The sequence below is a fragment of the Bdellovibrio sp. HM001 genome, from assembly GCF_055397275.1.
The window spans coordinates 1,197,328-1,658,700 of sequence record NZ_AP029174.1 but is presented as its reverse complement, the minus strand read 5'-3'; the positions used below and the strand labels follow the sequence as shown (position 1 = coordinate 1,658,700).

General features: G+C 49.4%; 413 protein-coding genes, 7 tRNA genes, 3 rRNA genes and 1 riboswitch (2 of these 424 cut by a window edge). Of the genes, 188 read left to right on the top strand and 235 right to left on the bottom strand.

The annotated features are described in order from the left end of the window. Window positions 1–783, top strand: the 3' portion of a protein-coding gene (locus ACZ5ZZ_RS07935) for an SH3 domain-containing protein (protein ID WP_464142168.1). It extends 591 nt beyond the left edge of the window; the window shows 783 of its 1,374 coding nt (coding positions 592–1,374); the start codon falls outside the window, past its left edge; the stop codon is at window positions 781–783. 55 nt (window positions 784–838) lie between these two features. Here the strand turns inward: ACZ5ZZ_RS07935 and ACZ5ZZ_RS07930 are convergent, their stop codons facing one another. From ACZ5ZZ_RS07930 to ACZ5ZZ_RS07915, 4 genes are all read right to left on the bottom strand, one after another. Then, on the bottom strand, window positions 839–1,576 hold the full coding sequence (locus tag ACZ5ZZ_RS07930; RefSeq protein ID WP_464121041.1) for a lysophospholipid acyltransferase family protein: 738 nt from the start codon (window positions 1,574–1,576) through the stop codon (window positions 839–841). A 2-nt stretch (window positions 1,577–1,578) separates the two neighbouring features. Next, entirely contained in the window at window positions 1,579–2,676 is a 1,098-nt protein-coding gene (locus ACZ5ZZ_RS07925) for a TIGR04552 family protein (protein ID WP_464121040.1), read from the bottom strand. A gap of 44 nt (window positions 2,677–2,720) precedes the next feature. Next, a complete protein-coding gene (locus ACZ5ZZ_RS07920) occupies window positions 2,721–3,389 on the bottom strand; it encodes a hypothetical protein (RefSeq protein WP_464121039.1) in 669 nt (222 codons plus the stop codon). A 202-nt stretch (window positions 3,390–3,591) separates the two neighbouring features. Continuing rightward, window positions 3,592–6,261, bottom strand: a complete 2,670-nt coding sequence (locus ACZ5ZZ_RS07915) for a zinc-dependent metalloprotease (protein ID WP_464142166.1) — start codon at window positions 6,259–6,261, stop codon at window positions 3,592–3,594. 121 nt (window positions 6,262–6,382) lie between these two features. Between ACZ5ZZ_RS07915 and ACZ5ZZ_RS07910 the strand changes: the two genes are divergently transcribed. Continuing rightward, window positions 6,383–7,744: a peptide MFS transporter gene (locus tag ACZ5ZZ_RS07910; protein ID WP_464142164.1), complete on the top strand. Its 1,362-nt coding sequence runs from the start codon at window positions 6,383–6,385 to the stop codon at window positions 7,742–7,744. A gap of 75 nt (window positions 7,745–7,819) precedes the next feature. Further along, a complete protein-coding gene (locus ACZ5ZZ_RS07905) occupies window positions 7,820–8,023 on the top strand; it encodes a CPXCG motif-containing cysteine-rich protein (RefSeq protein WP_464134943.1) in 204 nt (67 codons plus the stop codon). Window positions 8,024–8,080: 57 nt separating this feature from the next. Here the strand turns inward: ACZ5ZZ_RS07905 and ACZ5ZZ_RS07900 are convergent, their stop codons facing one another. Together ACZ5ZZ_RS07900 and ACZ5ZZ_RS07895 are read right to left on the bottom strand one after the other, a co-directional pair. Next, entirely contained in the window at window positions 8,081–10,234 is a 2,154-nt protein-coding gene (locus ACZ5ZZ_RS07900; protein ID WP_464142162.1) for a 3-hydroxyacyl-CoA dehydrogenase NAD-binding domain-containing protein, read from the bottom strand. Window positions 10,235–10,473: 239 nt separating this feature from the next. Beyond that, window positions 10,474–11,817, bottom strand: a complete 1,344-nt coding sequence (locus ACZ5ZZ_RS07895) for a thiolase family protein (RefSeq protein WP_464121034.1) — start codon at window positions 11,815–11,817, stop codon at window positions 10,474–10,476. A 390-nt stretch (window positions 11,818–12,207) separates the two neighbouring features. Here ACZ5ZZ_RS07895 and ACZ5ZZ_RS07890 point away from each other — a divergent pair, with 390 nt between their 5' ends. From ACZ5ZZ_RS07890 to ACZ5ZZ_RS07870, 5 genes are all read left to right on the top strand, one after another. Then, window positions 12,208–14,538: an NADP-dependent malic enzyme gene (locus tag ACZ5ZZ_RS07890; RefSeq protein WP_464142160.1), complete on the top strand. Its 2,331-nt coding sequence runs from the start codon at window positions 12,208–12,210 to the stop codon at window positions 14,536–14,538. Further along, window positions 14,525–15,652, top strand: a complete 1,128-nt coding sequence (chrA, locus tag ACZ5ZZ_RS07885; RefSeq protein ID WP_464142158.1) for a chromate efflux transporter — start codon at window positions 14,525–14,527, stop codon at window positions 15,650–15,652. Before ACZ5ZZ_RS07890 ends, chrA begins: the two co-directional genes overlap by 14 nt. 47 nt (window positions 15,653–15,699) lie before the next feature. Next, window positions 15,700–16,965, top strand: a complete 1,266-nt coding sequence (hflX, locus tag ACZ5ZZ_RS07880; RefSeq protein ID WP_464121031.1) for a GTPase HflX — start codon at window positions 15,700–15,702, stop codon at window positions 16,963–16,965. 106 nt (window positions 16,966–17,071) lie between these two features. Continuing rightward, on the top strand, window positions 17,072–18,202 hold the full coding sequence (locus tag ACZ5ZZ_RS07875) for a hypothetical protein (protein ID WP_464142157.1): 1,131 nt from the start codon (window positions 17,072–17,074) through the stop codon (window positions 18,200–18,202). Beyond that, the gene (locus ACZ5ZZ_RS07870; protein WP_464142155.1) at window positions 18,190–18,612 is read left to right on the top strand and encodes a hypothetical protein; all 423 of its coding nucleotides are present in this window, start codon (window positions 18,190–18,192) and stop codon (window positions 18,610–18,612) included. The genes ACZ5ZZ_RS07875 and ACZ5ZZ_RS07870 overlap by 13 nt, the downstream gene beginning before the upstream one ends. Window positions 18,613–18,634: 22 nt before the next feature. Here ACZ5ZZ_RS07870 and ACZ5ZZ_RS07865 read toward each other — a convergent pair whose 3' ends face one another. The 3 genes from ACZ5ZZ_RS07865 to ACZ5ZZ_RS07855 all read right to left on the bottom strand — a co-directional run bounded on the left by ACZ5ZZ_RS07865 (window position 18,635) and on the right by ACZ5ZZ_RS07855 (window position 21,668). Beyond that, complete coding sequence (locus tag ACZ5ZZ_RS07865) at window positions 18,635–20,719, bottom strand: response regulator (RefSeq protein WP_464142153.1); 2,085 nt, start codon at window positions 20,717–20,719, stop codon at window positions 18,635–18,637. Between the two features lie 3 nt (window positions 20,720–20,722). Continuing rightward, window positions 20,723–21,154, bottom strand: a complete 432-nt coding sequence (locus ACZ5ZZ_RS07860; protein ID WP_464121404.1) for an acyl-CoA thioesterase — start codon at window positions 21,152–21,154, stop codon at window positions 20,723–20,725. Between the two features lie 121 nt (window positions 21,155–21,275). Then, window positions 21,276–21,668 carry a helix-turn-helix domain-containing protein gene (locus ACZ5ZZ_RS07855; protein ID WP_464121027.1) on the bottom strand — a complete coding sequence of 131 codons (393 nt, stop codon included), beginning with the start codon at window positions 21,666–21,668 and terminating at the stop codon, window positions 21,276–21,278. A 210-nt stretch (window positions 21,669–21,878) separates the two neighbouring features. Here ACZ5ZZ_RS07855 and ACZ5ZZ_RS07850 point away from each other — a divergent pair, with 210 nt between their 5' ends. From ACZ5ZZ_RS07850 to ACZ5ZZ_RS07840, 3 genes are read left to right on the top strand one after another with little or no spacing between them, the layout of a single operon-like run. Beyond that, window positions 21,879–22,304, top strand: coding sequence for a response regulator (locus ACZ5ZZ_RS07850; protein ID WP_464121026.1), 426 nt, complete (start codon window positions 21,879–21,881; stop codon window positions 22,302–22,304). 21 nt (window positions 22,305–22,325) lie between these two features. Continuing rightward, the gene (locus ACZ5ZZ_RS07845) at window positions 22,326–22,829 is read left to right on the top strand and encodes a chemotaxis protein CheX (RefSeq protein ID WP_464121025.1); all 504 of its coding nucleotides are present in this window, start codon (window positions 22,326–22,328) and stop codon (window positions 22,827–22,829) included. After that, window positions 22,826–24,214, top strand: a complete 1,389-nt coding sequence (locus tag ACZ5ZZ_RS07840; RefSeq protein ID WP_464134933.1) for an HD-GYP domain-containing protein — start codon at window positions 22,826–22,828, stop codon at window positions 24,212–24,214. The genes ACZ5ZZ_RS07845 and ACZ5ZZ_RS07840 overlap by 4 nt, the downstream gene beginning before the upstream one ends. A gap of 18 nt (window positions 24,215–24,232) precedes the next feature. Here ACZ5ZZ_RS07840 and ACZ5ZZ_RS07835 read toward each other — a convergent pair whose 3' ends face one another. Both ACZ5ZZ_RS07835 and ACZ5ZZ_RS07830 read right to left on the bottom strand, forming a co-directional pair. Beyond that, window positions 24,233–24,835, bottom strand: coding sequence for an RDD family protein (locus ACZ5ZZ_RS07835; protein ID WP_464134931.1), 603 nt, complete (start codon window positions 24,833–24,835; stop codon window positions 24,233–24,235). Beyond that, entirely contained in the window at window positions 24,832–26,031 is a 1,200-nt protein-coding gene (locus tag ACZ5ZZ_RS07830; RefSeq protein WP_464142151.1) for a CCA tRNA nucleotidyltransferase, read from the bottom strand. Before ACZ5ZZ_RS07830 ends, ACZ5ZZ_RS07835 begins: the two co-directional genes overlap by 4 nt. A 62-nt stretch (window positions 26,032–26,093) precedes the next feature. Between ACZ5ZZ_RS07830 and queG the strand changes: the two genes are divergently transcribed. Then, a complete protein-coding gene (queG, locus tag ACZ5ZZ_RS07825; RefSeq protein ID WP_464142149.1) occupies window positions 26,094–27,128 on the top strand; it encodes a tRNA epoxyqueuosine(34) reductase QueG in 1,035 nt (344 codons plus the stop codon). Here queG and ACZ5ZZ_RS07820 read toward each other — a convergent pair. Next, window positions 27,125–27,640 (bottom strand): hypothetical protein, encoded by a 516-nt coding sequence (locus tag ACZ5ZZ_RS07820; RefSeq protein WP_464142147.1) that lies wholly within the window; start codon window positions 27,638–27,640, stop codon window positions 27,125–27,127. The genes queG and ACZ5ZZ_RS07820 overlap by 4 nt on opposite strands. Before the next feature lie 35 nt (window positions 27,641–27,675). Here ACZ5ZZ_RS07820 and ACZ5ZZ_RS07815 point away from each other — a divergent pair, with 35 nt between their 5' ends. Together ACZ5ZZ_RS07815 and ACZ5ZZ_RS07810 are read left to right on the top strand one after the other, a co-directional pair. Further along, window positions 27,676–28,602 carry an HD-GYP domain-containing protein gene (locus ACZ5ZZ_RS07815; protein ID WP_464121019.1) on the top strand — a complete coding sequence of 309 codons (927 nt, stop codon included), beginning with the start codon at window positions 27,676–27,678 and terminating at the stop codon, window positions 28,600–28,602. Window positions 28,603–28,655: 53 nt separating this feature from the next. Then, window positions 28,656–29,987, top strand: coding sequence for a chloride channel protein (locus tag ACZ5ZZ_RS07810; RefSeq protein WP_464142145.1), 1,332 nt, complete (start codon window positions 28,656–28,658; stop codon window positions 29,985–29,987). A 37-nt stretch (window positions 29,988–30,024) separates the two neighbouring features. Here the strand turns inward: ACZ5ZZ_RS07810 and ACZ5ZZ_RS07805 are convergent, their stop codons facing one another. Then, window positions 30,025–30,558, bottom strand: coding sequence for a hypothetical protein (locus ACZ5ZZ_RS07805; RefSeq protein ID WP_464142143.1), 534 nt, complete (start codon window positions 30,556–30,558; stop codon window positions 30,025–30,027). 19 nt (window positions 30,559–30,577) lie between these two features. Next, on the bottom strand, window positions 30,578–31,426 hold the full coding sequence (locus ACZ5ZZ_RS07800) for a hypothetical protein (RefSeq protein WP_464142142.1): 849 nt from the start codon (window positions 31,424–31,426) through the stop codon (window positions 30,578–30,580). Window positions 31,427–31,593: 167 nt separating this feature from the next. On the opposite strand from ACZ5ZZ_RS07800, the gene ACZ5ZZ_RS07795 reads away from it, so the two are divergent. From ACZ5ZZ_RS07795 to ACZ5ZZ_RS07780, 4 genes are read left to right on the top strand one after another with little or no spacing between them, the layout of a single operon-like run. After that, on the top strand, window positions 31,594–32,178 hold the full coding sequence (locus ACZ5ZZ_RS07795; protein ID WP_464134920.1) for a hypothetical protein: 585 nt from the start codon (window positions 31,594–31,596) through the stop codon (window positions 32,176–32,178). After that, window positions 32,178–33,137, top strand: a complete 960-nt coding sequence (locus tag ACZ5ZZ_RS07790; RefSeq protein ID WP_464134917.1) for a formimidoylglutamase — start codon at window positions 32,178–32,180, stop codon at window positions 33,135–33,137. Before ACZ5ZZ_RS07795 ends, ACZ5ZZ_RS07790 begins: the two co-directional genes overlap by 1 nt. A 3-nt stretch (window positions 33,138–33,140) precedes the next feature. Beyond that, window positions 33,141–34,166 (top strand): threonine aldolase family protein, encoded by a 1,026-nt coding sequence (locus ACZ5ZZ_RS07785; RefSeq protein ID WP_464142140.1) that lies wholly within the window; start codon window positions 33,141–33,143, stop codon window positions 34,164–34,166. After that, window positions 34,163–35,242 carry a tryptophan 2,3-dioxygenase family protein gene (locus ACZ5ZZ_RS07780; RefSeq protein ID WP_464121012.1) on the top strand — a complete coding sequence of 360 codons (1,080 nt, stop codon included), beginning with the start codon at window positions 34,163–34,165 and terminating at the stop codon, window positions 35,240–35,242. Before ACZ5ZZ_RS07785 ends, ACZ5ZZ_RS07780 begins: the two co-directional genes overlap by 4 nt. 144 nt (window positions 35,243–35,386) lie before the next feature. On the opposite strand, the gene thrS (ACZ5ZZ_RS07775) is transcribed toward ACZ5ZZ_RS07780, so the two are convergent. Next, the gene (gene thrS, locus ACZ5ZZ_RS07775; protein WP_464142138.1) at window positions 35,387–36,634 is read right to left on the bottom strand and encodes a threonine--tRNA ligase; all 1,248 of its coding nucleotides are present in this window, start codon (window positions 36,632–36,634) and stop codon (window positions 35,387–35,389) included. Window positions 36,635–37,006: 372 nt separating this feature from the next. On the opposite strand from thrS (ACZ5ZZ_RS07775), the gene htpG reads away from it, so the two are divergent. Together htpG and ACZ5ZZ_RS07765 are read left to right on the top strand one after the other, a co-directional pair. Further along, on the top strand, window positions 37,007–38,884 hold the full coding sequence (gene htpG, locus ACZ5ZZ_RS07770; RefSeq protein WP_464142136.1) for a molecular chaperone HtpG: 1,878 nt from the start codon (window positions 37,007–37,009) through the stop codon (window positions 38,882–38,884). A 198-nt stretch (window positions 38,885–39,082) separates the two neighbouring features. After that, window positions 39,083–39,709 carry a hypothetical protein gene (locus ACZ5ZZ_RS07765; protein WP_464142134.1) on the top strand — a complete coding sequence of 209 codons (627 nt, stop codon included), beginning with the start codon at window positions 39,083–39,085 and terminating at the stop codon, window positions 39,707–39,709. Window positions 39,710–39,731: 22 nt separating this feature from the next. On the opposite strand, the gene ACZ5ZZ_RS07760 is transcribed toward ACZ5ZZ_RS07765, so the two are convergent. Both ACZ5ZZ_RS07760 and ACZ5ZZ_RS07755 read right to left on the bottom strand, forming a co-directional pair. Then, a complete protein-coding gene (locus tag ACZ5ZZ_RS07760) occupies window positions 39,732–40,202 on the bottom strand; it encodes a peroxiredoxin (RefSeq protein WP_464142132.1) in 471 nt (156 codons plus the stop codon). Then, window positions 40,192–41,376: a hypothetical protein gene (locus ACZ5ZZ_RS07755; protein ID WP_464142130.1), complete on the bottom strand. Its 1,185-nt coding sequence runs from the start codon at window positions 41,374–41,376 to the stop codon at window positions 40,192–40,194. The genes ACZ5ZZ_RS07760 and ACZ5ZZ_RS07755 overlap by 11 nt, the downstream gene beginning before the upstream one ends. Before the next feature lie 114 nt (window positions 41,377–41,490). Here ACZ5ZZ_RS07755 and ACZ5ZZ_RS07750 point away from each other — a divergent pair, with 114 nt between their 5' ends. Further along, on the top strand, window positions 41,491–43,155 hold the full coding sequence (locus tag ACZ5ZZ_RS07750) for an AMP-binding protein (protein WP_464142128.1): 1,665 nt from the start codon (window positions 41,491–41,493) through the stop codon (window positions 43,153–43,155). 74 nt (window positions 43,156–43,229) lie between these two features. Here ACZ5ZZ_RS07750 and ACZ5ZZ_RS07745 read toward each other — a convergent pair whose 3' ends face one another. Both ACZ5ZZ_RS07745 and ACZ5ZZ_RS07740 read right to left on the bottom strand, forming a co-directional pair. Beyond that, window positions 43,230–43,616 carry a high-potential iron-sulfur protein gene (locus ACZ5ZZ_RS07745; protein ID WP_464134901.1) on the bottom strand — a complete coding sequence of 129 codons (387 nt, stop codon included), beginning with the start codon at window positions 43,614–43,616 and terminating at the stop codon, window positions 43,230–43,232. 175 nt (window positions 43,617–43,791) lie between these two features. Continuing rightward, window positions 43,792–44,271, bottom strand: coding sequence for a MerC domain-containing protein (locus ACZ5ZZ_RS07740; protein ID WP_464121003.1), 480 nt, complete (start codon window positions 44,269–44,271; stop codon window positions 43,792–43,794). A 101-nt stretch (window positions 44,272–44,372) separates the two neighbouring features. Here ACZ5ZZ_RS07740 and ACZ5ZZ_RS07735 point away from each other — a divergent pair, with 101 nt between their 5' ends. Beyond that, complete coding sequence (locus ACZ5ZZ_RS07735) at window positions 44,373–45,782, top strand: protein adenylyltransferase SelO family protein (RefSeq protein ID WP_464142126.1); 1,410 nt, start codon at window positions 44,373–44,375, stop codon at window positions 45,780–45,782. Here the strand turns inward: ACZ5ZZ_RS07735 and ACZ5ZZ_RS07730 are convergent. From ACZ5ZZ_RS07730 to ACZ5ZZ_RS07720, 3 genes are all read right to left on the bottom strand, one after another. Further along, window positions 45,773–48,874, bottom strand: coding sequence for an efflux RND transporter permease subunit (locus ACZ5ZZ_RS07730; RefSeq protein WP_464134896.1), 3,102 nt, complete (start codon window positions 48,872–48,874; stop codon window positions 45,773–45,775). The two genes, ACZ5ZZ_RS07735 and ACZ5ZZ_RS07730, sit on opposite strands and share 10 nt — an antisense overlap. A gap of 3 nt (window positions 48,875–48,877) precedes the next feature. After that, window positions 48,878–50,326 (bottom strand): TolC family protein, encoded by a 1,449-nt coding sequence (locus tag ACZ5ZZ_RS07725; protein ID WP_464142124.1) that lies wholly within the window; start codon window positions 50,324–50,326, stop codon window positions 48,878–48,880. Window positions 50,327–50,486: 160 nt separating this feature from the next. Further along, window positions 50,487–50,672: a hypothetical protein gene (locus ACZ5ZZ_RS07720; RefSeq protein ID WP_464134893.1), complete on the bottom strand. Its 186-nt coding sequence runs from the start codon at window positions 50,670–50,672 to the stop codon at window positions 50,487–50,489. A gap of 316 nt (window positions 50,673–50,988) precedes the next feature. Between ACZ5ZZ_RS07720 and ACZ5ZZ_RS07715 the strand changes: the two genes are divergently transcribed. The 3 genes from ACZ5ZZ_RS07715 to ACZ5ZZ_RS07705 all read left to right on the top strand — a co-directional run bounded on the left by ACZ5ZZ_RS07715 (window position 50,989) and on the right by ACZ5ZZ_RS07705 (window position 52,668). Continuing rightward, the gene (locus ACZ5ZZ_RS07715) at window positions 50,989–51,867 is read left to right on the top strand and encodes an HNH endonuclease family protein (protein WP_464142122.1); all 879 of its coding nucleotides are present in this window, start codon (window positions 50,989–50,991) and stop codon (window positions 51,865–51,867) included. Continuing rightward, window positions 51,864–52,562, top strand: a complete 699-nt coding sequence (locus ACZ5ZZ_RS07710) for an RluA family pseudouridine synthase (protein ID WP_464134889.1) — start codon at window positions 51,864–51,866, stop codon at window positions 52,560–52,562. The genes ACZ5ZZ_RS07715 and ACZ5ZZ_RS07710 overlap by 4 nt, the downstream gene beginning before the upstream one ends. Window positions 52,563–52,576: 14 nt before the next feature. Beyond that, window positions 52,577–52,668 (top strand) — tRNA-Leu (locus ACZ5ZZ_RS07705). A gap of 189 nt (window positions 52,669–52,857) precedes the next feature. Here ACZ5ZZ_RS07705 and ACZ5ZZ_RS07700 read toward each other — a convergent pair. Further along, window positions 52,858–53,049 (bottom strand): hypothetical protein, encoded by a 192-nt coding sequence (locus ACZ5ZZ_RS07700; RefSeq protein WP_464142120.1) that lies wholly within the window; start codon window positions 53,047–53,049, stop codon window positions 52,858–52,860. A 288-nt stretch (window positions 53,050–53,337) separates the two neighbouring features. Here ACZ5ZZ_RS07700 and ACZ5ZZ_RS07695 point away from each other — a divergent pair, with 288 nt between their 5' ends. The 4 genes from ACZ5ZZ_RS07695 (at window position 53,338) to ACZ5ZZ_RS07680 (ending at window position 55,661) form a co-directional block, all read left to right on the top strand. After that, on the top strand, window positions 53,338–53,736 hold the full coding sequence (locus tag ACZ5ZZ_RS07695; protein ID WP_464142118.1) for a hypothetical protein: 399 nt from the start codon (window positions 53,338–53,340) through the stop codon (window positions 53,734–53,736). Window positions 53,737–53,912: 176 nt separating this feature from the next. Further along, window positions 53,913–54,875 carry a hypothetical protein gene (locus ACZ5ZZ_RS07690; protein ID WP_464142116.1) on the top strand — a complete coding sequence of 321 codons (963 nt, stop codon included), beginning with the start codon at window positions 53,913–53,915 and terminating at the stop codon, window positions 54,873–54,875. A gap of 8 nt (window positions 54,876–54,883) precedes the next feature. Continuing rightward, window positions 54,884–55,312 (top strand): SRPBCC family protein, encoded by a 429-nt coding sequence (locus ACZ5ZZ_RS07685; RefSeq protein ID WP_464142114.1) that lies wholly within the window; start codon window positions 54,884–54,886, stop codon window positions 55,310–55,312. 91 nt (window positions 55,313–55,403) lie between these two features. Then, window positions 55,404–55,661, top strand: a complete 258-nt coding sequence (locus ACZ5ZZ_RS07680) for a hypothetical protein (RefSeq protein WP_464120993.1) — start codon at window positions 55,404–55,406, stop codon at window positions 55,659–55,661. On the opposite strand, the gene ACZ5ZZ_RS07675 is transcribed toward ACZ5ZZ_RS07680, so the two are convergent. After that, window positions 55,653–56,534, bottom strand: a complete 882-nt coding sequence (locus ACZ5ZZ_RS07675) for an SDR family oxidoreductase (RefSeq protein WP_464134879.1) — start codon at window positions 56,532–56,534, stop codon at window positions 55,653–55,655. The two genes, ACZ5ZZ_RS07680 and ACZ5ZZ_RS07675, sit on opposite strands and share 9 nt — an antisense overlap. Before the next feature lie 104 nt (window positions 56,535–56,638). On the opposite strand from ACZ5ZZ_RS07675, the gene ACZ5ZZ_RS07670 reads away from it, so the two are divergent. From ACZ5ZZ_RS07670 to murI, 3 genes are read left to right on the top strand one after another with little or no spacing between them, the layout of a single operon-like run. Beyond that, a complete protein-coding gene (locus ACZ5ZZ_RS07670) occupies window positions 56,639–57,319 on the top strand; it encodes a hypothetical protein (protein WP_464120991.1) in 681 nt (226 codons plus the stop codon). Continuing rightward, entirely contained in the window at window positions 57,303–58,352 is a 1,050-nt protein-coding gene (locus tag ACZ5ZZ_RS07665) for a guanosine monophosphate reductase (RefSeq protein ID WP_464142112.1), read from the top strand. The genes ACZ5ZZ_RS07670 and ACZ5ZZ_RS07665 overlap by 17 nt, the downstream gene beginning before the upstream one ends. 4 nt (window positions 58,353–58,356) lie before the next feature. Continuing rightward, the gene (gene murI / locus ACZ5ZZ_RS07660) at window positions 58,357–59,163 is read left to right on the top strand and encodes a glutamate racemase (protein ID WP_464120989.1); all 807 of its coding nucleotides are present in this window, start codon (window positions 58,357–58,359) and stop codon (window positions 59,161–59,163) included. 37 nt (window positions 59,164–59,200) lie between these two features. Here murI and lysA read toward each other — a convergent pair whose 3' ends face one another. Then, a complete protein-coding gene (gene lysA / locus ACZ5ZZ_RS07655) occupies window positions 59,201–60,340 on the bottom strand; it encodes a diaminopimelate decarboxylase (RefSeq protein WP_464142109.1) in 1,140 nt (379 codons plus the stop codon). A gap of 180 nt (window positions 60,341–60,520) precedes the next feature. On the opposite strand from lysA, the gene ACZ5ZZ_RS07650 reads away from it, so the two are divergent. Further along, window positions 60,521–61,168 carry a M14 family zinc carboxypeptidase gene (locus ACZ5ZZ_RS07650; protein ID WP_464120987.1) on the top strand — a complete coding sequence of 216 codons (648 nt, stop codon included), beginning with the start codon at window positions 60,521–60,523 and terminating at the stop codon, window positions 61,166–61,168. A 24-nt stretch (window positions 61,169–61,192) separates the two neighbouring features. Further along, window positions 61,193–62,014: a 2,3,4,5-tetrahydropyridine-2,6-dicarboxylate N-succinyltransferase gene (locus ACZ5ZZ_RS07645; protein ID WP_464120986.1), complete on the top strand. Its 822-nt coding sequence runs from the start codon at window positions 61,193–61,195 to the stop codon at window positions 62,012–62,014. Window positions 62,015–62,025: 11 nt separating this feature from the next. Here the strand turns inward: ACZ5ZZ_RS07645 and ACZ5ZZ_RS07640 are convergent, their stop codons facing one another. From ACZ5ZZ_RS07640 to ACZ5ZZ_RS07605, 8 genes are all read right to left on the bottom strand, one after another. Further along, the gene (locus tag ACZ5ZZ_RS07640) at window positions 62,026–63,276 is read right to left on the bottom strand and encodes an FtsX-like permease family protein (protein WP_464142107.1); all 1,251 of its coding nucleotides are present in this window, start codon (window positions 63,274–63,276) and stop codon (window positions 62,026–62,028) included. A gap of 41 nt (window positions 63,277–63,317) precedes the next feature. Beyond that, window positions 63,318–64,130 carry a substrate-binding periplasmic protein gene (locus ACZ5ZZ_RS07635; protein ID WP_464142105.1) on the bottom strand — a complete coding sequence of 271 codons (813 nt, stop codon included), beginning with the start codon at window positions 64,128–64,130 and terminating at the stop codon, window positions 63,318–63,320. A 118-nt stretch (window positions 64,131–64,248) separates the two neighbouring features. Further along, window positions 64,249–65,199, bottom strand: a complete 951-nt coding sequence (locus ACZ5ZZ_RS07630) for an MlaD family protein (protein ID WP_464120983.1) — start codon at window positions 65,197–65,199, stop codon at window positions 64,249–64,251. Then, window positions 65,196–65,906 carry a cell division ATP-binding protein FtsE gene (locus ACZ5ZZ_RS07625; protein WP_464120982.1) on the bottom strand — a complete coding sequence of 237 codons (711 nt, stop codon included), beginning with the start codon at window positions 65,904–65,906 and terminating at the stop codon, window positions 65,196–65,198. The genes ACZ5ZZ_RS07630 and ACZ5ZZ_RS07625 overlap by 4 nt, the downstream gene beginning before the upstream one ends. Continuing rightward, window positions 65,906–66,730: an MlaE family ABC transporter permease gene (locus tag ACZ5ZZ_RS07620; RefSeq protein ID WP_464134868.1), complete on the bottom strand. Its 825-nt coding sequence runs from the start codon at window positions 66,728–66,730 to the stop codon at window positions 65,906–65,908. Before ACZ5ZZ_RS07620 ends, ACZ5ZZ_RS07625 begins: the two co-directional genes overlap by 1 nt. A 72-nt stretch (window positions 66,731–66,802) precedes the next feature. Further along, window positions 66,803–67,387 carry a YdcF family protein gene (locus ACZ5ZZ_RS07615; protein ID WP_464134866.1) on the bottom strand — a complete coding sequence of 195 codons (585 nt, stop codon included), beginning with the start codon at window positions 67,385–67,387 and terminating at the stop codon, window positions 66,803–66,805. After that, entirely contained in the window at window positions 67,365–67,742 is a 378-nt protein-coding gene (locus ACZ5ZZ_RS07610) for a RidA family protein (RefSeq protein WP_464120978.1), read from the bottom strand. Before ACZ5ZZ_RS07610 ends, ACZ5ZZ_RS07615 begins: the two co-directional genes overlap by 23 nt. Before the next feature lie 21 nt (window positions 67,743–67,763). After that, on the bottom strand, window positions 67,764–68,252 hold the full coding sequence (locus tag ACZ5ZZ_RS07605) for an organic solvent tolerance protein (protein WP_374001767.1): 489 nt from the start codon (window positions 68,250–68,252) through the stop codon (window positions 67,764–67,766). A 133-nt stretch (window positions 68,253–68,385) separates the two neighbouring features. On the opposite strand from ACZ5ZZ_RS07605, the gene ACZ5ZZ_RS07600 reads away from it, so the two are divergent. Next, window positions 68,386–69,018: a L,D-transpeptidase family protein gene (locus ACZ5ZZ_RS07600; RefSeq protein ID WP_464120977.1), complete on the top strand. Its 633-nt coding sequence runs from the start codon at window positions 68,386–68,388 to the stop codon at window positions 69,016–69,018. A gap of 10 nt (window positions 69,019–69,028) precedes the next feature. Here the strand turns inward: ACZ5ZZ_RS07600 and ACZ5ZZ_RS07595 are convergent, their stop codons facing one another. Next, window positions 69,029–70,384 (bottom strand): HD domain-containing phosphohydrolase, encoded by a 1,356-nt coding sequence (locus ACZ5ZZ_RS07595; RefSeq protein WP_464142104.1) that lies wholly within the window; start codon window positions 70,382–70,384, stop codon window positions 69,029–69,031. Window positions 70,385–70,525: 141 nt separating this feature from the next. On the opposite strand from ACZ5ZZ_RS07595, the gene ACZ5ZZ_RS07590 reads away from it, so the two are divergent. Next, window positions 70,526–71,167, top strand: a complete 642-nt coding sequence (locus ACZ5ZZ_RS07590; RefSeq protein ID WP_464120975.1) for a chalcone isomerase family protein — start codon at window positions 70,526–70,528, stop codon at window positions 71,165–71,167. Window positions 71,168–71,350: 183 nt separating this feature from the next. After that, on the top strand, window positions 71,351–71,959 hold the full coding sequence (locus tag ACZ5ZZ_RS07585) for an NADPH-dependent FMN reductase (RefSeq protein ID WP_464120974.1): 609 nt from the start codon (window positions 71,351–71,353) through the stop codon (window positions 71,957–71,959). A gap of 171 nt (window positions 71,960–72,130) precedes the next feature. On the opposite strand, the gene ACZ5ZZ_RS07580 is transcribed toward ACZ5ZZ_RS07585, so the two are convergent. From ACZ5ZZ_RS07580 to ACZ5ZZ_RS07560, 5 genes are all read right to left on the bottom strand, one after another. Next, window positions 72,131–72,553 (bottom strand): DMT family transporter, encoded by a 423-nt coding sequence (locus ACZ5ZZ_RS07580; protein WP_464120973.1) that lies wholly within the window; start codon window positions 72,551–72,553, stop codon window positions 72,131–72,133. A 613-nt stretch (window positions 72,554–73,166) separates the two neighbouring features. Beyond that, window positions 73,167–73,283 (bottom strand): 5S ribosomal RNA (rrf, locus tag ACZ5ZZ_RS07575). A gap of 252 nt (window positions 73,284–73,535) precedes the next feature. Continuing rightward, a 23S ribosomal RNA gene (locus ACZ5ZZ_RS07570) occupies window positions 73,536–76,476 on the bottom strand. 114 nt (window positions 76,477–76,590) lie between these two features. Beyond that, window positions 76,591–76,667 (bottom strand) — tRNA-Ile (locus ACZ5ZZ_RS07565). 142 nt (window positions 76,668–76,809) lie between these two features. After that, a 16S ribosomal RNA gene (locus tag ACZ5ZZ_RS07560) occupies window positions 76,810–78,314 on the bottom strand. The 16S, 23S and 5S rRNA genes sit together here with 1 tRNA gene alongside, the layout of an rRNA operon. Window positions 78,315–79,114: 800 nt before the next feature. Here ACZ5ZZ_RS07560 and ACZ5ZZ_RS07555 point away from each other — a divergent pair. Both ACZ5ZZ_RS07555 and ACZ5ZZ_RS07550 read left to right on the top strand, forming a co-directional pair. After that, window positions 79,115–79,789, top strand: coding sequence for an ArsR/SmtB family transcription factor (locus ACZ5ZZ_RS07555; RefSeq protein WP_464142102.1), 675 nt, complete (start codon window positions 79,115–79,117; stop codon window positions 79,787–79,789). Next, window positions 79,780–80,934 (top strand): cytochrome c biogenesis protein CcdA, encoded by a 1,155-nt coding sequence (locus tag ACZ5ZZ_RS07550; RefSeq protein WP_464134856.1) that lies wholly within the window; start codon window positions 79,780–79,782, stop codon window positions 80,932–80,934. Before ACZ5ZZ_RS07555 ends, ACZ5ZZ_RS07550 begins: the two co-directional genes overlap by 10 nt. Before the next feature lie 23 nt (window positions 80,935–80,957). On the opposite strand, the gene ACZ5ZZ_RS07545 is transcribed toward ACZ5ZZ_RS07550, so the two are convergent. After that, complete coding sequence (locus tag ACZ5ZZ_RS07545; RefSeq protein ID WP_464142100.1) at window positions 80,958–82,064, bottom strand: hypothetical protein; 1,107 nt, start codon at window positions 82,062–82,064, stop codon at window positions 80,958–80,960. A gap of 9 nt (window positions 82,065–82,073) precedes the next feature. Further along, window positions 82,074–82,682, bottom strand: coding sequence for a DUF4423 domain-containing protein (locus tag ACZ5ZZ_RS07540; protein ID WP_464134851.1), 609 nt, complete (start codon window positions 82,680–82,682; stop codon window positions 82,074–82,076). Window positions 82,683–83,068: 386 nt separating this feature from the next. Here ACZ5ZZ_RS07540 and ACZ5ZZ_RS07535 point away from each other — a divergent pair, with 386 nt between their 5' ends. Further along, on the top strand, window positions 83,069–83,686 hold the full coding sequence (locus tag ACZ5ZZ_RS07535) for a hypothetical protein (RefSeq protein WP_464142098.1): 618 nt from the start codon (window positions 83,069–83,071) through the stop codon (window positions 83,684–83,686). Here ACZ5ZZ_RS07535 and ACZ5ZZ_RS07530 read toward each other — a convergent pair. Further along, window positions 83,683–84,486 carry a transporter gene (locus tag ACZ5ZZ_RS07530; protein ID WP_464134848.1) on the bottom strand — a complete coding sequence of 268 codons (804 nt, stop codon included), beginning with the start codon at window positions 84,484–84,486 and terminating at the stop codon, window positions 83,683–83,685. The genes ACZ5ZZ_RS07535 and ACZ5ZZ_RS07530 overlap by 4 nt on opposite strands. 145 nt (window positions 84,487–84,631) lie before the next feature. Between ACZ5ZZ_RS07530 and ACZ5ZZ_RS07525 the strand changes: the two genes are divergently transcribed. Together ACZ5ZZ_RS07525 and ACZ5ZZ_RS07520 are read left to right on the top strand one after the other, a co-directional pair. Then, window positions 84,632–85,585, top strand: coding sequence for a cysteine synthase A (locus ACZ5ZZ_RS07525; protein ID WP_464142096.1), 954 nt, complete (start codon window positions 84,632–84,634; stop codon window positions 85,583–85,585). Window positions 85,586–85,698: 113 nt separating this feature from the next. Continuing rightward, window positions 85,699–86,082 carry a hypothetical protein gene (locus tag ACZ5ZZ_RS07520; protein ID WP_464134843.1) on the top strand — a complete coding sequence of 128 codons (384 nt, stop codon included), beginning with the start codon at window positions 85,699–85,701 and terminating at the stop codon, window positions 86,080–86,082. Between the two features lie 2 nt (window positions 86,083–86,084). Here ACZ5ZZ_RS07520 and ACZ5ZZ_RS07515 read toward each other — a convergent pair whose 3' ends face one another. After that, a complete protein-coding gene (locus ACZ5ZZ_RS07515) occupies window positions 86,085–86,576 on the bottom strand; it encodes an N-acetyltransferase family protein (RefSeq protein WP_464134842.1) in 492 nt (163 codons plus the stop codon). Between the two features lie 93 nt (window positions 86,577–86,669). On the opposite strand from ACZ5ZZ_RS07515, the gene ACZ5ZZ_RS07510 reads away from it, so the two are divergent. Continuing rightward, on the top strand, window positions 86,670–87,368 hold the full coding sequence (locus ACZ5ZZ_RS07510) for an RluA family pseudouridine synthase (RefSeq protein ID WP_464142094.1): 699 nt from the start codon (window positions 86,670–86,672) through the stop codon (window positions 87,366–87,368). 40 nt (window positions 87,369–87,408) lie between these two features. Here ACZ5ZZ_RS07510 and ACZ5ZZ_RS07505 read toward each other — a convergent pair whose 3' ends face one another. The 5 genes from ACZ5ZZ_RS07505 to cueR form a co-directional block, all read right to left on the bottom strand. Next, window positions 87,409–93,168 (bottom strand): hypothetical protein, encoded by a 5,760-nt coding sequence (locus ACZ5ZZ_RS07505; protein WP_464142091.1) that lies wholly within the window; start codon window positions 93,166–93,168, stop codon window positions 87,409–87,411. Window positions 93,169–93,551: 383 nt separating this feature from the next. Beyond that, window positions 93,552–93,983: an OsmC family protein gene (locus ACZ5ZZ_RS07500; RefSeq protein WP_464142088.1), complete on the bottom strand. Its 432-nt coding sequence runs from the start codon at window positions 93,981–93,983 to the stop codon at window positions 93,552–93,554. 169 nt (window positions 93,984–94,152) lie between these two features. Further along, window positions 94,153–96,657 (bottom strand): heavy metal translocating P-type ATPase, encoded by a 2,505-nt coding sequence (locus tag ACZ5ZZ_RS07495; protein ID WP_464142085.1) that lies wholly within the window; start codon window positions 96,655–96,657, stop codon window positions 94,153–94,155. A gap of 183 nt (window positions 96,658–96,840) precedes the next feature. Continuing rightward, window positions 96,841–99,075: a copper-transporting P-type ATPase gene (locus tag ACZ5ZZ_RS07490; protein WP_464142082.1), complete on the bottom strand. Its 2,235-nt coding sequence runs from the start codon at window positions 99,073–99,075 to the stop codon at window positions 96,841–96,843. Window positions 99,076–99,196: 121 nt separating this feature from the next. Then, the gene (gene cueR / locus ACZ5ZZ_RS07485) at window positions 99,197–99,592 is read right to left on the bottom strand and encodes a Cu(I)-responsive transcriptional regulator (protein ID WP_464134829.1); all 396 of its coding nucleotides are present in this window, start codon (window positions 99,590–99,592) and stop codon (window positions 99,197–99,199) included. 336 nt (window positions 99,593–99,928) lie between these two features. Between cueR and ACZ5ZZ_RS07480 the strand changes: the two genes are divergently transcribed. Beyond that, complete coding sequence (locus ACZ5ZZ_RS07480) at window positions 99,929–100,135, top strand: heavy-metal-associated domain-containing protein (protein WP_464134828.1); 207 nt, start codon at window positions 99,929–99,931, stop codon at window positions 100,133–100,135. 125 nt (window positions 100,136–100,260) lie between these two features. On the opposite strand, the gene ACZ5ZZ_RS07475 is transcribed toward ACZ5ZZ_RS07480, so the two are convergent. The 3 genes from ACZ5ZZ_RS07475 to ACZ5ZZ_RS07465 all read right to left on the bottom strand — a co-directional run bounded on the left by ACZ5ZZ_RS07475 (window position 100,261) and on the right by ACZ5ZZ_RS07465 (window position 102,132). Next, window positions 100,261–100,336, bottom strand: a tRNA-His gene (locus tag ACZ5ZZ_RS07475). Window positions 100,337–100,418: 82 nt separating this feature from the next. Further along, the gene (locus tag ACZ5ZZ_RS07470; protein WP_464134825.1) at window positions 100,419–101,399 is read right to left on the bottom strand and encodes a hypothetical protein; all 981 of its coding nucleotides are present in this window, start codon (window positions 101,397–101,399) and stop codon (window positions 100,419–100,421) included. Beyond that, the gene (locus tag ACZ5ZZ_RS07465) at window positions 101,374–102,132 is read right to left on the bottom strand and encodes a glycosyltransferase family 2 protein (RefSeq protein ID WP_464142080.1); all 759 of its coding nucleotides are present in this window, start codon (window positions 102,130–102,132) and stop codon (window positions 101,374–101,376) included. Before ACZ5ZZ_RS07465 ends, ACZ5ZZ_RS07470 begins: the two co-directional genes overlap by 26 nt. 91 nt (window positions 102,133–102,223) lie before the next feature. Between ACZ5ZZ_RS07465 and ACZ5ZZ_RS07460 the strand changes: the two genes are divergently transcribed. Next, window positions 102,224–102,838: a hypothetical protein gene (locus ACZ5ZZ_RS07460; RefSeq protein ID WP_464142078.1), complete on the top strand. Its 615-nt coding sequence runs from the start codon at window positions 102,224–102,226 to the stop codon at window positions 102,836–102,838. Window positions 102,839–102,840: 2 nt separating this feature from the next. Continuing rightward, window positions 102,841–103,884, top strand: a complete 1,044-nt coding sequence (mreB, locus tag ACZ5ZZ_RS07455; protein WP_464134820.1) for a rod shape-determining protein MreB — start codon at window positions 102,841–102,843, stop codon at window positions 103,882–103,884. On the opposite strand, the gene ACZ5ZZ_RS07450 is transcribed toward mreB, so the two are convergent. After that, the gene (locus ACZ5ZZ_RS07450) at window positions 103,881–104,855 is read right to left on the bottom strand and encodes an aminotransferase class IV (protein ID WP_464142075.1); all 975 of its coding nucleotides are present in this window, start codon (window positions 104,853–104,855) and stop codon (window positions 103,881–103,883) included. The genes mreB and ACZ5ZZ_RS07450 overlap by 4 nt on opposite strands. 126 nt (window positions 104,856–104,981) lie before the next feature. Between ACZ5ZZ_RS07450 and ACZ5ZZ_RS07445 the strand changes: the two genes are divergently transcribed. Genes ACZ5ZZ_RS07445 through tsaA form a run of 4 tightly spaced genes read left to right on the top strand, consistent with a single transcriptional unit; the run spans window position 104,982 to window position 109,344 of the window. Beyond that, window positions 104,982–105,731, top strand: coding sequence for a carbonic anhydrase (locus tag ACZ5ZZ_RS07445; RefSeq protein WP_464120866.1), 750 nt, complete (start codon window positions 104,982–104,984; stop codon window positions 105,729–105,731). Next, window positions 105,732–107,798: a methionine--tRNA ligase gene (gene metG, locus ACZ5ZZ_RS07440; protein ID WP_464142073.1), complete on the top strand. Its 2,067-nt coding sequence runs from the start codon at window positions 105,732–105,734 to the stop codon at window positions 107,796–107,798. Further along, window positions 107,798–108,577 (top strand): RNA methyltransferase, encoded by a 780-nt coding sequence (locus ACZ5ZZ_RS07435; protein ID WP_464142070.1) that lies wholly within the window; start codon window positions 107,798–107,800, stop codon window positions 108,575–108,577. Before metG ends, ACZ5ZZ_RS07435 begins: the two co-directional genes overlap by 1 nt. Beyond that, a complete protein-coding gene (gene tsaA, locus ACZ5ZZ_RS07430; RefSeq protein ID WP_464142068.1) occupies window positions 108,562–109,344 on the top strand; it encodes a tRNA (N6-threonylcarbamoyladenosine(37)-N6)-methyltransferase TrmO in 783 nt (260 codons plus the stop codon). Before ACZ5ZZ_RS07435 ends, tsaA begins: the two co-directional genes overlap by 16 nt. Here the strand turns inward: tsaA and crtY are convergent. After that, window positions 109,341–110,480, bottom strand: coding sequence for a lycopene beta-cyclase CrtY (gene crtY / locus ACZ5ZZ_RS07425; RefSeq protein WP_464142065.1), 1,140 nt, complete (start codon window positions 110,478–110,480; stop codon window positions 109,341–109,343). The two genes, tsaA and crtY, sit on opposite strands and share 4 nt — an antisense overlap. Before the next feature lie 37 nt (window positions 110,481–110,517). On the opposite strand from crtY, the gene ACZ5ZZ_RS07420 reads away from it, so the two are divergent. From ACZ5ZZ_RS07420 to ACZ5ZZ_RS07410, 3 genes are read left to right on the top strand one after another with little or no spacing between them, the layout of a single operon-like run. Beyond that, window positions 110,518–111,339 carry a sterol desaturase family protein gene (locus tag ACZ5ZZ_RS07420; RefSeq protein ID WP_464142063.1) on the top strand — a complete coding sequence of 274 codons (822 nt, stop codon included), beginning with the start codon at window positions 110,518–110,520 and terminating at the stop codon, window positions 111,337–111,339. After that, on the top strand, window positions 111,336–112,199 hold the full coding sequence (locus tag ACZ5ZZ_RS07415) for an ABC transporter ATP-binding protein (protein WP_464142060.1): 864 nt from the start codon (window positions 111,336–111,338) through the stop codon (window positions 112,197–112,199). The genes ACZ5ZZ_RS07420 and ACZ5ZZ_RS07415 overlap by 4 nt, the downstream gene beginning before the upstream one ends. Next, window positions 112,183–112,929: an ABC transporter permease gene (locus tag ACZ5ZZ_RS07410; protein WP_464142058.1), complete on the top strand. Its 747-nt coding sequence runs from the start codon at window positions 112,183–112,185 to the stop codon at window positions 112,927–112,929. Before ACZ5ZZ_RS07415 ends, ACZ5ZZ_RS07410 begins: the two co-directional genes overlap by 17 nt. On the opposite strand, the gene ACZ5ZZ_RS07405 is transcribed toward ACZ5ZZ_RS07410, so the two are convergent. From ACZ5ZZ_RS07405 to ACZ5ZZ_RS07365, 9 genes are all read right to left on the bottom strand, one after another. Beyond that, window positions 112,898–113,479 (bottom strand): hypothetical protein, encoded by a 582-nt coding sequence (locus ACZ5ZZ_RS07405; RefSeq protein WP_464134798.1) that lies wholly within the window; start codon window positions 113,477–113,479, stop codon window positions 112,898–112,900. The two genes, ACZ5ZZ_RS07410 and ACZ5ZZ_RS07405, sit on opposite strands and share 32 nt — an antisense overlap. After that, complete coding sequence (locus tag ACZ5ZZ_RS07400) at window positions 113,476–114,387, bottom strand: phytoene/squalene synthase family protein (protein WP_464142057.1); 912 nt, start codon at window positions 114,385–114,387, stop codon at window positions 113,476–113,478. Before ACZ5ZZ_RS07400 ends, ACZ5ZZ_RS07405 begins: the two co-directional genes overlap by 4 nt. Beyond that, on the bottom strand, window positions 114,387–115,874 hold the full coding sequence (locus tag ACZ5ZZ_RS07395) for a phytoene desaturase (RefSeq protein ID WP_464142054.1): 1,488 nt from the start codon (window positions 115,872–115,874) through the stop codon (window positions 114,387–114,389). Before ACZ5ZZ_RS07395 ends, ACZ5ZZ_RS07400 begins: the two co-directional genes overlap by 1 nt. Beyond that, the gene (locus ACZ5ZZ_RS07390) at window positions 115,861–116,853 is read right to left on the bottom strand and encodes a polyprenyl synthetase family protein (protein WP_464142052.1); all 993 of its coding nucleotides are present in this window, start codon (window positions 116,851–116,853) and stop codon (window positions 115,861–115,863) included. Before ACZ5ZZ_RS07390 ends, ACZ5ZZ_RS07395 begins: the two co-directional genes overlap by 14 nt. Before the next feature lie 113 nt (window positions 116,854–116,966). Then, window positions 116,967–117,878: a LysR substrate-binding domain-containing protein gene (locus ACZ5ZZ_RS07385; protein WP_464142050.1), complete on the bottom strand. Its 912-nt coding sequence runs from the start codon at window positions 117,876–117,878 to the stop codon at window positions 116,967–116,969. Window positions 117,879–117,882: 4 nt separating this feature from the next. Next, window positions 117,883–118,449 (bottom strand): lipocalin family protein, encoded by a 567-nt coding sequence (locus ACZ5ZZ_RS07380; protein ID WP_464142047.1) that lies wholly within the window; start codon window positions 118,447–118,449, stop codon window positions 117,883–117,885. Between the two features lie 133 nt (window positions 118,450–118,582). Further along, on the bottom strand, window positions 118,583–119,839 hold the full coding sequence (locus ACZ5ZZ_RS07375) for an MFS transporter (RefSeq protein WP_464134785.1): 1,257 nt from the start codon (window positions 119,837–119,839) through the stop codon (window positions 118,583–118,585). 8 nt (window positions 119,840–119,847) lie between these two features. Next, on the bottom strand, window positions 119,848–120,225 hold the full coding sequence (locus ACZ5ZZ_RS07370) for a cysteine rich repeat-containing protein (protein ID WP_464142045.1): 378 nt from the start codon (window positions 120,223–120,225) through the stop codon (window positions 119,848–119,850). A gap of 100 nt (window positions 120,226–120,325) precedes the next feature. Beyond that, window positions 120,326–120,922 (bottom strand): exopolysaccharide biosynthesis protein, encoded by a 597-nt coding sequence (locus tag ACZ5ZZ_RS07365; protein WP_464120858.1) that lies wholly within the window; start codon window positions 120,920–120,922, stop codon window positions 120,326–120,328. Between the two features lie 53 nt (window positions 120,923–120,975). Here ACZ5ZZ_RS07365 and ACZ5ZZ_RS07360 point away from each other — a divergent pair, with 53 nt between their 5' ends. After that, window positions 120,976–121,248 (top strand): TMEM165/GDT1 family protein, encoded by a 273-nt coding sequence (locus ACZ5ZZ_RS07360; protein ID WP_262552360.1) that lies wholly within the window; start codon window positions 120,976–120,978, stop codon window positions 121,246–121,248. Here the strand turns inward: ACZ5ZZ_RS07360 and ACZ5ZZ_RS07355 are convergent. After that, a complete protein-coding gene (locus tag ACZ5ZZ_RS07355) occupies window positions 121,245–121,775 on the bottom strand; it encodes a hypothetical protein (protein ID WP_464142044.1) in 531 nt (176 codons plus the stop codon). The two genes, ACZ5ZZ_RS07360 and ACZ5ZZ_RS07355, sit on opposite strands and share 4 nt — an antisense overlap. Before the next feature lie 230 nt (window positions 121,776–122,005). After that, the gene (locus ACZ5ZZ_RS07350) at window positions 122,006–124,072 is read right to left on the bottom strand and encodes a sodium-translocating pyrophosphatase (protein ID WP_464120856.1); all 2,067 of its coding nucleotides are present in this window, start codon (window positions 124,070–124,072) and stop codon (window positions 122,006–122,008) included. Between the two features lie 239 nt (window positions 124,073–124,311). Here ACZ5ZZ_RS07350 and ACZ5ZZ_RS07345 point away from each other — a divergent pair, with 239 nt between their 5' ends. Next, window positions 124,312–124,842 (top strand): RNA polymerase sigma factor, encoded by a 531-nt coding sequence (locus tag ACZ5ZZ_RS07345; protein ID WP_464142043.1) that lies wholly within the window; start codon window positions 124,312–124,314, stop codon window positions 124,840–124,842. Further along, the gene (locus ACZ5ZZ_RS07340; RefSeq protein ID WP_464142040.1) at window positions 124,839–125,360 is read left to right on the top strand and encodes a hypothetical protein; all 522 of its coding nucleotides are present in this window, start codon (window positions 124,839–124,841) and stop codon (window positions 125,358–125,360) included. Before ACZ5ZZ_RS07345 ends, ACZ5ZZ_RS07340 begins: the two co-directional genes overlap by 4 nt. On the opposite strand, the gene ACZ5ZZ_RS07335 is transcribed toward ACZ5ZZ_RS07340, so the two are convergent. Both ACZ5ZZ_RS07335 and cysK read right to left on the bottom strand, forming a co-directional pair. Next, complete coding sequence (locus ACZ5ZZ_RS07335; RefSeq protein ID WP_464142038.1) at window positions 125,357–126,115, bottom strand: endonuclease/exonuclease/phosphatase family protein; 759 nt, start codon at window positions 126,113–126,115, stop codon at window positions 125,357–125,359. The genes ACZ5ZZ_RS07340 and ACZ5ZZ_RS07335 overlap by 4 nt on opposite strands. Before the next feature lie 5 nt (window positions 126,116–126,120). Next, a complete protein-coding gene (gene cysK, locus ACZ5ZZ_RS07330; RefSeq protein WP_464120851.1) occupies window positions 126,121–127,110 on the bottom strand; it encodes a cysteine synthase A in 990 nt (329 codons plus the stop codon). Window positions 127,111–127,231: 121 nt separating this feature from the next. Between cysK and ACZ5ZZ_RS07325 the strand changes: the two genes are divergently transcribed. The 7 genes from ACZ5ZZ_RS07325 (at window position 127,232) to ACZ5ZZ_RS07295 (ending at window position 133,305) form a co-directional block, all read left to right on the top strand. Further along, window positions 127,232–127,657, top strand: coding sequence for a PPC domain-containing DNA-binding protein (locus ACZ5ZZ_RS07325; RefSeq protein WP_464134771.1), 426 nt, complete (start codon window positions 127,232–127,234; stop codon window positions 127,655–127,657). 84 nt (window positions 127,658–127,741) lie between these two features. Beyond that, window positions 127,742–128,215, top strand: coding sequence for a nucleotidyl transferase AbiEii/AbiGii toxin family protein (locus ACZ5ZZ_RS07320; protein WP_464134770.1), 474 nt, complete (start codon window positions 127,742–127,744; stop codon window positions 128,213–128,215). Next, window positions 128,202–128,441, top strand: coding sequence for a CopG family antitoxin (locus tag ACZ5ZZ_RS07315; RefSeq protein ID WP_464142036.1), 240 nt, complete (start codon window positions 128,202–128,204; stop codon window positions 128,439–128,441). Before ACZ5ZZ_RS07320 ends, ACZ5ZZ_RS07315 begins: the two co-directional genes overlap by 14 nt. 119 nt (window positions 128,442–128,560) lie before the next feature. Continuing rightward, window positions 128,561–129,016, top strand: a complete 456-nt coding sequence (locus ACZ5ZZ_RS07310; RefSeq protein ID WP_464120848.1) for a hypothetical protein — start codon at window positions 128,561–128,563, stop codon at window positions 129,014–129,016. A 125-nt stretch (window positions 129,017–129,141) separates the two neighbouring features. After that, on the top strand, window positions 129,142–130,047 hold the full coding sequence (locus ACZ5ZZ_RS07305; RefSeq protein ID WP_464142034.1) for a hypothetical protein: 906 nt from the start codon (window positions 129,142–129,144) through the stop codon (window positions 130,045–130,047). A 210-nt stretch (window positions 130,048–130,257) separates the two neighbouring features. Beyond that, window positions 130,258–131,733 carry a nitronate monooxygenase gene (locus ACZ5ZZ_RS07300; RefSeq protein ID WP_464142031.1) on the top strand — a complete coding sequence of 492 codons (1,476 nt, stop codon included), beginning with the start codon at window positions 130,258–130,260 and terminating at the stop codon, window positions 131,731–131,733. Between the two features lie 258 nt (window positions 131,734–131,991). After that, window positions 131,992–133,305, top strand: coding sequence for a hypothetical protein (locus tag ACZ5ZZ_RS07295; RefSeq protein WP_464142028.1), 1,314 nt, complete (start codon window positions 131,992–131,994; stop codon window positions 133,303–133,305). A gap of 57 nt (window positions 133,306–133,362) precedes the next feature. Here ACZ5ZZ_RS07295 and galE read toward each other — a convergent pair whose 3' ends face one another. The 3 genes from galE to ACZ5ZZ_RS07280 form a co-directional block, all read right to left on the bottom strand. After that, window positions 133,363–134,340, bottom strand: coding sequence for a UDP-glucose 4-epimerase GalE (gene galE / locus ACZ5ZZ_RS07290; protein ID WP_464142026.1), 978 nt, complete (start codon window positions 134,338–134,340; stop codon window positions 133,363–133,365). Window positions 134,341–134,413: 73 nt separating this feature from the next. Continuing rightward, entirely contained in the window at window positions 134,414–135,388 is a 975-nt protein-coding gene (locus tag ACZ5ZZ_RS07285; RefSeq protein WP_464142024.1) for a glycosyltransferase, read from the bottom strand. Continuing rightward, window positions 135,375–136,247 (bottom strand): aldose epimerase family protein, encoded by an 873-nt coding sequence (locus ACZ5ZZ_RS07280; RefSeq protein WP_464142022.1) that lies wholly within the window; start codon window positions 136,245–136,247, stop codon window positions 135,375–135,377. Before ACZ5ZZ_RS07280 ends, ACZ5ZZ_RS07285 begins: the two co-directional genes overlap by 14 nt. A gap of 69 nt (window positions 136,248–136,316) precedes the next feature. Between ACZ5ZZ_RS07280 and ACZ5ZZ_RS07275 the strand changes: the two genes are divergently transcribed. Genes ACZ5ZZ_RS07275 through ACZ5ZZ_RS07260 form a run of 4 tightly spaced genes read left to right on the top strand, consistent with a single transcriptional unit; the run spans window position 136,317 to window position 139,918 of the window. Then, window positions 136,317–137,702 (top strand): mannose-1-phosphate guanylyltransferase/mannose-6-phosphate isomerase, encoded by a 1,386-nt coding sequence (locus tag ACZ5ZZ_RS07275; protein ID WP_464142019.1) that lies wholly within the window; start codon window positions 136,317–136,319, stop codon window positions 137,700–137,702. A gap of 6 nt (window positions 137,703–137,708) precedes the next feature. Then, window positions 137,709–138,500: an ABC transporter permease gene (locus ACZ5ZZ_RS07270; protein WP_464142017.1), complete on the top strand. Its 792-nt coding sequence runs from the start codon at window positions 137,709–137,711 to the stop codon at window positions 138,498–138,500. A gap of 1 nt (window position 138,501) precedes the next feature. Beyond that, the gene (locus ACZ5ZZ_RS07265) at window positions 138,502–139,260 is read left to right on the top strand and encodes an ABC transporter ATP-binding protein (RefSeq protein ID WP_464142015.1); all 759 of its coding nucleotides are present in this window, start codon (window positions 138,502–138,504) and stop codon (window positions 139,258–139,260) included. Between the two features lie 4 nt (window positions 139,261–139,264). Beyond that, a complete protein-coding gene (locus ACZ5ZZ_RS07260) occupies window positions 139,265–139,918 on the top strand; it encodes an acetyltransferase (RefSeq protein ID WP_464142012.1) in 654 nt (217 codons plus the stop codon). Here the strand turns inward: ACZ5ZZ_RS07260 and ACZ5ZZ_RS07255 are convergent. The 13 genes from ACZ5ZZ_RS07255 to ACZ5ZZ_RS07195 all read right to left on the bottom strand — a co-directional run bounded on the left by ACZ5ZZ_RS07255 (window position 139,915) and on the right by ACZ5ZZ_RS07195 (window position 152,552). Then, window positions 139,915–140,556, bottom strand: a complete 642-nt coding sequence (locus tag ACZ5ZZ_RS07255; protein ID WP_464142010.1) for a phosphocholine cytidylyltransferase family protein — start codon at window positions 140,554–140,556, stop codon at window positions 139,915–139,917. The two genes, ACZ5ZZ_RS07260 and ACZ5ZZ_RS07255, sit on opposite strands and share 4 nt — an antisense overlap. Next, window positions 140,529–141,134: an HAD-IB family phosphatase gene (locus ACZ5ZZ_RS07250; protein WP_464142008.1), complete on the bottom strand. Its 606-nt coding sequence runs from the start codon at window positions 141,132–141,134 to the stop codon at window positions 140,529–140,531. Before ACZ5ZZ_RS07250 ends, ACZ5ZZ_RS07255 begins: the two co-directional genes overlap by 28 nt. 12 nt (window positions 141,135–141,146) lie before the next feature. After that, window positions 141,147–141,785, bottom strand: coding sequence for a class I SAM-dependent methyltransferase (locus tag ACZ5ZZ_RS07245; protein WP_464142006.1), 639 nt, complete (start codon window positions 141,783–141,785; stop codon window positions 141,147–141,149). A gap of 246 nt (window positions 141,786–142,031) precedes the next feature. Beyond that, window positions 142,032–142,766, bottom strand: a complete 735-nt coding sequence (locus tag ACZ5ZZ_RS07240) for a hypothetical protein (protein ID WP_464142004.1) — start codon at window positions 142,764–142,766, stop codon at window positions 142,032–142,034. A 70-nt stretch (window positions 142,767–142,836) separates the two neighbouring features. Then, window positions 142,837–143,820, bottom strand: a complete 984-nt coding sequence (locus tag ACZ5ZZ_RS07235) for a hypothetical protein (RefSeq protein WP_464142002.1) — start codon at window positions 143,818–143,820, stop codon at window positions 142,837–142,839. A 232-nt stretch (window positions 143,821–144,052) separates the two neighbouring features. Then, window positions 144,053–144,841, bottom strand: a complete 789-nt coding sequence (locus ACZ5ZZ_RS07230) for an IS3 family transposase (RefSeq protein WP_464141999.1) — start codon at window positions 144,839–144,841, stop codon at window positions 144,053–144,055. A 33-nt stretch (window positions 144,842–144,874) separates the two neighbouring features. Next, complete coding sequence (locus tag ACZ5ZZ_RS07225; RefSeq protein ID WP_464142375.1) at window positions 144,875–145,099, bottom strand: transposase; 225 nt, start codon at window positions 145,097–145,099, stop codon at window positions 144,875–144,877. 327 nt (window positions 145,100–145,426) lie between these two features. After that, complete coding sequence (locus ACZ5ZZ_RS07220) at window positions 145,427–146,932, bottom strand: glycosyltransferase (RefSeq protein ID WP_464141997.1); 1,506 nt, start codon at window positions 146,930–146,932, stop codon at window positions 145,427–145,429. After that, window positions 146,913–148,184, bottom strand: a complete 1,272-nt coding sequence (locus tag ACZ5ZZ_RS07215) for a glycosyltransferase family protein (RefSeq protein ID WP_464141994.1) — start codon at window positions 148,182–148,184, stop codon at window positions 146,913–146,915. The genes ACZ5ZZ_RS07220 and ACZ5ZZ_RS07215 overlap by 20 nt, the downstream gene beginning before the upstream one ends. Window positions 148,185–148,237: 53 nt before the next feature. Further along, a complete protein-coding gene (locus ACZ5ZZ_RS07210) occupies window positions 148,238–149,335 on the bottom strand; it encodes a DegT/DnrJ/EryC1/StrS family aminotransferase (RefSeq protein WP_464141992.1) in 1,098 nt (365 codons plus the stop codon). A gap of 9 nt (window positions 149,336–149,344) precedes the next feature. Next, on the bottom strand, window positions 149,345–150,247 hold the full coding sequence (locus ACZ5ZZ_RS07205; protein ID WP_464141989.1) for an NAD-dependent epimerase/dehydratase family protein: 903 nt from the start codon (window positions 150,245–150,247) through the stop codon (window positions 149,345–149,347). A 5-nt stretch (window positions 150,248–150,252) separates the two neighbouring features. Next, window positions 150,253–151,218 carry a GDP-mannose 4,6-dehydratase gene (gene gmd, locus ACZ5ZZ_RS07200; RefSeq protein WP_464141987.1) on the bottom strand — a complete coding sequence of 322 codons (966 nt, stop codon included), beginning with the start codon at window positions 151,216–151,218 and terminating at the stop codon, window positions 150,253–150,255. A gap of 95 nt (window positions 151,219–151,313) precedes the next feature. After that, on the bottom strand, window positions 151,314–152,552 hold the full coding sequence (locus ACZ5ZZ_RS07195; protein ID WP_464141985.1) for a glycosyltransferase family 4 protein: 1,239 nt from the start codon (window positions 152,550–152,552) through the stop codon (window positions 151,314–151,316). A 111-nt stretch (window positions 152,553–152,663) separates the two neighbouring features. On the opposite strand from ACZ5ZZ_RS07195, the gene ACZ5ZZ_RS07190 reads away from it, so the two are divergent. After that, the gene (locus ACZ5ZZ_RS07190) at window positions 152,664–154,112 is read left to right on the top strand and encodes a phosphohexomutase domain-containing protein (protein ID WP_464141982.1); all 1,449 of its coding nucleotides are present in this window, start codon (window positions 152,664–152,666) and stop codon (window positions 154,110–154,112) included. On the opposite strand, the gene ACZ5ZZ_RS07185 is transcribed toward ACZ5ZZ_RS07190, so the two are convergent. Next, window positions 154,104–155,675 carry a DUF6311 domain-containing protein gene (locus tag ACZ5ZZ_RS07185; protein ID WP_464141979.1) on the bottom strand — a complete coding sequence of 524 codons (1,572 nt, stop codon included), beginning with the start codon at window positions 155,673–155,675 and terminating at the stop codon, window positions 154,104–154,106. The genes ACZ5ZZ_RS07190 and ACZ5ZZ_RS07185 overlap by 9 nt on opposite strands. A gap of 106 nt (window positions 155,676–155,781) precedes the next feature. On the opposite strand from ACZ5ZZ_RS07185, the gene ACZ5ZZ_RS07180 reads away from it, so the two are divergent. Continuing rightward, a complete protein-coding gene (locus tag ACZ5ZZ_RS07180) occupies window positions 155,782–156,735 on the top strand; it encodes a glycosyltransferase family 2 protein (RefSeq protein ID WP_464141976.1) in 954 nt (317 codons plus the stop codon). On the opposite strand, the gene ACZ5ZZ_RS07175 is transcribed toward ACZ5ZZ_RS07180, so the two are convergent. From ACZ5ZZ_RS07175 to ACZ5ZZ_RS07145, 7 genes are read right to left on the bottom strand one after another with little or no spacing between them, the layout of a single operon-like run. Further along, window positions 156,692–157,843, bottom strand: a complete 1,152-nt coding sequence (locus ACZ5ZZ_RS07175; RefSeq protein WP_464141973.1) for a glycosyltransferase family 4 protein — start codon at window positions 157,841–157,843, stop codon at window positions 156,692–156,694. The two genes, ACZ5ZZ_RS07180 and ACZ5ZZ_RS07175, sit on opposite strands and share 44 nt — an antisense overlap. 31 nt (window positions 157,844–157,874) lie before the next feature. Further along, the gene (locus ACZ5ZZ_RS07170; RefSeq protein WP_464141970.1) at window positions 157,875–158,384 is read right to left on the bottom strand and encodes an acyltransferase; all 510 of its coding nucleotides are present in this window, start codon (window positions 158,382–158,384) and stop codon (window positions 157,875–157,877) included. Continuing rightward, on the bottom strand, window positions 158,374–159,609 hold the full coding sequence (locus ACZ5ZZ_RS07165) for an MATE family efflux transporter (protein ID WP_464141967.1): 1,236 nt from the start codon (window positions 159,607–159,609) through the stop codon (window positions 158,374–158,376). Before ACZ5ZZ_RS07165 ends, ACZ5ZZ_RS07170 begins: the two co-directional genes overlap by 11 nt. Window positions 159,610–159,623: 14 nt before the next feature. Next, window positions 159,624–161,198: a glycosyltransferase family 2 protein gene (locus ACZ5ZZ_RS07160; protein ID WP_464141965.1), complete on the bottom strand. Its 1,575-nt coding sequence runs from the start codon at window positions 161,196–161,198 to the stop codon at window positions 159,624–159,626. A 2-nt stretch (window positions 161,199–161,200) separates the two neighbouring features. Continuing rightward, window positions 161,201–162,547 (bottom strand): UDP-glucose dehydrogenase family protein, encoded by a 1,347-nt coding sequence (locus tag ACZ5ZZ_RS07155; protein WP_464141962.1) that lies wholly within the window; start codon window positions 162,545–162,547, stop codon window positions 161,201–161,203. A 19-nt stretch (window positions 162,548–162,566) separates the two neighbouring features. Next, a complete protein-coding gene (locus ACZ5ZZ_RS07150; RefSeq protein ID WP_464141959.1) occupies window positions 162,567–163,760 on the bottom strand; it encodes an O-antigen ligase family protein in 1,194 nt (397 codons plus the stop codon). Continuing rightward, window positions 163,760–165,106, bottom strand: a complete 1,347-nt coding sequence (locus ACZ5ZZ_RS07145) for an exopolysaccharide biosynthesis polyprenyl glycosylphosphotransferase (protein ID WP_464134706.1) — start codon at window positions 165,104–165,106, stop codon at window positions 163,760–163,762. The genes ACZ5ZZ_RS07150 and ACZ5ZZ_RS07145 overlap by 1 nt, the downstream gene beginning before the upstream one ends. Window positions 165,107–165,655: 549 nt before the next feature. Between ACZ5ZZ_RS07145 and ACZ5ZZ_RS07140 the strand changes: the two genes are divergently transcribed. The 4 genes from ACZ5ZZ_RS07140 (at window position 165,656) to hepT (ending at window position 170,374) form a co-directional block, all read left to right on the top strand. Continuing rightward, a complete protein-coding gene (locus ACZ5ZZ_RS07140) occupies window positions 165,656–167,500 on the top strand; it encodes a sulfatase-like hydrolase/transferase (protein ID WP_464141957.1) in 1,845 nt (614 codons plus the stop codon). A gap of 153 nt (window positions 167,501–167,653) precedes the next feature. Next, the gene (locus ACZ5ZZ_RS07135; protein ID WP_464141955.1) at window positions 167,654–169,486 is read left to right on the top strand and encodes an LTA synthase family protein; all 1,833 of its coding nucleotides are present in this window, start codon (window positions 167,654–167,656) and stop codon (window positions 169,484–169,486) included. A gap of 79 nt (window positions 169,487–169,565) precedes the next feature. Beyond that, the gene (mntA, locus tag ACZ5ZZ_RS07130; protein ID WP_464141952.1) at window positions 169,566–169,970 is read left to right on the top strand and encodes a type VII toxin-antitoxin system MntA family adenylyltransferase antitoxin; all 405 of its coding nucleotides are present in this window, start codon (window positions 169,566–169,568) and stop codon (window positions 169,968–169,970) included. After that, window positions 169,967–170,374, top strand: coding sequence for a type VII toxin-antitoxin system HepT family RNase toxin (gene hepT / locus ACZ5ZZ_RS07125; protein ID WP_464120792.1), 408 nt, complete (start codon window positions 169,967–169,969; stop codon window positions 170,372–170,374). Before mntA ends, hepT begins: the two co-directional genes overlap by 4 nt. A gap of 94 nt (window positions 170,375–170,468) precedes the next feature. On the opposite strand, the gene ACZ5ZZ_RS07120 is transcribed toward hepT, so the two are convergent. The 7 genes from ACZ5ZZ_RS07120 to ACZ5ZZ_RS07090 form a co-directional block, all read right to left on the bottom strand. Then, on the bottom strand, window positions 170,469–171,713 hold the full coding sequence (locus tag ACZ5ZZ_RS07120) for a hypothetical protein (RefSeq protein ID WP_464141949.1): 1,245 nt from the start codon (window positions 171,711–171,713) through the stop codon (window positions 170,469–170,471). Window positions 171,714–171,826: 113 nt separating this feature from the next. Further along, window positions 171,827–172,252 carry a type II toxin-antitoxin system VapC family toxin gene (locus ACZ5ZZ_RS07115; protein ID WP_464141946.1) on the bottom strand — a complete coding sequence of 142 codons (426 nt, stop codon included), beginning with the start codon at window positions 172,250–172,252 and terminating at the stop codon, window positions 171,827–171,829. Continuing rightward, window positions 172,242–172,490: a type II toxin-antitoxin system Phd/YefM family antitoxin gene (locus tag ACZ5ZZ_RS07110; protein WP_464120789.1), complete on the bottom strand. Its 249-nt coding sequence runs from the start codon at window positions 172,488–172,490 to the stop codon at window positions 172,242–172,244. The genes ACZ5ZZ_RS07115 and ACZ5ZZ_RS07110 overlap by 11 nt, the downstream gene beginning before the upstream one ends. Before the next feature lie 227 nt (window positions 172,491–172,717). After that, entirely contained in the window at window positions 172,718–176,710 is a 3,993-nt protein-coding gene (locus ACZ5ZZ_RS07105; RefSeq protein WP_464141943.1) for a DEAD/DEAH box helicase, read from the bottom strand. A gap of 2 nt (window positions 176,711–176,712) precedes the next feature. Beyond that, window positions 176,713–177,747, bottom strand: coding sequence for an NAD-dependent epimerase/dehydratase family protein (locus ACZ5ZZ_RS07100; protein ID WP_464141940.1), 1,035 nt, complete (start codon window positions 177,745–177,747; stop codon window positions 176,713–176,715). Window positions 177,748–177,753: 6 nt separating this feature from the next. Then, complete coding sequence (locus ACZ5ZZ_RS07095; RefSeq protein WP_464120785.1) at window positions 177,754–178,068, bottom strand: hypothetical protein; 315 nt, start codon at window positions 178,066–178,068, stop codon at window positions 177,754–177,756. 111 nt (window positions 178,069–178,179) lie between these two features. Beyond that, entirely contained in the window at window positions 178,180–178,929 is a 750-nt protein-coding gene (locus ACZ5ZZ_RS07090) for a hypothetical protein (protein WP_464141937.1), read from the bottom strand. Between the two features lie 153 nt (window positions 178,930–179,082). Here ACZ5ZZ_RS07090 and ACZ5ZZ_RS07085 point away from each other — a divergent pair, with 153 nt between their 5' ends. Continuing rightward, a complete protein-coding gene (locus tag ACZ5ZZ_RS07085; protein WP_464141934.1) occupies window positions 179,083–180,030 on the top strand; it encodes a hypothetical protein in 948 nt (315 codons plus the stop codon). Between the two features lie 248 nt (window positions 180,031–180,278). Here ACZ5ZZ_RS07085 and pstB read toward each other — a convergent pair whose 3' ends face one another. The 4 genes from pstB to ACZ5ZZ_RS07065 form a co-directional block, all read right to left on the bottom strand. Continuing rightward, window positions 180,279–181,049 carry a phosphate ABC transporter ATP-binding protein PstB gene (gene pstB, locus ACZ5ZZ_RS07080; protein WP_464120781.1) on the bottom strand — a complete coding sequence of 257 codons (771 nt, stop codon included), beginning with the start codon at window positions 181,047–181,049 and terminating at the stop codon, window positions 180,279–180,281. Window positions 181,050–181,052: 3 nt separating this feature from the next. After that, entirely contained in the window at window positions 181,053–181,970 is a 918-nt protein-coding gene (pstA, locus tag ACZ5ZZ_RS07075; RefSeq protein WP_464134686.1) for a phosphate ABC transporter permease PstA, read from the bottom strand. Further along, window positions 181,970–182,845, bottom strand: coding sequence for a phosphate ABC transporter permease subunit PstC (pstC, locus tag ACZ5ZZ_RS07070; RefSeq protein ID WP_464142373.1), 876 nt, complete (start codon window positions 182,843–182,845; stop codon window positions 181,970–181,972). The genes pstA and pstC overlap by 1 nt, the downstream gene beginning before the upstream one ends. Window positions 182,846–182,918: 73 nt before the next feature. Beyond that, on the bottom strand, window positions 182,919–183,920 hold the full coding sequence (locus tag ACZ5ZZ_RS07065) for a PstS family phosphate ABC transporter substrate-binding protein (protein WP_464120778.1): 1,002 nt from the start codon (window positions 183,918–183,920) through the stop codon (window positions 182,919–182,921). 125 nt (window positions 183,921–184,045) lie between these two features. Between ACZ5ZZ_RS07065 and ACZ5ZZ_RS07060 the strand changes: the two genes are divergently transcribed. Then, complete coding sequence (locus ACZ5ZZ_RS07060; protein WP_464141931.1) at window positions 184,046–185,578, top strand: sensor histidine kinase; 1,533 nt, start codon at window positions 184,046–184,048, stop codon at window positions 185,576–185,578. Here ACZ5ZZ_RS07060 and ACZ5ZZ_RS07055 read toward each other — a convergent pair. Beyond that, window positions 185,572–186,021, bottom strand: coding sequence for a Fur family transcriptional regulator (locus ACZ5ZZ_RS07055; protein WP_464141928.1), 450 nt, complete (start codon window positions 186,019–186,021; stop codon window positions 185,572–185,574). The genes ACZ5ZZ_RS07060 and ACZ5ZZ_RS07055 overlap by 7 nt on opposite strands. A 42-nt stretch (window positions 186,022–186,063) precedes the next feature. Then, window positions 186,064–186,780, bottom strand: coding sequence for an EI24 domain-containing protein (locus ACZ5ZZ_RS07050; protein ID WP_464141925.1), 717 nt, complete (start codon window positions 186,778–186,780; stop codon window positions 186,064–186,066). Window positions 186,781–186,834: 54 nt separating this feature from the next. Between ACZ5ZZ_RS07050 and ACZ5ZZ_RS07045 the strand changes: the two genes are divergently transcribed. Next, the gene (locus tag ACZ5ZZ_RS07045) at window positions 186,835–187,422 is read left to right on the top strand and encodes a histidine phosphatase family protein (RefSeq protein WP_464141922.1); all 588 of its coding nucleotides are present in this window, start codon (window positions 186,835–186,837) and stop codon (window positions 187,420–187,422) included. Here the strand turns inward: ACZ5ZZ_RS07045 and ACZ5ZZ_RS07040 are convergent. Beyond that, window positions 187,419–189,752, bottom strand: coding sequence for a fatty acid cis/trans isomerase (locus ACZ5ZZ_RS07040; protein WP_464141919.1), 2,334 nt, complete (start codon window positions 189,750–189,752; stop codon window positions 187,419–187,421). The genes ACZ5ZZ_RS07045 and ACZ5ZZ_RS07040 overlap by 4 nt on opposite strands. Before the next feature lie 76 nt (window positions 189,753–189,828). On the opposite strand from ACZ5ZZ_RS07040, the gene ACZ5ZZ_RS07035 reads away from it, so the two are divergent. Beyond that, window positions 189,829–190,347, top strand: a complete 519-nt coding sequence (locus ACZ5ZZ_RS07035; RefSeq protein ID WP_464141916.1) for a hypothetical protein — start codon at window positions 189,829–189,831, stop codon at window positions 190,345–190,347. A 38-nt stretch (window positions 190,348–190,385) separates the two neighbouring features. Here the strand turns inward: ACZ5ZZ_RS07035 and ACZ5ZZ_RS07030 are convergent, their stop codons facing one another. Both ACZ5ZZ_RS07030 and ACZ5ZZ_RS07025 read right to left on the bottom strand, forming a co-directional pair. Further along, entirely contained in the window at window positions 190,386–190,775 is a 390-nt protein-coding gene (locus ACZ5ZZ_RS07030; RefSeq protein ID WP_464141914.1) for a four-helix bundle copper-binding protein, read from the bottom strand. Between the two features lie 9 nt (window positions 190,776–190,784). Next, complete coding sequence (locus tag ACZ5ZZ_RS07025) at window positions 190,785–190,970, bottom strand: hypothetical protein (protein WP_464141911.1); 186 nt, start codon at window positions 190,968–190,970, stop codon at window positions 190,785–190,787. A 302-nt stretch (window positions 190,971–191,272) separates the two neighbouring features. Here ACZ5ZZ_RS07025 and ACZ5ZZ_RS07020 point away from each other — a divergent pair, with 302 nt between their 5' ends. The 6 genes from ACZ5ZZ_RS07020 to ACZ5ZZ_RS06995 all read left to right on the top strand — a co-directional run bounded on the left by ACZ5ZZ_RS07020 (window position 191,273) and on the right by ACZ5ZZ_RS06995 (window position 194,776). Further along, complete coding sequence (locus ACZ5ZZ_RS07020; RefSeq protein WP_464141908.1) at window positions 191,273–191,737, top strand: hypothetical protein; 465 nt, start codon at window positions 191,273–191,275, stop codon at window positions 191,735–191,737. Between the two features lie 123 nt (window positions 191,738–191,860). Then, window positions 191,861–192,622 (top strand): hypothetical protein, encoded by a 762-nt coding sequence (locus ACZ5ZZ_RS07015; RefSeq protein WP_464134672.1) that lies wholly within the window; start codon window positions 191,861–191,863, stop codon window positions 192,620–192,622. 3 nt (window positions 192,623–192,625) lie between these two features. Next, on the top strand, window positions 192,626–192,751 hold the full coding sequence (locus tag ACZ5ZZ_RS07010; protein WP_464134671.1) for a hypothetical protein: 126 nt from the start codon (window positions 192,626–192,628) through the stop codon (window positions 192,749–192,751). A gap of 117 nt (window positions 192,752–192,868) precedes the next feature. Beyond that, entirely contained in the window at window positions 192,869–193,645 is a 777-nt protein-coding gene (locus ACZ5ZZ_RS07005) for a M48 family metalloprotease (protein WP_464141904.1), read from the top strand. A 235-nt stretch (window positions 193,646–193,880) separates the two neighbouring features. Continuing rightward, window positions 193,881–193,957: transfer RNA gene (locus tag ACZ5ZZ_RS07000), tRNA-Pro, on the top strand. A 315-nt stretch (window positions 193,958–194,272) separates the two neighbouring features. Further along, complete coding sequence (locus tag ACZ5ZZ_RS06995; protein WP_464141901.1) at window positions 194,273–194,776, top strand: hypothetical protein; 504 nt, start codon at window positions 194,273–194,275, stop codon at window positions 194,774–194,776. Between the two features lie 104 nt (window positions 194,777–194,880). On the opposite strand, the gene ACZ5ZZ_RS06990 is transcribed toward ACZ5ZZ_RS06995, so the two are convergent. The 4 genes from ACZ5ZZ_RS06990 to pheS all read right to left on the bottom strand — a co-directional run bounded on the left by ACZ5ZZ_RS06990 (window position 194,881) and on the right by pheS (window position 199,314). Beyond that, entirely contained in the window at window positions 194,881–195,423 is a 543-nt protein-coding gene (locus tag ACZ5ZZ_RS06990) for a MerR family transcriptional regulator (protein ID WP_464134664.1), read from the bottom strand. Further along, window positions 195,395–195,727, bottom strand: coding sequence for an integration host factor subunit alpha (locus tag ACZ5ZZ_RS06985; RefSeq protein ID WP_347359097.1), 333 nt, complete (start codon window positions 195,725–195,727; stop codon window positions 195,395–195,397). The genes ACZ5ZZ_RS06990 and ACZ5ZZ_RS06985 overlap by 29 nt, the downstream gene beginning before the upstream one ends. A 123-nt stretch (window positions 195,728–195,850) precedes the next feature. Then, window positions 195,851–198,292, bottom strand: coding sequence for a phenylalanine--tRNA ligase subunit beta (gene pheT / locus ACZ5ZZ_RS06980; protein ID WP_464141898.1), 2,442 nt, complete (start codon window positions 198,290–198,292; stop codon window positions 195,851–195,853). Then, the gene (pheS, locus tag ACZ5ZZ_RS06975; RefSeq protein WP_464134660.1) at window positions 198,289–199,314 is read right to left on the bottom strand and encodes a phenylalanine--tRNA ligase subunit alpha; all 1,026 of its coding nucleotides are present in this window, start codon (window positions 199,312–199,314) and stop codon (window positions 198,289–198,291) included. The genes pheT and pheS overlap by 4 nt, the downstream gene beginning before the upstream one ends. Window positions 199,315–199,425: 111 nt before the next feature. Between pheS and rsmG the strand changes: the two genes are divergently transcribed. Genes rsmG through ACZ5ZZ_RS06955 form a run of 4 tightly spaced genes read left to right on the top strand, consistent with a single transcriptional unit; the run spans window position 199,426 to window position 202,605 of the window. Beyond that, window positions 199,426–200,301: a 16S rRNA (guanine(527)-N(7))-methyltransferase RsmG gene (gene rsmG, locus ACZ5ZZ_RS06970; RefSeq protein ID WP_464134657.1), complete on the top strand. Its 876-nt coding sequence runs from the start codon at window positions 199,426–199,428 to the stop codon at window positions 200,299–200,301. Further along, window positions 200,301–201,428 carry a winged helix-turn-helix domain-containing protein gene (locus tag ACZ5ZZ_RS06965; RefSeq protein WP_464141896.1) on the top strand — a complete coding sequence of 376 codons (1,128 nt, stop codon included), beginning with the start codon at window positions 200,301–200,303 and terminating at the stop codon, window positions 201,426–201,428. Before rsmG ends, ACZ5ZZ_RS06965 begins: the two co-directional genes overlap by 1 nt. Beyond that, on the top strand, window positions 201,425–201,835 hold the full coding sequence (locus ACZ5ZZ_RS06960; protein ID WP_464134652.1) for a hypothetical protein: 411 nt from the start codon (window positions 201,425–201,427) through the stop codon (window positions 201,833–201,835). The genes ACZ5ZZ_RS06965 and ACZ5ZZ_RS06960 overlap by 4 nt, the downstream gene beginning before the upstream one ends. Before the next feature lie 11 nt (window positions 201,836–201,846). Beyond that, a complete protein-coding gene (locus ACZ5ZZ_RS06955) occupies window positions 201,847–202,605 on the top strand; it encodes a TrmH family RNA methyltransferase (protein ID WP_464141893.1) in 759 nt (252 codons plus the stop codon). Between the two features lie 53 nt (window positions 202,606–202,658). Here the strand turns inward: ACZ5ZZ_RS06955 and ACZ5ZZ_RS06950 are convergent, their stop codons facing one another. From ACZ5ZZ_RS06950 to rpmI, 8 genes are all read right to left on the bottom strand, one after another. Then, window positions 202,659–203,387 carry a DNA alkylation repair protein gene (locus ACZ5ZZ_RS06950; protein WP_464141890.1) on the bottom strand — a complete coding sequence of 243 codons (729 nt, stop codon included), beginning with the start codon at window positions 203,385–203,387 and terminating at the stop codon, window positions 202,659–202,661. Between the two features lie 98 nt (window positions 203,388–203,485). Beyond that, window positions 203,486–204,367 (bottom strand): mevalonate kinase family protein, encoded by an 882-nt coding sequence (locus ACZ5ZZ_RS06945; protein WP_464141887.1) that lies wholly within the window; start codon window positions 204,365–204,367, stop codon window positions 203,486–203,488. Continuing rightward, window positions 204,357–205,337 (bottom strand): diphosphomevalonate decarboxylase, encoded by a 981-nt coding sequence (gene mvaD / locus ACZ5ZZ_RS06940; protein WP_464117211.1) that lies wholly within the window; start codon window positions 205,335–205,337, stop codon window positions 204,357–204,359. Before mvaD ends, ACZ5ZZ_RS06945 begins: the two co-directional genes overlap by 11 nt. After that, window positions 205,334–206,233 (bottom strand): hypothetical protein, encoded by a 900-nt coding sequence (locus ACZ5ZZ_RS06935; protein WP_464141885.1) that lies wholly within the window; start codon window positions 206,231–206,233, stop codon window positions 205,334–205,336. Before ACZ5ZZ_RS06935 ends, mvaD begins: the two co-directional genes overlap by 4 nt. Window positions 206,234–206,242: 9 nt before the next feature. Next, on the bottom strand, window positions 206,243–207,559 hold the full coding sequence (locus ACZ5ZZ_RS06930; RefSeq protein WP_464117213.1) for a hydroxymethylglutaryl-CoA reductase, degradative: 1,317 nt from the start codon (window positions 207,557–207,559) through the stop codon (window positions 206,243–206,245). Continuing rightward, window positions 207,556–208,599, bottom strand: a complete 1,044-nt coding sequence (gene fni, locus ACZ5ZZ_RS06925) for a type 2 isopentenyl-diphosphate Delta-isomerase (protein WP_464134639.1) — start codon at window positions 208,597–208,599, stop codon at window positions 207,556–207,558. The genes ACZ5ZZ_RS06930 and fni overlap by 4 nt, the downstream gene beginning before the upstream one ends. A gap of 58 nt (window positions 208,600–208,657) precedes the next feature. Further along, window positions 208,658–209,005, bottom strand: a complete 348-nt coding sequence (rplT, locus tag ACZ5ZZ_RS06920; protein ID WP_011164103.1) for a 50S ribosomal protein L20 — start codon at window positions 209,003–209,005, stop codon at window positions 208,658–208,660. A 62-nt stretch (window positions 209,006–209,067) separates the two neighbouring features. Next, on the bottom strand, window positions 209,068–209,259 hold the full coding sequence (gene rpmI, locus ACZ5ZZ_RS06915) for a 50S ribosomal protein L35 (protein WP_142695939.1): 192 nt from the start codon (window positions 209,257–209,259) through the stop codon (window positions 209,068–209,070). Window positions 209,260–209,587: 328 nt separating this feature from the next. Here rpmI and ACZ5ZZ_RS06910 point away from each other — a divergent pair, with 328 nt between their 5' ends. Together ACZ5ZZ_RS06910 and ACZ5ZZ_RS06905 are read left to right on the top strand one after the other, a co-directional pair. Then, window positions 209,588–218,074, top strand: a complete 8,487-nt coding sequence (locus ACZ5ZZ_RS06910) for an RCC1 domain-containing protein (RefSeq protein WP_464141882.1) — start codon at window positions 209,588–209,590, stop codon at window positions 218,072–218,074. Window positions 218,075–218,105: 31 nt separating this feature from the next. After that, window positions 218,106–219,131: an alpha/beta hydrolase-fold protein gene (locus ACZ5ZZ_RS06905; RefSeq protein ID WP_347359433.1), complete on the top strand. Its 1,026-nt coding sequence runs from the start codon at window positions 218,106–218,108 to the stop codon at window positions 219,129–219,131. 4 nt (window positions 219,132–219,135) lie between these two features. On the opposite strand, the gene dtd is transcribed toward ACZ5ZZ_RS06905, so the two are convergent. From dtd to ACZ5ZZ_RS06885, 4 genes are all read right to left on the bottom strand, one after another. Next, window positions 219,136–219,573 carry a D-aminoacyl-tRNA deacylase gene (dtd, locus tag ACZ5ZZ_RS06900; protein WP_464141880.1) on the bottom strand — a complete coding sequence of 146 codons (438 nt, stop codon included), beginning with the start codon at window positions 219,571–219,573 and terminating at the stop codon, window positions 219,136–219,138. A gap of 214 nt (window positions 219,574–219,787) precedes the next feature. Then, window positions 219,788–220,384 (bottom strand): translation initiation factor IF-3, encoded by a 597-nt coding sequence (gene infC, locus ACZ5ZZ_RS06895; RefSeq protein ID WP_464141878.1) that lies wholly within the window; start codon window positions 220,382–220,384, stop codon window positions 219,788–219,790. Window positions 220,385–220,473: 89 nt separating this feature from the next. Further along, on the bottom strand, window positions 220,474–222,438 hold the full coding sequence (thrS, locus tag ACZ5ZZ_RS06890) for a threonine--tRNA ligase (protein WP_464117219.1): 1,965 nt from the start codon (window positions 222,436–222,438) through the stop codon (window positions 220,474–220,476). A gap of 157 nt (window positions 222,439–222,595) precedes the next feature. Beyond that, the gene (locus tag ACZ5ZZ_RS06885; protein WP_464141876.1) at window positions 222,596–223,273 is read right to left on the bottom strand and encodes a PilZ domain-containing protein; all 678 of its coding nucleotides are present in this window, start codon (window positions 223,271–223,273) and stop codon (window positions 222,596–222,598) included. 207 nt (window positions 223,274–223,480) lie between these two features. Between ACZ5ZZ_RS06885 and ACZ5ZZ_RS06880 the strand changes: the two genes are divergently transcribed. Continuing rightward, window positions 223,481–223,813: a hypothetical protein gene (locus ACZ5ZZ_RS06880; RefSeq protein ID WP_464134626.1), complete on the top strand. Its 333-nt coding sequence runs from the start codon at window positions 223,481–223,483 to the stop codon at window positions 223,811–223,813. Window positions 223,814–223,854: 41 nt separating this feature from the next. On the opposite strand, the gene ACZ5ZZ_RS06875 is transcribed toward ACZ5ZZ_RS06880, so the two are convergent. From ACZ5ZZ_RS06875 to ACZ5ZZ_RS06830, 10 genes are all read right to left on the bottom strand, one after another. Further along, window positions 223,855–224,418, bottom strand: a complete 564-nt coding sequence (locus ACZ5ZZ_RS06875; protein WP_464134624.1) for a hypothetical protein — start codon at window positions 224,416–224,418, stop codon at window positions 223,855–223,857. A gap of 497 nt (window positions 224,419–224,915) precedes the next feature. After that, complete coding sequence (locus tag ACZ5ZZ_RS06870) at window positions 224,916–226,115, bottom strand: molybdopterin oxidoreductase (RefSeq protein ID WP_464141874.1); 1,200 nt, start codon at window positions 226,113–226,115, stop codon at window positions 224,916–224,918. 7 nt (window positions 226,116–226,122) lie between these two features. Continuing rightward, window positions 226,123–226,701: a c-type cytochrome gene (locus ACZ5ZZ_RS06865; protein ID WP_464141872.1), complete on the bottom strand. Its 579-nt coding sequence runs from the start codon at window positions 226,699–226,701 to the stop codon at window positions 226,123–226,125. A gap of 2 nt (window positions 226,702–226,703) precedes the next feature. Next, window positions 226,704–227,225: a DUF3341 domain-containing protein gene (locus ACZ5ZZ_RS06860; protein ID WP_464134618.1), complete on the bottom strand. Its 522-nt coding sequence runs from the start codon at window positions 227,223–227,225 to the stop codon at window positions 226,704–226,706. Then, the gene (nrfD, locus tag ACZ5ZZ_RS06855; protein ID WP_464134615.1) at window positions 227,225–228,586 is read right to left on the bottom strand and encodes an NrfD/PsrC family molybdoenzyme membrane anchor subunit; all 1,362 of its coding nucleotides are present in this window, start codon (window positions 228,584–228,586) and stop codon (window positions 227,225–227,227) included. Before nrfD ends, ACZ5ZZ_RS06860 begins: the two co-directional genes overlap by 1 nt. Further along, on the bottom strand, window positions 228,583–231,723 hold the full coding sequence (locus tag ACZ5ZZ_RS06850) for a TAT-variant-translocated molybdopterin oxidoreductase (RefSeq protein ID WP_464134612.1): 3,141 nt from the start codon (window positions 231,721–231,723) through the stop codon (window positions 228,583–228,585). Before ACZ5ZZ_RS06850 ends, nrfD begins: the two co-directional genes overlap by 4 nt. A gap of 12 nt (window positions 231,724–231,735) precedes the next feature. Beyond that, entirely contained in the window at window positions 231,736–232,218 is a 483-nt protein-coding gene (locus ACZ5ZZ_RS06845) for a cytochrome c3 family protein (protein WP_464117229.1), read from the bottom strand. A 237-nt stretch (window positions 232,219–232,455) separates the two neighbouring features. Next, a complete protein-coding gene (locus ACZ5ZZ_RS06840) occupies window positions 232,456–234,090 on the bottom strand; it encodes a cytochrome c biogenesis protein (RefSeq protein WP_464141869.1) in 1,635 nt (544 codons plus the stop codon). After that, window positions 234,087–235,484: a cytochrome c biogenesis ResB family protein gene (locus tag ACZ5ZZ_RS06835; protein ID WP_464134604.1), complete on the bottom strand. Its 1,398-nt coding sequence runs from the start codon at window positions 235,482–235,484 to the stop codon at window positions 234,087–234,089. Before ACZ5ZZ_RS06835 ends, ACZ5ZZ_RS06840 begins: the two co-directional genes overlap by 4 nt. Before the next feature lie 140 nt (window positions 235,485–235,624). Beyond that, a complete protein-coding gene (locus ACZ5ZZ_RS06830) occupies window positions 235,625–236,434 on the bottom strand; it encodes an N-formylglutamate amidohydrolase (protein ID WP_464134601.1) in 810 nt (269 codons plus the stop codon). 65 nt (window positions 236,435–236,499) lie between these two features. Between ACZ5ZZ_RS06830 and ACZ5ZZ_RS06825 the strand changes: the two genes are divergently transcribed. The 4 genes from ACZ5ZZ_RS06825 (at window position 236,500) to ACZ5ZZ_RS06810 (ending at window position 240,618) form a co-directional block, all read left to right on the top strand. Then, complete coding sequence (locus ACZ5ZZ_RS06825; protein WP_464117233.1) at window positions 236,500–237,075, top strand: cob(I)yrinic acid a,c-diamide adenosyltransferase; 576 nt, start codon at window positions 236,500–236,502, stop codon at window positions 237,073–237,075. Beyond that, window positions 237,076–238,206 (top strand): hypothetical protein, encoded by a 1,131-nt coding sequence (locus tag ACZ5ZZ_RS06820; protein WP_464134599.1) that lies wholly within the window; start codon window positions 237,076–237,078, stop codon window positions 238,204–238,206. Between the two features lie 151 nt (window positions 238,207–238,357). Then, the gene (locus tag ACZ5ZZ_RS06815) at window positions 238,358–239,032 is read left to right on the top strand and encodes a hypothetical protein (protein WP_464134596.1); all 675 of its coding nucleotides are present in this window, start codon (window positions 238,358–238,360) and stop codon (window positions 239,030–239,032) included. 98 nt (window positions 239,033–239,130) lie between these two features. Next, the gene (locus ACZ5ZZ_RS06810) at window positions 239,131–240,618 is read left to right on the top strand and encodes a hypothetical protein (RefSeq protein WP_464141867.1); all 1,488 of its coding nucleotides are present in this window, start codon (window positions 239,131–239,133) and stop codon (window positions 240,616–240,618) included. Between the two features lie 33 nt (window positions 240,619–240,651). Here ACZ5ZZ_RS06810 and ACZ5ZZ_RS06805 read toward each other — a convergent pair whose 3' ends face one another. Continuing rightward, window positions 240,652–241,218 carry a hypothetical protein gene (locus ACZ5ZZ_RS06805; RefSeq protein WP_464134589.1) on the bottom strand — a complete coding sequence of 189 codons (567 nt, stop codon included), beginning with the start codon at window positions 241,216–241,218 and terminating at the stop codon, window positions 240,652–240,654. Between the two features lie 175 nt (window positions 241,219–241,393). On the opposite strand from ACZ5ZZ_RS06805, the gene gspC reads away from it, so the two are divergent. The 15 genes from gspC (at window position 241,394) to ACZ5ZZ_RS06730 (ending at window position 257,350) form a co-directional block, all read left to right on the top strand. Then, window positions 241,394–242,308 (top strand): type II secretion system protein GspC, encoded by a 915-nt coding sequence (gene gspC / locus ACZ5ZZ_RS06800; RefSeq protein ID WP_464134586.1) that lies wholly within the window; start codon window positions 241,394–241,396, stop codon window positions 242,306–242,308. A gap of 129 nt (window positions 242,309–242,437) precedes the next feature. Further along, complete coding sequence (gene gspD / locus ACZ5ZZ_RS06795) at window positions 242,438–244,738, top strand: type II secretion system secretin GspD (RefSeq protein WP_464134583.1); 2,301 nt, start codon at window positions 242,438–242,440, stop codon at window positions 244,736–244,738. A 3-nt stretch (window positions 244,739–244,741) separates the two neighbouring features. Further along, window positions 244,742–246,436: a type II secretion system ATPase GspE gene (gspE, locus tag ACZ5ZZ_RS06790; protein ID WP_464134581.1), complete on the top strand. Its 1,695-nt coding sequence runs from the start codon at window positions 244,742–244,744 to the stop codon at window positions 246,434–246,436. 118 nt (window positions 246,437–246,554) lie between these two features. Further along, window positions 246,555–247,772 (top strand): type II secretion system inner membrane protein GspF, encoded by a 1,218-nt coding sequence (gene gspF, locus ACZ5ZZ_RS06785; protein WP_464134578.1) that lies wholly within the window; start codon window positions 246,555–246,557, stop codon window positions 247,770–247,772. A gap of 253 nt (window positions 247,773–248,025) precedes the next feature. Further along, window positions 248,026–248,436 carry a type II secretion system major pseudopilin GspG gene (gspG, locus tag ACZ5ZZ_RS06780; RefSeq protein WP_464117247.1) on the top strand — a complete coding sequence of 137 codons (411 nt, stop codon included), beginning with the start codon at window positions 248,026–248,028 and terminating at the stop codon, window positions 248,434–248,436. 5 nt (window positions 248,437–248,441) lie between these two features. After that, window positions 248,442–249,023 (top strand): pilus assembly FimT family protein, encoded by a 582-nt coding sequence (locus ACZ5ZZ_RS06775; RefSeq protein WP_464134575.1) that lies wholly within the window; start codon window positions 248,442–248,444, stop codon window positions 249,021–249,023. Further along, the gene (locus tag ACZ5ZZ_RS06770) at window positions 249,020–249,520 is read left to right on the top strand and encodes a type II secretion system protein (protein ID WP_464117249.1); all 501 of its coding nucleotides are present in this window, start codon (window positions 249,020–249,022) and stop codon (window positions 249,518–249,520) included. The genes ACZ5ZZ_RS06775 and ACZ5ZZ_RS06770 overlap by 4 nt, the downstream gene beginning before the upstream one ends. Further along, on the top strand, window positions 249,520–250,404 hold the full coding sequence (locus ACZ5ZZ_RS06765; RefSeq protein ID WP_464134572.1) for a type II secretion system protein GspJ: 885 nt from the start codon (window positions 249,520–249,522) through the stop codon (window positions 250,402–250,404). Before ACZ5ZZ_RS06770 ends, ACZ5ZZ_RS06765 begins: the two co-directional genes overlap by 1 nt. Then, window positions 250,352–251,614 carry a type II secretion system minor pseudopilin gene (locus tag ACZ5ZZ_RS06760; protein WP_464134570.1) on the top strand — a complete coding sequence of 421 codons (1,263 nt, stop codon included), beginning with the start codon at window positions 250,352–250,354 and terminating at the stop codon, window positions 251,612–251,614. The genes ACZ5ZZ_RS06765 and ACZ5ZZ_RS06760 overlap by 53 nt, the downstream gene beginning before the upstream one ends. A 298-nt stretch (window positions 251,615–251,912) precedes the next feature. Continuing rightward, on the top strand, window positions 251,913–253,580 hold the full coding sequence (gene pilM, locus ACZ5ZZ_RS06755; RefSeq protein ID WP_464134567.1) for a pilus assembly protein PilM: 1,668 nt from the start codon (window positions 251,913–251,915) through the stop codon (window positions 253,578–253,580). Continuing rightward, entirely contained in the window at window positions 253,577–254,254 is a 678-nt protein-coding gene (locus tag ACZ5ZZ_RS06750) for a hypothetical protein (protein WP_464134565.1), read from the top strand. The genes pilM and ACZ5ZZ_RS06750 overlap by 4 nt, the downstream gene beginning before the upstream one ends. A gap of 2 nt (window positions 254,255–254,256) precedes the next feature. Next, window positions 254,257–255,222 (top strand): type II secretion system protein GspN, encoded by a 966-nt coding sequence (gspN, locus tag ACZ5ZZ_RS06745; protein WP_464134563.1) that lies wholly within the window; start codon window positions 254,257–254,259, stop codon window positions 255,220–255,222. 161 nt (window positions 255,223–255,383) lie between these two features. Beyond that, entirely contained in the window at window positions 255,384–255,818 is a 435-nt protein-coding gene (locus tag ACZ5ZZ_RS06740) for a single-stranded DNA-binding protein (protein WP_464141865.1), read from the top strand. Window positions 255,819–256,037: 219 nt separating this feature from the next. Further along, on the top strand, window positions 256,038–256,427 hold the full coding sequence (locus tag ACZ5ZZ_RS06735) for a hypothetical protein (protein WP_464117255.1): 390 nt from the start codon (window positions 256,038–256,040) through the stop codon (window positions 256,425–256,427). An 11-nt stretch (window positions 256,428–256,438) separates the two neighbouring features. Beyond that, entirely contained in the window at window positions 256,439–257,350 is a 912-nt protein-coding gene (locus ACZ5ZZ_RS06730; protein ID WP_464141862.1) for an outer membrane beta-barrel protein, read from the top strand. Window position 257,351: 1 nt separating this feature from the next. Here the strand turns inward: ACZ5ZZ_RS06730 and ACZ5ZZ_RS06725 are convergent, their stop codons facing one another. The 11 genes from ACZ5ZZ_RS06725 to ACZ5ZZ_RS06675 form a co-directional block, all read right to left on the bottom strand. After that, window positions 257,352–259,949: an ATP-binding protein gene (locus tag ACZ5ZZ_RS06725; RefSeq protein ID WP_464141860.1), complete on the bottom strand. Its 2,598-nt coding sequence runs from the start codon at window positions 259,947–259,949 to the stop codon at window positions 257,352–257,354. Beyond that, complete coding sequence (locus ACZ5ZZ_RS06720; protein WP_464117258.1) at window positions 259,936–262,152, bottom strand: RelA/SpoT family protein; 2,217 nt, start codon at window positions 262,150–262,152, stop codon at window positions 259,936–259,938. The genes ACZ5ZZ_RS06725 and ACZ5ZZ_RS06720 overlap by 14 nt, the downstream gene beginning before the upstream one ends. A 166-nt stretch (window positions 262,153–262,318) precedes the next feature. Continuing rightward, a complete protein-coding gene (gene rpoZ / locus ACZ5ZZ_RS06715; RefSeq protein WP_464117259.1) occupies window positions 262,319–262,558 on the bottom strand; it encodes a DNA-directed RNA polymerase subunit omega in 240 nt (79 codons plus the stop codon). Window positions 262,559–262,594: 36 nt separating this feature from the next. After that, window positions 262,595–263,152, bottom strand: a complete 558-nt coding sequence (gene gmk, locus ACZ5ZZ_RS06710) for a guanylate kinase (protein WP_464117260.1) — start codon at window positions 263,150–263,152, stop codon at window positions 262,595–262,597. 2 nt (window positions 263,153–263,154) lie between these two features. Beyond that, complete coding sequence (locus ACZ5ZZ_RS06705; RefSeq protein WP_464117261.1) at window positions 263,155–264,033, bottom strand: YicC/YloC family endoribonuclease; 879 nt, start codon at window positions 264,031–264,033, stop codon at window positions 263,155–263,157. Between the two features lie 36 nt (window positions 264,034–264,069). After that, window positions 264,070–264,996 carry a tRNA (adenosine(37)-N6)-dimethylallyltransferase MiaA gene (gene miaA, locus ACZ5ZZ_RS06700; RefSeq protein WP_464141858.1) on the bottom strand — a complete coding sequence of 309 codons (927 nt, stop codon included), beginning with the start codon at window positions 264,994–264,996 and terminating at the stop codon, window positions 264,070–264,072. Next, window positions 264,997–266,835, bottom strand: coding sequence for a DNA mismatch repair endonuclease MutL (gene mutL / locus ACZ5ZZ_RS06695; RefSeq protein WP_464141856.1), 1,839 nt, complete (start codon window positions 266,833–266,835; stop codon window positions 264,997–264,999). Window positions 266,836–266,874: 39 nt separating this feature from the next. Beyond that, window positions 266,875–267,453: a hypothetical protein gene (locus ACZ5ZZ_RS06690; protein ID WP_464134551.1), complete on the bottom strand. Its 579-nt coding sequence runs from the start codon at window positions 267,451–267,453 to the stop codon at window positions 266,875–266,877. 83 nt (window positions 267,454–267,536) lie between these two features. Further along, window positions 267,537–268,394, bottom strand: coding sequence for an SH3 domain-containing protein (locus tag ACZ5ZZ_RS06685; protein ID WP_464141854.1), 858 nt, complete (start codon window positions 268,392–268,394; stop codon window positions 267,537–267,539). Next, window positions 268,354–269,049: a polyprenol monophosphomannose synthase gene (locus tag ACZ5ZZ_RS06680; protein ID WP_464117266.1), complete on the bottom strand. Its 696-nt coding sequence runs from the start codon at window positions 269,047–269,049 to the stop codon at window positions 268,354–268,356. Before ACZ5ZZ_RS06680 ends, ACZ5ZZ_RS06685 begins: the two co-directional genes overlap by 41 nt. A 43-nt stretch (window positions 269,050–269,092) precedes the next feature. Next, a complete protein-coding gene (locus ACZ5ZZ_RS06675) occupies window positions 269,093–269,533 on the bottom strand; it encodes a hypothetical protein (RefSeq protein ID WP_464117267.1) in 441 nt (146 codons plus the stop codon). Window positions 269,534–269,612: 79 nt separating this feature from the next. On the opposite strand from ACZ5ZZ_RS06675, the gene ACZ5ZZ_RS06670 reads away from it, so the two are divergent. From ACZ5ZZ_RS06670 to ACZ5ZZ_RS06650, 5 genes are read left to right on the top strand one after another with little or no spacing between them, the layout of a single operon-like run. Then, complete coding sequence (locus tag ACZ5ZZ_RS06670; protein ID WP_464117268.1) at window positions 269,613–270,269, top strand: hypothetical protein; 657 nt, start codon at window positions 269,613–269,615, stop codon at window positions 270,267–270,269. A gap of 43 nt (window positions 270,270–270,312) precedes the next feature. Further along, entirely contained in the window at window positions 270,313–272,040 is a 1,728-nt protein-coding gene (locus ACZ5ZZ_RS06665; RefSeq protein WP_464141852.1) for an autotransporter assembly complex protein TamA, read from the top strand. Then, window positions 272,040–274,397 (top strand): translocation/assembly module TamB domain-containing protein, encoded by a 2,358-nt coding sequence (locus ACZ5ZZ_RS06660; protein WP_464141850.1) that lies wholly within the window; start codon window positions 272,040–272,042, stop codon window positions 274,395–274,397. The genes ACZ5ZZ_RS06665 and ACZ5ZZ_RS06660 overlap by 1 nt, the downstream gene beginning before the upstream one ends. A 44-nt stretch (window positions 274,398–274,441) precedes the next feature. Further along, window positions 274,442–275,104, top strand: a complete 663-nt coding sequence (locus ACZ5ZZ_RS06655; RefSeq protein WP_464141848.1) for a hypothetical protein — start codon at window positions 274,442–274,444, stop codon at window positions 275,102–275,104. A 42-nt stretch (window positions 275,105–275,146) separates the two neighbouring features. After that, on the top strand, window positions 275,147–275,725 hold the full coding sequence (locus tag ACZ5ZZ_RS06650) for a Yip1 family protein (protein WP_464117272.1): 579 nt from the start codon (window positions 275,147–275,149) through the stop codon (window positions 275,723–275,725). A gap of 34 nt (window positions 275,726–275,759) precedes the next feature. On the opposite strand, the gene ACZ5ZZ_RS06645 is transcribed toward ACZ5ZZ_RS06650, so the two are convergent. The 14 genes from ACZ5ZZ_RS06645 to ACZ5ZZ_RS06580 all read right to left on the bottom strand — a co-directional run bounded on the left by ACZ5ZZ_RS06645 (window position 275,760) and on the right by ACZ5ZZ_RS06580 (window position 293,521). Beyond that, window positions 275,760–278,537 carry a hypothetical protein gene (locus ACZ5ZZ_RS06645; RefSeq protein WP_464141845.1) on the bottom strand — a complete coding sequence of 926 codons (2,778 nt, stop codon included), beginning with the start codon at window positions 278,535–278,537 and terminating at the stop codon, window positions 275,760–275,762. Window positions 278,538–278,549: 12 nt separating this feature from the next. Continuing rightward, on the bottom strand, window positions 278,550–279,854 hold the full coding sequence (locus ACZ5ZZ_RS06640) for a hypothetical protein (RefSeq protein ID WP_464141842.1): 1,305 nt from the start codon (window positions 279,852–279,854) through the stop codon (window positions 278,550–278,552). Window positions 279,855–280,071: 217 nt separating this feature from the next. After that, complete coding sequence (gene dut / locus ACZ5ZZ_RS06635) at window positions 280,072–280,521, bottom strand: dUTP diphosphatase (protein ID WP_464117275.1); 450 nt, start codon at window positions 280,519–280,521, stop codon at window positions 280,072–280,074. Between the two features lie 20 nt (window positions 280,522–280,541). Next, the gene (locus ACZ5ZZ_RS06630; RefSeq protein ID WP_464134534.1) at window positions 280,542–281,813 is read right to left on the bottom strand and encodes a M16 family metallopeptidase; all 1,272 of its coding nucleotides are present in this window, start codon (window positions 281,811–281,813) and stop codon (window positions 280,542–280,544) included. A 68-nt stretch (window positions 281,814–281,881) separates the two neighbouring features. After that, entirely contained in the window at window positions 281,882–283,975 is a 2,094-nt protein-coding gene (pnp, locus tag ACZ5ZZ_RS06625) for a polyribonucleotide nucleotidyltransferase (protein WP_464117277.1), read from the bottom strand. Between the two features lie 104 nt (window positions 283,976–284,079). Continuing rightward, window positions 284,080–284,349 carry a 30S ribosomal protein S15 gene (gene rpsO / locus ACZ5ZZ_RS06620; RefSeq protein WP_464117278.1) on the bottom strand — a complete coding sequence of 90 codons (270 nt, stop codon included), beginning with the start codon at window positions 284,347–284,349 and terminating at the stop codon, window positions 284,080–284,082. 129 nt (window positions 284,350–284,478) lie between these two features. Beyond that, window positions 284,479–285,462 carry a tRNA pseudouridine(55) synthase TruB gene (gene truB / locus ACZ5ZZ_RS06615; protein ID WP_464134532.1) on the bottom strand — a complete coding sequence of 328 codons (984 nt, stop codon included), beginning with the start codon at window positions 285,460–285,462 and terminating at the stop codon, window positions 284,479–284,481. Next, window positions 285,395–285,799 carry a 30S ribosome-binding factor RbfA gene (rbfA, locus tag ACZ5ZZ_RS06610; protein WP_464117280.1) on the bottom strand — a complete coding sequence of 135 codons (405 nt, stop codon included), beginning with the start codon at window positions 285,797–285,799 and terminating at the stop codon, window positions 285,395–285,397. Before rbfA ends, truB begins: the two co-directional genes overlap by 68 nt. Further along, entirely contained in the window at window positions 285,799–288,702 is a 2,904-nt protein-coding gene (infB, locus tag ACZ5ZZ_RS06605) for a translation initiation factor IF-2 (RefSeq protein ID WP_464141840.1), read from the bottom strand. Before infB ends, rbfA begins: the two co-directional genes overlap by 1 nt. A gap of 35 nt (window positions 288,703–288,737) precedes the next feature. Further along, on the bottom strand, window positions 288,738–290,135 hold the full coding sequence (gene nusA, locus ACZ5ZZ_RS06600; protein ID WP_464117282.1) for a transcription termination factor NusA: 1,398 nt from the start codon (window positions 290,133–290,135) through the stop codon (window positions 288,738–288,740). Window positions 290,136–290,150: 15 nt separating this feature from the next. After that, window positions 290,151–290,675, bottom strand: coding sequence for a ribosome maturation factor RimP (locus ACZ5ZZ_RS06595; protein ID WP_464117283.1), 525 nt, complete (start codon window positions 290,673–290,675; stop codon window positions 290,151–290,153). A gap of 243 nt (window positions 290,676–290,918) precedes the next feature. Next, a complete protein-coding gene (locus ACZ5ZZ_RS06590) occupies window positions 290,919–291,356 on the bottom strand; it encodes a GNAT family N-acetyltransferase (RefSeq protein ID WP_464117284.1) in 438 nt (145 codons plus the stop codon). A gap of 4 nt (window positions 291,357–291,360) precedes the next feature. After that, complete coding sequence (locus ACZ5ZZ_RS06585) at window positions 291,361–291,990, bottom strand: hypothetical protein (RefSeq protein ID WP_464141838.1); 630 nt, start codon at window positions 291,988–291,990, stop codon at window positions 291,361–291,363. 328 nt (window positions 291,991–292,318) lie between these two features. Continuing rightward, the gene (locus ACZ5ZZ_RS06580; protein WP_464117286.1) at window positions 292,319–293,521 is read right to left on the bottom strand and encodes a porin family protein; all 1,203 of its coding nucleotides are present in this window, start codon (window positions 293,519–293,521) and stop codon (window positions 292,319–292,321) included. Between the two features lie 275 nt (window positions 293,522–293,796). Here ACZ5ZZ_RS06580 and ACZ5ZZ_RS06575 point away from each other — a divergent pair, with 275 nt between their 5' ends. Then, complete coding sequence (locus ACZ5ZZ_RS06575; RefSeq protein ID WP_464134526.1) at window positions 293,797–294,705, top strand: S1 family peptidase; 909 nt, start codon at window positions 293,797–293,799, stop codon at window positions 294,703–294,705. A gap of 96 nt (window positions 294,706–294,801) precedes the next feature. On the opposite strand, the gene ACZ5ZZ_RS06570 is transcribed toward ACZ5ZZ_RS06575, so the two are convergent. Further along, window positions 294,802–294,883: transfer RNA gene (locus ACZ5ZZ_RS06570), tRNA-Leu, on the bottom strand. Window positions 294,884–295,068: 185 nt separating this feature from the next. On the opposite strand from ACZ5ZZ_RS06570, the gene ACZ5ZZ_RS06565 reads away from it, so the two are divergent. Beyond that, window positions 295,069–296,835: an ABC transporter ATP-binding protein gene (locus tag ACZ5ZZ_RS06565; RefSeq protein WP_464142371.1), complete on the top strand. Its 1,767-nt coding sequence runs from the start codon at window positions 295,069–295,071 to the stop codon at window positions 296,833–296,835. A gap of 26 nt (window positions 296,836–296,861) precedes the next feature. Here the strand turns inward: ACZ5ZZ_RS06565 and ACZ5ZZ_RS06560 are convergent, their stop codons facing one another. Next, a complete protein-coding gene (locus ACZ5ZZ_RS06560) occupies window positions 296,862–297,323 on the bottom strand; it encodes a host attachment protein (protein WP_464141835.1) in 462 nt (153 codons plus the stop codon). Window positions 297,324–297,477: 154 nt separating this feature from the next. Here ACZ5ZZ_RS06560 and ACZ5ZZ_RS06555 point away from each other — a divergent pair, with 154 nt between their 5' ends. Further along, complete coding sequence (locus tag ACZ5ZZ_RS06555; RefSeq protein ID WP_464141833.1) at window positions 297,478–298,605, top strand: baeRF3 domain-containing protein; 1,128 nt, start codon at window positions 297,478–297,480, stop codon at window positions 298,603–298,605. Here the strand turns inward: ACZ5ZZ_RS06555 and ACZ5ZZ_RS06550 are convergent. Then, on the bottom strand, window positions 298,589–299,578 hold the full coding sequence (locus ACZ5ZZ_RS06550; RefSeq protein ID WP_464134516.1) for a Ppx/GppA phosphatase family protein: 990 nt from the start codon (window positions 299,576–299,578) through the stop codon (window positions 298,589–298,591). The two genes, ACZ5ZZ_RS06555 and ACZ5ZZ_RS06550, sit on opposite strands and share 17 nt — an antisense overlap. Before the next feature lie 173 nt (window positions 299,579–299,751). Here ACZ5ZZ_RS06550 and ACZ5ZZ_RS06545 point away from each other — a divergent pair, with 173 nt between their 5' ends. Both ACZ5ZZ_RS06545 and ACZ5ZZ_RS06540 read left to right on the top strand, forming a co-directional pair. Beyond that, complete coding sequence (locus tag ACZ5ZZ_RS06545; RefSeq protein WP_464117291.1) at window positions 299,752–299,982, top strand: glycine zipper domain-containing protein; 231 nt, start codon at window positions 299,752–299,754, stop codon at window positions 299,980–299,982. Window positions 299,983–300,077: 95 nt separating this feature from the next. After that, window positions 300,078–300,641: a hypothetical protein gene (locus ACZ5ZZ_RS06540; RefSeq protein ID WP_464141831.1), complete on the top strand. Its 564-nt coding sequence runs from the start codon at window positions 300,078–300,080 to the stop codon at window positions 300,639–300,641. Here ACZ5ZZ_RS06540 and ACZ5ZZ_RS06535 read toward each other — a convergent pair. Both ACZ5ZZ_RS06535 and ACZ5ZZ_RS06530 read right to left on the bottom strand, forming a co-directional pair. Continuing rightward, window positions 300,635–301,591, bottom strand: coding sequence for a sigma-54 interaction domain-containing protein (locus ACZ5ZZ_RS06535; RefSeq protein WP_464134512.1), 957 nt, complete (start codon window positions 301,589–301,591; stop codon window positions 300,635–300,637). The two genes, ACZ5ZZ_RS06540 and ACZ5ZZ_RS06535, sit on opposite strands and share 7 nt — an antisense overlap. Beyond that, a complete protein-coding gene (locus ACZ5ZZ_RS06530) occupies window positions 301,588–302,343 on the bottom strand; it encodes a type 1 glutamine amidotransferase domain-containing protein (protein WP_464134509.1) in 756 nt (251 codons plus the stop codon). The genes ACZ5ZZ_RS06535 and ACZ5ZZ_RS06530 overlap by 4 nt, the downstream gene beginning before the upstream one ends. A gap of 261 nt (window positions 302,344–302,604) precedes the next feature. On the opposite strand from ACZ5ZZ_RS06530, the gene ACZ5ZZ_RS06525 reads away from it, so the two are divergent. The 3 genes from ACZ5ZZ_RS06525 to ACZ5ZZ_RS06515 are packed head-to-tail and all read left to right on the top strand — an operon-like array spanning window position 302,605 to window position 306,070. Beyond that, window positions 302,605–303,225, top strand: a complete 621-nt coding sequence (locus ACZ5ZZ_RS06525; protein ID WP_464134506.1) for a murein L,D-transpeptidase catalytic domain family protein — start codon at window positions 302,605–302,607, stop codon at window positions 303,223–303,225. Window positions 303,226–303,237: 12 nt separating this feature from the next. Then, window positions 303,238–303,960 carry a pseudouridine synthase gene (locus tag ACZ5ZZ_RS06520; protein ID WP_464134505.1) on the top strand — a complete coding sequence of 241 codons (723 nt, stop codon included), beginning with the start codon at window positions 303,238–303,240 and terminating at the stop codon, window positions 303,958–303,960. 49 nt (window positions 303,961–304,009) lie between these two features. Then, complete coding sequence (locus tag ACZ5ZZ_RS06515; RefSeq protein ID WP_464134502.1) at window positions 304,010–306,070, top strand: M1 family metallopeptidase; 2,061 nt, start codon at window positions 304,010–304,012, stop codon at window positions 306,068–306,070. Here ACZ5ZZ_RS06515 and ACZ5ZZ_RS06510 read toward each other — a convergent pair. After that, on the bottom strand, window positions 306,000–307,313 hold the full coding sequence (locus tag ACZ5ZZ_RS06510) for a hypothetical protein (protein WP_464134501.1): 1,314 nt from the start codon (window positions 307,311–307,313) through the stop codon (window positions 306,000–306,002). The two genes, ACZ5ZZ_RS06515 and ACZ5ZZ_RS06510, sit on opposite strands and share 71 nt — an antisense overlap. A 174-nt stretch (window positions 307,314–307,487) precedes the next feature. Between ACZ5ZZ_RS06510 and ACZ5ZZ_RS06505 the strand changes: the two genes are divergently transcribed. Together ACZ5ZZ_RS06505 and ACZ5ZZ_RS06500 are read left to right on the top strand one after the other, a co-directional pair. Next, window positions 307,488–309,689: a phospholipase D-like domain-containing protein gene (locus tag ACZ5ZZ_RS06505; RefSeq protein WP_464117306.1), complete on the top strand. Its 2,202-nt coding sequence runs from the start codon at window positions 307,488–307,490 to the stop codon at window positions 309,687–309,689. Between the two features lie 102 nt (window positions 309,690–309,791). Further along, window positions 309,792–310,184 carry a hypothetical protein gene (locus tag ACZ5ZZ_RS06500; RefSeq protein ID WP_464134498.1) on the top strand — a complete coding sequence of 131 codons (393 nt, stop codon included), beginning with the start codon at window positions 309,792–309,794 and terminating at the stop codon, window positions 310,182–310,184. Window positions 310,185–310,274: 90 nt separating this feature from the next. Here ACZ5ZZ_RS06500 and ACZ5ZZ_RS06495 read toward each other — a convergent pair whose 3' ends face one another. From ACZ5ZZ_RS06495 to ACZ5ZZ_RS06460, 8 genes are all read right to left on the bottom strand, one after another. Beyond that, complete coding sequence (locus ACZ5ZZ_RS06495; protein WP_464117310.1) at window positions 310,275–310,703, bottom strand: ferritin-like domain-containing protein; 429 nt, start codon at window positions 310,701–310,703, stop codon at window positions 310,275–310,277. A gap of 300 nt (window positions 310,704–311,003) precedes the next feature. Continuing rightward, window positions 311,004–312,410 carry a sigma-54-dependent transcriptional regulator gene (locus tag ACZ5ZZ_RS06490; RefSeq protein WP_464117312.1) on the bottom strand — a complete coding sequence of 469 codons (1,407 nt, stop codon included), beginning with the start codon at window positions 312,408–312,410 and terminating at the stop codon, window positions 311,004–311,006. Between the two features lie 39 nt (window positions 312,411–312,449). Next, on the bottom strand, window positions 312,450–314,027 hold the full coding sequence (locus tag ACZ5ZZ_RS06485) for a two-component system sensor histidine kinase NtrB (protein ID WP_464117314.1): 1,578 nt from the start codon (window positions 314,025–314,027) through the stop codon (window positions 312,450–312,452). After that, on the bottom strand, window positions 314,028–315,245 hold the full coding sequence (locus ACZ5ZZ_RS06480) for a type II secretion system F family protein (protein WP_464141829.1): 1,218 nt from the start codon (window positions 315,243–315,245) through the stop codon (window positions 314,028–314,030). A 1-nt stretch (window position 315,246) separates the two neighbouring features. Further along, window positions 315,247–316,290 (bottom strand): twitching motility protein PilT, encoded by a 1,044-nt coding sequence (locus tag ACZ5ZZ_RS06475; protein ID WP_464141827.1) that lies wholly within the window; start codon window positions 316,288–316,290, stop codon window positions 315,247–315,249. Then, window positions 316,290–317,990, bottom strand: a complete 1,701-nt coding sequence (pilB, locus tag ACZ5ZZ_RS06470) for a type IV-A pilus assembly ATPase PilB (protein ID WP_464134494.1) — start codon at window positions 317,988–317,990, stop codon at window positions 316,290–316,292. Before pilB ends, ACZ5ZZ_RS06475 begins: the two co-directional genes overlap by 1 nt. A gap of 47 nt (window positions 317,991–318,037) precedes the next feature. Continuing rightward, entirely contained in the window at window positions 318,038–318,874 is an 837-nt protein-coding gene (locus tag ACZ5ZZ_RS06465; protein ID WP_464134490.1) for a hypothetical protein, read from the bottom strand. Then, on the bottom strand, window positions 318,852–319,799 hold the full coding sequence (locus tag ACZ5ZZ_RS06460) for a bifunctional riboflavin kinase/FAD synthetase (protein WP_464135190.1): 948 nt from the start codon (window positions 319,797–319,799) through the stop codon (window positions 318,852–318,854). The genes ACZ5ZZ_RS06465 and ACZ5ZZ_RS06460 overlap by 23 nt, the downstream gene beginning before the upstream one ends. A gap of 127 nt (window positions 319,800–319,926) precedes the next feature. Between ACZ5ZZ_RS06460 and ACZ5ZZ_RS06455 the strand changes: the two genes are divergently transcribed. Beyond that, window positions 319,927–321,795 (top strand): ATP-binding protein, encoded by a 1,869-nt coding sequence (locus ACZ5ZZ_RS06455; RefSeq protein WP_464134488.1) that lies wholly within the window; start codon window positions 319,927–319,929, stop codon window positions 321,793–321,795. Further along, window positions 321,792–323,204, top strand: a complete 1,413-nt coding sequence (locus ACZ5ZZ_RS06450; protein ID WP_464134487.1) for a sigma-54-dependent transcriptional regulator — start codon at window positions 321,792–321,794, stop codon at window positions 323,202–323,204. Before ACZ5ZZ_RS06455 ends, ACZ5ZZ_RS06450 begins: the two co-directional genes overlap by 4 nt. Here ACZ5ZZ_RS06450 and ACZ5ZZ_RS06445 read toward each other — a convergent pair. Further along, entirely contained in the window at window positions 323,191–324,282 is a 1,092-nt protein-coding gene (locus ACZ5ZZ_RS06445; RefSeq protein ID WP_464141825.1) for a glycosyltransferase family 9 protein, read from the bottom strand. The genes ACZ5ZZ_RS06450 and ACZ5ZZ_RS06445 overlap by 14 nt on opposite strands. Then, a complete protein-coding gene (locus tag ACZ5ZZ_RS06440; protein WP_464141823.1) occupies window positions 324,215–325,366 on the bottom strand; it encodes a glycosyltransferase family 9 protein in 1,152 nt (383 codons plus the stop codon). Before ACZ5ZZ_RS06440 ends, ACZ5ZZ_RS06445 begins: the two co-directional genes overlap by 68 nt. A gap of 93 nt (window positions 325,367–325,459) precedes the next feature. Between ACZ5ZZ_RS06440 and ACZ5ZZ_RS06435 the strand changes: the two genes are divergently transcribed. After that, a complete protein-coding gene (locus ACZ5ZZ_RS06435; RefSeq protein ID WP_464141821.1) occupies window positions 325,460–326,584 on the top strand; it encodes a cyclic nucleotide-binding domain-containing protein in 1,125 nt (374 codons plus the stop codon). 83 nt (window positions 326,585–326,667) lie between these two features. Here the strand turns inward: ACZ5ZZ_RS06435 and ACZ5ZZ_RS06430 are convergent, their stop codons facing one another. The 13 genes from ACZ5ZZ_RS06430 to ACZ5ZZ_RS06370 form a co-directional block, all read right to left on the bottom strand. Next, window positions 326,668–327,774: a DUF3108 domain-containing protein gene (locus tag ACZ5ZZ_RS06430; RefSeq protein ID WP_464141819.1), complete on the bottom strand. Its 1,107-nt coding sequence runs from the start codon at window positions 327,772–327,774 to the stop codon at window positions 326,668–326,670. Next, window positions 327,771–328,655 carry a lysophospholipid acyltransferase family protein gene (locus tag ACZ5ZZ_RS06425; protein ID WP_464134475.1) on the bottom strand — a complete coding sequence of 295 codons (885 nt, stop codon included), beginning with the start codon at window positions 328,653–328,655 and terminating at the stop codon, window positions 327,771–327,773. The genes ACZ5ZZ_RS06430 and ACZ5ZZ_RS06425 overlap by 4 nt, the downstream gene beginning before the upstream one ends. Then, window positions 328,627–329,646, bottom strand: coding sequence for a tetraacyldisaccharide 4'-kinase (gene lpxK / locus ACZ5ZZ_RS06420; protein ID WP_464134472.1), 1,020 nt, complete (start codon window positions 329,644–329,646; stop codon window positions 328,627–328,629). The genes ACZ5ZZ_RS06425 and lpxK overlap by 29 nt, the downstream gene beginning before the upstream one ends. Then, a complete protein-coding gene (gene lpxB / locus ACZ5ZZ_RS06415) occupies window positions 329,646–330,794 on the bottom strand; it encodes a lipid-A-disaccharide synthase (RefSeq protein ID WP_464134470.1) in 1,149 nt (382 codons plus the stop codon). Before lpxB ends, lpxK begins: the two co-directional genes overlap by 1 nt. Next, on the bottom strand, window positions 330,794–331,723 hold the full coding sequence (locus tag ACZ5ZZ_RS06410) for a Gfo/Idh/MocA family protein (protein WP_464141817.1): 930 nt from the start codon (window positions 331,721–331,723) through the stop codon (window positions 330,794–330,796). The genes lpxB and ACZ5ZZ_RS06410 overlap by 1 nt, the downstream gene beginning before the upstream one ends. Further along, window positions 331,716–332,540, bottom strand: coding sequence for an acyl-ACP--UDP-N-acetylglucosamine O-acyltransferase (lpxA, locus tag ACZ5ZZ_RS06405; RefSeq protein WP_464134465.1), 825 nt, complete (start codon window positions 332,538–332,540; stop codon window positions 331,716–331,718). The genes ACZ5ZZ_RS06410 and lpxA overlap by 8 nt, the downstream gene beginning before the upstream one ends. A 58-nt stretch (window positions 332,541–332,598) precedes the next feature. Then, window positions 332,599–333,099: an OmpH/Skp family outer membrane protein gene (locus tag ACZ5ZZ_RS06400; RefSeq protein WP_464134463.1), complete on the bottom strand. Its 501-nt coding sequence runs from the start codon at window positions 333,097–333,099 to the stop codon at window positions 332,599–332,601. Window positions 333,100–333,330: 231 nt separating this feature from the next. Continuing rightward, window positions 333,331–335,715, bottom strand: a complete 2,385-nt coding sequence (gene bamA, locus ACZ5ZZ_RS06395; RefSeq protein ID WP_464141814.1) for an outer membrane protein assembly factor BamA — start codon at window positions 335,713–335,715, stop codon at window positions 333,331–333,333. A 390-nt stretch (window positions 335,716–336,105) separates the two neighbouring features. Beyond that, on the bottom strand, window positions 336,106–336,789 hold the full coding sequence (locus ACZ5ZZ_RS06390) for an ABC transporter ATP-binding protein (protein WP_464117345.1): 684 nt from the start codon (window positions 336,787–336,789) through the stop codon (window positions 336,106–336,108). Further along, a complete protein-coding gene (locus tag ACZ5ZZ_RS06385; protein ID WP_464141812.1) occupies window positions 336,782–338,011 on the bottom strand; it encodes an FtsX-like permease family protein in 1,230 nt (409 codons plus the stop codon). Before ACZ5ZZ_RS06385 ends, ACZ5ZZ_RS06390 begins: the two co-directional genes overlap by 8 nt. Next, window positions 338,008–339,139 (bottom strand): peptide chain release factor 2 gene (gene prfB / locus ACZ5ZZ_RS06380; protein ID WP_464117347.1). Its coding sequence is split into 2 segments (ribosomal slippage): window positions 338,008–339,057 and window positions 339,059–339,139, totalling 1,131 coding nucleotides; the frame shifts between segments, so codons are not numbered across the junction. Before prfB ends, ACZ5ZZ_RS06385 begins: the two co-directional genes overlap by 4 nt. Window positions 339,140–339,419: 280 nt before the next feature. After that, window positions 339,420–339,872, bottom strand: coding sequence for an rRNA maturation RNase YbeY (gene ybeY / locus ACZ5ZZ_RS06375; RefSeq protein WP_464117348.1), 453 nt, complete (start codon window positions 339,870–339,872; stop codon window positions 339,420–339,422). 2 nt (window positions 339,873–339,874) lie between these two features. Next, window positions 339,875–342,289 carry an HD family phosphohydrolase gene (locus tag ACZ5ZZ_RS06370; protein ID WP_464117349.1) on the bottom strand — a complete coding sequence of 805 codons (2,415 nt, stop codon included), beginning with the start codon at window positions 342,287–342,289 and terminating at the stop codon, window positions 339,875–339,877. Between the two features lie 101 nt (window positions 342,290–342,390). Between ACZ5ZZ_RS06370 and mazG the strand changes: the two genes are divergently transcribed. The 15 genes from mazG (at window position 342,391) to ACZ5ZZ_RS06295 (ending at window position 360,396) form a co-directional block, all read left to right on the top strand. Beyond that, window positions 342,391–343,209 carry a nucleoside triphosphate pyrophosphohydrolase gene (gene mazG, locus ACZ5ZZ_RS06365; RefSeq protein WP_464117350.1) on the top strand — a complete coding sequence of 273 codons (819 nt, stop codon included), beginning with the start codon at window positions 342,391–342,393 and terminating at the stop codon, window positions 343,207–343,209. Window positions 343,210–343,317: 108 nt separating this feature from the next. Continuing rightward, the gene (locus ACZ5ZZ_RS06360) at window positions 343,318–343,857 is read left to right on the top strand and encodes a transposase (RefSeq protein ID WP_464141809.1); all 540 of its coding nucleotides are present in this window, start codon (window positions 343,318–343,320) and stop codon (window positions 343,855–343,857) included. 333 nt (window positions 343,858–344,190) lie between these two features. Then, on the top strand, window positions 344,191–345,237 hold the full coding sequence (locus ACZ5ZZ_RS06355; RefSeq protein WP_464117352.1) for a hypothetical protein: 1,047 nt from the start codon (window positions 344,191–344,193) through the stop codon (window positions 345,235–345,237). A 12-nt stretch (window positions 345,238–345,249) separates the two neighbouring features. Then, the gene (locus ACZ5ZZ_RS06350; RefSeq protein WP_464141807.1) at window positions 345,250–345,867 is read left to right on the top strand and encodes a PilZ domain-containing protein; all 618 of its coding nucleotides are present in this window, start codon (window positions 345,250–345,252) and stop codon (window positions 345,865–345,867) included. Beyond that, entirely contained in the window at window positions 345,842–346,549 is a 708-nt protein-coding gene (locus tag ACZ5ZZ_RS06345; RefSeq protein ID WP_464117354.1) for a MotA/TolQ/ExbB proton channel family protein, read from the top strand. Before ACZ5ZZ_RS06350 ends, ACZ5ZZ_RS06345 begins: the two co-directional genes overlap by 26 nt. Window positions 346,550–346,602: 53 nt before the next feature. After that, the gene (locus ACZ5ZZ_RS06340; protein ID WP_464117356.1) at window positions 346,603–347,145 is read left to right on the top strand and encodes an ExbD/TolR family protein; all 543 of its coding nucleotides are present in this window, start codon (window positions 346,603–346,605) and stop codon (window positions 347,143–347,145) included. A 3-nt stretch (window positions 347,146–347,148) separates the two neighbouring features. Continuing rightward, on the top strand, window positions 347,149–347,652 hold the full coding sequence (locus ACZ5ZZ_RS06335) for an ExbD/TolR family protein (protein ID WP_464141805.1): 504 nt from the start codon (window positions 347,149–347,151) through the stop codon (window positions 347,650–347,652). Window positions 347,653–347,656: 4 nt separating this feature from the next. Next, entirely contained in the window at window positions 347,657–351,370 is a 3,714-nt protein-coding gene (locus tag ACZ5ZZ_RS06330) for a tetratricopeptide repeat protein (protein WP_464141803.1), read from the top strand. Window positions 351,371–351,384: 14 nt separating this feature from the next. Continuing rightward, entirely contained in the window at window positions 351,385–351,633 is a 249-nt protein-coding gene (locus ACZ5ZZ_RS06325) for a hypothetical protein (protein ID WP_464117359.1), read from the top strand. A 17-nt stretch (window positions 351,634–351,650) separates the two neighbouring features. Further along, the gene (locus ACZ5ZZ_RS06320) at window positions 351,651–353,120 is read left to right on the top strand and encodes an AgmX/PglI C-terminal domain-containing protein (RefSeq protein WP_464117360.1); all 1,470 of its coding nucleotides are present in this window, start codon (window positions 351,651–351,653) and stop codon (window positions 353,118–353,120) included. Window positions 353,121–353,137: 17 nt separating this feature from the next. After that, complete coding sequence (locus ACZ5ZZ_RS06315; RefSeq protein WP_464134442.1) at window positions 353,138–353,920, top strand: outer membrane beta-barrel domain-containing protein; 783 nt, start codon at window positions 353,138–353,140, stop codon at window positions 353,918–353,920. A 23-nt stretch (window positions 353,921–353,943) separates the two neighbouring features. Beyond that, entirely contained in the window at window positions 353,944–356,064 is a 2,121-nt protein-coding gene (locus ACZ5ZZ_RS06310; protein WP_464141801.1) for a tetratricopeptide repeat protein, read from the top strand. 16 nt (window positions 356,065–356,080) lie between these two features. Beyond that, entirely contained in the window at window positions 356,081–356,728 is a 648-nt protein-coding gene (locus tag ACZ5ZZ_RS06305; RefSeq protein WP_464134438.1) for a hypothetical protein, read from the top strand. Window positions 356,729–356,920: 192 nt separating this feature from the next. Then, complete coding sequence (locus ACZ5ZZ_RS06300) at window positions 356,921–358,570, top strand: methyl-accepting chemotaxis protein (protein ID WP_464141798.1); 1,650 nt, start codon at window positions 356,921–356,923, stop codon at window positions 358,568–358,570. Between the two features lie 167 nt (window positions 358,571–358,737). After that, complete coding sequence (locus ACZ5ZZ_RS06295; RefSeq protein WP_464141796.1) at window positions 358,738–360,396, top strand: methyl-accepting chemotaxis protein; 1,659 nt, start codon at window positions 358,738–358,740, stop codon at window positions 360,394–360,396. On the opposite strand, the gene murJ is transcribed toward ACZ5ZZ_RS06295, so the two are convergent. Continuing rightward, window positions 360,368–361,876: a murein biosynthesis integral membrane protein MurJ gene (gene murJ / locus ACZ5ZZ_RS06290; RefSeq protein WP_464141794.1), complete on the bottom strand. Its 1,509-nt coding sequence runs from the start codon at window positions 361,874–361,876 to the stop codon at window positions 360,368–360,370. The genes ACZ5ZZ_RS06295 and murJ overlap by 29 nt on opposite strands. 115 nt (window positions 361,877–361,991) lie before the next feature. Between murJ and rpsT the strand changes: the two genes are divergently transcribed. Further along, window positions 361,992–362,255, top strand: coding sequence for a 30S ribosomal protein S20 (rpsT, locus tag ACZ5ZZ_RS06285; protein ID WP_011163955.1), 264 nt, complete (start codon window positions 361,992–361,994; stop codon window positions 362,253–362,255). Window positions 362,256–362,360: 105 nt separating this feature from the next. On the opposite strand, the gene ACZ5ZZ_RS06280 is transcribed toward rpsT, so the two are convergent. The 3 genes from ACZ5ZZ_RS06280 to ACZ5ZZ_RS06270 are packed head-to-tail and all read right to left on the bottom strand — an operon-like array spanning window position 362,361 to window position 364,393. Beyond that, window positions 362,361–362,738, bottom strand: coding sequence for a PilZ domain-containing protein (locus ACZ5ZZ_RS06280; protein ID WP_464117370.1), 378 nt, complete (start codon window positions 362,736–362,738; stop codon window positions 362,361–362,363). A gap of 32 nt (window positions 362,739–362,770) precedes the next feature. Continuing rightward, window positions 362,771–363,784, bottom strand: coding sequence for a DNA polymerase III subunit delta (holA, locus tag ACZ5ZZ_RS06275; protein WP_464117372.1), 1,014 nt, complete (start codon window positions 363,782–363,784; stop codon window positions 362,771–362,773). Window positions 363,785–363,811: 27 nt separating this feature from the next. Beyond that, complete coding sequence (locus tag ACZ5ZZ_RS06270) at window positions 363,812–364,393, bottom strand: LptE family protein (RefSeq protein ID WP_464141792.1); 582 nt, start codon at window positions 364,391–364,393, stop codon at window positions 363,812–363,814. Between the two features lie 44 nt (window positions 364,394–364,437). Between ACZ5ZZ_RS06270 and ACZ5ZZ_RS06265 the strand changes: the two genes are divergently transcribed. From ACZ5ZZ_RS06265 to ACZ5ZZ_RS06240, 6 genes are all read left to right on the top strand, one after another. Then, window positions 364,438–365,604: a pyridoxal-phosphate-dependent aminotransferase family protein gene (locus tag ACZ5ZZ_RS06265; RefSeq protein ID WP_464141791.1), complete on the top strand. Its 1,167-nt coding sequence runs from the start codon at window positions 364,438–364,440 to the stop codon at window positions 365,602–365,604. After that, on the top strand, window positions 365,601–366,587 hold the full coding sequence (locus ACZ5ZZ_RS06260) for a D-2-hydroxyacid dehydrogenase (RefSeq protein WP_464134429.1): 987 nt from the start codon (window positions 365,601–365,603) through the stop codon (window positions 366,585–366,587). The genes ACZ5ZZ_RS06265 and ACZ5ZZ_RS06260 overlap by 4 nt, the downstream gene beginning before the upstream one ends. Window positions 366,588–366,648: 61 nt before the next feature. Next, window positions 366,649–367,947 (top strand): adenylosuccinate synthase, encoded by a 1,299-nt coding sequence (locus tag ACZ5ZZ_RS06255; protein ID WP_464141789.1) that lies wholly within the window; start codon window positions 366,649–366,651, stop codon window positions 367,945–367,947. A 153-nt stretch (window positions 367,948–368,100) separates the two neighbouring features. Then, a tRNA-Lys gene (locus tag ACZ5ZZ_RS06250) sits at window positions 368,101–368,176 on the top strand. 27 nt (window positions 368,177–368,203) lie between these two features. Further along, window positions 368,204–368,279: transfer RNA gene (locus ACZ5ZZ_RS06245), tRNA-Glu, on the top strand. A gap of 476 nt (window positions 368,280–368,755) precedes the next feature. Continuing rightward, window positions 368,756–369,946 carry a sensor histidine kinase gene (locus ACZ5ZZ_RS06240; RefSeq protein WP_464141787.1) on the top strand — a complete coding sequence of 397 codons (1,191 nt, stop codon included), beginning with the start codon at window positions 368,756–368,758 and terminating at the stop codon, window positions 369,944–369,946. A gap of 15 nt (window positions 369,947–369,961) precedes the next feature. On the opposite strand, the gene ACZ5ZZ_RS06235 is transcribed toward ACZ5ZZ_RS06240, so the two are convergent. Together ACZ5ZZ_RS06235 and ftsH are read right to left on the bottom strand one after the other, a co-directional pair. Next, a complete protein-coding gene (locus tag ACZ5ZZ_RS06235) occupies window positions 369,962–370,525 on the bottom strand; it encodes a hypothetical protein (protein ID WP_464117511.1) in 564 nt (187 codons plus the stop codon). Then, entirely contained in the window at window positions 370,522–372,366 is a 1,845-nt protein-coding gene (ftsH, locus tag ACZ5ZZ_RS06230) for an ATP-dependent zinc metalloprotease FtsH (RefSeq protein ID WP_464141785.1), read from the bottom strand. Before ftsH ends, ACZ5ZZ_RS06235 begins: the two co-directional genes overlap by 4 nt. A 223-nt stretch (window positions 372,367–372,589) precedes the next feature. On the opposite strand from ftsH, the gene ACZ5ZZ_RS06225 reads away from it, so the two are divergent. Then, window positions 372,590–380,326: a Calx-beta domain-containing protein gene (locus tag ACZ5ZZ_RS06225; protein WP_464141783.1), complete on the top strand. Its 7,737-nt coding sequence runs from the start codon at window positions 372,590–372,592 to the stop codon at window positions 380,324–380,326. A gap of 9 nt (window positions 380,327–380,335) precedes the next feature. On the opposite strand, the gene ACZ5ZZ_RS06220 is transcribed toward ACZ5ZZ_RS06225, so the two are convergent. Together ACZ5ZZ_RS06220 and ACZ5ZZ_RS06215 are read right to left on the bottom strand one after the other, a co-directional pair. Then, complete coding sequence (locus ACZ5ZZ_RS06220; protein ID WP_464141781.1) at window positions 380,336–381,004, bottom strand: hypothetical protein; 669 nt, start codon at window positions 381,002–381,004, stop codon at window positions 380,336–380,338. A 152-nt stretch (window positions 381,005–381,156) separates the two neighbouring features. Beyond that, window positions 381,157–381,609 carry a MarR family winged helix-turn-helix transcriptional regulator gene (locus ACZ5ZZ_RS06215; RefSeq protein ID WP_464141779.1) on the bottom strand — a complete coding sequence of 151 codons (453 nt, stop codon included), beginning with the start codon at window positions 381,607–381,609 and terminating at the stop codon, window positions 381,157–381,159. Between the two features lie 61 nt (window positions 381,610–381,670). Here ACZ5ZZ_RS06215 and ACZ5ZZ_RS06210 point away from each other — a divergent pair, with 61 nt between their 5' ends. The 7 genes from ACZ5ZZ_RS06210 (at window position 381,671) to ACZ5ZZ_RS06180 (ending at window position 388,471) form a co-directional block, all read left to right on the top strand. After that, entirely contained in the window at window positions 381,671–382,534 is an 864-nt protein-coding gene (locus ACZ5ZZ_RS06210; protein WP_464141777.1) for an alpha/beta fold hydrolase, read from the top strand. Window positions 382,535–382,704: 170 nt separating this feature from the next. Continuing rightward, window positions 382,705–385,863 (top strand): S8 family serine peptidase, encoded by a 3,159-nt coding sequence (locus ACZ5ZZ_RS06205; RefSeq protein ID WP_464141775.1) that lies wholly within the window; start codon window positions 382,705–382,707, stop codon window positions 385,861–385,863. A 147-nt stretch (window positions 385,864–386,010) separates the two neighbouring features. After that, window positions 386,011–386,325, top strand: a complete 315-nt coding sequence (locus tag ACZ5ZZ_RS06200) for a hypothetical protein (RefSeq protein WP_464134408.1) — start codon at window positions 386,011–386,013, stop codon at window positions 386,323–386,325. Between the two features lie 338 nt (window positions 386,326–386,663). Next, window positions 386,664–387,473 (top strand): hypothetical protein, encoded by an 810-nt coding sequence (locus ACZ5ZZ_RS06195; protein WP_464141773.1) that lies wholly within the window; start codon window positions 386,664–386,666, stop codon window positions 387,471–387,473. A gap of 141 nt (window positions 387,474–387,614) precedes the next feature. Beyond that, window positions 387,615–387,821 carry a hypothetical protein gene (locus tag ACZ5ZZ_RS06190; protein ID WP_464141771.1) on the top strand — a complete coding sequence of 69 codons (207 nt, stop codon included), beginning with the start codon at window positions 387,615–387,617 and terminating at the stop codon, window positions 387,819–387,821. Beyond that, window positions 387,814–387,990, top strand: coding sequence for a DUF1328 domain-containing protein (locus ACZ5ZZ_RS06185; protein WP_262552510.1), 177 nt, complete (start codon window positions 387,814–387,816; stop codon window positions 387,988–387,990). Before ACZ5ZZ_RS06190 ends, ACZ5ZZ_RS06185 begins: the two co-directional genes overlap by 8 nt. 28 nt (window positions 387,991–388,018) lie before the next feature. After that, window positions 388,019–388,471 (top strand): OsmC family protein, encoded by a 453-nt coding sequence (locus ACZ5ZZ_RS06180; RefSeq protein WP_464141769.1) that lies wholly within the window; start codon window positions 388,019–388,021, stop codon window positions 388,469–388,471. 21 nt (window positions 388,472–388,492) lie between these two features. Here ACZ5ZZ_RS06180 and ACZ5ZZ_RS06175 read toward each other — a convergent pair whose 3' ends face one another. Further along, window positions 388,493–390,061, bottom strand: coding sequence for an FAD-dependent oxidoreductase (locus ACZ5ZZ_RS06175; protein ID WP_464141766.1), 1,569 nt, complete (start codon window positions 390,059–390,061; stop codon window positions 388,493–388,495). A gap of 259 nt (window positions 390,062–390,320) precedes the next feature. Here ACZ5ZZ_RS06175 and ACZ5ZZ_RS06170 point away from each other — a divergent pair, with 259 nt between their 5' ends. From ACZ5ZZ_RS06170 to ACZ5ZZ_RS06140, 7 genes are all read left to right on the top strand, one after another. Beyond that, window positions 390,321–391,430 carry a GGDEF domain-containing protein gene (locus ACZ5ZZ_RS06170; RefSeq protein WP_464134397.1) on the top strand — a complete coding sequence of 370 codons (1,110 nt, stop codon included), beginning with the start codon at window positions 390,321–390,323 and terminating at the stop codon, window positions 391,428–391,430. Between the two features lie 220 nt (window positions 391,431–391,650). After that, entirely contained in the window at window positions 391,651–392,517 is an 867-nt protein-coding gene (locus ACZ5ZZ_RS06165) for a S8 family peptidase (RefSeq protein WP_464141763.1), read from the top strand. Between the two features lie 50 nt (window positions 392,518–392,567). Further along, window positions 392,568–393,089, top strand: a complete 522-nt coding sequence (locus ACZ5ZZ_RS06160; RefSeq protein WP_464141762.1) for a thermonuclease family protein — start codon at window positions 392,568–392,570, stop codon at window positions 393,087–393,089. Between the two features lie 68 nt (window positions 393,090–393,157). Then, window positions 393,158–393,490, top strand: coding sequence for a VOC family protein (locus tag ACZ5ZZ_RS06155; RefSeq protein WP_464141760.1), 333 nt, complete (start codon window positions 393,158–393,160; stop codon window positions 393,488–393,490). A 104-nt stretch (window positions 393,491–393,594) separates the two neighbouring features. Continuing rightward, on the top strand, window positions 393,595–394,092 hold the full coding sequence (locus ACZ5ZZ_RS06150) for a hypothetical protein (RefSeq protein WP_464141758.1): 498 nt from the start codon (window positions 393,595–393,597) through the stop codon (window positions 394,090–394,092). 25 nt (window positions 394,093–394,117) lie between these two features. Then, window positions 394,118–394,948 carry a C1 family peptidase gene (locus ACZ5ZZ_RS06145; RefSeq protein WP_464141756.1) on the top strand — a complete coding sequence of 277 codons (831 nt, stop codon included), beginning with the start codon at window positions 394,118–394,120 and terminating at the stop codon, window positions 394,946–394,948. Window positions 394,949–394,962: 14 nt separating this feature from the next. Beyond that, window positions 394,963–395,601 (top strand): HD domain-containing protein, encoded by a 639-nt coding sequence (locus tag ACZ5ZZ_RS06140; protein WP_464141754.1) that lies wholly within the window; start codon window positions 394,963–394,965, stop codon window positions 395,599–395,601. Window positions 395,602–395,605: 4 nt separating this feature from the next. Here the strand turns inward: ACZ5ZZ_RS06140 and ACZ5ZZ_RS06135 are convergent, their stop codons facing one another. The 7 genes from ACZ5ZZ_RS06135 to ACZ5ZZ_RS06105 all read right to left on the bottom strand — a co-directional run bounded on the left by ACZ5ZZ_RS06135 (window position 395,606) and on the right by ACZ5ZZ_RS06105 (window position 401,291). After that, window positions 395,606–396,097, bottom strand: coding sequence for a MarR family winged helix-turn-helix transcriptional regulator (locus ACZ5ZZ_RS06135; protein ID WP_464141752.1), 492 nt, complete (start codon window positions 396,095–396,097; stop codon window positions 395,606–395,608). 86 nt (window positions 396,098–396,183) lie between these two features. Beyond that, the gene (locus ACZ5ZZ_RS06130) at window positions 396,184–396,861 is read right to left on the bottom strand and encodes an RluA family pseudouridine synthase (RefSeq protein WP_464141751.1); all 678 of its coding nucleotides are present in this window, start codon (window positions 396,859–396,861) and stop codon (window positions 396,184–396,186) included. Next, a complete protein-coding gene (locus ACZ5ZZ_RS06125; RefSeq protein WP_464117533.1) occupies window positions 396,858–397,448 on the bottom strand; it encodes an RlmE family RNA methyltransferase in 591 nt (196 codons plus the stop codon). Before ACZ5ZZ_RS06125 ends, ACZ5ZZ_RS06130 begins: the two co-directional genes overlap by 4 nt. 80 nt (window positions 397,449–397,528) lie before the next feature. Then, window positions 397,529–398,785, bottom strand: coding sequence for an MFS transporter (locus ACZ5ZZ_RS06120; protein WP_464134385.1), 1,257 nt, complete (start codon window positions 398,783–398,785; stop codon window positions 397,529–397,531). After that, window positions 398,754–399,596 carry an ABC transporter permease gene (locus ACZ5ZZ_RS06115; RefSeq protein WP_464134382.1) on the bottom strand — a complete coding sequence of 281 codons (843 nt, stop codon included), beginning with the start codon at window positions 399,594–399,596 and terminating at the stop codon, window positions 398,754–398,756. The genes ACZ5ZZ_RS06120 and ACZ5ZZ_RS06115 overlap by 32 nt, the downstream gene beginning before the upstream one ends. Then, window positions 399,586–400,416 carry an ABC transporter permease gene (locus ACZ5ZZ_RS06110; protein WP_464134381.1) on the bottom strand — a complete coding sequence of 277 codons (831 nt, stop codon included), beginning with the start codon at window positions 400,414–400,416 and terminating at the stop codon, window positions 399,586–399,588. The genes ACZ5ZZ_RS06115 and ACZ5ZZ_RS06110 overlap by 11 nt, the downstream gene beginning before the upstream one ends. Continuing rightward, window positions 400,413–401,291 (bottom strand): ABC transporter ATP-binding protein, encoded by an 879-nt coding sequence (locus ACZ5ZZ_RS06105; protein WP_464117537.1) that lies wholly within the window; start codon window positions 401,289–401,291, stop codon window positions 400,413–400,415. The genes ACZ5ZZ_RS06110 and ACZ5ZZ_RS06105 overlap by 4 nt, the downstream gene beginning before the upstream one ends. 29 nt (window positions 401,292–401,320) lie before the next feature. Between ACZ5ZZ_RS06105 and ACZ5ZZ_RS06100 the strand changes: the two genes are divergently transcribed. Continuing rightward, complete coding sequence (locus ACZ5ZZ_RS06100) at window positions 401,321–402,367, top strand: polyamine ABC transporter substrate-binding protein (RefSeq protein WP_464141749.1); 1,047 nt, start codon at window positions 401,321–401,323, stop codon at window positions 402,365–402,367. Here ACZ5ZZ_RS06100 and ACZ5ZZ_RS06095 read toward each other — a convergent pair whose 3' ends face one another. The 3 genes from ACZ5ZZ_RS06095 to ACZ5ZZ_RS06085 form a co-directional block, all read right to left on the bottom strand. Beyond that, window positions 402,368–402,646, bottom strand: a complete 279-nt coding sequence (locus ACZ5ZZ_RS06095; RefSeq protein ID WP_464117539.1) for a hypothetical protein — start codon at window positions 402,644–402,646, stop codon at window positions 402,368–402,370. A 120-nt stretch (window positions 402,647–402,766) separates the two neighbouring features. After that, window positions 402,767–403,570 carry an alpha/beta hydrolase gene (locus ACZ5ZZ_RS06090; protein ID WP_464134375.1) on the bottom strand — a complete coding sequence of 268 codons (804 nt, stop codon included), beginning with the start codon at window positions 403,568–403,570 and terminating at the stop codon, window positions 402,767–402,769. Further along, window positions 403,570–405,201 (bottom strand): ABC-F family ATP-binding cassette domain-containing protein, encoded by a 1,632-nt coding sequence (locus ACZ5ZZ_RS06085; RefSeq protein ID WP_464134372.1) that lies wholly within the window; start codon window positions 405,199–405,201, stop codon window positions 403,570–403,572. Before ACZ5ZZ_RS06085 ends, ACZ5ZZ_RS06090 begins: the two co-directional genes overlap by 1 nt. A gap of 212 nt (window positions 405,202–405,413) precedes the next feature. Here ACZ5ZZ_RS06085 and ACZ5ZZ_RS06080 point away from each other — a divergent pair, with 212 nt between their 5' ends. The 3 genes from ACZ5ZZ_RS06080 (at window position 405,414) to ACZ5ZZ_RS06070 (ending at window position 409,063) form a co-directional block, all read left to right on the top strand. Beyond that, a complete protein-coding gene (locus ACZ5ZZ_RS06080; RefSeq protein ID WP_464141747.1) occupies window positions 405,414–406,226 on the top strand; it encodes a hypothetical protein in 813 nt (270 codons plus the stop codon). A 166-nt stretch (window positions 406,227–406,392) separates the two neighbouring features. Then, window positions 406,393–408,180, top strand: coding sequence for a DEAD/DEAH box helicase (locus ACZ5ZZ_RS06075; protein ID WP_464141745.1), 1,788 nt, complete (start codon window positions 406,393–406,395; stop codon window positions 408,178–408,180). 142 nt (window positions 408,181–408,322) lie between these two features. Continuing rightward, window positions 408,323–409,063 carry a hypothetical protein gene (locus ACZ5ZZ_RS06070; protein WP_464117544.1) on the top strand — a complete coding sequence of 247 codons (741 nt, stop codon included), beginning with the start codon at window positions 408,323–408,325 and terminating at the stop codon, window positions 409,061–409,063. 51 nt (window positions 409,064–409,114) lie between these two features. Here ACZ5ZZ_RS06070 and ACZ5ZZ_RS06065 read toward each other — a convergent pair whose 3' ends face one another. After that, window positions 409,115–409,759 carry a cytochrome b/b6 domain-containing protein gene (locus ACZ5ZZ_RS06065; RefSeq protein WP_464141743.1) on the bottom strand — a complete coding sequence of 215 codons (645 nt, stop codon included), beginning with the start codon at window positions 409,757–409,759 and terminating at the stop codon, window positions 409,115–409,117. 17 nt (window positions 409,760–409,776) lie between these two features. Next, on the bottom strand, window positions 409,777–410,142 hold the full coding sequence (locus tag ACZ5ZZ_RS06060) for an STAS domain-containing protein (RefSeq protein ID WP_464117546.1): 366 nt from the start codon (window positions 410,140–410,142) through the stop codon (window positions 409,777–409,779). 254 nt (window positions 410,143–410,396) lie between these two features. Between ACZ5ZZ_RS06060 and ACZ5ZZ_RS06055 the strand changes: the two genes are divergently transcribed. After that, window positions 410,397–411,737 (top strand): TolC family protein, encoded by a 1,341-nt coding sequence (locus ACZ5ZZ_RS06055; protein ID WP_464134368.1) that lies wholly within the window; start codon window positions 410,397–410,399, stop codon window positions 411,735–411,737. 50 nt (window positions 411,738–411,787) lie between these two features. Here the strand turns inward: ACZ5ZZ_RS06055 and ACZ5ZZ_RS06050 are convergent, their stop codons facing one another. Continuing rightward, window positions 411,788–412,153: a VOC family protein gene (locus tag ACZ5ZZ_RS06050; RefSeq protein ID WP_464141741.1), complete on the bottom strand. Its 366-nt coding sequence runs from the start codon at window positions 412,151–412,153 to the stop codon at window positions 411,788–411,790. Between the two features lie 542 nt (window positions 412,154–412,695). Here ACZ5ZZ_RS06050 and ACZ5ZZ_RS06045 point away from each other — a divergent pair. After that, a complete protein-coding gene (locus ACZ5ZZ_RS06045; protein ID WP_464141739.1) occupies window positions 412,696–413,448 on the top strand; it encodes a murein L,D-transpeptidase catalytic domain family protein in 753 nt (250 codons plus the stop codon). 180 nt (window positions 413,449–413,628) lie between these two features. Next, complete coding sequence (locus ACZ5ZZ_RS06040) at window positions 413,629–414,177, top strand: hypothetical protein (RefSeq protein ID WP_464117551.1); 549 nt, start codon at window positions 413,629–413,631, stop codon at window positions 414,175–414,177. Here ACZ5ZZ_RS06040 and ACZ5ZZ_RS06035 read toward each other — a convergent pair. The 3 genes from ACZ5ZZ_RS06035 to ACZ5ZZ_RS06025 all read right to left on the bottom strand — a co-directional run bounded on the left by ACZ5ZZ_RS06035 (window position 414,171) and on the right by ACZ5ZZ_RS06025 (window position 416,473). Then, entirely contained in the window at window positions 414,171–414,731 is a 561-nt protein-coding gene (locus ACZ5ZZ_RS06035; protein ID WP_464141737.1) for a hypothetical protein, read from the bottom strand. The two genes, ACZ5ZZ_RS06040 and ACZ5ZZ_RS06035, sit on opposite strands and share 7 nt — an antisense overlap. A gap of 259 nt (window positions 414,732–414,990) precedes the next feature. Then, complete coding sequence (locus ACZ5ZZ_RS06030) at window positions 414,991–415,335, bottom strand: RNA recognition motif domain-containing protein (RefSeq protein WP_262552546.1); 345 nt, start codon at window positions 415,333–415,335, stop codon at window positions 414,991–414,993. A gap of 298 nt (window positions 415,336–415,633) precedes the next feature. Beyond that, window positions 415,634–416,473 (bottom strand): CvfB family protein, encoded by an 840-nt coding sequence (locus ACZ5ZZ_RS06025; RefSeq protein WP_464134361.1) that lies wholly within the window; start codon window positions 416,471–416,473, stop codon window positions 415,634–415,636. Between the two features lie 121 nt (window positions 416,474–416,594). Between ACZ5ZZ_RS06025 and dbpA the strand changes: the two genes are divergently transcribed. Beyond that, window positions 416,595–417,983 (top strand): ATP-dependent RNA helicase DbpA, encoded by a 1,389-nt coding sequence (gene dbpA, locus ACZ5ZZ_RS06020; protein WP_464141735.1) that lies wholly within the window; start codon window positions 416,595–416,597, stop codon window positions 417,981–417,983. On the opposite strand, the gene ACZ5ZZ_RS06015 is transcribed toward dbpA, so the two are convergent. Continuing rightward, window positions 417,984–419,042 (bottom strand): class I SAM-dependent methyltransferase, encoded by a 1,059-nt coding sequence (locus tag ACZ5ZZ_RS06015; protein ID WP_464141733.1) that lies wholly within the window; start codon window positions 419,040–419,042, stop codon window positions 417,984–417,986. A gap of 123 nt (window positions 419,043–419,165) precedes the next feature. After that, a riboswitch (TPP riboswitch) is annotated at window positions 419,166–419,265 on the top strand. 39 nt (window positions 419,266–419,304) lie between these two features. On the opposite strand from ACZ5ZZ_RS06015, the gene ACZ5ZZ_RS06010 reads away from it, so the two are divergent. Beyond that, window positions 419,305–421,383, top strand: a complete 2,079-nt coding sequence (locus tag ACZ5ZZ_RS06010) for a TonB-dependent siderophore receptor (RefSeq protein ID WP_464141730.1) — start codon at window positions 419,305–419,307, stop codon at window positions 421,381–421,383. On the opposite strand, the gene ACZ5ZZ_RS06005 is transcribed toward ACZ5ZZ_RS06010, so the two are convergent. From ACZ5ZZ_RS06005 to ACZ5ZZ_RS05995, 3 genes are all read right to left on the bottom strand, one after another. Beyond that, entirely contained in the window at window positions 421,380–422,225 is an 846-nt protein-coding gene (locus ACZ5ZZ_RS06005; RefSeq protein ID WP_464141727.1) for a S1 family peptidase, read from the bottom strand. The two genes, ACZ5ZZ_RS06010 and ACZ5ZZ_RS06005, sit on opposite strands and share 4 nt — an antisense overlap. 116 nt (window positions 422,226–422,341) lie before the next feature. Beyond that, on the bottom strand, window positions 422,342–423,622 hold the full coding sequence (locus tag ACZ5ZZ_RS06000; protein WP_464141725.1) for a trans-sulfuration enzyme family protein: 1,281 nt from the start codon (window positions 423,620–423,622) through the stop codon (window positions 422,342–422,344). Between the two features lie 57 nt (window positions 423,623–423,679). Beyond that, the gene (locus ACZ5ZZ_RS05995; RefSeq protein WP_464141722.1) at window positions 423,680–424,357 is read right to left on the bottom strand and encodes a glycerophosphodiester phosphodiesterase; all 678 of its coding nucleotides are present in this window, start codon (window positions 424,355–424,357) and stop codon (window positions 423,680–423,682) included. An 80-nt stretch (window positions 424,358–424,437) separates the two neighbouring features. Here ACZ5ZZ_RS05995 and ACZ5ZZ_RS05990 point away from each other — a divergent pair, with 80 nt between their 5' ends. The 3 genes from ACZ5ZZ_RS05990 to ACZ5ZZ_RS05980 all read left to right on the top strand — a co-directional run bounded on the left by ACZ5ZZ_RS05990 (window position 424,438) and on the right by ACZ5ZZ_RS05980 (window position 428,242). Continuing rightward, a complete protein-coding gene (locus ACZ5ZZ_RS05990) occupies window positions 424,438–425,154 on the top strand; it encodes a pseudouridine synthase (RefSeq protein WP_464141720.1) in 717 nt (238 codons plus the stop codon). A gap of 33 nt (window positions 425,155–425,187) precedes the next feature. Then, on the top strand, window positions 425,188–427,314 hold the full coding sequence (locus ACZ5ZZ_RS05985; RefSeq protein WP_464141717.1) for a response regulator: 2,127 nt from the start codon (window positions 425,188–425,190) through the stop codon (window positions 427,312–427,314). 73 nt (window positions 427,315–427,387) lie between these two features. Then, on the top strand, window positions 427,388–428,242 hold the full coding sequence (locus ACZ5ZZ_RS05980; RefSeq protein ID WP_464141715.1) for a hypothetical protein: 855 nt from the start codon (window positions 427,388–427,390) through the stop codon (window positions 428,240–428,242). 38 nt (window positions 428,243–428,280) lie between these two features. On the opposite strand, the gene ACZ5ZZ_RS05975 is transcribed toward ACZ5ZZ_RS05980, so the two are convergent. From ACZ5ZZ_RS05975 to ACZ5ZZ_RS05930, 10 genes are all read right to left on the bottom strand, one after another. Beyond that, window positions 428,281–429,486 carry a DUF7453 family protein gene (locus tag ACZ5ZZ_RS05975; protein ID WP_464141712.1) on the bottom strand — a complete coding sequence of 402 codons (1,206 nt, stop codon included), beginning with the start codon at window positions 429,484–429,486 and terminating at the stop codon, window positions 428,281–428,283. A 163-nt stretch (window positions 429,487–429,649) separates the two neighbouring features. After that, window positions 429,650–430,465, bottom strand: a complete 816-nt coding sequence (locus tag ACZ5ZZ_RS05970; protein ID WP_464141710.1) for a hypothetical protein — start codon at window positions 430,463–430,465, stop codon at window positions 429,650–429,652. Between the two features lie 143 nt (window positions 430,466–430,608). After that, a complete protein-coding gene (locus tag ACZ5ZZ_RS05965) occupies window positions 430,609–431,280 on the bottom strand; it encodes a Fic family protein (protein ID WP_464117567.1) in 672 nt (223 codons plus the stop codon). Between the two features lie 2 nt (window positions 431,281–431,282). After that, a complete protein-coding gene (locus tag ACZ5ZZ_RS05960) occupies window positions 431,283–431,870 on the bottom strand; it encodes a hypothetical protein (protein WP_464117569.1) in 588 nt (195 codons plus the stop codon). Between the two features lie 181 nt (window positions 431,871–432,051). Beyond that, entirely contained in the window at window positions 432,052–433,329 is a 1,278-nt protein-coding gene (locus tag ACZ5ZZ_RS05955; protein ID WP_464134333.1) for a M24 family metallopeptidase, read from the bottom strand. A gap of 72 nt (window positions 433,330–433,401) precedes the next feature. Beyond that, complete coding sequence (locus tag ACZ5ZZ_RS05950; protein WP_464134330.1) at window positions 433,402–435,015, bottom strand: hypothetical protein; 1,614 nt, start codon at window positions 435,013–435,015, stop codon at window positions 433,402–433,404. A gap of 127 nt (window positions 435,016–435,142) precedes the next feature. Next, window positions 435,143–435,994: a CE1 family esterase gene (locus ACZ5ZZ_RS05945; protein ID WP_464134328.1), complete on the bottom strand. Its 852-nt coding sequence runs from the start codon at window positions 435,992–435,994 to the stop codon at window positions 435,143–435,145. Next, window positions 435,994–436,581: a hypothetical protein gene (locus ACZ5ZZ_RS05940; RefSeq protein WP_464117575.1), complete on the bottom strand. Its 588-nt coding sequence runs from the start codon at window positions 436,579–436,581 to the stop codon at window positions 435,994–435,996. The genes ACZ5ZZ_RS05945 and ACZ5ZZ_RS05940 overlap by 1 nt, the downstream gene beginning before the upstream one ends. A 159-nt stretch (window positions 436,582–436,740) precedes the next feature. Next, entirely contained in the window at window positions 436,741–437,361 is a 621-nt protein-coding gene (locus tag ACZ5ZZ_RS05935) for a hypothetical protein (protein WP_464134325.1), read from the bottom strand. A gap of 76 nt (window positions 437,362–437,437) precedes the next feature. Then, complete coding sequence (locus tag ACZ5ZZ_RS05930; protein ID WP_464134323.1) at window positions 437,438–437,737, bottom strand: hypothetical protein; 300 nt, start codon at window positions 437,735–437,737, stop codon at window positions 437,438–437,440. A 123-nt stretch (window positions 437,738–437,860) separates the two neighbouring features. Between ACZ5ZZ_RS05930 and ACZ5ZZ_RS05925 the strand changes: the two genes are divergently transcribed. The 3 genes from ACZ5ZZ_RS05925 (at window position 437,861) to ACZ5ZZ_RS05915 (ending at window position 440,053) form a co-directional block, all read left to right on the top strand. Next, complete coding sequence (locus tag ACZ5ZZ_RS05925; RefSeq protein WP_464134321.1) at window positions 437,861–438,355, top strand: hypothetical protein; 495 nt, start codon at window positions 437,861–437,863, stop codon at window positions 438,353–438,355. 87 nt (window positions 438,356–438,442) lie between these two features. Continuing rightward, window positions 438,443–439,741, top strand: coding sequence for a hypothetical protein (locus tag ACZ5ZZ_RS05920; RefSeq protein WP_464134318.1), 1,299 nt, complete (start codon window positions 438,443–438,445; stop codon window positions 439,739–439,741). Between the two features lie 81 nt (window positions 439,742–439,822). Further along, window positions 439,823–440,053 carry a ferredoxin gene (locus tag ACZ5ZZ_RS05915; RefSeq protein ID WP_464134317.1) on the top strand — a complete coding sequence of 77 codons (231 nt, stop codon included), beginning with the start codon at window positions 439,823–439,825 and terminating at the stop codon, window positions 440,051–440,053. A gap of 70 nt (window positions 440,054–440,123) precedes the next feature. Here the strand turns inward: ACZ5ZZ_RS05915 and ACZ5ZZ_RS05910 are convergent, their stop codons facing one another. Next, the gene (locus ACZ5ZZ_RS05910) at window positions 440,124–441,347 is read right to left on the bottom strand and encodes a hypothetical protein (protein ID WP_464141707.1); all 1,224 of its coding nucleotides are present in this window, start codon (window positions 441,345–441,347) and stop codon (window positions 440,124–440,126) included. Window positions 441,348–441,500: 153 nt separating this feature from the next. Further along, window positions 441,501–443,039 (bottom strand): sigma-54-dependent Fis family transcriptional regulator, encoded by a 1,539-nt coding sequence (locus ACZ5ZZ_RS05905; protein WP_464141704.1) that lies wholly within the window; start codon window positions 443,037–443,039, stop codon window positions 441,501–441,503. Between the two features lie 167 nt (window positions 443,040–443,206). Here ACZ5ZZ_RS05905 and ACZ5ZZ_RS05900 point away from each other — a divergent pair, with 167 nt between their 5' ends. Together ACZ5ZZ_RS05900 and ACZ5ZZ_RS05895 are read left to right on the top strand one after the other, a co-directional pair. Next, a complete protein-coding gene (locus ACZ5ZZ_RS05900; protein WP_464134310.1) occupies window positions 443,207–443,389 on the top strand; it encodes a hypothetical protein in 183 nt (60 codons plus the stop codon). An 83-nt stretch (window positions 443,390–443,472) separates the two neighbouring features. Next, window positions 443,473–444,552 (top strand): serine hydrolase domain-containing protein, encoded by a 1,080-nt coding sequence (locus ACZ5ZZ_RS05895; RefSeq protein WP_464134307.1) that lies wholly within the window; start codon window positions 443,473–443,475, stop codon window positions 444,550–444,552. A 4-nt stretch (window positions 444,553–444,556) separates the two neighbouring features. Here the strand turns inward: ACZ5ZZ_RS05895 and ACZ5ZZ_RS05890 are convergent, their stop codons facing one another. Continuing rightward, on the bottom strand, window positions 444,557–445,093 hold the full coding sequence (locus tag ACZ5ZZ_RS05890) for an SRPBCC family protein (RefSeq protein WP_464141701.1): 537 nt from the start codon (window positions 445,091–445,093) through the stop codon (window positions 444,557–444,559). 246 nt (window positions 445,094–445,339) lie between these two features. Here ACZ5ZZ_RS05890 and ACZ5ZZ_RS05885 point away from each other — a divergent pair, with 246 nt between their 5' ends. Continuing rightward, window positions 445,340–447,079, top strand: a complete 1,740-nt coding sequence (locus ACZ5ZZ_RS05885; protein ID WP_464141698.1) for a tetratricopeptide repeat protein — start codon at window positions 445,340–445,342, stop codon at window positions 447,077–447,079. A gap of 56 nt (window positions 447,080–447,135) precedes the next feature. Here ACZ5ZZ_RS05885 and ACZ5ZZ_RS05880 read toward each other — a convergent pair whose 3' ends face one another. Next, window positions 447,136–447,393 (bottom strand): hypothetical protein, encoded by a 258-nt coding sequence (locus ACZ5ZZ_RS05880; protein ID WP_464117586.1) that lies wholly within the window; start codon window positions 447,391–447,393, stop codon window positions 447,136–447,138. 142 nt (window positions 447,394–447,535) lie between these two features. Beyond that, entirely contained in the window at window positions 447,536–448,063 is a 528-nt protein-coding gene (gene msrB / locus ACZ5ZZ_RS05875) for a peptide-methionine (R)-S-oxide reductase MsrB (protein WP_464134298.1), read from the bottom strand. Between the two features lie 214 nt (window positions 448,064–448,277). Here msrB and ACZ5ZZ_RS05870 point away from each other — a divergent pair, with 214 nt between their 5' ends. The 3 genes from ACZ5ZZ_RS05870 to ACZ5ZZ_RS05860 are packed head-to-tail and all read left to right on the top strand — an operon-like array spanning window position 448,278 to window position 456,630. After that, window positions 448,278–448,541 (top strand): hypothetical protein, encoded by a 264-nt coding sequence (locus ACZ5ZZ_RS05870; protein WP_464141695.1) that lies wholly within the window; start codon window positions 448,278–448,280, stop codon window positions 448,539–448,541. Continuing rightward, complete coding sequence (locus ACZ5ZZ_RS05865) at window positions 448,534–452,487, top strand: tail fiber domain-containing protein (RefSeq protein ID WP_464141693.1); 3,954 nt, start codon at window positions 448,534–448,536, stop codon at window positions 452,485–452,487. The genes ACZ5ZZ_RS05870 and ACZ5ZZ_RS05865 overlap by 8 nt, the downstream gene beginning before the upstream one ends. Window positions 452,488–452,502: 15 nt before the next feature. Then, on the top strand, window positions 452,503–456,630 hold the full coding sequence (locus tag ACZ5ZZ_RS05860) for an LVIVD repeat-containing protein (RefSeq protein ID WP_464141691.1): 4,128 nt from the start codon (window positions 452,503–452,505) through the stop codon (window positions 456,628–456,630). Here the strand turns inward: ACZ5ZZ_RS05860 and ACZ5ZZ_RS05855 are convergent. The 4 genes from ACZ5ZZ_RS05855 to ACZ5ZZ_RS05840 form a co-directional block, all read right to left on the bottom strand. After that, complete coding sequence (locus ACZ5ZZ_RS05855; protein WP_464141689.1) at window positions 456,620–457,111, bottom strand: hypothetical protein; 492 nt, start codon at window positions 457,109–457,111, stop codon at window positions 456,620–456,622. The two genes, ACZ5ZZ_RS05860 and ACZ5ZZ_RS05855, sit on opposite strands and share 11 nt — an antisense overlap. Before the next feature lie 128 nt (window positions 457,112–457,239). Next, on the bottom strand, window positions 457,240–457,662 hold the full coding sequence (locus ACZ5ZZ_RS05850; protein WP_464134288.1) for a DUF4288 domain-containing protein: 423 nt from the start codon (window positions 457,660–457,662) through the stop codon (window positions 457,240–457,242). Between the two features lie 103 nt (window positions 457,663–457,765). Further along, window positions 457,766–458,236 (bottom strand): c-type cytochrome, encoded by a 471-nt coding sequence (locus tag ACZ5ZZ_RS05845; protein WP_464134285.1) that lies wholly within the window; start codon window positions 458,234–458,236, stop codon window positions 457,766–457,768. Window positions 458,237–458,250: 14 nt separating this feature from the next. Further along, complete coding sequence (locus ACZ5ZZ_RS05840) at window positions 458,251–459,096, bottom strand: SDR family oxidoreductase (protein WP_464141687.1); 846 nt, start codon at window positions 459,094–459,096, stop codon at window positions 458,251–458,253. Between the two features lie 101 nt (window positions 459,097–459,197). Between ACZ5ZZ_RS05840 and ACZ5ZZ_RS05835 the strand changes: the two genes are divergently transcribed. The 3 genes from ACZ5ZZ_RS05835 to ACZ5ZZ_RS05825 all read left to right on the top strand — a co-directional run. Further along, window positions 459,198–459,653 (top strand): pyridoxamine 5'-phosphate oxidase family protein, encoded by a 456-nt coding sequence (locus tag ACZ5ZZ_RS05835; protein ID WP_464134280.1) that lies wholly within the window; start codon window positions 459,198–459,200, stop codon window positions 459,651–459,653. Then, on the top strand, window positions 459,653–460,990 hold the full coding sequence (locus tag ACZ5ZZ_RS05830) for a GAF domain-containing protein (RefSeq protein WP_464141685.1): 1,338 nt from the start codon (window positions 459,653–459,655) through the stop codon (window positions 460,988–460,990). Before ACZ5ZZ_RS05835 ends, ACZ5ZZ_RS05830 begins: the two co-directional genes overlap by 1 nt. A 184-nt stretch (window positions 460,991–461,174) precedes the next feature. Next, window positions 461,175–461,373, top strand: the start of a protein-coding gene (locus ACZ5ZZ_RS05825) for a c-type cytochrome domain-containing protein (RefSeq protein WP_464141683.1). Its footprint extends 542 nt past the window's final position; 199 of the gene's 741 nt are visible here — the first part of the coding sequence; it begins with the start codon at window positions 461,175–461,177; the stop codon falls past the right edge of the window.

The following is a 461,373-nucleotide window of genomic DNA, read 5'->3' as shown; positions in this document are numbered from 1 at the left end:
AAAAATCACATCGGGTATGTCGATATCACCCATTTTGTGAACCGCGCGGATTTTGCCACTTTAGCTTACCATCCTAAGAAAAACTGGATCACGGTGGCCTTTCGCAATAACAACAAAATCCTGACCAAAAAAGGTGAAAACGTTCCCATGAGCGAAATCCTGGGCTACGTCACAAGCCCTGTGCGTGGAGTCGTTGTGCGCCCGGATTCTGCATCCTACGGCCCGCCTCTGCGCGCCCGTGTGGAGATTCAAAAACCGGAAGCTCATATCTGGGGAGTCAGTCGCATCGACGGTCACGGCGAAGTCTGGTGGAAAAAAACTGACCTGCTTTTGCCAGAGGTAAAACAAGAATCTGCCTCCAACATTCTGACCGAAACGCTTTTGAAAAGAGAAATCTATTCCATCGCCTTTGAAAGCAAAACCTCTGTTCGGGGACTGGTTTCTTCAGAAGGCGTCTACCGCACTGACGACGGCCTGACCTGGACCGCCATCCCGCAATTTGGAAAGCAAAATTATCCCGTCAGCATCCACCCTAGCGGCGTATGGTTCGTCGGGTCCTTCAAAAGCACCAATCAGGGAAAAAGCTTTGAACCCTTCATCCGCTGGGACAAACTGGCGCAAGCCATTGAGTCAGCGTATCACCGCAACCCCAAGATTCTGCGTCTGACCCAGATTGAGTCCTTGCCTAACTCACAAATTCAGATTCATGTGGATACCGGAAGTGCGCGCGTGAAACTGCGCAGCTCGTTGGAAGGCAACACCTGGAATGTCGTTCGCAACTAAGCTCTTCGGCAGAGCTTAGTTCCACGCCCCCGCACACCTGTTCTTCCCAGGCCTCTTAGAAATTATCCACGGCGAAGTACGGTTCCATGACTTTTCGAACCTTTTCCTGCAACAGCGGACGCTGGTCCAGAGTGTAACCTTCCGGACTGATGGGAGGCAAAACCTCCAAAGTGATTGTGCGACTCCATACGCCCCAGTTCGGCAGGAAAGAGCCTTTGGGCATAATCGCCGCCGCCCCTTTGACAATGACTGGAACGATGGGGGCTTTCGCGTTAATGGCAAAGATAAACGGACCCGATTTAAAGGAACCCAGCGTCTCGGTCTCTTGGCGTGTGCCTTCTGGTGCCAAAGCAAAGCGTTCGCCCGCACGAATGCGCGCTTCCGCCGCCTGATAAACTTTAAAGACCTCGTCCCGCCGATTGCGCGCAATAGGCAGGATGCCCGCTCGTCTCATCCCGGCACCAAAAACAGGAATCTTGAACAGCTCAATTTTAGCACCAAAACGGAAGCTTCCCAACCAGCCATTCATCGCAAAAATATCAAAAAAACTGGTGTGATTAAAGACGTACAAAAATCCACCTTCCGGGCGATTTTCTAGGCCTTTCACAACCACTTTCACACCAAACATGCGACAGCAGTTGCGAGTCCAGAACTCCACAATGTGATCTTCAATCTTGCGATTATTAAACAGGATATTGACGATCACCATGGCCCCTGCGCACAACACCGTGTGAATAGGCAACAACACCACGCCGATCAATGAACGAGGATAAGACAACAGCTTTAAAAACATAATCAGCTCGGGTCCGGGAAAAGACGTTTACGGGCCGCCGTACGCTGACGCTCTTTATAGGCCTGATGTTCTGAAGGCCCGGACAATATGCGCTCGTGAGCGGCGTGATCCATGATCTGCACCTCAAACGGATAGAAGAAGCTAAAGGCCTCTTTGCCACCCTGTGGTTTGATATGAATCAGTTTGCGGGAAATAAATTTAATAAAACGGTAGTCCTCGCCCGAGAAGAAATTTTCTTTGCGCAAGAACTTCACGTTGTCGCCCTCTTCCTGAAGTTTCTGATCAAAGGCCTCTTGAATGCTTTTTTCATCCAGAGTGTCCAATCGATGGGAAAGATCATCACAAACCTTCATGAAAAGACTGACGGGATACAGATTGTTGGAGCTCTGATCCGGCATGATGTGCGGGAAGCTGATCACATCTTCCTTCACCAGAAAACGCACGACCTGGAAGGTATCAAACAAATTACGGGTCACAAAACGGACCCCGAGCTTATCAAAGATCTTCATCGCCAAAGCATCCGGCTTGGCCAGAAGTTTGATCACCGTACTGGAAGAGGTTTTAAAAGGCTTTACTTCAAAACCCAAAAGCTCAATCGGATCCAGGTGGTCCCCCGGACTCTTCAGGAAAGTGCGATGCGTGTTGCCGTCATGCAGAATACAATCCTGAAACGGCGTCAGAATCTGGGACTGAATTTCCTCGGCAAAAGAACTGAACAGATCATTTTCAGCGTGCACAAAAACGTGCATGCAGCGAATGATCGCGCAGGCCCAGCGTTGCAGGGTTTGTTCTTCCGGGTTCTGAGAGCTGGCATAGATTAACAGTTGGCGAATATCACCCAGCTGTTTACGGTCGCGAAAGACTTCCGGAAGCTCGGCCTCCTGAAAACCCAACTTTTCCAACATCAACACCAGGGCGCGGCGATGGTAGTACCAAAGCTTTTCCTCATCGGTTTGTTGGTTCAAATCAAAGCCATAGCTTAACAAAAAGGAACTGGCAGCCTCGAGAGAATGAATATTCAGCCTTGGAATATCAATGGCTGAATGTCCTCCGACAACGGAGTCCAGTATAGATGAGTCGAAAATGAAACGTTGAGGCATCCCCCTATCTTAAACTCGACAGGGGGCGAGGCAAGACGCGCCGCTTATTGCGTAATCAAAGAGCAAGAGTACAGGCGGAAGGAACCCAGAGTCCCGCTGGCTGGAGAGTAACCGCTCACCGCCGTATAGTTCTGATAGTACACAGTACCCTGCGCGATGCTGTTGTCATAAGAACCTTGGAAAATGATCTCACCATAACCGTCTCTGAACTTGACCTGGAATTGACGCGTATTGCGATCAATCATGCCTTCAGAGGCTGCGTTGAACTGAACCACATAAGGTTCAATCACCTGACCGTTGTAAACCTGTTTGGCGTAAGAATCGAAGATCTTGATTGTCACATTCGAGCTGCCCGCCACAATGTTCCCTGTGCTGTCGAAGCGGAAGGTCGCAAAAAGATCTATTCCTGTTTTGTCGTAGATGTTACCGCTGATGGAACCCAGATTCTGCGGATCCAAAGTCGCGGAAACAAAGCTTTTCACTTGCTGTTCAAAAGTGGAAGCAGCGTAAGGGTCAAAGATCTTACCTGCGGTGCTGGTGTTGCAGGAGCCATTAGGCGCAGTCGTCGTACCACCTTGTGATACTCCGCCTGTGGCTGCTCCGCGACCTGCTACTCGGATGGCGCTTCCGTCTTTCTTGGCACAGGCACTGAGAGAAAGAACCGCCAAAAGCAGCACACCCAGCATTTTGTTTTTAAAGAAAGAGTTAGTCATAATCGCCTCCTGCCTATCACTAAGGCAAGAGCCGGGCCAGGCGTGCCCGGCTTAAATTTGAGATGGCGCCGCAGCTTCGTTTCACGCTGAAACGAATAACACCCCTGGGCCACTTCTGGGAATCAGTCGCCTAAACTTTAAACAACAAAGGCATGGTTCATGGAACCATGCCTTCAATGAATCTCAAATTGAAACAGTTCAACTACTGCACGGCTTTTAAAGCCGTCAGCACTGCGATTTCCGATTTCAACCACGCTGCCGCCCCGGAATCCACCAAGCCCGCCTGCAACAAGCGCAAAGCCAGCGTGGAGGGGTCCGCTTCCGTGACTATATTTAAGGATGGATCAATGTCCGCCAGAAGCTCATTGATCTTGTTTTCTTGCTCCGCCTTGGCCTGAGCCACCTTCAAAGTCATATTAAATCGCAGACCCTTTGAAGATAAGAGTTTGGCAAAGACCGCTTTTTCTTCTCCGTTGAGGTAATAATAAGGCAAGACCACCTGTTGAGCCAAACCGGCCCCCACGCGCACTGACACCGTCCCCGTTGTCGCAGAAACCAGATCCAGATAAAGCTGCGCCAAGGACTCCACATCGGACTCAGTCAGAACATTCTCTGCCAACAACGATGTCATCAGAACTTCTTTGCCGGATTCATCTTCCACTTTCTCATTCAAACGAGGCAAAATGGCAGCCGCCGCACTGAGCAGAACTTTTTCGTTAGGCATCTTTAACGATTCCATAAAGCGCACGATCTTGCGCTGTTGCTCCTGGGTCAAAGTATACTCACGCCCCGCCAGAGTCTTACCAGAGGCCAGATAAGAACTGTTCTTCAGCGCCGCAATCTGGCGATCCAACCAGTCTATATTGATCTGCCCCTCTTCGTTGCGCAGAAGACCGTTCAACAGGGCCGCATAACCACCGGCGGCCTGCAAGGACCGCTGACGATCCGCCTTGAAGGTCTGATCCATGCCAAAGCGCGCGTAAATAACCTGACCGTTTTTTACTCCCGTCAAGGAAGCAAAAGACGCTGCCGGCGCCCCATTTTTTGTGCTGTCGAACAAAGCCTGAGCAACAAACGACATGTCTATGTTCGCCTTGGACCATTTCACCGTATCTTTTAAAACCGCATCCAGATCATTGACAACATCAGGCTGATCACCCGGTAGCAGGCGTCCCATGATTGACGCAAACAGGACATTCACCAAACCATCCCGTTCATCAAGGCCATCAAGATACTTTCGCTGCAAAGGATTGCTCCCGGCATCAAATCGTTCACACCCGTAAATTTGCAATCCTTGAGAATTGGCAACTGCAATGTCGTCATCTGTACAATAGCGCGAGATCTTTTCATCCAAAGCCGCATCATCTTCAGCATAAGCCCAATCCATGGCCATCTTATCATAAGCCAAAGGGGCATGTTTCAAACGTGCTGACATCAGGACATCATCAATGCCACTGACATAGTCCATGATACTTGTCGTGGTCTCAAGCCCCTGGTGAGCCAGATCCTTCAGATAGGTTTTTGCTGCTTCATAGATCTCTGAAGTGGACACTTTCGCCGAAGAAGAACCCGCAAAGTTATGACGAAGACCCAAAGCATGACCCAGTTCGTGGGCTACGGTCGAACGCACACTGTCTTGGGCCAGACGCAGACGTTGAGAATCACTGGCTTCGCGAGCCAGCTTGTTGAGAGCCAGTAGGGATTGCGAAAGGTCACAGGCCACGGCCCCTGCCGCAACCACGGGAATATCACCATTCAGCTTCACCAGATCCGCAGACCCCACACGCGTGAAGACGGACGGCATAAAGACCTGAGCGCGCAGAAGCTCGCCGGTCAAAGGATCCGATTGACCGATGGCGTAGGCCGCACCGGAATCCAGCCAAGGGATCCAGCGCAGCATGATCGTGCGGTCTTTCGGTGCGGAATGGGCGGGCACTTTGGTTTCCACCTGGATCACATCCCGGCCAAACACTTTATTCCAGTACAGCGCCCCTTCAATCACCGCCTGCTCGTAATCAGCAGGAACGGCATCAGAAATACGCACAACAATGGGGCCCTTTTGTGAAGACAGGTCCCACTTGGTGATCAAGTTTGTCATCTCTTTGCTGTAACCAGGTTTTGCCACCTTCGTCACAAAGAAACCTACGCGACGGGATTTGTCGTATTCTTTCTTTTTAAAGTTGTCGCCCAGATCATAGGTGCGAATCTGAATATTCATGTTGATGGTTTCTTCGCGTGCTTCCCCATTTAAGCTCTTATCAGAGTTCATGCGCATCACATCGCTGCGCACCTTGGAAAGCTGGGTGAGTTCGATGTTCTTTTCATCGTACTTGATGCCCGTCACGAAGGAATCAATCACCGGCAAAGAGCTTAAAGAACTTTCAGTCAGGTCCACATTGCCACGAGGGGCATCCACATCATAAGAACGCTGAAGGACAAAGGTTTTTAATCCTTGCCCCCAATCAAAGGTCACAGAACTTTCGTCTTCCGTGATCACATCAAAGCTCTGGATCAAGTTCACAGTGCGGATTTCTTCATAGATGCTGTTATAGTTTTCACCAATCAGCGCAATTTTTTTGCCGGACTTCTCAAAACTGACAACCAGCGGCTTCAGGTCATACCACTGAGGTGTCGAGCCTGAAGTGATACCGGAGGCGATCAAAAGAAAGACCTTCCCCAAAGCGTCTTTTTGGATTTTGATGCAAGAGGCTTTATCGCAAAGATCCTGCACGGTCGGTTGACTGAAGGACTGCATCACATTCGTGGGAGCCTGCTTTTCACGGATGATCTCTTTTTCGGTTTTCGTACAAGCGGAAATCGCCAAAGTAGAAATCAAGGCGCTGACAACCATGATGTGCTTATTAAATGTCATGAAGGACCCTCCCGCGAACATACAATTTGAGTGCTTTTATGCCAAACTCTTGCCAAGATCAAAAGGCATCTGAAAAAAAGAAAATTTGCAATGTTCATAACTTAGACAACGAGGACCCATCATGAACGCCACTGCTGAAAAGAACTTCTTCGGTCATCCGCGAGGACTTTTTACACTGTTTTTCACAGAAATGTGGGAAAGATTCTCATACTACGGGATGCGCGTTCTTCTAGTGCTTTATATGACTCAATACCTTTTCATTCAGGCTCAGGAAGGCAAAACTATTTGGGGGTATGAAACAATCAAAGCCATCCATGAGTACTTCTTCGGCACACTATCCCATCAGGCTCTGTCCTCGCAGATCTATGGCCTTTACACAGGCTTTGTTTATTTTACACCCTTCTTTGGGGGAATTATCGCCGACCGCTTCATCGGCCAGCGCCGCTCTGTCTATATCGGCGGCTTTCTGATGGCCATTGGCCACTTCCTGATGGCGGTGGAAAGCCTGTTTTTCCCAGCCCTGCTGTTCCTGATTGTGGGTAACGGCTTCTTCAAACCCAACATCTCCACGCAAGTTGGTGGCTTATATGCCCAAGGTGATACCCGCCGCGATGGCGCCTACACGATCTTCTATATGGGGATCAATCTGGGAGCGATTCTTTCCCCTTTGATCTGCGGCACTTTGGGGCAAAAAGTGGGATGGCACTGGGGCTTTGGCGCTGCCGGGGTGGGAATGCTGCTGTCTCTGGCCATTTATCACCTGGGTGGAAAGCACCTGCCTGAGACAGAACACAAAGTCTCCATCAAAGAAGTAGAGGCCGCATCTCACGAACCCCTGACCAAAGAGGAATGGACTCGCACCTGGGCCCTGACCTTCCTGTGCATGGTGACGATCTTCTTCTGGGGAGTTTACGAGCAACAGGGTAACACATTGCAATTGTGGTCCGACCAAAATACGGACTGGGTGTTCTTCGGCTGGGAAATCCCGTCGACCTGGTATCAGTCCTTCAATCCGATCGTGATCGTCCTTTTTGCTCCACTGCTGGATCGTGTCTGGGCATGGCAAGCCCGCCACAAAAACGCCCCTTCCACAGTCACCAAGATGGCCCTGGGATGCGCCATTGGTGCTCTGGCCTTGGGAGTGATGTACATCGCGGCTCAAGTGGTGGGAACAGGACAAGGATCTGTGTTATGGCTGTTCGGTTCCACCTTCCTGCTGACGATGGCAGAACTGTATATTTCTCCAATTGGGCTTTCCTTGGTGACCAAGGTCTCCCCGGCTAAAATCGTGTCCATGATGATGGGAGTCTGGTTCCTGTCGTCGTTCTTCGGAAACTATGTCGCAGGCTACATCGGGATGTACTACGAACAGATGGGGAAAGATCACTTTTTCCTGCTTCTGGCGGGCTTGAGCCTGATTCCTGCGATCTTGTTCTTCCTCTGTCACAAATTCCTGACCCAAGCTTTGGGGAAAGAAGTCTAGATTTGTATTTACACAAAGTCGCTTGAAGTCCTCACCCGTCGTCGGAAAATGAAAGGGAGGACTTCAGGAGGTTTTATGGAATATAAAGTCATCTGCCCCTATTGCAGAGAGAAGTTCTGGATGACCATCTATCGCGAGGACGGCGAAGATCAGGAGTTCATTTACGACTGTGAGGTGTGCTGTCACCCCATCGCCCTGCACGCTCACTGGGACCAGTCTCAGTTTCGATTCAAACTCAATGTCGGTCGCGGCAGTGGGTATGACGAGATGCCCATATAAAAAAACCGGACTCCATTGTTGGAGCCCGGCCTTCGCAGATCTCTTCTTTTAAAAAATCTATTTATAGAACTTGCTGTTGGCTTTGGCCATGTTTGTCAGCGGTGTCGCCGGCTTCAAACGAGCCGCCTTGCGACTGGAAGCATACATTGCCAACTGATCAGCCACATATTGACTTCCGATGCTATCAGCGTATTTCAGCAGTCCCCCACGGAATGGTGGGAAGCCCGTACCCATGATCATCGCCAGGTCCACTTCATGTGGTGTTTCAACGATGCGATCCTCGATCAAAGCCAAAGAGCACTCGTTGACCATGGCAAACACACCACGCTCGATACACTCTTTAGAGTCATAAGGATTGGTCGGCTGAACCAGGCCCAGAGCTGCATAAACAGTCTGATCAACTGCACCACGCTTTCCGTCTTCAGTGTATGTATAGAAACCTTTGCCATTCTTGCGACCCAGGCGACCGGAATTACCCAAAGCCTCCATGCAAGGCGCCAGCTCAATGCGTTCACCAAAGGCTTTTTTGAAGATTTTCAGAACCTTCAAGCACACGTCCAAACCCACTTCGTCCATCAATTCAAACGGACCCATCGGCATACCGAATTCTTTCACATAAGCCTTATCCACGAATTCGATGTTCATGCCTTCCTGAAGCAAGAACGCCGCTTCCCCCATGTATGGCAAAAGCAGACGATTCACCAGGAAGCCAGGACCGTCTTTTACAACGACGGGCATTTTGCCCATTTTTTTGGACAACTCATAGATTGTCGCAATGGTTTCATCAGAAGTTTTTTCTCCACGAATGACTTCAATCAAAGGCATCTTATTCACCGGATTGAAGAAGTGCATCCCGGCGAAGTATTCAGGACGCGGATGACCTTTGGCCATCTCTGTCACAGACAAGGAGCTGGTGTTGGTCGCAATGATCGCGTCAGGGCGCATTTGACCGGCACACTCACCGATGACTTTTTGTTTGATACCCATATCTTCAACGATGGCTTCCACCACCACATCCAGATTCTTGAAGCCGGAATAATCCGTCGTCACTGATACCATGTCCATTTTTTGCTGGAACTGATACTTATCGATGGATTTTCTTTTCACCAGCTTCATCCAAAGATCGCTGGCGTGTTTAAGACCTTTCCCCAAAGCATCGGTGTTTAAGTCCTTCATGCGAACCTGAATGCCCTTGTCGGCCGCCACGTAGGCGATACCGCCCCCCATGGTGCCCGCCCCCAAAACACCCAAACCTTTCACTTCTCGAGGTTTCACATCGACACCCGGAACACCGTTTTGCTTTTTCACCATCTCGGTCAAATAGAAAACGTGGATCAGATTCTTAGAAATATCGGTCACGCCCAACTTACAGAAACCTTCACGCTCAATACGCAAAGCCGCTTCACGATCAGACATGCCGTAAGTTTTTTGAATCACTTCCAAGGCCTGAAGTGGCGCTGGGTAGTGGCCTTTGGTTGCCTTCAAAACACCTTCACGGGCTTTTTTAAAGACAATTCCACGCCCCAAGGCACTTTCAAGAATGCTGTTCACAGCTCCCTTGGGCTGGTACTTTTTACGACGCTTTTTCCCGCCATCGGCAATAATCTCTTTCGCCCATTTCAAAGAGAAGGACTCCAGCAAATTGGCGTGAACCATCTTGTCAACCAGGCCGATTTTCAAAGCCTTCTTGGCATTCACAGACTTCCCGGCCAGGATGATATCCAATGCCGCCTGCAAACCAATCACGCGAGGCATGCGCACGCAGCCACCGAAACCAGGCAAGATGCCCAATTGAATTTCCGGCAAGCCAATCTTCGTGGACGAATCCTCAGAAGCAATACGATAGTCACAAGCCAAAATGAACTCACAACCACCACCCATGCAGGCACCATTCACAGCCGCAATCGTCGGCATCGGCAGGTCTTCCACCATGCTGATAACTTCCTGCCCACCTTTTACCGCAGCCTCGAATTCCTCAGCCTTGGTCATGCTTTTGATTTCTTCGATATCCGCACCCGCAATAAAAATCTTAGGCTTATTGGATTTAAAAATAACCGCCTTGTATGAGGACTTCTTCAGTTCCTCAACAACTTCCTTAAGGCGCATCATCACGGGCGTGGAGAACTTATTAACTTTCTCCCCGACCAGATCAAACTCAACAACAGCAACCTCACCCTGAGGAACAATTTTAATACTTTCCTGAATCGACATTCTGAAAACTCCTAAGTTGCAAATCTAAAAACATTCTAAATCTAAAACACCAACCATCAGTCCTTGTGAACAGAGAAGAAATCTCTTCCGCGGCCTCTGGGGCTGGAGCCTGGGGCCGAGCTCAGAGGCAAGTTCCGCAGCAGCTCATCCAAACGGGATGGCGTCCGCGAGGACTGTTCGCAGCCACTGAGTTCGGAGCCGGGCTCCAGCCCCAGAGGCCGCGGGACCGAGAGCTTCTTTTAGCCCTCGTTCTCAAGGATCATGGATCCGCCTTGACCACCACCAATACACAAAGTCGCCAAACCAAACTGCGTATTTCGGCGTTTCATTTCTTTGGCCAAAGTCAGAACAATACGAGTTCCCGTCGCGCCCACGGGGTGACCAAGTGCAATCGCTCCACCGTTGACATTTAGAATCTCATCACGGATTTCCCCGACTTTGGAAGACAATCCCAGTTTTTCCTGAGCAAATTTGTCAGAATCAAATGCCTTTTGGCAGGACAGAACTTGTGCGGCGAAGGCTTCATTCAGCTCCACCAGGCCGATATCCTTCATCGTCAATCCCGCACGTTTCAACGCCACAGGTGAAGAGTACACCGGGCCCAAGCCCATGCGTTCTGGCTCCAGTCCGGCAAATCCATAAGAGCGGATGGTTGCCAGCGGCTTATAACCCAAAGCTTCGGCCTTTTCACGGGACATCAAAAGCACCATCGCCGCCCCGTCAGTGATCGGGCAGGAATTTCCGGCTGTGATGGAGCCTGTCGCCTTATCGAAGAATGGTTTCAATTTCGCCAAAGCCTCAAGCGTCTGACTTTCACGAGGCCCGATATCCTCAGAGATTACTTCTTTATATTCAGGAGCCAGATAAACCGGAGCAATCTCTTCACGCATGCGGCCCTCTTTCATGGCTTTGGACGCCAGCAAGTGAGAACGCAGAGCAAACTTGTCTTGAGTTTCTCTGGAAAGACCCCATTCTTTCGCCAGAATTTCGGCTGTCTGACCCATATTGATACCGACGAAAGGATCTGTCAGACCCATCATCACAGAGATCACCGGGAAGTATTCATCTTTCATGTTTCCAGAAAGCAAAGCCTTGATCTGTTTCATATCGGCTTTAAACAGGGACCACAAAAGAGGCAGGGCCTGCTTCGGGCCTTTTGCCGCAAACAACTTTTCAAAAATTTCCTGGAACTTCTTCGGAGGAAGCGTTGGCATCTGAGACATATTCTCCGTACCCCCGGCAACAATCACATCCATGGTACCAGATTTGATTTTTTCATAGCCGTTGGAAATGGATTCCAACGCGGAAGCACAGTTGCGGTGCACAGTGTAAGCGGACGTCTTCAAAGGGATGCCGGCATTCAACGCCACCACGCGAGAGATATTGACTGCATCGGCAGGATTACCCGTGTTGCCAATGATCACTTCATCCACAAGATTCACATCCAGATTTGTATTGGCGATCACTTGCTTCAGTGCAACTTTACCCAGCTCTGCTGGGTGGACTTTCTTAAGTTTTGTTCCCGCTTTTGCGAAAGGTGTACGCAGACCTTCTACAAGAACAACATCACGTGGTGATTTCATCAACTGACTCCTTAGTTGTATAACCCATTAAAATGATATGTCTTTTCGGCAGTTCCACCAAATAGTAAAAGGGGCCCATCTGGGTCGGAGCCCGAAGCAAAACTCTGCAGACTATTGGTCTAGGCACGGGAAAGGCGCGTCCCTGCGGGCTTTTCGGTCAGAACTAGAAATTCTGCTCTAAAAGCGAGCACTTTTCGCTCTGATAGATTTTTTTTTACGAACAAGGCTCGCTGCGCCAATCAGCCCATTCATTGACCCACCTAGCCCCCCTCGGTAGAGTAAAGGCACTTGTAACTGGACTCCCCCTAACCCATTGAAATGGGTCGCAAAATCCTTCTCTGTGGGAGCCTGGCAACTGTCCCGACAAACGGGCAAGAAAAAGGAGCATCCTTGGAAACGAAAAACGATATCAAAACCGGCACGACGAACTTCGATCAAGAAGCTTTGGCCTATCACCAGAAGGGCAAACCGGGGAAAATTGAGGTGATCTCATCCAAGCCCTGTGCGACGGAAAAAGATCTTTCTTTGGCGTATTCCCCGGGCGTGGCCGCTCCCTGCAAGGCTATCGCAAAAGATCCTTCCAAAGTTTATGATTACACCTCAAAAGGCAATCTGGTGGCGGTAATCTCCAACGGGACTGCTGTTCTGGGTCTTGGCAACATCGGCCCTGCTGCCGGAAAACCGGTGATGGAAGGCAAGGGCATCTTGTTCAAACAATTTGCCGGCATTGATGTTTTCGATATCGAAGTGGCAGCGACAGATGTGGATGTCTTCTGTAATGCCGTTCGTGTTTTGGAACCCACTTTCGGTGGTATCAATCTGGAAGATATCAAAGCTCCCGAGTGCTTTGAAATTGAAGAGCGCCTGAAAAAAGAAATGAACATCCCTGTCTTCCATGACGATCAGCACGGAACCGCGATTGTTTCCGGGGCAGCGCTGTTAAATGCCTGCGCGATTACAAATCGCAAAATGGAAGACATTCGTATCGTCGTCAATGGGGCCGGTGCTTCTGCGAATTCTTGCGCGCGCATTTTCATCGCCTTGGGCGCACGTCGTGAAAATATCATCATGTGCGACTCTCAAGGGGTGATCTACAAAGGCCGCACGGCGGGCATGAACAAGTACAAGGAGTTCTTCGCAGCGGAAACTGAAGTGCGCACACTTTCCGAGGCCTTGCGCGGTGCTGACGTGTTTGTCGGCCTTTCCGTGGCGGGTGCCCTAACTCCGGAAATGCTGAAGGATATGGCCAAAGATCCTATCATCTTTGCCATGGCCAACCCAGAGCCGGAAATCACTCCAGACAAAGCCCGCGCAGCCCGTCCGGATGCCATTATAGCCACGGGCCGTTCGGACTATCCGAACCAGGTGAACAATGTTCTTGGCTTCCCGTCCATTTTCCGTGGGGCCTTGGATACGCGTTCCACCCAGATCAATGAAGAGATGAAGCTCGCCGCAGTTCATGCTTTGGCAAAACTGGCGCGCGAAGATGTGCCGGACAAAGTTTCTGCCACTTACGGCGGCAAAAGCTTTAAGTTCGGTCGCGACTATCTGATCCCAAAACCGTTCGATACACGTGTGCTTTTGCGTGTGGCTCCGGAAGTGGCGAAAGCGGCGATGAAGTCCGGCGTGGCGACGCGTGCAATTGAAGACTGGGATTCTTACCTTGAAACCTTGGAGGCTTTGCAAGGTCCATCCAAAGTTTTCATCCGCTCTGCGATCAACCGCGTGCACCAGAACGCTGATGCCAACGGCGGCGAACTGCCACGCATCGTCTTCCCGGAAGGTACCAGCACCAAAGTTTTAAAGGCGCTGGCCACTTTGGTTGAAGAACGAATCTGCCAGCCGATTCTTTTGGGCTATCCAGACCGCGTGAAAGAAAAAATCAACGCTTTGGATGTTCCACTGCTGAAAGATGTGACGATCATCCACCCGTCTTCTTATCCGAAGTATTATTCCTACGTAGAGAAGCTTTATTCTTTGAGACAGCGTAAAGGTGTCAACCTGAGTGAAGCCGAACGACTGATGGCGGACCCTAATCACTTTGCTGCCATGATGGTTCGCATGGGCGATGCTGACGGCATGGTTAGTGGCGCTTCCATCAACTATGCAGATGCAGTTCGTCCCATCCTGCAATCCATTGGCACTTACAAAGACGGTGTTCCGGCGGGCTTGAACTTTGTTCTTTTGGAAGACAAGTTCCTGGTTCTGGCAGACACGACCGTGAACTTCAACCCGTCAGCTGAACAGTGTGCGCAGATTGCCTTGCAGGCTGCACGCATTGTGGAATACTTCGGCATCCAGCCGCGGGTTGCGATGTTGAGCTACTCTAACTTTAGCGGCGCTGACGGCACACCTAAGAAAATGAAACGTGCGGCGGAACTTGTGCGTGAAATCCGCCCGGACCTTATGGTTGAAGGTGATATGCAAGCCGACACAGCCGTGAATCCTGAGATCATGGAAAGACTGTTCCCGTTCTCAGGCCTGAAAGGTGGCGCGAACGTGCTGGTGTTCCCGAATCTGGAATCAGCCAACATTACTTACAAACTGATCCAGCAGGTTGGAAAAGTGGAAGTGATCGGACCTTTCCTGACGGGCATTCGCAGATCCGCCAACGTTCTGCAAAGAACGACGACCGTGGATGGCATCGTAAACTCCGTGGTCTTCACCGCATTGGAAGCGCAGTTCATCAAGGAAGTTCTGAAGAACCGTGAAAAGAAATAGTCAGACCGGCTCTGCATCAGAGCTTGCCGGACTTTTTCTGAAGTTGGGGGCCACCTCTTTTGGCGGCCCCGCAGCTCATATTTCTATGATGGAAGAAGAGTTTGTTCACCGCAGGCAGTGGATCTCGCGTGAGGACTTTTTAAAACTGCTGGCGCTGGCCAATCTGATCCCCGGTCCGAACTCTACCGAACTTGCCATTCATATCGGCTATCGCCGTGATGGCTGGAGGGGATTCTGGATTGCCGGTGTCTGTTTTATTCTGCCCGCCTTCTTGATTGTTCTGACCTTGGCGCACTTTTACAGTCTTTATGCAAAACTCCCTGAAACAGAATCCTTCCTACTGGGAGCCAAGGCGGTCATCCTGGCCATCATCCTTCAGGCTCTGGGACGATTTGCCCTGAACCTTTTTGACAAAAGAACCTACCGCGAACTTCTTCACTTTAAAGATTTAAAAACAAGAGCCTCCCTTTTTATGGCGTCCGCCGTGGGCTTGACCGTGGCAATGCACCAGCGCGGCACTTCTGAAATTCCGCTGCTTTTTGTCGGGGGCGCGCTGGCGTGGCTGATTCTTTCTCCGGAAAAACGGCTGTGGAATCTGGCTCCACTTTTTTGGGTGTTCTTTAAAATCGGATCCGTTCTTTTTGGCAGCGGCTATGTCCTGCTCAGCTTTTTGCAAACAGAACTTTTAGAAAAGCGCGGCTGGATCACACAAACCCAACTGCTGGATGCCGTGGCCGTCGGCCAATTCACGCCGGGTCCGGTCTTCACCACAGCCACCTTCATAGGCTACCTGGTGCAAGGCCTTTGGGGCGCCGTTGTTGCCACTTTGGGCATTTTCCTTCCGGCCTTTGGATTCGTGGCTCTTAGCATCGTTCTGCATCGTCGTCTGGAAAGTTCCGACTGGCTTCAACGTTTTTTAAAAGGCGTGGTGGCCGTGTCCGTGGGGCTTCTGATTTCGGTCTTTATTTCCCTGGCTGCGGGGACACTCACCGGATTTTTCAGCTGGACCTTATTCTTGCTAAGTCTGCTTTTGCTGGCTCGGCGCCTTCCCAGTGCGGCTCTGATTCTTGGGGGCGGCCTGCTTTCGTTGTTAGTACAAAATTTAACTTTGTGAGCCTGTGCGACCGTGCTAAAATTAAGACCAAGGGAGGGTTTTCCTGATTGAATAATCAAGCCCATGTAAAAGACCAGGATAGAGCCATCGTCATTGGTGTCGGTCTGAAGACCGAACCCCTTACTGAAATCAAAGAAAATCTGCTGGAACTTGAAGAGCTGGTTTCTGCCGCAGGCGGAGAAATCGTAGGATCTCTTATTCAAGTTCTGCCGCAGTGGAATCCCGCGACCCTGATCGGAACCGGCAAGGTCGAGGAAGTGGCCGAAATGGTTCGCGACAGTGGTGCCACCATTGTGGTGATGGACCATCAGCTTTCCGGGGTTCAACAGCGAAATCTTCAGCAGATCGTCAAAGCCCGCGTGATTGACCGCAATCAGCTGATCTTGGATATCTTTGCTCAGCGTGCGCAGACTTTTGAAGGAAAACTTCAAGTGGAACTTGCACAGCTGCTGGATCAAATGCCCCGCAACGTCGGCGCCTGGTTGGACTCCCTGTCTCGTCAAGGGGGCGGTATCGGAACTCGTGGGCCCGGGGAAACAGCCCTGGAAAACGACCGTCGTCGCATCCGGGAACGCGTGGCACTTATTAAGAAAAAACTTGAAAGTGTGCGCCAAAACCGCGCGCAACACAGGCAATCTCGTCGTCGTCACGAGATCCCGTCCTTTGCGCTGATCGGCTACACCAACTCCGGAAAAAGCTCTTTGCTCAACCGTTTGACCGGTGCCCAAGTGATGACCAAAAATCAGGTCTTCGCCACCCTGGACCCGACAACACGTAAGATCTTTTTGCCCGATGGCCCGCCCGCCGTCGTCACCGACACAGTGGGATTCATCCGCAAACTGCCGACACAGCTGATTGAAGCCTTTAAAGCAACACTTGAAGAGTCCTCTGAGGCCGATGTTTTACTGCATGTCGTGGATTTGTCTTCTCCCAATATGGAACGACAAATTGAAGTGGTTGAAGAGCTGATTAAGGAATTCAACTGGCAGGACAAAAAGATTATTCACGTCTTTAACAAAAGTGATATCGCACCTTTGGAAAGACAATTTAGAGTCAAAGCCTATCCCCGCGTGTTTGTCAGCGCGCTGACCGGACAAGGCATGGAACAGTTGAAAAAACTAATGGCGCAGATCGTGAGCGAGATGCAACAGGATGTTCAGCTTTATTTCCCAAGATCAGAAGAATACAAAATCTTCGATCTGGGACGCGAAGCCCAGATCCTGCGCAAGGAAACTGCCACCGAAGGAACGGTCTGCTACACGCAACTCACACCTTCACTGCTGAATCGCTGGAAAGAGTATCTGGTGAAGTAGCTCACCGACTCTTAAGGATCACTTCCTTTTAAATCCCAGGATGAAGGTCCTGGGATTTTTTTATTTTTAACTTATTTTTTCCACAATTGGTCCGATAAGCCCTGAAGTGAGACACTGGGCCCTTCTTATTATCTTCAGCATTTTTAGCGGAGCAGCGACGGGGCTGGCCAACACGCCCATTTGCGTGAATGACAAGGGTGATACACGCGGACTGACGAACCAGGACATCAACCGCGCCCTGCTCAGCTCTAAAGATGCCCTTTATGCGGCTTTTCAGGCCGAACGAAAAAATCCTGCATGTGAACCGACGGGCTCATCGGGAACAAAAGCGGTCAAAGGCACTCTCACCAGTCTGGCAAGCACCTTGTCCCGCACTTCAGTTCCCCAGATAAAGAAAACCTGCATCGAGGCTTCTCTGCAACGCGAACCCGGCAACAATGGCTATAGCTGCCTGAATGGTCAGCCCAAGAAGTTTTCCAACTCCGGAAGTTCCGCACCGTGCCTGAACCGCACCACAGTGGACTTCCTGCATTTTGCGATTAACAAAGCCACGGCCTGCATCTCGGACGGAAGAATGCCGATTGATCCGCGCATTATTCTGAAAAAGATCAACAATGAAACGGCCTTTAACTTTTACATCGCCTATCCTGGTGGCGTTGGCATCGGGCAACTGGTTTCAGATCCCGTCAAGGACATCGCCGGATACACCAAAAACGGTCAATTCATCAAAGGCAATGCCTCCTATATTTTAGAAGATCTGATGAATAGCTCTCATCCCGCCTGTGCTGCCTTCAAAAGCATTCTTCAGAAAGACCTGCAAACGCCTCCAGCTCACGGTGGCGCCACTAAAAACTACTGCACGTGGGTTTCTCCGGACAAGGGATTGGCGCGCAGCCTGATCTATGGCCTGGGCTATTATGTGCATGTGCGCGACAAAGTGATCAAACCAGCCCTGGAAAAACGCGCCAGCAAACTGGCCAACAACGCCGAGGTGCTGAACTACCTCACACTGCACGCCTACGGACCCGATGGACCTAGCGGCGCCAAGACCCTCATACGCCAGCTTCGCATCAACAACAACACTCCTCCCGGCGAGGCTCGCGCCAAGATCGAAGGGGCCAGCGACTATCTGAAGTCCACTGAAAAGAAAATGGAAGAACTTTTGGATGTTCTGCAACCTGAACAAAAAGAAAAACACAGCAAGAGTGCCATCAAGGGGGACACATGCGTGCAATAGCCCTGGCCTGCGCTCTGCTCTTTGTTCAACCCACTTGGGCCGGACTCAAAGTGCGGGCTGATTTCACCAGAGAATCCCAAATTTTGATCAGCAAGGCCGAAAAAGAGCCCGACAAAAACAAGCGTGCGCTTTTGTTGGGAAAACTAAAGGCGTCGCTTGAAAAGACTCTGGATCAATACGAAAAAGAAAGTCCTCTGGGCGGCGGCGAACACGAAAATGAAGTCTCCCGCTTCCTGTACACCCTGGACCCGGCATTTGATCTTGCGGCTGAAAAAAAGAAGGACGCAATTCGATGCGAACAGTCGGCCCAAGCCGTGCGCTCAAGTAACAGCCTGGGAAAAGAGGACGGCGCAGAGCTGACGACTGACGCCAAAGAAGCTCTTCGCTGGATCGAAGTTCTTTGCAAATAGACTGCCGCACCCCTCGCCCGCTTTACATCCTTTTAAGATGTGACTGAATGGCGCGCAGAAGAGTCTTCGAATCAATGGGCTTCGTCAAATGGTCAGCAAATCCCGCTGCAAAAGTGCGCTCTTTGTCTTCCTTCATCGCATGGGCGGTCAAGGCGATAATAGGCCCCTGAAAACCTGATCTGCGAAGTTCTGACAACGTGCCATACCCATCCAATCCTGGCATCTGAATATCCAGTAGAACAAGATCATAATGCTGTTTTAGTGACTGCTGAAGGGCTTCTTCGCCACTTTCAGCCTCATAGACTTCAAGCCCCGAATGACTCAGGATTCGTTTAATGAATTCCCGATTGTCCGACGAATCGTCGACGGCCAGCACCTTGATGCCCGCAAATGGGCTTTGCTTTATGACAGCCGAAGTCTCGACAATGCCCCTGGGGACGACAGCATTTGCATCTTCACCTTGAAAAGTAAATTCAAAGACACTGCCCTTTTGCGGTTCACAGCGAACGATCCTGACGTCACCCCCAAGGGCATGTGCCAGATTTCTGGATAGTGCAAGCCCCAGGCCTGTGCCACCAAAACGACGGGTCGAGGTGATATCCGCCTGCGTGAACGGCTGGAACAATCGATCCGCCTGTTCTTGCGTCATGCCAATACCAGTATCCTCTATGACAAAGACAACCTTCTTGCGTGTTGCATTCACGGATTCAACACGCCCCAAAATTTTTACAGAACCTTCCGAGGTGAATTTAATCGCATTGCCTATCAGGTTCACCAACACCTGACGGATTCGGACCGCGTCGGAAACAACAACCAAATCCGCAATCTCGGCCAGATCGAAATTCAGGTAAATATTTTTTCTGGAGGCATGATCCAAGAACATGGTCAGGACTTCCTGAACCAACTTCTTAAGCCTTACCGGAGCCATGTCGATTTCAAACTTACCAGCCTCAATCTTGGATAAATCCAGAATATCATCGATGATCCGAGTCAACGACAAACCATTACGATGAATGATCTCGCTATACTTTTCTCTTTCTTCCGGCTCCAGATCCTGAGTTCCGATGATTTCCGAGAACCCAAGGATCACGCCCAAAGGAGTGCGAATTTCGTGGGACATATTCGCCAGAAAGGCTGACTTTGCATGATTCGCATTTTCAGCAGCAACCTTGGCAGACTGCAGAGCACGTTCTGCCATCACCCGATCGGTGACATTATTAATAGCCAGGACAAGGCCCTCAATTTGATCGTTCACATCGTAAATGGGCTGAAAGACAAAATCGACAAAGATCGAAATCTCTTCACCGTCAACACGACGATCATGAATTTCAAAATTCTGTGCTTCAAAGATTTTTCCCGTCTGATAGGTTTCATCAAGTCGTGCCAGAACCTGGAGTTCTTCCATCTTGGGAAATAAATCCTTGATCCTTTGCCCTTGGACATCACGCCCGCCCAGGAACAGCTCGCGGTAAAGATGATTCGTCATCGTAAAACGATGCTCAGGCCCCTCCACAACAGCCATGGCAATCGGAGCTTTTTCCAAAATAGAACGCAACTTCCTGCGTTCTGCCCGAACCTCTTGATTGGAACGAGCTAAAATTTCGTCGGCTGCACGATTTCGCAGCACCGATGTTGTCGTATCCAGAATCGTGCAAAGCATTCCCGAAATTTTTCCTTCAGAATTAAACAGCGGGGAATTGCCGTAGGTATAATAGTTTCCCTGGGGTTTACCGTCGACTTCGATATCAAACTGCACATCGGATTCTAAGACATTCCCTCCGGCCTCGACCTGTCTGACGATGGCATGCACCTGATCCCAAACCTCGGGCCACACGTCATGAAGTGCCGCCCCCAAAGCGTGTGGATGGCGATGTTTTAAAATGGGGATATAGGCGTCATTGTAAAACACACGGCGCTGAGGTCCCCATGTGCAGTACATCCCAACAGGACAACTAAAAAGAATGCGCAAGGAATTGATAAGGCCGGCATCCCACTTTTCAATGGGCCCCAGCTCAGTCTGAGACCAGTTAAAGCCTAACGTCGCCTGCACCATTGGACTGGTGCTGGCAAGCTTCCCGAATGGATTGGCTTGATTCTCTGGCGTCACAGCCTATTTTGCTTTGTTTTGCAGTCGGACTTCGCGACGTTTTTTTGCCTGCTCAAAGCGACGTCTGTCGTCGTCAGTTTCCAGAATCAAAGCTGGAACCGCCGTGGGTTTTCCCATCGAACCTAAAGCCACAAAAGTCAGGTAGGCGGAAGCTGTGTGGAAAGTCTCTCCTGTCTTGGGGTTCTCTGCATCCACCCTGACCCCGACCTCCATGGAAGTGCGGGACGTGTAGTTCACACTGGCCTTCAAATTCACCACCCATCCCTTATAGACAGGCGCCACGAAGTCCAGTCGGTCAATACTGGCTGTGACAGTTTCCTTATTACAGTGTCTTTGCGAGCAGATAGCGGCACAGATGTCGATCCAGGACATGATCGTTCCGCCGAAGACGCTTCCCAGAGAGTTGGTATGGGAAGGAAGAACCAATTGGGTCATGACCACTTGAGATTGGGATACAGGTTTTGCGTCAGCCAAGGTGCAGCCCCTTTCTAAAAAAACAAAGCGCAGGTCTGTGTCTCCACATCCTGCGCCTTAGAGTCAATCTAATCAATAAAGATTAGATGCCGCCCATACCAATATCGGAATTACCGCCACGGTTCAAACCGCCACCTGGTAGAGTCGTAGTACCTGCAACTGTCGCAGATCCAGCTGGGATCGTTTGAGTTGCGTTGTTGTTGAATGCAGTCGCGGCAGCTGCACTTTGGTTGTTGTTTTCAGCGCGAATTTCGCTTTCAACAAAGCCAAGGTGAGGCAAGCACCATACGATCAACTGTGCACGAGACTTCACATTCATTTTTTTGTAGATGTTTGTGAGGTGAAATTTAACTGTTTTCTCAGTTACAAAAAGCTGGTTCGCAACTTCCTTGTTGGACAAGCCTTTAGACACAAGTTCAGCAACTTCTGCCTCTCTATTTGAAAGACCTTTTTGAATCAGGACATCTCTGAGCATCCTTGCTCCCTCCCGCTAATTGTTTTTAGTTTTTAAATCCGTCTAAACCTTCAACGCCACCCAGGACTCATGTCCAAAAGTAGCCTCGACCACCTGTAATAAAGTCTGACAACAAAAACTGAAAATCGCAATAGCTTTGGACTCTAGTTTTAAAAAACTAGACCGATAAGCATGAGGATTTTACATAGTTTACAACCTTCAGGAGATATTATGTTTCCCACAAATACAAAGTTTTTGGTCGTTGATGACTTCGCAACTATGCGAAAAATCATTAAAAAAGTGCTAAATGAGCTGGGCTACACCAATGTTGAGGAGGCTGACGACGGTAAAACCGCCCTGCCGATGATCCAGGCCGCTCATGATGCAGGACAGCCTTACGGCTTCATTATTTCGGACTGGAATATGCCAGGAATGCAGGGCATCGACCTTTTGAAAGCCTGCAAAGCCGACCCCCGCACTAAGTCTGTGCCTTTCATGCTGGTGACAGCAGAGTCTGAACAAAAGCACATTCTTGAGGCTGCCAAAGCCGGTGTGTCGGACTATGTCGTAAAGCCTTTCAACTCAGCGACTTTGAAAGCAAAGATGGAGCGCGTTTGGGCTAAACACAACCCTTCAACTCAGGCCAAAGCTTCCTAAGCCTTTGCCCAGGAGAATTCAATGTCTGCTGCACCAAAAGTAGAGGCTCTCAATCCCCTGTTCGATAAACGTCTGATCAACGCTTTTGTTGATGGCGTTATCAAAACCCTTAAGACCATGGCGCAGACAGACGCTTCGCCAGGCAAACCCTTCATTGAGCCTCAATTTGTGCTCAAAGGGGAAATTGCCGGCATGGTCGGTATGGTGGCACCCCCACTGAAAGGCACTTTGCTGATTTCCTATGGCAAAGACAGCATCTTCCACATTCTGGAAAATATGCTGGGTGAAAAGTACACCGCCATCAATGGCGATGTTTCCGATGCCGTGGGTGAGATGACCAATATGATCTATGGTTCCGCCAAAACAACGCTGAACCAACTAGGTTATAATTTTGAAATGGCCATTCCGACTGTCATCTCCGGTGATTTCAAAATCACCCACGCTGACAAAGGCGCGACCCTGGTGATCCCTTTTAACCTGACTAACGGCTCCACATTCTACGTCGAGATTTCGGTACAACAATGAGTTCCACTTCAGGCAAGACGGTTGATGTTCTCATCGGGAGTCCCCGTGACTCCTTCTGGGAAACCATCACCGCCACCCTGAAGGGCTACTATCCCTATCAGCTGAAGCATTTTCGCGCCATCGAAGAAGCCCTGGATCACGACAGTTCTGACGGCTTTTCTCCTATCCTGGCTCTGATTGACGGACAGGATGGAACCAACCTGACCAGCGAATGGATTCAATCCACCAAAATGAATTTTCCGGACTGCCCGGTGATCGTTTTGCATTCTTCGCTGGCTCCGCTGGATTTCGAGGTTCTGAAGAAAAACGGTGCGGATCAGATCATGCACATCAACTTCGATCGCGAATTCATTTCGGACATGGTTCTACAACTGGCCCCCATCAATATGGAAGGCGATCAAATCCCGATCACGGCCCTGATGCCCGTGGATTTGCGTGACATGGATGCCGACACTCAGATCAACTTTGATGTCTATGTCCATCTACCCGCCAACCATCGCTCGGTCCTGATGCGAAGAGCTGGGGATGTCGTGGATCAAAAGCATCTGGATAAGTTCAAAAACCTGCGCCAGCAGATGTACATCAAGAAAACCCAGATGAACCAGTTCTTTGAGTACGCACGCACAGTGATGAGCATGCGTAATGTACCGTTTCCAATTTCAATGACCGAAAAGTTCCATCGTTCGAAAAAGGTGATCTATCAGATCATGGCACAATTCCTGAGCGGATCTGCCACGGATTATTCAGAAGGCAAAGAAATTCTGGAGAAATGCAAATCCATCGTGGCAGACTTTGAGCTGACCAAGGACCTGAGCGTGCATGAAATTTTCGATGAAATCTCCCGCTTCTCAGGTAACAACCGCACACTCTATCACGATTGCATCTGCCTGTCCGCTTATGCGGCCTACTTTGCCCAGCTTCTGGGGTGGCCAGCGGAAAAACGTGAATCTGCCGCCATTGCAGGACTTCTGCACAACATTGGACTGTCCAAACTTCCTGCCAGCGTCGGCTGCAAGCCGCTGAGCCAATACAGCGACGAAGAAATGGCCGAATATCATCTATATCCCGAGCGCTCAGTCAACATGGTGAAAGCCAAGAAAGTACCTTTGCCTTTGGAAATTGCCGAAGCCATTGGCCAGCACCGTGAAAGCACCAACGGTCAGGGCTTCCCCAAAAAACTTCAGGGGGGCGACATTTCAGAATTGGGTAAACTTTTGGGCTTTGCCTATCGTTTCCATGAGATGACGGCCCTGCAGGAAAATCACAAAGCCAAAACGGCCAACCAAGCCATTGCCGACCTTCGCGATGCTGCCATGAGTGGCAGTGGCGAAGTGGATCTGCTACTGACAACATCTCTGTTCAAAAAGTGGAAACCCGCAGCCTGATCCTGCGTACTGCGAAGACTATTCAAAGCTGACGTCGACGTAGTCCTGCAGATCAAACACCTCACGCAGGTCCGCCTGACCTTCCGACCATTTGATGGATTTCAGAACCATTTCCGCAGACACCATCCCCTCATAGACATAGAGCAGAACCACCAAGGTGCCCAGGATCCAGCGGATCTGAGCTTTTCGGGGACGGGGCTTCCCCTGCACCACCCGCGTTTCCGCCACCCAGTCACACAGATGCGTGCGATCATAGCGGAAAAAAGCCACCGCATACACCGCCGCGGAAAAGAAGAAACTCAATCGCCCCACCAGGGGACGCAACAGACACTGGGACCAATGCAGTTTCTCGGTATAGTTTTGCGAAGGCACAACTTTCAATCCCATCAGCCACTTCCCCGGCGTGGCCTGCATCAGAATCAGAAAGACACATTCATAAACTGCAGGGATCAAATAAAGCACCAGCAACTGGTTCAGGCTGACCAGAACCTCATCATCCGAAAAAAAGAGCCTAAAAAACACACCAACAAACGGCAGATAAAATGGCAAGACCACCAGTTGATCTACACTGTAGGCAAAAAGCCTTCTCCAAGTGCTGGGAACATATGCCTCTGTCATCATACTTCTTTCTTTAAATACGTCTTTAACCACTGCAAGGCCTCATCACGGCTTTGCAGCGATCTTTCCAACTGCAGTTCAAAGGCCCGCTCCAGACAGTCGCCAATCGCCTTGCCGGTCAACAAACCCTTTACATCCTCACCGTTTAAAAACGGCCGAGGCAGCTGCCTTTGCCACAAGTCCCACTGAGCAAAAAGCTCTTGTATCTGAGCCACATGCTGGGACTCCAAGAGTAGAACTCGCAACGCAAACACCACTCCGTCGCGGGTCATCTTTTGCAGTTTTTTACCCATATTCAGGTTTAAAAGGGCGAGGGCATCCTGCCACACACCCCAAGAATCTTCGATACATCGTCTTTCGCGACTGGACAGTCTCAGTAGGTCCAGAGCCTGCTCCATTTCCACTGAATCAGCTTTGCGCACAAAGAGCGCCAGGGATTGCCAGGACTCTTGAACCAAAGAGCATGACCACCAGGAATTATCGCGCACCCGGAACGCAAACAGTTCCCGCATCAATCCGGTTTGCACCATGACTTCCAGCCCCCGTTGCGCGGCCTGGGTTTTCAAAAGTTTATTCATTTCGTCGCGGATCCGCTCGCCACTGACCTTCCGAACCAGGGCCGCCATGCGAGTCATCGCCTGAGTGGTTTTATCTTCGATTACAAAATTTAATTGCGCGGCAAAGCGCGCGGCCCGCAACAAGCGAAGGTGATCTTCTAAAAAACGCCCTTCAGCATCTCCCACGGTTCGCAAAATACCCGCCTTCAGGTCCGCCTGCCCGCCGACATAGTCCAAGACCTGATCCGTTGAAAGGTCATACATCAGGGCATTCACAGTAAAGTCCCGTCTTTGGGCATCGTCCATCGGTGTAGAGAAAACAACGGACTCGGGTCGTCGCCCATCCAGATAGGCACCGTCGTTGCGGAAGGTTGCCACCTCAATGTCGGCCCCCTCCACCAGAACCCGCATCACGCCAAAACTTTTTCCCACATTGACGGTCTTTTTGAACAAAGCTTCAATCTGCTCTGGTGTGGCATCCGTGGCCACATCCAAATCATTGGCCTGAATCCCCAGAAGCGCGTCGCGCACACAGCCCCCGGCCAAAAAGGCCTTGTAGCCATGGGCCTGCAGAGTGTGGTAGATTGACTCCACAGCGGACCAATGAGGGTGCGAATGAATTAGTTCCTGAACTGATTTCACCCTGACAGTGTAGAAAAAGACCGGCCCGAAAGAAAGAGTTTGTTCTTGTGACGCCACAGGAGATGAAAAGTCTGATAGATGGAACTTTAGCCGAATTGGGGTTTTCCCATTTCGGTCTGACGCCATTGAGCAGACCCCTGAGCTTTGAATTTTACAAAGAATGGCTGCAGGAAGGACTGCATGGGGACATGACCTATCTGGCAGAGCACGCCCCCATCAAAGAAAACCCCCAAAGCAAATGGCCCCGGGCGCAAAGCGCCCTGGTGTTTGCCATGAGTTACTTCCCCCACCCCGAGAAAAAAGCGGAATTCCCTTTAAAACAGGCCCGAGTCAGCCTGTACGCGCAGGGTATGGACTATCATTTCTGGTTCAAGGATCGCATGAGACAACTGTGTGCGAAACTGCAGGACCAGTTTCCCGAGGAAGAATTTCTGGCCTTCACCGACAGCAGTCCGGTGCTGGAAAGGGATCTTGCCAAACGCGCCGGACTGGGGTGGGTGGGAAAAAACACCTGCCTGATTCATCCCAAAAAAGGCAGCTTGTTTTTTATTGGCGAAATCTACACATCCCTGAAGTTGCAAACAGAGATCGAGCCATTACCGGACTTCTGTGGCACCTGTACACGCTGCCTGGATATCTGTCCCACCGGAGCCCTGCTTGAGCCGCGCAAGATGGATGCACGCAAATGCATCTCCTATCTGACTATTGAATCACGCCAGGTGCCACCGGAAGATCTGCGTGAAGCCATTGGCGACTGGTTCTTTGGGTGCGATCTGTGTCAGACCGTCTGCCCGTGGAACCAAAAAGTTTTCAAAGGCCAGCTGTCGATAGAAAAATCACTTCCCCTTTCACACAGCGAAGAACATCTTCTGATTGAAGATCTGCGCTATATTTTAAGCGCCTCAGGCAAGAAAATAGGCAAAGACTTTCTGGGAACTCCGCTGGCCCGGGCAGGTTCGTTCGGACTTAAGCGCAATGCCCTGCTGGTGTGTGCCAACCGCGGCCTGAAAGAGCTTCGACCCGAGGTGGAAGCTCTTCTGAAGCATGAAAAATTAGGTGAGCTGGCTCAATGGACCTTGAGCCGAATTTCAAACTAGAGACCGAGTTTTTTCAATAGATCATCGATTTCGGATTGATTCATTTTGGCCGGGGCTACTCCGGTCCCCACGCTGGCGCTGACAGATTCACCAAACTGACTGGAAACCCAGCGCAGACGTTCGATGAAGGCCTGAGGGATGGTTTCACGCAACAATCGACCTTCCTGATGAATACGCCCTAACAGGGTTTCCAAAGTCTCTGTGGCATCCAACAAAAGCGCCACGCAGATATCGAAAAATTGCTCATTTTCCTGAATCTGTGATGCCTTGTATCCCACCGCTTTGCAGATACCGGCGTAGTCCGCAATCATATGCAATGCATGATCTGGAGGCGCCATCAAGGCCAGACTCTTGGCCCCACCCATGATACGATCGACATTGTTGCCATAGTCCGCCAGCCTCTGTACCTGAGAAAAATCACCTTCAATACTTTCGAGAAGCTCGATAAGCTCTTCAATCAAGGACTTTGACTCGGACACAAAATCTTCTACAATTTCTTTATCAATCGCCATTCCATTAACGATAACAATCGAAGGATACCCAGGCAATGGATTATGTTTCTATTCGTGTGAGCACCCTGCGTGGTGATCAAAAAATCGACTTCAATGCCTACGTGAAGATCAACGACAAGATGATCCTGTACCTTCGTCGCGGAGACAGTTTTGAAGGGGAACGCTTAAAGCGCCTGAAAGATAAGAAACTGCGCAAGATGTACATCCTGACCGACGAGGAAAACAACTATCGCAGCTATCTGCAAAGAAATATTGAAACTGCCTATGACGGTACGGGCAACAAGGATATTCAAACCCGTGCGGATATCATTCAGGGGTCCCAACAAAGCAACGCCGAAGAGGTCTTTGAAAATCCGGACAACGTGGCCACCTACAATGACGCCAAAGACGCGGCTGGAAAATACGTCAACTTCCTGCTAACAAATGCTCAGGCCATGTCGGCAGTCATGAACATCGAGAACACGGACAAGACGATCTCTCACCACGGGGTCACCGTGGCAACCCTTTCGATTGCTCTGGCGCAAAAACTGGGTATCACAGATCCTAAGAAGACCCAGCTTTTAACCTTGGGAGCCTTGCTGCATGACTATGGCCACCACGCCTCCCCACTGAACTTAAATCAGCCTCTGACTCAGATGAGTGCTGCGGATACTGCTCTTTGGAAAAAACATCCGGAAGAGGGTGCACAAAAAGTTCAGGACAAAAAACACTTTGATCAGACCGTGATCAACATCATCGGCCAGCATGAGGAGACAATCAATGGTTCCGGCCCCAAGGGTCTGCGTGAAAAAGAGATGGATCCGCTGGCTGTGCTGGTGTCGTCCGCGAACGCCCTGGATCGTCTGATCACCTTTGAGGGGGTTGCCAAGAATGAAGCCGCTAAAAAGTTGATGATCGAGCACGTTGGAAAGCATCCTCTGAATCATTTGCAGCATCTGAATGACATTCTCAAAGGGCTGTGATTTTTTACCAGAAAAAGGTTTTCACCAGGGCTTAACAGGAGTAAGGGTTAAACATGACCTTTACTTCCCTGCGCCAGAACTGGCTAAATATCGTCAGCAAGTTTGAGTATCAGGACACCTTACGCCTGGTTCCATTTTTGATTGCAAGCTTAATCGCCGCCCTGACTTCTGTGCTTTATTCACAGGCCTTTTTCTGGAGCGAAGAGGTGGCCCTCAAGGCCGTTGAACACCTGCACTGGAGTGCTTCACTTGTCTTAACGGTCTCTCTGATTTATCTGAGCTGGTATTTGCCCTATCGATTTTCCAAACAAGCCGGTGGCAGTGGAATTCCACAAATGCTGATTGCCAATGAACTGGACCCGGCCTCTGACAAGACTTTGATTCGTTCTTTGATCGGCCTTCGCACAATTTTTATGAAAATCATCGCTTCCATCGCCTGTGTTCTGGGAGGAGGCGCCGTCGGACAGGAAGGCCCCACACTTCAGATTGCCTCGGGCCTTTTTTATCGCATTGGCGAAAAGTCAACCCGGTGGATCCAACAAGTTTCCATGCGCTCCTTCATCCTGGCAGGGGGCGCTTCGGGGCTTGCCGCCGCATTCAACACCCCCCTGGGCGGTATCGCCTACGCACTGGAAGAACTCAGTAAAGATTACTTCAATAACTTCAAAACTTACGTCATCTGGTCCGTCATAACGACGGGGCTTTTGGTTCAGACCTTCCAGGGAAGTTATCTGTATCTGGGATTCCCAAGTATTGAATCCATCAGTTGGGAAACTTACCTTTGGGTTATTATCACCTCGGCACTGACCGGAATTGCCGGTGCCAGCTTTGGTTCGGTTCTTTTTTCCATTCATAAGAAAAGAAAATCCCTGACTTCGTTTATCAAACTCAGCGTGCTAAATGTGAGTTGTGGCGTTACTTTCTGGCTTTGCATCGTTTTCATCAGTCACCATTCTATCGGTGGTGGTAAGACCTTGATTTTGGACCTGCTGTTCCGTGATTCTTCTGCAGAGGCAAAAGATGTCCTGGTACGATTGGCGGGGCCGCTCTTGATGGCTCTGGCAGGAGCTGCTGGTGGTCTGTTTGCCCCCTCACTATCGATTGGCGCCGTAATGGGCTCTTTCATGGCACAAGTGGCCTGGCCTCACAATCATCATCTCCTGATTCTGACCTGCATGATTTCATTCTTGTCCGGTTTTATGCAAACACCCTTCACTGCGTTTATTCTGATCTTTGAAATGACCGACCGCCACTCAGCCCTGTTCCCGATGATGCTCAGTGCAGCCATCGCAGTCGGTGCCTCTCGCATGTTCCACAAACACTCCTTCTATGAATTGGTCAAAGAAGACTTCCTTCATGATCGCCAAAAAAAAGAGCCTCAATAAGAGGCTCTTTGCTCTGTCCATCCATGCATCGCTTCCACTAAAACACAAATCCTACGGTTAGCATTGGGAACAACTCATCTTGCTTCAGCTTTTCCATTCCCGGAGCAGTTTCATTCTTCTTGTATTCGATTGAACGATAGGTCAATTCCACGCCGACAATCAGCGCACCAGTGACATTCGTCAGATAGCCAAGATCCCCCTGGATCCCAGTGCCCTCTTTGTTGTCGCCCAGTTCAGCACTGGCCAGATAATGTCCCTTCACGTAAAAGCCGCTGGATCCCACATAACCCAGGGAAGCCCCCATTGCATGCCCCTCTGTGGTGTCATTATCTTCCTGCAAATTTCGGATTGTATAAATGGCGCCCAGATAAACACCGTTACCACTTAGATATCCCAACTTGATGTCATAGATGCTCGACTTGGCTTCACTTTTGGTGCCCGGAGTGATCTCGGCTGTCGTGTTGTACATAAATGCATTTGCCGTCAACATCACACCACTGGAGGTCGCCGCCTGAGATATCCCTGAAAACAGACTGACTGCCACCAACAGTACTAAAATCAACTTACTCATTCAGACTCCTTCCTAGAGTTTAAGGAACGTCTTTGAGTATACCGTCAGCCACCAGAGATAAAAACTTTTTTTCCATTTCTTCAGATGATAGTGCGGGCGCGGCCTTCAGGCTTAAAGAGGCCATTTCAAGAAGTTGTTTTTTTGAATACTTCCTATCTTCTTGTAATAAGTCGATGAAAAGAGCATCCACCAGGTCCAGTGGTCTTTCTCCCACAGTGGCCGTCGCAGAATTATAGACGAAGGCGTACATACCTTTGTCTCGCTTCAGGATCGGATTTTTGCGGGACAAAGTCACTATCTGCAGGCTGGGGGTTAAGGCAACAATGCCGGGCTCTGAAAGACTTTCGCCATCAAAGGGCTGAATCTCGATCCACGCCTGCACCCACTCCCAGTGAGCGGTCTCCAGAATCTCTGCCTGCCCTGGAAACTTCTGACGAAGAAAGCCAACGAAGTAACGCCAGTGATCCTGAAGCAGCCAACTGCTCCAGCCCATGTTTTGCAGATACTCATCACGCAAGCGATCCGCCGCCAGCCCCAAGTGCCCCCGAGTTTTTGGAAAAAGCAAAGCAAACAGACGCCATTGCTCGGCCGTGAACTCAAACGCCTGCCCCGATTCCACCTTGAAGGGACGCAGCCATTCCAGCGTTCGCAAAAGTTCGGCATCATAGATGGCTCGCACCTGATCGGGAATCTGCGACTCATGGGTTTGCACCACCAGCTTTTTTGATTCTTTAAGGGTTTCCAGTTGATGACGGCGTAAAGCCCCGACTCCGACAATTTCCACATCGCGCAGGACAACCACCTCTTGCGAAGGCAGCTCCCCATTCCAGGGGAAAAACAAGTGACAGATTTGATTCTCATTGGTCATTTATATTTCAATCCTAGAAGCACACATGGCCAACGAGCAAGAAATGTTGAGTTTTACTCGGTTGTTTCCCTATAAATGCCACACATATAAGCAACTGACTCATTGAGTCAAAAAAGGTCGTCGAAATACTATTGACCGGGTTATTCTCCCATGAAAAAAGGTGGGGCATGAGAATTCTGCTTTTCGTCCTCATTCTGATTTCAGGATCTGTTGGCTTTTCTGCGCGCCCTCTTTCGGGCACGATTGAGCGCGATATTACAGGCACTTACCTGAGAGCCGATTCTGCTTGCGTTCGTTATCTTGTCGAATCCGAATCTCAAGATACGGAAGCCAACATTCGCCGCCTTTCCACGGGTGACACTGTGACAGCTTCCGGTGTTCTGGATCCAAACAGCTGCGTGGCGTACATCGAAAGCGTGGATTATGTTGGCTTGAAGAAGATGCTGGGCTACTGGCACAGCTCTGATGGTTTGCTGACTGTGCGTGACTTTAATTCTTTGAGCTTCTATCCGATCAGCGTAAAAGACTTCCAAAAAGGACAGGACTACGCAATCATCGACCCGATCACGTATCGTTACAGCGTCACTCCCTCCACGGGGAAAGACTGGGTTCTCTTCCTGTCTGACGCAACGTCCACCACCTTTGCCACTATCCGCTTTAATAAATCCCGTGCTACGATGAAAATCTATGATTCCGAAACGGGCAACGTGACTCGGACTCTTCACCTAAGTAAGTGGGGCGAATTGAAATAATGAGCTGGTTACATTCCATCGACAAACATCTTCTTTTCACCAAAAACGATAAAGAGGATCCGCGTCTCGGTGAATGCGTCCAGCTCCTTGCTAAAGGCGACCTAAGCAAACTTCCTGAATACAATTTTGATTTTGCTATCATCGGTTTTCCTGACGATGAAGGCATCGGCCTGAATGGTGGCCGCGTCGGCGCTCAGGTGGCTCCGCGTGAAATCCGCACATACCTTTATAAAATGACCCCGCATTTACAAAGCACCCGTCTGCCACAGATCCTGGATTTGGGGGACTTGATCGACAAAGAAAAACCTTTGGCCGAACGTCACGAACGGGCACGCGAAACCACGCGAACTCTGGCTCAAACTGGCAAGCGTTGGATTTCCCTGGGTGGGGGGCACGACTATGGCTATTGCGATGGCGCAGGCTTCTTGGATGTTTTTAAGGACGAGGCCGTTCTGATTAACTTTGATGCTCATATGGATGTGCGCCCAACAGATAAAGGTTTTAATTCCGGCACTCCTTTCCACCGCGTGCTTTCCGAGTTCCAAGGCCATGTGGACTTCGCAGAGGTCGGCATCCAAAATCAATGCAACAGCAAAGCTCATATCCAATGGGCCAAAAATCACGGCGCCGAGGTTTTTACTTTGGATGACGTGAACGAGCGCGGTTTGCTGGATGTTTTACAGGGTTATCTTAAAGGCAAAGAGAAAAAGAAAATCTTCCTGAGCATCGACATTGATGCCTTTACTTCCAGCGAAGCCCCGGGATGCAGCCAGTCCTGGACCACCGGGCTTTTCACAAAAGAGTTTTTAAAAAGCTATCTTTGGATGATTGAAAACTTTGATGTGCGCGGGATCGGTATTTACGAAGTTTCCCCTCCTCTGGATCAGGACAATCGCACCAGCAAGCTGGCGGCGTTACTTGCACACAATTTTATTTTTGCAAATCTAAAGAAGAGCTAGATCATGAAACGCGGTTTTGGCAGCGACAACCACGCAGGCATTCATCCTCGTATTCTGGAATCATTGCTTGCTGCCAACACTGAACACGCCCCGGCCTATGGCACTGACGAATGGACCGAAGCCGCTGTGGCAGAGTTCAAAAAACAATTCGGTCCGGATGCTCAGGTGTTCTTTGTCTTTAATGGCACGGCCGCCAACGTGACAGCACTGCGGGCCTTGGCGAAGCCTCATCAATCGGTTTTCTGCTCTGATGTCGCCCACATCCATGTGGACGAATGTGGTGCCCCGGAATACATGGTCGGCTGTAAATTACTGCCCTTGCCATCAGTGAAGGGAAAGCTTCAGGTGGAGACTTTGGAAAAAGCCTTCATTCGCCGCGGAGATCAGCACTACTCCCAGACCCAAGTGCTAAGTCTGACTCAACCGACTGAATTGGGCACCACCTATTCTGTGCAAGAACTCAAAGATCTGATTCAATGGGCGAAGGCTCGCAAGCTGTATGTGCATATTGATGGCGCCCGCCTTTCCAATGCCGCTTTTTTCCTGAAGAAGACTTTCAAGGAAATCACCACGGACCTCGGCGTGGACATTATATCTTTCGGGGGCACCAAGAACGGACTGATGATGGGCGAAGCTGTTGTGATCCTGAATAAGGATTTGGCAGCGGATTTTAAATACATTCGCAAACAGTCGGCGCAACTGCCTTCGAAGACTCGCTTCATCGCCTGTCAGTTCGAAGCCTACTTCAAAAACAATCTGTGGCAGGAGATCGCGGCACATTCTTATGAAATGGCTTTGTATCTTTACGAGTCCTGCAGGAACATTCCCGGCGTCAGCGTGCGGGAGTTCCCGCAAAGCAACGCTGTCTTTGCGACGATACCCAGCCACTGGGTGAAGAAGCTTCGTGAACATTATTTTTTCTATGTCTGGGATGAAAACACTTTTGAATGCCGCTGGATGACCTCATGGGACACCCAAAAGCAGGACATCGACGGTTTCGTCCAGTTACTTAAGGAGCTTTCCCAATGAAATACCCACCGGTGCACTATCATTCCTATCTTGGCCTGGATCCTTTGCTGAATTCCCAGCATCCCAAAAGTGTGGAGTACGGCAAGCCCGCCCACGACGAATTACTTTTCATCATCGTTCATCAGACATATGAGCTGTGGTTTAAACAGATTCTTTTTGAATTGAACTCGGTTCTTTCGACTTTCCAAAAGCCGGTGGTGGCGGAAGCTGAAATGGGTATGGCCAGTGCGCGCTTGGAACGTATTGTGAGCATTCTAAAACTGATCATCGGTCAGATTGATGTGCTGGAAACCATGACTCCACTGGATTTCCTGGATTTCCGTGACATGCTTTATCCGGCTTCCGGGTTCCAAAGCTACCAATGGCGTTTGATTGAAACAAAGCTGGGTCTGCGCATGACAGATCGCCTGGCTTACAACCAGTCCCCGTTCTATAAATCCTTAAGCGAATCCCAGCAGACCGAGATGTTGGAAGTCCTGAATCAGCCGTCCTTGCATGATTGCGTGGAAAAGTGGCTGGAACGAACACCGTTCCTGCAGGGTGAAAACTTCAACTTCTGGGAATCCTACAAAGAAGCTGTGAACAAAATGTTCCAGGATGACATCAATACCGTGAATAAGAATCCGCAGCTGACAGAGGACATCAAAAAGAAAACCGTGGAAGGTTTGGAACAAACCCTCAAAAGCTTCGACGCCCTGTTTGACGAAAAAGCTTTTGAAAAGCTGCGCGCCGAAGGACAGTTCCGCCTCAGTCACAAGGCCATGCATGCAGCCCTGTTAATTCAACTGCACCGCGATCAACCGATCTTGCAAACACCATTTAGAATCATCCGCGCGCTTCTGGATATCGATGAAACGATGACAACCTGGCGCTATCGCCACGCTTTGATGGCAATGCGAATGCTGGGTCAGAAGATCGGCACCGGTGGTTCCAGCGGTCACAAATACCTGGCCGATGCCACGGCCAAACACAAGATCTTCGGCGATTTCTTCAACCTGACCACGTTCCTGATCCCAAGATCGCAGGTCCCACCTCTGCCGAAATCCATCGCCGACCGCATGAGCTTCCATTATTAAAAGGTGCCTGGTTGTTTTTTCTGGCTACAGCGCAGCAGTAAAAGATAAAAACTAAAAAGCCCACAGGCACAAGCACTGTGGGCTTTTTTTATAACCAGAACGCCACCTGATGCGACGTAGCCAGAAAAAACAACCAGGCACCTTTTACTGCCGGGAGCTGACCTCTTTTAGTAAGAGATCCCGCAAATCTTCGGCTGCCATTTTCTGCCGAACCGGTTCTCCTCGGCGCTGCACGCTGATCTTTCCCTCTTCCACTTCGCGATCACCGATGACCACGACATAACAGGCCTTGCTTTGCCACGCTTCGGCCAACTTTCTTTGCAGCGATTCCACCCGGCCATCGACTCGCACCCGCAAGAAAGCATTATGTAACACGCTTCGCACGTCTTCGGCCGCGGCCACATGCCTGTCGGCCAAGGGGACAATCACCACTTGTTCAGGCGAAAGCCACAACGGAAGCGCTCCTTGATAGAGTTCCACCAGCAAGGCCACCATGCGTTCGTGCGAACCAAGTGGCGCCCGGTGCAAAATCAAGGGCCGCTCTTTTTCGCCGGACTCATTGATGAAGGATAAATCAAAGCGCTCAGCACTGATAAAATCCAATTGCACAGTGGAGGCACTTTCCTCTTTCCCGAGCACCGACTCAATTTGAATATCGATTTTCGGTCCATAGAAGGCCGCCTCGCCAGACTCCTCTTCAAACTCCAGTCCGCTTTCAAGCAGGACTTCACGCAAAACATTTTCCGCCCAGTCCCACTTTTCCGGCATCGAAACATATTTATCCCCGCTGCGATCCCATTTCGACAAACGCAGACGGTATTTTTTAATGCCTAAAATCTCATAAGCCTTTTGATACATTTGCAGGACTTTCAGGATTTCCTCCTTCACCTGGGACTCACGCACATACAGATGAGCATCGTTCTGACAAAGCCCGCGCACGCGCATCAGACCAGACAGTGCACCCGACCCCTCATAGCGATAGACCTGCCCATATTCAGCCAACCGCAGCGGCAAATCACGATAGCTGCGCAGTTTGGCCGAGAAAATTCTGTGATGATGGGGACAGCACATCGGGCGCAGTCGATATCTAACACTCTCAAGATCAATGGCGGGGTACATGGATTCTTCATAATAAGGCAGATGGCCCGACTGGAAATACAGATCCTCTTTGGCGATGTGGGGGCTGACGACGCGCTGGTAACCCGCCAGAAACTCCAGCTCTCGCATAAGTTTTTCAAGCTCATCACGAATCACCACCCCCGCAGGCAACCACAAGGGCAACCCCGCACCAATGGCCTCATCCACCTGGAAGTAATTCAGCTCATGGTTTAGCTCTCGATGATCTTTTTGGACAAGGCTCACTCCGGCCTGTCCATTTTTAACGGAAGACATAATAAAACAACTCCTCTGCCAGCACTTTGGGCAGACGTAAAAAATTTATGAAAATGACATTGGTTTTTTCGAAGCGCGCCCACACAGGGCCGCAAAATAGAGCTTGAACCCCTACGGGGTGGTGATGGTGAGAGCTAAAATAAGGTTCGCCGATTGGCTAAAATTCATAAAATCAGGCTAACACAAAGCATCTATATCCGACCAATTAGTAATTTTTAGAGCTGCCATAAATTTAAAAGGTGCCTGATGACTTTTTAAACCCACGCCGCGTTAGAAAAAGTCATCAGGCACCTTTTTTCTTTTCTCTGACCTTGCCAAATTCCGCCAAGGACTCACATTCAATAGGTATTTTGACCTTTTGAAGGAGTTAGTATGGCCAAGCAGGTGCAAAATTTTAACGCAGAAATTAAACAACTTCTGGATATCGTGATCCACTCTTTGTACTCCCACAAAGAGATCTTCCTCCGCGAACTTCTGTCCAACGCGTCTGATGCGATCGACAAGCTCAAGTTCAACTCCCTGACTCACCCCTCCCTTCTGCCTGAAAACTGGCAGCCACACATTCGTCTAGAGCCCAGCAGTGAAACCAAGACCTTGAAAATCATCGATAACGGCATCGGGATGACTCAGGAAGAAGTTGTCGAGTTTATCGGCACCATCGCTCGCTCTGGAGCCAAAGCCTTCATGCAAATGAATGCCGAGATGAAGACCAAGCCGGAACTGATCGGTCAGTTCGGTGTAGGCTTCTATTCCGCCTTCATGGTGGCTGACCGCGTGACCTTGCACACACAAAAGGCGGGCTCTAACGACGGCACCGTGTGGGAATCCCAAGGAGATGGCACCTACACTTTAGACAACGTTCCTCGTCCTGAAGGCACAGGCACGACCATCACCCTGCACATGAAAACTTTCAAGGAAGAAGACGAAGTTCAGGATTTCACAGACAAGTGGGTTCTAAAATCCCTGGTGAAGAAGTATTCCGACTTCATCGCTCATCCGATCAAAATGCAGGGTGAAAAGGAAGACGAGACACTCAACTCACAAAAAGCCATCTGGTTGAAGTCACCGTCTGAAGTGACCAAAGAGGAATACAAGGACTTCTACCAGCATCTGACTCAAGACTGGAACGAACCTCTGCGCACCGTTCACTACAAAGCTGAAGGCACGATGGAGTTTAATGCCTTGCTTTACATTCCGGGCAAAAAACCATGGAACTACAACATGCGTGACATGGAATACGGCTTGAGCCTTTACATCAAACGCGTGTTCATTATGGCTGATTGCAAAGATCTTCTGCCGCCATACCTGCGCTTTGTAAAAGGCCTTGTGGACAGCAGTGATTTATCACTGAACGTGTCCCGTGAGCTTTTGCAACAAGACCGCCAAGTCACACAGATTCGCAAAAATGTGACGACCAAGACACTGGCCACGTTGAAGGACCTTTTGACGAAAGAACGCAGTGCCTATGAAGACTTCTGGACGGAGTTCGGCGCCACATTGAAAGAAGGCATCCCTTCTGATCCGGCCAACAAAGAAAAGCTTCAGGATCTAGTGCTGTTCCACTCTACGTCCTCTGACAAGATGACAACGATGGATGAATATGTTGCGCGCATGAAGGAAAATCAGAAGGATATTTACTATATCACGGGTGATTCCCTGTCTCAGGTGTCCAACAGCCCTTACCTTGAAAAGCTGAAGGAAAAAGGTTTTGAGGTTCTTCTGCTGGTAGATCCTGTGGATGAATGGGTTGTTGATGCCATGAGCGAATTCAAAGGCAAAAAACTGCAATCCATTATGCGCGAAGGCCTGGACTTGGACACGGCGGAAGAAAAACAAAAGAAAGAAGAAGAAAAGAAACAGGCCGAGGTCACCTTGAAGCCAGTCTTGGAGTCCATGAAAAAGACTTTAGAGAACAACGTCAAGGACGTGGTTCTTTCTGAGCGCCTGACCAATACACCGGCCTGCCTTGTGGCATCTTCTTCTGACCCATCTGCACACATGCAAAAGCTGATGTCACAGATGGGTAAAGAGTATGCTGGTCAAAACATCAAACGCATTATGGAGATCAATCCGAATCACCCGGTCTTTGAAAAAATGTTGAAGGCCTCTCCTGATCAACAAACAAAGTGGGCCGAGATTTTGTATGCACAGGCTTTGCTAACAGAAGGCTCCAACCTTCCTGATCCGGTGAAGTTCTCGCAACAAATTGCCGAACTGATGGTTCAGGCCGCTGACAGCACCAAACACTAAACGCCCAAAAGCTCCCCAAAGAATCAGGGGAGCTTTTTTTTCGCCCAGCGAACCCGACTCAAGGGGATATCGATCTTCATTTCGGATCTGTAATTTCCACCAAAGAAAGATTAAGAGACGGCAAAGGAGGTGGGGCCTTTGTATAGAAGAAGCTTAAAGGCGATTAACTTTCCTTAACACCTTCCGATCTTTTTTCTAATGCTGAGATATTTTTATTACTTCACATTATTTTGCGCACTTTTCACAGCGTCGAAAGACTGTGAAGCGAATCAGGCCGGAATTTTTCCAAGCACAAGATTCAGCGCCTATCAAAGCAACTACTCTGGCGAACCGGGCAAGTCCTTTGCTGAAACAGCCACCGGCCTGGTGGCGGGCCTCACCGTGTTTATGGATGGAAAACGCCTGATTCCCTACTTTGGCTTCAAGGTTGGAAGTATGGCGGGAACCCAAACATTTCTCGATGGAACGACAGAAGTTTCCAGCTCCTTTAAGTACTACAACTCCACGGCGGAAGCCGGCCTTCAATTATTCGTGATTGAACGAAAAAAAAGAGGCTTCAATACTTATTTTTCTGCTGGCGGAGTGCTGGGATACAATTTTGTAGCCCTTGGAAAGACGGTGGAACTGGAGAACATTCACCGCAGCGATCAGTCATTCTCGGTCGGTTATGCTGCCGGAATCGGCTCTGAGTGGATTTTAACCAGCGCCCACAACAACAAATGGAACTTCAATGCCGAAGTTCTCTATAAAAGCGAGAGCGCAACTCTGTTTAAGTCCAAATACGATCTTAGCTGTATGGTTTTTTCGATCGGCCTTGGCTGGTAGCCCTGCTCGCTTTTTCTGATGTCTAGAGTTCTTTCAAAAACTGAAGAATCTCCGCCGCGTGCCCTGGGGCTTTGATCTTGCGGAACTCCCCGACAAGTTTTTGATCTTCATCAATCACAAAGGTGCTGCGCTCAATACCCATCACTTTTTTGCCGTACATGTTCTTTTCTTTGATCACATCAAAGAGCTTGCATAGCTCTTCGTCTTCGTCTGAGAGAAGTTCAAACTTAAAATCGTACTTGCAGATAAACTTATCATGCGACTTCAGGCTGTCGCGGGAAACACCAAAGACCACGGTGTTTTGCTTTTTAAACTGCGGCAGCAGTTCGTTAAACTCAATCCCTTCTGTTGTGCATCCCGGTGTGCTGTCCTTTGGGTAGAAGTAAAGAACAACCTTTTTCCCTTTCAGACTGGACAGACTTAAGGTCTCTCCGCTGGAGGATGGAATTTTAAAATTTGGAACTTTCTTACCCATTTCAACTTTAGCGGCCATGTGGAGCTCCTTCTACTGGTTCTATTTGCTGAGGTATTGGTTGCGGGATCGGCTCCGGAACAAGCATAGAGGGGTCACTTTCCCCCTCAGGCTGGGGCTCCTGCGGCAATCCCTCTTGCGGTGGTGCTTCACCTTCCGGCCACCCATCGGCGCCGGGCTCGTCAGGAGCGGCCTCTCCCCCCTGCCCTTGTTGTTGCTGTCCTCTTTGCAACATCACATCCGGATCAATCCCGCCTGGCAGGTCCAGTGGTGGAGGCATTCCCAAACTAGGAGTGCCGCTGACCGGTTCCAGAGGCTGATTCACTCCGGGAACGGCAACGGGGCCTGTCGGCGCAATCGCGCCCGGAGCCCCCGGTTTTGTCGGAGTCCCCGCTGGTGTCGGTGTCACCGCAACCGGTGGCGCTTCTGGCGCATACAGCTCTGTTTCCAGAACCGTGATCTTACCTTCCATCGGGACATCTGCTTCGATCTTGCGAATGTCCGTGAGATTTTCATACACTTTCCCGCGCAGCTTGATCAAATTCTTTCCGGACTTCTGATATTCATACACGTCCAGACGGATCATTTGTTCTTTGCTGCGATCCTGCGCCCAGTCTTTACAGTTTAAGCTTTCCAGTTTATCCCGACCGCGCAGTGAACAGTGAATCTGCTTATTCAGGATGCTCGCACCCAATCCAAGAACCTCCTGCAAATTTTCGGGATAGAAAATCAGATTCAATTCACCATCTTTGGGGACATCAAAGCTGGCAAGACGTTTGGCCTCAGTTTTTTCACTGCACTTTTCAAAAATCTCGCCTTTCTGCGGATAACCGGCCAGCCCCAGAACATCGCGCTTCACCAGGTACCGATCGCACCGGAACAAAGACTTGTTCGTCAGCTTGATATTTTGGGAGGCCAACAACGCTCTTTGGGCCTTTCCAAAGGGTGACTTTCCGATGGGAGGACGTGCTGCGGTCAAAACCCACCATGCTTCACGATGAATTCCGTCCGCTTCGGAAAGATAGCGCACCATCCATTCCTGACTTTTATCTTTATTTGCAGCCTCATCTGCCTTCGGAGTGAGCACTTTAACCACTTTCTGCGGTGTTACCACAGGCGTTTCCTCTTTCTTCCCGAAACAGGAAGTCAGCAGAGACAGAGCGATTCCGAAGATGATGAGGCGGCGAAGTTTCATACCACCAGTTTTGCAAATAGGCCCTGTGAAAACAAGAATTTACTTTACCTCATTCGAATCTTTACTCTAAACTTTCAGAGAATCAAATTGATGCAACTTTAGCAGGAGGTCTCCATGGAAAGAATTTGGCTCAAGAACTACCCCAAAGGTGTTGCGCACGAGGTGGATCTGACACGTTACAACTCCTTGGTGGATGTTTATGAAGAGGCCATCCGCAAGTTCAATTCCAAAAAAGCCTTTACCAGCATGGGAGTCAGTCTCACCTTCTCAGATCTGGACAAGAAAGTGGATCAGTTCGCTTCCTTCCTGCAAAACGAACTGAAACTTAAAAAAGGCGACCGCATCGCTATCCAGATGCCAAATCTACTGCAGTTCCCGATTGTTGCTTTCGCGGCTTTGCGCTCAGGCTTGACCATCGTGAACACCAATCCGCTCTACACAGCCAAAGAAATGCGCCACCAATTCAAGGACTCTGGCGCCAAGGCCATTGTGATTTTGGCCAACTACGCCCACCTTCTGCAAGAGATCATCAAGGAAACTGACATCGAAAGCGTTGTCATCACTGAGATCGCGGATCTGTTCCCGACTCCGAAAAGAATTTTGGTAAACTCGGTAGTTCGTTATATTAAAAAAATGGTTCCACCGTACCATATTCCACAAGCCTACTCTTTCCGTCAGGCCATGGAACTGGGTGCGATGAAACCTTCTTCCAAAATTCCGACCACTTTGGAAGACATCGCCTTCCTGCAGTACACAGGTGGCACGACAGGCGTGGCCAAAGGTGCCATGCTGACGCACAGAAATGTTGCGGCGAATATGTTGCAAATCTGTGACTGGATGACTCCGAAACTGCGCGAAGGAGAAGAGGTCGCGATTGCCGCCCTTCCGATGTATCACATCTTCGCCCTGACTCTGAACTGTCTGGGTCTTTTGCGCTACGGAAGCGAAAATGTTCTGATCACCAACCCCCGCGACATCCCTGGGTTCATCAAAGAGCTTAAGAAAACTCCGTTCACCGTGATGGCGGGCGTGAACACGTTGTTCAATGCTTTGATGAACAACCCTGAATTTACAACCATTGATTTCAGCCGCGTGAAAGTCAGCGTAGCTGGTGCAATGACTTTGCAAAAATCTGTTGCTGAAAAGTGGATGGAGCTGACCAAATCCGTGATCGTGGAAGGTTACGGCCTGACAGAGGCATCCCCCGTGGTGTGCTGCAACCCTATCGACGGGACAGACCGCGTAGGAACCATTGGCCTGCCGTTCCCAAGCACTGACATCATGCTGATTGACGACGACGGTAAAGAGGTTGCTTTGGGCGAGCCAGGTGAACTGGTATGCCGTGGACCTCAAGTGATGGCCGGTTACTGGAATCGTCCTGATGAAACAGCTCAAGTGCTGAACAACGGCTGGCTGAAAACCGGCGACATCGCCGTGGCAGACGCCGACGGCTTCTTCAAGATCGTGGATCGCAAAAAAGACATGATTCTAGTGTCAGGCTTCAACGTTTATCCAAACGAGGTGGAAGAAGCCATTGCTTCCCATCCAGGTGTTCTGGAAGTGGCGGCCATCGGTGTACTTGACGAACATTCCGGCGAAATCGTGAAGGCAGTGGTCGTGAAGAAAGATCAAAACCTGACGGCGGAAGATGTGATTGCTCACGCCCGTAAGAGCCTGACGAACTACAAAGTGCCACGCCTTGTGGAATTCCGCGCGGAATTGCCGAAAACAAATGTCGGTAAGATCTTGCGCCGTGCTTTGCGCGACACCCCCAAATAATCAAACACAGTGATATAAAAAAACCCTGATAAGAATTCTTATCAGGGTTTTTTATTTTCATAGAAATTGAAAGCTTACGCTTTTTTATTCCAGGAAGCACACCAGCCTTGGCCGTAAACAAGTTTACCAGCGAAGATTGTGCAAGTGCCGACTTCTTTACCGTTACGAACTTCTTTTTTAGCGTAGAAGCCACAACCCATGCAGTCGTTGCCTTTGGATTCTGGAGCTTTTTTAAAGTCCTCAACGTACTTTACCGCTTTTGCCACGGAATCATTAGGGTCCACCATCGGCATACCACCTGCCGCTGCACCGCCCGCTTCCGGAGCGCCACCACGTTTTTTCTGAGCTTCAGCCGTTGAAGAGAAAACAGCAGACAAAGCCGCTGGTGCAACCACAGCAACGCCAGTGATCTTTGCAAGAGTTGAGAAGAAACCGCGACGGTTCATTTTAGATTCGATCATAGATGCCTCCATCATTTAGTTTTCAACTAAACACTACTATCTTTCACTTGGTTTTCAATTGAAAAACGCGAAAAAGTATGCGATGGCGCATATTTCCTTTAGCTAACCTACTAAAATCGCAGCAGAATGAGGCACTGCCTGCCACAAAAAGCTGCATTGACTGAAGTTCAAAATACTACTTTAGGCGGGTCGCCTCGTGCTTATGACATAGGCACGCACGGCGATTAAGGACATGGGCTGTGATCAGTAAAAAGCTGCCGACGATGGTAACCACATCGTGCTCCATCACCTCCACCCATTCATGGGGAAGGACCGACGCTGCTGCCACCATCGAAAGCCCCAAGACACCCAAGGCAAAGACCCGCGCCTGCTTGTGGTGTTTATAACCCGACCAGAAGGCAAAAAGTCCCACCGGCAGAATCACCACCGCCATGGTCAAATGAACCCACTCAGAATGGAAAAACTCCCCGAATACGGGAAGCAACAGCACCAGCAGCGGCGTCGCCAGACAGTGAATGGCACACAAGGAAGACAGGAAGATGCCGATACGGTCCCAGTTCTCTGTTTTTTCTGCAAACTCCTCATGCTGAGTGTGATCCACCTCGCAGCAGGAATCTTGTTGAGCTGAGGGTTGGGTAAGAATTTGTTCGTCCACGCAAGACCGCCTTTGGTGTCACTGTTTTCCCCTAAATGCAAATCACTGTCAACTAGAATAGACCCCCTTGCGTTTGAACCGGGAAAAGAAGATAAGGGGTCATGACGTCCTTTGTACCTCCAATTTATGAGCTTGGCCCTGATTTTTACGACGAAGTGCCACCTGCCCAATTCCCGCAAGCTATTTTGCGCTATCGCAATCAAAGCGCCGCAGAATCCGTGGGTTTAGGCCACCTGACGGCTGAACAATGGCAAACACACTTCTGGAAGTTTGAAAGCCTGCCTCAGAACATCACGTCCCCTTTGGCTTTGCGCTATCATGGCCACCAATTTCGCAGTTACAACCCGGACCTAGGGGATGGGCGAGGTTTTCTGTTTGCACAATTTCAGGCCGGAAACCGTCTTTTGGATTTGGGCACCAAAGGCAGCGGGCGCACTCCCTATTCCCGAGGCGGAGATGGCCGATTGACTCTCAAGGGAGCCTTCCGGGAGATTCTGGCGACCGAACTTTTGGAATCCTATGGGGTCAACACCAGCAAAACTTTTTCAGTCTTTGAAACCGGCGAAAGCCTGCAACGACATGACGAACCTTCCCCGACCCGCGCCGGAGTTTTAGTTCGACTCAGCCACAGTCACGTCCGTTTTGGAACTTTTCAACGACTGGCTTTTTTAAATCAGGCCGAGAACATCAAAAAGTTACTGAACTATTGTGTGAAGCATTTTTATCCTTCACTGGGTGGATTTGCTGACACAGAACAAGCCGCAGCTTTTCTGCGCGAAGTATCCTATGCTTCAGCAAAGACCGTCGCCGCCTGGATGATGGCGGGATTCGTTCATGGAGTTCTCAACACCGACAACATGAACATCACCGGCGAAAGTTTTGACTACGGACCCTATCGCTTCCTGCCAGTTTATGATCCGGCGTTCACTGCCGCCTACTTTGATCAGACCGGGCTTTACTGTTTTGGACGTCAGCCCACAGCCGTTCTGTGGAACCTGCATCAACTTGGGGCCGCCCTCAAGGTGGCCTTCCCGGATCTGCCCGTCGAAGAAATTCTTGAGGATTATGGAGATGCCTTCAACTTCGAGGTTCAAAGAAGACTTTTACTGCGCCTAAATCTGCACAACCCTTTAGAAGAAGGTGCCGCAATTTACGATCTGAACGCAGAACTGGTCACTCATCTTTTCCAGTTCCTGGATCAGGAAAAAGGTCTGTTTGAACAAACACTGTATGATCTGCACTCGGGCGCAATCGCAGAACGCCTGGAACGCTCGCCGCAAAAAGAGCTTTACCAGAAAGAAACCTTCAAGAAGCTACAGGATTCCCTGTCCTACTTCGAAGTGGCCGATGCCACCAAAGCACAACACCCCTACCTGCAAACAGGCCATGCGTGCTCATTGATTATTGATGAATTGGAATCACTGTGGAAGCCCATCGCCGAACGCGACGACTGGGCTCCCTTTGAACGAAAGCTTCAACAGATCCGAAGCTTCCGGGGTCTTTACGGCTGATAACCGGTGACACGGGCCAGTTTCGCACGGAACCAGGCCTTGAAGTCTTCAACGAAACCAAACGCCGCTGGCACGATCAAAAGTGTCAGCAAAGTCGAACTGATCAAACCGCCGATGATGGCCACCCCCATGGAGGTTCTCATCGCAGAGGCTTCATTCAGACCAATCGCGATGGGGACCATCCCGGCAATCAACGCCAGGGACGTCATCAGAATCGGACGCAGACGCGTGCGGCAGGCTTTGATAATCGCCTCATTACGCTCCATCCCCTCGTGAATCAGATGATTCGTGTAATCCACTAACAAGATCGAGTTCTTCGCCACGACACCTAATAACAGCACAATCCCAATCAGCGAGAAGATATCAATGGTCTTACCGAAGATCAGTAATGCCAGGAATGCACCCGTCATCGCCAGTGGCAATGCCAGCAAGATCGTGAATGGAGTGATAAAGCTTTCATACAAGCTCGCCAGAACCAGATAGATAAAGATCACACCAAGGAAAATCGCCAAGAGCATATTTTCAATCAGCTCTTTAAAGTCATCAGCTTGCCCCTGGAAGCTGAAATCAACCCCTGGTGGCGGCTTGATTTCATTCTTGATGACTTTTTCAATTTCAGCCGAAATCGTGCCCAAGGCTCCACCTTTGGCAAGGTTCCCGGAAATCTGAATGTAACGGCCTTTGTTCTGACGGTTAATCTGTGAGAATCCAGAGGCGTTTTCACCTTGTGCCACTCGAGAAAGTGGAATCATGTTGTAGTTCGCATTAGGAACAAAGGTCGATGCAAACTGCGTGCGCAGATCACGGTACATTTCCTCAAAACGCACACGGATTTTATAGTCGATCCCGTTTTCACGATAAATCGCCTGTTCGTTCCCTTCCGTGCGATTACGAAGTTCCGCTCCGGCCGTCACCGTGGAAACACCCAGCTTTTCGGACTTGGCACGATCAAAGACAACATGAAACTCCGGCTTACCAGAACGGAAGTTGGTATCCACATCCACCAAACCCGGGATCTTTTTAAAACGCTCAACCAATTTGACCGCGTATTCGTTCAACTGATTCAGATCCTCCCCTTGAATATTCACATTCAAAGGTTTTTGCCCAGAGTTCACGGCATCAATGTCCCCCAGGGACACCGTCGCCTCTGCGGCAAACTGCGGAAGTTTCTTACGCAGGGACTCTTTGTAGTCCGTGGTGTTCATGCTTCTGTTTTTTCTTTCTACCAGACGGATGAAGATGGAACTTTTGTTGGATTCGTTATTCGTGTTCCCCACAATGGTCATAACCATGTCCACAGCCGGGTCTTTTTCAAATAGCGCTTCCACTTTCTCGGTGAAAGCACTGGTTGCCATCAAAGACGATCCCACCGGCAACTCGATGTTCACCATGAACTCCCCGTTATCCGGCGATGGCAGGAAGGTTGCTGGGATGAAGGCCAAAGTCCCCATGGACATCACAAAGACAACAGCTCCACCGGCAAGCACTTTCTTCGGGTTCCCCAAAGTGTACTTAAGCCCCTTTTCATACCAGTTTTCAAGCCACGTCTGGAAGCGGTCAAAGCCCGCCAGCATACGCCCAATGATACCATCTCCTTTGACGTGCTCATTCGGGTGAGCCATATAAGCAGACAGCATCGGTGCCACCGTGAAAGCATCAAACAACGAAATCAGCATCGTAAAGACAACCGTCAAGCCAAACTGCTTGAAGAATTGACCGACAATCCCCTGCAAGAAAGAGATCGGACCAAACACCGCAATAACAACCAGAGTCGTGGCAATGACGGCCATGGCCACCTCTTTGGTTCCCTCCAGTGCGGCATCCTTCGGTTTTTTACCCATTTCCAGATGACGGAAAATATTTTCCCGCACCACGATCGCATCATCGATCAAAAGACCCACAGCCAAAGACAACGCCAACAAAGTCATAAGATTGATGGTGAAACCCATCGCATACATGATGACAAAACCACCCAAAAGGGAGTTCGGCAGTGCCATCGCCGTGATAAAGGTCGAACGCGCAGACCCCAGGAAGAAGAACACCACGATCACACACAGGATAATACCGATGATGATGGATTCTTTCACGTCATAGACGTTCAGCTGGATCGGGCGAGACGTATCACGCACCATCGTCACCGCACCCTTCATGCCTTTTTCCTTCAGCATGGCATTGACCTTTTCGATGTTCTTCTTAACAGCCTCGGCAACGGCCACCGTATTGGCACCCCGCTGTTTATAAACATTCATCAACAGGGCCCGCTCTCCGCGGATGCGCCCCATGGTCTTCTGGTCTTCTAGACTTTTCACCACCCGGCCCACATCCTTGACCAGAATCGCCTTGTCAGATCCGACGAAGTTGACATTCACTTCTTCGATCTGCTTCAAAGATTCAAATTCACCATTTGTGCGCAAGGTTGTTTCATCCTTGTCGTTTTCAATCTTCCCAATTGGAATGTCCTTGGAGGTGTCAATCACACGCTGAGACACCTGCAGCATCGAAATTTTACGATCCTGCAGTTTGTTCTTATCCACAAGAACATGGATTTCCTGCTTGCGGCCCCCAAAGATGTCGACCTGCCCCACGTCCTTGATGCGCTCAAAGCGGGGTTTGATAACTTCGTTGGCCAGATCATAGGCTGCCCCCTCGGGAAGATCCGAAGTCACCGCCAGGGTTACAATGGGCTGATCGGCCGGGTCAAAACGACGAATCACCGGTTCATAAATATCCGCCGGCAAATCCCGGCGGATATTCCCAATACGATTACGGACCTCTTGTTCGACTTCTTTGATGTCTGTTCCCAGCTGGAACTCGACAACAATGATGGCCACGCCATCCAAGTTGTTTGAGGTCAAAGTTTTCAGACCGGATATACTGCCGACTTCATCTTCAATCAGTTTTGAAACCTGCTTTTCCAGATCCAATGGCGAAGCACCAGGATAGGTCACCTGCACAAACAAAACCGGGAAGGTCACATCCGGGAACATATCCACAGGCATCTTGCGCAAAGAAAATGCCCCCAGAATCAACATCAGGATCACGATACAGGAGATAAAAATCGGTCTTCGAATCGACAGACTCGGTAAATTCATAAATTAGTTCCCCTCGCCACTGCCAGATTCATCGACGGCGATGAACAAACGGGCCTGGGCCTCCATTTTTCTTTGTTCGGACTTCAGCTTGGTCAAATTCAATTCCGCATCGGCGGCATCTTCTTCGGCATTGATCACGTTGGCAGTGATAGAACGGCCTTTATTGAAAAGGTCCGTTTGCGCCTTGGCGGCATCTGTCTGCAGTCGCGCAATCTGTGTGGCCGCATCAATACGTTTATTCATCTCAGAATAGCGGCGATTGATTTCAACCCACGCACTTTCACTGTCCAGCATTTTTCTTTCGCTTTGCAACTTTGCAGCCAGCGCATCTTTACGTGCGGCAGATTGAGCCGCATTTTTCACGTCCGTATCAAACAGGTAAATCAGATTCAAACCGACCTTCCAGGTTGGCAGTTCCGTGTCTGTCCACTTGGAGGCTGCATCGCCGACAGTTTTTCCCACTTGGAAGTTGTTGGTGTTATAAGCCCCCGACAAAACCAGATCCGGACGATAGCCGTCTTCAGTTTCTTTGGCGACCAGGGACATGGCCTTGGAATTTAATGAAGCCAGATACGCATCCAGCGCCACCACACGAGCACCTTTGCCGTCTACCATGGAGCTCAAAGTCCGCGCCTGGGAAATATTCCCCGTGATCTCTGGGATGGGTTCAGAATCCCCCAGTTCCATAAAGTCGCGGATTCTTCTTTTTGCTGCCGCCATATCATCTTCTGCGGAAATCAGCTGCAACTGACGAGCTGACACCAGAGCCTGCGCCGAAAGCAGATCGGCCCGGTCGCTGATACCATCGTTCACACGACGACGTGTCCAGGACTCAATCCGGCGGGCTCTCTCCAAAGAGGCTCGTCCGATGCGCAGGTTTTCATTCTGATAAACATAGTCCCAGTACGCCGCTTCCGCGTCGATCAAAAGCAGTTTCTTCTGAAGATCGTACTTCCCGACCTCTGCGGCCGTCACAGCATCCTGACGCTCCCAACGAAGACTGGTGGCATTGCCAAAAGAGTCTTTCCACAACGACTGCTCCAGCCCCACACCCAGGCTGCCATAAGCAAAACGTGAAAAGGCGGGATTCAGCAAAGTCCCTTCATTTTCGACCTCACTGGCACTTGCCGTGACACTGACGTCGGTCCCGGTTGAAAAGCGCTTCATCAAGCCCAACTTAAGATCTTTTGCCGTGGTTTGAGTTCCCCCCAACTGTGCAAACTGCCCCAAGGGACTTTTGTCATTCAGATATCCCACCCCTGCTGTCAGCACGGGCACCAGTTCAATGTCTCCGGAAGTCTTGCGGTCTTCCGCCGCTTCCTTAGAGACATCCAGAGCCTGGACGGATTTGTTTTTTTCGATAACGACTTTCAGATATTCGTGAAGATCAATAGAAAAGACCTGCGGATGCCAAGCCAGCACCAAGAGGCCTAAAAGGGCGCACTTTTTCATGTCCAAAATCCCTTCCGAAATGGAAATATGACAATCAAAAAGTAATTTAGCGGATTATTCAAGGCAACGGATTATTCAAAGGCAACGGGGGTGCATAAATAAAGAAAGGCCCAAGGATTTCCCTTGAGCCTTGCGAACACTTCTTTCGTCGTTCGGGTGACTATTTGGATTCGGAGGATTCCTGACAATCAGCGCAGCCACCCTTTTTCATGCCACACTCTTTACCAGAGCACTCAGACTTCTCAGCCTTCGCACCACCACAGCCACAATTTTCATGCTTGTGCGCCTTGTGGGAACAAGCTGCCAAACCAAATACCAAAACAGATGTAAGTAAAAGCATTTTCATTCTATGCACTCCTCTTTATGCTGAGTCTTCAGCTTAGCGACACCCCCTGTATTTCCGCAAGAAAACCCCGGAACACCCCCCTTGAACTAGCCCCATCGGACCTGCGCAGAGTGCCAACCTGCGGCTTCATGCTATATTTTTTCTGCAGTGAGAAATCCAAAAACCATTAAAATTGCGCAAAGTTAGAGCATTTAAACGTCCCATTAGGAACTTAATGCGCAGCATGCAAGTCGAACCAAATCCTGACGAATTGTTTTGTTGAAACTACCTTCGATCTGGGGCTTAATGAGTCCAATTCGCGGAGGGGGAACCGAGAATGAAACGCTTTAAAGGGAACACAGTGAGCTTGCTTGCGGTCATTTTTTTGATCGCATTCGTCGCATCACCGACCTTAGCTGCCACCACCGCCCCGGCTCCGAGCAATGAGTTCTTCACTGTTGATGAAGACAACCTCGAAACAGACACCACCCGCCGCAACGAATACTCCTTTATGGAATACTCGCCAGAACTGGGCCCGTCTCAGTTTATTCAAGGGGTTAAAAAGCTGGTCGTGAATCTGCTGAAGTGGACTTTGCATGCCGAAGCGCCACCAACTCCAGAAGAAAAATACATGCGCAAGTTGCACTTCGGTCGCTGGATCAATGATCCAACGGACGACACGTGTATGAATACCCGAGCTAAAGTGCTGGTGCGTGACTCCAATACCGACGTCACTTACCGCGGCAACAAGCAGTGCGTAGTTGAGTCCGGCCTCTGGAACGACCCTTATGCTGGCAAAGAAGTTGTTTCAGCCCGCGAAATCCAGATTGACCACATGGTTCCTTTGAAAAATGCGTATATGTCTGGCGCTTGGCAGTGGGACTATAAGACCCGTTGCTTGTATGCAAACTACATGGGCTACAAGAATCACCTGATCTCTTCCGATGCCAGCCAGAATATGTCCAAGGGCGACCGTGCTCCAGACCGTTATTTGCCGGCCAATCTCTCTTACCGCTGTCAGTACGTGCGTGACTGGCTGGCTGTAAAGCTGATCTGGAAATTGAACATGACCATGGATGAAGTGCAGGCCATTCACGAGGTCGTGAATAACTATGGCTGCAAAGTTTCTGACTTCCGTTTCACGAAAGCTGAACTTGAGAAACAGCGTGAATACATCAACGCCAATCTTGATTTCTGCATGATCAACAAGAGATGACCTTCGACATCCTCTTTGAAGACGACTACTTTTTAGCCGCTGCCAAACCTGCGGGCCTTCCCTCACAACCCACTGTCGACAAAAGCCGTCCGGATTTTTTTACAGCTCTGAAGCAGCAGTTGCAACAGGAGCGAGGCAAAGACTTCTATTTAGCCCTTCATCACCGCTTGGATCGGGACACCTCGGGTGTAATGATCTTTGCCAAGACCAAGGAAGCCAACGAGCCCCTGGCGGACCTCTTCAAGTTTCACCGCATTCAAAAAACTTATCTGTGCCTGACCAAACGGACGCAAAAAGCGGCCGACGCCTGGGAAGTCGAAAACCATCTGGCTGAAATGCGCGATGCAAAGCTAAAAAAAATGAAGATGGTGCGCGTGAACTCCGGCGGCGACAAAGCCCACACCCTGTTCAAAAAATTGGAAGTCTTTCCGACGGCCCTTTTGGTGCAAGCTCAACCCCTGACCGGACGCATGCACCAGATCCGGGTGCATCTTGCCGACCGGGGCATGGGCATTTTCGGTGATGATATTTATCCAGCACCGAAAGAACCCAAAGCACCGCGACTGATGCTGCATGCTCACTCTTTGGAGTTCGTGCATCCGTTCACTCACGAACAAGTGCGTATAGAATGTGCAGTTCCTGAAGACATGCTTCAGTTCATGAAGACGTTGACGTTTGCTGCCAAAAATGATTGAGTTGATCTTCGCGTGCCCCGGTGGCGAAACTGGTAGACGCACAGGACTTAAAATCCTGGGCTTCGTTTAAACGGGCGTGCCGGTTCAATTCCGGCCCGGGGCACCACTTCCTCTTCTTTTGCTTCGGACAGTCCTCGCTCTTGTTGTTTTACGTTTCATTTTGTTGGTTTAGCGGTTCGATGGTTTTCTTTTGCCTTCGTCTTCACTACAAAGGCCTGCGGAACTCGCAAAAGAAGAGGAAGTGGTGACACGCATTGGGGAATCTCGCGCAAGAGAGAAGGAATGGTGCTCATGGTTAGTACTGGCAGGGCTTAGCGGATTCTTTAATCCAAATATCATCTTCGGCCACCATTTTGATTGTGTCGCCATCGCTATAAGGCCATCGTGAAACTTTGAATGTATCTTTAATAATAGCTCCCAGAATCAACTGATCCGTTTGAATCTCATTTACTGAGCATCCGCTGCAGATGCTTTTTGTATTGCCCAAGAAAGGAGTATATCGATTGATTTCTTAGGAAAGCGCTCCCATTCTTACTTTTGAGACCAAGTAATTCCCCTCTAATAACTCGTTCGGATCGAATTACTTCAATTTTAGAAATTGAGTCACTCTTAAGACAATAAGAAAATACTCCCTCCGATCACTAAAGGAATAACACGAGTCTTAAACCGAATAGGTTCGAATTGGATTCACGCTCCAATCGGACGAACCAACGAGTTTAGCGAATCCAACAGATTCTTCATTGCCATTGAAAAGCAGAATGCTAACCTAACAACAATGCCTCTGATAAAAAAACTTACTAGTAGAACAGTTTTCCTTTTTGATGGTTTGGGTGCCCTGTTAAGTTTGATCTTAACCGGGATTTTTCTTCCATTTTTTTCTGAGCAAATCGGGCTGCCTCGTCATGTTTTGTATATCCTGGCCTCCTTCCCTTTGGTTTATTCAATCTTTTCTTTGGGCTGCTACTATCTTGCCAAAGAAACAGCCCGTTGGATGTTGAAAACTATCATCTCGGCCAACAGTGGCTACTGTCTTCTTTCCGGAATTATTCTTCTTACCTATGCCGATATTACAATTTGGGGACAGGCCATCTTACTTGCCGAAATATTGGTGATTCTTGCGGTCGTCGGCATTGAATTGAAGGTTCTGGCGCGTGCCGGAGCCACAGAAATTTAGGACTGCACGACCAGGAACTGTGCGCATTAAAAAGCCCCTCGCTTAGCGCCCCCCCAAAGCTGCTGAATTTTTTTCAGAGACACCTTAATTCAACTCATTTCTCTCGCTCTGACTATGGACTTTTTGCCTCTGTCCTTGAGCGGTGTTAAGACCCTGCCTCAGGTCAAGGGGATCACATGAGGCTTTATATTTCTGCATTTTTGGTACTTTGGAGTCTCAACTCCGGGGCGATGCCGGAGCTTCCCTGGTGGGCAGCCAGCGCCGACGAGGTTCTACAGGCCCCCTGCAAATCCCAACGTGCACCGACAGTCGAATTTATGGAAACCTCTTTAAGGAAAATGCCTGGGCCCACCCAATCCAAAACTCTGCATGGCATTTCTTTTAAAAATGAAAACAGCTCCCTGCTGCAGCTTTTCTCCGACCTGCACACTTTTGACTTAAGCCTTCGCGGCAAGCCCGAACTGCGTTTTTCCAGTTCTTGCAATCAAGTTCTCTGCGCCATGAAAGAGATCTATGGGGAAAAAGAAGGCGTGCAGTTGCTGTTCTTGTTGAAGCAGTTTGGGTTCAACGGGTCTCATTTGCGCACTACAAAGGCTTCGGCGTGGTACGCCAGTGAGCTTGATGAGATTTTACAGGCACTGCAGGATTACCCCCTGCATCTTTACCCGGTGGCCTACAACAAGCGCCTGGTTCACTTCACGCGCGGCCAGCGCTATAGTTTTGGTGAAAATATCATTGCCAATGCCAGCATGGAAATTTTTGATCGCTGGAACGAGCTTCCCTTTGGTGAGCGCCAGCAGACCTTCCTCCATGAACTCGGACACACCCTGGCCTACCGCCAAAGACTGGATACTTCCGCAGACTGGCTCCGCATCGCGGGGTGGAAGGAAGTGCAAAAGAGCTATGAGGGACGCAGCTATAAAGACTATGTCCTGGAAAAGCCCGAAAAGGCCGTTTCTGAATATGGCACACTCAATCCGTCTGAGGACTTTGCCGAATCCGTGGTCGCCTATCGTTTTAAAGGCCGCGACCTTCTGAACCAGCAGCCGGAAAAGTATCAGTACTTAAAAACCAAGATCTTTGCCAATCAGGAATTTTTGTCGGAAGATCAATGCCAAGCCGCCGTGCAACTTCCCTAGGAGCTCCGATGAAAGACAGCATTGAAATGTCCGTGAAACTTAAAGCCAGCGCCGGGTGGATCTGGAATGCATTGACCGACCGGGGCGAGCTGGCAAACTGGTGGAGCGAGGACGTTGTCCTGGAACCCAAAGTCGGCGGTTCATTCAAAGAGCCTTGGGAGGATGACACCGGAAAACGCCAATTGGCTTCCGGCAAAGTGATCGCACTCAAAAAAGAGCAGTTCATCGTCTTTAGCTGGAAAGAGAAGACATGGCCCAAGGACGCCGTCACAGAGTGTTCCCTGAAGATTGAAGATACAGGGAAAGAAAGAATCCTCACTTTGACTCATACAGGCTGGGAAACGCTGCCAGAAGCGCTTAAAAAGAACGCCATGAAGGATTTTAAACTGGGTTGGAGCTACCACCTCAAGGAGCTGAAATCCTATCTGGACGACTAGCGCCCTTGAAAGGATTTCCAAACACAATCTTGACTGGCAAATACCCGAGCCGATCGGTATATCAGGCGCAGAACCTTAACAAGGATTTGATATGAAGACTTTGGTGTTTGCTCTTACAGCCCTTTTGTCCTCCACAAGCTTTGCCGGCCGCTCCTGCACTGGCAAAATCGAAGATTATTTCCGTGCACAAGGATATCAAACTCGCCAGGCCGAATTTCAAAAGGCACTGGAAAATGGCGACAAAGTTTACTACGTTCGTACAAACCTGCAAGGCGGCGATGCCGCTCACGAAGTTCTAGTGGATTTCCACTGCAATATTCTTGATGTCCGTGAGCTTTGGTCAGAGTAAGTTTTCCTGAGGCAGGGGTAACATCCACTCCTGCTTCATGTCCTCGCTAAAGGCTTCGAAGCTTCGGGGGTCCCGCCCCAGAAGCTTCGGCAGACCCGGCACCACTTCGGCAACCGCACCTTCGCGCGTGGCCCGGTGCAAACTCAAAAGGGCCTGCTTCACCCATTCGGCTTCCCCGCTCTTTTGCATAAGTCGCAGCCACGCCTCTTCGGTGACGGGCACGTAGGCCAGTCTTCTCTTGGAGTAGTGAGCTATCAAAGACACCGCTTCTGCATTGGAAAGCGCTCTTGCACCCGTTAAATTAATGATTTTTCTATTATAGCCCCAGGGATCACGCAGAATATTTGCGGCGGCTTCCGCCACATCCCGGGCATCGACAAAACTGGTGCGCCCCTCGCCTTGAGGCAGATAGAGAATTCCCTGCATCAGGGCCTCATGGTGCATCTTTAAAAAACACTGCATAAAGATGTTGGGTCGCAGAATAGCGTGGCGGAGGCCACTATCAAGCAACACCTCGTCAGCCTCCCCTTGAATCCGCTGATACAGGTACTTGGAAACCGAGGACGCTCCAAACCCTGACATCTTCAGAACGAACTGCACCCCCGATGCACGGGCTGCAGCCACGACATTCCGAGCCTGCTCAAGCATGTTGTCACAAAGCGGTTGGATAAAAACCAGAACATCCACATTTCTCAGCGCTTGCTCTAAAAGATAACGATTCTCAAGGGGAAACTGCATCCCCCGAAGCCCGGACGGCAGGCGCTCCAAGGACCGACTGACCGCCACGGCGTCCACACCCTGACGAGCAAGGACCCTTACCAACTCGCTTCCAATGGTACCCGTGGCCCCCGTGACCATTATTTGTAGTTCCATAAGCGCCTCCAATTTCTATTATGCCAAGTCCCAGAGCCCCTCAGATGTGTTTCTTGGCAAGAGTCCGCTTGACTCCCCCACCCTTTGAGGCTCTAAATACTTAAGTGAATTTTTTTGCCGAGAACCTGAAGGTCTTTAAAAAAGTTTTCTTGCCCCTGTTCGCCCTGGTTGCCCTGTCGAACAACATCGATCAATACCTAAATCTGAAGATGGAAAATGCCCTGCGCAATCCCTTGGGAGTCCAAACCGAGGTCATTTACTATGGTTTTCTTTCCATCCTCAGCAGCATTTTCTTTCCGGTTCTGCTGGTGAGTGTGGCGCTGTTTGCCTTTGCAAACCTTGAGAACCTGCAAAAGAGCCTGCATGACTTCTGGGGACGCTATCTAAATCAAATGTATATTGAAACCTTAAGATCCTGGGGCAAGACCCTCCTGTGGTCTTTGGCGCTGATCCTTCCGGGGGTCTGGAAGTACATTCAATACACGATGGTCCCGTTCGTGGTAACCTCTTCGAAGGAGTACGACGAAGGCCGCCTGGACGCCTTAAAAGGTTCTGCGACCATTGTACGCCGTCATTGGTTTAAAATAATCGCGATTCTGATTCTGTTTCACCTTTTGATTCCGGGCATGCTGACAACTTTGTTTGATGCCTATCGCCTGATCTGGAAAACTCCAGTACAAAGCCTGATTTTATCGGCGCTGGACACCTATCTGCTTTTGTTATCGACTCATATCTTGTTCAATATTTTTAGAAGTGAGGTAAAGCGACATGACGCTCATGTTTAACTGGAAAGACATCAAAAACAGAGGCAAGGGACTTACTTTCGATGACGTTCTGATCGTTCCGGCACGATCCGACGTCAGATCACGTCGTGATCCGCGTCTGACTTCAAAAATCACCAAGAACTTCTCGATTGAAACACCGATTGTCAGCGCCAACATGGACATGGTCACTGAATACGACATGGCCTTTGCCATGAACCAATTGGGAGGCCTGGGTATTCTTCACCGCTTCCTTTCCATCGAAGAACAAGCCGCACAAGCCCGCCGCCTGAAAGAAAATGGCGTCAAGGTCATTTCCGGAAGCGTCGGTGTAGGAGAGGAATTTAAAACCCGCGCCAAAGCCCTGGTCGATGCCGGCGTGAACATTATCACAATCGACATTGCTCACGGCCACTCGGTGCAGATGATGGAAACCATGAAGTGGTTGAAAGACCAATACCCGCAAGTGGATCTGATCGCGGGGAATATGGCGACTCCGGACGCGGCACGTGACCTGATCGAAGCCGGTGCGGATGCCATTAAGGTGGGCATTGGCCCGGGATCCATGTGCACCACTCGTATCATCACCGGCTGTGGCGTTCCTCAACTGACGGCCATTGCCTTGTGCGCCGAGGTCGGCGAATCCTACGGAGTTCCCGTGATCGCTGACGGCGGCATTCGAACCTCAGGTGATATGGTGAAAGCCTTTGCAGCAGGCGCCAGCACTGTGATGTTGGGAAGCATGCTTTCTGGCACCATTGAAACTCCGGGTGAAATCAAAAACGGCAAAAAGCAGTACCGTGGCATGGCGTCTCGTTCCGCTCAAGACTCCTGGCGCGGAGGTGTTCCAGAGGGTATGGCCCCGGAAGGAGAATCCACTCAAGTCAGTGTTAAGGGACACGTGAAAGATGTGATCCTGGAAGTCACCGGTGGGATTCGCAGCGGCATGAGCTACATCAACGCCACGAGTATTGCTGAAATTAAAGACAAAGCCCTCTTTATGGAAATGTCTTCCAATGGTATTTCTGAATCTCGTGCACATGGAGTGAAAAACTAAGAAGATGGCGGATCAGGATTCTCGACCCATAGGTGTCTTTGACTCAGGAATTGGCGGATTGACGGTTCTTAAAGAACTGGCACTGCAATTCCCGCATGAGAGCTTTCTCTACGTCGGAGACACGGCTCGCCTGCCCTATGGGTCTAAATCCCCTCAAACAATCCGCAAGTATTCAGAGCAGATCATCCAGTTCCTGGAAAAACAAAACGTCAAAGCCATCGTCATTGCCTGCAACACGGCCTCCAGCCAGGTTTCAGAAAAAGAGATCGATGGCATTCCCATTTACAATGTGATTGAACCCGGCTCTCAACGCGCACTGGAGCTTTCCAGTGGCAAACGCATCGGTGTTCTGGCCACCCGGGCCACCGTCAACAGTCAGGCCTACACAAACAAGATTCATGCTCTGGATCCTTCCGCACAGGTCTTTGACCAGGCCTGCCCGTTATTTGTTCCTCTGGCAGAAGAAGGCTGGGATTCCGATCCAGTGACGAACCTGATTGTCTTCCGTTATCTGACCCCGCTGATGCAGCAGCATATCGACACCCTGATCCTGGGCTGCACGCATTATCCGATTTTGAAAAACTCCATTGCTCGGGTGACTGGAAGTTCAATTGAACTGGTGGATTCTGGCGAAGCGATTGCCCGTTGGTTGTCCCGCGATATGCAAAGTGGACGCTTGGGTAAAAATCAAAGCAGCGAAACCCGCCAGATCAATATCATGACCACGGATTCCTCGGCGCACTTCACAGAAATGGCGCAAAGAATTTTGAAGCCCGCCAAAGCGGACTCATTTGCTGTTGTTGACGTCTAATTAGCTAGTACGCTGCAGAAGTTCATGCGACAGCGTACTAGATACAAACTTCCAGAGGAAGTTCCTGAAGATTATAAACGCTGGCCATGGAATATCCGTAAGCACCCGAATCCATCACCGCCAGGAAATCACCTTCTTTCACCGTGGTCAAAGAGCGATCTTTTGCAAAGAAATCCGAAGATTCGCAAATAGGGCCGACCACGTCCACAACCATCGCCGAAGTTCCTTTGCATAGGGGTTCAATACGATGGCTGGCTTCATACAACGACGGACGAATCAGATGATTCATCCCTGCGTCCACGATCACAAATGTCTTTGCTGAAGTTTCTTTAATATACTGAACCTGAGTGATCAGCACCCCACAATGCGCCACCAACCAGCGCCCCGGCTCTGACTGCAACTCACAGTTCAAGTCGCCCAAAGTCTCCAGCGTGATTTTAGCATATTGTTGCAGCAGGGATTCTTCCAACTCCAGATCCACGCGATCATAGAAAATACCCAAGCCCCCACCGAAATCAAATTTCTTGAGTTCCGGAAAATCCTTTTGCAGATCCAAATAGACTTTCTTAAGTTTTTGCAGAGCTTCCTCATAGCCGGAAAACTCGAGCATCTGAGAGCCCAGATGCAGACTGACACCCACCAAAGAAATAGAATCAGAATAACTTTTCAAACAGGAAGTCAGCGCCGGGATCAACGACAACTCCATCCCGAATTTATTATCCTTTAGGCCGGTGGCAATATAGGGGTGCGTCTTAATATCCACATCGGGATTTAAGCGCAACGCCACCTGCGCATTTTTACCCATCTCACGCGCCAGTGTCCCAATGCGCTCAAGCTCCGGCAGGCTTTCAACATTAATCTGATAAATGCCCAACTTCAGGGCCTCACTGATTTCAAACTTTGTCTTACCAACACCGCTATAAACAATATCCTGAGGCTGAAAACCGCATTCCAAAGCTCGCTTGATTTCACCCAAGGAAACCACATCCGCCCCCGCCCCCAGGGACTTTAGCTTACTCAGCACTCCGGGATTGGAGTTGGCTTTCATCGCATAGAACAGACGCACACCTTTTAGAGCCCTCGTCATGGCTTTAAATCTCTGAGCTATAAAATCCAGGTCATAGACATAGATAGGCCGCATATAATTTGCCACCAGAGGACTTAAGGGCTTTTTCATAGGGCCTAGGCAGAGTTCGTTATTGATATATTCCAAGTGAAACCTCGTTGGTTTCGTTATGATGACTGATTCACCAAAGTTTGTCATGAAAACTTGTGTTCTCTCGCGTAACAGAAGAATCGTTTTGACGTTACCAGCAATGAGGATGTTAAGATGGTGGGCCAAAAGGACAGGCTCGCTATGAAAACTTCCATTTTTACTTATACCTCCAAAGGCCTCCCCGTACCGGCTTATCACTTTGAAAACAACGGCCCTGAAGTTCTGATTTTGGGCGGAGTTCATGGTGACGAAGTTGAAGGGGTTATTGCCGCGCAAGAACTTTTGAAGCATTTTATGCAAGCCTTCCCGTATAAACTGAATATGACTCTGGTCCCGCAGTTCAATCTAGAAGGTGTCATCTTCAAAACCAGAGGCAATGGCAACGGCGTGGATCTGAACCGAAACCTGCCCACAAAAGACTGGTCCCCTGAAGTAAAGACTCCGCGCTATCATCCAGGGCCTTTTGCAGGAAGCGAAAATGAAAACCACGGTCTGATGACTTATCTGGACCAGAAAAAGCCAATCTATGTTCTATCCCTGCACTCCTGGCATCCGGTTTTAAATGTGAATGGCGACTGCCGCAAGGTGGCCGAAGTTTTGGCCAAACTCACGGGTTACAAAATTGATGACGATATCGGTTATCCCACACCAGGCTGCCTGGGAACTTATGCCGGTCTTGAAAGAAACTGCCCGACACTGACTTATGAAATTGAGCGAGGGCTGGCCGCTGAAAAAATTATCGAAATCCATGTTCCGGCCATCTTGGAATCCCTGAAAGTATTGGAATAGTTTATAAATAGAAAGAGAGATCTCATGCAACAAGAAGTCACCCAGATTTTTGCTGACGTTCAAGGCGGAAAAAGCGTTGATCAACTGAGCACTCAGGAGCTCAAGGCCGTCTTTGAAACAATTGAGGGCCTGGACGCCGGTCGCCTGCGCGTAAGTCAAAAACAAGATGGTCAATGGATCACCAACGAATGGATCAAAAAAGCCATCCTGCTTTATTTCCGCATCCAAAAGATGGAAGCCATGTCAGCCGGGGATCTTGCTTTCTTCGATAAAATTCCAACAAAACAATGGAGCGAAGAAGATGGCGTGCGTGTCGTTCCTCCGGCCGTGGCCCGCAAAGGATGTTTCATCGAAAAAGGGGCCATCTTGATGCCTTCTTACGTGAACATCGGTGCCTATGTCGGCTCCGGCACCATGGTGGACACTTGGGCCACCGTTGGCTCTTGCGCGCAGATCGGTAAAAATGTGCATCTTTCCGGCGGTGTGGGCATTGGCGGGGTTTTGGAACCCATCCAGGCCTCTCCAGTGATCGTTGAAGACAACGCCTTCATCGGCAGCCGCTGCATCGTGGTCGAAGGGGCCGTGATCGAAGAAGGGGCTGTATTGGGCGCCGGGGTCACCATCACTGCCAGCACAAAGATAATTGATGTCACGGGTTCCGCCCCGGTGGAATACAAAGGGCGCGTTCCTGCCAACTCGGTGGTCATTCCAGGGACACAGATGAAGGAATTTGCCGCCGGAAACTATGGTGTTCCTTGCGCACTGATCATCGGTAAGCGCAAAGCCAGCACCGATCTGAAGACATCCTTGACTGATGCTCTTCGCGATCATCAGGTCAGCGTTTAATTTTTTTCGAATTATCTCATTCGCAAAGCATCGGACGGCTGCACTTCTGCAGCCGTTCTTGCAGGAATATAAGATCCCCACCATGCAATCAGGGCACTGACGATCAAGACACCAAAGACCAGCCAGAAGTCCACCAACGCGGGAATCGACGAGTCATAATAAATATCTGAAGGCAAAAACTTGATGGGATTGTATTGGATATACAGACTGATACCTGTTCCCAAGACTGTACCGGTGACAACGCCAATCGAAGCCAGGAAAAAGCCGATTTGTGTAAAGGTCATCACCGTCTGACGTGCAGAGAATCCTATTGCACGCAAAATCGCAATATCGCGCTTTTTCTGCGACAGCAACAGGGCCAGGACGCTCATGATGGAACTTGCCGCGATCATTCCCGCCAGCCCCAGGAAGATGCCGATGGTCAGTTTTTCCAGTTTCAACGCATACAACAAGGCCGAATTGCGATCCATCCAGGTCTCAACACTGACACCCTCAAACTTCGCCAGATCATCGCGAACAGACAGGACATCTTTTTCATTCGCAAGCCAGACTTCAATACCGTTCTTGCGCATACCTTCGGTGGTCAGCGCATTCAAAGCCTCACCACGTTGATAATAAATATACTGACTGTCCAAGTCCGGCAGACTGGTAGTCACAATTCGTTTGATACGAACGCGCTCAAACTTGGGGGTTTCCCCTGGAGGCAACAACAACCCCGAAGGCGACACCACCGTCAGGAAATCCCCCTCAAAAACACCCAATGACTGCGCCAGATCCACCCCGACGACAACCTCACCTTTGCCAGGAACATCCTCGGGATCCCAGAAATAAGCCGGAGAACTACGGTCCTCATTTTTGCGATCTACCTTTTGCAGCTGTTCAATAAAGTGTTCAAGACTTTCGCGGGTCACCCCACGGGCGATTCCACCCCGGAACTGTCCATCCTGACTGCGAATGATGACGTCCATAGACTCATAGACGTAGGCTCGATTCGCAGGATTTTCCTTCAAACGCTGAAACACCGGATGACTTTCAAGTCCCTGTGAAGTCCCCACCCCGGCGACCTGAATATAGAGATGAGGCTCCAGCCCCAGAATGCGCTGGCGAATGCTGCCGTTCATACCATTCATGACAAACAGAACAACCAAAAACGCAGTCACGCTGATACAAATGCCTACCATGGAAAGCCAGGCAATTCGGCGCACCAGCGCCCCGGCTCTTTTGGAAAAAATAAAATGACGGAATAAGTGCCCAACCAGCATCCTAGAATCATAAGGCGGTCAGGAAGCTGCGCACAAGCTCGTTAGTGAGTTTTTCCGTTGGTTTTAAACATGGCGGCAAGCTTTTCGCCGACATAATTATTCACAATGCGCTCATAGACCCCGGAATCACGCATCTTCTGGAGTTCGCGATCAAAGTCATTGCGCATTTTTTGATCACGAAATACCACATAGGACTTATTCGGCTCTTCAAAGATTGGAAAGACCTCAATATCTTCCAACACCCCCACCTGGGGAACCATGGTTTTTCTGAACCAGGCAAAGATCGAACGATCCATGATCAACACATCAATCTTCTCGTTCCAAAAGGCTTTATACTGCTCGTCCTGCTTGGCAAACTCCACATACATATTTGGCAAAATGCCCGATGCCCGTGGAGAAAAATGCCGCGAAAAATCTTTCCCCAAATCCTTCCATGCATTGACCCAAGCCCCCACACGGAGCCCCTGCAGATCCTTCACTGACTTGACTGAAAGTTTTCTGGCTTTAAAACTCATCGCCACATTGTTATAGATCACAAACGCCTGGGAATAATAACGAGATCCATCACTACCTAAGGGAACACCGACAACAACATCGAAGCTGTTTCCGTGTTTCGCCTCCGCCTCGATGCGATAAGGGGAAATGGACTGAGGCTTCATTTGATAGCCCATGCGGCTTAAGACCTCCCGAGCCAGATCGACTTCGATCCCTCGCAACTGCTCGTTTTCTAAAAACGCATAGGGCGGTCGGGCTTTGCCAAAAGCCACTGCCAGCGTTTTTTCACTTTTGGCCCAAACCGAAGAGCCCACAAACAAAACTGCGATCATTTGAGCCAACAAACGCATCGTTTGCATGATTCACCATTCCCCTGCTCTGACGAGCACAGGTCTTATCGTGCAAACTTCTTTATTGCTGAAGAGTAATTAAATTAATTTGATAATTCATATTTGCGCCCCAGATCGGGACGCATGGCTATTTCTGACTCGCTGGAACGCGAGCATCTTCTTCTTCCCTAACTTCCTTCACACTACTGCGCATGAAGAAACTTTTTTGCATGGCTTTCAAAACCACCACTGTCTCATTTAAGGCCTGCACCAAACGCACACTGGCACCTGGCAATTCACCCTCAACCTCTTTCACGGCTGGTCCCAGGGCACGCGTCATGACTGCCAGGTTCTGGGTCATCACCGCAAGGTCTTTGGCCATGGCAGGATTAGCTTCGTTCAACTCCGGCAAAATTTTATTGATCTCCCGAGTCGTCACAGCAAGATTACCCACCAGCTTTTGCACCCCATCATCGTGAGTTGCCTGCTTGGAAAGCTTAATTACTTCCATGGACATCGTATTAAGATTCTTCACCAATGGATCCATACGGTCGATCACACGAACCAGGCTCTCGGCACGACTCTTGTCGGCAAAAGCATCCACCAGAACCTGCACGCTTTCCAGGATACCACCCAACTTGCTCAAGTAAGAATTCAGATGTTTTCCGCTCATCAACGTCATCAGATCCACTGTCTCCATGGACTTAATGGCACTCTGATCAGGGATCACGTCGTACTCTTCCCCGCCAACGGTCAGCTCCAAAACTCTCTCCCCGATGATGAAGGGACGGATCAACTGCACCGTGCTGTTCTCACGCACACGATTTTGGAATTTCCCCAGAACATAGAAGCTCACACGAATGCGGTTGTCACTTTCAAGCTCGACAGTTTCAACCTCACCGGCACGAAGACCGGCCATCTGCACCAGCGTTCCTTGGTGGATTCCGTCGGCATTTTCAAAAGTCGTCGTATAGCGCACCTTGGGTTCAAACCACCCCTGCTTGATCGCGGCACTCACCCCTGTCAGGATCACCCCGCAGATGGCCAGCATCACGAACAGCCCTGCCACTCTTTCAAACTTGTTGAATTTTACTTTCATAGATGAACAACTCTTTTCTCCGGATCCACCGCCTGGAAGTACAATTGTCCTTCATCCAGATGAATGATCTGATAGTTGAAAAGATTCATGAACTTTTCATCGTATGAACTGATGAAGACATGCTTCAGCAGGCCCTCCTTGCGCAAACGATGAACATGATCGGCAAAAATATAAACACTGTCCTGCCCCAGCCCGACACTGGGATCATCCAGCAACAACATTTCCGGTTGCATGACCACGGCCCGCATCAAGCATGTCAGTTTACGAATACGCCCCGGCACGTGCGCCGGTCTTTCGTGGGCAAATTTTTCGATTCCGAATTCCTTGATCATCGCTTCCACACGAGCTTTAGATTCTTCCGGCGTCAAAATCTTATGATACAACAGGGGAAGCATCAGATTATCATACAGGGTGCGGTTGTTAATCAGACCACCATAGTCAAAGGAGTAACCAATCTTCAGACGGTATGGCAGGAATTCTTCAAAAGACATGTCCACCACATTTTCACCGTTGATCAGATACTTCCCGGATTGTGGGATCTGCAGGCCTGCAAGAATCTGCAGCAGCGAACTTTTACCTGCCCCCTCTTCGGCCTTCACCCACAAAATTTCATTCATGGGAAAATCGAATTCCACATTCTGGACGATAGGTTCCTGTCCTTCATGAGTAAAAGACACGCCTTCAAATTTAAGACTTTCGATTTTCATCAGACCACCCCTAAACTGCGAAGTTGATTTAGATAAAACAATGCTGTGACCATAAGATTAAAGACGACCACAAAGATAATGCTGTTCACCACCGCCTGAGTCGTCACCTGCGGAACCTCATGGGGACTGCGCTTCACGGACAAGCCCTGATAGCAGCACACCACAAAGATAATCATTCCGCTGAATCCATTTTTTAAAAGGAAGATAAGCACGTCTTCCTTGGCAAAAGCACGCATCAAAGAATCGGTGTAAAACGCGAAAGGCAGATCCTGAATAAAGCGCGTCACCAGGAAACCGCCGATCAAGGCGATGAAATTGAAATAGAAAGCCAGCCCCAGAACGCTGATCACTCCACCCAAAACCCGCGGGAAAACAATGAAACTCAGCGGGTTTATGCCCATACTTTCCAAGGCTTCGATTTCGCGATTGGCACGCATGTTCCCGACTTCCGAGGCCACAGCTGTTCCCGAACGCGCAATCACCACCAGCGCCACCAACAGGGGCCCTGCCTCACGCACGATCATCACGATCAGGAAATTCCCGATCATCTGGGTCCCACCCAGCATGGAAAGATTGGAAACGGATTGCAAAAGAATGATGGATCCTGTTCCCAGCGCCAGGACTGAAACCAGCGGTAATGCCTGCCAGCCAGTGAAATAAATCTGCGCGGAAATGACCCCCACGATCTGCCGGAAGCCTTGAGCGCGGTCCATGATTGTGGCGCGAAGAGAAAGATAGACCATCAGGAGAACACGCGCCGTGTACTCCAGATTCTTTGTTACAGATCTTCCTAGCGAGTCAATATGCGCCAGTAAAGAAGTCATGATCCACCCTCGATTTCCTAGGGACTTTATCGGATCAAACCAGGAAAAGGATATTAAGTCGAAGGTCTGGTTTTAGTAGGCCCAGAGAGAGTAAAAGAAGGATTTCAGGGCCTCAAACCCCGACTCCCAGACAGAAGACTCAAAACGTCCCCCGATAATGGCGTGTTTTTCGATGTATATATTCTCCGGAAAGGTCGCCCGGAATGTCTGATAAGAACGATACATGTGCAGGCGTGAGGTCACCAGAAGAATATCCCGGCACTTCAAAGCCTCGACGATGGGAAGACTTTGTTGAGCATTGCCATAGGTGGTCTCTGAACGACGGTCCAGAACCACATCATTTTCGCTCAAACTTCCATAAAAGGGCCACACCGGCATGATCTCGCGCAAACGCGCATTGGAATACACACCCGAGATGACCAGCTTCTTGACATTCTGATTTGCCAGAAGGTCAAACCCCTCCCGCACCCTGCCTGCACCGCCAGTCAATACGACGGCGCAGTCTGCAGTGGGAGTCTTCGTCCATGACTGAATTTTCTCACCCTGCACTTTGTGATACTCATCCACAAAACGATAGAGCACCACTGCACTTAGCAGCAGCAGCGCCCAGAAAGAGCGGGATTTCAACAAGGACTTAGCGATGCGCAATGACTTCAATCTCCACGTTCACACCCTTAGGCAAAGCTGCCACAGCAACAGTGGAACGTGCTGGTGGAGCTTCTGTGAAAGCTTTAGCATAAGTCTCGTTCACAACCGCGAAGTCCGCCATGTTGGTCAGGAAGATGGTGCTCTTCACGATATTGCTGTACTTCATTCCAGCTGCAGCCAATACCGCCTCGATATTTTTTAGAACCATTTCAGTTTGGGTTTTGATATCGCCGGTGAAAACTTCACCCGTCTTTGGATCAATCGAGATTTGACCGGAACAGAACAAAAAATCACCCATCTGAACAGCCTGAGAATAAGGACCCACGGCCTTCGGTGCATTGTCTGTGTGAATTACTTTTTTCATGAATCTCTCCTTAAGAGTTTATTAGAAATAGAAAATGATTCCCGCGCTGAATGGACTGTCAGCGATAGTTCTGAAGCGTACGTTGTCCATTGAAACAACACCCACCCCCCCTTCGAAGGTGAAGGCCAAAGAATCCAAACCTGTAAAGAAGAACTCGCCGCCAAACAAGGCATTAAGTTCAAAGCCGGACTGCTTATCCCCGTTGGTTTCTTCATTCAATACACCAACTGAACCACCCATATAGAAGTTCATGTTATCTTCTTTGAAGACCACACGGCGAATACCCGCGTTGAAGGCAAATTTTGAGTAGTCCTTCTGCGTGTCAACACCAAGACCTCCCGCCAAAGCCATGTCCGGCGCGAAGTAATAAGTTGCCGCCAGCTGCGGCAGGTTCAAAGCCGAATGAGTTTTCACACCCACCCCCAAACGGTTGGTCAACTCTTTCGCCTGACCTTGAACGGTGAATCCTACTGTCATCAAGCACAAAGCCAACGCCATTTTTTTAAGCACTTTTCTCTCCTCTGTTTTGGGATATTTAGCCTTTTTATTAAAGGCAAAACTGGGAACCGGGGCAAAGGATTTTACTTCTTACAACGGGTGTCAATTCCTTGTGTCCTTGCGACTTTCGTGGGAAACGGAGCACATGAAACTCATTTTCTGCATTCTTATATCTTTCTTGGTTCTTTCTGAGGCTCATGCCGTCGTCTATGGCGATCATTGGGTGGCTTTAAGTCCGGAAGAAAAGGAAATGCTCGAAATCGCCATCGAAGAAGCCGCTCTTCCCAGCTACTGTCCCCGCCTTGGCGAATTTGCCGCCAAATCCCGCTGGGAACGTCCGGCTCTCGAGGCGGAGGCCGACTTGATTCTGGTTGATAAAAAACGTCGACTGATTCATCTCATGCAACAGGAACAGATTCTGGCCACTTACTCTACGGCTCTTGGCGGCAGCCCCGTGGGCCACAAAAAGAAAGAAGGCGACGAAAAGACGCCCGAAGGTCGCTATATCTTCGAAGTGAAAAATCTAAAAAGTGAGTATCATTTAAGCCTGGGCATCAACTATCCCAACCGTAAAGACAAGGCCGACGCTTTAAAGAATGGGATCAAAGATCCTGGTGACAGCATCATGATCCACGGCCTTCCCAATAGTTGGATTAAACGCAAACTGATCCGCCACCCCCGCGATTGGACGAAGGGGTGCATGGCCGTCACCAATTCTGAGATTGAAGAAATCTTTGCCCGCATGCCCTTGGGCGGAATGATTGAAATCTGTCCGTGAATAACGCCCGTCAGATGAGTGAATCCGCAATCGCCGCCAAAAAGTCAGAGGAAAAAGCATCCGTCTTTTGACTCTCCCGCTCCCAGACTTTTTCTTTCAGAAAGCGGAACCCCACACCGGTCTCTTGCATAGTCGTTAAAACAGCCTGATCAATTTTTTCGGCAAACATCACTATCTGCGCTTCCACCGGCACTTTGTCAGCAGGGACCTGGCTTGGGAACCCCTTGCCATCAAAGCGCTCATGTGTGCAGACCATCGCGGCCTTGATTGCCTCGCTGATCGGCACTCCTTTGCCAAGACATCGATTCAAAGAAAGCACTGGGTGATATCCAAAGGATTGTGGCAACTCGGAACTATCCCCCTGCTTGCCGCCATCTCCCAAGAGGTACCGACGCACAAGACTTTCCTCGACATCAAGCAGCCCGACATCCGTCAATAGACCCGACATCAGGGCCACCCGCGGATTCCCCTGTCCACTGCGCTTGGAAATAAGTGCGGCATACGCCGCAATCCACGGCGCCCGCCACAAACGATAGAAGTCACCACTCAGGGACTCCCGGAACAGATCCCAAAGATCCTCCTGACCTTCGAAGGTTTTCAGCAGCTCCTCACCAGCGGACTGCAGCGATTCATAGGCGGCAACAAAAGACTCCTGGGACGAGGATTTAAAATCAAAAAGCAAAATTTCATTCAGTTGCAAAGAGGCCTGATAAAGCGCCAAAAACTGAGCCCGGGCCCGCATTCTCATGCCTTTACCAGAAGTGTCATAGTAGCTTGCAATGTATTGAGAATACCGCTCACTGTCCTTCTGCAGGATGAAAACCCCGTCTGCAGCAGAGACTCTCTGATAACGGTCATCAGATAAGACAGAATTTGAATGAGTCACAGCCACATAGCGCTGATTCAAGGGCTGCCGGATGAATACCGGAAAACTCAGGGTTGTCATCGGGAATAGATCACTGATTTTTATATCGAAATACTGAGCCCGACAACGTTGCAGACACAGGTATTCGAACTTCATCGTTTGAAAATATTCCGCCTGCGACAGCGGTGTTATGCGGGTGTTCGCCGTGCCCTCCAGATTTTCCCGTGATAAGGACGGCGCCATCACCGTCACCAAACGAGAGCGCGGGAACGCATGCAAAACCTGATCAACCCGGACTGCAAAATCCTGCAAAGATTCCTGATCCTCCTGACTCAGAAGAATCAACTGCGCACGCATCAGGTCCAGCGTGGCCCCTTTGCTAAGGTCTGAAAAATCCATGTGCTGAAATGTCAGGAAGTAGCGCGACACAATGTGCTTGGCGCGATTCAGAATCCTTTCATTTCCAGAAAGAATCAGAAGCTCCAGCTTTTGTCTGAACATAGGAGGTGGCATTTTAGTGTCTAACATCGCGTCTTTAAAAGCTTAATGAGGAATCTTCCACCTGCCAACAAAACTTTTACGGGTTGACAATTTCACCCCTCCAACGAATCCTATCTGGACCATATCGAGAAAGGATCATTCATGAAGCACCTTATCGCAGGACTTGCCACCGTTCTTTTGTCCTTAAATGCCTCGGCCGCCCTTCTGACTTCCGAAGGCAGTGGTGAGAAAATCGAAAAAGTCACTCTTTCCAGTTCAGCAACGGCTCAGGTTGAAAACGAAGCCGTAAAATTAACTTCCGTCGGGGCCGGACTTCGCGCTAAGAAAGTTGTTTTCGTCAATGTGAAGGTGTACGTCGGTCAGTTGTTCGTGAGCACCCCGGAGAGTTTCAAAAAGACTGACTCAGAAGCCCTGACATCCCTGAAAGATCAAAAGGCTGTAGCCATCCAGCTTCACTTCTTGCGCGATGTGGATGCGGACAATGTGCAAAAATCCTTCAAGGAAGCCTTGAAAGCCAACAACGTCAGCCTTGACGATGCCGCAGTAAAACAATTCCTGGACTCTGTCTCCAAAGGTGGCGAGGCGAAAGACGGCAAAGCACTGACAATCTTGGGTGCAAAACTGAAAGACGGTTCTGAATCTGTGTTCTACGAAACCACTTCAGGAAATGTTTCTGAAATCAAAGGACCTGCTGGTTTCATCGAAAAGGTCTTTGCGATCTGGTTGGGGAAACCATCCGACGATGGCGTTGCGAGCTTGAAAAAATCCATCCTGAAAAAGTAGTCACACCGGGGGCAGGTTTCGGCCTGCCCTGCAGAATAAAGTACCCCGAATGACTTGGCCCCTCTGTCGCCATTCAATCTGAAGCTCTCTCCTGGATAATAGAAATTGTATTTTGAAATAGAGGGCCTAAACAGGTGCTCTTACCCCTGATGAATGTGAAAATAAGAAGAATTGGAGCGGAACATGAAAGTCTTCCTTTTTGCGGCCTCCCTGCGCAAGGGATCCTACAATAAAAAACTGATTCGAATCGCCGCCGAACATCTTCGCACATTACCCTTCTGCGAGGTGGACTTGTGCGAATTTAACGACTTCCCCATGCCGATGTACGATGGCGACCTTGAGTCCTCCCAGGGAATTCCTGAGGGCGTGCAAAAACTGGCGCAGAAAATCCAATCAGCCGACGCCATTGTCATCTCCAGCCCGGAATACAATGGTAGCATTCCCGGAACGCTTAAAAATGCATTGGACTGGGTTTCCCGTATCAAACCACTTCCGATCGCCAAAAAGCAGATCCTGCTGATTGGGGCCTCGCCAGGGTCTTTAGGGGGCATTCGCGGGAACATCCACGCAAGAACCCCCTTCCACATCCTTGGAACTTACCTGTACCCAGAATACTTTGGCTTGGCGAAGGCGGATTCCGCGTATGATGAGAAAGATCAACTCATTGATGCAAAACAAGATGAGCGCTTAAAAAACTTACTTCTGGATTTCATTCACTATGCTGCGCGCAAGGAAACCCCATTTGAAGCCTTAAGTGAATTTGTTGAAGAAAGACTGCAAAAGCCAAAATGAAGGCAGCACCTTCATTTTCGAGCAAATAATTTTTAGGGCACAACTCCCGAAAAGAACCGCAAGATGTGGCGTAGCCCTCGATGCGACACGAGGTGTTCCAAAAAAGAAAAGGAGAGGATCAACCTCTCCTTTGAACAACAGCCAGCAATAGTTTTAAATATTTTGAAATTCTCAGCCTGCATTGCGAGGTGGGTCGACGTGAACCGTCGGCACGACCGCTGCGGGTATGGCCTTCATACTCGGAGCTTCCACTTTTGCAACCTGCTCTTCTGCTTTTTTGCCATCACCCAGATTCAGCATAACAACTCCCAAAATAATCAGGGAGGTCGCCAATACTTTCTGAAGCGGAAGAGGCTCGTTGAAAATAACCAAGCCCAGGAACGCCATTAGCGCCGTTCCCACGCCTGCCCAGATGGCATAGACGTTACTTACTGGAAGATACTTTAAGGCTACAGTGAGGCTTATAAAGCAGATTCCATGACATGCTACTGTGAGCACGGATGGGAGCACCTTTGTAAACCCCTCTGAGTACTTCATCGTGATCGTTCCAAAAACCTCAAAGATAATTGCTGCTGCAAGATACACGTATGCCATAAGACACCCTGTCGCATCTCGACCCTTTCTTTTGTCTATTCAATTTTTGTTTCCCCGTGCTCGGGTGAATCCCCGAGAGATCTTTTTTTGAACCAGTCGACAAAAAAGACTTAAAAAGCGAACAGGAAAAGATTCCTGTATTTGATATAACTAGAATACCACAGCTCTTTAAAAAAAGCTCTCATGACTCGACCTCAATGAGATTAAACAGTCTTTTCGATAACTTAGACATGAGACACAGCGAATATTTTTAGCCCATATTTTGTTTAATTACACATATTTATGTTTATTTATTTTCCCATTTTGAAACAAAAATGGGCCTACAAAGGCCCAACTCAACGTCTCCGATTGAAGTGAAAATAAAAGAAAAGGCGCTGGCAGAGTCACCAGCGGTGTCAGTCATCATCCCAGCCGGAACTACTCAGAAATCCATTTTTGCGTCTGATTGAGGCGATAATGCTCAAATAGGCAGAATACTAAGCACGCAGCAGAGTCCTCAACCCGGGAGCTTTGAGGAATTCACCATATCGATAGGGTAGATTCTGAAATCGAGTTGAGTTTTAGACAAAAAAAAACCCGGCTTACTTTCGTAAGTCGGGTTCGAGTAAAAAAGAGCTGGCATCGTGCTACTCTCCCACATGGTCGCCCATGCAATACCATCGCCGCAAGAGGACTTAACTTCTGAGTTCGGAATGGGATCAGGTGTGGCCCCTCTGCTATAAACACCAGCAAAGCGTTTATTAAGTCAAAGTGGTTAGCTTCTTACACTAACCTTTCTGTTCTTTGCAACTTGCTTCCAACACAAATGGAGAAGTTACTTCTTTTAGTTACAATCGAATGATTGATTTAATTGATTTTTAGCGATTAACGGTTAGTCCCATCAATCACTCTCTTACTTATTCAGAGAGCTAGTCTCTCGTTCCTTTAAAAGGAAGTCTTTGAGACGAAATCTTCGTCAAGCCGAAGCCTGAGAAGAAAAATTTTAAAAAAGCCTCACGACCTATTAGTACTGATCAGCTCAATGTGTTACCACACTTACACCTTCAGCCTATCAACCTCGTAGTCTCCAAGGAGTCTTTAGGGGGCCGAAGCCCCAGTGAGATCTAATCTTGTAGTTTGCTTCCCGCTTAGATGCTTTCAGCGGTTATCAATTCCGAACATAGCTACTCTGCATTGCCGCTGGCGCGACAACAGAAACACCAGAGGTTCGTCCATCCCGGTCCTCTCGTACTAAGGACAGGTCTACTCAAATCTCATACGCCCACAGAAGATAAGGACCAAACTGTCTCACGACGTTCTGAACCCAGCTCGCGTACCACTTTAATTAGCGAACAGCTAAACCCTTGGGACCTGCTCCAGCCCCAGGATGTGATGAGCCGACATCGAGGTGCCAAACTCCATCGTCGATATGGACTCTTGGATGGAATAAGCCTGTTATCCCCGGAGTACCTTTTATCCGTTGAGCGATGGCCCTTCCACGCGGGACCACCGGATCACTTTGGCCTGCTTTCGCACCTGCTCGACTTGTAGGTCTCGCAGTCAAGCCCCCTTATGCCAATGCACTCGACGCCTGGTTTCCAATCAGGCTGAGGGGACCATCGCGCGCCTCCGTTACTTTTTGGGAGGCGACCGCCCCAGTCAAACTGCCCACCAGACAGTGTCCCTCTGCTCGTAAAGAGCAGCAGGTTAGATTTCAAAGGTGCCAAGGGTGGTATTTCAAGGTTGACTCCACAATGGCTAGCGCCACTGCTTCAAAGTCTCCCACCTATCCTACACATGCCAACTCTAAAATCACTGCCAAGCTACAGTAAAGGTTCACGGGGTCTTTCCGTCTTTCTGCGGGTACTCGGCATTTTCACCGAGAATTCAATTTCGCGAGGCATTTGGTCGAGACACCGGAGAAGTCGTTACGCCATTCGTGCAGGTCGGAACTTACCCGACAAGGAATTTCGCTACCTTAGGACCGTTATAGTTACGGCCGCCGTTTACTGGGGCTTCGATTCTCTGCTTCGCTTGCGCTAACAAATCCTCTTAACCTTCCAGCACCGGGCAGGCGTCAGTATGTATACTTCGTCTTGAGACTTTGCACATACCTGTGTTTTTGATAAACAGTCGCTACTCCCATTTCTCTGCGACCCGAAAAAGCTTGGGGAGTAAATCCTTACACTCTCGCGGGCACACCTTTTCCCGAAGTTACGGTGTTAAGTTGCCGAGTTCCTTGACCAAAATTCACCCCATCGCCTTAGGATATTCACCCCACTCACCTGAGTCGGTTTACGGTACGAGCTAATAAAACTAAACTTACGAAACTTTTCTTGGATGCATGGCTTTTCACACTTCCGGGACAAGTCCCTCGCATTCACACCTCAGAGTTACGACCAGCGGATTTGCCTACTGATCCTCCTACATGCTTACACCTCAATCCAATAAGAGGCTGTGATATCCTACACCGTCATTCCTTAAGCGCGATTTATTAGGTAACGGAATATTAACCGTTTTGCCATCGACTACGCCATTTGGCCTCGTCTTAGGGCTCGACTAACCCTGGGAAGATTATCTTTACCCAGGAATCCTTGAGTTTTCGGCGCCCGGGTTTTTCACCCGAGTTCAACGCTACTTATGTCAGCATGATCACTTCTAGTTCGTCCAACTGTCCTACCGGTCAATCTTCATCCTACACTAGAACGCTCCCCTACCACTAAAATATAAAATATCTTAATCCAAAGCTTCGGTAACACGCTTAGCCCCGTTGTATCTTCCGCGCAGAGTCACTAGACTAGTGAGCTATTACGCTTTCTTTAAAGGATTGCTGCTTCTAAGCCAACCTCCTAGTTGTCAAAGTAACTCCACAACGTTCTCCACTGAGCGTGCATTTAGGGACCTTAGCTGTTGGTCTGGGCTCTTTCCCTCTCGACTCATGACCTTATCACCCTGAGTCTGCCTGCCAGGGAACATATCTATGGCATTCGGAGTTTATTTGGGTTTGGTAATCCGGTAAAGACCCCTAGCCCATTCAGTGCTCTACCTCCATGATATTTTTTACCTGACGCTATACCTAAATATATTTCGGGGAGAACCAGCTATCACCCAGTTTGATTGGCCTTTCACCCCTAATCACAGATCATCAAAAGAGTTTTCAACCTCAACTTGTTCGGTCCTCCACGAGGTGTTACCCTCGCTTCAACCTGTCCATGATTAGATCACCGGGTTTCGGGTCTATGCCTGCATACTAAATCGCCCTATTCAGACTCGCTTTCGCTACGGCTCCACCTGCAACGGCTTAACCTCGCATGCAAACATAACTCGCTGACTCATTATGCAAAAGGTACGCTATCGCCCACTTAAGGGGCTCTAACTGCTTGTAGACTTACGGTTTCAGGTTCTATTTCACTCCCCTCTCGGGGTTCTTTTCACCTTTCCCTCACGGTACTTGTTCACTATCGGTCACTAAGGAATATTTAGCCTTATGAGGTGGTCCTCACAGATTCCCACAGGATTTCACGTGTCCTGTGGTACTCGGGATGCCGCTAGGGCCTTCGAAGTTTTCGAGTACGGGGCTATCACCCTATCTTGCCAGACTTTCCAGACTGTTACTCTAACTTCTCCGGTCCCACATCGCGGTCCCACGACCCCTCCTTCAAATTAATGAAGAAGGTTTAGGCTGTTCCCCGTTCGCTCGCCACTACTGGGGGAATCTCGGAATTGATTTCTCTTCCTGAGGGTACTGAGATGTTTCACTTCCCCTCGTTCGCTTCAAACAACTATGTATTCATTGAGTGATACCATAAATGGTGGGTTTCCCCATTCGGAAATCTCCGGATCAAAGTGTGTGTGCCACTCCCCGAAGCTTATCGCAGCTTACCACGTCCTTCATCGCTTCTTAGTGCCAAAGGCATCCACCGTAAGCCCTTTGTAGCTTAAAAAAATGGAACTAACCTCGCTAAAAATCAACTAAATCAATCTATTCAATTGTCAAAGAACAAAAACTTGTTCACGTAAAACTCTAACTTACACCGCATTCAACCGTCAGTAGAACTTGGTGGGCCTGGGAAGACTCGAACTTCCGACCCCACGCTTATCAAGCGTGTGCTCTAACCAACTGAGCTACAGGCCCGTTAGGCTTCACTCTCTCAAAACTAAACAGCTAGATAGATTTTTGGGACTCACTTACTCGGGAAGAGTAAGTTGACCTAAGATTGGGTCATTTTAACTTATCAAGAACAAGTCTTGATGAAGATTGACCGGATAATCCTTAGAAAGGAGGTGATCCAGCCGCAGGTTCCCCTACGGCTACCTTGTTACGACTTCACCCCAATCATCGACCATACCTTGGGCGCCTGCCTCCTTGCGGTTAGCGCAGCGACTTCTGGTACAGCCGACTTTCATGGTGTGACGGGCGGTGTGTACAAGGCCCGGGAACGTATTCACCGCGGCATTCTGATCCGCGATTACTAGCGATTCCAACTTCATGATCTCGAGTTGCAGAGATCAATCTGAACTTAGATAGCTTTTAAGCGATTTGCTCTACCTCGCGGCTTAGCTTCGCTCTGTGACTACCATTGTAGCACGTGTGTAGCCCTAGGCATAAGGGCCATGAGGACTTGACGTCATCCCCACCTTCCTCCGGTTTAACACCGGCAGTCCATCTAGAGTGCCCAACTGAATGCTGGCAACTAAATGCAGGGGTTGCGCTCGTTGCGGGACTTAACCCAACATCTCACGACACGAGCTGACGACAGCCATGCAGCACCTGTGTACCGACCCTTGCGGGCGACGACATTTCTGCCAATCTTCCAGTACATGTCAAGCCTAGGTAAGGTTCTTCGCGTTGCATCGAATTAAACCACATGCTCCACCGCTTGTGCGGGCCCCCGTCAATTTCTTTGAGTTTTAATCTTGCGACCGTACTCCCCAGGCGGGATACTTAACGCGTTAGCTTCGTCACTGAAGGGGTCAATACCTCCAACAACAAGTATCCATCGTTTACGGCGTGGACTACCAGGGTATCTAATCCTGTTTGATCCCCACGCTTTCGGATCTCAGTGTCAGTGTTCGGCCAGTTACCCGCCTTCGCCTCCGGTATTCCTGTTGATATCTACGTATTTCACCACTACACCAACAATTCTAGTAACCTCTCCGACACTCAAGCTTCGCAGTATCAAATGCACTTCTGGGGTTGAGCCCCAGGCTTTCACACCTGACTTACAAAGCCACCTACATCCGCTTTACGCCCAATGATTCCGAACAACGCTAGGATCCCTCGTCTTACCGCGGCTGCTGGCACGAAGTTAGCCGATCCTTTCTTACAGGGTACATTCATTGTGTTATTCCCCTGCGACAGAGCTTTACGACCCGAAGGCCTTCATCACTCACGCGGCGTCGCTGCATCAGAGTTTCCTCCATTGTGCAATATTCCCTACTGCTGCCTCCCGTAGGAGTCTGGACCGTGTCTCAGTTCCAGTGTGACTGATCATCCTCTCAGACCAGTTAAAGATCGTCGCCTTGGTGAGCCATTACCTCACCAACTAGCTAATCTTACGCGGACTCATCTTAGAGCGAAAAACCTTTGACCCCTTGAGCCGCAGCTCTTGTGGTCTTATGCGGTATTAGCTAATCTTTCGACTAGTTATCCCCCACTCTAAGGCAGATTATCCACGCGTTACTCACCCGTGCGCCACTAGGTATTGCTACCCCGTTCGACTTGCATGTATTAGGCACGCCGCCAGCGTTTGTTCTGAGCCAGAATCAAACTCTCCAGTTTAAATTCTGTTAGAAGCAAACAGCTAGCTTTTACGCTATTGTTTGTTCGAATATTTTTTGAAATTGTGAATACTAATTACTCAGTATTCAAAGAGCCCAAAAATCTATTTTATCTAGCTATTCAGTTTTCAAAGAGCGAATTTCTTACTCGTCGTTAATGTTTCGTAGCGACGAGGTGAGTGTTTTATCGAAGACCGAAGTCCTTGTCAACACCCTTTCAAACATTTTTTCGAAAATTTTCAAAAAGAACTTTTTCGAAAAAATATTTAAATCTCAAACCACCCAAACAAGCAAATCAGTTAATTGAATACAAATCAATTAATCGAGCGGCTGTATGTGTTTGCTTTCAAACAGAAGCGGCGATGAGGTCTCGATTTATAGGCCTATTCGGACCATCTTGCAAGAATTATTTGTGCAAATAATTACGGCAAAACGCACTATTTTTGCCCACTTACCGTGCAAAACAGCGTTTTTGCTCAAAAAAGCAGCGAAATCAATACCCATATAAAGAATCTTTCACATTTGATTTTCGACAGGCCCCCTCCTTTTTATATGAAAACCACCCCGCTAGGACCCATTTTTGACACTTTCGATAGAAACCCCCAGGTCACCCCCTCCGTTTTGCGCCAAAGGTTTCTATATATATGAGTTACACTCCACCCAAACTCGCAGAACAACCGCAAAAGACAGCTTCTGGCAGCAAAAGCCTGTGAACCCCTTCCGCCAGCGGTTTCCAGCCCTCTTACCTGTCAGGATAATAACAGTTGTTATATTCAAGTATTTTATTGAATACTTGAATCAATGAAGCAACAAAACGAAACTCAACACCTCATTCGTTCCCGCATTTATGACAGCCTAGGATTGATTTCCCAATCCATGGCCTCACCGATTCGTCTGCGTATTCTGCAGTCGCTGGCGAATAGCCCCTGCACGGTCGAGTCCATCAGTCAGAAATCGGGAGAATCCATAGCAAACACATCTCAGCATCTTCAAAAGATGTTGCGAGTGGGGCTGCTTAAGTGTGAAAAGCAAGGCGTGTCTCGCGTCTATAGCCTGGCCAACCAGAAAGTTTTGGATGTATGGCTGGCTTTGCAAAACCTGGCGTCCGAACTCCACCCGCAGGTTCAGTTGGACGAGAAGGCCCTGTGCCCAGAGGAGCTCTGCACGTCCCTCTCCACCGGAGAGGTCTTAAAAATGGTTCAGGCTGGCAAAGCCACCCTGGTGGATGCGCGCGATCTCGAGGACTCCCAGGGGTCTCCGATTCACGGGGCCCTTCATATACCGCAGGCTGATCTTAAAAAAAGCCTCCCCACCTTTTCAAAAAATAAAACCATCTTTGTATTCTGTCGCGGTCGCTACTGCACACTTGCCAATCCTTTGGTTGAAAAATTGAGAGGCAAGGGCTTTAAGGCCTTCCGTCTGCGCGAGATGGCTTATGAAATTCAAAAACAAGCACAGGAGATACAATGGAACTAAGCCTTATCGGCGTCTTCGGCGCAGGATTGCTCACCTTCTTTTCACCATGCGTACTTCCGATGGTTCCAATCATTGCTGCAAACTATTTGATGGCAGGAAGCTCGTCCCGCTTTGCTCGCCTGCAGTCGACAGGACTATTTGCGCTAGGCTTTATGGCGACCTTCACACTGATGGGACTAAGTCTTCCCTTTGTTTCCGACTTCCTGGGCGAGGCCAAAGGCCCTTTATTGATCGCCTCAGCGATTGTCATCTTCCTGTATGGACTTAAAATGTCGGGCATGGCTTTCCAAAACAGCGATAGCACCCGCCTGTTTGCATGGCTGGGCCGCTCAGCTTATCTGCCCAATATACAGAAATACCTTCCTAAGTCCCTGCATGGGTTCTTGTTCGGAGCCACCTTTGGATTGGCCTGGACACCTTGCGTGGGGCCGATTCTGGGTGGCGTTTTAAGTTATGTGGCCACCAAGGATCGCTCTTTATCCGAAAGCGTCGCCTTGATGACCAGCTTCGCCCTGGGGATTGTAATGCCCTTCTTGGCTTTGGCTGTCGGAGGCGATTTGGTGCAGGGACGCCTTAATAAGCTGCGCCCCCACCTGCCGAAAATCGAGCAGGCCACTGGCTATGGATTGATCCTGGTGGCATTTATCATCCTGACCCAGTCGAATCTGCCTTCGATCTTGTCAGAGGATGGAACCCACGAACAAATCAGCTTTGTGACACCTCAAGGTCGCACCAATCTTGAGTCCGTCGCTCCGAATGCAGCAAAACTTTTATTCTTCCATACAGAGACCTGCCCGATTTGCCATCAGATGGAAGCGTACCTTCCTCAGGTCGAAAAAGAGTGCAACTCCAGCTCCTTCAAAATCGTGCGGGTGAATGTCTCCCTGCCCGAGAACCAGGCTATTGCCGACAAATTCAAGATTCGCGCGGTACCAACCATGAGTCTGATCTCCCCGTCGGGAGAAGAGATTGCACACACGGTCGGCTATCAGAGTGAAATCAGTCTGCGGAAAGCGATTGACGCCCTTCCCAACACAACTTGTCTGAATACGGCTCAAAATAAACTACCCCATCCAGCCGAAGACGTGCGCGAAGGGCAAAGCTGTGATCCAACCAAACAAACTGGGAACGGTCTGACTTGTTAAAGGACTTACCGAAAAAGGGCTGTCTAAAAAAATCTGCGTATCAGCTGTCCTTTTGAATCCAGCTCGATAGCGCCAGTGACAGCCCGATTTTCCCTTGCGTAGTACCACGTGTCCAGAAGTGTTCCGGCTCGCAGGCTTCCGTCAGGCCAAAAGGAAATACTCCCTAGGACATTTGCCACCCGCACGATCTGCCCCTGGAGGCAGATCTCCATGAATCCCTTTACTGGCATTGATTCAACAGAACCGTCAGCAAAAAATGAAATTCGCGATAGTGACGCCGAAGCCCCCTCACCCAGCAGGGTGATTCTTTGACCGAACAACTGTACTGACACAGGCTCCAGGGAATTAATGGAAAAATGCGCCAAGGTGCCATCCTCATAGAAGCCCAGCCATTTGTTCTTTAAGTGAACCGACTGCCAATATCCCCCCAGCGCCAGCGCGCCTCGCAGTGCCCCACTTTCATAGTAAGTGGCGTGATCCAGATCCACGGCCCAGCCTCTATAGTCTGTGGTTTTAAATCCCACCTGTTTCACCAGATTCAACAATCTTGGACTGTCGTAGGTAAGTATCTTTGATGAGCTAAGAATCTGATTGAAATAACGAACTCGCGGCGATGACGACTGACCGTTTTCAATGCCCTCTCGATAAATCAGTTCATGCAGGATCAAACCGGCCTTGTCTGCTTCAGAAAGTCGACTCCATAAACGCAGATCAATCACGTAGCGCTTATCCCCCGGCATCATCAGGTCTTCAGGGCGTTGAATGGCGATCTGACGAATTTCGCACTCTGCAGGAATAATAACTGCACCCGAATCACGAATCGGCAAAAATTTTCCTTGTGAAAACCACTGCGTTTCTTCGGCAAAACTCTGAAACCATAGCCTATACTGGGCCGCCCTTGTGGGATTCACAACTCGGAGACGATCGAGCGCAAAAAGAACCTTTTCCTGATAGGTGGCACCAGTCCCCAAGTCGACAGTTATATGCCTGAGTTGCTCACCCTCAAAGTAGTCCAAAAGCTGAACTTTTTCTGTGGGGGCACACTCCAGAACATTACCCCCATTTCCCACCCAATCACCGCCGGCAAAACTGAGAGAGGAAGTAAGAACAAGATTTAAAACAGACAGCATATCAGGCTCCTATTCGTGCTTGTTTAAAATGGGAAAGCATTGCAAGGCCACTCGATAGAGATCACCACCCTGCGACTGCTCATCGAGCTCAAAGACATCATCGCGAAACTTCAGGACCAGTTTTTTTAATTTTTTAAACCGCTTTTCATCAAGGGCCACAGTCACAAAAGAATAGTCCCGCTCATCAACGGGAATCAGAGGCAGCTTTTCTTTGGCCATTTCCAGGGTGTTCAAATGGGCCCTCTGCAAAGACTGGGACGAAATGTCGTGCGATGAGTAAAGACTTTGATGATGGCGCTTCCATGCGCCCTTGCCGGGGCGTTCAATCAATCCCAGGACTTCAAGATTCCGCAAACAGATCTCCACACGTTCCTCAGGAATCCCGGTCTTCAACGCCATCCAGGACGCGGAACTTTCAAAATCAGGCAATCGAAAAACCGCCAACAGGACGAAGTACTCCCATTCATCAAAGAGAACCGCGTATTTGCTGGCATCAAGTTTATAGGCTGACGTGGCTGGCGGTTTATTCACGCCCAAACTTAGCAGAAACTCTTCCTGTTCTGCCGGAGCCAACCCAAGTTTCAACATCACATTGGCGGCATCCTGTAAGGGAACCATACGCTTCCCCTTCATGACGGCGGAAAGAGTGCCAGGATTCAGGGATAAAAAACTGGCAAAGGACCTAAGGGAATACCTTTTGTTCTTGGCTCTTTTGAGCTCAAACAGCTCATGGAGCTTTTTAGAAAAATAGGGACGTTCCTGAATTTCAGTCATAGTCAGGAGCGCAGAATTATAGATCCGCGGAAACAGGATCAAGTCAATTATGGTTTGTTGTACGCCGAGTGGAGTGTTTTATCTATTTTGTAACGAACCTCCCCTTGAGGATTGCAAAGCTATAATTTGCATAACTCACTTTTTTTCGGATGGACGGACTTTGTCAGACTTTTTTTGATGGACTATCATGCCGTGTCTCGACAACATATTAAGACTAAGGAGAAAGTGAGATGGCATTTTTTAAAAAAATTCTGATTTTAATTTCTACTTTAGCAAGTGTTGGTTGCGTCACCACACCGGCAAATGAAGAATCTACCTTTGGTTTTCTGGGAAATAATAAAGAGATCTCTTTGGGGGCTCAGACCATTTTGGGGCATGCCATCGGCATCGCCAATCTGCAAAGCGTTCAGACGTCTTTGGGACCAGCTTATGTTTTTCAGGAAGGCCAACCTGGCAAGCTTACGCGTGGGGTGTGCTATCGTGGCACTGATAAAACCCTACTGGCCTTTGAATCTGGCGCTGCGGGAGGCCCCGAGGGGATTATCACGGACATTCGCTTGATCCGGGCAGGAACACCCTACAAGTACAGCCGCCACTGCGCCCCTTCCAAAGAAGTTCTGCGCACAACGGCCTTTGCAGATCAAACCGGCCTGATGATGAGTCGCGATCGACTGGAGAAAAAACTGGGGTCTCCGGATAAGTCAAACAAGGATCTTCTTTCCTACAAATACGTCAGCACCCGAAAATACGGGACGCAAAAAGAAGACACTGTTTCATATGTAAATATCAAACTTACCAAGCAAGTGCCCCGGGAAATCAGCGTTTCCCGAGTCACAGAAATATACTAGAACAATTTGGATTCAATAGACAGATACAGGAAAACACCACGTTCGTGCTCTACGGCGGAAGGTCCTAACCCCAACAGAGCACCGATACCAGGAACCACTTCTGTATCTTCTGTCACCTGGAAGGCGGAACGAATACCCGGGACGACATAATAAGTTGTCTCAGAGCCCTTTTGATCCTGACCTGTCACAACCTCGTTGTTATTCACAACGAACTCGCAAAGCAGATTGGTCTTAGGGGTCATATTGTAGACCACACTGGTGGCAAAGTTATAGCCAAAGATAGAAGCCGTCTGACCCACATCGTTTTTGGCATCAGGAGTGAAAGTGAATCCCGCATTCCAGTGATTTGTCCAACGGTCATTAATAGCGATAGAAACAGATTGATTAAACTGCACTCCGACCACGCCGTTGCCAAAACCTTTTTTATAGTCTCCGGTTGGCACAATTAAAGACAATCTCGGAGCCATCGCGATTAAATCTGTATTCAAAAGCTGATAGCGGTAGTTTAGCAGCACATCCCCCACCTGAGTTTGGTCGTCTCCAGCTGCATCCCGGGTCTTCAGGACGGGAATCACATAGGAAAATTGATGAGTCTCATCTCCCATGGGAATTTCATTTGTGAACGAATAGCCCCACTCATGCGCCGGATCCAGATACTGATAGGTTTGAATGAACTGCACAACCCCAGGCTCTTGATTGTAGGCTTCTTCTACGAGGAAGGAATTATCTTTCACCGCTTCCGCTGCAAAACTGGAAGCACCCATCAATAACACACCGACTGCGAATACGACCGACTTCATCGATTTACCTCATTTCAGAATAAAAACTCTGACAGGCAATCATCCGGGATTCAACTGAATTTTACCAAACCTGTTTCCCATCAACACTTCCTGGCAAGACGTGATTTTCCTCCCATCTTGCCGATTAAATCGCTAATCTTAAAGCATGCTCTATTCAACACCACTTATTAAAATTCACTCTTTATCCGAAATCACCGGTTGCGATATTTATGGAAAGGCCGAATTCCTGAATGTCGGTGGCAGTGTGAAAGACCGGGCGGCCCATGGAATCATTGAACAAGCCGAGCGCGACGGATTGCTAAAGCCCGGAGGCACCATCGTTGAAGGCACCGCAGGAAATACCGGGATCGGTCTTGCGACACTAGCGGCACAACGCGGATATAAATGCGTGATTGTTATGCCGAACAATCAGGCAACCGAGAAGTACCAGACGCTGAACGCCCTGGGGGTTGAGTTGATCACAGTCGCCCCTTGTCCGTTTGCTGATCAAAATCACTTTTATCACACAGCCCGCCGCCTGGCTGAAGAGCGTGGGGCCTTCTGGGCCAATCAGTTTGAAAATACAGCAAATTATCAAAGCCACTATAAAACCACAGGCCCTGAGATTTGGGATCAGACCGACGGCCAAGTGAATGCCTTCATTGCAGCGGCTGGCACCGGCGGCACCATTGCCGGAGTTTCACGCTTCTTAAAAGAAAAAAATCTCCAAGTCCACATCCGACTGGTGGACCCGATGGGGTCTGGTTTGTATTCGTATCTGACGACTGGGGAAATCAAATCAACCGGCTCTTCAATCACGGAAGGCATCGGCATCATGCGCCTGACGGCGAACTTCAAAGAGGCCCTAATTGATGATGCAGTTCAGGTGAACGACAGCGAGATGATTTCGATGCTTTACCATCTGGCGCAACACGATGGCCTTCTGGTGGGGACCTCTGCCGCTTTGAACGTCTATGCTGCTTATAAGTATGCCCTGGAGAACAAAGGCAGGAAGCTCGTGATCACCACTGTCCTTTGTGATTCAGCGCTTCGCTACACTTCAAAGATTTTTAATGAGACCTTCCTGAGAGAAAAGAACCTGATCCCACAGAAAATATAAACTCTCGGACGGGTCTTGTTTCTCATTTTATGAGAAACAATTTTTCCCTCCGGGAGATGACATCTCTTTGCCTCTTTACTTACCCTGAAGGAGCCACCAAAGGAGTCACTCACATGAAACATCTTGCCGTCTTACTCGTACTTGCTGCTCTGTCTTTTCCTTCTTCCAGTTTTGCCACTGTCCAGGGCGATGAATACCTGGGCCAATGCAAAATGCAAGATGGTGATTTTTTGGTTTATCAGAATAAAGAACAAAATGTTTTTAGGTTTCAGCTGGTAACAACAACAGAGACCAAGGAAGTTGTCTTTGATCGCAAGTTAACCTGGCTATGGTATGAAGTCGATGCCTCTTACTGGAAGTTTAGAAATGGCCGACACAATGGCGTGTTTTCCTGGAACTTTTATTCCCGTATCGGCCACCTTAAATACGTCAAAGGCGAGTACTATTACTGGCACCTGACGGAATGTGATATCAATGAAAGGGCGATTGCCTACTAACCTTACCCCTCACCTGAGGATCGGGCAAAGTTTTCCAGATTTTGTCCGGTCAGCCGGTACACGGTCCATTCATCCATAGGCACGGCACCGATGGACTTATAGAAATCAATGGCTGGCTTATTCCAATCCAGAACAGACCATTCCACACGACCACAACCTTCTGCCACTGCTTGCGCTGCCAAAGCCTGCAAAAGACGCTTTCCCACCCCCTGTCCGCGAGTTTCAGGCAGAACAAAAAGATCCTCCAGATAAATGCCCTTGCGCCCCAGGAAGGTACTGAAGTTATAGAAGTATAACGCAAATCCGACGGGCTGTTCATTCAGATCTGCGATCAGAACCTGCACCGGGGACTTTTCACCGAAAAGCTGAGACTCTAACAGGTTTTCATCCGCGACAACCTCGTGAGCCAGTTTTTCGTATTCAGCCAAAAGCTTGATGAATTTCAGAATGGTCGGGACGTCGTTTTTTTGGGCTTTGCGGATCGATAATTTCATAACCGCTAGCCTATCACAGAAGATTTCGGAAGTTGGTGACTTTTTCAGGCAAAAGAAGGATTATGTTACGACCCGTTTGAAAAAGGACCTCCCGTGGCGACAAAGAAAATACCCAAAAAATATCAGCCGAAAGGTTTTGAAATCCTGCACGAAGACTTGGATATCATTGTCGGCAACAAAGCCCCGGGCCTTCTGACGGTCGCTGCCAAATGGGAACGGGAAAACACAGTTCACAATCTTTTGAACCAGTTCGTGCGCAAAGGAAATCCCCGATCCAACAAATGCGTGTATGTGATTCACCGCCTGGATCAGGCCACCTCGGGAGTATTGGTATTTGCCAAGTCTGAAAAAGCCCAGCAGTTCATCAAGGACAACTGGAAAGACAACGTGAAAACTTATTACGCCATTGTTCATGGCACTTTGGAAAAGAAATCCGGAGTCATTCAGAGCTATCTCAGTGAAGACGAAGACTATGTCGTACACTCAAGCTCGGACTCCACAGAAGGAAAACTGGCGATCACCGAATACGAAGTTCTGAAAGAAACGGACAAGTTTTCTCTATTAAAAATCAATCTTCTGACGGGAAAGAAAAACCAGATCCGCGTTCATTTGTCGGAAGCCGGGCATCCCATCGTAGGGGATGCCAAGTACGGTAAAGCCAATACTCCTTACAAGAATCTTTGCCTGCATTCGGCGGAATTGGAAATAACTCACCCCCACAGCAAGGCCCGTCTGAAGTTTAAAGCGGCGGTGCCGGGGCACTTTAGTTCTCTGATCAACTACAATTATTAACCTCAATGGGACTCATCAACCGAGTAATTTGAGCATAGCGCTAGGGCCCTGTCGGGAGATCAAATTGATAGATACTGCCAGTGCCCGGACTAATGAGGATCGTATCTTCATCCATCCACGTCATCCCATTAGCTCCCGCCGCAAAATTACCTACGATACTTTTCAAGGTGTTATAGTCTGTCGTGTTATCACACCATGATTTGCCAGACGAAATATCCTTGCAGTAAAGACCGTAATTATCCTTGAAATACCATATTTGTTTTCCATCCATAGAGAAGATGTAATTGTGGATAACTCCTGAGGCAACCGTGAACAGAGTATTCAGCGTGCTCGTAGCCGGATTATCTGGATTGGTGATATATCGAAGTTTATTCCCCTCGGAGAAATAGAGACGATCTTGATCCTCTCGATAGCTCAAATAGCAGCGGTTGGAACTACCCATGCATGCAGGCGCGAAGGTCGCATTTTGCACTCCACCACCAGGAGTCGTGATATCAGCACTACTAGTTGGCCCCATGGAAAGGGTCACAGTCGTTCCACCCATGACTCTGGTGACAACGTTGCTACTAAAATCCAAGTACTGAATTTTCCCTACTGGATCATAGCCCACCTGAGGGAATCCTCCGATTAAAAACATCCCCTGCCCCTTTAAGACCAGGTTTGAGATTCCGCCATAGTAATGCATGGCCGTATTTCGTGGGTCCGAACCATTCTCTGCAGTTTCAAATGCAGACGAACTATTTTGAAGTCGCACTGCCTTACGGTTGCTGTCAATTCGATAGCCTAAACTTCCAATTCTTAGCCATGGAAGACCATTGGAATCAAAGGTTAAGGAATGTCCACCGCCGCCCATGTGCGGAGGACCAAGATCACCATCCTTGCTGATGGTGACTCCCGTTTCTGCATAGACAGTTCTGGCCTGATCCCCCCAGAGAACTTCAACTTTGTTCGTCACGGGATTGATATACCCGAAGATCATCGCACTGCTATCAACAAAATACAGTCCAGCAGGAAATGCCGCTTGGTTTGCTTCTGAGGCCTTTTTGTAATAGATCCCTCGGAACGTACCACGCGCTAACATCTTATCACCACCATCGCCATAGAATGGCAATGATCCAATAACAGTTCTGATCTGCCCCTGCCCATCTATGTAACGAACGCGATTGTTGGCATTCCCACCGGGACCATCCGAGAAATAAAGGGTCCCGGAGCCATTGATAACCATCGAAAGATTATAGATACAAGCTAAAGTCGCATTGACACCATCCTTAGAACATCCAGAGGAATACGGTGCTCCAGCAACTATCGTTGAAACCTCGCCACCATTCCCAGCGGTATTCACTGTTGCCTTTTTAAGGTAGTTACCATCGCGATAGTAAAGCATTTGATCCACGGGATTGAAAGAAATCTGCTTATATCCGCTACCGACGAGATTTGTAGTTCTGATGATACCATTCAGAATTTTGTAGTAAGAACTGGAACCATAGTGACCGAAATAAATCGTATTTCCACGGTCCATCACCTCTAAGGTCGCAGTAACTGCGTCGTACGCATCCGAACTAATAGGTGTTGAAAGCGCCGCAGTACCCGCAACAGGGTTTCCATTGCTGCAGTCCCCGGCAATCGCACTTAGATTCCCCGGAGTCCCATCTGAATTTTGCGTAAGCTTAAACAGTCTTTTCGGTCTCTTTACATTAGCAACAAACTCATTAACACAATTTGCAAAGAAATAAACAGAGTTGTCCTCATCAAAGACCAACTTAGAGCCATCACTAAAACTCACGTTATCCCAGCGAGCCGTGTGATCATAGACACTCCCGCGCTTGATATAAAGTCGAGATGTTTTTGCTGAAAGGTTCAGTTGATAAACGTTATAGTTCCCATCTTGCACATACATGTAACCTTTCTTATCGAAGGCCAGAGAGTTCACTCCAGTGATTCTAATCACACTTGGCAAAGCTTCTCCTGTGCTCGACAGGTTGGTCGAGGCATTAACTGAAAATGTATCCAAAATTCCCGTTTTAACATCGAGCTTTCGAATTCTTCCAGTTCCATAATCAAGAACGTAGATGTCCCCTCGTACAGGATCAATCGCCAGATTATGATTCCCGTAACTGCTATTCGAGATCGCAGCCGAAGTTGCGGTTCCCCCATCACCACGGCCTGTAGATCCTGCATAAAAGCTCCAGTTACCAAGCCCGAGCCCCTGCGAGAAGGCTGTAATACTGAGATTGCCAGCCTGATCCTTAGCGACTGCTTTAATTCTTAAAAATCCACTGGTGGGTGAAGTCCAGTTTGTAATAGTTCCACTTGCCGAAGTTTGGTTCCCCGACAAAGAACCAAACCATGTGATATTGGATGGTGTTGAGGTGTCCAGGTTAGTATACAAATCCTTCCACGTCAGGTTGTCAGTCGTGTAGGCAATGCTGATAGGATTGTTACTTAAACCCTCCACATCACTGACCGACCAATTGACCGTGAGTGGGTCCCCTACCACCACACTTGAACCTCCGGCGGTTCGCTCTAGTGACAGATTGACTATGACTGGGGGATTTCCCGTCTGATAGGAAATCGTGTCACAATCAATGCCCAAGGTACAAACCGATGGGGAAAATACAGATATATTGCCCACTTCATCCTTGGCCCAGACACAAATTTTCTTAACCGCATCTACCGGGGAAAGCGTATAAGGTATTGCCGTAGTCGCATTGCCCCACACCACCCAGTTGTTATCGGCAAAAAGGCCCTGACACTCGCCAGACTCGGTTGTCTCTGCAAAGCGCACATGCACGTTTGTCGAAAAGTTATCGTTCACACCAACCTTTGCATTCACGAGTGGCGTCCCAGCATAGCTGTCCCCATCATTCACTACCATAGACAGCAAAGTGGGCGGCGTCGAATCGAATGTGATATTTACTGCTGAAGTCACTGCAGTTGAAAGGCCCGTCAGATCGTTCGCCCGCAATCGCAAACGAACTAGGTTGCTATCAAGATTAGGGGGTGTCCAACTCACACATCCCGTGCCCCCTCCAGGGACCACACAGGAATTGGCTCCATTCACAAGGGATGCTTGAACTAGCTGCCAAGTCGCACCACTGTCCGTAGAATATTCCAAGGCCATCGGGTTGGAACCAAAGTTTAGGTCTGAGGCAGTCCAAAGAATCAACTGTTCCTTGCCGCCAGCAAAGATTCCAGCATTGTGCGATTGCAACACCACGACGGGCGGTGTTGTATCCAATCCCATTGTAACTGTACTTGCCGGAGACACGTTTCCGACGCTATCCTTCGCCCAAGCATAGATCGTCTTATTGCCATCTCCACCTGACACCACAAACATCTTATTCCCACCACAAACTTCCCAGTTTGCATCACTGCGATCCGGTAGCGCGCTGGATTCGCTAAAGATCATTGCTACGGCATCACCGGAACAGTTGGCAATCGCAAGATCCACATTTTGTGAGTTATTGGGACTAGCGGAGACTCTGGTTAAACTAAGTGCAGAAGGTGCCACGCTATCAATGGAAAGACTTCCCGTCGACGTTGCGGAGGTGTTATTATTTGCCAGATCCGTTAGTGTCACACGCACTTTGACTTCAGTGGAATTGATTGATGGGACTATCCAGTTATAAGTACCTGAGTTCGATGTCCCAGCAACAATCACATTCCAAGTGCTTCCATTATCACTAGAATATTCGAGTTTGATTGGGGTTGCGGACAGGTTCAAATCACTGGCGTTCCAAGTGATTTTTTGCTCCTCGCCTCCTCGGAATGATCCCGAGTTCAAAGAGGTCAATGACACCAACGGAGATGTCGTATCCAAGGTCATATTAACACTGACAGAGCTGGCACTCACATTACCGACAGCATCCTGCACCCATACTTGCAAAGTGTGACGACCTTCACCTGATACAACATAGGAAGGCATAAGAACACAAGATTGCCAGCCAGACGCTGCAGAAGCTGGTTGAACCAATGATTCGCTAATAAGGATCTTGGCAATATCAGTGCACGAGGACAAATTCAAATTTACGGTCGCGCTGTTGGAATATTCCGCACTGACGAGGCTTAGTACCGGCAAGCTCGGTGCCATGGAATCAATACTGAAATTTGCTGCGGACTGTGCCTGCGCGACATTTCCCACCTGATCTGCAGCTGTGACCCGAACACGAACCTGCGTGGAATTTAGAAATGGCAACACCCAACTGTAACTACCTGTATTTTCAATATCTGAGACAATCGTATTCCAGGAGGCACCATCATTCGCACTGTACTCAATCTTTATGGGCTTTGCAGCTAAATGCAAATCACTCGCACTCCACGTGATATTCTGCGCACTCCCCCCCAGGTATGTTCCCGAGTTCAAGGAGGTCAAACTTAAACTCGGTGCCAGACTGTCTATTTTAAAGACAGAGCTGCCAACACTGCTCCAGTTCCCGGCTTTATCCTTCGCTCGCACGCGCAAACGGGCCGCACTGGTGTTTTGATTAGGCACACTCCAAACGTAGTTAAAACTACTAATAACTGGATTTAAATATGATGCAAGCTCTGAGAAGTTCATGCCATCTTCGGCATACTCCAAGACCACATTTTCCACCCCAACCCCAAGATCCAGAGCCGTGAAGGAGATCGTTTGTTCACCTCCACCGCGGATCAAGGAAGCCACATTTTGCAAATTCACCACTGGCGAATCTTGCTCCAGGATTACGCTGACTGAGCTGGCGACAGTTGAAATATTATTTCCAGCATCCAGAGCCCACAAACGAAGCACCTTGTTGCCATCCCCTGTGGGCAGCATGACATTCAAGGACTGGGAACCCGCCTGAGAGCAGGCAATATCATAGCGAGCAAGATCCAATGGCGCTGCGGGTTCATCCACAGTAAGGGCCAATTTAGAAAAGCTTGCACATTTCACCAACCCAGATCCGGTATTTATGGACACGCTGATGGCGGCCGTACTTGTCGGCGAGGCCGTAATAAGAGAAAGTTCCGGCGCTACAGCAGGAACAGTGTTCTGAATCACAATAGTTTTTGTCAAAATCTTGTAGGGCTTGCTTAAGTCCAGCCCCCCGCTTCCATTGTCTTTTCCAACATACAAACTCAGGGTGTGCGTTCCCTGATCATTGGCCGATGTCGTATAGGTGAGACTGGGGCCGGTTGAAATCTGAACATTATCAAGCTTCCAAATATAAGCGACTGCATACTCTGGAAACCAGTGACCCGTGTTCACTGACATCGTCATGGCTTGAAGCTCGTCTCCTTGACTTGGAACATCCAGATTCAAAACTTGAGGAGCTGCTTCAGTCAAGATCGTCGGAGCCACCCCTAAAATATCTTTGAAGAATTCTCGAGCCTGCGCATCGGTAGTCAGCATCTGATAGGCCTCATCAAAAGTGAGTGCCCCTTGCACAGACTTAATCACGGACTCCATTCTGTCCTGATGTAACACAAGCGCGCTCGCCAGCTTCTGTTTTTCATCCGTATCTAAGAGATATCCCAAAAGCGTAGACCCCTGAGAAACATCCTGCCCCTGCACTCCAGTGACAGGGCGACTTAGTATTTCCCCACATCCCTCGATACGCACCACCAGAGGAGTTGAAAACTTGCCGTTTTTAAACTCAAGTCCTGACGCCCCCTGAATTTTAAACGAATATCCAGCGGACTCTGAAAGCGCACTTGACGCCAACTCCGGTTGAATCACCTCACCGCTCGAATCAATTTTATACAACTTAGCGTTAGCGCCCGCACAGGAAGCAGAAACTTTTTCGGATTTAACAGACAAACTCTTAGAAATGGGATCCAAAAGCCTTCCAGAAATCTCAGTCGCTTTGGCATTCCAGCTTAAAATCTCTGACGAGCAACCAGACAAAAGCAGTAAGAAAGAAAGACTCAAAACAATCGAGTCCCCGCATCTTATTAGCGATTTAAAGGAAAGATGACCGCCCTCATACATGCTACTTCTGTCGCTCCCTGAGCTCTATCGGCAGAAAAAGAAGCAGGCTTGATCTTTAAGAGAAAAAACTGCTGCAAGATCAGATCATATCGCAACACTCAGAGGTGGTTCCTTGGGACACTCAACTTGGAAAAGAATATTTTTTTGAATTACCCAGAAAGGTTTACAACTATTCAACTAAGGGCAACCTCTAAAACGGACGACAATGAGACCGCAAGGCGATTAACACAAAATCAACCTAATACCTTGCGAACCATTATTCCCTGAAGATCCGTTCCCGGAGCCACAGTATTAAAAACGGTCCCATACTTTTTAACATTTTCGTGTAACAAGGCGATGCGATGATCGTCTTCATCTGTGTCGACTCTAATTTCATAGGAAATGGACTCCATTCGCGGAGGCACGTCCTGCCGGACTCCATGAACCTTCACCTCAACACCACGCAAATCAAACTTCAAAATTGGCACGACTCTTTCGATACCCTTGATCATGCATGCCGACAATGCCGCCAATAGCAACTCGGCCGGATTAAATGCGTCGGGATTTCCATTAAGATTTGTATCAAGATTTATTCGGGCATTTTTACAAAATGAGACCGACTGTGTGCTATCAACTCTTTCTGAACGAACATCAAAAGTCATCTTGGTCCTGGTAACGTCACCCATATTTGTTCCTCACAGTCCGCATTCGGATTTTTTCTATACTATCATGAATATACTCTACGAAGTCTTCACACACCGCAAAAAGAAGCCACCAACATTCTTACTGGGACCGCCCAAAAAGTCCCGGGCCAACCCCGGGACTACAGATATGACAAATAATGCAGTCACAAACTTAGAGCTGACCTTTGATCGGAAGAGGACAAACCACATCATCTTCAATGACTGCTGTTGCCTCAGCACGGCTTGACGGCTTCCATCGTCTTAGTAGCAGCGCATTCGAGACCACACTGACGCTGCTTAGGGCCATGGCTCCTCCGGCAATCACAGGACTCAGTAGCCCTAAAGCCGCAAGAGGTATTCCAATCACATTGTAGATGAAGGCCCAAAAAAGATTCTGCTTAATTTTGCTGTATGTTTTCCGGGAAATCTCGATAGCATCTGGGATCAATAAAGGATTTCCACGCATCAAAGTAATGCCGGCCGTATGCATAGCGACATCTGTTCCTGTCGACATGGCAATTCCCACATCGGCTGCAGCAAGAGCCGGAGCATCATTAATACCATCTCCGACCATAGCTACAATTTCACCTTTTCGTTTAAGCTCCTCAATAATACGTGACTTGTCCTGCGGAAGAACTTCTGCCCTGACCTCATCAATTCCGAGTTCACGTGCCGCCTTTTCAGCTGCGCCGCGATTGTCACCCGTGATCATAACGGTCTTGATTCCCAAGCGTTTAAGCTCCTCAATCGTCGCCTTTGAAGTCGCTTTCACTTTATCACTGAAAGCAATAAGGCCTAGGGGGCCGGAATCCCCTTCTTGCGCTATAAAAGAAACCGTGTGACCTAGTGAAGCCAGTCGAGCAGCCTCAGCCTCAAATTCATTTGTGCTTACTCCTCGCTCATCCATCAGTCTCTTGGTTCCAATAAAAACGAGTTTTTCGTCCACTCGCGCTTCAAGACCTCTTCCTGGGATGGACTTAAATTCACGTGCTTCTTTTACATCAAGCCCAATCCTGCGAGCCTCCTCGATAACTGCTTTTGCAAGTGGGTGCTCAGAACCAGCCTGCACACTGGCCGCAAGACCTATAATCTCATTGTGTGACCGCTTACTGGCAACTCTGGAGACTTTAGGACGACCCTCAGTTAAAGTTCCTGTCTTATCGAAGGCGACTGTGGTCACAGAATGTGCCACTTCCAGGGCCTCTGCATCCTTGATCAAAATACCCGCCTTTGCTCCCTGACCCGTACCCACCATAATCGAAGTTGGTGTTGCCAGTCCCAAAGCACAAGGACAAGCAATTACAAGAACGGCGACACCAGCAATAATAGCTGACTCCCAATCACCTGTCACAAACCCCCAGGAAAGGGTCGTCACCAGAGCAATCACCAACACTACGGGCACAAATACACTGCTGACTTTATCCACCATACGTTGAATAGGTGCCTTTCCAGCTTGAGCAGATTCCACTAAGCGAATGATTCTAGCCAGAGTGGTTTCACTGCCTAGAGCTCCCGTTTGAAGAACCAGAAGACCATCCGCATTGACTGCCCCACCGGTAACCTTGTCACCTCTTGATTTGGACACGGGCAGACTTTCTCCAGTAATCAGAGATTCATCGACGTGACTTGCCCCTTCCAAGACGATACCGTCCACCGGAATTCTTTCACCAGGGCGAACTACAACCAAGTCCCCCAGTCGGACTTCCTCAATTGAGATTTCCAGCTCTTTACCTTCGCGTCTTACGCGTGCAACTTCCGGACGCAAAGCTTGGAGGGCCTTGATTGCTGTTGAGGTCTGCTGCTTGGCTCTAGACTCAAGATACTTCCCAAGAAGGATCAAGGTAATGACAACAGCTGCGCTCTCAAAATAGAGATGTCCGGCTCCAGCGTGGCCGACATGCTCACCAAACCTCACAAGGTAATAAACACTGAGAAAATAAGCCGCTGACGTGCCGAGGGAAACCAGCAGATCCATGTTGCCGGATTTCGCTTTAACTGCCTTCCAAGCGGCTTTATAGAATCTGGCGCCCAGCCAGAACTGAACTGGCGTGGCCAAAAGAAGCTGCACCCATCCCGGAGGCATCCAGTGAACACCAAATGGGATTAGTAGCATAGGAACAACCAATGGACTCGAAAGCAGGGCCGCAATAATAAGATGATTACGCTCTTTTTTAAGAATACGTTCTTTTTCCTGATCCATCCCCTCTGCGGCCCCCTTGCCGTCCTCAACAGGCTTGGCAAGGTACCCCGCATTTGCAACGGCACCGATAAGATCATGCAGGGTGACTAAACCTGGGACATAGCTAATTCTAGCCCTTTCTGTTGCAAGGTTCACAGCAGCAGCTTTTAATCCCGGCAGGGTTTTCAATGACTTCTCAATTCGCCCTACACAGGAGGCACAGGTCATGCCCTCAATACTGAGCTCCACCTCACGAGTGGGAACTTCATAACCAGCAGTTTCAATTGCACCGACAACCAGCGGAAGCTGAGATGGATCATAAATCTTCACACTCGCCGACTCTGTTGCGAGACTGACTGTGACCTCGCGGACCCCCTCAACCTTACGAACCGCCTTTTCGATTCGAGAGACGCAGGAGGCACAAGTCATGCCCCGGATTGGGATGTTTGTCTCAAAGTCGGATGTCATCGCGCCAGATGTGTTTTCTAGATTTTTCATGGCTTCACTCCTTGTATAGAAATCACTCTAAGGCTTCCAACGTTTGGAAGGTCAATAGGAATACACCAAGGATTTTGAAAAAATCGACACATTTAGCCATTTTGAGACAAAAGTCCCCAGGGGCTGGACCTTCCCACTGTTAGAATCTTGATGGTTATCCGCCCCAACGGAGCCTGATCACGACTACTTGAATTTTCTAAGACGAAGGGAGTTTGCAATAACAGAAACAGAACTAAAGCTCATCGCAGCTGCAGCAATCATGGGACTCAATAAAAGTCCCGTAAAAGGATAAAGAAGCCCTGCCGCCACCGGCACCCCAAGCGTGTTGTAGACAAAGGCAAAAAACAGGTTTTGTTTTATATTCTTGAGCGTTTCTTCGCTGAGTGACCTTGCTCTCACAATTCCCGTAAGATCACCTTTAACCAGCGTGATCCCTGCGCTATTCATCGCAACATCGGTTCCCGTTCCCATAGCAATGCCAACTTGAGCTTGCGCAAGCGCAGGGGCATCGTTGATTCCGTCCCCCGCCATAGCAACAAATCCGCCCTCCATTTGCATTCTTTTGACAACCTCGGCCTTCTGTTGCGGCAGCACATCTGCGAAATAGCTATCCAAACCCACCTTTTTCGCCACGGCTTGTGCTGTCTTCTCATTGTCTCCAGTCATCATGACCACTTTGATCCCAGCTTTTTTTAAAGACTCAATAGCCTGAACCGTCGTCTCTTTGACCGGATCCATGACACCTAACAAGCCCGCGATTTTCCCATCAATCGCCACGTACATGACCGTTTGACCGTCTTCCCGAAGGCGATCAGCTTCAGCCTCCGCCCTACCCAAATCGATCGAGAGCTCCTGAAGAAGTGCTTTATTTCCTATGGCGATCCGACGATCATTGACCTGTGCCTGAGCCCCTTTTCCAGTAATAGATTTAAAATCAATGACGTCACGGAGCCCAACCCCACGCTCTCCAGCACCTTCTACAATTGAGAGCGCCAAGGGATGCTCACTTGCCTTCTCAAGACTCGCAGACAGAGCCAGAATTTCTTTTTCCGGCGTCCCATTCAAAGTCTTCACTGTTACAAGCTTGGGTTTCCCCACAGTCAGCGTCCCGGTTTTATCAACAACTATCGTATCCACCTTTCTCATCATCTCGATGGCCTCTGCGTTTCTGAATAGAACCCCCATAGAAGCGCCGCGCCCCGACGCCACCATTATTGACATCGGAGTCGCCAACCCCAGAGCGCAAGGACACGCGATGATAAGAACTGCCACGGCATTGATTACCCCGTGCGCAAACTTGGGATCCGGCCCCCAGATGGCCCAAACACCAAATGACAGCAATGCCACCAGAATGACCGCCGGAACAAACACCGCGGAAACCCGATCGGCCAGCTTTTGAATTGGCGCCCTGGATCTCTGCGCTTCCGCGACCATTTTCACAATCTGAGACAAAAGAGTGTCTTTACCTACTTTTTCAGCTTGGATAACCAGAGACCCTGTACCATTGATGGTAGCCCCGACGACTTTTGATCCTGCCTGTTTTTCAACGGGCATCGACTCACCCGAAACCATGGACTCGTCCACCGAGGACTGCCCCGATAACACAATCCCATCAACAGGAACTTTCTCTCCAGGCCGAACTCTGAACTGATCACCCACATGAATGTGCTCCACGGGAATATCCACTTCGCTCCCATCTGGATTGATCTTGCGCGCAGTCTTCGGGGCCAGCCCCAAAAGCGACTTTATGGCAGCACTGGTTTGCCCCCGCGCCCGCAGCTCCAACACTTGCCCAAGCAAGACCAGTGTGACAATGACCGCTGCGGCCTCAAAATAGAGCCCCACTTCACCCGTCATCGAATCCTTAAAAGATGCCGGAAAGACATTCGGTATAAGAACGGCCACCAGACTGTAAAGATAGGCGACGCCGACCCCCAGCCCAATCAAAGTAAACATATTCATACTTTTATTTTTAAGCGACAGCCAAAATTTTACAAAGAAAGGCCAACCACCCCACAAAACCACAGGTGTTGCCAACGTCAATTCTGCCCATTTCACAAAAAAATGAATCTCTTCAGAATGAATAAATGAGCGACCTCCCATTGTCAGAAACAGGAGCGGGGCACTCAAGAGCGTGCTGACCCAAAAACGCTTTCTCATGTCCAGATATTCGCTGCGATCTTCCTCCTGATCCAACGAAATCACAAGGGGCTCCAGAGCCATTCCACAGATAGGACAACTGCCTGGTCCCATTTGACGAATTTCTGGATGCATCGGACAGGTATACTCGACATCCGTTGCCTGCGAGGCCTCCTCAGGAGAGGCCTCCAACGCCAAGTCCTTGATCAAATCCGGCTTCTTCCTCAGCTTGCCAGTTTCTCCGTGAGTGTGATGTCCATGATGACCGTGCGTCTCCATAAGAACCCCTCTTTACTGGTGTCTTTAAAGAGTAGCGCAGAAAGTTTCGTCTAGGAATGCCGGCATACTTTTTACACCGGTCTTCACAGCTTTACCTATGTCAACTGACTTACAACGATTCTCATTTCATTCTACTGGATAGATTTTCAAGAATCGGACAATCGGGCCGATGATCCCCCTGACAACTCTTTGAGAGATGTTTCAACGTTCTCACCATCTGTTCCAGTTCAAATATCTTCTTTTCCATTTCCTCGACATGCTTCATAGCCAAAGTCTTCACTTCTGAACTAGCCCTAGACTTGTTTCTCCACAAACTCACCAGCTTCTTAATTTCTTTCATCGAAAACCCCAAGGATCTGGCGCTTTTGACAAAAGACAGAATATGGACATCCGCGTCCGAATAGGTTCTATAACCTGATTCACTTCTGCTGGCTTTCGGAATGATACCGATAGATTCATAATGACGAATCAACTTTGCGTTAACGCCGGAAATTTTCGCAGCTTCACCGATATTCATGGTCACCTCGTTCTTTAATCTTAACCAAACGTTCTAATAATTAGAATCTTTAGTTTGGAAATAAAAGGGATCTGCGAAGATGTTATGTTTTTTCACTCCACGGTCCAGCAAATGAGGAGTGATTGAATCAATCATCGGAGGCGGACCCGCCAAATGAACACCCTGCCTTCGCGCGGCCTCCAAAATGTATCCAGCCTAGAGCTTCCAAATATTGGAAGGTCAAGAGATCACTGGGCCTCTTTCTCATAATGAAATATCCATTTTTTTCTTTTGACCTTCCAAATACTGGAAGCCCGAAACTGAGGGTAACAAGATCTAGAAAATAAGGAGGATCTTATGCATGAATTTAAAGTGGAAGGTATGACATGCGGAAGCTGTGCGAACTCGATTCAAAGAGAGATCAGAAAAGTTGATCCTGACGTAAAAGTCCAAGTGGACATCGGTCAGAAACTTGTCAAAGTTGAGAGTGGGGCTGACAAAGACGAGATCGCCACCTTGATTGAAAAGGCCGGCTATGAAGTCATAAAGACCAACAACCTATAATTGAAAGAAAAGCTAGAATAAAAAGAGGGGCCTCGTTGAGGCCCCTCTTTTCGCCTCAAGGACCGACGCCTTTAAAAACAAAAACCCCGACTCTTGCGAGACGGGGTCCATAAAAATCTAAAAATTGGGGTGAGTAACGGGGCTTGAACCCGCGACACTCGGAATCACAATCCGATGCTCTACCAACTGAGCTATACCCACCACAAAGGAAGATCTTTTATAGGGCCTAGCCGAACAAAGTGCAAGCAAGAAAATGACCCAGAATCGAGGATTTTAAAAAGTCCTAATAATCACAAGGACCTACGACAACCTGCGCCTTACAAAGACTGCCGCCTTTTTCGGCATCTAGAACCGTTTCTTCGGCCCATTCCCCATTGGCGTTGCATCGATGACGCACGCAAGACACCCCTGGCACGGTCACCAAACAAGCTTTTTTCTCTTTCTTAGGATTATTCAGGCAGGTCCATGAACATTCATTGAAGCGCCCCGCCGGTCTTTGGCAGATGGCCCCTTCTTTTGCGTCAATAGCCCTGGCTTTGGCCAGGCGCTGTTTTTCAAGCTTCTCTTTTTTCTGACGTAACTTTTCAGCTTCGCTGGCTTTGGCCAACTCTTTCAGATCCAGCGCCGTCACGGCCGTGAGGCGTCCACGTGGGATCTTTTTTCCTTTAAGCAGGATATCGTAGGCAATTTCCCCACCTTCAAGAACTCCTTGGAAACTGACTTGCTGACCGCTTTGGACTTGGACACTGTCCTCCCCGTTCAGCGCAGAAAACTCCATGGAGCCTTCAAACATCTTCACGCCAGCCAAAGCCCTAGACGGATCCACACTTAAAACATAATCCCCCGGCGGGGCGATGAACTCAAAAAGATCCGAACGTAAGGCTATATTATAAGCCGCCTTGTCCTTTAAACTCTGCTGCCAGCGCAACTGCCCGGTCTTCAGAATAACCACCGGCGCCTCACCACTTTCCCAGGAAATCACCGGGATCGTCAGTTCCCCCGCCCCCAGCAAAGTGATCGTTCGCTTTTCATCAAGTTGTACTTTAACTTCCCCATCCAATGAGGTCTCAAGAACAGCTTTTTCCCTAAGAGCCACGGGTTTTCGCAAGGACAGGCGCTTGCCGTCCTTCCCGGTCAACCACACCGCACCACGCACCTGACTGACTGCCGGATACTTAGGAGCTGCGGCCGGAGCTTTCAGTGCAAAACCCAAAGACATCAAAACATAAAAAAGAACTTTAACTGTTGGAATTTTTCTGAACACGCTCGGCCTCCCACATCTTGGCGAACTTCAGGAAGATGGAATAAGAGGCTCCGACCGCGACAATAAAACCCGGGAGTCCATCCATGAATCCGCGTTTCACGATATAAGTTTCAATGAATTTCGAAAAAGGCTTCGTGAAGAACTTGAAGTAGGAAAACTTCTTCCCCGACGCCATTAACTGCTTAGCCCCCAAGGTCGAATAACGATCATTGGTCACCACCTGATCGCTCAGGCTGTCAAACACCCAGTGATGCAGATCGTGCTTCACCTTGAGCTTTCTTTTGACTTCAACTTTTTCATGAACATCAGCGGCATTCCACTGAGACTGGGACTTGTTAAACAAGCGCAACTGATAATCCGGATACCACCCGCCGTGAGTGATCCATCGTCCCAAATGATAGGACTTGCGCGGAAACAGATACCCGGCCTCACGGTCCAAACTGGCAAACTTCTGGCAAAGCTCTTCGGCCAGTTCGGGACTCAAGGCTTCATCGGCGTCCAAAGATAAAACCCAGTCATGCTTTGCCTGAGCCGTGGCAAAGGCCTTCTGAGGGCCGAAACCCTTCCATTTTTCCTGAAAAACCCGGGCGCCGCATTTTTGAGCAATCTCAACGGTGCGATCCGTCGAAAAGCTGTCCACCACCACCACATCATCAACAAACGGCGCAGAGCGAATGCAGCGCTCAATGTGCGCTTCTTCGTTCAAAGTAATGATCACAAGAGAAATCGGCAATTTTATCACCTAATCAGAGTCTCTTTGGATCAAAGTCTTGTCAAACGATTCGCGACTCGCTACGATTTTTTGAATCGAAAGGTTTTTATCCATGAAATTTGCTAAATACTTCGTTTTTGCTCTGTTTTTATCTTCGCAAGCGCAGGCGTACTTGAGCATTGCTGAATCCGCGGAGGTTCTGGCTCCGGGCAAGTACCAACTGGGTGCTGAACCTCAAATCCTGACCAACAAGGGCGGTGGAGCAAACTTCAACGTCTTCCTGGACACCTCTATCAACGAATCCACCAGTGCCCGAATCAGCATGGGGGCTGGCGCCGTGGACTTTAACGCCTTTGCCAGCCTGAAGTGGATTCCGATTCCTGACGTCGACAATCAACCGGCCATGGGCGTTCGCGTAGGTGCGGGCCTGGCTCGCGATGAAGACGAAAATCTTCTGCAACTGCAAGTCGCACCTTTGGTTTCCAAACGCGTGGACACGGATTACGGCCTGACTGTGCCTTATGTAGCAGTCCCCTTCACGTTCCTGAACACCAAAGAAGAAAACATCGTTGCCAGCAATATCGCCATCGGAACTGAGTTCCATTATGTCGACTGGAATGAAGTCAACCTGGGCGCTGAATTGGGTGTGGACTTGAATAAGTCTTATTCCTATATTTCTGTGTTCGTCACCCTCCCATTTGAAAGTCACAAAGGATTCGGTAAGTAAATATGTTGTCATGGTTCTTTAAGGACGATACCGGTACCGCTGCAGATCTTTATGTAGATCTGGGAACAGCCAATACATTGATTGCAGCGCGTGGAAAAGGGATCATCCTGAATGAGCCCTCACTGATTGCATATCAACAGACGAGCCCGGGCAAAAAACGCGTGATTGCTGTGGGATCTGACGCCAAAGAAAAGTTGGCGAACAACCCCGGCAACATCTTTGCACAGAAACCGATTCGCGACGGAGTCATCGCTGACTTTGAAACTTCCGAAGTTATGCTGAAGCACTTCCTCAGCCAACCGGGTGTGAAAAGCGCCTTTTCCCGCCCGCGCGTGGTGGTGTCCCTGCCTTATGGTGTGACCGAAGTGGAAAAACGCGCCGTCATTGATTCCTGCAAAGCTGCTGGCGCCAAAGAAGTCTTCCTGATTGACGAGCCTATGGCCGCCGCGATCGGCTCAGGACTGAACGTCAAATCCGCCGAAGGCAATATGATCATCGATATTGGCGGAGGAACTACGGAAGTGGCCGTGATTGCTTTGGCAGATATCGTCTATTGCGAAGCTGTTCGCGTGGGCGGTCACCGTTTGGATGATGCGATCATTGACTACTTTAAAAAATACAAAAAACTCAACATCTCTGAGTCTACAGCCGAATACCTGAAGATCACCATCGGCACCGCCGTTCCTAAAAAAGACATCCGCAGCGTGACCATCACGGGCCGTGATGCCGACACAGGCATGAACCGAACCATGGAAGTCAGCTCTGAAGACGTGGGCCTGGCAATGAACGGTTGCATTCAGGAGGTTATCAACGCCATTCACAAGGCTTTGGAACACACTCCCCCAGAGCTGGTGTCAGATATCATCGAAAGAGGCATCACCCTGGCTGGTGGAGGCGCTTTGATTCGTGACTTTGATCTGCGCATCCAAAATGAAGTTCGCTTGCAGGTTCGCGTGGCGGAAAATCCGCTGACAGCAATTGCCAAGGGCGGCGAGGCAGTCCTGAGTGATCCAGAACTGCTGGATAAAATTCAACTGGAAGTTTAATAACTCACAGGGGTCGTTTTCGGCCCCTTTTTCATGTCTTCACGCAACAACTGCAAAAGACGGAAGGCCGCAGGTCCCTGCTGACCTGAGCCGATTTTCTGACCTTCATATTCAACCACCGGAAGAACATCCAAAGTCGTACCGATCATCATCGCCTCGGCGGCGGACAGAAGATCCTGCTCACTCAGATCCTTTTCCTGAATTGAATTAAGCACCCCTTCACCCACAAGGCTTTCCGCCAGTTCAAACGTGCGCATCATCGTCGTGCCTTTTAAAATCTGACGAAGCTTCGGACGAAGCAGATTTTTATCTTTATCAATCAGCACAATGTTTTCCGTGCTGCCTTCCGTGATGAAGCCCTGCCCGTCAACACCAATGGTGAAGTCAATCTTGCGATCCACACTTTCTTTTTTCATCAGAACATTGGGGAGATAGTTACAAGTCTTGATTCTAGCCATCCAAGGGTCTTTCGGGGCGATATGACTGCGCCCCACTTTTACACCCTTCAGATACTTTTCATCAGAAAATGGAGTGAAAGAAGTCACAATCAGATACATTTGCGAACTGATCGAATCATACGGGTTTGTGGTAAAATAACCCGGACCTCGGGAGATATAGAGCCTTAGCACCGCAAAGCGCGCGCCGGAAACTTTTGTGGTCTGCAAAATAATTTCCTTCATCTCGGGCAAAGAATGCGGCAGGGACAGACCAATCTGACCCGCCGAGGACTCAAGGCGCTCCAGATGTTCCTGCAGAAGGAAAACCTGCCCATCAACGACCTTGATTGCTTCAAAAACCCCATCCCCGCGATGAACCAGATGATCGTCCACCGGGACCATCATCAATCCAGGATCTTTCACAATCCCACCCAGCCAAGAACTGTACATCGCAAGATACGTGCCCTGCGCAGCATACTGGCGCTGCAAAAGATGTTTTTGAACTTCAGAGGGAGAAAGTACCGGCAATGTCATAAGATCCTCGCTTTCGAGATGATTTTCCCATTCTAGTTTCTTGGCGACGACGACGGTAGTTTTTTTGTTTTTAATTTGACCTAACTCAAGGGAGGTCCTGACAATAAGATCTAACGGAGGACTTCAATGCAAAACCATCTTCTAATTCCCCTTTTGGTTCTGAACCTGACAGCATGTGCGTCGTTCACTCGCGACCGCGCTCCGAATCAAGAAACCAAAGTTTACCTGAAAGATGCCCAAGGCAATGTGAAAGAGGCCCCTTCCCAGGCAACCAGCACCGGAGGCGCAAAAGAAATGACGCCAGTTCAGGTTGGTGACGATGCCGAAGCACAAGCCCATGCATCCGAAGTGAAAGAGGCTGTTGCCGCTGCTGCTCAACATATTCACGAAACCCATGGAAAGACACCTCGCGAGGCGGGTCCGGTTCCGGCTGAAAAATCCCTGGGTTGGCTGAAGAACGGAAACACTCGCTTTGTAAAAGGAATGTTCCGTAACGATGGCGCCTCGGCCAAAGACCGCCGTCGCGTTGCCACTTTGCAGCGACCTCACGCTGCAATCTTTACCTGCAGTGATTCTCGAGTGTCCCCCGAAATCATTTTCGACCAGAAATTAGGGGAAATTTACGTGATTCGCACGGGCGAGCTGATCTTGGATAAAAACGTCCAGGAAAGCCTTGAGTATTCTGTAGGCACACTGGGCACCAATCTGGTGGTTTTGATGGGTTCAGACTCTTGCGGCGACATGGTGGCGGCCGAGGGCTTGAACAATGATCTGCTAGAACGCTCTGCAATCCTGCGTGACGCTGTGGCCTCGGGTGAGGTAAAGATTGTGAAGGCTGTCTATAGCCTTGAAGCTGGAAATGTGGAGTTTCGATAAATGAACGACAAACGTAAGATTCTGATCACCTGTGCTCTTCCCTACGCGAACGGATACATCCATCTGGGTCACCTGGTGGAATATCTTCAGGCCGACTTCTGGGCCCGTTTTCAGAACATGAGAGGTCATGAGTGTGTGTTCATCTGCGCTGATGACACCCACGGAACCCCGATCATGGTTAAAGCCCGCGAAATGAAGATCACTCCTGAAGCCTTGATCGCTCAGAGCTACAAAGAGCACACTCAGGATTTTGCGGACTTCCAGGTTCAGTTCTCACACTTCGGCTCCACGAATTCTGAAGAAAACCGCCTTCTTTGCGAGTATTTCTACAAAAAAATGCAGGAAGGCAACCACACCCGCACGCAGCTGATTCAGCAGCTGTACTGCAATCACGACAAGATGTTCCTGCCAGATCGCTTTGTGAAGGGCACTTGCCCTAAATGTGGCGCCAAAGAGCAGTATGGAGATTCCTGTGATGTGTGTGGATCGACTTACTCTCCAAGCGACATGAAGGAAGTGCATTGCTCCATGTGCGGCAATGCTCCGGTGCTTAAAGACTCTGAAAGCATTTTCTTTAAGCTGAACGACTTTAAAGCTTACCTTGAAGAATGGATCCCAAAACACTGCTCTAGCGAGATCTCTAAAAAGATGCTGGAGTGGTTCAATGAAGACCTGAAGGATTTGGATATTTCACGTGATGAGCCATACTTCGGCTTTGCGATTCCGGGCACGAACAACAAGAAGTTCTTCTATGTGTGGGTGGATGCTCCGATGGGATACATGTCCACAACCGAGCAATGGGCGAAAAATCAAGGCAAGACCCTGAAAGACATCTGGCAGGACCCGAGTCGTGAGATCTATCACTTCATCGGCAAGGACATTGCCCGCTTCCACACCATCTTCTGGCCGGCCTTCTTGAAAGCTGCGGAATTCCGTTCACCGAATCAGGTCTTTGTGCATGGTCACTTGATGGTCAATGGCGAAAAGATGTCCAAGTCCAAAGGAACATTTATTGCCGCAAGAACATACCTGAATCATCTGAACCCGGAATATCTGCGCTATTACTATTCCACAAAACTGAACAGCTCTGTGGATGATATCGATTTGAATCTGGAAGACTTCACGGGCCGCGTGAATTCCGAGCTTGTGGGTAAAATCACGAATCTGGGATCCCGTGGTGGCCAGATGCTGAAAAAGAAAATGGACGGCGTGATGAGTGAGCCGGACGTTGAAGGCAAAAAGCTGATCGAGCATGCGCAAAAAACGGCGGAAAGTATTGCGGCCCATTATGAAGCCCGTGATTTCGCCAAAGCGCTGACTGAGATCCGCGGTTTGGCGGATGATGCCAATAAGTACTTCGACGAAAAGGCTCCGTGGAAAACCATCGATACCGATCCGGCAGGAACCAAACAGGTCATCACAACGACTTTGAATATGTTCCGTCTGCTTGCGATTTATCTGAAGCCGGTTCTGCCATACTACAGCGACAAAGTGGCAAAACTTTTGAATGAATCCTCTTACCAGTGGTCTGACCTAAATAAAGTTCTGACCAACTGCCCGATCAATGACTACGAACACTTGGCAACTCGAATTGAGGCCGACAAAGTCAAAGCCATGATTGAAGAAGGCAAGAAGATCAACGAAGAGCTTCAGGCTGCAAAAAAAGCCGCATCGACAGCGGCTCCGAAAGCAGCTGCCCCGGCGGCATCTTCGGCGACGGGAGCTGAAGGTCGCCCGGCAGAAATCGAATTTGCTGATTTCGACAAAGTCGATCTGCGCATTGGCCAGGTGATCGAAGCGGAAGAGATCAAAGAAGCCGACAAGCTTCTTAGACTTAAAGTGGATATCGGCGAAGGTCAGATTCGCCAGATTATTTCCGGCATCAAAGCTGCTTACAAACCAGAACAACTGGTGGGGCGCAAAGTTTTGGTGTGCGTAAACTTGAAACCTCGTAAAATGAAGTTTGGCATGTCTGAAGGCATGATCCTGGCGGCGGGAACTGGTGGCAGCGACTTATTCGTTCTGTCAGCAGATGATGGCGCACAGGTTGGCCAGAGAGTGAAATAATGAGCCTTTCAGCTCAGGCTAAAAAATCCCTCGAAGAGATTCATCAGCTTTTTCTGAAGCTGGAAAAATCCTCGGGGGATTTTTCTTTTGCGGAAGCCCCACTGAAAGATCTTAAAAACAAGATCGCAAACCTTGCCAGCTCTGACAATCCGGCTGTGAGCCGACTGGCGTCTTTGGAAAAACATCTGGTTGGCGGTATGACACTAAAACACTTTGTCAGCTACGCCATTCCCTTTGAACGACTGCTGCACAAAAACCTGCAGGACGATGAGTTTCTGGTTATTGAAAATGACAAGACCGACACAGCTCAGGAAAAGATCCCCTTGGTGTTTGTACTGGACAATATCCGCTCAGCCTTCAATGTGGGCTCTATTTTCAGAACTGCTGAATGCCTGGGGGCTGAAAAGATTTATCTTTGTGGTTACACCCCCCTTCCCACACAGTGGAAGGTGGAAAAGACCGCCATGGGAACGCAGGAATATCTTGCCTGGGAAGAGGCCCCAAAGCTTTTGGAATGCCTGGAGGAGCTTAAAGATCAAGGCTATCGCATTGTTGCGCTGGAAACCGCTGCCAGTGCCACCGACCTTTATGAAAAGTTTGATCCTGAACCCACAGCTTTTGTGCTGGGCAATGAAAGATTCGGCCTTGATCCTGAGGTTTTAAAAGTCATTGACGAGATTCGCATCATTCCCTTGCGCGGACGAAAGAATTCTTTAAATGTAGGTGTCACTGCCGCAGTGGCGGGATTTGAATGGATGCGACAATGGCGCCAAAAGTAGAACTTTCACCGATTGGTTATTTCCGCAGCCCGCAGGTTCGTCCCTATGAAGCCGGCAGACAGCCCGACGAATTTCATTCTTCAGGCTATATCGAACTGCAAGGTGGGAAAAACTTTGAACAGGCCCTGACCGGACTTGAGGGTTGCGAGCGGATTTGGGTGATTTTTCTTTTTCATCACAATGATCACTGGAATCCCATGGTGCTGCCTCCGCGGGGCAGTCAAAAGAAACTGGGTGTGTTTGCGACTCGTTCGCCCTATCGCCCCAATCCCGTGGGTATGAGCTGCGTGAAGGTTCGATCAATTGAAAAGCTTAAAATTCATGTCGAAGGTGCGGATCTTCTTGATGGCAGTCCCATCTTAGATATTAAACCCTATGTCGCCTACGCCGATTCGTTCCCGGAAGTTGAGCCCGCATGGCTTAAGGATGCTGAAAAGTTCACTATTGAATTTTCACCTCCAGCGCAGAAACAGCTGGATTGGCTGGAGCTTCATCAGTTGCAACAGCTGCGCGGCTTCTTGCAACACCAACTGGAGTTTGAACCGGACAATGCGCGCAAAAAACGCGTCAAACCAAATGCAAACGGCTTCGTGATTGCCTATCGCACATGGCGCGCGCAGTTTGAAATTCAGGACCAACATGTGCGAGTGATCAGAATATTCTCTGGTTATTCCAAAGAGGATTTAAACAGCCCGGAAGACACCTACGGCGACAAGGATTTGCATCGTCGCTTCCAGATGGCTTTCCCTGATATATCCCAGACTTAAAAAAGACTTTTAACCGCACGCCAAACAGAAACAGGTGGCTTGCCACACAGAATGCGCAACTTATCAAACAAACTGAGTCGCCCCTGATAGAAGCGTTCAATCAATCCCTCTGAAAGCTGATAGAATCGCTCAAGGATCACGTATCTTTTTTCAGGGACCGCGGCCAGGAACATCATGCGGTTCAGAGTTCTTAAGTAACGAGCTTGCCGCTTAAATCCTTTTTGTACGTCTGTCAGCACCACATCCCACGTATCCAAAGAGCTTGTCGCCAAAGCGTGAACACAAGTCACCGTTTGCGGGAATGTATAACCAGTGACGGGCTGATAGATTCCTGACGATGCCCCTAGTCTGAGCGGCTCTTGAGCGTTTACGGACATCACGGGTGAAGGATATAGATCCAGCGGCAGACAGCCCACTTCCTGTCGAATCACTGTCTCGACAGTCCACCCCTTTTGACTGATGTATTGCAGAATTCCCGCTTGGATCGTTTCCACATCCAAGTTGGGTGTGTTGGAATAATAGGTGTCTTCAACAAGCAGTTCTTTCTCATTCCACGGCAGAATATAGACGAAGCGATAACCATCTGCTTGCGGCACCAGGACGTCTTTCAATATCACGTGTTGAAGTCCGTGGGGTCTAGAAAGTTTCACATCCAGACCCACGAATTTTTGATAGCCGCGTTTTACTTCCGAAGAGGTCCCCCATCCTCGGGCGTCGATCACTTTTTTGCTGCGAAAAATTCTGCCATCAGACAACGTGACACAATCACGATGAACTTCAGCCACCGGGGTCTGCAGAAGAATATAATCTGCATGATGACCCAGCAGAGACTGGTGAAAATCCTGGGCCTTGATCGAACAATAGGTGCTTTCGATCTTTCTTCGGTATTTGGGGAAAAGAACTTCATAAGAAGGCCAGGTCTTTGAGATAAGTGGCTGCAACCAACGAGCCCCTTGCGGGATATCAGATCCATGAAAGCTCCAGGTGTGATTGCCACCTAACTGGGGCCCACGCTCCAGAAGCAAGACTTTTAAGGTGGGTTGCTCTGTGCGCAAAGCCTGCAACAGCAGGCCTCCGGCCAAGCCGCCACCAACGATCAGGCAATCCCAAATATTATCTTCTGCAGCTATAAACATGTTTTACAAATATCGCGCTTTAAGATAGCAATCAATTATGAACCACTTCGAGAAGTATGAATCCTATATTCCCTTCGACCTTTTGGAGCCACGAAACTTTGTTGTGGCAACGATCATCCTGACTCTGGTGGTTCTGGTTCGTTACTTGGCCTTGACCACCTGCTTCTATATCGCATTTTACAAGAAGAACTGGCCTTGGGCACAAAACCGCCAAATCTATCCCACTTTGCCTGATAAGAAAATTCAGCTGTACGAAATCAAATGGTCGGCCATCAGTTCTGTCATCTTCGGTCTGAGTGGCGTGCTGCTGGGGATCTTATGGCAAACCGGCTGGGCACGCTTTTATCTGCCGATGGATCAATATGGGTGGCCTTATTTCATTGTCAGCGGCTTTTTACTGTCCCTGCTTCATGATTTTTACTTCTATGTGACTCACCGATTGCTGCACATCCCTTGGCTTTATCGTCGGTTTCATGCTGTTCATCATGCTTCTTTACAGCCGTCGCCTTGGGCTTCATTTTCCTTTCATCCGGTCGAGTCCCTGATCGAGGCGCTGCCGTTGCCTTTGATTTTACTGTTCCTTCCATTGCATCCTTTGGTTTTGCTGGTTTATCTGACCGTGATGACCTTGTCGGCGATTGTGAATCACCTGGGCTTTGAAGTTTTGCCACGAGGAACCGCAACCCACCCTGTGGGAAAGTGGCTGATTTCAGGAACGCATCATTCCGCCCATCATCGCTATTATAAATACAACTTCGGGCTGTTTTACACTTTCTGGGATCATTTGCTTAAGACACAACACCCGGCTTATGAAGCCCAGTTTATAAAAAACACTGGCGAACGGAATCAGAACACGTGACACGGCCGCTATTGTCCATTTCAAACTTAAAAAAGAACTATGGCACCAAGGTCGCTCTGCACGATGTAAGCTTTTCCGTAGAGCCTTCGCAGATTGTGGCCCTTTTAGGGCCCAATGGTGCGGGAAAAAGCACGACACTTAAGATCCTGCTGGGACTGCGAAGCGCCGATCACGGGAGCATCCAAAAGCCTGACAAATCCCTGATTGGTTATGCCGGGCAGGAGATCTCCTTCCCCACTCATCTAAAAACCATTGAGGTTCTTCGTCTGGTGAAGGCCCACTATGAGCGTGGCCCTTCGATCGAGGAATTGACCAATCACTTCCATCTTCAGGCCTTCTTGCATCGCCAGATGGGTGGACTTAGCGGTGGTGAAAAGCGACGAGTCGCCCTGGCCTGTGCCTTACTTGGAGATCCCGAGTTGCTGGTTCTGGACGAACCCACCACAGGTCTTGACGTGGAGTCACGCATTCATCTGTGGCAGGAAATTCGCGATTTTGCACAAAAAGGTGGAGCTGTTCTTCTTTCCACACACGATCTTAATGAGGTGGCTCAGGTGGCGCACCGGGTGGTGATCATTGATCATGGCACTGTCTTGTACGATGGTCCGACATCTGAAATCACCCGCAGTCTGAAATTTAAAACGATGAAAATCCGAAGCCCCAAAGCACCTGTTTCACAACTCATCGAAGACTCCACCAGCGAAGGACAAAATCATCAGGTTCTGACCCAGCAGCCCGTTGCATTGCTAAAAGAGCTCTTTGCCGGAAACTTCCCAGTGGAGGATCTAGAAGTTTCTTCTGCCACGCTGGAAGAGGCTTTTATTCATCTAAGAAAGAAGCATCATGAAAAGAAATCTTAAGCTGACGCTGCTTCATACCTATTATCAGTTCAAAGAGCTGACCCGCCAGCCGATGTACCTTATTTCAACTTTGGTTTTTCCGGCGATGTTCTTTTGGTTCTTTGGCGTTCCGAATGCACAAAATGAGTCCGCCGCTGCGATGCTGACGGGATCGTTTGCCTGTTTTGGTGTTTTGGGGGTTGTACTGTTTCAGCTTGCTATCGGTATCGCGCAGGAAAAAGGAACGCCCTGGTCCCACTATCTGCACATTCTGCCTTTACCGAAAATCTTTACGTTTTTGCCGAAGGTCTTAAATGCCCTTGTGGTTTCTTTGTTGTCGATTGCAGCTGTCGTTGCTGTGGCGATCCTGACAACACCACTAAACTGGCAAGAACTTCCCTGGGCCAATTTTCTGGCAAGTCTTCTGTTGGGGTCTATTCCCTTTGGTCTGCTCGGAGCCTGCCTGGGATATGCCGCCAGTGCCAAATCTGTCGTGCCACTGGCGAATCTTGTGTATCTGCCACTCTCGTTTGCCGGGGGACTGTGGATGCCCCCTCAAGCCCTGCCCGATGTTGTTCAGAAAATATCGGCTTACTTGCCGACCCGCTTGCTGGGCGAGGTCGTCTGGGCTTCTTTGCTGAAACAGGACGTGCAATCCAAGCACACTTGGGGATTGATGATTTACAGCGTCCTGTTTTTAGCGGCGTCTTTGTATGTTTTTAGAAAAGCCCAAGAGCAAGAGTTTCATTAACTCCCTGGTAGCCCTCGCTGTACCACTGCCACCAAGCCAGGATCATAATCAGGTGACCCACGAAGATGAAGAAATGACTCCACATCTCGACCCGGTCGGAATGCTGAGCCAGATAGCGATACCAGTGCAGACCTTCATCAATCAAAGAATACACAATACTGAGTGCCACCAAGACCAGTGCTGGAATTCTTAAGAACACCGGGAAGTGATAGGCCATACACAACACCAATACACTGGTGATACCTGCAAAAATGGTGATGTGATGAACCAGAGCCTCCGCTTTCTGCAAAAACTCTTTATAGATCGTGCGATGTCCAATGGTATCAAAGGCAATGGCTGTTGAGAAAATAAAGATCCCCAGTGGGATGTTATAAACATAGGCCGGGAAATTCACTCCATTGAAATGCCCCACTCCGATAAACAGAGTCACCACGGCAAACAGACCGTACATCATTCCAACCCATAGAATGTACACAATCCAGTCTTTCAGACTGAACTCGCGAACTCGGCTGGCATAAATCCATGTCTCTTTCACAAAACTGGTACTCACTTATAACTCCAAACTCTTAGGGGCGGTCGCACAGACTCTGTCGCTTTCACAGCAAACCATACCTGCGGCACAAAATACTTTGCCGTCGCCCCTATCAAAAACAATTTCTTCCAAATACTGACATAAATACGCTGGTTCAACCCTCGATCCGGATCCCGACGTATCAGTTCGCCAATGTGTGAATATACTTTAGCCGCAATCAAAACCGCCCAGCAAGAGCGGAGTGATAAATAACGAAGACCTGAATAGCCGTCCCGATAAAGTTCATCTGCCCGCTGAAGCAAGCGTTCCTGAATCTGCACCAGGGCCTTCCTGTGTTCGGCCTGGAACATCGTCGACTCTGTCATGCCGGCCTGAGCCAGCCAGTCCTGCGGCAGATAACACCGCCCCAACTTCGCATCATCGCGAATGTCACGGCAGATGTTCGTCAGCTGCATGGCATTTCCCATCGCGATGGCATGTTTGAGTGCCTGATCCGAGCGCACACCCATAATATGGCACATCATCAGTCCAACAACCCCGGCCACGCAGTAACAGTACTCTTCCAGTTCCGCCAAGGTCTGATAGCGACGATTCTGAACGTCCATCTGCATCCCACGAAGCAAATCCATCGGATATTGAACAGGAATCTTTTGACTGACAAGGATCTCACTCAAACCCCGAAACTGAAACGGCATCGGCCCCGCAGTAGGCAACGATTCCGTTAGACGCACAAGTTCCTGAAGCCTTTCGGGGGCCTCTTGCGCTGAGGCCTCGTCGATCTGATCATCACAATAACGACACCAGGAATAAAGCTTCCAAGCCGCCTGTTTTTGCTGCTGGGAAAAGAACAAAGACGCCACCGCAAAGCTTTTGGAGCCTTTTTGAATGGTTCTCTTATGAAGTTCCAGTTCCTGGCCTTGAGTCATCAGATCAGGTCCTCAACAACCAGGCCCGCAGTGGCTTTACCAGAATTCACAACCCCAGGGACGCCTGCGCCCGGATGAGTCCCGGCACCAACAAAGTACAAACCTTGAATTTGAGAGTCCTTATTATGCTGACGGAAGTAAGCACTTTGGGTCAGCTTCGGCTCTAACGAGAACGCGGAACCATGGTAAGAATTCAACTCGGTTGAGAAATCTTCCGGAGTGAAAATTCTTTGGGTCACGATATTTTCGCACAAGCCCGGCATGTACTTTTCCTCCATGTATTTCAGGATCTTCTCGGCGTAAACCGGACCTTCTTTTTTCCAGTCGATGTTCATTTTGCCCAAGTGTGCAACTGGAGCCAAAACATAGAAGCACTCATGCCCTTCTGGAGCCAGATTAGGATCCGTCAAGCTTGGCACATGCAGGTACAACGAGAAGTCATCCGGAAGAGTGCCATTGCTGAAGATATCCTCCAGCAAGCCTTTATAGCGCGGACCGAACAACACGTTGTGATGGGCCAGATTCGGATATTTTTTCTTTGTCCCAAAGTAGATCAAGAACAGACTCATGCTGAAATCTTTGTTCTGAAGCTCTTTGGACTTTTTTGCAGCCATGGGTTCTTTCCCCAGCAGATCACGATAGGTGTGCACGACGTCGCCATTGCTGACCACCGCATCACAATCCCACACATCCCCTTGCACCGTTCGAACACCGGTGACTTTGCCTTTGGCGGTCAGGATCTGAGAGATCTCACTTTGACAGCGGATCTCGCCCCCCATCTCGGTGAAATATCTGACCAGGGCCTGTACCAAGGCCCCTGTTCCCCCGCGAGGGAAGAACACACCCCAGTTTCTTTCCAGGAAGTGAATCAGCGTGTAGATGGAAGACGTGCTGTAAGGATTCCCCCCAACCAACAAGGAATGGAAAGAGAACGCCTGGCGCAAGTGATCGTCTTTGACGTATTTAGACACCACGGAATAAACACTACGGTATGCCCCCAGACGAAGAAGCTGCGGGGACACCTTCACCATGCTCCACAGGTGCAAAAACGGTGTGGCCACAAGTTTGGTGTAACCCTCGTTAAAGACCTCTTCGGAATACTTCAGAAACTTTTCATACCCCTTGGCATCTGCAGGGGATTTTTTGCGAATCTGTGCATAGAGTTCTTCCGTGTTATTGCTATAATCGAATTTATAGCCATCATCCCACAGCAGACGATAAAACGGAGACACCGGAATCATTTCGACATAGTCGGACATTTTTTTGTTCTTCAACGCAAACAGTTCCTCAAGACATTCCGGCGCCGTGATCACCGTCGGGCCTGCATCGAAGGTAAACCCCTTATCGCGGTACACATAGGCACGGCCACCAGGCATATCCCGCTTTTCAAAAATACGAACTTCAAAGCCTGCGGCTTGAAGACGAATGGCTGCGCTCAATCCACCGAATCCACTTCCAATCACTGCAACTTTTTTATTCATAGGCATGGACAATTCTCTCTGTCAGTTTATTTAATAGGTTTAGAGTCTGGATATTTTCTAGATCGCCAAAAGACTTTTTAATTTTTTCTTCAAGATCGCGATGCCTTCTTAGCGCCTCGGAATACGCGCGCTGTCTTAAATCTGTGCTTTGCACGAAACTTTCCAGCAAGTCCGTCGCGGGCAGACTTTCCAGTGATTTTTTGAAGGCTTGCATTTCTTCCTTTGTGCCGTGCGAGGCTAAATACAGCCAGATCCACGAAGGACGCCCCAACGTCAGATCTTCCAGGGACTTAAGATCCGTCGAGCCAAACTTTAGATTTCCCACATCGTCAAAGCGCTGCAACGAAGAACCCAACTGCGTCCCCAGTTCCAGCAACAGCTGCAGGTCTGCTTCTTTATCACCGATTAAGGCACCCACCTGCAAAGCCAAGGCAACCAAGGCGCCACTTTTCAATGAATGGCTTTTGCACACCACTTCCTGAATCTGTTCAACAGAAAGATCCATCATGTTGGCACCCAGATCCAGCGCCTGCCCCAGATGGGCCTGGTGCATAGCCTCGTGCGCACAGCCGATGATCTTAAGCTTTACACAGTCCTCGACATCCAGAGCATGCAAGGCCTTCAAAGCCTCAAAGTACATCCAATTTCCCAGGTTCAAGGCCGGACCAACCCCGTACAGGCGATGCGCGGTGGGTCCGCCCCGGCGCTCTTTGCTGTCATCCTGGATATCATCAACAATCAACGAGCCCGCATGAATCCACTCTAGAACCCGTGACAACTCGGTCAAAGCTATTTTCTGTTTTGAAGTGGGAGGAGCACCTTTAGAATAAAGAGCACAGCCAATTGAAACCAGTTCGGCCCGGAACTCTTTTTTGGGCCGAGACATAAATTCCCGGGCAGGATCGTGCAAGAAAGTGCTCCAAAAAAACTCAACACTCGATGATGCCGAGCTCAATGGAAGACCTGGAGAGAGAATCAGATTCACTAGAACAACTCCTCAATTAGTTACCCGGGGCCAAACAAATTAACTAAACTAACTCCACTGTGCTGTCATTGAAATATGAATAAATAAGTTTATGTCAAACGACACAATAAACCCTACACCTTTAAAAGAGACTTCAATCGGGCCTGCCAAAGCTTAAACAGGCGCTGGCTGATCTTCTCCGAGCGGACGGAAAGATATATTTTGGCCTCAGCCAAGTCCACTCCTCGAACTTTCAAACTGCGGATCAAACCTGCCTCTTCATACTTTCGGGCGATGATATTGGGAATCAAGGCTACGTTGTTAGAATGCTGGATGATCTCAATGGCCGTCAGAGCCGTCTGCATCTCATGCCCCTGGATGCGTTCGCTGCGTGGGATGGGGAAGTTGTCTGCCGCCTGCGCAATCGCCCGACCGTTCCAGTAGGCTGAGCGCGTAAATGGATATTTTAGAAGCTCGTCCCGCCCCACGGTCCCTTTCAGAGCGTGATTTTTCCCGACATACAGATCCCAGCTCATCGAACCCACTTCCGCCGCACTCCAGGTCTGAGGCCACTTGATTTCTTCCAAGTGAAGGGCCACATCCAACACCCCTTCAGAAGCGGTTTGTCGCAGTTCCTCCGGAGAAAGATCCATAAATCGCAACAGGGCTTTTGAACCGGCTTCGTCTAAACTTTGGATCATGGCTCCAGAGAAAAAAACGTTCATAAAACCGCGGCTGCCCACCGTATAAGTTTCCGATGGCGCCAGAAACTGAGATTTTCGGGGAATAAGGTCCTCAGACTTTTTCAGAAGTTCCCTGGCCTGAAGGCTCACGTACGAGCCCTCCGGAGTCATGACATAGCCATGGGAAGACGTCTTGATAATTTCAAACTGCAACTGATGCCGGACCGATTGCAAAACCTTGGTCAATCGCGGTGGTTCAACTCCCAACGATCGGGACAGGGACCTTAACGACTTATGATCCGGAAGTTCCGCAAGCAGCAACAAATCGAAGAAAGAAATTTTCGCAAGACGCTTATCCATCATATTTTTATTTTACCAACTCACACAGCGGCTGGCGCTGGCTGATTCCGCCGCTTTGAATCGAGGTTTTAATCAAACAAGTGTCGTAGCCCAGCATTTTTAACTTCTGTTCCAATGCCACATAGACTTCTGCGCCCAACGAAGGCTGACGGGACAGAATCCACGCATACTGTCGCGTTGGATCTCCGACAAGTGCATAAGAGTAATCCGGTGCCAGATCCAGGATCCAGTAATCCCCACCAAAGCCAAAGACCCAGCCAATGATCTTCACAAACGTCACTTTGAGCTTGGCGTTGCTTTCGGTATCGACAACTTTTGCACGCCCCTCTGCCATCGAGCGCCCACCCGATTCAGTGTCACAGGAATTCAAAACCTGAATCATCCCGTCTTCTGCCGCAGAGTATTCTGCCGTGGTATTACCGATACATTGTTTTTGGAAAAACATGGGAATACTTGCAACTTCGTACCATTTCCCTAGGTACTTATTCAGATCTACATAAGGAACCGTCGTCGGTTCCGCCCAGCCCGTCGAAACAAAACCCAGAACAAGAACAGAAAGAATCAGCTTTTTCATAGGAGCTCCTTTATTTCTGAACCTGTTATAGACAGAATTTTACAGTCCGCCCATTATAAATAGAAATACGCCTATTTCCAGAAAGGAAACACTCTTGGATGAGCATGGCAAGATAAAAAATGGCAATGGGGATTTAAGACGCTTTATCGCGGGACAGGCTTCCATCAAGGGGTTCAGCCGCCCCCAAATGACTTCGCACATAGCGGTAAAGTGGATAGAACCCTGCGCCACGAGCAAGGGTTCCCAAGATAAACACGGCGTAATAGCTGGTGACTTTCTCTCCGAAAACCCACAGCACTTTGCCGCCAATATAGGTCCCCAGAATGATCGCCAGAGAATTTAAAAGATTGTAAACCGTCAACATCGGAACTTTTTCTTCCTGCTGAAGGTCTTTAAAGAAAATCAAAGACAGCCCCACTTCCACAAATGCCCAGGCCATTCCACTGATCAATTGCAGAAAGAAGATAAAATAGGGATCGGCACTGATGGCCCACATCGCTGGCAACGGCACGATGGCACCAGCCCCAAAGATCAATAGATTAAACCCCGAAGCATTGTGACGAAGGCGATCAATCAAAGTCAGCGTCAGAATCTTTCCGACAAACAGAACCCCGATCGCGGTCATGTAGGATCCATAGTCCATCTTGACCTGAGCCAGCATATAAGGAGTCACAAAGGGCGACGACACAAATACGGCCGCCTGAAATGGCGCCAGATAAAAGAAGAACCGTCTTTTACTGGAGTTTGCCCAGAACACTTTCCACGAAGCACGAAAACCAATCTTAGGTTCTTTGTTCCAATTCGGATCGAAGTACTGTGATGAAAGAATAAATGACGACAAAAGACGACAACCGAAAGCAAACACAAAGAGCATCGTAAACACGGACGAGAACGGACCGATCTCCACTTTATTGTGCAGGGCGACTCCCCCGCCGATAAGTCCCAACAGAATACCGATCTGAGAAACGCGGGCCCTTTTAGCAAAATAGCGACTGCCCTCTTCCACTTGCACCAAGCGGCCCATCCAGTAATTCCAGGCCGGTCCGGCGGCAAACCCAGAGCCCCAATACAAAGAGAGAATCAAAAACAGCATCCAGAAATTCGGAGCTTTGGTCGCAGAGAAGTAAATCAACGGCAGGAAGGTCAAAGCCTGCAACGTCGCCGAAGCCACCACCCAGTTTTTATGTGAACGCATGCGCTGCAGTCCGCGCGGAGTGATCAACTGCAAGAAGGCACCACTGACGATGGGTAAGGTCGACAGAATCCCGGCAAAGATTTCACCCATGCCGATAGATAAAGAATAAGCTGGCAAGTACGTCTCGCCAGCTCCAATCATCAGTGAACATAAGAAGGCATCAAAAAGACTGAGCCTTAAACTTTTCTCGCGCATGAGTGACTTTAATGGCCCCTTCTCATTTTTTTGCCTGTTTCCATCTCGGCTTTGCAGGCTTCAGAGAGTTTGTCTTTATTTTCGTGCATGCACTTCACAATACGCCCCTTGCCCGCTTTCACATCACCACAGAACCTTTCAACATCATCATGACAGGCTTCTTTGACACCTTTCATGTGTGTTTTCATTTTTTCGTGCTGTGCTTTGCACTCGGCAGAAAGTTTGTCTTTATTCTCGCGCATGCACTTCATCACGCGCCCCTGGCCAGGTTCGACATTTCCGCACAGAGTTTCACGATCTTTCGCGCAGGCATTGGAAGTGGCTTCTTCTGCGTGTGACATCCATCCAAAACAAAGCATCACTGTAACAACAATCCATTTTCCCATTAAGGACCCCCATTTTCTAAATGGTACCAGCACCGGGAAATCAGAGACAAAGAGCTTGAGGTCCTATGGCCCTTTCTACGAGGTCTGGACCTAAGTGGGATCAGACGAAATGAATCGCCCCCATGGCCAGGGTCGCAAAGAAGCTCGCAACAATTAGACACCACAGGTAGCTAAAAAGGATAAAAACACCGTCTTTTTCCATGTGCCCGATTGCGCACAGGATGATACCAACAGCAGGCACGGTGTTAGAAAAAGGAATTGGCAGGGGTAAAGACAGCAAAACGGCGTTACCGATAAATACGATCAGATTCCCTAGGCGAAACACCCAGAAATCATGCAGCACCGTCAGGCGCTCTTTCACTATGCGAGAAACATAGGTCCATATTTTTTCCGCCACCTCAGAAACCCGGATCACCACATCTGCAGAGATCTTCAGATGCTCAAACCTTCTGGGCAGCCACGGGGCCTTCCGGCGAAACAGAAAAATCGCCACTAAAGAAATTAGAATCCCCAAAGGAGTCGAAAGTCCAGGAATGGGAATCGGCTGCATAAACGGCAGACACAGGAAAAGAACCAGCACCGCGTGCCCCTCTTCGCCCAGCAAATCGAAAACTCTTCGCAAAGTGAGGTCGCCTTTAGAGGCTTCTTCCTGCAAAAGATCCATGGCGGAAATAAATCGACTTTTCAAACTTGCCATCCCTCACCTAAGCTCTTATCACTAGGTTTTCATTATTACTTAAAAGGACCCACATGGACTGGAAGATTTTTGCGAGCACCTTTATCACGATATTCTTGGCTGAAATGGGAGACAAGACCCAATTTGCGGCTCTTGCCGCGTCTTCACAAACCAAGTCCACCATGACCGTTATGGTCGCCGTGGTCTTGGCCTTGGGTCTTGCCGGGGCTTTAGGTGTGATTTTTGGGAAGTTCTTGGGAACTATGTTAAGTCCCCAAATTATGAAATATGTTTCTGGAAGTTTGTTTATTCTAGTCGGGATCTGGGTTTTGGCAGCAAAAGCCTAGTATCCACAGTATTGGACTCGATCCGTATCGAGTCCAACATCTGATTTTGAAATTCTAAATCGCACCGTCTTACCAATCAGCTCTGGCGAGTTCACACTTTGTTTGAAGTTCACTTCCAGATATTTGCGACCATTTTCCTCAATAACTTTCCCATCTCCCAAGCCCGGCAAACTGACAGCCCCGGTCGTAGGCTCCAGAGTCACTTTAGAGTGAATTCTTTTATCAAATGTCACACCCGACCAATCAAACTCCCTGTAGCGGATATCAAAACTTAGATCCTGATGCAGATAGAGCTCCTGCTGTCCTATCAAAACCGCTGAAGGATCTGTCCAAAGCTTAATGCCCGCTGATTGCAGACGAATAAACTCCAGATCCCCTTGAGAACAGTCACCCGTGGTTTGATAAAACATGTCGTGTGGGATGGTTTTAAGTTCCTGTGCGGGGCCAATGTAACTGCCAATGCCACCGCAGGATGAAAGTGCAAAAACAAATAAACTTCCGGAAAGTACAGGGATGAGTTTGTGCATATAAACACGTTATAAAACTCATCTGAGTCTCTGTCACATTAATGAGGCAAGAATAGCCCCAAGTCCTGTTAGGCAAAAGAAAACCCCACAGTTTTTGGCTGTGGGGTTTTAATATTATTCAGAGGTAAGTCCAGCTACAGCGCCTGAGGGCGCTTGCGCCTCCTCGGCAGAGCCGGAGTCCAGCTACAGCGCCCAGAGGGCGCCTGCGCTTCCTGCGCTGGAGCGCGCGATTAACCGCCGATTGTAGCGATCAATTGAGCGATCAACAAAGATACGACGGACATAACTTTGATAAGGATCGCAACGCCAGGACCGGAAGTGTCTTTGAACGGGTCACCGACAGTGTCACCAACAACCGCTGCTTTGTGAGCATCGGAACCTTTTGGATGACCTGGAAGGCCGCCTTTTTCGATGTATTTCTTAGCGTTATCCCATGCACCGCCCGCGTTCGCCATGAACAAGGACATAGTTGCACCGACAGCCAAGCCACCGGCAAGAAGACCTGCCAAAGCTTGAGGGCCCAAGATGAAGCCGACTGCCACAGGAGCAAGGATCGCGATCATACCTGGCAAGATCATTTCGAACAATGCAGCTTGAGTTGCAATGTCCACGATCTTAGCTGGTTGTGGTTCCGCTTTACCTTCACGAAGACCTGGGATTTCTTTGAATTGACGAGCGATCTCTTGAACGATCTTCTGAGCCGCTTTACCAACCGCTGTCATTGTCGTTGCACCCACCAGGAATGGAAGGATCGCACCCAACAAGATACCGATCAGAACGCCGGAAGAAGTCAGATCCAAGGACATTTTAGCAAGACCTGCGTTCTCACGAACGTGGTTTACTTCCATGTTGAACGCAGAGAATAGCGCCACAACTGTCAGGATCGCAGAACCGATCGCGAAACCTTTACCGATAGCTGCAGTTGTATTACCAACGGCATCCAATTCGTCAGTGATCGCACGAACGTCTTTGCCCAAACCGGACATTTCAGAGATACCACCCGCGTTGTCTGCGATAGGACCGTAAGCATCCACAGTCATAACAACTGCAGTACCTGCCAACATACCCACTGCTGCCATTGCAATACCGTACAGACCCAAAGCCTGGTCAGCAACGTAAGCCGCAACAACAACGATCAACATTGGGATCGCTGTGGATTCCATACCCACTGCCAAACCACGGATCACACCAGTACCCGCACCAGTCAAAGCTGCTTCAGCAACCAAACGGATTGGACGAGCCGCTGTGTAGTACTCAGTGATCAAACCGATCAAAGCACCACCGAACGCACCCGCAGCCAAAGCCACAGTCACACCCTGATTGATGCCGAACATCGGAAGGATGATGTAAGAAGCAATCGTCAAAAGAATTGGCGGGAAGATCAAAGCATTACGCAATACAGTTGCAGGCTTGCCGTTTTTGAACGCGCGAGCTGCGAAGATCACGATGATAGAGATCAAAAGACCCAAAGTGGACAACAAGATCGGCAATGCAACACCGGCAATACGCACAGTCTCAGCATCCGCACCTGTCATCAAAGCAGACAGACCTTCTGCAGGGATTGTCAATGCAATCGCCATAGCAGATACGATCGCAGCAACCATGGACTCATAGATGTCTGCGCCCATACCAGCCACGTCACCGACGTTGTCACCAACGTTGTCGGCAATTACACCAGGATTACGAGGGTCGTCTTCAGGAATGTTTTCTACAACTTTACCAGCGATGTCAGCACCCACGTCCGCCGCCTTAGTGTAGATACCACCACCGATACGCGCAAATAGAGCGATAGAGGAAGCACCCACCGCGAAGGAGTGAAGGATTGTGCCCAGGTCTTTAGAACCCTGGAAACCAACATACAAACCACCAAGACCGATCAAACCAAGACCTGCAACGGAAAGACCCATTACAGCGCCACCGTCCAAAGCAACCAGCAAAGCCGCCGCTTTAGAACCGCCAGCTGCGGCTTGAGAAGTACGAACGTTGGCATAAGTTGCCGCCTTCATACCGAAGAAGCCCGCAAGCAAAGACAAGAACGCACCCAGGATGAAAGATCCCGCTGCGATTCCGCCCAAGGCGAACCAAAGAGCCAAGCCTACGACGATTGCGTAGACGAAAAGGACCTTGTACTCACGCACAAGGAACGCCATAGAACCTTCGCGCACGTAGGACGCGATACGATTCATTGTCTCATTGCCCGCTGGTTGTGCCTTCACGCGAAGGTACAGAGCCAAAGCAACGATCAAACCAACGACCCCTGCAATCGCAGGAGAGATCAGTAAAGATTCACTAAACATGTTGCACTCCGTTTATGATTTCTCGTTTTAATTACGAAGGCTTAGAGTTACCTGATCTCATTACACCGAGTCAATCTAGGAGGGGCCCGTACTAAAATGAATTCGCGCCGCATTAGGAACATTTATGCCCATTGTTTAAGCAAACTCTGCCTTTCAGAACCCACCCCACTAAAAAAGGTACGCCGTCCCTTTTAGTAATGCATTGCACTCCAAAAAGGTACGGCGTACCTTCAGGGCAGATGAACGAGCTGAGTGATGAGGAACTGTTAATTAAGCTGTCCGAAGGGGAACGCAAAGCCCTGGACATCCTCTATTTAAGACACTCGGGTCGAGTTCTGAGCTACGCCCTTAAACGTCGCCTGCCACAGGAACGCGCCGAGGACCTGCTTCAGATCGTCTTCTTGCAGCTTTACCGCAAAAAACACCTCTATGATCCCAAACACTCGGCCCTGGCCTGGCTTTATGTGATCACCCGAAGTGAGCTAAAAGACTATAGAAATCGCGAAATCAAAGATTTCCTCGAATGGGAAGATTCCCTGTCACAAACTGAAGCCCCGACTCCTAATATAGAGGACAGCCAGGAGGCGGCGGTCTTGCTCCAGGGTCTTAAACCCCGCGAACAGGAAGTCATGAAACTCCGTTACCTGGACGAGATGGAGTATGATGAAATTGCAGCTTTGCTGAAGGAATCAGAAAGCAACATCCGTCAGATTGTTTCACGCAGTCTGAAGTTTCTGCGAGGCCCTAAGGCGAAAGGAGTATCCAAGTGACAGACTTAAAAAAAGACTTTCAGTCGTTTGCCGAAGATAGCTCCCCTGCTGGATCCTCTTTTGTTTTAAATAAAATCAACTCCACTTTGGCGCAGGAACTGCCCTCGGCCTGGAAAGTTGCCACCAAACTGGGCTTTGCCCACGCCGTGGGAACGGCTCTGACCATGGCTTCGTGTTCACAGTTTGGCCTGACACTCTTTAATACCGGTCACGACCTGATGCACACCTTTATGGATGTCAGCCCCTTGTTCTGCCATTCCATGTGTGGCGCATACTATCTGGCTGTGACCTTCTTACTTGCCCGCTTCTTCTTAAACCGCGAAGAATGGCTGGTGCTTCTGCGCACGCGCGCGCTCAGCATCGCCAGCGTGGCTTTAGTTTCTTTAGGGGCCTTTTCAGCAATCAGCCATGAGGTCACTTGGGAAAGTGCGGTCTTGTGGTTGTTCGGGGCGTCTTTGGGCGCAGAACTGATGACCGTCAGCAAACGCAGCTTTAAGGCTTTTCTAAAAAGTATCTAGCCAGAACCGGGAACTTTCAGAGTGATTTCCAAAGGAAAGTGATCGGAACTCAACACCGTATGGTGGACTTTGGCTTTGATGACTTCAAAGCCGCGCACGAAAACGTGATCCAGCTTTAAGATCCGACCATCATCATCCAGATCCAGATGCTCCAGCCCCAGATCACGGAAGATGCTTTTCATGATCATATAGCGTTTGAAATTCCAGGTATTAAAATCCCCAGCCAGAACAATCGGCCCGTCAAACTGGGAAATCCGCGAAGCGATTTCATACAGTGATGCGGTGAAGGCGTTTAAGGTCACAAAGTTTAAAACATGTGTGCAGACGAAAAGGGCCTTCTTATCCCCGAACTGATATTCACTGAACAGGGTTAGCTTCGGTGTCAGCCAGAAAAGCTCCCGCGTCTTGGCGCGGATAAAATCCACGGACTGCGGAGTCAAACGTGAGCCGATCGCCACCCCGGTACTGGAAAGGTCTTTCTTATAGTGAAAGCTTTGCGCCAGATGCCACTCGTATGAGGAAAAATCATTCCTCCAGATCTGTGGCATTTTCTGATCCAACAAGGCTTCCTGCAAAAAGATAAAATCCTTGTTCTGCCCCAGTCGTTTGAAATCACTTTCAAACAAAGCGGCGCGCTGCCCTTTATAGACATTCCAGACGAAGATATCAAACTGCGAAGGCGTCGCAGGAAGATTCACTCCCTCGCCGATCTTCAACAGAACTTTTTCTTTCGCAGGAACTACAAAGGGCACCATCTCGTTTACTTCACCTTGCTTAAATAGGCTTCATCCACTGTTGCTACCTGCAAACTTTGCGCTTCCTGGCGTTCTTGTTCAGCCAGAAGCGTCGACAGGTAGCGTTCACTGTAACTTGGAATAATCACAACAATGTTTTTACCACGATTTTCTTCTTTGGCCGCCTGACGAAGACCCGCCGCAATCGCTGCGCCGGAAGAAATTCCCACCGGAATGCCTTCGGCCTTAATCACCTCGCGAGCTGTCTTGATGGACTCCTCGGACGACACTTGCTCGACCCCATCCACGACAGAACGGTCCATCACACTGGGCACAAATCCCGCCCCCAGGCCTTGAATCTTATGGGGGCCGGGTTTACCGCCGGAAAGCACCGGGCTTTCCACGGGTTCAACCGCAATCATTTTCACACTTGGTTTTTTGGACTTTAAGAAAGTCCCCACACCGGTGATGGTGCCCGAGGTGCCGACTCCACTGATAACCATATCCACCTTGCCATCCGTGTCGTTCCAAATTTCCGGACCGGTGGTTTCTTTATGAATCGACGGATTGGCGGGATTATCAAACTGCCCGGCCGTCCACGAGTTCGGAGTCTTTTCTAAAAGCTCCATGGCCTTGGCAATGGCCCCTTTCATCCCCAACGGTCCAGGAGTCAGAACGATCTTGGCTCCCAAGAGCAACAGCAAGGTGCGACGCTCTTGCGACATGGTTTCTGGCATGGTCAACGTCAGATCATACCCTTTGGCCGCCGCCACAAAAGCCAACGCAATCCCCGTGTTGCCACTGGTGGGCTCGATGATTTTCATTCCGGGTTTGAGCTTTCCACTGCGTTCGGCGTCTTCAATCATGGCCAGACCGATGCGATCTTTCACAGAGCCCAACGGATTAAAAAATTCGAGCTTCAGCAAAAGTTTTCCAGGCAAACCCTTTCCGATTCTTTGCATTTCAATCAAGGGGGTTTGACCTACGGTTTTTGTGATATCAGAATATACTTTCATATGTTGCCTGTCTTGGATATGGAGATAACGACCTATCTTTTAATGATACTCCCAACCGCCGGGCTGACAAAGTTGAAGTTTGTAAAAGTTTGTTTTCATTTCGTTAATACGGGGGACCCCTATGGCAACTGAACCTTTCTCCAGCTCTGTGACCAGCTATTGTTTCCGTTTGAGACCCGGACAGGACCTTAAAAAAGAGCTTATTTATTATTGCCAACTGCATCACCTGCACGCGGCCTGCGTGGTCAGTTGTGTAGGAAGCCTTAACAAGGCCCACCTTCGCTTGTCTAACGGCAAGGATGTCGTCGAATTCCAAGGTCCGTTTGAAATCGTCTCTTTAAGCGGAACCGTCAACAGCACCGCAGCCCACCTGCATATTTCCATCAGCGACTTTGAAGGTAAAGTCCTTGGGGGGCATCTGATGGATGGATCTGAAATCTACACCACCGCTGAGATCATGCTGCTGGAAAATCGCGATCTGACCTTCCAGAGAGAAAACGACGGCCACACCGGATATAAAGAGCTGCTGATTCAGAAGCGAGGCTAGCCTCGATAGGACAAAATTCTCATTTTGAGAGCGCAACACCTTTAGCATTGCAATTGTATATACATGTATATACAATTGCCTTATATGTTTATTTTTGAAATCACAGATGCTTTCAATGCTGCCAAACTTAAGTTCGCCGTTGTCGGAGGATACGCCCTAGCACTCCATGGCCTAGTTCGAGCCACAATGGACGTTGATTTTGTGTTAAGCCTCACAAAAGAAGACTTCGAGCTAGCAGAAAAAACTTTGCAAAAAGTAGGTCTTCAATCCCGCATCCCTGTCAGAGCCCAAGATCTGATTAGTATGCGACAAGAATACATCGAAAATCGCAACCTGATTGCTTGGTCCTTTGTGGACTATAAGGACCCTTCTCGGCAGGTGGACATTCTGATCACAAAAGACCTTAAAACAATGGACATAGAAAAAGTATCTGTCGGTGGACGCAAAATTCCTGTCGCCAGCCTTCACGAACTTCTTAAGATGAAAACTGAATCCGGGCGTCCCCAGGATCTGATCGACATCGAAAACATAAAGGCCAAATTGCGTGAAAAAGGTTAAAACCTCATCAAAACAAAAGTCGCAGACGATTTCTCCCGAATCAGCCCTAAGATTCCTTGAGGACATGCGGGTAATGTCTTCTCAAATCGATGAACCCACAGTGGCTATCAGTCTGCGGGTTCCGGAAAATATTTTAAGAAGTATAAAGTTAAAAGCTAAAGCAGATGGCAAGAAATACCAATCTCTTATGATCGAGTATCTTCGTAAAGGGCTCTTAGAAAAGTAGCTTTTTTTGTTAAAGCTCTAGACACCCGTCCTCAGCTTGAAACATTCAGGCATTTTTGCTGGAATTCTTTTTGGGCTTCAGGATAATAAGTCCCAGCGGAGGACTTCATGAAGAAGTACATGACAGCATCGATGCTTGCTCTATCACTGATGATGACCCACAACGCACAAGCCGACAGCGCCCTGGGTGTGGTGCTCGGCGACCCGACGGGCTTTTCAGGACGAACAAGCCTGGACGGGCAACACTCACTGGAAGGGGCCCTGGCGTATTCGACCGGACATCATTCCGGACTGCATGTGCACGGGACATATTTATGGGATCGCGCTCGCGTGTTTTCTGTCGAACGCAGCGGACCGATAGAGATGTACTATGGCTTAGGACTGCGTTTGATTTCCATTAACAGTGGGAAGCATGATGGTGAAATTGCTATTGGCCCGCGCGCTCCACTGGGATTGGTGTACAAAATCAACAACCCCAACCTTGAGTTCTTTGGCGAGCTGTCCTTGGCCTTAGATGTTGTGCCCGACACAGATGTGGATTTGGACGCAGGCATTGGCATACGAATTCGCTTCTGACACCTCACCCACATTCAGGACCGCCACCAAAGTCGCAATTGAAAAGCAGAATATTCCTCTTGGATTGACCGAGTTTATGTAGTCATCAAAACTTGGAAGTAAACAAATCAAGGAGGATTTATAATATGAAAAAATACGGCATCGGCGTATTGACGGCCCTTTTACTCCCGGCCTGCGCCACAGTTAAAAGCATGGACGAGGTGACAGCTCTTCAGGCCAAGCATCAGGAAGAAGCTTACAAAGAAACCAAAGACGCCAGCTTCAAAACCCACAACGGAAAGTTCAGCAAGGTCTATAACGGAAAGATCAAACGCATCGGCATCCTAACCACCTCGCTGGCTTGGGACGACAAAGGTTGGAGAGAAGCCAGCCTTAAAGAGCGCACCTACTTCATGACCCCTACGGCAGCTCTTGCTGACTATCGCACGGTTTCTGATGCCGTCTTGAATGAAATCAAAACACAACTTGAAAAGCAAGGTTACGAGGTCCTGACTCCTGCCCAATTGGCGGAAGTATCACCCACTTACAAAGCCCTGCCCGAACTTACTGCCGTTCAGGCTTTCAGCCCAACTTATGGTCAAGAATTCCAGGGCGTTCACGCCACAGGTTCAAAATACATCGACCGTCTTGCGCGCGAAGGAAAGATCCTGTCCCAGATCCAAAACGAAAGCAAAGTGGATGCTTTTATTGACTTCGGCTATAACGAACACAATAAGACTGCCACCGAAGCTCGATACAAAGATCTTGATCTGCTAGGATCTGGCGGCCAGGGAACGATTTACTTCAATATCTGTGTTTCGAATGAAAAAGCAAAAGAGCACGGTATTAGCTTCGGTCTTTTTGGAAGTCCGAATCACTGCGGCTCGGCCCAGGTGGAAATCGTCGCGGGCAGATATCTTCCTTCAACAAACTACGAAAAGTCAGAGCATTTTGCTGAGGCGAAAAAAGTGGGTTTTGAAGGCATGAAGGCTACCTACACTTCTGCAGCCAGAGGACTGATTGAAGCGTTGGATGAGGAGTTTTTGAAGTAGACCTCATTGCAGGGGCTCCGAAGGGGCCTCTTTTATTTGGAGACAGCTTTAGACTGCCCCCTATTGCGCCCGACACGGATGTGGATTTGGACGCAGAAATGAACATCAGGATTCGCATCCAACAAAGAATCCCGACTCGTGGCAGCAAAAATACATATAAACATGCTATTTTTTATTGCGACTTAATTCGGGGGCCAATAGATTGCTCGGATGCAATACAATCATCCGATAGTAATTCAAGGTGGCATGGGGATCGCGGTTTCTGACTGGCGTTTGGCAAAAACAGTTTCTCAAACAGGTCAGTTGGGCGTGGTTTCCGGGACAGCGATTAATTCCGTGTTGGTGCGCCGCCTGCAAGATGGTGACCTTGAAGGACATTGTCGCCGCGCTCTGAAGGCCTTCCCTTCTCAAAGCATCGCGCAAAAGATTCTGGATACTTACTTTATCGAAGGCGGACGCACAGCTCTTCAGCCCTACAAGCGTTCCCCGATGTTTTCTGTTGAATCCCCGAAGTTCCTTCTTCAATTGACCGTCGCAGCCTGCTTCGTGGAAGTGTGGCTGGCGCGTGAAGGCCACAACGGCGTTGTGGGTTTGAACCTTCTGGAAAAAGTGGTTCTGCCAAATCTAGCGTGCCTTTATGGCGGACTGCTGGCGGGCGTTGACTACGTTATCATGGGGGCTGGGATTCCTCGCGAAATCCCTGGGGCGTTGGATTTACTAAGTCAAAACCAAAAAGCGGGATTGAAAGTCCCCGTAGCTGGTGCTGCGGAAGACACCATGACCTATTTCGATCCTCAAGAGGTCATGGAAGACACGGTGCTGGCTCCGCTGAAGCGTCCGTACTTCTTCCCGATTGTTTCTTCAGCGATCCTGGCTGCGAACTTAAAGAAAAAATCCACAGGCCGTGTGGATGGGTTTATCGTCGAAGGTCCTTTGGCTGGTGGGCACAATGCGCCTCCGCGGGGACCGATGAAATTAAGCGACAAGGGTGAACCTATTTATGGCGAGCGCGATGAAGTGTGTTTGAAAGAAATGGCGGCCCTGGAGCTTCCATTCTGGATGGCGGGTTATTATGCGACCCCGGAAAAACTGCAGGAAGTTCGTGCGATGGGAGCTCACGGGGTTCAAGTCGGAACTCTGTTTGCTTTCTCGGAAGAATCCGGCGTGAAGCAGGAGCTTAAACACAATGCGCTTAAAACTATTTTAACTGAAAAAGCCCCTGAGGGAGGCTGGATCTTTACCGATCCAAGATCTTCACCAACAGGCTTCCCGTTTAAGGCGGCTCGCCTGCCGGGAACTATTTCTGAGGAATCCATTTATGCCAGCCGCAAACGCATTTGCGACTTGGGCTACCTTCGCCATGCGTATCAGAAAGAAGACGGCAGTATTGGGCAACGCTGCCCGGCTGAGCCGGTGAATGACTATGTCAAAAAAGGTGGCTTGCTTGAAGATACGGTCGGACGCAAATGTCTTTGCAATGCCTTGATGGCAGATGTAGGCATGGCACAGATCCAAGCCGGTGGTCAGGAAGAAATCTCCCTACTGACAGCCGGGGATGACTTAAACAACGTGGCGCGTATGCTGAAAGACGGAAAGACATCCTACAGCGCACGTGAGGTTGTAAGTTATTTGTTGGATCTTGAAGGTCGCACTGAAACATCCAAAGAATTATCAGCTCAAGCTTGATGCATCTCTCTTTGGATAGCACGCCTAAAAAAGCCGAGCATCTACTCGGCTTTTCTTATTTTCCCAAACTAAGAATCAACACATTAAGAGCTTCTCAAAAGAGCACAAGTTTCTTCAATAAACTCGCAATAAGATTACAAGTCACTCACACCCCTCATTTAAAAATATGAGGGCACCGATAGCTTGACGTCTTTAACCTTCAAATCTTTGAAGTAAATACGAAGGAGCTTTTTGGTGAAGTGTTCGAATAAAATAATCATGACGTTGGCGGGACTTATTCTAGCAGGCTGCTCTTCAGGGGGCGGTGGTTCTGATGATGGATCCACGACGGCGGTTTTGGCAACAAAACCATCGACAGTGGTGACATCCCTTTCCAATAAGATCTCTGAGGTGGGTGCCAACATGGACAGTGCTCTGAACGGAGCTTCCATGGCCAGCATCAAAACCATGAGCACCGTTGATACCAAGTGCGGAGTTCATGGCGAGCCGCTGTTTCAGCCTTTGAAAATCAATCAGACTGATTGCGACGCAACGATGTCCGGGTACTGGGATTCAGAAGCATCTGAATGTAAGATGTCTTCTTCCGACGCCGCTTATACCGGCATGAAGTTTTTCTGCTTTATCGCGAAGGACACAGGTTCACCGGACAGTTTACAAGGGGCCTTCGGTCTATTTGGGAACATCAGCTGTTCACTTGAAAAGCAAGGTGTTCAGTGGGATGGAGTTCAGCGCACTATCGAAATGACGTTGTCCGAAAGTAACGGCTGCTTCCAACCAGGACAGCTTTCAGATGGTCCATGCAACGGGCAATCCAGTTGCACCATGACTGTGGATGTGACGGCCAGCACGCTTTCTGGACAGTACTATGACACCTCATTGGATCTTGAGATTGGCACCATGTACTATCGTGCCAAAGTGAAAGTATCTGATGGCATCACAGAACTGGCAGTTTCTAACAACGGTCAGGGTGTGGTCGACAATGAAGACGTTTATTCTGTGAAACTTGATGAAACCAACAAGCGTTTTGCCTATGAAGGACGCTTTGACCGCATCGATGCAGACGGCTGTGGCGGAGGTTCCTGCGGTTGGAGCCGACACTATCGTGTTTTGCTGGATCTGCTCGATGGAACGAGTGAGATCATTCCAGAGTCGATCGAGGGTGCGATCTCTGACATCTATAAAATGGACGACTATGATGGCAACAGCGGGAACGGTGCCCAGGCTGGCTTCTATGCTCAGCTGTCGACTTTAAAAGGCTCCATGACTTCAGGCTCTGGGCTGACGGGAATTCAGTACAGTGCCGCGGATGCGAACCGTGCAAATGTGATCGAAGCAGCGAATCTTTCTGCTGGATCAGCAAGCTGCTTTGCCTTGGATGCAGACCCCGCGGCGGGCGCCTGCGCTGGCAACGCCGGGATCACCAAGGGCACTGGCACTTTGGCTTTCTTCCTGCCGGGATCCACGTTTAAGTCAGAGACAACAGCTGCGGATAAGTATCTGGATGGCGATGTTTGGTTTGCAAATCTTGCCGGGCTGAACTTCGCTTCGGTGAGTTTGGCGCCGGAGCAGTAGTCAATAGAATGAATTCCTGAAGAAAGAGGGTGCCATAAACACCCTCTTTTGATTTTCTTAGGATAACTTTTTTTCCCATTCGTAAGCGGTTCTACAAATCAGCTCAAGATTATCCCGCTTCGGTGTCCAGTTAAAGGCTTTGCGAACTTTGGAAGAGTCCGCCACCAACGTAGCCGCGTCCCCGGCCCGTCTGGGCTGTTCTTCGACCTTGAAGTCCACCCCGCTGACTTTTTTTACCGTGTTGATCACTTCGCGGACCGAGAATCCATGACCGTAACCGCAGTTGAAGATCTCGGATTTCCCGCCTTCGTTTAGGTACTGCAATGCAAGCACATGCAAGTCTGCCAGGTCTTCCACGTGGATGTAGTCGCGAACACCAGTGCCGTCGGGGGTTGGGTAATCAGTTCCAAAGATGCCGACAGAGGCGCGTTTGCCGCAGGCGGCTTCGCTGGCAACCTTGATCAAATGAGTGGCATTTTTGGTTCTTTGCCCGTTTTGACCGCTTTCGGCCGCACCTGCGACATTGAAGTAACGAAGGCAGACGGAGCGGATGCCGTACGGTTTTTCGCAGTCACGGAGGATCTGTTCGCTCATGAGTTTTGAGGAGCCGTAGGGGTTGAGGGGTACTGTGGGGGATTTTTCAGTGATAAGGCCATCGGTAGTGGCATCGCCATACACAGCCGCAGTTGAGGAAAACACAATCTTTTGGACCTTGTTTGCCGCACAAGCCTGCACCAAAGACAGGACACCCATCGTGTTGTTTTCATAGTATTCCATCGGCTTTTCAATGGATTCCGGGACGATGAGTTTAGCTGCAAAGTGAACAACAGCTTCAACGGAGTATTTGTTAATAACTTCAGCCAGAGTCGAGCTATTGCGGACATCTCCTTGGATAAACTCTATCCCCGCAGGAATCGCCTCGCGAAAGCCCGTAGTGATGTTATCTAGGATAACAACTTGATGCCCGGCCTTCAAAAGAGCCTGTGCCGTGTGTGAACCGATGTATCCGGCACCGCCGGTGACTAGAACTTTCATAGAAAAACGATACCACCGTCTGGAGCTACAAGAAAGGACGAGCAATGACCAAGCGCTTCCCTATTAGAACCGACTAGTGGCCCCCTAACTTCTTCACCAAAGAAGCCCAGTCCGCCCTAAACCTCTCCATTCCAAATTGTCTGGAGTACTCAAATCCACGTTTAGCATAGGCTTCTCTGTCCATAAGTACCTTAGCCACCAGTGACTTTAGATCAGCTGGAATGCGACAAACTTCTTGTCCGCCGCCCGTTAAAACCTCACCCATTCCACCGTAGCCGGTACCGATAACGGGGGTTCCCATCAGCATGGACTCATGAGCGATTCGATTCCACCCCTCGGCAAACTGACTCATAAGAACAACGACCTCTGATGCTTTCAAAAGACAAAGGTAATCTTTAAATCCAAGATCAAGATGCAGGCAATCTAAAACTTGATCACGAACTCCCGAGGTAACTAAAGTGTAGCCACTATTCTTTAGAGCTTCATAAGCAATCGCAGCCCCTTTTTTAACCTGAGGGTTTCCGATATAAATAATCTTTTTTCCTTCAAGACCATAGCGCATACGGAATTGATCAATCTCTTCAGATGAGCAGTAATACTGCTCCAACTCATAACCACAGTAGACCAGATGAACATTGCTGTAACCGCGATTCTCGAAATACCTCTTCCAATACTCGGCAATCACCACTATGTGTTCGCTTTTTTTTATCACAAGTTTAAAAATCAACTCCGCAATATCTTGGAAAAGTTTTGGTAGAAAAGGACTTCCTGACGAATCAATGTGGTAGATTATAGTCAATCCTGTATGCTTGTAATTAAAAAGTGCTGACTGAAAACTGCGAATCAAAAGCGCTCCACTTTTCTTTGCAAAACGACGCTGCCGCCAAAGATAAAGAGGGGCTTCTAGAAGTCGCATTTTCCCACGTAAAGTGAATGCTGCAGATTCGACCTGATAGTCAAACTGCTCTTTAAGCACGTCATCCACCATTTTTTCGTAGATGATGCCTCCATAGCCTTTTTTGGAGGTGCTTAGTCTAATAACCTTCATCAGCTCCCCTAATTTCAACAGACATCTCGGCCTGCCACTTATCACCAGCGTCCAAACGTTGAATTCCATATTTGGTTTCCAACTGCCCGACAGCCCCCACCAGATCAGCCACACCCCACCACGGCTCAATACAGAGAAACTTTGATGGATCCTTACTCCAAACCCCTAAAAATGGAGCTTGACCGGTATTTATAAGAATCGAATTGCCGCTCACATCTCTAATCTCGAGCTTTTTCGGCACATCCCTCAAGAAAACCCAGGCGTCTTTAATAAAACTATCTCTATCGATAAGCGCAATCTGACCCCTGGCGACCTCATAGCTAAGCTCACTATCAACCAAGCCTTCCTTAAGAAGATGACACGGACCAAATTCGCTGCTTGCAAAAATTTGCAGAGGCAGATCCGCTTGATCGGGTAAAACAAACCCTGGATGCCATCCGATATTAAATAACATCGGTCTCATATTCAAATTTTGCACTTGATAGCCGACATGCAAAGAGCACTCTTCAACCCTATAAGAGACCTCCAGAGAAAAATCGAAAGGATAGAGCAACCTTGTCTTTGCGTTACTATTCAGGCGAAACACTGCTGATGACGGATCATGCGAAATAAGTTCAAAATCGCAGTCTCGAGCGAAACCGTGCTGAGAAAGCTTATATTCAATGCCGGAGTCAAAATAGACATCCCCCGCCAACTTTCCTACGATCGGAAAAAGGTGCGGGGCACTCCTCCCCCATTGCTCCCCCGCGGACCATACCCAATTGTGCTGGTGTCCCCTTCGGTAAAGGCCCTTAAGTTCCGCCCCTTTTGACGAGATTTTTACTGTTAACAGATTAGATCCGATTTCGCAAAATGCCATGGGGCAAATTCTTATTGATCCCTAAGTTATAATCAATAACTATGTTCTTCTGATTTTATTGAGGTAATTATGATTCCTGTTGTACTCTCCGGTGGCTCTGGAACTCGCTTGTGGCCTGTCTCTCGAACAAAGCTACCAAAGCAATTCTGCTCAATCTTCGAGCAAAGCTTGCACACAATGACCTTGAATCGCTTATGCCGCCTTGGGGCCCCTTGGGTCATTACCTCTAAAAGTCTTCGTGATCTGACTGTGAAGAACATGCGTGACCTATCCATGGATGCGAATAACATCATCCTGGAGCCGATGGCCAAGAATACGGCACCTGCTATTGCGCTTCTTTCATTTCACCTTTTACAAAAAGGCCTGAAGGACAGTGTTGTTGGAATTTTTCCGGCAGATCACATTATTGAAAATGAAGAAGCCTTTCTTGCAGCCGTTCATCTGGCAAAAGCAGAAGCCTCGAAGGGCAAAGTAGTGACACTCGGTATTAAGCCTGATCATCCCGCAACAGGATATGGCTATATTCAAACTTCGAAAAATGCCAACTCTACGCTAGGCGCACTTGCTAGCTACTCAGTTCTAAAGTTCCACGAGAAGCCATCACTTGAGAAAGCCTCCACATTCCTGACTGAAGGGGGCTTCTTCTGGAATGCCGGTATCTTTATCTTTAAAGCTTCCACCATGGCGGAGCTTTTGGAGCAGCACCAACCAGAGCTTTGGTCCGCTGTTTCATCACTTAAAGAGGACTTTAGTAATATTGAAAGCATTTACACCAAAGTCGACAACATCAGCATTGACTATGCGATCATGGAAAAGCTTACTGCAGAGTCCCTATCATGCGTTCCTTGTGACATTGGCTGGAATGATGTTGGATCTTGGGATGCCATAGCAGATATTCTTGGTGGATCCGGCACAGAGAACAAGGTGGAAGTCCAAGGTAAAAACAACTTCATCCAATCCACTATCGATAAGACCTACGCCTTTGTCGGCGTAGAGGATCTTATCGTAGTCGATACAGCTGACGCCTTGATGATCACCAAAAAGGGCGCCACCCAAGCCGTAAAAGAAGCAGTTGATATTCTAAAGCTAAAAAGTCCAAAGCTTCTCACAGAACACACCTTCGAAGAGCGCCCTTGGGGTCGCTTTGAGGTTCTTCGTGACACTGAGTTCTTTAAATCAAAAGTAATTCAGGTTAACCCGTCGCAACAGATTTCCTACCAATCCCACTCCAAGCGTGAAGAGCATTGGCTTATCACTCAAGGAAAAGGCGAAGTGGTTCTTAATGACGAAATCATCCCGGTATCGCCCGGCTCTTACGTCAAAATCCCGCTCGGCGCGAAGCATCGCATCAGAAATCCGGGGACGACGGCCATTGAATTCGTCGAAGTCCAAATGGGTACTTACTTTGGAGAAGATGATATTGTAAGGTATCAGGACGATTACTCAAGATCCTAGGTACCCATGTTTAGTGAAATAAGAAAAGAACTGTTTTCCGTTTACAAATATCGATACGTTGTTTTTTCGTATATTCAGACAAACCTGAAGCTACGATACAGAAGATCCACCTTGGGGTTTGCATGGACCGTCCTTGCCCCAATGTTGAACTATTTGGTCATGGGAATTGTTTTTAGCTTCATCATGCGGGATCGCATCCCTAATTATTTTGCGTACTATTTCTCGGGAGCTGTTTTCTTTGCAGTAGTCTCAAGCACCTTGAATCGCGCTCCACTGTTCCTTCTGGGAAACGAACACTACATTAAAAAAATTTACATACCGAAGATGATTTTCATCCTTAACGGGACTCTCTATGAAGTCGCAAACTTTTTTTTATCAACCATGGCGTTGCTTCTACTGGGGGCCGTCTTCCAACAGCTTCATCTGTCAATACATGCGGTACTAGCACTTATCCCCTTTACCTTATTAGTATTTTTTTTGATTGGAATCGGGTCTATAATCAGCATTGCTACCGTGTACTTCCGAGATCTAAATCACATCGTTCCTGTGATTGTTCAGGCATTCTTTTTCTTAACCCCAGTTATATATGAAAGATCTATGATTCCTGATAAGTACCAGTTTCTGGTAGTTTTGAATCCATTTTTCTACTTCCTAGAGGCCTATCGAATTCCTTTAATATTCAATAGTTTTCCTCCATTGCATTATTACGGAATCTGTTTCGCATTAGCTATTGGCTCCTTCTGCCTTGGCGTCCATTTAATCAAAAAATTCGACAATAAGATTGTATTTAAACTTTAATATGAGTTCAGACCAAACATCCATTATTCTAAAAAACGTGTCCCTTACATACGATCTGCACTATGACCGTACGAACTCCCTCAAAGAGGCGGTCATTAATTTTTTGACCAAACGTCAATACGTTCCCCGAAAGAAAGCACAGCTTAATGCTCTCTGCGGTGTCAACGCCACAATCAGCCTCGGGGAGCGCGTTGGCATTATAGGACTCAACGGAGCAGGCAAAAGCACCTTATTAAAGGTTATTTCTGGGATATTAAAGCCCACAGCAGGTGAAATTATCGTCAATGGAAATATTCAACCCCTAATCGAAATTGGCGCCGGATTTGATCCTGAGTTTACGGGTCGAGAGAACATATATCTTAACTCTTATATGTTAGGTTTCACCAAAGATGAAGTTCGCCAGCACGAGCAAGAAATCATTGACTTTGCGGATCTCGGCACATTCATAGACACTCCGATAAAGTATTACTCATCCGGCATGGCGGTGCGATTGGCGTTCTCTATTGCCACAATTATCAAGCCAGAAATTCTGGTCTTTGACGAGATGCTGGCCGCCGGAGATGCCTCCTTCATCGACAAAGCCAAAAAGAGAATTGATGATCTTATCAACAAGGCCAAGGTGATGGTCATTGTCTCTCACGATTTAAACCTAATCAAAACAACCTGCACCAGATGTCTTCTGATGGAAAAAGGTCAAGTGGCTTTCGACGGACCTCCGGCTGAAGCAATCAAACGATATCTGGACTCTATTAAGAAGTGATTTTATGACGAACAACAAGATTGTAGTATTTGGTTCAGGTGGACATGCAAAAGTCCTGATAGATATTATTGAAAAACAAGGCCGCCATCAAATAGGCGCTTTGGTGGACTATAAGCCTCAGCGCACTCATCTTTATGAGTACTCTATTATTTCTGAAGAGGATTTTTTTGCCAACCCAATCTCAAAAACAGGCTTCGTCGCTATCGGCGACAATTTTACTCGTGCAAAAATCGTAGAAAAAATTCTTTCAAAGATCCCTGAATTCAGGTTCATTACAGCCATACATCCAAGTGCCCAAATTGCCAAGAATGTAACAATAGAAGAGGGCACCTGCCTGATGGCTCATACATCGGTAAATTCAGACAGCAAAATTGGCCGTCACGTTATAGTAAATACGAATTCCAGCATTGATCATGACTGCACAATTGAGGACTTTGCTTCTGTGGCTCCGAACGCCGTGCTAGGGGGAAGCTGTCACGTATCTAAATACAGTGCGATTTCCATCGGGGCATCAGTTATTCACGGAGTTCGAATTGGGGAGAATTCCGTAATAGGAGCAGGAGCAACCGTTATTGGAAACATTGACGGAAACGGAACATATGTTGGCACCCCTGCACGACTATTAAAACCAAGAAAGGCTGGAGACAAATATCTTTAAGATACCAGATACTTCGCCACCCAATCCTCCGCCTTATCATAGTCACCTGGAGTATCGATTTCGCAACATCTGACATCAATTTTGCTGAAAGGTAAGTAGTCTTGCACTAACTCATACACATACGAGTTTCTTAGCTTTACTCTGCTACCCTTAATCTTCAGGAGGCCAGTCCACTCATGGCTTGTTTTCTCCCGAGTAAACCCGACGACTCTTCCAGAGATGTCTAATTCAACACATACGGGTTGCTCCGTCGATGGCGGACAAACACCAACAAGCTCCCCAGGTTGACTCAACACACGATTCCAATCTTCTGGATGCACAAGCAGATCACCATCCAAAGAAAGGACGTACTCCTTGGAATATCTGGCGCCAAGAGCGAAACTATAACCAGTCTGAGTACTTGAATACTGATTGTTTAATACAAACATCACATCACTTCGAACTTCGCGTACGGCAGAGATTACATCCTCCGCGCGATAACCTACGACAACTCTGACATCCTCAACATCTTTCAGTAACTCTAGCTGCCAATGTATTAAAGGGCGTCCGGCAATCTGAATAAGCGATTTTGGAATACCCATTCCAAGGCGTGTCCCCATACCCGCACAACTTACAACAACTGACGTAACATCCTGCATAATGCTTTCTCCGAATAAGTGACGTGTGTGGCTACCTGAAAAAGAGAACTCGCTGGTCGATGAACCAAACCACAGGCAATACCGATCTCGGCGACCTCAAGCATCCCGGCATCGTTATGACCATCACCGACCGCAACCACATTATCATAATTACTTGCGATATCCTTCTTTTCTAGAATATTCCTAAGCTCAACAATTCTATCATCTTTTTCAACTGCATTAGATGTATAATAGCGAACTCCAAGGCGATCCAAATAGCTCGCAACCCAAACATCCAGATTCGCAGTGACAACCCTACATCGACTAGAATTCTCCACAACGAATTGCATTAACTCTTCATTTAGTGGTACGGAATTTACGATATCTCGAACTTCACTAATTGGAACTTCCTTAAGAACATCTATTCTCCTGCGAAGATTCTCATGATAAGGAACATTACCCCGAATAGCAGCCGTTGTGAGTTCTGATATCTGTTTTTGTTTAACAGGCCCAAGACGCTTACCAATTTCAGGCAATAACTCCTGCCTGGTAAGCGTGCCATCAAAATCAAATAGGAAAACAAAAGGAGAACTGGACATCTTGGTAAAACCTTATTTAGGGCGCGCGACGAACGCATAAAAATGCGTATTATCCCACCTATTCATCGCAGGTGGATAGATATCTACCAACTCAGTATTGAAATGCTCCGACAAATGACCCAACTGCCTTTCGAACCAAGGATATCTTGCATAGTAGTCAGTACCAAGCTCCTGAGAGTATGAATCAACTATCACTTCAGACTTTACACCACACTGATTCTTTACAATCAAAACACCGTCATCCTTAAGCAAAGCCAGACACTTGCGATATAGATCCACTTCCTCCAGGTCCGAAATAAAGTTAACAACTCCAAAGATAATTATCGTGTCGTACGTCTTATTTTTGTCTACAAAATGGAGAATATCCGACTCGACAACTTCAAATTTATCCTCACGCGGACACTTTTCCAGAAAACCCGGGTACTTATCTACACCTTTGATATAACTAGACGACTGAAGTAGTTCTCTAGCCAATGTGCCAGTCCCGCAGCCTAAATCAAGCAAAGATCCACCTTCTCGATGATATTTTCTTACAAGAGCAACATCAAACTCCAACCTACCGTCATCTCGATAGTTTGTCGCAATTCTAGCATCATCAATTTTTTCTCTAGACTTCCAAAAGGTATCAATTTTTGATTTATTCACTGTCACATGACCCACCGTTGATAAAGTTATATGCCCACAAAACATCACTATATTTTTACATTATAACAAGAGCATACTTATTCATAATGCCGGACTTCTTAATAAGTCCGGCATTAGCCACAAAGAGATTTCCAAAATGACATATCGAAAATCGTCTCTGATAATTTTGCACCTTTAAAAAATGCGGCCTTCTAAAAGCGGAGTATGCCAATACCCATTCTCAAGATACATCTACCTATCCAGCGCAAGGATCTATCCAAACGAAAGTCGTGAAGCCACAACAAAAGGCCCTAAATCATCCGCAACGCCACCAATTGTACAATCCACAATAGTGTAGTTACCAAAACCATCCAGCGCTTGGCTCAACTCATCCTTCCTCGGCACATCACTAATTTTAAAAGGAGACAAGACTTGATAAAATCCGCACGAATGAAGATTTCGACGAGTTCTCTCAAGATCCCCACTTTGAATAACAAATCCATTGTGTGCAAATTGATTAACAGAGCCGTGACTTACCGGCTCCATAAATAACACCATCAAATCTTTTGTGAATGCACCTAATGATCTCCCTATTCCTGGTCGCCACATAAATTGGGTGGAAAGAAAAGAGTCGGCAACGATCAAGGCACCACGTTTTGCGACTAGCCCAGGATCAACATCATCAAATGCATTCTTATCCAACCTCTCAAAATAAAAATCCGGCAAGGACCTGACCAAAAAATCTAAATCAGCCTTTGCACCATAGAAGTATACATCCTTACTTTCACATCTACTCCTCAGAACCCTAACAAGTTGCCTACGATGCTCAGGGGCCAACAACTCAGCAACTCCTGAAGTCACACTCAAAAGATATGCCCTTCGAAAAACAGTCTCTAAATACTGCCTATCTAAATTAGCATCATCTGACACTTTCTTAATTAACTGATTCAGATGTTCCTGCTGGGCAACAAACACACCGCCAAAGGCACGCTGCAAAAGAGTCTCCATCTTCCACTCGTACCACCTCATGAACGGCGCCCCGATCCTCTTTATAAAACGATTTAACATACAAATCCAATCAACTGGCATGGGAAGCTGAGCTTTCCAGCACACTCATAAACAAGTTAAAGTCAAATGCCTTAATGTTAGAGCTTTTGGGTCGAATAACGACATCCGAGTCCTTAATTTCACGCGGACTCGAATAGTCAACAATGTTCAATTCACCAATCCTCAACAAATCTTCTCGAAGTTTTTCGATATTTCCAACCCCTTCGTGGCTAAGAAGCGCTACCACGGGTCGGCCAAGCAGAATTGCCTCCTTCATAACAGAGGATGTACCACAGGAAATAATATATTCATGATTTAAAATAACTTCGGTCGAATTCTCCTCACAAGAAATTATTTGCGATGGACTATTCTCCTTAAATAACCTCTCCAAACGATCCATACCATTCCACCGTGGGAACTTTACTGAAGTATCCGGCGTCAATAAAGGAGCAAAGAATTCAAAGACCCCTCTCTCTCCAAATCTCCAGCGGAGATACTCAACCATAGAAACCATTAAACATCGCTTATTGGGTTTATAACCTAACGAAGACGTCATCCCTGCACTGACTTTAATCCAACCTGTATCAACAACCTTCGTATAGCCAGAGTATTCACTATATTCGTTAAATGGATTGCAATAAAGATCGAATATTGGAGCATATACTTGCTCATTCAATCCTCCTTCACTCCATGGGCTGCTCAAGTCGTGCGGTATAAAACAGGTTAAAAATGGACGCAAGGTCCTAATTAACTCCATAGTTCCAACATATGCCCCATACTTCTCAAAAAACGCAGGCAGATACTTTTCGGCAAGTGATCGACTCAATATAGGGTGCGCACTAGATACAAATATCAATTTTTTACTAACATCTCGTTGAACCATAAATGCCTGCAGATCAGTTACGGCAAAATCCAACTCGAATACCTTATATCCAGCATTCTTTAGATAACGAAAGAGCGGCCCCAGAACATATTCGCTATCTTCTCCAACAAGAACAAATTCGTATTCGCTCACACTCAACACATTAACACTCTTCCAATACTCTTATTTGGGATTCTTAATAAAAGAGAATACCTATCACCTACCTCATAGACAATCCTGTAGAACAATGAATAACGACTCGCCGAATCAGAGTCACGGGTTCGCATAGTAAAGCCTTTGGTAAAAACTCAAACCAACCGAAGACACTTGCAAGTAACTGAGGTTCCCCCTTTATCTGGAAGAGGGATTTTTGAGTCTCGATGTGTTATGCAGGTAACATAGCCTGCATTTCCTGTGCAAATTGTTTCGGTGTTTTCATTCCAGCTCCACTATGTGGACGTTCTTCGTTGTATTCTTTTCTCCACCTTACAAAGACGAAGCGAGCATGGTCGATGTTCATAAAGGCATGATCATTCAAGCATTCATCTCTGAAACGACCATTGAAGGATTCGATAAATGCGTTTTGAATTGGCTTCCCGGGCTCAATAAACTCAACCCCAACACCACGAAGGCACGCCCACTCAAGCAACGCCTTGGATTGAAAGTCTGGCCCATAGTCGCAGCGAAGGCGTTTTGCCAAAACTCCGAGGCTGTCTAAATATCTTGTGATCCGATTTCCAGAAATTGAGGTCTCAACGAGGAAGCCTGGACTTTGTTTGGTGAAGTCATCCACCAGGGTAAAGCAACGAATTCGTCGTCCTGATTCAATTCTGTCACTGACGAAATCCATCGACCAAACTTCGTTCGGGGCAATTGCTTTGGGGCTTGGAAATCTCAATACAGATCCCATTTTCTCTTTCTTACGGTTTTTAAGCTGTAATCCCAAAAGCGCATAGATTCGCTCTGTACGCTTGTGATTCTTAACCAATCCTTCTTTGAGCAAATGCCAATGAAGCCGTGGAGAGCCATAACGACGATGTTTAGCGGTCAACTCAAGCATACGCTCTCGCAGTGCAGAGTCGTCCTGCTGCGTGCTCTCATAGCCAAAAGTGGATCGATTCAGGCCCCAAAACGCGGCAGGCTCTTGCCTTTGAAACTTTGAACTGATCAACAAAAACCGTTGCTGCAGTTCGCTTGGCTTTGAGCCCTACCACTTTTTTGAATTCACTTCTTTCAAGATCTGATTATCGAGCGATAGATCCGCGACGAGTTTTTTCAGTCGCATGTTTTCTTGCTCCAGTTCTTTGAGTCTTTTGGCTTCGGAAACTTCCATTCTGCCGAACTTAGATTTACAGTTGTACAGTATCTGCTCGTGCACGCTTAGCTCGCGACACAGGTCCTTTGGCTTTTCGCCGGTTTCCCAGCGCTTCAGGGCTTAATGATTTGTTCTTCGGCAAATCGCTTCTTCATAGACTCTCCTTTGTTCTTTTGACACAGAGAGACTCATTTATCAAGCTTCCTAGTTTGTTGGGGGAACCTCAGTTTTGTCTTAAGCGCTCTACTATACTACCAAAACTACTCATCAGATCTCCATTAGTTTGTCAGCGCCGGGAGCTAGTAATTTAAATCTGGCACCAGACAATCTCAATTTGTAATTCATCATTCGCGAAAATAGACTCAACTAAAACACTCATAGTGTCCGCCCGGGCACATATGACATCTTCCGCTCATCTTCTCCGCCCCATAAAATCACCAGGTCTTATGCTTGACCCAATACAAATGAGGCATAATCCTGCCACGTGTAGTTGAACTTTGCAGAAATAATCTTTTTCTGCACATTCAACACTTTATCCGTCTCACTCATGGCAAAAAGTATTGCCCTACTCATATCATCTATTGAGCTTGGATCGAATGTAAATTCACGATTCTCTAAAATATCCCAATCGCAAAACTCTTTTATATTTGGCATTCGAGCTACAACAGTTGGAGTCTCTAAACTAACACTCTCCATAAATGACAATGGAAACCCACCTTCGCAAAAGGAAGGACAAATAGTTACCTTAGCCAAAGTCATAAAACTATAAAGAACATTGGAGGGAATATTTGGGATACTCAGAATATCAAACACCAACCCTCTATCGACAATATACTTGTGTACCTTTTGCACTCCAACCGAGTCAAAACTTCCAGTTGTTATAAGCTTAACCGGACGTCTACTTCTACGAATAATATTTTCGACAGCTAAAACTACGTTGTTAAAGTTCTTATATTCACGAAGCTGTGATGGGAAGAAAATAAAATCAACATCCCCAAATGGAAAATCTACCAAATATCGAATTGATAGATCATTATATCTTCCGCCTAAAAAGCTATCCTTCAGATATTCATGAATATTCTGTAACGCAAGGCTTCGATCAATTCTCGTTAGCCCAAGATGGAATGGGGGCTGTTTAACTCGAATACTCTCCAGAGGGATTCCAAGAGCCTTCGCGCAATGATTATCCTTGACATAGTTCGACATCGTGACAACTTCGCCACCCCTTCCCACCGCTCTACGTAATGATTCAAGACCAGAGTCAACTGAAAAAAACAGGGGCGCCTCAAGAGGAATGTAATCCCAAAAACACCAAACTTTTCGAGGCCCCAGCTCAGCGGCCAAATGCCAATCGGGCCGAGGCACATACCAAACATCTACATTCTGACGCAAAGCCTTAGATAGCATCTTCTTCTTATAATCATATGCACAGAGAAAAGAGTTCTCTATTCGTCTATATAGATATAATTGAAGAAAAACAGGTCCAATCCCAAGACAATAAAGACCACATTTTAAACTTCTTTTTAAGACTAATCCAAATTCTGGTCTTGGATAATTGCGGACACCGCGATAACGAAAGACAACATACTTTGCCAACGAGTAGTAAATCTTCGCAGTATCCACAAAGAAAGAGATCATGTTAGCTTTTCTAGCCTCCTGCGTTCTCTTCCCTCTACCGATAATTCTTTGAAACAATGTTTTTTCTTTTACAGTTCTAAACTTCAATAGATTAGCATCACCGCCTAAATCTCGAATGACATTTTTTAAAGCAAGCTCACACCCTTTGGAGGCAACTACACAGACTTCCTTACCTTCACTAAGCCAGAAAGGCACGACCTTGCCAATCACTCGCACGATACCTTCGCCAACCGTAAAGGAACTTCCTGGAGTCTCAATCCATATACCAACCTTAGTATTTTTTTCTTTCTTTTTAGGGGATAAAGTCTGCATAGTCTCTCAACTGAATTGATTTAAGAATTGAAGAATACACTTTGGCACCCACGACTTCGCAGGCACCATGATAACTATAGTTTTTTAATTTCTCGAAAGGTGGAACATAAGGTGTCAGATCTTTTTCCATATCGGATAGGGCCGCAGCTGCATCCTTGATATCAAAAGGATCAAAAAACTTCATATTTAAAGAGAAGCTTCTATCAATATGCTCTTGCTGTGGATAACGCGAGCTCAGCGCTCTAACACCCATGCGAGCGGCCTCAATTACACTAAACGTACCGTTGTCCGTAATCACATTATGCCACAAAAATCTCGCACCACTCACAACCTCTTGGTACTCTCTATCTGAAACATTTCCCTTAATTAGAAGGTTTTTCCGAACATTTTCAGATCGAGCAATCGCATCATTAACTAATCTGTGATATGGATGCATCTGATTATAGATCCCGCGATCTATCTCAGGATCAAAAAAGTGAGTATGAACACCAGTCATGACACATTTCAATTTACCACCAAATTTGCTGTAATATAATTCCAGCGCCTTCACAGCTCTAATGTGGTTTTTGTGAATTGATCCATTCGTTACCCATACAAAGTAGTCCCCCTGAGGCTCACGTGGTCCGCTGACAAACTTTTCAATGAAGGAATCATCATACAAAGGATCAAGGAGAGTAATTTCTTTTTTCCTACCAACATATGACAACAAATCTTCAGCAGTACCAGGACTACTAGCGAAGGCTACATCAGCATTACGGAAGTTACGATAAATAGTGTTTAAAAAAATCGGATTAGCATACAGCCCGCTGTCAAAAATATCTGGAATATATCTCTGAATAAAGTCGGTCGCAAATATGCCGAAGGCCCTAAAAGGCAGAACAGCACCATCTAACCTATCCACCATAAACAGCCAGAAATCACAATCCAAATAACCGTTTCCTCCGTCAAAAGGAACTACATAGTCACCCTTATAGCTTCGAAGGTTCTCTTTCTTTAACCCAAGGAGTTCACAATACTCCAGCCCCTCTTGAGCAGTAAACCTTTTCATTTCCAAATGGCGAATCTCAATACCCATATCAACCAAATCCCCGAGGTCCGTATCGAGGTCGTATCTGCTATCAGTATTTCCGAATACAATTTGAAGATTCAGACCGAACTTGTCGGAGTAGTTTTTGAGTAATTTAGCGTAAATCTTCGCAATTCGAAACGAACCACCCTCATAATAAACAGGAAGAAATAATCCAATCTTCAATTAATGCTCCAATCAAATACGCAAAACATTACGAGCCTTACAATCGTTTACCATTAACCAACAGATTTCTTAAGTGCACTGACTACATAGGCCACTTGCTCATCCGTTAGTTGCGAGAACGTTGGCAGGTTAATACCCAAACAAGAAATCAACTCAGCGTTCTTAAATACGCAATCCTGTCGATGTGGCGGCATTACATGCATATTATAAAACACAGGCCTAGTTTCCACTCCCAACTCCGCCATTAGCTGCATCACCTTGTCGCGGCGCTCGGCGCCTCCATTATCGAGAACTACCGTATACATCCAATATGAATGCGTCGAAAATTCATTACAAGCTTGTGTACGAACAGAGATACCAGAATCCGAAATCAATCTATCATATGTCTTCGCAATTCGCGTACGCTGATCCAAATGCCATTGCACTTGCTCCAATTGCGCTAGACCGATTGCCGCCTGAATATTTGTCATTCGATAGTTATAACCGACAATAGGATGCCAGTACCGACGATTAGGGTCCATTCCCTGCCCTTTTAGCAGCCTCATCTGAGCAGCCAACTTATCGTCATTCGTTGTAACCATTCCACCTTCGCCGGTAGTGATAGTTTTGTTACCGAAGAAACTAAAAGTCCCAACATGGCCGATGGAGCCAGTCTGTCTGCCTTTATAGGTAGCCCCAAGTGACTCAGCACAATCTTCGATTACATATAGACCGAACTCTTCGGCCAATTTCATAATTGGATCCATATCCACTGGAAGACCATAGAGATGGACAATGATTATAGCTTTTGTCTTACTTGTGATCTTTGGTCTAATTAAATCAGCAGTAATGTTCCAACTATTCAAATCACTATCTGCCAAGACGAGCTCCGCACCGACATACTTTACAGCATTTGCTGTTGCAATGTAGGTAAGCGTGGGAACAATTACCTCATCCCCAGGCCCAATCCCCATCGCCAACAATGGCAAATGCAAAGCCACTGTTCCATTCGAACATGTCAGCGAGTGCTTAACATCAATATATTTACAAAACGACTCTTCAAACTTAGCAATGTATTTGCCATTAGACGAGATCCACTCAGTATCGATGCAGTCTAAAACATATTCACGCTCTTTACCAATTAATGCTGGTTTTGCCACTGGTATCTTCATATTATTCCTCTACAAACTCTCTAAAAAAGCATCAACCAGACTTGCCTCATCTGAAGCACGTACCGGCGCCCACCCATAGGCCTTCATTAACTTATCATTGCCTGCAACGATCCGATGCGGTTCTGACCTTTTCAAAGAAGGATTCTCCACAAACTTGATCTTAATTTTCATTCTATCTGCCAATGCATAAGCCAACTTCTTCAGATTTTTTCCAACACCTGAAGAAAGATTAAAAATATTCATTGATCCGACCGCCACCGGCGGAGAAAAAATCACCTTTTCGAACAGAATCAAAAGATCTTGGATAGCCCCAAAGTCTCTTTCGATGTCAATATTACCAACAACAACTTCGGCCTCGGTAGAGCCATCTTCACTTGCAATAACTAATTGACGGTACACCGATGCCAAATAGAAATCCGGACGTTGAGACTTGTGCACATGATTGAAAACTCTGAGTGCTGTCACGGTCATCCCGGTATTCTCAGATATGATTCGCAACGATTCTTCAGCCAAGTATTTACTTAAAGCGTATACGTTTCGAGGGGTAACTTTATCACCTTCAACGTAAACGTGATCTCCGCTTTCAGCCAATCCAGACGAGTAAACCTGCCCAGTACTAGGGAAAACAAAGTGTATCTTCGCACTCTTCCTTGCAACAGCAGAGGCCAAAAAATATGTTCCCTCCGTGTTAACCCGAAACGCAAGGGATGGCTCACTCTCACACCTTGCCACAGAGCTAATTGCAGCCAAATGAACAACAACATCGAATTCATTGGCCTCTACAAAGCTAGAAACGGCATTTGCATCAGTAATATCCAATTCCGGTGAGAGCACTTCCACACCGCGAGAAGACAAGATCCCTGCTAAATGCCGACCAATAAATCCGTGGCCACCGGTTATGAGAACTCGCATGTCAATTAAGCCAATGAGCTTACAACTTTAAGATCCGAATCAACCATCATGTTTACCAGCTCTTTGAAGCTTGTTTTCGGCTCCCAGCCAAGCACATTCTTAGCTTTAGCCGGATCTCCAATCAAAAGATCCACCTCTGCGGGTCTCATGAATCTCTCATCAATTTTTACGTATTTCTTCCAATCAAGATCAACTCTCTCGAATGCAAGCTCCACAAATTCCTTAACCGTATGCGTCTCATTGGTGGCCACAACAAAATCATCTGGACGATCCTGTTGCAACATCAACCACATCGCTTCCACATAGTCTCCAGCAAAGCCCCAGTCCCTTCTAGCATCAAGGTTCCCCAGTCGAAGCTCCGTAGCCAGACCTTTCTTAATAAGCGCAGCGTGATACGAAATCTTTCGCGTTACAAATTCAATTCCACGACGTGGACTTTCGTGATTAAACAAGATCCCGCTACTTGCATGCATATTATAGGATTCACGATAGTTCACTGTGATCCAGTGACCATAAAGCTTTGCTACACCGTACGGAGAACGAGGATAAAATGGAGTCGATTCGATTTGAGGAACTGCCTGAACTTTACCAAACATCTCACTTGAGGATGCTTGATAAAAACGTGCTTTTGGTGCGGCCTTTCTGACAGCTTCAAGCATCTTAGTTACCCCAACCGCTGTAAACTCAGCAGTCAATACGGGCTGATTCCAAGATGTCTGCACAAAACTCTGCGCCGCTAGATTATAAACCTCATCAGGTCTAGCCTCTTCTACGGCTTCAATAAGCGACGGCTGATCAAGCAAATCCCCGGGCAGCAACTCAACCTGAGATAAAATGTGGTCAATTCTTCCGGTAATTTGAGTACTCGCACGGCGAGTCAATCCATATACTTTATAACCCTTAGACAAAAGAAGTTCTGCTAGGTATGAGCCATCTTGGCCAGTGATTCCTGTAATAAGCGCACGTTTCATTCTACTATTCCCTATGTTTTGTTCAAAAATGCGAAATAAATTCTTTACACTTCGAAGGATCGTTATCAAGCACTTTTGAGATAATTCGAAAAATACTAAATATGTCTGACGAATTCTCTCAAAGATCCATCCCAATTCGGCCACTCAAAACTACCTGAGCCCACCCCTTTGTTTTCAACAATTGCCCGAGCCAGGCCTTGCGGGTCCCGCAAGGAGAAGTAGCTCGGATAATCACTTCCGATCTCACGAAAAACTGGTATGTCGCTACAAATCACCGGTATTTTCATCGCCATCGCCTCAACCAAAGGAAGCCCAAACCCCTCCGCATGAGACGCAAAAATCAAACCTTTCGCATGAGCATAGCAGTACTGCAGATCCGGATCAGAAACAGATTGCAAAAGAAACATTTTTTTTCCAAGCTCTGGGTGGCTGTTAATTCGGGACATTATATCCTCACACATCCAACCAACTCTTCCAACTACAACCAAAGATTCTTTATACCCACTCGCCCAAAGCAACTCGAACGCATCAAGAATAAAACCGTGATTCTTTCTAGGTTCAATAGTTCCGACGACCAACCATGGCTTCTGAGCGCTAAATATACTCTTTACTAGCTCCCCACCAACAACCCCTATCTTTGGAACAAAGTCACTGCCCAATCGAAAGGAGTCAATCCGGGGACCAGATAGTCCATTTGAAACGGCATACTGACTCAGATCCTGGGCCACTGACCTCGAGATGCAAATAAACTGATCAACAACAGTAAAAAGACGAGGCAATGCACGTGAAAAATTACGACAATTCACTTCTTCAACGAACTGCGAGTGTGTGATTGGGATTAAATCATATATGACGGCAACCACTTTGCGGAGACCATGATCAGAATTCTTGATGGCCTTCGTTACGTCGTATGTCCAAAAAACATCCAGTAGCACGAATACACTTCCACTCTCAAACACAACACGTTCTTTTCTGTTACGCCATGATACCAGCAAAAGACGTAAGTATTTAACAAGAGCAAATCCACGTCGTAGCGCAAACTCTACCCAGTCCCACATCGGCTTTACCCACGAGGGGCCGATGGACTTCCATTTTGCCAATATTTCTTTTCCTTTACTTCCAACCTGGGCAATCGTAGGTCGCACCTTTAATACATCTTCTACATCTACTTTGTAGTATCGATTAAGAATGCATACGACCGGGCAAAACTCGTATCCGTACTCCTCTTTTGCCAGAGCAGCACGCGCAATCAAGTTCCTAACAACCCGCTGAATCCCGGTGTTAAGTCCACTTTGGTAAGTAAATGTGCAGTCCAGATAGACTTTTTTTGACATGAAGAGATTCTATGCATTTGATTGAAAAGCGCAAATCACTTTGCACCCCTACGCACCCCGACAAGACAAGCGCCGCACATTTAGATAAATTCGCCCCACTGGAGGGAGCACATGCCGTTGAAGTTCGGAACAAGCGGAGTCAGAGGATTGGTATCAGAATTTACCGACAGAGAGGTGTACCTTCTGGTCACTGCCTTCCTCAAACATGCATGCACCAACTCTGACAAGACTCCAGTTGCCACGGGGATGGATCTTAGGGAAAGCAGTCCCAATATTTTGAAAGCCGCTCATAGAGCCATATTTGACTTCGGTTGCCCCATTTACTCCTGCGGTGTCCTACCAACACCAGCCCTTGCCAATTTTGCTCAGATTAAAAAATTTTTATCTCTGATCGTAACTGGCAGCCACATACCTGCCGACCGAAATGGAGTTAAGTTCTACCTAACCACGGGCGAAACACTCAAACAAGACGACGAAAACATCTTCGCGATCTATCAGAGCCTCCGATCTGATAATTTTTGTTCAAATCTTTTTAACGCGGAAGGTAATTTCAACGAAAGTCAGAATGTGATCTTGCTGGACACATCAGCACAGGCCAATAAAGTATACAGCCAAAGGTACACTGACTTCTTCACAGATTCTCCGCTTCGAGGTTTGAAAGTTCTCGTCTATCAACACTCTTCTGCTGCCAGGGATATTTTACCAAAGATTCTGACCGACCTAGGCGCTTCGACTATAGAGATCGGTCGAAGTGACACCTTCATCCCTGTAGACACAGAGGCCGTTGAATCTTTGGATCAATTTAAGTTCTGGATTAAAAGCCACGATGCAGACGCCCTTGTGAGCACTGACGGTGATGGCGATCGACCATTGGTCATTGATAACCTTGGCAATCTAGTACAAGGAGACAAGTTGGGAATCCTAACAGCAAAACTCTTGAATATTGCTGCCATAGGCCTTCCTATTAGCTGTAACACTGGCATCTCCCAAATTTCATCATTCAAAGAAATCACCTATACTAAAATTGGTTCTCCCTATGTTGTTGAGGCTCTGAACAATTTAAACAAGAAACACACCTCCGTTGCTGGCTTCGAGGCCAACGGAGGTTTCATCCTCAGCACTCAAGTCAAAAAATCAAAAACATTGGAAGCTCTCCCCACTCGGGATTCAGTTCTGCCTATCATATCGATCCTGACAGCTGCCGCTCTTCAAAAAAGAAAGCTGCATGAAATTATAGCAGAGCTACCCGCACGTTTTACTTCAAGCATCTTAGTAAAAAACTGTCCTTTGGAAAAAAGCAGTCAAATTCTAAAAGCTGTCCAAAACAGCCCATACGAATTCATTAAAGATCTTGTCGAGGTTTCCAAAGATGCAAACCTCACGGTAAATAACCTGGACGGTGTCAGAATTACCACCAAAGAAAATGAAATAATTCACTTCCGCCCTTCAGGCAATGCCCCCGAATTCCGGTGTTATACCGAGGCTTCAACTCAGCAGCGTGCCGACGAAATCAGCCAAAAGGCGTTGAGGAAAATTTCTCACATGATATCCTCAGATTGATTTGCCACTCTTGCATATTATCAGACTCTCCAATTCAAGACATCCGGTAGATATATTGGGAGCCTTGATAGCAGCACCTGATGATTTACTATAAACGACGACATCCGCATGAGCTGGATCTGCAGAACAAAGAATTTTGTGAACATCTTGTGCTCTTGCGAAGTATCCGGCTGAGGTTTTAACTTTTTCCAACGCCGCTGCCACCAGCACCCAACTGGCTTCACTTTCGTTATAAGCTCCTTCTGGAAAACAGCGAGTGCCGTCTTCGAAAAATCCGACATAGGCAGGCTGAAATGACAACAACTCAGAACCCTTTAAATATCGTCTGATTTCCATGAGCTTTTCTGGAGAGAAAGTGACCTCAGGGCGTCGCATTGGCCAAAGCTCAACGAGCTGAACACCCAAAACGAATATCAAAATCAAGTTACGCCACTTTCTGTTAGGACACCAATTGTGTACTTTGAACAGATACCAAACGATGATCAAATAGAAGAATGGCCATATAAAACGACCCGACACCCTCAGACTTGACGTAATGGACTTGAACGGAGCAAGCACACCTTCCAAATCAAGGATGATATTGCCGCCGAACCTAATTTTATCCATGTATGAATAAAGCAGGCACAACACAAAAGACACAACTAAACCTTTTACAAACAAAGAAGAAAATCTTTGTTCACTTTTTCGTCCCCAGATCACACCCGCAATGATAGAGATAATGAGACCCAATCCGAGATAGCTAAGTGACTCGTATGAGCCACCATGTGATCGTAATCCGGGTACAAATAACGATCGCCCCTGAGAGTTAAACCATCCCAGCAGATCCATGTTGTAGGACCCAAATCCATATCCGGTACCCGACTTAAGAGAAAAGTACCCATATCCCGCTAACAAACCCAAAGCGCTCCCAAAAAGCAAAACAGTCAACGGCAGCTTTACATAGAACTTAAGACTTCTGTCAGTAACCAGCCAAACTATAAAAATTCCGCCGACCATAGCAAAAAGATACGGATGCACACCCGTCAAGAAACAAAGCAAAAGACCAACAAACAAGAAATTTTTCAACCGGTTTGAACCGACCATTCCCCATAGAATCAGACATAGAAAGACCCAATGCGCCGACAAAGAGGCATGATCAAAACGATTTAAAAAAGGAGTACTCAAAACGAAGAAGCTCGAAAAAAGGCAGGCTTCTATATCTTCATACCCCACAGCCCGCAGAATCTTTTCCCCAAAGGCCAACATCAGGAAAAAACATGAAAATAACCACAGCCCAAAATACTGTACAGGCTCATGAGTTATCGACTTCACTGCCAGCGCAATTAAAGGAATAACATCCAACTGCACACTTAATACGCCCACCGGATACGCCAAATGGTCAAAGTACGTCCATGGCATACCCCAGTCACTGCCTTGATAAAAGAGCCAGCCATAAAGATGAATAACACCATCCCCTCTTAGCCAAGTGTAATTAAAAGGGTTCAGCGCAGATACACCGACAAAAATATGGAACCACAACAAACTTAGGATGAACAAAAGCAAGTAACGCAGCGACACCTTCACAATAAGATCCTCTTGCAATTTCTTATTTGAGATCTATCTAATATACACAAAGCTATCTTCGTTTTTAAAGAATGTATATTATTGACTGCCTAAGGAAACAATTTCGATGAATGGTGTGTCCCTTGATCTTTCTATTGTAGTTCCTACTCACAACGAAGCCACCAACATCAGCGCACTTGCCAAAGTAATGGGCACTCTGCTTAGTGCCGCGGGCATTAGCCATGAAATAATATTCGTAGACGACGGCTCATCCGATCATTCTTGGACGGAAATTCAGAATCTGTCGTCGTCCCAAAAAGGCGTCACAGGCATCAAATTCTCCAGAAACTTCGGTAAAGAATCCGCCATCGCAGCGGGAATCAGAAATGCACAAGGTGTTTACACCATTACCATGGACTGCGATCTCCAGCACCCGCCTAAAATTGCACTGGAAATGTACGAGCTGGCCACAAAACATCAGTACGATGTAATTGACGCCGTAAAAGAGCAGCGCCAAAAAGAATCCACCTTGAACCGGATCGCTGCAAACGTATTTTATGTGACTTTTAAAAAACTATCTGGCGTTGATATTCACAACTCTACAGACCTAAGAATTTTGAGCCCAAAGGCCAAAGAAGCCTATCTCAGCCTTTCCGAAAGCGCCCATTTCTTCAGAGGAATGACCACCTGGATCGGTTACCGTAGGGCCCAAATATATTTTACTCCGCCAAATAGAAATGCTGGCCGAAGCCATTGGTCCATATTTAAACTTTTGGGACTGGGAATAAGAGCCCTTACTTCTTACAGCTCCGCTCCCTTACAGATAGTGACACTGCTTGGAATTATCATGGCTCTTTTTTCTGTTGTTCTAGGTGCCTGGTGTCTTTACATCTATCTATCGCACCAATCTTTACCAGGATTCACGACTGTTATTTTACTTCAGCTAATTATCGGAACAGTTACAATGCTGGGCTTGGGAATTATGGGTGAGTATGTGGCAAGAATCTATGATGAGGTTAAAGGAAGACCTAAATACCTTATCGCTGAGAAGTGCTCACAAAGCTCTGTCCAGGAAAGATAAGGTTCACAAATCCTTTCATGCTATATCTTTTTGAGGCCTCGAATGCGTTCATAGACATGCTTCTGGCCTCAGAGCGATGCCCGAGATACCAATTCAGAGCTTTGCAAATTTCCAAAGGACTGTTTTTTTCAACAATTATTCCTTGCAGGTTTTCATTATATGAAAGCACCGTGCGCACATACCCAACATCTGTACTAATACAGAACATTCCGCGAGCCATCGCTTCAAGCAGAACACGCGGACCTGTCTCTGCGTGCGAAGGCATGACAAACACATCATTTTCCTCGTACCTTTCAGACAATGTCCTTCCACTTTGATGTCCATAAAAGACAACTTCCGACTGCAAGCCGAGACTATTGACCATCTCTTCCAAATTAAGGCGATCCTCTCCGTCGCCCACAATAGAAAGAATGAATTTTGCATTGGGAACCCACTCTTTAAAAAGAGCTAAGGCATTAATGAGGTCGCCGGTTCCCTTGGCATACCTCAGGTATCCCACCGACAGAATTTTGATTTTCTCACACTCCCCTACAAACTGACGCTCGAAATAGTCTGACTCCTGCAAGGTACTCTCGATAACAACGTTCATGCGACGACGCAGGAAGAACGGTACTCGTGGTAAAACCGAAGGCCCATTACAGGACGATCTGGAAACCGCGGCCGCCACACAAGTCAGAAAAAACTCAGGGTAAAAGACAACACTTCTTAAAACCTTGACCGGCAATGTAGACTTAGAGTTTCCCCAAATAGCCTCAAACGGATTGGCAACGAAATGATAATTTAAAACAGCTCCAGATCTTTTAAAGAATGGGAGAAGCCAGGAAAATGGTTCAAACGTACGAATATAATAGTACTGACACTTTCTAGCAAAGTGAAACAAGCCCGCTGCGATCTGAGGCAGACATTTAATCGAGTGCAAATAACTTTTAAACGGAGGCAAAGGAAGAATTTCAACATCACTATCGGCTATGAACACATCAGACTCTTTAACCGCAGACGTATCCAACTTCGAAAGAAGCACCAAAGAACCGTTAGCCTTCTCTCTGAATGCTCTGAGATACTTTTCGTGAATTGCCGGAACATAAAAACCGCCATCCACACGCTTCACACCCCAGTTACAGTACATCCCAATACGCATACTAGATTCTCTGCTTCGCCAGCGCCAATGGTGGATTCAAATAGACAGCATCGTCGACAAGCGTCCCCCGTACCACTCCGCAGGGCCCAACCATCGTCCCTTTGCCAACAATCGAGCCACTGGTGACCACGCAGTTCGCCGCCAACCATGCTCCTTTCTTAATCAGGATCGGTTCGTTCTTAGCCCTGGCATACCGGTAACTGCCATTGCTGTATCCGTGATTGCCATCGGTAATAACTACATTCATAGCTACCAACACTTCATCTTCAATCACAACACTGACCCTAGACATCACTGATGCATTGGGACCGATATAGACATGATCCCCACAGGAGATATTTTCAAGTCCTCTAAGCACTGCCGAGCTGGCAACTTGGAAATCTTTGCCACATTTTTTCATAGCCAGACCATAAAGGAAGCCTCTTACTGCCATCAATTTGGGAGTGTCAGGAACCCACAATAAGAAAAAGCGAATCCAAAATGCATACAACAGTAATAACTTATGTTTCATTTCTATCTCTTTTCATATCAATCAGGACCCCACAAAGCGCCAAAACCGCAACCACAAATGGAATCACCGCACTTAAAACCATGGCCTCACGAATTGAAATCCCGTCGGTATAGTATAAAACAGCAATTCCATAGAGCAAAACAATCGCCAAATTTACGACAATCAACCTTCCATAACGCGATCGTAAAGTGTCATACTGCTGAACAACCATTAGGAATGTTCCCGTTAATACCATCCAAGATCCCATCCAAACCAATTCTGCAGCATCACGATACTTCGACCCAAAAATCGCCACAAAGAAATCAGGTGGCACAACAACGACTGTTATACAGAACAGGGCCGCCACACCAAGACAGACCACTCCGACTTTGAGGAAGCGTTTATAAAAAGTTCTTACATCCCGGTTCAGGGTATGTGCGAGAACAGTATAGTTCACACCGAATATTATTACAGCGACCGCAGTTAAAGGCTCAATCAGTTTAATAACTAACTGAAAATTTCCGTAATCTGCTGGCGGCATTCGAAAACTAAGTAAGACAGAGAATATTCGAGCCTGAAAACCGGCTAAGAAACCAACGATAGTCATCAACATGCCAGACCTGAAAATATCCTTGGCGAACCCGAGTGAGAGCCCTGAAGTTGAAAAAACGATTCCTAGTTTTCTACGAATAATCAAATGGTAGGCGGATAAAAACAAACCCTGACTTGGCGTTGCCAAAGTCAAAATCGTCACAGGAGCCTTTAATAAGGCCAGAATCACGCGAACAAGATTAAAGACCCCCACTCCAAACATCTCTGAAAGTTGCGCCAGATCATTACGCAGCCGAACGCTTGCCGCCATCCCGACACATTCTGTAACTTTAAAAAACAGACGCCCCGAAGAAAGTAGCATCAGATAAAGAAATTCGTCCTGCCTATCCCTAAGGTAAGCCACCGCCAGAAAGATCGTAACCCCAATCCAGATAACAAGACTCTGCAAGGCCCAAAGGCCACAAATTCTGCTTTCGTCTTCTGGATTTTTAATCAGGTGATTACTAAGATGAGCGGGGTGAAAAAAGTTAAAAACCCCCACCATGGTTATAGTGGTAAGAACCAGTTGATAAAGACCAAACTGCTCTGGAGTGTAAACAGAGGCCAATAAAAAAGTGGCCACAAATGAGGAGCCATATCTGACTGCAAGATTTAGATTGCCCCATAAGGTATTAACTATAATATTTTTTCTCATAGCTTCAGCAAGTCCTATGCCCGATACTTCAGAATTCTTTTAAAAGTACCATAAAGTATGTAGTTGGCGAAGAACCAGGCACTACGCACGACCGAGAATCCCTCGAACTCCCGATAAACCTGCCACTGCGATTTAAAAACCTTAAGCTTGTTCGACGAGAGAGACTTTGCACCCACCCGATATTCCGCCAATACTCGCGGCACTCCAACAGCAAAATCACAGCGTTTAAGCAATACGAGCCACAAGGCAAAGTCCTGGCGCTTACGGATTTTAGGGAAATAGACTGTCCCAAAATACTCACGATCATAAATCGCTGTTAGACACCCAATGGAATTACTTTTCAAGAGCCCCCAGTATGAAACCCTGGCAGGAGGAAAGAACTGCCCCTTCTTCACACTATTCTCATCGATGACATCATACGCAGTATAAGAAAAAGGAGTACCCATTTCTTTCATGAACTCAAGCTGGACCTTCAATTTATCTTTTGTCCACTTGTCATCAGCATCAAGGAAAGCAATAAATCTACCCTTGGATAGACTAAGACCTCTGTTGCGCGACTCTGCTGCACCCAAATTTTTTTCATTCTTCACATACGAGATACGCGAATCTTGATAACTTCGAATGATCTCCTCAGTCGTATCACTAGAACCATCATCCACAACAATCAGTTCCCAATCCGTATAAGTTTGTGCGATCACAGAATCCACGGACTCACGAATTGTTTTGCCACTATTAAAGGCTGGCATAATCACGGAAACAAGTTTGTTTTCATATGTGGAAATCAGTTCCCTATTCGGACTGTCACTCAGCTGATTTGCATCAACTCCCAAAAGCTCGGATCTTTTTAGAACTGCAAAGAAGGCATAAAGGCATTGGTAATAGAGGGCACTAATCGGTCCTAGACCCAATTTCCTATGTAACTGCCATCGCCAGACGGCACAAAGAATCTTATTATGAGAGCGCGCTCCTTTTACAATTCTATAGCGAGCCAGATTTTCTCTGATCGGGTGCGCCTGGCGTCCATCAGACAGAAAGCGAATCCAGAAAAGAAGATCCTCATGATAAGAAGATTCAAACTTCAGCCCAGCCAATAGATCCCGGCGAATCATCACAGTCAAACAACCGATGCAGTTATTCTTCAGAAGGTCCCCGCCCCCGACTTTGTATTTGGCTATTCGATTAGGGCCAGCACGCTCACCATCTTCATCGATGACGGAAAAGCTCGTATAGGACATCCCCACTTCGGCGCTGTCCATGTACGTAACCTGGTGCTTAAGCTTATCGGTCTCCCAAACATCATCAGAATCAAGAAAAGCGACGTATTTCCCTTTGGCACGACTCAAGCCCAAGTTTCTATTGACGGCGACACCACCTGTTTCTGGCCCCTCAATAAAACGAATACGGTCATCCAAAGCAGCATACTTCTGCGCAATCTGCCTACTTCCGTCCTTTGACTTGGCGTCAACAATAAGCAACAACTCCCAGCTTTGAAAACTCTGATTCAAAACACTTTCAATGGTCTCCGCAAGGAAACGCTCAACATTATAAACCGGCGTGATAATTGAAACCATTGACGAAGCAAGAACCATGATTATGCCTCACTCCCGACAAGTGATTCACCACGGCCAATCGCGTAGTATTTGATACCAGCTTGCTTCATTTCTTTGGGATTAAAGATATTTCGCCCATCGATCAAAATCGGTTGTTTCAACTCAGATTTCAGCCATTCAGCATCAATGGATCTGAACTGCTTCCATTCAGTACAAATTACCAGTGCATCAGCCCCAGTCACAGCCTCTTCACGGCTAGTCACCAAATGCAAATCCTCTCTCTTTCCATAAATCTTTGCAGTTTCTGGCATCGCCTCAGGATCATAAGCTTGAACTTTTGCGCCTGCTGCCCAGAGGGATTCTATCAAATTACGACTTGGGGCTTCACGCATATCATCTGTGTTTGGCTTAAATGCAAGTCCCCACACCGCGATGGTCTTACCCATAAGGTCACTACCTAGGGCTCGCTTTACTTTCTCAAACAAAACATTTTTCTGACGCTTATTCACGGCTTCGACGGCATTCAGAACCGGCATCGGTTGAGAATACTCACTGGCTGTACGAACCAGCGCCTGAACATCCTTAGGAAAACAAGAGCCGCCATATCCACATCCTGGATAAATAAAGTGATACCCAATGCGCGGGTCGGATCCTATACCTAACCGAACCTGCTCAATGTCCACACCCAAGGACTCTGCCAGATTGGCCATTTCATTCATGAAACTGATCTTTGTCGCAAGCATCGCATTTGCGGCATACTTGGTCAGTTCAGCAGCTCGAATATCCATGAACATCATTTTGTCGTGATTACGGTTATAAGGACCATAACATTCACGCATCTTAACCTGAACCTTGTCAGAGTCCGTTCCCACAACAATTCGCGCCGCCTTTGTGAAGTCCTCAATGGCGGCACCTTCCTTCAGAAACTCTGGATTGGAGCAGACATCAAATTCAAAACTCACCCCGCGCTGCTTTAGCTCCAAAGCAATAGCTGCCTTCACTTTTTCAGCAGTCCCTACCGGTACGGTGGACTTATCCACCACCACTTTGTAGCCGTTCATGTAGGCCCCAATAGTCTTGGCCACGTTTAGAACATACTTTAAATCAGCTGAACCATCTTCATTTGGAGGAGTCCCAACTGCGATAAATACGATTTCACCAAACTCAACTCCGACTTTTGCATCGGTCGTAAAATGAAGTCGCTTTTCAGCGTAATTCCTTTTCACCATGGGTTCTAAGCCCGGCTCGTAAATCGGGATGATTCCATTTTTCAAGTTCTCAATCTTTGCACTGTCAACGTCCACACAGGTTACGCTGTGTCCAACGTCCGCCAAACATGCACCGGTTACCAATCCAACATATCCGGATCCAAAAACTGTGATTTTCATATCTAATCTCGCTTACGCACTATGAGTGTGCTTCTTTTTTACCAATACTGAATTTAACAAAGATCAATAGTGCCCAAATAAACACAACAACCATACGTACCTTGGCATGCTCGAAGTTTGATTCTGTCAAACCTCCGAAAGCAAAACCGACCAAAGCCCCAAAGGCCCCTAATGCTAGTGCTTGCTGGGCGGAACTTGCGCTCTTATTCTTATAAATTTTCCAGGACTGTACCACAAAATAGAAGTACACGAATGTGTAGCACAGCAACCCAACAATCCCCGTCCCCGCCAGCATATGCAGGAACTGATTGTGCGCATGCCCTGTAAACTGATCTTCCGGCAGACCTTGCATTGCATAGTATTTGCCAAGCAGGTCATAATTCTGGCCATAACCCGCGCCAAACCAAGGGTGATCTTTGAAAATCATCCAATTGGTCTTCCAAAGAATTATGCGCTCGCTGTCATAGTTATTCTGATAATTGAAGGCAAACATGATGCGATCATGGAACTTCGGCCAGAACATGAAAAGCCCACCGACAAAGACGATGGCCATCCCCAAGACCGCTAATGCCAAACGCCAGCTCAAGGCAATCGCTATAACCAACACACCCGCAAACAGCGCTATCCAAACCCCACGAGTCATGGTCAAGACCAAGGTGATACCCATCACAGCCAATGACAAGAACCACGCATAGAATTCCTTACGATTGTTGGCCCAAAGCTGCTGCCAGCGATATAGGAAAACCCCTGAAAGAACCAAAAAGACGAGACTGTAGGAGTGGGCCGTGGTCATTGGGTTGTTCAAGATCCCACCAACGCGATCTTCCCCCTTCACGGCAGAAACCACCAACGACAAAATAGAAACGAAAACACCAACGCCAAGGACGACCTTTAAAATCTTTTCAAGGTCTAACTTCACATACTGATAAGCCGAAACCATCAGATACAAAATTAAAATCCAACGCATTTCCCCCAAGCGCTTCCAAAGAGGTCCGTCAAAGTGACCATTCAGAACAAATCCCAAAGCAATCACGCCTACCCAAAAAATCCAAAAAGCTTCCAGATTCATTTTACTGAATAGCTTCCATCCTTCTGGACCCTTTTTGCGAATCGCTTGAACCAACAAGGTCAGAACCGTCAATGTCACAAAGATGTCCATACCGGACTGGGTTGTCAGAGTTCCAATCAAGGATAACAACAACAGATAAATCACTAGCGCCCCCGCCCGAACAGAACCACACGAATTGTTTTTAGGAAGATCACCAAGTCCATCAACAGATTGTAGTGCTTGGCATAATAAAGCTCGTACTGCAGCTTCTCGCGCGAGTCATCGACGCTGGCCCCATAAGGATATAGCACCTGCGCCCATCCAGTAAGCCCCGGCTGCATCATGTGACGCAAATTATAGAACGGAATTTCTTTTGCCAGCATTTCATTGAACTCGGGACGCTCTGGACGGGGTCCCACAAAGCTCATGTCCCCTTTAAGGACATTCCAAAGTTGGGGCAGTTCATCAAGGCGGGTCAAACGGATGAACTTACCTACGCGGGTGACACGGGCATCATTCTTCTGCGCCCACTTTGCCCCGTCTTTTTCGGCATCCGAGCGCATGGATCTGAATTTATAGATAGAAAACAACTGCCCGTCTTTGCCCGTGCGGATTTGTTTGTAAATAATCGGCCCTGGGCTTTCAAGCTTCACAAGAAGAGCTGTTAAAAGCATGAACGGCAGTGCAGGAACAAAGATCACAATGGAAAGAATAATATCAAAGATGCGCTTTACCCGAAGCGCCACCGGGTGACTGATTGACTCGAAACCTTCAGAAGAAATAAACCATTCCGGATCCAGGAAATAAACAGGTACCTTCAGCCAGTGCTTTTCATAAAAGCGTCCCAAGTCCATCACTCCGTGACCGGAAAATTTTGCTTTCATCAATAGCTGCAAAACATCCACACCCACTTGGGAAGAGCGCACACCCACAACCACACCGGACCACAGCTTATTAAGCTTTGCATCCAAATCTGCAACAGAGGCCGTGATGGGATTAAAGAATTCAATATTTCCTTGAAATCCCAGTCTGTGACGGTCGCCTTCAAAAAAGACTTTATCTTTTTCATCGATTAGAACCAGCCAACTGAATTTACTGCGAACGGAATCCAACATCCCCAGAACCATCGTTCGATAGAACATCGATCCCACAAAGAATCCAAGGATTGTTCCCAACAAGACGCCACGACCAAACAAACCCGCTCGATCAATCGAGAACAAGTAGTTCACAAGAACGATGATCACAGCAGAAGTCAGCATGGCAGCGAACTGACGGAAGACCACCGCAAACTTTGAAAGCCCCTGATCTAAATCGTAACCACCGAAAATGTACAAAGTTAAAACTGTTACGAGTCCTAAGAACAGCAGTTGTGGTTGGAATAAAATATCTTCAACATTGGCCCCCAAACGAAGATGACTGATGACAATTGCGATCACCGCAAAGAACAGGACATCAATGGCCAAAAGACTCCACTTGTACTTGCTATCCAAAAAAGGACCGAACGACTTCATAAAAGATTAAGCTTCTCAATAAGTTAACTTTAAATGAAAACCCTAGCATTTAGTCTAGTGGTCGTCATGAGGGAAGCTTTCACGGCGCTTTGCGCTATCTACAACCTCAATCGGTTATGGCCTCTTGGGGGCCCCTTCATGGTTCCGGCAACCTTAACAGAATATTCACAGCCACAGCTAACGCGCTTACAAAAATAAACAGAACTTTATTGAAACACTGCGTCCAATTTACAAAACTTGAGTTTATTTGTTTTGCCCACTGACTCCACGATTATTACACAGTTTACATTACGAAATTATTAGACTTTTGGGAGTTCTCGCTTGCGCAGTTCATTCTTGTTTCGATCTTCACTTCTGGCCGCAACTTATAGCCTTTTCTGGTTCGCCCTTTCCTGTTTCGTTTCCGAAGGTAAACACCTTGGGGTTACCCAGATTCTGATCTCACTTCCCGTTTCATTTCTGGTTTTTTTCCTGCTGAACTCTCTCATTTATGGGTTTAGCCATTATCGATGGGGAGGAGTTGCCCGGATTTTCCTAACCGTCCCTTACTTGATCCCACTGCTGCAACTGCAGTATTTTAAGACCTACAAAACGGGTTTAGAGCTGCAGGTCCTTTCGGTTATTATTCGCGAACCTGGCTTTGTTTTAAGTGTCGCCCAGAACGAAATCACCTTGATTCGCTCTCTTCAGTTTTTACTTGTCGCCTTTATCATCGGCGGGATGAATTCGTGGGCGCTTAAAGATGATTCTAAATTGGGTGCGCCTCGTGGCCCTTATTTTTACTTTAGCAAGTGGTACACGTGGCTTTTCTTAGTCGTTATGGTCGTTTTACAGGTCAAATGGTGCTGGGAACACGACAAAAGCCAACTTGGTATTCGACCTTTTTATCCAGTCATTTTGATTCTGCTGGCTTCGTCTGTTCATTTTGTCTTAAGGTCTGAACACTCAAAACTGAAGAAGACCTTCTGTCTGGGAACTTTGACAGCGGCAATCAGTGTTTTGTACGCCTTCAATATCGCCTTCTTCAACCTGAAAGAAAAGATCAACTTAAGTACGTCTTCTTACATTTCATGGTTTGGCGCCTACTTTGTGCAGTCCGAACTTGGAAATATGCAACAGGACGAGGATGCCAGAGAAAAACTTCATCAGCTGGAATCCGCAAAAATGGATTATAACATTCTGCTGATCGTCAACGACTCTCAACGCTGGGATCATCTGGGGATTAACGGCTTTCCAAAGGACACGACTTCTGAGCTTTCATGGCTTTTAAAAAAGTCCTATAACTTCCGCTTCCCGATTGCTCCGGCAAATTTCACGGACACATCACTGCCGGGGATATTTTACGGCATGGGCTCGGATCAAGACCTTAGAAAAATCAAAAAGAGCCTGCTGCTGTGGGATTACTTCTCTAAAGGAGCTGACACATTCTTTTTGTCTGCGGCCAATCTTAGCTGGTCCAAACTAAATCTGATGCTCAATTCCGTCGGACAGAAAGAGCTGTGGTCCTTACCATTGGATTCGGCGACCAACAAAACCCCGCAAGAACAGATTGAAGTACTGGCAGCCCAAAGAGTTCTGGAAAAGATTAAGTCCCAAAAAGGCCCCTGGGTCGGGGTCTGGCATTCTGAAGGCAGTCACTATCCTTACAAGGTTCCCTCTAACCACGAGCACTATGCCCCCTGTGATTTGACTCGCGCGTCAGGTGTAGAGCCCTTTAGAAACTGCTATCTTAACGGCACCCAACATTCTTTCAAACTTTACAGCGACGTTCTAAAACAGATTGATCTGGAAAACACCATTGTCGTGATGACTTCGGATCACGCTGAAGGCATGAACGAACACGGTGTGTGGTTCCATGGTGAAGGATATCACCAAGAAATCGTTAAAGTTCCATTCATTCTTTACCTCCCCGAAAAGATCGAGGCTCGAATTCCACCAGAGGTCTTGGAAAACCTTCAAGCGAACACTCAAAAGGTCATCAGCGTGATGGATCTAACCCCGACCCTTTTGCATTTGCACCAGTATTTGACAGGTCAAAAGCTTTACGATGATTTGTCCGATTATTCGGGCCGAAGCTTGCTGACGCAATGGACGGATCGCGTGATTTATTCCAGCCATTGCTATCCACAATATCGATGCTACAGCCGGGAAATACTCTTGGTTGATGAAAACTATTATGGAATCTACAACCCGGCCAGCGGACTGAAATTGATTTATGACACTTGGGGTGATCCAGAGCAGAAGAATCCTCTGAATCCAAAAGACATCGACCCTGAAAAATTCAAACAATATCTGAAGAACGCTGCTGCGACCCATCCTCTGGCACAGAATATTCTCTCATTTTATACAAACACTCTTGCCGGGGATCCGCCAGAAATGACTTCGGCTGAATAGCCTAGGGGCTTTTGTCCGAGAACAGGCTAGCCCTTCTTATCGGCAGCCCTGAACAGCTTGGGTCGTGGCTGAATTTTGTCCGTAAGATTTCATAACGCATAGCCTCGAAAAAGTAAGCAGGTACCTTTCCGGCTTTTGTGGTAGGACCGATATATGCGCTTTCTTTTGTCATCTTTCGGTTTTCTTTTCCGCATTACTTTGTTGGGCATGCTTTTGCGTGCCTTTGTGGCCTTTTACCTGAATATCTGGCAGTTCACGGAGCTTTCTAAAATCTCGGAAACCTTCGGCGCCTTTTTGTATGGCTGGCATTTTGACTTGGCTATTGGTTCGGTCATTTATCTTTTACTGTATTGGTTGATTCTGCTGTTTAAGCTTTCACCCAAAGCCACGAAACGCTGGAACTTCCTGTTCCTTTGGATCTATATCGTCTTTATCGTGACAGACAGTCTTTATGCCCGCGAAACCGGCCGCCATCTGTCTTACGAGGTCTATTCCCTGTTCACCGTTGAAGGCTCGATGCTGAATCTTTTCGGCCGTTATTGGCTGGCCGTCCTGGTGTCCTTGCTTTCAACTTCGTTCTTGAATCTGTGGCTGGCCCCAACCTACAAACCACAAAGTGGTATCGCGGGTCGCCTTTTTGCCATGCTGATGGTGGCGGTGATCGCAGTGGTGGGGTTCCGTGGATTTGAAGGCATTCCACAAGATGTGTCCTGGGCCTATCGCGCGGGCGGCGGCCCCCAGGGCGCCGTGGTTGCTCTGAACGGAGCCTATGGCATTGTCTGGGCGGCGCTGGGAGGCAAAAAAAGCAGCAAGGAATTCATTCATTCGTCCGACCATCTTAACACTGCGGAAATATATAAAAACTGGCGCACCAAGCGGGGCATTACAGAGCCGATCGGGAAATTTGATGGCAATGTCATCATCGTCTTCCTTGAAAGCTGGTGGGGCACAGACGTTGGCAAGATCGACGCAGACGGCATCGAAGTCCTTCCCTTCTTCAACAAACTTCGCAAAGAATCTTTAAGCACGGAACTGTTCCTGGCTGGTGGCCATCGCACCACCGAAGGGCTTTTTGCCTCTTTGTGCAGCCTTCCCAATCCTTTGGGAAAAAGCATTATGTTTTCAGAAATCGAAAGCAAGGACTTCACCTGCCTGCCTCGCTTGCTGACGGAAAAAGGTTATAGCTCGGCCTTCTTCCAAGGATCGGATCAATTCACCAGTGGGACGGCTTTGCTGGTTTTAAAAAGCGGCTTCCAGTCTTCTTACGGAAAACGGGAAATCCCCAACGTTGAATCGTTGGAACAAAACGCCTGGGGTGTTTTCGATGAAAGTCTTTACAACTTCGTCGACAGCAAGATGAATGAATTGCCAGAACCCATGCTGATTGGTGTGAACACAAACTCCACCCATGATGACCGCTTGCCTGCCAAGGCCGATCGCAATCGCTATAAGACCCCGCACTATTGGGCCGATCATGAATTGCAGGGCTTTTATGAAAAGCTTAAAAAAAGAAAATGGAAAAAAGACTGGGTGTTGGTGCTGGTCGCAGACCACACCACCTATGGCGGAGCCAGTATTTTTGAACACTACGCCATCCCGTTTTTGATCAAGTATCATTCAATCGACAAAAACAAAAAAAGCCCGATCGAACACAAACTTTTGCCAGGAGCCTATTCACAACCTGACATCGCTGCGACCTTGGCAGATCTGACCGGCACCAAGGCACCGGAATTTATCGGACGCTCTTTACTGCGCCCGAAAGACTTCAGTTCTGGCGCAAGCATCTTCCATCTGGGGCAATCCGCATGGTTTGATGGCGACTGGAGTGTTGTTTTCAACATCCGCATCCCGGGTGAAAAGAAATGTTTTAACTGGAAGAACGACATGAGCTTTGCCCATCCTCATCCCTGTCCGCCTGAAGGCGAAAGGATGTATGAAGAGGGCCTCAGCTATATCAAGGAGTCGCAGGAAGAGCTATTCCGGTAGCGGCACGCTCCCTTGCGACGCAGTGCTTCTGCGAAAGTAAGCAGGTACCTTTTCGGAGGGGGCTTTCGTATAATTTGGTATGCCTATGCAAATCGCTGATCTTGAAACAGCATTACAGACCTTTCTAAAAAAGCACCCGAACGTGTCTGTTCTCGGCTATTTTGGCTCCTACGCCAAAGGCCATCCTCGTCCTGATAGCGATGTTGACATCTGCCTTGCCGAAGATCGCCCAATAAACGCCGAAAAGAAGATCGAGTACATCAACGAACTGACTCTTCTATTAAGGAAAGAAGTTGATCTGTTGGATCTGAATACGGCCAATGGAGTGATCTTGAAAGAGTCCCTGCATACAGCAAAATGGGTGCACAAGGAAACGGTCGTTTTTGCTCAAATTATGAAAAGAATGCTTTTTGACCAAGCCGATTTCCAGCCCTACTATCAGCGCATCTTAAAAGCAAAAAGAGAGAGGTTTCTAAAATCATGACCATAGAAGTCCTCCATCAAAAAATTGAATCCCTGAGAAATTGTATCGAACGAATCGAAAGCAAAAAGCCTTTTGCCGCGGATGACCTTCGTAAAGATTTTGATCTTCAGGATATTATTTCTATCAACCTTGAAAGAGCTGTACAGGTTTGTGTGGATTTAGCCTCGCACCTTCTGGCCGAAAGTGGCGGACGTACACCTACTACGATGGCTGAATCCTTCGTACTTCTCGCGGAGGAGAAAAAGATCTCGACGGAGGTTGCACAGGCCTTAGTAAAGTCCGTCGGTCTTCGCAACCTTTTGGTACACGAATACTCAAAAATCGATTGGGATATCGTCGCCAAAGTTGCCAACGACCACTTGGATACCTTCAGAAATTTCGCAAAGGAAATACTGCAACCTTAAAACTAGAGTTCGGCCGTTGTTCTTAGTTACTACTCCGTTTGCTAAAGTTGGGCATGCTCCCGACATGAGATATAAGGAACAACAATATCCAACTTTATGGGTTTTGAACTACATTTAGATCAAAGATCTTTTGCTTCGTAACATTCGAAGAAATGGTACCGACTTTACCGTTCAAACCGTCAGACCCATTCGCTCCGTCAGCACCTTTAGCTCCTTTTTTACCGGCACTTGGAACTTGAGCACAGACTCCGAATGTTTTTCCTGGAGCGCCCCCATTACCGCCTTCGTGACCTGGAGCTCCCAAACCGCCTTTACCACCCTTACCCACTTGTGTTCCCACCTCTAGTGAGAATTCGCTGAAGTCATCGATGGTCACAAGAAGGTTGCCGGTATCGCCGCCATTTTCACCATTTGCACCATTGGCACCGGGAGCACCCTGCGCACCGTCTTGCCCATTGCCTGCGGCACGCACACAGATAAGTTGTGGAGGACTATCGGGTGTCTTTGGGATACGTCTGGTTACTTCATCTGAACCATTGGCACCATCAAGCTTGGAATTTCTTTGACGAGAGATCCCCGTGACCAGTTCGAGATCCACTCCATGAATCCCTTGGCGTCCGTGGAAACCGACCATAGAAACACTAAGGGTACCGACAGCTTTTTTCGCAGCAATGGTTATCGTTGAGTTTCGGAATTCGAATGGTTCATTTCCAATTTTTTGCACCTCTTGTGTACGGATGTGCGAATAGGCAACAAATAAATTATCTTGCTTATGAGCTGAGTCTCTCACATAGAGCTTATTGACAGAGATATTTAGATGGTATCCTCTGGTTACGATATATCCTTCAGGCTGAATGTAGAGCCTATTGGCTTCGATAATACCATCCTCATTCATATATCGAGGAGTCGAAATAATTACATCCAATGGAGATTTTCGAAGGCTCTTATAAACGGAGACTGGCGACCCCAGGGTATCAAATGACGTCAGCTCAATTGAATTTTCTTTTCCGTGCTGAACATCCAGAGTGATGGTGTTGGATCCAATAACAATTTCTTTCGTGTCATTTACCACCACAAACATTTTCGCAATATCCACCGGCCAGGAAATGGTCATCTTATAGAATCCCATTTGCCCTTCACTGAAAGACACCTGAACATTCTCTTCCGTAAGTTGTCCGTTAGATGCGTTCTTAGCTTGTTCTGACTTAATTTGTTCGACAACGTCAACCGTTGGCGGGGCTTCAGCAATCCCTTTTGATTTCTCCCCGTCGTCCTTCTTAAACGCACAGGCTGACAGCACTAGAAAACTACAAAGAACTAAGGATGTATAAAATCTCATAAAGCGTCCTTTATAACCAAAAAAGAGATTAGACCGCATAGTTATAACGGAAGACCTGAAAACCATAAACTGTCAGGATTTTATACAGGTAGAAACTTCACGAATGCTTAGATTTAGAAGCAGGCCATGGTATTTACCAGTCCCTGCTTTCCATAAGACAAAATAAGGCTATCTTGAGTGACCAAGGTGTATCGGTTTTTACGAGCTGTTGCGACTATGAAGCGATCTGCCGGGTCGCCGTGAAAACCTCCGGGAAGCCGACTTGATTCGACTGCTATATCAACGGAAAGCGGCACAACCTCAATTTGCATCTTTGCAACAGCTTGCTCAAGCCAATCCTGACAAGGTTGCGTCAACGCCAAACGCCCTTTAGCCTCAAGCATCGCCACTTCCCAAAGAGAAATGGCAGAGACTGCCAACTGATGCTCACGAAACGCCTTCTCAATCGCTTTTCTCGAGGCAGATTTAGCCATTTTTTCATGCCCTAGGCACACCCAAATCCAAGCATGCGTATCTAACAGGATAGAACTATTTTTCATCCGCATCCCATTTTTCATTCAGAGAACCCACGATATCGCCTTTGATCTCTCCGGTGCCTGCTAAAATGCCAAAGGGACTATCCAGCTCAGAAACATCCGCGTCGGCATCAGCAGGAACGAGCTTCGCAACTGGTTTACCATGTTTGGTAATAGTCACTGCCTGACCGTACTTCTTCACACGGTCCATCAGCATAAGGCATTCTGCTTTAAATTTTCCTGCGGGATATTTTTGAGTCAAAATAGCCTCCAAATAACTATGGTCATTATAGCATGGTCATATTTAATTGAAAAGCATCAGGAAATTCTTAATTGCTTCGTGATATCATATATTTAGAATTCACCATTAACCAGAGCGCCAGAAGGTACGCCGTACCTTCTGGCAACGCATGTTTCTGCGAAAGTGAGCAGGTACCTTATGCAAAACTGGGGTGGCCCCCCTGCGGAGGGTGCCCCAGCAGGCACCTTTTATTTGAGGCCGAGTAGGAAGTCGAAGTCCTCTTTACTGAGGGCTCCTCCCGCACCGGCAAAGTCCGTGGTGGCTTCGGCTTCCGAGAACAAGCTTTGGAACTTGCGGTTTTTGCGTTCCTTTAGAAGCTCCATTTTTTCTTCCAGTGATTCGTGCATGATGTATCTGAACACCTGCACGGCCTTGCGCTGCCCCAGACGGTGCGCCCGGTCTGTGGCTTGATTTTCCACTGACGGATTCCACCAAGGCTCTAAGTGGAAGACATAGCTGGCTTTGGTCAAATTCAGACCCACACCGCCTGTTTTCAGTGTCATCACGAGAACGGCCCCACCCGGAGTTTCGTTAAAATCCTTTAAAATCTTCTGCCGTTGCTTGGTCGGAATAGCCCCGTGCAAGACAAACACCGGAATGCCCACCGCCCGCAAAAGCTTTTCAGTTCTTTCAAGCGTTTGCAGGAACTGAGTGAAGACCAGCGCACTTTCGCCGGACTCGATAATCTCCTGCAGGGAATCCATAAGGGCCTCTAATTTTGGCGGAGTTTTATCGTACTTCACTTCCGGCAAAGCCCCTGGATCAGAACACGCCTGACGAAGGCGCAACAAGGCTGTGAGCATCTGAAGCTGAGACTGATTTTCGCCCACCTCTTTGATCGAGGATTGAATGCGCTCGTTGTACGCGATCGCAATGTCGCGATAGATTTTTTTCTGTTTTTCTTCAAAGGCAATGCTGACTTTGGTTTCCTGTTTTTCAGGAAGCTGATTCAGAATTTCTTTCTTGGATCGACGAAGGATCAGTGGTTTGGTTTTAAGTTTTAGATCCTCCACGTCCTCTAACAGAACCACATCGGTGTTCACAAACTGACGGCGGAAGTCATCGTACTTCCCAAGACTTCCCGGGACCACCAGATCCAGCAAAGAATAGAACTCGCCATAGTGGTTTTCCAGCGGAGTCCCCGTCAAACACAGCTTAAAGCGTGCATTGAGCATACGCGCAGAGCTGGTGCGCTTGGCAGAGATATTTTTAAGATTCTGAGCTTCATCGAAGATCAGAACATTCCAATTGTACTGACTTAGGAACTCGCCGTTTTCCATCAACAGACCATAGGTCGTCACAACGACCAAGGGCTCTTTGGCTTCCAGGCGTTTTCCAATGCGGTCATGGTCTTTGCTGGTGAAGATTTCAAACGGCAGCCCTGGTGTGAATTTCGCCACTTCACTTTCCCAGTTATAGACCAGGCTTGACGGCACAACGATCAAGACCTGTCCCAGTTGACTCTGCGTTCTTAGATATTCCAAGAAACAAAGCGCTTGCAAGGTCTTCCCCAGACCCATGTCGTCGGCAAGCAAAGCCCCCATGCGAAGGGTGTACAAATCCAAAAGCCACTGGAAGCCTTCGTGTTGATAGGTCTTCAGATCCGCTTTGACCGTGTCAGGCACCTTCACCAGGTCTGTGCGTGATCCCAGGTGATCATAGAAGTTACAAATCTTTTTCCATTCTTCATCGCCACGGAATTTATAACCTGATGCGCGCAAAGCCAAAAGCTCCAAAGCCTGATGCTTGGGCAATTGATAGTACTTGTCAGTCCACGGCTTTTTGCCGGATTCCCGTTTGCCTTTTTGCAGCTTGTTCCAGAATCCTTCCAAGCGACGCAAAGACGGGATCTCAGTCCGAGGAACCAGATAGAATCGGCCGTTATATTCAATAACGCCGCCGCCGCCCAGGCTTTTGAGTTGTTTCGAATCGATCTCCTGCCCTTGCAGGAAGAAGCGCGGATTGAGCTCAAACCAATTCAACATGCCTTCATCAAGCTTGCTGACGATCTGGAAATCCACGACAAATTCGTCTTTGGCCAGTTCTTCCAAACGCTGACCGCGCACATACAGACGAATCCCATGATCCATCAAAGGCTGCAGAAGTCCCAGCGACTGTGTGGGAGTGACATCTTCCTTCCCCCAGCTTGGCATAAAGAAATGTCCTTTTTCCAGCATCGGATCTTCTTCAAGCTTCCCGTCCCAGATTTTAGTTAAAATCCCGGTGCGCGCCCGCTTAAACGCAGATCCTTGCGTGGAAAGCGCCATGTATTTTAGTATCTCATAAACAACGCGGAACTCACGTTCAACAGAGCCAGAGAAAAGGTATTCCCCTTTGGGACTGTAGACGGCTTCCCGTTCAGCCAACAGTTTTAGGATCTTTGCAACGTAGTCCTCAAACACACTCAGAGTGCTTTTGGAACACAACTCATCCAGAGGTTGGGTTTTGTTTAAACTAACACCGTCCCCGGTCACAATCAGCGAGTGGATTTTTGAAGATACCACTTTCAACAGATTCTGCGGACTGCAGGTCGTGCCATCCGTAAGTTGCTTGTCGAAATGAAGGCTTAAGGTTTCAAGAGTCAGATACTGCAAGGCCCCCAGATGCTTTAAAAGCTTCAGGTCCCATTCACGTTTTTTGAAGCTGGTTGAGGCCAGGGTCTTGACTTCACTTTGCAGAAGAAACCCAAGCCCCTCCTGCAGCGTGCGCAGAATCATAACAACAGGCGTGCTAAAGCCATTCTGAGAAACACTTTGAGCTTCAGAAAGATGGAATACTTTTTCAATGGTAAAACCGGCATCATCTTGATGGTGCAAATTTAAAACGCTGCCATTGGCACCCACATCGTGACTGCCACCTTCAACTTTCACTGGAAGGGCACGACTGCGCAGGAACTTCATGAAAGACGCCGTCTCGCTTTTTCCCTCCACATTCAAGTGCGAAAAATGCAATGGCTTTTCCGTACCCAGCTTGCGTGAATAGAACTGCTCGACCGCTTCGAATTCTTTTTTCCAGCCGAAGGCCACCAGATGGCCCAGCCCAAAATCGATGGCAAAGTTATCAAAGAACGCATAACGCTCTTGAGGCTTCTTGGCGCGCAAAACAGCCGAGGTGCGAACTTCTTCTTCCCCGCTGAATTCGACCTGCCACTGAAAGGCGTGTTCAGCTTCAACAGAAATGTTTCTTATCTGCAAAGCCTTCCCCAGGTCTTTCAGATCCTGCACGAAGAACTTTAAATCCCCTTTGTTCACGCGACGGATGATGCGATTTAAAAGCTCTTGCATGACCGCTTCAATATCCAGCAAATCACGACTAAAGAAGCGGTGTGGATCACTGGGAAGCAGAGGCCACAAAACTTCAAAACTTTCTTTGCGCGCAGGGGCTGGCAGCAGGTCTCTGGGCACAATCGCCCGATAGGCGTGGCGCAGGATATCTTTGCTGCTGACAGCCACTCCGTCGCTAAAATTATAACGAAGAATCCCGGCAAGCTGGTGCTGATTCTTACTGTCAGCCCAGTACACGGTTTCTTTTTGTGGATTGCCTCGGAAGGCCTGCGGCAGCCCCCACACAGCTCCGGTTGAACCATCCTCACTGTCAGCTACGTGCGCCAACTCATAAGGCATCGATACTTCCGGCAGGAAGTCCTCTAACGGAAGCGCTTCGTCCAGAGAAAGAGGCTCTGTCACCAGCGACAAGGATTCCAGTTTCAAATCCGACGGGAGACCTTTGGCATCGCCTTCTCCGCGTTCGGCTTTTTTCGTCTCTGTCAGATCCCAGAAGTCTTCACAGAAGTTGCTGACTTGAAAACTATGATTACGCAGGAATCCGCGATCCACAGACAAGGCCCACCAGATCAGAATCAAAGCGGCCCATTCGTGCTGACAGATATCGTCGGCATCCTTGCGGCTTTGTGCGCACTGGGCACAGTGGAACGTCAGCTCTCCACCCTCTCCATCTTCGGTGACGCTGACATAGGACTTTTTAAGCGAACTTTCTTCAGCAAAGACAAAGTGGATCTCCAGACCTCCGTCATCGGCTTTTTGTATGCGATGACTGTCCAGGGCAAAGGACTTCAGAATCTTGAAAGCCTTTTCGGCAACAGGCATCTGTTCAAGGGTCGCAAGATCCTTGGGGCTGACTAAATGAGAAATTTTTTGCAGTGTTAATCCGAAAAAGGCCATCCCTACAACTTAGCAGAAGTCGCAGAAGAATAAAATTCTTTATACCACTGAATGGTTTCTTTTAGAGTGTTTTGCAGGTTTCGCTGTGGTTCCCAGCCTAGATCCTGCTTTGCCAGATGCGAATTTAGCTCACCGTGACGGGACGGTGTGGATTTTATCTCTTCATTCAAAGAAAGTTGTGCCTTCGCACCCCATTCTTCTGCTAAAATGCGCGCCACTTCGCCGACGGCGTGAACTTCCGATGGACCAAAATTATAGCTGGCCGCAAGCTTTGGACCTTTTTCAATCAAACCTTCCGCCAATGCCAAAAGACCCTCGACCTGATCCTGAACGGCGATCCACGGACGCAGGGATTGAGGATTTCTTAGCGTAAAGGCCTCGCCTGCGACAAACGCTTTTACAGCCTGAGGAATCAGGGCCTGCTCAGTGAAATCCCCGCCCCCTATGGCAGATCCCATACGGGCTGTGGCGATGGCGATTTTATGTTTGTTGTATTTTTCCGGCGCAAAAAAAGTCTGACGATAAGACATCGCAATTAATTCGGAACAAAGTTTTGCCGTGGGCAGGATCGCAGATGCCGCAACACGGTCTTCTTCCGTGTAAGCGTCCGGAGAAGTTTTGCGTGCATAGACCTTGTCAGAACTAACAACCACGACAGCACGAACCGAGGCTGTTTCACGCATTAGCTCCATCAGCGTTGCCGCGCCCAGAGCCGCCTTACTGAAGGTTTCCAGGGCCCGGGCTTGCGCTTCCTGCAAAAGACCGGATTCGCCTAAATGAATGACAACATCCGCCTGCGCAAAAGACAGAGCCTCGCGCAGAACGGCTTCATCGCGCAAATCCCCAAAAGTCATGGAGATCTTCTGTCCCAGATTTTCCAGATCAAAAAGATTCGTTTCGGTTGCCGGGGCCTCACCAAAACCAAAAACCTGCGCGTTCTTTGCAAGCAGGGCTTTCACCACCCAAGTCCCTAAAAATCCTGTTGGCTGGGTGACGAAAACGCGTTTATTGCTCCAAAAGCTTTTTGTAGTGGTCATCAGAAACTAGGCGCCGCCTAGAAGGTTTTGCTCAACGCCCTGATTGCGATGGTCCGGGTGAACCCAGTGCGCCAGCACTTTTCCTTCGTAGCTCCAGAAAAAGCCGATGGGATCTGTATCGAAAATAGCGACCTTCAACTGACCTTTACCTTCAGTAGCCTTCATTTTCAGCAGAGTTTGCGCCAGGGATTCCTTATTAATGGCCCCTGAAGATGCCGAAGGAGTGCAAAACTCTTCGTAAAGACGAGCCAGAAGTGAAAGCTCCACTAGGCTAAACATACTATCGCGAACCAGATATTTTTCAGTTTGAAGTGATGACATCCCTAAAGCCTAACGACTCGCCCTACCCAATGCAATCCCAAGAAGGACGCCCCAGACGCAGTGTAGCCAGAAAACTGGACCACCGCACGGAGGGCCACCAACAGGCGCCTGTTATTCGGTGGCGGCGATGAATTTGGGTTTGGGCTTTGAGTGAGTCGCTTCTTCCATGAAATGCGCCATGACTTCAGCGAGCATCAGACTGACGTGGCCCCCAGAGTTTTCTATTTCAGGAATATCGGCAATATAAAAACGATTTTTCGAGCGCACGATATAGGGCACCAGTTCGCGGGTGCGGGAGTTTCTGGACTCTGCCAACGTTACGAACTTTGAAACATCCGCTGGCAGAAGTTCAACTTGTTCATAAACGCGGTTGTCGCGACTTTTTTTGAAGGTCCCACCTTCATAGACGATCTCGTCAAAAAAGCCACGCGCATCGGGCCTTGCCGAGCGAAGGAAGCGCAATCCAAGGTCTGTCTCTAAACGTGGACCCATTTGCCAGATATTGTAACCGAACCAAGCAACGCTCCCCCTGGCATTCATAAAGTCTTCAACGAATACCCGGGGAACGCGATGGTCAAAATGAGTTCCGATATAAATATTTTTATCACAGAGCCCGATCATCCCCCGCCGGTACAGATCAATGGGAGCCTTGTGGATTAGCACCCCTTCATAGGGCGACAACAGACGCTGCAGAGCGACTGCGAACGCGCGGCCGGACTGCACCTGAGCTTCCCCTTCTGGATCAAAAAAAATCTGCAGACAAGAGCCTTGTTGCTTTGGGGTCATTTCTTTAAAGGCCATCGCCCCAAGAACACCCACCGCCGCTAAAGCGAAGAGAATTTTTCTGCCTCGGCTTAACATGATTCACCTGCTTGAAAAGGGATGAAATCACGCTATCCAAGCTTCTTTTAAAACTCGAGTTAAGATCATGTAAGTAAGTTTTCGACAGATAGTTCGACCCCCGCAACGAAATCGCATTGTGAACTGACAAAGACCTCGCTATGCTAATTTTCTATGAACAAGTTTTTGGCTTCAGTCTTGATTCTCAGCGCTCCCCTGTTCGCCAACGCCTTTGAATTGGCTCAGGGCCTGACTCCGCCGGGGCAGCAGCGCACGATCTTCAGTTACAGCGGCACTTTTTATGATAAGGCCGAGTTCCCCCAGGAACGCGCCAACATGTCTTATCAGTCACTTAATTCGGTGGTGCCTGTCTATAAGACGGATTCCGAGTCTTTCAGTGTTTCTTTTTCCGGCGATCAGCTTAAAGTCGATCCTTCGCAGAATGGTTATTCAGAGCTTTACGATATCAAATTCGGGGCAAGCTACACCCAACTGCTCAGCGAGAAACGCATGTGGTCTGTGATGATGAATTATGGTTCTGCCAGCGACAAACCATTCTATGACCCCACCGTTTCAACTCTGGGTCTGACAGCAATGTACTCTTACCCCAGCGACGACAAAAGCAGCTGGCTACTGCTGGCGAACTATTCTAACAACCGTCCGATCCTGAACAACATCCCACTTCCGGGCTTTGCCTGGTTCTATTTCCCCTCCAAGGAATTCCGCCTGGTTCTGGGGGCGCCATTTGCCTCTCTGAACTGGCAGTTCGCCGACAAATGGGGCGTCAACTTCTTCACCCTGGTCCCATGGATTATCAAAGGTTCTGTGTACTATAAATTGAATGACTACGCACAAGCTTATACGGGTTTGGATTTTTCTCAGGTGACCTATCTGCCCTATGGCCGCGAAAACCGCGCCGACAGATTGTTCTATGATGAAAAGAAATTCTTCGTGGGCATCAAATCCCCACTATCAAAATCCATGTTCGCAGATTTAGAGATGGGCCATTCGTTCGACCGTCAATTCTTCCAAGCCGAAAACTACGAGATCAACCCCAAGAACAAGGTCGACATCGGCAACGCCTACTACGCCAAACTAAGCCTTAGATACATCATCTTCTAAAGCGATCAGATGCGCCAACGACGCACTGTAGTCAGAAAAAACAACCAGGCACCTTTTAGGAAAACCGTTCAAAAAGGTGCAGATGCAAGGCGGAGGGGTTCCTCCGAAGCGGAGGCGTGCTTCCTGCACGTCGGAGCGAAAGAGGTCCCCCGACAAGAATAGCAGGAAGCTATTCTTGAGCGCCAGCCCGAAGGGCAAGGGCAGGAGCCCGCAGCACAACGCAGTCAGATGCGCCTTTTTCAACGGTTTTACCCGAAGCGGCCGGTGATGTAGTTTTCGGTTCTTTGGTCTTTCGGGTTGGTGAAGATTTGGTCGCTGGCTCCGAATTCGATCAGATCGCCCAAATACATGAAGGCGGTGAAATCGGACACGCGGGCTGCCTGGTGCAAACTGTGGGTGACAATAGCGATGGTCACGTCTTTGCGCAGTTCCTGAATCAACTCTTCGATGTGACGAGTGGAGATCGGATCTAAGGCTGATGTTGGTTCATCCAAGAGCAGGATCTCGGGCTCTGTCGCCAAGGCGCGCGCGATACACAGGCGCTGCTGTTGACCGCCGGACAAGGCCGTTGCGGAAGAGTGCAAACGGTCTTTGACCTCGTTCCACAGACTGGCTTGCTGCAGGGATTTTTCGACTTGTTCTTCAATGAAACTTTTCTTTTTGACCCCGCGAACAGTCAACCCGTAAGCGACATTGTCGTAAATACTTTTCGGAAACGGATTGGGCTTTTGGAAAACCATCCCGATACGCATGCGCACTTCCATCGGATCGATTTCTTTACCCAGAATGTTTCTTTGATCCGGGTACAGCAGGATCTCACCATTGTACTGAGCATTGGCATACAAATCGTGCATGCGATTGAAACAACGAAGCAGCGTAGTCTTCCCGCAGCCTGATGGACCGATCAATGCCGTCACGCGGTTTTCATAGATTGGCAACGTGATGCCATTAAGCACCTTTTTATCGCCGTAAGAAAAAATCAAATTCTTTACTTCAGCCCGCAAATTCATCTGCTGCATAAATTACCACTTCATCTTTTTACGGAAACGGGAGCGCAGATAGATCGCCCCACCGTTCATAATCAAAGTCATCACAAGCAAAACCACCCCTGTGGCCGCCGCGTTCACATGGAACTCGGGCTGCGGGCGTGACAACCAGTTAAACATCTGAATCGGCATCACGGTGAATGGATCCATGAGCCACTTAAAGTTCACATAGGGGAACTGCCCGTCAATCGGAGGCGTTGGCAAAAACGCAATAAACGTCAGTGCCCCAATGGTGATCAAGGGTGCCGTTTCCCCGATCGCACGCGAAAGGGAAATAATCACACCGGTCAAAATCCCGCCGGAAGAATATGGCAGAATATGATAGCGCACCGTCTGCCACTTGCTGGCCCCCATGGCGTAACTGGCTTCGCGAATGGTGTTGGGGATCGCGCGAATCGCTTCCCGCGTGGTCACAATGATAATAGGTAAAACCAAAAGCCCCAGAGTCAAGCCAGCGGTCAGAATGCTCTGACCCAGCTTTAGCTTATACACAAACAAGCCCAACGCCATCAGACCGTAGGTGATCGATGGGATTCCGGCCAGGTTGATGATATTGAGCTCAATGATTTGAGACACCCAGTTTTTCTTAGAGTACTCTTCCAGATAAACCCCGGCAGCCACCCCCAGCGGGATGGCACAAAACGCGGTGGTGATCATGATACAGAAAGACCCCACCCAGGCTGACAAGATCCCCGCTTTTTCAGCAAAGCGTGAGGGGAAGTTTACAAAAAACTCGGCATTAATGCGTGGAACACCGGTGATCGCCAGATCGACGATTAAAGCCAGCAACGTCACCAAAGCAAAAAGCAGCGCCAAAAGCCCCATCATAGCAAACACAAAGTCCCACAACTGACGGCGCTTGATATTGGCTAAAAGATCCTGACGGGATTCCACTATTCTTTCTCCTGGAACTTTTTGCGCAGCCAAAGGCCAACGATATTAAAGCACAAAGTCAGCACCAAAAGGCTTAACCCTGCCACATAGATGGATTGGTAACCAATGGAACCGTGAGGCAAGTCCCCCAGACTGACTTGAACGATAAAGGCGGTGATCGTCGCCGCAGGCTCTGTCGGGTTCAGGGTCAGATTCGGCTGCATACCCGCGGCAATGGCAACAACCATCGTTTCACCCAAAGCGCGCGAGATCCCCAAAACATAGGCCGACGTGATTCCCGAAAAGGCCGCCGGGATCACCACCCGGAAGGCTGTCTGCATACGAGACGCCCCCACGGCAAAAGAGGCCTCACGCAAATGATTCGGCACTGAGCGCATGGCATCTTCGCTGAGACTGCTGACGTAAGGCACGATCATCACTCCGATGACGATCCCGGCACTGAGCACGTTAAAGCCACTTAAAGTCGGAATGATTTTTTGCAAAAGAGGTGTCACAAACAGCAATGCGAAATAGCCGTAGACCACTGTCGGCACGGCCGCTAAAAGCTCTAACATAGGCTTTAGAACTTCACGCCAGCTGGGGCGAACGTATTCACTTAAAAAAGCTGCCGCGACTGTCCCCAGGGGAATCGCCACGGTCAGCGCAATCACCGTGGAAAGCAAAGTTCCACTCAGCAAAGGCAAAATACCGTATCGGGCGTTTTCAAAAAGTGGTGTCCACTGCGTGTCAGTCAGGAATTCTTTTAAAGTCACATGCTCGAAGAACGGCAGACTTTCCACCACCAGAATCCCCACGATTCCGACGGTCACCAAAACCGAAGAGGCCGCCGCCAGAAACAAAACTGTTTCAATCGCACGTTCCCTAAGACGACGCATCCGCCGAACCGGATGGTCAGCGGATGTGAATTCAGAAAGTTTTCTAAGTTGGCTTTTACCCACGATGGTTAAACTACAACGAACCTTCGCGCTTCATCAACTCTTCAATTTTAAGACCCACTTCAGAGTGCCCCCCGAAGACAGTTCCCACCTTGTTCTTTTTCACGTGCTCTTTCACGCTTTCATAGGCTTTTGCAGGAAGCGGAACATATTTAACCTGGGGCACGATCTCAAAGGAGTTGTTCAGATAGAAGTTAACGAATTCCTTGATCTCAGGCTTTGCCATGGATTTTTCACTGACATAGATAAAGATCGGACGAGACAGTGGGAAGTAGGTGCCATTTTCAACGGTTTCACGACCTGGAAGCACCGCTTCGTTTTTCTTAGGAGCCTTATCGCCCCCCACAATAGCAACGACCTTCAGCTTCGAGCGGTTTTCTTCGTAATAAGCCAAAGGAACATAGCCAAGTGCATAAAGATCGTTGGAAACCCCGGTCACCAGGGTGTTGTCATCTTCGCTGGCCGTATAGTCACCACGAGAGGACTTGGACTTCCCGACGATCGCTTCTGTGAAGTAGTCAAAAGTTCCAGAGTCTGAACCGGCGCCGTAAAGTTTAAGGTTTTGTTTCGGCCACGCTGGGTTGACGTCACTCCATTTGGTGATCTTTCCTTGGGCCGCGGGCTCCCACATCTTTTTCAACTCAGCCACGGTCATGGACTTGATCCAGGTGTTTTTAGGATTCACCACCACCGCTGTTGCATCGTAAGCAATCGGAAGTTCTAGGAACTTGATACCAGCCTTGCGGCAGGCTTCCATTTCGGAGGTTTGAATAGGACGGGAGGCATCTTGAATGTCGATCTCGCCACGGCAGAATTTTTTGAAACCACCACCCGTTCCGGAGATCCCCACGGTCACACGCACTTTCCCACGCTGAGCTGTTTGAAACTCTTCAGCCATTGCTTCTGTGATTGGGAACACCGTTGAAGAACCGTCGATCTTAATAACAGGAACCTGGGCAGAAGCCACGGACGCACCGATAACAAAGAACAAAGACGCAACCAAGTTGGTAAACATAGAAATCTCCTATGGATTTATAGGCCAAAGTCTAGCACCGTGTCGGAAGACTGTAATGTTAAGGTTTTATTATGATTTTAGCCGTTTCGCGTTACAAGAATCTTGGATTAGACTGAAACCTATTTATGAAAATAGCCGACCTTTTGAACGATAAGAACACCCTCCTTGAAAAGATCAATCAAACGATCCCCAACAGCGTTTACATATTCGATCTGAACGAGGTCAATATGGTGTGGTTCAATGACCGGGTGAAGGACCTCTATGGCTACACCCTGGCAGAGATCCGGGCTCAGGGCACAGAATACTACGCCCGGTCTATGCACCCGGATGATGTCCCGGTCCTGAATGCCGCCATCGAAAGATCCCGAACTCTGAAGGAGGGCGAGGTCATTTCCATCGAATATCGCTTCAAGGACAGCCAGGGCCAATACCACTGGATCAACGATCGCATCACCCCCTTTTCACGCGATGAGCGGGGCCAGGTCAACAGCGTGCTGGGGATCGCCACGGATGTGAACGATCGCAAAACGTACGAAGAGAACTTGAAAAAGACCATCGAAAAACTGAACCTGTCCCTGTCTGCCGCCAATATGGGAACCTGGGAATGGGACATTGAACAAAACCGCCTGCATTGGGACAGTAAAATGTATTCCATGCACGATGTTCCTGAAAATTCTGAATTAGATCCCATGACCGAGGTTTGGAAGCGCGGATTCCGTGAAGACATGGAAAACGTCAACCGCAAGGTTCACGAGGCTGTCACCAATCACCAGGACTTCTATGTCACCTATCGAGTGACCTATGAAAACAAAGAGGTCCACCATATCAAATGCTATGGCAAGTTTATGACCTCCTCGGGAACTCCGCGCATGTACGGAGTGGCCTGGGATTCCACTGAGGAAATTCAAACTGAAATGCAGATGGCGGAAGCCAAAGCCAAGATGATTTCCTCGACGAAAATGGCTGCCCTGGGTGAAATGTCCGGAGGTATTGCCCACGAGATCAACAATCCGCTGACGGTGATTCAGGCCCGCGCCTTCCAGCTTCAGCAAATGGTCGACTCTGGGAAGATGGACCCGGTCAAAATCAAACAGGCCTCAGAAAGTATCAGTCGCACCGCTGACAAGATCGCCCGCATCATCAAGTCCCTGCGTTCGTTTGCGCGCGAAGGGACTTATGATCCCTTCGAAGTGGTGCCGGTCAAACAGATCATCGATGAGACTTTGGAATTCTGCCGCACACGTTTTTACAACCATGGTGTGGAAGTCGAGGTGCTTCCCATCGACCCTGATCTGGAAGTGGAATGCCGTCTGATTCAAATCGAACAGGTCTTACTGAACCTTTTGAATAATTCCTTTGATGCCATTGCCAATCTAAAAGACAAGTGGATCCGAATTCAGGTGGAGGAAACCGAGGATCATGTTGAAATCCTAGTGATTGATTCCGGCAACGGCATCCCCGACATCATCGCAGACCAAATCATGCTGCCTTTTTTCACCACGAAAGAAGTTGGCAAAGGGACAGGTCTGGGGTTGAGCATATCTGCGGGAATTATAAAAAGTCACAACGGCGACCTGCACCTGCAGCCCGATACTCCGAACACGACTTTTGTGATTAAACTGCCACGCTGGCAGGAAGAAGACTCGCTCGACTACTGACAGCGAGAACACACACCGAAGAAATCAAGCCGGTGCGCCACTTGTTTGTAGCCCATGGCCTCAACCATCTTGATGTGTTGATCCAGATCGCAGATGTGAAGTGGTTCAACCCGCTGACACTGGCGGCAGATGACGTGGTGGTGGTGGTGACCTGATTCCAAGGTCAGCTCAAAGCGCGCCACCCCATCGCCGAATTCCAGGCGCGACACCAAATTGGCCTCTTCAAATTTTTTCAGAATGCGATAGATCGTCACCAGATCCATACCGTCGGACTTGTCGTCGATTCTTTTGAAGATCTCATCGGCCGAAATCGGTTCAGGATGATGAAGCAGGATTTTCAGCAGCTGACTGCGCTGCTGGGTGAGCTTCATCCCCGCCTTACGAACCCGCTCATTGAGCGAGTCGATATCGATGTTCTTTCTTTCGTGGCCGCACTTCGTCATAACTCAAGGAAATACACCACTTTGCCCCTAAAATCCACAGATTTAGCGGCGACGGTCCTCCAGTGCATTTAAACCGTAATAGGTGTAACTGAGGGCTGAAATGATAGGCACAAAGAAGAAGGCCAGCGGGATATATGAGAGCAGTCCTAACAAAAGCCCCATGCCGTAAAGTCCGGCAGATTCCTCATTTTCAATACGTCTGCGCTCTTCTTTCGAAGCGTAGTCCTGGAGCACATCGTACAGAAATACTTTTTTATTAAGCCACGCGGTCAGAAGCACAGGCACCAGAATCTGGCATCCGGGCACAAACCACAACGGCAGCGTAATCACAAAGCCCACTGCAAATATCGCCGTCGCCTTCAGCGTGTTCCAAACACTGCCCACGACACTGCCACCCCGGCGCTTTTCGAGGTGTTTGTATTCACCATCGCCCACCCACTTCAACACAACAGGCATCACAAAAATTGAAACTATCAACACACTTAAAACATAGGCCAGCGGCAAAAAGACCAAAATCAGAAAAAGAACCGCCATCCAAAATGCCAGCTCGGTAAAACCGGTCACACTTTGAATCCATTGAAAGCCCCACAGATGCGAAATCAGATGCGCCAACCCTTCGGTCCACGTCGACCAAAATACCAAAAACAGGATCAACAGCCCCAGTACCGTCACCACCGGAGGCCCCATGATCAGTAAAAACATGCGAATTTTCAAAAGTGCCTCAAAGGACTGACGAAGAGCGCGAAAAATGTTGTTCATATTCAGATTTTTTCCCTTTCCGTCGTGTGTGGCAAGTGCTTCAATAGAGCCACTATGCAGAAAATCATTCATCTCTTCCGTCACGGGCTGACCGACTGGAATCATCAGCGCCGCTTGCAAGGACACACTGACATCCCCCTGAACTCCGAAGGCCAGAATCAAGCTCTGGCTCTGCAGGACTTTTTTCATCAGAACCCTGTGGATTTTTTCGTCAGTAGTGATCTGAGCCGCGCCCGCCAGACAGCCGAGATTGCCAACACACAGCTGGCGCACCCGCTGCTTATTTCGCCTCATTTCCGCGAAGTCTTTCTGGGGGACATTGAAGGCTGGACGCGTGAAGAGGTGGCCGAAAAGTTCGGAGCTCCCGCCTGGGAAAACTGGCTGGCCATTCAGAATCATGATGGCGATTTTCGTTTCCCGGGCGCCGAATCATCCAATCAAGCCATTCAACGCTTTGCTGCCGGCCTGACTGAACTGTGCAAACAAAAGGACTTCAAGGCCGCTGGTCTATGCACTCACGGCCTGATCATGCGTCGGTTCCTTCATTCGTTGCGACCGGATTTGATCGAGGCCCTGCCCACTCCGAACTGCGTGGTTTACACAGTGAAGTGGGACCCCTCGGCAGAAAAGTTTATTTTCTAATGCAAATCATAGCGAGTCAGATCCAGATAACCGAAGTTGACTGGATCTGTCTGGCGCATGTAGCGACCTAGATCATCATAGACGCGCCAGAATTTATCATTGCCCCGACGAACACCATAACGTCGCACCAACCCCTGATAATCCTTTGCATTCCTGATATTTCGGGTCTGCAGCACAAAAGCCGGAAGTTCGTTTTCCTTCACCTCAAAGATCATATTAGGATAAGAACCCCAGAATCCTTCACGGATGGTCAGGGTGTCATTCTCAGGATCCATGCGCAAAGATTCACCCAGAATCCACGAGATATTTTCGTGCTCTTTATTGTGAATGATTGAAAACACTTTCTGATTGTCTCCGACCCCGTTGACTTTTAAGAGAGCCAGATCCGGGAAGTATCGGGCAAACGGGCTTTCCTTGTGCGCCTTCACGGCCGCGATCTTTCGCAGCTCTACATCAATACCTTCCACCTTCCACAAAGGTTTCATGCTGTCGGGAACTTCCAGACTTTTCCAGTTCACAAAATCAAAAGGCCCACGAACTTTTTCGTTCATGTGGAAGAACAAAACTTTTTCCACAAACTGTTTCTTGGTTTGATTGTCCTCGTTAAATTTGACCCCGGTCGGTTCGGCGGAACCCACCGTCGGGAAGATGTAAGACATTTTCACCTGGGCCAGCAATCCACGATACCATGCCCTGCGATAAGAAAGACGTTCCTCCGCAGGCAGGAAGGCCAGGAACAGTTCTTCTGCTTCCATGCGAATCATGTCCATGTAAACACGGGTCAACAGTTGGTGGCTGATATTTCCGAACACGTCAAAATTGACAACCAGATTATACACCAAGCGTTCCATCAGTGGATAATCCATGACGAACACTGTTTTTGACAAATCCCCCACGGCCCCGGTTTTCACCACCGCATTGTCGTCGTGCCGGAAAATCGTCAAAGCTGCGTTCGGATTGACACCATCCCCGTTCCAGATATCTTTCAGCGAATAACCATCAGGACGAAGTTTTTGCACCTCGGCCGTGCGAAGCTTGCGATAGGCTTCCCGGTGATCCACCAGTGTCTTGTAAAACACTGCTGTTTCCTTCACGTCCACATCGCTGCCCCAGACTCCGGGAAGCATCAAAAGCTTTGCGGCTTTGTCTTCGTAGTCCTTGGAAAGAACCATGTTATCAGAGTTCGGATCCAGGAAGAAGGCATAGAACTGCTCTTGAATCGAGTTCACGGCCATACTGCCATTGCAGACCGGGCCCTTGATAAAGGTGCTAACATGATACTGAGAATCGTCCAGCAGGAACTGATAGCGGGCTTTAACCGGAATATCCTTAAAGGCGATAAACGGATTTTCAGCAACTCCGGGTTCATAACTTGGCAACGTCGTCACAGACCATTTTTCCTTCAGGAAAAGCTCTTTGAAGCGTGCCATCTTCTTGGCGCTCAATTCATAGGGAATGTGGGTTTTCATAACCAGACTGCCGGGGAACTTACGCAGGCAGTACCAGAACTTACCGTCCCCTGGCGCATCATTAGGTCGGCGTGTGGCGATTTCATCAATACCCTTGGAACAACGAGTGCGAGAACGAACCAGTCGGAAGAATTCATCGCTCTTTTCCGGGAAATAGAGATGCGCCAGGAACAGATGTTCATACAGATAGCGGCTGACCAGACGCTGACGGTCGTTTTCTTCATTTAAGAAGGATTCCCAGTCCGCAACCACCCTTCGAAGCTGGGGCGAAGGCTTTTCCTGCTGTTCCAGGCTGTTCTTATCCGGGCCTGGAGTCCCATGTTCAACCCACGTTTTCAAAGTCTTCAGCTCTTCATGACTTAATGCCGGTAAGCCATAGGGCATTCCAAGTTCTGGGGTGTTTTTGGCAATGGCCGGGAAGTCATTCATGGATTGAGCGCAAACCTGAGACTCCGCGACCTGCTTTTTAATTGCTTTTCCCGGAGCCGCATTCCGCAACTGAATCATTTGGAAAAACAGATTCTGTTCAGGGTCTTTGCTGGTGCTGACGTCATAAAAGCCGCGTTCTTTCCACTGGCTACCATGGGCATCAATCCAAAGACGTGAGGGGGCGACACTTTTAAGTCGTGTACCATCATAGACATTGAGTTTATTGGCCCCTCGCTGGAAGCCCTCATAATTTTGCAGGTTTAATTGGCAGGGAGCATTAAAACAGCTATGACAAGCCAGACAGCGATTGTCAAAAATCGGCTGGATTTTGCGGCTATAAAAGTCCTCTGTTATAACCTGAGACGATTCCGCCCCCGCAGTGAGTGAAATCACTGAAATAAAACAAAAGACAACGACTTTAATAAATTGCATATTTCGGGACTCCCTGTGTATTCTGCAACTATAAGGCCCTTTCTGGGCCAAAGGAAAGACAAAGTAGAGGTCGTTTATGCAAAAAATTCCGTTCCAAGTCGTGCAAAATTCCATCGATAAAATCTGCAGCATCACGGAAGAAAGTGACCTCGAAAAAGCATCTGAGCATTTGTTTGAAGTGCAGCCCGACCTTGGGGGCTTCTTTATGGAGTTCATTGAGGATATGAGCGAAGGCGCCCAGGACCTGGGCTTCATGATGGCTCTGATCCTGAATCGCTCCTTTGAAGAACAGTACCAGTCTCTTCGCGCCATGACCGAAGACGAAGTGGTTCAAAAGTTCGAGAAAAACGAAGCTGAGTTTGAAAAGTATCTGCAGATCAACGATGACATGATCGCAGACCTTCAGGAAAAAGCAGCCGCCGGTGGTCAACCGGAGATCTTGAACTACATCATTGAAGAGCTGTTCATGTCCCCGGAGTTGGAGCCATCACTGGACGCCAACGAACAGGTTCACTTGTTCATCATCTGTAAGTTCTTCGTGGATTGCCTGAACGATCTGGCAACCGAAAGCACGCCGGAAATGATCCGCCACTAAAAGAGAAGAAGGCGTCTCAACAGAGACGCCTTCTTTGTTTAGAATCTTGCAGACACCTGCGAGCTCTTCACCGGAACCGTCATCCCCATCATGCCACGACAGTGCTCCGCGCACTTGACACAAATATCAGCACACTTCGCCACGATGTGATCTTCGGGGAACTTCCCACACTCGAGAGCGGCTCTCGTACAAGCCTCGTAACAGAGCTCAGCCCCCTGACTTGCAAAGTCGACCTCTGCAATCTGCATACGTGCGTGTAAATCACACGTATCGGCGCAAAGCTGTAAAAGCAGCGCCAGGTCGGTCTGGGCAAACTTTATCCCCTGCTCCTGCACATGATTTAAGGTTTCTAGGCAACAGCGATACGTGGTGAAACAAAAATTAATGCTTTTTGCCGTATCACTGTCTTGCAACGGATTCATTTTCATGGCCCCCCCCTATGATCGTGGTGATTTTTTCTGTGACGAATTTTTCTGTGGCTCGCGACTCTCAGATTCTTCTTCGCGGTGATCCGAAGAGTGATCCATCTGTTTATTTCGACTGCGTTGATGCTGAGCCTTTAAATCACCATCAAAGCGTTTGCTTGTCTGACTGAAACCTTTGTTTTTATGATGACCAGACATTTCCAGCCTCCTTTGTTCAAAAGCTCCTCAACAGGATATCAAAGCTTCTTAGCCTAGGCTCTGCACAACAGGAAAATCCACTTTAGTTGTGACAAAAATCAACTGTTCGAAAATAAGCTCATGTGGCCTGACAACACCGTCTCGTAAAGATTTTCCAGACAAAATCAGACATGTCCCTGTTCCCGCCGGACAGCCCCCCCTGTTGTCCGGGATTCTTACGTGGACAAACATTATTCGTTGAAAATTTTCCGGCGGTGACACATTCAAAGATCATCCAACAAACCATAAAAGGAGAAAACCATATGAAAAATGTATTTGCTTTGATCAGCCTGATGTTCTTGTCTAGTGCCTCTTTCGCGCACACCGCAGAGACTTCCTGGGAAGTTTTAATGCAGGATAGAACACTCAAAATCGACGCACCCGTTGTCTTTATGGGTCACGCCGTTGATTACACCTTCGTATGCATCGACGGGAATATGCTTAGAACCAAGAAGCCGGTTGCTCAAAGAGAAACCATCTACATTGGCAAGAACCGCTCTAAAGAAGTTATTACTGGTTATAAATACCTTTACACACCGATCAACTACACTCGCACCGTTTCTGAGTGCACTTACATCGGCAAAAACCGCGAAGTCTGCAAGGATAAAGTTGTTTCCGGCACTTACCCGACAACTGTGAATGTGAAGGTTTCCAAACTGGTCAGCCCTCGCAATGACACTTACAAGTTCCTGTTCAACAAGTCTTTGACGGTTTCTTCTTGCTTCTAAAAACTTTGAAAACCCCGGGGCTTGCACCGCAGGCCTCGGGTATTTTCTACCTTACAGTCCTGAAACTTGCCAATGCGGCGCGGGCGTCATACCTCGTCTGAAATACCAAAACAAAGGCATATCATGTCAGCTGCGTCCACACTTCAAGATCAGGTCAGTCAGGATATTGGATTGTTCCTTCGGCGCCACAAAGACCCGCGCAAAGGTTTGTCCTTGCTCGCAGCCAGATCCCAGATCCACACCAAGACCCTCAGACGGCTGATAGACAAAGAACACAATCCTGGCTATCAAACGCTTTACAAGCTTTACTCTTGCCTGATTGGGACTCCGGATTTTGATCAAATTCTGCGGACGGCCCCCAAACTGGTTCAGGAAAAGTTAAAACGCACAGATCCGCAAATCAAGTCTTCGCCACTTTTTAGGTACACGCTCAGCACAGAGCAAGAATTACTGAAAGACCCCTGTTTTTCAGAACTCTATGTTCTGGCTGAAACCCGCCCCTTTGATCACGGCTATGTGCGCAGCCGCTTTGGCGAGTACGGCATGCAGGTTCTTCACAAAATGCTTCAGATGAATGTTGTAAGGCTTTTGGAGAACGGCCGCTATGGCCTGGGAGTGAATCGATCCACCTTTTCTGCCCAGACGATAAAAACTGTGGGTCTGCGCCTGACGGAACGCTATAGCAAACCCGCGCGCACCGACGAAAACTATGCCAATTATATGAATCTTTTCTTTGAGTCGATTTCAGAAAGTACTTATTGCAGATGGCTTGAGATCGACAGCCAGGCGTTCAAAGAAAAAATCCGTCTGCTGGAAGATCCTGCCTCGCGCGGACCGATCCCCGCATTTATGTTTAATATTATCGACACCCTTCAGGAGTCCTGAAAAATGAAACTGGTTGTTTGCGGCCTTGTTCTTTTAATAACCCTTTCGTCCCTGCCTTCCTTCGCTCGAGGAGGCGGCAGCGCCGGTGGCAATGGGGATTCTTCCCCACGCAATGGCAGCACTAAATAGGCACTGTCAACTTTATAGGCAGCCAAGACCCCACGAAAACGATTGCAAGGGTTTTGGCCGTGGCACATTTCTTCCTATACCGACTTCAGAAACCCTGCTGGTAACTCTGGAGACCTGATGAAGCTACGCCACTGTATTCTAAGTCTGTTGACCCTGACCTCTCTTTCAGCACAAGCCCAGGACACGTCCTCCTGCCTTCTGCCAGCGTCAGGGCCCGTACAAAAATTGATCTTTGTGGCAAACCCCACACCCGCAGCCTGCCAGTTGGCGCAGGACCTTGCCGACACCCTTACCAGCGTCAGTCGTACGTTTCAGATGTCCCCGAAAGTCACCTTGGTCATTGGCGAGCAGGCTGGCAACGCCAGTTTCGATAATGGTCATATCATTCGAATCCCCCAAAGATTGCTCTTTGCTGATTCCTTGGGAAATCAGTATCAAGCCAACACGGACCAGCTAAAGGCCGTCGTGGTCCACGAATATGGCCACGCCATTTTAAAGGAAATCTGGGCCCAGGACTTCCACGAAGAGTTCGGGGAACTTTTCGCCAACCTAGAGGAAATTTCTGAACTTGCTGAAACCAATCTAGAACTGAAAATTTCATCCCGCGCTGTTCGTCAGATGTCATCCCAACTCGCAAACTCGGATGCCTATGGACTGTACTTTAGAACTCTGCCGGCTTATTCAGAGCTCTATGCCGACGCTTTGGCTGTTCTGTTCTTTAACGATCCTTCGGCAATGTACAAGGCCCTGTATTATCCCCAGATCCCCCCAGCAAAGAGGTCTTCGTCGGCCCACGGGACTTTGCAAAAGACCATTCCGCTGACGATCTGCATGCACATCCCGACGAGCATACGAAACTTTCATTGGTGCGCTCTGTTATCGGAAAACACATGAGCGCGGACATAGAGCAAAAAAGACTTCTTCTCAAACGACTGGAACGAGCCATCACCCTTTCAATCCGTGAGGAACTGTATTCAGAAACGCCCCCTTCCCTCGAGGAAGCAAACAGACGTTTACTGGGGCACTTTTTAAAATAAAAAGCTAACGAACACAGCGTAAAAAAGAACTTAAAAGTTGATCCTTCTTGCGGGCCTCGCTAGCATAAAAGTGTCTTTTTCCCAAAGACCGTCTGCGCGTGGCTCAGCTTGGTAGAGCACTTGCTTGGGGTGCAAGAGGTCGCTGGTTCAAATCCAGTCGCGCAGACCACTCTCCCCTCTTTGATCTCCCCATTTTTAACGACAACGCTTTGAAAGTTTCGAGGCCACGGCCTTTGAAAAGTCCACGCTTTCATCATCAATTGTCCGCTGTAAACAGATTCCAAAATTTGCAACATTGTCAATGTGCGGTTTTAACTCTGTCAGAAATCAGAATTTTCAATGAAAAGAGCTGATTTCTTATGTCGGTTGCCAATTACAGTTTTGTATTTAGACCACTCCATCGGCTTCTCTGTAGCTTTCTCGAGTGTTGACACGCAATCACGCATGTCACCTGAACAAACAACAACCCGATGAAGGAGTTCTTATGAAAAATCTTTTTGTTTCCCTGGCAACACTTTTGGTTTCCGCCAGTGCCTTTGCTGTTCACGCCAACAGCTCCTGGTCACAAATTTTTGCCGATCGTGACGCCGTCGTGACCCACGGCTATCGCCTGCCGGGTATCAAACTGGACAATGCCTGCATGACCGAAACCGAAGTCCGTGCGATTCAACCTACCAGAGAATGCGCCGACCTTGTCCCCCGAACCATTCGTGGCCCTGGCGGCGATGGCCCGGGTGACATCACCGAGTGGGTTTGTGCCCGCTATGAAACAAAAATCGTTTCTGTGCCCCGCACTTACGAAGAGCCGGTGTGCCTGGAACTCAGAGGCCGTGGCGACGAGTCCCACGAATGTGTTAAGTTCGGTACTCGTGACGTGACAGTGCCTCAAACTATCGACACTCAAGTGTTTGTAACACGCGGTGAATCCGATCAGTCCTTCTGGAAGAGATTCACCTTCCCAACTTGCCCTGAAGTGTACCCTCACTAAACCTCAAAGAGCCCTGTAACCGTCACGGGGCTCTTATAAAAGGATGCAGGCAGTTTGTTTCTGAAACAAAAAAGGCCTCTTACGAGGCCTTTTTCTTATTTTATCTATTTAAACAGCTGACGAAGTTTGCGGATGTCCAGGATCAACTCTTCCACTGTTTCGTTGATCCCCTCAAGCTTATGATACACTTGAGTCATGTCTTTTTCTTTCTTCACGTGAGCTTTCAATTCTTTCATCGCATTTCTTGCGCCTTCAATCGAGAAACGATCGCGGTGCAAAAGCTTACGAATCAACAGCGCGTTTTCCACGTCTTTACGAGTGTACATACGCTGATTATTGGAGGCTTTCTTAGGACGAAGAACTTCAAACTCGGTTTCCCAATAGCGCAAAACATACTGTTTGATGCCCAGGATTTCAGCCACGTCGCCGATTTTGAATCCCATTTTGTCCGGGATGGAATTGATTTCCTCCAGCAGCTTTTCATCACACAACATGGCCGGAATCGAAATCGGCGCTGACGCTGTCAAAGGGACGGATTCTTTTTCCGCCTCTTCGATAAAGTCTATGTGATGATCCCCAAGAGAAAGCTCGGAGCTTTCCATCTCGAGGTCCGAAGGATTACTCATGGTCGTCGTAGTCATCATCATCGTCCTCATCTTTTAAGTGAGCGTACTCTTCACCGTTCAGCATCGCCTTCAAAACTTGAGACGGACGGAAGGTAAGAACACGGCGTGCAGAGATCTTGATTTGCTCCCCAGTCTGAGGGTTGCGCCCAATACGCTCGTTTTTGCCGCGAACAACGAAGTTACCAAAACCAGAAATCTTAACTTTTTCACCCTCTTGCAGAACAGTCTTCAAGGTATTGAAAACAAGTTCCACAAGTTCAGAAGCTTCTTTCTTGGAAAAACCAATCTTCTGATAAACGTTCTCGACGATATCGGCCTTAGTCACAGTTGATTTACCTAAGTTTTGGCCTGCCATAGTGTCATTCACTCCATCGCTATTCCGCCAAAGCCAAGGCTTTAACGGATTCTTTCCTAAAATCGTAACAACTAACTGAAAACAATCAAGAATTTATCTCACAGAAAGATCAAAATTCTTCTTTAAACTCTCTAGAACCTTATTTGTAACCTCTGTGATCTGCGCTTCCTGCAGTGTGGCATTTTTATCCTGCAGCCACAAACGGATCGCCACGGACTTCTTCCCGGCTTCCATTTTTTCGCCTTCGTACAAATCAAAGACGTCCACATTCAACAACAAACCACCCGCCGCTTTGCGGATGTCCTTCATCACGTCACCGACCTTCAAGGTCTTCGGCATCACGAAGGCAAAGTCACGCTCGACTACCGGGAACTTGGAAATGCTCTGGATACGGTAAGGACGTGGTTGTCCTTTATACAACTGATCCAAATCAAGCTCAGCCAACGCCCCTGGCACACGAATCTTGTTATCATCCAAAAGGATTGGATGAAGAGTTCCGATAAAGCCGACCTTCTTACCTTCCACCAACAACTGGGCAAACTGCCCTTGGTGCAAGAACTCTGGAACTTCGGATTTGTTAGCCGGAGTCACCCAAGTGTAAGAGGAAATATTCAAAGACTTCAGAAGAACTTCAACTGCCGCTTTAAGTTCGTAAACAACCGGATAATCCAAAGATTTGTTCCAAAGGTTGCTTGCACGCCCCCAAATCGCCATACCCAGACGGGAACCTTCAACAAAAGATCCATCTTCTTTTACATGGAAGGCGCTGCCGATTTCAAACAGGCGGCCATTCATGTTTCCAGAGTGGAAGTTGTGGTTGAGGTTTTTAAACAAGCCGTAACTTAATACGGATCTCATCACATCCAGTTCCTCGTTCAAAGGATTCAACAGACGGATTTCTTTTTCAGTCACAGAAAGCCCTGCGGCCTTCAAACATTCCAGGTTCCCCATGAAGGCTTTTTGACCTTTTGAACCCACAAACGCAAAGTTCACTGCTTGCTGGAAACCTTCCGCACGCATCAACTCGCTGGTTGTACGGTTCAACATAAAGACCTTGTCATGGAAGGATGGCGCCGTTGCAAATTTCGGCAAAGATTCCGGGATATGCTCATAGCCGTTCAGACGCGCATATTCCTCGACCAGATCCATGTCCTGCTCGATATCAAAGCGGAAGGTCGGCGGAAGAACTGTGAACACATCACCCTTCTTATCCACCTGACAGCCCAGACGCTTCATGAAGTCCACGAACTTGTATTCTTCCGCCTCGTAACCCAAACGATCGGTCACTGTTTGCAGCGTGATCGTCACTGGGTCCTTTTTCACTGGATTTGGATAGAAGTCATGATTTTCACCATAAACTTCCCCGCCCGCCACTTCAGCAATCAAAGCCGCCGCACGGTTCAAACCGCGCAAAGTTCCGTCCGGGTCCACCCCGCGAGAAAATCTATAGGAAGAGTCCGTATCAATACCATGCGAGCGAGATGTCTTACGCGCACTCATTGGCAGGAAGTAAGCTGCCTCCAGGAACACGTCCGTGGTCGCGTCAGAAACGCCCGAGTTTTTACCACCCACAACGCCTGCCAAACACACTGGGTGATTGGCATCACGAATTGTCAATTCGTCTCCAGTCAACGTGATCTCAGTGCCATCCAAAGTGATGAATTTTTCACCCTTGGTCGCACGGTCCACAATCACCTTCTTGCCACCGATGAAAGCTGCATCAAAGGCATGCAAAGGCTGCCCCAATTCCATCATCACATAGTTCGTCACATCGACGATATTGTTGATGGAATTCATGCCCACACTTTCAAGACGCTGCTTCAACCAAACCGGGCTTGGTCCAACTTTGACACCTTTAATGAATCTGCCCGTATAGCGTGGGCACAGATCAAAGGCTTTTACATCCAAAGCGATTTCAGATTTCGTCGATTTGCCAGAGGCTGCCACGTCGGATTTCGGAGCTTTCAACTCTTTACCAAACAAAGTGGACACTTCACGAGCCAAACCGAAGTGAGACAGACAGTCCGCGCGGTTCGCAGTCACTTTCAATTCGAAAGTGACATCGTCATAACCACCGTATTCGGCATAGGATTTCCCCACCGGCGCATCCGCAGGAAGGATCGCAATACCTTCCGATTCCGTCGCAAGTCCCAGCTCTTTCAAAGAGCACAGCATCCCCGCGGAATCCACACCGCGAACAGCGGATTTTTTAATCGCAAAATTGCCCGGCAAGACAGCCCCCGGCAAAGCCACGATCACACGGTCGCCGGCTTTGTGGTTCTGTGCCCCGCACACGATCTGATGAACAATGCCTTCACCGGTGGAAACACGGCACAAGGACAGCTTGTCAGCGTTCGGGTGTTTGTCTTTTTCAAGGATGTGACCAATCACCACGTGATTGAAGTCTTTGGCGCGGTTGGTGATTTCTTCAACCTCTAGTCCACCGCGAGTCAACGCTTCCGCCAGAACTTCTGGCTTTTGGAAGAATTCGGTCACATCAACATAATCTTGGAGCCATTTTAAACTGATCTTCATTTTACAAACTGCCTTAAGAATCTTACGTCATTTTCAGGGAACAAACGGATGTCTTCGATGCCGTACTTGATGATGGCCATACGCTCTACACCAAAGCCGAACGCGAAGCCCTGCCACTTAGGATATTCAATTTTCGCAGCCTGGAACACTTTCGGATTCACAAGACCGCAACCACCGATTTCAATCCAGCCGCTGTGCTTGCACAGGCTGCAACCTTTGCCTTTACAAATCGGGCAAGAGCAATCCACTTCCGCAGAAGGTTCGGTGAATGGGAAATAGCTTGGACGGAAGCGGGTTTTCAGACCCGGCCCGAAAAACTCACGAACAAAGAAACTGATCGTGCCCTTCAGGTCGGCCATAGAGATCTTTTCATCCACACACAACGCTTCAATCTGATGAAAGTTCGGCAAGTGTGAAATATCACTGTCACAGCGGAACACGGGTCCGGTGCCGATCACACGCAAGGGAAGCTCTTCAGTTTCCAAAGAGTGGATTTGAATGGGTGATGTGTGTGTTCTTAAAACATGCGTTTTGTCGACGAAGAACGTGTCCGCCATATCACGCGCCGGATGGTCCGCCGGGATATTCAGAGCTTCAAAGTTATAATAATCTTTTTCGATCATCGGCCCGGTGCGCACGCTGTAACCTAGGCGTGACATCACTGTGAAGATTTCCTCCACTACGATATTCACCGGGTGTGCGCTGCCCTTGGGCTGCGTGAAGGACGGCAAGGTCATATCGATCTCTTCTGCCACCATTTTGGCAGAGATCTCTTTGCGCTTCAGCCCCTCTTCGGCCTCGGTGTATGCGGCTTCAAGAAGCTGCTTCACTTCATTTACCTTTTTACCAAAAAGAGGCTTTTCCTCTTTCGGCAAAGTGGCCATTTCTTTCATGATCTCGGTCAGGGACCCACTTTTACCCAGGTACTGAACTTTCAGATCATAGAGGTCTTTGGAGCTGGAAGCCGCTTTAAAGGCCGCCAGAGCTGTATCTTTGATAGAATCAAGTTTGGTCGTCGACATAGGTCTTCAATATCCCCCCAGAGACCCCTATTTTCAAGGATTTAGCTTTTACACACGGCGCAGAAAAAGCTTGAGGTTTAGGGCCTTTAGACCTATCTTTCCCCACCTACTATGGCCCATAAGAATAAGACCAACTACAGTCCCTACAAAGCCCGCCAAGAAGCCCGCAAACAGGCTCTTGGTGCAGCCAAGCCTGCCTCTTCTGCAGGCACTGGCAACATGGGCCGCCACAAAAAACCGGAAACCATCTACGACATCCATGAGGCCAATGACCGCCTGGCCGATGTTTTCCGCAATCATAACTTCGACCTGGTCAGCCACGCACAGAGACAGCAACTGGCGCACTTTTATCGCCTTTTGATGTTGAATCAGGAAAAAGAGAACTTCACTCGCCTGCTGAAGCTGCGTGATATTGCCATTAAGCACTTTATCGACAGTATCATTATCACCAAGTACACGGATTTGCAGTTTCCGCTGCTGGACGTGGGCACGGGCCCAGGTTTCCCGGGGATTCCCTTGAAGATCATGTACCCGGATCAGAAAATCCTGCTGGGTGAAGGTGTTCAGCGCCGCGTGGAGTTCTTAAAGCACGTGCGCAGCGAAATGAATCTGCAGAATCTGGACATTTTAGGCCGCAACATTAATCGTCACTGTGTCTATCCGGTTCGCGGCGCTATCACTCGCGCTGTGGAAGACATTAGCAACACTCTGAGCAACGTGATGAGCTGCCTGCAAGTCGGTGGCAAAGTTTATTTCATGAAAGGTCCGGGTGTTGATCCCGAGATCAAAGCCGCCAAGGACCAGTGGTCTCAGTACTACAAGCTGGTTCAGGATGTTGCCTATTCACTTCCCAACACTCCTCATGAACGCCGTCTGGTGGTTTATGAAAAAATCAAGGACATGCCTTTACCGGAAGAAGATGAAGGCGAAGAGCTGCTGATGGACGAACTGTCCGGTGATGAAAAAAGACGGTGGGCTAAGTACTGATGACGAACGCCACACTGAATTCTTCTTTGCTAATTGCGCGCCTGCAGCACCGTCAAGGTGACCTGCATGAGGCCCGTCTATCGTGTGAAGAAGCCATGGTGGTGGCCAAAAATCAAAAAAACAACTCTGACTGGATTGAGGCCGCCCGCCTGTTCTTCCAGTGCTGTCATGAACTTGAGACTTTGGATGAAGTGAAAAGTCTGATGGATCAGGTGTTGTTGTTTCACCGCAACACTCAAGACCTAAACGAACAGGCTTTGGCTGAAAGCCTGATCGGCGCGTGGCTTCTGGCCAGCAATAAGATTCAAGAATCCGAGATGTACATCTACTCAGCCATCTCCAAAGCCTCGCAAACTCAGGATCTGGATACCTTGGCGCGCGCCCTGTTCACGCTGGCGCTGGCCAAAGCCTTCAATCCAGAAACCTATGGCCAATGCCTGCAGCAACTGGAAAAGCTGGATATTATTCTGACCGAACTGGACAGCCCTGAAATCAAACTGAGTTCTGCCCAGCTGCGCGGCTTTATCTACACCCAGACTAAAAAGTTCGACCGCGCTCTGGAGATTTTGTGGGACAGCTATGAAAAGGCCAAGGCGCATGGATTCCTTTTGTTGATCTCCAGCATCCTGGCTCAAATGGCCCGGATTCATCGCGACCAGGGACACACTGAACAGCACCGCATCTATGCCGAGCTGGCTCTGCGTGGAATCAGTCAGGAACGTGCGCCGCGAATCTATCGTCTGATATCTAGCCTGTGCCCGGAAGGCCTGACACCTTCAACCCCACAGTATGACTTCTTGATTGATGAAGCCTCTCGAATTGTTCGCGAAAAGCACAAAGGGGCTATTGATTTTAAAAATCAACACATCCTCTATGAACTGGCTCTTTTGTTTATCAAGAATGCCGGCCAACGCTATTCAAAAGAGGCCCTGGTCGAAATCATCTGGCATCAGTCCTATCATCCAGACCTGCATGATAATCTGATCTATGTTTCCATCAAACGTCTGCGCACGTTGCTGGAACCTGACCTGGAAAGCCCACGCTACATCCTGCGTGATCGCAAAGGATATTATTTTAATCCCCAAACGCATGTTCAGTTTAAAAATGCGGAGGAAATGACGAAATGAAAAACCTCATACTCTTAATCCTGACAGTTTTCAGTCTTTCTGCCACGGCTCGCGGTCCTGGCGACGGCCCCATTGTTCCATGGCCAACAAGTGTTTCTTTGCACAACATCACATGCGAAGACCTGCAAGGCGAATGGGTGGCCTACAGTCACAACACGATCTGGTTTGTAAATCTGGAAATGCGCCCTGACGCTCTTTCCACAATTCGTATGACATCCAACGCCCTGTTCACCCATAAAGCCAAAGGTTGGCTGGAGCCAGGAGATCGTCTGTTCTACGGAAAACTGGCGATGGATAGCAATCACATCTATGACGTGATCGTATTCCGTGACAGTGAAGGCACCAAGATTCGTGTGATCCAAGGAGCCAACAAGTTCTTTGATCTTAAGCTTTACACTCGCAAGTAGGACCGGAATTTATGATCGAAATCAGCTCTAAAACCAACGATCACTTCCGCCGCTGGGCCGACCTTTCTTCGGCCCGTGGAATCAAAAAACATCAGGAATTCATCCTGATGGGAGAAAAACTGATTCACGAGTTTTTGGAAAATCCCTGTTTCCGCGTGAAGGCCGAAATCGTGAATGAAGATCTGAAGTCTTTGACGATGACAGAAGCCTCCTTGAAAGGTCAGCGCATCCCCGTGTTCAAACTTCCGAAAGCTCTTTTTAATGAGATCGACGTCGTTGGAACTCACTTTAATCTTCTGGTCCTGGAGCCAAAAGAAATCACTCCCCTGAAGGAAGGCGCCAAGCCCGAAGGGCTAGAGGTGATTTCTCCGCTGGGCGATCCTTCCAATTTGGGGGCCCTGGCACGTTCCGCACTGGCCTTTGGCGCAAGCAAAATGATTCTGACTGAGGAATCGTGCAACCCTTATCATCCCAAAGCCATCAAAGCCTCTGCTGGGGCCCTGCTGAAACTGCCTCTGTACAAAATCGGCAAATTCACGGAGTTCGTCGCCGCGAATGAACAGATTTACGCCTTGGATATGAAGGGCGAAAATGTCGCCAACTTCAAATGGCCCAAGAACCTGCGTCTGGCTATCGGAGAAGAAGGCCCAGGCTTTAGCGGCCTGAAGGGGCTGCAACGCCTTGCTGTCGCCACACAGAGCGTGGAATCACTCAATGCCACCGTGGCAGCGAGTATTGCTCTTTACAGCTATTCCTGCGCTCAGAACTAACACAGTTCTTTCTGCAGATTGGCTGCATCGCCGGGTCTTGGTGCCCGACTTTTTTATTTACGCTTTAGATATTTCTTTTTCTGGGCAGGATTCAGACGCTCGATGGAATAACGAAGCATCGTGCGTGGCATCTCCTGCGCGTATTGATCTAAAAACTCCGTCAGATCCTTTTCACAGACTCTCTTCCCCACCTCTCGAAGCATCCACCCCACTGCTTTGTGAATCAGATCTTCGGGGTCATGCAAAAGAATCCGGGCCAACATCAGAGTGTCCTGGCTTTCCTTCTTATAGATAAAATGGAACGTGCTAAGGATGGCAATTCGCCGCTCCCAAATGTTCTTGGATCTGGCAAGCTTGTACAAAACTTGCCTTGGCCGATCTTGCAGATAAACACCCACAATGCCCGGAGCCGAGGTGTCAACCAAGTCCCAGTTATTCACTTTTTTCGCGTTCTTTAAATAGAATCGATAGAGGCGACCTTGCTGAGCAGAATCTGCTTTTTGAAACTGAGCCAGAAGCATCAGCAGCGAGATCAACCGCTCTTCGTGGATTTTGGAATTCAACAATTTTTCTATATCTTGCAGACTCAGCGCCGAGAAGTATTTCTTGGCCAGCGCGCGGGACTGAGGCACAGTCAGACCGACGAAGACGTCCCCTTCGCCGTACTCCCCTTTGCCCGTTTTGAAAAATCTTTGCAAAACTGCGACACGGTTTTTATCTGCGCTACGACGGATATCTTGTCGCAACTGAAAAAGTGACAACTCTTCTTCCTTGCGACTCATAACCAAAAACCTCCGGGGAAACATTGAAAGTCCCTACCCAAGAAGAGTAACGCAGGATTGCCAGAAAAAACAACCAGGCACCTTTTGCCAGGCGTCTTCTAGCAAGGGATGAGGTTGAGGTTTGGTGGGGCGGGTTTGGTCCACAGAGACAGGACGTAACCTCCGCCGCCGGAGCCGGTGGGTTTTACAGCCAGAGCGCCTTGGTCTTTCAGCCATTGAATGTGTTTAGCGGGTTCGCCTTCATTCAGATTCCATTTTTCAAAACATCCTGCTGCCAAATTAATGGCCTCGGCCAAAGCCGGCAAACCTTGGCCCGCATCCATTTTCAAGGCCGCTTCCGCCGCACTGACCGCCTGGCGCATTTGCATGTCGATGGCTTCACCGTAAGCAGGATCTTTCAATAATAAATCTTTGACCTTGTTCACGGCATCCACGGTGACACCCCGTTTGCCAGAGTATGAAATATACCAGTGCGGTCGCCAAGCCATCACAAGTGGAGTCCTGGCACCGTCGCGCACAAAGCGCAGGCCTTCACCGGACAATGCCACGGCGATGTCGACTCCACTGGATTCCCCATGGAAAAGATTTTCCAGATTTCGGGCAAACTCATAGTAATCCGCTTCGTCAACGTAACCCAGATATCCCAGCCAACGGGTCAAAGCCACACACAAAGCCGCCGAGGCGCCCATGCCCGCCCCGACAGGAATGGAAGATTCCAGAAGAAGCGTGCCCTTAAGATCAGTTCGAGAGATCTTCTTTAACTCGCAGGCTTTTTCCAGAACTCCCCAGATCAGAAGTTGCAACTCTTTGCCATGATCTCCGACCAGGCGAAGCTCCAATGGGTTGTCCCATTTAGAATAACTCAGATCCAGATTGCGGGACTGAATGGGAACAACCAGCGCCGGAGAACCTCGCAAAACGGAATGTTCCCCGACCAGGATGCACTTACCATAGGACTTGCAGGTAAAATCAATGGACATTGTCTTTCACACCTTCAAAAGCCAAAACCTTGAAGTCCTTCTTGAAATGTTCGCGGTACTGTTCAAATTGTTTTTTCTGATCGTTACGGAATAGAAGATGCACATTCGCGCCCGCATCCATGGTCACCAGAGGTCCATCCTGCCACTTGTTCCAGAAAGCCTGACAGTCATCCAAAACTTTCTTCGAACCCTCAGTCATATAACTGAAAGACGGTGTGCTGGTTTCAAACAAGCGGTGCATGTCGATGAACTCATCCCAGACAATCTGACGGGCCAAATGCCAGTCATTGAAGCGCATGGCATTGGCAAGATCCTTCAGGCGCATTTCAGCTCGTTCCGGACGGCCTTCAAATCTTGGACTGGTGGTCACTAGTTTGTGCGCTTCAGAACTGGACACTTCTTTTTTGGAGTCTTCCACGATCACCACCATGTGGTGCAGGTCTTTGAACTCCAACCCCATGGGTTCGGCATATTCATGCTGCCACAAGGCCCATGGACTGAATAAAGAACGACATGAAGAACCCGAACCCTGGCGGGACAGCTCAGAAAGATATTTTTTATCCGTGCCCCAGGGTTGAGGATGGATCTGCTGGAACATCTCTGCCGCAGCCAACGTCAGCGCCGCGAAGCTGGAAGCCGAACTTGCCAGCCCACAGTCAGAGGGGAAGTTATTGGCAGACTCGATCAGGAAGTTTTGCTTTACGCCCCACTTTTCTTTCAGGTTTTGCAAGTGCTTGATAAAACGCTGCTGGCCTTTTTCAGATAGTTCGATCTTCTGCAGGTCTTCTCGCACCAAAGGCTTCCACTGATCAGAACCACCCTCGATTTCAGTCAGTCGCACAAAGGTGCGCAGGTTTTCCAAAGTGTAGGACAAAGACCCATTTGTGGGTTTATTGCCGGAACCTTCGATCTTACCCATGTATTTGATCAAAGCGATATTGGATGGAGCAGAGACAGTCACTTGTTTCATAAGCTTCCCCGATTCTTAAGTCCTTCAGAGATTTTATCAGAGGATGAAAGCAGGGAAAGTCCCTTGCTTTCACAGTAGTTTTTAAATTCTTGAGATTCCCCGCGCCCAATGACCGCCAGGATCACGTCGGCCCCCAAGGCGCCACAGCCTTTCGCGGCCCGAACTCCTGGGATCCTGCGGATTTCCTCAAGCAATTGCAAGGTCGGATCACACGTGAAGTCCAATTGTTGCAATTCGAATGCATAAGACTTGATACCTTCGACAAACAGATCACTTTCTTGTTTTTCAAAGGCTTCACGAATCAGAGCAAAAGCAGATTCCAAGCCATGGGTTGGGAACACTGGCAACGTGCGCAGGTGTTCATGCGTAGCAAGTTTGTTGCCCGTATGAACCAAATGGAATTCCAAATCTGCAAACGGCCACCCCTTCACTGAGATCAGCCCCTGGCGTTTTTCAAAGAACGTCAAAGACCCTTTTAATTGCCCCACCAAATCGGCGCCACTGGGGCGTTGCCCTTGGCCGGTCCAAGCAACCTTGTAGTATTCTTCCAGCAGGGGTTTAAAATCCAAATGCTTTTCTATATCCTGCTGATGAGTTTCCTTCAGAAGCCACATCGCATACACGGAAAGAAACTGCGCCGTGGAGGCACCGAAGCCCCCTTTGCCGGCATAAGCATCGCGAAACTGGATGTCAAAATTTTTAAAATATTCACGGTGTTTGGCAACGAACAAGCCAGCTGGTGACTCGGGATGGATCCCCTGCAAACGCCCAGTACCCTTTGAAACTTCCGTTTCAAAACATGGCTGGGACAAAAACACCAGCGTCGGCCCTCCAGCGAGGGCCAGGTATTCACCAGCCAGAAAAGTTTTTCCAGGGACCGAGAAGACCAAAGACAAGGCCTTCTCCTAAGAATGATGTTGAGTCGTCGTTGCCTGCGCTTTTTGAGCCGCGCGAAGTTCTTTTAGAACATCGATGGCATTGCTCAGGGAGATGCGCTTGCGAATCGCCAGAATTTCCTCCAGCTTTTTTTGCACCATCGGAATTTCTTTTTCTTCCGCACCGGCACCCAAAGCCAGATTCTTAGTATGAAGCTTCATATGACCCTCGATGATTCCCACCGTGGTCAGCGCTTTCAAAGCACCAAGATTCTGCACCAAACCCACCGCCGCAATAATACGGGACAATTCATTGGCAGATTTTGTGTCCAGCATCTTCATGGAAAGCATTGCCGTCGGATGCAATGTGGTCACACCCCCCACAGTCCCCACAACCAGCGGCGCTTCAAACACACCCACCAGACTTTTGCCTTCACGGTACCAGCGAGTGATGGAGCGGTACTGACCATCGCGGCAGGCATAGGCATGAATCCCCGCCTCCACCGCACGCCAGTCGTTACCTGTTGCAATCAAGATCGGATCAATTCCGTTCAAAACGCCCTTGTTGTTGGTGGCCGCACGATACGGATCCTGCTGGGCAAACAAAGAAGCTTCTTCGATTTTTTCAGCCAATTCAGGTTCGATATCGTCAATGCGAACCACCGCACGGGTGATCTTTGAATCCACCAGATTGGAAAGGATGCACATCGTGACCTTTTCGCCGGTGAATTGTTCAATCGGCTCTTTCAGGTATTCACACACCTGATTGATGATGTTCGCACCCATGGCGTCGCACGGATCCATCAGAATGTGAATCACGGCCATATCGGTGCCGTCACCCCGAGGCACACGGCGGACTTGCAAGTCACGCACTCCACCCCCGCGACGAACCAAGCCGAAGGCCACTTCACGGTTGGCAGCTTCAATCAGATAGTTTTTTTGAGCCAGAATTTGTTTTTCAAAATCGACAAAGTTGCGGATTTTCGCCAGTTGAATCTGACCGATGATCTCATTCCCCACAACCTCAGTGGTGATGGAGCCGGATTCACGGATCCACTTGGCTGTTTTAGAGCACGCGGCCACGATGGAGGTTTCCTCCACCGCCATAGGCACGACAAAGTCTTTGCCGTCCACGCGCATGTTGGTCACAACACCCAGTGGAAGCTGGAAATAGCCGATCACGTTTTCGATAAATTTCTCGCCCAGGGACGTGTCTTTCAAACCGCCCTTGGCCAGATATTCGGCCTCTGCCTCGTTCAATGCACCGACTTCTTTAAGTGCTTTCAGACGCTCTTCGCGGGAAAGTTTTGAAAAGCCTTTAAAGATATCCTGAAGTTGTTTTGTCATTGAATCACCTTCTTGCTTTGGAGGTCTTTCAGATTGCGACAGCCCGTGCAGAACATCGTTACTTTCAACTCTGTCTCTAAACGGGTCAGCAGATTTTCAAGAGCCTCATCGCCTTGAAGGGCCGCTTCCAGGAAAGGTTTTGCAACCCCGACTTTAGAAGCACCCAACGCCATTAGTTTACCAATTTCCAAACCATTTCTCACGCCGCCCGATGCCCAGAGCTGATACTCTACCCGGGCTTCTTTGCCATTTAACAAACTTTGAGTGGTGCTAATGCCCCAGTCTGCGAAAGTCTGCGCCACCTGGTAAAGCATCTGGGATTCTTCGGAGCGGTAACCTTCCACTCGACCCCAGTGAGTTCCTCCTTTACCACTGACATCCACGGCATAGATACCAGTGTTTTCCAGACGCTTTAACGTCGGTACGGAAAAACCACAACCCGTTTCCTTCACGATCACCGGAACACCTGCAAGCTTCACCAGATTTTCGATGGCCTGCAAACCATTGCGGAACTCTGTGGTTCCTTCGGGCTGCAAAACTTCCTGCAGGGGATTCAAGTGAACAAACAAGGCCACCGCCTCTGTGGAATCAATCAAGCGGCGGATTTTATCAATAGGAGACTTAATCAGTTGAGCGATTCCAATGTTTCCCAAGAGACGGGCCTTCGGCGCTTGCTTACGCACCTTAGTCCACTCTTCGGCTGCATTGGAATCTTCCAACTCACGACGTTGTGACCCAACACCCATAAGGATCTGACGACGATCACTGAGACGGGCCAAAGCCTCGTTGATCTCGCGGCCCTTTTCATGGCCTGCGGTCATGGAAGAAATAAAAATAGGAGAGGACAGTGGGATGGCATCCCCGGAAAAAACAAAAGAGGTCGAAATCTCGACCTCTTTATAATTCAGATCAGGCAAAGCCTCGTGAATTAAAGTGATCGAGTCCAATCCATTTTGTCCTTCGGTCTGAGACCTTGGATCCAGCGCGATTCTGATGTGATCGCGCTTTCTTTGTTCAAACTGGTTTTTGGACTCGTCCATTCAGCGGCTCCCTTATACAGAAGCTAACTTACTCCGGAAAAACCGGAGTGAAAGCCAATTACGCCAAAGCGTGTTTGCAAAGCGCAGTGAATGCTGCTGCGTCGTTGATTGCAAGGTCAGCCAAGATTTTACGGTCAACTTGGATGCCAGCTTTAATCAAGCCACCGATCAAACGAGAGTATGTAGTCCCGTTCAAACGAGCTGCTGCATTGATACGTTGATTCCACAAAGTGCGGAAGTTACGTTTGTTAACTTTACGGTCGCGGTAAGCGAACGCCATACCACGGTCGTTTTTCTCAACTGCGTGGATGTAAGCGCGAGAACCAGCGCTGTAGTAACCTTTTGCTCTTTTAAGAACTTTTTTGTGACGAGCACGATTTGTTTTACCAGATTTTACACGAGCCATTTTAAACCTCATTACGCCACGGACTTAGCCGGGCACAGAAAAGACAATTTTTAAAAATTAGATTAGAATACCAAGCAACGACGAGCTTGTAGCAAGTTCGCGTCTTCAACGTATGATGTCTTACCTAGTTGTCTTTTCGTCTTAGAGCTCATGTGAGAGTTCAAGTGACGCATGCGAGTGCTTTTTTTCTTAATTTTGCCGCTTGAAAGAACTTTCATGCGTTTTTTAGCGCCAGAATGAGTGCGCATTTTCATAGTGCATACCTTCTACCGATAAGGCGTTCTTCCCGACAGGGAGGACTCTTAACCATTGCCTTAGCCAGTCATAATTACGGACTCACCGTTTTAGGTCGAAAGGGACGGGAAATCAAGCTTTTTGAGGACTTAGAGAGAGCCTCTTTAAAAACGAGATATTCTCTTGTTTTTCTGGCGACCTCGGTCATTACAGACTTATAATCTTGCCCGCAAAGCCCTGGTATTCAAAGGATTGCAGCCAGAAAGCCTTGTGTTTCCACGAGTTTCCAGAACATTTTACCGATTCTTGACTATACTGCAAACCTCGTAAAAAGCCGATGAAAAATTCATGCTTGGTACGTTCCTTACCACCCCAAATTTGTCTGGCTGGGTTCTTAAGTTATCCCGACTGTCCATCACGCTGCTTCTGGCGGGATGTACTTTGGAATTGCAGGTGGCCGAAGAGCACACCACGGCCACGACTCTAAAATGGGACGGAGACTCCCTGACCCAACAAGGGCAGCTGAAAGCCGAGTGGAATCTCCCCGCCAACGCGGAAATCAAAGAGCAGCAGGTCCTCTACTTCCGCGGAGACTCCTGTGCCACGCCCATTTTGCCCGTAGCCCATGTGGGTCCTTCGGAATCCTCTCACCTTCCGACCTTCACTCCTGAAGACGGTGTTGAATACACGTTCAAAGTTTTTGTTCTTCTGGCTAACGGAAGCATGAGTTCTTCCTCGTGCTCAAATCCGATCACTTATATGGGCGCGTTTTCTTTGGAAAGCCTGTCTCAATCCTTGATCAACGAAAACAACGTGGCTGCGGCCCCTTTCAAAGGGACTTGTCTTTTAGGGTCCGTGATTGAGTTTTCTGCCGGAGCCAGCACAAATCTTAAAACCTTCACCTGCTCGGATCGTCAATGGACCGAGAATCTGGATCTGAGTTCCCTGCCCGCCCTTTTCAGCGGAGATCTGATTGCCCAGGTGACACCTCCAGGCGGCAGTGCCAAGGAATATCGTCTGGCTATCACGAAGGACGTGGTGCCTCCGACAATCACACTGGACAGTTTGCCTGTGATCATGTCCTTAAATCAAACGGCCTATATTATCAGTGGCACTTGCTCTGAAGTAAATCGTCCTGTGACTTTATCTGTGGGCACTCTACAGGACACGGCCCCTTGCACCAGCGGCACTTACACGAAGACTCTGGATCTGACCTCCTTGTCCGGAGCTTCCGTCACCATCACCGCCACTCACGAAGATCCTGTGGGCAACACGCGAACAGCGACGGCCACGGTGAACCGTGATGTCACGGGCCCGGTGGTTTCCTCGTTGGCTCTGAATAACGGAGCGGCCGTGACGAACTCTTTGTCCGCCACTTTGAACAGCTCTGTGAGCGATGTTACAGAAATGCTTCTGACTTCCAATGCCGCGTGCAGTGGAGGCTCCTGGATTGCCTACAATGCTGCGGCTCCATGGACATTGACCAGCGCCAACGCGACTAACACAGTTTATGCCAAATTCAGAGATGCCAACGGCAATGAAACTGCGTGTTTGAATGATGATATTCTGCACGACAATATTGCTCCGACTCTGGCGTTTACTTTGCCGACCTCTGGAGCTTTAGTTCATTCAGGAAATGTTACAGCTTTCACTGTGAGCGGAACTTGTTCAGAAGATGCCCGCTCTATCACTCTTTCCGGACCGGCCTCCTTCGTGGCTACGACGGTTTGTTCCGGCAGCAGCTTTTCTGCCATTCTGGATTTAAGCTCGCTGCCTCAGGGAACTTTCCAACTGTCCGCCACTTTAAGTGATGCGGCCGGGAATTCTGAAACTGCAAACTCGCCCACCTATCTAAAAGACACCGACGGGCCTACGGGTTCATTAACTATCAATGCTGGTGCCGCGACAACCAATGATCTGGACGTGACCTTGGGTCTGACCGGCACTGATGCCGATGAAATGTATATCACCAATACTGCGGGATGTTCTGCAGGTGGCTCGTGGGAAAATTTTGCTACCAGTAAGACTTGGACTCTGCCAACTGCCGATGCGCTTAATACTGTCTATGTAAAATACAAAGACAATGCTGGCAACGCATCGCCGTGCTATAGCGACAGTATCACCCACGTCAGTACTATTCCATCCCTGTCACTGGCGTCCCCGGTGGATGGCACCTATATCAATCTGGCCACTGTTTCTGCCTTTGTGATTTCCGGAGCGTGTTCTGAAGAAGGCCGTCCCGTGGATATCGCCGTGACCGGACAAAGTGCCACGACAGCAACGTGTACCAGCGGTGCCTGGACAAAGACTTTGGATTTAAGTTCTTCGCCTCAAGGCAATTTGACCTTCACACTGAATCATACACGCGCCAACGGTGCTGCAGCTTCGGAAGTGAATAAGGTCTTTAATAAAGACACGGTGGTCCCCACTGTAGATAGTTTTTCTATCAACAATGGCGATCCCTACACCAACAGTTTAAGTGCAACCTTATCCAGCACCACCACGGATGGTGTACAGATGTATGCGACCAACACGGCTCTGTGCCTGAATGGCAGTTCGTGGGAAACTTATGCCGCCAGCAAATCCTGGACTTTACCTGCTACCAATAATACCAACACCGTGTATTTCAAAGTCCGCGATCTTGCTGGCAATGAATCTGACTGTGCGTTTGATTCCATCATCCATGATTCCGTCATCCCAACAGTGTCTTTAACTTCTCCGGTGGCGGGAACCTTTATCAACTCCCTCAATCAGGCGGCTTTTGCCTTATCAGGAGCCTGTTCGGAAAATGGTCAGGCCGTTAATCTGTCCGTGACAGGTCACCCCGGCGTGACTGGAACTGCCACGTGCACCGGAACAACATGGTCCACCACCATGGACTTGAGTTCATTGGCAGACACCTCCGGAACTCCTTATACGATCGTGGCGTCACACAGTCGTGCCAGTGGTAATAACATCACAGCCAGCAGCACCTACCCTAAGGATGCGCAAGCTCCGGCCGCGGCCACTTTATCTGGGGCTCCAACCGGAACAAATACTACGAACAGTTTGAATGTCACTGTGGGCGGAACAGACATCAGTCACTTCCGCTACTTTATTGTGCCTCCGGGTGGAGCGGAAGTTTGTACTAACAGTGCCGCTTACACAGGCAGTGACTATACCGCTGCTACAAAAATCACAGACCCCCTTTCGGCACAAGGAGCTTACAAGCTGTGTGTCTTTGGGCGCGATGCTGCTGGCAACTGGTCTACCGCCACTTCTCAGGCCACTTGGGTGCGCGACACGCAAGGTCCGGTGATTCTGAATGTGGATGCCATCACAGCGGACGGAGTTTATGGTCCGGGACAAACAATTCAAGTTCGCGTGAACTTTGATGAAAATGTCACTGTCACGGGAACTCCCCGTCTGACTTTAGAAACAGGCACGACAGATCGCGACGCGGTCTATGCCAGTGGTTCCGGGACGGCGTCTTTGATCTTTAACTATCAAGTCCAAACAAACGATCAAAATCCGGATCTGGATTATATCAGCACTTCAGCATTGGCCTCCGGCACTGTTCGTGATGCTTTAAATAACGATGCGAATCTGACTTTACCGGCTCCCGGTTCTGCCAATTCTTTGGCAGGAACCAAGAATATCAATATTGATGCTTACTCCAGTCCTCTGGCGAAAGCGATTATTAGCAATGCCCCGATGGGCGCTGACTCTGCGGGCAGTCTGAATATCACCGTCACAGGCCCCGATGTGGTGGCTTACAAATACAAAATGGGGCTTTACGATACAACAGATTGCTCCAGTAACAGCGACTACTCTAACGAAATTGTTGCGGCCACCCCGATCACGGATGATTTCAGTGCTCATCCCCACTATTCGATCTTCAAGATCTGTGTTCTGGGTAAAGACAGTTCTGGAAACTGGCAAAAGGCCTTCACGGCCACTCAAGGGCAATGGCACTATGTTGAGGACATCCCGACCTACAATCTTTGTGGCACAGTCAAGTCGACCACCGAATTGAAAGGTCGCTTGTATGATTCCGGTGGTCCCACTGCTGACTACAGTAATAATGAAACGATTGCGAACTGCTATTTCTCCATCAACACAGGCGCGACTATTTCTGCTCTTGTCTCCTATGATACGGAAAACAACACAAACTATGACTTCCTAAGACTGCGCGAGACCGGAGCTGCGGGCGCGGTTATTCTTGGTCCTGTTGCGGGAACGGTCTACAACACTCCGGTGTCCTCAACTTCGGGAACTTTGTATGCAGAGTTTAAAAGTGATGGTTCTCAGGTTAAATCCGGTATCATTCTTTCCTGGGGTGGAATCCCCAACCTGTCCCCGACACTTTCTTTCACGGCAGCACTGAACTCCACTGTCAACACGGTTTATACAAGAACCGCCACAGCTGTCGGCATTAGTACAGCGACTGTGTTCTCGGTCTCTGGATATGATGCAGAAATTCGCAACGTCACAACCGGAACCAGCTTTGGATCTTCGGCTTTAGTGGAACCAGGAAACACCATCGAAGTGCGCATGACTTCCCCGAATGCAGCTGACCAGTATCGTCTGGCGCATATCCGCGCCGGTGATGTCAGTTACTATTGGACTGTGGCGACACCGTTAGCGCCCACGACTGTCTCTCATGTCACTTCCAGCAATGCCAATGGCACTTATAAGCCGGGTGATACTATCGATATTCAAGTCGTCTTTACAAAACCTGTGACTGTCGTCAGCCCGACTCCGGTCCTCAGTCTGGCAGCAGGCTCTGGAGTCACCGCCACTTACCTGAGCGGCAGCGGTTCTACTGAGCTGACTTTCCGTTATACGGTCGCTTATGAAAATGTCTCCGCTGATTTGGACTATTCAACAACGGCTCTGACTAATGCCACTTCCATTAAAGATGTTTTGAATAACAATGCCACGGCGACTCTGCCAGCGGTAGGATCTGCCAACTCTTTGGCAGGGCGAAAAGACCTGGTTATTGAAGGTTATCCGTCTGTGATCGCTTATGCCACGAATGTCCCGGCTTCCAATTCTGCGGTGACTTCGCTGGATGTCACTGTTGGAGGCCCTAATGTCGTGGCTTACAAATACAAACTGGGCACAGCGGCGGCAACAGACTGCTCGGTTGAAACTTCCTACAGTGCGGAAACAGCTGTCTCCACACATGTCACGGCAGATCTGACCACGTTTGCAGATGAACGTCTGAAACTGTGTCTTCTGGGGAAACACACCGACGGCACTTGGCAGCCATTGTGGCATCCTAGTGAATATCAGTGGGATCGCTATAACGTACAAAATCACTATTCTTTATGCACGAACTCTGCGACCACAGCCACAGCGGGATTCCTTTATGACTCTGGTGGGCCCAGTGGCATGTACACCAACGACGAAAACTGTCTGTTTGAAATCAATACGGGTGCGCCGATCACCTTGTCTTTCCTTAGCTTCAACACGGAAGCTTCCTGGGATAAAGTGACTGTCTATAATGGCACCATAGCCGGAACTGTTCTGTTGAACAACTACTCGGGAACAGTTTTGCCGGCAAGTCAAACAGCCAATTCCGGAAAGATGACATTTAAATTCACATCCGATGGCAGTGCGATTCGGGATGGCTGGATCGCTTACTGGGGAGCTGTAGGCCCAATGCTGACTACGGCACCGGTATTTACAAAGGTTCACAATGCAACCTTAAATACCCGCTACAACAGCACTAATGCCACTCTTGGAACCATCAGTCAGGCCGCCATTGCCACCGTCTCTGGTCACGATGCTATGATTCGAAACCTGACCACCGGCAGCTATTGGGGAACTTCCGTGCCGGTGAATTCCGGTCACGTTATCCAACTTCGCATGACCTCCCCCAGCGTCAATGCGCAAACCAATACGGCCACTGTCACTATCGGGAATGTCGTCGGCACCTGGGAAATCAATACTCCTTACCCTGCGCCAACTCCGATTCTGGCAGGCTACCCTGTGGGCGTTTCCACTGCCAACCCTCTGAGTGTCACCGTATCTGGCTTCCGTGTGAGTCAATACAAAAAAGCCATCATCACTTCCGGCACCTGCGCTTCGGCCACCTACTCTACTGCCATCGTTGCAACTACAACTATCGCCGACAATATTTCGGCGCTGCCAAATGGTCCGGTGACATTATGTGTATTGGGTGGTGATCAGACGAACTTGTTCCAGAACCCTGCCGATGCTATTTCCGTCACGTGGTCCAAAGACAGCATATCCACTTTGAATATCACCAGCACCTTAATGAACAGAATCCAGGAAGGTGTGGGAAATCAAACTATCACCGTAAGTATGACTCCGGCGAAATTCTATGATGTGACGGCTTACTACAAAGTCTCTGGCGATGCGACAAATCCGGATCATCACAATCTGACTTCAGGCTTTATCACGATTCCGGCGAACACCACCACAGCCAGCATCACTGTGAATTTCCCGGACAACAATCTGGTTGATGGTGAAAAACTGATGAATCTGCACTTCACCCATACAGACTCGGCTTCAGCTGTTTTAGGAGCGGATTATCAGGTGCAGTACTTCATCGCCGATGATGAAATGAATCTGAAGGCTTCAAGCCTGTCCATCAGCCGTGGGCATCAATGTGCCATTATGGAAGATGCCTCCTTGCGCTGCTGGGGTGGCAATATGAATCGTCAGGTGACTGGTGTGAACACCGAATTCCAGACCTCCCCGGTCCCGATCACGATCGCCGGTGTGACAGGCTTCCGCAGTGTTACCACCGGGGAAAACCACACTTGTGCCATCAGCCTGGACAACAGACTCTTCTGTTGGGGAAGTAACGAAGATGGTCAAGTCGGTGGCGGCTCCAGCACCGGGACTCAGAACTCTCCATTGCATATTGATTCCGGTGTCACTTATCTGTCGGTGGCTTCTGGTGACATGCATACCTGCGCGATCACCACTGATAACAAATTGAAATGCTGGGGACGCAACGAATACGGGCAATTGGGTCTGGGTGACACCTCGGAACGAACGTCACCAACGGACACGGACAATACAGCTTCCTACAAATATGTCGCGGCGGGCTCGCGCTCAACGTGCGCGATCCGTACGGATGATAAGCTCTTCTGCTGGGGTTACAATGCGAACTACCAACTGGGAGACCTCTCTGCAACAAACCGCAACCTCCCGACCGCTATTGATGCGACAGAATCCTACAAAATGGTGGCGGTTGGCTCCAAACACGGCTGCGCCATCACTCTGGCTGACACCATGAAATGCTGGGGAACCAACAACTATGGTCAGGTCGGCGACAACGGCGTTACCACTCGCAACCAGCCCGTGGCCGTCTATGGTGGCGATACCTATAAATTTGTAACCGTAAACGATGATAGCACCACAGCCACTGCGCGTGGATTCACCTGCGCCATCACCACAAGCAATATCCTGAAGTGCTGGGGCGCCAACATGTTGATGCAAATTGGTGACCCAAGTCTTGTCGCCCGTTATCAACCTACAGTGACGGATGCGGGAACCAACTATATCGATGTCCGTAACTCCGGTTCTCGCGCCTGCGGTATCACTCAATCCGGAGCTTTGAAATGCTGGGGGAATTTGACGGGTGATGGTTCTCCGTATAATGCCTATGTGTATGGCTCAGGGAACGGCAACTACATGTACCTACCAAAAATGACTCCGGTTCTGGATTCCACTTTCAGCAGTCTTTCGGTCTTCGGGTCTGATGGCATGGGTGACGCGTCTTCGGAAACTTGTGGTCTGTCCTCCAATAAACTTTTCTGCTGGGGCAGTATGGGATCCTCCTACGGTCCGTTTGGTGACGGCTCACAAACCAGCGTCCGTCGTTCTGCGCCGGTCATGCTGGACCCGGGCACGAACTACAGCTATATATCTCCGAAACGTCATTTTGATGTCTGCGCGATTACCAGCGCAGGACAAATGAAGTGCTGGGGATCAAACGCTGTCGGAGAGCTGGGAGAAGCCGCAGGCATCGGCCAGTCAGCCACCACTCCGAAAGTGGCCGACACCACAGCAACCTACAGCAAAGTTATTTCTTATGAAAATGCAACCTGCGGCATCACCACGACGGGTGTATTGAAGTGCTCGGGTTCGAATAATTTAGGCCGCTTGGGATTGGGAGACACTACGAGCAGAAGCTCTTTCACTGTCATCGATCCTGGTGTGTCTTACAGTGATATTGACATGGGTGTCGCTCATACGTGCGGTATCACGACCACTGGTGTGCTGAAATGCTGGGGGTCTAACAGTTCAGGACAAATTGCCAAGACATCCGGCACCAGTTCTTATTACCTGCCAGACGTGGTGGATTCCGGCGTATCCTATATCAAGGTTGCCTTAGGGCCTTATCACTCTTGCGGTATCACTTCGGCCAACAAGCTGAAATGTTGGGGACAAAACTTCAACGGTTTGCTGGGTGACGGAACCACTATGAACAGGTACACACCGACTCCTGCGGATGCCACCGCAGACTATACTGACATCTCGGCATCACCGACTCACACTTGCGGTGTTACCGGTGGTCAAATCAAGTGCTGGGGTAACGCAACCGGCTCGGGACTTGCCTCGCCTCATTTTGTCGGCAGCAACAGTGTGTTCCATACTCCTTTAGTGGTTGATGCTGCAACCACGAACTACACATCCGTCTATGCTGCCTACTATTCAACTTGCGGCAAAACGGCAGATGGAAATCTACGCTGCGTGGGTCGGGCCTTCGGTGGCAGCTTCGGCTTTGCCGACAGCGGAAGCTACAAGGGCTTCCCGGGCACTCCGAGCGGCATCTATCACCCGACGTTCATTCACAAATGGCAAGGTTATTGACCTTGAGTTCAAACGTGGCAGAATTTCAGTCATGATAACAACTGAAATTCTGCCCAATTACCGCGCTTATGAAACTCCGCAATTCAAAATCGAAACGTTGCGAATTGAAAGTGAAGTTCTTAAAATCAACCCTTTGAAAGATCCTCATGTGCGCTTTAATCCCCTGCTGGTTCCGCAAGCTCCCGGGCCGTGGCCTGTGGTTGTTGTCTTAAGTGGTTTCACGGGAAATGCACCGTTTTCTTTTAATCCGAAATTCAATGAGAAGAATCCGGTTCAGGTTATTCTGGAAGCTGCTGACAAAGGTGAAGCTCCGCAGGCGCTTTATGTTTTTGTCGATGCCTTGACGACTTGGGGTGGATCGCAGTTTATCAATTCCACGGCGACTGGAAATTATGAAGATTACATTATGACGGAGCTGATTCCGGCAGTGAAATCTCTTTATCCGGTGGCAAGCACTCGTGACCACTGGTGTGTCACAGGAGGCTCCAGTGGTGGTTACGGATCTTTGCACTTGGGTTCCAAGTATCCTGAGGTATTTGGGCTGATTGCGGCTATTGCACCAGATTCATTTTTTGAAGCCAGTCTGCTGGGGGAGTTCTATCAAACGCTGCCTTTGTGGGAAAAATATCAGTCAGGTTTAAAGGCGCTGGAAGAATTGCGCAATGGGCGCCTGACTAAAAACCGCAACTGGCATACCTTGCTGAATGCCTTCGGTATGGCCGCTTGTTATGCGCCCAAAGGTGATCATGGGGACTTCCACTTCCCGCTTTTGCGTGATGGCCGAAAAGATGAAAATGTCTGGAAGATGTTTTTAAGTAAAGATCCTCTGCACTTTTTGGCAAGAAGAGTTTCCGCACTGAAACAAGTTAACGGAATATATCTGGACGTCGGAACGAAGGATAACTTCCATCTTCAGTATGGGTGCCGCCAGATTTCAGAGCTTTTAAAACAAAATCAGATTGCTCATGATTATATTGAATTCGACGGAAACCATTTTGATATTGGTGAACGGCGCATCGAGGTCTGGCGTTGGCTTTCCACTTTGTGGCGTGGTTAATTTATTAAACCTCTAGAATCAAAGTCACCGGGCCGTCATTCAGCAGACTGACTTTCATGTCGGCACCGAAAACACCGCCTTGAGTGGGAACCCCTTGAGATTCGCTGAGCTTCAAGGCTTTTTCATAGAAAGCTTTGGCAATATCGGGAGCTTCGGCATTGATAAAGCTGGGGCGATTGCCTTTAGAGGCATCCCCGAGCAATGTGAATTGAGACACAATCAAATGCTCCCCGCCCACATCTTTAAGCGACAAATTCATTTTGCCGGACTCATCAGGGAAAATTCTTAACGCCAGGATTTTTTGAATCAGCTTTTGCAGTTGTTCTTCGGTGTCGCCCTTGGCAACCCCTAACAGAGTCAGAAAACCACGCTGGATGCTGGACACATCTGTGCCATCCACAACGACAGAGGCGTGTTGTACACGCTGAACCACGGCTTTCATAAATTCTCCTTTGAGGCTAATAAAAAAGCCCCCGTTTTCAACGAGGGCTTTAACAACTTCAATGCCATACTTCTTCAAAACTGCGGGGCCCCTCTTATGGAGGGCACCGCAGCAAGCACCCTTTTTTCTGCGGCGCTTCTGCAAAAGTAAGCAGGTACCTTTTTGCAAAACTGCCGGGGGTCCCCCTGTGGAGGGTACGGCAGCAGGTACCTTTTTACTCTTCGTCTTCTTCTTCGACTTCTTTTAGTTCAGCAAGTTCTTTGGTGTCTTGCTTGGACTTGTTAGGATGAAGCTTTTGGTATTCTTTGATCTTGAGTGGATCTGGCCCCAGCATCAAGAACATGTTCTTACCTTCCATTTTCGGCTGCGCTTCAACCAAAGCCAGATCGTCAACAAAAGCGATACACTTTTTCATGACTTCCATACCCAGCTCTTGGTGGGCCATTTCACGACCCATGAAGCGCAAGGAAACTTTCACCTTGTCACCATCCAAAAGGAAACGACGGGCGTGGTTCATCTTGGTTTCAAAGTCATGCTGGTCCGTGCGCGGACGCATTTGGATCTCTTTGATTGTTACAACGGTTTGTTTCTTACGAGCGGCAGTCGCCTGCTTCTTCTTCTCGTACTTCCACTTGCCGTAGTCCATGATTTTACAAGTCGGCGGAGTCGCTGTTGGAGCAATCTCAAGAAGATCGAGGCCTCTATCTTCAGCAATACGTAACGCCTCAGGAACAGTCATCACACCCAACATGTTACCTTCATCGTCGATAACACGGATTTGTTGTGCGCGGATCTCACGGTTGACTCTCAAAGAGTCTTTAGAGTCTTTTTTGTTACGGTCAAAGCGACCGCCACCTCTAAAATTACCTTCAAACTTGCTAATGGGAAACCTCCAGGGTTTTAGTTAGTCGCTGCAGCCTTCGCAAGTGAAGACTGAAGTTGTCGTTTATTAATATCATCCAAAATTGTGCTCATCACCTGATCGACAGTCAGACCTTTGTGTTCTGAACCATCACGCAGACGAAGGGACACGGTGCGAGTCTCAGCCTCTTTATCCCCCACGATAATCATGTATGGGATCTTCTGAAGCTGGGCCTCACGAATCTTATAATTTAGCTTCTCATTACGGCGGTCAAATTCAACTCTAACTTTGTGGTCTTTGAGAAGTTTCATGACTTCTTCACAGAACGTGTTCACACGGTCTGTGACGTTCAAGATTGCCACTTGAGTTGGACACAACCACGGCGGCAAATGACCGGCCGTATGCTCCAGGTAAACCCCGATAAAGCGCTCCAAAGACCCCAAAACCGCTCTATGAAGCATGACAGGACGGTGTTCTTTGTTGTCTTCACCGGTGTACTTCAAATCAAAGGCCTCAGGCATGTTGAAGTCGACCTGAATGGTGCCCGTCTGCCAAGAACGGCCCAAAGCATCCACGAAGTGGAACTCTAACTTTGGTCCATAGAAAGCACCCTCTCCCGGAGAGTACGCAAATGGCAGGTTCAGATCATTCAAAGCATCAGCCAAAGCCCCTTCGGAGCGATCCCAGATGGAGTCATCGCCCATTTTGTTTTCCGGACGAGTCGCCAAAAGGATCTTATAGTTTGGCATGCCCAAAGTCTGATAAATCTTATTCAGCATTTCCACGAAGCGGGAAATTTCCACCTTCAACTGATCCAAAGAACAGAAGATGTGCGCGTCATCCTGACAGAACGTACGAACACGCGTGATCCCGTGGATCGCGCCGGATTTTTCATAGCGGTGCAAACGACCGAAGTCCGCAATACGCAAAGGCAGCTCACGGTAAGAGTGCTTTTCTGCTCCGAACAAAAGACAGTGACTTGGACAGTTCATCGGCTTCAGAGCATTTTCACGCTCATCCAGCTTGGTGAAGTACATGTTGTCCTTGTAGTTCGCATAGTGACCGGACTTTTTGAACAATTCCGTATCAAACACCTGCGGCGTGATCACTTCCTGATAGTCGTACTGCAGGTAAAGCTCACGGATGTAGTTCACAAGTTCATTGTAAACAACCGTGCCCTTGCCCGTGAAGAATGGAGACGCTGGAGCGTATTCATGGAACATGAACATGCCCAGTTCTTTACCCAGCTTGCGGTGATCGCGTTTTTTGGCTTCTTCCAGATTGTGAAGATACTGTTCCAGGTCCTTTTTATCACCGAATGCTGTTGCATAGACACGCTGAAGCTGGGCGTTCTTTTCATCCCCTCTCCAGTAAGCACCGGCCACAGAAAGAAGCTTGAAGGCTTTGATCTGTCCTGTGCTTTGCACGTGAGGTCCACGGCAAAGGTCAAACCAACCTTCTCCGTTGAAGTAGATACCAACAACAGTTTCGCCCTTGCTTGCCAGGTCTTCGATCAATTCAACTTTGAAGCGCTCGCCCATGCCTTTGAAAGTTTCAATGGCTTTGGCAATCGGCCAGTTTTCACGGCGGATTGGCAGGTCTTTAGCGACGATATCAGACATCTTCTTTTCGATTTTTTCGAAATGCTCTTCCGTGAAGGCAAATGGAGAATCGAAGTCATAATAGAACCCGTTATCGATCACCGGGCCGATGGTCACTTTCACTTCCGGCCAGATATCCTGAACAGCCTGAGCCATGATGTGCGCGCAAGAGTGACGAATCACCTCCACCGCTTCAGGGCTTTTGGTGGTGATCAAGGCCACTTTGGTTTGATCTTTCAAAGGTGTGCGGAAATCAGAGATCTCGTTGGATCCATTGAGCTTCGCACCCAGGGTTTCTTTGGCCAAACGAGGACCAATAGATTGCGCCACTTCCAGCGCCGTTGGTTCATGATCAAAAACCTTCGTAGAGTTATCCGGCAGAATGATAGTAATTTGTGACATTAGTTTGCTTGCACTCCGGCTTCACCGGAGCATGAAAAGTCCGTCGCGAAACGAGCGGGACAGGTTAGAAAATGTGATGAATAATTGCGCATTTGCATCACATTAGTAGTAATCCCGCAAGGGGTCAGGGTCAACCCCAAATCAGCGCTGCCGGAAGCTAGGAAACGGCCAGGAACTGGACCCCAATGACCTGATTGCCTTCGGGAGATTGAGTCACCCAACGAACCTGCGATTCCACAGAAACCCAAGTCCCATGCTGGTTCTTATACATCAAACTTATGAAGTCCTTCCTTTGCACCGGTTCATCGCCCAAAGTGATCTGAGCGCCCCCAGAGGAAAAGTCCACCATCATCCCCTCGCGCAAGAACTGAACCCAGGCTCCGGTGGGTGAGCTTTCCGCCATCACGGACTTCTTCAACATGACTTGGGACAGGACGGCCATGCGCTCCTGCTTACGGCTGCGCACACTCTTACCACTTAGGCGCTGCGTTATAAGATCCTCTATGCGTTCCCTTTCGGATTCACGCAAAACCAGAATCTGTGGGTGATTCAAAACCACCTGATGAACTGAGTTTTCAATACTTTGTGCAATAAAGATAAAAGACGCTTTAACTTTAGCATGACTCCAGCTAAGGAAGGCTTGCACAGCACGCAGACTCAGGTAATCAGAGCGGACAATCACGTGGACTTCTCCTTGTTGAGACTTAAGAACTTCCTTTAACTCAGCCATGTTTTGTGAGCGATACCACCGCACGCCTCGCAGCTTCTGCAAGTACAGGGGAAGAATCTGACTCGAACTGAGATAAATTAGATCCTTAAGGGGTTCTTTTCGCATAAGGACCCTCATTGCAAAACGGAAGCCCACGGATCAGACCCGTCTATATTTGAGAACACCGTCGAACACGTGGACAGGCGTATAGAATGCTTTAAACAACATTGTTAAATTACTGATTTACCAGAGCAAAAATACAAACCACTATCTCCAGAGAAAAACTCGCAAACCATTCAATTCAAGACTTCAACAACCCAATAAGGAGAAGACATGAAATCTATTTTTGTAGTTATGGTGGCCGTGCTTGCACTGAGCTCGATGGCTCACGCCGAAGAACCAACCCTGTCAGACAAGGCTTCCGCAGAAATGCAAAAAGCCAAAGAGGCCAGCAAGGAAGCCGCCGCAGAGGCTAAAGTGGAAGCCAAGAAGGCCGGTCGCAAAGTCAAACGTATGGCAAAGAAAGCCGTTCACCGCACTGAAGAAGCTGCCTGTATGGAAGGCGATATGAAGTGCGCCGCAAAGAAAGCCGCCAATCGCCTGGAAGAAGGCAAAGATGCCACCGTCGATGCCGCCAAAGGCGCCAAAGACGAAATGAGCAAATAAAGCTTCTCAGAGCCCAGGAAACTGGGCTCTATCTTTATGTTCTAGCGACACTGAAGTGCAATCTGCCTAAGCTCTGACAACTCATCACAGTCAAAGCGCGACAAGCGAGAGCAGACATAGTCGATACAGGACACATCCACCAAACCCCGGCAGATATTGGCAACTTCGAAGACCTCCAGCTTTTCATCGCAGGAAAAACGCGACATCCGACTGCAAATACTGGTCACACAGGGACCACTGACATTGCGACAGGCGCGGGTGACCTCGTACATATCATCCTTATCGTCACAATCAAACCGACTGAGCTGCTTGCAAACAGCCTCTACACATCGCCCGGGAAAGCCTCCCCCACCCCCATTATCCGGAGGACAATGGGGCGGGCGATGCGGAGGCGGATTTCCGGGGTTGCCGGGATTGTCGGGCGGATAATCCTCGGGCGGCAAAGGCCGAGGCGGATTGCCTAAAATGGAAGCCCAGAGCTCGGGGCCTGCATAGTACTGATCCACGAGCTGTTGAGTTTGAGGGGACCTCAAAGAAGAAGCCGCCAAAGAGTCCACGGTTGTCAGAAGCAGCAAGATCACAAGTACAGAGACTAAGTTTCTCATACGTCCTCCACACACCCCCAAGAATGTGCCAACAGAGAAGAGAAACAAGAAAAGTCGAAAAACCAGCCAAAATACACGCTAAAACAAAGACACTTAACAAGACACACCCTTAACGCACCATAGATGTATAAAACACCAGGCACCTTTCCCCCCTCCCCCCCCTCAGCCCCCAAGGGCGACCAGCAGCGTAGCGCGCTGTAGCCAGAAAAAACAACCAGGCACCTTTTCGGGAAGCGACTTTCGCCGTAGGCGAAATAGCCAGAAGATCCTCAAGGCGGCGGAGAAGCACCCGATGCTGAAGAAGAGCAATGAGGTGGGATTGGCCGGGGGCTTTGGCCCTCAAAACCAAGTTCCGCAGCGCCCGAAAGAGCGGCATTAGCAATCAGAAGAGTAAAAAGAATAAAAAAAGGGAGCCAGTAAAAGGCTCCCTTTGCGCGAGGATGTGTCCGAAGGTTTTGAGGGCCAAAGCCCCCGGCCAATCCCACCGACCGTGCTACTTAGTAAGCAACGTGGTGATTCAAAGCTTCGTGCATGCGTGGGTCCTTAACAGGAACCAGGCTGTGCTTAGACCAGAAGGACATGATTGTCAGAAGGAAGGCACCCGCGAAACCAGCGAATACACCGATTTCCCAGAATCCGAAGGTCACGTGACCGTCGAAGAAGTTCGGGTAAACCATCCAGTAGATGTCCACGTATTGCATTACCAACACAAGAACAGAGATCGCCAACACGTTCGTGTCGTTTCTTTTCGCACCACGAGGCAACAACGCCAGGAACGGAACCACGAAACGGAAGATCAGAAGAGCCATAGAGATGCTCATCCAGCCCCCTTGAGCGCGCGCGATGTAGTATTCTGTCTCCTCAGGGATATTTGCGTACCAGATCAACATGAACTGAGAGAACGCAATGTAAGCCCAGAAAATAGAGAAGCCTTTCAAGTACTTCACAACGTCATGCTGGTGCTCTTCAGTGACATAACCCTTTACCAAGCCAGCGCGTTTCATCAAGATGATCACGATAGCCAGGAACGCCATACCCGCCTGGAACATACCAGAGAAGCCATAGATTCCGAAGATGGTAGAGTACCAAGTTGGAAGCAAAGACATCAACAGATCCACGCAGAACAATGAGAACATCAATGCGTAGAATACGATAAAACCAACAGATGGAGCCACAGACTTCGTCGTCAGGGACTCGTCACCAGTTTTATCCTGCTTCAAAGAGTTCCCCACGATCACCTGACGGAAGATCATGCAGCCCACTGCGAAGATGAACAAACGGATCACAAAACCACCCATATTCAGGTAACCCGTTTTTGCCGCGATCACTGGACTTTCAGCGATCACCTCTGGGTTGGCCCAAGGATAAAGGTGTTTGAAACCCAACAACAAGATCAGACCACCGACAAGAATCGCTGGAATGAAAGACGTTGTCGCCTCTGCATAACGACGGATGGAAACAGACCAACCGGCTTTCGCCACGTTGTTGATCGCAATCCAGAACAAACCGCTGACAGCCATGCAAGAGAAATAGAAGAACGCCACCAAATAAGAAGCCCAAAGTCTGTCCTGGTTCTTCATCAAACCAATAACAAACGTCAGAATCCCGATAGCGATCAATGCGAAGCTCAGCGTTTTCAATTTCGCCGGAGCCTCGAATTTAGAAACATGTAGATTTACGTGATTGTGTTCGCCCATTTACAACCTACTTAGCAACTTGCTTCTCTAGGAAGCGAATATAGTTAACAACCTGCCAACGGTATTGCTGAGGAATGTGGGAAGCATAAGGCCCCATCACACCCTGGCCCATTGTGATCACATGATACAAGTGACCGTCTGTCCAGCCTCTCACCTTGTCAGAAACAACTGCAGGTGGTTTCAAAGCCATTTTAGCAGAGATAGAGGACTTCGCAGCCTCGCCGCCTTCACCTTTGAAACCGTGGCAAAGAGCACAGTTTGTCTCGTAGAACTTTTGACCTACAAGCAAAGTCTCTTCGTCCATTTTACCAGCCAATGGATTTTTCAGATTCTTAGCGGCACCTTCTACGTCAGTCGTATATTGGTACGGTTCGAAACCGACAGGCGCTGTCCCTTCAGGAGGAACACGCATACCACGGTGATGAGGAGCATCGGCATCATAAGACTGAGCTTTAACTGCCGGAGTCACCATCATATCCTGGATCAGTTCCACGTTCGGCTTGTTGCCGCGAGGACCACAGCTGGTCAAAGCCATCACAGCCAAACCTGCAGTTGCCAGCATAGAAATATTCACAAGACTTCTCATTTCTAGTACTCCGTCTTCTTCACTTCAGTTGCGCCCAGCTCTTTGAACATCTGTTCAATTTTCGCTTCGTCGTAACCGATATCATTGTGCGGGATAAAGATCGCAAATTTGTGGCAGCTCAGGTCCGGATCAATCACCGGAGGATCCAAGCGCGGAATACCGCAAGCATAGAACAAAGCCGCAACAGAGGACAATGCCGAGAACAAGATCGTCAATTCGAACATGATCGGCACGAAAGCTGGCAAGCTGAAGAACGGCTTACCACCCACATTCACTGCCCAGTCCACTGCCGACGTCCAGTAAGTCAAGCCAAGACCGGCAGTCAAACCAACAACAGCCATGGTGAATGCCACATATGGAATCCAGGATCTTTTGATCCCACAAGCTTCTTCCATACCGTGAACAGGATAAGCAGAAATAGCTTCAAACTTCTTGAAACCAGCTTCGCGAGTTTTGCGAGCTGCTTTCAAGATTTGCGCCTCTTCCAACCAGATACCAGCAATACCTTTAGTATATTTAGCCATTAGTGGTGCCCTCCTTTATCGTCGTAGCCTACATGCAATACGGGCTTCACTTCTGCGATAGAAACCGCAGGGAACAATCTTAGATACAACAAGAACAATGTCAGGAACATACCGAAGGATCCAACCAGAACCCCGGTATCAAACCATGACCAAGCGTACATACCCCAAGAAGACGGCAGGAAGTCTCTGTGCAAGGACGTCACAGTGATCACGAAACGCTCGAACCACATACCCACGTTCACCAGCAAGGAAACCACAAACATCACAGGGATAGAACGACGGAAACGCTTCCACCAGAACAACTGAGGGAAGATGACGTTACAAGATACCATGATCCAGTAAGACCAGCCGTAAGGACCGAATGCACGGTTGATGAACACGAAGCGCTCGTATTGGTTGCCAGAGTACCATGCAATGAAGAACTCAGACGCGTAAGCGTAACCAACCAACATACCTGTGGTCATGATGATCTTATTCATCACTTCCATATGATCCAATGTTACGTAGTTCTTGAATTCCGGGAATCCAATACGAACCAACGTCATCAGGGTCACAACCATCGCGAAACCAGAGAAGATCGCACCGGCAACGAAGTATGGAGGGAAGATCGTCGTGTGCCAACCTGGCAAGTTAGAAACCGCGAAGTCGAAGGATACGATCGTGTGAACGGACAAAACCAGCGGCGTGGAAAGACCTGCCAGAAGCAAGTAAACCATTTCGTAGTGGGACCAGTTCTTCGCAGTCCCTCTCCAACCCAAAGACAACGCACCATAAATAGTACGGCGAAGTTTGTTTTTCGCACGATCTTTGATAGTCGCAAAGTCAGGAACCAAACCGATGTACCAGAACACCATGGAAACTGTCGCGTAAGTGGATACCGCGAAAACGTCCCAAAGAAGCGGAGAACGGAAGTTCACCCACAATGGACCACGTTGATTCGGGTACGGGAACAACCAGTAATCCAACCAAGGACGACCAGTGTGCAACAGCGGGAACAGACCCGCGGTCATAACCGCGAAGACGGTCATCGCCTCTGCGGTACGAGCTACGGAAGTTCTCCACTTTTGACGGAACAGGAACAGAACCGCGGAAATCAAAGTACCGGCGTGACCGATACCGATCCAGAATACGAATGTTACGATCATCGTACCCCAGAACACCGGGCTGTTCACCCCTAGAAGACCGATACCCACACCGACTACGGAAGCCAGGATACCGATATAGAACAGAAGCAACGTCTTCGCACCCAGGAACATTCCCATCCAACCTTTGGATGGGAAGCGTTCCACTGGAGCGCAGATGTCGTCAGTAACATCTTTCAAAGTTTTATTGCCAAGGACTAATGGGCTACGCTTCATCATGAGTGCTCACCTTGTTTTGCAGTACCGTGACCTTTTTGATCACCAGTTGATTCTTTATCATTGTTACGGATCTTGGAAAGGTAGCGAACCGATGGTTTCGCATGCCATTCTTCAAGAAGTGCATAACCACGCTCTTCAGTTTTGAAGATCTTAGCTACAGCACTGTTTGGATCGTTCAAGTCACCGAATACGATACCACCTGCAGGACATGCAGTTTGGCAGGCAACCTTGACGTCCCCGTCTTTCAACTGACGTTTTTCATTACGAGCAACGGTTTTTGCATCCTGGATTCTTTGAACGCAGAATGTACATTTTTCCATCACCCCGCGAGTACGAACGCCCACGGATGGGTTCAAAGCCATGTGCAACGGCTTTTCGATCAACTTCGCATAGTTGAACCAGTTGAAACGACGAACTTTGTAAGGGCAGTTATTCGCGCAGTAACGAGTTCCCACGCAACGGTTGTAAACCATGTCGTTCAGACCCTCGTCAGAGTGAACTGTCGCCAGAACCGGACAGACCGTCTCGCACGGAGCATTGTCACAGTGTTGGCACATCACCGGCTGGAAGACAGCTTCTGCATCTGCTGGATTGCCGATGTAGTAACGGTCAATACGCAACCAGTGCATTTCACGGCCTTCGATAACGTATCTCTTACCTACAACTGGGATGTTGTTCTCGGATTGACATGCAATCACGCAAGAAGAACAGCCTGTGCAAGAGTGAAGATCTACTGCCATACCCCACTTGTGACCACTGTATTCGTGGCCGGACCAGATGGACCATACGTGAGGATGCGGGATGCCCGTAGATTTCTTTTTATTGTAATCAGCCAATGTCGCTTCAACCGCGATCGTGCGGCCTTCCATTGTGTGGTGACCTTGCGTGATCGCAAGCTCATACTTCTTGGAAGTTTTCTTGAAGGTCGCAGTCAGACCGGCAGCCAAAACTTTGCCGTCTTTTGCAGACATAACAGCGAAGGCGTTCTTACCGATGCCGTTACCAACTTTACCAGCGCGTGTACGACCGAAGCCCACTGCCACAGCAAGGACATCGTCATGCAGACCCGGTTGGATCAACACTGGAAGCTCTAGAGTTTTATCCCCTACAGTCAGCTCAACAACAGTGGCCTGTTTCAAACCGTGTTTCTCGGCAGTCGCCAAAGAAACCATCACGTAGTTGTCCCAAACAGCTTTGGTCACTGGATCTGGAAGTTCATGCAACCAGGAAACGTTCGCCAAGGAACCATCGCCGTGCTGAGAAGTTGCATAAAGAGCCAATTCAAAGCCTTCTTTAGCCGCTGCCGGCTTGATGGATGTGAAAGCATCCAACTTGAAGGAGCGCGCGGAAGAACCGGAGTTCAACTCACCCACATAACCTTTTTGCAGAACGGACTGCCAGAAGTCTTCGAAGTTCTGACCTTTGCCATACTTCGGATAGATGTCGGACTTCCAGAACACACGAAGATAGTCATAGAACGTTTCGTAGTCGCGAAGACGAGCCGGACCTTGATTTGCAAGGTAAGCCCAAGTCATCAAAGACAACTGGAAAGAACGAGTGTCGTACATAGGACGGATAGCTGGTTGGCAGATGCTGTAAACACCCGCAGCCAACTCCATATCGCTCCATGATTCCAACGCGTGGTTGTCTGGAGTGATGTAGTCCGCATACACACCTGTTTCATCGATACGGTCGCCTGTGTAGATAACCATGTCGACTTTTTTAACTGCATCTGCAAAGCCCATTTCCGCAGGCAATACGAACGCCGGATTCACACGGTGGATGATCAAAGTTTTAACTTTACCACCTTTCATGTCCGCGATCAGATTTGCAAGATCAGAGTAAGAAGCTTTGTGAGCCGGGTTTCCACCTTTGTGGTCAACAGTTTTACCGTCGTTACCCAGGATGGAGTTCAGGAAGTTCACAGCCACTTGAAGTTCTTTGGATTTTTCAGTCAGAGTGGTGATGCCACCTGCAACAACCAAAGAAGAACCTTGGTTAGCCCAAAGATCCGTAGCCACTTTCGCGAACAATGCTGGTTCCACATTCAATTTTTTAGCCACATCCGCAAATGGAGCCAAAGCCGCCTTCACAGCGCCGTTGCCAGCGTGTGCAGAAACGCCCTTCTTCACGATGATTTCATGAAGAAGACCCATCACAACATCAAGTTGCTGGGACGGCTTGATTTTCATGCGGATGTCCGCGTTCGCGCCTGTCAAAGAATAGTTGGAATCAAAAGAAACCAAACGATTCATGTTTTTGATGTCTTTACGACCTTCAACAAACTGATTGGTGAACGCTGTTGGAGAGATCCAAGTACCCAGGAAGTCTGCATCGATGGAAACGATCATTTTCGCTTTATCAAAGCGGAATGCCGGAACCACGTTGTCGCCGTAAGAAGCGATTTGCCCTTCACGAACATCGTCGTTTGCCAAAGCTTCCCAAACCACGTGTTTCGCTTTGAAACCTTGTGCGAAATCACCGATCACAGCGCGAGTCGCCGGAGACGCCACGTTACCTGTCAGGATAACAACGTCACCTTTTTTAAGTTGCTCAACAACTTTTTTATCCAACTCTTCCCACTTGGTGTCGATCACCTGGCTGTTGGTTTTCTTTTCATTGAAAAGATTGCGCTGAGGACCTTTCAGTCTTTCAGGATCATACAAAGACATCAAAGAAGCTTGAGAACGGATGCTCAAACCACTGACGCTGAATGGATTACCAGGGTTGCCTTCGATTTTAATAGGACGACCTTCGCGTGTTTTAATCAAAACACCCAAAGCATCAGAGCCATCGAAGTAAGCGGAAGAGTAGTAGTTCGCAATACCCAAAGTCACTTCTTCAGGTTGCTTGTTGTAAGGAACGATTTTTTGCACGGGACGACGGATACAACCCGCAGACGCCATTGCAATAGATGCACCCATAAGTTTCAGGAACTCACGACGTGCCCAACCGCCTTCGTCATCCGCCTCACGCAAAGGAGAGGACTGGAATTCCGTAGAGGCAATCTTGTTGAACTCTGGATCATTGCTCCATTGCTCAAGACTGTTCCAGTATTTTGTATCGCGCTCCACTTTCGGGCGAAGCGCTTTTTTCATTTCTAGATCGTGATCATGATCATGATGATGTTCAGACATTGTACCAAACCCTTAGTAGTGACAAGTTGAGCAGTTAAGAGGAGCCTTGTTCTCTGGCTGACGGTGACAGTTCACACACCAACCCATGGACAAGTCAGAGAACTGTTGAACTTTCGCCATAGTCTCAATCGGACCGTGGCACGTCTGACAGTTCACACCTTTTGCAATGTGCGCATTGTGGTTGAAGTGAACAAAGTCAGGAAGCATGTGAACGCGTGTCCATTCGATGGAGTCACCGTTGTCATAAGCTTCACGAAGCTTTTGAATGTTCGGCTTATCCGTCGCCACCTGCAAGTGACAGTTCATGCACGTTGACAGTGCAGGAATGTTTGCATGCTTTGTTCTCTCAATCTGGTTGTGGCAGTACTGACACTGAATTTTGTGTGTACCGGCATGCAGGGAGTGATCAAAAGGAATCGGCTGTTCTGGAGCGTATCCTTTATTATATCCCCAACCTGGCTGGAATTTGCAGCCTGTGAGAAGTGTTGTAACCATGAGCGCGCCAATAAACGCAATTGCGCCCGCCGCTGTTCTTTTGAATACCCGATGCATAATCATCCTTCGCTAACTCATTACGATGTGGGCCAAAGACAAACGAATGCTGTCCTAATTTTAGTTTGCTCCTATTTAATGGTGTAAAAGTCCAGTTGTCCATATTCTTTTTGCAAACAAAATGAAAAAGAAGGAGACTCAGGCACCTTTCGCCCAAAAAATGTGCAAGCCAGTTTCAGACTACTTCGCAGCCTTTTTCCCTTTCCCTTGTCTAACTACACTGACATAAATCACAAACAAGATATGAACTGCCACGAAAGCAGACACATACTCCACGCCTCCAGCACCAAAGCCGTAAGAATGAAGCCCCGCGCCAAGCACAAAGTTCACTCCATACCAAGCCATGATCACCAAAGAGAAAGTGATAATTGCTGTCACTACCATTCCAAAATGCTTCAACATCCCCGCATAGCGAGCATGAAGAACCGCGAGGTACCCCAGAAGCGCGATCAAAGCCCAAGTTTCTTTCGGGTCCCAACCCCAGAAACGGCCCCACGAATAATCCGCCCAAATACCGCCAAGGATGATTCCCGGCGCCAGGAACGCGACACCGATTTGCATCGCGCGATAAATACTCATAGTGATCGCTTTGATCTGCGGCTGGAATTTCTCCTCACCACGCAGATAATAAATCAAACCAATATCCCCCAAGCCAAACGCCAGGAAGAAGGCTGCGTAACTGATAGTGATAGTCATCACGTGGATGGTCAGCCAGTAGTTACTGCGCAACACAGGCTCCAAGGGCTGCAACGTCGGATCCAAAACCGCCGGCGCAAAGTCGGCAATCACCAACCCGAACGCCCCCACCAAGGTCCCAGCCATCAAAATCAAACGATACTTATAGATAAGCTCCAGAATCGCCGCAAACAACACTGTGCCCCAGGCCACCCAGACGACAGTTTCATACATGTTCGACACCGGCGCTCGATCCATGATGTACATGCGCACACCAAAGCCGTAAGTGTTCAGGATAAAACCAATGCCAATCAGAACCCAAGCCACCTTCATCAGGGACTCTTTGCTCAACGTCCAAACCAACAACAGAACTGTGAAAGCCAGGAAGTAGAGGATGTAGGCCCAGCGGAACGGATGGAAATCATTGTAGTGAACTTCTGCAGCAATCTTGCCACCGACCGTGTACAAAGCCGGGTTCTCCGCCTTGGCCACCTCTTCAAACTTCACCACAGCTTCATCCAAAGCCTTGCCCGTTGCGCTCTGATCCCCCTGAGAAGCGATCGCCCCCAAATGAGTCACAAAGGCCTTGGTCACATCCAGGAACTTTTCCTGCAAGGGCTCTGGCAAGTCTGCCACCGCAATCCACGCGTCGCCTTCTTTGGGAGGAACCACTTTCAGCATTCGACCCGCTGCGATTTCCTGGAAGATAAAGAACTGATTTTCCAAACGCTGCAAAGCCTGGAAATAAGGATCCAGCTTTTCTTTGGTTTCACGCTTGGCCTGAAGTTCCTGACGCAGCAGCGTGAAGCGATCCCCGGCGAATAACTCCGCTCCGGTGAAGTAACGCTGATCACTTGGCAGATTCAAAGCTTTCAGAACCTGGTGATTGCGCACCTCAAAGATCTTTTTACCTTCCCAAGCTTGCGGAGACAGCATCCAGGTCAATACGATTTCAGTCGCGTTGCGACCTTCAAACTTCGTTTTGCCATAGATAATCTCCAGCATTTCCTTGGAAAAGCTGTCATAAGGCTTGATACGGCCGCCGTCTTGAACCGGCAAATACTTTAGTGTGTCCCCCGGCTTTGCAACAGCTCCGAAGCTCACCAACAATGATGCGATAACGAGCATTAATTTTTTCATTCGTTCTTCCCTGCCGCTTTACTGCGAGCGAGTTTGAAATCCAGATGCTTAAACCACATTAACAAAACAATCCCCAGCGAAAGCACCAGAGACCCCAGATACTTCAGGAAGCGCCCCGGATCGTGATTCACCGAGAAGATGGACGCCACTGGGCGACCTTCTTCTTCCTGGAAGCTGGCCTGATAAATCGTCAGACCTTTGTACTTCAAAGGCTCATTCATAGAAATCAGATGCTCACCCAATTCAGGAACCTCGACAACACTTTCGTAGGCCGCCGCTCTCATCGTGCCCTGATAGCGGGCCACATTGAAGCTTTTTAGCTTCAGCGGGAAGTTGATGTCGATACGGCGATTGCCATAGGTCAGAAGATAAACAGCATTGTTGGTGAAAAGTTTCACCATGTCATTTAAGAGCACCCAGTGCTCTTTGCCGTCGAAGATGATTTTCACCGCAGAGGTCGTCAGCGGCGTCGGCCGAGGCATATCCTTGAGATCCCAGTCTTCCATCGCGGCCGGCATAAAACGCAGAACACGGAACTGCAAGGCCATCTTAAAGCCCGGATCAAACACGTCGCCTTCTTTCACAAAGCCCTTCTTCAAAGGCTTGGCAGAGTCTTTTTGGAAAACCACATAGCGAAGCCCGTCTTTTTCCGGAGTCAGGAAAATTTCATTGGCTCCGCGAGGCTTTTCTGGAGCCGGCCCCAGGAAGATCTGCGCCGGACCGAAATTATGACTGGCCAGTGCGTTTGGTTTTTTCTGAACGATCCATTCGATCACATTCACATTGTCATTTTGCAGTTGGAAGCGCAGACCCGCCCCGGCCTTACCGACTTCCCCCTCTACAACTTTGCGCGAAGGAACAACGTATTTCTTGTAATCGACAACTTTGATTTCGCCTTCATAGGCCGGAATGACAAAAGGTTTTTCCCGTGTTGGCGGAGAACGGAAGAAGTCCACTTCCTGTTCCAGAGTCTTGGAATAGCGGTCGCCGTCAAAAGAGGTGTACACCACCATGTCGGTTTCTGCGGTTTGCACGAAGTTATTGCTTTCCCCAATACCCACACGCATCGAGCCATCCAGGCCCCATTTCCATGTCAACCAAGAACCTGCCAACAAAATAATAATCCCGATGTGAGCCAGCACGAAAGCCACGTGACGCTTTTTCCAAGGCAGACGATCCACCATCACCGCCGTCAGATTGATCACCAAAAGCCCCAGCACGCTGTACATGTACCAGGTGTCGTAAACTAATTTTTTTGCGGCATAGGCGTCGTATTTTGCTTCAACGAAAGTTCCGACAGCCGTGATCGCCGCCATGGACACGATAATAAAAACGGCCAGCTTTAAGGAAGCCAAGGGCTTGTTGATTCTTTTTATAAGAGACTTTTGGGACATAGGGGTCTTATCCAAACCTTATTGAGAGCCATTTATTCCGATGACCGAATCAATTCGGTCACCAGAAAATATTAATTTTCGAATAGCTATCAATAATTTAGATCGGCTTTTAAGACCATGCTTTTTGGCTTTTCGACGCCCTACATTATATGCAGCAAATTGTTGCGGACATAACTCACGGCTGCGAGCAGTTTATCCTGCACCTTGCGAGCTTCCTCGGGTTTGAGCTTTTTGGTCTTTTCATCCATGTACAGCGAGCGATTGAGCTCCACCTGCAGCGTATGCTGTTCACGTTTGGGATCACCATACTGCTCTGTGACACGACCGCCAAAGTACGGCCAATTATAGCCGACTTTGAAGCCTGCGGTCGCATAGGCCGCAATCACCAGATCCTTGAAGCGCGGATCACAACTTTTCCCCTTGCTGTCACTGACAACGATATCCGCTCTCAACTCGCCCGGATCGCGGTGCTCACTGGTCCCGACAGAAGGCATGCTGTGCGCGTCGATGTGATAAGTTTTCGTAAAACCTTGGGCATGAAGATCCGAATAAAGCTTGCGAACTCCGGCATGGAAAGGTTCATAGACAAGTTTCACCAGTTCATCGTGAGTCTGCTGTGGCATGGGTCCTGGCATCAACTGATGCTTATAAGTTGTGATCACCCAGTGAAAACCACGATTGTGCATTCCCGCCGGATTGCTGTTGCCAATCACGGAACTTGCGTCCACATCTTCGGGCACACGATTCAGATCGGCGGCATATCGATGCCACTCCGTCTTCACAAAGGGGATATTCAACTTGTGCAAAGTGGGTTCATACAAAAAGTCCACATAACGATCGACGTCACACATCAAAACTTCTTCAGGTAAGGTATTCAGCCACGGCGTCTGTGCCGGAACTTTTTCACCAGAATGGGGGATCGTCACAATCAAGGGGACTTCATTTGCCATAACACTCTCACTTCTTGACCTAATAGACCTTAACCGTGACACTAAATACAAGAAGGGTCAAATCTATGACGAATGCTCCCAAGGCAAAAATTTATACGCGCACCGGCGACAAAGGCAACACCCGCTTGGTGGATGGTTCCTGTGTTGAAAAATTCAATCCGCGTGTGGAAGCCTATGGGACTGTGGATGAATTAAACAGCTATCTGGGCGTCGTTCGTACGCATCTGGATCCCCTGCCGGCCATGTCAGCTCTCAATGCCACTCTGGAAAAGATCCAAAATGAGCTGTTCAACATCGGAAGCCTACTGGCCACCGAAAAAGACGAAGTCTTTAAATTATTGCCTCCGATCACGGATGAACAGATCCGCTATCTGGAAACCCAAATTGACGAACTGACTGTCGAGCTTCCCGAACTGCGCAATTTCATTTTGCCGGCGGGTCATCCGGCGGCTGCGCACCTGCATGTAGCGCGCACTTTGTGTCGCCGCAGCGAGCGCCGTTCCGCAGAGATCGCCGTTCATGACGAACGCTACAGCAATACCTTGCAGTACCTCAATCGTCTGAGTGATTATCTTTTTGTGGCTGCTCGCTGGGCCAATCAGAAAAATGGCGTGTCGGATGTTCTTTGGAAGAAGACTTAAATGAAACTTGAGATAGCCAAACCCGAGGACTCCAAAGCACTGGTGGAGTTCTATAAAAGTTTTCCACTCAAAGGCCTGGTTGAAATCAAAATTGATCGCGATGGTGACTTTTTTGCTCCCTACGATGTGCAGGCCGAGCAGTACCTGACTTATCAGCTTAAGGACGATGAAGGAAAGCTTGAGGGTATGGCCAGCTTCGTAGTCCGTGATGTTTTGCTGGACGGAAGCATCACCAGAGTGGCCTTCGGACGCGATCTGCGTATTTCCTCCAACCGCCGGGCGGTTCTGGAGTGGTCCCAGCACTTTCTGCCCGTCATGAACGAAGTGTCCCAGACTTTGGGAAGCAAATATCTGTTTTCTGTGATGAGCATGGCTGACGTGCAGGCTCTGAATGCCTTTGTCCGTCCACGCACTTTGAAGCGCCCCCTTCCGAATTACCATCTGTTCCGGCGCTTTAACATGGTGTCCGTGCATGGACGCCTGCCTTGGGCCAGCAATCCCCTGCCTCACTTACGCCTGCGCCGAGGCAGTCTGGCGAATGTGGATGCGCTCATTCATTATATCACCCAGAAGTCCCGCAAAAGAGATCTGGCCACCGCATGGGATGTGCCAAGCTTCTTTGACAAACTGGAACGCTGGAAGGGCCTGAAGCTGGAAGATTTCATTATCGCTTTCGACAAAAATGAAAACATCGTCGGTTGTGTGGCCCCGTGGTCTGCAGGAGGAATGCAGGAATTCATCCCTATGCAGTATTCGCTGCGAGCGCATAATTTCCGCCAGTTCCTGAAATTCGGAAAAATGCTGGGTTGGACTCGCACGTTGACCAAACCCTATTCGCGACTGAAAATTGAAGCCGGATTTAACTTTAAATACTTAAACTTCCTCTTTGCCGACAACGGCGACATTTTTGAAAGTCTTCTGTGGAAGGCCTTTGACGATGCCAAGGAAAACGAGTTCCTGCTTTACTCACAAACCCGAACTGAATTCATCTATCGCCGACCACGCAACTGGGTTTCCGCCAAGATGCCTTTTGGAATTTACCTTCTGCTGCCCCCGGACAGCGAGGTGCCAACCTTCCTGCATCCCAACAATGAAAATCCGGCAGAGATTGAACCGTTCTTCGCACTTTAGCATTGGATGGGAATTCATATTCCAATAGGATTCCCCCGTCTGGAGTATGCTCCTTTTTGCGTCATGCAAAACAACTTGCACGATTCGTTTCACAGTATTTTTCAGAGCACACTGGCTTCAATCTTGAATCGTGATCCTGACAGGAGTTCCTATGTCTGTCAGAAAAATAAAAAGTCTCATTTTCACTCTGATTGTTTTCGTTCTTCCTTCCTCTGGTTTTTCCCTGACCATGATGGAAAAACTGGAACGTGTTGAAGCCGCTAGAGCCCGCTACACCGAACAACTTAAGCCCCTTCAACTGTATGACAGATACATCAACCAGGATCCCATTGCGAGCCTTCGCGACCACGACCTTGCAGCTCTTCAAACCCTGATCCGGCTGACCGGAGCGGACCAGCTGAAGTTGCACTGCCAGGCTTCCGAAGCCCAAATCCGCTCGCACGAACTTAAAGAGCGCGAGGAGTACTGCGCCAACGGTGTTCGCTACGCAAGAAGAACTGCGCTTCATCCGCGTGTCGCGAACATTCTGACTTCTCAGGGGCATGTGCTGAATATTTCTGTTGGACTCAAGCGGCCAGCCAGCGGCTTTTGCTCTGCGATCGCGAACCAACAGGGTCTCTTCGTCGGTGCAGTCACAAATTCTTACGGTCAAGAAAGCCTGACCTCTTTCCATATCCAAGAAACGCAAAGCCTGCACAGGGCAAATGCACCTGATGCGAAAAATCTGACTATGGCTCTTGCGACGTGCTGCCTGCCGGAAGACAACCAGGAACTGAACTGTCTGCAGCGCTTGGAAAACGCCTATAAATCCCTCGGTGGACGCTAGCCCGTGGGGCCGCTTTTGGGCACCTTAGGCAGCATGGGGGCGCTTAAAAGCAATGTGCTTCTTGTCGCCCCGGTCTTGGATTTGCTGGATAAACGCTCATGGGATTGGTGCAAAAAAGATATCTCAATTTGAAACAGGTCTGCCGACTGCTCTTTACCGGAGTTTTGGGTCTTTCTTTGACGGCCACCGCCACAGACAAAGGACCCAACTTAAACACCAATAACATCACTTCAGCTGACAAAATCGCACTGACCCTGATCAGCAAACTGCCCAATTCAGGGGTTAAATCCGGGCTGCAGCGCTATTATTCCATTTTATCTTTAAAATCCTACACAGATGACGCGGAAGTGGCTGTCGCCAACACCGGACTGGCCCTGTTTTTCGAGCAGCACTTTAACCAGAATAAATGTTTTGCTGAAAATGCCTATAAATTCTATCGCGATCTGCGCCAGAACACACGCCAACAACAAGCCGCCTTTACCGACGGCAGCCGACACCGTCGCCCCAGCTTGGGGGATGTCGCCGGGAAGAACCGCCCCGATCTGAAGCCGGGTTGGTTGTATGAGAAAGCTTTGAAATACGCCAACGGAAACCCCAATGCTGCCATCAGCTTGATAGGCATGTGCGGGCATGACGACAAGAACCAGGGTCATTTCGTCAATCAGGATGTCGAGATTCAACTGCAAAACAGCGGCTTACGCAGTGATGAGCTTTACACCACGACAGAAGACAGTGAAGATCAAACGGTGTGCCCTTCCCAGTATGCAGACTTCTATGTCGCCGGCGGCCTTTCAAAAACCTCGGACATCGCCGACGATCTGAAAAAGAAAATCCTGAGCATTCAGTACCCTGGGAAAAAAGCTGTACAAATTGCCGCCAAAAACTATCATGTCATGGGGGCGGCGTTTATGACCTGCCAGATGATTGAGGCAGGACTAAATCCACTTTTGGCAATTCAGGTTGAATCCATGGCCGCCAACCTGTACCGCGGCATTCGCCTGTGTCAGAACATTGAGATCCCCGGCAACCTGTTCTGGGACTTGCAGCGCCACCGTGAAGTGGCCTTCCGTCCCTTTGGAAAAACCTTTGAAGAAATCGTGCTGGAAAAAGCCATGGATCGTGCCCACAACAAAAAGTGCACGATTAAAGACACACGGACCGATGCTCTTTGTCGCCTGTTGAAAGTTGTCGGTGTCCCGCAGGACATCAGCAGACCGCAGATGGCAAAACGCGCTCAGGATCTATTGACAAACTATATGGATGAAATGATCGCCAGTGGCTTGTACGCATCCTGGCATATCAGCGGCGAAGTCGCGGGAATCAGTCTGCCCTGTTCACAAGCGCAATTGTGGGGCCCCCATCCCTTCATGCAATGGTTGATTTCCAACACCGAAGTTCGCGTGAATATCTGCGGAAACGGCCTGACCATGGAAGCATGTCGAAAAGCCGTCAAAAAGATCCGTTCTTGGGAAGTGGACTTCGACTGGACAGTTTCTCAGCATGTGGCTGGCGCCCGCTTTGCTGCGAAGGTCTGCAAGCCCTACCCCGAAGGAAGATCCTCCTTCGAGGCATTCTGCAACAGATAAAGACTATGCGGATTTCTTGAGACCCGTATGGTTTCAGATTAGCGCAACGTCCGAGACCATTGTCTCGGAAACTTGCGGCCAGAACCAATCCAACTGAGGATCAGAGGCAATAACGTCTTTAATTAAGACTTTGATATCACTGCGAGTGGAAATTTCCCGACGCAGCCACATTTCGATTTCATCATAACCCGGACCAATGATGGTGATCTCAATATGACTGAAGAAATGCAAAAGATGCAGATCTTTCGTGGCCACGGGTTTACCTTCTGTTTTTCCACGAATGAAATTCAGAACTTCATTTTTGATTTCGGCAAAATTCCTGTGGTTGATTCGGCGAAGAATAAGATCCGCCCGGTGATCACGGTTGATCCAGCGCTGATGCAGTCCTCTTTGTACAAGATTAATCAGGTAGTTTCTCAATACAGAAGGGACCAGACGAAATTCTTCGTCCGGCAACGACATCACCTGCATCAAATCTACGTATCGCGCCTGTTCCTGGCCTCGACGTAGAGAGGTGAGTACTTCTGGAATGCGCAAAACAGATTCGCGAATCCCGAGAAGATCAATTCCTGCTCCATCCGTGAAGTAGAGAATTCTCATATCACTATCATGACCTATCTTTACGAAATGTGTGCAGAAAAATGCCAGACCCAGACCAGGGTCCAGTATGTATTTTTTAGTGCAGTCACCTCGCCTTTTTGATAGGCTAAACAGAGGCCCAAGGACTAGGCGCTGGCAGCGGTAACGCTGGTTAAAGACAAAGGATTGTGCAACCGTGACTTCACGCAACTCGAAGAATCAAAGACCACCGCTTGAAAAGTGGTATCCCTATATTCTCTTTGCATTTATTGGTTACTGCGTGGCCGATTTGGGCATTCTTGCCTATCGCGATAAAATGCTTCCCCAATCTGCCCCACCATCGCACCCCAAAGCCCCTCAGTTTGATGGTGGTATCAGCCGTGGCGCTTACAATTCCATCACCAGCCGTAACATGTTTGCGTCCAGCGGGGTGATTCCCGATGCGCTGGTGGACAAATCCAAAGGTGCAGAAGCACAAAAAGAAGCCGATCCGGTTCCTTCTCAACTTCCACTGACTTTGATTGGAACTTTGGTGCACTCCAATCCGGACAAATCCCTTGCGGCGATTGAAGTTCGCGGCAAACAGGGCGTTATCTCCTACAACCCCGGCAAAGAAATCGAGGGCATGGCCTCTATCATGAAGGTGGAACGCCAAAAAGTGATCTTCCGCAACTTGAACTCCAATCGACTTGAATACATTGAAATGAAAAAAGATGGAAAAGTCGCCTTCGGCGCCGGCCGCCCTTCTTCCGGCGGCGGTGATAAAGAAGTCCAAAAGGTTGGCGACAATAACTTCGTGATCAAACGTGCGGATCTTTTGAAATACACCAACGATCTTTCCAGTATTTTGATGCAAGCCCGCGCCGTTCCCAACCGCGAACCCGGCACTGGAAACATCAATGGCTTCCGCATTTTAGATATGCAACCCGGCAGTATTTACGAACAACTTGGCATCCAAAGAATGGACGTCATCAAGGCCGTCGACGGCACCCCTGTCGACAGCCCCGCCAAAGCCATGGAACTTTACAACACACTGAAGAACTCACCCAAAGTGACTCTTCAAGTTGAAAGAAACGGAAAAACCGAAACCATGACTTACAATATTCAGTAAGGCGGCAGTAGCCGCGGAGAGCTGGCGGGGCAACAGCCCCAAAAGCTGAACCAGCGTCGGCCCCCGGGTCGACAGCAGAATAAGAACTTAAAAGGATTTTAAGACAACTCCTCAGGAGGAGAAGGCAAAATGAAAAAAACCGTCAGCATAGGACTTGCTTCATTGATGACAGCCCAATTGGTGGGCCCTGCAGCAAATGCTCAGTTTGAGGACTTCCCTCCTCCACCGCCACCACCGGATTTCGGTGACATGGGGGGCGGCGAGCCTCCTCCACCTCCTGATTTTGGCGGCAGCAACTCTGGCCCGTCCGGGTTTGCACCTCGGGGTGGTTCCGACAGCAATTCTGGCGGCACTGCAAACATTTTGAATAAAGCGGAAAAAGACAAGCTGGCGAAGGCTCCGATCGAGGACATCAACAGCAAGAACTTCCCGGAAACGATTGAGTCCTTCGACTTCCCGAACGTGGAAATCACGGATCTGATCAAAGCTATCGGTGAACTGACCGGTAAGAACTTTATCATTGATCCGGGTGTACGTGGTAAAATCACGATCACAGCGCCGACAAAAATCACTGTGGCTGAAGCTTACAAAGCCTTCTTGTCTGCTTTGGCCATCAATGGTTTCACGGTGGTTCCTTCCGGCAGCTTCTTGAAGGTCAAATCTGCCAGAAACGCCCAGCGTGACAATATCGAAACTTATTCCGGCGCTTACTATCCAAACGCGGATCAGATGATCACCCGTATCATTCACTTGAAGCACATCTCTGCTTCCCAGGTGAATCGGGATCTTCGCATTTTGCCATCCAAAGATGGCGAGATGAATATCTATGAGCCAACAAACTCCATCATCATTTCGGATTATGGTTCCAACATTGACCGCGTGATGAAAATCATCAGTCAGTTGGACGTTCCCGGCTTTGAAGAACAACTTGAGGTTATTCCTATTAAATACGCGAAAGCCAAAGATCTTGCCGATCTGGTGGATAAAATCGTCAATAAAGGAAATAAAACCCAAGGTTCCGCTCCGGGCACATTCACGGCGGGTGTTCCGCGCTTCTCGCGTTCAGCGGGGGCAACGTCCCAACAAGGTGCAAGCTTCTTTATGGCCATTCCGGATGACCGTACAAATTCCATCATCGTGGTGGGTAACAAATCCGGTATCGTGCGCATTAAAAAACTGATTTCCCAGTTGGACTTCAAAATCCGCGCGGAAGAATCCGGTGGCGTTTACGTTTACAGCGTAAAATACGGCGATGCGGAAAAGATCGCCCAGACCCTGCAAGGTGTGGCAAAAGATGCCGCGCCAAAACCAGCTACTGGCGGAAGCCTGCTGTCCCCTATCGGAGCCAGCGGTCAAATGCAAGCACAGCAGGAAATCTTTGGTGGCGATGTTAAGATCACAGCGGATAAAACAACCAACAGCTTGGTTGTGACGGCAAGCAAACAGGACTATGACGTGGTTCTCAGCATCCTGTCCAAACTGGATGCGCCTCGCGATCAGGTCTTTGTGGAAGCGATTATCATGGAAATGTCTGTGAATGACGGTAATTCCTGGGGTATTGGTTACTACCAGTACGGCGACAGCGGTTATGGTAAAGTGGGCTTCAATGGTCTATCCAATATCAATGACTTCCTGTCCCCGACAGGGGGTTCTGGTGCGGTGATCGGTTTTGGCCAGGGGAAAACGGTGGAAGTCACCGATCCTATTTCCAAGCAGACATTGAAAATCCCAAGTTTGTTGGGCTTTATCAATTTCCTGAAGACCGCCAAAAAAGCCAATATCCTTTCCACTCCTCAGCTGATGACATTGGACAATCAAGAGGGTGAATTGGAAGTCGGTGACAAAGTCGTCGTCGGTGAAAACGTACAGAACGTCGGAACCAGCGGCACAACCGTCAGAACACCACAGTTTGAGGACGCGACGATCAAATTGGCCATCAAGCCATTTATCAGCCCGGCCTCCAACCAGATCCGCATGGAAATCAAACAACAAGTGGCACAGCTTTCTACAGCCAGCACGCCGAAAGCCTTCCAGGATTCGACTCAGCCTTTGGCGAAGCGCTCCTTGAAGACAGTGATCAACGTCAACAACGGCGATACGGTGGTTCTGGGTGGTTTGATGAAAGAACAGGACCAAGAGTCAGTTACGAAGGTGCCGCTGCTGGGTGATATTCCAATCATCGGCTGGTTGTTCAAGTCCCGCACTGTTGTGAAAGATAAAACCAACATGGTGGTCTTCCTGACACCGAAAATTGTGCGTAACACGTCGGAAGCAAACGCCATCGTCTCCAAGAAGCTGGATGAGCGCGTGGAATTTGTCAAAGCACAAGGCGGCGTGGACCCTTACGGTGCTAAACTCGAAGAAGTCCGCCGTAAAGCAGAGGCTCCAAGTGAAGCCCCTGCTGTGACCGAACCTATTATTGAGGAGTAATTCATGGCCTCCGTGGATGTTTCAACGATTCTCGCCAAATCAACCTCTTTGACTCAGGACCAGATTCGATCGGTCCTGAACAACCCTTCAGTGGTCAGACCCGTCACTGTGGGTGAGGCTTTGGCTGCGAAGGAGTTTTCCACGGCGGATGAAGTGGTCTCTGATCTTTGCAAAGAACTGGGCCTGGATTTTATCCGCGACATCCCTGTCAGCGAAATTTCGGTGGACCTGATCCGCGATCTTCCGATCAACTACGCCAAACAACACAACGTCCTTCCCTACAAGGAAGACTCTGAGCTGCTGGTGGTACTAACCAGCAATCCGGTGAATCTGAAAGCTCTGGATGACATGAAGGTGCTCTTTGGTAAGCGCGTGCGCCCCCTGATCACCACCTCCAGCCGCGTTCAGGATGCCATCAACAAAGTTTACGAAAAAAGCACCGCCAATCTGTCCGGTCTTGATGAGATCGCAGAAGAGGACTACGACCTGGATGATCCTATCGTGGATCTGCTTGAGGCCGGCGAAGACGACGCCCCGGTGATCAAGATGGTCAACAGCCTTCTGTTCCGTGCGGTGAAAGAAAAAGCGTCTGACATTCACATCGAACCTTATGAAAAAGACATGGCCGTGCGCTTCCGTACGGACGGTATTTTGTTCGATGTGTTCAAACCACCTAAAAAGCTGCAAAACGCGATCACTTCCCGTATCAAAGTTATGGCCAACCTGAACATCGCTGAAAAACGTTTGCCTCAGGATGGTCGTATCCCTTTGAAAGTCGGCGGTAAGGACATCGATATCCGTCTTTCCTGCGTCCCAACCACCTTCGGCGAACGCCTGGTGATGCGTATTCAGGACAGATCCTCTGTTGTGCGTGAACTGTCGGCTTTGGGCTTTTCTCAGGAAAACCTGTCCCGCATGGAAGAAGACATCCTGACTCGCTCGTATGGTATCTTCCTGGTCACGGGTCCGACGGGTTCTGGTAAATCCACGACTCTTTATGGCGCTCTTTCCAAATTGAACCAACCTGACGTTAACATTCTGACTGTGGAAGATCCGGTGGAGCAACGTATCCACGGGATTGGCCAGGTGCAGGTGAACTCCAAGATCGGCCTGACTTTCGCAGCCGGACTGCGCTCGTTCCTTCGTCAAGACCCGGACATCATCATGGTCGGTGAGATTCGTGACTTGGAAACAGCGGAGCTGGCCATTCAGGCCTCTTTGACCGGTCACTTGGTTTTATCCACTTTGCATACGAATGACTCGGCCGGGGCCTTCCCCCGTCTGATCGACTTCGGAGTGGAGCCGTTTCTGATTGCGACCTCTATCACGGGCGTCATCGCCCAGCGTTTGGTGCGCGTGCTTTGCCCACACTGTAAAGCACCACATGAAGCCACAGATTTTGAACTTCAACTTCTGGGTATCACGCGCGAAGAGGCCAACAAAGCCAATATCTGTAAAGCGATGGGTTGCAACCACTGCTCTCAGAAAGGCTATTCCGGTCGTACCAACATCGGAGAGCTGCTGATCGTGACCGATGACATCCGTTCATTGATCATGCAGAGAAAAGACGGTAACACTATTAAGAAACAAGCAGTCGCTAATGGAATGAAGACCTTCCGTGACCACGGCATTCAAAAAGTTCTTGCCGGAATCACGACTATTGAAGAACTGACTTCCAATACACAACTGGATATTTGATCGGCCCCGGCCGGCAGAGCTGAAGCCCCGGAAGGGGCGCAGACTGAAGCAGCTAAGGCTGCATAAAAAACAAAGGCGGCCTGGCCGCCTCAATTAAAGCGTAACTAAGGTAATTAAGATGCCTATTTTTGAGTACAAAGGCCTGTCGAAAGACGGAAGAAATGTCAAAGGAACCATCGACGCTGAAAATCAGCGTGCGGCCCGCGCCAAACTCAAAAAAGACAATATCTTTGTCGTCGATATCAAAGACAAAAAAAAGATCGATCCCAAGAAAAAATCCGGCCCGCGTGCGACCAAAGTTGTCGGCGTCAAGGACCTGTCTCTGATGACACGCCAGTTGGCCACCCTGATCAAAGCCAACATCCCTTTGGTCGATGCATTGACGGCCGTTTCCGAACAAGTGGAAAACCCGACATTGTCAGAAGCCCTGGCGGACTGCAAGAACATGGTCAACGAAGGGTCCACCTTGCATAAGGCCATGCTGAAGTATCCAAACATCTTCACGAACATCTATGTCTCGATGGTGGAAGCCGGCGAAATGTCCGGAAGTTTGGACGTGATTCTGATGCGTCTGGCAGAGTTCACCGAAGCGCAAGCCGATTTGCGTGCCAAGGTCAGCAGTGCTATGACCTACCCGATCATCATGCTGGTGGTGACGTTTGGTTTGATGGGCTTCCTGTTTATTTTCCTGATCCCGAAAATGGTGACCGTGTTTGAATCGGCCCCTCAGTTGCAGCTTCCCTGGTACACGGTTGCTTTGATCGATGCTTCACAGTTTGCCGTGAACTACTGGTACCTGATTTTGGGCAGCATGCTGATTATTTATCTTTTGTTCCGCAACTGGAAGAACACGCCGGCGGGACGCAATCAGTGGGATGCCATTTCCTTAAAACTGCCGCTGGTGGGCCCGACGGTGCGCATGGTGGCGGTCTCCCGCTTCACCCGCACTCTGGCAACACTTTTAAACGGCGGTGTTCCGATGCTGGCGGCGCTGACGATTGTTCGCAATGTCGTGGACAATCATGTTCTGGCGATTGCGATTGATGAGGCCCGCAATAATATCTCTGAAGGGGAATCCATCGCAGGTCCGTTAAAGAAATCCGGGCAGTTCCCGCCTATCGTGATTCACATGGTGAACATCGGCGAAAAAACCGGTGAGCTGGAAAACATGCTGACGCAAGTTTCTGATGCCTATGACTTCCAGGTGAAAACCAAACTGGAAGGCCTGACCAGTATCATGGGTCCGGTGGTGATTGTGATCATGGGCGCGGCGATCGGTATGATCGTAATGGCCGTGATGGTGCCAATGTTCGAAATGGCCAACGTGGCGGGATAGTCCCGTTGAACATTGAGACAGGGGGTAAATCCCCCTGGAAGAATCCATAGAGTCACAATCGGGTCCAACTTGGAACCTCAAGTAACCTCTCAACTCCACCCCCTAAGCCCTCAGTCTGGGGAAAGATATTGTTCTCAAAGCGAAACGCAGCTGGAGAAATTATTATGTGACATAGGTCGGGCAGCCGCTCTGCACTTTGCTTTACCTTGGGCCAAGGCTCTGTTAGGATTAGCATCTGTAAAAAGGAGTAAGTATGTCTCTTCTCAAAAATCGCAAGGGTATGACTCTGATTGAAATCATGATCGTCCTTGCCATCATCGGTGGTATCGCAGCTCTTCTTCTCCCAAACATCACGGGACAATTGGATAAATCCAAGGCCAAAGAAGCTAAGATCCAGCTCACTCAAATCGTCAATGCACTTTCCATGTACTACACTGATTGCGGTAAATATCCACAATCATTGGAAGGCCTGACAAAGCAGGATCCAAACTGCTCAAACTGGGGCCCGCAACCTTACTACACTAAAAAACTTCAAGATCCATTTGGCCATGACCTGGTTTACGAACTGGATGGTGGCGAGTACACATTGAAGTCATTGGGTAAAGACGGCCGCGAAGGCGGTTCTGGCTTTGACAAGGACATCACACTTGAGGATTTGAACTAATCCCGATGTCTTCGCAAAGGGGCTTCACTCTTATCGAGATCATGATTGTGCTGGCTATTATGGCCGCCCTGATCACAGTGGGAGCCCCTCGCCTTCTGAAAAATAATGAAGGCAATATCAAAGCGGTCGCCCGCAATTTCATTGTTCTCAGCAAAGAACTTCGCAACAAAGCCCGCCTGACCAATTCCACTTACCGCCTGGCCATCAGCATGGAAGCCGACGAACCCAAGTACTGGGTTGAACGCGCCAATGGCCCGCAGGCCGTGGACCCGGAATCCTACGAAAAAGAAAAAGAGACCGGTGAAGACGCTCCCCCACCTCTGTTTCAGATGGACAAGTCCTTGCTGAAAAAAGAAAAGGAACTTCCTGGTGGTCTGCGCTTTGCCTCGGTGGAAACCGTGAATATGAAATCCCCTATGACTTCGGGGATTGCCTATATCCATTTCTTCCCGGAGGGCTTCGTGGAGGCGTCCGCCGTGCAGATCACAAATGGAAATAATTTAACTTGGACTCTTGTTTTTAATCCTTTAACGGGTCAAGCTGATATCATAGAGAAAGCTTCTTCGTTAAAGGACGTCCAACGGTGAGAAAAAACGGATTCACATTGATTGAAACCGTCATTGCGATGGTGATTCTGTCATCAGGAATTATGCTTCTGGCAAATTCCTGGAGTGGCAGCTTCATGCGTGTGCGCAAGACTCAGCTGTCCACCGAAGTCACCGCTTTACTTGAACGAAAAATGACTGAAATCGAACTGGAATATGCCGGCAAACCGCTGGATTCAATCCCCGAGGAAACTGAAGATGATTTCGGGTCCGAATATTCCCAGTACTCCTGGAAAATGACCTCGAAAGAATTTGAAGTTCCCGACATCTCAGCCACCCTGACGGCGCAAGCTGGAGGTGCGGATGAAATGGCTTTGACCGTGATGAAAACTTTGACCGAACATCTGGGAAAGTCCATCAAGGAAGTCAAAGTCACAGTCATTTATAAAGGCGCCAAAAAACCGTTGGAGTTTTCAGCAACTCAGTACTTTGTGGACTACGACAAGGAGCTTCCGCTTCCTTCGATGCCGGGGATGTGATGATGAGAAAATCCTCGGGCTTCACCATGATTGAACTGATGATCACAATCACGATTCTGGGCACTTTGACCCTGCTGACGGCGCAGTCCATTCAGCAGGCGGTCAAAGCCAAGGTCAAATTACAGGATCAGATTGATGATGTGTCTCGTATGCGCGATGCCTTGCGCCTGCTGGAGCGGGATATCAATCTGGCTTATCACTATCGTGATCTGGAAAAAGAAATCGACCAACTGGTTAAAAAGAAACCCGCAAACCAACAGCAGCAACAAATTGGCGGCACTATTGCTTCCGGGGGGCAGTTCCCGGGGGATCCGGGGCCGTTAACAAACGAAGCACAAACCCAGCAAGAAGAACGCCGCGAGGTCCCCCGTCGCGACCCTGAAACTCACTGGGTCGGCACCGAAGACAGTTTGAACTTCGTGACCATGAACAACGCCCGCACCGTGCGCAACTCCCGTCAGGCTGACTTTATTGAAGTTGGTTACAGTCTGCGCGATTGTAAAAGTCTGACCGAAGGTGGAGGCTCTTCCAAGTGTCTGTGGCGCAGAAGCACACCTTATGTGGATCTGGATGTCACCAAAGGTGGTGATGAGGTGGCCCTGCTGGAACACGTGACCGAATTCAAACTGCGCTACATGGGTAAAGGAAAACAGGACTGGGCGACTTCATGGAGAACCGACGCCCAGGGTGACGCCGCCACCAAGAGCAAGTTCCCCCAAGCGGTGGAGATCTCAGTCACCGTCGATAAGAAGATCGCCGGCAAAAGTAAAAAATATTCCATGCAACTGATCGTTCCCGTTCACTTCCCCAATAATCCAGAGGAGGGTGCAAATGCTCAAGGCAATCAAAGCTCTTGGCCAAGGTCTCAATCGCCCACTCAATAATCGTCGCGGCATCGCCCTGATGATTGCGATTGCCTGTATCATGCTGATTATGTGGATTGCCATGGAGGTGTCGTACGATTCAAACGTAGAGTACATCGTCAACTCTCAAGGGATGAATCGTATCAAAGCCTACTATGCTGCCAAATCCGGCATGCAGCTGAGCCTTCTGCGCATCAAGATCTATCAACAGGCCCAAAGCAAGTTGGGCGACAAACTGGGCGACACCAAAATGCTGGATCAAATCTGGCAGTTCCCCTTTGCCTGGCCCCTGCCGATCCCGGATGAACTGAGCGCCGTCGACAAAGATAACTTCAAAAAAGCCGTCAAGGATTCTTCGATGGATGCGGGTTATTTTGTCACTATCGAAGATGAAGGCTCAAAAATCGACTTAAACGACCTGGCCTCCCCCTCCAAGTCCCTGCAGGAAATCACGAAGAAGCAACTTCTGAATATTTTTGAACAGAAGAAAAAAGAAGACGAAGCTTTTGAGCGGGAATATTCCAGCGTCCGCTTTGATGAACTGATTAACAATATCGCCGACTGGATGAGTCCAAAATCAGCCTCCCTGAACGGTGGCGACAAAAGATCGAACTATGCAGAGCTGAATCAGGAGTCCCAAAGCGATTACTATCCACCCAACCGAGGTTTCCGCACCATCGCAGAGTTGCGCATGGTCCCGGGAATGAACGACGTCTTTTTCGACCTGCTAGCCCCCAGAGTCACCATCTATGGCATGAAGGGCATTAATCCAAATCTGGCCAGCGCCGAAGTACTAAAATCACTGGACCCGGCCATGACCACAGAAGTGGTTAAAGAAATCATCAAACGCCGCGACAACGCCGACGAAGGTGGTCCGTTTAAGTGCAACCAATCCGGCGGCAGCGACGACTTCTGGAATTTCGTAGAAAGCAAAGGCATCCGCCCCGAAGGCAAAGTCGAAGAAATCCCCCTGACCTGTGACAGCGTGATCAATTTCAAAATCCGCAGCACCGGAGAATTTGCAGGCGCTTCCCGCGAGATCACGGCCATCGTGATGAACCTGCAAAAAACCGCAGACAAGGTAAAGTCCTACGTCAAAAAAGATCAGAGCCAAAGCCAACAACAGCAACAACAAAGCGGCCAACAAGGACAACAACAGGGCCAACAACAATCCCAATCCCCTCAAATCCCCAAAGGCCCCCCAAGAATAGTCTACTGGAACGAAAGATAAGAAAAAGGCTGGACCAAAATCCAGCTTTTTTTTATTCCCCCAAAATCTCTCCACTCTCTCCTCCAACCGCGACTTCCAAGGGAAGAAGCCCACAAGTCTTCGCAGCCCCAGGCAAGGTCTTTTATGCCATTGGCTCTGTGTATAGCTATTATTGTCGCCCTTCGGTGGCGCATGGATGCGCGAACCACAGCGAAGCTGTGGCACCGACGAGCCTGGATGGCGTGGCGACAATAATAGCTATACACAGAGCCAAACGTCGCATAAACTTAGACCAAAGCCAGTTCATGGAGGAATTGCTTTGAAATCTCTCGGCATAGACATCGGTTCCAGCAGTATAAAAATTGTGGAGGTGCAATCCACTTCCAAAGGATTTCAAGTCACTCAGTGCATGGAGCATCCACTAGGAATTGCCCCCGGCCACGATCAGGAACTTGAGATTCTGGAATATCTGCGCGACTTTGCCAGTCTTTATGATCCGGCCCAAACACGTTTTGTTTTTGCTTTACCGCAAAATCGCGTGGCTGTTCGTAATAAATTCTTCCCCTTCAATGACCGCTTAAAAATTGCCAAAAGTTTGGCTTTCGAATTGGAAGAGGATCTGCCTTTCTCCGCGGACAATGCCATCTTTGATGCCAAAATCATCCGCACAGTGGGTTCCGGTGCGGAAATCCTGGCCTGCGCGGCTCCGAAAATTCACGTTCAGAATCTGATTCAAAGAGCTCAAGACTCAAACATGGACCCCTTCCTGATTTCTGCGGAAGGCACGGCCTATGCCAATGTTTTTGAAAAGTGGAATGAAGCGCCTCCCTCCGTGCCTGCCCCTGCCATCGGCCTGGATGACGAGGCCAAGCCCGTGCGTCAGGTGACTTTGACTTTGCACATCGGGCACAGCCGCACTTTGGTGTGTGCTTTTGAAGGTAGCTCTCTTATTCAGGTCGGATCCATTCTTTGGGGTGGGAAAAATATTGCCGAAGCCATTGCGCAAAAGTATGAAATTCCCTTCATCGAAGCCATCAAAGAGCTGCAAACTAAAGCTTTCATTTTAACTAACAAACAAGGTGCCACTTTCGATCAGGTCACTTTCTCAGACACCATTGCAAAATGTGTTCGTGAGATGGCGCGTGATCTGCAGTTGGCGATTCTTGAACTCAAAAGCGAGTTCAACGCCCAGATCAACAGCATCAGCATGACAGGTGGCGTATCGCAGATTCAGAATTTGGGACCTTTCCTGACTCAGGTTCTCGAGGTTCCGGTGAACCGCGTGTCGGCTCTGGATCAAACCCCGAACATTGCCTTTGAACGTTCCGTCGCTAACGGAGCAAAAATGGGTGTGGCTTTGGGGCTGGCACTGGAAGGCTTCAAAAAACCGCGCAATCCCCCGGTGAACTTCCTGCGTGGCGAGTTCGCAAAAGAAAATCACCAGTTCAAAATGTTCTGGGAAAAATGGGGCCCGACAATCAAAGTGGCCACGGCAGCACTGGTTGTGCTGTTCGTTTACACTTCCTTGCGTGAAAGTTTCTCTTTAAGTCTTGCGGACCGCACGCAGGAAGTATTGAAAACTCAGGCCAAAACTGTGGCGGGGCTGAAAGGCCGTGCCGCCTCTGAAAACGGCATCCGCAAGTACATTCGGGACAACAAAAAGCGCGCCGCTGATCTGAAAACTCTGGCCAGTGTTGCCAATATGAATTCCGCGTTGGATATCGCCAAGAAGATCAACGACGCTGTCCCGCCGAAGTCCTCAATCACCTTGGACATCCAACAGCTTTCTGTTCAGGACCAGCAGGTGGTTTTACAGGGTTACGTCAATTCCCCGAAAGAAATGAGTCTGTTGCAACAGGCGCTGACCAACGTTTCCACTGATGGTCAGGTGAAGCCAGGGCAAAGCCGCCTGAATCCCCTGCCGGGACGCACGGCTTTTTCGTTCAGTTTCAATGTCGATCGTAATATTGAGAAGGTGACTCGATGAGCAGCTTGGATGATTTGAAAGAAAGATTTATCGCCGACTCTCGCGCCACATGGGAACGTCTTCAGGAAAGCACCGCGTACAACCAAATGCGTGACCGCTATGAAAACATGACCCCCGCCATGCAGAAGCTGACTTTGATCGGCGGCGTGGCCTTGATGACTTTGCTTGTCCTGTCCATCCCCTATGGCAAATACACACAGTCCACTGAATATGTTGGGGAATTTGAAAGCAAACGCATGACCATTCGTGAGCTTTTGAAAGTCAGCCGCGAATCTTCGGATGTACCGCAGATTCCCCAGGCCCCGTCCATGGACATGATCCGCAACAATGTGGACAATCAGATCAAAGCCGCCAATCTTTTGCCTGAACAAATTCAGGGCACAGAGATTCAGGAAAACAATTCCAATCTGGTTCCTAAAAATCTGACAGAGGGACTTTTGCAGGTCAGTCTGGTGAAACTGAATCTGCGTCAGGTGTTGGATCTGGGGTATCAGTTCCAAAGCATCAATCCCAGTGTCAAACTGAAGGACATGATCATGACGGCAAATCGTGAAGACGGCCGTTACTTTGATGTGGTTTACAAGCTGGTGGCTCTGGCCGTTCCAGCTCCCCCGGCTCCCGAACCGATGGAACCTTCTCGCGGCCGCAAAAATCGCAATAGCGGGGACGAGTAATCATGGCTCAACTTCGTCAGCTTCTGAAATTGATCGGACAAAGCAAAAGCAAAATCGCCGTGATGGTACTTTCCGCGCTGGTGTTTGTTTTTCTGCTCTTCCCGTTTGATGACCTGAGTGACTTGATTTCTTCACAAGTATCCCGCTTGAGCAATAATTCAGTCTACGTGCAGTTTGAAAAGCTGAAAATGAGCCTTTTCCCACAACCTGGTGTGCAGATGGATCAGGTTTATATTGAGTCTTTAAGAACTCCGGCGATTTCCGCGCAGGAACTGGTGATCACCCCGTCTATTCGCGGCTTGATCCAACAAAAACCGTATGGGCATGTTTCCGCCAAGGGACTATTGAAGGGTGATGTCGATGTTCATGTCGGCAAAGGCTCCAAGACAGAAAACGGTGCCGAACGCCATAAGATTGAAGTCAGCGCGAAGAAAATTTCGTTGCATGATTTGCGTGAGATGGCGAATCTGCCGGTCCTTTTGAAGGGGCAGTTGAATCTGGAATCCACGGTTCTTGCCGACTTAAGCTTCCAGGAACAACCCGATGTGGAAATGAATCTTTCCATCAACCAGTTCGAGCTTCCTCCTTCCAACGTCAACACACCGATGGGTCCATTGACGTTACCAGACTTGAAGTTGAGCACAGTGGAACTAAAAGGTCGCTTGGCCGCAGGTCAGTTCGTGATTGAAAGCGGCACCATTGGCAAGCCCGGGGATGAACTGTACGGTACTATTAAGGGCAAGATCGGTTTAACAATCGTCAACCGCGGAAGCTCCTTTGGACATCAAATCGGGGCCTACAACATCGAAGTGGATCTGCGCACTAAACGCAGCTTCCAGGAGCGTGCAGCCCTGTTCCTGACGTTCATTGACGGCTATAAAACACAGACGCCTGAGGGGTCTCAGTACAAGTTCAAAGTCTCCGCCAGCAATCCCATGATGCCGCCAAGCATCGGCGCTGCGCGTTAGTCCGAGTTTTAGATTCCTTCCCAACCCCGCTTTAATTAACTTGATGCGGGGCTCTGCTTAATAATTGCACACCTCTTTGGTAATTAAATTTGAGTCGGAAGTCCTTATTGACTTCACTCTTAATCTGACCAAAAACGAATGGGTCAATTATTGGAGGGAATATGTCTGGAGTAAATAAAGTTATCCTTGTAGGCCGTTTGGGCGCTGATCCTGAAGTAAAAGCTATCGGCAGCGGCAGCACTGTTGCGCGTTTGAACCTGGCAACAAGTGAAACCTGGGTTAAAGACGGTCAAAGACAAGAGCGCACGGAATGGCACCGTATCACAGTTTGGGGCAAGTTGGCTGAGATCTGTGGCAAACACCTTTCTAAAGGTCGCCAAGTGTACGTGGAAGGCAAACTTCAAACTCGCCAGTGGGAAGACCAGCAAGGTCAAAAACGCTTCACCACTGAAATCGTGGCCAGCACTGTTCAGTTCTTGGGTGGCGCGACAGGTGAAAAATCCTCCAGCAACTCCATGGGTGGCAACGACGATTTCAACTTCCAAGATTTCGGTCCGGAGCCAAGCTTCAACAGCAACGACGAGATCCCTTTCTAAGGGATGAAAATGGCCCGCCTGCTGCGTTGGACGAGCTTCGTCCTCATCCGACGTAGCATTAGCTACGCCTCCTTGCGGGCGAAACTCATCCGCCTTGCATTCGAACCATTTTGATCCCTTAGGGGTATAAATAGATGGGTCATAAATAGATAAGCCAAAAGCCCTGAAGAAATTCGGGGCTTTTTTTTTGCCTTTTAAATGCCCTATAATAAAGGGGTTATGAAAGCATTAGTACTTTCCACCCTTGCTGTTTTTTTTCTTGGCGGTTGCACTGTCTACCGCTCAGAGGGTCGTAAGCAATTTGAATCCGAAGCACCCGGAAAAGTTGCCGGCGCCTCTTTTCAACTTATTAATTGCAAAAAAGAAGGCAAACTTGAAACCTGGTTCCACGAGGAATTCCCGGCACATGAGTACGAGCTGGTCCTGGCTGAATCAGATCTGGAAATCTGGCGCACTCAACGAGGCTCAGTCGTGGAAGTGAAGGCTTTGCAAAAAAGTGAAAAAACAACCCAGTCCTGCATCTATCAATTTGCCAACGACACCGTCTGGACACTTTACAAAGATCAATTCATCCGAGAACTCGAAAACAACCTGATGACACTTGAATAGAAAGAGGTCCCGTGATTTTCAGAACCCGCCTCCTTGCCATCTGCCTGCTTCTTAGTTTTTCTTCTGCAGGCTTTGCCGCCACGGTGTCTGCCGTCAAAGGACAAAAAGTTCTGATCAATCTGGATGGCGACACCACCGAAGTCGGCGACGAGTTCTATCTGATCAATCCCGAAACCCAAAAACGCACAGCCATCATTCGCATCAAACAGGTAAAACCCGGAAAAGCTCTGGGGGATATTCTGCGCGGGAAAGCCGTCAGCGGTTCCACTCTGCAGGCCAAAGCCCCCTCGTCTATGAGCGCCGATGTCCCAGCGTCTTCTGAATCCTCTGGCAGCACCAGCGGCAATAACGCCGGCTATTTGCGCGTTTTGAAAGATTCCTGGGGCATCACGGGCGGCTATTTGATGTCCACCATGGACGCGGATATCACCTATCGTGATCCTGGATTTGGTACCATGCTAAAAACCTCAGCCAGCATGTCCGGCAGCGGTTTTGGAGTCGGTGGATTTTATGACTATGTTTTGAACTCCAGCTTGGTAGGCCGGGGCTTTGCCGCGATTGAACAGTTCAATGTCACCGGCTCGGCCTCCTCTGCCGGTTGCCAAAACAGCACCAACTGCGACGCTAAAATCAACTATCTGTCTTTGTACGGGCTCTTGAAATGGTATCCCCTGCAGGACAAGTACCGCATCTGGGTCGGCGGAGGCATGGGTTATTTGCTGGCTCTTTCTAAAAGCAGTACAGCATTGAATGAATCACAGATTTCCACCAATCAGGTCTTCACTTTGGGTGGCGGCGTGGACGTGCAAATGAGCCGCAAGAATTACGTCCCCGTCAGTCTTGAATACAATATGTTCCCACCCTCTGACACTGTCAAAGCCAGCATGATCTCCATCAAAGCCGGCTGGGCCTGGAATCTTTAGTTTATTGTTTTTGCATCGGCAACCAGATCACAAAGCGCGTCTTGGGCGAACTGTCATCCAGATAGAACTTCCCATCGTGAGCCTGAATGATCCCCTGAGAAATGCTCAAGCCCAGCCCCACTCCCTTACCCACCTCTTTGGTGGTGAAAAAAGGCTCCATGATTTTTTCTTTTAAGAAGGGTGGCACTCCGACTCCCGTGTCGGTGACCGAAATTTCCACGCCATTGTTACGAGCCGCAGCCTCGATAACCACACGACGTTCTGCACAGCCAGCCACGGCATCAGCCGCATTATTCAAAAGATTCAGCAGCACCTGTGAAATCTGATATGGACGAACGACGACTTCCAAGTGCGGCTCCAGACGACTGACCAGCTCAATCCCCTCACCTTTAAACTTATCCGCACAGAAGGCCAGTGTGTCTTCAACAATGGCCTCCACCACAACACGCTCTTTATCCCCTTGATCGGACTCCCGCGCATAGGACCGCAGGCCCTTGACAATCTTTGCAATACGATTGGTGGTCGACTCAGCCACCTCCATGCGCTTTTGCACTTCCATGTCTGAAGCCAGTCCCCGGTTGTTCAGGAGTCTTCGAAGAACACTCAGGTGACCGTTGATGATGGTCAAGGGATTATTGATTTCATGCGCAATCCCCGCCGCCATTTCACCCAACGACGCCAGTCGAGACGAGGTGATGATCTTTTTTTCCTGCTCTTTGAGCTGTCTTTCCTTGGCGCGCTTTTGTGTCACATCCTCTACCACGGCCAGATAACCGGTGACGTGGCCTTCTTCATCAACGACTCTGCCCAAAGACAGCGTCCCTTCGAAACGGCGGCCGTCACGCCCCACAAACACCCAGTCGGAAGCCTCATTGTAACCCTTTGAGAACATCGCCTCAATCAGGTCCAACGCCTCTGGAAGGGGTTTCCCCATCTCGCTTTCCATCCTTAGACGGAACAACATCAAGTCCTGATGATCATGCATAAGAGACGGCATGTGTTTTCCAGCCACTTCTTCGGACTTCCACCCCGTCAAAGCCTCCGCCGAGGAATTCATTTCCCGGATGATTCCATTTTCATCCATGGAAACCATCATAAGCGGTGTGGCATCCATCGCAGCAGACTTCCACTCTGCAACGGCACGCGCCCTTTTGCCAAGCTCCGTGGCTCTGTTATAAAAACTCAACGCCAAGCCCAGCAATACAGTAATACTGACACCAAAAACCAAAACCATTTGTGGCAAAGACGACGTGTTCTGGCGAATAACCCCGGTCGTGGGAGTGAATGAGATCACCCAGTCCACACCCAGGTTGTTGTAATGAACCTTCGAAATCCAATCCCGAGAAAGCACCGGATCCCACTCAAAGCTGCGATAGACTTCTTCTCCGTTCTGCAGTATTGCAATGTGATACCCTTCAGCGCGTGCAAACCGATCGACAAAGCTCTTTAGATCTATCGCGGCCGAAACTACACCCAGGAATTTGTGATTCTGCATCACAGGCACCAGAATACCAAAGCCTCGCCCGCCGGATTTCATCTCAAAGATGCGGGAAATGCGGGGCTCTTCGGAACTGCGAACCGCATCCAAAGCCTCAGCAATCTCGGGAGAGCGCCCCAGTGATGTGTTCTGAATGGACTTACTAAAGTCATCCATTGGATAAAGCCAGCGCATCACCAGCTTCTGATCTGACCACATCAGTCGACGAATCCCCTTGAACTCCTCGTAATAGAACTTCGCATCCAGACGCCACATCGTCTCATCAGCATATGCGCCCGCCGCCATCCGACGAGCCATGTGTTGCAAAGCCTTCTCAAGAGGTACAAAGGTTCCATCCAGCTTAATCTTGAATCCTTCAGCGCGCACCAAAGTCACGCTGCGATTTCTTTCAATATCCTTCAGCAACAAAAGCTGCCAGATCGCCACAGAAACTAAAACGCCGATCAGAACCACATAGATCGGCACCGTCGCCGTTCGCCCGTCTTCCTCACCACGCACATTGATGCGAACTCTCCAAAGCTGGGCCGTCGCCAAAAGCATGAAACAGACCGCGGTATGGATTGCCATTCGCGAAAAATTACCCCATCCATACTCGGAACTAAAATCCAGGAAATATCCCAACAAGCCCAGGAAACCAAAACCCAATACCAGGGAACTGGCCGTGACTTTCGTCATCCGCCGGGCATAGGTGCTGCCAATAGAAATATCTGAAAGACTTAAAAGCAAAAAGCACACGGCCGTGCTAATCGCCATGCGCCCTGGAGAACTGACACCTATAGAATAAAAAGCCGGACCGAAAAACTGATCTATACCAAAATCATATCCCGTCAGGTACTGCAACAAAGTCGCCGTGGCCAATGCCCCAACAGAAAAACTCAGGTACTGAGAGAGCTTTTGAAACTTTCCCTGCTGAATCAGAAAAGACAAACTGATAATAAAAAAACTGACGGCCGTGTTCACCACCATCGGAGCAAAATCAGAACGCACCTGAACCACAGATGCACTTTTAATCACCCAGCCAAACAGCACCACGCAGGCCACTGCCAGAACCGACAGAGCCAACACGTAATGCAAATTTCTTTTTAAATTAGTGAAGAACACGGGTGACTCCAATGATCCCCTTGATCTTCTGAATCTCGAAAATCGCCTGATTCAGCTGACTGGAGTCACGGACACTGACCTCAAAGTTACAGACCGCTTTTTTGTCTTTGGTCGTGCGGATCTGCGCAGATTGAATATTGATCCCCTGCTGGGCAAAGGCCTCCGACATCAGCTTCAGCAACCCTGGAACGTCCTGAGAAATAATCTTCAAGCGCACAATACGTTCCTGACCTTCCCCGGCCTGCTTCACATTCCAGGTCACATCCACTTTACGTAACTGATCGAATTCAAAGGCCTTGCGGCAGTCACTGCGGTGAATAGAGATACCACGCCCACGGCTGATAAAGCCCACAATCGGATCCCCTGGAATCGGATGACAGCATTTCGCATAATGCACCAGAACATCATCCATACCATCCACACTGATCAAAGAATTGGTCTTGCGCGTTTTTTGTGTTGCCGCACGAATGACCTTCTCCATAAAGGTGGAGTCTTCTGTTTTTGCAGCTTCCTTCGCCAGATTTTCCGGCGAAAGCTTTTCTACCAGAATACGGGTTTCAAGTTTTCCATAACCGACGGTCACATACAGTTCATCCAGATCTGCCAGGCCATGATCCTTTAAATAAGTTTCAAAGGCGGGACCTTTCAGATACTTCACTGCTGCCATACCAAACTTGCGGAACTCTTTTTCCACAAGCTCTTTCCCCAGCATGATGGCGCGACGGCGCTGCTCTTCCTTAACGAAGGCGCGGATTTTGGATTTGGCTTTATTGGTAACAACGAATTTCAGCCAGTCTTTCGAAGGCACTTGTGTTTTGGAGGTTACAACCTCCACCGTGTCCCCGTTTTGCAGCTGGTACTTCAAAGGCACCATGCGACCATTCACACGGGCACCGACGATGCGGTTCCCCAGTTCCGTGTGGACAGCGAATGCAAAGTCCACCGGTGTCGCCCCTTCCGGGAACTCTCGTACATCTCCCGTCGGAGTGAAGACGTAAATTTCAGTTTCAAACAAATCCGTCTTGACGGTGTCCAGGAACTCGTCGGGATTGCGCACGTTTTGATGCCAGCTGACCAGATCCCGCAACCAGTTCGCCTGCTGCAGATCCTCATCATCCCCCATTTTGCCGCGCTCTTTGTACTTCCAGTGCGCAGCGATCCCTTTTTCTGCCACCAGGTGCATTTCATGGGTGCGGATCTGAATTTCAATTCGTTCCCCGCCAGGCCCCATCACCGTCGTGTGCAGGGATTGATAGTTATTGGCCTTGGGCATCGCGATGAAATCTTTAAACCGGCCTGGAATTGGCTTCCACAGCGAGTGCACCAACCCCAGAGCTGCATAACATTCCGCCACGGAATCCACCAACACACGGAACGCCAGAACGTCATAGACCTGATCGTAATCAATATTACGCGACTGCATCTTGCGATAGATCGACCACAAGTGCTTGGAGCGTCCGTAAACCTCAAACCGGAATCCGGCTTTGGTCAGTTCTTTTCCAATAAGATGTTTTACTTCTTCGATGTAACGATTTTGTTCAGCCTCGGTCTTTTTGATCTGCTGAACAAGTTCGTAGTACATGTCAGGGCGATAGTAACGGAAACAAAGATCTTCCAGTTCAATCTTCAATGAACTGATACCCATGCGACCTGCCAATGGACAGTAGATCTCCAAAGTCTCTAAGGCAATGCGTTCCTGTTTTTCAAACGGCATGAAGTTCAGCGTTCGCATGTTGTGCAAGCGGTCCGCCAGTTTCACCAAAACCACACGCACATCTTTACCCATCGCCACGATCATCTTGCGAATATTTTCGCCCTGTTTTTCATGGCTGTTTTTAAACTTCATCTGACCAATCTTGGTCACACCATCCACCAGATGCGCAATCACGTCGCCAAATTCACGACGAATATCTTCCAGGGTGGCCGCTGTGTCTTCAACCGTGTCATGCAAAAGACCCGTGGCAATGGTGTCCAGATCCAGATGAAAATCCGCCAGAATGGCGGCAACAGAAAGAGGATGAGAAATATAGGGTTCTCCACTGCGACGAATCTGTCCTTCGTGCATTTTTTCAGAGAACGAATATGCCTTCTCGATAATTTTGAGATCTGCATTCGGATAATAGCTGCGAATGCGGGCCAAAAGATCATCGACAGTTTTAACGGGCTTATTGGATAAGCTATCCTCTTTCGGGAGACTAAACATACTTTTTAGCCTACCCGAAATAAATTGCTAATTTTACTGGTTTTTTGTCGCCTCGCCCAAAGTGGAGACAGGTTCATCTTTAGGGACCCTTAAAACGCAAAAAAGGGAGGTTTTTTGACCTCCCTTTTCACCTTCCCACGAGGGGATATCGCATTTTTTCCAAGGACTACTTGTTCAGGTCCTTTTCAATCTGACGAATAGCTTCTGCGGCTTCCAAACTTTCTTGGTAACCCACGTTGCCCATTGCCACTTCACGCAAAGAGCTGACGATGTATTTGTTGCTACGAGTGGAAACTGTTGCTTCCGCCCCTTTAAGAAGTTGCTTCGCTCTCTTAGCCACCATCAGGACAAGAGCAAATCTGTTAGGAACTTTTTCCAAGCAATCTTCTACGGTTACACGAGCCATTACGCCTCCGAAAAAATATATCTGGGTATATTAACGCTAAGTTAGCAATTTTTCAACGATTTTTTTGAATTCCGCGTAGGATTGCTCAAACACGTCGTTAACGATCTGATAATCGAACTTAGAGGCCTCTTGAATCTCTTTTTCCGCGTTGGCCATACGAACCTCAATGTCCGCAGGCACCTTCCCGTCCCTTTTTTCGATTCTGCGGCGCAGCTCGTCAATGGAAGGCGGGTGGATAAAGATGGTCTTAGCGTCCTCAAATTTGGATTTAAAGGTCGCAACCCCTTGGATATCGATATCCATGATAGCGGTTTTGCCCTGCTTCCAGGCGGACTCCAGGGACTCGTAAGAGGTTCCATAGAAGTTCGTATGCACCTTCGCCCACTCAACAAAGAAACCCTGTTTGATCTTGGCTTCAAAGTCCTCATGAGTGATGAAGTTGTACGGCTGCCCCTCGGACTCCCCTTTGCGCATGGAGCGCGTTGTGAAAGTGATAATATCCACCAAACGGGCATCTTCCCGAGTGATCCTTTCAACAAAGCTGCTTTTTCCTGCGCCACTTGGAGCGGCGACGATAATCATGCGCGTTTTCATAATTACTGTACGTTTTGTACCTGTTCTCTAAGTCGTTCAATAAGGGTTTTTGCTTCTACCACAGCCGAAGTGATCTTGGCTACCTGAGACTTTGACCCAATCGTATTCACTTCGCGCAGCAGCTCCTGCGTGTAGAAATCCAGCTTCTTTCCTTCGGCCTGCTGGGAGCCTACCAGTTGACGGTAGTTCTTGATATGCTCCGTCAGGCGGGTCAGCTCTTCGTTGATATCGGCCTTTTCAAGCTGAATCACGATTTCCTGAGACAATCGGGTGGCGTCAATCTCATTTCCCTTAAGACGCGCTCGGATTTTCTGCTCGTAGCGGTCCTGAAGTTGTGCATTGGCTTCGCCGCGCAACTCACTGATAACCTTGATTTGTTTTTCCAAAGACACCAACAGCTTCTGAAGGTCCTTTTGCAGGAACTTCCCTTCCCGCGAGCGTTCCTTGTCACAATTGGAACAGGCCTGAGCGAAGGCCTTTTTCAGGATCTTATCTTCGCCGCTGAACAGTTCGTAGCTGTCCTCGATTTTGATAATCTCTGGCAGACGCGCCAAAGCTTCAAGATGAACATTCATAGGAACGCCCAACTCTTTGGAAAGATGCTTGTAAGCGGCCATATACTTTTTGGCCAAAGCATCGTTCACTGTCATTTGCGCTTTGCCCGCCACGTTTTTCACCCGACGGGACACAAAGACATCCACAGTCCCACGCAACAAGGTCGCGCCCAGAACTTTCTTCAACTCCCCTTCATAGGGAACAAATTCTCTTGGCAAATGAAATCGCGGCTCTAAAAAACGACCGTTCACAGAACGGATGCTCACTTCCACAGTGACGTCTTTAGTCTGAACTCTTGCGGTGCCGTACCCTGTCATGCTTTTCATAATTACCTCTATTCTCGACTTGTCCCGGAATCAGGGTCAAGGCTTGAGAAATTTCTCGACCACGGCTCTTGCCTCTGCAAAACCCGAGTGCCCATCAAACCACTGAATCTCGCTGTCTCTTTGAAACCAGGTTCTCTGCCTTTTGGCGAGTTGGTGCGTGTTTTTCACGATCTCTTCAAAGAGCTGCTCTTCGTTCAGGGCTCCTTTTAAATAATCCAATGTCTCTTTATAACCCACACTGCTCATCGGGGCCCAGGAAGCAAGACCTTCATCGAGAAGACCTTGGACTTCCGCCACCAACCCCGCCTGCATCATCTTCTGCACCCGCAAGCGGATGCGTTCGCGCAGAACCTCACGGTCCCATTGTGGACCGATCTTCAAAAGAGGATACGGAAACGGCGCACGCTGAGCTTCAAATTCCCGCTGAATCTGCGTGACACTTTTTCCCTGACTGCGAATCAGTTCAATAGCGCGCCCAATGCGGTAGCGATCCGACAGGTGAATCTTGGCTCCGTACTCGGGGTCCGCGGCCATCATCTCGGCATGCAGGCGGATGGCCCCTTCTTCGGTTTGCAGCTCGTGTTCGACTTGCTTCTGAATTTCCGGCGGAACCGGAATCACCGGGTACATGCCCTTTTCGATGGCCATAAAATAAAAACCCGTGCCGCCTACAACAAACACCGGCTTTTCTTGCGGGATGGTTTTTAAGACCTCATAAAAATCCCGACAATAGTTGCCTGCGGTCATCTCTTCCGGAGGTGCCACATAATCCAGCAGATAATGCGGCACCAGGGCCTGTTCTTCCTTGGAGGGCTTGGCCGAACCGATATCCAGCTTTTTATACACCTGCACTGAATCACAGTTCACAATCACACCGTTATACTCTTGAGCAAGCCTCAGGGCCCACTCGGATTTTCCGGTGGCAGTTGCACCCACTACAAAGATCACGTGTCGTTGTGCCATCTAAACAATTCGCCCGAAGTCTTTTTCCAGTTTATAAAACGGATACTCCACACTCACCGGACGACCGTGAGGACAGAAACTGGACAGCGGGAACAAATCCATATCACGCAAAAGATTTTTCATCTGATCAAGACTGAGCGACTGCCCGGCACGAACCACCGAATGACAGGCCATGGTGGCACAGATGTCCCCCACCGTGCGCTCCAAAGAATAACTGCCCCCTTGATCGACAATCTCGGTCGCCATTTTATCCAAAACCGCGCTCAGACTGGATTCCTTGATCATCAATGGAGCCGCCTTCACGCCCACCGTGCCTGGCCCCAGGGCTTCAATGTGCACACCCAGGCGTTCAATTTCTTTTCCCATCGCCAGAAGAGCTTCAACTTTTTCCGGTGACATATCTATCGCCAACGGGAACAGGAATTCCTGAACATCGATCTTGCCCCCCTTCCAAGCAGTCATCAGTTTTTCAAACACCACTCGCTCGTGAGCGGCGTGCTGATCAACGAAAACAATTTTTTCACGGGATTGGGTCACAATGTAAGTCAAATTCGCCTGTCCCAGAACCTCCAGCGAAGACCAATAACCCATCGGAGCCTCTGGTGCCACTGAAGCAGTCCCGGCCGGAGCAAAACCTTCCCGGGAACTGGCTGCTTCTGCCAGCGCCTGATAGGTCGTCTGAGGCTGCTGCAGCGACGAGGGCGACAACGATTTCGGGAAATTGAATTCCTTTTTCTGGAACTGAGTCACATCCAAAGAATTATCCTGAAAACTCAGGTTCTGCTGAGGCATCGCAGGCATTGAGGGCGTGACTGCCGCAGGTGACACGACTGGAGTCCCATTCTCTGCCCCACGCACAATCCAGGGGGCTTGTTCCAAAGTGCTGCGCAAAGCCCCCGCCACAGCCCGGAAAGCCAGTGAAGGATCCTGGAACTTGACCTGGGATTTTGTCGGATGAATGTTCACGTCCACACAGTCAGGATCGGTTTCCACCCAGACGGCCGCAATGGGGTATTCCCCATGCATCAGAAGATTTCTGTAAGCTTCATTCACTGCCGCCTGCAAACTGCGATCTTGAATCCAACGGTTCTGCGCAAACAGCCAGATGTTCTTGGCTGTCTTCGCCACGTTGTGGGGATCGGCAAACACCGCATAAGCGCGCACGTTTTCTCGCACAGCTTCCCCTTCAAAAAGGGGTTTGATTTCAAGAATTTGTTCCACCCGGTCTTTGCGATTTTTACACGCAGGCCAAAAAGAAACGAGTTTGCCGTTTTCCTGGATGCGGAACTCAACATCAAAGTGCGACAAGGCCATGGCTTTCAAGGTTGTCTTGATCGCCGTGTTTTCCGCAGAATCTGATTTCAGGAATTTTAAACGCGCCGGTGTGTTATCAAAAAGATTTTCAATCAGAATGGTGGTGCCGTGAGAACCACCGACTTTGTCGATGTCTTTTTTCCGTCCGTATTCGCTGATCAACTGATGAGCCTGTTCATCCCCACTGCGACGGGAAGTCAGTGTCAGCTTGCTGACGGCCGCAATACTGGCCAAGGCTTCCCCGCGAAAACCAAAAGTGCGAAGGCTCCAGAGGTCATCGGTTTTTGAAATTTTACTCGTGGCAAATCTCTCCAGAGCTTTGGGCAAATCCTCTGGCGCCATGCCTTTGCCATTATCAATGACTTTGACAACACGGCCGCCATCAAAGAACTCAACATGCACGCGGGAGGCCCCGGCATCGATGCTGTTTTCAACAAGCTCTTTAACCAAGTGAGCAGGACGCTCAACCACCTCGCCTGCGGCGATTTGGTCCACTACTTCAGGAGATAAAATCTGAATCGACATAGGGGGAATTTGCATGAGCTCCCCCCTCCTGTCAAAGGTCTATTGGGGACGCAAACACTCGCCCCAGGCCTGGCATTTCAACAGCCGGGAACGCAGGTGCTCAGCATCTCTCAGAGTCATTTGGATCTCCTGATCAAAGCCCTTTTTCAGGCCGCCAAACTGAGAAATGGCACGGAATTTAAACTCGCCTTGGAAGTCCTCAACCCGGAAGGAAAGCCTGTGATCATGAGGCTGAAACTGAATCTTGTTGGCATGCTGAGTGAGATTCCACGTAAAGCGATCGCGTTGCGCTTTTAATTTGTCCATGGCCTGCTGCAGATTCTTCCAACACTTCACCTCGGCCACCAAGACGACCTTATGAGTGCCCTTTTCAAATACAACAACGTCGAGCTCCCCCAGAGTGTCCTCCCCCAGGCTGTACTCAATCCCTGTCGTCACTTCATAGGACGGTCCGAACTCTTTTTCGATATCCACCCGGGCCACCTGTTCACAGACAGTCCCATCCGGCTCAAAATTGGCCCCCGAACTCTTCAAAGCCTCAAAATAAGGCTCAATATCCGCAGCAAATGAAAAGGAAGAAACAAACAGAACAGAAATAAATAACGCAACTAAACGCATCAGAAGGGCCCCCTCAAACCCGGCCCTTTCTTAACACCCCGTCCCCCGAAAAGGTACCTGCTTACTTTTGCAGAAGCTATGCGTCAGAAGTCGTGAGAGAAACTCAGACCGAAGGCAAGATATTGGGTCCGCTCCCAGTAGTACTTTACGTCGCCGCGCAGGGACCAATCTCCCATGCGCAAAGCCGTCCCCAAATCAAAGACCGCCCCGAGACTCATATCATCGGCGGAATAACTGACATTGGAGGCCCCACTAGGAACATCCAAATTAAAATGTGAATACTTAAACATTGGACCGAAACCATAATAGAACAGCATGTTCTTCCCCTGCGGCATCACGGTCTGCAAAAGGAAATCAGCGATAAAAATAAATCCGTCCGCTGAGCGCTTGGTGTAGTCCTGATAGTAAGACGGCGCCCCGAAGAAGAATAAAATATTGGCGTCCGTGTAAATCTCACCCGTGAACATCGTGTTAAAACCATTGAACTTGGCACCATAGAAAAGCAACCCGTCCGTGCGCTCTTTACCCAGGGTGTCTTCCATATAGTTCGTGTACTGCAGAACAGGTCCGCGATATCGAGTCGCAAAGAACGGTTTCTTTCGTTTTTCCTCGCGCTCGGGCTTGGTCTTTTCCGGAGCTGTGATTTTAATAACGCCCGGCTTGATATCCGTGTCAGAAATCCAACCGGTATAACCTGGCTTCAGACGAATCTTATAAAAGGGGCCTTTTTTCTTGGTGGAGATGCTGTAAACACCTCCCAGCTTCAAAGTGGAAATAACCGGAGCATCAAAATCCGCATCCTGATAAACCAGCGCCCCGTCAATAACGACCGTCGCCTGCTGAGCCTGCGCCCACACACTTAACGGCAGCAACAACACCAACAGCAGACAAGCCAGAACTTTATTTAAAACGCATGAGCCATACACGATAGAACGCCTCAAGTACAATCTTCAGGGACATCTTACTTTGTCCTACGCGACGATCTTCAAAAACGATCGGAGACTCGGCCCCTTTGAAGCCCTTCTTTAAAGCCTTGTATTTTAGTTCAATCTGGAAGCTGTAACCATTGGACTCAACGGATGAAAGATCAATGCCGTGCAAAACCTCTTTCTTCCAAGCGTTAAAGCCACCAGTCCAGTCGTTTAAAGGAAAGCCCAAAATCATGCGCGAATAAATGCCGCCACCACGGGAAATGATCTTACGGATGATGCCCCAATTCACGGTACGGCCGCCTGGCACATAACGAGACCCCACGGCAAAATCATTAGCCTGCATGGTCTTCAATAGAGGCCCCAGGTCTTCCGGGCGGTGTGAGAAATCCGCATCCATTTCAACAATGCCCTCAAAACCGTGATCAATACCCCAGCGGAAACCGGCAATATAGGCTTTCCCCAAGCCCTGTTTACCAGGGCGGGACAGAAGATGAAGCTGCGGCATGCTTTTTTGCATTTCGCGTACAATGGCCCCGGTGCCATCTGGAGAGTTGTCATCAACAACCAGAATTTCTACGCCCAGATTCTGGGCAAAGATGGCAGACACGATCGCCTGAATGTTTTCTTTTTCATTGTACGTAGGAATGACAACCAGATTTTTCATGGCTCTAAGCTGTCATAAAGAGCCCCGACATGCAATCTTTTGCTCAAATGGATCGGGAGACGAGGCGCCCTTTCCCCTTTTCCTGAAGAGCCTTCGCTTTATCTGCGGGAATTGCGGGCAAATTTAGCGGTTTTGCCAGCAAATATTTAGGATCTTGACGGCGCTGATCCAACTGCTCTTTCACTTTATTTGCAGCCTGCTCCGGGGCCTTCAGATAAAGCACCGGATCGAACCCACAAGAGCGACACACCACCGACAAACGCCAGCGGATCTTCACGAACACTTCCGAGATTGCCAGACAGATTACAAAGACAATCAAAACGCGCGGATCAAACTGCTGCCACAAAGCGAACATCAGCACCAGCGAAGCCAGGGCACTTCCCAACACATTCATAAAGGAAATATTCTTACGACGATAAATTCGGCGCGGGCTTTTGCAAAAGGCACAATAGCAGTTATGACGAGTCTGAAAAAACGACAACATACTTCTATTCTGCCAAAGACAAGGTCCAGAACGAAAGATCAATTTTTGAAAAATGACAAAGCCTTGCTAGAATCAAAGTATGCAAATCATTAAAACAATCCAGTTCGCTTTGATCGCTTGTGCTCTGATTTCCGCTCCCACTTTGGTCCAGGCCGCCAATGGCTCTGACTATGAAGAAGTCAGCTATGATGACCTTCTCAATGAGTTGAGCGCCAAAAAGAACTCTATCGCCCGCAGATCGGCAAGCTCTTTTGACGACGTTCGCCTGCATGCAGGTATTGGCTATGCCAACTCGTTCACAAATATTTCCGCAAAGAACCAGAACTTCAACCGCCACGCCAATGGCATTCAGCTGTCTCTGGGAATGGATCTGTTCTCGCCGAACTGGTATTCCGAAGGTGTGTTTAAAAACTACGGCGTCACCTCTTCTGGCAGTGAAGAGATGACCTTGCGCGAACTGGATCTGAAAATCGGCTACACCAACCGCCTGGAAAGCATCTGGTCCTATTCCATTAGTTCTGGCCTGTCCAACCGCTTTCTGCGCTTTTCTGATTCCTCCAAAGGCATCAGCGTGGACGAAACAACACCTTCCTTGGTGGTTTCTACAGGTTTTAGCGCCCAGATTCACAAGCACCTTTCCATCGGTGCCGAGGTCAGCGCTCACACCGCTATGGTGAACAGCACATCGGACAAGAACTCTTTTGACTTCGCGTTCCGCCTAAACACCTCTTTGTAATTCAGAAACTTGCCCGTATGCCTAAGAACTGTTAACTCTAGGCATGCGTTTTTTCAGCTTCCTGCTGCTTTTCTCAACATTTTTGACCCTCCCCACATTGGCTGAAACCACGAGCCTGTGCGGCATTCGCATCGAGGGTGATGAAAAAATTGAATTCAGCTCCACCGAACGCGACTGGCTTTGCGGTTCAGCAAAAAGCCCGGCCTGGCAGAACATGCCCAACTCGCAGCGGACCCTTTTCTTAAAGGGCTTTCTACAAAGCCGGGGCTATCACCAATCCACTTTCACCAGTACCGCCGACAGTCTGAATGTGGAGCTCGGCCCCCGCTCCACCCTGCAAACCCTCGAAGTCCACAATGCTCCTGCCGAATGGAACTGGCGCAAGCGTCGTTATATCAAAGACCGCCCATTCACCCCCGCCACGCTGGATGAAATCACCAACTGGGCCCGTCGTCGCTTGCAGGAACACGGCTATCCCTGCCCTCAGATCGATGCACAAGCCCTGGTGCTTGAAGAAAAGTTTAATCTGACTGTGGAACCGGGGCCGGCCTATCGCTTTGGTGCCATTACAACTGTCGGCGAAGAGGATCTCAATCCCGCGATTCTGGATCGATACTCGGCTTTTTTCCCCGGTGCTCCATTTGACATACGCCTTTTGGAGATCACTTCCAACCGGGTGCTGCAGGAAGATCTTTATCTGAGCACCTACTATGACATCACCTGCACCGCTCAAGGCGAGGTGGAGATTGTTCGCAGGATGATTCCGGCCAAACCCCGTCTGCTGACATTTGGCCTGGGGTTTGATTCTGAAGGAGGCGCGCTGTTTAGATCGATGCTGAAACAAGCACGCCTGAATGAAACCGCCGACAATCTGGAAGCCTCCTTGTTTGCCTCGTTGCTGGAACAAACCCTGACCGGCAAACACCGTCATTATTTTTCCTCGGATCTGACCTCCCGACTGCACTTGCTCACCACCGCCATGATCAAACGGGAATCAGAAAGCTCTTATGAAGCCATGACTTATCAGTTGGGCACCAGTTTGGCCTTGGGCTGGGAGGCTCTGCCGTATTCAGGTGTGGCGCAAGTAGGTCCCTTGATTGAGCGTACGGACGTGATGCGTGGGCCTGAACCCTATCAGATCGACGCCCTTCGTATCGCAGGAGAGATCAACCTGACCAGTCATCTTTACGAATACTTTCTAACCAATCCCCAGGACGGATGGAGCGTGACACTGAATGCGTCTTCGCAGGTGCAAGGAGCCCTTTCTGATGACAACATCCATCGTCTGACCTTGCGCCATCAGATCATCTGGAACCTGAATGAATGGGACCCACCTTTCCTGGTTTTAGGCTGGCGGGGCTGGGTGGGCACATTCATTCTGCCGGATGGCGAGAACGACAGTCCGGATATACCGGTTACTCAGCGCTTCTTCCTGGGGGGTGATGCGGATCTGCGAGGGTTTGCGCGTAAGCAGTTACCCGCATCAGACAACGGATTCTTGACAGTGCTGTATCAGGGCCTGGAGCTTCGTGCGAATGATATTCTTCCCTACAATCTGCAACCCTTGATATTCCTGGATGCAGCCAAGGCTGGCATTTTGGCCACGGAACTGGATTCGGCCCTTTACTATTCCCCGGGAGTGGGACTGCGTTGGGGATCCCCGATAGGAACCATTCGCGGTACCGTGGGGCGCGGATTTGTCGTGGACCGTGATCCCAGCAGCATCAATCCGGGTTATCAGTTCTTTGTCAGCTTTGGGAAGGAGTTCTAATGAAGACTCTGAAGAGTGTTCTTCTTGCCCTTGGCGGAGTAGTTTTATTCTTTGTCGCTCTGCTGGTGACGGTGCTTTTGACTGTCTGGCTCTATCCGTCCTTACTGATCAACGAAAATAATATTAAAAAGGCTCTGACCTATGCACCGGTCGACCTTAAGGTAAAATGGCAGAAACTGGATCTGAGCTTTGAAAACCTGCGCTGGAATGAAAAAAGAGTGATTTTTCATTCCGCGAATCTTTGCGTCGAATACAGACCTTTGCTGTCAACTTGCCTGCCTCAGACGCAAATCGACTTGTCCTTTGCGATGGAAGGATTGAGGCCCGTTCTTACAAACTTAAGTGAAGTGAGCATCCACGTCAGTCATCTGGATCTGGAACTTCCCGAAAAAACCGAACCGCAGAAAGCGAAGTCCTTGCTGCCGGATCTACGCCTGCCCGCTTTTTCCAGTCTATTCCCGCACGTTTTGGATCTTAAAAAGCTCGGCCGACTGAATATCACTCTGGATCAGTTCCGTTTGCTTTCGAAGGAAAAACCTCCCCTGCAAGCGAAAGCCCGTCTGCAGCGCACGAATCAAGCCCCCAGCGACCAAGTGGAATTTTCCCTCAACGCCGAGGCCTGGCAGCAGAACTCTTTCACCACAATCCTCTCGGCCCAGGGATCTTTAAATCCCCAGTCCATAACGTTGCAGGAACAAACCACGGTGCAAGCGAGCTCTGTAAAAGCTCAAGCTCCGCTGGAACTTTCCTGGAAAGATAGTTTAACTTTAAAGGCCCACCCCGAGCTTCTGATCCAGACGAAAAAACTAACGGAAAAAATCCGCCCGCAGATCGCATTGACTTGGTCCCCGACGCGGATCGAACTTCATGCAGGGCCTGCTCGTTCCAAAAAAATCTGGAGGGGCGGCGAGCTGGGACTTTCAGATTGCTATCTCGTCAGCGACCTACACCGTGAAAAAGGCTTTCCTTCGCTGGTAAAACTGAACTGCGTCCTTACCGCCAAGCCAAGAAAGAAAATTAAAAACCTTCAAAATATCGAGACACGCCTGACGGCGGAGCTTCGCTTGGGCAGTCAAGGAACCGGAGACAATGAAATTCTTAGTCTGTCGGGTTCCGCAGGTCTTGAAGGTGAAACCGCCTTTATGACCGGAAAACTTTCCGCCCAAGGAGCTGCAGAGATTAAGAATCCAGCTTCTAAACCCCAATGGGTAAAAGCCATTTTTGATCTTTCTGCGAATGTGAGAATTCCGGACTTCACAGTGTGGAAGGATCTTTTCGAAAAAACTCCCTATGCGATTCCCGCTCCTTTTCACGTGCTGAAGGGTGAGGTTTTATTGCAGGCAGAAGCGCATTTGCCCGACTTGACTTCACCCATGTCTGGCACTGCGCAGATGCAAACCCGCTTGGCCTCAAAGACGCAAAAGCTCTGGACCACAACAAAGGCCGTAGCCTCTACAGCGGGTGTATTGCCCAAACCCACGGGCCTGAACATTCAGGTACAAAGCCTCCTGGAAGACATTCTTCTTGAGGCGCCTCCCCTAAGACTGGAACCCCCGCCGCAAGCACTTCCCGACAAACGCTTTGTTCTGAAAGCAGAGCCCTTGGCAACCGCACCTAAAGATGTCTCTGCTCCTTCAATAAAGGAAAAGCTTCCCTTCGCACTGAACTGGACGGTGGACGTCAAAACAGCCAAGCCTGTTCAAATTTCGTCGTCACTGCTACCGCAAAACATTCCGGTGGCCGTGGATCTGCATATTGAGGACAACGGTCTGATGAAAGGCACTGTCGCCGTTCAAAGTTTTCCATTCGAGATTTTCCGTAAGAAGGCCGTCGTGAAGAATGTGGATCTGATCTTCCATGCCAACTCTCGGGTGCCGGAACTGTCCGGTCAGATCAACTATGCCAATCCCGAAGTGGACATCCGGATTCTTCTTTTAGGAAGTCTCGAAAAACCCCGCATCGAATTTGAAAGTGACCCACCGCTAAATCGCCAGCAGATTGTTTCGGTCTTGCTGTTTAATAAGTCTTTGGATGAGCTGAACGAAGAGGAGGTCAACTCCACCGCCAGCATGAGTCGGGCAATGTCCGATGGAGCTTTTGGACTGTTCTCGCTGCTCTTCCTGTCTTCCACTCCGATCCAGTCCGTCAGTTACAATCCGGTGACCAAGGCCTACACCGCCCGTGTCCGTCTGGATGACAGCACCACCCTAAGCATGGGGTCAGACTTTTCAGAAGAAAGGCAGTTCACCGTTCGTCGACGCCTTGGAGGACCGTGGTCCATTCGCACGGAGCTTCGCCAGACCGATGAGCGTCCGGATGTGGTGTTGACCCTGCTGGAGTGGCTGAAGCGCTTCTAGTTCGTTTTCTTGCTTTTTAAATCAGAATCTCAATATAATAGCGCGTGGATATTCTTCTTCTGGCGATGACAACAACGGTGTTTCTTTTAGGTTTGGCTTTGATGAGCAACCGAGCCCGTCGCCGTCAGAATGTCGCCTTCGAACTTAAGCCCAATTGCCTGCTGACTCGATGGCCCTTGTTGTTTGTCACCGGGCCTCGCTCCATTTTTTACTTTAGCACTTATTGGAATCTGTACACCGTCTTTTTGGCCGAGCATGGTTATGAGGTTTTCACTTTGCATCTGCCCTGGAACAAAGCAGACCTGCGTAAGGAACGCTTTGAACACTTTCTAAAGCAGCAAGAGGATCTGGGACGGCGTTTTCATCTGGTGGTCGACACCCCGACCTGGCAGGAGTTTCAGGATCTTTTGCGCCATCGCCGTTCCAGCAGTGTGCTGAGCATCACAGAGATCACCGATGCTGGGCAAAACAGTCCGCAGGCTTTGCAAGCCTTCCCGATCCCCACCGCAGACCTTGAGATGCCAGCCTATAACAAAGGCAGCTTGTTCCTGAACCTCAGCTATCATCTGCACAAACAACTGGTGCGACGGGCTGGCCTCAACAGCCTCAACTCTTTGGGGGCCTTCCCGGAATCCGCTTTAAAAAATTCAATGCTATTGCTTGAGCGCGCGCAAACTTTGGCAGAGATGGATCTGCGCGAATCCTAAATACACCTTGCCAGACTTTATGCGCGGTGGTGAGATAATAATATGAGCGACTACAGAGACGTCACCCCGAACAAGCAGCAGCCCTCTTTTGAAATGACCAAAGAGGTCGTCCGCTACATCATCAACTACCTTCGTCATCCCATCGAAAAAATCAAGACGCTGCCAGATTGGAACTGGCCGCTGCTTTTGATGACTTTGGTGTCTTTGTCGATCATCTCCGGAGTTTTGACGGGACTGGTGCCGCCGAACTTCTACCGCATCATGGGTGGCATTATCGTGTCCCCGATTGTAGGCTTGGTGACAACTTTCATCGGTTCACTATTTATCTACTACTACTTCCAGGTTTTTGAAAAGCGCACGTGTTCTTTGCGCAAGATCTTCACCTTGCTGCTTTTTGCAAACATTCCGTTTTTCATTTTTCAGGTCGGTTCTGAGCTGATTCCACCGATCACTCTGGTGGGCTTTGCTTTTACCGCCCTTCTGATGGCTGTCGGGTTGACCGAGAACTTCCAGATGGAAAAACGCCGCTCTTTAAGACTGGTCACCATTCTTTTTGCCATCGTCTTTATCATCTGGCTTTGGAATCGCATCGACATCAGTCGTTTGGAACGACTGGGCTAAAAAAAAGGGACAGGCCGCACCTGTCCCTTTTTTATTATTTTAAGAACATCGCTTTAGCGAGTTTTTGCTGTTCCTGGAAACTGTATCCCAAGGAAGACACCTTCGCCAGCTCATCAGCCACACGATGCTGCAACTGAATCATGCGGGACATCGCTTCAGTGTACTGCAACTGCCCTGACGCCACGACCTCAACCTCCGGCAACAACATTTTCAAACCGGCCCCCTCTGCCAGCACCAGCTGTAAACGACCTTTTTCATCTTTCACCAAGGCCTCACCTGGCACCATCAGAACCTGCGCCAGAACCGCTGGTTCGCGCAGCCACTGTTGATAGATTTCCTGACGCTTCTTTATGGCTTCGGCTGTGTTCGAAATGACACCTGTTCGTTGCACAAGCACATAAGTCAGAAGATTTCCCATCATCAAACTGTTTTCACGGACAAAGCAGAACTTCTCTTTTCCTTCGCAATTTTTCTTCTCTTTCACCAATTCAGTCCAGTGCAAACTCAAGTGAGGCAACAAAGGCTCTCCAGCCAGCAAGGCCTCCTGTGCAATCGCCATTTGCACGCGCTCGAAGGCATTGCTTAGCAGCTGCCGCGTGCGTTCCCGTGTTTGATCCGTGACGGCTATCGTAAGTACTTCCTGCAAAGAGGAATTCCAGATCTCATAGTCCACTGTCAAATAAGGATGCAGAAGCAGCAAGGCGGTCACATACTTTTCAAGCTTGTGGGTCGCTGTCAAACTCTGCAACTCCATCAGATTATTGATTTGACCTGGCTGATCCACATAGCGGGACTTCTTGGCAATCAACGCCGAAACATTCAGAACGGGCAAATGAAGCCCTAACTTCTGCCAGCGCGCTTCCTTATCCACCGTCATTTTTTGCAGATAGGAAAATGCAGGGGCGAAGTAACTTCTAACAATTTCGCCACCATCTTTCACCTCTTTTCCGGCAGGTTTTTCCTCCGTCCAGGCGGCGCGACTGAACTTCCGGATGTCCCGGGTCATAAAGACCGTGCTCATTTCCTGCTGGCACGTCTTAAAGTTCTCTGACGAGCCATTGTTAATAAACTGCATCAGTTCTTTAGGGGACCCCGTCACGTCACGAATAATTTCCTGCACCAGATCCATATTCGAGACGTTCAATGATGTATTGGCTTTGTAAGATGCAGAATCCACGCGTCTGTAATAAGGCGCCTTGCTAAGAGCAAAGGTCGTCATCGCCTCACAAGAGCGGAACGATTTTTCATCAATCTCGGTAAGTGCACTGCGGTTGTTCAGCACCTCTTCGTAGGTATCCATCGCCTGCTTCATTTGGGCTCTATGGTATTCCTCCATCATGACCGCCAGGTCCTTGATCATCACCATCATTTTCTTTTGGTTCTCAAGAATCTCTTTTTGCATGGCCTTGATTTCAGCAAGACTCTGCTTAATGGCTCTCAGTTCGGCCATCACTGCCGGGTCCGAACCACCACCCCCCAAACCACCAAAGGCAGCTAATGCCATTGTTGCCGGCCCACCCGAGAAGGCTCCTAAGGCTCCGACAAAGCCACCGGCACTGAAGGCTTTTGAGATGGCGCTGACCGCCTGAATTCCCTGATTGATCTTCATGGCTGTATCAATCGCCTTGGTCACACCAGGGCTCAGCTTAACACCCAAAACGTCCGTCACCTGCAATGTGGTTTTCAGAATGTTGTCTAAAGACTTTGAAGCGTTGTCGACGCTATTCACAAATTTTTGAACATCAGAATCCAGCTCCCGTTTGCGCTGAAAGAAACCTTTCTTTTCCAGTTCTGCCGCCACCTCAGGTGACGGTGGCTCTGAGGCGCGGCCGTTCAACAGAGCATCCATCATTTCCCGGGCCTGCTTTTTCCCCGGCTCAGACAAGGACAGATCAATATCATCCGTCAGCTTTTTAATCTTCCCATAGATATTTTTAACAGAGCCCCCCATCACCACCGCATCCTTCCTCAAGGACTCGCTGTATGTCTGCAGTGACTCGGCCAGGGCCACGACCTTTTTGGCCTTATCCGCCACGTCACGGATCTGCTGAATATTGACCAACAATGTTTTGACTGTTGGAGAGTCCGCCAGGACAGAGGCCAGAGCACCCGCCACAGCCGTGTAAAGAGCCAGACTGGCCTGATCATCTTCACTTAATCCATATTGGTAAAATAAATAGTCAGCTTGTTTTAAGTACGCAACAATCTGATCAATCTGGGCGGAACGATCGCCGATAAATTTGGTCTTATCAATTTTATCCAGGACCTCAGGACGTTCTTTTTTTATTTTTGCCACTACGTCCACCGCGATATCGTGGCTGTCTTTTTTGATCTGTTCATCAAAGGCCTTGAGCAAATTGCGCAAAGCCACCGATTGAACCAACCCGGCCATCTTACCTTCCAATTGATGATGAAAAGCATTGCTGCGCTGAACTTCCTTTAAGTTTAGATTCAACGTATTCAACAGAAGATCGGTGTCAGCCAAGGCTGCAGAATCACCGACGATGATGCTTTTCTTCGCCACTTCCCATCTTTGACTGATCTCATCAGGGAAGGCCTTGGCCTTCCCTTCTTCCAATTGGGCTTTTAGAAATCCCAACACCTCAGGATTTTGTTCCTGCAACAATGAGCGCAAAGCCTCTGCCAGCGGCAGATTGGCATTTTCAGAATAAATTAACTGTTGAAACTGCTCCCAGCCAGAATTCTGATTCTGCTTTTGGGGAGTCGCCGTGGGCACACTATTGCCAGCCGGAGCGCAAGCCGACAGCAAAAAAGCACATGCAGTCGAATATACAACAAATTGCTTTTTCATTTTTCCAACTCCTTAAATAATGGACTGACCGTTGACGGTGATTGTACTGCGCTCTTGCACACCCAGCGGACCCGAGGCTCCTCTGTCTCCTTTTTCACCTTGAGCACCTTGAGCCCCTTTGACCGCCCCATCACATCCACGGCGACCAGAGCCTGGGTCTCCACCTTCTCCACCCATGCCGCCCTCACTGCCGATCCCTCCTGGGCCTCCCAGTCCGGGTTCGACTGTCAGACTGGCCGTAAAGAACGGGCCCGTGGAAACTGAAATATCTACGGAACCTGAATGGCCGCCAATCATCCCCATGCCACCGCGATATCCTTTGGGTCCTTGGCCACCGGGGGCCCCACTGGAAGGTCTTTTAACACAAATGAACTCACAAATTCGTCGAGCAGGACGTTCTACTAAAACGTCACGGAAGACTTCGCCGCCAGTGCAACTTTGATAAATCTCAGCATCAGATCCGCGTGCTCCTTTTGCTCCGACTCCCGTCTGCGCTGCTGCTGGCAAGCCCTCACCCCCGGCTGTTCCACGCATGTTGATATTCAAGTGCCCCATAGCCATACCTGCTCTTAAAGAAAGATAGCCCCCATCCTTACCAACCTGCCCTGGGGCTGGAACTTTCTCTGCTTCTTCGCGGGAGAAGGATTCAATGGTGGCTGTGTCTTCTGCGTAAAGGCGACTCACCTCCAGATAAACCTGCTGTCCTTCGGTGCGCAGAATATTTCCCTTTTCAATGAAGATGATTCCGAACTTATAGACACCGGAAGAAATCCCCAAAGACTGTAAAGTCGTCACTTTGCTTTCAGAGGCAACAACCAGATCCGGAGTCAGCGTGTAGGTGCTTTCTGCAATCAATTTCTCTTGGGAGTAAATGCGGTAAGTGACTGTCTTTTGGGTCCGATCATGCTTCCAGAGATCCAGTCGGTCCGAAATCACATACCGACCCGACACATACTTTGCATCAATTTTGGAAACGGCTTCATAGGCGGGGTTCACTGCTAACGACGAAAACGAACGTTTGATCTCCAACTGGTTCACGTAAATGTTTTCCGGGATCGACAGTTTTGTCTCGTAGATATTCAGGTTTCTTTTGAACTCTGGATAGTTTGAACGGTCTTCGCGAAGATCGGTGACCTTCTTGACTTCAATCACCACCCCTTCGGCAAGAACACGACGGGGGTTGGCCTCCTGGGCATTGTTGTCGGAAGCCTTTACTGTCGGTGTTTGCGGGCTGTTTCCGCCTGTGCCTTGGCACGCCAGAAGGTGACTGGACAGAATCGAGATCAGGAAAATTTTAAAAGTGTTTTGTACTGACATAACATCTCCTATTGTCAGTACCCCCTAAAGCAATGCACGTACCGCCTCTCAGGTCCGATATATGGCTTCTGAGGCTCGTTTTCGGATATTTTATGGAATTCCATGGACTGGATTCTTAAATCTAGGACTTTTTTAAAAGCCTGCAGCCCTTCTCTGGGCACAAAAAAACCCACCTGGTACAGGTGGGTTTTTAGACTTTTTATCTTGAAGTTCTTTCTTAGGCGCGACCCGTGGAACCGAATCCTCCAGCACCACGTTCGGTGGCACCAAGTTCGTCCACAACCTCGAACTGAGCCTGAATCACCGGCGCCAGAACGAGCTGAGCACAACGCTCCTGATCACTGATCACAACCGGCTCATTCCCCAGATTGATCACAATGATTTTTACTTCGCCACGATAGTCGGCATCAATGGTGCCCGGCGTGTTCAACACCGTCAGACCGCTTTTCGCCGCCCAGCCACTGCGAGGACGGGCTTGGATTTCATATCCCAATGGAATCTCAAAGCTCAAACCGGTTGGAATCATGGCTCTTTCGCCTGGATTCAACGTCACAGCCCCGGCAAGCTGAGCGCGCACATCAAAGCCACTGGCACCCAAAGACTGATAGGCTGGAAGCTCACCACGGAAATTTTCTAGTTTTTTGATTTTTACTGCCAACTTTTGCATTTCAATCCTCGTTCTTGGAATTACAATTTAAGATCGTTCCACCAGGTCTCAAGTGACTTCACTTCAGGGCCCAGAAGAACACCGGATGCCTTGTCCAGATCCAGCTCATGGCGGATGTAATGATTCACGGTGTCCACCGTCACCGCCTTGATTTCCTCAATGACGGACTCCACCGCGCGGTACTTGCCGAACACCATTTCATTCACGGCCAAAGACGTCATGCGGTTTTCGATATCGTCAGACCCCAGCAGGATACTGCCAATGATCTGTGTCTTACACATCTCGACATCCGCCTTCGTCACACCCTGCTTGCGGATCTTCGCAAACTCTTTAGAGATCAAATCCCCGACCTTACGCGCATTCTTTGCTTCGGTTCCCGCATAGATCGTCAACATGCCGGAATCAATGTTCGTATTCAGGCTGGAGTGAATCGAATATACCAGGCCTCTTTTTTCCCGCACACTTTGATAAAGCTTCGACGTCATACCACCACCCAAAAGAGTGTTGGTCACAACCGCTTCAAAACGATGTTTGTCCTGGAAGCTGGCGGTCGGAAACCCCAGAAGCATGTGCACCTGTTCTGCTTGTTTTTCCACGACATGACGTCGGGTCAACCAGCGCGGTACACGGCGGGTGACTTTAAGCTCACTTTTCTTTTTACTGCCAAGTCGTTTCTGAATACCGGCCATCAGCTCATCATGACTGATACAGCCCGAAGCACTGATGATGATGTTCTTTCCGGTGTAATTGCGACGGTAGTAATCCATCACCTGCGTCTGCTTCATGCGAGCCACTGAAACCGGTGTTCCCAGAATCGGACGACCCAGAGGATGTTTGCCATAGACTTGCTCATAGAACACGTCATAGACCATGTCTTCATGGCTGTCTTCGGACATGGCGATTTCCTGCAGGATCACGCCCTTTTCCAGATCAAATTCTTTTTGTACCAGCTTCATGTTGGAAACCAGGTCCGCTAAAACATCCAATGCTTTTTCCCAATGGTCCTTAAGAACCAAAGCATGATAGCAGGTGTACTCGCGTGTGGTGTAAGCATTCAGCTCTCCACCCAAAGCTTCCAGGGATTTGGCAATTTGGTAGGCTGACCGATTCTTGGTGCCCTTGAAGACCAGATGTTCAAGCAAGTGGGAAATACCGGCAACCTCAGGCGTTTCATCCCGTGTTCCCGTCAAAACCCAGATACCCATAGAAACGGCACGGGACCCTGGATGAAGTTCGCTCACCACTCGGATCCCGTTAGAAAGTTCAGATTTTTTGAACTTAGTGTCTGTCATTAAATCTCTTTAGACAAAGCTGCTTCCAGAAAGGGGCTCATGACCCCTTTCCTGTGCCCGCCTAGCGGTTACTGAAGCAAAGCCTTGCGGGAAAGCTTGATACGACCTGCGCGGTCCACTTCAAGAACTTTAACGTCGATGATTTCGCCTTCTGAAAGTACGTCAGTCACTGCGCGTACACGTTCGTTGGCAATCTCAGAGATGTGCAAAAGACCTTGAGTGTTTGGCAGGATCTCAACGAAAGCACCGAATTCAGCGATCTTCACGACGCGGCCTTTGTAGGTCTTGCCCACTTCGGCTTCGGCGATGATGTCGTTGATCATTGCGATAGCTTTTTTCGTTGCTTCTGGATCAGCGGAAGCGATGTTGATCGTACCATCATCCTGGATTTCGATCTTAACACCTGTAGCTTCCGTGATACCACGGATCACTTTACCACCAGAACCGATCACTTCACGGATCTTATCTGGCTTGATTTTGATAGTTTCAATACGTGGCGCGAATTCAGAGATCTGACCACGAGGAACTTTCATCACTTTTTCCATTTCATTCAGGATGTGAGCACGGCCTTCTTTAGCTTGCGCCAATGCCTGTTCCATCACTTCGAACGATACGGAGTCAATTTTAATATCCATCTGCAAAGCAGTGATACCAGCCGGAGAACCCGCCACTTTGAAGTCCATGTCACCCAAGTGATCTTCATCACCCAAGATGTCAGTCAGAACCGCAACACGGTCACCTTCCTTGATCAAGCCCATTGCCACACCGGCAACGTTGCCTTTCAAAGGAACACCCGCATCAAGCAAAGCCATTGTACCGGAGCACACGGTGCCCATGGAAGAGGAACCGTTGGATTCCAAAACTTCAGACACGATACGGATTGTGTAAGGGAACTTCTCGAAGTCCGGAAGAACAGCTTTGATCGCGCGTTCTGCCAGGTTACCGTGACCGATCTCACGACGGCTGGTACCGGACATACGACCCACCTCACCCACAGAGTATGGAGGGAAGTTATAATGAAGCATGAACTTGCGTTTTTGCAGACCCAACAATGAATCCACCATTTGTTCATCATCAGCCGTACCCAAAGTCACAGTACCCAGGACTTGAGTTTCACCGCGAGTGAACAATGCAGAACCGTGAGCACGTGGAAGCAATCCCACTTCGTTCGCGATCGGACGTACAGTTTTCACATCACGACCATCAATACGAACCGCGCGATCCAAAATCATGGAACGAGCTTCTTGGTATTTCAAATCTTCAACGATTGTGTTCAGTTCTTTTTTACGCTGTTTCAAAAGCTCTTTATCTTCGATGCCCGCAAGCAAGGCTTTTTCAGCCTCTGCGGCAGCTTCGTTTGCTGCTGCATAACGATCCTGTTTTTCTTTGATAGAAAGAGCCGCTGCGATCTTAGGTCTCAACAGACCTTCAGCTTTTGTTTTGAAGTCTGCATCGATAGACGGAGCCACGAAAGCACGTTTCGCCACAGAGCCCGCTTTTTCACGCAACTCATCTTGCGCATTCAAAAGAGGAATCAAAGACTGGTGACCGAATTTCAAGGCTGCCAAAGCGTCTGCTTCAGAGATGAATTTCGTTTCACCCTCAACCATCAACAGACCATTGCGAGTTCCCGCAACAATCATATCCATGTCAGATTTTTCCATCTGCTGTGGAGTTGGGTTGGCTACGAACTGACCATCAACGCGGGCGATTTGAACTGCCGCTGTCGGGCCGTTGAAAGGAATGTCAGAGCAATGCAAAGCTGCAGAAGCACCCAAGCTTGCCAAAATTTCCAATGGGAATGCACCGTCCGCAGACAATACCGTCGCAACGATTTGTGTTTCGTGGCGGTAGCCTTCAGGGAATACAGGACGGATAGGACGGTCGATAAGACGAGCGATCAAAACCGCATCGTTGGTTGGTTTTGCTTCACGTTTGAAGTAACCACCTGGGATTTTTCCTGTTGCGTAGAACTTCTCAATGTACTCAACAGTCAGAGGGAAGAAATCTAGTTCAGAGGCTTTTTTTGAAGAAGTCGCAGTAACAAGAACCATGTTGTTACCAGAGCTTACTAGAGCGGCGCCATCCGCTTGTTTCGCCAAACGGCCTGTTTCGATGGTAATCTGTTTTCCGCCCACCGATGTTGTTACAGTCGTTTTCATTAAATCTCCTTGAAGTTATCACAGAGCCTTATGCTCTGCTCTGCTGTGGCTGAAATGACGAAGGGGCTTTTCCCGCCCCTTCGTCTAATTTGGAATCTGTTGGATTACTTACGGATTTCCAAAGCTTTGATAAGCTCTTGATACTTCTTCACATCTTTGCGGTGCAAGTAGTCCAAAAGTTTTCTTCTTTGGTTAACCATTGTCACAAGACCGCGACGACCGTGGTGGTCTTTTTTGTGTTTTGCGAAGTGGTTTGTCAGATCGTTGATTTTCGCTGTCAAAAGAGCGATTTGAACTTCAGAGGAACCAGTGTCCAAGTCAGAAGTTTTGAATTTTTTAACGATTTCTGCCGTTTGTTCTTTAGTGACTGCCATTAGCGTCTCCTTGAATTTGTCCCGGATTTTTTAACCCCGGAAGATTTAGTTACCATCTCCCCCTTGGCCGTCATGGCTGTCGAACCAGAGAGATTTGAAGTTATTGTTTAAACCCAACCCCCAGAGGGGTCAAGAGTATTTAAAGACCCTGCGAAGAACGAATCCCCGGCCTGGCTCAAGGCCAACAATTGCCAGCAGTTGCCCCCCGTCTTGGGCCAGAACCTGAATATATTGGTCCACGTCTGGATTGAAGGTCGAAATCAGCTGGGAACGAAGGTCGTGACTGATCTGCCCATTCCCCAAAAGGACCTTATCCTGGCCCTTAATGCGAATACGTTTGATTTGAGGCAAAGCCAGCTCCATGGGCACAAATGCGGACCCCAAAGCGCCTGCCTTGACGACCTCTTCAATCTGCTCCAGAGTTTGCGCCTGACCAATCAAATAAGGGGCTGACCAAGTCCTGCGCAGCCCGCTCATCGCCGCCCCACAGCCCAAGGCCTTCCCTAAAAGGTCAATCCAGGTGCGGATATAGCTGCCTTTACTGCATTTAATATCAAACTCGGCCCAATCCGGACCTATTTCGACCGGCTGGATATCCCAGAACTTCATCAGCTTCTTGGGAATGACCACTTCCTGCTCGCCGCGGGCGTATTCATAAAGCTTTTTACCCTGGATCTTGATTGCGGAATAAATAGGCACTTCAACTTCCATCTCACCCTGAAGCTTGGCGGCTTCCGCCAGAATCAGCTCGCGGGTCAGGTGATCCGTGGACTTTTGCTCCAAGACTTCGCCCGTGGTGTCCAAGGTGTCGGTGCGAACCCCAAACTGAGCGCGCAGACGGTACCCCTTATCCCCTTCCAGAATGTATTGGCTGAGCTTGGTGCCCTCATTGATAAGGCAAGCCATCAACCCTGAAGCCATCGGATCCAGAGTTCCAGAATGCCCTACGGCCCGCGTACCCAAAATACGACGCAGACGCGACACAACGTCATGACTGGAGATGCCCGAGGGCTTATCCACCAGCAGAAGACCATTAAATTGATTATTATTCGTCATCGGATTCGTCGGAACTTTCGCCAGGATTTTTGGCTTTTCTTTCCAGCTCAAGTTCATGAAGGATCTTTTCAACCTTCAAAACCTGCTCAGTGGCGTGGTCCAAATAAAAGGTCAACTTCGGGCAATAGCGCATTTTCAGCTCTTTGCCGATGAAGTTTTGAATCTCAAAAGCACGTTCCTGAAGTAGATCCAGCGCTTCATCCTGCTGTTTTTCGTCTCCAAGAACACTGATATAAACTTTGGCAGCGCGAAGATCCGCGGGCATTTTCACCGATGCCACGGTCACAAGACCCGGCAACGGTGATTTGAAACCACGAATCAAAAACTGAGCAATGGTCGCTTGAATCTCACGCTCGACGCGGGCGACACGGCGCCCATCACCCATATTCTTCATTAGTTCGCTCCGCCCTCTAGCTCGCGAGCCACTTCTTTTTTAACGAAGGCTTCCATCTGGTCGCCCACTTTAACGTCGTTGTAGTTTTCGATACCGATACCGCACTCATAGCCGGAAGCCACTTCTTTGGCGTCGTCTTTGAAGCGTTTAAGAGAGGCAATTTTGCCTTCGTATACAATTTTATTTTCACGCAGCAAACGGATGCTCGCATTACGCTGAACCTTACCATCGATAACGAAGCAACCTGCAATCGTACCAACTTTAGGAACAGTGAACACGTTACGCACTTCTGCACGACCCAGGACTTCTTCGACGATGTCCGGAGACAACAGACCGCCCATGGCCGCTTTCATCTGGTCGATCAGTTCGTACACGATAGAGTACGTACGAACATCCACGCCCATTTGTTTTGCTTTCGCCTGCGCGCCCAGGTCCGGACGAACGTTGAAGCCCAGAACGATACCTTTTGCCGTGTTGGCAAGAACGATATCACCCTCATTGATACCACCCACTGCAGAGTGGATGACACGAGCTTTAACTTCCGGAGTGGAAAGTTTCGAAAGCATTCCGTTGATCGCTTCCAAAGAACCATGCACATCGGCTTTCAACACGATCGCAAGCTCTTTTACGTCACCAGCTTTAACTTTCGCAAACACTTCATCCAGAGACAGTTTTGCCGCCGGAGCCGCTGCTGCTTTTTCAGCCTGTTCTTTTCTCAATTCAGAAACCTTGGTCGCCGTGTCTTCATCTTTCACGATGTCGAACTTGTCACCGGCCGCAGGAACCGCCTCAAGACCCAATACCTCAACAGGGATACCAGGACCCGCAGACTGAACACGCTCACCACGGTCATTGGTCAAAGAACGAACGCGGCCTTTCATGGTACCAGCAACGATGTACTGACCCACTTCAACCGTACCGTCTTTAACCAGCAAAGTCGCCACAGGGCCTTTGCCTTTTTCCATCTTCGCTTCGATCACAAGACCTGTACCGGAGCGTTTTGGATTTGCTTTCAACTCGGCCACTTCCGCAACCAGTTTGATCTGCTCCAGCAACTCAGTGATACCCGTTCTCTTCAAAGCGGAAACTTCGCAGAAGATCGTAGAACCACCCCACTCCTCAGGAACGATTTCAAGCTCAGTCAACTGTTGCTTGATACGCTCTGGGTTGGCGCCTGGTTTATCAATTTTATTCACCGCCACGATGATTGGTACGCCCGCTGCTTTGGCGTGGTTAATCGCCTCTTGAGTCTGAGGCATCATACCGTCATCCGCCGCCACCACGATGATCGCGATGTCAGTGGCGTTGGCACCACGAGCACGCATTGCCGTGAAGGCTTCGTGGCCCGGAGTATCCAGGAATGTGATCAGACTGCCGTCTTCGATTTTCACGCTGTAAGCACCAATGTGCTGCGTGATACCGCCGGCCTCACCTTTAGCTACGTCCGCATTGCGAATCGCATCCAACAAGGACGTCTTACCGTGGTCGACGTGACCCATGACAGTCACTACTGGAGGACGAGTCACTGGAGCTGCATCCAGATCACCGAATGCTGTCTGTTCAGCAACTTCGTCCGCCGTTTTAAATACGTTTTGTGCTTCCCAACCAAACTCTGGAACGATCAATGCGATCGTGTCGAAATCCAGCTCCATGTTCATGTTGGCCATCACGCCCTGTTTCATCAGTTCACGAACCAATTGAGGCGCCTTCAAACCCATTTCCATGGCCAAGTCGCTCAACTTCATTGTGTTATTCACCTTCACCACGCGTTTATGCGCGGAAGGTGTCGTGATCTGTGTTTTCATTGCGTCGCGATCCAACATGCCCTTCTTCTTTTTAGGTTGGAAGACCATCTCACGCTTACGGAATTCAACCGCATTGAATGACACTACTTCTTCTTCTTTTTCACCACCGCGACCCGCCGCTGCTGGACCCGCTGCAGGTCCCGCCGGAGCGCCGAATCTCTTACGCTTGTCAAAGTCACGACCGCGATCGCCACCCTGATCGATGATTGGCTCAGGAGGCTGATTCGCCGCTACAAATCCAGTGCGGATGTTGCGAGTCGGTGCACCGCCCGCCGGACGGTTGAAGCCGCCAGGACGTTGACCGGTGAAGGAAGCACTGGCTCCGCGCTGTTCGCCACCCGGCCCACGAGGCTGGAATCCGCCGGTGCGCTCTCCTTGAGGGCGCTGCGGAGCTTGTGACTGAACGCGGGAAAGATCCATGCGTCCGATAATATTTCTTTTTGGTGCCGATGCCGGCGTGGCAGAACTGGAAACACCGCTGGTGCCCACAACAACCTCTTTCTTACGAGCTTGTGGGGCTGCCGCAGGCTCCGCTGCAACAGGGGCCACCGGAGCCGGTGCTGGCGTTTCTTTCACCACCACAACAGGTTCCACTTTTTCTACCGGAGCGGGAGCCACCTCTTTAACTGGTGTTTTTTCCACTACGGGTTCTGCAGCCACTTCCGGTGCTGCCTCAATTTCTTCAGCTTCCACTTTCACAGCAGGCTTCTTAACCACAACACGTGTCGTTTTCGGAGCCGCCTCTTCCGTTTCCGCTTCAGGCTTAGCTATGATTTTAGCTTTGGGAGCCTCAACCGGAGCTTCATCTTTCTTTCTGCGAATCACAGGGGCTTTTGCGGCAGCAGAGGCCTCTGCTTCTGCAGGTGGCGCTGCTGCTTTTTTAGGTGCCGCTTTACGAGCAGCTGTCTTTTTGGGTTTCGGCTCATCGGAGGATTTTTCGCCACCGCTGAGTTTAATTTTAATTTGCTCAAGAACGTCCGGTTCAAGCTCCGCCATGTGACTTTTCACAGGTAAATGCCACTCGCGGATTTTATCCATGAGGGCCAGCGGGGTCATCCCGATCTCTTTTGCAAATTCAAAAACCTTTGGATTACTCACTCAGTCTCCCTGTAGTTGTTCTCTATCCAAAAAAATTATTCTTCTTCCGCTTCTTGCTGATCGAGTTTTTTCAACTCTTGTTTCAACAGAAGGTCGGCCTGCTCTTTTGCAGACACGTTGGATTGCTTGTCTTTAGAAACAGAAGGCGCTGTTGGAACAGGAATGCCTTCAGATTCATATTTAGCAACCAGGCCTTTGGCTTCTTTGGAAAGCTTTTCAGCCTTATCCGGATCGTCGTAGCCAGGAATGGTCATCAATTCTTCCACACTTGCAATCGCCACAGCCTGGAAAGAACCGAAGCCGGACTGGAAGATGTTTTGCGCCATCGTTTCGTTCATGCCCGGGATCAACATCAAATTAAAGATGGATTCCGCTGTTCGAGACGCCGCTGAAGATTCAGAAATGATATCCAGCTTCCAGCCAGTCAATTTCGCTGCCAGACGCACGTTTTGACCACGTTTACCGATAGCCAAAGACAATTGAGAGTCCGGAACAACGATTTCCATTTCGCGGTTGGCATCATCCAGGAACACGCGGGAGATTTCCGCAGGCGCCAAGGCGTTGCACGCGAAACGAGTGATATCCTCGTCCCAAGGAACGATGTCGATTTTCTCGCCACGAAGTTCCTGAACGATATTCTGAACACGGGAACCCTTCATACCCACGCAAGCCCCTACCGGGTCCACGGAGTTGTCTTTGGAACGAACCGCGATTTTCGCGCGCTGTCCTGGTTCACGAGCGGCCGCCATGATCTCGACAACACCGTCGTAGATCTCTGGAACTTCCATTTCAAAAAGTTTCATCAAATAACGTTCATCAGCTCTGGACATGATGATCTGAGGACCACGTGTCGTCTGACGAACTTCAGAAAGGTAACCCTGAATGCGATCGCCTGGCTTGTACTGTTCGCCCGGGATCTGCTCACGAGGCGGGATATAAGCCTCAGTGCGGCCCAAATCGACAACGATCGCGCCTTTTTCAACACGACGAGCGATACCGGAAGCGATTTCACCTTTGCGCTCTTCAAATTCGTTGAAGATGATGTTGCGTTCCGCATCACGCACTTTCTGCATGATGATTTGTTTTGCAGTCTGAGCAGCGATACGGCCCAGGTCGGAAGCTTCCAACTTGATACCGATAGAGTCATCCAGCTGCACATTTGGATCCAGCTTCTGAGCTTCGTCCAATGGAATTTCAACTTCTTCGTCGATGTATTTTTCGCGAGGAACAACCTCTTTGAACTCAAAAAGTTCAACTTCGCCAGTGTCTTCGTTGTAGGCCGCTTCGATTTCACGGTAAGTACCGTACTTCTTACGCGCAGCTACCAACATACCCTGAGTGATTGCATCGATAACAACTTGCTTGTCGATACCTTTGTCTTTTCCGACTTGATCAATCACCTTGGAAAGATCTGAAAACACATTTTCAGCCATGATTTTCCTCTCTCGTTACTTTTTCTGACCTTTAGTAAATTCAAAAACCAATTTTGCTCTGTCGATCATTGCGTAAGGGATTTTGATTTCAACATCCTTCACAACGAAGCGAACGCCCTGATCGTCAGCGGATTCCAAGACTTCTTCAACTGTCTTGGCATTCTTCCACTTCTTATCCTCGACACCCATGGTTTCCAACGGCTTCACAGTCTTGATATAGACTTTTTTGCCAACCACTTTCTGGAAATGCCAAGGCTGCTTTAGGTGACGATCCAACCCCGGAGTTGAAACTTCCAGATTGTACTCGCCCCCAGGGATCAGCTCTTCATCTGCATCCAGAATTTCACTCAAACCTCTGGAGACATTGGAGCAATCATCAATACTGATTGCGCCTTCTTCATTCTTATCAATAAACAAACGCAGTGTTCTGCCCTTGCCCATGCCAACGAATTCAACGTCGTATAGCAAACAACCTTGCGCGGTTGCCACGTCGCTGGCGATTTTTTCTATCTTTGCCATCCAAGCAGGAGACTGTGACATTTCTCTCAATCCTAAATACTATACGCCCCTTCAGGGCAATACTAATACGCCTTAACAAGCCCCTAAGAACCTGTCTCAGCTACCTCGTCGTACGTGTTGGGTTCGACTTTGTGGGAACTGCCCGGGCGGGGCCGGTACAAAAAAAAATGGGCCTGTAGGGCCCATTGAACGGATCTAAATTAGCAATAAAATCGAGAAAGTGCAAGGGTTTATCTCGACCTCGGCCTTGGGGGTCACCAGAGCTTAAGAAACTGAGTACAAAATCGCGGTCGCGCCGTCCTTATAGTAGCGAGGTCGCCTGCGAACCTCTCTAAATCCGAGTTTTTCATAAAGTTTTTGCGCCGACACGTTTTCTTCATGAACTTCCAGCCAAATAGATCGCCCCTGACCCTTTGCGGCAATCATGTGAGCCAGAAGCTTCTCCATATAGCCGCGGCGGCGGTGCTGGGGGTGCGTGGCCACCAGGGATATCTCCCAGACATCGGGAACTTCCCGATACAGCACAAAACCCGTCAAAGTCTCACCTTCAAAGACCCCGAGGGCCTCCGCCGTCGCCAGTTCGGCCCCTAAAAGATCGTTCGGCCAATAAAACTGCGGCAGCAGACCCTGCTCCTGATGAATGGCATCGACCAGAGAGCGCATGGCCGGTTTATGAGAACCCTTCAGAACTTCAATATGCATAGACTTATTCCGCCACAAAGTTGCGCACTTTGTACTTGCGCTTAATGACTTCAAACCAAGCACGAATGCGCTCTTCCAACTGCTGCTGGGCGAGGAAGGTCTTAATGTTTTCCTTAAAGCCCTCAAAAGGAGAGCTGCCGAACTTGGCGCGGTTGTTTTCGTAGTAAACCTGGGCCTCTTGATCCGTGATAATCCCGGTCATGGAGTTGGTTTTAAATTTCAGGAAGCTTTTCGCTGCCAGCTTGCGTATCGTAAATTTCTTCACTTCCGCAGAGGTGGGCTCGATCTGCGCCCAATAAGCCCTGCCGGCCATGACTCGATCGATTTTGCTCAGCGCCTCTTGCACTTCCCCGTCCGGCACGGCCGCCACATTGAAGTTTTCTGCTTCCAGCGCCACCACCAGCTCCAACAAAACCTGAGTCACGGCTGAAGTGAATTCAGCCTGCCCGGGGCGCAGCTCTGGAATAGCCGCCTTGGCCTTATCTGCCGCCAAGGCATGGCCAATCGCTATGGAAATCTGAACTTCGCGACTGGTCACCACATAGTCCGACACCTGCCCGACCGTCTCTGTCACCAGAGTCGCCGCCGAAACCGAGGTCGCCACAAAAATAAGCAATAGAACCAAGAAGCGCATAAAAAGACTATGCCCAAGGAAGCAGGCGAAGTCCAGCTTGCGGTGCTGCCGCACCTCCAGCCTCCTCGGCGTAGCCGACGAAGTCCAGTCTCCGCGTCTGCCGACGCTGCGACATCCTGCGCGTCCGCGCAAGAAAACCCGAGAACTAAGGGCTTCGGAAGATGAGTTTTATCAAGGCGCAAGGAGGAAGGCGTGCTACCAGCACGTCGACGACGCAGCAACGCAGAGAAAGCTCATCTGCCGAAGCCCGCGAAAAAAACAACCCCCGCCTTGTTAGACGGGGGTTGAAACCACTGAGGAATTAATAATTAACTTAAGATCTATTAAATTAGAAATTTACGCGTCCGACAATAGACATTACGTAGTACTGCAGTTTTTCGATCGGATTACTGTACTGAGGTCCAGACATGAACGTGTTTTTCGCGTTCACACGGCTGGATAGATTCCACATGTAACGGAAATCCAAGCCCAAAGAATACTTCGGACTGAACTCAAGGTCCGCACCTACAATAGTACCCACATCAATCGCGTGAGAGTTTGCAGTTGTATCGTTCGTGTAGCCATAAACATTGTCGTTAGACCAAGAGAATGAACGGTAAGAGTAAGACACCAAACCACCGATAACAGGTCTGATGATACCGTTAAACAACTGAACCTTGGCTGCCAACTGACCGGAGTACTGATTCACGTCGATATTGTCCGGAATCCAGTAACCACCTGTGTTGTTGTACGGATAGTTGTAACCGTAACCACCACCAGTGTAGTAACCCTGACCTTCAACAGAATAGTTGGAGTACAGGAACGTACCTTCGATCACGAAGTTGTCGTATTTGTTACCGAAAGCCACACCCAAAGCGTAGTTCCCTTTAACATTGCTGACATCTGGATAGTCACCCACACCCAGAACACCGGCAACATACTTCGTTTCGATCGGAGCAATCGCCGCTTCTTCTTCCACTTTCATGGCAGCAGCCAGTTCTTCACGGATGATGTCGCGTGTGTTTTCTTTGGGTTCTTCCACCTGCTGAACTTGAACAGGCTGCGTATACACAGGCTGAACAACCTGTTGTTGCTGCACCTGTTGAACCTGTTGTTGTTCGTTCATTTGATTGAACTTATCACCGAACAAAACCGCAGCTCTTTTCTTTTCATCTTCCATACGGGAAGTTTCAAGCTTCTCTACGATTCTTTGTTCAGTTTGCAGTTCCGCATCCTGACGTGCACGGCGGATTTGTTCCGCGCGGGACTCTGTCAGAGGAGACGCCTCAATGATAGTTGTCGGCTGTTTTTGAATCTGCTGTTGCTGCAACTGCGCATTGGAAGTCGGTGTTGCCTGATTCAGAATATAAATAGGCTGGCCACTGACTGGCGCTGTGTTGGCAATACCGGCCTGAGCCGCAGGGGCTGCAGGAGCCTGTTGGCTTGAATACATTTGATCAAGCTCAGCATCAACATCGCTTTCAATACTCTGAGCCAGAGCAAAGGTCGGCGCGATGCTCAAGGCCGCAAGTATATAGAAATACTTTTTCATAGGGTCTCCTCGTAGTTCTGGTTATATAAAAACCTTTTAGTCACTGGTCGCATAGAGCAAGCCTGATGCCAACCCGGCCAAAATTCGGCCTTCCCGTCTAAGTCCTTGATATCCCCGCGCTCTTCGTCACCCCCCTGAAAAGCCTGCAAGGGGCCTGTGACAGGAATTGTGACAACTTCCAGTACGCTTTCTGAAATTCTTGCAAACCGGGATCATAATGCCCCCGACTGGGGATGAATTTGGTAAAACTTCACCTTATATATAAGGAGATCTCTGTGATCCGCTCTTTGTTACGCTCCTCTGTGGCTGTTCTTTCTCTTTGTGTGCTTACCGCGTGCAGCTCTGATTCAGGTGAGAATCTGACGACAGACCTGGAGCCTTCGAACTGTGAACTCACCGGAAACTCTTATGGGATCGTCGGTGGGCAGATTCTGGGCTCTGGAAATGAGCTGAGCGCTTCCACTGTTTTGATTATCAATGTAAATAAAAATGAAGAGCAGAGTATTTGCACGGGCACTTTGATTGCCAATGATAAAGTCCTGACTGCGGCTCACTGTGCGCCTTCTGACTCCAAGGCCATCGCCATTGCCTTCACGAACAATGCGGGCTGCGTGAATTCAGCCCCCAAAAGAACACTTCGCTTTGTCGTCGATAAAGCCGTCAATGAAGACTACACCGAGTCCGGCTCTATTCATAATGCCACTTATGATATTGCCATCCTGAAGTTCAAAGGCGGTGTCCCCAAGGGTTATAAAATCCGCAGTCTGCCTTCTGCCAGCTTCACTCCAGCCCCGACAGACACTCTGGTCATGAGTGGTTACGGATCCACCCGGGAAAAGTCCGGTGACTCTGGAACTTTACGTTTCACGAAATCTTCCGCCTCTAACATCCTGGGTGATAGCTTCTACCTGGCCCGCGCCAGCCGCACTGTCAGTGTAAGTAAAACGATTGTCGTCGAACAGCCACACACAGGGGTCTGCAGCGGCGATTCCGGCGGAGCCCTTTATGCCGAAACCAAAGAGGGCCTGACCTTGCTTGGCATCACATCCATGGGCGTGGACCACAAGGCGCTTAAAGACAGCGATATTCGTATTTGCCACGGGGTTGCGATCTATGTTGATGTTCGCGAAAACCTGGACTGGATTCGTGAAGAATCCGCCAAGCTGGATCGCTACCAATACTAGCACTGCATTTGAGAATTTACTTGGAGTACAAATAAAAAAAGCGACCCTTCCGGTCGCTTTTTGTTTTTTTGCACCAACTTCCGAGAAAGAGGAAGTTGGTGCGGGTGGAGGGACTTGAACCCCCATGCTTTCGCGGGAGATTTTGAGTCTCCTGTGTCTACCATTTCACCACACCCGCATGAGGAGTCTTTTGTAATGAGTTTGCGGTAAAGACTCAAGAGATTTCTTTAAAAAAAATTAAGAAAGGGGGAAAAAGTCCCCTCTCGACACAGTTTTGCTCGTTTTTTCAGCAAACTTTCATCCCGCCGCCGTGGACATATATTCATGGACGCTCTGGGCCTTCAGGTGTACACCCCACGATCTATGGCGCACTCTAAAAGCTCGTTTCAATCGTTCTCTCGTCTTTTTTCATACACCCAAAAGCACCGTCGCGATTTTTATCTGGGTACCTTGTTTTCATTTTTGAACAAGGCCTTCGATATCGCGCCGGAAATTTTAATTGGTATCGCCATCGATGTCGTGGCCAATCAGGAGAAATCCTTTCTGGCCCGCTTCGGTGTTGAGTCCCCGTGGCATCAACTGTTGCTGCTATCTGTGCTGACACTTCTGATCTGGATGTTTGAGTCGCTGTTTGAGTACTTGCTGCTTCTGAAATGGCGTGGACTGGCTCAATCCTTACAACATGAATTCCGCACCGAGGCCTATGAGCACTTGCAAAAGCTGGATATGTCGTTCTTTGAAGACCGCAGCACGGGCGGACTGGTTTCCATCTTAAACGATGACATCAACCAGTTGGAACGCTTCCTGAACGTGGGCATGAACAGTCTGATCCAGGTCTTTACGTCCGTCCTTTTGATTGGCGCGGTGTTCTTTGCCATGGCTCCGAACATCGCAGTCTTTGCCATTCTTCCGATCCCGATCATTCTGTGGGGAGCTTTTTATTTTCAAAAACGAGCCGCACCCTTGTATCTGGACGTGCGTGAAAAGGCCGGGAACATCGGCTCGCGCTTGGCAAACAATATCGCCGGCATGGCCACGATCCGCAGCTTTACGTCAGAACTGATTGAGGCCCGCAAGGTCGCACAAGACAGCTCCAGCTATCTGCAAGCCAACAAAGAGGCCATCAAAGTTTCCTCCGCCTTCAATCCCCTGATTCGCATGGCGGTTCTGATGGGCTTTATTGCCACCTTTATCATGGGTGGACAGATGGCCTTAAAGGGCGAGCTGAATGTCGGATTCTATGGAGTTTTGGTTTTCCTGACACAACGTCTGCTATGGCCGCTGACAGGATTGGCAGACACCGTCGATCTGTTTGAGCGTGCCATGGCATCGGCCGACCGTGTTCTGGATTTGCTAAAAACTCCGGTCCACTTGGAACTGGCGAAAGAACGAAGACACTTTGATCATTCCCAAGGCATCGAATTCAAAGACTTGTCTTTTGCCTACAGCAACGGCCTGCCGATTCTGAAGGACGTGAATATCACCGTTCCCGCTGGTCAAACCGTGGCCATCGTGGGACCAACTGGCTCTGGAAAAAGTACGATCACAAAACTCTTGCTGGGATTCTATCAAGCCTCAGCCGGTCGTATTCTTTGTGGAGGTCAAGACGTTCAGGACTGCGATCCTCAGGATCTGCGCCGCCACATCGGCCTGGTCAGCCAGGATGTGTTCTTGTTCCAAGGATCCATTTTCGAGAATATCGCCTATGGAAATCCTCAGGCCACGCGTGAGGAGGTCATTGAGGCCGCCCGCAAGGCCCATGCGATGGAATTTATCGAAAAACTTCCCCAGGGGCTGGACACGCTGATTGGCGAACGAGGACAGAAGCTGTCCGGAGGTCAACGTCAGCGCCTTTCCATCGCGCGCGTGATTCTGAAAAATCCACCGATTCTGATTCTGGATGAAGCGACCTCGGCCGTTGACAACGAAACAGAAGCTGTGATTCAGGCCTCGTTAGCCGAAGCCACCAAGGGGCGCACCACGATTGTCATCGCCCACCGCCTTTCAACAGTGACCCAGGCTGACAACATCTATGTTGTAGCTCAAGGACAAGTTGTTGAAAGCGGCACCCATCAGCAACTTCTGCAGGGAAGAAAGCTTTACTATCAACTGTGGAATGCACCGCTTTAGGTGCATTCCTGCTCAGATCTTTAGATTCAGATTTCAATACGAGCCTGCTCTTCCGGCCAGATTCTTTCTTTCAAATCAAACCCGGTCGCTGTCTGAGTGATGTCCTTCGGGATCTCCTTCAGAATACATTCACGCAAACTCCGGGAGAAATTCTGTCGCACTTTTCCCAAAAACGCTGGCGGAGCAATCAGCACCAGATCCTGAAAGGCATTTTTCAAACGCGCCTCTTCCAAACGCGCAGCCACCTTCTTCGCAAACATCTCTGAAATTCGCTCCGGCGGAGACTGCTTTTTTGCAAGTCGTCCACCATAAATATTAGAGCTCGGCATAAAACCGGGACGATCCGCATCTATATCAATCGCTTTCAGTCGTCCCCGAGGATTTTCCAGCTTTTCGACAAACTGTACATCCCCACCTTTATTGCCGCGGCGATCACTGACAAATATCTTCGCCTCACATCGGTTGACCACAACAATCCAAGTTTTCATGATTATCCTCTCTGCGAAGGGTTCTTCTTTTACTATATCGAACAATTCATCCTCTCAACAACATGACCCCTTACACAGGACTGTCACAAGACACTTTGAACTACCCTCTAAAAGAGCCGAAGATAAGGATGGACTTCTTTTCCCGGAGAATCTCATGCTCGATAAACTCACTCAAGATGACTTACTGAAACTCACCTCGGTCACCGAGGGCTCTTGCATTTCCATTTATATTCCCGGCATGCCGGAAAAAACGTTGCAGCTGGAGTATGAAACTCTGGTCCGCCGGGCCGCTCACCTGCTTTCTTTGGATCGTCGCAATGGTGATAAGGAACGGGTTCTGGGACCTCTGTATAATTTTAATCCCGCAGAACATTTACAGCGTTCTGACTTTGGGATGGCTATTTTTGTTAACAAGCACTGGTCCGGTTTTTACCTGGCGGGCTACACCATGCCATCCAAAGTCGTCGTGGCGGAAACCTTTCATCTTCGCCCTTTGCTGCAGGATTTGCAGGGGGAAAGCAGCTGCCACATTCTGACTCTGTCACCCAGTGAAGCCATTTTGCTTCACTGCCACGGCGGAACCGGAACTGAACTTCACACCTTCTTGTTCCATCAAGGGCAGCACAGCAATAGCATCCACTGGAAACATTTGGATGAAAGCGAGACCTCACAGATCCCCCATTTGAAAAGTCATCTGCGGGGCCGCGGGACTGAGGACACACAATGTAAGAAACGCGGTTTAAAACTTTTCCTGCGCTGGATTGAAGCCAAGATCGGCAAAGAGCATGGTTTTAAGGAAATTCCCCTGCTGGTTTTCACCAGCGAAAACATGTTTCATGCCTACAAAGAAATCACTCATCACCCCAACCCCGTTTTGTTCAAACGAGAGCCTTCACGTAACAGCTATCGAACGGAAGGGCTGATCCACCAGGCTCAGATTTATCTGCAAAAGGAAAGCTCGCAGCAAAAGAATGTTTCAGCTCATGAGCTGGAGGGTTTGAACCGCCAGAAAAAAGTCATCGACGATCTGGTGAAAATCAGTCGCGCCGCCATGAATGGCAAAGTGCGCACCCTGTTTTTACAAAATAACAGTGAAGTCTGGGGCGAACTGAATCGTCGCAGCGGTCATATCACCTTTCATGAAAAACAAACCAACGCAAAGGATGATGATGTCCTTGATGATATTGCCTGCGAGGTGATTCGCCACGGTGGTGAGGTGGTTGTCCTCGGGAAGGCTGACATGCCCAGCACCTCCCCGGCGGCGGCTATCTTAAATTCTTAAAGATCAGCCCTTGGCCCAATGAGGCCTGGGCTGTTTCGACCTTCTCGATTTTTAAGGCCTGCATATAGCCCAGCACCAAAGCCATGTTTGAAATGTCAGAAATTCGATAGTCGCTGTGAATCTCACTGTCCTTCAGCCAGACACGCTTTTTCAGTGCCTCATTTAATTCGTCTTGTGTGAACTGAGAAGCCTCTTTGTTCACCTGACGTTGCACCGACATGGAAATCACACCTCCCACCCCGACCCAGCGAGCCTGTGGGGCCTTCTTTTTGAAGTAGGCAGGCACATTCAGATAAGCATGATTCTTCGCCAACTGCAAAGCAGCCTCCCGCTGCAGCCCGATCGGATTGGGTGATGAATGACTTTTGGGATCCTTAAACTGCAGGATCTGCAAAATTTTATTCTTGAACGTCACCGACGCCAGATCTCCCTCGTAGATATGCACCCGGCCCTTGTCCCTGGAATACATCTGCATCGATCCGCCACCAATATCCCAGACAATCAAGTCACGAGTGTCTGAAATATTTTTCTGCGCCAAAGCTGACCAGTAACCCAGTTCCGCCTCTTGCTCTTGAGAAATGACCTCCACCGGAATCTGCAGATCCCGGGACAGGTTCCTGGCCATAGCTCTGCCATTTTTGGCAACACGAAAAACGGAAGTCGCCACCGCCGTGATGCGCTTTACATTGTAAGTCTTCACTTTTCCCAACAAAGCCTGAATACGAGGAGTTGCTTCGCCAACCACTTTTTCAGGCAATGTTCCATCCGCAGATTTTTCCAACGCTTCGTTGAACGCCAGGGGCAATCGGTCTTCAAAAATAACCTTCACAATTTTCTTCTGACATGTATCCACCTCGGCCACATAGGCTTTGGTCGTTCCAGAGCCAAGGTCTAAGGCGGCTCGATTTTCCAGACAAGGCTGGGCCCAGGTTGTTGCAGAAAAAAGGGAAATCAGGACAAAGATCTTTTTCATGCCGTCATGCTAGCGGAAGACCTGTATTGGGGCAAGTTTCCTGTCATCAAGGGGCCAATTGCCTCTGAAAGTCTGTGAGAGAGCTTCTGCGTGCGGAAAAACCTGGCACCAATAATGCTTCGAAAGTGTCTATGGATACCAAACCGACTTATCCATAACAAAGGAGAGTACACATGGAAACCACAACAGGTGAAATCAGAAAGAAAATGGGTGACATCAAAGAAAACGTCGCACACAGCCTTGAGAAAAGCGCCTGGAGCGACCGCTATCATGCCGTCGAATCCAGGGTCAAAGAGGGTGTTGATGCCTCTGAAGAATTTGTGAAGGCCCACCCTTTTTACACCATTCTGGGGGCTGCCGCTGTAGGCTTTGTGGCGGGAGCGCTGATCAATCGTAAGCACTAGCGTACCAAATCTTGAACAATGACAAATCGGTTGCAAAGACAGTGCATCCCTGGTCTTTGCAACCGCACCTAAGAACCGTACACCAGGAGAATGCTATGAAATGGCTTAGCTTGTTTCTTCCGTTTTTCCTTGGCCTGGGGTCCAAGCATGACAAACCCCGAAGAAACCTGAAGGAAACCGCACTGGAAATCTATGACGCTATCACCATCCGCAGCCGTGCCGCCGTGTTTTTGACCATGGCAGGTCTGTGTGCCATTGCATTTATATGCGGCGGTTTCTTTATCTTTCTGCTGGAATCAACAAAGCAGTATGACCGTGCTGGAATCATCATCTGGAATTCCACATTGATCAGCAGCGGACTGCTGGTTCTTCTGGCCCTTGCAGGACTGAGCTATGTGTACTTCATGGCTTGGCCCGGAGTGCAGGCTGCCCGGAATCGCCAGGAAGTCCGTGACGAGGAACAGCGCCGTCAGCAAGAACATCCCGTGGGCTCACTGGAGCAGGCCTTAGCCGCGCTGGTCATGGACTTTGTCAAGGAGCGCGAGTTCAAGCGAGAACATCGCTCAACCCCACCGCCTCCATCCCAAGAACCAACGCGTCCCTATGCCTCGCGTCCAGATCCGGAGGTCGCCAGCGAAACACCCACGAGCTATCATTGAAGCGAGCTGTGAAGTTTGCGATACAAGGTCTTGCGATCAATTCCCAAGTCACGGGAGCTCTTTTCACGGGCTCCCCGATTGGTTTTCAATACAAACGAAATATAAGCCTGATTCAGTTCTTCCAACGAAAGAAAGCGTCCCTGAGCCTGAAAGAGTCTTTCAAAAATGGACTCCAGGCTTTCATCTTTGTCCGGAATGTCCTCCAGAAAGATTTTAAGAGGAATCTCCGGCCCCGGACTGAGCACAACGGCACGTTCAATGCTATTTTCCAGCTCGCGCACATTTCCGCTCCAGGGTCGCGAAACAAGAAAATCCTCCACGTCCCTTCCCCAGTTTTTGGCCGGCATCTGATAGCGCTGTAAAAACTTGTCCAGAAAATGGCGCGCCAGGGGCAGAATATCCTCGGGCCGCTCGCGCAGCGGCGGCATTCTGATAGAGACCACCTTCAAACGGAAGTACAGGTCCTCGCGAAAGCGGCGCTCCTCCACATTTTCTTCAAGGTCATTGTGGGTTGCTGACACGATACGCAGATTCAGCGGGCGGTAATGATTTTCACCGACCCGTTTGACTTTCTTTTCCTGCAACACCCGCAAAAGTTTTGCCTGCAAGTGCAAATCCAGATCTCCGATTTCATCCAGGAATAAAGTTCCTCCGTCAGCTTCCTCAAACAGTCCCTGCCGCGAACAGTGCGCCCCGGTGAAGGCTCCCCGGGCATAACCGAACAGCTCGGACTCCAATAGCGGTTCCGGAATCGCCGAGCAGTTTATCGGCACAAATGTTTTTTTGTGCCGCACGCTCAGATCATGAATCAAACGTGCGATGACTTCTTTCCCCGTTCCACTTTCACCGGTGATCAGCACATTGGCCGAACTGGCGGCCACACGCCGGGCCATTTCCAACACTTCCAGGAACCGCGGGCTTTTGCCGATAATATGATTTGGAAGGCTCACAGCGAACCTCGCTCTTCCCGTTGCGGTTCATGCCACTCACACCAGTTCTGCTCAGGAACAATCCGGCCCTCTTCAATTACTTCCAGGACCTCCACCATGGCCTTTCCCACACCGGCTGCGGAAGCCGGGTTCTGGCCGGTCACCAAACGCCCGCTTTTCACCACGTGGCCTGCGAACTTTGGCGACGAGGTGTGATGGGCTCCCCTTTCCTGAAGGCGCGTTTGCAGCAGGAAGGGAACGGCTTTTTCCATTCCCACGGTTTCTTCCTCGTCGTTGGTGAAGCTGGAAACCTCATGCCCCTTCACCAGATAGCCCCCATCAGAAAGGCGCACGTTCACCAGGGCAGCGGATCCGTGGCAGACGGCACCTACGACGCCGTTATTTTCGTATATTTCCTGTGTCAGCTTTTGCAATTGCAGGTTCTCCGGAAAATCAAACATGGTACCGTGTCCTCCGGCGAAATAGATCGCACGGTAGTCTTTGGCGTTGACCTGCCAGGGCTGCAGAGTGTTTTCAATTTTGCTTAAAAATTCTTCATCATTCATCCACGTGGCATTCAAAGGATCATCCATTTTCACGCCATCCAGAGGCACCTTGCCACCACGGGGACTGATGGTGTCCACCTCGTAGCCCGCTCTGACAAACTCGTCATAAGGATGCGTGATTTCAGAAAGGTAGGCGCCCGTGCGATGACCGGTGTCTCCGAGTTGTTCCGTACTGGTCAGAACAAAAAGAACTTTATGGCTCTTCATGGTGGGATCTCCTTCACTGGCTTCTATCCTCTCTGAGACCTCCGCGGAACTCCAGAGTCCCTCGCGCCGAGTGCAAATCAACAGCAGATCAAACTGGACGAAAAACCCTATTCCTTACCCGACAAAAACCTTCTGTAAATCCGCACAGAGGATCGCCTGATGCAAAAAGTTCTGGTGCCAAGGTCCAGTTGCGGGTCTCAGATAGTAAAGTCAGAAAGTCGAAGCTCCGATGCAGAAGGATACACTTCCAAGGAGACACCCATGCGCCTTTGCATCCTAACCTTGATCGCCAGCCTGTTCTTTATCGCCCCCGCCTTCGCCGAACCTCACCCCGCTGATGTGGACCTTAGCAAATACGACTATGTGGACCCGAAAAAAGAAATTCCCACTGTTCCTTTGGAAAAGGCTCTGCGCTATTACGATGTCTATCTTTCCAAGATCACCAACAAGAACTACCTGACCGTGATTGACTTCACCCAAAGCTCCAACAGCAAACGTATGTATGTGGTGGATATGAAAACAGGTCTGGTGACTCGTTATCTGACGGCCCATGGCAAGGGCTCAGATCCTTCCCACACCGGTTTTGCGAAAAAGTTTTCCAATGTGGAGGGGTCCAACATGTCCTCTCTCGGGATGTACGTGACCGGTGCGGAATACAGTGGTAAACATGGGCGCTCGATGCGCCTGATCGGCCTGGAGAAAACCAACGACCAGGCCATGAATCGCGCCATCGTGGTGCATGGCGCCTGGTACGTCGACCCTCAGTACAAACCACTGGGGCGCAGTCAGGGCTGCCCGGCTGTTGAGCAAAAATACATTAATACGGTTGTCAGCCAGCTTAAAGGTGGCAGCGTGTATTACATCTGGGCGGGACAGCCCTAAGAAAGAGTTTTCGTGGAGCTACTGTACAAGGACGAATATTTTATCGCCGTCAACAAACCCAGTGGCTTTCATGTGCACCCTCACGAAAACCCAGAGCATCGTGTTTCCCGCGATAAAATCTGTCTGTACCATGCCCGTCGGATGATGAAGCAACACGTTTACCCGGTGCACCGCCTGGATGCGGGGACCAGTGGTGTGTTGCTTTTTGCACTCTCCTCCCCGGCGGCTGGACAACTGTGCAAGCTGTTCTCGGAACGAGCCACCCATAAAACCTACCAGGCCGTCGTCCGTGGCTATGTCAAAGAGGCCGACGACATTCAAATCCCATTGGAACTGGATTCCACCGGTGATCTTGTCGAAGCTCACTCCAGCTATAAGCGCCTGGCCACGGTGGAATTCCCCGTCGCCGTCGGGAAAAAATTTCCCACAGCCCGTTACTCCTGGGTGGAAGTCACCCCTCACACGGGCCGCTATCATCAGATCCGTCGACATTTTAACCGCATCTCCCACCCTCTTTTAGGGGATGCCGTGCATGGGGATTCTCATCACAACCGCTTCTTCCGCACGGAGTTAGGGGTGGAAGGCCTGTGCTTGAAGGCTCTTCGGCTGGAGTTCACTCACCCCTGGAGTGGTGAAAAAGTCTCTATTGAGGCCCCCCCTTGCGAGAAATGGAAGAAAATTCAATTTCTCTTTGATCCTGAGCAGCCCCTGACAGACAAACTGAAATCCCTTTGACCTCCTCGGTGGACGGGCGTAGAAACAGACCCCGTTTCCGAGGTAAATCATGACTCGAGCTCAGGCTCTTAACAAACTGATGATCGTCATTGGTCTTCTTTTCGTCCTTCTTGTGTCCATGCAATCCCATGGTCAGACTCTTCATCACAAAATGAGTGTCGAACTGTCCCCTGGTTTGAAAATGATCAAAGTGCAGGACACTTTGACCTTCCCGAAGGATTCTCCGCGCAAGTTGAGCTTCCTTTTGCACAAGGACCTGCAGATCACTGTCACCAGTGCGGATGACTCCATTGCCCTGTTGCATCCCGCAACCTCGCAAGAGCCTTATGCTGAATACGGACTGACTTTGGGCAGCAGCGACAACAAAGTCTCGGTCAGTTATTTTGGTGTGATCTTTGATCCCGTGGTAAACGACAACAGCAACGGTTTGATTTCTCCGGAAGGGGCCACACTGTTTGGCAGCACCTACTGGTATCCCTTTTTCCTGGACACACAGATCAATTTTGAAATCACCGTTCAAACACCTGCCGACTGGACGTCTTTGATTCAAGGACAAATCACCAGCACGGCCTTTCAAGGAAGCAGCCGTATTGCCCGTTTTGTCGAGATCTATCCCCAGGAGGAAATCTATCTGGTGGCGGGTCCCTTTAAAAGCTATCAGCTGGACACCGCCTCGGGAAAACGGATTCAGGTCCTTCTTCGCAAGGCCGATCCCACTTTGGCACAAAGTTTCCTGACTCTGGTTCCGGACTATATCCAGCATTACAGCCAACTGATCGGCCCTTATCCCTATTCAACCTTCACGGTGGTCGAGAACTTCTGGGAAACCGGATACGGCATGCCGGGCTTCACCCTGCTGGGGCCCACGGTGCTGCGCCTGCCATTTATTCTGAATTCTTCACTGCCACATGAAGTTCTGCACAACTGGTGGGGCAACAGTGTTTATGTGGACTATGAAAAAGGCAACTGGTGCGAGGGTCTGACGACTTATATGTCAGATTACTGGCAGCAGGAAAAGACCGGCAACGATCGAGGATATCGTCTGAATACCCTGATCAATTATGCTGACTTTGTCACCAGCCAACCAGAAAAAGATTTTCCACTGCGCCAATTCCGGGGTCGTCACAACTCCAGCTCTCAGGCTGTGGGCTATGGCAAGTCGATGATGCTTTTCCACATGCTCGAGTTCCGCTTGGGAAAAGAGATCTTCACCAAATCCCTGCAGGATTTCTACACACAAAATCTTTTCAAGAAGACTTCCTTCCAAGATATTCAAAGAAGTTTCGAGAAGGTCGCGAATCAAAACCTGGAACCCTTCTTCAGTCAGTGGCTGGATCGCGTGGGCGCCCCCCAACTGGAGCTCAGCGATGTGAAACTGATGAAGTGGTATGATGGCTCGGTCACGGCCACTTATATGCTGAGCCAAACCCAGGAAAGACCTTATGACCTGAATATCCCTGTCGTGTGGACGCTTGAATCTGGTGCGGAAATCCGACAGATCGCACGTTTGACGGAAAAAAGTCAGGTGTACTCTTTCACATCTCACTCTCGCCCTGTGAAAATCGCAATTGACCCTGACTTTAGAATCTTCCGCCATCTTTACAGCGAAGAACGCCCGGCAACGCTGTCCTCGGTTTTAGGCAGCAGTGAAATCCATTACTACTTTGACTCCAGCGATAAAAATGCGCGCAGGTTTGCCGACGTCTGGTCTGCCAAAACTGACGGCAAAGACGTCTATCATGACCTCACTCAGGACATCGCGATCCCGGAAAAAGGTGCGCTGGTTTTCATTGGGGATCAATCCACCTTCGTGAACTTTATAAAGCAGGAGCTGGCGGATCAAAAGTTCAACATCACAGACAAAACTCTGACAGTGGATGGGCAGACCTTTAATCTGAACGAGGTCAGCTCGGTTTTTGTCGCTCGTCTTAAACAGCGTCCCCAGCAGACCGTGGTATGGGTTCGCTGGAGTGCTGACAACAATCCTGTGGAATGGGCCGGACGCCTGACCCACTACGGAACTTTCGGTGTGCTCGTCTTTAAAGGCCGCCCGGTTGTCCTGAAAAGCACTTGGCCGGTTCTGCAGTCGCCTCTGCAGAAACCTCTTTAAGCAGATCTTCCATCGCTTTGACTTCGGCCTCCAGGGGGCCGAAGCGCTTTTTCAGCTCCCGGCTGATTCTCATCGTCAAAGCAGCGTAACCGCGGCGGGATGAAAATCTCCAGGCCGGATGTTTACGATAAGAGCGAAGATTCTTTTTCAAGGTCTCCAGCTCTTCGGCAAAAACCAAAGAACTTTCATAGATCTCATCCAGCGTCAGATTGCTGAGATTTCCCAGCTCGGCCATACAAATCAGTTCCAGTCGTCTGATCCCCTGATGGTCCCGGGCCTTATAGCACGTTTGCACCTTTTGCCACATTTTCAAGGACCACTGCTGAAAGGTCTCTGAAGATTCAGATTGCATATCCGGATGCAGCAGGCGCGCCAGTTTTCGATAGGTCGAGCGCAGGATCAGATCCTGTTCTGCGATTTCTGAAGAGGGCGCCTCTTCCTGTGAAACCTGACCAATCATTTGATGCAAAAAATCCTTCAAATGCGAAGGCATGGGCTTTAAAAGCTTCTGCTGGTAGGACTGGCTGCTGTTTTGCCAAAGGCGCGCCAACAATTTCCAATCCCCGCACTTCATGGCAATTTGAAACACCTCTTTAAAAAGATCGTATCCCACGGCAGGATCGGCAAAGTGCCGGCTCATGACGTCATCCCCGGCCTCACTGAAATAGTAATACAAAGAACGGGAATGGCGATTCAAAGATCCCAGCCCGCCCTCGGAACTCCCCGCCAGTTCAGCCGCAGGAAAAAGACTTCCTGTCACAAAATGTTCAAGTCTGTTTTCACCTTCTGGAGCGGGCTCTTTACTGGCCCACTTCAAACGCTGTTGCCGCAGGTTCTCGATGACAAATTTCCAGTCCTCGTCCCCTGCCTGATACTGGTGTTCTTCTTCCTTCAGCAGTGCATAGGCCTGCGCCAAACTGACGTTGGCGGTTTCAGCGACATGTTTTAGATGAAGATGAAAGGTCGTGAGGGTGCGGTACCGGCGCTCCAGCTGCTCGCCGGCCAAGCGCTCTTTGCGGAAGGTCAGATTGTACCAGTCCTCGTAAAGCAACTGATCCCAGCGCAAAAAATCAGCATGGTCTTTTTCCAGCTTGCGGATTTTTTTAAGCAGACTAGCTGTGGCCGAAAACATTTCCGTGCGTATTTTATAGTCATCGATCACCGAAAGACAGCGCGACGCACAGGAACCCACAGGTTCACCATCAAAGTTGAGATCATCAGGATGCATAAGGAGCAATGCCATATCACGGCTCCCTGGACACCGCTAATAAAATCAGCCTTTCGCTGAATCATTCAGCAATGATGACAAGCGCTATGAGGGCTTTGCTGGGCATCTCAATTTGAGACAAGATTAAACTCCGCCCATGGACCTTCCGCCCGTGTTCAGACAAACCCTTCAAATTCCGATAGGTTCTAAATGAAAAAGACAATGACCAAATCCGTGAACGTGATACTTTTGGGCCTGACTCTTTCTTTGATTTCTTGCCAGACCACTCCGCAAAGACAGCCCAGTTCGGTGAATGTACCATCGGAACTTAAACCTGTTATTGAAAATCTTTATCGCGAAAAGTTTCAGTCTGAAATTACCAAAGAGCAGTTGGAAATCATCAAACGTAAACGCGGCAACGGACACTCTCCGCGTAAGAACGATGCGTTTCCTCCCCCAACACCTCCTTACGAAAAAGAGTTCAAAACCCTGACGGCCCAGTATCAGAAAAGTCAGCAGAAGCAGGATGACGATTTGAAAAAGGCTCAGGCCCTACTGTCCTCGGTTCGCACCGACACTCCGGTATCCATTTTGGCGCAGGATACGACACCCTGGCGCCAGCAAAGGCAGGAAGTGGAACTGAAGAACCCCCATGATTTTTTGCTGACTCAGGGCCGCCCCAACCACGTCTTCAATTTTGACCGTGTTCGCAGCTCTGATTTTGAAATTCGCATCAAAAACTATTTACTCAGCCATGATGATCCTTATGAGGAAAGAAAGAATGATTTCCTGGAGGCCTCCATCACGTGTGATGCTCCATTTGCTGTGAAACGAACTTTCTCGAACAAAAAGTATGGGGCTCGCCAGACGGCGACCTTCCGCCTTTATGACAGCAAGTACAATGGCGAAAACCTGCGCCTGGTGCCGAGCCCATGGGTGAAGGAATGCGAATTCAAGGCCGGGGAAAAAGGCGCTGCTGCTCTGTACGGCGCTCGCTTCGTGGAACCAAAAAACCCTTATCTGGATCTGCACAGCTTGGTCGAGGGTTGCCTTATGCCTCGCACGGACAACCTTTCAGGTATTCAGAAGTTCTTCCTGACCGACAAATTTGATTCCATGACCTGCCCCGAGGCCGTGCCGGCTGTCATCAATCTGCCAGAGGCGGAGGATTCTTTGAAGGCCAAGGCGGAGGTTCTGCTGGGTCAGCCTTTGCCGACCAATTTCATGGGTCTGCATGATCCGCTGGCGCCTTTGGATTTTTCAAAGGCTCCGTATTTCGACAGTATCTATGTTTCCTATCTTGTGTTCCGTGCGGATTACTATGGCACCTTTATGGCGCGCCTGCTGGAGTTTCATGCACAGCGTGGAACGAAAATCAAAATTCTGGTGGCGGGTGTGATCACTTTGGAGAAGGACGTCAAAATGCTGCACGCCCTGGTCGCACGCAACCCCAACATTCAGCTGCAGGAACTGAAATATCAGATTCCGGCCGGAGGCTCGTTGGGAGATCGTTTTGATCGCCTGCACCGCTCTATGCACGTCAAACTGCTTTTGACCCTGTCAAAATCCCAGCCTCAGAACAACGTGGCCTTCATTGGGGGCCGCAATATTCATGACGGATTTATCTTCAAAACCCCCTACGATTATCCGAACCCTGACATGGTCAACTACGTCAAGGGAGACGAAAGTTTCGTACACTGGCGGGATTTCGAGTTTAAAATCCACTCTCAAGATTTTACCGAAAAAGTGGCGGCCCACTTCCTGACCATCTGGGACCGGGATGCCAAGACCATGCAGTTCCGCAGTATCAACATCAATCTGCCACTGGCTTCACAGGCCTCGCCATCCTACTTTAACAACCGCGAGCCCCTGATTCGCCACTATGTCTCTGTCCCCTACAAAGACGAACAGCGCCTGATCGACCTGTATGTTGAGATGCTCGACAGTGCAAAGAAAAAGATCATGATTTCCACCCCCTATTTCCGTCCGCCCAAACCCATCTTTGAGGCCCTGGAGAGAGCGGCCGCCCGCGGTGTGGAGGTGACCGTCATCACACGCTTGGATCTTAAGGGCGACACCGTGGACTGGATTTTAAGTGAATCCAACAAACCCACGGTTAACAAACTATATGAAAAGATCGCCCTTTACGAATACACCGAACCCAAGGTGATTTTACACTCTAAGATCGTTTTGATCGACGATGTGTTTTCGTTCCTGGGATCTGTGAACTGGAATAAGCGCAGCTTCTTCCACGACATGGAAAACGGCACCATGATTTATGGAGCGGCCTACAACCGGGAAATGACGGACATCTACAATCAGTATAAACGCGATTCCCGCCTTATTGAGGAGAAACTGAAAAGAAACTATTTCAAAGCTCTGATTGTCGGAATTTTTGACACTGAATTCTAAAACCGGAATTTTTTATTAAAAGCCCAACATGACGTAAAAGAAATTTGGGGGCTCCAGCCCCGTCTGATAAAACAAAGGCCTTCAATTAACAGGAGGCCTTTTGTGCTTAAGTTCATTCTTCCCCTGATCTTATTTGGTGCCACATCTGCTCAAGCATCTTTCGTTGCGGTGACTGAGTGCAAATCAGCCTCCAGCACCCATACACTCAAGCTGATTCAAGTCGGCGCCGACGTTCTGGCAAAACTAGACAATAAAAGAGAACTCAATGGCGGTGAATTTGGCGGCCGCAACCCAGGGCAAAAGAAGTACAAAATTACCGGCAAAACCCTGACAACCTATCGGGTGCACGGCATCAGCCTGCCGGAACTGCGTGAAAGTGGTCACGCCACAGAATTGGTCGCAGGCATGATGTTTTCGCGATCAGAATTCGATGGCGAGTACGACATGGTCTATTCTTACGCCAGTGAACTGATTCACGATCTTGAGTGCAAATAAGAAAAACTCATCCTCTGATGCAGAGAAAAATAAAAAACCCACAGTCCTGACAGGCTGTGGGTTTTTGCTATTTGCTCCTTGAGGACTCTTTTAGTGAGTGGTGTCGAGCATTTTAACGACTTCCTCGATATGCTCTGTCTCCATGCGCACCATTGAGCGGATCAATTCTTCCAGAGCAACATCGTCGTGACAATGCTTCAGAACAGCTTTGTATTTCTCCAAAGCTGCCTCTTCAAATTCAAGGCTTTCTTTAAGAATATCCAAAACCTTGTGAGTTTTAGTCTCTGGCACTGGGGATACGCGCAAAGTGGGATGCCCACCCAAGGCTGTCACTTTCTCACCGATAATGGACGCGTGTTGATAACCTTCATTGGCCTGGTCGTGGAACCATTTAACGATAGGAATACGATTAGGCCCCTTCACCATCAAAGCGTAGTGAAGATAACGAACCACGCCGGAGATCTCCATCTCGATAATTTCATTCAATAGATCAACAACGATTTTATTTTTATCTGTCATAAGACCTCCCTGTCCATTCATAGGAATGATTGCAGAAAGCAGACCTCAAAGCAACAAGTGAAAACTTACTGAAAATAACCAAACTTGATAATCGTTTTCGATAAAAGATGTTCTAAAAAACAAAAGACCTTTTTTAACCGGAAAACCGTTCAAAAAGGTCGCAGCGCAGGCGTGCTCTAAGCACTTCGAAGCGAGAAAGCCCCGACGACAAGAATAACATGATATTCTTGCGCAACCGCAAGAAGAACACGGGCAGAAGCCCGCAGCACAACGCGGTCGATGGGGCCTATTTTAACAGATTTATTCATCGTCCAATTCGTCGTCACCCACCACACCGAGATTGTACTTTTCTATGCGATATCGCATGGATCGGAACGAGATGTGAAGCAATTTAGCCGCTCTCTTTTTCACTCCACCGGCAGCATGAATGGCCTTGATCAAAAGTTCTTTTTCAATCTGACCCATCACCTTATCCAGATCCACCCCATCGTCACCGATTTCGATTTCATTGGAAGAGGCCATCTTGCGCCCTGACGATGTGTTGACCATCGGAGGCAGGGATTCCGGCAGAATCGTCGCCCCACCTTCCAAAGCCACAGTGCGCTCGATCATGTTTTCAAGCTCACGCACGTTTCCTGGGTAGTCGTACTTTTTCAGAATCTCCATGGCTTCAGCGCTGATCGCACCGATATTCTTGTTCAAGCGCTCGTTGTACTTTTTTAAGAAGTGATTGGCCAGCAGCGGGATGTCATCACGACGATCGCGCAGGCTTGGAGTTTTAATATTGATGACATTCAAGCGATAGAACAAATCCTGACGGAAGCCGCCTTTTTGTACCATTTCCTCAAGATTACGGTTGGTTGCCGCGATGATGCGAACATCCACTTTCATATCGTCAGTCGCACCCACACGACGAATCACGCGTTCCTGAATCGCACGAAGAAGCTTTACCTGAATCGTCAAAGGCAACTCGCCGACCTCATCCAGGAACAATGTTCCGCCGTCTGCCACCTCGAAAAGACCCGCTTTATCAGCCACTGCTCCGGTGAACGAGCCTTTTTTGTGACCGAACATCTCTGATTCCATCAGGTTTTCCGGGATCGCACCGCAGTTCACGGTCACAAACGGACGATCTTTCAAAGGTCCGTTATAGTGAATCGCCTTGGCGACCACCTCTTTACCCGTACCGGATTCCCCGGTGATCAAAACATTTGTCGGTGTTTGCGCCACACGTTTTACCATATCGTAAATTGCGTGCATCGCCTGAGAGTTCCCCACCATGTTCTGGAAGGAGTACTCTTTCACCAATTCCTTTTTCAAGGATCTGTTTTCCACTTCCAAATTGCGGGAACGAAGAGCATTTTGAATGTTCAAACGAACTTCGTCGATCTTAAATGGCTTGGTCAGATAGTCATAGGCACCCATTTTCATGGCTTCCACGGCTGTTTCGGTTGTACCGAAAGCTGTGATCAGCATGAACACTGTGTCTGGATAGGATTCTTTGACATGCTTTAAAAGTTCGATCCCCGTTACATGAGGCATCTGCAAGTCAGAGATGATCATATCGAATGTTTTTTTAGTCAGAAGGTCTTTAGCTTTTTGGCCGTCTTCAGCCAAAGTGATCTCATAGCCTTCTTTTTTCAGCATGATCTCTAAAAACTCGCGGATTGATTCTTCGTCATCGACAACAAGAATTCTCGACTTCATGTTATGTGCTCCCACGTCCTTGTGTTAAAAACTATTCTCTCAGTTCGCTCTGGGGAAAGTCAAAATAAACTCAGTACCTGCGCCCACTTCACTCTCGACAAAGACTTGTGCCCCATGCCCCTCAAGAATCTTATGTGTCACAGCTAGACCAAGGCCTGTGCCTTTGGGTTTCGTTGTGTGAAATGGTTCAAACATTTTCTTCTTCGTGACTTCACTCATCCCGCTGCCAGTGTCACGAATGCGCACGCGCACTTCTTTATCCGTGACCAGGGCCTTCACCGCCAACTGCGGATTCTGAGAATCATTCATAGCCTGGTAAGAATTGATGATGATATTTAGGAATGCCTGCTTCAGCTTATCCCGGCGCCCCAGGATCTTCAGCGAGTCGCCGTACTCACGGACTTGCTCAACATCCGCACGAACCTGGGCATTGAGCTTCATGGAGTCCAGAATCTCGGTCAAAAGAGACGACAAGTCCACCGGATCTGTCGGCGGCACTTCCGGTCGAGCATAATCCAGGAACTCGGTGATCAGGTTGTTCAAACGGTCAATTTCACGCAGAACAATCTTCATCAGACGACGGTCATCATCATTGGTCACTGTCTGCGTCAGCAGCTCGATACTGCCACTGATACCCGCCAGGGGATTGCGGATCTCATGGGCGATCCCCGCCGCCAGTCCCCCCACCGCCGCCAGTTTTTCATTTTGACGGGCAGCATACTCCAACTGACGAATTTTGGTCAGATCATCAAAAAGTCCGATCGACAGATGAGCCTTCAGCTCGGGACTGTAGATTTTCGACAGGGTCATGCCCAGTATCTTTTGATTGGCGTCATTGGGGGAAGTGTATTTCACATCGCCCTTGAATAGACCTTCGGTCTTTTTTGTCTCAGGGAACAAGGCATACCAGTTCTGATTCACAAGATCCGGATAACCCAGGATTTCGGCGGCAGAGGAATTGGCTTTAACCACCTCCCCTGATTCGGTGAACGAAACCATTCCGGTGGGAATATTTTCGACCAAAACTTCGTTCAGCTCCTGGGCCGAACGAAGACTCGCTCCGGTCTCTGTCAACTCTTTACCCACAGACTGAAGCTGTTCGCTCAGATATCCCGAAAGCGCCGCCACCGAGAAGAAGGCAATGTTATTCAGCGCCAGAAGAAAGAAGAAGTTCAGGGCCTTCATCTCTGGAGAGAACAAAGCCGCAATGGTAAAGAAGATGCTTGTGAACAACGCCAGTGTCACCGCACCCACCCCACGGCAGGCAATGCCCGCCAGCAGGATATTCACCAGATGCATAAACAGGAACAGGGACTGATTGATTCCCGAGTGATAAATCAACAATGAGATCAAGAGCGAATCAACCACAAAGCCGACAAAAAGCCAGCTTGGATTTTTAAGCAGGCGTTCCCATTCGGCAAACCACATGATGTGCAGACCGAAGGCAATGCTTAAAATTCCATAAAACGGCCCCAGCACCTGCCAGTTGATGAAACCTTCCTGAAACACACTGGAAATAACACTGATCAGAAGAATCAACGCAAAAAGGCTGACGCGTGCAAACTCCACCGTCAGCCCCTGATTTTGACTTTTCTGCAAAGCAAAACTTAATCGCATCTACTGAACCACATCCGCCATGTTGAAGATCGGCAGATACATCGCAACAACCAGAACCGCGATAATCCCGCCCAGAACCACCATCAAAAGTGGTTCAAGCAAAGAGGTCATGGCTTTTACGGCCGTCTCAACTTCATCCTCGTAGAAATCCGCGATCTTACCCAGCATAATATCCATAGTACCGGACTGCTCGCCGATGGAAATCATCTGAACGACCATGTCCGGGAAGGCTTTTTCCTTCGCCAGAGGAGACGCAAAAGTACGCCCCGCAGTCACGGACTCTTTACAGCGCAACAAGGATTGTTCAATCACCGCATTGCCCGCAGTTTTCGCCGAGATCTCAATGGCTTCAATCAACCCCACCCCGGATGCCAGCAAAGTCGACAAAGTTCTTGTCAAACGGGCAATGGCGGATTTTTGCACCACCTCACCAAACACCGGCGCTTTCATGATGAAGCGGTCAAAGGTGTCCTTCCCGGCATCTGTTTTCAGCCATTGCATCAATGCCATCGGGCCAAGCACAGCAATCCCCAGATAGATGTACCAATTATTGATCATGGAGTTACTCAGGGAAACCACCATCATAGTCAGCATTGGCGGTTCTTTGCCAGAGGACGAGAAGAACTCCATAAATTTAGGAATGATGAAGACCAGGATACCCGCGATCACAATCATTGCCACGATGATGATGACGATTGGATAAACCAAGGCCCCCTTCACCTGGGCTTTGATTTTCTCGGACTTTTCCATGTAACTTGCCAGACGCTGAAGAATACCGTCCAGAATACCGGCCTCTTCGCCCGCCTGGATCATATTCACATACAATTTATCAAAGACATTCGGCACCTGGGACATGGCTTCTGCCAGACGGCGCCCGCCTTCGATCGAGGTTTTAACCTGAGCCGAAGCTTCCTTCAAAAGCCCTGGGCGCAGACCCTCTGAAAGAATCTTCAAAGAATCCACCACCGGAATACCAGCGTTGATCAGGGTCGCAAACTGACGTGTGAAGATCTGCAAATCCTTCCCCTTCACTGACGGGGCAAAGATGCTGGCACTTTTACCGGCCGAGGCGCGAGTCGCGCCGAAGGCCACCACACGAACCGGCAAAAGCTGCTGCGCACGCAGACGGATGATGGCTTCCTGCTGGGACGCCGCCTCGATCTCGCCTTGAACCATTTGTCCGGTTGCATTTTTAGCTTGGTACTGAAATTTTGCCATCTTAGATACCTACCTTCTTCAGAAGCTGATCCAGGTTATCAGGTTGTCGGGACACCTCAAATGCGGTCTTCAGATCCACACGTCGGCGAATCAGATGCTGCAACAAAGACTGATTCAAGGTCAGGATGCCGGAATTTTCCGGAGCCTGAAGCAACAGACTTTCCAGGGCTTTGAAATCCTGCTCTTCAACCAGGGCTCGCACCTGAGGTTTCATCAGCAGAACTTCGTGTGCAAAAATCTTTTCGCCACTCAGGCCCGCCACAGGATACTGCCCCGAGGCCATTGTCAGCACTTCCGCCAGTCTTGGGGCTCCGTGCTCGGCATAGCGCTCTCCCAAAGTGGAAAGCACACGACGAAGAGCATTGGTCACAGACGGTGCTTTCATCGAATAGATCACAAAAACACCTTGTTCTGCCAAAGACATGGCCTCTAACAAAGAGTCCTCGTCAGCAAAACCATCAAACACCACCATGTCCACTCCGGACATCAGGCATTCTCTTTCTTCGGCACGGGCAAACTCACCGCTGTGATAGATGTAACAAGCCTTGGCTTCCTTGACTTGTGGGAAGGCCTTGCGTGAATAAACAACCCCCAGGAAAGACCGTTCCTCGGAAAGCTTCTGCAGAATGCGATGCAAAGCCCAGACCTGCCCTGCTTCTCCGGGACCGGAGAGCAGAACCAACCCCTTCATGCGCAGACACGCATCAAGAAGCGACGGAGGCAGTTGAATTTCCTGCTTTCCTCCATCCAGATCCATATCCAGAACGGCTTTCATTGTGCTATCGTGCTGGAAAAATGAAAAACCAATTCTCAGACTGTCCAGAGCGGCCTCACCCTGCACGACGCCGGTTGTTTCAAGCACCGCCTTTTGCTGAGTGCTCAGCAAGCTCTGCTGCAGCAGATTCCATTCCGTCATCAATGCCGGCGATGAACGCAAGCTGGTCCATCCCGATGAAACGCGAATTCGCGGCTCGCTGCCGACCAGAAACAAAAACTCTTCAGCCTTCTTGGCTTTCGCCTGCAAAAGTAGTTCGGTCAAACTCATTAGGTGTCCTTCACTGATGCATTGAGCACTTCTTCAATAGTTGTTACGCCACGTTTTAGCTTTAACAGCGCACTTCGACGCAAGGTTCTCATCCCTTGTTCGCGTGCCAGATAACGAAGTTGTCCCGTGGAAGCACCCTTTAAGATGGCTTCCTTCATTTTCTCGGTCATAGCCAACAATTCATAAATCGCAAGACGTCCCTTGATGCCCGTGTTGTTGCAGTTGGCGCAGCCTTTTCCACGCATCAATTTGTAATCGCCGATTTCCGCCTGTGGCACACCAAGATTCAACAAGGTCTGCGCCGGGACTTCCACCGGAGCCTTACAGGACTCACACACCTTACCCACCAGACGCTGCGCCACGATCAGATTCACAGTCGATGTGATGATATAAGGGGCAACACCCATTTCTGTCAGACGAATGACCGTGCCCGGAGCATCATTGGTATGCAGCGTACTGACAACCAAGTGCCCCGTGGATGCGGCCTTAAAGGCGATCTCTGCCGTTTCCAGGTCACGAATCTCCCCCACCATGACGATGTCAGGGTCCTGACGAAGAAACGATTTCAAGGCGCTGGAAAAATTCAGATCAATATCCGGATTCATCTGAACCTGATTGATCCCCTCGAGGTTGAACTCGACAGGATCTTCCGCCGTGGAGATATTCACATCAGGTTTGTTCAGTTCTGCCAGTGCCGAATAAATGGTCGTTGTCTTACCGGACCCCGTGGGGCCCGTGATCAAAACCATCCCCTGTGGCAGATTGATAGTGGCCTTAAACAACTTCAGATCGTCTTCTTCAAATCCGAGCTTGGTCATATCCAGCTGCAAATTGGATTTATCCAATAGACGAAGAACCACTTTTTCGCCCCACAACGTGGGCAGCACGCTGACACGGAAATCCATTTCTTTAGCTTTGGTGCGCACTTTCAGACGACCATCCTGAGGACGGCGCTTTTCCGCAATATCCAGCTTGGACATGATCTTGATACGTGAGGCGATGGCCGCCGCAGTTCCTGCGGGCGGAGCCGTTGCTTCCACTAGGTTCCCGTCGATACGAAAACGCACGCGGTACTTTTTTTCATAAGGTTCAAAGTGGATATCAGAAACCTTTTTGCGAATCGCATCAGCCAGAATGGAGTTCACGAACTTGATGATCGGCGCATCTTCCTGACCGCCATCCTGATCGATGATTTCTGCCTGAGGGCCGATACCGAGAATAAGATCATCATCATCCCCGGTGCTCATGGTATTCAACGACTTGGTATTGATGCTGCCGCCGTAGTACTTTTCAATACCAGAAGTGATGGCACTCTCTGTCCCCACCACAGCCTGAATGCGGCAGCGGGTGATAAAGCGTAAATCTTCTTTGACTATAATGTTGCTGGGGTCAGCAAAGGCGACGACAAGCGTGTTGCCTGCTTTCTGCAAAGGAATCAATGTGTTCTTTTCACATATATCCTTGGGAATCATTGCAATGACGGACTGATCAATCTCAAAGGTATTAACTTCAACCCCCGGAACTGCGAAATGCTTTTCAACAGCACGAAGGATCTGGTTATCTTTTAAGAATCCCAACTGGATGATGGAATTGGTCAGTTTTTGGCCGGTTTTCTTTTGCTCTTCCATTGCAGCTTGCAATTGGTCAGGCTTCAGCAAACCTTGCTTAACTAAAATTTCCCCGATTTTGAGTGAAGACATTAGGACTCCCCTGGACTAAATTTACTCCAGGGTGCCATTTTTTGTAACTAGACGGAGGAAGAGTTTTCTTCTAAAAACTTGGTCCAGCTCTGACGAATCTCTTCCCTACCAAGGTCATGGTCTGGTTTTAGTCTCTGCAACCACAACAATGTCAAAGCTTCTGCCACAAGAACAGGATGCAACACCCGAAGGTCGGCCTTCTCGGCTTCTTCCAACAGAAGATTCTGCAAAGGCAGCAGGTTCAGATCCAATGCATATCCCGTCACATTCATATAATTAAAATAAGACAAGTCCGCAAGCAGCGCCTGCTGCGCGGATAGATCCACGGTGTTGACCACAATTCCGGCGCTCACCGCTTGCATTGTCAGTTCATCCGTAGGCAGAGCATGAAAGCGAATTCCCAGATGTGAGCGCTGCAAAGCCTGTTGGTGATCCCATAGCCCGTCACGATCCCCCACAAGATAAATATCCCCAATTCCCATCAATGCCAGAACCGAGGCCACCACGCGCGCTTCTTCGTTGTGCCCGACAACGAACGCTGGCGCCCGGATATCAAGATCTCGTGCCTGGGATACCAGAACCTGCCGTAAAGCCTCATGCAGCAACACTCGCGGATACCAGGCCCCATCTTCAAGGAAGAAGGAATCCAAAACATCCACCAAGCGCACCTGAGTGGTGGACACTTTCATCGCGGGCAAAATCACCGGAGATAACTTGGGCTCCACTTTCACGGCTGCGGCGTCAGCGAAAACGTCTTCTGAAAACTCGCTGAAAACTGCAAATTCCCAGCCCCAGCCCTTTTCAGACGACAGTCGCTGCAGAAATCTAACCAGCTGACCGTGAGTTCCCGAGGTGCGAACCTCATGTATTTTCAGGGTGCTCATCAAAGTACTTTCTGGCTTCCGCCATATCCCTCTGGATCTGATTTTTCAGTTCATCGATGCCGGAAAATTTTCTTTCCTCACGCAAGAAGTGCTTCAAATACACTTCGACTTCCACCCCATACAAGTGGGCGTCAAAATCAAACAAGTGGGTTTCAATTTTAACCGGGCCTTTGCCATTTTCCTGAAATGTCGGATTGACACCGATATTTGTGATCGACGGATGCAGGTGGGCGCCAATCCGGGTCAGCGTGCAGTAAACCCCCTGGCGTGGCATGAACTCCACATCCGGGTGAATATTCGCGGTCGGCACACCGATGGTGCGCCCACGCTGAAAACCCTTCTCCACGTGGCCACGCACGTAATAAGTTCGACCCAAAAGCTCATTGGCTTTTTCAACCTCCCCGGTCTTCAGATGTTCGCGAATGCGTGTGGAGGACACGACGATGCCCTCTTTCTGAAACGGCGGAATGATGATCAGGCGAATTCCTTTTTCAGCACAATATCTTTCCAGGAAGGGAATGTTCCCCGCACGGTCTGCACCAAAGTTGAAATCATGACCCACCACCAAAGTCTTTGGATGAAGCTGAGCCAGAACATACTGATCCAGGAACTCTTGTGGGGTCACCTTGGCAAAATCCCTGGTGAACTCCTCTATAATGACGTTTTCAATGCCACGTTTTTCGAATTGTTCCTGCTGGTCCTTAAGATCAAACAGACGGTAGGTCGCCCGTTCGGGATGAAGAACCTTCACAGGGTGAGGGTGAAATGTATAAACCACCGAGGGGACGCCAAAATACTGAGCTTCGCGAACGACATTCTCGATAAGTTGCTGATGGCCCAGATGGACCCCGTCGAAATTCCCTATAGTGACAACAGAGGCCGCCAACGGCGCACTCAGGTGTTTGGCTCCTGGATAAACATGCATATTTTTCAATATACCCCCTTCCCCACTCTTCGGTAAATCGTTTTGGCGCTTCTGGGCCCCTCGCCCCCGACGCGGAAATACTTCTTAGGCCCCCCTGTTAAACCTTGAATTTTTTAATAAATTTGCTATGTTGCGACGCGTGCAAAAGGACCTGATTCAGCATCTTACCTTCAAACTCGAAGTCCTGCTTCGTTTCTTCTCCCGACGCCGGGGATTTTGGCTTCGTTGTATCCTGTGCTGGCTGATTGGCTGTCTGGCTCTGTCCAATGACGAAATCACGTCCTACGACCAGCGCTTTCAACTGCGTGGCGACCAAAAGACCTCATCCCAGATTGTTCTGATCACGATTCGTCAGTCCGACTTTTCCATGATCTATGATTCCCGCACCAACTTCCTGGACAATATGAGCGAAGTGACGGACATCACCGACAGCTTCTTCTGGAACAAGCCCCTGTGGTCCGAACTGCTTTTGCGCATTCTTCGTCAAAACCCAAAGTCTGTGGGTGTGACACTTTACTTCGGGGATAACGTCGGCTCCGTGCGAATGACCCCTGAAGAACAGCGACTGTTCCTGGACCCTCGGGTGGTTTGGGCTTCCACGACCAACTCTTTGGAGCGCATCCTGATGCCTGTGTTCAGCAACCGCGAACACACCAATCTGGGTTCAAATGAACTCCGACGTGACGAAGACGGCGTTGTTCGCCGGGTCTTCCCTCAAAGAGCTGAAATGCCTCATCTGGTGGAAAAGATCACGGGCAAGAAGTTTCCGACCCAACTGGCGGGACTTCCAATCAATTATCGCGGTTCCAGCCGGGTCTTTAAGCAATACAGCCTAAGCGAGATCCTGTATGACGAACTTCCGGCCAACGCCTTCACCGACAAAATCATTCTGATCGGTGCGGAAACCTCTTCGGCTCCCGTGTATATGACCCCGATGGGAACACTTTCCCGTACAGAGATTCTGGCACATATCACGGACACTGTTCTGGGTAACAAGTGGATCCAGCGCCTGCCGTTTATTTGGTATGCTGCAGGATTCTTCGTGCTGATGCTGTTTGCGGTTTTTGTGATTACCACTTACCCGCAGTCTGTGGCCTTGTTCTGTATTGTGTGGATTGGCACCCTATTGGCGGCCCTGTCGGCCTGGGTGTTTGACAGCTTCTATTTCTGGTCCCCGGCCTTTTCTCCGTTTATTCTTCTTGGCGCCAGCTGGATCATCTTCATCGGATATCAGGCCACGAAGATTGAGCAACAAAACTTCCGCCTGCAGCAGGAACAGGAATATCTGGCCGAGCTCGAACAGCTTAAAAACAACTTCGTCAGCCTGATCTCCCACGACCTGAAAACACCGATCGCCAAAATCCAGGCCATTGTGGATCGACTGCTGACCCAACACTCGCAGGAAGAGGAGCTGGGACAGGACCTGAAGTCTTTACGCCTGTTCAGTGAAGAACTGAATCGATACATCCAGTCCATCCTGAAGGTCCTGCGTGTGGAGTCCCGGGACTTCAAGATCAACAAAGAAGTGGCGGACATTAACGAGATCATCGAAGAAGCCCTGCAACACCTGCGTCCTTTGGCGCGCGAACGGGGCATTGAAATACACACCGCCCTGGAACCGATGTTCTCGGCGGAATTCGATACGACACTGCTTAAAGAGGTTGTGATCAACCTGATTGAAAATGCGATCAAGTACACTCCTCGCGGCGGTCAGATCGAAGTGATTTCCCATGAGTCCGAAGAAGATATTCATGTTCTGGTGAAAGACACCGGTGAAGGAATCAAACCCGAAGACATGGAAAAAGTCTGGGGTAAGTTTACTCGCGGAAGCGATCAGGACCTGCGCACCAAGGGAACGGGGCTGGGTCTTTATCTGGTTAAATATTTTATTGAACTCCACGGTGGTAAAGTGACGATGGAAAGTAAAGTGGGCCAAGGCACCACGGTTTCTTTCACCTTGCCGCTGGAATCTGAAGATGATGAGGTGCTGCTATGATAACTAAACTCCACACACTGATTGTCGATGACGAGGCGGAACTGCGCCGCTCTGTGATTTCCATTCTGAAATCCACCATGCCGGAAATCGAGTTCACAGTCGAAGAGGCGGCCACGGGTCGTGAAGCTTTCGAAAAAGTGAAAGAGCAACAATGGGACCTGGTTTTGATGGACGTAAAAATGCCGGAGATGAACGGCCTTGAGGCTTTGACCGCCATCAAGGAACACGATCCCCGCACCTTTGTGGTCCTAATGACGGCTCATTCGAACTTGAATGACGCGGTTATTGCGATCAAAGAGGGCGCTTACGATTACGTTGAAAAACCCGTACAACCTCAGCGTCTGACCGAAATCGTGCGCAAGTGCCTGGAAGCCCGCGACCTGATTTCAAGCCTAGCCATGTCCAACCCGGTTTTCGATGACGACATCGAAAGCGAGATCGTTGGTGGCTCCTCTAAAATGAAAGAGGTCTTCAACCTGATCTATCGTCTGTGCAAAGTGGACACCACCGTTCTGGTGCGTGGTGAAAACGGTACGGGTAAAGAACTGGTCGCCCGCGCGATCCACTTCAACTCCCCTCGCAAGTCCGGCGCCTTTGTCGCGATCAACTGCGGCGCCATCCCGGAAAACCTGATGGAAAGTGAGCTCTTCGGTCATGAAAAAGGCGCCTTCACGGGCGCTGTGGAAAGAAAGATCGGTAAATTCCAACTGGCCAACAACGGAACTTTATTCCTGGATGAAATCGGCGAGCTTCGTCCCGACATGCAGGTGAAACTTCTGCGCGTTCTGCAAGAGCGCAAGTTCACCCCGGTCGGCAGCAACCGCGAGGTGAAAACCACCACCCGCATTATTGCCGCCACCAACCGCAATCTGGAAAAGATGATGGAAGAGGGTGAATTCCGCGAAGACTTGTTCTATCGCCTGAACGTGATGCCGATCTTCCTGCCACCGCTGCGCGAGCGTGCGGATGATATCGAGGCCCTGGCTGGAAACTTTATTAAAAAATTCTCCAAACAACATGGTCGTCAGATCACCGGTATCACTCCGGAAGCTTTGGATATGCTGAAGTCCTATCGTTGGCCGGGCAACATCCGTGAGCTGGAAAACATCATTGAGCGCTCCTTCATCGTGGAAAACAGCCATCAGATCACCGTGGACTCCCTGCCGGATTCGATCAAGCTGGCGCCTAAAGAAGGTGCTGATAAAACGGCGAGTGTTGGTTATTCAGGTCCCTTGGATTTTGATGCCTTCAAGGAAGAGATGGAAAAGGAATTTATCATCAGTGCGCTGAAAGCCAATAACGGTAGAATTAATCAAACCGTGGCGCAGGCGAATATTCCCAAGAACACTTTGCTGAGAAAAATCCGCAAGTACGGCATCAATGTGAAAGAATATACTAACGAAGAATAAATCCGGCGGTGCGAAGGACTTCCTCAGCCGGGATGTCCTTCATGCACACATGGGTTTTGATTGGACAGACCTTGTGGCCATGCTTGCCGCAAGGCCTACAGCGAAGATCACTTTTCTGCACAACGTAACTTTCCGCAGACCACGGACGATAGCCAAACTGCAGAATCGTCGGACCAAAGACCGCAATCAAAGGTGTTTCACAGACCGCCGCCAGATGTGTCGAGGCACTGTCATTCCCGATCAATAAAGCCGCTCGGGCGATCAGCTGCGCTGATTCGATGATCTTGGTTTTCCCTGCCAGGGAAACAGAGCCCGGTATCTGAGATGCCACTCGTTCGGCCAGCGTTTCTTCCCCCGGCCCGCCCATGACATAGATTTTATAACCTTGCTGCTGCAGAGCTTTGCCCGTGCCGACAAAGCCCTCCTCCGTCCAGCGCTTGGTCGCCCACACGCTGCCAGGGAAAATCAGAATGGCTTTGCCATCCTCGAAGCCTTCAAGCTGAAACTTGCTTTTTAACTGCTCAAAAAGTTCCTGATGCTTCAACACCTGCTCGCGCTGGGACATGGAGGCCCAACTCGGCGGCGCCGAAAGATGCCCCTGCTGTGACGGCAGGTAGGGTTTGGCGGTCTGAACATAGTTCTGCAGATGGTCTTTTAAATCCGCATCAAAAGGTGTCAGCAGACTCAGTTGTCTCATTGCATCCGGCAGACGCACATCACGCACCACCCGTTCGCCAAAGACAAAAAAGTTCCAGGCATTTTTATAAGAAATCTTATGCTGAGCCTTGATCTGCGCACAGAATAAAACCGTGCGCATGGATTCATGAGGAGAAATCAGATGATCGACTTTTTCTGTTTTAAGTTGCTGCAGAATGCGGCTGTAGGTGTCTTTCTTGCCTTTTTCGATCTCATAGATCTGATCAACAATCCCCGCCTTAAGAAAGAAGTCACCCAAACCTTTACGACATACCAATCCCAGCTTGTGCTCAGGCCAAAGCGCCCGGCACTTTTTAAGGAGCGGGATCGATAGCAGTAAGTCGCCCAGAAAGGCGGTTTGAACAACAAGATTTAAGGGCATTCAGAACTTCCTCTAAAGAGACCTGATCGTAGCACATAATCGACTTTTCACAAGTCCTCTTCCAGCAAGGACTGCAGGGGCTTTGTGCCAGAAGCTTAAATCCTCTGTCATAGATGTCGATCTCGTGAGCACAAGTCGGACCAAACCACGCCACCACCTGCTTCTTTTGTGCGATCGCCATGTGCATTCCCAAGCTGTCCCCGGTGACAACGACATCGCATGCCGCCACACTGACCAAACCATCGCGCAGACCGGATTCTGTCGCCGATGACACCACCGGCAGACCCCGAGCAATTCTCTGATTGCGTTCTGTATCTTCAGGGCCTCCCAACAAAACTATTTCGGCCCGAGGGATTTCTTTCAGAATATTGGTGATGACCATGCGGTGAAATTCCACCGTCCACTTTTTTGCCGCAATAACGTTGCTGCAACCTGTGTTGAGGCCCACGATGAGGTCTTTGCCGTTCACTCTCAGCCACTCGGAGCGACGTTCATGGGCTCTGTGTTCTTCTTCCTGCGTGAGTGGCAACCAGTACTCGTCCCGACGATAGGGACCGATTTCCAAAGCTTCCACCATCAACTGTGTTTCAGGCTTCTGGTTCACGAAAAACTTTTTATGGTTATCAAGCCCCAGCTCCCACAGTTCTGTCGCCGCTGGTGTGGCTGGAACAATCGCGCCATTGCGGCCTTGAGCTTTGAAACCGAAAACCTGATCCACTTTGGTACGGTTCACAACCCCACAAGCTTTCAGGGACTTGTCGATCACAAAGCCAATTTCGAACTCCAGGGAGGATAACTGCAATAAATCCGCTTCACTGGTTGTCAGAACTCGATCGATGGCAGGATGATTTTTTAGAAGATGATGTGCTGGGGCATCGGTGACCCAAGTGATCATCGAAGAGGGGTATTTACGTTTCATCGCCCGCAACAAGCTGGTGCTGCGGACCACGGCCCCCAGGGCTCCGAGGTGAACAACCAAAATGGAAAGCGCCGGGATGTCCTTATCCTGGCAACCGCTGTCGCAGGATTCATTTTTTGAACATGGTTTATAACCTGAGAAATATCGACAATCCACAATGGCCATAGTCTGATTCTATGTCAGGTGAAAGCTGAGCACAGGTCCAGCCCTGCATTTAAGACCTTTGTATTGTCGTCATTTGAATGCCAGAATCATTTTATGAGATTTGAAAAAGAACAGGTCCAGCTCCAACCCTTGCAACTGCAACCTGCCCCAGATGGCGGTCTGATGACCGTTCTGGCCACGCGAAAGAGTTTTCGCCTGAGTCCCTTGCAGTATTCTTATCTCGATGTTCTAAAGAACGGCACCTCCGTCGAAGGCTTGGTGCAGTTCTTTCTGGGACAAGGATGGCTGGTCAACTTCCGCGAGCTGTCCTCTTTGCTTGAGTTTTTGGTGCATGAGGGAATTCTGCTTAATCCGGTGATTCGTGATTACTTTAACAAAGCCGCCACTCTGGCCAATGCTGTCGGCTCCAACCTGGGGTCACAGCTCACTGGAAGCCTTTCGGTGTCAGCCCAGCAACTGCCCTTTTTCCGATCGCTGGATGCAGAGCTGGCACAGTTTCTTTTACAAAAGGCCGAGCGTTTTCAGGTTCCCGCTCACATCAAAGTCATTCAAACCGGCAAGAACGACCGTGATCTTTTTATTCTATTAAAAGGTCAGGCCGGAATCTATCGCGTGATGGATGCGCAACACCGTCAACTGATTGCAGCCCTGGAACCAGGAGCCCTGTTCGGCGAAAGTGGTTTTTTGCTAAATCAACCACGCACGGCGGATGTGATCACTCTGGCTCCCAGTGAAATTCTGCGGGTTCGTCACCTGCCCGAGTTTGATCAACTGATCAAAACTGAAAAAGCCCAAACTCTGCAACATCGCTTCTGGATACTTCAGGCTTTGCAGTCCTCGCCTGTTTTTAAAAAACTTCCGGGGGACTGCCTGGACAGTTTGATTTTCTCGGGCCGCCTGGTAAAAGCGCCCGCGCATCAACGACTGTTCAACGAAGGACAAGCGGCGAACACCTGCTATATTGTCGTCCAGGGCAGTGTTGTAATAAGCCAGCAAGGCAGAAACATCAATGTGATGGGCCAAGGCGCCTGTTTCGGCGAGATTTCCTTGCTCATGAGCGGCGGCCAGCGCACAGCCAGCGCAACCACACAACAAGAAACAGTCCTTCTGGAGATCCAACAGAAAGACTTCTATCGCGTTCTTTCCCAAAACCTGTTTCTGGCAAAAGAAATCGAAACTCTTGCCGTCCAACGACTGCAAGCTGACCAACAACGCTAACAAATTAAAAAATTGGCCCGCGCAAAAATGCGCAGATCCATGACAGAAGTTCCCCGCAGCATAACGCCGGAAAGAGACCGCTATCAGCGGCCGGGCTTGATTTCGACGACTTCAGAGATCAGAGTTCCGATCTTGATCTTAGATTCGATCCTTAGAATATATTTGCGGTCATCGTCCGACAACCAAATGAAATTGTCGCCGATAGGTTTGAATTTTCCCTTTAAGGTGATATTAGGCTGAACCACAATGGCCTTCATCGGACCTAACTTGGTGTCCAGAACCTCACGACGAATGGCTTTACCGGAGAACACCAGATTTTCTTTGTCGTTTCCAACGCGGAAGGAATACTCTTTTCCGGTTTCCCACTGGAAGTTTCGCATGTAGAAAATGGCGCTATAGACGTTCTGTGTGTAAGGCAGAATTTCCCAGGTTTCCTTCTTTTCCTTTTCGCCGTCCTCTTTGGTGACCTTCTTTTCCCAGAAGGTCGCAAGGCCCTTATCTGTATCGAAGAGCATTTTTGCTTCTCGCAACTGGCCGGATTCCTTTACATGCAACTGGAAGACACGCGGCACCAGATCCTCGTAGTCCACAAAGGTCTCTACTCGGTCTTCAACGCTGTAAAAGGTTGAGAACAATGAACTGGTTTTGATTTCCACGGCAAAAGTATAAGCTTTGCGACTATTGACCATGGCAAAGGGCTCAACCTTCATGCGAAGCTCTCCGGCAGAAACCTTGAAGTAATGCACATTATGCACGACCTCCTCACCTTCGCGGAAAGGATCCACCAGCGGACGACGTCCGTTAAAACCTACGGAGTCCTCCAGTTCCGGCTGTCTGACGGCCACTTCAGAAACACTGGACTTTTCTGCCATCTTCTTTCCTTTAGGATTGTCCGTTTTCTTTGCAGGTGTTTTGCTTATCTGGGCGGCAGCCTTTTTTTCCGGGGTTTTTACAGCCGCCTTCGAAGGTGGCACAGGCTTGACAGGTTCGGTCTTTTCCGGGGCCACCGGAGGCGCCGAAGGCGTTGTTTCCGCTGATTCTGGCACCGGTTGCTTGACGATCTTAACTGCTTCTTCGAACTCTTCGTTTTTCTTGAGCTGATCGGTCTTGTCATACTTCAAAAACGAAGTCGAACAAGCTGAAAACAACAAAGCTGAAGTCAATGCACCAAGAAGCAGTCTAAAATTCACCGGAAATCCTTCCAACGTCGATGCACCCACATCCATTGTTCCGGGTGCTTTCTCACAATCTGCTCCAGCTTATCACAGAAAGCCTGAGTCATATTGAGAGTCGTCTGATCCTTATCATCAGTCACACAAGTGGCCGTGTCCATCGCTGGCTCAACTACCACGTGAAGTTTCTTGTCTTCCCCCTCATAGGTATAGATCGGCAGCACTGGAGCTTTGGTTTTTTGCACAAACAGAGCTAGACCATAGGCCGTGCCCGTTTTCTTGCCGAAGAAGCGGGTCTCAATCCCGAAGGGGCGCCCCATAAACTGATCAAGGACAAAAACCAAAGCTTCATTTCGCTTCAGTGCTTTGAGAATCTCAAAGGCATTATTGGGAGCATGGGCATCGATGTACTTCACACCTTTTGCCCCGCGCACTGAGAACCATAAATCATCAAACCACTTTGTTTTGAATCTTTTGGTGATGATATTCACATCCTGCCCATTCATGACAATCGCGTTGGAGGCAAGGTCCCCATTCCCCAGGTGAAGTGTCAGGAAGAACATTCCCTTCCCCTGGATGCGGGCTTTTTCAATGTTTTCCCAGCCATGAAAGACCACATTCTTCTGAATCCAGTCTTGCGTGACCGAGGGAATGAAAAAGAACTCGGCAAAATTGTATCCCAACTGATACACCGACTCGCGCCCGATTTTTTTCTTTTCAATCGCGGTCTTTTCGGGAAAAGCGATGTCCAGATTATCCAGAACAATCTTTTTTCGGAATCCGAAAACATCAAACCACAAAAAGCCCACCCATGACCCGGATTTGCGCAGCCACTGGCGCGGAATCAAAGAGCTGAAGAAAACCATCACACTAACGAAGAACTTGATTAATAACTTCATGAAGACGTCCCTTCTTGCCCGCTTCCGCCACCTCCAAAGAGGCGCTCCACAACAAAGAAGCATCATTGAACAACTGGCGCAACTTCACCGCATCTTTTTCCGTGGTAATCAGATAGTCCGCCTGGGATTTTTTAAACTGGCTTTCGATTGTTTTCACATCTTCAGCCGTGTACTGATGATGATCACGGAAGTGCCGGCTTAAAGAAGACACCTCACCAAGTTCACGCATCATTTTTTCAAACACGTCAGGTCGAGCAATGGCCGAAACCAGGAACAGTTTCTTGCCTTTGAGATCCGCTCGCGACAACGCCTGCTGGGTCTTCTGATTACGACACTGCCGAATCTCGTAGCCAAAATAAAGTATTTCCTTATCCTTTGGCAGACGCGCCTCAAGCTGCTTAAGTTGCTCTTCAGGGGCCAGATTGCATTTGGATAGAATCAACAGGTCCGCACGTCCAATCCCCTGCCAGGACTCACGAGCTCGCCCCTCAGGAAGAACCTCGTAGTTCGCAAGGCTTTCGGTGGCATCCAAAATGACGATATTCAGATCCCGCGCCAGGCGACGGTGCTGAAAACCGTCATCGACAATCAAAAGGTCGTACTTGCCATTTTCAACGGCATATCTGGCCGTTCGCCACTTACTGGGACCCACGTAAACAGACACCTGCGGATTGGCCTGGGCCAACAAGACAGGTTCATCACCAAAATACCGAGCCGCAAAGGGATGGTCCACATCCACCAAACAGGGCGAAGAGGCATCCGCGCGGTAAGAACGACTGATCACCGCCACCTTCTTCCCCTGAGCCACCAAAGACTTCAGACAAAAATCAGTGATCGGCGTTTTTCCAGTGCCCCCGACTGTCAGATTTCCGATGCTCACCACCGGAACCGGCGCTTTGTAAACTCCGAACACGCCCTTGTCGTAAAGGTTGTTTTTCACCCCTACGACCTGATCATACAGAAAAGAAAGTGGACGAAGATAAAGTTTCATCAGGTGAAATACTCATCAAGGGCTTTCACCACCCGCTGAGTGGCCCCCTTGTCGCCAAGATATTGACGAAGCTGCGCCAGATCTGACACGACGGAATCGTGATACTGTTTGTCCACAACATAGCGTTCCAACAGGGCCGCCAGTTTTTCTGGCGTCACTTCGGATTGGAATCTTTCAGGCACAGCCTCTTTGTTCAAAATCAGATTCACCAAACCAAAATATTTGGTCCCACGCACGAAGAGTTTTGCAAAAACACCTGTCAGCCATTTCATTTTGTACATGATGACCATCGGTTTTTTCAGCAATCCCACCTGCAGGGTCGCCGTTCCAGAGGCCACCAGCATCATGTCCACCAGATGAATCATGCGGAAAGGTTCATCCTTCAACAGCATGTACGGAAGACGGAAGTCCTCCAGCAGATCCTGCATGTATTCCTTGGTAAAGGTTGGCGCCGTCAGAATAACAACTTTCAAGTTCGGGAATTTCTTGGACAGAATACGAGCCGTGTCCAGCTGAATCTGGAAGTGCTGTTTCACCTCCAGACGACGGCTGCCCGGCATCAGTCCCAGAACGATTTCATCGTCTCGGATACCGCATTGATTGCGGTGAATCTTCAAATAGTCCTTGTCGTCGATAAGACGCTCATCCAATTCATCCAGAAGCGGATGCCCGACAAAGTCACAAGGCACACCATGCTCTTCATAGAAGGGCACTTCAAACGGGAACAGAACAAAAACTTTTTTGCAGTACTTTTTGATCGTCTTCACACGGCCTTTGCGCCATGCCCAGACTTGCGGAGAAATATAATAAACAACCGGGATCCCCAATGCGTGCAGCTTTTTTGCCAGCATCAGATTGAACTCCGGATAGTCCATCACAATGGCCACCTTGGGACGGCGTTTTTCAGCCTCGGCCACAAGGCTGTCAAAGACACCTTTCAGGTGACTATAGGCACTGATGATTTCAGCGGCGCCGACAACAGCCATCTCCTCGGATTTGCCCAGTCGTTCAAAGCCGATATCTTCCATATCCTGACTGCCCACGCCAAAAGCATGTACTTTGCGTCCCTGCTTTTTCCAGGCCTCAAGAATTCTTTGCGCATATGTTACGCTGGAGGCTTCCGCCGCCACCATCAGAACCTGATCCATCAACCCTCAATCATTTTTTGAATGTCTTCGATGGCCTTCAATGCTTTCAAACCATCAAGACCAGTCACAACCGGTGCTTTGTCGTGCAAAACACAGTCAACAAAGGCGTCCGTTTCTTTTTGCAAAGCATCGGCTTTTTCAACACTCCACTTGCTGACGGAAATGAATTCATCACCGCCCGCCCCTGGAACCACCTTTTCAATCTCCAGAACTCCGGTCTGAGCAAACAAGGTGCAATCATCCTGCAAGATCCGAATGGATCGCTGAGCCACCGGAGACACGCGACTGACATTGATCACCGCATGCACGCCGTTTTTCATTTTGAAGGACACAGAGGCCGTATCCAGATGTTTGGAGATAAGCTTCGTGCCGGAAGCCACCATGGATTCAATCTCAGACCCCGTCAACCAGAACAAAAGATCCATATCGTGGATCATCAGGTCATGCAGAACACTGACATCCGAACCGCGTTTGTTATAGGGAGCCATGCGGTTGAGTTCGATGAACTTCGGATTCTTCAGATGCTTTTTCAAGTCATTCACTGCAGGATTAAAACGTTCGATGTGTCCCACCGCCAGCTTCACGTTGTGCTTTTGCGCCAGAGCCAAAAGCTCTTCAGCCTGAGGAACCGTCGCCGTGATTGGCTTTTCCACGTTCACATGGATGCCATTTTGCAGGAACATTTTGGCCAGCTCGAAATGACTTAAAGTGCTGGCCGCGATCGTGACCAAATCCACCTGACCGACAAGGTCTTCCGGTTTATGGAAGCTTTTAACTTCCAAGGTCGACGCAATTTTATCCGCCTGTGCCGGGAAATGATCGCAAACGCCGACCAACTCCACATGGGGGTTGTTTTTGTATTTCTGTGCATGGAAGTTGCCCAGGTAGCCAACCCCGACAACCGCCGCACGAAGCTTTTTGTTACTCATCGTCCTGCCATCCTTTTGGACTTCTATCGACAGCAATGCCACGCTTGGAACTTCTGATAAAGTTGATGAAGTACTCGATGTTCGGGCTCATCGCGCACTCTTTCAGGATGCGCTCAATACCCTCTTCCACCGTGTGAGACCCCATGATGATGATACGAATAGCTTTGTGAACATTTGAGATCTCTTCACGCGGGAAGCCCTTACGCGCCAAACCAATCTTATTGGTCGCACGAATCGTCGCATACGTCCCTTGTGCACGACAGAACGGCAAAATGTCCTTGTTCACAATGGACGAGCCCGCCACAAACGCGCCTTTACCCACTTTTGTAAACTGATTAAAGGCACACACCCCGCCGATCGTCACACCGTCTTCGATCTCGCAGTGCCCGCCCAGATGGGAGTTGTTCGCAATCGTCACATTGTCACCGACCTTGCAGTCATGCCCAATGTGCGTGTACGCCATGAAATAGCCGTTGTTGCCGATCTCAGTCTTTCCATCACCTTTGCTGGTCGCCAGATTGGCGGTGGAGAATTCACGGAATGTATTGTTATTACCAATGATCAATTTGGTTGGTTCACCTTTGTAGGAAAGATCCTGAGGAGCCCCCCCAATAACAGCACCTGGACAGAAATGATTATTTTCGCCGATTTCAATGATCCCGTGACGTGAACCCAGTGTCACATGACCTTCAACGAACGTGCCTTTTCCAATAAAACCTTTACCCTGGATCAAGCAGTAAGGACCGATCTCGACGTCGTCGGCGATTTGGATGTCTGGAGAAATAACACTGCTTGGATGAATTTTATAATTTGCCATGGATTTTAATTCCTAAATGGAAAAGGGCCTTTTCAGGCCCTTTTCGTTTTATTATCAACTACTTTTCTTTTTCAAAGGCCTTGATCACTTCTTCTGTCAAATCTGCGTCAGAAGTTGCGTAAAGAACCATTTGCGAGTTTTCGATCACCATAGTGTAGCCTTTATCTTTGGCCAACTTAGCGATCACTTTTTTCATTTTTTCCAGAATCGGAGCCGTCAACTCACGCTCTTTTTTCTGAATTTCGATCTGGCTTTTTCCAACCACATCACGGTACTTCAGCATTTCTTCCTGGAACTCAGCTTGTTTTTTGCCAAGTGCTTCTTCAGAAAGAACAGACTTTTTCTTTTCAAGGTCTTCACCCATCTTTTTCAAGTCAGCTTCTTTTTTCTCAAGTTCTTTTTTCTTTTTATTGAAATCAGACTCAAGCTCCGTTTTTGCTTTCTTACCTGCAGAAGTGGATTGAATCGCTTTTTGCATATCAACGAAACCAATTTTTGCTTCTGCCTGCGCCAAAGATGCCGTCAATAGCATGCTTAGCACGATCAACATTCTTTTCATTCCCAAATCCTCCTTAAAGGTTTTTAAATTTTTTAAGTCCAGCTTACGCGCCTAACGGCGCTTCAGCATCCTGCGCGTGAGCGCGAGTCCAGCTTACGCGCCTACAGGCGCTTCAGCATCCTGCGCGTGAGCGCGAGTCCAGCTTACGCGCCTACAGGCGCTTCAGCATCCGGCTGCCAGCGCTGGTTCAGCTACGCGGGCTAGGCCCGCTGCGCTCTCCGCCTGTCGGCCCTAGAACGACGGGCCGATGGAGAATTCGAAGACGGTGGCGTCGTGGTAGATGGAGTTACGATTCAGTGGGAAGCCCCATTCGAAGCGCAAGACCCCGATTGGAGAGTACCAACGGATACCGAAGCCCACGTCCGCGAAGAATTTATCCTCGGTTAGAAGATCATCTGCCGCACCGACGTCGAAGAATCCAGCTCCCATGATGCCAGCTTCCTTCACCAAAGGGAACTGTAATTCCGTCTGGTACATCGCCTGCTGAACACCACCATAGAAACGCATAGACTGCTCTTTGGCCTTCTCTGGTCCCAAAGAAGGTTCAAGCTCGTCATAGATCATCTTGGACTGTTTCATTTTTCCCACACGGTAGGATCGGTAACCACGTAGTGAGTACGGTCCCCCTAGCAAATACAGCTCACTGAATGGCACTTCCTGGCCTTCCAAAGAGTCGATGCGGGCGTATTGGATGTTATTTCGCCACACTACGTCCCAGAACAGATTCTTGTAGTAGCGGAAGTTCGCCGTTCCGCGAGTGTATTTCAGATCTCCACCCAGACCGGCGTATTCATAAGAACCACTCGTATAAATACCCTTACTTGGCATCTGACGATCGTTGCGTGTGTCATATTCGATACTAGCCGTCAAAGAACTCGTGACGCCAGAGGCCGTTTTCAACGGGAACAAATCCGGATCCGTGATCAACTTGCCGTTTTCGTATTTTTCCTCAAGCTCCGTGTCATCGTACTTGTACTTCAGGAAACCGCGAGTGTACTCAGCGATAGGGTGACCCAAGCGGATCGCGCCCCCGCGGTGATTCTCGTCATAGTCCACACGGCCGGAGTTGGCACTTTGATAGATGTCCGCTCCCAATGACCACAAAGTGTCGCGGAAGTAAGGCTCTGTGAAAGACAAGCTATAGTAACTGCCTGTGTTGCTCAGATTCAGGGACGCACCCAAGTTCTGACCCTTACCCAGGAAGTTGGCCTGATTCACGGACCCCTGCAATGTGAAGCCCTGAGACGTCCCGTACCCGGCCCCCACCTGGATCTGTCCGGTGTTACGCTCTTTCACCGCGATGTCCACATTCATCACTTCAGTGCGCTCTGGATCAATCGACGTCTTAAAGTTCACTTCCTCGAAGAAGCCCAGGCGCTGGATGTTTTCCAAAGACTGACGACGACGGGTTTCATTGTAAAGCTCACCCTCGTGCACCTTCAGCTCACGACGAATGACTTTGTCGCGGGTTTTGGTGTTGCCGATCATATTGATCTTACCGAAGTAAACCTTGTTCCCTTTGTCGAACTCAAACACCAGATCCACACGGCGCTCTTTATCGTTAAAGCGTGTGCGCGGGATCACGTTGGCATAAGCGTATCCAAGATCCCCGTACTTTGCCGTCAACTCGCTGATGTCCTTCTGCAGAACATCGTAGGCAAACACACCGTTGTCGTCGATATTGATCACTTCACGCAGTTCAGACTTCGGGAACAGCAGGTCCCCGGCGAAATCCACGTCACCGACATTGTACTGTTCACCTTCCTCGATACGGATGGCGATATAGATGTTTTTCTTATCCGGAGTCACCGTCACCTGAGGACGATCCACCTTGGCCTGAACATAACCCTGATTCCAGTAAAGGAAACGCAGGATCTGCACGTCACGCTCAAACATTTCTTGTTTGTATTGACCAGAACCACTCAAGCCCGAGAAGAAGCCGCCTTCAGAGGTCAGCATTTTGGATTTCAAGGCGCTGTCACCCAGGTGTTTATTCCCCAGGAAAGTGATCTTTTTAACTTTCACCTTATCGTTTTCACGAACTTTGAAAACCAAACGAACTGTTTCGTCCTTGGTCACTTCCTGAACTTCGTAATCCACCTTCGCCAGGAAGAAACCTTTGTCCTCGTACAGCTTTTGGATTTTTTCGACGGCCTCTTTCACCTTGGCCATATTCAAAAGCTGATAAGCCTTGATCCCGGATGCATCCGCCATGTCTTCTGATTTAACTTCACTGTTGCCTTCGTAAGTGATCTCCACGATGGAAGGCTTTTCCAGAACTTTATACGTCAGCGCGACGTCTTTGCCAGTGACTTGACGACTGACTTCGATGTCGTTGAAGAAACCAAGATTGAACAATGAAAGCACGTCCGCACGAATATGGTCGGCTGAATACTGCTCGCCCACTTTGGTGGTGATCTTTGCAAGAATAGCGTCTTTTTCAATCTTGCGGTTGCCAGAAACTTCAATGGTTTTGACAATCAACCCCGAAGAAGCTTCGGCTGCTGCTTGCACAGGAGCTTTCGCCTTCGTGGTCTTTTTGGCAGGAGCCGCCACAACCGCAGAAGTTAAGAATGTGATTAACAGTGCACAAAGAAGCTTACTCAAAGTTCCCATTCCCCATCATCGGGCCCGGCCCGGATTTTTAAAAATCTATAAGATTTCTAAGTACTTACAATTTCGATGAAGAATCGTAACTTAAGACCAAGGTCCTGTCAAAGCTGCCAGACCGCCACCCGCACTTTTTTAGCCGCAAAGCACAACCCACAAAGCAGCTTCCCCCCTGCAGTCCTTAAAAAAAGACTCGAGCAAAAACCCTGAGTGGCGAGAAGGCTCCAGATGCAAGGCGGAGAAGCTCCCCGCAGCGGAGGCGTGCTCAATGCACGTCGGAGCGAGGAGAGCGCACGACAAGAATAGCAGGAGGCTATTCTTGCGCGTCAGCCCAAAGGGCAAGGGCAGGAGCCCGCAGCACAACGCAGTCAGCTGGGGCCTTATCGACCCTCAGGCTTAGGATTGCCATTGGCCGTCTTTCATTCGATAGACTTTGGGGAATCGTGTCGCAAATGTCAGGTCATGCGTCACAATGACCAGTGCGAGCTTCATTTCTTCCTTTAAGCGGAAGAACAACTCCTGGATCTTCGCGCTGGTATGCGAATCCAAGTTCCCTGTCGGCTCATCCGCAAACAGGATCTTCGGATGCCGCACCAAGGCACGAGCAATGGCCACACGTTGAAGTTCGCCCCCCGAAAGTTGATTCGGGTGGTGATCGCGGCGATCGGCCAACCCCATAAACTCTAGAAGCTGCAAAGCTTTTTCACGCGCAACTTTGATGGACTCACCGCCGACACGGCAAGGAATCATCACATTCTCCAATGCCGTAAATTCCGTCAGAAGATGATGGGACTGAAAAACAAAACCCATCTCGGCATTGCGGAAGCGGGACAGCTCCTCATCATTCATCGCCAGCAGGTCACGACCTTCACAGTACAGCTCGCCCTTATTCGGACGATCCAGGGTGCCCATGATTTGCAACAAGGTGCTTTTCCCGGCGCCGGAAGCGCCCAGAATTGCAAACGCTTCCCCTTGGCGAATATCCAAACTTACACCGCGCAGAATTTCCAGCTCTCCCACACCTTGAGCGTAGGACTTATGAATATCAATGGCGCGCAGAAGAATATTTTCATCACTCACTTCGAAGGCCCTCCACCGGATCCAACTTTGCCCCACGACGAGCTGGCGCAATGGTTGCGATCAAACATACCAGCAGTGTCGCAACGCAAATGGCGATGCTGTCGATAAAACGAATTTGCAGTTTAATGTTTTCCAGACGATACACTTCACCCGAAATCAGATTCAGACTGCTTTGCAGCCATTCAAACAAGTAAGCAATCCCCACCCCAACCAAGAAGCCCAGAATCAGGCCCACAGTGCCCATGAAAAGACCTTGGAAGATGAAAATTTTCTGGATGTCTTTTTGCGACAGCCCCACTGTCTTCAGAATCGCAATGTCCTTGTAACGACGAAGCACATTCATGGAAAGAGTTGCTGACACATTGAACGCCGCCACAATAGTGATCACCAGAACGACAAAGAAGATACCCGGACGTTCGACATTGATGGCTTCAAAAAGGTTTTCATTGGAATCACGCCAGTCCCGCACCCAGTAAGGAGACCCGAGCGTCGCACTTAAATTAAACGCCGCATCTCGAGCATGATCCACATCTTCCATACGCAGAATCAATCCAGAATACCGATCCCCGATGTCAGCCAAGGCTTGCGTCGCATTCAAATCTGCCAGAATAAACCGCTCATTCCAGTCATGTTTTCCCAGATCCAGAATACCTTGGATTTTAAAGGCCCCTACCCGGCGCTGAAACTTGGACGGATCCACCGAGTCCGCGACGGGGACGACCACCCGGAAGGTATCGCCGACTTTTAAATCCATTTTTTGCGCCAGATTTTTACCTAAAAGAGCCAAAGGGATTTCACTGGGCTCGGAAAGATTGTCTGATCCCGACATGATACGGCGTTTGAAATTCAAGACCTGCCCCACTCGATCGGTATCCACACCCTGAATCAGGACACCGGAAATCTGTCCTTTGTGTGCAAGCACGGCTTCGATAAAGACAAAGCGAGAGGAGCTGACCAGCGTGGGTTCGGCCTTGCGGATGCGCTCTTCCAGTTCTTTCCAGTCATCCGGAAAACGCGAACGCTTCACCACCTGGATATGACCAGACACCTCGGCCATCGCCGTTTTCAGCGTGTTTTCAAACCCGCTCATCACCGCCATTGAGGCCACCAGAGCGGCCACCCCGAGCACCAACCCCAAAAGGGCTAACGGAGCTGATCCACCAAACAAAGTCTGGCGGGAAAAAAGCAATCGTGCAGCAATCCAGGGAAGTGAGGACTTCACGAAGGCTGGCCTTCTGCCTGCAGCGTGGACTTCAGATAGGCCATGATAAAGCCATCCAGGTCACCATCCATGACATCATCCACCTGATTGGTTTCAAAGTCCGTGCGATGGTCCTTCACCATCTGATAAGGATGCATCACATAAGAACGAATCTGCGAACCCCATTCGTTGGCTTTCTTCTGAGAGTTCATTGCATCCTTTTCGGCGTTGCGCTTTTCAATCTCCATCTCGTACAAGCGGGCTTTCAACATCTTCAAAGCCTTTTCACGGTTCTGAATCTGTGAGCGCTCTACCTGACAGGTCACAATCACACCCGAAGGAATGTGAGTCATGCGTACGGCCGAATCCGTTCTATTGACGTGCTGTCCACCGGCTCCGCTGGCGCGGAAGGTATCGACTTTCAAATCTTCGGGGCGAACCTCGATATTGATATCGTCGTCCACCTCAGCCCAAGCAAAGACAGAGGCAAAAGACGTATGGCGGCGAGCATTTGAATCAAACGGAGAAATACGCACCAGACGATGAACCCCGGATTCCGCCTTCAGGTAGCCATAGGCATAAGGGCCTTCAATCAAAAGTGTGCAGGACTTGATCCCGGCACCCTCGCCCTCGGTCATCTCAATCACCTGAACTTTGAATCCATGTTTGTCGGCGTAACGCGTGTACATACGCAGCAGCATAGAGGCCCAGTCACAGGACTCTGTCCCGCCGGCACCGGAGTTGATCGACAAATAGGCACTGTTGCTGTCCAACTCGCCATTCAAAACTCGCTTCAACTCCAGATCCTGCCCCAGCTTTTCAAGAGCTATCACTTCTGTTTTAGCCTCAGTGAAACTGCCTTCATCCTGAGCCTCTTCTGCCATTTCCAGCAGAACTTTGGCATCACTCAATCGACCTGCGAATGCGTCGAATTCCCCCACCGCTCTTTCAAGTAGGGTCTTTTCTTTGTTGAGTTTTTGCATTTCAGCAGGTTTTTCCCACAGTGCGGGATTCTCGGCCTGAATGGAGATTTCCTCCAGGCGCTTTTTCTTGCGATCTAAGTCAAAGATACCCCCGAAGCTCCTTGGAGAAGGCTTCGAGAGAGACGATTTTGCTTTTAATTTCAGAGGCTTCAGTAACGATAGACATAGGCCCAGTGTAATCACCAAGCCCAGCCTGTCAAGAAAAACGCCTTCGAGAGAAGGGAGGGGATATCTCTCGAAGGCGGAAGTCAGGGACGACACAGACCCCTATTACAAACTCGATGCCACCCCCACAGCCCTCGACCATTTGCAATATACCCCCACACACCCCGGCACCCTCGCCCCAATTGCCCAAAGCTTCGACAAAACAGTTGCCGCAGAAGGACTCTTTTCGCCCTTCCGAGTGTTTTTTGGGTTTTATAGCAATTTTAAAAGGAGATGAGCCCCTAAAGGGCTGAGATTTTTTTCAAAAGGACCTCGAACGCCGCATCCTGGATGCTGAACATTTCACGAGCGTCTTTTTCATTGGTTTCATGATCGTAGCCCAACAAGTGAAGAACTCCGTGTAACAACATGTACCCCAGCTCCTGTTGATAGGTCAGCCCATGTTCAACGGCCTGGCGTTTTAAGACTTCAGGACACAAAACCAGCTCCCCTAAGGAGGATGGGTCCATCGAATCAAAACTCAGAACGTCCGTAGCGTAGTCCTTGCCCCGGAACTCTTTATTGATCTTTTGCGCCGGTTTTTTATCCAAGAACACCATAGTCAGCTCGCGACGTGCCTGATCAGCCCGCAAAACCTTTCGTTTCTTCAGTTCTGCTGTCAGAAGCTCCATCCAATTCAGAATGAACTTGCGCGGAGCTGCGTGTTTAGACTCGTTAACAATCAGAACTTCCATGATCAACCTTGAGAGGGAGTGGTTTGAGCAACGTCACCCAGACCACCGCCCGCACTGCGTGGATAGTCGATGCGCTGGTGATAGATCCCTAGCAGAATGCGAATAAATGCGGCCTCCACTTTGGAAATATCCTTCAGTGTCAGATTACATTCATCCAACTGGCCGTCAGAGAATTTTCTTTGTGTGATGTTTTTAACGATATTCTGCAAGCGAGTCGGAGTGGGTTCATCCAACGAGCGCGCCGCTGCTTCAATGCTGTCAGCCAGCATACAAAGAGCCGCTTCCCGGAACTGCGGCTTCGGACCCGGATAACGGAAGTCCTGATCGCTGATTTCCGGATCGTCCTCTTTCTTCAGATCCAGGGCCTTGTTGTAGAAATAAGAAATCAACGTCGTTCCGTGGTGCTGCAAAACCCCATCAATGATGGGTTTACCAAGTTTATAAGCCATCCCCATTTCCACGCCGTCTTTGACGTGAGCAATGAGCAGCGTCTTGCTCATAAATGGCGAAATATGATCATGTGGATTGTGGCCGGGCTTCTGGTTTTCGATGAAGTAGTTGGCATGCTCCATCTTCCCGATATCGTGATAGTAGCACATCACCTTACCCAACAGCGGATTTGCTCCGATCTCTTCAGCCGCCGCCTCCACCATGGATCCCACCATCATCGAGTGATGATAGGTTCCCGGAGCCTTGACGATCATTTCTTTCAGCAGTGGATGATTCAGGTTGCTGAGCTCCAAAAGCTTCACATCGGTGGTGTAGTTGAAAACGGATTCCAACAAAGGAACAAACATCATCGCCACCAGGGCCGAGAAGATACCACCAATAAAGCCCGCTGGGATGGACAAAAGAATCTCTTTCACCCCACCCTCTTGATCAAACTTGGTCATGGTCAGGATGAAGGCGATCATGGCAGCGTTGACCAGCCCCGTGCGCACACCGGCAAAGTAAACGTCATTTCGGGTCTTGCAGTTATACACTCCCCGAGCCGCGGCAATGCCCCCCACCAGACTGACGAACATGAAGCTGAAGTTATAGTCGACCATGATCCCCAGGCAGACTGAAAGGAAGGCTGTGAAGAGCCACACGATCTCGCCATAAGTGATCAACAGCCCCACCAGCATCGGACCGGCAGCCACTGGAGCCGCGAACAAGAAGATCGACGGCGGCAGAAAGTGCCCCAGCTTCGAGGCAAATGCAGCATCCGTGATGAACAAATAGATCTTGGTGAAGAAGATGATGCCAAAGGCAATCAACATCATCACAGACACGTCTTTGAATTCGATTTTAACTTTATTGATGGTGAAGCGCTTCAGGTAAGAGAAGAATACCAAGATCGCCACTGAAAGCATCAGCGCCATCGCCAGGGACATGATGTCCTTGCGCTTATCCGCGCGGATGTTTTCGATCTGCTTGATCACCGCCATCTGGAATGGCTGCACGACAGAGCCTTGAGCAATGATATTTTGATTCTTTTTGATAGTGATCGTCACCGGAATCACCGCATCGCGGGCGGCCTGACGACGACTGGCCGTTTCCTGCTTATTCAGGGTCATGTTTGGCACGACCAGGGATCTTGCGAAATACAGAATATTGGCCTGATCACTTTCTGAGAAACGATTCAGATCCTTTTTCAGATCCAACTCAAAGTTTTCCGGCGACTGAAGATCCAGGATTTCCTCGCGCGGAATAGAGAACTCTTTACCCAGGTTGTTTTTATGAACAACCCGACCGAGGACCGCGGACTGGCTGGCTGGGATAAATCGATCCGGCGCTTCTGCCACCTTACGGTCATACCAGTTTTCCAGGTTTCGGATCACGATGGCTTCGATGCGCGGACTGAACTTCAGATCAATCAGCCACTCAAACATGAAGTCAGAAACCCCCACACCCAGTTCTTTTTCGAACTGCTTTTTGTGCTGGAAGAAGTCTTTCACTGCCGCCCGATACTGCGCTGGTGCTGTCGGCCACTTGTTTTCGCGATAATAGGCCCGCATCGTGCGGAAAGAGTGAATCAGATTAACTGAAACCCGCTCAAACACGCTGGTGTCGTAATCATACACGATGGGCACGGAGTACTCGGCCTTAAGGCGTTTCTCCTCGGTGGTGACCTCATCGGTCATTTCAAAGCCCATCGGCGAGACCACGTCAAATTTAGCCACATCACCGACAGTAAAATTGTAAGGAATATCGAACTGATAGAAGATGGTGTAAGACAACAGAACACAGTACAAAAAGATCAAAGCGGCCCGGCGAATGAAGAATCTTTCTTCCATCAGCTGCACGATGCGGCCGAAGAAAGTTTTCTCCAATCCGATGGAATCAACCCAGTCTAAAAACTTAAGACTGTGATCCTCGTAGTTCACACGCGTGGCTGGGCTTTCGCCCTTTTTCTGGTTCTTACCTCGTTGCATATCTGGTTTTTCTACGTTACTCCAAAATGCGAAAATTGTCGAAATCACTATGCATTTGTGCTAGCAATAAAGAGATTCCATCAGAAAGTCGAGGGGTCCCCATGCCACAAGCACCATCCAACTTACGTCATATTGAGTCCTTAGTCGAGATCGTTGCTCATCTGCGCGGACCGGAAGGATGCCCTTGGGATAAGGAACAAACCCACGAAACATTGACTCAATACGCAATCGAGGAAACCCACGAACTCGTCGAAGCCCTCGAGGACCCTCGCCCCGGCCCAGACAAGGACCAAAAAATCAAAGAAGAACTCGGAGATGTCCTCTTCCAAGTGGTTCTCCACACTCAACTTGCCGCCGAACGTGGAGCTTTTACTCTGGAAGATGTGATCGCGGAGATTTCGCAGAAACTTGTCCGCCGACACCCGCACGTTTTTTCTGACACCAAGGTCGCCGGCACCCAAGACGTCATCCGCAATTGGGAAGAGATCAAGAAACAGGAGAAGGCCTCGTCTGCCGCACCTGCGCCCTACTCCCTGAACGTACCACCCTTGCCCGCCCTGCAAAGAGCCTACAAAATCGGCAAACGCACCGAGAAACTGGAGTTTGACTGGAGCTCGGTGGAAGAGGTCATGACCAAGGTAGACGAAGAATACAACGAACTGCACGAAGCCCTAGATGAGGGTTCGGATGCCGAGATCGAACATGAATTGGGCGATGCTCTGTTTTCCCTGGCACAACTAGGACGTCATCTGGAGTTGGATCCAGAACAAGTCCTGCGCAAAGCCAACCTGCGCTTCGAGGAACGCTTCACAAAAATGGTCGAACTCGCCCACTCCGACAACAAAGACTTCAGCACCCTCGCCCTCGAGGAAAAAGAAGCCTACTGGCAAAAAGCCAAATCTCTATTGAAAAAGAAGTAATCCTTCCGGACTTCGGAAACGGAAGCGAACTGCGTCCCCCATCCTTTCCCCGGGGACCCTCGCCCTCTATTTGCTGATGACTTGCTCCAAAACAAAAAAGGAGCATCCATGGCAAAAAGAAAGTCCTACCGACACAACTATCATGACTTCGATGGCACTTCGTACGGCGGGGAACTGTCCCGCGGAAAAAGAAAATCACAAAGACCACTCTGCACGAATTCTCCCATTCACCTGGTTTTAAAGAGCAACAAAGCATTCGGGCGAAGGTCCCTGCTACATCCAAAGAATCGAAGAATGCTGCTGAAGTACACGCGCCGATTTGTTTTCAGGTTTCATGTACGACTTTATAGCTTTGCCAACGTCGGCAATCATATTCATATCGTCATCCGGGTGCCGGATCGCCAAGCCTACGTCAGCTTCATCAGCGCATTGACCGGGACTATTTCAAAGATGATCTTTAAAGCAGCGGGCATGTGGGATCTGCTGCCTTTTACTCGTGTCGCCACTTGGGGGCGAGGGTTCCAGATAGTGAAGAAGTATGTTGAGAGGAATGCTGAGCAAGGGTTGATGGTCGTCGAATCGATTATGAAGCGCGATGTGCGATGGCGCTGTGCCGGACATGAGGGCGTGCTGTGGACATGGTCGTAGCCTCTGGGGCGAGGGTCCCCCAAAAGAGGTGGGGTTAGAGATGGATAGAAGTTTGGCAGTTTGTGGGATCTTCTAATTTCGACGCGTAGTTAGGACCTACAGCGGGCCCCAAAGCCTCACAAAGTGTTGAGAGGTTCGACACAAGAATTTTTTTTTGAAAGTGATTGATTATATAACTTCCTTTGTTTTCAAACACTTAGCATGTCTCACACTGAGACCACTTAAAAATAAAAAAACAAAATCACACAGTTATCGCAAATTTCAGTTTTGTGTCCTTTTAAACGAAACTGAATCCATCAAGTAGCGTGGTGGGGCTCAGGAGGGCATAACCGTATGAGAAAAACAGTGGCAAGCAAAGCAGCAATGATGGCTTCAGCTGTGGCACTAATTGCAGGATGCAGTAAAGGCACAGGTTCCTACTCCCTGCTGGATGATGGCGCTGACTACAAACAGCAGGCCGTCTTCATCCCCAAGCAGATCGACATCCTTTGGGTTATCGACAACTCCGGCTCCATGGCAACTTCCCAAGACAACCTGACTCAAAACTTCGCCTCTTTCATCAGTCGCTTCCAGACCTACAACTATGACTTCCACATGGCCGTCACAACAACCGAGGCCTGGAGAAAACAATTCGATTCCACTTCAACTCTTGCACGCATCAAGGACGGTGCGGGCACCAATCACTCTGGCGTGTTCGTAATGGACAAGAACACTCCAAACCTGTCTGATGTCTTCGCCATCAATGCCAAGCAGGGCATCAATGGCAACGGAGACGAACGCGCCCTTTCCAGCATCAAGGAAACGCTGCTGGATGCGCACAACAACACCCTGGGCTTCCGCCGTCCCGAGGCCTTCCTGGCCGTGATCGTGGTAACAGATGAAGAAGACTTCTCTTCCTCTTCTGCCCAGTTCAGCGAGAGCTATTCCAATCCAAACCTTCACACGGTGCAAAGCTATGTGGACTTCATGGACCAGTATGTGGGTAGCCGCAACTACTCCGTGAACACAATCGCCATTCTCGATGATGCCTGCAAAACATCCCTGAACAACACCTTCACAGAGCGCAAGATCGCCAACCGTCTTATCGAGATGGCCAACCTGACCGGTGGCGTAAAGGCCTCCCTGTGTTCAAACTTCGGCCAATCTCTGGAACTCATCTCTGACTCCATCATCCAGCTTTCCAGCGTCTTTAAACTGAATCGTGAGCCGCAAGAAGACACGATCACAATCACAGTCAACGGAGTTTCTGTGCCTAATGATCCAGTCAACGGATGGACTTACGATGCATCCAATCTGACCATCACCTTCCACGGAAGTTCGGTGCCGGCAGCGGATGCTAACATCACAATCGACTTCTATCCTAAGTCGATCAAACTGTAAAAGGATGTTGTAATGGGTGGGGTACAAACAGCAACTAATCAGCAACAGTGGTATATACTGCGTGGGGAAATGAAATACGGTCCCTACGAGTACAGATCACTGATCACGATGATCCAGAATGGCGAGCTCTATGACTACAACTATGTCTGGGCATCACATCTGGAAAATTGGACCCTGCTGGGCGATCTTCAGGAGTTTTCCAAAGACCGCCTGTGCAGACTGATCGAAACCAAAGACCATTTGGCAGGTTCCTTCAAAGACCGCAAATGCCCGCGCGTGGATCTGGTCATCCCGGTCTACGCCCACAATGATCACAACTTCTTTGACGGCCACACTTTGAGTGTGAGTGAAAACGGGGCCCTGGTTCTGCTGAACGACCCCCTGCTTCTGCCCGGTCAAAAGATCTTACTCAACTTTAGAACATCTGAGGAAAACCCTCAGACCTTCAACGCGCTTTGTGAAGTAATTCGCAAGAACTACTCAAAGCAAAGACTCAACGTAAAATCCGGTTTGCATTACGCTGTTCGTTTCCTCTCAGTGCAAGAAATCGGTATGGCTCAACTAACTAAATGGACACGCGGTGGCGTTTCCAAGGAGGAAACAAATGGCATTCTTAAACTTCATGAATGATTCCGGCTTCGTCGGTTGGTGCATCCTGCTCGTGGGGATCGGTTCATTGGTCCTTGTCGCCGAGCGAGCTAAAGCTCTTTACAAAGACTACGGCATGAACGTCGATGAGTTCATGGGCAAAGTGCAAAACCTGGTTTTGGCCAAGAAGCTGGACGAGGCCCTTTTGCTTTGTGCACAACTTGAAAAGAAGCCCCTTGCTTCCGCCTTCAAAACCATTTTGGAAAAAGCCGACCGTGATGATGATACCATCTTCCAGGCTCACGATATCGCCCTGAGTGAAAATGTGCCTTTGTACACCAAGCGCCTGCACTACCTTTCCATGCTTGCCAACGTGGCAACATTGATGGGTCTTCTGGGTACGATCCACGGTCTGATCCTGTCGTTCCAAGCGGTGGCAACTGCCGATCCCGCACAAAAACAGGCTTTGCTGGCCCACGGTATCTCCGTATCCATGTATACAACAGCATTGGGTCTGGCCGTGGCGATCCCCGCAATGGTGTTCTTCTCGTTCCTGACAGCCCGTCAGAATCAGTTGATTGAAGAAATCTCCGAAAAGACATCCAAACTGACAGAACTTCTGACCAGCGCGCATATCCCGAACCTGACTCGCCAGAATGTGTTCCCTGATCACATTACGGCTCCGACAGTGACTCCTCCGTCTCCAGGTCAAAAGGTCTCTTAACAGAGACCTTTCCCGAAGTGGTGGACCTTATTTAACTAAGGATGGGATAAAACATGAGACGCGCACGCAAGATTAAAGTAGATCATAACAGCGAGTTCGAACTGGATTTGGCTCCGCTGCTGGCCGTGATGGTTAAGTTGGTACCGGTCCTTCTGGTTTCTTCTGCCTTTGTGCAGATGATGGTGATTGAAACTGAACTTCCTCAGGTTGTCAGCGAAGCCATTCAGCGCCAGGAAGACCAGAAAACACCCACAAACGTGGCGTTGGAAGTCGATCCCCAAGCCATTCGCATAGTCGTAACGGAAAAAGGCCAGGAGAAAGTAGAAACCATCGCCATGAAAGATGGTGCCTATGATCTACAGGGGCTGCACAACAAACTGGTCGACATCAAGAAAGCACATCCTGAAGTCTTCAAAATTGAACTCAGTCCCGACGGCAAGGTGCCTTACGATGTCATTGTAAAAATCATGGATGAGGCCCGCCAGGCCCGCGACGCCAAAACCAAGTTCCCGGTCTTTGACACCAAACAAGGCAAGAACGTGGAAACAAACTATATGTTCCCAGAGATTGTCTTTGCGAACACCATGGAGGGCTAACACATGTCACGTCGTCGTAGATACCAACCCGCAACAAAAAAGAACTCCACATTTGGCTTGAATATCACATCCATGACCGACATGTTCACCATCATGCTGGTGTTCCTGCTGCAGAGCTACTCAACATCCGAAGTGCAGCTGAATCCGGATAAAGAGATTCGCCTGCCTTCATCTGCATCAATGACCAACGCCACAGAAGCCATCAAGCTTTCCCTGAGTGGCTCTGCTTTGAAAATGGATGAAACCAAAATAGCCGATGTCAAAAATGCGGATTTCCTGCCTCAGGATCTTGAGGACAAGGACACCAACTTCATCAAGCCCCTGTTCCAGGAACTGGACAGAATTGCGAAGTCTGAGGATCAAAAAGACAAGGCCCACGTAAAAGAAGGACGAATCCTTCTGCAGGCGGACAAGGATCTTCCTTACGCCACTCTGAGAAAAGTCATGTATACGGCATCCATGGCAGGCTTTCCTCAGTTGAAACTTGTTACCATGGTCGGAGAATAAGTTTATGATTCGCACAGTAGTTCTGCTTCTTGCATTTCATCTGTTTTCATTATACTGCTTCGCGGCTGATAAAAATGCCAAAGGGCTTTTACCTGAAGTTCGCATGGACAACAGCAGCGAAAGCGAAAATGAAAAAAAGGCCTTCAGCAGCGAGATCATGATCACTCGCTCTGAAAACAGAGCTATTGAGTCCCTGCAAACAATTATCAAAAAGAACAAGGGCGCTGCCAACGAAGCCGATCTGTGGTACCGATTAGCAGAGCTTTACATGAGACGCTCCAAGTCCGGACGTTTCTTTGACCTTCATCAGAACACACCTCTGATGAAGCTTTCGCCGTTTCCAGTCCCCAACGAACGTGGGGCTGAGGCGATCAAACGCGCCATCAAGATATATACAAAAATTGAAATGGAATTCCCGAAGTTCAAACAGATGGATGCGGTCTTTTTCAACAATGCTTTTGCCAATCAGCAGATTGGTCAGTTTAAAGTTTCAGAAATTTTATATCACAAACTTTTGACTCAATTCCCCAAGTCCCCTCTGATTCCCGACGGTACTTTGGCCGTCGGTGAGTTGCTGTATGATCAGGGCAAGTTCGAACAGGCTCTGGAACATTTCCTGCGCGTGGAAAAATTCCCAAACAGCCGTGTTTATTCCTACGGCATGTATAAAGCCGCCTGGGCTTATTACAATATGCGCGACAGTGAAAACGGTATCAAAAAACTGGTTCAGGTCGTAAAAACCAACCCTCCTCTGCAAGAGGGCGAGGTTCCTACCAACCGTCACAACTTGCGCCGCGAGGCCATGCGCGATCTGACCATCTTTATTGGCGACACCTACCCTGCCAACAAACTTTATTCTTTCTTTGAAGACATCGCCACGGAAGATGAGCTGGGTCAGTCCATGATTGATCTGGCTAAACTCTATGAGTCCCACAGCCGTCAAAAAGAGATGAACATCTTCCTGGAAGAATATATCGACAAACGCTCTTCCGGTCCGGATGTGGTGCGTTCTCACCTGTTCCTGGTGGATGCCAATGAAACTTTAAAAAAACGTGATAAGGTGATCGACCATCTTCAATATGCCAGTGATCTTTGTAAAACGGACTCAGCCTGGAGAGGGCTGCAGAAAGTGGAAGTCGTAGAAGCCTCTTGCGTGGAAGGCTTCCGTCGCACCAGTCTGGACATGGCAAAAAAATGGTGGGAAATCTGGCTGAAGAACAAACAAAATGTCGCGTTCTCAGACCTGACCCAGCGCTTGTTCAAACTGATTCTTGAAAATGAAGATCCCGCCAAACCGGATCTCAAAACCCGCTTTGCTTACGCGGAACTGCTGTTCCAACTGGAGAAATTTGACGAAGCCAGCACCCAATACAAAATGGTTGGCGACAAGTCTTCCGAGGAACCGCTGCGCCATGACGCCAACTATGCCGCTCTTTATTCCAAAGAGAAAAGCATCGAAAAGAAAAAAGATGCTCTCAAGGAAGCTGAACGCAAAGAGCTGGCTGCCAACTACCTGGCCAAACATGCCAATGGCAAATTCGCCACTTTGGTCAAATTTAAAATGGGCCATATCGCCTATGAAGAGTCCAACTATCCAGAGGCTGAAAAGTGGCTGACTCCGCTGGCTTCTTTGAAAGGCAGTGAAAACGCTGACATCAAACGCAAGTCCGAGGACTTGATCCTGGATATCCTGAACATCCGCAAAGACTATGCGGGAATTAAGGCCTTCTCCAAAAAGGTTCTGTCCTCCAGCTCTGACGAAAGCCGCAAGAAGAACATGAACAAAATCATGGAAGAGGCTCACTTCACAGAGATTCAGGAATTCGCCAAAACCGGCGACAAGAATCAAGCTTCTGACAAGTTGATTGCGTTCGCCAAAGAACACGAAGGCTCAAAACTTTCCCAGGATGCTTTGTGGCAGGCTTTAAGCTTGCAATACACCGAAGGAAAAGTCTTTGAGGCAGCAGAACTGTCCCTTAAGTTTGTGCAGAAGTACCCAGACGACAAACGTAATCTGGATGCCTTAAAAGAAGCGGCCAAAGCTTATGCCGACGTCGGCCAAATTTCAAAATCAGCTGAAACGCTGGTCAAAGTTGCCGATCTGGACAAGAAGGGCCGCAACGCCCACCTGGAGCTTGCAGCCGATATCTACCTATTGGAAAAGAAAAACAAGGAGGCACGAGCTGCGTACCACGGAATTCTAGCCGGGGCTGACAACAAAACTCTGGAGAGAGTCTATGGCAAGCTGCTGGATTCCTATAAGAACGAACCACGCTCGGCTGAACTTGAGAAACTGCAGAATCAGATTCTGGCTAAAGGCATAGAGCCTTTCACAACCCAGATCATGATTGATCGCGCGAAATCACTTTTGGATTCCGGCAAGAGCACCGCCGCCTTTGATCTGGCGATGAAAGCCAACGGACGCAATGTGGCTCCGGAAATTCGCGCGGAGGCCCGCCTGATCCAGGCACGCATTCTGGAAAAAGAGCTGGTCAGCCAAAGTGTCAAGGCTCGCGAAGAAAAATTCGCTCTGGTTCTGGCAATGAAGACCGAAAAGCTCGACAAAGCTCACACGGCTTACTACACCACTTTGAAAATGTCGAAGGATCCGTTCCAGCAACTTGAAGCCATGCGCGGCATTGACCGCTGTTATGCGAACTTCATCGACAGCCTGACAACAATGCCGCTGCCAGCGTCTTTGACTCCACAGGATCAGGAAGCCCTGCGCGCTGAAATCGCAAAACTGACGACTCCGATTCAGGACAAGAAGAATGACAATGAAGCGAAGTTGAAAGTTCTGGCGGCCTCCAAAGGACAAACATCTTCCAGTGAACGCAGCTTTGCCGCCATTCGCGTGGATCAGACGGTGCCACCGCAAGTGCAGTACCCTGCGCCTGACAAAATGGCGGTTTTCCTGCCGGAATCGACAGACATGACGATCGGCAAGGTGTCTCGCTTTGAGACCCGCACACCGAAAGCCTGCAACAAAAGCGCAATCATGACTGGGCAACTGGCCAATCTCAACGTCACTGAAGTTGCGGGAAATTGTTATTATTCTAGACAGTACGAAATGGTTGAAAAACTGGGTCTTGAGCTTGCCAAAAACAAAGACTCGCGCGCCCTGGGTCTGTTCTATGCCAGCGTTGGTTCCGAAGCTCGGGGTTTCAATGACAAAGCTTTGTGGATGGTGGAAGCCGCTTTGAAGACGCAACCCGAAGCATCGCCTTACGTCTATCAAAAAGCCCGTCTGCTTTACAAGGAAGACGGTATGAATTCCGCGATGCCATTTTTCGATAAAGTTTTAGACATGCAAATGGCTTCGACGGAAATGAAAACTTTCGCTGCAGTGAAGGCTTTCTCAGAGGGAGATTTTACGAAAGCCCTTGAAAATTTCTCTGCAATGCCGAAAGAACAATTGTATACTTTGAATGTAGGAACCGTGATGAGTGAAGCATACGCTCAGAAGGGTGAAGTCGAGAAAGCGCTGAGTGTGGTGAAAGACCTTCTTAGTCGCAAGAAAGACAATGTCGACTTCCTCTTGCAGCAGGCTCACTTGTTCGAGACTTACAAAGGCAGTCCAACGCTTGCGCTGGATTCCTACGAAAAGGCACTTAAAGCCAGTCAGCAATTGGAAATGCGCGACTGGTTGGGTAAGAAGATACAGTATTTGAAAAATCAAAACAAAGTCGGTCAGCACGTTATCTCGGGAGACTTGTAGTATGGAGGGTACAAGTGAAAACTATCATCACAGCGATGGTCGCTTTCATTCTTCTGGGAACATCGACTGGCTTTGCCAAACAAAGAACAGTCCGTAAAGTCCAGGAAGTCAATTTCGGTGACATGAACCTTAAGGGGACGATTCGCAACCCTGACGGCGCCTATCTAGTACAAAAAAGAGGTATCAAATTCATGCCTCTTTACGATGTGCAAAAAGATATGGATGGCCGTATCCGCGAATCAGCTCTCTATCTAAATAATTAGATTTCATGAGGTGTCACATGCTCACGTTGATTGTACGTCAATCCCTGAAAGATGGGACTGCAAAAACCTGGAAGTTAAGATCCAACAATAAAGCACATACCTTCGGGTCCTCCCGTCTGGCCGATGTTATTTCCATCGCTCCGGACTCCAAGGGCATCCAGGGCATGTTTGAATTCCGTGATGGTGCCTGGTGGTATGTCGATCTCGATATGAACTCCAGCGCTTCCGGCAAGAACTCCCCTGCTTTGCGTCTGGACGAGGAAAAGTCCCTGACTCTTGGCGACTGCGTGCTGAACTTCACGCCGGTGACCAAGGAAGCAGATCTTTATCTGCGCCTGGAACAGGCAGGTCGCGAGCAACGTGAAGCCGGCAAACAGTTCCAGCTCTACATCGTCAAACAAAACGATCAGGTGCTTGAAACCAAAATTCTGCCGATGAATAAGAAGTTCAAACCTCTGTCTGCTTTGACACCGACTACGGTGACTTGCGTCCCTTCCCAGGAATGGCATAAGCAGATGGTGGGTGACCTTGAGGTCAAACAAAGAACAGTCTCTCTGGAAGACGCTGCCCGCATGGCTCGCCTTTCAACAGATCAACTGGTCGATGAAGACTCGAAAAAAGGTGTGTTTGTCGTTCTTGGTGCCGCTCTTCTTCTGGTGACAATTGGCATCTTCTCGCCAAAAAGTCAGGAACTTGAAGTGGTGGCAACACCACCGAAGGCAGCACAAAAAGTTATTGTAAAAACTGAAATCAAACCCAAGCGTAAGAAAGCTGAATCCGCACCTGCTCAAAAAGTGGTTGTGAAAGAGGCTCCTGCAGCTGCCGGTCAAAAGCAGGCACAAATGCCTACAGGTGGCGGCAGTAAGGTTTCTCAGATGATGAAGTCGATCTCTGGCGGCCGTATTTCACAACTGATCGGAAAGGTTTCCGCGCAGGCTGCAAAAAGCGGTAACGTGGTCATCGCCAATGGTGTTAAAGCCGGTAGCGGTGCTTCCGGACGTGCTTTGGCAGCCGTTGGCAGCATGGAACGCTCAGGTCGCGACTGGGGTCGTGAAGGCACCGGATCTGGCGGTGGGGTTTCCACTGTTGGTCGTGGTGGTGGCGGAAGCGCCTCCAGCATGGGTGGCTTGGCGGCTGGCGGCACCGGATCTGGTGGTGTCGGTCTGATCGAAGAGGAAAGTGAAATTATTGGCGGTTTGGATCGCGAGATCATCGCTCAATACATCAAGTCCCAGCTGGGTCAGATCCTTTATTGCTACGAAAGACAACTGAGTGCCAAGCCGGACTTGTTCGGTAAGGTCGCAGTTAAATTCACCATCGGACCATCTGGAAAGGTGGAACAACAACTGATTGGTGACACAACACTTAAGAACGCAACCGTTGAGGGATGTATATTGAATAGGGTTGCCGCGTGGAAGTTTCCTGCTCCACAGGGGGGAACACGCGTGCTTGTGACTTATCCATTCTTATTCAAGAGTACAAACTAAGGCGGGGGTAAATTATCATGTTGAAGAAGACCATTGTAATGTTCATCTTGACGGCATCTCAGGCATTCGCACAACAAGCGGCCGACAGCAAAGCTGATCAACGCGGTAGCGACAAGCTGGACATCAAAAAACTGGAGCAAAAATACTGGGCAGCCAAAGACGATGACTTTAGCGTCGTGCAAAATCGCCGCTACGTCAAAGCCGAGCGCTTCTATTTAACCGGAGCCGCCGGCATTCCTTTTAACGACCCCTACAGCACGGGAACTATTGCCAGCGCAAGTCTGGGGTATTTCTTCAATGAACGCTGGGGTCTGGAGGCGAGCTACAACTCCGCCAGTATGAAGGACAACGATGCCGTAGGTCAGTTCGTCAACACTTACGGTGTTATGCCCGACCATAACATCTTTAAGTCCTCTTATTTCGTTTCGGGTATCTGGGTCCCCTTCTATGCCAAAATGAGCGTGGTCGACAAGGCCATCATCTACTTCGACATGGGGATTTCCGTTGGGGCAGGAACCTTGGACTACGAGATCACACAGAAAGAAGGCAATGTCAGCAAGAACACATTCGCCTATAAGCTGGGAGTGTTCCAGCAGATCTTCTTCTCTGAACACTTCGCGATACGTGCGGATCTGATCAACACCTGGTCCAGCCAGGATAAAATGAAGTTTTATGCGCCCAATTCGACCATCAACTTACCGGGTGGCGGAACAACAACGACAAGTGGCGGTGCTCGCGATCTGGGATCTGAAACAATCAACGATACATCACTGATGATTGGTATCACGTACTGGCACTAATTTTCTCCAGGGTGGGGGGATTTATGAGTAAGTCACTAAGTATTTTAATTGCACTTTCTTTCCTGGGCAGTTCAGCTTTTGCTGATCCTGCCCTAAAAGTCAAAAAAAGCGGCCGTTCTGCGGACCCCAGTCTGAAGGTAAAATCCAGTCTGGTCCCAACCTTTGATGTCTATCAAAAGCGTGTCGTCAAAGGCAAAACGGAAGTCTTCAAAGTTAAAAACATTCCTTTGCTTAACGTCGGGGAAGAACGCCAGGTCGAAGCGGCTGATCTGACACCGCTTCGTCTGCCCGCCTCTCGCGAAGTGGCACTGAAAGAAACCCGCCGCCGCGAATCCCCGCCTGTTATCAACTTTGTTCTGAAGCCTTACACTGATGTGGTGGCGCCAGCAAGGAATCTGACCAGCGCGGACGCCTTCAAAAAGATTCCGGACGTCAAAGTTCTGAATCCTGTGATGGATCCCGTCACCCAGGAACCTCTGGTCCAACTGACCCAGCTTGAGGACCTGCAGCCTAATGACTACAAACTTTTGCAAGCGTTGATCTTTCTGGAAATCCAGAAGAACTACGAACTGGCCATGGGTCTGTTCTCTGAATTGATTGAGGACCCGAAGCATCGTATCGAAGCCTTGTACCACTACGCCATGACTGCCAAGGGCCTGGGTTTAAACTCCGAATTCCGCCAGTATATGATCCAGGTGGCTCAGGAAACCAAATCCAAGGAATGGCAGCAAAAAGCCACAGAAGCCCTGGTTCAGCACATCAACGTTCTGGAGACCTCTGATATCGCCTTGATTGATCCTTTGATCATCAAGTACGACATGGACGTCACCAAGAATGACGACTATCAGATCACGCGCGCAAAGTACTATTCAGACAAAGGCCAATTGGGTCTGATGGAAGATGCTTTGATCTTTATCGGGGAAAAATCACCGCGCTATCCTGAGGCTCTGCTGCTCAACGCCCTCTTTAACTATCGTCAGGGCAAAGTCGAAGAAGCCACAATCTATCTGGATAAACTGATGGCCGCAACCGAGAACGACAAAACATCTCAGCTGCGCTCCGTGGGCGCACTAACCCTGGCCCGCATGCAATTCCAGAAAAGCCAGTACAAGGAAGCCTTCCAATCCTACCTGAAAGTGGATAAATCCAACCCCCTGTGGTTGCAAGCCATGGTGGAAAGTGCGTGGACCCAGATTCTGGGTGAAGACTACGAAGGTGCCGCAGGGAATATGTTCTCCCTGCACACGGACTTCTTTAAAAATGCCTTCTCTCCGGAATCCTATGTGGTTCGTACTGTAGGTTATTTGAATCTGTGTCAATACGGTGACGGTGTCCAGGTTCTCAACGAGATGAAAAAGAAGTACTCTCCGTGGAAGAAAAAGCTAGAGGACTACAAGGCGTCTCACAAGGACTCTTCAGCATACTATGAAACCGTGAAAAGCTGGATCAAGAATTCAGACCTGAAAGAAGTCGACGGTCTGCCACGATCCTTTATTGTTGAGCTGGCCCGTCATCCGGCTTACATGAGCGTGCAAAAGCAGATCAACGCCTATGAAGATGAAATAGTTAAGTTCAACCGCATCGCTTTGACTTTGATCAAAAAAGAACGCGATCTGATCGCCCGTCAGAACGAAGCCAACAAAGAGCTTGCAGAGGCCAAAAAAGGTCTTAAAGGCCAAAGCCCCTCTGACAGTGACATTGCAAGAATTCAAAAGGCCGAGCAAAAACTGTTAAGCTACCGCATCCAGTATCACATCGCAAAGAAAGCCCGCACGTCGATCAAAAATCTTCGTGCGACCGGTTTGGCCCGCATCGAAAAGGAAAAAACTGTTCTGCGTGCCCAGGCTTCCCAGGCTCTTCACAACCGTTTTGGCGAAATGCTGGCGGGTCTGGACAAGGTACTGGATCAGAACGATGTCCTTCAGTATGAGCTTTACTCCGGCGCGGGTGAACACATCCGCTATCAGATGGCCGGCGGTGAAATCAACGAAAAGGAACGCCCTGAATTAAAGGTTCAAAAGGAAAAGAGTTTGAACTGGAAATTCAAAGGCGAAATCTGGGAGGATGAGGTGGGTCACTACCGCTCCTCTCTGAAAAATGTGTGCGCTCAAGATGGCAATGTAGCCGGTTTGTCTGAACAATAAGAAAGGGACTTTCAAGATGAAATTCACTCAAGCACTGACAACTTTTAGCCTATTGATGAGCCTGGCAACAACTGCGGCGGCACAAAACTCCGCCAAAGAAGGCCTGGAAAAAATCAAAGGAAATTTGAACAACTCCAAAGCCAATTTGCAGGAGTATGAGAAGAATCTGAAAACGGTGGATTCCAACCTGGCCGAAGTGGGTAAAGCCAAGGCCCAGGTCGAAAGCCAGCAAAAGCAAGTTTTGCAACAAGCCGAAGAAAACAACCAGGCCATCAGCCGCGTCAATGGCCAGGAGAAAGAAATCCAGGCCCTGATCGCGGATGAGCAAAACAAAATGAATCAGGAAAACCAGAAGATTCAAGAGCTGGAAGCTATGATTGCCAAAATCAAAGAGAACCAGAAAAAACGCGAACTCAACATCAGCGACTATCAACTGCAACTGAATCAGCTCGGTGAGGAAAAGAAAATCTGGAGCTCTCGTCAAAGTACTCTGAAAGAACAAAACGAACAGGTAAACCAAAAACTGCGCAGCTTGGCCAGCGAAGAAAACGAATGGAAAGCCAAACAGCGTGGCTATCAGGGCGAAGTGAAGCGCTGGGGCAAAGAAGTTGAAAGACAGCAAAAGATCAGCGACAGTTACAACTCTTTGGCAGAAGTAAAATAAATTCGTGAGTTCATTTTGATTCCACCCAGGGACTCCTTCTTAACTGAAGGGTCCCATTTCTTTTTACCCGACTTCGATCCCCAATCATTACACACCTGCGTATAATCTAGACTCCACCCCACTAGTATATGCACCGAAATGCTGCTGGTATTTATTAAGCAACCTAACCAATTTAAAAATCATAGGGGCCACATGAATCACACGGGGATCAGTTCCTGGTTCACAGGGATCAAAGGTAAACTGTTAGTAGCAGCGGTGCTTCCGGTTGTTGGATTTGGAATCGTCTTTTACATCTCACACACAGGGATGAAGGAATTCGAATCCTATCTGAAGAACTCGCACTCCAACATCATTCCAAATCTACAGTCCTTGGCAGAACAACGCCAAGCCCGCAATTCCTACGGCTATCAGCTTTTTGCCGCCATGAGCATGAAGACAGCGGAAAAAAGAGAAGAGCGCCTGAAGATTGCCCGCGAAGCAGTTGAGCAATACAAGAAGGCTTTTGAGGATTATGCCTCTACCCCATTCACTCCAGAAATGGAGAAAGTCTTTGAACCGGCCAAGGCGGTGCGCGATGAGTACCTGAAGCTGCTTAACGCAAATATCGAACTGGTCAGTCAAGGCACGCCCGAGGCCTTTGAAAAAGCGCAGGCCCAAATGGATGGGCGTCTGTGGGAACTCGGCACGATCATGCACAAGATGAGTGCAACCTCCGTGGCCTATTACAACGAAGCCGCAGCTACTGACGCAAAAGACGCCGTTGCGGCCGCTTCCCGCATTAACACAATGACAATGCTGGTGACCCTGGCCTCCACGTTTGCGATTTTCGGTATTTTGCTCTGGATCGCCGCAAGAATTTCTTCATCCGTCAGCTCCATTGCTTCGCGCCTTTCACAGGCCGGAGGACAAGTGGCGGCCGCTGTTGAACAGCTCAACGAGGCTGGCAATGCCCTGTCACACTCCTCTACAGAGGCTGCCGCTTCCTTAGAGGAAACCGTGGCAGCCCTTGAGGAAATGACTTCGATGGTTCAGATGAACTCTGACAATGCCAAACAGGCCGCGGCTCTGTCTGCGTCTTCCCGCGATTCAGCCGAACAAGGGGAAAAAGAAATTCAATCTTTGATTTTGTCCATGACGGAAATTTCCCAGTCATCCAAAAAGATCGAAGAAATCATCTCTGTGATTGACGACATTGCCTTCCAGACCAATCTTCTGGCCTTGAATGCGGCGGTGGAAGCTGCACGCGCTGGCGAACAGGGTAAAGGTTTTGCCGTGGTGGCTGAGGCTGTTCGCTCATTGGCGCAACGAAGTGCCGCGTCGGCCAAAGACATCTCCTCTTTGATCAAGGACTCGGTTTCTCAGATAGATGCTGGCAGTGAGATCGCTGATAAGAGCGGCACCGTTTTGACGAATATTGTGAATTCCATCAAGAAAGTGTCTGACCTGAACAACGAAATCGCCGCCGCCAGCTCGGAACAAACCACCGGTATTCAGCAGATCAGTAAAGCCATGAACCAGCTGGATCAAGCGGCTCAAAGCAACGCGGCTTCCGCTGAAGAAATCGCCGCCACCAGTGGCGAGATCAACAGCCTGGCAACAACAAATCAAAACCTGACGGTAGAACTCAACGCCGTCATCCTGGGCACCGGCTCGACAATACTTGAAGCTCTTCCAGAGACTCCACCCAAAGCGGTCCGAACAGCCTCATCCCTCACTAGACCCACTGCTAAAAAAAGCAATGTGGTCCCGATGAAGACCTCCCCGCCCCGCAATGATTCCCAGGACATGATTCCGTTTGATGAAGACGACCGTGCAAAGGTTGGAACAACAGACGGTTTTTAGTCTTACAAACACATCAAGATTTATTAACAACCCCTCGACTTTAAGAGGGGTTTTTTTGTTTTTTCCTCATTTCTCGTATTAGAAGTTCTGGACTACGAAGCACTATCGCAAATTCCGAATAATTATCTGTTAAAAAACCATAAAGAATTATACGGAGGCTCATACACATGTCAGATTTTAAATTATCAGGCTGGTTCAAAGGTATTAAAGGAAAACTCCTGATGGCTGCTTTCATGCCCATGATCGGCTTTGCAATTTTGGGCTCTATCGCCATCAACGGAATCACAAGTGTCGTCAATCTTTTGGATGTCGCCAACGAACAAGTTATTCCCACCTTTGATATGGTTGGCGAAATGCGCCAGGCCCGCAATAAGTTTCAATACGGTGCCTGGGCCGCGATGGAACACATCGATGAACCTGAAAAACTGACGTCCTATCTAAAGGCCGCCACCGAAGGTCTTGAGGAATTCCGTAAGGCCCAGGAAACCTACGACCCGATCCCAAGAACACCGGAAGAGGACAAGGCCTACCAAGAAGCCAAACCGCTATTCCCGGAATATTACGCCTCGATGGAAAAGATCATCGCCTTGATCCGCTCCGCAGACCCTGCCAAAGTCAAAGAAGCCGAAGTCCTGCTGGATGGCCGTTACTCTGAGATCGGAAAGACCGTACGTGTCTGGAATAGTGCCGTCACCGATATCTATGCAAAGATGGCCAAAGATGGCGTCGCTGAAGCAAATTCAACGGAAGCCTATGTCAAAAATCTGATCTATCTGGTTTCTGCAGCCACGGGTGTCATCGTGTTTGCTGTCCTTCTGTGGATTGCCGCGCGCATTTCAAGCGCCGTGGGTTCCGTCGCTGAACGCCTGACGACTGCCGGTGGCCAAGTGGCTTCTGCCGTTGAGCAACTAAATGAAGCCGGAAACTCTTTGTCCCAGTCCTCGACGGAAGCTGCCGCTTCTTTGGAAGAAACTGTAGCCGCGCTGGAAGAAATGACTTCCATGGTGCAAATGAATTCCGACAACGCAAAACAGGCCGCGGCTTTGTCCGCCAGCTCTCGGGACTCGGCCGAACAAGGTGAAAAAGAGATTCAAAATCTGATCGCCTCCATGACGTCGATCTCCCAGTCCTCCAAAAAAATCGAAGAGATCATTCATGTGATCGATGATATCGCCTTCCAGACCAACTTGCTGGCACTGAACGCGGCCGTTGAAGCTGCTCGTGCCGGAGAACAGGGTAAAGGTTTTGCCGTGGTTGCAGAAGCTGTCAGAACTTTGGCACAAAGAAGTGCGGCGTCCGCCAAGGACATCTCTTCTTTGATCAAAGACTCGGTATCACAAATTGAAGAAGGCAGCGCGACCGCCGACAAATCCGGTGCCGTTTTAACCAACATTGTGAACTCGATCAAGAAAGTGGCGGATCTGAACAACGAAATCGCCGCAGCAAGTTCTGAGCAGACCACCGGAATCCAGCAAATCGGCAAAGCCATGAACCAGTTGGATCAGGCCGCACAAAGCAATGCCGCTTCCGCTGAAGAGATCGCTGCCACCAGTGGTGAGATCAACAACCTGGCGACAACGTCCTTAAATCTGACCGTGGAGCTCAATGAAGTGATCATGGGCACCAGTGATGTGGCCAAAGCCACGTCCGCTCCGAAAGAAAAATCGACATCAGAGAAGAAGCAAAAGGCTCCGGCCCCTGCTGCCAAGAAAAGCAATGTGATTCCAATGAAAGCCGCAGCCCCTGCGAAGAAAAAGGAATCCCATGAAGTTATCCCGTTTGATGACGATGAAAGAGCTAAGGTGGGGACGACCGACGGATTCTAGAAATCTGTTCGCATCCCAAAACGTAAGCCAGACCGAAATAGGCGACAACCGCCAACAGGATTGTGATAAAGAGGGCCAGCATCTGCAGCCCTCTTCCTGTTTGGACCCTCAGCAACTCGTAAGCCTGCAAAGAAATCACCATCCCCGCCCCTGCCAGCACAAACTTCATTGCCGGACGAAGCAGCACGGAAAGCCGGATTCCCGGAGAGTATTTTTTCAGAAGGACCATCAGCAATACGGCATTTATAAACGCGGCCACCACACCCGAAATCATCAGCCCCTCAAGTCCCCACAGTCGCATCAGCAGCGGCGCCAAAGACACGTGCGCCGCCAAAGAAACCAAGGCCAGCACCATGGGAACTTTCGTGTTTTTTACCGCATAATAAAGCGGCACCAAGACGCGGCTGCAGGACACCAGCAACAAACTGACGGCATAAACACGCAAGATCAAGGCGGTCATTTTCACGTCCTGCACCGTGAATTTGCCACGCAGAAAAAGAGCCTCAATGATCGGCTCGGCCAAAATATAAAGTCCCAGCGCCGCTGGCCACGCCAGGAACAGATTCATCAGGAAACTCTCTTCCGCGGTTTGCTGAAATTTTTCTTTCAGTCCCCGGTTGGCAAAATCACTCAAGGTCGGCAACAGCGCGGCCCCGATACTGACTGAAATCAACGAAAGGGGAAGTTCCAGCAAACGGTCGGCCCAGTAAATATAGGAAATCGAACCCTGCGGCAGCGAGCTTGCAAAGTACAGGTTCACCAAAGTTGAAAACTGCAAAAGCCCCATGCCGATCAGACCCGGCAGCATTCCCCGCACCACGGCTTTTACTTCCGGCGTCCAGAGCGTCGTCTGCAATCGCGGCAGATAGTTTCGCTGTTTTAAAGCCACCGCCAAGAGCAGCGCCTGCAACAGCCCCCCGATCAGTACACCCCACGCCAAGCCGTCCCCGTGGACGGCAAACCACTGCGGCGGCATAAAGGTGAACACCAGCATAGAGACGTTTAATAGCGCTGGAGCCAGGGCCGGCAGTCCGAAACTGCCAAGGGCGTTCAAAATCCCCATATAGAAAGCATAGGTGCAGACAAAGAAGACGAACCCAAACATGATCCGCCCCATACGCAGGGTGAGCTCCCACTTTTCGGCGGACAGGACATAGTCATCTGCCAAAAGCAGCCGGAACAGCGGCTCGATATAGACAATCCCCAGCAGGGTCACAACCCCCAGAACAATCAAAAGCAGGGAATAGATCGAATTGACCAGATTGCGCCCCCGAACACCGGTGGAGTCTTCCGCTTGAGCCTGCATAAAAACGGGAATAAAACTCACAGACAGGGAGCCTTCCCCCAAAAGACGGCGGAACAGATTGGGCACACGGAAGGCCGCGGTCCACGCATCGGTGACGGCCCGATCAAAGAGAGCCCCCAGCGCGATATCCCGAAAAAGCCCCAAGATGCGGCTCGTTAAGGTACCGGATGCCATAGAAAAAGCCCTTTTGAGGACCTTTTTTCGATCTTCTTTTAATCCACTTGCTTCGTGAGACACCCTATGTTAATCCCTTTGGTTCGTCTATAAAAGTTACTGTGGAGGTTATCCCTTGGCAAATCATAAGTCTGCAGCAAAAAGAGCTCGTCAGTCTATCCGTAAAACTGCTGTTAACAACGCTCGTAAAAGCACTGTAAAAACAGCTGAGAAAAAACTTGTTAAAGCTATCGAAGCTAAAGATCTGAAAGCTCTTCCTGAGTTGTTGAAGAACTTCTCTTCTCAAGTAATGAAAGCTGCTAAAACTGGCGTTATCAAGAAAGAAACTGCATCCCGCAAGATCAGCCGTCTTTCTACTCGCGCTTCTGCAACTAAGTAGTTTCAATTACGCATAAAAACGACCGAAATCGAGGCGCAAGGAAGACGCATACTGACCGTATGCCGACGACGAGCAACGAAGAGTTCGGTCTTTTTTTTGGTAATCTTAGTTAAAAGATTCGTTTTGAGTTCGCGCGGATACAAAGGCGCGAATTTGTCTTTTTGTGGAAAACGCAATTTGATTAAAGCTCAATCCGTGGGTGACTCTTGGGTCACCCTCTTTTTTTTGCGTTGATCGAACGGTCCCGCGAAGAAAAACAAAGTCCCCACCCGGCACCTGGAAGCTGACAACCAGTTCATGGCCTTCGGTCAGCACATAATCGGACAAGATGGACATGCCCCCTTCACCGATTTCCCCGGAATCACAGACAAAGTACGTCCCATCGCACAGAATACCCACCTTGCGTTTCATCGCACGGCGCGGATACTGGCGGCGGAAATAACCTTTATCTTCAAATGGAGAGTTCGTGACAGCCTTGTTCATCAAGGCACTTATCGGTCTTTTGGGGAGACTTCTTAAATCGCTGCGTATTGATTGCCACAGGTCTTCAGCACCAGGTTTTCCAGCCAAATGTGACTGGACAATGGTGAGGACTTCAACGCCTTGTCCGTATCAGCCAAAACCACCAGGGTTTGCTCTAGTTTCTTGGCAGTCCAAAGTCGGGCCTGATCCAGATAGCTTTCCAGGAAATAAGGGGGCACCTGGGCATAGTGAGCCAGCTTCGCCCCGTGCAGGCCTTCTTCCATGCCTCTTTTCAGAGTCAGCAAAATACGCACGTGACGGGCCACCAAAGACACGATCCCGATCTCGTTCTGCCCCTGATCCAGCAAATGAACCAAAAGCTCCAACGCCTTCACACGGTCGTTTTCACCAATGGCTTTGGTGAAATCAAAAACGTTTTCTTCCTTGGACCGGGACACGGCCTGGGCCACGTCTGCCATCTCGATACGGCGTTCACCGACGTATTCGCCGAGCTTCTTCAGCTCCCCTTCAATCTCTGTCAGGTGATGGCCTACCAACTTATGCAAAAGCAAAATGGCATCGTTACTGATGGTCAGACCCAAAGATTGAGCGATGTAGTTGATCCAGGATGGAATCTGATTTTCGTAAGGTTTTTTGAACTCTACACAGTCGGCTTTATCCAAAAGCAGGCGGATCTGTTTTTTACGCTTATCCACGCGCGAAGCCAGAATCACAAAGACGGTGCTATCCACCGGGGATTCAAAGAGTGGCTCCAGCTCGGCCCACTCTTTGTCGGTCAGTTCTTGCGCTTCTTTTAAGATCACCAGACGACGCGCAGCCATCATCGGCAGAGTTTCAACAGCATCCCGCACCGCCACCACGTCGGCATCACTGGCATAGAAAAGGCTGTAATTGAAATCCACAGCGCCTTCGGTAAGAACGGCGTACTTGAAGCGTTCAACGGATTGATTCAACAGATAGGGTTCTTCACCGAAAAGAAAATACAAGGGCGCAGTCTGACCTTTTTCAAGATCACGATAGAATTTCTGCGCATCGATGAGTGCCACTGTTGTCCCTTTTTAAGCTATACCGATTTAAAAATTCTCGGTGATACGATCATGGGCTTCAGCCATGATGTCGAATGCCATGAGGTCAATGTTTTGCCTCCGCGCAGAAAGATTGTAAAGAGGATTCACAGAGTTAACACCGGCCAGCGTTACTTGCGGAGCTGCGTATGTTCTTTCTCCGCTAAAGGACCCACTCCACAATTCTGTGCCATCTGCCTGACGCACAACTTTAACGGTCACCATCAACAAAATGCGGTATTCTGAGGCAATAACAGTTCCATTAGGAAGATAAGGCGCCGAAGAGTCCCCGGCCACACGTTTGGCCCCCGGCAGATACTGAACAGTGTCGATTTGGCCAATCACCGCCACTTCGGAAAGAGAATTGTCCACAATTCGGGCAATGCGGGAACGCTGAAACTCTTGAATCAGGGAATTGGTGAAGGCCACTTCGATCCCCGTCTCTTGCGTTTTGTTCTTAAAAATCGGCACCGAAATCTGCTTGTACCCCCCCGGAATACTGCGTGTGCCAGAGCCCAAACGATAGGCACATCCTGAGAGAAACAGCGACAAGATCAGAGTGATGCGAAAAGCTTTAAATATTGCGTCCACGGGCCCAGTTGAGTATAAAATTAGCAAGGAATCAAGGAAGAAAAATGACAACTTCTCATGACGATTACAGTTTGTTAGCTCCGGGGCCTGTGAATATTCATCCTGAGGTGCGCAAAGCTCTGGCACTTCCCATGATCCACCACCGCACGCCGGAATTCGATAAGATCCTGAAAAAAGTTTTAGCAGACATCAAGGTTGTTTTTCAGACGGATCAAGATGTCTTTCTTCTGACCTCCACTGGCTCTGGCGGGATGGAGGCTTTATTGGTAAACACACTTTCGCCGGGTGACAAGGTCATCGCCGTCGTTTCAGGCAAATTCGGCGAGCGCTGGGCCGATATGGCTCAATACTTCGGTGCCAACGTCATCATTCACAACGTCGCGTGGGGCGAGGCCGTCAAAGTTTCGGACATCGAAGATCTATTAAAACAAAATCCCGACACTCGCGCTGTTCTTTGCCAGGCCTGCGAAACCAGCACCGGTGTTGCCCATCCGATTGAGGCCCTTGCGGCACTGACAAAAAACTACCCCGACACATTGCTTTTGGTCGATGCGATCACTGCCTTGGGGGCGTACCCCCTTCCGATGGATGCCTGGGGTATCGACGGCCTTGTCGCGGGCTCACAAAAAGCGTTTATGCTGCCCACGGGAATGGCGTTTGTGTCCTTCTCGAAAAAAGCCTGGAAGTTTATCTCCGACGCCAAATGTTCAAGATATTACTTCGATATCCGTAAAGAGAAAAAAGCCAACTCCAACGGAGAAACCTTCTTTTCCTCCAACGTGGCGATCATCCGCGCGCTGGACGTGGTGCTGTCCTTGATTACTAAACAAGGGTTGGAAAAACTTTTCCACGACATTCATCGCAGAGCTGAATTCACCCGTCACTTCGCGCAGAAGCTGGGTTTCACTTTGTACGCCCATTCCCCGAGCGATTCTGTTACGGCTTTGACAGTGCCACCGCAAATGGACGGACAGAAAATCCGCCTGCACCTGGAAGAAATCCACAACATCACCGTCATGGGTGGCCAGGATCAGGCCAAAGGAAAGATCATTCGCGTAGGTCACATGGGTTATATCCAGGACTTCGAGATGGTGCGCCTGATTGAATGTCTGGGGCATACATTGCGCCACTTTGATCCCGACTTTATGTCACTGGAGCATATCTCCAACATCGCGACAGAAGCTAAGAACTGGCTGGAGCAAAATCCATGAAGAAAAAGATTCTGATCACGGACCGATTTGCACACGACAGTTACTTGTACTTGCAGCAGCACAGTCACTTTGAAGTGGTCCGCAGCGACAACCCTCAGCACCTCCCACTGGAGCATTTAGTCAGCGCTCATGCCCTGATCATCCGCAGTCGCACGAAAATCAATGAAGAACTGCTGCAAAAAGCACGGCAGTTGCAATTGATCGTCACTTGCACCAGTGGCTTTGATCACATTGATTTGGATGCGACCCAAAAGTGGGGCGTCACTGTGATGCACACCCCAACCGCAAATATTGAATCCGCGGCCCAGTTGACGTGGGGGCTGGTTCTCAGTTGTGTGAACAACATTGCTCAGGCCAGTAAGATGGTCAAAGCCGGCGACTGGAACCGCGATCTGATCACAGGTATGGAACTGACCGGACGCACTTATGGCATCGTCGGATTGGGCCGCATTGGCTCCCGCGTGGCGGAGCTGGCACAGGCCTTCGGCATGAATGTGGTGGCTTACGATCCGTACCAAGAAGACGAAGTCTTTGAACGCCTGCATATTCCGCGCTTAAGCTATGAAGAGGTTCTAAAGACTGCCGATGTTCTGAGCTTCCATGTGCCAAAAACTCTGGAAACAGAGCATATGCTCAACCGCTCGCAGTTTGAATACATCCACCGCGGTATTGTTCTGATCAACACCTCGCGCGGTTCTGTGATCAATGAAAACGACCTGTGCGAGGCCTTGGAAAAAGGCTGGCTGCGCTCTGTGGGTCTGGATGTGTTTGAAAAAGAACCCCTGCATAGAAACTCAAATTTGTTGAAATACCCGAATGTGGTTTTGACTCCGCACATTGGAGCCAATACTGAAGACGCGTTCTTTAAAGCGTCCCAGATCGCAGCTAATAAGCTTATGGCGTTTTTTGTGGACGGCTCGACCTCTGACACCCTCCCGCCAAGAGCACCATGGTATGGAGCGGCTCCGTTTAAAGGCGAATAAACTTGCCTGAATCCCCCTGTTTGAGAGACATTTTTAGGGTCTGTTTTAAGGGGTACGTTATATGTCAGGCGTTGTAGTTGTCGGAGCTCAGTGGGGCGATGAAGGTAAAGGTAAACTGATCGATGTGTTCGCAGAAAAGGCGGACATGGTTGTGCGCTATCAAGGTGGCGCCAACGCTGGTCACACACTGGTGGTCAACGGTCAAAAGACTGTTCTGCATCTGGTTCCCAGCGGAATCCTGCGCCCGGAAACAACATGCGTGATCGCTTCCGGCGTGGTGATTGACGTCTTCTCAATCCGCGATGAAATCAGAAAACTGAAAGACACAGGCTTTCTGCAAAATCCAAAACAACTTTTAATCTCTGATACGGCGACATTGATTTTGCCTTATCATAAGGCGCTGGATGCCGCTCGCGAAGCGGCCTTGAGTGACGGCAAGATCGGCACTACAGGCAAAGGCATCGGCCCTGCCTACGAAGACCGCGCTTCTCGTCGTGCGATTTTGTTCGGCGATCTTTTCGACAAAGAAACTTTGAAAAAGAAACTGGAACTGGCCCTGACGGAAAAGAACTTCATGCTGGAGAACTACTACAAGGGCTCCACCTTCAAGTCTGAAGAGCTGATGAAGGATCTTTTGGCTGTGGCCGAAGAACTGGCTCCGTACCGTACCAAGGACACTTCTTTGTTCATCAGCAAAAACCTGAAAGCCGGCAAACGCGTTTTGTTTGAAGGTGCACAAGGCACGATGCTGGATATTCTACACGGAACTTATCCATTTGTGACAAGCTCTTCCACTCTGGCGTCAAATGCGTGCGCTAGTGCAGGCATTGGACCTGCCAGCGTACAAAAAGTGATTGGTGTCTTTAAGGCCTACACCACTCGCGTGGGCAGCGGTCCGTTCCCGACAGAGCTGAATGATGACATTGGCAAGAAACTGCAAATGGATGGGCACGAGTTCGGCTCCACCACAGGACGTGCGCGTCGTTGCGGCTGGTTGGATCTGGTGGCGTTGAAATATGCGATTCGTGTGAATGGCATTACGAATCTTGCGATGATGAAGTTGGATGTCCTGACAGGCCATGATCGTATTGGTGTCTGCACAGCGTACAAATTAAATGGCGAAGTGATCACAGACCTTCCAACCTCCCCTTACGAGCTGGAAAAAGTGGAGCCCGTGATCGAATGGATCCCGGGTTGGACACAAGATTTGTCGAAAGTAAAAACACTCTCGGATCTTCCACGCCCGACAACGAACTACATTGACTACTTGGGCTCTCAATTGGGCACTCCGATTGACGTCATTTCTGTCGGACCGGGCCGAGAACAGACACTGTGGGTCAAGCCTTTGTTCAACAATTAAGCATATTTAGCAGTTTTTACGGGGCCTTTGCTTAGAGCTTGAGCAAAGGCCTTTTTTTTATCAAAAAATCGCAAAAATTTTTAAAAAACTGCAAGAAAGTGTATTGACTTTAAACCCCTCTTACTACAAATTAGCACTTCCTCAACGGACAGTGGTTCGCTAGCTCAGCTGGTAGAGCACTTCACTTTTAATGAAGGGGTCGATGGTTCGAATCCATCGCGAGCCACCATTTTTTAGTTCGTTGAAATCTCTAAACGTTCCCATCGTCTAGGGGCCTAGGACACCTCCCTTTCACGGAGGATACAGGGGTTCAAATCCCCTTGGGAACGCCAATTTTTTGAAAATAACAAAGCCCGATCGCAAGATCGGGCTTTTTTATTTTCAACATCTGACTTTCCAACAGGATTCGAATTTAGAGCGCCGGCGCAAACAATATCTGCGAAGCTTGTCTATTACAAAGCCGCCGGCACAGGGGTTGTTTCGGGCTCCTGCCCTCATCCCCTTCGGGGCTTACGCGCAAAAATAGCATCCTGCTATTTTTGTCCTCGCCCTCGCAGGACGCGAGCGCGAGGGTGCGCGAAAGCGCAGGGCAAAGCCCCGAGGAGCGTGATGCGACGAGCCCCAATCGTCGCAAAACCAAGAGCCAACAAGCGAGCTTCAAGCAAAGCGAGAAGCAAGCCAAACAATGCCATTTGCCACCCTAGTCCATTTATTTTATCGGTTCCAAACAACTTTGTTTAAAAAAACACTCCCCCCGTCTGATAATAAAGGCGATCCACACCACCATACAAGCGCCTGGGGGTTGCCAATGGAGAAGAGTCTCTTTCCAAAAGAACACAGTGAAGAGCACCACACATCCAACATCTATAAAGCTGCCGCCCAACAGATAAAAAGAGACAAGAGCAAGATAAAGGCAGCGTGGGAAATGAAAGTACGCAATAAAATTCCCGCCGCTGAAGGCCAGACATCCCCGGCTCTGCTCAACTCGATGGAAGTCTTTTTAGACGAGCTTTGTGATTCTCTTGAAAAATCCACTCTGAACTCCAACTTCCGCTTGGGGGAACAGGGAATGTCGCGACTGCATGGGGAACAGAGGGCTCACCTTACAGGTTACTTTCTTCCACAACTTTTTCAGGAATTTAGCATTCTCAGAGCTGTGATCATGGAAGACCTCCATAAAACGGGTTTACTCAGTTACGAAGTGGATGCGATTATCAACGAGGCCGTGGATGCAGCCATCTCATTGGCCGCCACAGAATTTGCGGATGTTCATCAAACACGCCTTAAGCGGGCCCTGGAAAAAGCAGAAGCCAGCAATCTGGATCTGGAACATTTTGCAGCCATTGCCGCGCATGATCTGAAGTCTCCTCTGGCCACCATATCCGGTTACTTGGATCTGCTTACGGACGAAACAAAAGACGTTCTCGGGGAAGAACCATTAAAGTACATCAACGTCATGCAGAAAGCTTCCGAGCGCATGCGCCGGCTTATCGACAGACTGCTGGACTATGCCCGGCTTACCAAACCCGAGAAACCTTTCCAGCCCGTTGATCTTAACGAGATCCTGAATCATGTCCTGCAGAATCTGCATGAATCCATCAAAAAAACTCACGCCAAAATTCTTATGCCCGTGCTGCCAACAGTAAACGGCGATGCGCACCTGCTGACTCAGCTCTTTCAAAATCTCATCGCCAACAGCATCAAATTCCACGGAGCCTCGCCTCCCCATATTCAAATAGAATTTAAACGGCAAGATCACACTTACTTGTTCAGTCTTCAAGACAGGGGGATCGGCTTCAACCCTAAGGATAAAGAAAACATCTTCACTCTGTATAAGAAGCTGCAGGATGCCTCAGATACTCCCGGAGCGGGGATCGGTCTTGCCACTTGTCGTAAGGTGATTGAACTGCACGGTGGGCAGATTTGGGCAGAGTCCCAGCCTGGCAAAGGCTCCACCTTCCACTTCACTTTGCCTCAACCCGAAATAGAACAGAAATAAACCGGAATCAGAAAACTAGGAATATTTTTTTCCCATCGTCACCTCCATCTCAGCACTGGCCAGCCGTCGATAGATACGTATGCGGTCGTAAATAGGATACCAGTCAAAAAGAATGAGGTCGATGGGCCTCCACAGAGACACCCACCCGAATATCACAAATCCCTCACGAACCGCACCACTGACAGGCCCTGGCTTCATCGTGGAAATGGCATGAGCGATTGTCAGGCAGGCCGCGACAAGAACCAATCCGATTCCCAAAAATATCTGCGCCGTTCGATATGTTTTGGAAAGCTGCCCCCGCTTGAGCTGAATCTGATAGTGGAAGTAATCGTGAATAGATTCTTTGATGTCATCATGTGAAACAACATCTGTAGCCGACTCGATGTGGATGTGAATCTGAAGAGGTCGGTTTGGGGATATTTCGTCAAGATAGGATTCCAGATACTTTGCGAACTCCTCGTCCAGATCCCGCTGTCGAAACGGCGCCGGATCGCGATAGTCAAAAAGCTGCTGCAGATCCTTAACACGGACCTCAATGATTTGCACACCGTTAACGATTTTGTATCTGTCTTCCTTCACAACCTCAACTCCGGCCCCTCTTGTTCAGAGATCGGGACAAGTTCCTGCATCAGAACTTTGATCTCATCCTGCTCCAGCGTTTCCTTTTCTAGCAATAAAGCCGCTCCTTTTTCAAGAAGGGATTTGTTGGCACGCAGAACCTTTCGTGTCAGCTCCGTGCAAGAAAAGACAATTCTCCGAATATCAGCATCGATTTCGGTGGCACTTTTTTCGCTGTAAAGACGATTGCGATAGTTCATGCCTGGGGTCTCCAAAAAAGTGTTGGCCGGCTGCTCAAAGACGATGTTGCCCAGATGGCGGCTCATTCCGTAGCGGGTCACCACCGCTTCGGCAATATTAGTCACCTTGACCAGATCATCCGCAGCCCCGGTGGAGATCTCGCCAAAGATCACCTCTTCGGCAATGCGTCCTCCCAATAAGACACAGATTTTATGCAAGAGTTCGGCTTCGGTCATGAGATAGCGATCTTCGATGGGTCTTTGCATGGTGTACCCCAGGGCTCCCAATCCTCGAGGGATGATGGAGACCTTCTGCACTTTATCAACACCTGGAAACAAACTTGCCATCACGGCATGACCCATTTCATGGTGTGCCACAATTCTCTTTTCGTGTTCACTCAGAACACGGCTTTTTTTCTCAAGTCCACCGATGATGCGTTCGATACCTGCAACAAAATCCTCTTCGTTGACCGTTTCGGCATTTCTTCGCGTGGCCACCACCGCGGCTTCGTTCACAAGATTGGCAATATCAGCTCCGGTAAATCCCGAAGTCAGCGCCGCCAAATGTTCAATATTAAGTTGTGGTTCCGCCTTAATCTTTTTCAGATGCACACTGAGAATCTGCTCACGCCCCTGTTTGTCCGGCCGGTCCACCAGAATCTGACGGTCAAAGCGCCCCGCCCTGAGCAGGGCGGGATCCAAAACTTCGGGGCGATTGGTCGCAGCCAGAATCACCACACCTGAGCGGGCATCGAATCCATCCATTTCTGACAAGAGTTGATTAAGCGTTTGCTCTTTTTCATCGTGTCCCCCAATGCTTCCGCCAACAGCCCGGACCTTTCCCAAGGCATCCAGTTCATCTATAAAAATGATGGAAGGGGCATTCTTGCGGGCCTGTTCAAAGAGATCACGCACCCGGGCGGCTCCCACTCCGACAAACATCTCTACAAACTCAGAACCCGTGATGGACAGGAATGGCACCTGGGCTTCCCCTGCGACGGCACGAGCCAGCAGGGTCTTGCCAGTTCCTGGTGGGCCCACAAGTAAGATGCCTTTGGGCATTCGTGCCCCCAAACGACCATATTCAGAGGGACTCTTTAAGAACTGCACAACTTCATAAAGTTCATCCTTAGCCTCATCAACCCCGGCCACATCATCGAAGGATATCTTCACATCTGTTTCAGCGTAAAGCCGTGCCCGGCTTTTTCCCACCGACATCAAGCCTCCCAGCCCCCCTTTTTCCGCCATTCTTCGCGTCAGAAAGATGAAGAGACCGATGAAGATCAATGCAGGAATTGTCCACGACAAAAGATCGCGAAAGAAGGTGTTCTCAACCACCTGGCGGTATTGAACTCCTGTGCCTTTGAGGTTTTCAACCATCTCCGGCGCAACGCGATTGGTGACAAATCCTTTAAAACCTTCACGAGGTTCTTTAAACTCGCCACGAACAGTCGTTTCCGAAATGACAAGATTGGCGACCTTTTGCTGCTGAAGCAGCTCTTCAAACTCGCTATAGGCTATGTTCTGAACCCTCAGAGGGTCCCTCCACATGTTCTGAAGCCAGACAAAGGCCAGGAACGCCAAGAAAATCCAAAAGAAGTTTCTGCTCGGGTCTTTGAACACGATGCTCCTCCTTGCATTCTATTCTGAGAAAGGATCCTCGGATTTTCCAATATATGTGCGGCAGTTTGTCAGTCGACCCAATAAAAAAGCGAAGCAAACGTCGGATGCCATGTCGATGTGAAACGAAAGCCCCTGGACCACTGATAACGCTCTTATTTTATTGAGTTATTTTCTGTTAATTTTCCTCAACATTTCCCTCAAAAATGCCGAAAAGAACCTCTAGATGTCTAACGCCGGAACGTACTTAAAAAACATCTTGCTCATTTTGATACTATCCCTTGCAGGCTGCATGGATGCCTCGCTGACTCCGGTCCTTAGCGAAAATCAGATCTTAAGAAAGATCACTGTCGAATCCGGCACCGTGGTGACTTTGGAAGAAGGTGTCGGGCATCAGATCAGTCTGGCGATTGAAACCCCGACTGTTCCCGGCGTCACTTTAAAACCAGAAAACCTGCAGTGGACCCTGAACGACATTGATGGTGATTTTGAGTCCTCAAACGGCACCCTGATCATCCAACCCGGAGCAACTTCAATCAGCTTCATCATCAAAGCACTGCGCGATGGCGAAATTGAAAATGATGAATCCTTCCAGTTGGTCTTTTCGGGGGACCGCTTTTCGAATCTTGAAGGCAACTCCATTTCTTTCGTAGTCAAAGACAAAACCACAAAAGCCAAGGTCAATGCCACATTGGCAAGTCTGGATTTTGGACCTCAACTTAAAGACACGACTGTTGAGCGCTCTTTAAGTTTTTCAAACTCTGGGGATGCTGCAGCTCAAAATCTGAACTTAACGGCTTTGAACACTCCATTTGCCTTTAAAGGGGGAAGTTTTCCTGGGGCTGGTGGAACTTGCAGTGCGATCTTGAACGGTCACAGCTCCTGCACCGTGGTCATCACCTACAATCCAACGGAAGTGAACACTCACTCTCAAAACCTTTCCTGGAGCTATGACAATCCAGTCCTGCCCGACAGTGGGGCAATAACCGTTTCAGGCCTGGGGGTTGAAGTGGCCGCGGTTCTGGGAGGCAGACCCGGCAATCCAAGCAACGTCGATGCATTGAACATCACGGTGTCAGGAACCAATGTCACCCATTACAAATACAAACTTGGTTCTCAGGCCAGTACCGATTGTTCACTGACTTCGGGCTATTCCGCCGAACAGCCCGTCAGCACCGGGATCACCGACAGTCTTTTGACTCTTGCAAATCAGAACCTGAAAATCTGTGTGATCGGCAAGGACTCCAATAACTTCTGGCAGCCCCTGAATGTGGCCACTAGCTATGTATGGAACTTTGACACGATTCGCCCCGGTGTGGTCATCAGCCAGAAGGCCGGTCAGACTGATCCGACCAATACCCTCCCGATCAGATTCTCTTTGGTGTTTAGTGAACCGATCGCAGAAAGCTCTTTGACGGACGCAGATGTCAGCTTCACTGGCTCTGCTTCTATCAGCAGCTATACTTTGAGCAAAATTGACAGCACTCATTATGATCTGACCGTATCCGGCGTGGATAACAATGGACTCATCCAACCTGTGATCAATGCGGATAAGTTTTCTGATTTGGCCGGAAATCTGAACACCCTTTCCTCCAGCAGCGACAATCAGGTAACATATGATACCAGTGCTCCAGACCTTCCGACTTCTTTAGGTTGGCTGCAGTCCTCCCCGACCAAGAGCAATCCTGTCACAGCGCAATGGTCCGTTTCTCCCTCATCGGATGTCGCTGATCAAAAAATTCAGTTCTTCAAAGACGCCAACTGTCTTGTGCTGGAAGGCTCTGCAATATCTCTTTCCCCCTCTGCCACCACCCGCAATTTCAGTGGCAGTGATGGCGAAACCTATACTTACAGTATTACGCTTGTAGATACTTCCGGAAACGTGTCCGTCTCTGCGTGTTCAAGTGCATTGCTGATGGATCGCACTTCACCCACGATCCTATCGTCCAATCCAGCCACCAGCACCGTTTCAAGTCTGCCAAACTCTGTCACAGTGACCTTCAACGAAGCAATGTTGGCGAGTTCCATCGAAAATCTTGGCAACTGGGGCATTGCATGTTCTGGCGGCGGAGTTGTTTCCATTGCCGGTGTTTCAGCCTCCAGCACGACTTCGGCTGTAGTGAATTTGACTGTCGCCAATCCTCCCGCCAATGGTGAAGTCTGCACGCTGACGGCCAAAGCCACTTTGACAGATCTAGCAGGGAACAATCTTTCTGCCGCTGGCACTTCGGCTTATACTTTGGACTTACCAGGCACTGTGCTTACGGTCACATCCAGCTTAGCCAATGGCGCCTACAAAGCAGGTCAGGTGGTGCCGGTTTCAGTGCAGTTCACTGAGGCTGTCACCATTTCGGGTGGAGCCCCTGAGCTTCTGATGGAAACGGGCTCAACGGATCGTATCGCCACCTATATCGGCGGCAGTGGGACAAACACTTTGTTATTCCAGTATACGGTGCAAGCCGGAGATAACTCGTCGGATCTGGATTATGAATCCGCCAATGCGTTGACCCTGAACGGCAGCACCCTGAAAGACAGCTTCGGAAATGACATGATTTTGACTCTGCCAGCGCCTGGATCTGCGGGTTCTTTGGCGGCAAATAAGGATATCGAGATTGACACACAAGCCCCTGACGGATTTGTCATTGCCGGGATCACGGGCGGAACTGATTCCACCCAGGATGAGTGGCTGACCAATGGATCCACGGCCACAGCTCACTGGGCGGCGGCGACTGGCAGCACGCAGTATCTGGTTGAGATCCGCAGCAGCGATGCTTCAGCTTCCGTGTGTGCACAACAAACTGTGACCACCACTTCGCACACCTTTACGGGTTGCACACTAACGAATGGTACACAATACACCATCCGCATCTCTGCTCGCGATGCGGTTGGCAACTCCACCGCTGCCACGAACAATGACTTTATCTTTAACGTCAATACGTCAGCAGTGATCGCGACTATCACCGGCCAGCCGTCTGGCAAGTCCAATCAAACAAGCTTGAATATTGACGTGGCTGGAGCCGACGTTCAGTCCTATCGCTATAAAATCGGCGCAGCAGCATCGACAAACTGTGCGCTGGCAACGGGATATTCTGCCGACACCCCGTCTTCCACAAATATTACTGACTCTGTCAGTGCTTTGGGGGACACAGATATCAAGGTCTGCGTGATCGGTAAAAATTCGGCCAGCGTTGAGCAGGCTTTAACTTCCGCGACCAGTGTCACCTGGACTCAGGATCTGACGGCACCAACATTGACGATCAATCAAAAGGTGGGACAGGCGGACCCAACAAACGCCCTGCCTGTGGAATTTACGATCGTCGCCAGCGAAGCGGTTACAAATTTTGCTGCAGCAGATATCACTCAGTCCGGAACTGCGACGGGAATCACCTGGAATCTTTCCACCTCGGATAATATCACCTGGTCTTTGAAGGCCACCGCCATCACCGGGGCCGGAACTCTGATTCCGTCCATCACGGCCAATAAACTGACCGACGTTGCCGGCAACAACAACACTGCCAGCACCAGCTCCGACAATCAGGTCGTCTATGAAACAACCAAACCTTCTTTGACCATCAATCAGAAGGCTGGTCAAACCGATCCGACCAACACACTTCCTATTGAATTTACCGTGGTCTTCACCGAGGCCATCAATCCTGGCACTTTTATCGCCGCCGATATCACCCAGGGCGGAACCGCCTCGGGAATTACCTGGGACCTGACAACTTCCGATAACATCACCTGGTCTTTGAAAGCCACCGCGATCACCACCCCCGGAACCTTGGTCCCTTCCGTGACCGCTGGCAAAATCAGTGATCCGGCCGGCAATACCAACAATGCCTCGACAGCCACGGATGCCTCGGTGACTTACGACATCACGGCCCCCGTCAATGCGAGTTCCTTGGCATGGCAGCAAAGCAGCCCCACAAATACCACCGCTCTTGTGGCTCAGTGGACCAAATCCACCAGCCCGGATCTAGCATCGCAAAAGGTGCGCTTCTATACAGGAGCAAGCTGCAACACATATACGGGCACCGAAAACACGGCCACCAGTGCTGCGACGACTTCCAACTTCACCGGAGTCAATGGCACAACTTACACTTATCAGGTTATTTCAACGGACAATGCCGGGAACTCGATCACGTCAGCATGCTCCAGCGCGGTGGTTATTGACACCACGGCTCCGACCATCACCAACGTCACTTCCAATAAAACCAACGGTGCCTATACTGTGGGTGATGTCATTGACGTGCGGGTGACCTTCAGTGAAAGCGTCACTGTCACGGGCACACCGCTTATTGCCTTAAATACAACACCGGCACGCTCAGCGTCTTACGCTTCTGGAAGTGGCACGAACACCTTGCTCTTCAACTATACAGTGCAAGCCACCGATACTGCGGCTGATCTGAACTACGCTGCGACCACGTCCTTAACTGTGAGCTCTGCCAGTATAAAAGATGCCGCAAATAACAATGCGACCTTAACCCTGCCTTCCGTCGGTGGCGCCGGATCTTTGGGAACCAACAAGGATCTCGTGATTGATACCACGGCTCCAAGTATCACTTCTTTTACGGTAACAAACTCGACTCCGACCAACAGTACGACCTTTAATATCACCTCGGCTGTCAGTGGCAGTCCGACATCGTACTGTATTATGGAAAACAACACCGCCGTGGCATCCTGTACGTGGACCGTGGGTGCTTCGCTGCCCGCCACATTTACGGTTAGCACAGTGAATGAAGCCAAGACACTTTATGCCTGGATCAAAGATGCAGCGGGAAATATCAGTGCGATGGCAAGTTCGGCATCCATCACCTTCGATAACACACCACCAACAGCAACACTTTCGGGTCAGCCGACAGGATCCAGTGCGAAGTATGCACTGAACATTGATGTCAATGGCAGCGGTGTGGTGGCCTATAAATACAAAATCGGTCTGGCGGCTTCTGTTGATTGTGCAGTGGCCACCGGATACTCCGGGTCTGAAGTGACCCATACAACCAATATCACGGATAACATCTCAGCCTTGGCCAATGGCAGTGTCAAACTTTGCGTCGTCGGCAAAGACGCCGCAGGCAACTGGCAAACTTATGCGACGGCCACGACGGCGACCTGGACGAAAAATTCTCCGGCGATTCAGTTCGCAGTGACCACTTCTTCTATTTCAGAGTACAACGATCCGACCCACACTGTGGCCGTCAGTATTCCGGCGGCTGTGGATATCGCCGTCAGCGTCAGTTATACCTACTCTAATGGCTCCGCACCCACAGCGACCATGGGGAATGACTACACTGCAGTTAATGGCACAGCGACCATCGCTGCGGGCAGCACTTCCGTGAACATCTCAATCCCGATACTGGATAACAGCACCGAAGAATACGATGAAACATTCAAGATCACCCTCGGCAGTCCGGTGGGCGGTTCTCTGGGGACAAACACCGTTCACACGGTCACGATCACTGATGACGAGGCTCCACCACTGGTCACCATCCAGGACGTGTATGTCGTGGAAGGTTCTTCCACGAGCTTGATCGCCACGTTGTCCCACCCTACCGACAAAGGCTCTGTGTCCATCAACTGGGCACGCGACACCTGCGCAGGCGTGGACTGTGCGGTGGCGGGAACTGATTATACGATGGCCGTCACTTCAGGCACGGCGTCTGTACCCTCCGGCGCTACCACAATCTCTTTTGGCAATCTGAGCAGTATCAATAATTCTGTCGACGAACTGTTTAAGCGTGTGCCGATCAAGATCACGGGCATCACCGGCGGCACATCTTACATTTCCAATGCCGATATTATTATCAATGACAATGACAGCCCTGCGGGTAAAGATGCCGTCGAAATCGCCGTTGCTGATAATCACACTTGTTCACGCACCAGTGATGGCAAAGTCTATTGCTGGGGTAACAACAATTCAGGCCAGCAAGGCACCGGGAACTATCTTTACTCTTCAACGCCTACTCTGGCGTCCCTGGCGGCACCCGCCGTTAAAATTGCCTCTCGCTATGCAGTCACTTGTGCCATTCTCAACACGGGCTCCTTGTACTGCTGGGGCATCGGCAGCCATGGGACCTTCCCTGGGGCCGGTCTTCTCGGAACAGGCTCTCTGTCCTCCCGTCTGACTCCGACACAGGTTGTGGGAATGACCAGTGGCGTGACCAGCGTCGGTGTTGGCTACATAAACTCCTGCGCCCTGAAAGATGGCGGTGTCTATTGTTGGGGGACCAAAGACTATGGAGTGCTTGGCGATCCGGCAACGGCCACTTCGACACACACGCCAATCAGCATCCCCGCCGTATCCAGTGGCGTGAATAAACTGGCCATGGGTTGGACCCATGCCTGTGCTTTGAAGACCGGAACGTTATACTGCTGGGGTAACAACACCAATGGTGAGCTGGGCCAGGGGCATTTCAACCCAGTGACCTCTGTGGTGGCCGTCAGCGGAATCGGAACCGTGACAGATGCTTGGGCCGGATACTATGGAACTTGCGCCAAGAATTCGTCCAATCAGGTTTACTGTTGGGGTAACAATAATGACAACCAGATATTGACTGCCTCCACTGCGGACGTTCACACACCGACCTTAATGCCAGAGTATGCAGGCCTCACCGACATGTTTATCGGTATCCAGTCCTGTGTCATCCTCAATGGACAAATGTCCTGCCGCGGGAAGAACTATTTCGGTGAAGGCGGGATTAACCAGCCGACGGGCACTTCGACGGTCCCACTGACTCCAGTGGTGGGTGGTGGCGACAATGTGACCGCAGTGGATGGATCTCCGGGTGCTCACACCTGCTTTATTCGTCTGGGCCAAGTGTATTGCACAGGCTACTCCGGTTTTGGCCAGCTGGGAGACGCACAGACTTTATTAACCACAGGCTTCGTTCTAAGCCCCGACTTTGCAGGCGCTTCATCGATCTCAATCTATGATGAGCACGTCTGTGGAATCTACAGTGGCGGTGTGAAGTGCATGGGTGACAACATTTACAACAAAGCTGGAAATCTGCTAACAGATCGAATGTACCTTGTCCCCACGGCTGTAAAGAACGTTGAAACCAGTGTTACCAAAGTTGAAACCGGGCCCAGCGGCAGTTGCGCCCTGCAGGCCGGAGCCATCAAATGCTGGGGCCGTGGCTATCTCCGCGGCAGTGGTGCAACTTCAGGAAATCCTAACACACCCACGGGCCTGAGCTCTGGTGTGACTGATTTTGCCATCGCCTCAGGGCAAGACCAGGCGTGCGCCATCAAGGCCGGAAAACTTTACTGCTGGGGTAACGTGGCTTCTAATGAAATGTTTGATATGACTCTGGGGCTGTATACAAATCCGGTCGAAATCACTTCTGCCGGAAGCGACAATGTCAAAGTTCATATAGGTCGCTATCATGGATGCTTGCTGAAGACAGATAAAACTATCTGGTGCACAGGTTACAATGTGCAAGGACAACTGGGTCTGGGGGATACGGTGTCTCGAACCGGGATCACTCAAGTTCCGGGGGTTTCAAATGTGGATGAACTGAGCCTTTCCAGCTATGGAACATGTGTTCGCATCGGAAGCAGCCTGATTAAGTGCTGGGGCCAGTATCCGGGTCATGGTTCAAGTTCGAACGCCGTCACCAGCATGGTGGATCACACGGGATATACCAACATCACCAAAATTTTCGGTGGTTACTTTAATCACTGCTTTATTTCCAATGGAGATGCCTACTGCTGGGGCTATAACCGTTTTGACCAACATGGCAACAATGATTATCTGACAAATGACTATCACTATTCTCCGACAGCACTGAACACTTTGAATGCTTTTGGAACGGTCACCGATCTTGACGCCCGCAACGCCTATGGTATCTGCGGCAAAGTGGGCACGAACTGGTACTGCTCCGGCATGGACAGCAGCGGACAACTGGGAACCAACAAAAAGCCGTTCCGTTTGGCCCCGATTTCCGTTGCACCATTCCCGAATTAAAAGTGATTCTTAATTCACAGTCCCGGGAATACCATCAAACATCAGCCCCAGAGTGAAGTAACCACCAGAAAGATCCAAGGTGTCAATCGCACCGGGGTTCCCCGAGCGCTTAAAGCCGTCGATCTTGTTATATTCATAACCAGCCTCCAAGACCAGATAGAACTTCTTATAACCAAAAGCCAGTGAGGCTCCCGCAGCCGCATAAGGAGAAGCATACCACTCATCGCCGACACTCTTTTTAAGCTCCCCGTTCAGACTGGCCGTTTCTATTTTAAACGAGGTGTTGGTGCCACCGACTCCACCAAAAATATCCACCCGCATGAAGTCCGATCTTTTCAGAGGAACCCGGGCGATCAGCAAAAAAGCATCCTGGTCCAAGCGGGCCTGATAATCATCTGCCTCAACCACAAGATCTTCTCCACTGGAGGCCATCTTCTTGGCATAACGGGCTCCAACGTCCAGGTACTTCATCAGAGGATAAGTGATCTCCACTCCCAATTGACTGACGCCTTCCATTTTCTTTAGACCTTGGGCTTCGATAGTTTCATTGGCATTGTCTGGCTTTACCGTGGTCATTCCCATAAAAAGCCTGGCCTGTACGGGAATCTCTTTTGCGGAAACCTCTTGAGTTTGAAGCACAAAAATAGACAAAACCGTAAACAGCAGACCATATTTCATTGAATAACCCTCCGCCCCTGATGATACCTGTGATTTGACAGCCCGCAAGTCTGGTTTGGCAAGTGGCTGATATCATAGAACTTACTCACATTATTGAGTTCAATCCAACAGCCTAAGGAACTGGTTAAATAAGTCGGCAGCAAAGATCCAGATCAATCGGAACTTTCTTTTTTTGGTTCAAGTAACGCCGCCCGTATCTTGGCGGTGCCTTGAATCAAAAGATCCCGCTCTTTTTTGTTTAATAACGAACAGAATTTCAGATCTGCCTTTCCCACCAATCCTGCCAGGTCCTGATGAATCCTTCGCGCCGTCGGGGTCATTTCAATCAATTTTGTCCGCCCATCTGTTTTATGTGGCACCCGACGCACCAGTTTTCTTTTTTCCCAATCGTCCAACAGGCGTGACACCGTGGTCTTATCCTTTCCCAGATAAAATGCCAGATCCCTTTGAGTCAGCGCCTGATCCAACAACGGACGCAGGTTCATCCATTCTTCAAAAGTGATCGCTGAATGGTTTTGCTCAAACGACATCAGAAGATACCTTTTCATAGCCACCAGTGTGTCAGCCAGGCTTATACCCAGCAGTTCTGAATCATTTTTGGACATTTTACCCTCGGACCTTCATATAGTTGCAATATACAACTAGTTGGTTGTATATTGCAACTATATGAAGAAAGATTCCACAGACCTCTCAGGGCAAATAGATAAAGATGATTTCAATCTGCGCTTTCTGGTGCAAGGTCAGGGTTTGGACACCTTGATTCTGGGTTCGTCTGTATTTTATCCCCGCACATTTTCACAAAGCTTACGCCAACATCTTCGCCTGGGGTTTGTTGATTATCGCGGATTCGCGTCAACAGCCAAACCCTTCACCCGCACTGACTATGAACTGGGGAAAATCTGCCAAGACATTGAAGACCTGCGCCAGGCCTGCGGCTTTACCCAATCCGTCGTTGTCGGACACTCTGCCCATGGCTATCTTGCCCTGGAATATGCCCGACGTTACCCTAAGTCCGTGAGCCAGGTGGTCATGATCTGCACCGGCCCCAGTCACGGAGCCCCGATGAGTGAGGCCTTTCGCCGGTGGGAGGAAACCATTGCTCCCGAGCGCAAAGACCAATTCGCTTCGGATCAAACTCAATATCCTTTGTCCGGCGCGGAACCGGGACGAAGATTCATCACCTATTGCCAGGCTCTGAATGCCAAAAGCTGGTTTAACCCTCACTTCGACGCGTCCCCCTTGTGGCAGGATGTGAAGGCGAATGACGATGCGATGGACTACCTCTACGGCGAAGTTTTTCGTGATTACGACACCCGACAAGCCCTGCAGGAAATTTCAGCACCGATCCTTTTGATCTGCGGGCTTCATGACTATGGCGTGGCCCCGTTTTGGACCTGGAATGAGCTGCGCAACACTTCCCCCAATTTCACGGTAAAAGTCTTTGAGAAATCCGGCCACTACCCTCAACTTGAAGAATCCCAGGTTTTCGACCTCCTGCTTAGGGATTGGCTGAGTTCAAACACCCCATAAAACGCACTGTATTGAAGGGCATTTCCCTTGCGCTAAGCCCCCTAAAGCACTACAAAATCTGCCTATTCCGGTGGCAAAATTTCCGGCACGGTTCTTGGAACATTGCCTGACTGGAAATGATTTAACCCGATTTCGGTGTCGCTTTGGCACTTAAACGAAAGAGGCAGATAATGAGAACGTTTAAAACCACGACACAGCTAAGATATTTTTCATCCCTGCTAATTTCAGCTTTGCTCTTCACAGCCTGCAGTCCCTCTGCCCAAGCACCCCAAGGCGAGATTTTCAATTCTGACTTCCTGCAAGGCCTTTACAGCACCCGCCCGACGGTTGAAGAGCCTTATATCTTTATCATCAAACTTTCCAACCCAGCTCTGTTGGAAACGGCACAAAGAAAAGACGGCAAAGTTGTTGTCGACAAAAGACTTTTAAAGGCCATCGAAGCCGAGCAGACTGAAACCATCGCAGAACTGCAAAAAATCTCTCCGGAAATCCGCGTTCTGATCCGTTACAAGCGTGTCCTGAACGGTATGGCCATCTGGGCTCCGGCAGAGGTGTTTGAAAAAATCAAAGCGCTTCCGAACGTCACCATGTCTGAACAGTCCGGTTCGTTCTCTCGTCCTCAAGAAGATGAAGAGATCAATGAAAAGGGCCTTGTCGGCAACAACACTTCCGTCAAATTCATCGGGAGCGAAGCCGCATACGCTCAAAACATCCGTGGTCAGGGCATGCGCGTTGGGGTGATCGACACTGGCGTGGACTATACTCATAAAATGTTTGGTGGCGAAGGTACCAAAGAGGCTTATCTGGCCGTGGACCCTTCCAAGCCTCACGCCTCCTTCCCAAATAGAAAAGTTGTCGGCGGCATTGACCTTGTGGGTTCTGCTTACAACTCCGGGTCCCCGGACTATATGAAACGCATCCCGGTTCCTGATGCCAATCCTCTGGATGAAGCCACCCACGGAACTCACGTCGCTGGAACAGTGGCCGGCCTGGGGGATGGCGTGAACACTTATGATGGTGTGGCTCCGGATGCGGATATTTACGCCATCAAAGTCTTCGGCGCCAAAGGTTCCACCAGTGATGAAGTCGTCATCGCAGCATTGGAATACGCAGCCGACCCCCAGGGTGATTTGAGTTTTACCAACCAGCTTGACGTGGTGAACCTGTCTCTGGGAAGCGGTTACGGCAACCCTCATATCATGTACGGTCATGCCATCAAGAATCTGGTGCGCGGTGGAACCGTCGTGGTTGCTTCAGGAGGAAACTCCGGCGACCAGTCCTATATCGTCGGAGCTCCGGGTGTGTCTGAGGATGCGATCTCTGTGGCGTCCAGCATTGATAATATGAATCAAAACGTTCTGTTCCCGGCGGTGGAATTTACGGCGGGTTCTGAAACCATCCTTGGGGAAGCCATTGAAGGGGCTGTCTCTAAGCCGTTGGAAGAAGTGGACTCTGCCAAAGCCGAAGTGATCTTCGTCGGTGTGGCCGATAAAGACTTCGATGCGGAAACGGCGGAAAAAATCAAAGGCAAGATTGCTCTGATTGATCGTGGTGTGGTGGCTTTTGCGGATAAGATTAAACGCGGTCAACAGGCCGGCGCCTTGGCGGTGATAGTGGCAAATAATGCACCAGGTGATGCCATCGTCATGGGTGGAGAAGGCCGTTTCGATATCCCGGCGGTGATGATCACTTTGGATGTTGCCAACCAAATCAAAGCGGCTCTTAAAACAGGTCCGGTGGTGGCTGATCTTAAAACCACAACCAAGGTGGAAAAGGCCTGGTTGGTGGACACGATCTCCCCGTTTTCTTCCCGTGGTCCTCGCTCTGAAGATGGTTTGATCAAGCCTGAAATTGCGGCTCCTGGAACAAACATTATTTCTGCTGCCCGTGGTGCGGGGGACAAAGGTGTGACAATGTCCGGGACCTCTATGGCCGGTCCTCACATTGCCGGGGTGATGGCGCTTCTTAAACAAAAGCACTCCACTCTGAACCCTTACGAGTTGAAGTCTGTTCTTTTAGCCCACGGTAAAGTGATCCACGATGCTGACAAGAAAACTTATTCTGTCAGCCGTCAAGGAGCAGGCCGCGTGCAGGTGGCTGAATCCCTGAATGCCAAAATCGTGACGATTCCAGCGACTCTGTCCTTCGGTTTGACCGACATTGAACAGCAAAAAACACTGGCTCAGGAAATCACGCTCAAAAATATCAGCTCCGAATCCATCACTGTGACTCCGCAATGGAAGGGTCACAAGGCTCTGCAAGTCAGTGCGCCTTCTGTGACCTTGGCTGCGGGCGAAAGCAAAAAGATCCTGGTGAAAGCAAAAATCACAGGTTCTTTGATGACCTCCGCCAATGACGAACTCGATGGCTTCCTGAAGCTCGTATCAGATAAAGAGGTGGTGGTGCAACTGCCCGCCCTGGCCGTTGCTCGTCAAATCTCTAAAATCGAGGCGACATCCTTGGTGGTTCGCTCTACGTCCGCCGGTGACAGCGCTGGCAGCCTGGCCGAACTTCAACTGAAGAACTCCAGTGCCAACACAGGCGAAGCTTATTTGTTTAATCTGATCGGTGGTGACAGCCGCAAGAAAGAAAAGAAACCGGATCTAGCCCACAACCGTAACTGCGACATGCAGTCAGCCGGCTACCGTGTCATCGAAAAAGATGGCAGTCGCGTTCTGCAAGTCGCCATCAAGCTTTATGAAGGCATGACGACTTGGCACCGTTGTGAAGTGAATGTGCAAATCGACGCTGATGGCGATGGCAAGGCTGATCAGGAACTTTCCGGTATACCGGCATCCGATCTTCCGGGGTTGACGGAAGAGTCCTTTGTCAGTTTGTTGTTGGACGGTAATCAGGCCCGAGAAATGCGTAAAGAGTATGAACAACAATACGCAGCAGACCCTGAGAAAGCCAAAGAAGACTACACTGGTGCGGTCCTGGATTTGCGCCCGATGGGAGTCTTTGACAACTCCACTCTGGCTATCATCGAAGCAGATGTGACCCTGCTGTCCTATGCGCCAACAGGAGAGCTCAACATTAAGATTTCCACCACCCATCAGGACAACGGTGCGGTCGAATATGACGACTATTTAGGGGCACACGAAAATAAATGGGAGAAAATCTCTGCCAATCCAATGGCGCAGGCCTACACCAATTTACCGGAAACTGTGGAACTGGGTGGCAACTCATCCACGGAAGTTTCTTTGGTCAAAGGCTATGGTGCGGGGGACCTGATCCTTTATGCCCCTCAAAACAAATCTGTGCGCGATATTCTGATTGAAGATGCACAGTCACAGGTAATTCCTGCCGTTTATAAGTCCGAAGAATAGAAATTCACGTTATATAAGGCGCACTGCTGAAACTCTTGGCAGTGCGCTCTGAGCCTTACCATCCCCCAACACGACTTTGACGATTTCCTGACAACATAAAGGAACGAACTTAGTTATATTGCGCGAGCAATCTAACAAGGAGAATCCATGAAAGCACTTATGATGGCGCTGATCGCGTCTTTTGCAATGGCCCAGACGGCTCAGGCTCAAAACTGCGTTTCCGCAGATGGTTTGATCATTCCTAACGGTGTCAGCGTCAAGTTGTACTACAGCGCCACCCCAACAAAAACTCTGGGTCCTGCCTACACTTGTGACTCTGTTTCCCGCGTAAGAACTTGCGTTGACGGTGTTCTGTCAGCCAAGGAAATCCAGTGCAGCCAGTACGATTCCGGTGGTTGCGTGGACTGGTGGATGGACCGCCTGCCTGACACGGACTTCGCAACAGCTCAGTGCCAGAACTAAAAAAACAAAAAGCGCAGATTTTTCGTCTGCGCTTTTTTTGTTCCCGCATCTTATTAGGCACCCTCTTTTCTTCTGGGTCCGCCATCAGCCATTCCTGACAAACTCGCTTGCACCATAGTCGAGCCCTCTGAGGCACCCCAGCCCTCTTTTCTTTGGCTTTAGTCCTAATTTTTATGTTGCATCCTGAAATTCAACACCCGCCTTAAGGCTTCAAGTAATGTAAAAGTACATCTTGATCTTACAACGGCGAAATAATTTTGAACGAGACAAAGTTTAGCCGGCACCGTTCTCCCGTTTCTTCTGAAGGGGCCTGAATCACAAATCCATGTGGAGGTCCATTGACGAACTCAAAACATCTCACCAAGACAGTGTCTGTTGTCGCCATCACGATTGCTTTCTTACTGGCAGCGGCCTGCTCCCCAACAACTTCTTCCATCCAAGATCTGGCAAGCACCATCGATGATGGAAACAGCAGCGCCGAGACTCCTCCAAAGACGGAGGCACCGGAATCCACGGATCCCAAAAATCCCACAGAGCCCTCTGTCCCTGTCATCCCTGAAAGTCCAGGAACCTATAAGATCGAAGCTTTGTCCTGGGAAACCTCGACCAAGCCCGAACGTCGTCAATGGAGTGAATACTTGCACAAGATCATCCTGGAGGACTGGAATACTTTGCTCGGTGGCGCTGATGATATGGATCGGTTCTGCCCTCGTTATGACAGACTGGACAACAACCAGCGAGCCAATGTCTGGGCCGCCTTATTTTCTGCCATGGCCAAGTACGAAAGCGCCTATGATCCAACCTCCCGAATGCACGAGACCACCATGGGTACGGACCCGGTGACCGGCAACCCGGTTTACTCCGAGGGGCTATTACAGCTGTCCTATCAGGATGTTCGATGGGCGCGCTGGTGTGAATTTGACTGGAACAAAGACAAGCACCTTTCTTCAAAGGATCCAAAGAAAACCATCTTGGATCCTTATAAAAACCTTTACTGTGGAGTTGGTATCATGGCCCGCCAGATCAAGAACAAAGGCGCTATCACTGTCGGTTCCGGGGCCTATTGGGCTGTGATTAAAAGCGGTGGCAGGTATCAAAAAATCACACCAATTTCTGACATGGTAAAAAAGCTGTCCTTCTGCAAATAATTTCCCTCGTGACGAGATGGCCTCTGTTTTCCCTCGTAGGCTGTCTCGTCACACATTTGTTTTCTAAAACAATTCACTTCAAAATCTTGGCTTGATCCCCTGACACGCAGATTCTTTAAGCATCAAAGCGCAGGAGGAGCTATGTCGGAACAAAAACACGACTTGGAAGAACCCGGAAAAACCTTCTACTTCGAGTGGGAACTCGACGAGATGCAAAGAGCGTCCCGTCGCCACCAAAGGGAAACTGTTCCCTATCCCTCGCAGATGAACAGCTCCCGGGACAACTTCGAGGACACTCTGTTCCACGTGCCTCCTCCAGCCCCAACAGAAAGGAACTCCCATGCTTAGAGCCGCCATCATATTTTTTGTCATCGCGATCGTCGCCTATCTTTTAGGTGCAGGGGGAATTGCAGGACTGTCCGTTGAAATCGGTCGTCTGTTGCTGTTTGTGTTCCTGGCCCTGGCGATCATCAGTTTTATTATCAATCTGCTGAGTGGAAAAAAAGGACCGCGGTAAAAGGCGGCCTTTTTCCTTGGAGGTATCCATGCAACGTAAAGCTTCGGCCCGCTGGCAGGGCAATCTTCAATATGGCAGGGGCGTTCTCAATTCTGAAAGCGGTGCCCTGAAAGACGTTCCTTACTCTTTTACGACCCGCTTTGAAAACACACCCGGCACCAATCCCGAAGAGTTGATTGCGGCCGCTCATTCCGGCTGCTTTGCCATGGCTCTGGCCGGAGCCCTGGCAAAAAAAGGATTTAATGCCGATACTTTGGATGTGTCTGCCACCGTCTCTTTGGAAAAAAATGGCGATGCCTTCAGCATCACCAGTTCTAGACTGAAACTGCGGGCGCAGGTCCCGGGGCTGGATCGAAAACTTTTTGATTCAATTGCCCAGGATGCAAAAGTCAACTGCCCGGTCTCAAAAGTTTTGAAAGCCGATATCACCCTGGATATCGACTTTCATGAAACCATGTCCCCGTCCCAGCACACACACTGATTCAGACTTCATCATACCCCGCTAGGATGGCGGGGCATGGTGATTCTGTGAACGCAAGACCTCGTGAAGTTTTGAATCGTTAAAGTGACCGAAAGCATCTTCGATCATCAGGCTTTCTAAATCCCTTCCAACCGTCAGCACGGCCGCCACCCTTTGATCTTCGTAATAGGCCACCGCAAAATCACGGCTGGCCAAATCACCCATCACATCCATGCGATCAAAGCGGTCCGAATAACCCACGTACCCCAAACTTAAATCATAGTGCTGAGTCCAAAAAAATGGCACTTCCTGGAACTTCACCCAGTCTCCCATCATATTCAAAGCCGCCGTCTGCCCTTGGCGCTCAGCCACCTCCCAGTGCTCCACCCGGATCGCACGATCACTGTGTGGATCGGGCCATCGAGCAATATCACCGGCGGCAAAAATGCCCGGGACACTGGTCTCCAGATACTCATTCACCAGAACACCGTTTTCCACCCAACACCCTGCCTGTTCCGCCAGGGCCGTACTGGGCCGAATGCCCGTTCCAACAATCACGAAGTCACAATCAATACTTTCACCACTGTCCAGCAAGACACTGCGATCGCGGATCTCTTTTACACCATGCCCTAAATGAAATTGAACCCCATGCTCTTCATGTATCTTTTTTAAAACACTGCCAACATGAACACCGACCACGCGCAAAAGTGGCATTTCCTCCGGCGCCACCACATGAACTTCCATGTTGCGCTGACGAAGGGCCGCTGCCGCTTCCAAACCAATAAATCCCGCCCCGATGATAACAACCTTCTGGGCCCAGGTGGTTCGGCCAATAATCCGACGACAATCCTGCAACGTTCTTAAATAATGCACATGCGGTTTTTCGATTCCAGGGATTTTAGGTTTGATCGGTTCTCCCCCCGTCGCCAAAAGAAGTCGATCATAACGCAAGGTTTTTCCGTTAGACAAAAAGACGCTGCGACGATGCGAGTCCAACTTTTCTACCCTGGTAGCCAGTTCAAAGTTAATTTTGTTCTGCTGATAAAATTCTTCAGCTTCCAATGACACCCAGTCTTCGGGGATATTCCCCGCCAAATAGTCTTTGGACAAATTGGGGCGATCGTAAGGCAGATACTTATCTTCGCTGATGACAGCTATATGGCCGATGAATCCATGTTTGCGCAACATGATCGCAGCGGCCGTGCCCGCCGCACCTGCGCCTACAATAACGTATCTTTGCGACTCGCTCCATTCGCGAGGTCGCACTGCCGAAGCTTTTTTTCCTGTGACATAAACCCGTCCTTCACGTTGTTCCACTGTCCAGGCGGCAATGGGATTTAAAGCCGGAGCCTTCAAGGCATCCCCCGTGCGCAAATCAAAACAGGCGTGATGCCAAGGACAATGAATTGTCTCTCCGACAACGAGTCCCTCATGCAAAGGGCCGCCATAATGAGAACACGTTGCACCGACGGCAAAGAACTCGCCGTCATGTTGCACCAGCAAAACCGCCTCCCGGCCGACGTGTCCTAACATCTTCTGTCCGTCAGAAAACTGACTGACCTCAACACCTTTGGAAAAATCAGGTCCACTTAACTCTGCAGATCGTCCCATTATAGACTCCTTTTTTTCAGGGCCTTATCATAGAAAGCTTTACGGCCAGAAAGAATGTCCGGAGGCCTGCGAGTGCTAAAATGCATCTCGCAAGAGAAAAAAAATAGAATCTCAAGATGAGTCAACCTGTCTGCCGTGCAAGGTTTCCCTTTATTTGTTTCGAATTGAGACTGGCCCCGCAGAATCAGTCCGAAGTCCCCTTAAGACCCGCCGGTTCTGCTCCGATAAAAGAGTGTTGTATCCTTCCCAGGAGGCTTACTTGAAACAGTGGGTAAAAAAGCTCGTTGAGCAATTTGACATGGACTGGGGTTCTGCAAACGGCGCTGAAAAGGGCAAAGGCGTCCCGAGCCTGTCTGAAGAGAGGGCCACGCTGCTCTTTATTCTGGATGTTTTCAACAAACATCTTTTTGAAATTCAAAACCACTCGGTGCGCAAGGTGCGTAACAAGCTCGATGGCTTTGCGAAAGAACTGGTGAATCCAAACGGTCAGGACACAGAACGCGTGCTGTTTGAAATCCGCCAGTTTATCTCCAGTTATCGTATTGACGAATACAGCTACGTGCAGAACACCTTTGATGACTTCAAACGCATCATCTGGGATTTCGCTGATCACCTCAGTGAAGAAATCCAGGAACAGAATGCCGCCTCGGGCGACGTCAATCAAAGCCTGGAACAACTGCGCGAAGCTGTGGAATCCAACTCGATTGAAGAGCTGCGCATGAAGTCCCGGGAGTTTATCAACTTCTATCTGAAACACCAAAGTGCGCACAATGATCGCCGCTCCAAACGCATGGAGACCATCAAAAAAAGCCTGACCACAGTGAAAAAACAGCTGATGGAGGCCAACACCACCATGCGCAAGGATCATCTGACCGGGGCTCACAACCGCCGCAGTTACGATGAACAGATTCGCCGCTATCTGCAGTTGCATGAAATCGACAAAGATCCGATGACATTGATTATCATGGATATCGACTTCTTTAAAAAGATCAACGACACTTACGGTCATGATATCGGTGATTTCGTCCTGAAAGAGTGCGTGCGCCTGATTCAGGAAAGTTTCTCGCGCGAAGAGGACTTTATTGCCCGTTTGGGCGGGGAAGAGTTCGCGGTAATCCTGCCAGGATGCAATGCCGAAGCGGCCACACGCATGGCGGAAGAGGCCATGAACCGCATCCGCAAAGAGGTGTTCGTTCATGAAAACTATGAGATCCGCTTCACCATTTCCATGGGGATTGCGGAGGTTCAGCCGGGTGAAAAAGCGGATTCCTTGTATAAAAGAGCCGACGAGGCCCTCTACGAGTCCAAACAAACCGGCCGGAACAAGTACACCGTCGCCAAAGAGTCTCAGATCAAACGTGTCGCTTAATGGCTGTCTAACCTTCAGACAGCTGTCGATTCACTGGTAGTGACCAGAAAAGCCTGAACAAACGTTCGGGCTTTTTTAATGTTCAGAAATTTCTAAACACTCGCAGCCCTTTTCCTGCTCAGAAGAAAATCATCCATGCCTGATGCTGGCCCTTCCCTTGCTTTAGTGCTTCGGCATGAAGGCAATCGTATTTTTTGTAACTACATTTTTGGGGATGTCGATGAACTCTTTCTCTCAAGAAAGTCTGGATCGCGATATTGTCGTGGCAATCATTGATACGGGTGTGGATGTAAATCACCCACTGATCAAAAACAACCTGTGGACCAATCCTCGGGAAAAGACCAATAAGAAAGACAACGATGGCAACGGATTTGCCGGGGATCTCCATGGATGGAACTTTGTTTCCAACAATCATGACCTGTCTGATCACCATGGCCATGGCACCCACGTCGCAGGGATCATTCAGCAGCAAGCGCGATCCTCCCGCGTGAAGTTTATGATTCTGAAGTACTACGACCCGTCAGTTCCGGCAAACGACAACCTTTTGAACACTGTAAAGGCCATTCGTTATGCCACCCGCATGAAAGCGGACATTATCAACTATTCCGGCGGTGGCGATGAAAGAAGCCCCATGGAAGAGGCCGCGATTCGTGAAGCCCAGGATCAGGGCATTCTGTTCGTCGCCGCCGCCGGCAACGAAGGGCGCAACACCGACGTGGTCGGTTATTATCCCGCAGGTTACAACCTGAAAAACATCATCTCGGTCGCCGCTTTGGATTCCCAAAGACGCCTTCTGGCCAGCAGCAACTTCGGCACCCGCTCAGTGGATATCGCTGCTCCGGGAAAGAACATCTTCTCGGCCCTGCCCGAGGGCAAGTACGGCTACATGAGCGGAACGTCCCAAGCCACAGCCTGGGTCAGCGGACTGGCCGCCGCCTTGATGCTACGCCATCCTTGGCAGGCGCTGACTCCTCAGGAAATCAAACGGGTTTTAGTCAGCAGTGGAATCAAAGACCGTCTGCTAAGTAAGAAGGTCCGTTCCCAGACTCGTATTTCCAGTCTGCAGGCAGGTCTGAATCTGGAATAGAACCGAGGGGCGCCTTGCCCTTCGGGAAAAGATCACTTAGACTTTAAAGTATGAATTTTCAGCTTCGCCCGTTTCTTCTTTCTGTTCTTGTAATCTCCACACTGACGGCCTGTTCCCAAAGTCTGCAGGCCTCTGACACAACACTATCTTCTTTGTCTCCCCGTTCCTGTCAGCACGACGACAGAACCTTTCGCTGCGTGGAAGTGCTTAAGAATTATGATGGCGACACATTGACCGTGAATATTCCCGATGTTCCGGCTTTGATCGGCAAAAAAATCAGCGTGCGGGTTCTGGGTATCGACACGCCCGAAGTTCGCACAAAAAACAAATGTGAAAAAGAGGCCGGGCGTATTGCGCGCAATCTGGTTGCCAGCACCTTGAAAAATGCCAAAAACGTCGAACTTCACAATGTCCAGCGCGACAAATACTTCCGCATTCTGGCTGATGTGGTGGTCGACGGACGTTCCCTGTCCGACATTCTGATAAAGAACAACCTGGCCTATGCCTATGATGGCGGGACCAAAAAACATCCTGACTGGTGCAAGGCCTTGCGCCAGCCTGCCAACAACTAGACCGTGCATCTTCACAGAACCGGCATGAAGGCATTGCCTGTACCTGGCTCTACCGAAAAGATAGAAACATGGAAATCAAAGACTTCGGGGCTGCTTTTTCAAAAGCACAAAATCCCCAACAGCTTTACTCTTGGTATGAAAAGACTTTGGGGGTTCTGCCCCGAACAGACACCCATGGCTTCAGTCCTTCCGATCAGCCCACGGCTATTCAATTTCGCGTGGAAAATCTGAAAGCCCTGCTGCAGGATTTAGCCCGACAAGGCACCAAGGTTGAAGTCCCGGTCGTCGAGACCGATTTTGGTTCTTTTGCCTGGGTCCACGATCCCGAAGGAAATCGCATCGAACTTTGGGAGCCGGCCCCTTACCAGAACACACTGATCAACCTTCCCGAACCGGATTAATCCCCCACCGTGAACATTTCGCATGTATAATTTTTTGACAGTTTAAAAAACGCAGTTCTTCAGCTATCTTCGCCGAGGCTCATCTTTAACCTCAGGAGATTCCCATGTCGAAAGCTGCCATCCTTTCCTTGTGTTTGTTGCTCTCTGCCACCGCCTTTGCCAAATCCGTTCCTTCTCAGTCCTTGCAAATAACTCCGTCCAGTATTGATCAGGTGGTGCGCCTGGTGGACAAAAAAGATGCAGGCTCTTCTGCGAAAAAAGTATCGGTCATTGTCGAAGACCACGGTCTCAGCACCGACGTATCCCCCCGCTACACGGTGTACCTGGGATACTCCAGCCTAGCGGAAATGGGAAATATCTCTGCCGACTTCAAAGTCGACGACCAGGTTTTTGAATTCAAATCCGCAACTCGCAAAGCTGCGGGTATCTATGAAGTCAAAGTTGTCGGCTTCACGGCTGACGGGACCTTGACTGACATCACCCACACCATCGACACAAATCAGATGTTTATTGATGAACGCAAGGTGCGTGAAGCCTGTGGCGGTGACTTCTGCGATCAGACATTGAAAACATCTGTGGAAGTCAAAAGCTCTGCAAAATAAGCTGTCCGGTTTTGGGGGATTTAAGATGAAGAAAATAGCTCATCGCGTGATTTTAACTGTGGGCCTGCTCAGCAGCCTTCTGCAAGAGCCGGCGTTGGCCAAACAAGTGGACCTGCGCCACTTGCAGACGTCCGTCAAAAATCAGAAAAACCGCGACACTTGCGCCTACTTTGCCGTCTCGGCCCTGGTGGAATCCACAATCAAGAACCAATTTGGACAAGATTTCGATATTTCAGAAGAATACGAAATCTATCGCCACAAGGTTCTTTCCCCCTGGCGCCCCGAAGTTGAATTTGGCAACACCTATCAGCTTTTGCTGAATTTCACCAATGGAATGACCTTCTACCAGGAACACCAACTGCCCTATCAGGCCAGCAGTCCCGATTTCACCAAGGGTCTCAGTCCAGAACAGCACGCCTTCTATAATCTGGGGCAACAGAAGGTCCCACGCGTGGACTATCGAAGCCTGCGCACCAAGATCCTGACACAAATGTGGGTGCGTCGTCCGTGGTCCACTCTTTTCATGCAGGAGCTGGATCAAAATCGTCCGGTGGTTGTGACTTTAAAGGTCGCGCTTCCTTACATCAACGATTCTAAAGGTACATTCACCTATTCTCCCGAAATTGATGAGCAGTGCAATTCCGGAAAGATCGGCTGCGGCGGCCATGCAGTTTTGATCGTGGGATATGATGATGTACAAAAAGTCTTTATGTTTAAAAACTCCTGGGGCGAAGAATGGGGTCAGGGCGGTTATGGCTTTGTCACCTTTGATCACGTGGATGGATATTCAGATCAGCCTTTGACGGCGTTTTTTGACAAACTGACCGGTCCTATGGTGAGGGTCATTGAACCCTAAGATAGGCTCTTTTCATGGTTTTTGACGAAAAAAAGTGGTTTCATCTTTTTAGCAACAAAGCACGTGTGCTTTATCCCAGCACGGATCCGGCACACGACTATCTTCATATTCTGCGTGTGGTAAACACCGCCAAACACCTGACAGAAGCCGAAGGAGCCAACTGGGAAGTTGTTCTTCCCGCTGCCTTCTTTCACGATTACATCAACGTTCCTAAAAACGATCCTCGCCGTCCTTATGCTTCACAACTTTCTGCTGAGGCCACGCTAGAGTATCTGAAGTCGGTAAACTATCCGGAAGAACATTTCGAAGACATTCGCCACGCTATTGAAGCACACAGCTTCAGTGCGGGTATTAAGCCCACCACTCTGGAAGCCAAGATCGTTCAAGATGCCGATCGCCTGGACAGCCTTGGCGCCATCGGCATCGCACGTTGCTTTGCAACGTCCACTCAGATGAGCCGGCCGTTTTATGCGGAAGAAGACCCTTGGGCAAAGAACCGTGCTTTGGATGATAAAAGTTATGGCATTGACCATTTCTTTCAAAAGCTTTTTAAATTGGTGGATCACCTGAATACGACCGCGGCAAAAAAAGAAGGCGAGCATCGCATCGCCTTCATCAAAACTTATCTGGAACAAATCAAAAGAGAAATTTAATCAATCAGCGGTTGCTCTCACCGAACATCGGTGCGATTTCACTTTCAATAATTCCCGCGCTGGATACGAACTCTTTCATAATCTGCGCCAGAGCCTCTGTTTTTTCGGGACTCATTTTTTGAAGAGCATCAATCATATCTTCTTGAACCGTGCGAGGAATCTCACCAAGCTTCTCCTGACCAGACGGAGTCAAAGAGACAACCACTTTGCGGGAATCTTCCGGAGACACCGTGCGCGACACAAGTCCCTGCTCTTCCAGCTTCTTGACCACAACTGACACAGAACTTTGATGTGTCGTGGTCCTCAGAGCCAGGTCGTTAATCGACAAACCCGGCTCTTGCTTCAGCTTTTTCATCACAAAAATCTGTGCGGCGCTCAAACCCAGCTCTTTTTCAAACTGACTGGAGGAAACACGCAGGGCTTTGAAGATATGGCGGATATAGTCCATGACTTCACCCACCTCGGAACGATACTCAGAAACCGAATCGATACTCATGTAATTATTAAGAACTATTCAATGACTTCGTGCAAACTCTTTTTACATGAGCTGCCATACATGACGTTTCGCAAAGGCTTCAAAAATCAGAGAGCTTCGATCTCAAGAATCTCTGGCAAGCCTAGAGCACGGGCTCCATTGGCGCGCGAAAAATCAATTTTATAAGAGCGCAGAGCAATGCGGTTTTTTTCAAGTTCCACATTGGATCCGTAGAGCTTGTCACCCACAATCGGAAAACCATGACGGCTTAAATCAAATCGCAACTGATGCGAACGTCCTGTGACTGGATTCAAGTCCCAGAGCTGCTGCGATTCAAGCTGCCCCAGATAGTGCGCCACCGTCAGACAATCTTTGCCCTGAGGGCTTTCATACGCACGACGCTTTCCACGCAGCATACGACAGCGCCACTCAAAAGTGTTCCCCACTTCAAGATTCAGGGTCACTCGCGGATTCACAACATTGGCAGGAATATGAGAATAATTTTGCCCCGTCGTGAGCGCGCGATACGTCTTTGTGACTTCTTTATGCTCAAACCAAGCATTGCCCTTGCGGTGCGCTTCCGGGTTTTTGGCATAGACAATCAGACCGGAAACCTCAAAGTCCAGTCGATTCACCGGATAAATCTGCACCCCCAAAGACTTTTGCAAAGCCGTCCCCAGACACAACCGTTCATCATCTTCTTCAAAACGACTGGGGGTGGAGAGAACCCCGTGAGGTTTGTCACAAATAACAAAGTGAGAATTCTCAAAGACGATGCGGATCATCGTTTGCTAAGGCCTACTAAAAAGATTTCTTTGGAAATCTTGCGTGTGGAGTCCGGCTTCACGGCTTCCACTTTCGCAAATGTCTTTTTCATTTCATCACGCAGTTTGCCGAAGTCATCGCTATGAAATAGTTTGCAGACAAAGTGACCGTCTTTTTTCAAAAAGCGACGAGCCACATCCAGCGCCAGCTCGCACAACTCCATGGAGCGCGCTTGATCGGTCATACGAATGCCCGTGGTTTTAGGTGCCATATCTGACATCACAATATCAAATGGCGGTTCAAAACCATGTTCCTTGAAAATTTCTTCAAGATTCAAATCGCGCAAATCCGCCTGAATGAAAACAGCATTTTTCAACTTCACTGTGACCGGGCTTAAATCAACCCCCAGCACTCGCCCCTTCTCGCCGGAAACCTTCGAGGCATACTGCGACCAAGACCCCGGAGAAGCTCCCAAATCCAAAACCACCTGACCGGGCTTGAACATTTTGAATTTCTTGTCGATCTCTTCTAGCTTGAAGACGGAACGAGCCGCAAAGTTTTCCTGTTTGGCTTTTTTGAAGTAGTGATCGCGAGGATTATAAGTCATATCGTAGGGTTATGTCGCTATCCCCGCGCAAAGTCCACAAATATCAGAAGTCTCGGTAAAAAGGTGATCTTGGCCGTATCCTAGGGGCGCTCAGGCTCTTGCACCATCGCAAGCAGTCCACCACCCACAACAAAAAGAACCAACAGCCCCACCATCCCCAGACGTGAGCTGCCCGTTAATAAAGCGCCCCCTGCAACCACCAACGGCCCCAGGATCGAGGCGAAACGACCCACCAGATTGAACAAACCAAAGTATTCACCACTGGCCTGCTTCGGGATCATACGGCCGAACATAGAGCGGCTGAGCGACTGCACCCCACCCTGAACCATCCCGATAACAAGGGCCAAAAGATAGAAGTGCCAGGCCGCTGACATCTGAGTCGCCGCAATGACCGTCACCCCATAGACACAAATACAGGCCAGAATCGGCTTTTTCGTCCCCCAGCGCCCCGTCATGGTTCCGAACAAATACGCGCACGGGAAGCCGATAAACTGAGTGATCAGAAGCGCCGCAATCAGATCCTTGGATTCAAAGCCGATGGAGATCCCATAGTCCACCGCCATCGTCATCACGGTGTAAACACCGTCGATATAAAGCCAATAGGCGGCCATGAACAAAAACAAATTCCGCTCATGCAGAAGGTCTTTTAAAGTCTTTTTCAGGGTTTGCAGGCTGCTTCGGGTGAGCTTCCACACATTATGGGAAGACTGGCCCCCTTGAGGCTCGGGGATGTTTTTAAAAAGCGGCAAGGAAAACGCAAGCCACCACACCGACACCATCATAAAGGACAACTTCGTCGCTGCTGTCGCATCAGGAATTCCAAAACTTTGCGGATGAAGAGCCATCAGTACATTTAGCAAAAGCAAAAGACCGCCGCCCAAGTATCCCAGGGAATATCCAAGGCTGGAGGCATAGTCCATATAGCGAGTCGGTGCCACATACGGCAGCAAAGAATCATAAAAGACGCTGCTTGCGTTAAACGCAAACAGTGCCAATGCATAGGCCCACAGAGCACTCACCCAATCCCCGCTGGGAATAAATCCCATCCACGCGCAGGAGACCACACCCATGACTGTAAAGAGCATGCAAAAAAGTTTTTTAAAGCCCTTCATGTCGGCGATAACCCCCAGTGTGGGGCTCATCAGGGCCACGGCCAGGCTGGACACGGAAATCGTCACCCCCAAACGGGCGGTGGTTACAATAGGATCCGCGCCAATACTCCAGTATTGTTTCAGGAAAACGGGGAAGAATGCCGCCATGACAGTCGTTGAATAGGCGCTGTTCGCCCAATCATAAAACGCCCAGCTAAGAATTTTCTTTCTTTGTGCTTTCTCCATGAGTCCTCCGGCCAGACTCAAAGAAAACACGGAACGCGGAAGAACGGAAGAAGAAAATCAGCGCCAGCAAAGTCATAACAAACATCAAGCTGGACAACGCATTCAGTTTCGGGCTGACACCCAACTTCATCGCTGTGTAAAGCTTCACCGGCAACGTATCCGTGCCCACACCATTGACGAAGTACGTGATCAGGAAATCATCAAAGGACAACAAGAAACTTAGAATGAAACCGCCGACGATCGACGGCATCAACAGAGGAAGGACCACGGTACGGTAAGTCTGCCAATCACTGGCTCCCAGATCCCGGGCGGCATCTTCATAGGATCGATCCATCGTGGCCAGTCTTGCCCCCACCGTCATCATCACATAGGAAACACTGAAGCTGACATGCGCAATCACCACCGTCAAAAGCCCCAGCTCGAACTTAAGAACAAAAAACAGTGACAGCAGTGAAAGGGCAAAAACGATCTCCGGGAAAATCAATGACACCACCGAGAGCCCCTCTACAGCCCACTTCCCCACGCCTGCCGAACGATGCAGTCCTACGGCCGCCGCAGTACCAATTAAAGTTGAAAGCACACTGGCGGCAAAGCCGACCTTTAAGCTGCTGACCAGCGCATCCATCAGCGCCTGGTCGGACAGGACTTCCGCAAACCATCGCAATGTCCAGCTCCACGAGTCCGGCGTCTTTTCAATCAACGCACCGAAAATCATCACCACAATCGGCGTGTGAAGTAAAATCAGCATCAACCACAAAACCACGGTGGCCGCCTTGGGGGCGGCTGGGCGACGACGTTCTTCACTTGCCATGTCGTGACTCCCACAAACGGAACAACGCCGCCATTCCCAGAAGAAGAACCATCATCAAGACTGACAGGGCCGCACCAAAAGGCCAATCACGGGACTTTAAAAACTGCTCGGTGATGAGGTTTCCATAAAGCATGGTTTTAGCTCCACCCAAGAGATCGGGAATCACGTATTCTCCCAAAGAGGGTATAAACACCAACAAAGAACCCGCCCACAAAGCCATTTTCAAATTTGGCAGGATCACTGTAAAAAGAATCCGCCAGATGCCTGCCCCCAAATCCTGCGCAGCTTCCACCAGTGAGAAATCAAATTTCTCAAAAGCTCCGTACACAGGCAGCACCATAAACGGCAAATACGTCGTCACCATCCCATAGAGCACCAGAGCTTTGTTCTGCGTCAGCGCATAGGGATCAAATGGCACCCCGGCCAGAGACAGCCCCGCCTGCAAAGGCCCCTCGACCCCGACAAACATTCGAATCGCATAGATACGAATCACCAGATTGGTTAAAAATGGCAGAACCATCGCCATCAAATACACCTGACGCATGCCTGGCGACGTTGTGGCCATTGCCCAGGAAATCAAAACGCCGACCACCAGACAGATGAACGTGGTTAAAAGGGCCAGCTGAAAGCTTTCAAGAAAAATCCCCAGATAGGTGGATGAAAACGCCCGCGAGTAGTTCTGAAGCGTCCACGTCCAATCAAGTCCCCCGTAAGTCCCACGGGTGGCAAAACTGACAATCACGACGATAAGAACCGGAAGCAGAATAAAAACCGCAAACCACAATGCCGCAGGCAATAGAAAAAGATCGCGCAGCTTCACTTGGCGCGCTCTCCGAAAACCATCGCTCGGCGTACATAGGCCTCAATGCTCATTCCCAGACGAATCTGATCCGGCGGCACATTGATCTTGCCTTTAATCAGGCTGCCATCCCCCAAACGAATGGTGGCCAAGTCCTCGCTGACCTCGACCAACTCTCCACGCAACATACTGGTAGATTCAACAAACTGGGCGGCAAAGATGGTCTCCGGATTCTCGTAAATTTCACGGGGGGAGCTGATCTGCTCCAGGACACCCCGACTCATGATGCCAATACGGTCCGAAAGCGCCAGGGCTTCCTCTTGATCGTGCGTCACACAAATAAAAGTCAGACCCAACTTTTGTTGCAAGGCCCGAAGCTCTTTTTGCATGTGTTCACGCATTTTATGATCCAACGCCGAAAGGGGTTCATCCAAAAGCAACACACGTGGTTCATTCACCAGGGCGCGCGCAACCGCCACGCGCTGACTTTGCCCCCCCGACAGCGTGTCAGGTTTGCGATCGCGGAACTCGCCCATGTCCACCAGCGCCAGCACTTCGGCAACCTTGGCTTCAATAGCATCACGGGACAGACCCCGCAAACGCAGACCATAGGCGATATTTTCGCCCACACTCATGTGCGGGAACAAAGCATAGCGCTGAAAGACCATGTTGAAGGGGCGTTTTTGCGCCGGAAGCTGATCCACGCGCTGACCATCCAGAAGAATTTGCCCACTGGTGGCCGATTCAAGACCGGCAATGATTCTTAGAAGTGTTGTCTTTCCACACCCACTCGGGCCCAGCAAAGAAAAGAACTCACCCTCGCCGATGGAAAGATTAATTCCCTTCAACGCCGTTTGACTGGAAAAACTTTTGCCGATATTCAGGAGTTCCAACATGCCTCTAACAATATGAAGGAATTAAAAAAATGTCGAGAATATTGATGGCCGGACTGGCTCTTTGTGGGCTTCTTGCAGGATGTACAAAGAAAACGGCGGAAACAAGCCAAGCCAAAGAAGTAAATCTGTCTATCTGGGGCAACTATCTTTCCCCGGAACTTCAGGCTCAGTTTGAGAAAGAAACCGGAATCAAAATCAATATTTCCAACTATTCCTCGAATGAGGAGCTGCTGGCCAAAGTACAAATGGGCTCTTCCGGCATTGATGTCGCTGTGCCTTCGGACTACATGGTGGAAGTCATGTCCAAAATGAATCTGCTGGAGCCTTTGAAGATGGACCAGGTTCCTAACAAAGATCTGATCAGTGAACAGTTCCTAAAACAGAACTTCGACCCGGAGAACAAGTTCTCCTTACCCTACATCTGGACGACGGCAGGAATCGCGGTCAACCGGGACCTTTACAAGGGCTCCGTCAAGAGCTGGAAGGATCTTCTGGACAACCCACAACTCAAAGGCAAATTCGCCCTTTTGGATGACGTGCGGGAAACTCTGGGGGCTGCTTTAAAAATGCATGGCTACAGCGTCAACACTACGAATCCTGAAGAAATCAACAAAGCCAAACAAAGTCTTCTGAAGGCTAAAAAGTCCCTGAAGATGTTTGCCTCTGACACGATCGACATTCTGAACAATAAAGAGGTGGCGGCGGCTCAGACCTATTCCTCTGATGCCCTTCAGGCTGCGGAAAAGTCTCCAGGAAAAATTGAGTATATTATTCCTGAAGAAGGTGGCACCCTGGCCATCGACAATCTGGTGATTATTAAAGGCGCCAAACACTCGGAGGCAGCCCACAAGCTGATCAACTTCCTGCTCAGCGAGCAAGCCGAAATCAACCGCGTAAAAACCATTCTGGGGGGACCTGTTTTGAAGAACACCCGCGTCGCTTTGCCTAAAGAACTACAAAACAACAAAGCTTTGTTCCCGGTAGAAGAAACCTTGAAAAAGCTGGAACGCATCCAGGATCAGGGCGACAACAACAAGCTCTATGAAGACGCTTGGACTGAAGTTAAAACTCACTAACTACTTTTGAGCGGATTCGCTGGCCAAAGAATCCGCTCTTTCCTGCTGCAGCTCGGCCTCCCGCTCCTGGGCCCGCGAATCCTCCGTACGCAGCTCGGAGTACAGACAGGTCACACCAATCACCGTCAACAACAGCCCGCCCCCAATATACAAGATGATACTGCGTCGATCCTGATTGAAAAGGAAGTAACAAAGGCCCACCAGGATAAGTATCGGCCCCAGGACAGCGAGCGAGGCAAACACCTGCCTCAGGGCAAAAGCCCCTAACTCTGAATTCATAACCACCACCTACGTTCAATTTTTTGGTTATTTCGTAGAACTTTTCGGCAGGACTACGGGGAAGCTTTATGAATTTTGCTAAAAATTCTTAGCCGAACGGCAGGATTTAATGCAGATGAATCATTCTGGCATAAACGGAAGAATCTGATCCGGTTTCGAGACAAGTGTCAGGTGATTCAGTCCCTCAATGAGATGAACCTTCACCCCGACCGAACTGAAAAGCTCCTGCTGACGAGAGGCAGAGGCCACCTCATCCTGCCGGCCGATAATCACCGTCACTGGTGACGCCTGACGTTTTAATTCCTCCAGGATCTGTGCTGGTGGCGAAACGGCTTTTAAGTAAGCCGCGCTGTAAGAAAGTTTTTCAGCGCCAGTTCTGAAGATCTCCTCCATCTGGACCGTGAAGCCTCCGTCGGAATTCCACTGCAGCCAGGACTCCGCACCTTCATTAAAGGCCTTAAGCTCCAACGGCAGATAAGGTGCCAAAGCGACAAAGCCCGCAAACTGTTTGCGCAGGTCCGACACCGCCACTCGCAAAGCAAATCCACCGCCTAAAGAATGCCCCATCAGAAACACCCGAGCCGCCGGCCGGGTCATTTTGATATGTATGAGCAATTCTTCCAGATCGATTTCCAACTGATGCGGAGAGAGACTGTCACCGCTGCCCAGGCTGGCGCCATGGCCACGAAAATCAGGTGTGATCACCGTGCCCAACCCCGCCTCTGCCAGCGCGGAAGCCAGCACACACATGTACCTGCTGTCGCCGCCCACGCCGTGATAAAGAATGATTAGGTTTTCCGACCAGGCGGAATAAGTGCGATAAGAAAGAACGTCCCCTGCGCGGGTCTTAAACTTTTCCACCGAGGACAACTTCCCCAGTGGAATTTTAAACTGCCGCAGATCCAGGGTCTTTTTGCCGTTCATTAAGCGCGAAGCTCTTGCTGTTTTTTGTGATGATAGTACTCGTAATCGCCTTCGTAGATACGCAGTTGATTTTTATCAACCTCGAACACGCGAGTTGTTACGGCACGCAGGAAGTGACGATCGTGGCTTACGATCATGACTGTTCCCGGGAACTCCTTGATGGCTTCCAGCAACAATTCACGGGATTTGATATCCAGGTGATTCGTCGGCTCATCCAAAATAAGGAAGTTCACCGGCTGCGCCAGGATGCAGGCCAAAACCACGCGGGACTTCTCTCCCCCGGACAGGACAGAGATCTTCTTTTCCGCCTCCTCGCCCGAAAATTTGAATGCCCCCAACAAACTGCGCACTGTTCCCAGTCCCGCATTCGGCATGCGCGAGTGAACTTCATCAATGATCGTCATCTTCGGATCCAAAACATCCAATGAGTTCTGCGAGAAGTAACCCACGTTAATGGAGGCCCCCAGGGCCACCTTTCCATCTGTGGGCTCTGCATGACCGGCCACGATCTTTAACAGCGTGGACTTACCAGCTCCGTTAACCCCGACCACGGCGATGCGGTCCATGCGTTTAACCAAGGCGTTGGCTCCGGAAAAAACCAGTTTTTCCTTGCCATCATCGCGCTTCCAGATTTTGGAAAGCCCCTCAAACTTCACAACCTCATCACCACCTCGCGGCGGCACAGGCCACTCAAACTTGATTTCAGCTTCTTCGTCAGGAATTTCGATGCGATCAATTTTTTCAAGCTTCTTCACACGGGACTGCACTTGCGCTGCGTGAGAGGCACGGGCCGCAAAGCGCGCAATAAATTCCTCTTCTTTGGCCAGCATGTCCTCTTGACGTTTGGCAGCCGCGATCAACTGCTCTTTGCGGATGTCGCGTTCTCTTTCATAGAAGTCGTAGTTGCCGCCGTAAACTGTGATGGTCTTATTGGCGATTTCGACAATTTTTCCAACCAGGCGATTCATGAAATCACGATCGTGGCTTGTCATCAGGATCGCGCCCTTGAAGTTCACCAGCCATTCTTCCAGCCAGATGATGGACTCCACGTCCAAGTGATTCGTCGGCTCGTCCATCAGCAGAACTTCCGGGTTCAGCGCCAGGATTTTTGCCAGGGCAATACGCATTTTCCAACCACCCGAGAAGCTCTCGGTCGGACGATGATAGTCATCCGGCCCGATTCCAAGACCGGTCAGGATCTCCGCAGCACGGGACTCCAGATCGTAACCGCCCAAACGCTCGAACTCCGCCTGCATCTCGCCGTACACTTCCAGAATCTTCATCATCTCATCCGGATCCAGATCCGGGTCTGCCAGCTTGGCTTCGCATTCCTGCATGCGGGTTTGCATGTCGCCGATGTTGCCCACCGCCGACTTCACTTCTTCAATGGCTGACTTCCCTTTCATCTCTTCGATGTTCTGGGAGAAATAACCAATCACCGTGCGATCAGACTTGGAGATTGTCCCGCCGTCGATGCCCTCTTCGCCCATGATGATGCGGAAGATGGTGGTTTTACCGGCGCCGTTGGGGCCGACCAGACCGATTTTCTCTCCGGCATTGATCTGGAAAGATCCGTTGCGATAGAGGACTTTGTTACCTTGCTGCTTGGTGATATTGGATAAATGAATCATAGGTCCTTCGTATAACTTTTTTTACTTCTTAAGGCTGCAAAAATTTTGAGAAAATATGCCTGCCTTTTAAGCACACCCCAGAGTGTACACAAAAAAGATCAAATTCGCGATTTTTCTCTCTAAAAAGTCCAAAGGATATCAAGCACTTCGACAAACATAGAGTCCCCTCACATGGTCCTGCCCTTGCTCTGTAAGCCCAGCGGGGGTTCCACATGATCGCAACAAAGAATCACAATGCAGTTAAAAACAATACATTCGCAGCCATGCTGATTTCACTCGTTGTTCTGTTCACAGGTTGTTCAAAATCCAGCCAATTTCCCAGTACCACACTGGATGATAACAACAGCAGCGGGGCTGTTGATCCAGGGACTGACAATGGCAACACAGACACCGGCGGCGGCACAACGCCGGAGCCAACGCCCACTCCGACTCCTGAGCCGGAACCGGGATATAAAATGCAGGCCCTGGCCTGGGAAAGCAGCAAGTATCCTGAAAGAACCAAATGGTCGGAATATCTCCAACAGCTCATCTTAAACGACTGGAACAGCCTTTTGCCGGGCGCCGACGACATCGAGTCTTTCTGCCCGCGCTATCATTCACTCGACAACAACCAGCGCGCCAATGCCTGGGCCCAACTCTTCGTGGCCATAGCAAAATATGAGAGCGCTTACAGTCCCGTTTCCCGCATGCAGGAAACGACCATGGGCAGCGACCCGGTGACAGGGAAGGCCGTCTATTCCGAGGGCTTGCTCCAGTTGTCCTATCAGGACGTGCAATGGGCGCCTTTCTGCAAATTTGATTGGCAAAAGGATAAGAACCTCAGTCCGACGGACCCCAGAAAAACCATTCTGGATCCTTACCTCAACCTGCACTGCGGGGTCGGGATCATGGCTAAACAAATCAAGAGCAAAGGCCGGATTGTGGTTAGCTCCGGGGTCTATTGGGCGGTGATCAAATCTGGCGGAAAGTACCAACAAATCAATAACATCGCTGCTATTGTGAAGTCCCTTCCTTTATGCAAATAGTTCATTATTCTGGGAAAAATTAAAAATTTATAAAGCTTTTCGCGCCAAGATCGACTATCTTGTCGCATCTTTAGAAGTGGGCTTGGATCTACCGCAATCGGTGCGGTAACAATGCACATACGGTGTTTTATATTTGAGACCACTTCCATTACCTGAAAGGTCTCTAATGACTCCACTGACAACCGTAGATAATTTTGAAAACTTTGGACTGAGTGCACCCGTGATGGCTGCGATGGCAGACATGGGCTTCACCACTCCAACTCCGATCCAGCGTCAGGCTTTGCCGATTCTGCTGGCCGGTGCCAATGACTTCATCGGTCTGGCATCCACAGGCACAGGTAAAACTGCAGCCTTCGGTATTCCGCTGATCGAAAACATCGACAGCACCACCAAAGACACTCAAGCGTTGGTCCTGAGCCCGACGCGCGAACTGGCTTTGCAAGTAGCAGAACAGCTGACTTTGCTGGGCAAGAAAAAAGGCGTTCGCGTTGTCACCATTTATGGTGGCGCTTCTTACCGCACGCAGATCGATGGCATCAAACGCGGTGCTCACATCGTTGTCGCGACACCAGGCCGTCTGGTGGACTTCCTTGAACAAAAAATGATCAAGCTTCAAAGCGTGAAAACCGTTGTTCTGGACGAAGCCGATGAAATGCTTTCCATGGGCTTCAAAGAGGCTTTGGAAACCATCCTGAGCGCGACACAACCGGATGATTCTGATTCTGTTCGTGCGGCTTGCCGCACTTGGTTGTTCTCTGCCACGATGTCCTCTGAAGTTCGTCGTTTGACTTCCACTTACCTTGAAAATCCAGAAACTGTATCCGTCAACAAAGTGGGCGGCACAGCTGACACCATCGAGCAGGTTTACTACACAGTTAAAAATTCCTATAAGACCGAAGTGATTGCACGTCTGTTGCAAACCGCTCCTGAATTCTACGGCATCATCTTCTGCCAGACGAAAATGGAAGTGGCGGAACTTGCTGACATTCTGACTCAGCGTGGATTCCCGGCGGATTCCCTGCATGGTGATAAATCCCAGGCGGAACGTGAAGCGACATTGAAGAAATTCAAACAGCGTCATGTTAAAGTCATCGTGGCGACGGACGTAGCGGCTCGTGGCTTGGATATCAAAGACTTGACTCACGTGATCAATCACTCTTTGCCTTGGGATTCTGAGTCTTATGTTCACCGTATCGGCCGTACCGGTCGTAACGGTCAAAAAGGAACTGCAATCACTCTGGTGAACCCGGAGCAACTGACTCTTCTTCGCCGAGTGATGCAAAACACGAAAGCCGTTCTGACCAAAGGTGTTGTGCCTTCTGCGGATGAAGTGGCCGGCCTGAAGATCAAAGACGTGATGGACAAAGTCAGCACCATGGATCCGGAATCAGTGCCATTGCAATTGGCGATGGACCTGATCCAGGATCTGATCCACGCGGAAGACATCGACCTGAAAGCGCTTTCCAAAGAAGAGCTTCTGGCACGCTTTATTGCCGCTTACTTCCCGAACGTGTTTGTGAAGAAAGATCTGATGCTGGACTACATGGGTGATCGTATCCCTCGCGAGCTTTTGCCGCGTGATCCAAAAGACAACCGTTTCTCTCGCGGCCGTGACAACGATGGTGACCGTGATGATTTCCGTGCTCGCCGCCCATTCGGCGGTGGTCGCCGTGACACCGGTGCTTCTCGTGGCTTCCGCTCCAATTCCGGTGGCGGCGCCAGCGCCAGCTTCCGTGGTGGTGCTGCTGCAGCCCGCACAGAGGCAGCACCAGCAGAACGCAGTGAGCGCCCGGCTGCACGTGCAGAGCGCTCTGAACGCAGTGAGCGTTCTGAACGCCCTCTCCGCGCAGAACGCAGCGAGCGCAGTGAACGTGGTGGTGGCTTCTCTTCCGAGCGTCGCGATCACAGTGGCATCAAACGCCATCGCGCTCCCAAGCGCCAGTACCGCGATTAACATGCTGCTCGTCTCAATATGAGACAGCGCAGTTTCGGCATTACATTGTATTGAAAATGAACATGAGGAGGCTCCGAGAGCCTCCTCATTTCGTTTTGAGACTTCGGCATCATGCTTGCTTTGCAGTAATGTCGGAGAACTTATGAAAAGATTGATATCAATACTCGCATTCTTGCTGACAGCGCAGGCATCAGCGAAAGTATCGACCAGCGGCGGCAGCCTTTATCAACGCGATGGCGCCTCGGCTCCGTGCACGTCAGCAGCCTGCATGGGGGCTTCTTCAGAAACCGTGGATCAACTTCGACAATTAAGAAGTTCCGTTGGTGGAGACCAGTCTTATCTTGATCTTTTCCGTTACAATCAAAGTCGGAATTTGGGGCAGGAATGTTCTAAATTCGTCAACGAAACCGGGCTGGGGAAATGGGGCAAATCCATCTCCAAGAATCTCAATACCAATGACTTTGCTTATCTGTTTGAAGGCACCGAAGACTTGCGTCGAATCTGCCCCTCGTATTCTTCACTGGACAGCTCCGAGAAAAAAATCATCTGGATCGCCATCATCAATGTCATGACTATTGGTGAATCCACTTGTGGCACGGATCCCCGCATGAACAGAGCTCAAGGCCCCAATGGCCGACTGGCGGGGGTGATTCAGCTCCACGCCGGCAAAGAACACAATTATTCTTCGGGCTGCAACAAGGGTGATTCTAAAACACCTGAGACCACGTTGAACTGCACCCTGCACATGATGGATGATCAACTTCGCCGTGATGGCAGATTGTTTAGCCGCAAGTCCTACTGGGATGTTCTGCGTCCTCAGGGACGTGGACAGAAATATCTTGAGATCCAAAAAGTCGTTCGCGGACTTTCCATCTGCAAGTAATAAAAAAAGCGTCGATATTTGTACCTGACGCTTTTTGTTCTTGGCTAAAAACTATTCTTTCTTGCCACCGTGGATCATGTCTGAAACCAAGCCGCGATCACCGCGAAGCTCCGCAACGATCACCCCGACAAGATGCCCGGCCACGAACACGACAAAGAACCACATCGACAGTTCGTGAATTTCTTTGATGGAATTGACAACTGATTTATCCAACCCCAGGGCTTCCTTGAAGTACATCACCAGTCCGGAAAAGACCATAAAGACTGTCATCAGATAGAACACAGCATACCCCGTGCGAACCAGGGCGTAGTGAACGGCCTTGCCTTTGTCCGAAGCCGGCACCTTGGAAAGATTCCATGTGGCCTTTGCCGCCTGCGCCGCAGGACAGGTTTTCACTGAGAAAATGCCGACCAGAATGCGAAGAACCAGCAAAGCCGCCAGGGAAAACCCCAGTACATAGTGCCAGTCCCACATTGGAGTGCGAATGCTGACAGCGATATCTTTGGCCAATTCCGGAGTGATGGCTCCTCCGGCCTGTTGGATCTTTTCTTCAATCAGGGCCGCATTGGTGCGCCAGCTTAAGAAAGTCTTTCGCAGCAACACAGTCCCCAAAAGTCCGAAGATGGCCAAAGCATTCAACCAGTGCCAAACACGCAAGCCCGCAGGCTGATATTTTTTAAAGCTATATGATTTCATACGGCCACGATAGCATGTCAGGCGGCGCGACTGAAGGACAAAAGTGCTGATTTCAGATCGTCAGCGATCTCTAACCCCCGGACGACTCCCATGCGCACCAAGCGTTCTCTCAGTCCCAGCGGCAAGGCGCACAAACGGACCTCCGCCTGCTTTAAGCGAATATCCCTTTGCAGCTGCGCCAGCCATGGGATCGCGTCAGAACTGATGGCTCCCACATCCTGAAAATACAGCACCACGCAACGCACTTCTGATTTTGCCAGAAGTTCTTGTCGGCAGGCTTCCAAAGCCGACAAAACCGGTGTGTTGATCTCTCCTGAAAACGAGACCACCAGCATGTTATTGCGCTGATTAAAGCTATATTGAAACGACTTCTGCTCTTCCAACGTACAACTCCTAGAAATCGAATTCCGATTGGCCTCTATTCTAACAACAGCCTTCCGGGGATCAAACTTTTAGGTGATGGCCTGCTCAACTTGAGGCAAGCCACACCCAAAGGACCCGAATGGCTTTCTGAAAAGCGTTTTAATTCGATTCCAAACGAGTTTTCACTCTATTTTGGGGTCCGTATAACACTCCGTTTGACAAGGTCGCGCCCCCCCAATAAATCTTTCTGTGCTCGATTTTTTGGGAGGGTTTCATGAAATTTCTAACGCCGCTATTGCTCGCCTTCTTTGTGTCCGTTTCCGGCGCCTTTGCAGCGCCCAAATCCGCGCAAGGACCAGTGGTTATCAACCCGGAGTCGTTGCGTCGCATGTACCTTGAGCGCAATGTCGGAATTGCGATTTCTTTGAACGAAGTCTACCAGGCCAAAGAAAAAGTGAACGTGGCCCGTGGCAATCTTCTGCCTTCTGTCAATTTGGGTGCCGTGATTTCCAGCGGACCGAGCTTTGCTTTGACCTCTGTTTCCTTCCTTCTTCCTTTCCTGATGCCAAGTAACTGGCTGGACCTGAAAGAAAGTGCCCACCTGCTACGCGCCCAAGGAAACTCTTACTACATCGCTCAGTTGAACGGATATTCTTCAGCGTATTCGATCTATATGACTATTCTGGGTGATATGGAGCTTCGCGATGCCTTGCAGGTTCAGTACGAAAACATGAAGGGTATCGAGGAACAGCTGCGCCTTCCGGCCGAACTGGGCATCATCCGCAAAGAAGACTACCTGCAAGCTCAAGCGCAAACTCAGATGGCCTTGGTTCAAGTTTCTCAGGTGGACGAGCTCATCCGTCGCGAAAAAGCCGCCGTGCGCGAACTTTTGGGCCTGCCATTGACGGCAGAAATCGTGTTTCAACCTGCATCTGTCCCAGCTTCCCCGGTTGAAAACTGGTCGCCACAAAATCTGTTGAATCAGATCTTTGAAAAATCGCCGGAAAACAAACAAATGAACTCCATGATTTTAGCGGCGCAAGTGTCAAAGTGGAGCAAAGCGTTCAGCTTCCTGGGCAGCAGCTCTTTGGGTGCAACCCGATCCAACGGTTCTTTCGGAGATCTTCAACAAACAGGCTCTGTGAACTTCGGCTTTGCTTACTTCCCGTCTTTGAAGATCAGCAACCTGAACATCGAACAGCTGCGTTTGCGTAAAAAAGAACTGCAGTTCGAACAGGCGAACCTGGTGGAAGTGACTTTGGGGGCTTTGATTGAATCCCAAAGACAATACGATGCGGCCGTTCAAGCCCATGCCAATATGGTGAAAGTCTATGAAGCGGAAGTACTGCGCTTTAATGTGGGTATGACAGACCTGATGCACGTCCTGGATGCTGCCAACAAACTGACAAACTCTATCATGACGAAAGTCAAAGCACAGACGGCGCTGAACACTTTGCGTGTCAGCCTTCACCGTCTGATGATTTCTGATCAGTTTGCCAAAGTGGACAGCTGTGAAATCGAACGCCGCAGCTCTGGCGGCATCAAGGGCCGTTTGGGCCGTATCTTCAATCCGGACAAGGACCAGGTGACCTTGGATCAGGTCTGCGGTAACTAAGTCTGTGACCTAGCGAACGCCCCCACGGGGGCGTTCTTGACTTTCAAGACCTATTTCGCGGAATGCAAAGCCACGCGATTGCCCTCACAGTCCTCAAAGGTGGCAATAAAGCCCCACTCCCCGATGCTTTTCTTGGGGGATAAAGTCTTACCACCTTTGGATTCAATTTTTTTAAGGGTGTCATCGATGCTGGGAACGCTCAGATAGACCAAACTGCCACTGTGTGAAGGCTTGTAGCCATCGCCTTGAACCAGGGCTCCCGTTGTCCCTTCGGCTTTTTCTGTCCAAGGGAAAGAAGCCATTTTGGTTGACCCCATCTCCATGGTTTTCATGGTGACATCAAAAGACTGTTCGTAAAACTTCATCGCGCGGGTGATGTCAGTTACCGGAATTTCAAACCAGCCACAGATATTCATAAGAACTCCCTTCGTTGGAGTCCCCAGTATAGAAAGCAATTTCCACGGTGCCTGCAAAAAATAATGCCCATGTGTAAAACACATGGGCACAGAGGATTGGGAGGAAACGAAATGTTCTTGTTTGAGTTCAATCAGAGTCACTAAAAAGCAATCTCTATTGTCATCATCTAAGTAACATGCAATTCGTTAGATCTCCTTCTTTTAGCGAGGGATCAAACATTTGATCCGTTCACGTTCCTCTTTGTCCCTGCGAGATTCTGTTATTGCTAACTTCATTCATCGCAAGTTCATGATTTCATCTTACTCCAGTTACCTGGAATAAAAACACCTAACCTGCAACCTTGCCACCTCTTAAGCTGGCGCAGGACTTTGTCGTCGAACCTGAGTTTGTTCACTGAACTTTGGGCAGGGATAATCTGAGTGTATTCGGATTGTCCACGGAAATAGGTCTTAAAAATTATTAGCCGGTAACATTTTTCCCGTCATTTAACATATGTCAGCTAGCATCCTTTCAAGAACTGAACACTCATCATGGAGGATGAATGAACTTGATCACCCGATTTTCTATTATTGGCGCGACTTTTCTCACCTTAGCAGCCTGCTCAGGCCAAGACTACACAGAGGCCGCAAGACTTCCCGACGACACAGATACGGAACAAGCCCTTTCAAACACTGAAAGTGTCGAATCGGTCGCGGATCTTCAGGCACCTGAATCTGAAGACTCATCTCTTGTGGATCTGAAGGCGACCAGCACCGAAAGTATCCTACAAAAATATGATCACCTTGATCCTCAGCGCCTGATCAACACCAAGGCGCTGGCCGAAGCTGTGGTGTACTTTGAAAACAACAGGTCCCGCTTCAAAAATCAAAAATATATTTCCCTGATTGATTTCGGAAAGCGTTCCACACAAGCCCGCTTCTTCATCGTGAATCTGTCGTCTGGTGACGTCATGTCAATTCATACGGCGCACGGCAAAGGTTCCGATTCAAATCATGATGGCTATGCCGAAAAATTCAGTAATAAGTCCGGCTCCAATGCGAGCTCTTTGGGGTACTACCGAGCCGCAGAAACATATTATGGCAAACACGGCTTGTCGCTAAAGCTGGATGGACTTTCCAGCACAAACTCAAATGCCCGAGCCCGGGCCGTCGTGATTCATGGTGCAAGCTATGTGCGTGAATCCAGCGTGATCCAGGGACGCAGCTGGGGTTGTCCTGCGGTGGCGAACAATCTGCGCGACAAAGTGATCGGAATGTTGAAGGGCGGAAGCCTTATCTATGCCTTTGCAAAATAGTTGACTGCTCCCTGCCCTGATTTGAGAAGGGGCTTTGAACAAAGCCCCAGGCAATCCCCTTTTACACAGCGCCTGGGGCCTTTCCTGTAAAAGAGTTCTACACTTTGTCTGAAACAGAGCTCTTTTTTATTTGCCTGATTTGACCTACTCTAATTGAAGATCAATTTTGAGGTGACGCCCATGAAGTGGACTTTCGCGGCTTTGGTATGCCTTCTCGCAGGATGCAGCAGCTCTCCAAAAAAAGAAGCTTCCCCAAGCATTCCCACGGCCGTGACAGAAGACGCCGATTCTTCAAAAAGAATCGACTACGTCGCCCTTCAGACTTTTCTGGGGCTGGACCGCGGCTCTGAAGAACTGGGCTACAGCGAAAGAACCTTTAACACCTGTGACACTGGCTATGGGTATTCCCGCAACCAGGACTGCCACAAAGAGGTCTTTGTGGTTCTTCACTTCCGACTTCTTTGTCGGGACTCTGAAGGAACTGTCTCAACAATTCTGACCGAGGCCGATGTCAATCCCATTGCTGGAAGAACAGTGAAGTGGAATTTGAAAGGAATGAGTGGAACCGTTGTGACCGATGGACTGGGGTATGGTCAGATCCGCACCGTATCGCGCATTTCTCAACGTCGCGAACGCTTGCGCTTATCGGTGGGACCTGAGTTTTTGTATATGAGAGCCAATGAAATCACCAAGGTCATCACACCGCGACCGTGGTGCGACGCCTACTGACAGCTGACTTCTTCAATTGCCAATGTCAGATTCTTGGCAAACGCGCGGGCCTTGCCTTCACCCATAATAGTTGCCGAAAGGTTTCCACGCAGGATTTCTGATCCACCACAGGCCGTTTCCACTATCACATCCTGCTGTCCCAGATATTGCGTCAACTTTTCCGCGGTTTCGGTGGACTGCACCTCAAGACTTTGTTTTGCCCCTTGTGTTCCGGCCTTAAAGATCTCAAGCTCGGCGCGTACCCTTGTATTCACAGGATAAGCACGCAAATTTAAAAGCTGACGGGAGTCTTTCACGATAATCTTCTTCCCGCGTTCGGCCTGCAAAGTCAGTGCAAACGTACAACTGCCACGAGCAATCCGGCTGTTTTCTTCTTTCTTCACATAAAGACCCGACGGAATAACGACCCGCCCTTCACCTGCGGCCTGAAGATCATAGCGCCCGGGAGTCAACTCACACGCATTCCCCGCAGTTTCAACAAAACCAATTTGTGCGGCTTTGGCTTGATAGGAAATCAATAGGAAAAAGGCTGCCAGAAGTGTGCGTCGAATCATAATTCCCCCTTTAGAAATCTCTGGGGCCTCATTGCCACCAGAAGATCCTGTAAGAAGAAACTAATTCAAAGAAGATGCCAATACATTTTGACTCTACCTACACGCGGACAAATAGGAACGAAGTTGCCACTCAACAAAAGCAATGGATCAGAACATTTCAAAGGGTTGAGAGTTTCACGGGGGCGGAAGATATTTGGAAATAAAAAAAGGGCAGGTTTTATCAACCTGCCCTTTTGGAATTTAAGATGAAAATCTCAAATTAACCGCGGTTACCACCGCGACCGCCGCCGAAGCCACCACGGCCACCGCCGCCGCCGCCACGACCGCCACCGAAGCCACCACGGTTCTCACGAGGAGCCATTGGTTTAGCTTCAGATACGTTCATCGCACGACCCATCAACTCAACGCCGTTCAATTTAGCGATTGCAGTTGCTGCTTCGTCATCAGTAGACATCTCAACGAATGCGAAACCTTTAGAACGACCAGTTTCACGATCGATCACGATGCGTGCAGATTCAACGTTACCGAATTCAGCGAAAGTATCAGCCAAAGACTGATCATCCAAAGAATAAGAAAGATTTCCAACGTAGATTTTTTTACCCATATAAACCTCCTAAGATTTGCTTTTGGGAAGCTCTTAAGAGGTCCTGGGCCCTATGCCCGAAAACTCTCCAGAGACTAAATTCTTCTAGTTAGATTTTCTAGCGAACTTCCGGGCAAAAGTGAAACAATTAAAATGGGTTTTGTGCAAATGAGCAGATTTTGGAGAAATTCCCGTCAGACCGAGATTTCCGGCTGAAGCCCCAAAAATCCAATAAAATTCATAAAATCAAATACTTATATAACAAAACCCACAAAATGACCAAACTTCAGGGAATCTGGGGTGGACTCCCCCGACAGGTCTAGGATGGCCCCACCAGGCGCAAACCATCATCTGAAATGGTCACCAGGCGCTGTTTGTAAAGCCCGCCCAAGGCCATTTTGTACTTCTTTTTGCTGACACCGAAGAGATCATAGATCACTTCAGCATCGGTCTTATCATTGATCGGCAGGAAACCGCCGCGCTCTTTCAGAACCTGCAGAATCTTTTCTGCGATCCCTGCGGCGGCCTTGTACCCGGTTTGCTGCTGCAAGGTCAGATCGATCTTTCCATCGTCGCGCACATTTTTGATATACCCTTGCAGTTTCTGGCCATAATCCAAACGTTGGAAAACTTCGTTCCCAAACAACAGCCCCCAATGGCGGTTGTTAATAATCGCTTTATATCCCAGATCACTTTTTGCTGCGATAAACAGGTCCACGGCCTGACCGGGCTCATAAGTACCGGGCTCTTTGTCTATGAATCGCTCCAAACGCATGGAGGCGGAAATACGATCGCTCTTATCCAGATACAGGTACACGACGGCATACTGCCCGACTTTCAAGTCCCGTGTCTGCTCGCTGAAAGGCAGAAGCAGATCTTTCGGAAGCCCCCAATCCAGGAAAGCGCCCACACGCTCCATGGATTTGACACGTAAGTTGGCAAACGTACCGACCATGGCAAAAGGCATTTCAGTCGTTGCCATCAGACGGTCTTCAGAATCGTAGCAGATGAAAACTTCCAGCTCATCACCCAGCTCACATTTTTCCGGCATGTATCGACGAGGCAAAAGAATTTCGCCATCGCTGTCTCCGTCAAGGAAGACTCCGAATTCTGCGCGTTTAATGACTTTGAGCTTATTGATCTGACCGATTTGCACCATAGTGACGCCAGTGATGCCATAAAAGCCCCCTTTCGGGAATCTATTTCTTACCGACTCATTTTATTGGCCCCTCATTGCAATTTCTGCTAAGGAATAACTTCAATTTTTCATCGAGGTTCCTGTGTCAGAAAATCACTTTTCATCCCTGCCGCTTTCTTCAGAACTGCTGACAGTTCTTCAGGAACTGGGTTTTGAAGCGATGACACCCATTCAGCAACAAAGCATGCCTTTGTTGTTGGCAGGTAAGGACATGATCGGTCAGGCCAAAACCGGCAGCGGCAAGACCGCCGCCTTCGCCCTGCCGATCTTAAACAAAATAAAAATTGAAGAAGCTTATTTGCAAGCCCTGATCCTGTGCCCGACCCGGGAACTGGCAACCCAGGTCGTGGGAGAGGTTCGCAAACTGGGCCGCCGTCTGCCAGGCCTGAAGGTTCTTTCTTTGACTGGGGGGCAGTCCGGTCGCGAACAGGTGCAGTCCCTGGAAAACGGCGTGCAGATTGCCGTAGGGACCCCGGGTCGCGTGGCGGACTTTGTGGCTCGCAGTCGAGTGGACCTTTCCGGCATCAAAACTGTGGTTCTGGATGAAGCTGACAAAATGCTGGATATGGGTTTTGCAGATGAAATCAAAACCGTCATGCGCGACCTGCCGGGCTCACGTCAGACTGTGTTTTTCTCTGCCACTTTCCCGGAATCCATTGAGCATCTGAGCCGTAAATACCAGCGCCATGCCACACAGGTGATCATCGAAGAAGAAGACGACACCAACGCCATTGAACAAATCGTCTATGACAGTGAGGACGATGATAAAACCAACACCCTGATGCGCGTCCTGCAACAGCATCCCTCAGATTCGACCATCATCTTCTGCAACACCAAGCTTGCCGTGGATAGCATCGCCGAACTTCTTACCAGTCAGGGCGTGCCTGCCGGGGCATTGCACGGGGATATGGAACAGCGGGAACGCGACCGCGTGATGGCTTTGTTCCGCAACAAATCCCATCGTATCCTGGTGGCCACCGATGTGGCCGCTCGCGGCTTGGATATCGACCATCTGGAGCTGGTGATTAACTTTGATCTGCCTCTGAGCCCTGAGACCTATGTTCACCGCATTGGGCGTACAGGACGCGCTGGTAAAACCGGGATCGCCGTCACCCTGGCGCATCCCAAGGACACTTTGAAACTGACCGCCTTCAGTGATTTGACCGGGGTGAAGTTTCAGCGTCCGTCATTGGGATTCAAGAATCAATATGGTCTGAATAAAAATCTGCGGGAAGCTCCGATGAAGACCATTTCCATTTCTGGTGGTCGCAAGGACAAACTTCGTCCGGGGGATGTTCTGGGGGCTTTGACCGGTGACGCGGGACTGGCCGGTACGGATGTGGGCAAGATTGAAATTCAGGATCGCATTTCCTATGTGGCAGTTTCCAGCAAGATCGCCGACACGGCTTTACAAAAGCTGCGTGAAGGTCGCATCAAGGGACAAAAATTTCAAGTCAAGTTCGTTAAATAGCTACTGACTGGCGAAGATGGCCAGGTTCCCCTGATCAAACTCTCGCCCCTCGGGCCAGCCCTCTTGAGTTGCAACCTCTTGCAGCCATAAGCGGGCGTTGCCTTTGGTGACCACCACAATACGGCGATGCCGGGACACTTCCACCAATTGATTTAAGACATGCAGATAAGTCTCTTTGCTGAAGGGATCATAAAGGTAATAGACCTCGGCCTCGGGAATTTTAAAGTTTTTTTCCGCCAGATCCTGCGTGTAAAAGTGGACATTTTTTTCCAACCCAAACCTGACCGTTGAAACGTTGGAAATGTCCACGCGGTGTTTGACGTATTCATAGCCGATAAAATCAATATCCGGGCGCAGGAATCCAATCACCAGTCCCACCCGTCCGTATCCTGACCCCAGATCAATGAAGCGGCACCCCTCACTGGGATTGATTTCCCGTAACGCTGTCAGCAGTGTCGAATAGGAGGATTGCACGCCAAGCCCTGCACCCTCATACAATCTTTCATTTATTTTCAAATCTGTCTTCATGCCGATGTCGGCAGAATAGTCCAAACCGAAAATCTGATCCAGCCCATCAAAGGTGCGGTACAGGGAAAACGCCAGTGAACGAGCTCGAGTGTTACCCCCCTGAACCAAAACGTGTTCATGCTGAAACACCTGCACCATCAATTGCAAAGCCTTCCGCATAAAGCGTCGTTGCTGGTCCATGGGCATCTGCTGAATGTGCAAGATAAAGAGTTTTTCCTGCTCTTCAGCGCGTTTTACCAGCGTCTTAAGTTGTTGAGCATTCAGTCGGATCAGAGGTTCCTGAAGATATTGAAGCGAAAGAAGATTTGAAGAAAAGATGTTTTGAAGAAAGTTCTGATATTGTTCGGAGAAATTCGTCTGCTTGGCCAAGAGCCACTGTTCATCCTGCATAAACCTGATGGCTGATTCCAAAAAAGTCAGGTCCACATAAAAGGCCGCTTTTTCTTCAGAGGTCAGATCCCTCCAGGAAAGTTCTTCCCCTTGCGGGGGGATCTTTAAAAACGAAAACAGCAACTCTTGATTCGGCGTCATACATCAAGCTTAGCATGAGTTCCTGCAAAGGACTGAATTTCTCAAAAAATAACGCCAAGTTTTACCAAAACCTCTGAAATCAGAAAAGATTTGACTCCAATCGGACCATGGCCCATAACGCTCCCGAAACGCTAGGGGTGTTGGGACGAAAAGTCCCGGCTGAGATTAACCCTTTGAACCTGATAGAGATAATGCTCGCGCAGGGAAGCTGATAACAGGACACACAGTCTTGTCCTCGCCTTCCCTGCCCAAGGGAATGGATATGAAAAAATCGTTTTTACTATTAGTGGCTCTCTTGTATCCCATCAACTCGGGGGCTGATGAAATTGACACTGTGACCGTGAAAGACCAGACAGGACAAGTCTTGCTGGAGGCCGGTTCCTTTGATGTGCCGGCTTCCGAACTTCCCCTGTCCACCCGATTGATTTCTGCCCAAGCTCTGAAGGATCAAGGTGTTCGTCGCCTTTCGGATGTCACCTTGATGGATGCTTCTGTCACCGACAGTTACAATGCTTCGGGATACTGGGACTTTCTTTCCATTCGTGGTTTTACTTTGGACAACCGATATAATTTCCTGCGCGAAGGCCTGCCCATCAATGCTCAGACCTCCATTCCGCTGGACAACAAGGAACGTCTCGAGGTGTTGAAAGGGCTTAGTGGCATTCAGGCCGGATCAGCGTCGCCGGGAGGCATGGTCAACTTCGTGGTCAAACGCCCCACAGAAAAAACATTCTTAAGACTTAATACCGAAATCAGTCAGGAGGGAAACTGGCTGGTGGGGGCTGATACGGGCGGCCGAGTTTCCAAAGCGGAACAATTTGGTTATCGCCTGAATGTGGCGCACGAAAGTTTGCGCCCTCCGATTGAAAACTCCGCAGGCCACAGATCGGTTCTCAGTCTTGCCAATGACTGGCGGGCCTCGGCCCACTCTCTTTTGGAATCCGACATCGAGTGGTCACGCCGATCCCAGCCCACACAGGCCGCCTTCAGTCTTTTGGGTGATACGTTGCCATCGATCACAAATCCCCGCCTGAACCTGAACAATCAATCCTGGTCGGAGCCGGTGATGTTTGAGGCTTTGACTGCGACCTTGCGCTGGACTCAAAAGCTACATAGTCAGCTGACGTGGACAACCATTGCGGGTATCCAAAATCTGACCACCGACGACCATCTGGCATATCCTTACGGCTGTTCTGCAGAGAATAATTACGATCGCTATTGTTCAGACGGCACCTTTGACATGTATGACTTCCGCAGTGATAACGAACGCCGTAACACTCAGGCCGTTAAGACCGCCTTGCAATTGCAGGCGCAGACAGGCGATGTTTCCCACCATCTGAACGTCGGTTATGTCGGCACCAAAATGCAAGAGGACTATGAACGACAGGCCTATAACTTTGTCGGCACTGGCAATGTTGATGGCAGCGTGCAATTGCCCGGCGATGGCACTTTGAATGACGAAAACACCAACCGCGAATCCTCCGTTTCCGAATTCTTCGTTTACGATGCGGCTTCTTTCGGGGCTTGGAAAGGATGGCTGGGGGCGCGCATGATCGACGTCCAACGCAGCAGTATCCGCACTGACGGCTCTCGCGCCACTAATTTCCGTGAGGGCTTTGTTCTGCCGTGGGCGGCCTTGTCCTATCAAATCTCTGCAGAGCTTCTCACCTATGTCAGCTATGGTGAAGGTGTGGAAACCTATGTCACCCCGAACCGCAGCGGTTATAATAATCCGGGACAGTTTGTACCCGATGTGATCAGCAAACAGTATGAATGGGGTCTGCGCCACAACGCCGACACCTTCCACTGGGGACTGGCAGCATTCTATATTGATCGTCCGGTGGTGGAGGATCAGCGCCCGGCTTTCCAAATTGACGGCAAGGCCCTGCATCAGGGGCTTGAACTGGAGTTGCAAAAAAAGTGGCAGCAGACTGAACTTGAAATGTCGGGAATGTGGCTGAAGGCTTCTCGCAAAGACAGTGTGTTGAATCCTGCCATCAACGACAAACGCCCGGTGAATCTTCCTGAACTCACCTTGCGCCTTCGCGGGGTCTATTATCTTTCTTCCGTGCCGGGTTTAAGTTTGGATGCACGAGCGTCTTATGAAAGTGACCGCGCGGTGACAGCGGACAACTCACTTATGTTGCAGGCCTGGACCCGCTGGGATGTGGGAAGCACCTATCGCTGGGGGGCCGTTGAAAAGGCCACCCAACTTCGTCTGGCCGTGGAAAATGTGATGGATCAAAGGTACTGGAAGGAATCCCCTACACAGTACGGACATATCTATCTCTACCCGGGCATGGAACGACTGGTGACATTGTCGTTGCAGACGAATCTTTAGTTGGCGGCAGGAACGGCCACAAACTGCGGAGCTTCGGCCTGCATCAACCGGGCCTGCTCCAGTATCATTTGCTTGTGATAAGAGGCGCTAGTGTATTCACCAAAACTGCGGCAGTTCAGGGCCCCACCGTGGGCGCCGCGGGTCACAGCCACCAAAACAAGTCCTTGAGGCGTTTCCAAAAAGGCGGGACCGCCAGAATCCCCACGGCATGCCCCTTGTCCGTCACGGTGATCTGCAACCAGAATTGAATCTTCCACGTTCACCAAAGTCACACGGGCTTTGTTTAAACCCTCTGCCTGCTGAACTTCGCCAATTTCATTGATAATGCCATATCCCGCCAACAAAAGTTCTGTCGGCGCCGGAAGCTCTATTCCCTGATCCAGAATTGCCACGGGTTGGGCTCCGGCAGGTATTTCTTCGGCCAATTTAATCAGACCGATATCATTCAGGGTTGTGACATAGCGACCCCAACCATCTTTGACACGAGTGTATTTTTTATGGAAGGTCGCTTGGGCCACCGCGACCATGCCGGGATCTTCCATCGTCGTTGGCAGTTTCGCACCAAAGTACACGACCAAAGGCAACTGATCAAAATTCACCAGACAATGAGCCGCCGTTATAACCAGATTGTGTGAAATCAAAACGCCTGAACAGACGGACACAGGGGCCCCAGAGACATTGGCCACCAAAGAAACCGTGGAACTGATGAGCGCATCATTGGCCAAAACTTCTTCCCCGCCCACAATGGCCTGGGAGGAGATCGGCGGCAAGGACTCGTTCTGCGAAGAGCATGCCGCCAGCAAGAAGCACAGCAATGTCAGCATGATTTTGCCGGATCTCACAAGATGGTTCCTCCCTAAGAAATGACTTCGGGAAGAATACCGCAAGATCCGTCAGCCCCCTACGGATAGTTCGCTGTCAAAAAAATGGACGGTAGAAAATTCAAAGCGCACCGGCTTCAGATCTTCTTTAGCGCCTCTGACAAATCCCCGATAATGTCCATCACGTTTTCAAGACCGATACTCAGGCGGATTGCACGCGGATCAATGCCACTGTGATCACGCTTGTCATCGGGTATCGCCGAATGGGTCATAAAGCCGGGAACCTCGATCAGGGTTTTTGTCAGCCCCAGGCTGACCGCCAAAGTGATGGCGTAAGAGTTTGCCGCAATATCATCGACAAATTTCTGACACTTTTTCATGTCGCCTTTAAGTTTGAAGGAAATCATCGTACCCGGAGCAAACTTGCCTTCCGGAGATTTCAAATATTTTTTTGCCAGCTTGTGCTGCCCGTGGCTTTTAAGCCCCGGATAAGTGACGCTTTCCACTTTCGGATGGCTTTCCAGGAATTTTGCCACCGCCAACGCCGAGGCCTGCTGCTGTTCAAAGCGAATGGCTTGGGTGGAAATTCCGTAAACCAGAATATGCCACGCCGAGTACGGATGAATGATCGCGCCGAAATCCTTGCGTGCAACACGCAACAGACTTTCATGGGATCTTGGAGCAATCACCGCGCCCCCCATTTCCGTGCCGAAACCTGAAATATTCTTGGTCAAACTTTGAATGACAAAATCCACGCCCCATTCGATCGGGCGAAGGGCCCACGGTGTTGCAAAGGTGTTGTCCACCACGGTGTAGATGCGTTCTTCCTTCGCACGCTTTTTGTTGGCGGCTCTAACCAGGGCCGTGATCTTTTCAAGATCGGCAATTTCCAGAATCGGATTGGAAACAGTTTCAAAATACACCACACGGGTGCTTGGATCGGCCAATTCGGCTTCCAGATCTTTGAAGTCGTTCACATCCATCAGGGTGTGACGAATTCCAAAGCGTGGCAGCCAGTTCGTCAGAAGACTGTAAGTACATCCGTATAAAGTTTTATGAGCGACAACTTTTTGACCGTTGCTTAGCAATGACATCAGCGTAGAGGCAATGGCCCCCATCCCGCTGCCAAAGGTCACGGCACATTCGCCTTTTTCCAATAGCGCCAATTGGTCTTCCAGCATTTTCGTTGTGGGCTCTTCCAGGCGGTCATAGATCCAGATGGGCTTTTCCTTGCCAGAGGGTGCCCCGAAAGTGCTAAAGCCCTCAGCTCCCCTTTGCAGGGATTCCAGACGAAATGTCGTAGAAGCGGTCATCGGCGGAATGAGATGGTGAGAAAACTCCCAGGATTTGGACAGGAATTCGCCGTGAATAGCTTGCGTGCGTGGTGACTTGGTCTTGGCGACTTTCTTCTTCGTCATAAAAAACTCCATTTTTATGACTGCAACTAGAGCACATGTTCTAATTAGAAGGAAGCTCTAATTCCAGTGAACCGCCGTAAATGGAACATCTGTCCCCAGATAGTCCACACCTATTTCCTTCATCTTACCAAAGACTTCGGCGTCATTTGCGTTCCAGGCTGTCACCGTCAGTCCCGCTGCATGGCATTCTTTGACAAGCTGCGAATCAATCCAGTTTACACTTAAAGACAGACCGTCTGCCCGGGCTGATTTTGCAAGCTCCACCGGGTTGGTCGGCAGTCCAAACAACAAACCTGCGGTCCGGATCTGCGAGTTTCTATTTTTGAAATCCAAAAGCCAGCGATGGTTAAAAGATATCACAGTGATATTTTCAACTTTTCCGAACTGACTTAAAAGATCTCCGAGCTTGGCAAAGTCCCCGGCAGACTTCAGCTCAATTTGCAGCTCAACGGTACTGGAGGCAAATAACTTCAAGACCTCTTCCAGTCGCGGTAAAGGGTCACCTTCTTTGGTGCGCACCCGGGATAATTCATCCCAGGTTTTACCACCCACTTTGCCTTCAGAGGTGGTGGTGCGATTTAAGGTGTCATCATGATGGACCACCCACACCCCGTCCAAGGTTTCATGAACATCAAATTCGACGGCCTGAACCCCGGACTGCAAGGCAAATTCAAAAGAGCGCATTGTGTTTTCCGGCGCACGATCCCGTGCCCCGCGGTGACCCATTATTTTCATGGCCCTATTGAAACAAAGGTGTCCGCTTTAGGCCACATTTTTCTCGCTTTCACAGTGCAAAACGCCTAATCTACGCGCCTATGGAACTCCCCTTCCGCCTGCTTTATCAGGATGAACATTTTTTTGCGATCGACAAACCCGCCGGCTTTTTTGTGCATCCACCGGAGCTGTCGCCCTATCCTGTGCCTAAAGAAAAGATCTGCCTTTATCACCTGCGTCGGGTGATGAAGAAAGATGTCATTCCCGTGCACCGTCTGGATGCGCCGACCAGTGGTGTTTTGCTTTTTGCGATGTCCCGCGATAAAGCACGCAAACTCAATCATCTTTTTGCAGAACGCCAGATGCATAAAACCTATCAGGCGGTTGTTCGAGGTTATGTCCAAAGCGAAGGCCTGATCGATCTGCCTTTGGAAGCCGATGAAGGACGTCTTACTGTTGAAGCACAAACACAGTACAAAACCCTGGCCCAGATTGAACTGCCCTTTGCCGTTGGCAAAAAGTATCCGACCTCACGCTATTCACTGGTGCAGGTGCATCCGATCACAGGACGCTGGCACCAAATTCGTCGCCATTTTGACCGCATCGCTCATCCCCTTTTAGGTGACATTGAACATGGCGATTCCCACCACAATCGCTTCTTCCGGGACACCCTTCAAATCCAGGGCTTGTGTCTTAAAGCCACGGCTATCGAACTTCAGCATCCCTGGAGCGGAGAAACGCTCTCCATCCAAGCACCACTTTGTGAAAAATGGGGGCGCATCCACAGGCTCTTCGAACATGGATTGGATGCAATTTGAATTCGTAGGACTCGAACTGTAGTATCGCTGCCAATGGCAACAGCGGATCTTAAGACTTCTTCATCAAACAAAACGAATCAGGAATCTTTGGATCTTGCTATCCGTAAAATTGATCTGATTTATCAGCAGAATGTCACAGGCATTGCCGCGATCATCGCCAACGCCTCGGTTTATGTCTACATCGCTTGGGACAATGTCACACACGCTTATCTTGTCTCCTGGGCTGTGATTCTGCTTTCAACGGCCTTCATCCGCCTGGGCTTTTTGCACCGCTGGAATAGAATCAAAAGTTCGCTGACACACATTTACCAGACCCGCTTTTGGCTTTATGCCATGTATGTGCTGCTGGGAATTTCCGGACTTTGCTGGGGCACGATCGGCTGGCTGGCCCCTTATGGCGACACCGCCCAGCAGATCCTCACGGCCCTTCTTGTGTGTTCCATGTCTGCCGGTGCGATGATCACGTATGTTTCTTCACGCATTGCCATGGCCTGCGTGGTGGTTCCCGCGATGGGAATGTGGGGGCTGAGCTATCTGTTCTCGGATGTTCCCTATCATATTCCCGTCGGAGGTTTGATTACAGTCTATTGCTTTTTGATGGTCATTATTGGAAAAAACCTGCACAGGGCCCTGATCCAGCTGCTGACGTTGGATTCCAAACTACAAAAAAATGAAGAACACCTGCGTATGTCGATGTCCTCTTCGGATGCCTTAAGCTGGGACTGGGACATTCCCAACGACGCCATTCATTGCGAGGGAAACCTGGCCCTTTTCCCGGAAGGGGCGGCTCAGCTAAAAAACATTTTGCAAGAATCCCTGCGCACAACCACGGATCTGGATTCAGAAGCTGTGATCAAGGATGCGAAAAATCAGAATCGGCACATTGCCCTGCGCGGAAAATTTTATCGCAGTTCTGAAGCCCATCCTTACCGGGCCACGGGAATTGCCTGGGACATCACAACCAAACGCAATGAAGAAAATCTGCGCCGCGAACGTGACTTACACGAAGCCGCCAACAACGCCAAATCCATTTTGCTGGCCAATGCCAGTCATGAAATTCGCACCCCCTTAGCCGCTATTGTGGGCTTTGCCGAAACCCTGCTCCGCAACCCAAGCCTGAATGAACAAGGTCGACGTGATGCCCAGTCTATTTACCGGCAGGGCAATTTTATGGCCTCTTTGGTGAATGATCTTCTGGATCTGTCAAAAATTGAAACCAACCGCCTCTACATCCAAAAAGCACCCATGAATCCCATGCACGAACTGGAAGATTCCATTTCAGTTATTCGCTCTGCTCTAGAGGAGGAGAAGTATCATCTGCAAATTGCCTATGATACTCAGATTCCGGAAACCATCCTTTCGGATTCCGTGCGCTTTCGTCAGGTCCTGATCAACTTGCTTTCCAACGCGGTGAAGTTCACCCGTGAGGGCACCATCACCGTGCATGTGGCTTTTTCTACCAATATTGATATGGAAGGAACCCTGACCATCACCGTGTCTGACACGGGCATGGGAATGGATGAGGCCACGCAGAAAAATCTGTTCCAACCCTTCGTGCGCGGCGAAAGCGCGGATGTCCAACGCCTGCAAGGCTCCGGATTGGGACTGGCATTATCAGAGCGTCTAGCCCGGATGATGGGCGGAGAATTGCGCCTGTTGCGATCTGCCCCCGGCCAGGGAAGCACTTTTGAATTCTCATTGAAGCTGGGAAAGATTCAAGATCTGAAATTGATTTCCCCGGCGCAGACCAAAATGCAGACGCAAGGGCGCATAAAGCTTGCCAAAGACGACGGCCTTCTTAAAGACCGCCATGTTCTGGTGGTGGATGATTCTGAAGATCTGCGCGCCTTGATGACCCGCTACCTGAAAAGACAAGACGCTGTCGTAGAAACCGCCGAAAATGGACAAGAGGCCGTCACCAAAGCCCTGGCCCATCCCTATGACGTCATCCTGATGGATATCAAAATGCCCGTCATGGACGGCTATAAAGCGACATCACAACTTCGAGAGCGCGGCTATCGACGGCCTATCGTGGCCCTGACCGCTCAGGCCAGCGTGGAAGGACAAAGTCGCTGTCTGGCCAACGGCTTTGACGGTTATCTTAGCAAACCCGTCGACATGAATCTACTCAGTGAGATTCTGACCCGGGTTCGCACCTAGCGAAAACCGTCAAAAATTTCGACAAAAAAACGGACTCCCACTTCTGGAAAAACTTCGTGCTAAACTAAGATCCATGATCAAAGAACTTTGGCAGAACTTTCCCAGATTGATGGAAGAAAAGATCAATGCCCTTCTGGACGAGGCGGAACCCAGTCCAGCCAAAGCGTTTCAGTTGTACAAAACCTGCCAGCAGGAAAACCTGTGGTCGGAAAGCTTCGAAAAATTCTCTGTGCATCTGGAACATTTCTTTTCCCTGCCCAAACATGAGCGCCACAAAAGCGAACTGGATCGCGTTCTAGAGCGCCCCATGCACAGTTCCCTCTTTGCCGCTTTCCATTTGAACTTCCGCACTGCCAGTGTCAGCCCAGGCGCACTGACGGGACTTGCCAACTGGGCACACAACCTGATGCGTGTGGGGTACAAAACCAACAGCGCGGTGATCTCAACTGATGTGCTGACTAAGACCCTGCACTACATCACTCATCCGCCGTTTTTTGAAAAAGCCGAAAACATTGAATTTGAGGACTTCTGTGCCGCATGGAAGAAGACTGTCTTTGCCCTTTTTGGCAAAAAATACGATGCCGAACTGGACAAAATCGTCAGCGAATTGCGCTGGCTGAACACTCAATTAAAAACAGAAGAAAAAGCCCTGCAGAAAAGCGGCTTTGTTCCCACCATCTATTTAACCCAGACGGAAATCGACTGGACGGAGGCGGTGCTGCGTGCTGCTTCGGATAACACAGACATCCCCAAATACCCTCTGTCCAAGGGCCCCCAGAAACAACGCCTGGCCGATCTGGTTCGCACCATCAGTCTTTACAAGATCGTACAAACCACGAAACTGCCAGAGTTTATAGAGCATCGGGATAAAATCCGGGCCACAATTATCGATCGCTGTGAAAAACTGCTTCGCGAGTGCGCCCGCTAAAAAAACAAAGGGGCTAAGAAGCCCCTTTTGTGTTTTACCTATTTCGGAGAAAGCTTGTAAATTGCATCCCCGATGATTTTATCGTCTGGCGAAGCCAGAATGCAGGCAAAGGCCAGCTCACCCTTTTCATTGAAATCAATATCACCGGCAAAGCCCGGGAAATCCTTTTTCAAAAGAACATACCCAAAGCCCTTGTCCGTCATAATGCTGTCACCCTCGCCAAGCAAACGCTTCACGGAAAACTCATTGGCCACATAAAGCCCACGCAGTCCTTTTGTATTCTTGGCTCTGAAAGCCACTGTGCCCGATGAATTCAAGCGCGGCGTGAAAAGCTCCAGTTCAGAAATACCATCCAACCCCTCTGTGACCAAAGACTGCAGTTCACCGTCTTTATATAGAACCAGTGACTTGCGTTTGTCTGGAAGATGGCCGATGAAAACCACCATACCGTTTTGTGACAAAGCCACTGTGTTTCCAAAACCGACGAAGTTGGAGTTAGGGTCTCCTTTGCGATCCTGGGCGATGATGGTTTTCTCGTAGTCCCCGTTTCCTTTGGCCTGGATCAACAAAATCTGATCCGACTGGGCATCGCTGATCTCGCCGTGTTCCCCCAGACGGACCTTAAAGGCCCATTGCTTCTTTTCATTCACAGCAGGGCGGAACAAATATGCCGCCGGAGTGTCAAAGCGTCTTTCCCCTTCACGTGCGATGGTGACATAAGAGTCTTTGTATTCAACAAAGCTGCGATCATAATCTTTGCCAAAATTGCGGAAAATCACCGTGCCATCGTTCAAAGTCTGCGCATAACCCGCGTAGGCGATCTGATTCTCTGGGCCGGAGACTTTCAGTTCCGTGTTTTTACTGTGACTGTCGTAGGCCAATACACCCTGACTCTCAAAGTCGTTGAAAGGGCTGAAGGTCACCTGGCCGCGATCATTGACAGTCGGATCGGTGACGTAATGATCGTCCGGGGCTACATAGATCACTTCCCCGGGAGCATTGTGGGCCTTGAACCAAATTGCCTGGTTGGGTTTGCCGTCCACAGCCATCAACTTAATTGCCACATCACCGTGATTGTTGATCGCAGGCGAAGTGTTGCTGAGGTAAGTCAAAGGCGGAAGATTGTAAGTGTCCAGCAAATGAACCCGCACCAAAAGTTCCGGTTCCGCATACTCGGGCAAAACTCCGGCAAAAACCGGCGATGCCAAGGCTGCCAACAAAAATGAAAAGCTGATCTTCTTCATAGTGTCCCCTTGTGATGCAAAAAGCATATGCAAGAACCCAGGATCTGTCCTGATTTCTTTTGCAATTTCACGGCGCGTCCAAGGATTTGCGATGAAGGGGCGACGACATAAAAGAAGGGCCGCCCAGAGCGACCCTTTGATAATGGACTGAAAGAAGAAGGAACTAGTTGGAGCTGACGCGAGCCAAAGCTTTCTTTTGCTTTTCCTTGGCTTCGCTGAGGCGCTGACGTTTCTTTTCCAACGCTTCTTCCATCTGCTTTTTCTTTTCGATCAAAAGGTCCGCTTTGCGATTGTTCTTTTCTGCTTGCGCTAAAGCGGTCTTGGTCATGTCATCCAAACGACGGGCCTCTTTACGAGCCGAGCTCTCAAACTTATCAAGACTGGCCTGGGCGGACTTCAAAGAACGGGCACTGGATTTTTCAGCGGCCACAGCTTCTCTGTATTTCTGCTGAAGGTCTTTCAACTCTTCCTGCAATCTTGCAAGATCTGCATTGGTTTCTTTTAAGGACTGCAGAGTTTTGCGGCGCTGCTCAAGTGAGTTTTCGAAACTGTTGCGGGTGCTGTCCAGTTTCGCCGCCACGGCCTCTGCTTTGGTGCGAACACGTGCCTCTTCTTGCTCGTTTTTTCTGATTTCCTTGTTCAAGGTCTCGATCTTGCCGGTCAGAACCGCTGTTTCCTTGGAGTTTTGCGCCTGCTGTTTTTGCAAACGCTGGATTTCGCGACTGGTACGCGCCGCTGTTTCTTTGTTCTTGCGGGTTGTGGCTTTTAAATCTTTATGAGCTGTTTCCAGTTCTTCTTTGCTTTGATTGAACCCACCCTTGGCTTCATCCAGGTTGGCTTCAATGCTTTCAACTTCCGCCTGAGAATCATAAAGGGCGTCCAAGTCCGAATTCGCATGCGCTGTCATCGGCGCCATGGCCCCGGCGAAAGAAAGAAGTACGAAGTATGAAATAAGTTTGTCTGTCCACTTTTTATACATATTCTTGTCCCTTGTTGATTGTAACAAGAGCCTAAGTCCACGAAACATGCCCAGGCTCAAATGCAAACAAACGGGAGTTCAGCCGTTTCAGGCGCTCTTATCCATGAAATAAAAACAGGGCCTGGCCCTAATTTGTGGTTTTGCTAAGAAAGGACGGCCTGATAGCTTCTTTGCAGGTTCTTCAGAAGCTTGATAATGGCAGCCCCCGGGGTTGCAGAAGCCCGTTGATTTTCAAAAACACCCACCAAAGCATCCAACTTGGATTCAAAGCTCATCGGCAGGTATCCGCCCAGCCCCAGAATCCAGTCCGCTATCATCACGGCTGTGCGCCCGTTGGCATCCTCAAATGGATGCAAACTGATCAACCAGTACTGAGCCAGAGCGGCCTTACGGAAAGGGTCTAGATCGGCCTTCAGAATCTCTGACTCCAGGCGCAGAAACCCCTCTTTGAGCTCTCCCACAGGACAAGCCTGCTGAGTGCCCACAAACACGGGCCGGTCGCGAAGGCTGCCTGCAGGACGTTTTAAAAGTATCGCATTGATATCCAAAATAGACTGAAGGTTCGGGGCTTCATCAGCGCGGATCCTCGCGGCGACATATTCGTTGGCTTGTTGCCACGACTCGACTTCGCCGCGCTTTAAAGCACTGGAACCCCGCAAACGCAAGGGAGCAAGTCTTGCCAGCCCCGCCCCCAAGTCCTCTAAGGAAAGGGACTCGCAGCGATGGCGCAATTGATTCACCTGCTCAATCAGGTCGCGAATCTGCTCTTCTTCGGCAGAGTTCACAGACCTGATCAGAAGATCCGTGAATTTCATGACTATTCAGCGATCACCGGATGCATGGGGACTGAGTACACTCGTGTCACCCATTCTGAATAGTTGTCAGCCTGAACAAAGACCTCAAAACGCTGATCTGCTGCAAAAACCAACTGCATGCTGACGTTTTTACCTGAGAATGAAACAGCAAAACTGCTGCCTTCACACTGAGTCATCGTCGAGTTGCAACCATAGATCTGATAGTCATTCGTTTGCCCTTTGTGAGTTCTATCCAAGAGAACCTCGCCATCATCACCCGTCAACGGCTCATAACGATAGTACTTCTTGCCATCACGTTCACTGACAGGTTCGTCGCTCTTAAAATACAGATAGCCGGTCATTTCACCGCGAAGCTGGTTGTTGTATTCAGGAGTAAGGGTCTGCTGAGTCAGGCTTAGATAGATATGCCCGTGAATCACCTGCCCGTTTTCATCTGTAAAGCGTGCGGCCACCGAGGACTTCACAACAAACGATTCAGCAAAGTCTTTCTCGACATTGATCGAACGGGCCAAAGACGGCTGAGGAAAAGACACGATGCCGGCCATTCCTGCAGATAGGGTCAGGACACTAGCCAAGAGTTCCTTTTTCATAATATCTCCTTAAGGTCTTTTTGATGCCCCCCTTATACCCTATTTCGGTTCAATGCCTAAGTACCCTATAAATAATATAGGAGTCCCCCGGCCGAGCCACAGCCTCTGCAGCTTGGGCTGAAATAAAAAAGCCTTCCAGGAAAATCCATGGAAGGCTTTTTTGAGTTTTCATCGGGATCTTTTACTTTGGCACACAGTCAGTCAGGCTTTCTGCGTCCCCCCCAGTGATTAAAATATCATCTTCAAGGCGCACTCCACCGAAAGTCTTCCATTTTTCAGCTTCAGGCCAATTGATATGGTCTTTGTAATTTTCCCGGATCGCCTGATCTTCGATAAAGGCACGGGCGAAATAGCAGCCTGGTTCTACTGTAATAAGGTAATCTTTTTCCAGCGCCAAATCCACCCGCAGGCGGGAGCCGTAGTATCGTTTTGGATTCGTATTTTCAGGATTTCCTGTATCACGAACCTTTAAGCCGACCAAATGACCGACCCCATGCGGATAAAATACAGAGATCGCTCCGGATTCCAAAACGGCGTCCACTGAACTCTTCCACAAGCCCCACTGCTTCAATCCCTCAGCAATCACGCGCGCTGACCTCATATGAACATCGCGCCACTGAGTTCCCACTCGGCACATCTTGACTGATTCTTTGTAAGCCTGATGGACTAAATCATAGATTTCTTGTTGCTGAGACGTGAACTGACCGTCCACAGCGAACACACGGGTGATATCAACGCAATAGTCTTCCACATCGGCTCCCGCATCCACCAGGACCAGCTCCCCGGCGACCACTTTTTTTGCGGTGGGTACAGCATGCAGAATTGCGGCGTTTTCACCACTGCCCACGATCGAGCCGTAAGGCATCTTTTCCGCCCCGGCCAGCAAAACCGCATTTTCATAGTGAAGTTGCAATTCGCGCTCGGTGATGCCCGGGCGCAGCGACTTCTTCAACGCGGTATAACCCGCGTTGGCCATGTCCGCTATTTGACGGATCAGACGAACCTCTTCTGCTCCCTTGCGACGGCGCACCTGATCCATTCGAATGGAAAGTTCACGGATGATTTCATCCGACGCCAAGCCTTGAGCCGGTTGCCCCAGGTGAAGAATACGTTTGTAAGTACCACCAGAAATTTTCTTTTTCAGATCTTCCAGGGAATGCTGACACTCAAAATTACCTTCAGCCCCTTCCCACACGATATCCACCGGGCTTAAAGGCCTTTGATATTCGATCCAACCTTCTCCTAAAGAATAAGCCATCACGCCTTCAGGGCGGCGGTGACCGCTCAACCAGAAGTAAGACGGATGAGGCAAAAAATCATAAGTCTGATCCAAACCACCCGGCTTTTGCACAGCCACGCCACTATGAACCAGAACTAAATCTGAAGATCCCAGAAGATCTTTCCATGCACTAGCAACTTTTGTTTGGCGGCCCTTATAGACTTCCTCAGCGAACAGCATAATCACCTCATTACCCTGCTCCAAAGTCTATTCTCAATTTTAAAACCGTCAACCCCCACGCGCCGGGCCGAGTTAAAAGACGATCACAGTCAGCTTGTCGCCTTTGGAAAGCTTCAGGCTGATTTTGATTTTCCCTTCAGCGACGTCATACTGATCCGGCTTCACCTTTTCAACTGTCGCGCTGTCTTTACGCTGTAACAGGACATCGCGCACCTTCATGCCTTCGGGAATCTCCAAGGGGAAATCCTGACTGACATAAGACACAGATGCAGCGATTTTATCAAAGGCCTTCTTGTAACCATCATCATCCTGGCACAGGGAATAAGTCTGAACCACGCCGGGACTGGAGCTTTGCAGTCGTTCGAAGGTTTCGGCATAAGACTGCCCGGTTTTCAGTTCACAGCTTTGACCTCGGATGTTGCCCACAACGGCCATAAAATAATTGCCATGCAAAGCGGTCTTAGAAATGTCGTTCAGGAAATTGACGGCCAGATCCGGGCTTCCTTCCAGGAAATAGCCAGAACGAAGAATCCCGCGACGCACTCCTGTTGGCCCGACCATCTGACACGTCTGATGGGGCAGAACACCAGTGTAGGTTGCGGCAAGATAACCCATCACGTTTGCATGTCCACGATAGGCCTGCGTGCAATAGTCCGTAAGACCTTCAGCTTCGTCCACATAATAGGTTGAAGTGGTTTCGGAATACTTACATTCGGTCAGTTCAACTTCATTAAAGTGGAAGCTCACACCGTTATACATGACGGTTCTTCCAACCAAAGAACTCACACTGTCTTTGACACGCTTCAGATCTTCGCTTTGACAGTTCTGCCCAGCCAAGCCCGCCGGATTCTGGCCTTTCAGCAAAGAAAAGATATTTGTAAATGTTCTTGTTTCGACATTGGAGCTGACGCCATCACGATAGCCCACCCCTGTAAATTTGAAGGGAATACTGGTCTTTTTGTATTGCACCGCCATGGTCCGGTCATAGTTATAAACCTGATCCGCCATACAATGACGGGTCTGATAGTTGTCTTCATCCGTCAGCACAAAGAAAACCACTTTTTCATTCGCGGCAGATTTCTGATACTTGCTGGAGGCCCACTGGATAACGGAACAAAGAGCGGATTCATTATCGCTGCCGCTTGTTCCCATCCCCAACACAGATTTTTTTATACTGTCCACACGGGCCTGGCGAATGGAGGCTGAATCCCGAGGATCCAAGACGATGGGCTGCGGACTGGCACCGTAGACCGTCTTCGCAATCGCCATTGTGTCGTTATCCGCCAGTTCTGAAACATCTTTTACGTATACTTCTGAACCCGTTTTAAGACTGCCATAATAAATAGTCGATCCGCTGTTCAAATAGCTCGAAGTTGACAATAGCTGCACTGTCACTTTTTTTGAGGACAGAGAACCTAAAAGTCCGTCGATCCGAGCCACAAGCTCTTCCTGGGACTGCTTCATTGTTTGAGAGTTATCAACCACCAGCACCAATTGAGTGGAGGGATATTCGATGGATTCTTCGGACTGGAATTCTGCCACTTTCGCATTTTCCGGAAGTTCACCGTCAATTCTGTAAGCCGTTTCTGAATCCATATCAAAGCGCATGCCTTGTGGAGCGCAGTTCTGAAAAGAAACCACCAATAGACCAGCCCCGGCCAAAACCGCCAACCCATTCTTTTTCACACATCCCCCCGGATATCTGATTTTTATTCTACTTATTGTGGATTGAAGCGACAGAGCTTGTCTCAAAAAAAGACAAGGGTCCTAATATAAAGCGTCTCGCACATCTGTTCGAACGCCCCGTAATAGATCAATTTGATAAACGGCTGATGACATCCAGAAACAGGATGGTTGCATCAAAGGTCTTTTCCGATCCGAAAGTGAATTCATCCGAACCACCACTCCAGGCATGGCCCATGCCCGGAACCTTGATATAAGAAATACGCGCCCCGGAGGGTGAACTCCAACGGATGAAGTCACCCGAATTTGCCGTCTGATAAAAAGAGGAATTCACACGACCGTCATCACTCTGATCCAGAAAATACAGTCCCTGCCGTAGGGACTTCTGGGCATGAGACTCTGTGGAAACATGATCTTTTTCCCCGCGAACGATCAGAATTTCCTTAAGTCTTTTACGCGATACCTGTCGGCTGCATTGAATGGCCTTCAGCCCCAGATCATCATAAGAATGCTTTTTCCGGCTGATAAGTTTGTAGGGAGCTCCCGAGTGAATCAAGGCAACTTTAAAAACATCCGGATAACAGTACGCAAAGTGCGCCGCCAGAACACCTCCCGCAGAGAAGCCACCGACATAAACCCGCTCTGGGTCTACCAGCCCCTCACCAATCAGGCCTTCAATGTGCGCCATGATTTCTTTTAGTTTGCCGGCATTTCTTTTTTGATTGGCGGGCAAAAACCAGTTCCAACACGTCAGAGGATTCTTAAGAACTGATTGCTCCGGTGTATAAATGAGCGCATCCAGACCCATCCACTGCTGCTTTTCAGCCAGCCCCGTGAGCCCCATAAACTCTTGCGCAGACTGGGTGCACCCGTGCAGCCACAATATCAAGGGGCGCGGCGTCCCGGACACCGGCGGCTGGCCAAAGGCCGGAATAAACCAGCCTATCAATACAACTAAAACAACGCGCCCTAAAGAAGACATTATTCGTTACGTCGGATATCAATGGTTGGAGTGTTCGGTTTACCGTAGCTGTAAATTGGGGAAATCAAACCAGGGTATTTCTGCAACAACGCATTGGGCTCCAACACGCTTACGACCATCAGGATATTTGCGACGGACGGGTTTTGTTGCAGGTTGGAGTTCACGACAGCAGAAATAAAGGTCTGAATGATCGCTCGTCTTTGCGCATCAGCCAAAACCTGTTTTTCATAGTAGTGATTGTTGATCATCATCTGACTGACGAGCTGCAGATGATTGTGCAAAAGAACGTCTGAAAACTCCACGGCATTCACGCGACGAAGCAGGTACTGAATATGTGCATCGGTCACCTGCTCTAACTGAAGTTGCAACAGACGCTGATTGATTTTCTTGGTTAGAAGCGCCAGGGACTGATCGTTGTTCGCCAGCATCTCCATAATGATCGCGGCCTGGCGGACACTGAAGCTGGGATAAACGATCTGACCAGCGGTGGCCTCACCCATTTCCGCATCAGTCATCTTCACAAGTTTCGCGGAGGCAGTAAAAGAAATCCCAAGACTGCACACGACGGCAAAGATCATCTTTTTCATAAAAAACTCCTTATCGATTGAGATAAGGAGTTCTAATAAAAAATTCCTCGCGTTACAAGACGGTGCTCTGCAAACCGATAAAATGTCCATCACTGTCCAAAGACTTTGCTGTTTCAGAAAATCACAGAAACACCGCCGCCCGCCAGATTGGCCGGGGTGCTACAATTGCGCTTTGGCAATAACCTCGACAGAGCACTGGTAGCGATAGTGAGATGCTGGTTCTGCTGCCGCATGAGCATTGCATTCGTGCCTCAACTCTTTCGGGCCCATGATAAAGTATCTGCGACGCTGATAAGACCTGTGACTGGTGACTGTCCCGCGCGAAGTGATTTGGCAAGAAACTCCGTACTTCTCTGAGCAATCAGATAAAGCATCACGCTCAGCCTCCCGAACCGCTGAATCCCGGCAGATGGCTTCTGTGGTTTTACTTTCATTAAAATCACCGTATCCTGAAACTGAAGAGATGTAAGTCGGATACTGCACAATTCGTTGAGACACGACAGCACACTGGTAGAACTCACGTGCCTCACTGTTACATCGACTTAGAACCGCAGAACTGATGCGACTGGCGCGGAACCGTGCCTGTTCCACACAGTCCCGTTCATCCACCCCCACGGCAGTCACTTTTTCGGACGCTTCCGCCTGTCCCGCGCGGATACGGCGGCGTTCAATTTCCTCAAGTTTCTGTTTTTCGGATTGCGAAGGTTCTGACGCCTTGGCCAGAACAGAGTGACAACATAACGACAATAAGATCAAACCTGAAAGCAATTGAATTTTCATATTTCCCCCCGGTATCACCCCTTAGCAAGGCTGATACCAAACGAAGTGGGGGCATTATGTTACCTGATATATTTTTCTAATTTTTTTCGCAGGTGACCTTTTGCTCATCACAGAACGACAGCAGAGTTCGTGAACGGCACTTTCCCAGTGCGTCTTTACGAGCTTCCTCTTCTGTTTTCCCCAGGCCAAAGAAGCGGCTTCCCTGGGATTGAACCTTACAAGTATAGGTTGCCACCAGCTCAGGACGGCCACTGGACATATCCAGGGCCAAAGTGTCCTTGTTGGGATTCTGATCGTTGGGGTTGATCACCTTCAGGCCACAGCCTGAAAAACTCAGCCACGTCAGGGGGATAACAATCCAAGCGACTTTCCGCATAAGATCCTTCTTTCCTCAAATTTAGAACACTTTCAACCACCTCTCATGGTATCGTTTTCGAATCCAACCACAAGAAGATTTCATTCTTCGCGCATTATGAGGCATCAAAGCCGGAGGTTTCATTTGAGATTTCAGATCTTCCTTCTTTTGACTGTCGCGGCGGCGATTCTTGGCTGTGCCACCCGCCCGGACGCCCCTGCTGGCTGTTTAACCAAGGCCCACTTTCCCGCGAAGGCCTACGAAGCCTGGCGCCAGGCCCCGACCCATCTGACCAGCTCTGAAACTATAGCAAACGCCCCCTTGTTGCAAATCGGTGTTCGCACGACGGTGCAACTGAAGAAGACTGAAAATGAAAATCGAGGCTTTGTGCAATTTCAAACTCAAAGCGCTGCAGACTACTTTATAGTATCGGACTTCTATCCCCGCTTGAACGTTCTGGACGTCAGCAGTGGCAACACCTCGCTGAGTGCAGAGGCCTGGGGCCCTGTTCGCGAATGCGACACCATGAAAAAGTCTTTGCGATTTAAACTCAACGGCATCAACAAATATGGTCTGGAAATCATCAGTCGAGACAGTACAGTCGTTAGCATCCTGGTCCTGCCCGCGACTGCCAATTGAAAGCTGGACTCCCGATTCTTAACAAAAATGTGAAGAACGTGTGAAGGGTTCTTCAGAACATGGTTTCATAGAAGCCGGAGTGAAACCATGAAGCAATCCATTTTCTTCTGCGTGATCATGCTACTCTCGGGACTCTGCAACGCCGCTGTATGGACAGAGGTCAATCAGTGGTCTGAAGACTGGGAAAATCGTTATTCGGCCTGGGTTAAGAACGAATGGAACAAAAACTTCTTTTCCCGGACTCAGCTTCCCAACGGCCAGTCGAATCCCTACTATGGTCTTCGCGTAGATTGTGCTGATGCGGTCTATTCCATGCGCATTATTTTCGCCTACGAACACCGTCTTCCTTTCGCCATGAAAGATCCCACTTATTCTGCTACCAGAATTTCAAACAAAATGAGCCGTTGGGACCGCCAGAGAGAAATCGACCGAGTCCGCAATTTCTTACTCTACATCTATGAAATGGGCAGCACACGCTCGTTGCCGTCAGACACCTATCCTGTTGCCATCAATCGCAGAACCATTCGCTCTGGCGGCGTACTAACAACCACTTCCATCAATCATCACTCTTGGACAATCAAAGAGATTCTGCCCATCGGAGTTCCCTATCTGGTCTACAATTCGGTTGTCGGGTCTCATTCCGGGTTTGGGATGCAGGAAAGAAAGTCCTGGCCCAATCCAAACTGGGTGTTTGAAGGCGACTATAGCCCATCCAGCGGGGCCGGTTTCCGCTATTGGCGCCCCCTGACCAGTCTGGGGAAGCCCGTCTGGGAGGTTCCCGGATACAGTACCGAACAATTCCAAATCCCCTTACAAAGATGGATCAAGACTCTACAAACCCGGTTGGCATTGCGTGATGAAAAAGACGATCAAATGATCGCCCGACTTATCGACAACGTGTGTGTCGGCTTTAAAGATCGGGTTTCCTATGTGAACGATGCCCTTTCCTATAAACGACAGTATCCAGGCTGCATGTCGTATGAGGCATTTGATATCTATTCTTCCCCAAGCCGCGATCAAAGAATCTTTGATGACTTGCTGCTGCTGCGAAGATCATTCAAAGAGATCCTTCAGCGCAACAATGGTCGCGACCTTAGCGCTGAACAAAAAGATCAGCTCCGTAAAATCTATCCTTATATTAACCAAAGTGCCGCCGGCGAGACCCGAAACATGCCCGCACAAAGTATCACAGAAGACTCGACCTGCGTGGTCACTTACTATGCAAACCGCAGCATGGACATGGCGGAATTCAAACGGCGTCTGTTTTCAGGATTGCTCTCTAACAACCCGAACGAGCCTGGTGAATATCGCTGGGGTCTTTTAAGGGGCCCCTCGGATCATGCCCGATCCTGCCGGTCCTGGGGCGGCTGGAGTCCGCAATTTTAAAACCGGATAACTTGATCCAGATCAACGCCCGGGCGCGACTCTTTACGTAAAGTGGGATCATCCACCCCGTGGGAGATCCCAATGGAAGAAGCCACCAGCCCCGCCCCCAAAATCTTTCCGAAATTCTTCGTCGGATCTGATTGCTTGAGCTGTGGTGCCTGCTGGAAAGAGGCCCCCGATAATTTTCGCAGTCACGATGTCCAAGCCCACGCCTATGTCCATCGCCAGCCTCAATCCGAAAAGGAATTCCAGCAGTGTAAGGCCGCCCAGGCCATTTGCCCGATCGGCATCATCGGTCAGACGGAAAGCTGAGTCCTACGCATGCCCGTTTAAATAAAAAAGGGCCCCGAGGGGGCCCTTTTCTTCTGATATGTCCTCGCTACTACTGCACATCGTTAAAGTTGACCGACGTGAAGCCAAGTCCTGTTAACTGGGCAACCCAAGCCTGAGTCGCAGTGAATTGAGTGTCGGGGTGAAGGTTGAACTTGAAGCTTTGCTCCGGTGGCAATTCAATACCAGGATTGGCGCTGCAGTCAGCCTGATCCGAAGCGTGCGTGTAACAGCGGTTGTTCACAACCTCGGAATACTTGGTCGCATCCGCCAGATCCGCACTTGAGTTGGAATTCACCATAAAATAGCGCGCTTTCAAGCCATTGGCCAAACTGCCCTTGATCGTGGAAACACGGGCCGAATACCAGTTGTTGTCACCGGCATAGATTTCTCCGGCGATGGCTTCGATCTTGGATACCGAGGTGATTTCACCGTTTGTCATACCCACTTGAGCCAGCAGGCGATCATGGCGTGACCAACCGCAACTGCTGTATTCAGAGCACAAGAATCGATCCGCACGGCTTTCGTACTTCAATTCACCGGTCAAAAGATCAAAACTGGCTGCATAAGTCCCGGACTTATTCGGACTGACCGCCGTCTGATCATCATGGGTCAGAAATTCCATCTTCGTTCCACTGAGCTTCGCGGCGATTCGATAAGTTCCCATGTCAGGAATTGTCATGGAAACTCCGGAATCATAGTAGGTGTTGAAGAACGCCGGCTTCGACGCGCGCACAGTCACTGTCATCGCCTGCACCTGCATGTCGGCAAGCTGCTGCGCCGTGAAGCACGATGTGTCTGGCGTTATGTAAATCTGACGCTCTTGATTATCGAAGACGATCCCTGCTTTTTCCAGCATGCAGGAAATGGCTTTGATCTGCTGGAACGATCCGGGAATGGAGTCTGGCGAACCACCATTCTGCGCAAGTTTGCAATAGAACAGTCGCGCTGGGTAGTCCGGCCCCTGACTGTCCATAATGCCACCTTGACCATCCAAGGGCATCGAATGCTCGTTGCAAAGCTCATTGACGTTGCTTTGCGCCTGAACCTTACCCTGCACACCCTGGGCCTGACTGTTGCTGACAAGGCCATTACCGACCTCGACAATCACCCCCTGAACAGCGCCCATCACTGTGGAAGGCTTATCAGAAGACACCACAGTGGTGGAAGGAGTTTCAACAATTTCCTCATCCAGCTTGCCTTGACACGCCACCAGACTTGCAACGTGAAGTACGACCGCCACTGACAGGACTTTTCTGATTTCTCTATTAAACACGACTCTCTCCTTGTTAAAAGTTCTGCGCAAGTTCATCTGCGCGACTTTCTATAAGGCAAAGAGCCGGCCAATCGCTAAGTCCACAATTTCACTGCAATCTTAAAAGAAGACGCCAACCCAAGTTGCCAAGTTGGCGCCAACTGCCGGTGGGAATCAGGCAGTTTTTTTGATCAGTATCTTTCTGAGACCTTCCCGTGAAACTCCCAAACGACGTGCCGCTTCGGATTTATTCCCCATCGAACCCTGGATGACTCGTGCAACAAACTCGGATTCAAAGGCCTCGCGTGCCTCACGCAGGCTAAGGTTTTCATACTTTTTCAAAGAGTCCTCGCCCGACGAAGTCCCGACGACACTCAACTGCGGGCGCACTTTGAACTGAAAATCATCCGGCTGCAGAACGGCTCGGTCTCCCGCTGAAAGACAGGCGCTTTCGATTTTATTTTCAAGCTCCCGGATATTGCCAGGCCAGTGGTATTCAATCAGCCGCTCTAAAGCTTCGGGACTGACTTTTTTCAGTTTCCACCCGCGCTTGTTATGCAATTGCTCAAGGATCGCCTGAGCCAATTCCGGAATATCCCCTTTTCGTTCCCGCAGGGCGGGGATCTGAAGGTTGACCACATTGATGCGATAATAAAGATCCTCGCGGAACTTTTCTTCGTGAATCTGGGTGTCGATGTTTTTGTTGGTAGCACAGATCAGACGGAAATCCACAGATTTCGGCGCTTCAGTTGACCCCAGTCGCTGAACTTTTCTTTCCTGCAAAACACGAAGCAGCTTGGCCTGCATTTCGATAGGCATTTCACCTATCTCATCCAGGAACAAGGTTCCCCGGTGTGCCAACTCGATCTGTCCCTGCCGGGGCAGCGTTCCCGTGGCAGCACCCTTTGTCACACCAAACAGTTCCGCTTCAAAAAGCGATTCGGGAATAGCCGCGCAGTTGATCGCAATAAAAGGTCCGTCGCGGCGATGGGAATGATGATGGGCCAGTCTGGCAATCACTTCCTTTCCCACCCCACTTTCACCCGTGATCAGAATATTTGAATCCGACTTGCCAAAGTCACCGATATGATCATAGATCTTTTGCAGTTCCGGCGCCTTCGAACTCAGACTGACAGCGGAGATGCTTTTGCGCCAGATATTCTTGCGGTGTTCGATGGCGGCTTCTGAATCTTCATTTTTTTGATGGATTTCATAGCTTTCAAAGGCCATGGCCGCCAGCATGGACAATGCTTCCAAGGCACGCTGATCCACTTCATCAAAATCACCGGAAGTCTTGTTCAGCACCTCAATGACACCGATGACTTTCCCCTCTTTCCAGTGTAACGGGACGGCCAGAACCTTCTCTGTGCGGTACCCGGTCTTGCTGTCAACACCCAGATAGAAATCCTCATCCTCCGCCACTGAATTGCAGATATGACTTTTGCGATTTCGAAATACTTTCCCGGCAATCCCCTGATCCGTGTTGATGACGATGTTTTGGTTGCGAATGCCGGTGGCAATATAACTGTTAAGATATTTAAAGTGCTGTTCAATATTAAACTGGGAATCAAAGAAGATAGTGCCTCGATCCGCTCCGGTGGCCCGGATGCACAAATCAAGAATTCGCGAGATCAGACTTTCCCCCGCCTGCTGGTCAAAGATTATTTGCGCCGAGTCGCCAATAAATTTCAGTAGTTCATCAGATTTTGACATGATCTTTATATCGGCAGGTCCCGCCAACAAAAGTAGGCTGCCAACCCGGCTTTCCACACTTCGGCCCACGTTTGTGGGCGGTTCATTCTGAGACCGACCCAATTTCAAGGGGTTAGCTCCTGGCCTGGCTTTCGCTTTAAAGAGTTCTGAAAGGATTCAGGTGAAATATGAACACACAAAACATTTCCCAACAACTCGACCGAATGGACCGTGAGCTGAGATTTCTATGGCAAGAGGCGCATGAGGAATCCATACAAAGCATTAGAGAGCGAAAACTGAAACAATACTGGGAGCTTTTTAAGGCCTATAAAAAACAAAAGCAGTTCCTTATGGCTTTGGATTCGAAATAGGACTGGCCCCTTTAAGAAATTAACTGTCACTGGGTTGCAGAGCATTTATACTGACTTATATCTTCTAAAAAGTCAGGTGCGTTGTGAGATATAGATGGTTGCTGGTACTTACATGTGTTGTTGCATTGATATCGTGCAAATCAAATTCGGGCGACACAACACCGCCCGAAGAAACCGCCTGTTCCACCACCGACCTTGAATCTGAAATGGCGGCGATATTAAGCACCGGCGCCTCGTCGGAAGTTCCCTTTACTTACTCCATTGAACGTTCAGATGGACGGAAGTTTACTTACAGCTATGGCGCCTCCAGCCTGACAACCTCCTACGAATCTGCTTCCACGTCCAAACTGGTCACCTCCGTCATTCTGCTGCGGCTGGTGGATAAGGGGATCTTATCTTTGACGGATAAGCCTCAGAAATACATCCCGTCCTGGCCTGTAAACTCAACAGATGCGATCTACAATATGACGCTGGCGCATCTTCTTAGCTTTCGCTCGGGGATGACCGACGAACTACTTTGTCTGCATAGTGCCTCCGGAAATTTTGAAAACTGCACCAAAAACATGGCCTCCGCCAACGCAACAAACACCTACATTCCGGGAACGGTGTTTTACTATTCCGGTGCGCACATGCAGGTGGCAGGACTCATGGCGCAGCATGCAACAGGCAGTTCCTGGCAGGACATTTTTGCACAGTTTAAAAGTGACACGGGGCTATTCACTTCTGCGGCCTATGACCTTCCCTCTAGCAGCAATCCCCGCTTGGCGGGCGGAATGCACTGGCAGGCCAGCGAATATCTTGATTTTCTGCGGGCCCTGAAAGCAGGGACACTGCTGAGTTCATCCTCCATGACAGAACTTTTAAAAGATCAGACCTCCTCCAGTCAGATGCTCTACTCCCCCCCTAAAACGGATCTTAATGAAGAGTGGCACTATGGTCTGGGCCTATGGCATGAATGTCAAAGCACCACCTACAATTGCAACAGCAGCAACGGCCGGGTCTCAAGCCCCGGCGCTTTTGGTGCTTACCCCTTCTGGGATCGTCGCAAAAACTATTTTGGAATTGTCGCCCGCCAAGGGAGCGCCGGTACTTATCCCAAAGGGATCAATATTGAGCGCAGTGTTCGCAGCAAAGCCGATGCCTGGGCGGCCTGCACATTTTAAACTCCTAATGTCTGGGACTGCCAAGATACTTCTGCAGCTTATCAAAAGACTCCGCCCAACCCTGAATACAGTCGCCATGATATTCATTTGGAATTCCCTGCTGAAACAGTTTCAACTGACTGGTTTGACTGTCAAGGGATTCAAACTCCAGTGTGATGTAAGCCATCTCTGGCCAAACCCCAGGCATATTGGCTTCCTTGGCTGAAATCGCATCCCCCTTCCTGTCGGCAAACTGATCGGTCATGACAATGCGCTCGTTTTGAATGATCTCTTCAAAGTGGCCGGTCATACCACCAGAACTAGATTCATAACCTTTCATGTTAATGAAGTACCTGCCGCCCTCGCGAAAATCGATCTCCACCTGATCCGCATACATTCCTTGGGGCCACCACCAATGCTTTAAACTTTCAGAGGTTGTGAATGCCTCAAAGAGCTGCTCGACAGGCACCGGGAACTTTCGCTCCACTTCCAACAACCTCGCATCAGGGCTGGAGTGTTTGTGTCCTGATGACGATGTGGGCTTTTCTTGCGCGGTCCTCATAGATACTCCTTTGGTGATCTGGTTCTTCAGCTTCTCGCAGTTTTGCGAGGTTGGCTAAACAAAGAACTCCTGGTTGTTGTTTGACTCAAGTCCTGACCAAGCTGTTGTGGATTAATGAAGGATCCGATTATTCAGATTTCCTCACGCCCTAGAACCCCCTCTTAGACTAGGTTTGCGGCGATTCCTGTCTGATAAAAAGCAAAATGTTATAAAGTTTTTTACACTGCAACCTGACAAGGAGAACTGATGCTTCCATCCTTCAAGACCCCTGCGAGTATAGCCCTATTACTGACTCTCACTGCGTGCAGCAGCTTACCCAAGAAAGAATCCTCAATCCCCGACAGCAGAGCAGAAAACTCAACCATCAACACACGTTCGCAGGCGGACTACAATTTTATCTTAGCAGAAGTTTCTAGCCACGAAGGAAAACCCGAGCGCTCCATCGAGCTCTTTGAAAAAGTGCTGGCGATGGATCCCGTTTCCCCAACAGTGCACATGCGGCTGTCGGCAGAATACCTCAAAGCCGACAAGATGGATAAAGCCATCTTCCACGCGCAACAAGCTGTGCTGCAAGACCCGAAGAATATTGAAGCTCACCTCTTTCTCGGGGGCCTCTATTCAGCCGAGAAGCTTTACGACAAAGCGATTTCACAATACACCCTGGTCCTGCGCCTGCAGCCTGAAAATGAGGAGGCACCCGTCTATATTGGCTCGCTTTACGCCGACAAAAAGGACTATAAAAAGGCTGAGCAGTTTTTCAAATCTCTGTTGAATAATCCCAACTATGAAACCCCGCACGTGGCTTACTACTATCTGGGCCTTATTCGTCAGGATCAAGACGGAGTCAAACATCAGGTGGCCGCCGAAAAGGCATTTAAAAAGTCCCTGGCACTTAAGCCGGATTATGAGGATGGCGTTGTCTCGCTGGCAAACTTTTACTTAAAAAACAACGACCGCACCAAGGCTCTGGCTTTGTGTCTTGAGTTCCAAAAACAAAACCGCTTCAATCGAAGTGTCGCCGATATCATCGCGCAAATACACATTGAAAGCGGAGAAGCTGACAAAGCCTATGAGCAACTGGAAGTCATTGCCGGGAACTCGGAGGACTCTTTGGAGAATCAGATGAAAATGGCCCTTCTTCTGATTGAACAAAAGCGCTTTCACCTGGCCGCTGCCAAGTTGAAGGACATTGTAACGAAGTCTCCGTCTGCGGATTCAGCCCGCTTTTATCTTGCCGCGGTCTACGAAGAAACCGGTGCGGTGGACAGTGCTATTCACGAATACATGTTAGTGCCTCCATCCAGTGCCCACTTCAGTGAAGCCGTAGTGCATGCGGCCCATCTGCTCAAAGGCCTCGGAAAAATCAATCAGGCCCTGGATGTCACTGAAAAGGGCTTAAAAACGAAGGCCGATCAGCCTCAGGTTTACACCATGTATGCCTCTCTGCTGGATGCCAAGTCTGACTATCTGGGGGCCGCACGAATTCTGGAAGAAGGATTAAACAAGTTTACAAAGAATGTCGCCCTGCTCTTTCAACATGCGTTGATGTTGGATCGACTGGGCCAAAAAGACAGTATGATCGCACAAATGAAGAAAGTGCTGGAGCTTGAACCCAATCACGTTCAAAGCATGAGTTATCTGGCCTTCACTTTGGCAGAAATGAATCTACACCTTCCCGAGGCGGAAAAGCTGGCTCGTCGTGCTTTAGAGCTGGAGCCCACAGACGGTTATGTTCTGGATACGCTGGGATGGGTTCTGTTCAAGCAAAAAAGATTCGCCGAATCCATCCAGGTGCTGAAGAAAGCCTATGGTTATCAGTCTTCAGCCAGCATTATTGCCGAACATCTGGCTGACGCCTACGTGATGGAATCCATGACCGAAGAAGCTAAAGCCATGTACAACAAAGCTGCCGGCCTGACCACTGATGAGGCCCGGACCCGCCAGATACGGAATAAGCTTCTGAAACTGAGCGCCAACAAAGGTTAGATTGCAATTTGAAATGTCACAAAGGGGGCTCCAAGCCCCCGCCGACAAAGTCATCCTTACGGCTTTCTTGGGCGCACCGTCTGCCAGGAACAGTTCGTCACTTGGCAGACATCTTCGCTCAAACCGAAGTTGCAACGATACAAGGCATTTTCCGAAGCTTCCTGCTCACTCATCCCTGCACCACTGAATTTCAGCACGGTTCCGTCTTCAGCGACTCTTTGAGCCGTGCAAGCATGCCACTCATATGGCAAAGCGCCGGCCCAGGTCTGGAATCCACCAAGTAACAATCCTAAAGTCAGGGCAATTTTTTTCACTTCAGTCTCCTTCTGTTCAAAACGAACGTCCGAAAACAGAAATATTTAGTTTTGCTCCTTTGATCCATTAAAAAGAAAGAAGGGTCAAAATATGACCCTGTGAATGCCAGATTATTACTTGGAATGATGCAGAGTCGCCTGCTTACTTTTTCTTTCCTTTTTCTTTCTTAGGGAAAAGCGACAGGTAGCGACCGTACCCCTTGGCTTCCAGTTCCTCCACCGGAATGAACTTCAAAGCAGCCGAGTTTATACAAAAACGTTTGCCACCTTTGTCTTTGGGGCCATCATCGAACACATGCCCCAAATGGGAATCGGCCTTCTTCGAGCGCAGCTCCGTCCGTTCTACAGACAGTTCGCGATCAGGCCGAGTCACAATGGCGCTGTCATCGATGGGTTTGGTAAAGCTGGGCCACCCCGTGCCGGAATCATATTTGTCCGTGGAGCTGAAGAGTGGTTCTCCGCTGACGATATCAACGTAGATGCCCTCTTTTTTATTGTCCCAATAAGCATTGTCGAAGGGTCTTTCCGTCGCAGCCTGCTGCGTGCACTGATACTGCATGGGGGTCAGCATTTTCTTTAACTCAGCGTCGGAAGGTTTGACATATTCTTTTTCCTGCGCAGAAAGTGTTCCGACGCACACCAGACTCAAAATAAAAATCAAAAGCTTCATAAAGACCCCACCTCTTACCTTATCAGTGTAGGCATCCCCGCCCGCAAAACCAAGGTAAAGGTGCACGCCGACCATCCACTTTTATTGCTGCATTGTCATCCAACAGATCCCTTTCACAAAATTAATCCGAATTTACACCGTGGCTTTAGGTAAGGACTCAAATTCTCCATTTGGGTGACTATTGGCACCTCTACGAGCAACCGAAAACATGAACATGGAACGGTTCTCGCTTTTTCATCTTAATTTGACACTCTTGGCAGCCGCAAGTGGCTTGCTGATGGCCTGTTCTCTGGATGCCAACATCCAGGACCTCGCAGCCAACAAGACACTGCCTGCAGAGATCCGCCTTAACAAAGATTTTCAACAATCTGAAGTTTCAAGGTCAGGACACTACGAAGTGCATGGTCAAGTCGGTGAAGTGGCCGAGAAAAAAGTCAGCGGACAATATGTAATTGAAGGGGTGATAGTATATGAATAAAACGACCTCATTCCTTGTCTCAGCTCTCACTGTCATGGCTGGCGTTTCTGCCCAGGCAAACAATGGCAACAGGGGCATCACCTTTCAAGGGGTCATCAAAGACACGCTCAACCCCACCAGTCCGAATTTTCCATCGTCTCTGTCTAACGTGATTGTGCAGATCCTGGGGGTCCGCAGCGATGGGAACTCTTGTATTCTTTGGCAGGAGATGCACACCGGCGTTCAGATTGAAAAAGGATATCTATATCTGGTGGTGGGAAAAGGAACGAAGTCACCCATGCCCTCGCTGACTTTCGATGAGGTCTTTGATGACAAGCCAAAGACAGGACTCACCTGCTCAAATGGCTTTACCGACTACGCTCCGAGCTCCACAGATTCCAGAAAACTACGTATCGTCGTCAACAGTCTGGGAATCACTGCCGACTTCAACATGCGTGCGGCCCCTTATGCGATTCGCGCTGAAAAGTCCGGCGACGCTGATAAACTGGGCGGGAAAGCTGCTGATCAGTTCCTGACTGTGAACACCCCGACCGGGCTGACTCAAGGAGCGGCAGAGGCGTGGTTTTCAAGCACGGTCATGGCCGAACTTCTTGCCGGAACTTACGCGGCCTCTACTTCAACAACAGCAACCAATGTCACGGGCACAGTCGCCATTGCCAATGGGGGAACCGGTGCCACTTCCGCTGCTGCCGCAAGAACTAATTTAGGTCTTGGTCCTTTGGCCACAATGTCACCCACGGGAACAGCGGATGCCAGTTCCTATCTTCGTGGTGATGGAAGCTGGGCTTCCCTTCCCTCGGCTCCCACTCTGGCCGGAGATGTCAGCGGAGCCCCCGGCAGCAACACAGTCCATAAGATCAAAGGGACCGACGTGAACGTCACCGCCCCTGCGACCGGCCACTTCTTTCGTTTCGACGGAGGAGCCTGGATCAACGGCGCTCTGACGGCGACTGATGTCCCTTCTCTGGATTGGTCGAAGATCGCCTCTGGAAAACCCACAACTCTGAGCGGTTACGGCATTACAGATGCTGTCAGTAAAAGTGGTGATACCATGGCAGGTCCTCTGAATATGGACAGCCAGAATCTGACCAACACAGGATATATTTTGATGAGTCCGCAGCGCGCGCTGGGTCTTGGTGTGTATACAACCATTCAAGAGGCCGCTCTGGTCGCAAGTCTGACGGCGGCCCACGAAGGTTACACCTGGTTCAACTCAAATGAAAACACGATCAAGTTCTGGAACGGATCGACGGCGCAGGCTTTGGGACTGGCTGGTGCTGGCATCACTTCCATCGCAGGACAAACCGGAGGCTCGCAGTCTCTCGCTGTGGGAAGCGCCGGAACTGAACCCGGCTGGAGCTCTTCTGCCAACACGCACACTCTGAATATCCCCATGGCTTCCACAGCTTCTGTCTCTGCTGGTTTGATCAGTCGCTCTGATTACGATACGTTTAGCGCCAAACAACCTGCTGGAAACTATGTCACGGCCCTCACTGGGGATGTCACAGCCTCCGGGCCTGGCTCTGCGGCCGCCAGCATTGCTGCCGGAGCTGTAAACTCGACAAAAATTCTGGATGGATCTGTGGTAAAAGCGGACCTGGACTTCAGCGGCGTCAACACAGCAACGACCCAGATCGCTTTAGTCGATGTCACTGGTAAGTTTACTGAACTGGGATGCTCCACCAATGGACATCTTTTGACGTGGACTGCTGCGGGCTTTGCCTGTCAGGCCCCCACGCCTCTACTGCCTTCACTTGCCACGGCGAACATCTGGGTCGGCAACGGCTCCAGTGTTGCCACCGCAGTCAGCATGAGTGGTGATGCAACCTTGAATTCTTCCGGCGCACTGACTCTGGCAAACTCTGGAGTCGCCGCAGGAACTTATTCCAAGGTCACTGTCGATACCAAGGGACGTGTCACCTCCGCTGCCAATATTGCTTCAGCGGACGTGACCACAGCATTGGGGTTCACTCCGGTCAACAAAACCGGCGATGTGATGAGTGGTTCCCTGGGACTGGGTAATTATACCAACACCACCGAAGCCACACTTATCGCCGGATGGGGTGTTTCAGATAAAGGAAAAACCTGGTTCAACACTTCCACCAATCAAGTCAAATACTGGGACGGTTCTGCCGCTCAGGCTTTGGGAATCTCGGGCGCGGGCTTGACCTCACTGAATGGACAGACCGGATCGGCTCAAACCTTCGCAACACCAGGAACGGCGGGCACCGTGCCGGCCTGGTCTTCGTCTGCAAATTCTCATACCTTGAACATCCCTCTGGCCTCTGCCACCGGGGTTCAAGCCGGTCTGATCAGCAAAGTCGAGTTTGATATCTTCAATGCAAAACAACCCGCTGGCAGCTATATGACTGCGTTGACTGGAGATGTGACCGCGACCGGTCCGGGTTCTTCTGCTGCAACGATTGCCGCCAATGCAGTGACCACAGGAAAAATCGCAGACGGCACCATTTTGGGAACGGATCTAAATTATACTGGCGTGAATACGGCCACAACAGGTTTGGTAATGAAAGATGCCACCGGGAAGTTCTTCAACTTCGCCTGCTCTACCGCTGGACATGTGCCCACGTGGACAGTGGCGGGATTCGCCTGCCAAGCTCCTGCCGGAGGAACCGTTACGGGGGTCACCGCCGCAGCTCCACTAGCTAGTTCGGGCGGATCTTCTCCGGAAATCTCGATTGCCAACGGATCGACCTCTGGGCAAACCCTGCGCTGGAATGGTCTGGCATGGCTGGCGGCAAAACTTTCCAACGCCGATATCACAGGTCTGGGAAGTCTGGCCACTAAAAACTCCGTGGACTTAAGCTCGGCAGATGCCACCGGTACACTGGCGGCGGCACGCATGCCCGCCTTGACTGGCGATGTGACATTAACAGCTGGAACAACCTCAACTGCTATTGCTGCCAATGCAGTGACTACAACGAAGATCAGTAACCTTGCCGTCACCGATGCAAAAATCAATGATCTTGCGGTGAACAAAATCACCAGTGGTGCTGGCAAGTACTTCACCTATGCACCGAACAACGTGGCCTGCACCAACGGTCAAGTTCTAACGAAAACCGTTAATGGTTGGGAGTGTGGATCCGCCGGAAGCTCGGGCACCGTCACTTCCGTGGCCACTGGCACGGGACTCACCGGTGGTCCCATCACCTCCAGTGGAACAATATCTTTAGCGAACACCTCTGTGACTCTGGGCTCTTATGGAAGTGCCACGCAGGTTGCAACTTTCACGGTGGATGCCCAAGGACGCCTGACGGCCGCCGCCAACACCACCGTGACGCCGGCCTGGTCCTCGATCACTTCAAAGCCGACAACACTTTCGGGATACGGCATCACAGATGCGGTTCTTTTGGGGGGACAGGCTGGCGCCATCAGCCTGGGAAGCACGAATGCTAATGATCTTTCCTTTAAGACCAACAACACCGCACGCATGACCATTAACAGTTCAGGAAATGTCGGAATTGGAACCGTCTCCCCGGCCAGTGCACTTCACGTCGTGGGTGATATCCAGTTCACTGGAACTCTGACAGATATTTCTGACCGTCGATTAAAAAAGAATATTCAGCCCATCCACTCAACTCTGGAAATGATTCGAAAAATTCCAGTTTATTCTTACATCATGAAAGACGATCCTAACGGGCGCACCGAGTACGGGGTGATGGCTCAGGACATGATGGTTCTTTTGCCAAATCTGGTAAAGCAGGTTGATCTTAATGGAAACTATTATGGTGTGAACTATATCGGCTTGATTCCATGGACTATCGGAGCCCTTCAGCAGGTCGATAAAAATACTCGACGTGATATCGCCTCGGTTCAGGAAGAGAACAAAGAACTCAAAGCCGCCGTAAAGGACCTTGAGGACAAAAACAAAGAACTGGAACATCGCCTCTCCGCGATTGAAGCGCAATTCAGGAAACTGCAGAAATAACAGGAAGATTCTCTCATGAAAGCTCACGTTGCCTCCTTCCAACAGTTTCTCCGACCTCTGATCACCGGCCTGTTTGCCGCGGCTGCGGTGCTTTTATCAACTCCTGCAGCACTCGCTGACTGCGCCTCGCCAGCTGCTGTGGCTGGGGCCATGGATTACTTTACGGCCACCGCAGAAGTTAAATATTGCAACGGCACAAACTGGGTGTCGACAAAGTATGGCGGGATTAAAGGCGTGGCGGCGCTGTTGGATACGGATTCCTCCCGTTTGAATGCCAGCAAAATCGCAGTCTTCGGAAATTACGCTTACTTTGGTGGGTCTTCACAAAGCGGAAATGTCTACATTGCCGTTTATAACATTTCCGATCTTGCCAATCCGACTTTTGCGGGCAGTTACGAAGGCCCGGCAGGAGCAGTTGAATCCCTCACCACCGATGGAAGCTATCTCTACGCAACAAATGCCTCGACCCTTCGAGTGCTTTCGATCTCAAATCCGGTGGCTCCGACCCTTGTAGGCAGTCTCAACAACACATACCTAAGCACCAGCCAACTCGTTGTCAGCGGAAACTATGTCTATGCCATCAGTAGCAGACTGGCGATTGTGGATGTCTCAACCAAAGCCACACCCGTGCTTACATCCTCGCTTTCCCATGCCAGTTTTAACTATTCATCTGGACTGGCTGTTTCCGGAAACTATGCCTATGTCATTGGAAATTCCACACGAAACCTGATCATCGTTGATATTACCAACAAAAGCGCCCCGTCCGTTACTGGATCTGTGAATTGCTCGTCCTGCTCCAGCCCCAAAAGCATCGCCCTTTATGGAAACTATGCCTACATTGGAAATACGGGTGGCTCGTCCTCAGAGCCCTCTGTCATCAACATCACCAACAAGGCAGCTCCGGCCCAGGTTGGAACCATTTCCAATGTTTACTGGATCAACGACATTGTCGTAAAGGGCAACTATGCTTATGCGGCCTCAGACGCAGGTGATTTCTATTCACTGGATCTGACAAATCCGACCAACCCCACCGTGCTACAAAAAATCATTGTGACCAGTTACATGAAAGGTCTAAGCAAGATTTCGTATGATGGAAACAAGCTCGTCGGGGTGGCGAGCTCCTCTGGATTTATCGCAACTCTGGATCTGACCCCTGTCGGCATGCCGAAACCTCCGGAGTCATTTAAAGTCTTCTCAGGCGACTCAACTTATTCGCAAGAGCTCCACATGGCCGGCAACACGGTGGTGACCATGGATTCCTCCGGAGGTCTGTGGACCTATAACGTCAGCGATCCGGCTGCCATGTCTTTCTATGGCAGAGCCAAGGTTCCCGTCAGCAGCAACTTGTTCTTCACCGCCGCCTATTTTGATGGAAGCTATTTCTATATTGCCGGCCCCAATCAATCCAGCATCTTTATCTATGATCTGATCACTCCTTCGGCCCCAACCCTGGTGGCCGCTTATTATCACTCAAGCCTGTCTCAGGTCATGGCACTGACCAGAGTCGGAAGTTACATTTATGCCGCCAGCTCTTCGGGCCTTGTGGTCTTAAATGCCACAACGATCACGGCGCCGACTTATGTCACAACCGTCAGCCCTACTTTTTCCTGGCCGAAAGAGGTTCTGGCTTCCGGCAGCTATCTGTATGTAATCGAAAGCAGTTATCTAAAAATATTCGATATTTCAAGCCCTGCGGCCCCGACCCTGGTGGGCACCTTAAATGACATTTCCAACTTGTCCTCGGCCAGAGATATTGCCGTATCCGGAAACTATGCTTATATCATCACGGGAAGTGCCCTGGTCATCGTTGATATCACAACGAAGTCAGCCCCCTCTTATGTGGCAAAAACCACCTCGGTCAACTACGCCGACAAGGTCGCTATCTCGGGGAACTATGCCTACACCACGGGACAACAGACTAACATTGTGGATATTTCAAATCCAAACGCTCCCGTGCTGAAAAGTTCTATTTATTGTGGCAACTGCGCCGGCATCGCCGTTTCGGGTTCCACCGCCTTTGTGACCGACAATGGCATTCCTGGAATTCGCTCTTACAACATCAGCAATCCCTTGGCGATCGCACAGCTTAGTACCATCGCAACACCGGCAGACTATGAATCGATTCAGCGAATTGCCATCAAAGGCAATTACGCTCTTACCGGCAGCTCTAGAACGACCTCGATCACGGTCACTGAGACGACCAACGCCACCAATCCCACCATTGTCGCCACCTTAAAAGACAGTAAACTTGCGGCTCTGGGAGACCTCGTTATATCCGGAAATTACGCCTATACCGCCGCCAGCGGACACTTCACAGTCATCGACGTCACGAATCCGGCAACCCCATCAATAACTGGTTTCCTTTCCCATGCCACGAATCTGGCTTCCGGTCGAAGAGTCGCCGTTGCCGGGAACTATGCCTACTATCTTTCCAGCAACCGGTTGTCGGTCATCGATATCACGACCAAGTCGGCTCCCGTGATTGCGGGAATGCTCACGCACGCCAATCTTTCTGATTGCCGGGGACTGGCTTTGACGGGAACCTACGCCGTGACCCTTTGCGCCTCCACGAAACTTCTGGTCATCATCGACATATCCAATCCCGCGGCCCCCATCATTGCCGGAACAACCTCGGCGGGATCTTACACCGACGCCAACACCGTCGTGATCAGCGGAAACCATGCTTTCATCAATGACAGCAAGGTCAAAGTCTTCGACATCACCAATAAAACCGCGCCGCTGCTCAAGATCTCGTTTGACGGCATTGCCGGATGCTCTGGGTGTGTTCCGGCAGAAATGCATATTATTGGGTCAAACTTATACACGGTCGAATCCAAAATCACAGTCTGGGACATCAGCAATCCTCTGGCACCGGAACAGCTGGGATCCCCAATAAACACCTCCACAAATAGCTATCTTTCGCGAGTCAGCTTTTCAGCCAATCGACTGATTGCCTCGGACTCGAATGATACTTTTTATTTGTTTGAAATCATATCCCTGCCAGCTCCACAAAAACCTGTGTCGGTCGTATCGCTGGCGCCTCGACTTCGCGGTGCCTCAGCAGTAAAAACCGTCGGCTCAACCGCGTTTGTACTGGCTTCGGGACAATTGACCGTCGTGGATATTTCAAATCCGGAAAGCCCGGCCATCACGTCCTCGTGGTCACATCCGCGCCTGTTTGGCGCCACTCGTCTGGAGATTTCCGGGAACCACGCTTATATCGGGGAAGTCCCGTCTTATGGAATCAGCATCCTGGACATCAGCAATCCGTCCAGCCCGCAGTTCCTGGTTAAGAAATTTTCCAGCTTCTCGAACTTCTGGGGAGTTTCCAATCTGGCGGTCCAAGGCGGTCACTTGTTTGTCGTTGGCAACTCCAAACTGTCGGCAGTTTCGCTTTCGGATCTAAATAATATAGACATCGTTGGTTCCGTTTCCGGCGCCGTTCAGGGACTTTCCATTTCTGGCAACTACGCTTATTCGTGCAATGGCTCTGCGCTGTCGATCATTGATATTTCAAATCCTGTCGGCCTTTCGCTGACGTCCTTCAGCGATCCTTCCCTGAATACCTGCAAGGATGTCGAGGTTGTCGGCAACAGAGCCTATGTGATCACCACGACCAACAAGTCGCTGGTGATTCTGGATATTTCAACTCCGACCTCGCCGTCCGTGCTGGGGTCCATCACACACGCCACAAGACTTTCGGATTTGACCAGCCTCGAGGTGTCGGGAAATTATGCTTATGCTGTTTCGGGCACCGGAGATCTTACCTTGATTGACATTTCAGTGCCGGCCAATCCGGCGATCAACGATTACTATGACACTTCCGGGTACACCACTCAGGGGTTGTTGATTCCACCGTATCTTTATTCACCAGAGCAATCAGGCCACGCGTTCGAAGTGGTCAAAGCCCTGCCTTTGGTTACGCAAGGAGCTTGTACTGTGGCCGGAGTCATTGATTACATCGTGCCAAACAATGTTTATGCCTATTGCAACGGGTCTGTACTGATACCCATGGGCCCATCCCCTGGCGCCGGTGGTGCCGGATGTGCGACCCCGACGGCTTTAGCGGGAGCATTTAACTACAACAGCACGTCCAATAAAATGACTTACTGTGATGGGAGCACTTGGATCTCTATGGAGTAGGCGCAGAAGAAAGGATCCAGTGATGTTCATTCTTTGCCATGCGCAGTTCCCCAACCACAATCTGGCGGGGAATGGACTTGTCCACTTGATTTTGGATCACTTCGGCAATTTCATCCGCACCCAGGATCTTTTTTTCGTTGTGAGATTTCAAGAATCGATCGGCCAGATCTCGGGCTCCGGCCTCCGAAAGTACACTCAGACGGAAGCGGACCATTTTTTCTGTTTCATTGACGGGGACTTCTTCAAGCACCTCTGCTTTGGCCGATGCCAATATGGCCAAAAGGACGGTTTGCCTGTGCTCGGGGATGAAGTTCAATTGAGGCCCCAAAGCCTGCTCCAAAGTTCTTTTTTGCATGGAAACCGCCGAAGCCCGAACAACTTCCAGAAACTCTTTACGTTCCTTCCACTTGCGGTATCCGAAGACAGCCAAACCTGCTGACACAACCAGAACAACAACGATCCAATTTCTTTTGTGTTTCATATCACTATCTCAACAGAACTGCTGAAAGATGAAAAGAACAAACAGATTACAAAAAAAGGCCGGGGTTCCCCGGCCTTTTTATCTTCAACTTCCACGACGTTAGTTGTGGAGTCCGTCCCTGCGGGACATTAGAGGTAGGAACCCAATTCCTTGCTCATGAATCTTTTGCGCATTTTAATGGTGCTTTGTGTTTCCAGGCGTCCCAGCTTGCGGGCAATCAGATCTGCCTTGGAAGCTTTTTTCGTCAACACTTCGGTGGAGGCAAAAAGCTCAACACCACTATCCAGAGTCTCATAGAGCTCGAACACATCGCAGGCATTCAGATACTCTGTGCGAACCATTTGGTTTTCGAAGTTCTGATATGTGTACTGGCTGTATTCTTTGGCATCTTTTTCTGCCGCTTTGACTGCCGCATTGGCGTTTGCTGCCTGGAACAAAACCACACGCTCTTCAAGCAATTCCGCAAAGGCCTGCTTGCCTTTAGCGCTGGACTTACCCACAGCACGAGTTACATAGAGCGTTTTAACAGCAAACCATTTTTTATTTTTCATTGTCTTTTCCTATGAGTAGTTAAGCCGTGGTCGAAATTCGATCACGGCTCGACTATACTGACTCAGACCGCACCTCGTCAACAAACAAGGCCGGCCTTTGCTCCTAGGGTGTTCTGACTGTCGTATCCATAAAAGGACCTCGCGGCTTTTCACCAGGCGCCTGCCCCAGAGGAATTTGGTTGTCACTCGGCCCCAGCGACACAATATATCTGTAGAGCGCAATCAAATCCGACTCGGTCATCGCATTCAATGAGTACCACGGCATGGGAGGTCTTGTTTTCATGGCCTTGGCATACTTCACAAACTCTTGCTCTTTCATCCCCTGAACACGAGAACGGATATTGCTGGCATAAGTCACTCCCCACGGCCCCTTCCAGCCAGTGCGATCCCCCACCAGCCAAGCAGCCTCTGGGACTTTACCCCCTTGCATCCCATAGTTGGGAGTATGGCAGTCGTTACATCCCGTAACCATGACAAGATATCTTCCTCTTTCGATTTCTGCTGATTTCACCCCACTGCCGGCCCACAGAGGGTTTACCAAAAACAAACTCACTATAAGAATGACAATTTTCATATGACTTCCTTTCCTTATTTTTTCCAAAGCTGCACGGTTTCTTTCACAAAAGTTTCAAACTGCTTGGGGGGATGTCCCAAAATCTTTTCCTGCTGAATATAATCCAAAGCAGAAGCCCGTAATCCCTGTGCCTGGAAGAATTCATACATCTGCAACCAGTCCATCAAAAGCCACTCTGGCAAAAACTGCTTGTTAAAATCAAACCAGCGTTTTAGATCATCCCCGCCATACAAAATATCCTTCTTCAGATGGCGAGCGTAAGTGTCGCAAACATCCTGAACGGTCAGAGCCTCTGGCCCCACCAAAGGGAATATCTGCCCTACCAGATCCTCGCGCTTAACGGCGTTTGCCAAAGCTGTGGCAATATCATCAGCGTCCACCCGACTTAGACCAACATGGCCGTAAGGTTGCGGATAGATGCCATGATCCAGAAGGCTTTCTTTGAACCAGTAGTCATTCTGATAGAAGTTATTGGGTGCAATCGTGGTCCAGGGTAACCCCGACCTTACCAGCTCTTTCTGAATCTCGATTTTCGAAGCAAAGTGAGGAATGTGTGGCGCCCTGTCGACTTGATGGATTGACATAAAAACAATGTGTCGGACCCCCACCTTTTGCGCACAACGGACGACCCGCAGACTGTCCTCAGTTTCCGAGGTGCTGGCTGGTGTGATTAATACGAGTTTGTCCATCCCCACCAGGGCCTTTTCCAACGAGGGCTCACTGCTAAGGTCGAAATGAACTTGTCCGGCCATGGATGGTTTACGTGTGGCCTGATAGACTTCAACGTCAGACTGTGTCCGCAACTTTTCAACGACTCTGGAACCGACTGTTCCCGTGCTAGATGTTACTAAAACTTTCATGGAAAGCCTCCTGATACGACAGTACGGGAGTTCGCCGATCCAGTTTCCTAAATTTTTACTAAGTACTTCTGAAATAAATCCTAATTTGCTATAACCATCTTATGTTAAATCAAACATGGGCTGAGTTTTTAGAAAGCGGCGTCGCAATGACCCTGTGTTGTTGCACTGCGGACCTTTTTCCAAAGGGAGCCCGATGTGTCGGTGCCGTTGTTGGTATCGATCGAAAGACAGTGACTTTTTATATTCAAAAGGACTCGGCCCATCGAGTTCTTCCCCTTATTCAAGAAACAAAAAAGATTGCGGTCGTGGCATCTTTGCCATCGACTTACAAAACCCTGCAGATTAAAGGAAACTACCTCTCCCACCGTGACGCCGATTCTCGCGATCGTATTATCCTGGAACGCTATCGCGAACTATTTATGGAGCAAACAGATCTTGCCGGAGTGCCTAACGATGCCATGCGCCGCATGGTCAGTTTTCCCGCCATAGCAATGGATCTCGAAATCACTCATCTGTTTTTAAGCACTCCGGGGCAACACGCTGGAGCTCCTCTGTAATGGCTCTTTCATCTTATAAAAATGCTTTTTTAGGAATCATCCCCTCAACCATCATGACGGTTTCTAAGGAGGGTATCCCTAACATAGCGTACTTAAGCCAGGTGCATTTACTAAATGATAAGCAAATTGCCCTGACGGCTCAGTTCTTTAACAAGACCAAAAGCAACCTAGTCGAGAATCCTCACTGCGCCATCCGAGTCTATGATCCCGATTCGTTTCTGGCCTATGAAATTCAGTCTAAGTACAGTCATACAGAAACCTCGGGCCCGGTGTTTGATCAAATGTCCAAGCGCCTGGCGGCCATTGCCGACCACTCCGGAAAATCCCATCTGTTCCATTTGCAGGCCATTGAGGTGCTCGACGTGATCAGTTATGAAGTCGTGCAGTGCGAATCTGTCTCCATGAGCGAACGACCGCTTGGGGTCGTCACCCGTACCGCCCAGATGAGCTTTGAGTCCCTTCAAAAAGTTTGCGAAAGAGTCAGCGAAGCGCAGAATCTGGAGGAGCTTTTCGACTCCATTCTGCAAGCCATGGATCTGGATTTTGGACTTCGCCATTCCATGATTCTGGTTCCACAAAGTGATTCCCGCCTTCTGACGATCGCCACAAGAGGCTACGATGAGTCCGGTGTCGGATCAGAAGTCCGCTTCGGCGAGGGCGTCATCGGGCGCGCGGCAGAACTGAAGGTGCCCTTTGTGCACGCCTCCCTGACACGCGAACTGCTTTATGTCAGATCCTCGGACAACGAAAGTCCCCTTTTAAATGTCATCCCTTTGCCGGGACTGAAGAATTCCCAGTGCCAGATGGCGGTGCCGATTGTTTTCCGAGGCGAACTTCTGGGCGTTTTGTTTGCGGAAAGCGAAAGGATTTTTGAGGTCCGCGACAGTGATGAGAGCATCCTTAAAACATTAAGTCATGTCCTGGCGCTAGCTATGAACAGCTTGCAAATAAGTCACGACTTCGACATCGCCAAGCCGTCCAGAGAAGCCAAACCTCCGCGTGTGCGAACGTCGGAGGAGAAATTAATTTTCAACTACTTCCACAAAGAGGACTGCATTCTTCTCAATGGCGAGTACCTGATTCGCAATGTGCCCGCCCGGATTCTTTGGAAGATTCTGAATATTTACAAAACACAGGGGAAAACTGAATTTACAAATCGCGAACTGCGACTGGATCCGTGGCTGCAGCTTCCGGAAGTCAAAGACAACCTGGAAACCCGCCTGATCCTGCTGCGCAAGCGTCTGGAAAAAAAGTGCTCAGAGGTCTCCATCGTCTCGTCTGGCCGGGGACGCTTCTGTCTTGCCGTCTCCGGGGATATCATATTAAAAGAAACTTAGTTTTTAGCTGACCAATCCCGAGACCTGCTTCAAAAGCTTGAAGACAAATTACTCAGCAATTGCAAACATCCTCGACAACATGGCTTTCTTGATCATTTTATGAAACTGGCGACCGAGCCAATTCTTTCTAGACTGGCGTGGCTCTTGCTCTTTTGTAGAATGTTGTCCAACCAAGGAAACTCCCATGTACAAAAAGCTTACTGCCTTCACATTCATTCTTTCAATGCTCGGCTGCAGCTATCCGATGAGTCTGGTCGGATTAGACCCTGACACTGCAGATTCCAACACGCCACAATGGGACACCGCCAGCGCGGACCCCAGCTTACAGGAGGCGGCGTTAAAGATTATCTCCACCAACTGCTCTTCCTGCCACGACAATGGTG

Excerpts from the sequence above, each read along its gene's own strand:
- ACZ5ZZ_RS07930 (WP_464121041.1), bottom strand. The coding sequence starts at position 1,576 with ATGTTTTTAAAGCTGTTGTCTTATCCTCGTTCATTGATCGGCGTGGTG.
- ACZ5ZZ_RS07925 (WP_464121040.1), bottom strand. The coding sequence starts at position 2,676 with ATGCCTCAACGTTTCATTTTCGACTCATCTATACTGGACTCCGTTGTC.
- ACZ5ZZ_RS07920 (WP_464121039.1), bottom strand. The coding sequence starts at position 3,389 with ATGACTAACTCTTTCTTTAAAAACAAAATGCTGGGTGTGCTGCTTTTG.
- ACZ5ZZ_RS07915 (WP_464142166.1), bottom strand. The coding sequence starts at position 6,261 with ATGACATTTAATAAGCACATCATGGTTGTCAGCGCCTTGATTTCTACT.
- ACZ5ZZ_RS07910 (WP_464142164.1), top strand. The coding sequence starts at position 6,383 with ATGAACGCCACTGCTGAAAAGAACTTCTTCGGTCATCCGCGAGGACTT.
- ACZ5ZZ_RS07905 (WP_464134943.1), top strand. The coding sequence starts at position 7,820 with ATGGAATATAAAGTCATCTGCCCCTATTGCAGAGAGAAGTTCTGGATG.
- ACZ5ZZ_RS07900 (WP_464142162.1), bottom strand. The coding sequence starts at position 10,234 with ATGTCGATTCAGGAAAGTATTAAAATTGTTCCTCAGGGTGAGGTTGCT.
- ACZ5ZZ_RS07895 (WP_464121034.1), bottom strand. The coding sequence starts at position 11,817 with ATGAAATCACCACGTGATGTTGTTCTTGTAGAAGGTCTGCGTACACCT.
- ACZ5ZZ_RS07870 (WP_464142155.1), top strand. The coding sequence starts at position 18,190 with ATGCGTGCAATAGCCCTGGCCTGCGCTCTGCTCTTTGTTCAACCCACT.
- ACZ5ZZ_RS07860 (WP_464121404.1), bottom strand. The coding sequence starts at position 21,154 with ATGACCCAATTGGTTCTTCCTTCCCATACCAACTCTCTGGGAAGCGTC.
- ACZ5ZZ_RS07855 (WP_464121027.1), bottom strand. The coding sequence starts at position 21,668 with ATGCTCAGAGATGTCCTGATTCAAAAAGGTCTTTCAAATAGAGAGGCA.
- ACZ5ZZ_RS07850 (WP_464121026.1), top strand. The coding sequence starts at position 21,879 with ATGTTTCCCACAAATACAAAGTTTTTGGTCGTTGATGACTTCGCAACT.
- ACZ5ZZ_RS07845 (WP_464121025.1), top strand. The coding sequence starts at position 22,326 with ATGTCTGCTGCACCAAAAGTAGAGGCTCTCAATCCCCTGTTCGATAAA.
- ACZ5ZZ_RS07840 (WP_464134933.1), top strand. The coding sequence starts at position 22,826 with ATGAGTTCCACTTCAGGCAAGACGGTTGATGTTCTCATCGGGAGTCCC.
- ACZ5ZZ_RS07835 (WP_464134931.1), bottom strand. The coding sequence starts at position 24,835 with ATGATGACAGAGGCATATGTTCCCAGCACTTGGAGAAGGCTTTTTGCC.
- queG (WP_464142149.1), top strand. The coding sequence starts at position 26,094 with ATGAAAAGTCTGATAGATGGAACTTTAGCCGAATTGGGGTTTTCCCAT.
- ACZ5ZZ_RS07820 (WP_464142147.1), bottom strand. The coding sequence starts at position 27,640 with ATGGCGATTGATAAAGAAATTGTAGAAGATTTTGTGTCCGAGTCAAAG.
- ACZ5ZZ_RS07815 (WP_464121019.1), top strand. The coding sequence starts at position 27,676 with ATGGATTATGTTTCTATTCGTGTGAGCACCCTGCGTGGTGATCAAAAA.
- ACZ5ZZ_RS07810 (WP_464142145.1), top strand. The coding sequence starts at position 28,656 with ATGACCTTTACTTCCCTGCGCCAGAACTGGCTAAATATCGTCAGCAAG.
- ACZ5ZZ_RS07805 (WP_464142143.1), bottom strand. The coding sequence starts at position 30,558 with ATGAGTAAGTTGATTTTAGTACTGTTGGTGGCAGTCAGTCTGTTTTCA.
- ACZ5ZZ_RS07800 (WP_464142142.1), bottom strand. The coding sequence starts at position 31,426 with ATGACCAATGAGAATCAAATCTGTCACTTGTTTTTCCCCTGGAATGGG.
- ACZ5ZZ_RS07795 (WP_464134920.1), top strand. The coding sequence starts at position 31,594 with ATGAGAATTCTGCTTTTCGTCCTCATTCTGATTTCAGGATCTGTTGGC.
- ACZ5ZZ_RS07790 (WP_464134917.1), top strand. The coding sequence starts at position 32,178 with ATGAGCTGGTTACATTCCATCGACAAACATCTTCTTTTCACCAAAAAC.
- ACZ5ZZ_RS07785 (WP_464142140.1), top strand. The coding sequence starts at position 33,141 with ATGAAACGCGGTTTTGGCAGCGACAACCACGCAGGCATTCATCCTCGT.
- ACZ5ZZ_RS07780 (WP_464121012.1), top strand. The coding sequence starts at position 34,163 with ATGAAATACCCACCGGTGCACTATCATTCCTATCTTGGCCTGGATCCT.
- thrS (WP_464142138.1), bottom strand. The coding sequence starts at position 36,634 with ATGTCTTCCGTTAAAAATGGACAGGCCGGAGTGAGCCTTGTCCAAAAA.
- htpG (WP_464142136.1), top strand. The coding sequence starts at position 37,007 with ATGGCCAAGCAGGTGCAAAATTTTAACGCAGAAATTAAACAACTTCTG.
- ACZ5ZZ_RS07765 (WP_464142134.1), top strand. The coding sequence starts at position 39,083 with ATGCTGAGATATTTTTATTACTTCACATTATTTTGCGCACTTTTCACA.
- ACZ5ZZ_RS07760 (WP_464142132.1), bottom strand. The coding sequence starts at position 40,202 with ATGGCCGCTAAAGTTGAAATGGGTAAGAAAGTTCCAAATTTTAAAATT.
- ACZ5ZZ_RS07755 (WP_464142130.1), bottom strand. The coding sequence starts at position 41,376 with ATGAAACTTCGCCGCCTCATCATCTTCGGAATCGCTCTGTCTCTGCTG.
- ACZ5ZZ_RS07750 (WP_464142128.1), top strand. The coding sequence starts at position 41,491 with ATGGAAAGAATTTGGCTCAAGAACTACCCCAAAGGTGTTGCGCACGAG.
- ACZ5ZZ_RS07745 (WP_464134901.1), bottom strand. The coding sequence starts at position 43,616 with ATGATCGAATCTAAAATGAACCGTCGCGGTTTCTTCTCAACTCTTGCA.
- ACZ5ZZ_RS07735 (WP_464142126.1), top strand. The coding sequence starts at position 44,373 with ATGACGTCCTTTGTACCTCCAATTTATGAGCTTGGCCCTGATTTTTAC.
- ACZ5ZZ_RS07730 (WP_464134896.1), bottom strand. The coding sequence starts at position 48,874 with ATGAATTTACCGAGTCTGTCGATTCGAAGACCGATTTTTATCTCCTGT.
- ACZ5ZZ_RS07725 (WP_464142124.1), bottom strand. The coding sequence starts at position 50,326 with ATGAAAAAGTGCGCCCTTTTAGGCCTCTTGGTGCTGGCTTGGCATCCG.
- ACZ5ZZ_RS07720 (WP_464134893.1), bottom strand. The coding sequence starts at position 50,672 with ATGAAAATGCTTTTACTTACATCTGTTTTGGTATTTGGTTTGGCAGCT.
- ACZ5ZZ_RS07715 (WP_464142122.1), top strand. The coding sequence starts at position 50,989 with ATGAAACGCTTTAAAGGGAACACAGTGAGCTTGCTTGCGGTCATTTTT.
- ACZ5ZZ_RS07710 (WP_464134889.1), top strand. The coding sequence starts at position 51,864 with ATGACCTTCGACATCCTCTTTGAAGACGACTACTTTTTAGCCGCTGCC.
- ACZ5ZZ_RS07695 (WP_464142118.1), top strand. The coding sequence starts at position 53,338 with ATGCCTCTGATAAAAAAACTTACTAGTAGAACAGTTTTCCTTTTTGAT.
- ACZ5ZZ_RS07690 (WP_464142116.1), top strand. The coding sequence starts at position 53,913 with ATGAGGCTTTATATTTCTGCATTTTTGGTACTTTGGAGTCTCAACTCC.
- ACZ5ZZ_RS07685 (WP_464142114.1), top strand. The coding sequence starts at position 54,884 with ATGAAAGACAGCATTGAAATGTCCGTGAAACTTAAAGCCAGCGCCGGG.
- ACZ5ZZ_RS07680 (WP_464120993.1), top strand. The coding sequence starts at position 55,404 with ATGAAGACTTTGGTGTTTGCTCTTACAGCCCTTTTGTCCTCCACAAGC.
- ACZ5ZZ_RS07675 (WP_464134879.1), bottom strand. The coding sequence starts at position 56,534 with ATGGAACTACAAATAATGGTCACGGGGGCCACGGGTACCATTGGAAGC.
- ACZ5ZZ_RS07665 (WP_464142112.1), top strand. The coding sequence starts at position 57,303 with ATGACGCTCATGTTTAACTGGAAAGACATCAAAAACAGAGGCAAGGGA.
- murI (WP_464120989.1), top strand. The coding sequence starts at position 58,357 with ATGGCGGATCAGGATTCTCGACCCATAGGTGTCTTTGACTCAGGAATT.
- lysA (WP_464142109.1), bottom strand. The coding sequence starts at position 60,340 with ATGAAAAAGCCCTTAAGTCCTCTGGTGGCAAATTATATGCGGCCTATC.
- ACZ5ZZ_RS07650 (WP_464120987.1), top strand. The coding sequence starts at position 60,521 with ATGAAAACTTCCATTTTTACTTATACCTCCAAAGGCCTCCCCGTACCG.
- ACZ5ZZ_RS07645 (WP_464120986.1), top strand. The coding sequence starts at position 61,193 with ATGCAACAAGAAGTCACCCAGATTTTTGCTGACGTTCAAGGCGGAAAA.
- ACZ5ZZ_RS07640 (WP_464142107.1), bottom strand. The coding sequence starts at position 63,276 with ATGCTGGTTGGGCACTTATTCCGTCATTTTATTTTTTCCAAAAGAGCC.
- ACZ5ZZ_RS07635 (WP_464142105.1), bottom strand. The coding sequence starts at position 64,130 with ATGCAAACGATGCGTTTGTTGGCTCAAATGATCGCAGTTTTGTTTGTG.
- ACZ5ZZ_RS07630 (WP_464120983.1), bottom strand. The coding sequence starts at position 65,199 with ATGAAAGTAAAATTCAACAAGTTTGAAAGAGTGGCAGGGCTGTTCGTG.
- ACZ5ZZ_RS07625 (WP_464120982.1), bottom strand. The coding sequence starts at position 65,906 with ATGAAAATCGAAAGTCTTAAATTTGAAGGCGTGTCTTTTACTCATGAA.
- ACZ5ZZ_RS07620 (WP_464134868.1), bottom strand. The coding sequence starts at position 66,730 with ATGACTTCTTTACTGGCGCATATTGACTCGCTAGGAAGATCTGTAACA.
- ACZ5ZZ_RS07610 (WP_464120978.1), bottom strand. The coding sequence starts at position 67,742 with ATGAAAAAAGTAATTCACACAGACAATGCACCGAAGGCCGTGGGTCCT.
- ACZ5ZZ_RS07600 (WP_464120977.1), top strand. The coding sequence starts at position 68,386 with ATGAAACTCATTTTCTGCATTCTTATATCTTTCTTGGTTCTTTCTGAG.
- ACZ5ZZ_RS07595 (WP_464142104.1), bottom strand. The coding sequence starts at position 70,384 with ATGTTCAGACAAAAGCTGGAGCTTCTGATTCTTTCTGGAAATGAAAGG.
- ACZ5ZZ_RS07590 (WP_464120975.1), top strand. The coding sequence starts at position 70,526 with ATGAAGCACCTTATCGCAGGACTTGCCACCGTTCTTTTGTCCTTAAAT.
- ACZ5ZZ_RS07585 (WP_464120974.1), top strand. The coding sequence starts at position 71,351 with ATGAAAGTCTTCCTTTTTGCGGCCTCCCTGCGCAAGGGATCCTACAAT.
- ACZ5ZZ_RS07580 (WP_464120973.1), bottom strand. The coding sequence starts at position 72,553 with ATGGCATACGTGTATCTTGCAGCAGCAATTATCTTTGAGGTTTTTGGA.
- ACZ5ZZ_RS07555 (WP_464142102.1), top strand. The coding sequence starts at position 79,115 with ATGAAGCAACAAAACGAAACTCAACACCTCATTCGTTCCCGCATTTAT.
- ACZ5ZZ_RS07550 (WP_464134856.1), top strand. The coding sequence starts at position 79,780 with ATGGAACTAAGCCTTATCGGCGTCTTCGGCGCAGGATTGCTCACCTTC.
- ACZ5ZZ_RS07545 (WP_464142100.1), bottom strand. The coding sequence starts at position 82,064 with ATGCTGTCTGTTTTAAATCTTGTTCTTACTTCCTCTCTCAGTTTTGCC.
- ACZ5ZZ_RS07540 (WP_464134851.1), bottom strand. The coding sequence starts at position 82,682 with ATGGTTCCCTTACAGGATGCCGCCAATGTGATGTTGAAACTTGGGTTG.
- ACZ5ZZ_RS07535 (WP_464142098.1), top strand. The coding sequence starts at position 83,069 with ATGGCATTTTTTAAAAAAATTCTGATTTTAATTTCTACTTTAGCAAGT.
- ACZ5ZZ_RS07530 (WP_464134848.1), bottom strand. The coding sequence starts at position 84,486 with ATGAAGTCGGTCGTATTCGCAGTCGGTGTGTTATTGATGGGTGCTTCC.
- ACZ5ZZ_RS07525 (WP_464142096.1), top strand. The coding sequence starts at position 84,632 with ATGCTCTATTCAACACCACTTATTAAAATTCACTCTTTATCCGAAATC.
- ACZ5ZZ_RS07520 (WP_464134843.1), top strand. The coding sequence starts at position 85,699 with ATGAAACATCTTGCCGTCTTACTCGTACTTGCTGCTCTGTCTTTTCCT.
- ACZ5ZZ_RS07515 (WP_464134842.1), bottom strand. The coding sequence starts at position 86,576 with ATGAAATTATCGATCCGCAAAGCCCAAAAAAACGACGTCCCGACCATT.
- ACZ5ZZ_RS07500 (WP_464142088.1), bottom strand. The coding sequence starts at position 93,983 with ATGGGTGACGTTACCAGGACCAAGATGACTTTTGATGTTCGTTCAGAA.
- ACZ5ZZ_RS07495 (WP_464142085.1), bottom strand. The coding sequence starts at position 96,657 with ATGAAAAATCTAGAAAACACATCTGGCGCGATGACATCCGACTTTGAG.
- ACZ5ZZ_RS07490 (WP_464142082.1), bottom strand. The coding sequence starts at position 99,075 with ATGGAGACGCACGGTCATCATGGACATCACACTCACGGAGAAACTGGC.
- cueR (WP_464134829.1), bottom strand. The coding sequence starts at position 99,592 with ATGAATATCGGTGAAGCTGCGAAAATTTCCGGCGTTAACGCAAAGTTG.
- ACZ5ZZ_RS07480 (WP_464134828.1), top strand. The coding sequence starts at position 99,929 with ATGCATGAATTTAAAGTGGAAGGTATGACATGCGGAAGCTGTGCGAAC.
- ACZ5ZZ_RS07460 (WP_464142078.1), top strand. The coding sequence starts at position 102,224 with ATGAAATTTGCTAAATACTTCGTTTTTGCTCTGTTTTTATCTTCGCAA.
- mreB (WP_464134820.1), top strand. The coding sequence starts at position 102,841 with ATGTTGTCATGGTTCTTTAAGGACGATACCGGTACCGCTGCAGATCTT.
- ACZ5ZZ_RS07450 (WP_464142075.1), bottom strand. The coding sequence starts at position 104,855 with ATGACATTGCCGGTACTTTCTCCCTCTGAAGTTCAAAAACATCTTTTG.
- ACZ5ZZ_RS07445 (WP_464120866.1), top strand. The coding sequence starts at position 104,982 with ATGCAAAACCATCTTCTAATTCCCCTTTTGGTTCTGAACCTGACAGCA.
- metG (WP_464142073.1), top strand. The coding sequence starts at position 105,732 with ATGAACGACAAACGTAAGATTCTGATCACCTGTGCTCTTCCCTACGCG.
- ACZ5ZZ_RS07435 (WP_464142070.1), top strand. The coding sequence starts at position 107,798 with ATGAGCCTTTCAGCTCAGGCTAAAAAATCCCTCGAAGAGATTCATCAG.
- tsaA (WP_464142068.1), top strand. The coding sequence starts at position 108,562 with ATGGCGCCAAAAGTAGAACTTTCACCGATTGGTTATTTCCGCAGCCCG.
- crtY (WP_464142065.1), bottom strand. The coding sequence starts at position 110,480 with ATGTTTATAGCTGCAGAAGATAATATTTGGGATTGCCTGATCGTTGGT.
- ACZ5ZZ_RS07420 (WP_464142063.1), top strand. The coding sequence starts at position 110,518 with ATGAACCACTTCGAGAAGTATGAATCCTATATTCCCTTCGACCTTTTG.
- ACZ5ZZ_RS07410 (WP_464142058.1), top strand. The coding sequence starts at position 112,183 with ATGAAAAGAAATCTTAAGCTGACGCTGCTTCATACCTATTATCAGTTC.
- ACZ5ZZ_RS07400 (WP_464142057.1), bottom strand. The coding sequence starts at position 114,387 with ATGACTCAAGGCCAGGAACTGGAACTTCATAAGAGAACCATTCAAAAA.
- ACZ5ZZ_RS07395 (WP_464142054.1), bottom strand. The coding sequence starts at position 115,874 with ATGCCTATGAATAAAAAAGTTGCAGTGATTGGAAGTGGATTCGGTGGA.
- ACZ5ZZ_RS07385 (WP_464142050.1), bottom strand. The coding sequence starts at position 117,878 with ATGATGGATAAGCGTCTTGCGAAAATTTCTTTCTTCGATTTGTTGCTG.
- ACZ5ZZ_RS07380 (WP_464142047.1), bottom strand. The coding sequence starts at position 118,449 with ATGAAAAAGCTGATTCTTTCTGTTCTTGTTCTGGGTTTTGTTTCGACG.
- ACZ5ZZ_RS07375 (WP_464134785.1), bottom strand. The coding sequence starts at position 119,839 with ATGCGCGAGAAAAGTTTAAGGCTCAGTCTTTTTGATGCCTTCTTATGT.
- ACZ5ZZ_RS07370 (WP_464142045.1), bottom strand. The coding sequence starts at position 120,225 with ATGGGAAAATGGATTGTTGTTACAGTGATGCTTTGTTTTGGATGGATG.
- ACZ5ZZ_RS07365 (WP_464120858.1), bottom strand. The coding sequence starts at position 120,922 with ATGGCAAGTTTGAAAAGTCGATTTATTTCCGCCATGGATCTTTTGCAG.
- ACZ5ZZ_RS07360 (WP_262552360.1), top strand. The coding sequence starts at position 120,976 with ATGGACTGGAAGATTTTTGCGAGCACCTTTATCACGATATTCTTGGCT.
- ACZ5ZZ_RS07355 (WP_464142044.1), bottom strand. The coding sequence starts at position 121,775 with ATGCACAAACTCATCCCTGTACTTTCCGGAAGTTTATTTGTTTTTGCA.
- ACZ5ZZ_RS07350 (WP_464120856.1), bottom strand. The coding sequence starts at position 124,072 with ATGTTTAGTGAATCTTTACTGATCTCTCCTGCGATTGCAGGGGTCGTT.
- ACZ5ZZ_RS07345 (WP_464142043.1), top strand. The coding sequence starts at position 124,312 with ATGAACGAGCTGAGTGATGAGGAACTGTTAATTAAGCTGTCCGAAGGG.
- ACZ5ZZ_RS07335 (WP_464142038.1), bottom strand. The coding sequence starts at position 126,115 with ATGGTGCCCTTTGTAGTTCCTGCGAAAGAAAAAGTTCTGTTGAAGATC.
- cysK (WP_464120851.1), bottom strand. The coding sequence starts at position 127,110 with ATGAAAGTATATTCTGATATCACAAAAACCGTAGGTCAAACCCCCTTG.
- ACZ5ZZ_RS07325 (WP_464134771.1), top strand. The coding sequence starts at position 127,232 with ATGGCAACTGAACCTTTCTCCAGCTCTGTGACCAGCTATTGTTTCCGT.
- ACZ5ZZ_RS07320 (WP_464134770.1), top strand. The coding sequence starts at position 127,742 with ATGTTTATTTTTGAAATCACAGATGCTTTCAATGCTGCCAAACTTAAG.
- ACZ5ZZ_RS07310 (WP_464120848.1), top strand. The coding sequence starts at position 128,561 with ATGACAGCATCGATGCTTGCTCTATCACTGATGATGACCCACAACGCA.
- ACZ5ZZ_RS07305 (WP_464142034.1), top strand. The coding sequence starts at position 129,142 with ATGAAAAAATACGGCATCGGCGTATTGACGGCCCTTTTACTCCCGGCC.
- ACZ5ZZ_RS07300 (WP_464142031.1), top strand. The coding sequence starts at position 130,258 with ATGCAATACAATCATCCGATAGTAATTCAAGGTGGCATGGGGATCGCG.
- ACZ5ZZ_RS07295 (WP_464142028.1), top strand. The coding sequence starts at position 131,992 with ATGACGTTGGCGGGACTTATTCTAGCAGGCTGCTCTTCAGGGGGCGGT.
- galE (WP_464142026.1), bottom strand. The coding sequence starts at position 134,340 with ATGAAAGTTCTAGTCACCGGCGGTGCCGGATACATCGGTTCACACACG.
- ACZ5ZZ_RS07285 (WP_464142024.1), bottom strand. The coding sequence starts at position 135,388 with ATGAAGGTTATTAGACTAAGCACCTCCAAAAAAGGCTATGGAGGCATC.
- ACZ5ZZ_RS07280 (WP_464142022.1), bottom strand. The coding sequence starts at position 136,247 with ATGGCATTTTGCGAAATCGGATCTAATCTGTTAACAGTAAAAATCTCG.
- ACZ5ZZ_RS07275 (WP_464142019.1), top strand. The coding sequence starts at position 136,317 with ATGATTCCTGTTGTACTCTCCGGTGGCTCTGGAACTCGCTTGTGGCCT.
- ACZ5ZZ_RS07270 (WP_464142017.1), top strand. The coding sequence starts at position 137,709 with ATGTTTAGTGAAATAAGAAAAGAACTGTTTTCCGTTTACAAATATCGA.
- ACZ5ZZ_RS07265 (WP_464142015.1), top strand. The coding sequence starts at position 138,502 with ATGAGTTCAGACCAAACATCCATTATTCTAAAAAACGTGTCCCTTACA.
- ACZ5ZZ_RS07260 (WP_464142012.1), top strand. The coding sequence starts at position 139,265 with ATGACGAACAACAAGATTGTAGTATTTGGTTCAGGTGGACATGCAAAA.
- ACZ5ZZ_RS07255 (WP_464142010.1), bottom strand. The coding sequence starts at position 140,556 with ATGCAGGATGTTACGTCAGTTGTTGTAAGTTGTGCGGGTATGGGGACA.
- ACZ5ZZ_RS07250 (WP_464142008.1), bottom strand. The coding sequence starts at position 141,134 with ATGTCCAGTTCTCCTTTTGTTTTCCTATTTGATTTTGATGGCACGCTT.
- ACZ5ZZ_RS07240 (WP_464142004.1), bottom strand. The coding sequence starts at position 142,766 with ATGGAGACTCTTTTGCAGCGTGCCTTTGGCGGTGTGTTTGTTGCCCAG.
- ACZ5ZZ_RS07220 (WP_464141997.1), bottom strand. The coding sequence starts at position 146,932 with ATGCAGACTTTATCCCCTAAAAAGAAAGAAAAAAATACTAAGGTTGGT.
- ACZ5ZZ_RS07210 (WP_464141992.1), bottom strand. The coding sequence starts at position 149,335 with ATGAAGATACCAGTGGCAAAACCAGCATTAATTGGTAAAGAGCGTGAA.
- ACZ5ZZ_RS07205 (WP_464141989.1), bottom strand. The coding sequence starts at position 150,247 with ATGCGAGTTCTCATAACCGGTGGCCACGGATTTATTGGTCGGCATTTA.
- gmd (WP_464141987.1), bottom strand. The coding sequence starts at position 151,218 with ATGAAACGTGCGCTTATTACAGGAATCACTGGCCAAGATGGCTCATAC.
- ACZ5ZZ_RS07195 (WP_464141985.1), bottom strand. The coding sequence starts at position 152,552 with ATGTCAAAAAAAGTCTATCTGGACTGCACATTTACTTACCAAAGTGGA.
- ACZ5ZZ_RS07190 (WP_464141982.1), top strand. The coding sequence starts at position 152,664 with ATGCCGTTGAAGTTCGGAACAAGCGGAGTCAGAGGATTGGTATCAGAA.
- ACZ5ZZ_RS07180 (WP_464141976.1), top strand. The coding sequence starts at position 155,782 with ATGAATGGTGTGTCCCTTGATCTTTCTATTGTAGTTCCTACTCACAAC.
- ACZ5ZZ_RS07170 (WP_464141970.1), bottom strand. The coding sequence starts at position 158,384 with ATGAAACATAAGTTATTACTGTTGTATGCATTTTGGATTCGCTTTTTC.
- ACZ5ZZ_RS07165 (WP_464141967.1), bottom strand. The coding sequence starts at position 159,609 with ATGAGAAAAAATATTATAGTTAATACCTTATGGGGCAATCTAAATCTT.
- ACZ5ZZ_RS07160 (WP_464141965.1), bottom strand. The coding sequence starts at position 161,198 with ATGGTTCTTGCTTCGTCAATGGTTTCAATTATCACGCCGGTTTATAAT.
- ACZ5ZZ_RS07155 (WP_464141962.1), bottom strand. The coding sequence starts at position 162,547 with ATGAAAATCACAGTTTTTGGATCCGGATATGTTGGATTGGTAACCGGT.
- ACZ5ZZ_RS07145 (WP_464134706.1), bottom strand. The coding sequence starts at position 165,106 with ATGAAGTCGTTCGGTCCTTTTTTGGATAGCAAGTACAAGTGGAGTCTT.
- ACZ5ZZ_RS07135 (WP_464141955.1), top strand. The coding sequence starts at position 167,654 with ATGCGCTTTCTTTTGTCATCTTTCGGTTTTCTTTTCCGCATTACTTTG.
- mntA (WP_464141952.1), top strand. The coding sequence starts at position 169,566 with ATGCCTATGCAAATCGCTGATCTTGAAACAGCATTACAGACCTTTCTA.
- hepT (WP_464120792.1), top strand. The coding sequence starts at position 169,967 with ATGACCATAGAAGTCCTCCATCAAAAAATTGAATCCCTGAGAAATTGT.
- ACZ5ZZ_RS07120 (WP_464141949.1), bottom strand. The coding sequence starts at position 171,713 with ATGAGATTTTATACATCCTTAGTTCTTTGTAGTTTTCTAGTGCTGTCA.
- ACZ5ZZ_RS07115 (WP_464141946.1), bottom strand. The coding sequence starts at position 172,252 with ATGAAAAATAGTTCTATCCTGTTAGATACGCATGCTTGGATTTGGGTG.
- ACZ5ZZ_RS07105 (WP_464141943.1), bottom strand. The coding sequence starts at position 176,710 with ATGGCCTTTTTCGGATTAACACTGCAAAAAATTTCTCATTTAGTCAGC.
- ACZ5ZZ_RS07100 (WP_464141940.1), bottom strand. The coding sequence starts at position 177,747 with ATGACCACTACAAAAAGCTTTTGGAGCAATAAACGCGTTTTCGTCACC.
- ACZ5ZZ_RS07095 (WP_464120785.1), bottom strand. The coding sequence starts at position 178,068 with ATGTCATCACTTCAAACTGAAAAATATCTGGTTCGCGATAGTATGTTT.
- ACZ5ZZ_RS07090 (WP_464141937.1), bottom strand. The coding sequence starts at position 178,929 with ATGTTAAGCCGAGGCAGAAAAATTCTCTTCGCTTTAGCGGCGGTGGGT.
- ACZ5ZZ_RS07085 (WP_464141934.1), top strand. The coding sequence starts at position 179,083 with ATGAACAAGTTTTTGGCTTCAGTCTTGATTCTCAGCGCTCCCCTGTTC.
- pstB (WP_464120781.1), bottom strand. The coding sequence starts at position 181,049 with ATGCAGCAGATGAATTTGCGGGCTGAAGTAAAGAATTTGATTTTTTCT.
- pstC (WP_464142373.1), bottom strand. The coding sequence starts at position 182,845 with ATGCGTCGTCTTAGGGAACGTGCGATTGAAACAGTTTTGTTTCTGGCG.
- ACZ5ZZ_RS07065 (WP_464120778.1), bottom strand. The coding sequence starts at position 183,920 with ATGTTTACCAACTTGGTTGCGTCTTTGTTCTTTGTTATCGGTGCGTCC.
- ACZ5ZZ_RS07060 (WP_464141931.1), top strand. The coding sequence starts at position 184,046 with ATGAAAATAGCCGACCTTTTGAACGATAAGAACACCCTCCTTGAAAAG.
- ACZ5ZZ_RS07055 (WP_464141928.1), bottom strand. The coding sequence starts at position 186,021 with ATGACGAAGTGCGGCCACGAAAGAAAGAACATCGATATCGACTCGCTC.
- ACZ5ZZ_RS07050 (WP_464141925.1), bottom strand. The coding sequence starts at position 186,780 with ATGAACAACATTTTTCGCGCTCTTCGTCAGTCCTTTGAGGCACTTTTG.
- ACZ5ZZ_RS07045 (WP_464141922.1), top strand. The coding sequence starts at position 186,835 with ATGCAGAAAATCATTCATCTCTTCCGTCACGGGCTGACCGACTGGAAT.
- ACZ5ZZ_RS07040 (WP_464141919.1), bottom strand. The coding sequence starts at position 189,752 with ATGCAATTTATTAAAGTCGTTGTCTTTTGTTTTATTTCAGTGATTTCA.
- ACZ5ZZ_RS07035 (WP_464141916.1), top strand. The coding sequence starts at position 189,829 with ATGCAAAAAATTCCGTTCCAAGTCGTGCAAAATTCCATCGATAAAATC.
- ACZ5ZZ_RS07030 (WP_464141914.1), bottom strand. The coding sequence starts at position 190,775 with ATGAAAATGAATCCGTTGCAAGACAGTGATACGGCAAAAAGCATTAAT.
- ACZ5ZZ_RS07025 (WP_464141911.1), bottom strand. The coding sequence starts at position 190,970 with ATGTCTGGTCATCATAAAAACAAAGGTTTCAGTCAGACAAGCAAACGC.
- ACZ5ZZ_RS07020 (WP_464141908.1), top strand. The coding sequence starts at position 191,273 with ATGAAAAATGTATTTGCTTTGATCAGCCTGATGTTCTTGTCTAGTGCC.
- ACZ5ZZ_RS07015 (WP_464134672.1), top strand. The coding sequence starts at position 191,861 with ATGTCAGCTGCGTCCACACTTCAAGATCAGGTCAGTCAGGATATTGGA.
- ACZ5ZZ_RS07010 (WP_464134671.1), top strand. The coding sequence starts at position 192,626 with ATGAAACTGGTTGTTTGCGGCCTTGTTCTTTTAATAACCCTTTCGTCC.
- ACZ5ZZ_RS07005 (WP_464141904.1), top strand. The coding sequence starts at position 192,869 with ATGAAGCTACGCCACTGTATTCTAAGTCTGTTGACCCTGACCTCTCTT.
- ACZ5ZZ_RS06995 (WP_464141901.1), top strand. The coding sequence starts at position 194,273 with ATGAAAAATCTTTTTGTTTCCCTGGCAACACTTTTGGTTTCCGCCAGT.
- ACZ5ZZ_RS06990 (WP_464134664.1), bottom strand. The coding sequence starts at position 195,423 with ATGATGATGACTACGACGACCATGAGTAATCCTTCGGACCTCGAGATG.
- pheT (WP_464141898.1), bottom strand. The coding sequence starts at position 198,292 with ATGAAGATCAGTTTAAAATGGCTCCAAGATTATGTTGATGTGACCGAA.
- pheS (WP_464134660.1), bottom strand. The coding sequence starts at position 199,314 with ATGTCGACGACCAAACTTGATTCTATCAAAGATACAGCTCTGGCGGCC.
- rsmG (WP_464134657.1), top strand. The coding sequence starts at position 199,426 with ATGGCCCATAAGAATAAGACCAACTACAGTCCCTACAAAGCCCGCCAA.
- ACZ5ZZ_RS06965 (WP_464141896.1), top strand. The coding sequence starts at position 200,301 with ATGACGAACGCCACACTGAATTCTTCTTTGCTAATTGCGCGCCTGCAG.
- ACZ5ZZ_RS06960 (WP_464134652.1), top strand. The coding sequence starts at position 201,425 with ATGAAAAACCTCATACTCTTAATCCTGACAGTTTTCAGTCTTTCTGCC.
- ACZ5ZZ_RS06955 (WP_464141893.1), top strand. The coding sequence starts at position 201,847 with ATGATCGAAATCAGCTCTAAAACCAACGATCACTTCCGCCGCTGGGCC.
- ACZ5ZZ_RS06950 (WP_464141890.1), bottom strand. The coding sequence starts at position 203,387 with ATGAGTCGCAAGGAAGAAGAGTTGTCACTTTTTCAGTTGCGACAAGAT.
- ACZ5ZZ_RS06945 (WP_464141887.1), bottom strand. The coding sequence starts at position 204,367 with ATGTCCATTGATTTTACCTGCAAGTCCTATGGTAAGTGCATCCTGGTC.
- mvaD (WP_464117211.1), bottom strand. The coding sequence starts at position 205,337 with ATGAAACAAGTGACTGTCTCTGCTCCATCCAATATCGCTTTGATCAAA.
- ACZ5ZZ_RS06930 (WP_464117213.1), bottom strand. The coding sequence starts at position 207,559 with ATGACAAAACAACTTCAGGATATCTTTAAAGGCTTTTCAAAACTTTCC.
- fni (WP_464134639.1), bottom strand. The coding sequence starts at position 208,599 with ATGGACGAGTCCAAAAACCAGTTTGAACAAAGAAAGCGCGATCACATC.
- rplT (WP_011164103.1), bottom strand. The coding sequence starts at position 209,005 with ATGGCTCGTGTAAAATCTGGTAAAACAAATCGTGCTCGTCACAAAAAA.
- rpmI (WP_142695939.1), bottom strand. The coding sequence starts at position 209,259 with ATGAAAATGCGCACTCATTCTGGCGCTAAAAAACGCATGAAAGTTCTT.
- ACZ5ZZ_RS06910 (WP_464141882.1), top strand. The coding sequence starts at position 209,588 with ATGCTTGGTACGTTCCTTACCACCCCAAATTTGTCTGGCTGGGTTCTT.
- ACZ5ZZ_RS06905 (WP_347359433.1), top strand. The coding sequence starts at position 218,106 with ATGATAACAACTGAAATTCTGCCCAATTACCGCGCTTATGAAACTCCG.
- dtd (WP_464141880.1), bottom strand. The coding sequence starts at position 219,573 with ATGAAAGCCGTGGTTCAGCGTGTACAACACGCCTCTGTCGTTGTGGAT.
- thrS (WP_464117219.1), bottom strand. The coding sequence starts at position 222,438 with ATGTCACAAATTACTATCATTCTGCCGGATAACTCTACGAAGGTTTTT.
- ACZ5ZZ_RS06885 (WP_464141876.1), bottom strand. The coding sequence starts at position 223,273 with ATGCGAAAAGAACCCCTTAAGGATCTAATTTATCTCAGTTCGAGTCAG.
- ACZ5ZZ_RS06880 (WP_464134626.1), top strand. The coding sequence starts at position 223,481 with ATGAAATCTATTTTTGTAGTTATGGTGGCCGTGCTTGCACTGAGCTCG.
- ACZ5ZZ_RS06875 (WP_464134624.1), bottom strand. The coding sequence starts at position 224,418 with ATGAGAAACTTAGTCTCTGTACTTGTGATCTTGCTGCTTCTGACAACC.
- ACZ5ZZ_RS06870 (WP_464141874.1), bottom strand. The coding sequence starts at position 226,115 with ATGGGCGAACACAATCACGTAAATCTACATGTTTCTAAATTCGAGGCT.
- ACZ5ZZ_RS06865 (WP_464141872.1), bottom strand. The coding sequence starts at position 226,701 with ATGAGAAGTCTTGTGAATATTTCTATGCTGGCAACTGCAGGTTTGGCT.
- ACZ5ZZ_RS06860 (WP_464134618.1), bottom strand. The coding sequence starts at position 227,225 with ATGGCTAAATATACTAAAGGTATTGCTGGTATCTGGTTGGAAGAGGCG.
- nrfD (WP_464134615.1), bottom strand. The coding sequence starts at position 228,586 with ATGATGAAGCGTAGCCCATTAGTCCTTGGCAATAAAACTTTGAAAGAT.
- ACZ5ZZ_RS06850 (WP_464134612.1), bottom strand. The coding sequence starts at position 231,723 with ATGTCTGAACATCATCATGATCATGATCACGATCTAGAAATGAAAAAA.
- ACZ5ZZ_RS06845 (WP_464117229.1), bottom strand. The coding sequence starts at position 232,218 with ATGGTTACAACACTTCTCACAGGCTGCAAATTCCAGCCAGGTTGGGGA.
- ACZ5ZZ_RS06840 (WP_464141869.1), bottom strand. The coding sequence starts at position 234,090 with ATGAAAAAATTAATGCTCGTTATCGCATCATTGTTGGTGAGCTTCGGA.
- ACZ5ZZ_RS06835 (WP_464134604.1), bottom strand. The coding sequence starts at position 235,484 with ATGTCCCAAAAGTCTCTTATAAAAAGAATCAACAAGCCCTTGGCTTCC.
- ACZ5ZZ_RS06830 (WP_464134601.1), bottom strand. The coding sequence starts at position 236,434 with ATGGCAAATGAAGTCCCCTTGATTGTGACGATCCCCCATTCTGGTGAA.
- ACZ5ZZ_RS06825 (WP_464117233.1), top strand. The coding sequence starts at position 236,500 with ATGACGAATGCTCCCAAGGCAAAAATTTATACGCGCACCGGCGACAAA.
- ACZ5ZZ_RS06820 (WP_464134599.1), top strand. The coding sequence starts at position 237,076 with ATGAAACTTGAGATAGCCAAACCCGAGGACTCCAAAGCACTGGTGGAG.
- ACZ5ZZ_RS06815 (WP_464134596.1), top strand. The coding sequence starts at position 238,358 with ATGTCTGTCAGAAAAATAAAAAGTCTCATTTTCACTCTGATTGTTTTC.
- ACZ5ZZ_RS06810 (WP_464141867.1), top strand. The coding sequence starts at position 239,131 with ATGGGATTGGTGCAAAAAAGATATCTCAATTTGAAACAGGTCTGCCGA.
- ACZ5ZZ_RS06805 (WP_464134589.1), bottom strand. The coding sequence starts at position 241,218 with ATGAGAATTCTCTACTTCACGGATGGAGCAGGAATTGATCTTCTCGGG.
- gspD (WP_464134583.1), top strand. The coding sequence starts at position 242,438 with ATGAAAAAAACCGTCAGCATAGGACTTGCTTCATTGATGACAGCCCAA.
- gspE (WP_464134581.1), top strand. The coding sequence starts at position 244,742 with ATGGCCTCCGTGGATGTTTCAACGATTCTCGCCAAATCAACCTCTTTG.
- gspF (WP_464134578.1), top strand. The coding sequence starts at position 246,555 with ATGCCTATTTTTGAGTACAAAGGCCTGTCGAAAGACGGAAGAAATGTC.
- gspG (WP_464117247.1), top strand. The coding sequence starts at position 248,026 with ATGTCTCTTCTCAAAAATCGCAAGGGTATGACTCTGATTGAAATCATG.
- ACZ5ZZ_RS06775 (WP_464134575.1), top strand. The coding sequence starts at position 248,442 with ATGTCTTCGCAAAGGGGCTTCACTCTTATCGAGATCATGATTGTGCTG.
- ACZ5ZZ_RS06765 (WP_464134572.1), top strand. The coding sequence starts at position 249,520 with ATGATGAGAAAATCCTCGGGCTTCACCATGATTGAACTGATGATCACA.
- ACZ5ZZ_RS06760 (WP_464134570.1), top strand. The coding sequence starts at position 250,352 with ATGCTCAAGGCAATCAAAGCTCTTGGCCAAGGTCTCAATCGCCCACTC.
- ACZ5ZZ_RS06750 (WP_464134565.1), top strand. The coding sequence starts at position 253,577 with ATGAGCAGCTTGGATGATTTGAAAGAAAGATTTATCGCCGACTCTCGC.
- gspN (WP_464134563.1), top strand. The coding sequence starts at position 254,257 with ATGGCTCAACTTCGTCAGCTTCTGAAATTGATCGGACAAAGCAAAAGC.
- ACZ5ZZ_RS06740 (WP_464141865.1), top strand. The coding sequence starts at position 255,384 with ATGTCTGGAGTAAATAAAGTTATCCTTGTAGGCCGTTTGGGCGCTGAT.
- ACZ5ZZ_RS06735 (WP_464117255.1), top strand. The coding sequence starts at position 256,038 with ATGAAAGCATTAGTACTTTCCACCCTTGCTGTTTTTTTTCTTGGCGGT.
- ACZ5ZZ_RS06720 (WP_464117258.1), bottom strand. The coding sequence starts at position 262,152 with ATGTTTAGTCTCCCGAAAGAGGATAGCTTATCCAATAAGCCCGTTAAA.
- rpoZ (WP_464117259.1), bottom strand. The coding sequence starts at position 262,558 with ATGGCTCGTGTAACCGTAGAAGATTGCTTGGAAAAAGTTCCTAACAGA.
- gmk (WP_464117260.1), bottom strand. The coding sequence starts at position 263,152 with ATGAAAACGCGCATGATTATCGTCGCCGCTCCAAGTGGCGCAGGAAAA.
- ACZ5ZZ_RS06705 (WP_464117261.1), bottom strand. The coding sequence starts at position 264,033 with ATGAAAAGCATGACAGGGTACGGCACCGCAAGAGTTCAGACTAAAGAC.
- miaA (WP_464141858.1), bottom strand. The coding sequence starts at position 264,996 with ATGGCACAACGACACGTGATCTTTGTAGTGGGTGCAACTGCCACCGGA.
- mutL (WP_464141856.1), bottom strand. The coding sequence starts at position 266,835 with ATGTCGATTCAGATTTTATCTCCTGAAGTAGTGGACCAAATCGCCGCA.
- ACZ5ZZ_RS06690 (WP_464134551.1), bottom strand. The coding sequence starts at position 267,453 with ATGCGTTTAGTTGCGTTATTTATTTCTGTTCTGTTTGTTTCTTCCTTT.
- ACZ5ZZ_RS06680 (WP_464117266.1), bottom strand. The coding sequence starts at position 269,049 with ATGAAAAATCTGGTTGTCATTCCTACGTACAATGAAAAAGAAAACATT.
- ACZ5ZZ_RS06675 (WP_464117267.1), bottom strand. The coding sequence starts at position 269,533 with ATGTTGTCGTTTTTTCAGACTCGTCATAACTGCTATTGTGCCTTTTGC.
- ACZ5ZZ_RS06670 (WP_464117268.1), top strand. The coding sequence starts at position 269,613 with ATGCAAATCATTAAAACAATCCAGTTCGCTTTGATCGCTTGTGCTCTG.
- ACZ5ZZ_RS06665 (WP_464141852.1), top strand. The coding sequence starts at position 270,313 with ATGCGTTTTTTCAGCTTCCTGCTGCTTTTCTCAACATTTTTGACCCTC.
- ACZ5ZZ_RS06660 (WP_464141850.1), top strand. The coding sequence starts at position 272,040 with ATGAAGACTCTGAAGAGTGTTCTTCTTGCCCTTGGCGGAGTAGTTTTA.
- ACZ5ZZ_RS06650 (WP_464117272.1), top strand. The coding sequence starts at position 275,147 with ATGAGCGACTACAGAGACGTCACCCCGAACAAGCAGCAGCCCTCTTTT.
- ACZ5ZZ_RS06645 (WP_464141845.1), bottom strand. The coding sequence starts at position 278,537 with ATGAAAAAGCAATTTGTTGTATATTCGACTGCATGTGCTTTTTTGCTG.
- ACZ5ZZ_RS06640 (WP_464141842.1), bottom strand. The coding sequence starts at position 279,854 with ATGTCAGTACAAAACACTTTTAAAATTTTCCTGATCTCGATTCTGTCC.
- dut (WP_464117275.1), bottom strand. The coding sequence starts at position 280,521 with ATGCAAAAGTTGGCAGTAAAAATCAAAAAACTAGAAAATTTCCGTGGT.
- ACZ5ZZ_RS06630 (WP_464134534.1), bottom strand. The coding sequence starts at position 281,813 with ATGACAGACACTAAGTTCAAAAAATCTGAACTTTCTAACGGGATCCGA.
- pnp (WP_464117277.1), bottom strand. The coding sequence starts at position 283,975 with ATGAAAACGACTGTAACAACATCGGTGGGCGGAAAACAGATTACCATC.
- rpsO (WP_464117278.1), bottom strand. The coding sequence starts at position 284,349 with ATGGCAGTCACTAAAGAACAAACGGCAGAAATCGTTAAAAAATTCAAA.
- truB (WP_464134532.1), bottom strand. The coding sequence starts at position 285,462 with ATGAACTTGAGCTGGAAAGAAAAGCCAAAAATCCTGGCGAAAGTTCCG.
- rbfA (WP_464117280.1), bottom strand. The coding sequence starts at position 285,799 with ATGAAGAATATGGGTGATGGGCGCCGTGTCGCCCGCGTCGAGCGTGAG.
- nusA (WP_464117282.1), bottom strand. The coding sequence starts at position 290,135 with ATGGCTGAAAATGTGTTTTCAGATCTTTCCAAGGTGATTGATCAAGTC.
- ACZ5ZZ_RS06595 (WP_464117283.1), bottom strand. The coding sequence starts at position 290,675 with ATGTCACAGTCTCCTGCTTGGATGGCAAAGATAGAAAAAATCGCCAGC.
- ACZ5ZZ_RS06590 (WP_464117284.1), bottom strand. The coding sequence starts at position 291,356 with ATGCATATTGAAGTTCTGAAGGGTTCTCATAAACCGGCCATGCGCTCT.
- ACZ5ZZ_RS06585 (WP_464141838.1), bottom strand. The coding sequence starts at position 291,990 with ATGCGCTTCTTGGTTCTATTGCTTATTTTTGTGGCGACCTCGGTTTCG.
- ACZ5ZZ_RS06580 (WP_464117286.1), bottom strand. The coding sequence starts at position 293,521 with ATGAAAAAGTATTTCTATATACTTGCGGCCTTGAGCATCGCGCCGACC.
- ACZ5ZZ_RS06565 (WP_464142371.1), top strand. The coding sequence starts at position 295,069 with ATGGCGCACTCTAAAAGCTCGTTTCAATCGTTCTCTCGTCTTTTTTCA.
- ACZ5ZZ_RS06560 (WP_464141835.1), bottom strand. The coding sequence starts at position 297,323 with ATGAAAACTTGGATTGTTGTGGTCAACCGATGTGAGGCGAAGATATTT.
- ACZ5ZZ_RS06555 (WP_464141833.1), top strand. The coding sequence starts at position 297,478 with ATGCTCGATAAACTCACTCAAGATGACTTACTGAAACTCACCTCGGTC.
- ACZ5ZZ_RS06550 (WP_464134516.1), bottom strand. The coding sequence starts at position 299,578 with ATGAAAAAGATCTTTGTCCTGATTTCCCTTTTTTCTGCAACAACCTGG.
- ACZ5ZZ_RS06545 (WP_464117291.1), top strand. The coding sequence starts at position 299,752 with ATGGAAACCACAACAGGTGAAATCAGAAAGAAAATGGGTGACATCAAA.
- ACZ5ZZ_RS06540 (WP_464141831.1), top strand. The coding sequence starts at position 300,078 with ATGAAATGGCTTAGCTTGTTTCTTCCGTTTTTCCTTGGCCTGGGGTCC.
- ACZ5ZZ_RS06530 (WP_464134509.1), bottom strand. The coding sequence starts at position 302,343 with ATGAAGAGCCATAAAGTTCTTTTTGTTCTGACCAGTACGGAACAACTC.
- ACZ5ZZ_RS06525 (WP_464134506.1), top strand. The coding sequence starts at position 302,605 with ATGCGCCTTTGCATCCTAACCTTGATCGCCAGCCTGTTCTTTATCGCC.
- ACZ5ZZ_RS06515 (WP_464134502.1), top strand. The coding sequence starts at position 304,010 with ATGACTCGAGCTCAGGCTCTTAACAAACTGATGATCGTCATTGGTCTT.
- ACZ5ZZ_RS06510 (WP_464134501.1), bottom strand. The coding sequence starts at position 307,313 with ATGGCATTGCTCCTTATGCATCCTGATGATCTCAACTTTGATGGTGAA.
- ACZ5ZZ_RS06505 (WP_464117306.1), top strand. The coding sequence starts at position 307,488 with ATGAAAAAGACAATGACCAAATCCGTGAACGTGATACTTTTGGGCCTG.
- ACZ5ZZ_RS06495 (WP_464117310.1), bottom strand. The coding sequence starts at position 310,703 with ATGACAGATAAAAATAAAATCGTTGTTGATCTATTGAATGAAATTATC.
- ACZ5ZZ_RS06490 (WP_464117312.1), bottom strand. The coding sequence starts at position 312,410 with ATGAAGTCGAGAATTCTTGTTGTCGATGACGAAGAATCAATCCGCGAG.
- ACZ5ZZ_RS06485 (WP_464117314.1), bottom strand. The coding sequence starts at position 314,027 with ATGCGATTAAGTTTTGCTTTGCAGAAAAGTCAAAATCAGGGGCTGACG.
- ACZ5ZZ_RS06480 (WP_464141829.1), bottom strand. The coding sequence starts at position 315,245 with ATGGCAAAATTTCAGTACCAAGCTAAAAATGCAACCGGACAAATGGTT.
- ACZ5ZZ_RS06475 (WP_464141827.1), bottom strand. The coding sequence starts at position 316,290 with ATGAGTTTGACCGAACTACTTTTGCAGGCGAAAGCCAAGAAGGCTGAA.
- pilB (WP_464134494.1), bottom strand. The coding sequence starts at position 317,990 with ATGTCTTCACTCAAAATCGGGGAAATTTTAGTTAAGCAAGGTTTGCTG.
- ACZ5ZZ_RS06465 (WP_464134490.1), bottom strand. The coding sequence starts at position 318,874 with ATGAGCACCCTGAAAATACATGAGGTTCGCACCTCGGGAACTCACGGT.
- ACZ5ZZ_RS06460 (WP_464135190.1), bottom strand. The coding sequence starts at position 319,799 with ATGCATGTTTATCCAGGAGCCAAACACCTGAGTGCGCCGTTGGCGGCC.
- ACZ5ZZ_RS06455 (WP_464134488.1), top strand. The coding sequence starts at position 319,927 with ATGTTGCGACGCGTGCAAAAGGACCTGATTCAGCATCTTACCTTCAAA.
- ACZ5ZZ_RS06450 (WP_464134487.1), top strand. The coding sequence starts at position 321,792 with ATGATAACTAAACTCCACACACTGATTGTCGATGACGAGGCGGAACTG.
- ACZ5ZZ_RS06445 (WP_464141825.1), bottom strand. The coding sequence starts at position 324,282 with ATGCCCTTAAATCTTGTTGTTCAAACCGCCTTTCTGGGCGACTTACTG.
- ACZ5ZZ_RS06440 (WP_464141823.1), bottom strand. The coding sequence starts at position 325,366 with ATGGCCATTGTGGATTGTCGATATTTCTCAGGTTATAAACCATGTTCA.
- ACZ5ZZ_RS06435 (WP_464141821.1), top strand. The coding sequence starts at position 325,460 with ATGAGATTTGAAAAAGAACAGGTCCAGCTCCAACCCTTGCAACTGCAA.
- ACZ5ZZ_RS06425 (WP_464134475.1), bottom strand. The coding sequence starts at position 328,655 with ATGAAGTTATTAATCAAGTTCTTCGTTAGTGTGATGGTTTTCTTCAGC.
- lpxK (WP_464134472.1), bottom strand. The coding sequence starts at position 329,646 with ATGAAACTTTATCTTCGTCCACTTTCTTTTCTGTATGATCAGGTCGTA.
- lpxB (WP_464134470.1), bottom strand. The coding sequence starts at position 330,794 with ATGGATCAGGTTCTGATGGTGGCGGCGGAAGCCTCCAGCGTAACATAT.
- ACZ5ZZ_RS06410 (WP_464141817.1), bottom strand. The coding sequence starts at position 331,723 with ATGAGTAACAAAAAGCTTCGTGCGGCGGTTGTCGGGGTTGGCTACCTG.
- lpxA (WP_464134465.1), bottom strand. The coding sequence starts at position 332,540 with ATGGCAAATTATAAAATTCATCCAAGCAGTGTTATTTCTCCAGACATC.
- ACZ5ZZ_RS06400 (WP_464134463.1), bottom strand. The coding sequence starts at position 333,099 with ATGAAAAGAATGTTGATCGTGCTAAGCATGCTATTGACGGCATCTTTG.
- bamA (WP_464141814.1), bottom strand. The coding sequence starts at position 335,715 with ATGGGAACTTTGAGTAAGCTTCTTTGTGCACTGTTAATCACATTCTTA.
- ybeY (WP_464117348.1), bottom strand. The coding sequence starts at position 339,872 with ATGGAAGTTCTGATTGTTAACGAGTCTAAACACGCAGCTCCGCGCAAG.
- ACZ5ZZ_RS06370 (WP_464117349.1), bottom strand. The coding sequence starts at position 342,289 with ATGCAACGAGGTAAGAACCAGAAAAAGGGCGAAAGCCCAGCCACGCGT.
- mazG (WP_464117350.1), top strand. The coding sequence starts at position 342,391 with ATGCCACAAGCACCATCCAACTTACGTCATATTGAGTCCTTAGTCGAG.
- ACZ5ZZ_RS06360 (WP_464141809.1), top strand. The coding sequence starts at position 343,318 with ATGGCAAAAAGAAAGTCCTACCGACACAACTATCATGACTTCGATGGC.
- ACZ5ZZ_RS06355 (WP_464117352.1), top strand. The coding sequence starts at position 344,191 with ATGAGAAAAACAGTGGCAAGCAAAGCAGCAATGATGGCTTCAGCTGTG.
- ACZ5ZZ_RS06350 (WP_464141807.1), top strand. The coding sequence starts at position 345,250 with ATGGGTGGGGTACAAACAGCAACTAATCAGCAACAGTGGTATATACTG.
- ACZ5ZZ_RS06345 (WP_464117354.1), top strand. The coding sequence starts at position 345,842 with ATGGCATTCTTAAACTTCATGAATGATTCCGGCTTCGTCGGTTGGTGC.
- ACZ5ZZ_RS06340 (WP_464117356.1), top strand. The coding sequence starts at position 346,603 with ATGAGACGCGCACGCAAGATTAAAGTAGATCATAACAGCGAGTTCGAA.
- ACZ5ZZ_RS06335 (WP_464141805.1), top strand. The coding sequence starts at position 347,149 with ATGTCACGTCGTCGTAGATACCAACCCGCAACAAAAAAGAACTCCACA.
- ACZ5ZZ_RS06330 (WP_464141803.1), top strand. The coding sequence starts at position 347,657 with ATGATTCGCACAGTAGTTCTGCTTCTTGCATTTCATCTGTTTTCATTA.
- ACZ5ZZ_RS06320 (WP_464117360.1), top strand. The coding sequence starts at position 351,651 with ATGCTCACGTTGATTGTACGTCAATCCCTGAAAGATGGGACTGCAAAA.
- ACZ5ZZ_RS06315 (WP_464134442.1), top strand. The coding sequence starts at position 353,138 with ATGTTGAAGAAGACCATTGTAATGTTCATCTTGACGGCATCTCAGGCA.
- ACZ5ZZ_RS06310 (WP_464141801.1), top strand. The coding sequence starts at position 353,944 with ATGAGTAAGTCACTAAGTATTTTAATTGCACTTTCTTTCCTGGGCAGT.
- ACZ5ZZ_RS06305 (WP_464134438.1), top strand. The coding sequence starts at position 356,081 with ATGAAATTCACTCAAGCACTGACAACTTTTAGCCTATTGATGAGCCTG.
- ACZ5ZZ_RS06300 (WP_464141798.1), top strand. The coding sequence starts at position 356,921 with ATGAATCACACGGGGATCAGTTCCTGGTTCACAGGGATCAAAGGTAAA.
- ACZ5ZZ_RS06295 (WP_464141796.1), top strand. The coding sequence starts at position 358,738 with ATGTCAGATTTTAAATTATCAGGCTGGTTCAAAGGTATTAAAGGAAAA.
- murJ (WP_464141794.1), bottom strand. The coding sequence starts at position 361,876 with ATGGCATCCGGTACCTTAACGAGCCGCATCTTGGGGCTTTTTCGGGAT.
- ACZ5ZZ_RS06280 (WP_464117370.1), bottom strand. The coding sequence starts at position 362,738 with ATGAACAAGGCTGTCACGAACTCTCCATTTGAAGATAAAGGTTATTTC.
- ACZ5ZZ_RS06265 (WP_464141791.1), top strand. The coding sequence starts at position 364,438 with ATGACAACTTCTCATGACGATTACAGTTTGTTAGCTCCGGGGCCTGTG.
- ACZ5ZZ_RS06260 (WP_464134429.1), top strand. The coding sequence starts at position 365,601 with ATGAAGAAAAAGATTCTGATCACGGACCGATTTGCACACGACAGTTAC.
- ACZ5ZZ_RS06255 (WP_464141789.1), top strand. The coding sequence starts at position 366,649 with ATGTCAGGCGTTGTAGTTGTCGGAGCTCAGTGGGGCGATGAAGGTAAA.
- ACZ5ZZ_RS06240 (WP_464141787.1), top strand. The coding sequence starts at position 368,756 with ATGGAGAAGAGTCTCTTTCCAAAAGAACACAGTGAAGAGCACCACACA.
- ACZ5ZZ_RS06225 (WP_464141783.1), top strand. The coding sequence starts at position 372,590 with ATGTCTAACGCCGGAACGTACTTAAAAAACATCTTGCTCATTTTGATA.
- ACZ5ZZ_RS06220 (WP_464141781.1), bottom strand. The coding sequence starts at position 381,004 with ATGAAATATGGTCTGCTGTTTACGGTTTTGTCTATTTTTGTGCTTCAA.
- ACZ5ZZ_RS06215 (WP_464141779.1), bottom strand. The coding sequence starts at position 381,609 with ATGTCCAAAAATGATTCAGAACTGCTGGGTATAAGCCTGGCTGACACA.
- ACZ5ZZ_RS06210 (WP_464141777.1), top strand. The coding sequence starts at position 381,671 with ATGAAGAAAGATTCCACAGACCTCTCAGGGCAAATAGATAAAGATGAT.
- ACZ5ZZ_RS06205 (WP_464141775.1), top strand. The coding sequence starts at position 382,705 with ATGAGAACGTTTAAAACCACGACACAGCTAAGATATTTTTCATCCCTG.
- ACZ5ZZ_RS06200 (WP_464134408.1), top strand. The coding sequence starts at position 386,011 with ATGAAAGCACTTATGATGGCGCTGATCGCGTCTTTTGCAATGGCCCAG.
- ACZ5ZZ_RS06190 (WP_464141771.1), top strand. The coding sequence starts at position 387,615 with ATGTCGGAACAAAAACACGACTTGGAAGAACCCGGAAAAACCTTCTAC.
- ACZ5ZZ_RS06185 (WP_262552510.1), top strand. The coding sequence starts at position 387,814 with ATGCTTAGAGCCGCCATCATATTTTTTGTCATCGCGATCGTCGCCTAT.
- ACZ5ZZ_RS06180 (WP_464141769.1), top strand. The coding sequence starts at position 388,019 with ATGCAACGTAAAGCTTCGGCCCGCTGGCAGGGCAATCTTCAATATGGC.
- ACZ5ZZ_RS06175 (WP_464141766.1), bottom strand. The coding sequence starts at position 390,061 with ATGGGACGATCTGCAGAGTTAAGTGGACCTGATTTTTCCAAAGGTGTT.
- ACZ5ZZ_RS06165 (WP_464141763.1), top strand. The coding sequence starts at position 391,651 with ATGAACTCTTTCTCTCAAGAAAGTCTGGATCGCGATATTGTCGTGGCA.
- ACZ5ZZ_RS06160 (WP_464141762.1), top strand. The coding sequence starts at position 392,568 with ATGAATTTTCAGCTTCGCCCGTTTCTTCTTTCTGTTCTTGTAATCTCC.
- ACZ5ZZ_RS06155 (WP_464141760.1), top strand. The coding sequence starts at position 393,158 with ATGGAAATCAAAGACTTCGGGGCTGCTTTTTCAAAAGCACAAAATCCC.
- ACZ5ZZ_RS06150 (WP_464141758.1), top strand. The coding sequence starts at position 393,595 with ATGTCGAAAGCTGCCATCCTTTCCTTGTGTTTGTTGCTCTCTGCCACC.
- ACZ5ZZ_RS06145 (WP_464141756.1), top strand. The coding sequence starts at position 394,118 with ATGAAGAAAATAGCTCATCGCGTGATTTTAACTGTGGGCCTGCTCAGC.
- ACZ5ZZ_RS06140 (WP_464141754.1), top strand. The coding sequence starts at position 394,963 with ATGGTTTTTGACGAAAAAAAGTGGTTTCATCTTTTTAGCAACAAAGCA.
- ACZ5ZZ_RS06135 (WP_464141752.1), bottom strand. The coding sequence starts at position 396,097 with ATGAGTATCGATTCGGTTTCTGAGTATCGTTCCGAGGTGGGTGAAGTC.
- ACZ5ZZ_RS06130 (WP_464141751.1), bottom strand. The coding sequence starts at position 396,861 with ATGATCCGCATCGTCTTTGAGAATTCTCACTTTGTTATTTGTGACAAA.
- ACZ5ZZ_RS06125 (WP_464117533.1), bottom strand. The coding sequence starts at position 397,448 with ATGACTTATAATCCTCGCGATCACTACTTCAAAAAAGCCAAACAGGAA.
- ACZ5ZZ_RS06120 (WP_464134385.1), bottom strand. The coding sequence starts at position 398,785 with ATGGAGAAAGCACAAAGAAAGAAAATTCTTAGCTGGGCGTTTTATGAT.
- ACZ5ZZ_RS06115 (WP_464134382.1), bottom strand. The coding sequence starts at position 399,596 with ATGGCAAGTGAAGAACGTCGTCGCCCAGCCGCCCCCAAGGCGGCCACC.
- ACZ5ZZ_RS06105 (WP_464117537.1), bottom strand. The coding sequence starts at position 401,291 with ATGTTGGAACTCCTGAATATCGGCAAAAGTTTTTCCAGTCAAACGGCG.
- ACZ5ZZ_RS06100 (WP_464141749.1), top strand. The coding sequence starts at position 401,321 with ATGTCGAGAATATTGATGGCCGGACTGGCTCTTTGTGGGCTTCTTGCA.
- ACZ5ZZ_RS06095 (WP_464117539.1), bottom strand. The coding sequence starts at position 402,646 with ATGAATTCAGAGTTAGGGGCTTTTGCCCTGAGGCAGGTGTTTGCCTCG.
- ACZ5ZZ_RS06090 (WP_464134375.1), bottom strand. The coding sequence starts at position 403,570 with ATGAACGGCAAAAAGACCCTGGATCTGCGGCAGTTTAAAATTCCACTG.
- ACZ5ZZ_RS06085 (WP_464134372.1), bottom strand. The coding sequence starts at position 405,201 with ATGATTCATTTATCCAATATCACCAAGCAGCAAGGTAACAAAGTCCTC.
- ACZ5ZZ_RS06080 (WP_464141747.1), top strand. The coding sequence starts at position 405,414 with ATGATCGCAACAAAGAATCACAATGCAGTTAAAAACAATACATTCGCA.
- ACZ5ZZ_RS06075 (WP_464141745.1), top strand. The coding sequence starts at position 406,393 with ATGACTCCACTGACAACCGTAGATAATTTTGAAAACTTTGGACTGAGT.
- ACZ5ZZ_RS06070 (WP_464117544.1), top strand. The coding sequence starts at position 408,323 with ATGAAAAGATTGATATCAATACTCGCATTCTTGCTGACAGCGCAGGCA.
- ACZ5ZZ_RS06065 (WP_464141743.1), bottom strand. The coding sequence starts at position 409,759 with ATGAAATCATATAGCTTTAAAAAATATCAGCCTGCGGGCTTGCGTGTT.
- ACZ5ZZ_RS06055 (WP_464134368.1), top strand. The coding sequence starts at position 410,397 with ATGAAATTTCTAACGCCGCTATTGCTCGCCTTCTTTGTGTCCGTTTCC.
- ACZ5ZZ_RS06050 (WP_464141741.1), bottom strand. The coding sequence starts at position 412,153 with ATGAATATCTGTGGCTGGTTTGAAATTCCGGTAACTGACATCACCCGC.
- ACZ5ZZ_RS06045 (WP_464141739.1), top strand. The coding sequence starts at position 412,696 with ATGAACTTGATCACCCGATTTTCTATTATTGGCGCGACTTTTCTCACC.
- ACZ5ZZ_RS06040 (WP_464117551.1), top strand. The coding sequence starts at position 413,629 with ATGAAGTGGACTTTCGCGGCTTTGGTATGCCTTCTCGCAGGATGCAGC.
- ACZ5ZZ_RS06035 (WP_464141737.1), bottom strand. The coding sequence starts at position 414,731 with ATGATTCGACGCACACTTCTGGCAGCCTTTTTCCTATTGATTTCCTAT.
- ACZ5ZZ_RS06030 (WP_262552546.1), bottom strand. The coding sequence starts at position 415,335 with ATGGGTAAAAAAATCTACGTTGGAAATCTTTCTTATTCTTTGGATGAT.
- ACZ5ZZ_RS06025 (WP_464134361.1), bottom strand. The coding sequence starts at position 416,473 with ATGGTGCAAATCGGTCAGATCAATAAGCTCAAAGTCATTAAACGCGCA.
- ACZ5ZZ_RS06015 (WP_464141733.1), bottom strand. The coding sequence starts at position 419,042 with ATGACGCCGAATCAAGAGTTGCTGTTTTCGTTTTTAAAGATCCCCCCG.
- ACZ5ZZ_RS06010 (WP_464141730.1), top strand. The coding sequence starts at position 419,305 with ATGAAAAAATCGTTTTTACTATTAGTGGCTCTCTTGTATCCCATCAAC.
- ACZ5ZZ_RS06000 (WP_464141725.1), bottom strand. The coding sequence starts at position 423,622 with ATGACGAAGAAGAAAGTCGCCAAGACCAAGTCACCACGCACGCAAGCT.
- ACZ5ZZ_RS05995 (WP_464141722.1), bottom strand. The coding sequence starts at position 424,357 with ATGAAAATAATGGGTCACCGCGGGGCACGGGATCGTGCGCCGGAAAAC.
- ACZ5ZZ_RS05990 (WP_464141720.1), top strand. The coding sequence starts at position 424,438 with ATGGAACTCCCCTTCCGCCTGCTTTATCAGGATGAACATTTTTTTGCG.
- ACZ5ZZ_RS05985 (WP_464141717.1), top strand. The coding sequence starts at position 425,188 with ATGGCAACAGCGGATCTTAAGACTTCTTCATCAAACAAAACGAATCAG.
- ACZ5ZZ_RS05980 (WP_464141715.1), top strand. The coding sequence starts at position 427,388 with ATGATCAAAGAACTTTGGCAGAACTTTCCCAGATTGATGGAAGAAAAG.
- ACZ5ZZ_RS05975 (WP_464141712.1), bottom strand. The coding sequence starts at position 429,486 with ATGAAGAAGATCAGCTTTTCATTTTTGTTGGCAGCCTTGGCATCGCCG.
- ACZ5ZZ_RS05970 (WP_464141710.1), bottom strand. The coding sequence starts at position 430,465 with ATGTATAAAAAGTGGACAGACAAACTTATTTCATACTTCGTACTTCTT.
- ACZ5ZZ_RS05965 (WP_464117567.1), bottom strand. The coding sequence starts at position 431,280 with ATGAAATTCACGGATCTTCTGATCAGGTCTGTGAACTCTGCCGAAGAA.
- ACZ5ZZ_RS05960 (WP_464117569.1), bottom strand. The coding sequence starts at position 431,870 with ATGAAAAAGGAACTCTTGGCTAGTGTCCTGACCCTATCTGCAGGAATG.
- ACZ5ZZ_RS05955 (WP_464134333.1), bottom strand. The coding sequence starts at position 433,329 with ATGCTGTTCGCTGAGGAAGTCTATAAGGGCCGCCAAACAAAAGTTGCT.
- ACZ5ZZ_RS05945 (WP_464134328.1), bottom strand. The coding sequence starts at position 435,994 with ATGTCTTCTTTAGGGCGCGTTGTTTTAGTTGTATTGATAGGCTGGTTT.
- ACZ5ZZ_RS05940 (WP_464117575.1), bottom strand. The coding sequence starts at position 436,581 with ATGAAAAAGATGATCTTTGCCGTCGTGTGCAGTCTTGGGATTTCTTTT.
- ACZ5ZZ_RS05935 (WP_464134325.1), bottom strand. The coding sequence starts at position 437,361 with ATGAAAATTCAATTGCTTTCAGGTTTGATCTTATTGTCGTTATGTTGT.
- ACZ5ZZ_RS05930 (WP_464134323.1), bottom strand. The coding sequence starts at position 437,737 with ATGCGGAAAGTCGCTTGGATTGTTATCCCCCTGACGTGGCTGAGTTTT.
- ACZ5ZZ_RS05920 (WP_464134318.1), top strand. The coding sequence starts at position 438,443 with ATGAAGCAATCCATTTTCTTCTGCGTGATCATGCTACTCTCGGGACTC.
- ACZ5ZZ_RS05915 (WP_464134317.1), top strand. The coding sequence starts at position 439,823 with ATGGAAGAAGCCACCAGCCCCGCCCCCAAAATCTTTCCGAAATTCTTC.
- ACZ5ZZ_RS05905 (WP_464141704.1), bottom strand. The coding sequence starts at position 443,039 with ATGTCAAAATCTGATGAACTACTGAAATTTATTGGCGACTCGGCGCAA.
- ACZ5ZZ_RS05900 (WP_464134310.1), top strand. The coding sequence starts at position 443,207 with ATGAACACACAAAACATTTCCCAACAACTCGACCGAATGGACCGTGAG.
- ACZ5ZZ_RS05890 (WP_464141701.1), bottom strand. The coding sequence starts at position 445,093 with ATGAGGACCGCGCAAGAAAAGCCCACATCGTCATCAGGACACAAACAC.
- ACZ5ZZ_RS05885 (WP_464141698.1), top strand. The coding sequence starts at position 445,340 with ATGCTTCCATCCTTCAAGACCCCTGCGAGTATAGCCCTATTACTGACT.
- msrB (WP_464134298.1), bottom strand. The coding sequence starts at position 448,063 with ATGAAGCTTTTGATTTTTATTTTGAGTCTGGTGTGCGTCGGAACACTT.
- ACZ5ZZ_RS05870 (WP_464141695.1), top strand. The coding sequence starts at position 448,278 with ATGGAACGGTTCTCGCTTTTTCATCTTAATTTGACACTCTTGGCAGCC.
- ACZ5ZZ_RS05865 (WP_464141693.1), top strand. The coding sequence starts at position 448,534 with ATGAATAAAACGACCTCATTCCTTGTCTCAGCTCTCACTGTCATGGCT.
- ACZ5ZZ_RS05860 (WP_464141691.1), top strand. The coding sequence starts at position 452,503 with ATGAAAGCTCACGTTGCCTCCTTCCAACAGTTTCTCCGACCTCTGATC.
- ACZ5ZZ_RS05855 (WP_464141689.1), bottom strand. The coding sequence starts at position 457,111 with ATGAAACACAAAAGAAATTGGATCGTTGTTGTTCTGGTTGTGTCAGCA.
- ACZ5ZZ_RS05850 (WP_464134288.1), bottom strand. The coding sequence starts at position 457,662 with ATGAAAAATAAAAAATGGTTTGCTGTTAAAACGCTCTATGTAACTCGT.
- ACZ5ZZ_RS05845 (WP_464134285.1), bottom strand. The coding sequence starts at position 458,236 with ATGAAAATTGTCATTCTTATAGTGAGTTTGTTTTTGGTAAACCCTCTG.
- ACZ5ZZ_RS05840 (WP_464141687.1), bottom strand. The coding sequence starts at position 459,096 with ATGAAAGTTTTAGTAACATCTAGCACGGGAACAGTCGGTTCCAGAGTC.
- ACZ5ZZ_RS05835 (WP_464134280.1), top strand. The coding sequence starts at position 459,198 with ATGTTAAATCAAACATGGGCTGAGTTTTTAGAAAGCGGCGTCGCAATG.
- ACZ5ZZ_RS05830 (WP_464141685.1), top strand. The coding sequence starts at position 459,653 with ATGGCTCTTTCATCTTATAAAAATGCTTTTTTAGGAATCATCCCCTCA.